422 protein-coding genes, 7 tRNA genes, 3 rRNA genes, 7 pseudogenes and 3 riboswitches (2 of these 442 only partly in view) are annotated in these 454,926 nt (G+C 71.9%); of the genes and pseudogenes, 155 read left to right on the top strand and 284 right to left on the bottom strand.

What is annotated here, in order from left to right; genetic code table 11:
- A protein-coding gene (locus OG594_RS15575) for an SDR family NAD(P)-dependent oxidoreductase (protein WP_266599232.1) crosses the window boundary here: on the top strand, positions 1–198 show its 3' portion. 798 nt of this gene lie to the left of the window's left edge; the window shows 198 of its 996 coding nt (coding positions 799–996); the start codon falls outside the window, past its left edge; it ends in the stop codon at positions 196–198.
- 111 nt (positions 199–309) lie between these two features.
- Positions 310–855 carry a GNAT family N-acetyltransferase gene (locus OG594_RS15570; protein ID WP_266599230.1) on the top strand — a complete coding sequence of 182 codons (546 nt, stop codon included), beginning with the start codon at positions 310–312 and terminating at the stop codon, positions 853–855.
- Here the strand turns inward: OG594_RS15570 and OG594_RS15565 are convergent.
- From OG594_RS15565 to OG594_RS15550, 4 genes are all read right to left on the bottom strand, one after another.
- Positions 852–1,838 carry an LLM class flavin-dependent oxidoreductase gene (locus OG594_RS15565; protein ID WP_266599228.1) on the bottom strand — a complete coding sequence of 329 codons (987 nt, stop codon included), beginning with the start codon at positions 1,836–1,838 and terminating at the stop codon, positions 852–854. The two genes, OG594_RS15570 and OG594_RS15565, sit on opposite strands and share 4 nt — an antisense overlap.
- Before the next feature lie 13 nt (positions 1,839–1,851).
- Positions 1,852–2,373, bottom strand: a complete 522-nt coding sequence (locus OG594_RS15560; protein WP_266599226.1) for a hypothetical protein — start codon at positions 2,371–2,373, stop codon at positions 1,852–1,854.
- Position 2,374: 1 nt separating this feature from the next.
- Positions 2,375–3,256, bottom strand: a complete 882-nt coding sequence (locus OG594_RS15555) for an alpha/beta hydrolase fold domain-containing protein (protein ID WP_266599223.1) — start codon at positions 3,254–3,256, stop codon at positions 2,375–2,377.
- Positions 3,257–3,368: 112 nt separating this feature from the next.
- Complete coding sequence (locus OG594_RS15550) at positions 3,369–4,778, bottom strand: MFS transporter (RefSeq protein WP_266599221.1); 1,410 nt, start codon at positions 4,776–4,778, stop codon at positions 3,369–3,371.
- Positions 4,779–4,946: 168 nt separating this feature from the next.
- Between OG594_RS15550 and OG594_RS15545 the strand changes: the two genes are divergently transcribed.
- Positions 4,947–5,879, top strand: a complete 933-nt coding sequence (locus OG594_RS15545; RefSeq protein ID WP_266599219.1) for a helix-turn-helix domain-containing protein — start codon at positions 4,947–4,949, stop codon at positions 5,877–5,879.
- Between the two features lie 9 nt (positions 5,880–5,888).
- Here the strand turns inward: OG594_RS15545 and OG594_RS15540 are convergent, their stop codons facing one another.
- From OG594_RS15540 to OG594_RS15490, 11 genes are all read right to left on the bottom strand, one after another.
- Entirely contained in the window at positions 5,889–7,112 is a 1,224-nt protein-coding gene (locus OG594_RS15540) for an acyltransferase (RefSeq protein WP_266599217.1), read from the bottom strand.
- A 242-nt stretch (positions 7,113–7,354) separates the two neighbouring features.
- Positions 7,355–8,608, bottom strand: coding sequence for a VCBS repeat-containing protein (locus tag OG594_RS15535; RefSeq protein WP_266599215.1), 1,254 nt, complete (start codon positions 8,606–8,608; stop codon positions 7,355–7,357).
- Positions 8,605–9,387, bottom strand: a complete 783-nt coding sequence (locus OG594_RS15530; RefSeq protein WP_266599213.1) for a hypothetical protein — start codon at positions 9,385–9,387, stop codon at positions 8,605–8,607. Before OG594_RS15530 ends, OG594_RS15535 begins: the two co-directional genes overlap by 4 nt.
- A 21-nt stretch (positions 9,388–9,408) precedes the next feature.
- Positions 9,409–10,605, bottom strand: coding sequence for a non-hydrolyzing UDP-N-acetylglucosamine 2-epimerase (wecB, locus tag OG594_RS15525; RefSeq protein ID WP_266599211.1), 1,197 nt, complete (start codon positions 10,603–10,605; stop codon positions 9,409–9,411).
- A gap of 305 nt (positions 10,606–10,910) precedes the next feature.
- The gene (locus OG594_RS15520) at positions 10,911–12,602 is read right to left on the bottom strand and encodes an FAD-dependent oxidoreductase (RefSeq protein ID WP_266599209.1); all 1,692 of its coding nucleotides are present in this window, start codon (positions 12,600–12,602) and stop codon (positions 10,911–10,913) included.
- A gap of 6 nt (positions 12,603–12,608) precedes the next feature.
- Complete coding sequence (locus OG594_RS15515; RefSeq protein ID WP_266599207.1) at positions 12,609–13,886, bottom strand: MFS transporter; 1,278 nt, start codon at positions 13,884–13,886, stop codon at positions 12,609–12,611.
- Positions 13,887–13,894: 8 nt separating this feature from the next.
- Positions 13,895–14,680, bottom strand: coding sequence for an SDR family NAD(P)-dependent oxidoreductase (locus OG594_RS15510; RefSeq protein WP_266599205.1), 786 nt, complete (start codon positions 14,678–14,680; stop codon positions 13,895–13,897).
- A gap of 134 nt (positions 14,681–14,814) precedes the next feature.
- Complete coding sequence (locus OG594_RS15505) at positions 14,815–16,260, bottom strand: MFS transporter (RefSeq protein ID WP_266599203.1); 1,446 nt, start codon at positions 16,258–16,260, stop codon at positions 14,815–14,817.
- A gap of 70 nt (positions 16,261–16,330) precedes the next feature.
- A complete protein-coding gene (locus OG594_RS15500) occupies positions 16,331–17,302 on the bottom strand; it encodes a ParB N-terminal domain-containing protein (protein ID WP_266599201.1) in 972 nt (323 codons plus the stop codon).
- A 203-nt stretch (positions 17,303–17,505) separates the two neighbouring features.
- Positions 17,506–18,411, bottom strand: a complete 906-nt coding sequence (galU, locus tag OG594_RS15495) for a UTP--glucose-1-phosphate uridylyltransferase GalU (protein WP_266599199.1) — start codon at positions 18,409–18,411, stop codon at positions 17,506–17,508.
- Between the two features lie 57 nt (positions 18,412–18,468).
- Entirely contained in the window at positions 18,469–19,026 is a 558-nt protein-coding gene (locus OG594_RS15490) for a TetR/AcrR family transcriptional regulator (RefSeq protein ID WP_266599197.1), read from the bottom strand.
- Between the two features lie 349 nt (positions 19,027–19,375).
- Here OG594_RS15490 and OG594_RS15485 point away from each other — a divergent pair, with 349 nt between their 5' ends.
- Positions 19,376–20,569, top strand: a complete 1,194-nt coding sequence (locus OG594_RS15485) for a transposase (RefSeq protein WP_266599195.1) — start codon at positions 19,376–19,378, stop codon at positions 20,567–20,569.
- Positions 20,570–20,688: 119 nt separating this feature from the next.
- Here OG594_RS15485 and OG594_RS15480 read toward each other — a convergent pair whose 3' ends face one another.
- The 3 genes from OG594_RS15480 to OG594_RS15470 all read right to left on the bottom strand — a co-directional run bounded on the left by OG594_RS15480 (position 20,689) and on the right by OG594_RS15470 (position 23,846).
- Positions 20,689–22,056 (bottom strand): phosphomannomutase/phosphoglucomutase, encoded by a 1,368-nt coding sequence (locus tag OG594_RS15480; RefSeq protein WP_266599193.1) that lies wholly within the window; start codon positions 22,054–22,056, stop codon positions 20,689–20,691.
- Between the two features lie 105 nt (positions 22,057–22,161).
- Positions 22,162–23,118, bottom strand: a complete 957-nt coding sequence (locus OG594_RS15475; RefSeq protein ID WP_266599191.1) for an NAD(P)-dependent oxidoreductase — start codon at positions 23,116–23,118, stop codon at positions 22,162–22,164.
- Positions 23,115–23,846 (bottom strand): ScbR family autoregulator-binding transcription factor, encoded by a 732-nt coding sequence (locus OG594_RS15470; RefSeq protein ID WP_266599189.1) that lies wholly within the window; start codon positions 23,844–23,846, stop codon positions 23,115–23,117. Before OG594_RS15470 ends, OG594_RS15475 begins: the two co-directional genes overlap by 4 nt.
- A 102-nt stretch (positions 23,847–23,948) precedes the next feature.
- Here OG594_RS15470 and OG594_RS15465 point away from each other — a divergent pair, with 102 nt between their 5' ends.
- A complete protein-coding gene (locus OG594_RS15465; protein WP_266599187.1) occupies positions 23,949–24,920 on the top strand; it encodes a ScbA/BarX family gamma-butyrolactone biosynthesis protein in 972 nt (323 codons plus the stop codon).
- 234 nt (positions 24,921–25,154) lie between these two features.
- On the opposite strand, the gene OG594_RS15460 is transcribed toward OG594_RS15465, so the two are convergent.
- Entirely contained in the window at positions 25,155–25,511 is a 357-nt protein-coding gene (locus tag OG594_RS15460) for a zinc ribbon domain-containing protein YjdM (RefSeq protein ID WP_323185223.1), read from the bottom strand.
- Positions 25,512–25,515: 4 nt separating this feature from the next.
- Entirely contained in the window at positions 25,516–26,208 is a 693-nt protein-coding gene (locus OG594_RS15455) for a TetR/AcrR family transcriptional regulator (RefSeq protein ID WP_266599183.1), read from the bottom strand.
- A gap of 64 nt (positions 26,209–26,272) precedes the next feature.
- On the opposite strand from OG594_RS15455, the gene OG594_RS15450 reads away from it, so the two are divergent.
- Positions 26,273–27,877 (top strand): FAD-dependent monooxygenase, encoded by a 1,605-nt coding sequence (locus OG594_RS15450; RefSeq protein ID WP_266599181.1) that lies wholly within the window; start codon positions 26,273–26,275, stop codon positions 27,875–27,877.
- On the opposite strand, the gene OG594_RS15445 is transcribed toward OG594_RS15450, so the two are convergent.
- Positions 27,872–28,699, bottom strand: a complete 828-nt coding sequence (locus tag OG594_RS15445; RefSeq protein ID WP_266599179.1) for a helix-turn-helix transcriptional regulator — start codon at positions 28,697–28,699, stop codon at positions 27,872–27,874. The genes OG594_RS15450 and OG594_RS15445 overlap by 6 nt on opposite strands.
- 446 nt (positions 28,700–29,145) lie before the next feature.
- On the opposite strand from OG594_RS15445, the gene OG594_RS15440 reads away from it, so the two are divergent.
- The 3 genes from OG594_RS15440 to OG594_RS15430 all read left to right on the top strand — a co-directional run bounded on the left by OG594_RS15440 (position 29,146) and on the right by OG594_RS15430 (position 33,456).
- Positions 29,146–30,342: a serine hydrolase gene (locus OG594_RS15440; protein ID WP_266599177.1), complete on the top strand. Its 1,197-nt coding sequence runs from the start codon at positions 29,146–29,148 to the stop codon at positions 30,340–30,342.
- Positions 30,343–30,629: 287 nt separating this feature from the next.
- Positions 30,630–32,699 carry a discoidin domain-containing protein gene (locus OG594_RS15435; RefSeq protein ID WP_266599175.1) on the top strand — a complete coding sequence of 690 codons (2,070 nt, stop codon included), beginning with the start codon at positions 30,630–30,632 and terminating at the stop codon, positions 32,697–32,699.
- A 121-nt stretch (positions 32,700–32,820) separates the two neighbouring features.
- On the top strand, positions 32,821–33,456 hold the full coding sequence (locus OG594_RS15430) for a TetR/AcrR family transcriptional regulator (RefSeq protein WP_266599173.1): 636 nt from the start codon (positions 32,821–32,823) through the stop codon (positions 33,454–33,456).
- On the opposite strand, the gene metE is transcribed toward OG594_RS15430, so the two are convergent.
- Positions 33,453–35,771 (bottom strand): 5-methyltetrahydropteroyltriglutamate--homocysteine S-methyltransferase, encoded by a 2,319-nt coding sequence (metE, locus tag OG594_RS15425; protein ID WP_266599171.1) that lies wholly within the window; start codon positions 35,769–35,771, stop codon positions 33,453–33,455. The two genes, OG594_RS15430 and metE, sit on opposite strands and share 4 nt — an antisense overlap.
- A 179-nt stretch (positions 35,772–35,950) precedes the next feature.
- Positions 35,951–36,180: riboswitch (cobalamin riboswitch) on the bottom strand.
- Between the two features lie 215 nt (positions 36,181–36,395).
- Here metE and OG594_RS15420 point away from each other — a divergent pair.
- A complete protein-coding gene (locus tag OG594_RS15420) occupies positions 36,396–36,941 on the top strand; it encodes a hypothetical protein (RefSeq protein WP_266599169.1) in 546 nt (181 codons plus the stop codon).
- 94 nt (positions 36,942–37,035) lie between these two features.
- Here the strand turns inward: OG594_RS15420 and OG594_RS15415 are convergent, their stop codons facing one another.
- Positions 37,036–38,748, bottom strand: a complete 1,713-nt coding sequence (locus OG594_RS15415) for an FAD-dependent monooxygenase (RefSeq protein ID WP_266599167.1) — start codon at positions 38,746–38,748, stop codon at positions 37,036–37,038.
- A 146-nt stretch (positions 38,749–38,894) separates the two neighbouring features.
- Between OG594_RS15415 and OG594_RS15410 the strand changes: the two genes are divergently transcribed.
- Both OG594_RS15410 and OG594_RS15405 read left to right on the top strand, forming a co-directional pair.
- Positions 38,895–40,064, top strand: a complete 1,170-nt coding sequence (locus OG594_RS15410; protein ID WP_266599165.1) for a SchA/CurD-like domain-containing protein — start codon at positions 38,895–38,897, stop codon at positions 40,062–40,064.
- 13 nt (positions 40,065–40,077) lie between these two features.
- Positions 40,078–40,329, top strand: coding sequence for an acyl carrier protein (locus tag OG594_RS15405; protein ID WP_030011473.1), 252 nt, complete (start codon positions 40,078–40,080; stop codon positions 40,327–40,329).
- A gap of 101 nt (positions 40,330–40,430) precedes the next feature.
- On the opposite strand, the gene OG594_RS15400 is transcribed toward OG594_RS15405, so the two are convergent.
- The 3 genes from OG594_RS15400 to OG594_RS15390 all read right to left on the bottom strand — a co-directional run bounded on the left by OG594_RS15400 (position 40,431) and on the right by OG594_RS15390 (position 43,432).
- Complete coding sequence (locus OG594_RS15400) at positions 40,431–41,489, bottom strand: methyltransferase (protein WP_266599161.1); 1,059 nt, start codon at positions 41,487–41,489, stop codon at positions 40,431–40,433.
- Between the two features lie 35 nt (positions 41,490–41,524).
- Entirely contained in the window at positions 41,525–42,733 is a 1,209-nt protein-coding gene (locus OG594_RS15395) for a nitrous oxide reductase family maturation protein NosD (RefSeq protein WP_266599159.1), read from the bottom strand.
- A 195-nt stretch (positions 42,734–42,928) separates the two neighbouring features.
- Positions 42,929–43,432: a DM13 domain-containing protein gene (locus tag OG594_RS15390; protein ID WP_266602922.1), complete on the bottom strand. Its 504-nt coding sequence runs from the start codon at positions 43,430–43,432 to the stop codon at positions 42,929–42,931.
- A gap of 299 nt (positions 43,433–43,731) precedes the next feature.
- Between OG594_RS15390 and OG594_RS15385 the strand changes: the two genes are divergently transcribed.
- The gene (locus OG594_RS15385) at positions 43,732–44,094 is read left to right on the top strand and encodes a hypothetical protein (protein WP_266599157.1); all 363 of its coding nucleotides are present in this window, start codon (positions 43,732–43,734) and stop codon (positions 44,092–44,094) included.
- A gap of 162 nt (positions 44,095–44,256) precedes the next feature.
- On the top strand, positions 44,257–48,162 hold the full coding sequence (locus OG594_RS15380; RefSeq protein ID WP_323185222.1) for a helix-turn-helix domain-containing protein: 3,906 nt from the start codon (positions 44,257–44,259) through the stop codon (positions 48,160–48,162).
- On the opposite strand, the gene OG594_RS15375 is transcribed toward OG594_RS15380, so the two are convergent.
- Positions 48,146–48,715 (bottom strand): helix-turn-helix domain-containing protein, encoded by a 570-nt coding sequence (locus tag OG594_RS15375; RefSeq protein ID WP_266599153.1) that lies wholly within the window; start codon positions 48,713–48,715, stop codon positions 48,146–48,148. The two genes, OG594_RS15380 and OG594_RS15375, sit on opposite strands and share 17 nt — an antisense overlap.
- 347 nt (positions 48,716–49,062) lie before the next feature.
- Between OG594_RS15375 and OG594_RS15370 the strand changes: the two are divergent.
- The 6 genes and pseudogenes from OG594_RS15370 to OG594_RS15345 form a co-directional block, all read left to right on the top strand.
- Positions 49,063–49,266 (top strand): annotated as a pseudogene (locus tag OG594_RS15370) (amino acid ABC transporter permease); the annotation flags it as partial.
- A pseudogene (locus tag OG594_RS15365) lies at positions 49,263–49,553 on the top strand (GNAT family N-acetyltransferase); the annotation flags it as partial. The pseudogenes OG594_RS15370 and OG594_RS15365, both read left to right, overlap by 4 nt.
- Before the next feature lie 163 nt (positions 49,554–49,716).
- Positions 49,717–50,898 carry an LLM class flavin-dependent oxidoreductase gene (locus OG594_RS15360; RefSeq protein WP_266599151.1) on the top strand — a complete coding sequence of 394 codons (1,182 nt, stop codon included), beginning with the start codon at positions 49,717–49,719 and terminating at the stop codon, positions 50,896–50,898.
- A gap of 47 nt (positions 50,899–50,945) precedes the next feature.
- Positions 50,946–52,352: an NtaA/DmoA family FMN-dependent monooxygenase gene (locus tag OG594_RS15355; protein WP_266599149.1), complete on the top strand. Its 1,407-nt coding sequence runs from the start codon at positions 50,946–50,948 to the stop codon at positions 52,350–52,352.
- Positions 52,349–53,410 (top strand): LLM class flavin-dependent oxidoreductase, encoded by a 1,062-nt coding sequence (locus tag OG594_RS15350; RefSeq protein WP_266599147.1) that lies wholly within the window; start codon positions 52,349–52,351, stop codon positions 53,408–53,410. The genes OG594_RS15355 and OG594_RS15350 overlap by 4 nt, the downstream gene beginning before the upstream one ends.
- Positions 53,411–53,421: 11 nt before the next feature.
- A complete protein-coding gene (locus tag OG594_RS15345; protein ID WP_266599145.1) occupies positions 53,422–54,561 on the top strand; it encodes an LLM class flavin-dependent oxidoreductase in 1,140 nt (379 codons plus the stop codon).
- Positions 54,562–54,931: 370 nt separating this feature from the next.
- On the opposite strand, the gene OG594_RS15340 is transcribed toward OG594_RS15345, so the two are convergent.
- Positions 54,932–55,903 (bottom strand): YafY family protein, encoded by a 972-nt coding sequence (locus OG594_RS15340; RefSeq protein ID WP_266599143.1) that lies wholly within the window; start codon positions 55,901–55,903, stop codon positions 54,932–54,934.
- A 141-nt stretch (positions 55,904–56,044) separates the two neighbouring features.
- On the opposite strand from OG594_RS15340, the gene OG594_RS15335 reads away from it, so the two are divergent.
- Positions 56,045–57,445 (top strand): MFS transporter, encoded by a 1,401-nt coding sequence (locus OG594_RS15335; protein WP_266599141.1) that lies wholly within the window; start codon positions 56,045–56,047, stop codon positions 57,443–57,445.
- A gap of 160 nt (positions 57,446–57,605) precedes the next feature.
- On the top strand, positions 57,606–58,001 hold the full coding sequence (locus OG594_RS15330) for a RidA family protein (RefSeq protein WP_266599139.1): 396 nt from the start codon (positions 57,606–57,608) through the stop codon (positions 57,999–58,001).
- A 92-nt stretch (positions 58,002–58,093) separates the two neighbouring features.
- Here OG594_RS15330 and OG594_RS15325 read toward each other — a convergent pair whose 3' ends face one another.
- From OG594_RS15325 to OG594_RS15315, 3 genes are all read right to left on the bottom strand, one after another.
- A complete protein-coding gene (locus OG594_RS15325; protein WP_266599135.1) occupies positions 58,094–58,729 on the bottom strand; it encodes a hypothetical protein in 636 nt (211 codons plus the stop codon).
- Between the two features lie 172 nt (positions 58,730–58,901).
- Complete coding sequence (locus OG594_RS15320) at positions 58,902–60,467, bottom strand: hypothetical protein (protein ID WP_266599133.1); 1,566 nt, start codon at positions 60,465–60,467, stop codon at positions 58,902–58,904.
- A gap of 129 nt (positions 60,468–60,596) precedes the next feature.
- A complete protein-coding gene (locus OG594_RS15315; RefSeq protein ID WP_266599131.1) occupies positions 60,597–60,791 on the bottom strand; it encodes a hypothetical protein in 195 nt (64 codons plus the stop codon).
- A gap of 302 nt (positions 60,792–61,093) precedes the next feature.
- On the opposite strand from OG594_RS15315, the gene OG594_RS15310 reads away from it, so the two are divergent.
- Positions 61,094–62,059 carry a fibronectin type III domain-containing protein gene (locus OG594_RS15310; RefSeq protein WP_266599129.1) on the top strand — a complete coding sequence of 322 codons (966 nt, stop codon included), beginning with the start codon at positions 61,094–61,096 and terminating at the stop codon, positions 62,057–62,059.
- Between the two features lie 62 nt (positions 62,060–62,121).
- Positions 62,122–64,218, top strand: a complete 2,097-nt coding sequence (locus OG594_RS15305) for an NB-ARC domain-containing protein (RefSeq protein ID WP_266599127.1) — start codon at positions 62,122–62,124, stop codon at positions 64,216–64,218.
- A gap of 152 nt (positions 64,219–64,370) precedes the next feature.
- Here OG594_RS15305 and OG594_RS15300 read toward each other — a convergent pair whose 3' ends face one another.
- Positions 64,371–64,556, bottom strand: a complete 186-nt coding sequence (locus OG594_RS15300) for a DUF5999 family protein (RefSeq protein WP_030011808.1) — start codon at positions 64,554–64,556, stop codon at positions 64,371–64,373.
- Positions 64,557–64,711: 155 nt separating this feature from the next.
- Between OG594_RS15300 and OG594_RS15295 the strand changes: the two genes are divergently transcribed.
- The gene (locus OG594_RS15295; RefSeq protein WP_266599124.1) at positions 64,712–65,149 is read left to right on the top strand and encodes an SRPBCC family protein; all 438 of its coding nucleotides are present in this window, start codon (positions 64,712–64,714) and stop codon (positions 65,147–65,149) included.
- A 72-nt stretch (positions 65,150–65,221) separates the two neighbouring features.
- The gene (locus OG594_RS15290) at positions 65,222–65,977 is read left to right on the top strand and encodes a hypothetical protein (RefSeq protein ID WP_266599122.1); all 756 of its coding nucleotides are present in this window, start codon (positions 65,222–65,224) and stop codon (positions 65,975–65,977) included.
- Between the two features lie 57 nt (positions 65,978–66,034).
- Here the strand turns inward: OG594_RS15290 and OG594_RS15285 are convergent, their stop codons facing one another.
- Positions 66,035–67,264, bottom strand: a complete 1,230-nt coding sequence (locus OG594_RS15285) for an acyl-CoA dehydrogenase family protein (protein ID WP_033220961.1) — start codon at positions 67,262–67,264, stop codon at positions 66,035–66,037.
- Positions 67,265–67,480: 216 nt separating this feature from the next.
- Between OG594_RS15285 and OG594_RS15280 the strand changes: the two genes are divergently transcribed.
- Positions 67,481–68,125, top strand: a complete 645-nt coding sequence (locus OG594_RS15280) for a TetR family transcriptional regulator (protein WP_266599120.1) — start codon at positions 67,481–67,483, stop codon at positions 68,123–68,125.
- Positions 68,126–68,280: 155 nt separating this feature from the next.
- Here OG594_RS15280 and def read toward each other — a convergent pair whose 3' ends face one another.
- The gene (gene def, locus OG594_RS15275) at positions 68,281–68,847 is read right to left on the bottom strand and encodes a peptide deformylase (RefSeq protein ID WP_266599118.1); all 567 of its coding nucleotides are present in this window, start codon (positions 68,845–68,847) and stop codon (positions 68,281–68,283) included.
- Positions 68,848–68,970: 123 nt separating this feature from the next.
- Between def and OG594_RS15270 the strand changes: the two genes are divergently transcribed.
- The 6 genes from OG594_RS15270 to OG594_RS15245 all read left to right on the top strand — a co-directional run bounded on the left by OG594_RS15270 (position 68,971) and on the right by OG594_RS15245 (position 74,251).
- Positions 68,971–70,209, top strand: coding sequence for a MurT ligase domain-containing protein (locus tag OG594_RS15270; protein WP_266599116.1), 1,239 nt, complete (start codon positions 68,971–68,973; stop codon positions 70,207–70,209).
- Between the two features lie 20 nt (positions 70,210–70,229).
- A complete protein-coding gene (locus OG594_RS15265; RefSeq protein WP_266599114.1) occupies positions 70,230–70,958 on the top strand; it encodes a type 1 glutamine amidotransferase in 729 nt (242 codons plus the stop codon).
- Between the two features lie 215 nt (positions 70,959–71,173).
- Positions 71,174–72,199: a 6-phosphofructokinase gene (locus tag OG594_RS15260; RefSeq protein WP_189746068.1), complete on the top strand. Its 1,026-nt coding sequence runs from the start codon at positions 71,174–71,176 to the stop codon at positions 72,197–72,199.
- Between the two features lie 103 nt (positions 72,200–72,302).
- A complete protein-coding gene (locus OG594_RS15255) occupies positions 72,303–73,265 on the top strand; it encodes a cytochrome c oxidase assembly protein (protein ID WP_266599108.1) in 963 nt (320 codons plus the stop codon).
- A 32-nt stretch (positions 73,266–73,297) separates the two neighbouring features.
- Positions 73,298–73,456: a hypothetical protein gene (locus OG594_RS15250; protein ID WP_030010293.1), complete on the top strand. Its 159-nt coding sequence runs from the start codon at positions 73,298–73,300 to the stop codon at positions 73,454–73,456.
- An 84-nt stretch (positions 73,457–73,540) separates the two neighbouring features.
- Positions 73,541–74,251, top strand: coding sequence for a 1-acyl-sn-glycerol-3-phosphate acyltransferase (locus OG594_RS15245; protein ID WP_266599105.1), 711 nt, complete (start codon positions 73,541–73,543; stop codon positions 74,249–74,251).
- Between the two features lie 28 nt (positions 74,252–74,279).
- On the opposite strand, the gene OG594_RS15240 is transcribed toward OG594_RS15245, so the two are convergent.
- The 7 genes from OG594_RS15240 to OG594_RS15210 all read right to left on the bottom strand — a co-directional run bounded on the left by OG594_RS15240 (position 74,280) and on the right by OG594_RS15210 (position 80,734).
- Positions 74,280–75,953, bottom strand: a complete 1,674-nt coding sequence (locus OG594_RS15240) for an alpha/beta hydrolase (RefSeq protein ID WP_266599099.1) — start codon at positions 75,951–75,953, stop codon at positions 74,280–74,282.
- A 181-nt stretch (positions 75,954–76,134) separates the two neighbouring features.
- Positions 76,135–76,920, bottom strand: coding sequence for an urease accessory protein UreD (locus OG594_RS15235; RefSeq protein WP_266599097.1), 786 nt, complete (start codon positions 76,918–76,920; stop codon positions 76,135–76,137).
- A gap of 62 nt (positions 76,921–76,982) precedes the next feature.
- Positions 76,983–77,678, bottom strand: a complete 696-nt coding sequence (gene ureG / locus OG594_RS15230; RefSeq protein ID WP_266599095.1) for an urease accessory protein UreG — start codon at positions 77,676–77,678, stop codon at positions 76,983–76,985.
- Positions 77,679–77,698: 20 nt separating this feature from the next.
- Positions 77,699–78,373 carry an urease accessory protein UreF gene (locus OG594_RS15225; protein WP_266599093.1) on the bottom strand — a complete coding sequence of 225 codons (675 nt, stop codon included), beginning with the start codon at positions 78,371–78,373 and terminating at the stop codon, positions 77,699–77,701.
- A gap of 16 nt (positions 78,374–78,389) precedes the next feature.
- Positions 78,390–80,111 carry an urease subunit alpha gene (locus tag OG594_RS15220; RefSeq protein WP_266599091.1) on the bottom strand — a complete coding sequence of 574 codons (1,722 nt, stop codon included), beginning with the start codon at positions 80,109–80,111 and terminating at the stop codon, positions 78,390–78,392.
- Entirely contained in the window at positions 80,104–80,415 is a 312-nt protein-coding gene (locus OG594_RS15215; RefSeq protein ID WP_266599086.1) for an urease subunit beta, read from the bottom strand. Before OG594_RS15215 ends, OG594_RS15220 begins: the two co-directional genes overlap by 8 nt.
- Before the next feature lie 16 nt (positions 80,416–80,431).
- Positions 80,432–80,734: an urease subunit gamma gene (locus OG594_RS15210; RefSeq protein ID WP_030011137.1), complete on the bottom strand. Its 303-nt coding sequence runs from the start codon at positions 80,732–80,734 to the stop codon at positions 80,432–80,434.
- Positions 80,735–81,048: 314 nt separating this feature from the next.
- On the opposite strand from OG594_RS15210, the gene OG594_RS15205 reads away from it, so the two are divergent.
- Positions 81,049–81,441, top strand: a complete 393-nt coding sequence (locus tag OG594_RS15205) for a VOC family protein (protein ID WP_266599084.1) — start codon at positions 81,049–81,051, stop codon at positions 81,439–81,441.
- Between the two features lie 81 nt (positions 81,442–81,522).
- Here the strand turns inward: OG594_RS15205 and OG594_RS15200 are convergent, their stop codons facing one another.
- On the bottom strand, positions 81,523–81,972 hold the full coding sequence (locus OG594_RS15200) for an ATP-binding protein (RefSeq protein ID WP_266599082.1): 450 nt from the start codon (positions 81,970–81,972) through the stop codon (positions 81,523–81,525).
- Between the two features lie 196 nt (positions 81,973–82,168).
- On the opposite strand from OG594_RS15200, the gene OG594_RS15195 reads away from it, so the two are divergent.
- Together OG594_RS15195 and OG594_RS15190 are read left to right on the top strand one after the other, a co-directional pair.
- Positions 82,169–83,053 (top strand): helix-turn-helix transcriptional regulator, encoded by an 885-nt coding sequence (locus tag OG594_RS15195; RefSeq protein WP_030011134.1) that lies wholly within the window; start codon positions 82,169–82,171, stop codon positions 83,051–83,053.
- A 12-nt stretch (positions 83,054–83,065) separates the two neighbouring features.
- Positions 83,066–83,287 carry a DUF397 domain-containing protein gene (locus OG594_RS15190; protein WP_266599078.1) on the top strand — a complete coding sequence of 74 codons (222 nt, stop codon included), beginning with the start codon at positions 83,066–83,068 and terminating at the stop codon, positions 83,285–83,287.
- An 80-nt stretch (positions 83,288–83,367) separates the two neighbouring features.
- Here OG594_RS15190 and OG594_RS15185 read toward each other — a convergent pair whose 3' ends face one another.
- The gene (locus tag OG594_RS15185) at positions 83,368–84,549 is read right to left on the bottom strand and encodes an 8-amino-7-oxononanoate synthase (RefSeq protein ID WP_266599076.1); all 1,182 of its coding nucleotides are present in this window, start codon (positions 84,547–84,549) and stop codon (positions 83,368–83,370) included.
- Between the two features lie 157 nt (positions 84,550–84,706).
- Here OG594_RS15185 and bioB point away from each other — a divergent pair, with 157 nt between their 5' ends.
- The 3 genes from bioB to bioD are packed head-to-tail and all read left to right on the top strand — an operon-like array spanning position 84,707 to position 88,014.
- The gene (gene bioB / locus OG594_RS15180; protein ID WP_266599074.1) at positions 84,707–85,954 is read left to right on the top strand and encodes a biotin synthase BioB; all 1,248 of its coding nucleotides are present in this window, start codon (positions 84,707–84,709) and stop codon (positions 85,952–85,954) included.
- On the top strand, positions 85,947–87,269 hold the full coding sequence (locus tag OG594_RS15175; protein WP_266599072.1) for an adenosylmethionine--8-amino-7-oxononanoate transaminase: 1,323 nt from the start codon (positions 85,947–85,949) through the stop codon (positions 87,267–87,269). The genes bioB and OG594_RS15175 overlap by 8 nt, the downstream gene beginning before the upstream one ends.
- Position 87,270: 1 nt before the next feature.
- Complete coding sequence (bioD, locus tag OG594_RS15170; RefSeq protein ID WP_266599070.1) at positions 87,271–88,014, top strand: dethiobiotin synthase; 744 nt, start codon at positions 87,271–87,273, stop codon at positions 88,012–88,014.
- A 204-nt stretch (positions 88,015–88,218) separates the two neighbouring features.
- On the opposite strand, the gene OG594_RS15165 is transcribed toward bioD, so the two are convergent.
- Entirely contained in the window at positions 88,219–88,641 is a 423-nt protein-coding gene (locus OG594_RS15165) for a GNAT family N-acetyltransferase (protein WP_266599068.1), read from the bottom strand.
- A 206-nt stretch (positions 88,642–88,847) separates the two neighbouring features.
- Between OG594_RS15165 and OG594_RS15160 the strand changes: the two genes are divergently transcribed.
- The 5 genes from OG594_RS15160 (at position 88,848) to mug (ending at position 94,117) form a co-directional block, all read left to right on the top strand.
- A complete protein-coding gene (locus OG594_RS15160) occupies positions 88,848–90,182 on the top strand; it encodes a hemolysin family protein (protein WP_266599066.1) in 1,335 nt (444 codons plus the stop codon).
- A complete protein-coding gene (locus tag OG594_RS15155; protein WP_266599064.1) occupies positions 90,179–91,204 on the top strand; it encodes a hemolysin family protein in 1,026 nt (341 codons plus the stop codon). The genes OG594_RS15160 and OG594_RS15155 overlap by 4 nt, the downstream gene beginning before the upstream one ends.
- A 65-nt stretch (positions 91,205–91,269) precedes the next feature.
- Complete coding sequence (locus OG594_RS15150; RefSeq protein WP_266599062.1) at positions 91,270–92,052, top strand: SGNH/GDSL hydrolase family protein; 783 nt, start codon at positions 91,270–91,272, stop codon at positions 92,050–92,052.
- A gap of 71 nt (positions 92,053–92,123) precedes the next feature.
- Positions 92,124–93,557 (top strand): adenylosuccinate lyase, encoded by a 1,434-nt coding sequence (gene purB / locus OG594_RS15145; RefSeq protein WP_266599060.1) that lies wholly within the window; start codon positions 92,124–92,126, stop codon positions 93,555–93,557.
- Positions 93,554–94,117 (top strand): G/U mismatch-specific DNA glycosylase, encoded by a 564-nt coding sequence (gene mug / locus OG594_RS15140; protein WP_266602920.1) that lies wholly within the window; start codon positions 93,554–93,556, stop codon positions 94,115–94,117. The genes purB and mug overlap by 4 nt, the downstream gene beginning before the upstream one ends.
- Here mug and OG594_RS15135 read toward each other — a convergent pair.
- Genes OG594_RS15135 through OG594_RS15125 form a run of 3 tightly spaced genes read right to left on the bottom strand, consistent with a single transcriptional unit; the run spans position 94,101 to position 96,277 of the window.
- Positions 94,101–94,538 (bottom strand): hypothetical protein, encoded by a 438-nt coding sequence (locus OG594_RS15135; protein ID WP_266599058.1) that lies wholly within the window; start codon positions 94,536–94,538, stop codon positions 94,101–94,103. The genes mug and OG594_RS15135 overlap by 17 nt on opposite strands.
- A 40-nt stretch (positions 94,539–94,578) precedes the next feature.
- On the bottom strand, positions 94,579–95,328 hold the full coding sequence (locus OG594_RS15130; RefSeq protein WP_266599056.1) for an ABC transporter permease: 750 nt from the start codon (positions 95,326–95,328) through the stop codon (positions 94,579–94,581).
- A gap of 37 nt (positions 95,329–95,365) precedes the next feature.
- Positions 95,366–96,277, bottom strand: a complete 912-nt coding sequence (locus OG594_RS15125) for an ATP-binding cassette domain-containing protein (RefSeq protein WP_266599054.1) — start codon at positions 96,275–96,277, stop codon at positions 95,366–95,368.
- A 107-nt stretch (positions 96,278–96,384) separates the two neighbouring features.
- Between OG594_RS15125 and OG594_RS15120 the strand changes: the two genes are divergently transcribed.
- From OG594_RS15120 to OG594_RS15110, 3 genes are all read left to right on the top strand, one after another.
- Positions 96,385–97,560 (top strand): sensor histidine kinase, encoded by a 1,176-nt coding sequence (locus OG594_RS15120; protein ID WP_266599052.1) that lies wholly within the window; start codon positions 96,385–96,387, stop codon positions 97,558–97,560.
- 4 nt (positions 97,561–97,564) lie between these two features.
- The gene (locus tag OG594_RS15115) at positions 97,565–98,215 is read left to right on the top strand and encodes a response regulator transcription factor (RefSeq protein WP_266599050.1); all 651 of its coding nucleotides are present in this window, start codon (positions 97,565–97,567) and stop codon (positions 98,213–98,215) included.
- A 100-nt stretch (positions 98,216–98,315) separates the two neighbouring features.
- The gene (locus tag OG594_RS15110) at positions 98,316–99,470 is read left to right on the top strand and encodes an ROK family transcriptional regulator (RefSeq protein ID WP_266599048.1); all 1,155 of its coding nucleotides are present in this window, start codon (positions 98,316–98,318) and stop codon (positions 99,468–99,470) included.
- Between the two features lie 126 nt (positions 99,471–99,596).
- Here OG594_RS15110 and OG594_RS15105 read toward each other — a convergent pair whose 3' ends face one another.
- Positions 99,597–100,367 (bottom strand): GntR family transcriptional regulator, encoded by a 771-nt coding sequence (locus tag OG594_RS15105; RefSeq protein WP_266599046.1) that lies wholly within the window; start codon positions 100,365–100,367, stop codon positions 99,597–99,599.
- 288 nt (positions 100,368–100,655) lie between these two features.
- Here OG594_RS15105 and OG594_RS15100 point away from each other — a divergent pair, with 288 nt between their 5' ends.
- The 4 genes from OG594_RS15100 to OG594_RS15085 all read left to right on the top strand — a co-directional run bounded on the left by OG594_RS15100 (position 100,656) and on the right by OG594_RS15085 (position 106,854).
- Positions 100,656–101,507 (top strand): alpha/beta fold hydrolase, encoded by an 852-nt coding sequence (locus OG594_RS15100; protein WP_266599044.1) that lies wholly within the window; start codon positions 100,656–100,658, stop codon positions 101,505–101,507.
- 195 nt (positions 101,508–101,702) lie between these two features.
- Positions 101,703–103,271 (top strand): alkaline phosphatase, encoded by a 1,569-nt coding sequence (locus OG594_RS15095; protein WP_266599042.1) that lies wholly within the window; start codon positions 101,703–101,705, stop codon positions 103,269–103,271.
- A 168-nt stretch (positions 103,272–103,439) separates the two neighbouring features.
- Complete coding sequence (locus OG594_RS15090) at positions 103,440–104,903, top strand: GNAT family N-acetyltransferase (protein ID WP_266599040.1); 1,464 nt, start codon at positions 103,440–103,442, stop codon at positions 104,901–104,903.
- Between the two features lie 247 nt (positions 104,904–105,150).
- A complete protein-coding gene (locus OG594_RS15085; RefSeq protein WP_266599038.1) occupies positions 105,151–106,854 on the top strand; it encodes a DUF885 domain-containing protein in 1,704 nt (567 codons plus the stop codon).
- Positions 106,855–107,083: 229 nt separating this feature from the next.
- On the opposite strand, the gene OG594_RS15080 is transcribed toward OG594_RS15085, so the two are convergent.
- Entirely contained in the window at positions 107,084–107,614 is a 531-nt protein-coding gene (locus OG594_RS15080) for a rhodanese-like domain-containing protein (RefSeq protein ID WP_266599036.1), read from the bottom strand.
- 94 nt (positions 107,615–107,708) lie between these two features.
- Between OG594_RS15080 and OG594_RS15075 the strand changes: the two genes are divergently transcribed.
- Positions 107,709–108,155 (top strand): Lrp/AsnC family transcriptional regulator, encoded by a 447-nt coding sequence (locus OG594_RS15075; protein ID WP_266599034.1) that lies wholly within the window; start codon positions 107,709–107,711, stop codon positions 108,153–108,155.
- On the opposite strand, the gene OG594_RS15070 is transcribed toward OG594_RS15075, so the two are convergent.
- From OG594_RS15070 to OG594_RS15060, 3 genes are all read right to left on the bottom strand, one after another.
- The gene (locus tag OG594_RS15070) at positions 108,145–111,156 is read right to left on the bottom strand and encodes an SMC family ATPase (RefSeq protein WP_266599032.1); all 3,012 of its coding nucleotides are present in this window, start codon (positions 111,154–111,156) and stop codon (positions 108,145–108,147) included. The two genes, OG594_RS15075 and OG594_RS15070, sit on opposite strands and share 11 nt — an antisense overlap.
- Complete coding sequence (locus tag OG594_RS15065) at positions 111,153–112,322, bottom strand: exonuclease SbcCD subunit D (protein ID WP_266599030.1); 1,170 nt, start codon at positions 112,320–112,322, stop codon at positions 111,153–111,155. Before OG594_RS15065 ends, OG594_RS15070 begins: the two co-directional genes overlap by 4 nt.
- Positions 112,323–112,407: 85 nt before the next feature.
- The gene (locus OG594_RS15060; protein ID WP_266599028.1) at positions 112,408–113,034 is read right to left on the bottom strand and encodes a YigZ family protein; all 627 of its coding nucleotides are present in this window, start codon (positions 113,032–113,034) and stop codon (positions 112,408–112,410) included.
- 70 nt (positions 113,035–113,104) lie between these two features.
- Here OG594_RS15060 and OG594_RS15055 point away from each other — a divergent pair, with 70 nt between their 5' ends.
- Positions 113,105–113,629 (top strand): hypothetical protein, encoded by a 525-nt coding sequence (locus OG594_RS15055; RefSeq protein ID WP_266599026.1) that lies wholly within the window; start codon positions 113,105–113,107, stop codon positions 113,627–113,629.
- Here OG594_RS15055 and OG594_RS15050 read toward each other — a convergent pair.
- Positions 113,618–114,172 (bottom strand): hypothetical protein, encoded by a 555-nt coding sequence (locus OG594_RS15050; RefSeq protein ID WP_266599024.1) that lies wholly within the window; start codon positions 114,170–114,172, stop codon positions 113,618–113,620. The two genes, OG594_RS15055 and OG594_RS15050, sit on opposite strands and share 12 nt — an antisense overlap.
- 172 nt (positions 114,173–114,344) lie before the next feature.
- Here OG594_RS15050 and OG594_RS15045 point away from each other — a divergent pair, with 172 nt between their 5' ends.
- A complete protein-coding gene (locus tag OG594_RS15045) occupies positions 114,345–114,749 on the top strand; it encodes a CoA-binding protein (RefSeq protein ID WP_266599022.1) in 405 nt (134 codons plus the stop codon).
- Between the two features lie 2 nt (positions 114,750–114,751).
- Here OG594_RS15045 and OG594_RS15040 read toward each other — a convergent pair whose 3' ends face one another.
- Positions 114,752–115,369, bottom strand: coding sequence for an XRE family transcriptional regulator (locus OG594_RS15040; RefSeq protein WP_266602918.1), 618 nt, complete (start codon positions 115,367–115,369; stop codon positions 114,752–114,754).
- Between the two features lie 105 nt (positions 115,370–115,474).
- On the opposite strand from OG594_RS15040, the gene OG594_RS15035 reads away from it, so the two are divergent.
- The gene (locus OG594_RS15035; protein ID WP_266599020.1) at positions 115,475–116,341 is read left to right on the top strand and encodes a DMT family transporter; all 867 of its coding nucleotides are present in this window, start codon (positions 115,475–115,477) and stop codon (positions 116,339–116,341) included.
- 102 nt (positions 116,342–116,443) lie between these two features.
- Here the strand turns inward: OG594_RS15035 and OG594_RS15030 are convergent, their stop codons facing one another.
- Positions 116,444–117,190: an acyltransferase gene (locus OG594_RS15030; RefSeq protein ID WP_266599018.1), complete on the bottom strand. Its 747-nt coding sequence runs from the start codon at positions 117,188–117,190 to the stop codon at positions 116,444–116,446.
- 138 nt (positions 117,191–117,328) lie between these two features.
- Between OG594_RS15030 and OG594_RS15025 the strand changes: the two genes are divergently transcribed.
- Positions 117,329–117,874, top strand: a complete 546-nt coding sequence (locus OG594_RS15025; protein ID WP_266599016.1) for a gamma carbonic anhydrase family protein — start codon at positions 117,329–117,331, stop codon at positions 117,872–117,874.
- Here the strand turns inward: OG594_RS15025 and OG594_RS15020 are convergent.
- The 5 genes from OG594_RS15020 to OG594_RS15000 form a co-directional block, all read right to left on the bottom strand.
- A complete protein-coding gene (locus tag OG594_RS15020; RefSeq protein ID WP_266599014.1) occupies positions 117,871–118,563 on the bottom strand; it encodes an ankyrin repeat domain-containing protein in 693 nt (230 codons plus the stop codon). The genes OG594_RS15025 and OG594_RS15020 overlap by 4 nt on opposite strands.
- Entirely contained in the window at positions 118,560–119,231 is a 672-nt protein-coding gene (locus OG594_RS15015) for a DedA family protein (protein ID WP_266599009.1), read from the bottom strand. Before OG594_RS15015 ends, OG594_RS15020 begins: the two co-directional genes overlap by 4 nt.
- A gap of 58 nt (positions 119,232–119,289) precedes the next feature.
- Positions 119,290–121,791, bottom strand: coding sequence for a glycoside hydrolase family 3 C-terminal domain-containing protein (locus tag OG594_RS15010; protein ID WP_266599007.1), 2,502 nt, complete (start codon positions 121,789–121,791; stop codon positions 119,290–119,292).
- Between the two features lie 115 nt (positions 121,792–121,906).
- Positions 121,907–122,107, bottom strand: a complete 201-nt coding sequence (locus OG594_RS15005; protein ID WP_266599005.1) for a type II toxin-antitoxin system VapB family antitoxin — start codon at positions 122,105–122,107, stop codon at positions 121,907–121,909.
- A gap of 78 nt (positions 122,108–122,185) precedes the next feature.
- On the bottom strand, positions 122,186–122,638 hold the full coding sequence (locus OG594_RS15000) for a DUF4442 domain-containing protein (protein ID WP_189973593.1): 453 nt from the start codon (positions 122,636–122,638) through the stop codon (positions 122,186–122,188).
- A gap of 96 nt (positions 122,639–122,734) precedes the next feature.
- Here OG594_RS15000 and OG594_RS14995 point away from each other — a divergent pair, with 96 nt between their 5' ends.
- Together OG594_RS14995 and OG594_RS14990 are read left to right on the top strand one after the other, a co-directional pair.
- A complete protein-coding gene (locus OG594_RS14995) occupies positions 122,735–123,775 on the top strand; it encodes a hypothetical protein (protein WP_266599002.1) in 1,041 nt (346 codons plus the stop codon).
- A 113-nt stretch (positions 123,776–123,888) separates the two neighbouring features.
- Positions 123,889–125,178, top strand: coding sequence for an MFS transporter (locus OG594_RS14990; RefSeq protein ID WP_266599000.1), 1,290 nt, complete (start codon positions 123,889–123,891; stop codon positions 125,176–125,178).
- A 21-nt stretch (positions 125,179–125,199) separates the two neighbouring features.
- Here the strand turns inward: OG594_RS14990 and OG594_RS14985 are convergent, their stop codons facing one another.
- The 4 genes from OG594_RS14985 to OG594_RS14970 form a co-directional block, all read right to left on the bottom strand.
- Positions 125,200–125,991, bottom strand: a complete 792-nt coding sequence (locus tag OG594_RS14985) for a spermidine synthase (RefSeq protein WP_266602916.1) — start codon at positions 125,989–125,991, stop codon at positions 125,200–125,202.
- A 100-nt stretch (positions 125,992–126,091) separates the two neighbouring features.
- On the bottom strand, positions 126,092–126,952 hold the full coding sequence (locus OG594_RS14980; RefSeq protein WP_266598998.1) for a patatin-like phospholipase family protein: 861 nt from the start codon (positions 126,950–126,952) through the stop codon (positions 126,092–126,094).
- 91 nt (positions 126,953–127,043) lie between these two features.
- Entirely contained in the window at positions 127,044–128,225 is a 1,182-nt protein-coding gene (gene tuf, locus OG594_RS14975) for an elongation factor Tu (protein ID WP_266598996.1), read from the bottom strand.
- A 276-nt stretch (positions 128,226–128,501) separates the two neighbouring features.
- Positions 128,502–129,218: a DNA alkylation repair protein gene (locus tag OG594_RS14970; protein WP_266598994.1), complete on the bottom strand. Its 717-nt coding sequence runs from the start codon at positions 129,216–129,218 to the stop codon at positions 128,502–128,504.
- 49 nt (positions 129,219–129,267) lie between these two features.
- On the opposite strand from OG594_RS14970, the gene OG594_RS14965 reads away from it, so the two are divergent.
- From OG594_RS14965 to lnt, 5 genes are all read left to right on the top strand, one after another.
- Positions 129,268–129,996 carry a TVP38/TMEM64 family protein gene (locus OG594_RS14965; RefSeq protein ID WP_266598992.1) on the top strand — a complete coding sequence of 243 codons (729 nt, stop codon included), beginning with the start codon at positions 129,268–129,270 and terminating at the stop codon, positions 129,994–129,996.
- 47 nt (positions 129,997–130,043) lie between these two features.
- Positions 130,044–130,922: an undecaprenyl-diphosphate phosphatase gene (locus tag OG594_RS14960; RefSeq protein WP_266598990.1), complete on the top strand. Its 879-nt coding sequence runs from the start codon at positions 130,044–130,046 to the stop codon at positions 130,920–130,922.
- Between the two features lie 114 nt (positions 130,923–131,036).
- Positions 131,037–131,213, top strand: a complete 177-nt coding sequence (locus OG594_RS14955) for a hypothetical protein (RefSeq protein WP_181382610.1) — start codon at positions 131,037–131,039, stop codon at positions 131,211–131,213.
- A 69-nt stretch (positions 131,214–131,282) separates the two neighbouring features.
- Complete coding sequence (locus OG594_RS14950) at positions 131,283–131,750, top strand: nuclear transport factor 2 family protein (RefSeq protein WP_266598987.1); 468 nt, start codon at positions 131,283–131,285, stop codon at positions 131,748–131,750.
- A gap of 67 nt (positions 131,751–131,817) precedes the next feature.
- Entirely contained in the window at positions 131,818–133,407 is a 1,590-nt protein-coding gene (gene lnt, locus OG594_RS14945; protein ID WP_266598985.1) for an apolipoprotein N-acyltransferase, read from the top strand.
- Here the strand turns inward: lnt and OG594_RS14940 are convergent.
- Positions 133,331–134,236 (bottom strand): Gfo/Idh/MocA family protein, encoded by a 906-nt coding sequence (locus OG594_RS14940; protein ID WP_266598983.1) that lies wholly within the window; start codon positions 134,234–134,236, stop codon positions 133,331–133,333. The two genes, lnt and OG594_RS14940, sit on opposite strands and share 77 nt — an antisense overlap.
- Before the next feature lie 84 nt (positions 134,237–134,320).
- Between OG594_RS14940 and OG594_RS14935 the strand changes: the two are divergent.
- Together OG594_RS14935 and OG594_RS14930 are read left to right on the top strand one after the other, a co-directional pair.
- Positions 134,321–134,796, top strand: a pseudogene (locus OG594_RS14935) (DinB family protein); the annotation flags it as partial.
- A 130-nt stretch (positions 134,797–134,926) separates the two neighbouring features.
- Positions 134,927–135,466, top strand: a complete 540-nt coding sequence (locus OG594_RS14930; protein WP_266598981.1) for a hypothetical protein — start codon at positions 134,927–134,929, stop codon at positions 135,464–135,466.
- 26 nt (positions 135,467–135,492) lie between these two features.
- Here the strand turns inward: OG594_RS14930 and OG594_RS14925 are convergent, their stop codons facing one another.
- From OG594_RS14925 to OG594_RS14890, 8 genes are all read right to left on the bottom strand, one after another.
- The gene (locus tag OG594_RS14925; RefSeq protein ID WP_266598979.1) at positions 135,493–136,146 is read right to left on the bottom strand and encodes a hypothetical protein; all 654 of its coding nucleotides are present in this window, start codon (positions 136,144–136,146) and stop codon (positions 135,493–135,495) included.
- A 50-nt stretch (positions 136,147–136,196) separates the two neighbouring features.
- Positions 136,197–136,865: a uracil-DNA glycosylase gene (locus OG594_RS14920; RefSeq protein ID WP_189746257.1), complete on the bottom strand. Its 669-nt coding sequence runs from the start codon at positions 136,863–136,865 to the stop codon at positions 136,197–136,199.
- A gap of 112 nt (positions 136,866–136,977) precedes the next feature.
- Positions 136,978–138,561 (bottom strand): ABC transporter substrate-binding protein, encoded by a 1,584-nt coding sequence (locus OG594_RS14915; RefSeq protein WP_266598977.1) that lies wholly within the window; start codon positions 138,559–138,561, stop codon positions 136,978–136,980.
- A gap of 152 nt (positions 138,562–138,713) precedes the next feature.
- Complete coding sequence (locus OG594_RS14910; RefSeq protein WP_266598975.1) at positions 138,714–139,475, bottom strand: SDR family oxidoreductase; 762 nt, start codon at positions 139,473–139,475, stop codon at positions 138,714–138,716.
- Between the two features lie 28 nt (positions 139,476–139,503).
- Positions 139,504–140,265 carry a 3-oxoacyl-ACP reductase FabG gene (gene fabG, locus OG594_RS14905; RefSeq protein ID WP_266598973.1) on the bottom strand — a complete coding sequence of 254 codons (762 nt, stop codon included), beginning with the start codon at positions 140,263–140,265 and terminating at the stop codon, positions 139,504–139,506.
- Positions 140,266–140,440: 175 nt separating this feature from the next.
- Positions 140,441–140,824: a DUF3037 domain-containing protein gene (locus OG594_RS14900; protein ID WP_266598971.1), complete on the bottom strand. Its 384-nt coding sequence runs from the start codon at positions 140,822–140,824 to the stop codon at positions 140,441–140,443.
- Positions 140,821–141,669 (bottom strand): HipA family kinase, encoded by an 849-nt coding sequence (locus OG594_RS14895; RefSeq protein WP_266598969.1) that lies wholly within the window; start codon positions 141,667–141,669, stop codon positions 140,821–140,823. Before OG594_RS14895 ends, OG594_RS14900 begins: the two co-directional genes overlap by 4 nt.
- A gap of 317 nt (positions 141,670–141,986) precedes the next feature.
- Entirely contained in the window at positions 141,987–142,199 is a 213-nt protein-coding gene (locus OG594_RS14890) for an alpha/beta fold hydrolase (RefSeq protein ID WP_266598967.1), read from the bottom strand.
- Positions 142,200–142,588: 389 nt separating this feature from the next.
- On the opposite strand from OG594_RS14890, the gene OG594_RS14885 reads away from it, so the two are divergent.
- Positions 142,589–144,214 (top strand): sensor histidine kinase, encoded by a 1,626-nt coding sequence (locus tag OG594_RS14885; protein WP_266598965.1) that lies wholly within the window; start codon positions 142,589–142,591, stop codon positions 144,212–144,214.
- On the opposite strand, the gene OG594_RS14880 is transcribed toward OG594_RS14885, so the two are convergent.
- From OG594_RS14880 to OG594_RS14870, 4 genes and pseudogenes are all read right to left on the bottom strand, one after another.
- A complete protein-coding gene (locus tag OG594_RS14880; protein WP_266598963.1) occupies positions 144,154–144,567 on the bottom strand; it encodes a hypothetical protein in 414 nt (137 codons plus the stop codon). The genes OG594_RS14885 and OG594_RS14880 overlap by 61 nt on opposite strands.
- Positions 144,568–144,661: 94 nt before the next feature.
- Positions 144,662–144,811: pseudogene (locus OG594_RS47355) on the bottom strand (thioesterase domain-containing protein); the annotation flags it as partial.
- Positions 144,812–144,825: 14 nt separating this feature from the next.
- On the bottom strand, positions 144,826–145,620 hold the full coding sequence (locus OG594_RS14875) for an ABC transporter permease (RefSeq protein WP_266598961.1): 795 nt from the start codon (positions 145,618–145,620) through the stop codon (positions 144,826–144,828).
- Positions 145,621–145,625: 5 nt separating this feature from the next.
- Complete coding sequence (locus tag OG594_RS14870) at positions 145,626–146,591, bottom strand: ABC transporter ATP-binding protein (protein ID WP_266598959.1); 966 nt, start codon at positions 146,589–146,591, stop codon at positions 145,626–145,628.
- Between the two features lie 244 nt (positions 146,592–146,835).
- Here OG594_RS14870 and OG594_RS14865 point away from each other — a divergent pair, with 244 nt between their 5' ends.
- Positions 146,836–147,486: a response regulator transcription factor gene (locus OG594_RS14865; RefSeq protein WP_323185305.1), complete on the top strand. Its 651-nt coding sequence runs from the start codon at positions 146,836–146,838 to the stop codon at positions 147,484–147,486.
- A 60-nt stretch (positions 147,487–147,546) separates the two neighbouring features.
- Positions 147,547–147,984 (top strand): SidA/IucD/PvdA family monooxygenase, encoded by a 438-nt coding sequence (locus OG594_RS14860; RefSeq protein WP_266598957.1) that lies wholly within the window; start codon positions 147,547–147,549, stop codon positions 147,982–147,984.
- 36 nt (positions 147,985–148,020) lie between these two features.
- Here OG594_RS14860 and OG594_RS14855 read toward each other — a convergent pair whose 3' ends face one another.
- Together OG594_RS14855 and OG594_RS14850 are read right to left on the bottom strand one after the other, a co-directional pair.
- Complete coding sequence (locus tag OG594_RS14855) at positions 148,021–148,596, bottom strand: hypothetical protein (protein ID WP_266598952.1); 576 nt, start codon at positions 148,594–148,596, stop codon at positions 148,021–148,023.
- Positions 148,597–148,940: 344 nt separating this feature from the next.
- Positions 148,941–149,555 (bottom strand): cysteine hydrolase, encoded by a 615-nt coding sequence (locus tag OG594_RS14850; RefSeq protein WP_266598950.1) that lies wholly within the window; start codon positions 149,553–149,555, stop codon positions 148,941–148,943.
- A 130-nt stretch (positions 149,556–149,685) separates the two neighbouring features.
- Here OG594_RS14850 and OG594_RS14845 point away from each other — a divergent pair, with 130 nt between their 5' ends.
- The gene (locus OG594_RS14845) at positions 149,686–150,111 is read left to right on the top strand and encodes a pyridoxamine 5'-phosphate oxidase family protein (RefSeq protein ID WP_266602910.1); all 426 of its coding nucleotides are present in this window, start codon (positions 149,686–149,688) and stop codon (positions 150,109–150,111) included.
- 31 nt (positions 150,112–150,142) lie between these two features.
- On the opposite strand, the gene OG594_RS14840 is transcribed toward OG594_RS14845, so the two are convergent.
- Positions 150,143–151,063, bottom strand: a complete 921-nt coding sequence (locus OG594_RS14840; protein ID WP_266598948.1) for a LysR family transcriptional regulator — start codon at positions 151,061–151,063, stop codon at positions 150,143–150,145.
- A gap of 73 nt (positions 151,064–151,136) precedes the next feature.
- Here OG594_RS14840 and OG594_RS14835 point away from each other — a divergent pair, with 73 nt between their 5' ends.
- Positions 151,137–152,126, top strand: a complete 990-nt coding sequence (locus OG594_RS14835; protein ID WP_266598946.1) for a DMT family transporter — start codon at positions 151,137–151,139, stop codon at positions 152,124–152,126.
- Between the two features lie 740 nt (positions 152,127–152,866).
- Here the strand turns inward: OG594_RS14835 and OG594_RS14830 are convergent.
- Positions 152,867–154,201, bottom strand: a complete 1,335-nt coding sequence (locus OG594_RS14830) for an aminotransferase class I/II-fold pyridoxal phosphate-dependent enzyme (protein ID WP_266598944.1) — start codon at positions 154,199–154,201, stop codon at positions 152,867–152,869.
- An 85-nt stretch (positions 154,202–154,286) separates the two neighbouring features.
- Between OG594_RS14830 and OG594_RS14825 the strand changes: the two genes are divergently transcribed.
- Positions 154,287–154,973: a pyridoxamine 5'-phosphate oxidase family protein gene (locus tag OG594_RS14825; RefSeq protein WP_266602908.1), complete on the top strand. Its 687-nt coding sequence runs from the start codon at positions 154,287–154,289 to the stop codon at positions 154,971–154,973.
- Here the strand turns inward: OG594_RS14825 and OG594_RS14820 are convergent.
- Both OG594_RS14820 and OG594_RS14815 read right to left on the bottom strand, forming a co-directional pair.
- Positions 154,955–155,914: a DMT family transporter gene (locus OG594_RS14820; protein WP_266598942.1), complete on the bottom strand. Its 960-nt coding sequence runs from the start codon at positions 155,912–155,914 to the stop codon at positions 154,955–154,957. The two genes, OG594_RS14825 and OG594_RS14820, sit on opposite strands and share 19 nt — an antisense overlap.
- A 161-nt stretch (positions 155,915–156,075) precedes the next feature.
- The gene (locus OG594_RS14815; RefSeq protein ID WP_266598940.1) at positions 156,076–157,050 is read right to left on the bottom strand and encodes a DMT family transporter; all 975 of its coding nucleotides are present in this window, start codon (positions 157,048–157,050) and stop codon (positions 156,076–156,078) included.
- A 172-nt stretch (positions 157,051–157,222) separates the two neighbouring features.
- Here OG594_RS14815 and OG594_RS14810 point away from each other — a divergent pair, with 172 nt between their 5' ends.
- Positions 157,223–157,651 carry an SRPBCC family protein gene (locus tag OG594_RS14810; RefSeq protein WP_266598938.1) on the top strand — a complete coding sequence of 143 codons (429 nt, stop codon included), beginning with the start codon at positions 157,223–157,225 and terminating at the stop codon, positions 157,649–157,651.
- Positions 157,652–157,742: 91 nt separating this feature from the next.
- Here OG594_RS14810 and OG594_RS14805 read toward each other — a convergent pair whose 3' ends face one another.
- Positions 157,743–158,363: a PadR family transcriptional regulator gene (locus tag OG594_RS14805; protein ID WP_266598937.1), complete on the bottom strand. Its 621-nt coding sequence runs from the start codon at positions 158,361–158,363 to the stop codon at positions 157,743–157,745.
- 1,066 nt (positions 158,364–159,429) lie between these two features.
- On the opposite strand from OG594_RS14805, the gene OG594_RS14800 reads away from it, so the two are divergent.
- Positions 159,430–160,272 carry a PhzF family phenazine biosynthesis protein gene (locus OG594_RS14800; protein WP_266598935.1) on the top strand — a complete coding sequence of 281 codons (843 nt, stop codon included), beginning with the start codon at positions 159,430–159,432 and terminating at the stop codon, positions 160,270–160,272.
- Between the two features lie 75 nt (positions 160,273–160,347).
- Here the strand turns inward: OG594_RS14800 and OG594_RS14795 are convergent, their stop codons facing one another.
- The 3 genes from OG594_RS14795 to OG594_RS14785 all read right to left on the bottom strand — a co-directional run bounded on the left by OG594_RS14795 (position 160,348) and on the right by OG594_RS14785 (position 163,753).
- Positions 160,348–161,091 carry a hypothetical protein gene (locus tag OG594_RS14795; RefSeq protein WP_266598933.1) on the bottom strand — a complete coding sequence of 248 codons (744 nt, stop codon included), beginning with the start codon at positions 161,089–161,091 and terminating at the stop codon, positions 160,348–160,350.
- Positions 161,092–161,243: 152 nt separating this feature from the next.
- Complete coding sequence (locus OG594_RS14790; protein WP_266598931.1) at positions 161,244–162,044, bottom strand: CPBP family intramembrane glutamic endopeptidase; 801 nt, start codon at positions 162,042–162,044, stop codon at positions 161,244–161,246.
- Between the two features lie 176 nt (positions 162,045–162,220).
- Positions 162,221–163,753 carry a glutamate-cysteine ligase family protein gene (locus tag OG594_RS14785; RefSeq protein ID WP_266598929.1) on the bottom strand — a complete coding sequence of 511 codons (1,533 nt, stop codon included), beginning with the start codon at positions 163,751–163,753 and terminating at the stop codon, positions 162,221–162,223.
- A gap of 487 nt (positions 163,754–164,240) precedes the next feature.
- Here OG594_RS14785 and OG594_RS14780 point away from each other — a divergent pair, with 487 nt between their 5' ends.
- Positions 164,241–164,861, top strand: coding sequence for a hypothetical protein (locus tag OG594_RS14780; RefSeq protein WP_266598928.1), 621 nt, complete (start codon positions 164,241–164,243; stop codon positions 164,859–164,861).
- Between the two features lie 261 nt (positions 164,862–165,122).
- Positions 165,123–165,311, top strand: coding sequence for a DUF5999 family protein (locus tag OG594_RS14775; RefSeq protein ID WP_030009772.1), 189 nt, complete (start codon positions 165,123–165,125; stop codon positions 165,309–165,311).
- Positions 165,312–165,431: 120 nt separating this feature from the next.
- Here the strand turns inward: OG594_RS14775 and gcvP are convergent, their stop codons facing one another.
- Positions 165,432–168,317 (bottom strand): aminomethyl-transferring glycine dehydrogenase, encoded by a 2,886-nt coding sequence (gene gcvP, locus OG594_RS14770; RefSeq protein WP_266598926.1) that lies wholly within the window; start codon positions 168,315–168,317, stop codon positions 165,432–165,434.
- Positions 168,318–168,512: 195 nt separating this feature from the next.
- Positions 168,513–168,611, bottom strand: a riboswitch (glycine riboswitch).
- A 112-nt stretch (positions 168,612–168,723) separates the two neighbouring features.
- Here gcvP and OG594_RS14765 point away from each other — a divergent pair.
- Positions 168,724–169,089: a PRC-barrel domain-containing protein gene (locus tag OG594_RS14765; protein WP_189746224.1), complete on the top strand. Its 366-nt coding sequence runs from the start codon at positions 168,724–168,726 to the stop codon at positions 169,087–169,089.
- Between the two features lie 9 nt (positions 169,090–169,098).
- Here OG594_RS14765 and OG594_RS14760 read toward each other — a convergent pair whose 3' ends face one another.
- The 13 genes from OG594_RS14760 to OG594_RS14700 all read right to left on the bottom strand — a co-directional run bounded on the left by OG594_RS14760 (position 169,099) and on the right by OG594_RS14700 (position 184,556).
- On the bottom strand, positions 169,099–170,559 hold the full coding sequence (locus OG594_RS14760) for a DNA polymerase IV (RefSeq protein ID WP_266598924.1): 1,461 nt from the start codon (positions 170,557–170,559) through the stop codon (positions 169,099–169,101).
- 43 nt (positions 170,560–170,602) lie between these two features.
- Positions 170,603–171,241 carry a MerR family transcriptional regulator gene (locus OG594_RS14755; protein ID WP_266598920.1) on the bottom strand — a complete coding sequence of 213 codons (639 nt, stop codon included), beginning with the start codon at positions 171,239–171,241 and terminating at the stop codon, positions 170,603–170,605.
- A gap of 180 nt (positions 171,242–171,421) precedes the next feature.
- Complete coding sequence (locus tag OG594_RS14750; protein WP_030009777.1) at positions 171,422–171,895, bottom strand: bifunctional nuclease family protein; 474 nt, start codon at positions 171,893–171,895, stop codon at positions 171,422–171,424.
- Between the two features lie 51 nt (positions 171,896–171,946).
- Complete coding sequence (locus tag OG594_RS14745; protein WP_266598916.1) at positions 171,947–172,720, bottom strand: MerR family transcriptional regulator; 774 nt, start codon at positions 172,718–172,720, stop codon at positions 171,947–171,949.
- 19 nt (positions 172,721–172,739) lie between these two features.
- Entirely contained in the window at positions 172,740–173,639 is a 900-nt protein-coding gene (locus tag OG594_RS14740; protein WP_266602906.1) for an FHA domain-containing protein, read from the bottom strand.
- Positions 173,640–173,772: 133 nt separating this feature from the next.
- Entirely contained in the window at positions 173,773–174,753 is a 981-nt protein-coding gene (locus OG594_RS14735) for a DUF881 domain-containing protein (RefSeq protein WP_266598914.1), read from the bottom strand.
- Positions 174,754–174,758: 5 nt separating this feature from the next.
- Positions 174,759–175,091, bottom strand: coding sequence for a small basic family protein (locus OG594_RS14730; protein ID WP_030010496.1), 333 nt, complete (start codon positions 175,089–175,091; stop codon positions 174,759–174,761).
- Positions 175,088–175,996: a DUF881 domain-containing protein gene (locus OG594_RS14725; RefSeq protein ID WP_266598912.1), complete on the bottom strand. Its 909-nt coding sequence runs from the start codon at positions 175,994–175,996 to the stop codon at positions 175,088–175,090. The genes OG594_RS14730 and OG594_RS14725 overlap by 4 nt, the downstream gene beginning before the upstream one ends.
- Positions 175,997–176,107: 111 nt before the next feature.
- Positions 176,108–178,603, bottom strand: a complete 2,496-nt coding sequence (locus tag OG594_RS14720) for a mannose-1-phosphate guanyltransferase (protein WP_266598910.1) — start codon at positions 178,601–178,603, stop codon at positions 176,108–176,110.
- Positions 178,604–178,703: 100 nt separating this feature from the next.
- On the bottom strand, positions 178,704–179,294 hold the full coding sequence (locus OG594_RS14715; RefSeq protein ID WP_266598908.1) for a CDP-alcohol phosphatidyltransferase family protein: 591 nt from the start codon (positions 179,292–179,294) through the stop codon (positions 178,704–178,706).
- Positions 179,295–179,434: 140 nt separating this feature from the next.
- Positions 179,435–179,551 (bottom strand): 5S ribosomal RNA (gene rrf / locus OG594_RS14710).
- 78 nt (positions 179,552–179,629) lie between these two features.
- Positions 179,630–182,752, bottom strand: a 23S ribosomal RNA gene (locus OG594_RS14705).
- 279 nt (positions 182,753–183,031) lie between these two features.
- Positions 183,032–184,556 (bottom strand): 16S ribosomal RNA (locus OG594_RS14700).
- Together the 16S, 23S and 5S rRNA genes form the textbook arrangement of a ribosomal RNA operon.
- Before the next feature lie 731 nt (positions 184,557–185,287).
- Between OG594_RS14700 and OG594_RS14695 the strand changes: the two genes are divergently transcribed.
- Both OG594_RS14695 and ptsP read left to right on the top strand, forming a co-directional pair.
- Positions 185,288–185,737 (top strand): PTS glucose transporter subunit IIA, encoded by a 450-nt coding sequence (locus OG594_RS14695; RefSeq protein ID WP_266598906.1) that lies wholly within the window; start codon positions 185,288–185,290, stop codon positions 185,735–185,737.
- Between the two features lie 74 nt (positions 185,738–185,811).
- Positions 185,812–187,482, top strand: coding sequence for a phosphoenolpyruvate--protein phosphotransferase (gene ptsP, locus OG594_RS14690; protein WP_266598904.1), 1,671 nt, complete (start codon positions 185,812–185,814; stop codon positions 187,480–187,482).
- A gap of 70 nt (positions 187,483–187,552) precedes the next feature.
- Here ptsP and OG594_RS14685 read toward each other — a convergent pair whose 3' ends face one another.
- Positions 187,553–188,476: a hypothetical protein gene (locus tag OG594_RS14685; protein WP_266598902.1), complete on the bottom strand. Its 924-nt coding sequence runs from the start codon at positions 188,474–188,476 to the stop codon at positions 187,553–187,555.
- A gap of 63 nt (positions 188,477–188,539) precedes the next feature.
- Complete coding sequence (locus tag OG594_RS14680; RefSeq protein ID WP_266598900.1) at positions 188,540–190,516, bottom strand: acetoacetate--CoA ligase; 1,977 nt, start codon at positions 190,514–190,516, stop codon at positions 188,540–188,542.
- Between the two features lie 221 nt (positions 190,517–190,737).
- Here OG594_RS14680 and OG594_RS14675 point away from each other — a divergent pair, with 221 nt between their 5' ends.
- From OG594_RS14675 to OG594_RS14660, 4 genes are all read left to right on the top strand, one after another.
- A complete protein-coding gene (locus tag OG594_RS14675) occupies positions 190,738–193,086 on the top strand; it encodes a TIM-barrel domain-containing protein (protein ID WP_266598898.1) in 2,349 nt (782 codons plus the stop codon).
- A 191-nt stretch (positions 193,087–193,277) separates the two neighbouring features.
- Entirely contained in the window at positions 193,278–193,775 is a 498-nt protein-coding gene (locus OG594_RS14670) for an SRPBCC domain-containing protein (RefSeq protein WP_266598896.1), read from the top strand.
- Positions 193,772–194,116 (top strand): metalloregulator ArsR/SmtB family transcription factor, encoded by a 345-nt coding sequence (locus OG594_RS14665; protein ID WP_266598894.1) that lies wholly within the window; start codon positions 193,772–193,774, stop codon positions 194,114–194,116. The genes OG594_RS14670 and OG594_RS14665 overlap by 4 nt, the downstream gene beginning before the upstream one ends.
- A gap of 36 nt (positions 194,117–194,152) precedes the next feature.
- On the top strand, positions 194,153–194,590 hold the full coding sequence (locus OG594_RS14660; RefSeq protein WP_266598892.1) for an SRPBCC domain-containing protein: 438 nt from the start codon (positions 194,153–194,155) through the stop codon (positions 194,588–194,590).
- Positions 194,591–194,700: 110 nt separating this feature from the next.
- Here OG594_RS14660 and OG594_RS14655 read toward each other — a convergent pair whose 3' ends face one another.
- Positions 194,701–195,213 carry an NUDIX domain-containing protein gene (locus tag OG594_RS14655; RefSeq protein ID WP_266598890.1) on the bottom strand — a complete coding sequence of 171 codons (513 nt, stop codon included), beginning with the start codon at positions 195,211–195,213 and terminating at the stop codon, positions 194,701–194,703.
- 139 nt (positions 195,214–195,352) lie between these two features.
- Between OG594_RS14655 and OG594_RS14650 the strand changes: the two genes are divergently transcribed.
- From OG594_RS14650 to OG594_RS14640, 3 genes are read left to right on the top strand one after another with little or no spacing between them, the layout of a single operon-like run.
- A complete protein-coding gene (locus OG594_RS14650) occupies positions 195,353–195,721 on the top strand; it encodes a DUF962 domain-containing protein (protein ID WP_266598888.1) in 369 nt (122 codons plus the stop codon).
- Positions 195,722–195,755: 34 nt separating this feature from the next.
- Complete coding sequence (locus OG594_RS14645; RefSeq protein ID WP_266598886.1) at positions 195,756–196,277, top strand: Zn-ribbon domain-containing OB-fold protein; 522 nt, start codon at positions 195,756–195,758, stop codon at positions 196,275–196,277.
- On the top strand, positions 196,274–197,464 hold the full coding sequence (locus tag OG594_RS14640; protein ID WP_266598884.1) for a lipid-transfer protein: 1,191 nt from the start codon (positions 196,274–196,276) through the stop codon (positions 197,462–197,464). Before OG594_RS14645 ends, OG594_RS14640 begins: the two co-directional genes overlap by 4 nt.
- A 144-nt stretch (positions 197,465–197,608) precedes the next feature.
- On the opposite strand, the gene OG594_RS14635 is transcribed toward OG594_RS14640, so the two are convergent.
- Genes OG594_RS14635 through OG594_RS14620 form a run of 4 tightly spaced genes read right to left on the bottom strand, consistent with a single transcriptional unit; the run spans position 197,609 to position 201,959 of the window.
- Positions 197,609–198,235 (bottom strand): ATP/GTP-binding protein, encoded by a 627-nt coding sequence (locus OG594_RS14635; protein WP_030016310.1) that lies wholly within the window; start codon positions 198,233–198,235, stop codon positions 197,609–197,611.
- Positions 198,216–198,683 (bottom strand): DUF742 domain-containing protein, encoded by a 468-nt coding sequence (locus tag OG594_RS14630; protein ID WP_030016312.1) that lies wholly within the window; start codon positions 198,681–198,683, stop codon positions 198,216–198,218. The genes OG594_RS14635 and OG594_RS14630 overlap by 20 nt, the downstream gene beginning before the upstream one ends.
- Before the next feature lie 10 nt (positions 198,684–198,693).
- A complete protein-coding gene (locus OG594_RS14625) occupies positions 198,694–199,131 on the bottom strand; it encodes a roadblock/LC7 domain-containing protein (RefSeq protein WP_030964627.1) in 438 nt (145 codons plus the stop codon).
- A complete protein-coding gene (locus OG594_RS14620; protein ID WP_266598880.1) occupies positions 199,128–201,959 on the bottom strand; it encodes a nitrate- and nitrite sensing domain-containing protein in 2,832 nt (943 codons plus the stop codon). Before OG594_RS14620 ends, OG594_RS14625 begins: the two co-directional genes overlap by 4 nt.
- A 426-nt stretch (positions 201,960–202,385) precedes the next feature.
- Between OG594_RS14620 and OG594_RS14615 the strand changes: the two genes are divergently transcribed.
- Complete coding sequence (locus OG594_RS14615) at positions 202,386–202,844, top strand: hypothetical protein (protein ID WP_266598878.1); 459 nt, start codon at positions 202,386–202,388, stop codon at positions 202,842–202,844.
- A gap of 60 nt (positions 202,845–202,904) precedes the next feature.
- Here the strand turns inward: OG594_RS14615 and OG594_RS14610 are convergent, their stop codons facing one another.
- The 3 genes from OG594_RS14610 to OG594_RS14600 form a co-directional block, all read right to left on the bottom strand.
- The gene (locus OG594_RS14610) at positions 202,905–207,653 is read right to left on the bottom strand and encodes a hypothetical protein (protein ID WP_266598876.1); all 4,749 of its coding nucleotides are present in this window, start codon (positions 207,651–207,653) and stop codon (positions 202,905–202,907) included.
- Positions 207,654–207,726: 73 nt separating this feature from the next.
- The gene (locus OG594_RS14605; RefSeq protein ID WP_266598874.1) at positions 207,727–208,629 is read right to left on the bottom strand and encodes a hypothetical protein; all 903 of its coding nucleotides are present in this window, start codon (positions 208,627–208,629) and stop codon (positions 207,727–207,729) included.
- A 289-nt stretch (positions 208,630–208,918) separates the two neighbouring features.
- Positions 208,919–210,424, bottom strand: a complete 1,506-nt coding sequence (locus OG594_RS14600) for a hypothetical protein (RefSeq protein WP_266598872.1) — start codon at positions 210,422–210,424, stop codon at positions 208,919–208,921.
- Between the two features lie 99 nt (positions 210,425–210,523).
- Here OG594_RS14600 and OG594_RS14595 point away from each other — a divergent pair, with 99 nt between their 5' ends.
- The 5 genes from OG594_RS14595 (at position 210,524) to OG594_RS14575 (ending at position 214,460) form a co-directional block, all read left to right on the top strand.
- Positions 210,524–211,318, top strand: coding sequence for a LamB/YcsF family protein (locus OG594_RS14595; protein ID WP_266598870.1), 795 nt, complete (start codon positions 210,524–210,526; stop codon positions 211,316–211,318).
- Entirely contained in the window at positions 211,315–211,938 is a 624-nt protein-coding gene (locus tag OG594_RS14590; RefSeq protein ID WP_266598868.1) for an allophanate hydrolase subunit 1, read from the top strand. The genes OG594_RS14595 and OG594_RS14590 overlap by 4 nt, the downstream gene beginning before the upstream one ends.
- The gene (locus OG594_RS14585) at positions 211,931–212,800 is read left to right on the top strand and encodes a biotin-dependent carboxyltransferase family protein (protein WP_266598866.1); all 870 of its coding nucleotides are present in this window, start codon (positions 211,931–211,933) and stop codon (positions 212,798–212,800) included. The genes OG594_RS14590 and OG594_RS14585 overlap by 8 nt, the downstream gene beginning before the upstream one ends.
- Before the next feature lie 74 nt (positions 212,801–212,874).
- A complete protein-coding gene (locus tag OG594_RS14580; RefSeq protein WP_266598864.1) occupies positions 212,875–213,453 on the top strand; it encodes an RNA polymerase sigma factor in 579 nt (192 codons plus the stop codon).
- On the top strand, positions 213,450–214,460 hold the full coding sequence (locus OG594_RS14575; protein WP_266598862.1) for a hypothetical protein: 1,011 nt from the start codon (positions 213,450–213,452) through the stop codon (positions 214,458–214,460). The genes OG594_RS14580 and OG594_RS14575 overlap by 4 nt, the downstream gene beginning before the upstream one ends.
- 71 nt (positions 214,461–214,531) lie before the next feature.
- Here OG594_RS14575 and OG594_RS14570 read toward each other — a convergent pair whose 3' ends face one another.
- Positions 214,532–215,929, bottom strand: a complete 1,398-nt coding sequence (locus OG594_RS14570) for a HEAT repeat domain-containing protein (protein ID WP_266598860.1) — start codon at positions 215,927–215,929, stop codon at positions 214,532–214,534.
- 334 nt (positions 215,930–216,263) lie between these two features.
- Entirely contained in the window at positions 216,264–216,686 is a 423-nt protein-coding gene (locus tag OG594_RS14565) for an ankyrin repeat domain-containing protein (RefSeq protein ID WP_266598858.1), read from the bottom strand.
- 330 nt (positions 216,687–217,016) lie between these two features.
- Here OG594_RS14565 and OG594_RS14560 point away from each other — a divergent pair, with 330 nt between their 5' ends.
- Both OG594_RS14560 and OG594_RS14555 read left to right on the top strand, forming a co-directional pair.
- The gene (locus tag OG594_RS14560) at positions 217,017–217,211 is read left to right on the top strand and encodes a hypothetical protein (protein ID WP_007262923.1); all 195 of its coding nucleotides are present in this window, start codon (positions 217,017–217,019) and stop codon (positions 217,209–217,211) included.
- Positions 217,212–217,280: 69 nt separating this feature from the next.
- Entirely contained in the window at positions 217,281–218,912 is a 1,632-nt protein-coding gene (locus OG594_RS14555) for an ATP-binding protein (protein WP_266598856.1), read from the top strand.
- A gap of 61 nt (positions 218,913–218,973) precedes the next feature.
- Here OG594_RS14555 and OG594_RS14550 read toward each other — a convergent pair whose 3' ends face one another.
- Positions 218,974–220,476, bottom strand: coding sequence for a PLP-dependent aminotransferase family protein (locus OG594_RS14550; protein ID WP_266598854.1), 1,503 nt, complete (start codon positions 220,474–220,476; stop codon positions 218,974–218,976).
- A gap of 225 nt (positions 220,477–220,701) precedes the next feature.
- On the opposite strand from OG594_RS14550, the gene OG594_RS14545 reads away from it, so the two are divergent.
- The 3 genes from OG594_RS14545 to OG594_RS14535 all read left to right on the top strand — a co-directional run bounded on the left by OG594_RS14545 (position 220,702) and on the right by OG594_RS14535 (position 223,669).
- Positions 220,702–221,472 carry a glycerophosphodiester phosphodiesterase gene (locus tag OG594_RS14545; protein ID WP_266598852.1) on the top strand — a complete coding sequence of 257 codons (771 nt, stop codon included), beginning with the start codon at positions 220,702–220,704 and terminating at the stop codon, positions 221,470–221,472.
- Positions 221,473–221,538: 66 nt separating this feature from the next.
- Positions 221,539–222,981 carry an MFS transporter gene (locus OG594_RS14540; RefSeq protein WP_266598850.1) on the top strand — a complete coding sequence of 481 codons (1,443 nt, stop codon included), beginning with the start codon at positions 221,539–221,541 and terminating at the stop codon, positions 222,979–222,981.
- 313 nt (positions 222,982–223,294) lie between these two features.
- Positions 223,295–223,669 (top strand): RNA polymerase-binding protein RbpA, encoded by a 375-nt coding sequence (locus tag OG594_RS14535; protein ID WP_007262928.1) that lies wholly within the window; start codon positions 223,295–223,297, stop codon positions 223,667–223,669.
- A 105-nt stretch (positions 223,670–223,774) separates the two neighbouring features.
- Here OG594_RS14535 and fxsA read toward each other — a convergent pair whose 3' ends face one another.
- The 4 genes from fxsA to OG594_RS14515 form a co-directional block, all read right to left on the bottom strand.
- Positions 223,775–224,347: an FxsA family membrane protein gene (gene fxsA, locus OG594_RS14530; RefSeq protein WP_266598848.1), complete on the bottom strand. Its 573-nt coding sequence runs from the start codon at positions 224,345–224,347 to the stop codon at positions 223,775–223,777.
- Positions 224,348–224,435: 88 nt separating this feature from the next.
- Complete coding sequence (locus OG594_RS14525) at positions 224,436–225,269, bottom strand: polyprenol monophosphomannose synthase (protein ID WP_266598846.1); 834 nt, start codon at positions 225,267–225,269, stop codon at positions 224,436–224,438.
- Between the two features lie 304 nt (positions 225,270–225,573).
- Positions 225,574–227,202, bottom strand: coding sequence for an amidohydrolase (locus tag OG594_RS14520; protein ID WP_266598844.1), 1,629 nt, complete (start codon positions 227,200–227,202; stop codon positions 225,574–225,576).
- Positions 227,203–227,264: 62 nt separating this feature from the next.
- Entirely contained in the window at positions 227,265–227,705 is a 441-nt protein-coding gene (locus OG594_RS14515) for an Lrp/AsnC family transcriptional regulator (protein WP_030011705.1), read from the bottom strand.
- Between the two features lie 217 nt (positions 227,706–227,922).
- Here OG594_RS14515 and OG594_RS14510 point away from each other — a divergent pair, with 217 nt between their 5' ends.
- On the top strand, positions 227,923–228,402 hold the full coding sequence (locus tag OG594_RS14510; protein WP_266598842.1) for a hypothetical protein: 480 nt from the start codon (positions 227,923–227,925) through the stop codon (positions 228,400–228,402).
- A 32-nt stretch (positions 228,403–228,434) separates the two neighbouring features.
- Here the strand turns inward: OG594_RS14510 and OG594_RS14505 are convergent, their stop codons facing one another.
- Positions 228,435–229,526 (bottom strand): phosphotransferase family protein, encoded by a 1,092-nt coding sequence (locus OG594_RS14505; RefSeq protein ID WP_266598840.1) that lies wholly within the window; start codon positions 229,524–229,526, stop codon positions 228,435–228,437.
- Positions 229,527–229,540: 14 nt separating this feature from the next.
- A complete protein-coding gene (locus OG594_RS14500; RefSeq protein ID WP_266598838.1) occupies positions 229,541–230,674 on the bottom strand; it encodes a hypothetical protein in 1,134 nt (377 codons plus the stop codon).
- 279 nt (positions 230,675–230,953) lie between these two features.
- Between OG594_RS14500 and OG594_RS14495 the strand changes: the two are divergent.
- A pseudogene (locus OG594_RS14495) lies at positions 230,954–231,351 on the top strand (diadenosine tetraphosphate hydrolase); the annotation flags it as partial.
- A gap of 257 nt (positions 231,352–231,608) precedes the next feature.
- Positions 231,609–231,803 carry a hypothetical protein gene (locus tag OG594_RS14490; RefSeq protein ID WP_266598836.1) on the top strand — a complete coding sequence of 65 codons (195 nt, stop codon included), beginning with the start codon at positions 231,609–231,611 and terminating at the stop codon, positions 231,801–231,803.
- 6 nt (positions 231,804–231,809) lie between these two features.
- On the opposite strand, the gene OG594_RS14485 is transcribed toward OG594_RS14490, so the two are convergent.
- Both OG594_RS14485 and OG594_RS14480 read right to left on the bottom strand, forming a co-directional pair.
- Entirely contained in the window at positions 231,810–232,982 is a 1,173-nt protein-coding gene (locus OG594_RS14485) for an acyl-CoA dehydrogenase family protein (RefSeq protein WP_266598822.1), read from the bottom strand.
- Positions 232,983–233,129: 147 nt separating this feature from the next.
- A complete protein-coding gene (locus tag OG594_RS14480; RefSeq protein WP_266598820.1) occupies positions 233,130–233,819 on the bottom strand; it encodes a TetR/AcrR family transcriptional regulator in 690 nt (229 codons plus the stop codon).
- A 310-nt stretch (positions 233,820–234,129) separates the two neighbouring features.
- Between OG594_RS14480 and OG594_RS14475 the strand changes: the two genes are divergently transcribed.
- Positions 234,130–234,378 carry a hypothetical protein gene (locus tag OG594_RS14475; protein ID WP_266598818.1) on the top strand — a complete coding sequence of 83 codons (249 nt, stop codon included), beginning with the start codon at positions 234,130–234,132 and terminating at the stop codon, positions 234,376–234,378.
- 18 nt (positions 234,379–234,396) lie between these two features.
- Here the strand turns inward: OG594_RS14475 and OG594_RS14470 are convergent, their stop codons facing one another.
- The 3 genes from OG594_RS14470 to OG594_RS14460 form a co-directional block, all read right to left on the bottom strand.
- Positions 234,397–234,549: an SCO1431 family membrane protein gene (locus tag OG594_RS14470; RefSeq protein ID WP_266598816.1), complete on the bottom strand. Its 153-nt coding sequence runs from the start codon at positions 234,547–234,549 to the stop codon at positions 234,397–234,399.
- Positions 234,550–234,811: 262 nt separating this feature from the next.
- Complete coding sequence (locus OG594_RS14465; protein WP_266598814.1) at positions 234,812–235,243, bottom strand: SPW repeat protein; 432 nt, start codon at positions 235,241–235,243, stop codon at positions 234,812–234,814.
- Positions 235,244–235,339: 96 nt separating this feature from the next.
- The gene (locus OG594_RS14460; RefSeq protein WP_266598812.1) at positions 235,340–236,722 is read right to left on the bottom strand and encodes a peptidase C39 family protein; all 1,383 of its coding nucleotides are present in this window, start codon (positions 236,720–236,722) and stop codon (positions 235,340–235,342) included.
- Positions 236,723–236,848: 126 nt separating this feature from the next.
- Here OG594_RS14460 and OG594_RS14455 point away from each other — a divergent pair, with 126 nt between their 5' ends.
- Positions 236,849–237,481, top strand: coding sequence for a uridine kinase (locus tag OG594_RS14455; protein WP_266598810.1), 633 nt, complete (start codon positions 236,849–236,851; stop codon positions 237,479–237,481).
- A gap of 380 nt (positions 237,482–237,861) precedes the next feature.
- A complete protein-coding gene (locus OG594_RS14450; protein ID WP_266598808.1) occupies positions 237,862–239,781 on the top strand; it encodes an AAA family ATPase in 1,920 nt (639 codons plus the stop codon).
- 67 nt (positions 239,782–239,848) lie between these two features.
- Here the strand turns inward: OG594_RS14450 and OG594_RS14445 are convergent, their stop codons facing one another.
- The 11 genes from OG594_RS14445 to ribD form a co-directional block, all read right to left on the bottom strand.
- Positions 239,849–241,660 (bottom strand): hypothetical protein, encoded by a 1,812-nt coding sequence (locus OG594_RS14445; RefSeq protein WP_266598806.1) that lies wholly within the window; start codon positions 241,658–241,660, stop codon positions 239,849–239,851.
- A gap of 468 nt (positions 241,661–242,128) precedes the next feature.
- Positions 242,129–243,172: a hemolysin family protein gene (locus OG594_RS14440; protein WP_266598804.1), complete on the bottom strand. Its 1,044-nt coding sequence runs from the start codon at positions 243,170–243,172 to the stop codon at positions 242,129–242,131.
- A complete protein-coding gene (locus OG594_RS14435) occupies positions 243,169–244,575 on the bottom strand; it encodes a hemolysin family protein (protein WP_266598802.1) in 1,407 nt (468 codons plus the stop codon). The genes OG594_RS14440 and OG594_RS14435 overlap by 4 nt, the downstream gene beginning before the upstream one ends.
- A 200-nt stretch (positions 244,576–244,775) precedes the next feature.
- Positions 244,776–245,240, bottom strand: a complete 465-nt coding sequence (locus tag OG594_RS14430) for a PH domain-containing protein (RefSeq protein WP_266598800.1) — start codon at positions 245,238–245,240, stop codon at positions 244,776–244,778.
- A 76-nt stretch (positions 245,241–245,316) separates the two neighbouring features.
- A complete protein-coding gene (hisG, locus tag OG594_RS14425; protein ID WP_266598798.1) occupies positions 245,317–246,165 on the bottom strand; it encodes an ATP phosphoribosyltransferase in 849 nt (282 codons plus the stop codon).
- Positions 246,166–246,221: 56 nt separating this feature from the next.
- Complete coding sequence (locus tag OG594_RS14420; protein WP_030774590.1) at positions 246,222–246,503, bottom strand: phosphoribosyl-ATP diphosphatase; 282 nt, start codon at positions 246,501–246,503, stop codon at positions 246,222–246,224.
- 35 nt (positions 246,504–246,538) lie between these two features.
- A complete protein-coding gene (gene ribH / locus OG594_RS14415; protein ID WP_007262951.1) occupies positions 246,539–247,024 on the bottom strand; it encodes a 6,7-dimethyl-8-ribityllumazine synthase in 486 nt (161 codons plus the stop codon).
- 64 nt (positions 247,025–247,088) lie between these two features.
- A complete protein-coding gene (locus OG594_RS14410) occupies positions 247,089–248,378 on the bottom strand; it encodes a bifunctional 3,4-dihydroxy-2-butanone-4-phosphate synthase/GTP cyclohydrolase II (RefSeq protein ID WP_266598795.1) in 1,290 nt (429 codons plus the stop codon).
- Positions 248,375–249,028: a nicotinamide mononucleotide transporter family protein gene (locus OG594_RS14405; protein WP_266598793.1), complete on the bottom strand. Its 654-nt coding sequence runs from the start codon at positions 249,026–249,028 to the stop codon at positions 248,375–248,377. The genes OG594_RS14410 and OG594_RS14405 overlap by 4 nt, the downstream gene beginning before the upstream one ends.
- Positions 249,025–249,648 carry a riboflavin synthase gene (locus OG594_RS14400; protein ID WP_266598791.1) on the bottom strand — a complete coding sequence of 208 codons (624 nt, stop codon included), beginning with the start codon at positions 249,646–249,648 and terminating at the stop codon, positions 249,025–249,027. The genes OG594_RS14405 and OG594_RS14400 overlap by 4 nt, the downstream gene beginning before the upstream one ends.
- Entirely contained in the window at positions 249,649–250,728 is a 1,080-nt protein-coding gene (gene ribD, locus OG594_RS14395) for a bifunctional diaminohydroxyphosphoribosylaminopyrimidine deaminase/5-amino-6-(5-phosphoribosylamino)uracil reductase RibD (RefSeq protein ID WP_266602903.1), read from the bottom strand.
- A 215-nt stretch (positions 250,729–250,943) separates the two neighbouring features.
- Positions 250,944–251,074, bottom strand: a riboswitch (FMN riboswitch).
- Between the two features lie 286 nt (positions 251,075–251,360).
- On the opposite strand from ribD, the gene OG594_RS14390 reads away from it, so the two are divergent.
- The 3 genes from OG594_RS14390 to OG594_RS14380 all read left to right on the top strand — a co-directional run bounded on the left by OG594_RS14390 (position 251,361) and on the right by OG594_RS14380 (position 255,552).
- Entirely contained in the window at positions 251,361–253,736 is a 2,376-nt protein-coding gene (locus tag OG594_RS14390) for a chitinase C-terminal domain-containing protein (protein WP_266598789.1), read from the top strand.
- A 101-nt stretch (positions 253,737–253,837) separates the two neighbouring features.
- A complete protein-coding gene (locus OG594_RS14385) occupies positions 253,838–254,737 on the top strand; it encodes an RNA polymerase sigma-70 factor (RefSeq protein ID WP_266598787.1) in 900 nt (299 codons plus the stop codon).
- A gap of 53 nt (positions 254,738–254,790) precedes the next feature.
- Entirely contained in the window at positions 254,791–255,552 is a 762-nt protein-coding gene (locus OG594_RS14380) for an SDR family oxidoreductase (protein WP_266598785.1), read from the top strand.
- 19 nt (positions 255,553–255,571) lie between these two features.
- Here the strand turns inward: OG594_RS14380 and OG594_RS14375 are convergent, their stop codons facing one another.
- Entirely contained in the window at positions 255,572–256,729 is a 1,158-nt protein-coding gene (locus OG594_RS14375) for an ROK family transcriptional regulator (RefSeq protein ID WP_266598783.1), read from the bottom strand.
- A 55-nt stretch (positions 256,730–256,784) separates the two neighbouring features.
- Between OG594_RS14375 and OG594_RS14370 the strand changes: the two genes are divergently transcribed.
- The 4 genes from OG594_RS14370 (at position 256,785) to OG594_RS14355 (ending at position 260,907) form a co-directional block, all read left to right on the top strand.
- Entirely contained in the window at positions 256,785–258,032 is a 1,248-nt protein-coding gene (locus OG594_RS14370) for an MFS transporter (RefSeq protein WP_266598781.1), read from the top strand.
- Between the two features lie 99 nt (positions 258,033–258,131).
- On the top strand, positions 258,132–259,538 hold the full coding sequence (locus OG594_RS14365) for a uracil-xanthine permease family protein (RefSeq protein WP_266598779.1): 1,407 nt from the start codon (positions 258,132–258,134) through the stop codon (positions 259,536–259,538).
- A gap of 75 nt (positions 259,539–259,613) precedes the next feature.
- Positions 259,614–260,255 (top strand): DUF5995 family protein, encoded by a 642-nt coding sequence (locus tag OG594_RS14360; protein ID WP_266598777.1) that lies wholly within the window; start codon positions 259,614–259,616, stop codon positions 260,253–260,255.
- A 43-nt stretch (positions 260,256–260,298) separates the two neighbouring features.
- On the top strand, positions 260,299–260,907 hold the full coding sequence (locus OG594_RS14355; protein WP_266598775.1) for a hypothetical protein: 609 nt from the start codon (positions 260,299–260,301) through the stop codon (positions 260,905–260,907).
- 61 nt (positions 260,908–260,968) lie between these two features.
- Here the strand turns inward: OG594_RS14355 and OG594_RS14350 are convergent, their stop codons facing one another.
- From OG594_RS14350 to OG594_RS14335, 4 genes are all read right to left on the bottom strand, one after another.
- A complete protein-coding gene (locus tag OG594_RS14350; protein ID WP_266598773.1) occupies positions 260,969–262,666 on the bottom strand; it encodes an NAD(P)/FAD-dependent oxidoreductase in 1,698 nt (565 codons plus the stop codon).
- Positions 262,667–262,709: 43 nt separating this feature from the next.
- The gene (locus OG594_RS14345) at positions 262,710–263,510 is read right to left on the bottom strand and encodes a carbon-nitrogen hydrolase family protein (protein ID WP_266598771.1); all 801 of its coding nucleotides are present in this window, start codon (positions 263,508–263,510) and stop codon (positions 262,710–262,712) included.
- Positions 263,511–263,699: 189 nt separating this feature from the next.
- A complete protein-coding gene (locus OG594_RS14340; RefSeq protein ID WP_266598769.1) occupies positions 263,700–264,098 on the bottom strand; it encodes a hypothetical protein in 399 nt (132 codons plus the stop codon).
- Between the two features lie 83 nt (positions 264,099–264,181).
- Positions 264,182–264,304: a cell envelope biogenesis protein OmpA gene (locus OG594_RS14335; RefSeq protein ID WP_266598767.1), complete on the bottom strand. Its 123-nt coding sequence runs from the start codon at positions 264,302–264,304 to the stop codon at positions 264,182–264,184.
- Between the two features lie 173 nt (positions 264,305–264,477).
- On the opposite strand from OG594_RS14335, the gene OG594_RS14330 reads away from it, so the two are divergent.
- Positions 264,478–265,200, top strand: coding sequence for a GNAT family N-acetyltransferase (locus OG594_RS14330; RefSeq protein WP_266598765.1), 723 nt, complete (start codon positions 264,478–264,480; stop codon positions 265,198–265,200).
- Between the two features lie 36 nt (positions 265,201–265,236).
- Here OG594_RS14330 and OG594_RS14325 read toward each other — a convergent pair whose 3' ends face one another.
- Positions 265,237–265,692 carry an Lrp/AsnC family transcriptional regulator gene (locus OG594_RS14325; protein WP_007262967.1) on the bottom strand — a complete coding sequence of 152 codons (456 nt, stop codon included), beginning with the start codon at positions 265,690–265,692 and terminating at the stop codon, positions 265,237–265,239.
- 16 nt (positions 265,693–265,708) lie between these two features.
- Positions 265,709–267,193, bottom strand: a complete 1,485-nt coding sequence (locus OG594_RS14320; protein ID WP_266598763.1) for an amino acid permease — start codon at positions 267,191–267,193, stop codon at positions 265,709–265,711.
- 828 nt (positions 267,194–268,021) lie between these two features.
- Here OG594_RS14320 and OG594_RS14315 point away from each other — a divergent pair.
- The 6 genes from OG594_RS14315 (at position 268,022) to OG594_RS14290 (ending at position 274,723) form a co-directional block, all read left to right on the top strand.
- Entirely contained in the window at positions 268,022–268,996 is a 975-nt protein-coding gene (locus tag OG594_RS14315; protein ID WP_266602901.1) for a GDSL-type esterase/lipase family protein, read from the top strand.
- A 103-nt stretch (positions 268,997–269,099) separates the two neighbouring features.
- Complete coding sequence (locus OG594_RS14310) at positions 269,100–270,155, top strand: SCO0930 family lipoprotein (protein WP_266598761.1); 1,056 nt, start codon at positions 269,100–269,102, stop codon at positions 270,153–270,155.
- A gap of 147 nt (positions 270,156–270,302) precedes the next feature.
- On the top strand, positions 270,303–271,142 hold the full coding sequence (locus OG594_RS14305; protein ID WP_266598759.1) for a LytTR family DNA-binding domain-containing protein: 840 nt from the start codon (positions 270,303–270,305) through the stop codon (positions 271,140–271,142).
- A gap of 220 nt (positions 271,143–271,362) precedes the next feature.
- Positions 271,363–271,638: a hypothetical protein gene (locus OG594_RS14300; protein ID WP_266598757.1), complete on the top strand. Its 276-nt coding sequence runs from the start codon at positions 271,363–271,365 to the stop codon at positions 271,636–271,638.
- 116 nt (positions 271,639–271,754) lie between these two features.
- On the top strand, positions 271,755–273,485 hold the full coding sequence (locus tag OG594_RS14295; RefSeq protein ID WP_266598755.1) for a cation acetate symporter: 1,731 nt from the start codon (positions 271,755–271,757) through the stop codon (positions 273,483–273,485).
- Positions 273,482–274,723, top strand: a complete 1,242-nt coding sequence (locus tag OG594_RS14290) for a sensor histidine kinase (protein WP_266598752.1) — start codon at positions 273,482–273,484, stop codon at positions 274,721–274,723. The genes OG594_RS14295 and OG594_RS14290 overlap by 4 nt, the downstream gene beginning before the upstream one ends.
- A 268-nt stretch (positions 274,724–274,991) precedes the next feature.
- On the opposite strand, the pseudogene OG594_RS14285 reads toward OG594_RS14290, so the two are convergent.
- From OG594_RS14285 to OG594_RS14145, 29 genes and pseudogenes are all read right to left on the bottom strand, one after another.
- Positions 274,992–275,120 (bottom strand): annotated as a pseudogene (locus tag OG594_RS14285) (RNA polymerase subunit sigma); the annotation flags it as partial.
- A gap of 156 nt (positions 275,121–275,276) precedes the next feature.
- Positions 275,277–276,719 (bottom strand): GuaB1 family IMP dehydrogenase-related protein, encoded by a 1,443-nt coding sequence (locus OG594_RS14280; protein ID WP_266598750.1) that lies wholly within the window; start codon positions 276,717–276,719, stop codon positions 275,277–275,279.
- Positions 276,720–276,864: 145 nt separating this feature from the next.
- Positions 276,865–278,016, bottom strand: coding sequence for an XdhC family protein (locus OG594_RS14275; protein WP_266598748.1), 1,152 nt, complete (start codon positions 278,014–278,016; stop codon positions 276,865–276,867).
- On the bottom strand, positions 278,016–279,347 hold the full coding sequence (locus OG594_RS14270) for a transposase (RefSeq protein ID WP_266598746.1): 1,332 nt from the start codon (positions 279,345–279,347) through the stop codon (positions 278,016–278,018). Before OG594_RS14270 ends, OG594_RS14275 begins: the two co-directional genes overlap by 1 nt.
- Before the next feature lie 72 nt (positions 279,348–279,419).
- Entirely contained in the window at positions 279,420–280,067 is a 648-nt protein-coding gene (locus tag OG594_RS14265; protein ID WP_266598744.1) for a TMEM175 family protein, read from the bottom strand.
- Between the two features lie 114 nt (positions 280,068–280,181).
- The gene (locus OG594_RS14260; protein ID WP_030656331.1) at positions 280,182–280,523 is read right to left on the bottom strand and encodes a nuclear transport factor 2 family protein; all 342 of its coding nucleotides are present in this window, start codon (positions 280,521–280,523) and stop codon (positions 280,182–280,184) included.
- A 12-nt stretch (positions 280,524–280,535) separates the two neighbouring features.
- Positions 280,536–282,062, bottom strand: a complete 1,527-nt coding sequence (locus OG594_RS14255; RefSeq protein WP_266598742.1) for an ATP-binding protein — start codon at positions 282,060–282,062, stop codon at positions 280,536–280,538.
- A complete protein-coding gene (locus tag OG594_RS14250) occupies positions 282,059–283,315 on the bottom strand; it encodes an MFS transporter (protein WP_266598740.1) in 1,257 nt (418 codons plus the stop codon). Before OG594_RS14250 ends, OG594_RS14255 begins: the two co-directional genes overlap by 4 nt.
- Before the next feature lie 60 nt (positions 283,316–283,375).
- Positions 283,376–284,209: a xanthine dehydrogenase family protein subunit M gene (locus OG594_RS14245; protein ID WP_266598738.1), complete on the bottom strand. Its 834-nt coding sequence runs from the start codon at positions 284,207–284,209 to the stop codon at positions 283,376–283,378.
- Entirely contained in the window at positions 284,206–286,611 is a 2,406-nt protein-coding gene (locus tag OG594_RS14240; protein WP_266598736.1) for a xanthine dehydrogenase family protein molybdopterin-binding subunit, read from the bottom strand. Before OG594_RS14240 ends, OG594_RS14245 begins: the two co-directional genes overlap by 4 nt.
- 5 nt (positions 286,612–286,616) lie before the next feature.
- Positions 286,617–287,141, bottom strand: a complete 525-nt coding sequence (locus OG594_RS14235; protein WP_266598734.1) for a (2Fe-2S)-binding protein — start codon at positions 287,139–287,141, stop codon at positions 286,617–286,619.
- A 2-nt stretch (positions 287,142–287,143) separates the two neighbouring features.
- Positions 287,144–287,758, bottom strand: a complete 615-nt coding sequence (locus tag OG594_RS14230) for an NADPH-dependent F420 reductase (protein WP_266598732.1) — start codon at positions 287,756–287,758, stop codon at positions 287,144–287,146.
- Positions 287,759–287,848: 90 nt separating this feature from the next.
- Positions 287,849–289,333 carry an aldehyde dehydrogenase gene (locus OG594_RS14225; RefSeq protein ID WP_266598730.1) on the bottom strand — a complete coding sequence of 495 codons (1,485 nt, stop codon included), beginning with the start codon at positions 289,331–289,333 and terminating at the stop codon, positions 287,849–287,851.
- Positions 289,334–289,367: 34 nt separating this feature from the next.
- On the bottom strand, positions 289,368–290,108 hold the full coding sequence (locus tag OG594_RS14220) for a type 1 glutamine amidotransferase domain-containing protein (protein WP_266598728.1): 741 nt from the start codon (positions 290,106–290,108) through the stop codon (positions 289,368–289,370).
- 70 nt (positions 290,109–290,178) lie between these two features.
- Positions 290,179–290,922: a MinD/ParA family protein gene (locus OG594_RS14215; protein WP_266598726.1), complete on the bottom strand. Its 744-nt coding sequence runs from the start codon at positions 290,920–290,922 to the stop codon at positions 290,179–290,181.
- A complete protein-coding gene (locus tag OG594_RS14210; protein WP_266598724.1) occupies positions 290,923–292,179 on the bottom strand; it encodes a PP2C family protein-serine/threonine phosphatase in 1,257 nt (418 codons plus the stop codon).
- Positions 292,161–292,634 (bottom strand): anti-sigma regulatory factor, encoded by a 474-nt coding sequence (locus OG594_RS14205; protein ID WP_266598722.1) that lies wholly within the window; start codon positions 292,632–292,634, stop codon positions 292,161–292,163. The genes OG594_RS14210 and OG594_RS14205 overlap by 19 nt, the downstream gene beginning before the upstream one ends.
- A complete protein-coding gene (locus OG594_RS14200) occupies positions 292,631–292,942 on the bottom strand; it encodes an STAS domain-containing protein (protein WP_030008825.1) in 312 nt (103 codons plus the stop codon). The genes OG594_RS14205 and OG594_RS14200 overlap by 4 nt, the downstream gene beginning before the upstream one ends.
- Before the next feature lies 1 nt (position 292,943).
- Positions 292,944–295,106 carry a glycogen debranching protein GlgX gene (gene glgX / locus OG594_RS14195; RefSeq protein ID WP_266598719.1) on the bottom strand — a complete coding sequence of 721 codons (2,163 nt, stop codon included), beginning with the start codon at positions 295,104–295,106 and terminating at the stop codon, positions 292,944–292,946.
- On the bottom strand, positions 295,103–295,453 hold the full coding sequence (locus OG594_RS14190) for an STAS domain-containing protein (protein WP_030008823.1): 351 nt from the start codon (positions 295,451–295,453) through the stop codon (positions 295,103–295,105). Before OG594_RS14190 ends, glgX begins: the two co-directional genes overlap by 4 nt.
- A 37-nt stretch (positions 295,454–295,490) precedes the next feature.
- Entirely contained in the window at positions 295,491–297,314 is a 1,824-nt protein-coding gene (locus OG594_RS14185; protein WP_266598717.1) for an AGE family epimerase/isomerase, read from the bottom strand.
- Positions 297,315–297,317: 3 nt separating this feature from the next.
- On the bottom strand, positions 297,318–297,779 hold the full coding sequence (locus OG594_RS14180; protein ID WP_266598715.1) for a VOC family protein: 462 nt from the start codon (positions 297,777–297,779) through the stop codon (positions 297,318–297,320).
- Positions 297,779–298,390: a DJ-1/PfpI family protein gene (locus OG594_RS14175; protein WP_266598713.1), complete on the bottom strand. Its 612-nt coding sequence runs from the start codon at positions 298,388–298,390 to the stop codon at positions 297,779–297,781. The genes OG594_RS14180 and OG594_RS14175 overlap by 1 nt, the downstream gene beginning before the upstream one ends.
- On the bottom strand, positions 298,383–299,987 hold the full coding sequence (locus OG594_RS14170) for a GMC family oxidoreductase (protein ID WP_266598711.1): 1,605 nt from the start codon (positions 299,985–299,987) through the stop codon (positions 298,383–298,385). The genes OG594_RS14175 and OG594_RS14170 overlap by 8 nt, the downstream gene beginning before the upstream one ends.
- A 9-nt stretch (positions 299,988–299,996) precedes the next feature.
- On the bottom strand, positions 299,997–300,380 hold the full coding sequence (locus tag OG594_RS14165) for a nuclear transport factor 2 family protein (RefSeq protein WP_266598709.1): 384 nt from the start codon (positions 300,378–300,380) through the stop codon (positions 299,997–299,999).
- Between the two features lie 13 nt (positions 300,381–300,393).
- Positions 300,394–300,849: a nuclear transport factor 2 family protein gene (locus OG594_RS14160; RefSeq protein ID WP_030008817.1), complete on the bottom strand. Its 456-nt coding sequence runs from the start codon at positions 300,847–300,849 to the stop codon at positions 300,394–300,396.
- 23 nt (positions 300,850–300,872) lie between these two features.
- Positions 300,873–301,307, bottom strand: a complete 435-nt coding sequence (locus OG594_RS14155; protein ID WP_030008816.1) for a nuclear transport factor 2 family protein — start codon at positions 301,305–301,307, stop codon at positions 300,873–300,875.
- Positions 301,308–301,344: 37 nt separating this feature from the next.
- Entirely contained in the window at positions 301,345–302,991 is a 1,647-nt protein-coding gene (locus OG594_RS14150; protein ID WP_266598705.1) for a thiamine pyrophosphate-binding protein, read from the bottom strand.
- Positions 302,992–303,033: 42 nt separating this feature from the next.
- Positions 303,034–303,858, bottom strand: coding sequence for a type 1 glutamine amidotransferase domain-containing protein (locus tag OG594_RS14145; RefSeq protein WP_266598703.1), 825 nt, complete (start codon positions 303,856–303,858; stop codon positions 303,034–303,036).
- A gap of 316 nt (positions 303,859–304,174) precedes the next feature.
- Between OG594_RS14145 and OG594_RS14140 the strand changes: the two genes are divergently transcribed.
- The 5 genes from OG594_RS14140 (at position 304,175) to OG594_RS47085 (ending at position 307,609) form a co-directional block, all read left to right on the top strand.
- Positions 304,175–304,441: a UBP-type zinc finger domain-containing protein gene (locus tag OG594_RS14140; protein ID WP_033226151.1), complete on the top strand. Its 267-nt coding sequence runs from the start codon at positions 304,175–304,177 to the stop codon at positions 304,439–304,441.
- Positions 304,438–306,168, top strand: coding sequence for an FAD-dependent oxidoreductase (locus tag OG594_RS14135; RefSeq protein WP_266598701.1), 1,731 nt, complete (start codon positions 304,438–304,440; stop codon positions 306,166–306,168). The genes OG594_RS14140 and OG594_RS14135 overlap by 4 nt, the downstream gene beginning before the upstream one ends.
- Before the next feature lie 55 nt (positions 306,169–306,223).
- On the top strand, positions 306,224–306,733 hold the full coding sequence (locus OG594_RS14130) for a hypothetical protein (RefSeq protein ID WP_266598699.1): 510 nt from the start codon (positions 306,224–306,226) through the stop codon (positions 306,731–306,733).
- Positions 306,734–306,806: 73 nt separating this feature from the next.
- Entirely contained in the window at positions 306,807–307,130 is a 324-nt protein-coding gene (locus OG594_RS47090) for an antibiotic biosynthesis monooxygenase family protein (protein ID WP_323185218.1), read from the top strand.
- Positions 307,131–307,132: 2 nt separating this feature from the next.
- Complete coding sequence (locus OG594_RS47085; protein WP_323185217.1) at positions 307,133–307,609, top strand: group II truncated hemoglobin; 477 nt, start codon at positions 307,133–307,135, stop codon at positions 307,607–307,609.
- 191 nt (positions 307,610–307,800) lie between these two features.
- On the opposite strand, the gene OG594_RS14120 is transcribed toward OG594_RS47085, so the two are convergent.
- The 7 genes from OG594_RS14120 to fmt form a co-directional block, all read right to left on the bottom strand.
- Positions 307,801–308,259: a barstar family protein gene (locus tag OG594_RS14120; protein WP_266598697.1), complete on the bottom strand. Its 459-nt coding sequence runs from the start codon at positions 308,257–308,259 to the stop codon at positions 307,801–307,803.
- Positions 308,256–308,690, bottom strand: coding sequence for a ribonuclease domain-containing protein (locus tag OG594_RS14115; RefSeq protein ID WP_266598695.1), 435 nt, complete (start codon positions 308,688–308,690; stop codon positions 308,256–308,258). The genes OG594_RS14120 and OG594_RS14115 overlap by 4 nt, the downstream gene beginning before the upstream one ends.
- A gap of 49 nt (positions 308,691–308,739) precedes the next feature.
- A complete protein-coding gene (locus OG594_RS14110; RefSeq protein ID WP_030012151.1) occupies positions 308,740–308,961 on the bottom strand; it encodes a CarD family transcriptional regulator in 222 nt (73 codons plus the stop codon).
- Between the two features lie 123 nt (positions 308,962–309,084).
- Positions 309,085–310,098, bottom strand: a complete 1,014-nt coding sequence (locus OG594_RS14105; RefSeq protein WP_189740535.1) for a sugar-binding transcriptional regulator — start codon at positions 310,096–310,098, stop codon at positions 309,085–309,087.
- A 124-nt stretch (positions 310,099–310,222) separates the two neighbouring features.
- Entirely contained in the window at positions 310,223–310,909 is a 687-nt protein-coding gene (rpe, locus tag OG594_RS14100) for a ribulose-phosphate 3-epimerase (protein ID WP_266598692.1), read from the bottom strand.
- A 270-nt stretch (positions 310,910–311,179) separates the two neighbouring features.
- The gene (locus tag OG594_RS14095; RefSeq protein ID WP_266598690.1) at positions 311,180–312,655 is read right to left on the bottom strand and encodes an RsmB/NOP family class I SAM-dependent RNA methyltransferase; all 1,476 of its coding nucleotides are present in this window, start codon (positions 312,653–312,655) and stop codon (positions 311,180–311,182) included.
- Between the two features lie 109 nt (positions 312,656–312,764).
- Positions 312,765–313,709, bottom strand: coding sequence for a methionyl-tRNA formyltransferase (gene fmt, locus OG594_RS14090; RefSeq protein ID WP_266598688.1), 945 nt, complete (start codon positions 313,707–313,709; stop codon positions 312,765–312,767).
- Between the two features lie 249 nt (positions 313,710–313,958).
- Between fmt and OG594_RS14085 the strand changes: the two genes are divergently transcribed.
- Entirely contained in the window at positions 313,959–314,507 is a 549-nt protein-coding gene (locus tag OG594_RS14085; RefSeq protein WP_266598686.1) for a hypothetical protein, read from the top strand.
- Positions 314,508–314,701: 194 nt separating this feature from the next.
- On the opposite strand, the gene OG594_RS14080 is transcribed toward OG594_RS14085, so the two are convergent.
- The 14 genes from OG594_RS14080 to pyrR all read right to left on the bottom strand — a co-directional run bounded on the left by OG594_RS14080 (position 314,702) and on the right by pyrR (position 331,296).
- Positions 314,702–316,840 carry a primosomal protein N' gene (locus OG594_RS14080; RefSeq protein WP_266598684.1) on the bottom strand — a complete coding sequence of 713 codons (2,139 nt, stop codon included), beginning with the start codon at positions 316,838–316,840 and terminating at the stop codon, positions 314,702–314,704.
- A gap of 61 nt (positions 316,841–316,901) precedes the next feature.
- Entirely contained in the window at positions 316,902–318,110 is a 1,209-nt protein-coding gene (metK, locus tag OG594_RS14075) for a methionine adenosyltransferase (RefSeq protein WP_189740308.1), read from the bottom strand.
- 212 nt (positions 318,111–318,322) lie between these two features.
- The gene (gene coaBC / locus OG594_RS14070; protein WP_266602893.1) at positions 318,323–319,537 is read right to left on the bottom strand and encodes a bifunctional phosphopantothenoylcysteine decarboxylase/phosphopantothenate--cysteine ligase CoaBC; all 1,215 of its coding nucleotides are present in this window, start codon (positions 319,535–319,537) and stop codon (positions 318,323–318,325) included.
- A gap of 121 nt (positions 319,538–319,658) precedes the next feature.
- Complete coding sequence (rpoZ, locus tag OG594_RS14065) at positions 319,659–319,931, bottom strand: DNA-directed RNA polymerase subunit omega (protein WP_004948662.1); 273 nt, start codon at positions 319,929–319,931, stop codon at positions 319,659–319,661.
- Positions 319,932–320,004: 73 nt separating this feature from the next.
- Positions 320,005–320,568, bottom strand: coding sequence for a guanylate kinase (gene gmk, locus OG594_RS14060; RefSeq protein ID WP_266598680.1), 564 nt, complete (start codon positions 320,566–320,568; stop codon positions 320,005–320,007).
- A gap of 61 nt (positions 320,569–320,629) precedes the next feature.
- Positions 320,630–320,953, bottom strand: coding sequence for an integration host factor (locus OG594_RS14055; RefSeq protein ID WP_030008746.1), 324 nt, complete (start codon positions 320,951–320,953; stop codon positions 320,630–320,632).
- A gap of 302 nt (positions 320,954–321,255) precedes the next feature.
- Positions 321,256–322,095 (bottom strand): orotidine-5'-phosphate decarboxylase, encoded by an 840-nt coding sequence (gene pyrF / locus OG594_RS14050; RefSeq protein WP_266598678.1) that lies wholly within the window; start codon positions 322,093–322,095, stop codon positions 321,256–321,258.
- Complete coding sequence (locus tag OG594_RS14045; RefSeq protein WP_266598676.1) at positions 322,092–323,201, bottom strand: quinone-dependent dihydroorotate dehydrogenase; 1,110 nt, start codon at positions 323,199–323,201, stop codon at positions 322,092–322,094. Before OG594_RS14045 ends, pyrF begins: the two co-directional genes overlap by 4 nt.
- Before the next feature lie 91 nt (positions 323,202–323,292).
- Positions 323,293–326,601 carry a carbamoyl-phosphate synthase large subunit gene (gene carB / locus OG594_RS14040; RefSeq protein WP_266598674.1) on the bottom strand — a complete coding sequence of 1,103 codons (3,309 nt, stop codon included), beginning with the start codon at positions 326,599–326,601 and terminating at the stop codon, positions 323,293–323,295.
- Entirely contained in the window at positions 326,594–327,742 is a 1,149-nt protein-coding gene (gene carA, locus OG594_RS14035) for a glutamine-hydrolyzing carbamoyl-phosphate synthase small subunit (RefSeq protein ID WP_266598673.1), read from the bottom strand. The genes carB and carA overlap by 8 nt, the downstream gene beginning before the upstream one ends.
- A complete protein-coding gene (locus OG594_RS14030; RefSeq protein ID WP_266598672.1) occupies positions 327,739–328,320 on the bottom strand; it encodes a hypothetical protein in 582 nt (193 codons plus the stop codon). The genes carA and OG594_RS14030 overlap by 4 nt, the downstream gene beginning before the upstream one ends.
- A complete protein-coding gene (locus tag OG594_RS14025; protein WP_266598670.1) occupies positions 328,317–329,603 on the bottom strand; it encodes a dihydroorotase in 1,287 nt (428 codons plus the stop codon). Before OG594_RS14025 ends, OG594_RS14030 begins: the two co-directional genes overlap by 4 nt.
- A gap of 2 nt (positions 329,604–329,605) precedes the next feature.
- A complete protein-coding gene (locus OG594_RS14020) occupies positions 329,606–330,598 on the bottom strand; it encodes an aspartate carbamoyltransferase catalytic subunit (RefSeq protein ID WP_266598668.1) in 993 nt (330 codons plus the stop codon).
- Between the two features lie 122 nt (positions 330,599–330,720).
- A complete protein-coding gene (pyrR, locus tag OG594_RS14015) occupies positions 330,721–331,296 on the bottom strand; it encodes a bifunctional pyr operon transcriptional regulator/uracil phosphoribosyltransferase PyrR (RefSeq protein ID WP_266598666.1) in 576 nt (191 codons plus the stop codon).
- A 294-nt stretch (positions 331,297–331,590) separates the two neighbouring features.
- Between pyrR and bldD the strand changes: the two genes are divergently transcribed.
- Positions 331,591–332,091, top strand: coding sequence for a transcriptional regulator BldD (gene bldD, locus OG594_RS14010; RefSeq protein WP_030008755.1), 501 nt, complete (start codon positions 331,591–331,593; stop codon positions 332,089–332,091).
- Between the two features lie 184 nt (positions 332,092–332,275).
- Here the strand turns inward: bldD and nusB are convergent, their stop codons facing one another.
- The 14 genes from nusB to OG594_RS13940 all read right to left on the bottom strand — a co-directional run bounded on the left by nusB (position 332,276) and on the right by OG594_RS13940 (position 345,728).
- Entirely contained in the window at positions 332,276–332,710 is a 435-nt protein-coding gene (nusB, locus tag OG594_RS14005; protein ID WP_030008756.1) for a transcription antitermination factor NusB, read from the bottom strand.
- Positions 332,711–332,713: 3 nt separating this feature from the next.
- A complete protein-coding gene (gene efp / locus OG594_RS14000; RefSeq protein WP_030008757.1) occupies positions 332,714–333,280 on the bottom strand; it encodes an elongation factor P in 567 nt (188 codons plus the stop codon).
- Positions 333,281–333,339: 59 nt separating this feature from the next.
- Positions 333,340–334,446 carry an aminopeptidase P family protein gene (locus OG594_RS13995; protein ID WP_266598662.1) on the bottom strand — a complete coding sequence of 369 codons (1,107 nt, stop codon included), beginning with the start codon at positions 334,444–334,446 and terminating at the stop codon, positions 333,340–333,342.
- Positions 334,447–334,551: 105 nt separating this feature from the next.
- Positions 334,552–335,361, bottom strand: a complete 810-nt coding sequence (locus OG594_RS13990; RefSeq protein ID WP_266598660.1) for an AAA family ATPase — start codon at positions 335,359–335,361, stop codon at positions 334,552–334,554.
- 92 nt (positions 335,362–335,453) lie between these two features.
- Positions 335,454–335,894 carry a type II 3-dehydroquinate dehydratase gene (gene aroQ, locus OG594_RS13985; protein ID WP_030387213.1) on the bottom strand — a complete coding sequence of 147 codons (441 nt, stop codon included), beginning with the start codon at positions 335,892–335,894 and terminating at the stop codon, positions 335,454–335,456.
- Complete coding sequence (gene aroB / locus OG594_RS13980) at positions 335,891–336,982, bottom strand: 3-dehydroquinate synthase (RefSeq protein ID WP_266598658.1); 1,092 nt, start codon at positions 336,980–336,982, stop codon at positions 335,891–335,893. Before aroB ends, aroQ begins: the two co-directional genes overlap by 4 nt.
- Entirely contained in the window at positions 336,979–337,497 is a 519-nt protein-coding gene (locus OG594_RS13975; RefSeq protein ID WP_266598656.1) for a shikimate kinase, read from the bottom strand. Before OG594_RS13975 ends, aroB begins: the two co-directional genes overlap by 4 nt.
- The gene (gene aroC, locus OG594_RS13970) at positions 337,494–338,678 is read right to left on the bottom strand and encodes a chorismate synthase (RefSeq protein WP_266598654.1); all 1,185 of its coding nucleotides are present in this window, start codon (positions 338,676–338,678) and stop codon (positions 337,494–337,496) included. The genes OG594_RS13975 and aroC overlap by 4 nt, the downstream gene beginning before the upstream one ends.
- Before the next feature lie 355 nt (positions 338,679–339,033).
- The gene (locus OG594_RS13965) at positions 339,034–339,858 is read right to left on the bottom strand and encodes a shikimate dehydrogenase (protein ID WP_266598652.1); all 825 of its coding nucleotides are present in this window, start codon (positions 339,856–339,858) and stop codon (positions 339,034–339,036) included.
- 6 nt (positions 339,859–339,864) lie between these two features.
- Entirely contained in the window at positions 339,865–341,658 is a 1,794-nt protein-coding gene (mltG, locus tag OG594_RS13960) for an endolytic transglycosylase MltG (protein ID WP_266598650.1), read from the bottom strand.
- A 128-nt stretch (positions 341,659–341,786) separates the two neighbouring features.
- Positions 341,787–342,257 carry a Holliday junction resolvase RuvX gene (ruvX, locus tag OG594_RS13955; RefSeq protein ID WP_030009552.1) on the bottom strand — a complete coding sequence of 157 codons (471 nt, stop codon included), beginning with the start codon at positions 342,255–342,257 and terminating at the stop codon, positions 341,787–341,789.
- A 2-nt stretch (positions 342,258–342,259) separates the two neighbouring features.
- A complete protein-coding gene (gene alaS, locus OG594_RS13950) occupies positions 342,260–344,929 on the bottom strand; it encodes an alanine--tRNA ligase (RefSeq protein WP_266598645.1) in 2,670 nt (889 codons plus the stop codon).
- Positions 344,929–345,276, bottom strand: coding sequence for a DUF6167 family protein (locus OG594_RS13945; protein ID WP_266598643.1), 348 nt, complete (start codon positions 345,274–345,276; stop codon positions 344,929–344,931). The genes alaS and OG594_RS13945 overlap by 1 nt, the downstream gene beginning before the upstream one ends.
- A gap of 8 nt (positions 345,277–345,284) precedes the next feature.
- The gene (locus OG594_RS13940) at positions 345,285–345,728 is read right to left on the bottom strand and encodes a DUF948 domain-containing protein (RefSeq protein ID WP_266598641.1); all 444 of its coding nucleotides are present in this window, start codon (positions 345,726–345,728) and stop codon (positions 345,285–345,287) included.
- Between the two features lie 17 nt (positions 345,729–345,745).
- Between OG594_RS13940 and OG594_RS13935 the strand changes: the two are divergent.
- Positions 345,746–348,051: pseudogene (locus OG594_RS13935) on the top strand (AAA family ATPase).
- A 78-nt stretch (positions 348,052–348,129) separates the two neighbouring features.
- Here the strand turns inward: OG594_RS13935 and rpsD are convergent.
- Positions 348,130–348,741 (bottom strand): 30S ribosomal protein S4, encoded by a 612-nt coding sequence (rpsD, locus tag OG594_RS13930; RefSeq protein WP_008740451.1) that lies wholly within the window; start codon positions 348,739–348,741, stop codon positions 348,130–348,132.
- A 55-nt stretch (positions 348,742–348,796) separates the two neighbouring features.
- Between rpsD and OG594_RS13925 the strand changes: the two genes are divergently transcribed.
- On the top strand, positions 348,797–349,705 hold the full coding sequence (locus OG594_RS13925; RefSeq protein ID WP_266598639.1) for a DUF2470 domain-containing protein: 909 nt from the start codon (positions 348,797–348,799) through the stop codon (positions 349,703–349,705).
- On the opposite strand, the gene OG594_RS13920 is transcribed toward OG594_RS13925, so the two are convergent.
- From OG594_RS13920 to OG594_RS13900, 5 genes are all read right to left on the bottom strand, one after another.
- Positions 349,699–349,881 carry a hypothetical protein gene (locus OG594_RS13920; protein WP_266598637.1) on the bottom strand — a complete coding sequence of 61 codons (183 nt, stop codon included), beginning with the start codon at positions 349,879–349,881 and terminating at the stop codon, positions 349,699–349,701. The two genes, OG594_RS13925 and OG594_RS13920, sit on opposite strands and share 7 nt — an antisense overlap.
- Before the next feature lie 475 nt (positions 349,882–350,356).
- Complete coding sequence (locus OG594_RS13915; RefSeq protein WP_266598635.1) at positions 350,357–351,712, bottom strand: replication-associated recombination protein A; 1,356 nt, start codon at positions 351,710–351,712, stop codon at positions 350,357–350,359.
- Positions 351,713–351,804: 92 nt separating this feature from the next.
- Positions 351,805–352,437, bottom strand: a complete 633-nt coding sequence (locus tag OG594_RS13910) for a vitamin K epoxide reductase family protein (RefSeq protein ID WP_266598633.1) — start codon at positions 352,435–352,437, stop codon at positions 351,805–351,807.
- A 123-nt stretch (positions 352,438–352,560) separates the two neighbouring features.
- Positions 352,561–353,820 (bottom strand): histidine--tRNA ligase, encoded by a 1,260-nt coding sequence (gene hisS, locus OG594_RS13905; RefSeq protein ID WP_266598631.1) that lies wholly within the window; start codon positions 353,818–353,820, stop codon positions 352,561–352,563.
- 10 nt (positions 353,821–353,830) lie between these two features.
- Positions 353,831–354,541, bottom strand: a complete 711-nt coding sequence (locus OG594_RS13900) for an MBL fold metallo-hydrolase (protein ID WP_266598629.1) — start codon at positions 354,539–354,541, stop codon at positions 353,831–353,833.
- 162 nt (positions 354,542–354,703) lie between these two features.
- On the opposite strand from OG594_RS13900, the gene OG594_RS13895 reads away from it, so the two are divergent.
- Together OG594_RS13895 and OG594_RS13890 are read left to right on the top strand one after the other, a co-directional pair.
- Complete coding sequence (locus OG594_RS13895) at positions 354,704–355,495, top strand: peptidylprolyl isomerase (RefSeq protein WP_266598627.1); 792 nt, start codon at positions 354,704–354,706, stop codon at positions 355,493–355,495.
- 190 nt (positions 355,496–355,685) lie between these two features.
- A complete protein-coding gene (locus tag OG594_RS13890; RefSeq protein WP_266598625.1) occupies positions 355,686–356,915 on the top strand; it encodes a DUF349 domain-containing protein in 1,230 nt (409 codons plus the stop codon).
- A gap of 125 nt (positions 356,916–357,040) precedes the next feature.
- On the opposite strand, the gene OG594_RS13885 is transcribed toward OG594_RS13890, so the two are convergent.
- From OG594_RS13885 to OG594_RS13830, 12 genes are all read right to left on the bottom strand, one after another.
- A complete protein-coding gene (locus OG594_RS13885) occupies positions 357,041–359,470 on the bottom strand; it encodes a bifunctional (p)ppGpp synthetase/guanosine-3',5'-bis(diphosphate) 3'-pyrophosphohydrolase (RefSeq protein ID WP_266598623.1) in 2,430 nt (809 codons plus the stop codon).
- Positions 359,471–359,721: 251 nt separating this feature from the next.
- Complete coding sequence (locus OG594_RS13880; protein WP_266598622.1) at positions 359,722–360,276, bottom strand: adenine phosphoribosyltransferase; 555 nt, start codon at positions 360,274–360,276, stop codon at positions 359,722–359,724.
- On the bottom strand, positions 360,273–361,328 hold the full coding sequence (secF, locus tag OG594_RS13875) for a protein translocase subunit SecF (protein ID WP_266598620.1): 1,056 nt from the start codon (positions 361,326–361,328) through the stop codon (positions 360,273–360,275). Before secF ends, OG594_RS13880 begins: the two co-directional genes overlap by 4 nt.
- A gap of 3 nt (positions 361,329–361,331) precedes the next feature.
- Positions 361,332–363,122: a protein translocase subunit SecD gene (gene secD / locus OG594_RS13870; RefSeq protein ID WP_266598618.1), complete on the bottom strand. Its 1,791-nt coding sequence runs from the start codon at positions 363,120–363,122 to the stop codon at positions 361,332–361,334.
- Positions 363,123–363,275: 153 nt separating this feature from the next.
- Positions 363,276–363,752: a preprotein translocase subunit YajC gene (yajC, locus tag OG594_RS13865; protein WP_266598616.1), complete on the bottom strand. Its 477-nt coding sequence runs from the start codon at positions 363,750–363,752 to the stop codon at positions 363,276–363,278.
- Between the two features lie 165 nt (positions 363,753–363,917).
- A complete protein-coding gene (ruvB, locus tag OG594_RS13860; protein ID WP_266598614.1) occupies positions 363,918–364,991 on the bottom strand; it encodes a Holliday junction branch migration DNA helicase RuvB in 1,074 nt (357 codons plus the stop codon).
- A 153-nt stretch (positions 364,992–365,144) separates the two neighbouring features.
- Complete coding sequence (ruvA, locus tag OG594_RS13855; RefSeq protein WP_266598612.1) at positions 365,145–365,777, bottom strand: Holliday junction branch migration protein RuvA; 633 nt, start codon at positions 365,775–365,777, stop codon at positions 365,145–365,147.
- Entirely contained in the window at positions 365,774–366,304 is a 531-nt protein-coding gene (gene ruvC / locus OG594_RS13850) for a crossover junction endodeoxyribonuclease RuvC (RefSeq protein WP_266602891.1), read from the bottom strand. Before ruvC ends, ruvA begins: the two co-directional genes overlap by 4 nt.
- Positions 366,305–366,469: 165 nt before the next feature.
- Entirely contained in the window at positions 366,470–367,222 is a 753-nt protein-coding gene (locus OG594_RS13845) for a YebC/PmpR family DNA-binding transcriptional regulator (protein WP_030010550.1), read from the bottom strand.
- A gap of 57 nt (positions 367,223–367,279) precedes the next feature.
- The gene (pdxT, locus tag OG594_RS13840; protein WP_266598608.1) at positions 367,280–367,873 is read right to left on the bottom strand and encodes a pyridoxal 5'-phosphate synthase glutaminase subunit PdxT; all 594 of its coding nucleotides are present in this window, start codon (positions 367,871–367,873) and stop codon (positions 367,280–367,282) included.
- A gap of 7 nt (positions 367,874–367,880) precedes the next feature.
- Positions 367,881–368,798, bottom strand: coding sequence for a pyridoxal 5'-phosphate synthase lyase subunit PdxS (pdxS, locus tag OG594_RS13835; RefSeq protein WP_030706266.1), 918 nt, complete (start codon positions 368,796–368,798; stop codon positions 367,881–367,883).
- 137 nt (positions 368,799–368,935) lie between these two features.
- On the bottom strand, positions 368,936–369,478 hold the full coding sequence (locus OG594_RS13830) for a membrane protein (RefSeq protein ID WP_030010553.1): 543 nt from the start codon (positions 369,476–369,478) through the stop codon (positions 368,936–368,938).
- Between the two features lie 109 nt (positions 369,479–369,587).
- Between OG594_RS13830 and OG594_RS13825 the strand changes: the two genes are divergently transcribed.
- Positions 369,588–370,175, top strand: coding sequence for a hypothetical protein (locus OG594_RS13825; RefSeq protein WP_266598604.1), 588 nt, complete (start codon positions 369,588–369,590; stop codon positions 370,173–370,175).
- A 7-nt stretch (positions 370,176–370,182) separates the two neighbouring features.
- On the opposite strand, the gene OG594_RS13820 is transcribed toward OG594_RS13825, so the two are convergent.
- Genes OG594_RS13820 through pgsA form a run of 3 tightly spaced genes read right to left on the bottom strand, consistent with a single transcriptional unit; the run spans position 370,183 to position 372,916 of the window.
- Positions 370,183–371,355 carry a glycosyltransferase family 4 protein gene (locus OG594_RS13820; RefSeq protein ID WP_266598602.1) on the bottom strand — a complete coding sequence of 391 codons (1,173 nt, stop codon included), beginning with the start codon at positions 371,353–371,355 and terminating at the stop codon, positions 370,183–370,185.
- Positions 371,355–372,257: a phosphatidylinositol mannoside acyltransferase gene (locus tag OG594_RS13815; RefSeq protein WP_266598600.1), complete on the bottom strand. Its 903-nt coding sequence runs from the start codon at positions 372,255–372,257 to the stop codon at positions 371,355–371,357. The genes OG594_RS13820 and OG594_RS13815 overlap by 1 nt, the downstream gene beginning before the upstream one ends.
- A complete protein-coding gene (gene pgsA / locus OG594_RS13810; RefSeq protein ID WP_266598598.1) occupies positions 372,257–372,916 on the bottom strand; it encodes a phosphatidylinositol phosphate synthase in 660 nt (219 codons plus the stop codon). The genes OG594_RS13815 and pgsA overlap by 1 nt, the downstream gene beginning before the upstream one ends.
- Positions 372,917–373,229: 313 nt before the next feature.
- Here pgsA and OG594_RS13805 point away from each other — a divergent pair, with 313 nt between their 5' ends.
- The 3 genes from OG594_RS13805 (at position 373,230) to OG594_RS13795 (ending at position 377,673) form a co-directional block, all read left to right on the top strand.
- Complete coding sequence (locus OG594_RS13805; protein WP_266598596.1) at positions 373,230–375,425, top strand: elongation factor G-like protein EF-G2; 2,196 nt, start codon at positions 373,230–373,232, stop codon at positions 375,423–375,425.
- Positions 375,426–375,554: 129 nt separating this feature from the next.
- Positions 375,555–377,234, top strand: coding sequence for a hypothetical protein (locus tag OG594_RS13800; RefSeq protein WP_266598594.1), 1,680 nt, complete (start codon positions 375,555–375,557; stop codon positions 377,232–377,234).
- Between the two features lie 31 nt (positions 377,235–377,265).
- Positions 377,266–377,673: a DUF1992 domain-containing protein gene (locus tag OG594_RS13795; protein WP_266598592.1), complete on the top strand. Its 408-nt coding sequence runs from the start codon at positions 377,266–377,268 to the stop codon at positions 377,671–377,673.
- 35 nt (positions 377,674–377,708) lie between these two features.
- Here the strand turns inward: OG594_RS13795 and OG594_RS13790 are convergent, their stop codons facing one another.
- Both OG594_RS13790 and thrS read right to left on the bottom strand, forming a co-directional pair.
- Entirely contained in the window at positions 377,709–378,269 is a 561-nt protein-coding gene (locus OG594_RS13790; RefSeq protein WP_030010101.1) for an HIT domain-containing protein, read from the bottom strand.
- Positions 378,270–378,366: 97 nt separating this feature from the next.
- Positions 378,367–380,343, bottom strand: coding sequence for a threonine--tRNA ligase (gene thrS / locus OG594_RS13785; RefSeq protein ID WP_266598590.1), 1,977 nt, complete (start codon positions 380,341–380,343; stop codon positions 378,367–378,369).
- 240 nt (positions 380,344–380,583) lie between these two features.
- Between thrS and OG594_RS13780 the strand changes: the two genes are divergently transcribed.
- Positions 380,584–381,090, top strand: coding sequence for a GNAT family N-acetyltransferase (locus OG594_RS13780; protein ID WP_266598588.1), 507 nt, complete (start codon positions 380,584–380,586; stop codon positions 381,088–381,090).
- Positions 381,091–381,100: 10 nt separating this feature from the next.
- On the top strand, positions 381,101–381,601 hold the full coding sequence (locus OG594_RS13775) for a DUF4232 domain-containing protein (protein WP_266598586.1): 501 nt from the start codon (positions 381,101–381,103) through the stop codon (positions 381,599–381,601).
- A gap of 186 nt (positions 381,602–381,787) precedes the next feature.
- On the opposite strand, the gene OG594_RS13770 is transcribed toward OG594_RS13775, so the two are convergent.
- On the bottom strand, positions 381,788–382,993 hold the full coding sequence (locus tag OG594_RS13770) for a hypothetical protein (RefSeq protein WP_266598584.1): 1,206 nt from the start codon (positions 382,991–382,993) through the stop codon (positions 381,788–381,790).
- Entirely contained in the window at positions 382,993–383,571 is a 579-nt protein-coding gene (locus tag OG594_RS13765; protein ID WP_266598582.1) for a DUF4365 domain-containing protein, read from the bottom strand. The genes OG594_RS13770 and OG594_RS13765 overlap by 1 nt, the downstream gene beginning before the upstream one ends.
- A gap of 202 nt (positions 383,572–383,773) precedes the next feature.
- Here OG594_RS13765 and OG594_RS13760 point away from each other — a divergent pair, with 202 nt between their 5' ends.
- Positions 383,774–384,499 (top strand): 3'-5' exonuclease, encoded by a 726-nt coding sequence (locus OG594_RS13760; protein WP_266598580.1) that lies wholly within the window; start codon positions 383,774–383,776, stop codon positions 384,497–384,499.
- Between the two features lie 68 nt (positions 384,500–384,567).
- Here the strand turns inward: OG594_RS13760 and OG594_RS13755 are convergent.
- Positions 384,568–384,639: transfer RNA gene (locus tag OG594_RS13755), tRNA-Val, on the bottom strand.
- 151 nt (positions 384,640–384,790) lie between these two features.
- Between OG594_RS13755 and OG594_RS13750 the strand changes: the two genes are divergently transcribed.
- The gene (locus OG594_RS13750) at positions 384,791–387,130 is read left to right on the top strand and encodes an SCO7613 C-terminal domain-containing membrane protein (RefSeq protein WP_266598578.1); all 2,340 of its coding nucleotides are present in this window, start codon (positions 384,791–384,793) and stop codon (positions 387,128–387,130) included.
- Positions 387,131–387,179: 49 nt separating this feature from the next.
- On the opposite strand, the gene OG594_RS13745 is transcribed toward OG594_RS13750, so the two are convergent.
- Both OG594_RS13745 and OG594_RS13740 read right to left on the bottom strand, forming a co-directional pair.
- Positions 387,180–387,251 (bottom strand) — tRNA-Val (locus OG594_RS13745).
- A gap of 46 nt (positions 387,252–387,297) precedes the next feature.
- Positions 387,298–387,792: a TIGR02611 family protein gene (locus OG594_RS13740; RefSeq protein WP_266598576.1), complete on the bottom strand. Its 495-nt coding sequence runs from the start codon at positions 387,790–387,792 to the stop codon at positions 387,298–387,300.
- 177 nt (positions 387,793–387,969) lie between these two features.
- Between OG594_RS13740 and OG594_RS13735 the strand changes: the two genes are divergently transcribed.
- Positions 387,970–388,383, top strand: a complete 414-nt coding sequence (locus OG594_RS13735) for an SsgA family sporulation/cell division regulator (RefSeq protein ID WP_030011909.1) — start codon at positions 387,970–387,972, stop codon at positions 388,381–388,383.
- A 198-nt stretch (positions 388,384–388,581) separates the two neighbouring features.
- On the top strand, positions 388,582–389,202 hold the full coding sequence (locus OG594_RS13730; protein WP_266598574.1) for a CGNR zinc finger domain-containing protein: 621 nt from the start codon (positions 388,582–388,584) through the stop codon (positions 389,200–389,202).
- Between the two features lie 214 nt (positions 389,203–389,416).
- Here the strand turns inward: OG594_RS13730 and OG594_RS13725 are convergent, their stop codons facing one another.
- On the bottom strand, positions 389,417–389,878 hold the full coding sequence (locus OG594_RS13725) for a hypothetical protein (RefSeq protein WP_266598572.1): 462 nt from the start codon (positions 389,876–389,878) through the stop codon (positions 389,417–389,419).
- Between the two features lie 230 nt (positions 389,879–390,108).
- Here OG594_RS13725 and OG594_RS13720 point away from each other — a divergent pair, with 230 nt between their 5' ends.
- Entirely contained in the window at positions 390,109–390,618 is a 510-nt protein-coding gene (locus tag OG594_RS13720; protein ID WP_266598570.1) for a DsbA family protein, read from the top strand.
- Between the two features lie 7 nt (positions 390,619–390,625).
- Here OG594_RS13720 and OG594_RS13715 read toward each other — a convergent pair whose 3' ends face one another.
- The 3 genes from OG594_RS13715 to OG594_RS13705 all read right to left on the bottom strand — a co-directional run bounded on the left by OG594_RS13715 (position 390,626) and on the right by OG594_RS13705 (position 393,468).
- Entirely contained in the window at positions 390,626–391,450 is an 825-nt protein-coding gene (locus OG594_RS13715; RefSeq protein ID WP_266598568.1) for a GNAT family N-acetyltransferase, read from the bottom strand.
- A 114-nt stretch (positions 391,451–391,564) separates the two neighbouring features.
- Positions 391,565–392,386, bottom strand: a complete 822-nt coding sequence (locus OG594_RS13710; RefSeq protein ID WP_266598566.1) for an aminotransferase class IV — start codon at positions 392,384–392,386, stop codon at positions 391,565–391,567.
- Complete coding sequence (locus tag OG594_RS13705) at positions 392,383–393,468, bottom strand: chorismate-binding protein (RefSeq protein WP_266598564.1); 1,086 nt, start codon at positions 393,466–393,468, stop codon at positions 392,383–392,385. The genes OG594_RS13710 and OG594_RS13705 overlap by 4 nt, the downstream gene beginning before the upstream one ends.
- A 180-nt stretch (positions 393,469–393,648) precedes the next feature.
- Between OG594_RS13705 and OG594_RS13700 the strand changes: the two genes are divergently transcribed.
- The 5 genes from OG594_RS13700 (at position 393,649) to OG594_RS13680 (ending at position 394,125) form a co-directional block, all read left to right on the top strand.
- Positions 393,649–393,721 (top strand) — tRNA-Gly (locus tag OG594_RS13700).
- Positions 393,722–393,760: 39 nt separating this feature from the next.
- Positions 393,761–393,834 (top strand) — tRNA-Cys (locus OG594_RS13695).
- A gap of 1 nt (position 393,835) precedes the next feature.
- Positions 393,836–393,907: transfer RNA gene (locus OG594_RS13690), tRNA-Val, on the top strand.
- Between the two features lie 19 nt (positions 393,908–393,926).
- Positions 393,927–393,998, top strand: a tRNA-Val gene (locus OG594_RS13685).
- 52 nt (positions 393,999–394,050) lie between these two features.
- Positions 394,051–394,125 (top strand) — tRNA-Val (locus OG594_RS13680).
- A gap of 238 nt (positions 394,126–394,363) precedes the next feature.
- On the opposite strand, the gene OG594_RS13675 is transcribed toward OG594_RS13680, so the two are convergent.
- Positions 394,364–394,549: a hypothetical protein gene (locus OG594_RS13675; protein ID WP_030010266.1), complete on the bottom strand. Its 186-nt coding sequence runs from the start codon at positions 394,547–394,549 to the stop codon at positions 394,364–394,366.
- 551 nt (positions 394,550–395,100) lie between these two features.
- Here OG594_RS13675 and OG594_RS13670 point away from each other — a divergent pair.
- Positions 395,101–396,315 (top strand): serine/threonine-protein kinase, encoded by a 1,215-nt coding sequence (locus OG594_RS13670; RefSeq protein ID WP_266598562.1) that lies wholly within the window; start codon positions 395,101–395,103, stop codon positions 396,313–396,315.
- A gap of 15 nt (positions 396,316–396,330) precedes the next feature.
- On the opposite strand, the gene OG594_RS13665 is transcribed toward OG594_RS13670, so the two are convergent.
- The 8 genes from OG594_RS13665 to OG594_RS13630 form a co-directional block, all read right to left on the bottom strand.
- Positions 396,331–397,143 carry an RNA methyltransferase gene (locus tag OG594_RS13665; RefSeq protein WP_266598560.1) on the bottom strand — a complete coding sequence of 271 codons (813 nt, stop codon included), beginning with the start codon at positions 397,141–397,143 and terminating at the stop codon, positions 396,331–396,333.
- Between the two features lie 42 nt (positions 397,144–397,185).
- A complete protein-coding gene (gene cobA / locus OG594_RS13660; RefSeq protein WP_266598558.1) occupies positions 397,186–398,430 on the bottom strand; it encodes a uroporphyrinogen-III C-methyltransferase in 1,245 nt (414 codons plus the stop codon).
- Positions 398,431–398,837: 407 nt separating this feature from the next.
- The gene (gene cobT / locus OG594_RS13655) at positions 398,838–402,017 is read right to left on the bottom strand and encodes a nicotinate-nucleotide--dimethylbenzimidazole phosphoribosyltransferase (RefSeq protein WP_266598556.1); all 3,180 of its coding nucleotides are present in this window, start codon (positions 402,015–402,017) and stop codon (positions 398,838–398,840) included.
- A 274-nt stretch (positions 402,018–402,291) separates the two neighbouring features.
- The gene (gene cbiE / locus OG594_RS13650; RefSeq protein ID WP_266598554.1) at positions 402,292–403,491 is read right to left on the bottom strand and encodes a precorrin-6y C5,15-methyltransferase (decarboxylating) subunit CbiE; all 1,200 of its coding nucleotides are present in this window, start codon (positions 403,489–403,491) and stop codon (positions 402,292–402,294) included.
- A gap of 102 nt (positions 403,492–403,593) precedes the next feature.
- Positions 403,594–404,292 (bottom strand): GNAT family N-acetyltransferase, encoded by a 699-nt coding sequence (locus OG594_RS13645; RefSeq protein ID WP_266598552.1) that lies wholly within the window; start codon positions 404,290–404,292, stop codon positions 403,594–403,596.
- A gap of 236 nt (positions 404,293–404,528) precedes the next feature.
- Positions 404,529–405,395, bottom strand: coding sequence for a MetQ/NlpA family ABC transporter substrate-binding protein (locus OG594_RS13640; protein WP_266598550.1), 867 nt, complete (start codon positions 405,393–405,395; stop codon positions 404,529–404,531).
- Positions 405,396–405,489: 94 nt separating this feature from the next.
- Positions 405,490–406,158: a methionine ABC transporter permease gene (locus OG594_RS13635; protein WP_030010866.1), complete on the bottom strand. Its 669-nt coding sequence runs from the start codon at positions 406,156–406,158 to the stop codon at positions 405,490–405,492.
- Positions 406,155–407,201 (bottom strand): methionine ABC transporter ATP-binding protein, encoded by a 1,047-nt coding sequence (locus OG594_RS13630; RefSeq protein ID WP_266598547.1) that lies wholly within the window; start codon positions 407,199–407,201, stop codon positions 406,155–406,157. The genes OG594_RS13635 and OG594_RS13630 overlap by 4 nt, the downstream gene beginning before the upstream one ends.
- A gap of 606 nt (positions 407,202–407,807) precedes the next feature.
- Between OG594_RS13630 and OG594_RS13625 the strand changes: the two genes are divergently transcribed.
- On the top strand, positions 407,808–408,176 hold the full coding sequence (locus OG594_RS13625) for a hypothetical protein (RefSeq protein WP_030013085.1): 369 nt from the start codon (positions 407,808–407,810) through the stop codon (positions 408,174–408,176).
- Positions 408,169–408,603: a hypothetical protein gene (locus OG594_RS13620; RefSeq protein ID WP_266598543.1), complete on the top strand. Its 435-nt coding sequence runs from the start codon at positions 408,169–408,171 to the stop codon at positions 408,601–408,603. The genes OG594_RS13625 and OG594_RS13620 overlap by 8 nt, the downstream gene beginning before the upstream one ends.
- A gap of 7 nt (positions 408,604–408,610) precedes the next feature.
- Here OG594_RS13620 and OG594_RS13615 read toward each other — a convergent pair whose 3' ends face one another.
- From OG594_RS13615 to OG594_RS13605, 3 genes are all read right to left on the bottom strand, one after another.
- Complete coding sequence (locus OG594_RS13615; RefSeq protein WP_266598541.1) at positions 408,611–409,117, bottom strand: GNAT family N-acetyltransferase; 507 nt, start codon at positions 409,115–409,117, stop codon at positions 408,611–408,613.
- Between the two features lie 37 nt (positions 409,118–409,154).
- Positions 409,155–409,715, bottom strand: coding sequence for a sigma-70 family RNA polymerase sigma factor (locus OG594_RS13610; RefSeq protein ID WP_266598539.1), 561 nt, complete (start codon positions 409,713–409,715; stop codon positions 409,155–409,157).
- 73 nt (positions 409,716–409,788) lie between these two features.
- On the bottom strand, positions 409,789–410,982 hold the full coding sequence (locus tag OG594_RS13605; RefSeq protein WP_266598537.1) for a glycerophosphodiester phosphodiesterase: 1,194 nt from the start codon (positions 410,980–410,982) through the stop codon (positions 409,789–409,791).
- Between the two features lie 155 nt (positions 410,983–411,137).
- On the opposite strand from OG594_RS13605, the gene OG594_RS13600 reads away from it, so the two are divergent.
- Positions 411,138–411,905, top strand: coding sequence for a 1-acyl-sn-glycerol-3-phosphate acyltransferase (locus tag OG594_RS13600; protein ID WP_266598535.1), 768 nt, complete (start codon positions 411,138–411,140; stop codon positions 411,903–411,905).
- Between the two features lie 21 nt (positions 411,906–411,926).
- Here OG594_RS13600 and OG594_RS13595 read toward each other — a convergent pair whose 3' ends face one another.
- The 3 genes from OG594_RS13595 to OG594_RS13585 form a co-directional block, all read right to left on the bottom strand.
- Positions 411,927–413,402, bottom strand: coding sequence for a membrane-associated oxidoreductase (locus OG594_RS13595; protein ID WP_266598533.1), 1,476 nt, complete (start codon positions 413,400–413,402; stop codon positions 411,927–411,929).
- A gap of 70 nt (positions 413,403–413,472) precedes the next feature.
- The gene (locus OG594_RS13590) at positions 413,473–415,017 is read right to left on the bottom strand and encodes an MFS transporter (protein WP_266598531.1); all 1,545 of its coding nucleotides are present in this window, start codon (positions 415,015–415,017) and stop codon (positions 413,473–413,475) included.
- Positions 415,014–415,565, bottom strand: coding sequence for a TetR/AcrR family transcriptional regulator (locus tag OG594_RS13585; RefSeq protein WP_266598529.1), 552 nt, complete (start codon positions 415,563–415,565; stop codon positions 415,014–415,016). The genes OG594_RS13590 and OG594_RS13585 overlap by 4 nt, the downstream gene beginning before the upstream one ends.
- An 89-nt stretch (positions 415,566–415,654) precedes the next feature.
- Between OG594_RS13585 and OG594_RS13580 the strand changes: the two genes are divergently transcribed.
- Positions 415,655–416,167: an HAD domain-containing protein gene (locus OG594_RS13580; protein WP_266598527.1), complete on the top strand. Its 513-nt coding sequence runs from the start codon at positions 415,655–415,657 to the stop codon at positions 416,165–416,167.
- A 95-nt stretch (positions 416,168–416,262) separates the two neighbouring features.
- Here the strand turns inward: OG594_RS13580 and argH are convergent, their stop codons facing one another.
- Together argH and OG594_RS13570 are read right to left on the bottom strand one after the other, a co-directional pair.
- On the bottom strand, positions 416,263–417,690 hold the full coding sequence (argH, locus tag OG594_RS13575; RefSeq protein ID WP_266598525.1) for an argininosuccinate lyase: 1,428 nt from the start codon (positions 417,688–417,690) through the stop codon (positions 416,263–416,265).
- Between the two features lie 125 nt (positions 417,691–417,815).
- Entirely contained in the window at positions 417,816–419,009 is a 1,194-nt protein-coding gene (locus OG594_RS13570; protein WP_030009472.1) for an argininosuccinate synthase, read from the bottom strand.
- A 163-nt stretch (positions 419,010–419,172) separates the two neighbouring features.
- Here OG594_RS13570 and OG594_RS47080 point away from each other — a divergent pair, with 163 nt between their 5' ends.
- Positions 419,173–420,693: a hypothetical protein gene (locus OG594_RS47080; protein ID WP_323185214.1), complete on the top strand. Its 1,521-nt coding sequence runs from the start codon at positions 419,173–419,175 to the stop codon at positions 420,691–420,693.
- A gap of 6 nt (positions 420,694–420,699) precedes the next feature.
- Complete coding sequence (locus tag OG594_RS13560) at positions 420,700–421,386, top strand: L,D-transpeptidase (RefSeq protein ID WP_266602889.1); 687 nt, start codon at positions 420,700–420,702, stop codon at positions 421,384–421,386.
- Here the strand turns inward: OG594_RS13560 and OG594_RS13555 are convergent.
- The 9 genes from OG594_RS13555 to OG594_RS13515 form a co-directional block, all read right to left on the bottom strand.
- The gene (locus tag OG594_RS13555; protein WP_266598523.1) at positions 421,373–422,293 is read right to left on the bottom strand and encodes a hypothetical protein; all 921 of its coding nucleotides are present in this window, start codon (positions 422,291–422,293) and stop codon (positions 421,373–421,375) included. The genes OG594_RS13560 and OG594_RS13555 overlap by 14 nt on opposite strands.
- 78 nt (positions 422,294–422,371) lie before the next feature.
- A complete protein-coding gene (locus OG594_RS13550) occupies positions 422,372–422,908 on the bottom strand; it encodes an arginine repressor (protein ID WP_266598521.1) in 537 nt (178 codons plus the stop codon).
- Between the two features lie 7 nt (positions 422,909–422,915).
- A complete protein-coding gene (locus OG594_RS13545; protein WP_266598519.1) occupies positions 422,916–424,121 on the bottom strand; it encodes an acetylornithine transaminase in 1,206 nt (401 codons plus the stop codon).
- Positions 424,118–425,062, bottom strand: coding sequence for an acetylglutamate kinase (gene argB / locus OG594_RS13540; protein ID WP_266598517.1), 945 nt, complete (start codon positions 425,060–425,062; stop codon positions 424,118–424,120). Before argB ends, OG594_RS13545 begins: the two co-directional genes overlap by 4 nt.
- On the bottom strand, positions 425,059–426,216 hold the full coding sequence (gene argJ, locus OG594_RS13535; RefSeq protein WP_266598511.1) for a bifunctional glutamate N-acetyltransferase/amino-acid acetyltransferase ArgJ: 1,158 nt from the start codon (positions 426,214–426,216) through the stop codon (positions 425,059–425,061). The genes argB and argJ overlap by 4 nt, the downstream gene beginning before the upstream one ends.
- Complete coding sequence (gene argC / locus OG594_RS13530; RefSeq protein ID WP_266598509.1) at positions 426,213–427,241, bottom strand: N-acetyl-gamma-glutamyl-phosphate reductase; 1,029 nt, start codon at positions 427,239–427,241, stop codon at positions 426,213–426,215. The genes argJ and argC overlap by 4 nt, the downstream gene beginning before the upstream one ends.
- Before the next feature lie 218 nt (positions 427,242–427,459).
- Positions 427,460–428,233, bottom strand: coding sequence for an N-acetyltransferase (locus tag OG594_RS13525; protein ID WP_266598507.1), 774 nt, complete (start codon positions 428,231–428,233; stop codon positions 427,460–427,462).
- Between the two features lie 31 nt (positions 428,234–428,264).
- Complete coding sequence (locus OG594_RS13520) at positions 428,265–428,840, bottom strand: histidine phosphatase family protein (RefSeq protein ID WP_266598505.1); 576 nt, start codon at positions 428,838–428,840, stop codon at positions 428,265–428,267.
- A 31-nt stretch (positions 428,841–428,871) separates the two neighbouring features.
- Positions 428,872–430,317, bottom strand: coding sequence for a PLP-dependent aminotransferase family protein (locus tag OG594_RS13515; protein ID WP_266598503.1), 1,446 nt, complete (start codon positions 430,315–430,317; stop codon positions 428,872–428,874).
- On the opposite strand from OG594_RS13515, the gene OG594_RS13510 reads away from it, so the two are divergent.
- Entirely contained in the window at positions 430,316–431,221 is a 906-nt protein-coding gene (locus OG594_RS13510) for a DMT family transporter (protein ID WP_266598501.1), read from the top strand. The two genes, OG594_RS13515 and OG594_RS13510, sit on opposite strands and share 2 nt — an antisense overlap.
- Positions 431,222–431,277: 56 nt before the next feature.
- Complete coding sequence (locus tag OG594_RS13505) at positions 431,278–431,475, top strand: DUF1918 domain-containing protein (protein ID WP_266598499.1); 198 nt, start codon at positions 431,278–431,280, stop codon at positions 431,473–431,475.
- Position 431,476: 1 nt separating this feature from the next.
- On the opposite strand, the gene OG594_RS13500 is transcribed toward OG594_RS13505, so the two are convergent.
- Entirely contained in the window at positions 431,477–432,721 is a 1,245-nt protein-coding gene (locus OG594_RS13500; RefSeq protein ID WP_266598497.1) for a glycoside hydrolase family 10 protein, read from the bottom strand.
- A gap of 139 nt (positions 432,722–432,860) precedes the next feature.
- Here OG594_RS13500 and OG594_RS13495 point away from each other — a divergent pair, with 139 nt between their 5' ends.
- Positions 432,861–433,754 carry a 3-hydroxybutyryl-CoA dehydrogenase gene (locus OG594_RS13495; protein ID WP_266598495.1) on the top strand — a complete coding sequence of 298 codons (894 nt, stop codon included), beginning with the start codon at positions 432,861–432,863 and terminating at the stop codon, positions 433,752–433,754.
- A gap of 40 nt (positions 433,755–433,794) precedes the next feature.
- Here the strand turns inward: OG594_RS13495 and OG594_RS13490 are convergent, their stop codons facing one another.
- The 10 genes from OG594_RS13490 to infC form a co-directional block, all read right to left on the bottom strand.
- On the bottom strand, positions 433,795–434,331 hold the full coding sequence (locus tag OG594_RS13490; RefSeq protein ID WP_030010505.1) for an NUDIX hydrolase: 537 nt from the start codon (positions 434,329–434,331) through the stop codon (positions 433,795–433,797).
- 56 nt (positions 434,332–434,387) lie between these two features.
- On the bottom strand, positions 434,388–435,728 hold the full coding sequence (locus OG594_RS13485) for a transcriptional regulator (protein ID WP_266598492.1): 1,341 nt from the start codon (positions 435,726–435,728) through the stop codon (positions 434,388–434,390).
- Between the two features lie 351 nt (positions 435,729–436,079).
- Positions 436,080–437,183 carry a PP2C family protein-serine/threonine phosphatase gene (locus tag OG594_RS13480; RefSeq protein WP_266598490.1) on the bottom strand — a complete coding sequence of 368 codons (1,104 nt, stop codon included), beginning with the start codon at positions 437,181–437,183 and terminating at the stop codon, positions 436,080–436,082.
- A gap of 137 nt (positions 437,184–437,320) precedes the next feature.
- Positions 437,321–439,849, bottom strand: a complete 2,529-nt coding sequence (gene pheT, locus OG594_RS13475; protein ID WP_266598488.1) for a phenylalanine--tRNA ligase subunit beta — start codon at positions 439,847–439,849, stop codon at positions 437,321–437,323.
- On the bottom strand, positions 439,849–440,976 hold the full coding sequence (gene pheS / locus OG594_RS13470; protein WP_266598486.1) for a phenylalanine--tRNA ligase subunit alpha: 1,128 nt from the start codon (positions 440,974–440,976) through the stop codon (positions 439,849–439,851). Before pheS ends, pheT begins: the two co-directional genes overlap by 1 nt.
- A gap of 152 nt (positions 440,977–441,128) precedes the next feature.
- Positions 441,129–442,367, bottom strand: coding sequence for a PAS domain-containing sensor histidine kinase (locus tag OG594_RS13465; RefSeq protein ID WP_266598484.1), 1,239 nt, complete (start codon positions 442,365–442,367; stop codon positions 441,129–441,131).
- 57 nt (positions 442,368–442,424) lie between these two features.
- Positions 442,425–443,285 (bottom strand): RNA methyltransferase, encoded by an 861-nt coding sequence (locus tag OG594_RS13460; protein ID WP_266598482.1) that lies wholly within the window; start codon positions 443,283–443,285, stop codon positions 442,425–442,427.
- A 153-nt stretch (positions 443,286–443,438) separates the two neighbouring features.
- Positions 443,439–443,825 (bottom strand): 50S ribosomal protein L20, encoded by a 387-nt coding sequence (gene rplT, locus OG594_RS13455; RefSeq protein WP_007263143.1) that lies wholly within the window; start codon positions 443,823–443,825, stop codon positions 443,439–443,441.
- Positions 443,826–443,930: 105 nt separating this feature from the next.
- Complete coding sequence (gene rpmI / locus OG594_RS13450; protein ID WP_266598480.1) at positions 443,931–444,125, bottom strand: 50S ribosomal protein L35; 195 nt, start codon at positions 444,123–444,125, stop codon at positions 443,931–443,933.
- Between the two features lie 103 nt (positions 444,126–444,228).
- Entirely contained in the window at positions 444,229–444,963 is a 735-nt protein-coding gene (gene infC / locus OG594_RS13445; RefSeq protein WP_266598478.1) for a translation initiation factor IF-3, read from the bottom strand.
- Positions 444,964–445,288: 325 nt separating this feature from the next.
- Here infC and OG594_RS13440 point away from each other — a divergent pair, with 325 nt between their 5' ends.
- On the top strand, positions 445,289–445,666 hold the full coding sequence (locus tag OG594_RS13440) for a DUF1844 domain-containing protein (protein ID WP_030723460.1): 378 nt from the start codon (positions 445,289–445,291) through the stop codon (positions 445,664–445,666).
- Between the two features lie 93 nt (positions 445,667–445,759).
- Here OG594_RS13440 and OG594_RS13435 read toward each other — a convergent pair whose 3' ends face one another.
- Genes OG594_RS13435 through OG594_RS13420 form a run of 4 tightly spaced genes read right to left on the bottom strand, consistent with a single transcriptional unit; the run spans position 445,760 to position 448,910 of the window.
- Positions 445,760–446,101, bottom strand: a complete 342-nt coding sequence (locus tag OG594_RS13435; RefSeq protein ID WP_266598476.1) for a hypothetical protein — start codon at positions 446,099–446,101, stop codon at positions 445,760–445,762.
- 14 nt (positions 446,102–446,115) lie between these two features.
- Entirely contained in the window at positions 446,116–446,856 is a 741-nt protein-coding gene (locus OG594_RS13430; protein ID WP_266598474.1) for an SseB family protein, read from the bottom strand.
- Between the two features lie 21 nt (positions 446,857–446,877).
- Positions 446,878–448,083: a type VII secretion-associated serine protease mycosin gene (mycP, locus tag OG594_RS13425; RefSeq protein ID WP_266598472.1), complete on the bottom strand. Its 1,206-nt coding sequence runs from the start codon at positions 448,081–448,083 to the stop codon at positions 446,878–446,880.
- Entirely contained in the window at positions 448,080–448,910 is an 831-nt protein-coding gene (locus tag OG594_RS13420) for a hypothetical protein (RefSeq protein ID WP_266598470.1), read from the bottom strand. Before OG594_RS13420 ends, mycP begins: the two co-directional genes overlap by 4 nt.
- Positions 448,911–449,463: 553 nt before the next feature.
- Between OG594_RS13420 and OG594_RS13415 the strand changes: the two genes are divergently transcribed.
- On the top strand, positions 449,464–450,666 hold the full coding sequence (locus OG594_RS13415) for an amino acid deaminase/aldolase (protein WP_266598468.1): 1,203 nt from the start codon (positions 449,464–449,466) through the stop codon (positions 450,664–450,666).
- A gap of 18 nt (positions 450,667–450,684) precedes the next feature.
- On the opposite strand, the gene OG594_RS13410 is transcribed toward OG594_RS13415, so the two are convergent.
- The 4 genes from OG594_RS13410 to OG594_RS13395 all read right to left on the bottom strand — a co-directional run.
- Positions 450,685–451,956 (bottom strand): haloacid dehalogenase-like hydrolase, encoded by a 1,272-nt coding sequence (locus OG594_RS13410; RefSeq protein WP_266598466.1) that lies wholly within the window; start codon positions 451,954–451,956, stop codon positions 450,685–450,687.
- A 117-nt stretch (positions 451,957–452,073) separates the two neighbouring features.
- Complete coding sequence (locus tag OG594_RS13405; RefSeq protein ID WP_030011343.1) at positions 452,074–452,859, bottom strand: 3-oxoacyl-ACP reductase; 786 nt, start codon at positions 452,857–452,859, stop codon at positions 452,074–452,076.
- 5 nt (positions 452,860–452,864) lie between these two features.
- Positions 452,865–454,211 (bottom strand): aldehyde dehydrogenase, encoded by a 1,347-nt coding sequence (locus OG594_RS13400; protein ID WP_266598464.1) that lies wholly within the window; start codon positions 454,209–454,211, stop codon positions 452,865–452,867.
- Positions 454,212–454,281: 70 nt separating this feature from the next.
- Positions 454,282–454,926, bottom strand: the 3' end of a protein-coding gene (locus tag OG594_RS13395; protein ID WP_266598462.1) for a glutamine synthetase family protein. It continues 720 nt past the right edge of the window; the window shows 645 of its 1,365 coding nt (coding positions 721–1,365); its start codon lies off the right edge, out of view; the stop codon is at positions 454,282–454,284.

Raw genomic sequence — 454,926 nt, 5'->3', positions numbered from 1 at the left:
GACGCGGAGGTGGTGGTGGACCCGACCCGGCTGCGCCCGTCGGGCAGCGAGGTCCAGCGCCTGCTGTCGGACAACTCCCGGGCCCGCGACTGGGCCGGCTGGCGGCCCCGGGTCGGCCTGGAGGAGGGCCTGCGCCGCACCTCGGACTGGATCGCGGCGAACCCGTCCCTCTTCGCCCCGGACCGGTACGCGGTCTAGGCCCCTCTGCCGGATCCGGCCGGGGCACGTTCGGGCTGATAACCCGGTGATCCGATGACCGGATACCGGATATCTTGGCTGGTCCCGCACCGGCCACGGAGGTCCTCCAGCATGAGCAGCACGACGCCGTCCTTTCCCGACCGCATGGAGCTGACGGGCGAGGGCCTGGTCCTGCGCGACTGGACGGCGGCGGACGTGGCGTCGATGCCCGAGCTCTTCGACCACCCGGACATCGCGTACTGGACGCCGATCGTCTCCCCCTTCGACGACGAGGCCGCCCGCAACCGTCTGACCCGGGCGCGGGAGCTGCGCACGCAGGGTACGGCCCTCCTGCTGGCCATCACCGTCGACGGCGGCGCCCCGCTCGGCGAGGTGATGCTCAAGCGCGCACCGGAGGGCACGGAGCTCGGATACGTGCTCGGTCCGGCGCACCGGGGCCAGGGGCTGGCCGCCCGAGCAGTGCGGGTGATGGCCGCGTACGCCTTCGAGCAGCTGGGGGTGGAGCGGGTGGTCCTGGAGCTGGAGGCCGAGAACGCCTCCAGCGTCGGCGTGGCCACCCGGGCCGGGTTCCGCCTCCTCGACGTGCCGTTGATCACGGGCGAGGAGAAGGGCCGGCCCTACGCGCTCCAGACCTGGGGCCTCGACCGCCCGGCTTAGGCCCGCAGAGCGAGGCCGGCGGCCCCCACCGGGGCCGCTTGCTGCGCATCGGGGGCCGGGAGGGCGAAGGCCTCGGACAGCAGCTCGTACGAACGCTGGCGGTCGGCCGGGTCGCACGTCAGCGTGTTGACGATCAGCTCGTCCACGCCGTGGCTCCCGGCGAGGGCCGTCAGTACCGCGGACACCTGCTCCGGCGCCCCGGAGACGAGGGCCGTGCGGTGCACCTTGGCCCGTTCCAGTTCCGCGCCCGTCCAGCGGTGGCGGCGCGTGGTCTCGTACGACGGCAGCGGGCCGTCCTCGCCGAGGTCCTTGCGGGCGCGCCACAGCAGCAGGCTCTGGGCCAGTTCCTCGGCGCGGCCGGCGCTGTCCGCCGTCACCACGCGTACCGCGAGCGCGCCGCCCGGCCGGTCGCCCGTGGAGGTGCGGAAGTGGGCGCGGTAGTCCTCGAAGGCTTCCTGGCCGCCCGCCGGGGAGAAGAAGTGGCCGAACGCGAACTCGGTGCCCAGCAGTCCGGCCAGCCGCGCCGACTCGCGTCCCGCGCCCAGGAGCCACATCTGCGGCGGTACCGGTGCGTGCGGGACGACTCCGCCCTCTCCCAGCAGGGCGCGCAGCCCGGCCAGCCGCTGCGGGAAGTCGCGGGCGGGGCCGCCGGCCCGGCCGATGCCGAGGTCGACCCGTCCCGGGTGGAGGGAGGCCAGTACGCCGAACACCTCGGCCACCTTCGCCGGGTCGTAGCGGGGCAGCAGCACTCCGCCGGTCCCGATCCGCATCCGCGAGGTGTGGGCGAGCAGGGTGCCCGCGAGGATTTCCGGCGCGCTGCTCGCGAAGCCGGGAGAGTCGTGGTGTTCGGCGACCCAGTAGCGGGTGTAGCCGAGGCCTTCGGCGGCGCGGGCGAGGTCCACGGAAGCGCGCAGCGCCTGGTCCGGGGTGTGGTCCTCGCCGACCGGGGTCTGGTCGAGTACGGACAGTCGCAGCTTCGTCATGACGGGCCGCCTTTCAGTGCTGGTGGGCGGGGAGACCGGTGGCGCCCGCCACGGTCGCGGGCACGATCCTGAAGTCCCGTTCGAAGACCAGGTTGTGGAGGTCCGCGGCGGCGATCGCGCGCAGGGTGGGCAGTTCGGCGGCGGCCTGTGCGTCGTCGAAGACGTTCAGCGGCCATTCGGAGACCGTCGCGCCGCGCAGGTGCGGGTGGTGGAAGGAGGCTCCGTAGTGCGCGTACAGCGTCACGGGCGGGATGTCGGCGGCCGACTGCTCGTCCCACCACAGGGTCCAGGCGTGGAAGAGGCTCCGGTCGTCGGCCCGTTGGACGCCACTGGCGTCGATCACGCCCTGTCCGAGGAGCAGTTCGTCGTTGAGCTCGCCGAGCGCCCGGCGTGCGTACGGGTCCAGCAGGCGGGCGGCGGTACGGAAGTGCTCCTCCTTGTCGGGGCGGGAGACGGAACCGCCGTGGATGCCGTCGCGCAGGTCGGCGAAGTGGCGCAGCAGGGCGTCGAGGTTGGGGACGTCGGTGGTGGTCATGTCAGCTCCATGGAGGGGAAGGGGGGAGGGTTTCGGCGTCGTGCGGTGAGGTGAGCCGGCGCAGGGCCAGTCCCAGCCAGCCGCGCATCGACGCCGTCGGGTGCCCGCCCGGGCCGCGGCCGGGCTGGAGGAACGCCCCGTGACCCGTCTGCCGGAACTCCCGTAGGGCGACCTCCACCCCGGCAGCCCGCAGCAGGCGCCCGTAATGGTGCACGTCGTCGCTGACGGGGTCGAGGTCACCGGTGGCCATCACGGCCGGTGCGAGTCCGCGCAGGTCGGCGGCTTCGAAGGGGGTGCTGTGGAGCCGTGTGCCGTCCGCGGCGACCGGCCGGCCCGGGTGCCGGTAGTCCTGCCAGGCGGCCATCAGGTAGGAGGCCGTGGGGAACATGTCCGGGAAGCGGTGGTACGAGGCCGCCGCGCAGCCGGGGTCCAGCGGCGGGTACGCCAGTACCTGTGCGGCCAGCGGCACCCCGCGGTCGCGGCAGACGAGGGCGGCCGAGGCGGCGAGGGTGCCGCCGGCGCTGTCCCCGCCGACGGCGAGGACGGGCGGGGCGGGCGGCACGGACGGGGCTCCGGCGGACCCGTCCGGCTGTTCCCCGGCCCAGGTCAGGGCGGACAGGATGTCCTCGACCATGGCCGGGTGGCGTACCTCGGGGGCCAGCCGGTAGTCCACGCTCACCACCCCGAAGCCGGAGTGGCGGGCGAGTTCGGCGGTGGCGCCGTGCCAGTCCTGGGCGGATCCGGCACGCCAACTGCCCCCGTGGGCCCACACCAGCCAACCCTGCGGTGAAGCGGTGCCGGGCCGGTACGCCCGGGCCGGAAGGGGCCCGGACGGGGTGGGCACGGACACCTGCTCCCAGCTGACGACGGTGGGTGTGGCCATCGGGGTTCCTTTCCATCGGTAGCCGGCGCTCGCGCCGGGCCCGGGGCCAACGTTCGCGGCCGGGGCAGGGCCGTCACAAGGCGGAGTTGCCTTAGTGGAGGCGCACACTTCGTCAGCTGGGCTGCTTGGTGCGGAGGAAGAGGACGGTGGTGAGGGTGCCGACCAGGACGATCGCGGTGTTCACGATGACCGCGGTCGTGATCCCGTCATGGATGTCGGTGTTGGCCGCGGCGATCGCCGACATGATCGGCGTACCCATCGTGATGCCGACCTGCTGCGTCATCGTCGCCAGACCCGTCGCCATACCCTGCTCGTGATCCGGCAGACCCGTCGTCGCCGTCACCATGAACCCGACGATCACCAGCATGTTGCCCACACCACCCGCGAACGTCGCGACCAGCAGCAGCCACATCGACGCCGACGTCTCGCCCAGCGCCACCAGACTCAACGTCGCCACCGCCTGCAGCACACCACCGATGATCAGCGTCGACCGCGTTCCCACTGCACCGATCACCCGCGGAGCGAACGAACCACCGATCACCGTGCCGATACCCAACACACCGAACGACAGACCCGCCGTCAGCGGGGAGAAGTCCAGGACCTCCTGCAGGTAGAGCGTCATCAGGAAGACCAGGCTGGTCTCGGTGAGGAACGCGATCAGACCCGCGATGTTGCCCCACGCCACCGTCTTCTTCTTCAACACCGAAACCGGCACCAGCGGGGCCGAGCTCTTCGACTCGATGGCGTAGAAGACGACCAGCAGCACCACACCCGCGGCCAGCCAGCCCAGCGCTGACGGCGCACCCCAACCGTGCTCACCCGCCTGCGTCAGCCCGTAGATCAACGCGAGCAGACCCAATGTGACCGCCGTAGCCCCCGGCAGGTCCAGCTTCGGACGCACCGACGGACGCGACTCCTTGATCACCGCCGGAGCAATGAACAACACCGCCAACGCCACCGGCACATTGATGAAGAACGCCCACCGCCACGACAGCAGATCCGTCAGAACACCGCCCAGGATCGCGCCCGTCGTGAACCCCGCCGACATCAACGCACCGTTCAGACCCAGCGCCTTCTGACGCAGCGGCCCCTCGGGGAACGACGTCGTCAGCAGCGAAAGCCCGGCCGGCGTCACCGCAGCCGTCGCCAAACCCTGGAACACGCGCGCCACCAGCAGCATCTCCGGACTGTTCGCCAAACCACCCGCCAGAGACGACAGGCCCAGCACCGCCAACCCGACGAGGAACAACCGACGACGCCCGAACAGGTCAGCCACCCTGCCGAACAACAGGGTGAAACCCGCAGCACACAACGCGAACGACGTCGCGATCCACTGCAGGTTCGACAACGAGAAACCCAGCCCGTCACCGATCACCGGCAACGCCACGTTCAAAATCGAGAAATCAACCGCCAGCATGAACTGCGCCACCAGCAGCACCACCAACACCAACTTCAGACGCCCGTCCAAACGAACGGGCCCCTCCGTTCCCGTATCGACCCGCGCACCCTCGACGACCGACATCGCCCCACACTTCCTCTCGATCACGCAACGAGCTGTTGCGTCATCGACTCTGGACCGGTCGGAGAGGGTTACCCAGCCCCCTGGTTGTGCTGGCGCCGGGCAAGCTAGCACTCCCAGGGCCACCTTCACGGGCCCCGTCCGGCGCCCTCCCCCGGCACACTGGAACGCATGGACACACCGACTGCCCTGGGCGAATTCCTCCGCACTCGTCGCGCCCAGCTCCAGCCCGAGGACGTCGGGCTCCCCTCCCACGGCACCCGCCGGCGGGTGCCCGGGCTGCGGCGCGAGGAGCTCGCCCTCCTGGCCGGCGTGAGCATCACCTACTACACCCACCTGGAGCAGGGGCAGAGCACGAACGCCTCGGACAGCGTCCTGGACGCCCTGGCCCGCGCCCTGCGGCTGACCCCGGACGAGCACGCGCACCTGCTGAACCTCGCCCGGCCGCCGCGCGCCAAGCGGGCCCAGTCGCCGCGCCCCGAGTACGCCCGTGACACCACGCGCCGGCTGATCGCCGCGATGCCGCAGGTCCCGGCGGTCGTCCTGGACGGCCGCAACAACGTGCTCACCTGGAACCCGCTCGGGCACGCCCTGCTCGCGGGGCACGTCGACATCGCGAGCCCCGACGACCCGTCCGTACGCCCGAACCTCACGCGGATGCTGTTCCTGGATCCGCACACCCGGGAGCTCTACACGGACTGGAAGAGCGAGGCCCGGGTCGCCCTGGCGGCCCTGCGCCTGGTCGCCGGGCGCAATCCGGAGGACCGCGCGCTCGCCGAGCTCATCGGGGCGCTCATGCTGCAGAGCCCCGACTTCGCCTCGCTGTGGTCGAAGCACCCCGTACGGGACTGCACGGTCGGTACCAAGACCCTGCACCACCCGGTCGTGGGCCCGCTGACCCTCGATTTCGAGAACCTGCACCTCACCGACGGCACCAACCACCGGATGCTGCTCTACAGCGCCCCCGAATCCTCCCCCTCCGACGCCGCCCTGCGCATGCTGTCGAGCCTGACCGCCGGTGCTGCGGCGGCGGGGAACGAAAACCCGAAGCCCGCGTCGGCGGATGCCGACGCGGGCGGGGAGCGGTGGAGCGGGGAGCGGTAGGGCGGCGGGTCAGTCCCGGGCGGCCGCGGTGACCGGGGTCCGGTCACCCGAAGGCTCGCGGGCCGGGGCGGGGACCGCAGTGGACGGCGTACGGGTCCTGGCGCGGCCGAAGCGGCGCATGGCGGGCATCTCCACGAAGCGGAAGAGGAGCCAGCCGCCCAGCAGCGAGGCGGCGAAGAAGCCGGCGATCACCAGCAGGGCTACGGGGACGCCGTAGGTGTGCTCGCCCAGCAGCGAGCGCAGGTAGAAGATCGTGACGCCCTGGACGAGGTAGAAGCCGAACGACACCTCGCCCAGCCACACCATGGGACGGCTGCGCAGGAAGGTGGCCCGGTCGTCCACGTCGGCCTGTGCGGTGGCTCCGATGAGCGCGGCGACCGGGATGATCGTCGCGACGACGAATCCGTACTGGAACGGGGCGACGAGCGCGGCGGCGTAGCCGAGGACCGTGAGCACGAGGGAGACGCCGAAGCCGACGCGGCGCGGCCACAGTCCCGAAAGGACGATCCGGGCGAGCAGGATGCCGAGGACGAACTCGAAGAGGCGGCCGGCCGGGAGCAGGTAGCCGAACCAGAACTGCATCCCGGAGATCGGCGTGATGGTGGACTTCGGGGTGTCGGGGACGAAGTAGGTGGCGATCAGCTGGAGGGCGACCATCCCGGCGACCATCGCGGCGCTCCAGCCCCACAGGGCGGTCCGGCCGCGGAGCCGCCGGATCGCAACGATGAGGGCCGGGAAGAGCATGTAGAAGAGCAGCTCGCTGCCGAGGGACCAACTGGGCGGGTTGACGCTGAGGTTGACGGTGGGCTGCGGCCACCAGGTGTGGATGAGGAAGAGGTTCGGGAGCCAGTCGGCGACGCCGGTGACGGCCGAGCCGGCGAAGAGGACCATCGCGGCGGCGAAGACGACGACGTGGTTGGGGAAGATCTTCAGCAGCCGGCGGCGGAGGAAGGCGGTGACGCGCTCGCCGGGCTTGGCGGCCCAGGCGAGGACGAAGCCCGAGAGGACGAAGAAGAAGGAGACCCCCAGGTAGCCGGCCTTGCCGAAGGCGGTGGAGAACCAGTCGGCGACGGTGGCGTCGGCGAAGGGGTTGATGGGCGCGTTCGGCGGGATCGGGGAGTCGGTCAGGGACGAGTGGAAGAAGAAGACGGAGAGCGCGGCGAAGAACCGCAGGCCGGTCAGTGAGGGCAGCTTCGCCCGCTTCGCGGCGTCGGGGGACGTCGTGGAGGCCACAGGGAATCGCTCTTTCGGAAGAGGTGCGGAAGAGGTTCGTGAAGGACGGCCGCCGGGGCCGTGGTCCGCCGTGCGGTGGGGGCACGGTCCCGGGCGGCGTGCTGGACGCCCGTGCGGGCGTCGCGAAGGGCGGTACTGACCGTCGGGTCTCGGGGCGCGGGGCGCGGGTCTCAGGGCGCGGGGGCGCGGGGCGCGGGGCCCGTGCGGGCCGGCGCGGGCGCCGGGCCCGGCGCGGACACCCGCTACTGGTCGATCTCGTTGCGGTAGACCATGAGCTTGGCGTCCTTGGCCACGTAGTAGTTCTGGACGGAGTACGCGATGGTCGCGAAGTCCAGGCGGCCGTCCCCGTTGAAGTCGGCCGTGGCGATGCGGGCGACGGACTCCTCGGAGACCCGCCACTTGGCCCAGACGCCGTTGGCCGCGTCGATCGCCTTGTAGTACATGACGCCCTGCCAGGGCCACGGTCCGCGCAGGGCCACGAGGAACTCCTCGTCGCCGTCGCCGTCGAAGTCGGCGCAGACGATCTGGTGGCCGGGGCCCTCGCCGTTCTCGTTGGGGTCGCCGTACACGTCGAGCAGGACGCGGTTCCAGCCCTCGCCGCCCTCGGCCTTGGTGTAGACGGCCACCGTGTTGCCGTGGAAGGGCTCGATGGCGGCGACGTACGCCATCGGGTCGTCGCCGAGCCGGCCCGCGTTGAGGTCGCCGCTGCCGCGGAAGCCGGTCTGCTCGAACTGGGTGAGCTCGCCCGTGCCGATCAGCTCGCGGACCCACTCCTGGCGGGCTTCGTCGAACCAGAGCCAGGTGACGCCCTCGTCGGAGGCCAGCAGCAGGGATTCGAGGTCGGAGCCGGGGACCAGGCCCTGCTTCTTCTCGGCGCCGTGGATCATCCGGAAGTGGCTGTCGTCGATGACGGTCATCGGCCACTCCTCGGCCGTGTGCACGTCGTCGGGCTGGGTGAACAGCACGACGGGCAGGACGGCGTGGACGTCCTCCTTGGCGACAATCGGCAGGCCGATGATCTGGAGCCGGTCGGTGCGGGTGAAGTGGCCGGCGCGCAGGCGGTGCATACCGGTGGCGCGGCCGACGTAGTGGCGCTTCCAGCGCGACTCATCCTTGTCGGGGGTGCCCGGGTTCTCCAGCCAGTCGATCTTGCCGCCTTCGGTGTTGGCGTCGTGGATCGTGCCGATCGGGCCGTAGAGGTCGTAGCAGACGATGACGTCGGGGTGGCCGTTGCCGCTGACGTCGGCGAAGTCGGCGCCGACGGGCATCTTGATGCGGTCGGCTATCAGCCGGCGGGTCCAGTCGCCGTCGTTGGCGTACCAGTAGATCTCGCCGAGCCGCAGCCCGTAGCCGAACAGGTCGGGCTTGCCGTCCCCGTTGATGTCGGGTGCCTCCAGCCAGTAGCCGTCGCGGAGCTGGTCGGCCACCACCTCGGCGGTGAACTTCGGGGCGCGCAGGACGGTCTCGGGGTTCTTGCCGGTGCCGGTGGTGGTCATGAGTGGTTCTCCAGGGAGGTGAGGACGGTCGCGGGGCGGAGGGTGCGCAGCGCGCGGGGTACGGGGTGGTACTCGATGGCGAGCCAGATGCAGTCGGTGTCGGCCCGGTACTGGTGCCAGGGGTAGTGGTAGGTGCACTGGGGACCGGTGGCGCAGAACGGGTCCGGGGTGGTGTAGCCGGGGCTCATCAGGACGTCCTGGTAGAGCGAGGCGTGGTCGCGGTCCCGGAAGCGCTGCATCCGGCCCAGGCCGTGGACCTGGGTGTGGACCTCGATGAAGTCGTGGCTGTTGTGGACGGCGCAGTCGGTTCCGGCGGGCGAGAACCACAGGTTGGCGCGGACGTTGAACTCGCGCAGGTCCATGGCGCTCGCGCGCTCGCCGAGTACGTGGGCCGGGTCGAACAGGACGGTGTTGATGTCGTCCTGGGGGCTGCGGTACAGGGCGGTCTCGCGGGGGAATTCGCCGGGGCCGAGGAGGTCGGCGAGGTGGGACCAGCCGGGTTCCGCGGTGATGCCGGTGATGTCGGTGCCGTCGGGGGCGGTGCGCAGGAGGAGGAGCGCGTCGGCCTTCTCGATGCGGGTGTCGGCGAGGACGGTCGAGGAGAGCGGGGGGATGGTCTTGCGCGGCTCCTCCGCGATGGTCACGGGCGTCACGCCGGGGTTGACGACGATGGTGCGGCCTTCGACGGTGTAGTCCACGGCGTCGCGGACGAGCGCGGCCCTCAGGTACGGGGTGCTGAAGTTCAGCGGGCGTTCGACGGCGGACGGGGTGGCGCTCATGCGGCGGTTCCTCTCCGGGGTTCAGGTGCGGGCGAAGTCGGCCGTGCGGGCGAGCTCGACGCTGAGCTCGTCGACGGCGCTGTCGGGGACGAAGGGCTCGGGCGCGGGGCCCAGGCCGAAGAAGTGGGCGAGCGCGGCGACCGTGCGGTCGGTGGCCCGTCCGTCGCCGTACGGGTTGGCGGCGGTGGCCATCCGGTCGTACTCGGCGCGGTCGCGCAGCAGGGCCAGGGTGCGGGTGACGATGCCCTCGGTGGCCGTTCCGACGAGGCAGGCGGTGCCGGCGACGATGGCCTCGGACCGCTCGGTGACGTCGCCGAGGACGAGCGTGGGCTTGCCGAGCGCGGGCCCTTCCTCCTGGCTGCCGCTGCTGTCCGAGACGATGACGTCGGCACGGCCCATGAGCTTGCAGAAGCTGAGGTAGGGCAGCGGGTCGACGACGGTGATGCTCGGGTGGCTGCCGATGTGCGGGAGGAGCGCCTCGCGGACGACGGGGTTGCGGTGCAGCGGGACGACGACGCGCACACCGGGCTCGTCGGCGATGCGGGCCAGGGCCCGGCCGATCTGCGGGAGGTGCGGCCAGGCCTCGCGGCGGTGCGCGGAGGCCAGGACGATCCGGCGCGGGTCGCGGTCGAGGTCGGCCAGGGCCGGGTCGCCGTAGCTCTCGGCGCGGCCGCTGGCCCAGCGCAGGGCGTCGATGACGGTGTTGCCGGTGACGGTGATCGTGTCGGCGGCGATGCCCTCGCGCAGCAGGTTCGCCAGGTTGCCGGGGGTGGGGGCCAGGTGGAGGGCGGCGACCTGCGCGACGAGCCGTCTGTTGCCCTCTTCGGGGAAGGGCGAGCCGAGCCGGCCGCTGCGCAGTCCGGCCTCGACGTGGACGACGGGGATCCGCTGGTGGAATCCGGCCAGGGCTCCGGTGAGGGTGGTGGCGGTGTCACCGTGGACCAGGACGGCGTCGGCGGGTGCGGTGGCGAAGTAGTCCTCCAGGCCGCGCAGCGAGCGGTAGGTGACCTGGGAGAGGGTCTGCTTGGGGGCCATCACTTTCAGGTCGACGTCGGCGGTGAGGCCGAAGGCGTCGAGGGTCTCGTCCAGCATCTGGCGGTGCTGCCCGGTGGAGATCACGACGGGCTCGAAGCGCGGGTCGTCCTGGAGGGCGCGGATGACGGGCGCGAACTTGATGGCCTCCGGCCGGGTGCCGAGGACTACGGCGACGGAACGCATGGCTTCCTCTACTTTCTGACGCGTGCTTTCTGACGCGTGGGGAATCGAGCCGTGGCGGGGCGTGCGAGGGCGCGGCACGGCGATGTGCCGCGGGCCTGTCGGGAGGTGGCGGCCAGGGGATCGGATCTCACTGCGAGGGGCTTTTCAGCTGCCCTCTTCCGGCCAAGACACAGCTTTCCCGGAGCCGGCCGGGGAGTCAACGAACACCCGGGGCCACTCGAACGGTTGGACGGGAACGACAGAAGCCCCGCACTCCGGAGACCGGAGTACGGGGCTTGTGACCAGGGGTTACGGGTGGGGAGGGGTCAGCCTCGGGCAGGCTTGATCGACATCGAGTGGCGGAAGAAGTCGGACGGGTCGTACGTCCTCTTCGCCTGCTGTAGGCGCGGGTAGTTGTCCTTGTAGTAGAGCGTCTGCCACGGCACACCGGACCTGTTGCGACGGGGGTCGGTGATGTCACGGTCGGGGTAGTTGATGTAGCAGCCGTCGGTGCTGTCGTCGATCAGCGGTACGCCGCCGGTCGCCGAGAAGAAGTCCTCGTACAGGTCGCGCAGCCAGCCCAGGTAGAACGCGTCCTCGGACTCCTCCTGCCAGAAGGTCTGGAAGCACATCTTGAAGATGGAGGAGCGCTGCGCGTTGGCCGTCGCGTCGGGTGCCATGGCGTTGACCTGGCCGCCGAAGGAGAAGAGCACCAGCATGGTGTCGGGGTTCTTGAAGTCCGGCCGGCTCATGTACCGATAGAGCGCGGAGATCTGATGGTCGGTGAAGTTCTTGCGCATGTACGCGGACTTGTGCGCGCCGCGTGAGGTGGGGTTGGTGATGACCGGGTTGTTGGTGCCGACCAGTCTGGTCGCCTGGAGCCAGGGCAGGGTCCTCGGCTCCGCGAACTGCGGCATGGCGGGCAGCTCACCCGTGGGGCGGGTGAGCGCCTTCGGGGTGACTCCCGTGCCGGCCGTGATCGCCGCCAGGTAGTCGTCGAGCAGTTTTCTCGCGTTCGGCACCGTCGCGTCGACCTGGGTGAACATGCCCAGGCTGCCGTGCGCCTTGGAGCTGACGTTGAACAGGCTCGAGAGGTTGCGGTACGGGGAGTCGGGCGCGCTGTTGGCGGCGTGCCACGCGCCGAAGTTCTTCAGCAGCCGGGTGAACTTGGCCTCCGTCAGTTGCTCCCAGGGGAAGTCGACGGCGCTCACCAGGACCTTCGACGGCGGAGATATCAGCTGTTCGGAGGGGTCGGAGCCCTTCGCGCCCGGGGAGCGGAACCAGTAGCGGGTCACCAGGCCGAAGTTGCCGCCGCCCCCGCCGGTGTGTGCCCACCACAGTTCCCGGTTCGGGTCGTTCTTCTCGCGGGTGGCCACGACGGTGCGTACGCCGCCCTTCCCGTCGGTCACCACGACCTCCACGGCGTAGAGGTGGTCGACGACCAGGCCGTGGGCCCGGGAGAGCAGTCCGTAGCCACCGCCGGCTATGTGTCCGCCGGCTCCGACGCCGTAGCAGATGCCGCCGGGGATGGTGACGCCCCAGCCCTTGTAGAGGGCCTCGTACACGTTGATCAGGCGGGCGCCCGCCTCGACGACGAACGCGCGGAACTTCGGGTCGTAGCCGACGTGCGTCATCTCCGAGAAGTCGATGATGACCTGGGTGCCGGAGTGGGCGGCAAGGTCGGCGAAGCAGTGGCCGCCGCTGCGCACCGAGACCCGCTTGCCCGCCCGGACGGCGTCTCTCAGCGCGCGTTCGGCGTCCGCGGTCGAGCGGACCATCTTGATGTAGTCCGGGCGTGCCACGAAGCGCTGGTTGTTGCCCGTGGTGAGCATTTCGTAGCGCGGATCCCCCGGCCTGACGACGGATCCGGTCCCGGCGGCCGCGGCGCGCGCCGCGTCGCCGGAGGCGTTCGGGGCGGCTGCCGCCGCCACGGGGCCGGACAGGGCGCCGGCCACCGCTGCGCCTCCGACGACGGCCGCGCTGCGGGTGAGCATGGTCCGGCGATCTACACCGTTCATGTGCGTCTACCTCGACTTCTGTTCGACGATGGAGTGCGTGCCGTGTCCGGCACCTGGTGCGTGCGTGAGTGGTGCGGTGGGGAGCTCTGCGCCGGGCTGCGGGTGCGGTCCGCCGTTCCCTCGGCTGCCGTGGCGGCCTTGGCTGCGCCGGTCGAGCCGGCCGGAGAGCGCCGCAGTGCCCAGACCGGCCGCGGCCAGTCCGGCACCGATCCAGGTCGGTGAGGTCCACCCGAGGCCGTGGGCGACGGCGAGGCCGCCGAGCCAGGCCCCGAGGGCGTTACCGAGGTTGAAGGCCGCGATGTTCGCCGCGGAGGCGAGGGCCGGGGCCCCGGCGGCCTGCTGCATCACACGTGCCTGCAGCGGTGGCACCGTCGCGAATCCGATCGCCCCGAAGGCGGCCAGGGTGATCGCGGCTGGTACGGCGGCGCGCGAGGTGAAGGTGAAGACCACCAGTACCAGGCAGAGGCCGCCGAGGATGAGGTACAAGCTGGGCATCAGGGCCCGGTCGGCGGCCCGACCGCCGAGTACGTTGCCCACGCACAACCCGACCCCGAAGAGGACGAGGAGCCAGGCGACCGCGCCGTCGGAGAAGCCGGCCAGCTCCGTCATCATCGGCGCGAGGTAGGTGAAGGAGGCGAAGACCCCGCCGAAACCGAGGACCGTGGTCGTCAGCGCCAACCACACCTGGGGCTTCCGGAAGACGGCGAGTTCGCCGCGCAGCGCTCCGCGTTCCGGCGCGGGCTGGGCCGGAACCAGGGCGATCAGACCGACCAGTCCGACGATCCCGATGCCGGTGACCGCCCAGAAGGTCGAGCGCCAGCCGAACTCCTGGCCCAGGAAGGTGCCCAGCGGTACGCCGAGCACATTGGCCAGGGTGAGGCCGGTGAACATCAGGGCGATGGCGCTGGCCCGCCGGTCGGGTGCCACCAGGTCGGCGGCCACGACGGAGCCGATCCCGAAGAACGCGCCGTGCGTGAGGGCGGCGATCAACCGCCCGCCCATGAGGGCGGTGTAGTCGCCGGCCAGGGCGCAGAGCAGGTTGCCGGCGATGAAGATGGCCATCAGGACGACGAGCATGGTCTTGCGCGGCAGCCGGGCACCGGCGGCGGTCATCAGCGGTGCGCCGACGACCACGCCGAGGGCGTAGCCCGTGACCAGCATGCCGGCGGAGGGGATGGAGACGGACAGGTCGTCGGCGACTTCCGGGAGCAGACCGACGATGACGAACTCGGTCGTCCCGATGCCGAAGGCACCTATGGCGAGGGCGAGGAGGGAGGCGCGCATCGGCCCGGTCAGACCTGTCGCAGGGCGCCGCCGTCGACGCTCCACTCGGCGCCGGTGACCTGCCCCGCGAGGGGCGAGAGCAGGTAGGCGATGACGCCGGCGACGTCGTCGGGGCTGCCGATGCGGCCGCTGGGGAGTCGGCGTACCTCGCGGATGAAGTGGTCGACGGCCTCGTCGGCCGGGAGGCCGAACCGTTCGCCGAGCTGCTCGGCGAAGCCGCCGGGAGCGTCGAAGAGCGCGGTCCGGGTGGGCCCGGGCGAGACCACGTTGGAGCGCACGCCGCGTGCGCCGAACTCCGCGGCGAGGGACTTGGAGAGGGAGAGCAGCGCCGTCTTGGTGGCGGCGTAGTCGACGATGCCCGGGTCGGGGAAGCGGGCGGCCTCGCTCGCGATGTGTACGACGGCGCCCGCTCCGGTGTACAGGAGCGCGGGGAGGGCCGCGCGGGTCATGCGGACCGCGGAGTGGAAGTTGACCTCGAAGGTGCTCTTCCACTGCTCGTCGGTCACGTCGAGGAAGCCGGTACGGGACTCCAGCGCGCCGACGTTGTTGACGAGGCCGTCGAGCCGGCCGTGGCGTTCGATGACCGTGTCGGCCACATGGCGGGCGGCGCCTGGGTCGGTGAGGTCCGCGGCGACGGTGCTGACCCGGTCGCCGAGGGCTTCGGTGCTCCAGGGCTTGCGGGCGACGCCGACGACGGTGGCGCCTTCGGCGGCCAGGAGGCGGACGGTTGCCTCGCCGATTCCGGACGACGCGCCGGTGACGAGGTACACGCGGTCTTCGATACGGAGGTCCATCACATTCCTTGAGAAGAGGAGACCTTGGGGAGGGAGACCTTGGGGAGGGGCCTTGGGGAGGGGGCGCCCCGGCACGGTCGGGGGAAGAGGACCGTGCCGGGGCGCCTCTGGGGGGGGAGGGCCGGTCAGGGGGCTCAGCCGGCGGCGGCGAGGTCCTTCGCGGCCTTGTTCCGGAGGAAGAGGACGGTGGTGAGGGTGCCGACCAGGACGATCGCGGTGTTCACGATGACCGCGGTCGTGATCCCGTCATGGATGTCGGTGTTGGCCGCGGCGATCGCCGACATGATCGGCGTACCCATCGTGATGCCGACCTGCTGCGTCATCGTCGCCAGACCCGTCGCCATACCCTGCTCGTGATCCGGCAGACCCGTCGTCGCCGTCACCATGAACCCGACGATCACCAGCATGTTGCCCACACCACCCGCGAACGTCGCGACCAGCAGCAGCCACATCGACGCCGACGTCTCGCCCAGCGCCACCAGACTCAGCGTCGCCACCGCCTGCAACACACCACCGATGATCAGCGTCGACCGCGTTCCCACTGCACCGATCACCCGCGGAGCGAACGAACCACCGATCACCGTGCCGATACCCAACACACCGAACGACAGACCCGCCGTCAGCGGGGAGAAGTCCAGGACCTCCTGCAGGTAGAGCGTCATCAGGAAGACCAGGCTGGTCTCGGTGAGGAACGCGATCAGACCCGCGATGTTGCCCCACGCGACCGTCTTCTTCTTCAACACCGAAACCGGCACCAGCGGGGCCGAGCTCTTCGACTCGATGGCGTAGAAGACGACCAGCAGCACCACACCCGCGGCCAGCCAGCCCAGCGCTGACGGCGCACCCCAACCGTGCTCACCCGCCTGCGTCAGCCCGTAGATCAGCGCCAGCAGACCCAGTGTCACGGCCGTAGCACCCGGCAGGTCCAGCTTCGGACGCACCGACGGACGAGACTCCTTGATCACCGTCGGAGCGATGAACAGCACCGCCAGGGCGACTGGGACGTTGATGAAGAACGCCCACCGCCACGACAGCAGGTCCGTCAGGACACCGCCCAGGATCGCGCCCGTCGTGAACCCCGCCGACATCAGAGCACCGTTCAGGCCGAGGGCCTTCTCACGGAGCGGACCCTCGGGGAACGAGGTGGTGAGTAGGGACAGACCGGCCGGCGTCACCGCGGCGGTCGCCAGCCCCTGGAACACACGCGCCACCAGCAGCATCTCCGGCGACGTCGCCAGGCCGCCCACGAGCGAGGACAAGCCCAGCACCGCCAGACCCACCAAGAACAACCGCCGCCGCCCGAACAGGTCCGCGACCCGCCCGAACAACAGCGTGAAGCCCGCAGCGCACAACGCGAACGACGTCGCGATCCACTGCAGATTCGACAACGAGAAACCCAGCCCGTCACCGATCACCGGCAACGCCACGTTCAAAATCGAGAAATCAACCGCCAGCATGAACTGCGCCACCAGCAGCACCACCAACACCAACTTCAGACGCCCGTCCAAACGAACGGGCCCCTCGGCTCCTCCCCCCTCCCCTGAACCCGCGTCAACACGCGCTCCCTCGACAACCGACATCGCCATACGTCCTTTCGATCACAACGGGGGCCTTCCGACTCGAAGGCCGGTACTCGCCGGGGAAGCCGGCTCAGGCAGGGGTGTGCGCCGAGGCACGGCGCCGGAGTTCTTCGGACAGTTCCTGCCAGTCCCGTGCGCACTGGGCGGCCGCGTCGGCCGCCGTCTCCACGCGGTACGGGGGTATTGCGGCGACGATCCGCTCCCACTGGCGCAGGCCGCTCACCTGGAGGTCGAGCATGCGGAGCAGGAGCCTGCCCGCATCGCTCAGCCTGAGCAGGGGGTCCTTGCACAGGCTGCTGACCAGTGCGGGCAGTGGCTGCCCCCGGACCCGGGCGGGGACCGGAGGCGGTGCGGGGGCCGGGGTGGTGCCGGAGCGCCGCTGGGCCGCCGGTACGGGGTCCGCGCCCGCACCGATCCGACGCCGTACGTCCCGCACGGTCGAGGGCGCGATGCCCGCCTCCCGCGCGATCTGCCGCAGCGACGCGGTGGGACGGCCGGCCAGCAGCCTGGCCGCGGCCTCCCGGCCGCGGACCGGGTCGGCCGGCCGGACGCGGCCGTCCTGGCCGACGCGGACCGGCGGGGCGGGCCCCGGAACCTCACGGCGTCGTAGTGCCCCGACGGTCTTGCCCGCCAGCCCGGTCCGCCGCGCGATGCCGCGGTCGGACCAGTCGGGGTGGGACCGCAGGATCCGTAGCGCCGCAGCGGTCCGTTCCGCGTGGGTCAGCGGGAGCCCGTGACTGATGTTGGCCTCGACCGAGAGCACGAAAGCGTCCTCGGCGCTGCCGTCGAAGTACGTCACCGGCACCGTGTCCTGCCCGCGCAGTACGGCGGCTCGCAACCGGTGCGTGCCGTCGATGATCCGCATGGTGGGGCGGTGCACGAGCAGCGGCGGCAGCGTCCGGCCGGAGTGCGCGAGGGCCTGTGCATGGCTCTCGTCCACCCGGACGGCACGGGGGGAATCCGCGGCGAGCAGTGCGCCGACCGGCACCTCGGCCGCGACGTCGGGGGGCTGCGTCGCGTGCCGCGGGTTCGGCTCGTCCATGAAGTTCACCTCCTTGTGTGCACTCGGTGCTTCGGTCGCCGCTCCGTCCGGCGGGGCGGCGACCCCGGGGAAGAAATTACGTAATTACCGTTCGGTAACCAATTGGGAAGCCGAACCGCGTGGAGATCTGGGCAAGTTGACGCGGGAGTGCCTGGTGGGGTGGGCGACCGCGGAAGTTCCCCGGTCGCCCACCGGGCGGCCGTTCAGACCCCCACGAGCTCTTCGGAGCGCACGAACTCCCTTAGCCAGGACAGAAATTCGGGTCCCAGGTCCGCGCGCTCGCAAGCGAGCCTGACCGTCGCGCGCAGGTACTCCGCGCGGTCTCCGGTGTCGTAGCGCCGGCCGGAGAAGACCACGCCGTGCACGGGGCGTCCGGCCTGGACCAGCGTGCGCAGCGCGTCCGTGAGCTGGATCTCGCCGCCGCGTCCCGGGGCGGTGTTCCGCAGGACCTCGAAGATCTCGGGGTCGAGGAGGTAGCGGCCGATGACGGCCAGGTTGCTGGGCGCGGTACCGGGCTCCGGCTTCTCCACCAGCTCGGTGATGCGCACGCCGTCACCGCCGGCCGACCGGTCCACCGCGGCACATCCGTACAGGTGGATCGCCTGCGGATCCACTTCCATGAGGGCCACGACACTGCCGCCGAGCCGCTCCCGCACCTCGGTCATGCGGGCCAGCAGGGGGTCGCGGGGGTCGATCAGGTCGTCGGCCAGGAGGACGGCGAAGGGCTCCCGGCCGACGTGGGGTGCGGCGCACAGGACGGCGTGCCCGAGACCCTTGGGGTCCCGCTGGCGCACGTAGTGGATGTCGGCGAGTTCAGTGGAGGCGCAGACGCTCCTGAGTTTGTCCTGATCACCCCGCCGCTGGAGGGCCTCCTCCAGCTCGTAGTTGCGGTCGAAGTGGTCTTCCAGCGGCCGCTTGTTGCGGCCGGTGACCATGAGGATGTCGGACATCCCCGCCGCGACGGCCTCTTCCACCACGTACTGGATGGCCGGCTTGTCGACCACCGGAAGCATTTCCTTCGGGGTGGCCTTGGTCAGCGGGAGGAATCGCGTGCCGAGTCCCGCGGCGGGGATCACCGCTTTGGTTATCCGGTGAGGTGTGGAATTCATGCCACCGACGCTAGGGCGCACCGCACTCCGCCGGTTTGAATTACCTCGCTTTTCTTCCTACTTGGGCATTTCCGGGCCCGTCTGGGCCGCGATGCCCCGGCGGATGAGCCGCCACAGTTCCTTGAGCTCGCCGGTCACGGCGCCGGGGCGCTCGCTCCGGCCCCGGCGCACCCGGGCGACGACACCGCCCACCAGGTGCGCCGTGAGCAGGGTGACCGGGCACGGGTCGACCTCAGGGTCCAGCTGGCCCTGCTCGGCGGCCTGTTCGAGCAGCTCCTTGACGTCAGGGAGCCAGCAGCCGCACCAGTCGGGTCCGGCGCCCACCCGCTCCTGGGTCAGCCGCGCCGCGGCCCGCACGGCCGCGTCCGTCTCGATCAGCCGGCCGAGGGCGAGGACGAGCGCGGAAACGGTGTCCAGCGCCGGGCCGCCACGGGCCGTCACCCCCTCGACCACCCTGCGGGTGGCCGCGCGCCCCGAATCCTCTACGGCGGAAGCCAACTCCCCCTTCGCCGCGAAGTGAAAGGTGAGCGCTCCGATCGAAATTCCGGCGGAGCGGCTCAGCCGGGAAAGGGAGGTCCCGTCGTACCCATTGCGGTCGAATTCAACGGCAGCCACCGAAATCAAATGATTACGGGTGCGTACGCCGCGCTCTTGCTTCACCACTGCACTATCACTGCCATCCAGGTCGTTCCTCACTCGCCATCGCGCCCCGCACGGAGATGGCGACCTCCAGCGTCGCCCCGGCGCCGACCGCCGACAACGCCGACTTGACGAAGAAGCGCCCATGCCCGGCCTCCCGGGGGACGGCCCGGCACGGCTGCGGCACGGGCGCCGCAGGTCTCCGGATCCAACGTGCCGAAGTCGTGGGCGGGGCGCCATAGGTTCGCTAGAAAAAAAACGAACGTTCTGTATTCTATGAGTACTAGACGGCGCACGCCGACGTCCGCAGTGGAGGGGGAGACAGATGACGACACGGACAAGGACCAGAGCCCTGGCTGCCGGTGACACCGCCCTGGCCGACTTCGCGGAACGCCTCTTCGGTCACTTACCGAGGGCCGACCAGCGGCGATGGGCCCGGGTCTACCTACAGGGACTGCTCACCACCCCGGGGAAGAAGTCCGTACGCAGGCTCGCGGCGTCCGTCACCGAGTCGCCCACCGCCTCCCAGTCCCTCCAGCAATTCATCAACGCGAGCCCCTGGGACTGGAATCCGGCCCGCACCGAACTGCTCCGCTGGGTGGAGGAACGGCATCCCGTGCGGGCCTGGGCAATCGGGCAGGTCTGCTTCCCCAAACGCGGTGAGCACTCGGTCGGCGTGCACCGCCGCTTCGATCCCGCCGCCGGACGCATCGTCAACTGCCAGTTGGGCTTCTGCCTCTTCCTCTCCCTGGACGGCATGAACGTGCCCGTCGACTGGCGGCTGGCCCTCCCCGAGGCCTGGGTGGCGGATCCCGTCCTGCGCCGCCGGGCGCGCATCTCCCCCGAAGTCGTCCACCAGGCTCCGGAGGCCCTCGTACTGGAGCTCGTCGACTCGATCGCTGCCCGCACCTCGTCGGTGCATCCCCCCGTGGTCGCCGACCTGAGCCGCCTCGGCGGCGCTGCCGCGCTGATCGGCGTGCTCAGTCGCCGCGGGTACGACTTCCTGGTGTCCGTACCGCCCGCCCTCGCGGTCCGCGCCGCCGCCCTGGCACACGGCGGCGAACGCGCGCGCACGCCCGGGCGCGACGGGACCACCGCGGGCGACTTCGCCCGGCTGGGCAACACCAGTCACCCGTACAGCACGCCGCTCGCCGGCCCCGACGCGCGTCCGCAGCGCCAGCGCATCCACTCGGCGCTGGTCCGGTTGCCGGAGGGAGAAGCGGCGGGGCGCGGGGCGCAGCAGATCTACCGGCTGTTCGGCGAACGGCGGCCGGACCGGCGGGGCGGTGGGCCCGTCTGGCTCACCAACATGAACCGCCACCGGATGGACGACCTGCTGCACTTGGTGCGGCGGTCGGCCCGGACGAGCGCGGTGCTCGGCTCGCTGGCCGACGAGTTCGGGCTCCTCGACTTCGAGGGGCGGTCCTTCCCGGGCTGGCACCATCACATGACGCTGATGTCAGCGGCGTACGCGTACGCGGTGCGGTGTCGTGAGGCGGGGGTCGGGCGGTCCGCCTGAGCGGCGCTGGTCCGGGCGGAAGCAGGAACCCGGCTCCGCCGGGCACCGGGCTCCGCCCGGACCCTCGCCTCACACGCCGGCGGGGCTGGGTTTGGCGGAGCCCGGCCTGAATCGGCGGGTCAGGCGCGAATGAGGGCCAGGACCTCGTCGCGGACCTTGGCCAGCGTGGCCTCGTCACGGGCCTCGACATTCAGGCGCAGCAGGGGCTCGGTGTTCGAGGCACGCACGTTGAACCACCAGCCCTGGGCGGTCACGGTCAGACCGTCCAGCTCGTCCAGCGTGACGCCCTCGGTGTCGCCGTAGGTCGCCTTCACCGCCGCGAGACGGGCCGCCTGGTCGGCGACCGTGGAGTTGATCTCCCCCGAGCCCGCGTACCGGTCGTAGGAGGCCACCAACGCCGACAACGGACCGTCCTGACCACCGAGCGCCGCCAACACGTGCAACGCGGCCAGCATGCCCGTGTCCGCGTTCCAGAAGTCCTTGAAGTAGTAGTGCGCCGAGTGCTCACCACCGAAGATCGCACCCGTCTTCGCCATCTCCTCCTTGATGAAGGAATGACCGACGCGAGTGCGGACCGGCGTGCCACCGTTCTCCCGGACGACCTCGGGAACCGACCAGGAAGTGATCAGGTTGTGGATCACGGTGCCGGCGCCGCCGTTGCGGGCCAACTCGCGCGCCGCGACCAACGCGGTGATCGCCGACGGCGACACACCCACACCGCGCTCGTCCACGATGAAGCAACGGTCCGCGTCACCGTCGAACGCGATCCCCAGATCCGCACCCTCCGCCAACACCCGCGCCTGCAAGTCCACGATGTTCTTCGGATCCAGCGGATTCGCCTCGTGGTTCGGGAACGTCCCGTCCAACTCGAAGTACATCGGCACCACGTCCAACGGCAGACCCTCGAACACCGTCGGAACCGTGTGGCCGCCCATCCCGTTGCCCGCGTCCACGACCACCTTCAGCGGGCGGATCGACGACAGGTCCACCAGACCCTTGAGGTGGGCGGCGTAACCGGTGAGCGTGTCCTGCTCCGTGACCGTTCCGGGGACGGTGCCTTCGGGGATCACGGGGGCACCCTCGTCCGACCACTTCTCCACCAGCTCACGGATCTGCGACAGGCCCGTGTCCTGACCCACCGGAGCCGCGCCCGCACGGCAGAGCTTGATGCCGTTGTACTGCGCCGGGTTGTGGGAGGCCGTGAACATCGCACCCGGCAGGTCCAGCGAGCCGGAGGCGTAGTACAGCTGGTCCGTCGAACACAGACCGATCAGCGTGACGTCCACACCCCGCGCCGCCGCACCCCGCGCGAACGCCGCCGACAACCCCGGCGAAGACGGACGCATGTCATGACCGATCACGATCGCCCCAGCCCCCACGACCTCGACGAACGCGGCACCGAACAGCTCGGCCAGGGACTCGTCCCACTCGTCCGGCACGACGCCACGCACGTCATACGCCTTGACGATGTTCGAAAGATCGGACATTTCCACTCCTTCAGGGGTGACCGGCTGTGCTGCGGACGCTACCCGCCGCCCTGCTCGACACAGCCCGCCCACGCCCGATCCCACTGAGGCTTTGGCAGATCGCCATCACCCCGGCGCGATACCGCCCCTCTCCCGGTACCACTGGGCCGCCGGGCCGATCCGGCTCAGCGGGCCGGGCCCCGGTGCGATCCCGGCGCGCTCCCACGCCTCGTCGGCGCGGTACCAGTGGTCGCCGGCCAGCAGCGTGAACTGACGCTCGCTCACCCATCCCGGGGTCGCGGCCAAGGTGTCCAGACACCTGCGCCACGACCAGTCGACGTCGGGCCGCTCCGGCAGCACGCGGTGCTCGGCGAGGACGTCCATGAGGTCCCGGTTGCGCACCGGCTCGGGGTGGTGGGCGTGCAGGACACCCCCGGCGTTGGCCGCGGTGCCGCCGCCGAGCGCGAGCGCCACGATGAGTCGCGCCAGGTCGTCGACGTCGACGAAGGAGGCGAGCCCGGCTCCTGCGCCCCAGCGCGCCGGTACCCGCCGGAAGGAGTCGACGAGGGCCGGTACGGCCCACCGGTCGCCCCGCCCCAGCACGAGCCCCGCGCGCAGGACCAGTCCCCCCGCGTCGAGCACCGGCCCCTCCCCCGCCAATCGGCTGCCGCTGGCCGCCGATACCGGGGCGGGCTCCAACTCGCCGATGTCCAGCCCCCGATGCGGGCCCGGACCGTAGACCGCGCAGGTGGACAGGTGGATGATCCGCCCCACTCCGGCCCGCCGGGCCTCGGCCACCAGGGCCGCAGTTCCGGCGGAGTTGACCGCGGTGCACCGGTCGGCGTCCGGTCCGACGTAGGAGGCCAGGGACAACAGGACGTCCGCGCCGTCGCACACCCCGCGCAGGGACGGTCCGTCCGCCAGGTCCGCGCCCACCCACTGCGCTCCGGATAAGGCCGTGTGGGCCTGCGTGCGGGACACCGCGCGGACCACGGCCCGCTGGTCCCGCCCGGTCAGTCGGCGCAGCACCGCCGACCCCACGAAGCCCGTCGCGCCGGTGACGACCACATGAGGGGTGCTCACGCCTTCTTCCCCGATGCCGACTTCGACCGGGGCTCCGGCTTCGCTTCGGGCCCCGGCTTCGACTCCGACTCCACCTCCGACCCCGTCTCCGGCTTCGGCTCGCTCGGCGGCAGCGTCAGGCGCAGCCCGCCCCGGATGTCGTCGGCGGCCACCGCAGGCAGCAGGTAGCGCCACAGGGAAGCGATCCGCTGCGGCAGGTCGGCCCGGCCGGTGGACGCCTGGGAGAAGAGCTGCGCCCCGGTGAAGGAGCTGACCAGCACCCAGGCCAGTTCGTGGTCGTCGACGTCCGGCTGGAGTTCGCCCTTCGCCCGGGCGAAGCGCAGCTGCTGGCGGAACTCCAGCACCCAGGCCTGGTAGGCGACGTCGTCGCGCAGGCCGAACTCGCCCTGCTCCACGGCCAGTCGGACGCCCGCACGGAGCACCGGATTGTGCTGGAGCTGCTCGGCGAGGTAGAGCGTGATGTCCATCAGGTGTTGCAGGCCGTCCTCCCCTGCGGGGAACTCCAGGCCGTCGCCCTGGCCGACCATGACGGCGTAGGCGAGCTCCTCCTTGGAGCTGAAGTGGAAGTACATCCCGCCCTGGGTGACGTCCGCCCGCTTCATGATCTTGCTGATGCTGGCGCCGCTGAAGCCGAACTCGTCGAAGACCTCGGCCGCGGCACGCAGGATGGCCGCTTTGGTCTGAACTGCCCTGAGTTGGGGGGCGCGTTGTTGCTTTCGTTCTGACATGGGCACCTAACTAATCTCGACAAAAAAAACGAACATCCTTTATTTTAGGACCTGCGCCGAACAAGCACCAGCTCATGTCCGACGTTCCAGGGGGGCTCAACCATGACTGTGTCCACTGATCACTCCGCCTCACCCATCGCCGCGCTCAGCAGCGCCTTACCGCGGGAGTACGTACACAAGAGCGCACACTCGGAAGTCCTGCTCACCGGATGGCGCACCGTCGCACCGGACGAGTACGTCGTCACCGCCCAGTGGCCCCGCGCCCACAGCTTCTACACACCGGACGGGGGACACCACGACCCCCTCCTCCTTGCCGAATCGGTCCGCCAGGCCATCCCGCTCCTCAGCCACGTCGCGTACGACGTCCCCTTCGGTCACCGCCAGATCTGGGACACGTTCAGCTACTCGACCAACGCCGACGCCCTCGCCGTCGGTTCGGCCCCGGCCGACATCTCGCTGCACATCCGCTGCTCCGGCATCTCGCGCCGCGGCCGCAGACTCGCCGGTCTCACCATGCACGTGACGGCCACCCGCGACGGAGAGTTCCTCGGCACCGCCGAGGCCGGATTCACCAATCAGCCCGAGGCCGTCTACCAGCGGCTGCGCGGCCAGAACGGGGACCTCGACGAGGTGGCCGCCCGCACGATCCCGCTTCCGCCACCGCTGACCCCCCGCCGCGTGGGCCGCGACCGCTTCCACGACGTGGTCCTCTCCCCCACCAGCTCCACGCGGCGCGCCCAGCTCCGGGCCGACGTCAACCACCCGATCCTCTTCGACCACCCCGTCGACCACGCTCCGGGCATGCTGCTCCTGGAAGCCGTGCGCCAGGCCGCGTACCGTTCCGCCTACCCCCGGCGGGGAGTCCTGACCGATATGGAGATTCGTTTCTTCCGCTATGCGGAGCTGACCTCGGCCTGCTGGATCGAGACGCTCCCGAACACCGAAGAAGCGAGCGCGCCGGACCGCCATCCCGTACGCGTCATCGCCCGCCAGAACGACGAGGTGATCTTCGCCGCCACGGCGTCCATCGCCACCGCGACGACCGTCCCCCTCCGCATGTACGCCGCGCGCTGACCGACCCGCCCCCGCCGGGGAAACCTCCGGCGATCCCGTCGGCCCATGAGCGCGCCGGCTCATGAGCCGTCCGCCGGATCGGCCCCACCCCTGCGAAAACGACGAAGGCGCCTGATCGGGACCGTGCCCGACAGGCGCCTTCGTGTTCCGCCGACAGCCGGCCGGGGCGGCCCGGCTCGGTCAGGCCCGGCCCGGTCAGGCCGGGCGAGCTCACGCCCTGCCGGTCGGGGCGGGTCAGACCTTCCTGACCACGCTGGACTTCAGCTGCATCGGGCCGAACCCCTCGATCTTGCAGTCGATGTCATGGCCGTCGACGCCTTCCACCAGGCGGATGTTGCGCACCTTCGTGCCCGCCTTGATGCCGGACGGGCTGCCCTTGACCTTCAGGCCCTTGACCACCGTCACGGTGTCCCCGTCGGCGAGGACGTTGCCGACCGCGTCTTTGATCACCCGCTCCTCGGAGACGCTGCCGGACTCGCCGGGGGCGAGCGGCCACTCGTGCCCGCACTCGGGGCAGACCAGGAGCGCCCCCATCTCGTAGGCGTACGCGCCCGCACATTCGGGGCAGGGAGGCAGCGGGTTCTCAGTCACCCCGTCAGTATATTTCAGGGCCATCGCCGCAGGTCGGCCCCCGATCGAGGGCCCGCAGCCCCGCCAGGAGCAGGGACAGCCCGAAATCGAAGTGCGCCCCGAAGTCACCACGCGTGAGCGTGGGCAGCACGGCGGCGAGCTGCGGATACCGCTCGGGCTCGGCCGCCAGGTACAGGCGCTCGGCATCCGCCACCCCGTCGGCCTGCGGCGGCCGGAGCGCGGCCTGCTCCTCCAACGTGTGACCGATGGTGAAGTGGGCCACCGCCATGAGCGCGCGCGCCGCGTCCTCCTCCCCGAAGCCGGCCGTGCGCAGCACCCCGACGACCGCTTCGGCGAAGCCGAGGGTGTGGGGCCCGGTCGCGTGCGTGCCCGCGTAGACGCGGGCGCCGTCGCGGCGGGCGAGCAGCGCCGTGCGCATCGCCCGGGCGAGGGCGGCCAGCCGTTCGCTCCAGTCGCCGTCGGTCCCGGTCGCCGCGACGTCGACCAGCATGCGTTCCGCCATCGCGGTCAGCAGCTCGTCCTTGGTGGCGAAGTACCGGTACAGCGCGCCGGCCTGGACGTCCATCGCATCGGCCAGGCGGCGCATCGTCAGCGCGTCGAGGCCGACGTCGTCCAGGAGTTCCAGGGCCGTGTCGACCGTCCGGTCGCGATCGAGTCGGGCCGGGCGGCCCCGGGCCGGGGTTGACGGGGAGCTCATGGGTCTCACTATAGTGAACATCGTTCACGTGAACGCTGTTCACTAATTGTGGGAGGCATCACCGATGGATACCGACGTGATCGTCGTGGGCGCGGGACCGACCGGGCTGCTGCTCGCCTGCGAGCTGGCGCTGGCCGGCGTACGGACCCTGGTCGTCGAGCGGCGCACCGAGCCCCACCAGAACTCCAGGGCCCTGACCCTGCATCCGCGCAGCCTGGAACTGATGGACCTGCGCGGGCTCGCCCCGCGCTTCCTGGGGCTCGGCCGGACCATGCCGGGATGGCACTTCGCCGCCCTCGACACCCCGCTGGACTTCGCCGCGCTGGACAGCCGCCACCCGCACACGCTGTTCCTGGCCCAGGCGCGCACCGAGGCCCTGCTGGCCGAACGGGCGCAGGAGTTGGGGGTGCGGACAGACCGCGGGCACTCGGTCACGGGCCTGCGGCAGAACGCGGACGGGGTCACGGCGGAGGTGCGCGGGCCGGACGGTGACCTACGGCTCGTTCGCGCCGCCTACCTGGTCGGATGCGACGGCGGGCGCAGCTCCGTCCGGCGGGCGGCCGGAATCGACTTCCCGGGCACGGACGAGACCCTGACCGGAGTGCTCGGGGACTTCGCCACCGTCGGGGCCGACCCCGCGGCCCTCGCGACCGCGCGGGACGCGGGCGTACTCGCCGTCCCCCTGGACGACGGGCTCACCCGCTTCGTGTACATCGATCCGGAGCGGATGCGGACGCCGGCCCGGGTGCCGGTGACCCTGGAGGAGTTCCGTACGGGGCTGGCGCGGATCTGCGGCTCCGACTTCGGGGTCGACCGGCCCCGCTGGCTCTCGCGCTTCGGCAATGCCACCCGGCTGGCCGCCACCTACCGCCGCGGTCGCGTCCTCCTGGCGGGCGACGCCGCCCACGTCCACTTCCCGGCCTCGGGCCAGGGCCTCAACACCGGGCTCCAGGACGCCATGAACCTCGGCTGGAAACTGGCGGCGGAGGTGCACGGCTGGGCCCCGCCCGGGCTCCTCGACACCTATCACGCCGAGCGCCACCCCGTCGGCCGGGCCGTCACCGAGAACACCGCGGTGCAGACGCTACTGGCGGAGCTTCCGCTGGTAGACCGGTACCGGCGGCCGGCCGCCGCGCTGCGCGGACTCTTCGAGGAGCTGCTGAAGATGCCCGAGGTCAACCGCCGCCTCGCCGACCAGGTCTCCGCGCTCGGCACCAGCTATCCGGACGCCTCCCCCGACGCCGATCCGCTGGTCGGCCGCCGGATGCCCGACATCGGCCTGAGCGTGACCGGTTCCGCCCGTTCGGACGGAACGGGCAGTACGGACGGTGGGGACGGTACGGACGGTGCGGACGCGACGCGGGTGTACGAGCTCCTGCACCGGGGCGGCTTCGTCCTGCTCCGGCTCACGGACGCGCGGGCCCCGCACGTGGAGGCGTACGGGGCCCCCGCCGCCGGACGGGGCCCGCTGATCGGTGTCGTCACCGCCCGCCCGGCCGAGGAGCACCCGGAGCTCGGCGGGGTCCGTGAGGTCCTGGTCCGCCCCGACGGGCACGTCGCCTGGGCCACCAGGAGCGCCGACGCCGGCGTGCGTCGCACCGGGCGCGAGGGTGCACTCAGCACGTGGGCGGCGCTGCCGCCGATCGGTCCTGGCGTACGCCGGTCATGACGTGCGGCGGGTGGCGTGCAGGCTGCCGAGCAGGGCGAGGCCCCGGGCGCTCGGACTTCCCGGTTCGGCCTGGTAGACCACCAGTTGCTGGCCCGGCGCTCCGAGCACGGCGAAGGACTGGAAGCCGAGCGTGAGCGGTCCGATGTCGGGGTGGTGGAGCTCCTTGGTGTCGTGGGTCTTGCCGCGGACGGTGTGAGCGGCCCAGAGCTCCGTGAACTCGGCGCTGGCCCCGCCGAGTTCACGGATCAGCGCCTTGAGGCGCGGGTAGTGCGGATCGAGTCCGGCCGCGTGGCGCAGGCCGGCCACCACCGCCTCGGCCGCACGGTCCCAGCGGACGAAGAACGGCCGGGCCGCGGGGTCGAGGAACGTCATGCGCGCGAGGTTGTCCCGCTGTGCGAACGGGGAGAACAGCGCGTCGGCCATCGCGTTGACCGCCAACACGTCGGTGGCGGGATTGAGGACGAACGCCGGGGCGCCCGGGTACCCGTCCAGGAGTTGGCGCAGGGGGACTCCGATCGAATCCCTCGGCTGCGGCCGGTCGCCGTCCGGCGCGGCGCCCGCCAACCGGAAGAGGTGTTCCCGTGACGCCTCGTCGAGCCGCAGGGCGCCGCTGATCGCGTCGAGGACCTGCGGGGAGGGGCCGCGTTCGCGCCCCTGTTCCAGCCGGGCGTAGTAGTCGCTGTTCATTCCGGCGAGGACCGCCACCTCTTCGCGGCGCAGCCCTGCCACGCGGCGCTGTCCGTGGGAGACGAGTCCCACGTCGTTCGGCCGCAGGCGTGCGCGCCGGGCGCGCAGGAAGTCTCCGAGATCGCTGCTGGTCACGGCTTCAGACTAGGCCGTCTCTTGGGGATCTCGCCGGCCGAGCCCGCGGCGTCCGGTGCCCTGGGGTCTCCCCACGCGGCAAGGCGGAGGAGCGCACCGTGTACGGGACGCACTCGGGCGCCCCGACAACCTGGGGGCCCCGGACGGAGCCCGGGGGATCAGGTGCGGTGCCGGGCGCCGCAGGCCCGGCGAGATCTGAAAGAGGCGGCCCAGGCCCGCCCCCGAGCGGGTGCCTGCGCGGCGGCGCACCCGGGCACGCCGCCGCACCCCGCCGCGCAGTCAGCAGGAACGGGAGGTACGAGGCGACTCGCCCGCGTGGCTGAACTGCCGTTCGTAATTGGCGCGTTCCGGCCCATACGGGCGGCCGATCGGTCCGATGATCTTGCGTAGGCTCGTGTCGTCCGACCCGTACGACCCCCCACCCGAGGAGCATCGTGCCCCTGCCCATGAACCGTCGCCTGGCCCTCAGTTCCGCCCTGCTGGCGGTGATGGCCGCCGTGGCTCCGGCGACCACCGCCCAGGCCGCCCCGACCACCCCCGATCTCGAAGCGCTGACCCAGGCGTTGCGGAACACGACCGCCGCCGGTGCGCCCGGCGCCCTGGCGCGTTTCAGCGGGCCCGGTGGGGTCAGCGTCCGGACCGAGGGGGTGCGCGACAAGGCCACGGGCTCGGCGATGGACCCGCAGGCCCGCTTCCGGATCGGGAGCGTCAGCAAGACCTTCTCCTCCGTCGTCCTGCTGCAGTTGGTGAACGAGGGCCGGATCGGTCTGGACACCGCCGTCAACCAGTACCTGCCCGGACTGCTGCCCGACGACCGGATCACGGTGCGCCATCTGCTGAGCCACCGCAGCGGGCTGGCGGACTACACGAACGCCATGTTCGAGCACACCGTGCCGGGCTTCGAGTCCGTGCGCAACAAGGTGTTCAGTTACCAGGAATTGGTGGACCTCTCGCTGCGCGAACCCCGGACGACCGAGCCCGGCGTCGCGTACAAGTACTCGAACACCAACTTCGTCGTCGTCGGCATGCTCATCGAGAAGGCCACCGGCAACGGTGTCGCCAAGGAGTACGAGCGGCGCATCATCAAGCCGCTGAAGCTGCGCAACACCTCCTACGTGCACCCCAGCACGCAGATCAAGGGGCTGCACACGCGCGGCTACCTCCACCCCGACGAGGCCGGCGCGCCGCTGGTCGACTCCACCGAGCAGACGGTGTCGTGGGCCCAGTCCGCCGGAGCGGTGATCTCCAATCCGGCCGATCTGAACACCTTCACGTCCGCGCTGCTCGGCGGGCGGCTGCTGCCCGCCGGCATGCTGGACGCCATGGTCACCATGACGCCGACCGACACCACGAACACCCGGTTCTACGGACTCGGCCTGCGCCGCTACGACCTGTCCTGCGGCACCTCGGTCTACGGGCACACGGGCACCGTGCAGGGCTTCTACACCTACGCCTTCTCCACCCGCGACGGGCGCCGCTCCCTCTCCGCGATGGCGAACACCTCGAACAAGGGCGAGGCGAACACGGCCCTCGGCGGGACCCTCGAAGCGGCGTTCTGCGGCAAGCCGGCTCCGAAGGCCACGAAGCGCGGATTCGGTGTCGCCCCGGCCGAGATGGACCTGCTGGAGCACGGCGCGCGCTGACGCCACGGCGCCGTCGCCCCGGGCGGGGCGGACCCGGCTCGCGCGCTCCTTCACGTACCGCGCCGAGCCGGGCCGCCCGGGTGGGTGGATCTTGTGAAGGAACGGCGCATCTGATGAATCATCAGGTCAACTGTCCCGGACTATTGACTCTGTCGATGGCAGTCGCGATTCTCGTCCCACCGTTTGTGGGGTCCATGACAAATCACGCCTGTGGCCGTGGCTCGTCGTGCCCCCGAACGGATCCGGCCCCCCGACCGCGCCATCCGGCTGACCTTAAGACGTGAGTGATGACCATTTCTCGACACACGCACCACAGGCGTAGGCCCCTGGCGGTCCTGTCATTGCTCCTCGCCGTGGTGGCCATGGTGCTCGGCCCCGTACCCGCTTCCGCCGCCGATCCCGGCTGGTGGAACCCGGTCGCACGGCCCGCACCCGACTCCGACATCAACGTCACGGGCGAACCCTTCAAGGGGACCGACTCCCAGGGACGGGTCCGGGGCTTCGTCGACGCGCACGACCACCTGATGTCCAACGAGGGCTTCGGCGGCCGCCTCATCTGCGGCAAGCCGTTCTCCGAGGCGGGGGTGGCCGACGCGCTCAAGGACTGCCCCGAGCACTACCCCGACGGCACGCTCGCGATCTTCGACTTCATCACCAAGGGTGGTGACGGCAAGCACGACCCGAACGGCTGGCCGACCTTCAAGGACTGGCCCGCCCACGACTCGCTGACCCACCAGCAGAACTACTACGCCTGGGTCGAGCGGGCCTGGCGCGGCGGTCAGCGCGTGCTCGTGAACGACCTCGTCACCAACGGCGTCATCTGCTCGGTCTACTTCTTCAAGGACCGCAGCTGCGACGAGATGACCGCCATCCGGCTCGAAGCGCAGAAGACCTACGACATGCAGGCCTACATCGACAAGATGTACGGCGGCCCGGGCAAGGGCTGGTTCCGGATCGTCACCGACTCCGCGCAGGCCCGCGACGTCGTCCAGCAGGGCAAGCTGGCCGTGGTCCTCGGCGTCGAGACCTCCGAGCCCTTCGGCTGCAAGCAGATCCTGGACGTCGCGCAGTGCAGCAAGGCGGACATCGACCGCGGCCTGGACGAGCTGTACCGCCTCGGGGTGCGCAGCATGTTCTTGTGCCACAAGTTCGACAACGCCCTGTGCGGGGTGCGCTTCGACGAGGGAGCCCTCGGTACGGCCATCAACGCGGGCCAGTTCCTGTCGACCGGAACCTTCTGGAAGACGGAGAAGTGCACCGGTCCCCAGCACGACAACCCCATCGGGCTGGCGGCAGCCGCACCCGCGGTGCAGAGCAAACTGCCCGAAGGGGTGGCGATCCCGTCCTACGCCGCCGACGCCCAGTGCAACACGCGCGGACTCACTGAACTCGGCGAGTACGCGGTGCGCGGCATGATGAAGCGCAAGATGATGCTCGAGGTCGACCACATGAGCGTGAAGGCCGCGGGCCGGTCCTTCGACATCATGGAGTCCGAGTCGTACCCGGGTGTGATCTCCTCGCACAGCTGGATGGACATGGACTGGACCGAGCGGGTCTACAAGCTCGGCGGCTTCATCGCCTCGTACATGAGCGGCGCCGAGGGGTTCAGCGCCGAGGCGAAGCGGACGGACGCGCTGCGCGACAAGTACAACGTCGGCTACGGGTACGGCACCGACATGAACGGCGTCGGCGGCTGGCCCGGACCGCGCGGGGCCGACACCCCGAACCCGGTGCGCTACCCCTTCCGCAGCACCGACGGCGGCTCGGTCATCGACCGGCAGACCACCGGCTCGCGCACCTGGGACCTCAACACCGACGGCGCCTCGCACTACGGTCTGGTCCCCGACTGGATCGAGGACATCCGTCTCGTCGGCGGCCAGGGCGTGGTGGACGACCTGTTCAAGGGCGCCGAGTCGTACCTGACCACCTGGGGGAACTCCGAGAAGCACAAGTCCGGGGTGAACCTCGCCACGGGCTCCCCCGCCTCGGCGTCGAGCGCGGAGTGGTGGAACCCCTTCGTGAACTTCTCCCCGGGCCGGGCCGTGGACGGGGACTCGGGCTCGCGCTGGGCGAGCGAGTGGAACGACAACCAGTGGCTGCGCATCGACCTCGGGTCCGCGAACCGGGTGGGCCGCATCACCCTCGACTGGGAGGCCGCGTACGGGAAGGCGTACCGCATCGAGGTCTCCACGGACGACGCGAACTGGCAGACCGTCTGGTCCACGACCGCCGGTGACGGCGGCCTGGACACGGCCCGCTTCTCCGGGGTGCCCGCCCGCTACGTCCGCATCCAGGGACTCCAACGCGGCACCAAGTGGGGGTACTCGCTCCACGAGGTCGGCGTCTACAGCAGCTGATCCCGCCGAACGGAAGTCCATGGGCCGGGGCCGGCCGGATCTACTGATCCGGCCGGCCCCGGCCGCCATGGCACCACGCACCGGGCACCACGCACCGCAGCACGAACCGGAAGGAACGCCCATGGCACGGATGCCCTCGGCCGAGCGGCGCCGGCAGCTGACCGAGGCCGCCATCCGCGCGATGACCCGCGACGGCGTCGCCGCGACGACGACCAGGTCGATCGCCGCCGAGGCGGGCGTGTCCCTGAGCGTCTTCCACTACTGCTTCGACTCCAAGCAGGCCCTGCTCGAATCCGTCATCGCGGCGATCACCGACCACAGCGTCACCCTGGTGAGGGAGGCGATCCAGCCGAAGGCCACGCTGCACGAGACCGTCCGGGCGGGCTTCCAGGCGTACTGGGACCACGTGTCCGCCCACCCGGGCGAACACATGCTCACCTACGAACTCACCCAGTACGCCCTGCGCCGGCCGGACTTCGAACACCTGGCGCGGCGGCAGTACGAGCGGTACTGCGACACCTACACCGAGCTGATCGAGCAGCTCCGCCACCACATGGCCTTCGAACTCCGCGTGCCCGTCAGCGTGCTGGCCCGCTATTTGGCGGCCATGACCGACGGGCTGACGCTGAACCACCTCGTCCTCGGCGACGACCGGATCTCAGCGGACATCCTCGACGTGATCACCGACCACGTCGCGGGCCTCGTCGGCGACGACGGGGCGTCCGCGGGCGCGCCCGCGGACGCGTCCGCGCGCTAGACCTCGGCGCGCACCTGCCGGGCCGCCTCGACCAGGTTCTCCAGGGAGGCCCTGGTCTCCGGCCAGCCCCGGGTCTTCAGACCGCAGTCGGGATTGACCCACAGCCGCTCCGCCGGGATGGCCCCCAACCCCTTGCGCAGCAGGGCCGTCGCCTCGGCGACGGAGGGGATCCGCGGCGAGTGGATGTCCCAGACGCCGGGGCCGACCTCGCGCGGGTAGCCGGCGCCCGCGAGTTCACCGGCGACCTGCATGTGGGAACGGGCGGCCTCCAGGCTGATGACATCGGCGTCGAGGTCCTCGATGGCCTCCACGATGTCGCCGAACTCGGCGTAGCACATGTGCGTGTGGATCTGGGTGTCCGGGCGGACCCCGGCCGTGGTGAGCCGGAAGGCTTCGGTGGCCCAGGCGAGGTAGGCGGCGTGGTCGGCGGCCCGCAGCGGGAGGGTCTCGCGCAGGGCGGGTTCGTCGACCTGGATGACCGGGGTGCCGGCCGCCTCCAGGTCGCCCACCTCGTCGCGCAGGGCGAGCGCCACCTGGCGGGCGGTGTCGCCGAGGGGCTGGTCGTCGCGGACGAAGGACCAGGCGAGCATCGTGACGGGGCCGGTGAGCATGCCCTTGACCGGCTTGGACGTCTGCGACTGGGCGTACGCGGTCCAGCGCACGGTCATCGGGTCGGGGCGGGAGATGTCGCCGGCCAGCACGGGCGGGCGGACGTAGCGGGTGCCGTAGGACTGGACCCAACCGTGCTGGGTGGCCAGGTAGCCGGTGAGCTGCTCGGCGAAGTACTGCACCATGTCGTTGCGTTCGGGCTCGCCGTGCACCAGCACGTCGATGCCGGCCTTCTCCTGGAAGGCCAGGACCTCCCTGATCTCGGCCCGGATGCGGTCCTCGTAGCCGGCGGTGTCGATGCGCCCGGCCCGCAGGTCGGCGCGGGCCGTGCGCAGTTCGGTGGTCTGCGGGAACGATCCGATCGTGGTCGTCGGGAGCAGCGGGAGGCCCAGGTGCGCCCACTGGGCGGCGGCCCGCTCCGGGTACGGCTGGGCGCGCCGCCCGTCCGCGTCGGTGACGGCGGCGGTGCGGGCCCGGACGGCCGGATCGTGGGTGAGGGCGGAGCCGGCGCGGGAGGCCAGGTCGGCCCGGTTGGCGGCGAGTTCGGCGGCGATGGCGTCCGTGCCGCGGGCCAGGCCCCGGGCGAGGGTGGCGACCTCCGCGGTCTTCTGGCGGGCGAAGGCGAGCCAGCGCCTCACCTGCGGGTCGACGTCCCGTTCGGCGGTGGCGTCCAGCGGCACGTGGAGCAGGGAGCAGGAGGCGGCCACGTCCACCCGGTCGGCGAGCCCCAGGAGGGTGCCGAGGGTGCTGAGGGACTTCTCGTAGTCGTTGATCCAGATGTTGCGGCCGCCGACGACACCGGCGACGAGGCGCTTGCCGGGCAGGCCCCCGACGGCGGCGAGATCGTCGAGGTTCGCGGCCGCGGCCTCGGTGAAGTCCAGGGCGAGCCCTTCGACGGGTGCCTTGGCCAGCACGGGCAGGGCCTCGCCGAGCCGGTCGAAGTAGGAGGCGATGAGCAGCTTGGGCCGGTCGGGCAGGCCTCCGAGCTCCCGGTACGTGCGGGCGGTGGCGTTCAGCTCGGCCGGGGTGCGGTCCTGCACCAGGGCGGGCTCGTCCAATTGCACCCACTCGGCTCCGGCGGCGCGCAGGTCGGCCAGGACCTGCGCGTAGACGGGCAGCAGCCGGTCGAGCAGGGCCAGCGGATCGAAGTCGGCGGCGACGCCGGGGGCGGGCTTGGCCAGCAGCAGGTAGGTGACGGGTCCGACCAGGACCGGGCGGGCGGTGTGGCCCAGCCCGAGCGCTTCCTCCAGTTCGGCGACCTGCTTGGTGGAGTCGGCGGTGAAGACCGTGTCCGGGCCGAGCTCCGGCACCAGGTAGTGGTAGTTGGTGTCGAACCACTTGGTCATCTCCAGCGGCGCCACGTCCTGGGTGCCGCGCGCCATCGCGAAGTACCCGTCGAGCGGGTCGGCCGCGACGGCGGCGCGGTGCCGCTCGGGGACGGCACCGACCATCACGCTGGTGTCCAGCACGTGGTCGTAGTACGAGAAGTCACCGGTCGGCACCTCGGTGATGCCGGCGTCGGCCAGCTGCTGCCAGTTGGTCCGGCGCAGGTCGCGGGCGGTTGCCCGGAGGGCTTCGGCGTCGTTGCGGCCCGTCCAGTAGCCCTCGACGGACTTCTTCAGTTCCCGGTTGGGGCCCTGGCGGGGGTAGCCGTACACGGTGGCCCGGGTGGGCCGTCCGGCGGCGGTGGGGGTCGTGCGGGTCACGGAACTCTCCTTCGCGAGCGTTCTCCTGTGGTCCCGGTGAGGGGCCGAGGGCGCGAAGGGATGACGGACCGGGCGGATCCCGACCGGCTACGGGTGCGTGCGGCTGCACGTGCCCGCGGTCGTCCGCCTGAGGTGTCGCCGACCCGCCCACGAGGTCACCGGGATTTCCGTGCGCGATCGGTCGCGCACGGGCAACGGGCAGGTCTTCGGACTCGCGGGCACGTCCCGTCGTACGGATGCCGTACGAGACTCCTACTGGCCGTCGCTTCCCAGACCCGTCCGGGCCCAGTGCGTATGACGGCGGTCGTTCCCGCTCACCGCTGCGGGGCAGTCCCGGATTCCCACCGGGTTCCCTCTTACGACGCATCCCGCCTGGCGGACGGGGCGAACCAGCTGCCCGGCCAGAGTAGTCGGCGTTGCCCGCCGGCGCGCGGGGTTGTCCGGCATCCGGATGGCGGGGCGAGACTCACGGGGGGCGAAATCCAGCCATGGAGTGAATTGCGTCACTGCGGCGCGAGTTGTGTCCCTCTTGTCCGTTTACCGGATCGAACTGCCCGGTCAGGGCAGTACGTTGCAGCTCTCTGCATCGAGATCGCTCGATGACCACCGGAAGACCGAGGAAGTATGGCTGTACCGGTCCCGCGCGCCGCACTCGCCCTGCGCGCCGCCCTGGTGTCCGTGGTGGCATGGGGCGGTCTCACCGCATGCGCCGCCGACGACGAAGCGTTGCAGTACGCGACCGATTACGCGGGGCACGAACCGCTGGGCGTGGTCGGGTACCCCACCTCCGAATCCCTCCAGATCACCCAGAAGCTGGTCTGGCGGCTCGCCGACGGCAAGGCCGAGGAAGTGGAGTCGCTCGCCGCCGACCCCGACGACGCGAAGGGGGACGTCGAGCGGACCGCGCGGAACTGGATCCGGGCCTTCCACGAGGGGGCCAAGGGGAAGGTGACCGCGGAGTTCTACGACGAGGGGTCCGTGCGGCAGTTCGTCGTCGTGTACTTCCACGACACGGGCCAGACCAAGTCGTTCACGGTGCGCCTCACCGGAAGGACCGGAGAGGACGGCTGGCGCGTGACCATGCGGGAGCCGGACCCGAAACAGGCCTCGGCAACCCCCGACTGGGTTCCGAGGACCCCCGGGGCCCTCGGCTCGAAGACGGCGCGATGACCCGGTCCGGCATCGTCACGAGGTGAAGGGCGCCGCCCGGCGGATCACTCCGCCGGACGGCGCCCCGGTGCCCGTGGGGACGGGAGCGGCCGGATCAGGAGCGGTCCAGCAGCGTGGTCAGGACCTCGTGCAGGACCGCCGCCGGATCCGCCACCGCCTGCGCCGAGCGCCAGGCCACGAATCCGTCCGGGCGGACGAGGACCGCGCCCTGGGCAGTCGTGCCGTGCACCTCGGTCCAGTCGCCGCCGTTCGCCGGGATCAGGTCGGCCTCCGGGCCGGTGCCGATCGCGTACACGTCCAGGGGCACGCCCAGCTGTTCGGCGACGGACCGCCCCGCGGCACGCCACGGCGTGTCCTCGGAGCACAGCAGGACGAAGGAACGCTCGTAGAGGTCCACGGTGGACTTCGGCTCCGGCTCCCCCGGACCGCAGAGCCACATGTGCGGTGCCCGGCTGCCCGGATCGCCGCAGAGCCGCATCCGTTCGGGTACGACGGGCCGGTCCGGGTCGGCCCCCAGCACCGCGCCCCGGTTGTAGCGGTAGCCCATGGCCACGGAGAGGACCCCGCCCTGCCGGCCGCCGCCGCCGACGCCGGGCGCGGAGTCCGGCCCGGCCGCCGGCACGGGCGCGGACCCGGAGTCCGGAGCGGGCGTGGACGTGGGCTCCGGGTCGGGCTCGTACCCCGGGTGGCTGTGCTCCGCCGACCGCGCCGAGGCGCGCTCGCTCGTCGCCCGGGCCACCGGCAACCGCTCGGCCTCGTAGGTCTGCAGCAGCCCCGGCCCTGCCGAACCGTTCAGCACCGCGGCGAGCTTCCAGGCGATGTTGTGGGCGTCCTGGATGCCGGTGTTCGAGCCGAACGCCCCGGTGGGTGACATCTCGTGGGCGGAGTCACCGGCCAGGAAGACCCGGCCGACCGCGTACCGCTCGGCGACCCGCTCGGCGGCGTGCCACGGGGCCTTCCCGGTGACCTCGACGTCCAGGTCGGGGGCGCCGACGGCCCGGCGGATGTGCTCCACGCAGCGCTCGTCGGTGAAGTCCTCCAGCGTCTCGCCCCGGTCCGGGTGCCACGGCGCGTGGAAGACCCACCGCTCGCCGTTGTCGACCGGCAGCAGGGCCCCATCGGCATCGGGCTTGGTCAGGTAGCACACGATGAATCGCCGGTCGCCGACCACGTGGGCCAGCATCTGCGACCGGAAGGTGATGCTCACGTTGTGGAACAGGTCCCCGGAGCCGCTCTGGCCGATCCGGAGCGCCTCCCGCACGGGGCTGCGCGGCCCGTCGGCGGCGACCAGGTAGTCCGCGCGCACCGTGCTGTGCTCCCCGGTCTCCCGGTTCTTCACGATCGCGGTGACCCCGCCCGGGTCCTGGTCGAAGGAGAGGAGTTCGGTGGAGAACCGCAGGTCAGCCCCGAGTGAGGGGGATACGGACATCAGGACCGGCTCGATGTCATTCTGGCTGCACAGACACCATGCCGCCGGACTGAAGCGCGCGAGCGCGCCGCCGGGGTCGATTTCCTCGAAGAGCCACTCCTGGTCGTCACCGGTCAGCGAGCCGCCCTGCATGATGCCGTGGTTGTCCGCCAGGACCGAGGCGGCCTCACGGATCTGGTCCTCGACGCGGGCGACCCGGAACAGTTCCATCGTCCGTACGTTGATACCGCGTCCGCGTGGGTGCATCGAGGTACCCGCGTGCTTCTCGACCACCATGTGTCTGATGCCATGCCGGCCGAGGAAGAGCGAGGTGCACAGACCCACCAGCGAGCCGCCCACGATGAGGACCGGGACGTGGTGGTCGACGTTTTCCTTCATGGCTCTTCCATGCCCTGTACGAGGCCGGTTCCCTCGCTCGTTCACCCGCTTGGTTCTCTCCTCTCGCGCCGCAGGGATTACGGGACAACGATCGGTTCGGGTGGCGCCGCCCGTGGCGACCGTGTGGTCTCGAAGGAGTGTGAACGATGACAACCTTGTCGGAACGGATATCCCAGTCCGCCTTCGACGGCTCGAGACTTCGGGTCGTTCTGCTGCTGGATCTGTACGACGGTGCGCAGAATCAGTTCCTGGAGGTGTACGAACATCTCCAGGAGCAAGTGTCCTCCGTCCCCGGACACATCAGCGACGAGTTGTGCCAGTCGATCGAGAACCCGTCACAGTGGCTCATCACCAGCGAGTGGGAGAGCGCACCGCGGTTCTTGGCCTGGGTCAACAGCGAGGAACACGTCGCGTCGGTGCAGCCGCTCCACGGCTGCGTACGGGACACCCGCTCGCTGCGCTTCAGCGTGCTGCGGGAGGTCGGCAAGGGGCCGGCCCCCGGCTCCCCCTCCCCCACCGGCCCGCCCTCCACCGCCTCTTCGCCGGACACCGCGGACCGGGCCCTGGGCAGCCTCCAGGTCGCTCCGCGGCGCGGTGACGGCGTGGTCCGCCACGCACTCACCTTCACCGTGAAGCCCGGCAGCGAGACGGTGGTGGCGGAGCTCCTGGCCGGGTACACGTCCCCGCAGGCCCAGGTCGACGAGAGCACCCGGCTGCGGCGCACCTCGCTGTTCATGCACGGCAACCGTGTCGTCCGGGCGGTCGAGGTCGAGGGCGACCTGCTCGCGGCCCTGCGCCACGTGTCCCAGCAGCCCGAGGTACGGGCGCTGGAGGAGGCCATCAACCCGTACCTGGAGCAGGACCGGGATCTCAGCGACCCCGGATCGGCCCGGATGTTCTTCACCCGTGCGGCGCTCCCGGCGGTGCACCATGTGGCGGCCGGCGGCCGCGAGAGCGCGGACGTCAGGCGGCACGCCCTCTTCTACCCGGCGAAGGACGGGTGCGGCATGGCGCTGGCCCGGCTGCTCGCCGGGCAGGACGAGGCGGCCGTGGACGATCCGACGAGCCCCATCGAGGGCAGCACCGTGTTCCAGCGCGACGACATCGTCGTGCGCCTCCTCGACCTGCGCGGCCCGCTCGATGCGCGGCCCGCACTGGCCCTGGGCGTCGAGGGCGGCCACAAGGCGGCCGTGCTCGCCCGGCTGCTCGACAGCGCCAAGGACGGCGTCCCCACCACCGACCAGGAGATCTCACGCTTCCTCGCGCGCTCTGAAATGCGCCTGATCACCGACCGGCGTGCGCCGGCCCAAGCCTGAGGAGTTGTCCGTCATGACCGCTCGACTGACCATGGAAGAACTGGCCGCCCTGATGAAGAAGGGTGCCGGCGTCACCGTCGACCCCGCGGACATGGCGAGCCGCCCCGACTCGGGCTTCGACGAGTGGGGGCTCGACTCCCTGGGACTCCTCGGCATCGTCGGTGAGCTGGAGAACCGGCACAGCCGGCCGCTGCCCGCCGATGCGGACCGGTGCAAGTCGCCGCGCGAGTTCCTCGACCTCGTCAACAGCGCCCTGGCGGCCTGACGCCGACGCCCGGGTCACCGCCCGACGCCCGGGTCACCGGGACGCCCTCGAGACCGGCTTCGTGCCGGTCTCGAGGGCGTACGGTCCTATGCCGGCCGGCGTCACCCGGGCACGGTGCACTCGAACGCGTGCAGGTACGCGTTGACCGGCCGGATCTCGCCGATCACCAGTCCGGCGTCCTCCATGCGGGCGGTGAGGCTGGCCTTGGTGTGCTTCGCACCGCCGACGTTGAGCAGCAGCAGCAGGTCCATGGCCGTGGTGAACTTCATCGACGGGGTGTCGTCGACCAGGTTCTCGATGATGACGACCCGCGATCCGGGGCGGGCCGCCTCGACGACGTTGCGCAGGGTCCTGCGGGTGCTGTCGTCGTCCCACTCCAGGATGTTCTTGATGATGTACATGTCGGCGTCGACCGGGATGGCCTCACGGCAGTCCCCGGGGACGATGTCGGCCCGTGCGGCGAGCGGACCGTCCTCCCGCAGTCGCGGATCCGCCTTCGCCGCCACGCCCGGCAGGTCGAGCAGGACGCCCCGCACCGTCGGGTGCTTCTCCAGCAGGCTCGCCAGTACGTGTCCCTGGCCTCCGCCGATGTCCGCGACGACCGAGATCCCGGTGAGGTCGAGGAGCTCCGCGACGTCCAGCGCAGACTGCATGCTGGAGGTGGTCATGGCCCGGTTGAACACGTGGGCCGACTCGTGCGCGTCCTGGTGCAGGTAGTCGAAGAACCCCTTGCCGTAGAGCTCCTGGAAGACGCTGCCGCCGGACCGGACGGCGTCGTCGAGCCGCGGCCAGGCCTGCCAGGTCCAGGGCTCCGTGCACCACAGGGCGATGTAGCGCAGGCTGTGCGGGTCGTCCTCGCGCAGCAGTCGCGACATCTCGGTGTGGACGAACTGCCCGTCCTCCGTCTCCGCGAAGATCCCGTAGCAGGACAGGGCGCGGAGCAGCCGTTGCAGGGGCAGCGGCTCGGAGCCGACCGTGGTGGCGAGTTCGGCGGCGGTGGCGGGCTCCTCCCCGAGGGCGTCGGCCACCGCGAGGCGGGCAGCGGCCCGTACGGCGGCGGCGCAGGCCGCTCCGAAGACGAGCTCGCGCAGGCGCATGGCCGGCTGGGGGGTGTGCTGGGGGGACGGGATCGGTGTCGCGGTGGGACTTACCGTGGTCATGAGGTCTCGATTCTGCTGATCAGGGGGGTCACGCGTCAGCACATCCCGGCCGGTACGGAGGATGCGCACCGGTTGTTGACGAACCGGTTGCCCGTGCCGGTCCCCTGGTTGGCCAGGTCCGCCGGCTTGTTGTCCCGCACCACGTTGTCCCGGATGACGTTGTCGGTGTTCGTCGCGCCCACGAAGCTCTTGAACAGCAGGATTCCGCCCGACAGCGGGGAGGCTCCGACGTTGCCGCGGATGTCGTTCGAACGCACGACCGCCTGCTCGGCGCCGGTGAGGACGATACCGACGCCCTGGATGTCGGGGAGGCGGCTGTTGCCCTTGCAGAACTTGTTGTTCTCGTGGATCCGGTTGTTGCGGATGGTCATGTCCCCGGCGCCGGGCTCGCCCTCGTCGCCGACGACGAAGATGCCGCCGCAGTTGCCGGTGAGGGTGTTGCCGTAGACGGAGAGGTTCCGCACGCGCCGGACGGTCACGCCGATCCGGTTGCCGGTCAGCGTGTTCCTGCGGATCACGGCGCCCAGGGTGTCGGTGGCGCCGCCCTCCCGATCGACGGTGTTGGCGATGAAGAGGCCCGATTCGACGTTGTCGCGGGCGGTGTTGTCGCGGAAGAGCCCGCGGGTGGACCGCTCTTGGGCGATGCCCCAGGTGCCGTTCTTCTCGGAGATCACCCGCCGGACGCTCAGCCGGTCGGTGTAGGAGGCCCAGATGCCGTTGCGCTTGAAGCCCGAGACGGTCAGCGACCGGATGTCCACGCCGACGACGGGCTGCTCCGCCGTCCCCATGACGCAGATTCCGGTGTCGGCCTGCGAGCAGGCGAGCGCCCGGCCGGACGGCGCCGTCGCCGCGGTCGGCACCTTGGCCGCCCCGGGTGCCACCGGCGCCGCCGACGCGCCGGGGGCCGGCGGCGCCACGGGCGCGACCGGCGCGACGGGCGCGACGGGCGCGACCGGCGCGACGGGGGCGACCGGCGCGACGGCCGTGACCGGCGGCTTGATCACCGTCCGGGCGCCGAACCCGCGCAGGGTCAGCCGCTTGGTGATCAGCACGTTCTCGTAGTAGGTGCCGGGCATCACGGTGATGATGTCGCCCGGCCTGGCGTAGTTCACCGCGTCCTGGATCGAGTCGCCCGGGTGCACTCTGCGTCCGGCCTCGGCGGCGGCGGACGGCGCGAGCACGCCGAGACCTGCGGCCATGACGACTGCGATGCACGTGAGGGACTTGATTTGTCGGTTCGTCACGATTCTGAAGTTATGGGCGATTACGACCTATTGCCACACTGCATGGGCGGATGGATACATCCCGTGGGCAAACGGCCGCATTTTGCCGTCCGGAGGAGTGGATAGTCGTACTTCGGGAGACGGCCGAACGGGGTGACGCCCGATCAGCTCCGGCCCCACGGCGTGTCGCCCGGCCCGGACGGCCCCGGCAGCGGGTCACACGGCGGTGAGGCGCGCCGCCCCGAAGGAGACGTCGAAGCGGTCGCACCAGATGGTGACGCTGGTGAACTCGGCGACGTTCACGTCGGCGGGCACCGGGTAGTTCTGGTCCCCCTTGTTGCCCTTGAGCTTGCCGAGGCTCACGTGCTTGCCGTCGTCGAACACGCGCCAGCCCGCCACGCCCTCCTTCACCGGGGCGTCGGCCAGCCACACGCGCAGGTCCGGGCCGTTGCTGGTGTCGAGGTTCGCGAGCCGCAGGGTGTGGGACCCGTCGGGGAACCGGATGAGCTCCACCGCGCCGGTGGTGGCGTGCTCGTGGCTGATGAGCGTCCCGCGGGCGACGGTCACCGGGGCGGCCGGGGCACCCGGTACGGCCGCGGGCGCGCCCGGACCCGACGGCGCGACGGCGGCCGGGAGCGCCTCGCGGACGGTCTCGTCCTGCCACAGCTTCCACGGCTGCAACCAGTACAGGGCCACTGCCAGCACCACCGCCGCCGCGATCGATGCTCCGCCCCACAGCCGTCCGCGCCGCCCTGTCCGTGTCACTGCCGTTCCCTCTCGCTCGCCTCGTCCGTCTCCCTCGAATTCAACGCGGCCGGGGCGCCGTGCGCCATGCCCGCACTGATGACGAAAGTCTTACGCCGCCCCACCGGGCGTTGCCCTCCTGCTCCGTGTTCGGGCTGGTGGCAGGGGGTTTCCCGGGTGCTGCCGCGATGGGCAACGGGCAACCCGTCGACCCCGGTACGGGCCGGGGGGAGGCTGGAGCCGTCAGCACGAGGCAAGCACCACAAGGGGAAATCATGCGCAAGATGTTCCGCGGCGCCGCCGCGCTCGCCACCTCCGTCGTCGCCGTGATCGCGCTCAGCGGTACGGTCGAGGCCAAGCCGGCCGACGCGTGGGCGGGCTGCCCGGACGGGGCGGTCTGCATCTACCCTCAGAACCAGAACCCGGCCGTCAAGCCGACGCACGTCTTCTACACCTACGGGGTGCACAAGCTGAGCAATCAGTTCGGGAACCACTGGGTGCTCAACAACCAGTACGGCGGTGCGACCGCACAGCTGTGCACGGGCACCGGAGGCTCGGGCTGCGGCGGCCCCATCGCTTCCAAGACCGGTGTCTACGCCGACCTCACGCCCATCAACTCGGTCCGGCTCAACCCGTAGTGACGCCCCTTCCGGGGCCGCGTACGGGGCCTCCCGCCGGGCGGCTCCGTACTCTCGTGTGCTGGTCATACCGGTCGGAAGGGGCGGCCGTCCGCCCCACCCCCGCTGTAGCCTGGGCGCTCCCGTACCGCTGCCTGGGCGCGCACTGCCATGGGGGATGTCTTGGGGGATCCGGACCACCGGCGGAAGACCGATGGCCAGCGCGAGTCCGACGACGCCGCGATGCCCTTTCCCGCGCAGCTGAGACGTCTGCGGGTGCAACGCGGCCTGTCCCTCGCGGACCTCGCCCGGCAGACGCATTACAGCAAGGGCTATCTGAGCAAGATCGAGACCGGCTCGAAGCGCGTCACCGTCGACGTCGCGCGACGCTGCGACGACGTACTGCGGGCCGGGGGTGAACTGGTGCGGATGGTCCGGGAAGGGCCGCGCGGAGCCGACGGCAACGGCGGTAGCGACGGCCCGGGCGACACCGGTGCTCAGGCTGGTGCGCAAGCCGGTGCGCAAGCCGACGGCGCATGCCCTTACCGGGGCCTGCCGGCCTTCACCGTGCGGGAGGCCCGCTGGTTCTTCGGGCGGGACCGGGCGACGGCCGAGCTGATCGAGCGGGTCTTCGAACGGATCGGCGACGGGCCGTTGATGCTGCTCGCCCCGTCGGGCGCGGGCAAGTCCTCCCTGCTGAACGCCGGTCTCGTGCCGGCGCTGCGCGGGGGCGGCTTCCCGATGCCGGGCTCGGACACCTGGCCGGTGCTGCGGTTCACTCCGACCGCGCACCCGCTGGAGGAACTGCTGGGCTGCGCAGCGAAAGCCCTCGGCGCCGATCACGGCGTCACCGTGGGCGAGGTCCGGGAGCGGCCGCACGCGCTGCTCGAAGCCGTCCTGCGGCACTCGGGCGGTCCCCCGGCGGACGCCCCGGACCGGACGCCGCCGCCCCCGCGTCCGGTGCTGATCGTCGACCAGTTCGAGGAGCTGTTCACGCTGTGCTCCGACGAGGACGAACGGCGCGCGTTCGTCCGGGTGCTGTGCGCGCTGGCGGCCGCGCGCCGCGCACCGGACGGCTCCGCAGCCGACGGCTCCGAAGGGGACGGCTCCGCACCCGATGGCCCGGACCCCGCCGTCGTGGTGCTCGGCGTACGGGCCGACTTCTCCGGGAACTGCCTGGACCTGCCGGAGCTGGCCCCGGTCTTCACCCGGGGGCTGTTCGTCCTGCCGCCGATGTCCCTGGCGGAGCTGCGGGAATCGATCACCCGCCCGGCGGACCTCGCCGGCCTCGTCCTCGAACCGGGCCTGTTCCCGCTGCTGATGCGCGATGTCGGACTGCGCGACGACCAGGCCGACCGGACTCCCTCGGGGGTGCTCCCCCTGGTCTCGCACGCCCTGCTGGCCACCTGGCGCCAGCGCGAGGGCACCACCTTGACCGTCGACGGGTACGAGCGCACCGGCGGCATCCAGGGAGCGATCGCCCGCACCGCCGAGGAGGTGTTCACCCGCCTGTACCCGGCCGAGCAGAACACGCTCCGCCGCGTCCTGGTGCGGCTGGTGCACGTCGCCGACGGTACGGGGGCCACGCGCCGCCGGCTGAGCCGGATCGCCCTGATGGAACAGCTGGCCGACGCGGGCCCCGCCGCGGCCGCGCTCGACGCCTTCGTCCGGGCCCGCCTGATCACCATGGACCGCGACACCGTGGAGATCACCCACGAGGCCCTGCTGCACGCCTGGCCGCGGCTGCGCGGCTGGATCCGCGCCGACCGGGCCGGGCTGCTGGTCCACCAGCAACTGGCCCACGCCGCCGCCGAATGGGAGCGCGAGGGCCGCGATCCGTCGGCGCTGCACCGTGGGACCCGCCTGGAGACCGCCCGGGCCTGGGCCGACGAGCACGACGGCAGGAGCCGGCTCGGCCCCCTGGAGGCCGCCTTCCTGCGGGCGAGCCAGGACGCGCAGGACGGCCGTGAGCGGCAGGCCGGGCGGCAGGTGCGGCTGCGGCAGTGGACGCTGGCCACGCTCGTGGTCCTGCTGGTCCTCGCCGTGGGCGCGGGCGGACTCGCGTACCAGCAGCGCGCGGGCGCGCTCGACCAGGAGCGGGTCGCCCGTTCGCGGGCGCTCGCCCTGCAGTCCGCGGCGCTGGCCTCGGGCCGGCCCGAGGCCTCGATGCTGCTCGCCGGTCAGGCGTACCGGACCTCGGCGACGAGCGAGGCCCGCGGGGCGCTGCTGAGCACCCAGTCCCAGCCGTTCACCGCCCGTCTGGGCGGGCACGGCGGGCCGGTCAACGCGGTGGCCTTCGGCCCGGGCAACGACATGCTGGCGACGGCCGGTTCCGACGGGAAGGTGATGCTGCGGCGGGTGGCCGACCGCCGGACGATCGCGACCTTCACCTTGCCCGGGCGGGTGCGCGCGGTGGCCTTCAGCCCGGACGGCTCGATGCTCGCGGCGACGTCGACGGACGGGCCGGCACGGCTCTGGGACACGGCGGGCCGCGGCACGGGGGCGCAGCTCCCGGCGAGTACGACGGGCGCCCGGGCCGTGGCCTTTGCGCCCGACGGGCGGAGCCTGGCAGTCGCCGGTGCCGACGGGACGATCGGGCTGTGGGACGCGGCCGGGGACCACCGCGCCCTCGCCTCCCTCACCGGCCACAGCGGGCGGGTGAACGCCCTGGCGTACGCCGCCGACGGCAGGACGCTGGTATCGGCCGGCGTCGACCGGACCGTACGGCTGTGGGATCCGGTGGAGGCGGGTCCGCGGGCCGTCCTCACCGGGCACACCGACGAGGTGCTGGGCGTGGCCTTCGCCCCGGACGGCCGTACGGTCGCGACGGGGGGCGTCGACCGCACGGTACGGCTGTGGGACGTGGCCGGACGCCGGACGACCGCCACGCTGACCGGACACAGCGACGACGTCAACGGTGTCGCCTACACCCCGGACGGGACGACGGTCGTCAGCGCGGGCGGCGACGGTACGACCCGGCTGTGGGACGTGGCCGGGGGCCGGGCCACGGCCACGCTCGCGGGCCACACCGACTACGTCCTCGGGGTGGCCGTGGACCGGGGTGGTGCGGTGCTGGCCACCGCCGGGTTCGACCAGTCGGTGGTGCTGTGGGACCTGCGGGGCGCGGTCCTGACCTCGCGGCCGTTCACGGAGATCTGGCACGCCGCGTACAGCCCGGACGGGAAGTGGCTGGCCACGGCGGAGGCCGATCACGCGGTGCGGTTGTGGGACGTCGCGGGGCGCCGGGTCCTGGCCACGTTCGCGGGGCACGGCGAGACGGTGTTCTCGGTGGCCTTCGCGCCCGACGGGCGGACCCTGGCCTCGGCCGGCTCCGACGGCACGATCCGGCTCTGGGACACCGCGGCCCGCGGCCGGTCCGCCGTGCTCGACGGCGGGGGCGGGACCGTGTTCGCGGTGGCCTTCTCCCCGGACGGACGGACCCTGGCCTCGGCCGGCTCCGACGGCACCGTGCGGCTGTGGGACGTGGTGGGGCGCCGCCCGCTCGGTGTCCTCACCGGTCACACGGACTTCGCCAACGACGTGGCGTTCAGCCCCGACGGGCGCACCCTGGCGAGCGCCGGGGACGATCTGACGGTCCGTCTGTGGGACGTGGCGCAGCGCCGCCCGCTCAGCGTCCTCAGCGGCCACCGGGGCGCGGTGCGCGGGGTGGCCTTCAGCCCGGACGGGCGGACGCTGGCCAGCAGCGGCAACGACGGGACCGTACGGCTGTGGGACGCGCGGCTCCACCGCTTCCGGGCGGCGCTGGCCGGGCACACCGGCTCCGCGCGGGGGCTCGCCTTCTCCCCCGACGGCCGCGCGCTCGCGAGCAGCGGCAACGACCGCACGGTGCGGTTGTGGGACGTGGCCGGACGCCGGACGGTGGCCGCGCTGTCCGGCCACGCGAACGCGGTGTGGGGCGTCGTGTTCGCTCCCGACGGGCGGACGGTGGCCAGCAGCAGTACGGACGGCACCGTGCGGCTGTGGGACCTGGACGTCGGGGCGCGGCTGGCGGCGGTCGACAGGCTGCGGACGTCTGGGCCCGCGGGGCGGGACGGGGGTCCGGCCCTCGGGCTCAGGCGTTCGCGATGACGAGCAGGGTGCGTGCCGCGGCCGGGCCCGACAGGCGGCAGCGGTGCGGGACTTCGCCCCGGTGGTGGGCGCTCTGGCCCGCGCGCAGGGTCAGCGGGTCTTCGCCCTCGACTTCCAGGACGATCTCGCCCTCCAGGACGTAGAGGAAGTCCTCGCCGGGGTGTTCGAACCAGCCGCGCTCGCCCCGGCCGGGCTCGAAGTGGTGCTCGTAGGCCTCCATGAGGGTGCTGCGCCCGCCGGGGATGAGCACCTGGGCGATCTGTCCGGTGGCCTCGCTCACGCGGATCACCTGGGGGTCGCTCTCGTGGCTGACGGCGCCGGGCCGGTCGGGCGGCCTCAGGAAGGTGCCCGGGGTGGCGTCCAGGGCTTCGGCGATCCGGTAAATCGAGCTGAGGCTGGGCGTGGCGAGTCCGCGTTCCAGTTGGCTGAGGAAGGGCTGGGAGAGGCCTGAGCGGGTGGCGAGTACGGCCATGGAGACGCCACGCTGCTTGCGGCAGCCGCGGATCACCCGTCCGACCTCGATCGCTTCGGGCGTGGGTTCTGGGCGAGACACGCAGGTGAACGTAACCTCATCGGATCTGGCGTGCCGGAGGGACGCGGGAGGTTTCGCACTGCCGCAACACTCCCGTCATAAGCGCGGTCAATTATTGACGTCACTTATTAACGCGCTCGAACAGTTTCGCCGGAAGGCGTTTCGTGTACGGCCGATTAAATTGGCGCACGCTTATCCGGATGCCGATCAGGCACGTTGACGGCCCGTCTCCGGGCTGCCTAGCTCACGCCGCAGATAACGACACCAGCGGCCTCTCCTTTCCGGCACGACGGCCGCTTTTTAGATTCTTCGATGTGGCGAAGCTGCTGGAGCGTCCGTGACCGAATCCCTCGTCCTGGCCGAGCCCACCGGCCCTCCTCACCTTCGACGAGTCCCGGCCGGCCCCCGACACGGTCATCGCGGTCGTGGGCCTGAGCCTGACCGAAGCCGCATACGCGGCCGAGGTGGTACGGGCGGGGCCGCTCTCCGTCGACCAGGGCCGGCACGAGGCGGCGGCCGCACCGGGGCTGCCCGGGCGCTACCGGTTCACCCGGATCGTCCTGCCGCAGGCGTCCAGCTGCTCGACACCGCGCTGCGCGCCGAGCCGGCCCCGGAAGCGGTCCGGTTGGGCGCCGCCGGCGTGCCGGAGGTCCTCGAACTGATCCGGCTGACCGAGCCGGGCCCCTTCCTGCCCCGCACCGTCGAGCGGGGCACGTACCCCGGCGTCCGCCGGCAGGGCCGGCTGGTCGCCATGGCCGGGGAGCGGCTGCGTCCGCCCGGCTGGACCGAGATCAGCGCGGTGTGCACCCATCCCGACCACCGCGGCCAGGGCCTGGCGACGAAGCTGCTGCGGGCCGTCCGGGCCCCGGGCAACACCGCTGCCAAGTCCTCTTAATATTGCGGTCATTGCATGACACCGCTATCGGGCGTAGCGTTTCGAAAGAAATTGATGACGGGCCGAATTGCGCGATCCCGCATCGGCTTCCCTTTTCCGTACGCCGAGCAGGAAGGCGCAATTCTCCGTGTCCGTTTCCTCATCGTCCCCGGCGCCCCTGCACCTCGCCGTCGCCCTCGACGGGGCGGGCCGGCACCCGGCCGCCTGGCGCGAGCCGGGTGCCCGGCCCGACGAGCTCTTCACCGCCCGCTACTGGGCCGGTCTCGCCGCCGAGGCCGAGACCGGGCTGCTCGACTTCATCACCTTCGAGGACGGCCTCGCCCTCCAGTCGTCCTCGCCCACCGGACCCGACGGGCGCACGGACCGGGTCCGCGGGCGACTGGACGCGGTGCTCACCGCCGCCCGGGTCGCACCCCTGACCCGGCACATCGGGCTGGTCCCGGCCGTGACGGCGACCCACACCGAGCCCTTCCACATCTCCAAGGCGATCGCCACGCTCGACCACGTGAGCCGGGGACGGGCCGGCCTGCGGATCCAGGTGTCCGGGCTCGCCCCCGAGGCACGGCACTTCGGGCGGCGGACCGCTCCGTTCGCGGACGGGGAGCTGTACGCGGAGGCCGCCGACCACGTCGAGGTGATCCGGCGGCTGTGGGACAGCTGGGAGGACGACGCGGAGATCCGGGACGTGGCCACGGGCCGGTTCGTCGACCGCGAGAAGTTGCACCACATCGACTTCGAGGGCCGTCACTTCAGCGTCAGGGGGCCGTCGATCACCCCGCGCCCGCCGCAGGGGCAGCCCGTCGTCAGTGCGTCCGGCGACGGCGAGGCCTCGTACGCGCTCATCGCCCGGTCCGCGGAGGTCGGGTACGTGGCCGCGCGCGACGGCGACGGTACGCGGGCGGCCGTGGCGGCGATCCGGCGGGCGCGGGAGACGACCGCGCTCGCGGCGGACCCGCTGCACCTCTTCGGGGACCTCACGGTGTTCCTCGACGCGGACGCTCCGGCGGCCGCCGCACGCCTGGAGCGTCTCGACGCGCTCGCGGGCGTCCCGTACCCGCGTGACGGCGCGGTCTTCACCGGGAGCCCCGGTCAGTTGGCGGACCTGCTCCTGGAACGGCGTGCGGCAGGTCTGTCGGGCTTCTTGCTGCGACCGGGCGTGATCGCCCACGACCTGCCCGCCCTCACCCGGGGGCTGGTGCCGGAACTCCAGCGGCGCGGGGCCTTCCGCCGGGAGTACGAGGCGGACACCCTGCGCGGCCTGCTCGGGCTGGACCGCCCGGCCAACCGTTACGCGCGGCCCGCAGCCTGATCACGGCCGACCCGCCGCCCTACCCGGACCCTCCGGAAGGACCCACCATGAGCAGCAAGCCGCTCAAGCAGATCCATCTCGCGGCCCACTTCCCGGGTGTCAACAACACCACGGTGTGGAGCGATCCGGCCGCCGGCAGCCACATCGACTTCGACTCGTTCATCCACTTCGCACAGACGGCCGAGCGCGCCAAGTTCGACTTCCTCTTCCTCGCGGAGGGACTGCGACTGCGCGAACAGGGGGGCGAGATATACGACTTGGACGTGGTGGGCCGGCCCGACACCTTCACGGTGCTCGCCGCCCTGGCCGCGGTGACCGAGCGCCTGGGCCTGACCGGCACCATCAACTCCACCTTCAACGAGCCCTACGAGGTGGCCCGCCAGTTCGCCACGCTCGACCACCTGTCGGAGGGCCGGGCCGCCTGGAACGTGGTCACCTCCTGGGACGCCTTCACCGGCGAGAACTTCCGGCGCGGCGGATTCCTGCCGCGTGAGGACCGCTACTCCCGCGCCCAGGAGTTCCTGGCCACCGCCAACGAGCTGTTCGACTCCTGGAACGGCTCCGAGATCGCCGCCGACGCGGGGTCCGGCACCTTCCTGCGCGACGCGCGGGCCGGGGCCTTCGCCCACCGGGGCCGGCACTTCGACATCGAGGGCCACTTCAACGTGCCGCGCAGCCCGCAGGGGCGGCCGGTGGTGTTCCAGGCCGGCGACTCCGAGGAGGGCCGGGAGTTCGCCGCCGCAAGTGCCGACGCGATCTTCGGCCGGTACGGAACCCTCGACGCGGGGCGGGAGTTCTACGCGGACGTCAAGGGCCGGCTCGCCGGGCACGGCCGTACGCACGACCAGTTGAAGATCCTGCCCGCGGCCACCTTCGTCCTCGGGGACACCGACGCGCAGGCACGGGAGCTCGCGCACGAGGTGCGCCGCCTCCAGGTCAGCGGACAGACCGCGATCAAGTACCTGGAGCACGTGTGGAACCGGGACCTGTCCGCCTACGACCCGGACGGTCCGCTGCCCGAGGTCGACCCCCTGGTCGGGGAGAACACCATCGCCCTCGGGCGGGCGAGCGTACGGCAGTTCCGCGATCCGCTCGCCACCGCCCGGCAGTGGCGCGAGCTGGCCCGGGCCAAGAACCTGTCGATCCGCGAGCTGGTCCTCAGGGCCACCGCCGACCAGACCTTCGTCGGATCGGCCGCCACGATCGCCGAGTCGATCAACACACTGGTGCAGGCGGACGCCGCCGACGGCTTCATCCTGGTCCCCCACATCACCCCGGGCGGCCTGGACGGCTTCGCGGACTCGGTCGTACCGCTGCTCCAGGAGCGGGGGGTCTTCCGCACCGAGTACGAGGGCACCACCCTGCGCGACCACCTCGGCCTCGCGACCCCGGCGCCGCCCCCGGTTCCGTCCTCGGCACCTGCCCCGGTTGCGGCCGCGGCCCCGGCCTCGTGAAGTTCCTCGCCATCACCCTGATCGCGGACTCCCCCGACCCGGCGACGGGGGGCCTGAAGCCCACCCGGGAGCGGTTCCGTGAGGTGGTCGCCGCCGCCCTGCTGGCGGAGGAGCTCGGCTTCGACGGCTTCGGCGTGGGCGAGCGCCACGAGCGGCCGTTCCTGTCCTCCTCGCCGCCCGTGGTGCTCAGCCACATCGCCGCGCTGACCCGCCGGATCCGGCTGTTCACCGCCGTCACCACCTTGAGCCTGCTCGACCCGGTGCGGGCGTACGAGGACTACGCGACGCTCGACCACCTCAGCGACGGGCGGCTGGAGCTGATGATCGGCAAGGGCAACGGCACGGCGCAGCGCGAGCTGTTCCAGGTGTCCCCCGAGGACCAGTGGGAACGCAACGCCGAGGGCTACGAGCTGTTCCGCCGGATCTGGCGGGAGGACAAGGTGAGCGCCGAGCCGCGCTTCCGGCCCGCGCTGAGCGGTGCGGAGGTGCTGCCGAGGCCGTTCCAGCGAGCCCTGCGGGTCTGGCACGGCAGTGCCACGAGCCGGGATTCGGTCGATCTCGCGGCCCGTTGCGGCGACCCGCTGTTCTCGGCGAACGTCAGCCACCCGATCGGGCCGTACGCGGAGCTGATCCGCCACTACCGGGAGCGCTGGGAGCACTACGGGCACGATCCGGCGCACGCCGTCGTCGGCGCGGGCACGGCCGGCTACCACGCGGCCCGCACCTCGCAGCAGGCGGTCGCGGCGTACCGGCCGGCGTTCGCGCGCTACCTCGCCTTCCACGAACAGCTGGGCGCGGCCCCCGTCTTCCCGACCCTGGAGGACTTCGTCGAGCGGAGCTCGGCTCTGATCGGCAGCCCCCAGCAGGTGATCGAGAAGGTGCACCGCTACCACGAGGCCTTCGGCCACACGGCCCTGCACCTGCAGGCCGAGGCGGGCGGGCTGGCCGAGGCGGACCACCGCGCCTCGCTCGAACTCTTCCAGTCGGACATCGCGCCGGTCCTGCGCACGGCGATACCCGACCCCTGCTTCCCCGACCCGTCCCTCCCCGATCTTTAAGGAGTCCGGCCATGCCCGGCATCCCCCTCGGGGTCCTCGACCTCGTCCCCGTCTCCTCCGGTTCCACCGCCGCCGAGGCCCTGCACCGCAGCATCGACCTCGCCCGGCGGGCCGAGGAGTTCGGCTACGCCCGCTACTGGTTCGCCGAGCACCACCTCAATCCGGGGGTCGCCGGGACCTCGCCGGCGGTCGTGCTCGCGCTGACCGCCTCCGCGACCTCGACCATCCGGCTCGGCTCCGGCGCGGTGCAGCTCGGGCACCGCACCGCGCTGTCGACCGTCGAGGAGTTCGGCCTGATCGACGCGCTGCATCCGGGGCGCATCGACTTGGGTCTGGGCCGCTCGGCGGGCCGTCCCCGGCCGTCCGACGGTCGGGGCGGGCAGCCGCCGGTCACCCCGGTCGTGGACGGGCACACCCCGAACGGGCTGCGGATCCCCGACCCGTTCTCCTTCGCCCATCTGCTCGGCCATCCGCGAGTGGCCCTCCAGCAGAAGCTGCTGAACCTGCCGGGAGCCGAGCCGCAGGAGTACGGCGAGCAGGTCGACGACGTGCTCGCGCTGCTGCGGGGCGAGTACCGCTCGCCGGAGGGGGTGGAGGCACATGCCGTCCCCGGCGAGGGGGCCGACGTAGAGGTGTGGGTCCTGGGCAGCAGCGGCGGGGTGAGTGCGCAGACGGCGGGTCGCAACGGGCTCCGGTTCGCGGCCAATTACCACGTCAGTCCGGCCGCGGTGCTGGACGCGGCCGAGGGGTACCGGGCCGCGTTCAAGCCGTCGGCCGAGCTGGACCGTCCGTACCTGACGGTGTCCGCCGACGTGGTGGTGGCCGAGGACGAGGAGACGGCGCGCGAACTGGCCACCGGGTACGGCGCCTGGGTGCGCAGCATCCGCACGGCCGAGGGAGCCATCCCCTATCCCACCCCGGCCGAGGCGCGGGCCCTGCCGTGGACCGACGCGGACCGGCAGCTGGTGGCCGACCGCGTGGAGACCCGGTTCGTCGGCTCCGCGCGGACCGTCGCCGACCACCTGGAGCGGCTCCAGGAGGCGACCGGCGCGGACGAACTGCTGATCACCACGATCACGCACGGGCACGCGGACCGGGTGAACTCCTACCGGCTGCTCGCCGAGGAGTGGCACCGCCGGGCGGCGCTCTGACGAGGTCACCGGCCTCGGCGCACGGGCTCCGGACGGTGCGGGCCGTGAGGACCCTCGGTGGGACGACCGGCTCGAGGTACGCGCCCGGGCCGTCGGCGCGAGGTCGAGCGCGCGGCGGTGGCTGAGCCGGCCGCCGATCACCTTGCCGAAGGCACCCGCGACACCGGTGGTGGCACGGGCTGCCGAGCGGCCCGACCAGCTCGCCTCCGGGGGCACCCCGAGCGCGGTGGACGGGGGAGCCCGCCGCTGATCGCGTAGCACGCCCTGCTAGGGCGTGTTTCGAATGTGCTGGTCACAGCCACTCGTTGGCCCGAGCTCGGGCGGGGCGCCCGGATCCGGTCGAGCACGGCCTCGAACCGCGGCGGTGAACTCACTCAGCACACCTGAGTCCTTCGTCGATGCGGGTGCGCAGGGAGCGCAGCGCCCGCCTGAGCTCTGCCGGTTCGATGTCCGTGACGTCGGCGTCGAAGGTCAGGAGCAGTCCTGCCAGCCCTGCCCATGACCACGCACCGAGGGTGAGTCGGCAGCTGGTGTCGGTGTCGTGCTCGACCGTCGACCCGCCGGGGGCGAACCGGGCGACGACGGGCGCGGGTAGTGCGACGAGCGCCGATCCGCAACACGGCCATTCCGCCAGGGTGTCGCCTCGGTCGGGCGTGCTCATGACGAATGCGACGGGATCGCCGTGCGGGACGTCGCGGCGGTCGAAGGTCCTCCCCGTGGGCATGCGTGGTGCGAGGCGGTCGACGCGCATCGCGCGCCATCGGTCCGCGTCCGGTTCGAACGCGATGAGGTACCACCGTGCCGCCCACACGACGAGGTCGTGCGGTTCCAGCGTGAGCGTCGCCGGTTCGTCCCCGCCGGTGTAGTCCACGCAGACGACGTGCTGTCGGTTGATCGCGCCGCCGATGACGCGGATGACCTCGTCATCGATGGGTGCTGCGGGGAATTCCCAGTAGTTGCGCGCTGCGGAGACGCTGAACGACTCGGTGCGGATGCGGCTGCGGGCGGGCATCGCTTGCTGCAGCGTGGCGAGGGCGCGCGCCGAGTTCTCGCGGATGCCCGAGAGGATGGTGGGGACGGTCTGGAGCGCGACGGCCGCGGCGACTGCTTGGTCCTCGTCGAAGACGACCGGCGGCAAGCGGGTGGCGCGGCCGAGCCGGTAGCCCCCGCCCACCCCGCGCACGGCCTCGATCTCGTACCCGAGATCTCTGAGCGTGTCGATGTCGCGTCGCACGGTTCGAAGGGAGACTCCGAGCCTTTCGGCGAGCTCCTCGGCGGTCAGGGTGGCGCCGACACCGAGGATCGACAGCAGCCTGAGCGTCCGCGCGGAGGTCACAGCCATGATCCCGCCCCCCGGGAAAGCGGTCATTCGGTGGCAACTATAGCTGTGACCCTGGCCGGCATGACCGCTCCACAGACATCCCGAGAGGGCACACGTGCCCCCGACGCCCCCTCAGCACCCATCTCCGGCCCAGGCGCGAACATGGCGCTCCTGGTCGTGCTGTTCGGCTCCTTCATGGACCTCGTCGACGCGACGATCGTCACCGTCGCGTCCCCTGCGATGGCCCGTGACCTGGGAGCCGGCGACGCCCAGATCCAATGGACGATCGCCGCCTACACCCTCGCCCTGGGCGCGGGACTGATCACCGGCGGACGGCTCGGTGACCAGTTCGGCCGCAAGCGCCTGTTCATGATCGGGCTGGTCGGGTTCATGGTCACCTCCGCACTCTGCGCGCTCGCCGTCACTCCGGGAATGCTCATCGGCATGCGCGCCGTGCAAGGACTGACCGCGGGGATCATGGTCCCGCAGGTGTTCGGCGTGATCCGAGCATCGTTCGCCCCGGCAGAGCGCGCCAAGGCGTTCGGCGCCTACGGGGCCGTCCAGGGGCTCGCCTCGGTCGCAGGCCCACTGCTGGGCGGACTCCTCGTCGAGGCCGACCTGTTCGGTCTGGGGTGGCGCACCATCTTCTGGATCAACGTGCCCGTCTCGATCCTCGCCCTCGTCGTCGGGGCGAGGGTCTTGCCGGAGTCGCGTTCCGCCTCTACCGCGCGGCTGGACCTCGTGGGTGCCCTCCTGGCGGCCTCGGGCATCCTGCTCCTCCTGCTGCCGATCATCCAGACCGGGACATGGGGATGGACCGCGGCCAGTTACGTCCTCCTGGCGGCCGGAACCATCCTGCTCACGCTCTTCCTCGCATACGAGCGCAGCCTCGCCGGCCGTGGGGGCGAACCCGTCTTCGACCCGGCCCTACTCAAAATCCGCGCTTTCGCCATCGGCCTGAGCGCATCCGTGCTCTTCTTCGGCGGTATCGGATCGTTCTTCCTCACCCTGTCGGTCTACCTTCAGCTCGGCACCGGCCGGACCGCGTGGGAGACCGGCTTGGTGATCCTGCCCTACGCCCTCGGCTCGATCATCACCTCAGGACTCGGCGTCGCCCTCGCCGCCAAGGCGGGCAGAGCCCTGCTGGTCACCGGCTCGCTCACCGTCGCGGCATCTCAGCTCGTGCTCTTGGCCGTCATCAAGGACGACAGCGACCCCGGATTCTGGCTCCTCGCGCTCAGCCTGTTCATCGGCGGCCTCGGACTGGGCCTCGCCGCACCCCTTCTCGTCAACGTCGTGCTCGCCGGTGTCCCCGGACGCAATGCGGGCGCGGCGGGCGGCGTCCTCTCCACCGTCAACCAGATCGGCGGATCCATCGGCATCGCCGTTCTCGGATCGATCTTCTTCGCCGCCGTCACCGGATCGACGACCGACGCGCCAGGACCGGCCGACTACGGTCACGCGCTCAGCATCGTCCTCGTCGTCACCGCGGTGCTCTACCTCGTGGCGGGACTCATGATGCTCGCGCTCCCGAAGGCCGCGGCCGAGCACGTCGACCAGTGAACGCGCGGGCCGACGTGTCCGCAGTCAGCCGACCACGCTGCCGCAGCAGCGGGACCAGCCGATCGGCACGCGTACGAGAACCTCATCGCATACATGACCAAGGGTGTCGTGATTTGTTGGAAGGCTGGTGAGCACCTACTCGAATGGAGCTGAAGTGGCAGTGGAACGAACGGCAATCAACCCGGTGACCTGGTCGGTGGAGATGGGGTTCAACCAGGGGGAGCTCGTCTCCGGGCACACCCGGACCCTGTACTGCTCCGGGCAGACCGCGATGAGCGACGAAGGAAAGCCGCAGCACGACGGTGACATGGCCGCACAGTTGGCGCTGAGCCTCGACAATCTGGAGGCCGTGCTCGGCGAGGCCGGCATGTCCCTCGCCAACCTCGTCCGGCTCAACGTCTACACCACCGACGTCGATCTGCTCTTCCCGCACTACGGCGTGTTGGCGTCGCGGTTGGGCGCCGCCGGTGTGGCACCGGCCACCACGATGCTCGGGGTGACACGGCTGGCGATCCCCGGCCAGATGGTCGAGCTCGAGGGGACCGCCGTCGCCTGATCCGACCTCGCCGTCTCGGCTGCTCGTGCCGGTTGAACCGGCACGAGCAGCCCCCTTCTGCTCCAGGTACGTCAGCCCGTTCGAAACGCGCCCTAGTGGCCGCTCGTTCGGCTTCCCGCCGCGAACGGGCCGGACACGGGGGCCACGCACGTGTCGACGACGGTCTCCTCGCCGGCCGCCGAGCCCTCCAAACAGAGCCGTCCGCCCTCGTCGCGCAGGTCGAGGAAGAACCGCGTGGTCGCACCCGACCGCTTCAGGTCGTGGATCCGCTCGTCGACGTAGCCCAGGTCGTTCAGGATCTTCCTGACCTCGGCGGGGGTGGGATCCGTCAGGTCCTGGAGCGCCCGGGCGATGCGCTCCTCATGGAGCGCGCTCGCGCACCAGTCCCGAGCGTTCAACTCCACTTCCGGCCCCGCGGTGGGGGCGACGGGCTCGACGTCCGACGGCACCTGCGCCACACCGCGCGGGAGTGCCGACGCCGGACCGGTCGGCGGCGGCACCGGAGGGGCGCTCGGGGGACACGACCGCTCGACCGATTCCCGTACCTCCGTGAGGCTGGGCCCGGTCCCGGCGGTGTCAGCGGACTCGCTCCGCACCGCAACGGGGCCCGCCTTCGCGGTGCCGCAGGCGGAGAGCGCCAGTGCGGCAAGGGCCGTCATCGCGAGCGCGTGCCGCACGCGGCGCGGGAATCGGGCGACCGTGCCGGTCGGAGCAGGGGTTCGTCTCATGCGCCAAGTCTGTGATCGAGCCGCCCCTGGCGCGTGAGTACACGTACTCACCTGCAAGCGGGTACTCGCTCACCGCGTACGGGCACCGGGATCGGCCACCACGAACGGACCGCCGTCCGTGCCCCGCGAGCCGCCCGCTGCCAGGGGTACCCGGCGGCGGGCGGCCCGTGCGTCAGTTGTCGCGGACCGCGACGATGCCGTTGAAGACACCGACGTACGCGGTGCCGTCGGGGCCGAGGGTGATCGGGGCCCAGTTGTTGTCGTAGAGCGGGCCGGTGCCGGTCAGCTGCCGCCAACTGCGCTCGCCCGTGCGGAAGTCCACGGCCGTGAGGTACCAGGCGTCGATGCCCCAGACGTTCGGCTCCTTCTCGTAGAAGTAGAGCAGCCCGTTCGCGGTGGAGAGCTTCGGGACCACGGAGGGAGCGCGGATCGCGCTCTCCCAGACCGTGTCGCAGCCGCTGCCGTCGGCGCGGACGTCGATGCGGGCCACTCCGCCCACGACGGACTTGCCCAGCAGCAGGGTGGTGGGGTTCTCGTAGCCGTAGTTGTTCTCGACGACGATGCTGTTGCCCCAGGTGATGAGGGAATTGTCGGTGGTCGAGGCGCCGGAGCCGAACACCGGCACCTTGCAGACCAGCCGCCGGTCGGCGGGTACGTCCGCGCCCCGCTTGTAGACCAGGACGTTCATCCGGTCGTCGGCGTTGTCGGTGATGGCGACGTAGCCCTGACCGAAGAGGTCCGGGGTGGTGCCCGAACCCTGGTTGACCGAACCGGGCTTGGACGCGGTGCCCCGGTCGTACGTCTGGCGCCACTGGATCTCGGGGGTGCCGTCGGCAGCGGCGCGGAAGCTGTAGAGCGCGTGGTCGGAGACGATGGAGACACCGTCCTCGGCGACCGAGAAGGAGTTCTGGATCTCCTCGCCCCGCAGCTGGACCGAGCGGATCTGCGAGGTGGCCGGATCCACCGTGCCGACCCGGCCCTGGCGGGTGACCCACCAGATGCGGCCGTTCCAGTCGGGCATCACCGAGGTGACGGGGTCACAGGTACCGCTGGGCCACAGGTTGGTCCAGGTCACGCAGTCGTGGGGGACCTGCCCGGTGAGGTCCCAGTCGTTGTCGACCGTGAACTTCCAACTCCCGTCGGGGTTCTGGGAGTGGGCCAGGCGCAGGATGTGCTGGCGGGAGTCGGCCAGCACGGCGCGGTCCTGATCGTCCAGGTAGAAGTAGGCACCGCCCGAGGTGTCCTTGAAGATCTTCGCGAAGTCGAGCGAGGTGATCGCCTCGACCGTCGAGGAGCGCTGCGGAAGTTGGTGTTCCGCGAGCGTGGCGAGCGTACGGGGCTCCAGGAGCTTGACCTTGAAGCCGGAGAAGGTGCCGCACACCGTGACGAGCCGGCCGGCCGAGTCGAAGGTCGCGGTCGCGCACTCGCCGCCGAGTGCGGCGATCTTCTCGCTGGTCACCTTCGGGTTCTTGCCGAGCGGCCCCGACCAGGGGGAGGTGGCGCTGCCCGCGGCGTCGGAGTGCATGCCGCTGCGGCCGTTGGGTGCGAGGAAGGGGTGCTGCGGCGGCGCCTCGCCGGGCAGTGGGGCGGCGGCCGCGGGGGCGCCGTCGTAGTGGGTGACGAGGCGGTGGCCGGGGGCCTTGGGTATCTCATCGGCCTGGGCCGGCGAGCCGCCGTACATCACCGTGAGGGCGGCGACGACGGGCAGCACGGCGCAGTTCAGCGATCTTCGGAACATCCGGACTTCCTCCTTTTCTCTCAGCGTTGTTGACATTGCGTCTGATGTCGCGCCGCCGCCAGACGCTAGATCGCACCGCTCGAGGAGTCCATGGACGGGCCGGATGATTCACGAAGGCGCAACAGTCGATCAAGGATTGAGACTGGACACGACGTGCGCGGTGGCCGTCAGGCCGTCGTGGATGGTCGCGGCCATGCTGCTGCTCGCGAGGTAGAAGCCGAGCAGCGCGCAGACGACGGCGTGGGAGAACTTGAGACCGCCGCTGCGCAGGAAGATCCAGGCCAGGATGAGGAGCAGGACGACCACCGAGAGGGAAATCACCATCGAAACCTCCTTACTCGCCGCCATGGTGGCGCAGGAGGGGGTGCCTTCGAGCGAAAGGCGTGTCCGCCGTACGGGTGTTGACCGTCCGTGACGGCCGGTCGGTCCTTGACGATCTCGCGCCGGTCGGTCGTACGGCCGTACCGGCCACCGGCCACCGGGACGAGGTGGACGGCCGGGCCCTGCGGGCACAGAAGGACGCGAACCCGGGCACACCGCGGACTGTCGGGCGCAGGGGGCTTGTCGGGGGCACGCCCACCGTGCCATATATGTCTAGACCATTCAGGAGCCGAGGAAGGCACCCCGTGCGACGCAGCGCCCCCACGCTCGCCCTCTGCCTGGCCGTCGCAGGCATCGCCGGCACCACCGGCCTCACGGCGTGCACCGCGCCCGACACCGAACCCCCGCCCGCCCCCGCCGGACTGACCGCCCAGGCCGGCAGCGCCACCAGCGTGCACGTCATGTGGGACGCGGCGGCCGACCGGGACGGGGTGACCGGCTACCAGGTCTTCGAAGCCGACCGCCTGGTCCGCGAGCTCCCCGCCGAGAAGACCATGGTGGACATCACCGGCCTCGCCCCGCAGACCGGTTATGCCTTCACGGTCCGGGCCAAGGACGCCGCCGGGAACCTCTCCGGACCCGGCCCGGCCGCCCGGGTGACCACCCCCGCAGCCCGGGCCGAGGACCGCACGGCCCCCACCTCCCCCGCCACCACCACCGCCCGGGCGACCGGACCCCGGTCCGCCCGGGTGTCCTGGACGGCGGCGACCGACGACACGGGCGTCACGGCCTACGACGTCTACCAGGGCGGTGTCCGCATCCACACCGCCGGCCCCGGCGAGAGCGCCACGGCCTTGAACAACCTCCGGCCGGACACCGTCTACACCTTCACCGTCCGGGCCCGCGACGGGGCGGACAACTCCTCCCCCGACGGCCCGGCGGTGGACGTGACGACCCCGCCGGCCGCCGGCGACGGCCCCGGCACGGCACCCGCCGCATTCGCCGCGACCGCCTCCCCGGGGGCCGTCACGCTGACGTGGACCGCCCCGGACACCGGCGACCTGACCACCGAGTACGAGCTGTACGTCAACGGACTGCCCACGACCGTCATCCAGTTCGGCGCGGGTGCGGTGCCCAGCGGCCGGGCGGAGCACCGGCTCACGGTGACCGAGCCGGCCGGCACGGTCTGGGCCGTGAAACTGCGGGCCAGGCTCCCGGACGGCAACTGGGGATCCTTCTCCGCGGAGCGGCGGCTCACACTCATCGCATGAAAGGAGCCACCGATCCGGCCTGAACGGCACGGCCGCACGGGAAGATCGCGCACAATACATCCGTGTTCGGTGAGTACTCGTTCAATGACAATCAGGCAGAATCCGCGGACGGCGATCCCGGACCGGACCCCTGCCCGGTGCCCGGCAACCTACCTCCGGAACCTGCGAGCTTCGTCGGCCGGGAGCGCGAACTCGAGCTGCTCGACGGCCTGCTGCGCGAGCGAAGACTGATCACCCTCACGGGGGTGGGCGGCGTCGGCAAGTCGCGACTGGCCCTGCGGGCCGTCGCCGCCGCCCGCCAGGCTCGCCCCGACGGGGTCTGGTGGGCGGAACTGTCGCCGCTGCGCGATCCGAGCCTGCTCACCGCCACCGTCGCCCACACCGTCGGCCTCGCCGACCACTCCCCGCGCCCTCCCGACGAGGAGCTGTGCGCGTGGATGGCCGACAAGGAGCTGCTCCTGGTCCTGGACACCTGTGAGCACCTGGTGGCCGACTGCCGCCATCTCGTCGCCGAACTCCTCCAGTCCGCGCCCGGGTTGACGATCCTGGTCACCTCGCGCGAGCCGCTCGACATGCCGACCGAGGAGGTCGTAGAGGTCCGACCGCTGCCCTGCGAGGGGCCCGACAGCGATGCCCTCACGCTCTTCCGGGCCCGCGCCCTGGCCGCGACCCCGCGGGCGGCGGCCGTCTTCGCGGACCCCGCGCGCACCGCCCTGGCCGCCGAGGTGTGCCGGCGCCTGGACGGCATCCCGCTCGCGCTGGAACTCGCGGGCGCCCGGCTGCGGTTGTGGACGCTGGAGCACATGGCCGAGCGGATCGGCGAACGCCTCGAGGTGCTGTCCGACGCCCGGGCCGCACTGCCGCGCCGACACCAGACGATGCGGACCACGATCGGCTGGAGCCACGAACTGTGCGAGCCGCTGGAACGGCTGCTGTGGGCCCGACTCTCGGTCTTCACCGGCGACTTCGACATCGCCGCGGCGCGCGCCGTCTGCTCGGGCGGGCCGCTGCCCGCCGCCCGGGTGGAACGCGTACTGGCGGGCCTCGCCGCCAAGTCCGTGGTCCTGCGCATCGAGGAACGCGGGACCGGGACCCGCTACCGGATGCTGGACACGATCCGCGAGTACGGACAGGACTGGCTGGGCGAGCTCGGCGAGGTGGAGATCGTCACCGACCGGCACGCCCACTGGTACGCCGCGCTCTCCCAGGCCGCCGAGCGGGGGTGGATGGGCCCGGGGCAGGTGGACTGGTACCGCAGGATCACCGCCGAGCACGCGCAGCTGCGTACCGCCCTGGAGCACCTGATCGCCGCCGATCCGACGGCGGCGCTGGAGATGGCCGGAGCCCTGTGGTTCTACTGGTTCGCGTGCGGGCACGTGCACGAGGGCCGCGGCTTCCTGGAACGGGCCCTGCGGGCCGCTCCGCGCACGGGGGCCGCGTACAACCAGGCCGTGTGGGCCCTCGGACTCACCATGCTGCTCCAGGGCGACATGGACGCGGCGCGCCAACTCGGCGACGAGTGCACGCGCGACGCGGCCCGGCTCGCGGACCCCGAGCGGGAACTGCGCGCGGCCTACCTGGCGGCGGCGTCCGTCCTGATGCCCGGTGACCCCGTACGGGCCCTGCGCCTGGCCGGCCCCCGGGCCCGGGCGGGCCACGGCGGGCGGACCAGCGGCACGGGCTGGCTGCTGTGCAAGCTGGCCACCAGCTACTCCCTGTGCGACCTGCGGCGCTTCGACGAGGCGACCGAGGAGGCACAGGCCCTGCGGGAGGCCTGCGCGGAGCTGGGCGAGCGCTGGCTGCGGGCGTACGCGGACTACATCCTGGCGGTGGCGGCGCTGGGCCTGGGCGACCACGGGGAGGCCGCCCGGCACGTACGGGCGATGCTCTCCGGGAAACGGCTGCTCGGCGACCGCTTCGGGATCGCGCTCGGCCTGGACCTGCTGGCCGCGGCGGTGGCCGGGCTGGGCGACGGGGAACTCGCGGCGCGGCTGCTCGGCACCGCGCACGCCTGGTGGCGCACGGTGGGCCGGCCGCAGATGGGCTCCCCCTCGCTGAAGGCCCTGCGGGACCAGGGCGAGCGGCAGGCCCGCGCGGCGATCGGGGACGCCGCCTACGAGGCGGCGTTCCTGGGCGGCGCGGCTGCGCCCACCGGCTGAGTCTCGGCCGGTGGGGCTGGAGTACGGCCTAAATCCTGGGCTCCCGTCAGTACGGGAGGGGTCTGCCCGACGGTGTGCGCAGGTCCAGGTCTCGGGGGGCGGGCTTCGGGACGGGCTTACGGATCAGCTGCTGGCGCATGCTGCCTCCTCGCTCAGACCAGGGCCGGGCGGCGGGGTTCCACCGTGCGGCTGTCGGGGAGCAGTTCACCGGTGTCGTCGAACACCACGACCCCGTTGCACAGCAGGCTCCAGCCCTGTTCAGGGTGAGAGGCCACGATGCGGGCGGCGTCGTGATCGGCGCTGTCGGCAGTAGGGCAGGGTGGCTGGTGGGAGCACATGGCGCACCTCCTCGCGAAGTGGGGCGGGAGCGCCGGTGGTCACCCGGTCGAATCCGCGATCCACGGTGGCGGTGAGTATTACTGATCGCCGCCCCCGGACGGAACCCGTATTCGCCGTCCAGTTCACGGTGTGTATGCCCGCTTACCATGCGCTCATGCCCGCTATCCGGATCGTTCACCGCACGTCTTTGCCACCGGTCGAAGCGTGGCCGATGCTCACGGACTGGGAGGGCCACGGCGCGCAGGTCCCGCTCACCCGGACGATCATCGAGACGCCGCCCCCGACCCGCGTCGGAACGATCTTCACGGCGCGGACGGGCGTGAGCAGGATCACATTCGACGATCGCATGGAGGTCGTCGAATGGCGACCCCCTACCGAAGGTTCGTCGGGATTGGTTCGACTCGAGAAGCGCGGCCGGTCGGTGACGGGCTGGGCGGAGATCGAGATCCGCCCCCTGCACACGGGCGGCGCGGAGATCCACTGGCGGGAGGAGCTGCGCCTGCGCGGCCTCCCCCGCGCCCTGGACCCCCTGGTCGCGGCGGCGGGCCGGTTCCTCTTCGGCCGGGCCCTCGTGCGGCTGCTGCGGACCTGAGGGCGCGGCCGGCAGGGCGTAGGGTGCCGTGATCACCGCGCCGGTGATCATGAAGCGACCGAGGAGATTTCCGTGGCCACTCCGCCACAGCCGCAGCAACAGGGCGCGGGCCCGTACAACCCCTACGGTGCGCCCGTCCCGCAGCAGGGCGGCCAGGCCGGCCCCTGGCATGCCGGACCGCAGCCCTACGGCGCGTACGGCGCGCACCCCGAGCCGGGCCGCTACGGCTGTCGCCTGTGCGGGGCCTGGCCCGCCGCGCACGCGACCGTACGCGGCCACCAGGGCCTGATCGTGCTGATGCGGTTCCTGAGCCTGCCCGGACCGTTCTGCCGCGACTGCGGGCTCGCCACCTACCGCCGCATGTCCTCGGACACCCTGTGGCAGGGCTGGTGGGGGCCGCTGTCCGTCTTCATCACGCCCGTGACCCTGCTGATGAACCTCGGCCCGCGGGCGTCCTTCCGCAGGCTCGCTCCCCCGGCGGGCGGCTACCGGCCCGCGCTCGATCCGGGCAAGCCGCTGTGGCGCCGGGCCCCGTTCCTGCTCCTGCTGACGCCGGCCCTGCTCGTCCTCCTGGCCGTCCCGGCCCTCGTGGTGGTCGGCCTGGTGGCCGGCGAGCCGCAGCTGACTTCGGGGCAGTGCGTGCGCAACGAGGGCAGTTGGACCGACCAGGATCTGGAGGTCCTGTCCTGCGCCTCGCCCCGCGCCGAGTACCGGGTCACCGAACGGCCGGACACACCCGGTGCGCGCTGCGCTCCGACGGACTACGTCTCCGACCCGAAGTACGGCCGGGACGAGTTCACCACGTTCTGCCTCACCCGGCTGCGCTGAGGTGCGGGGTGCGGGGCATCGGCCCCGCACCCCACACCCCCGGCCGAGGCCCAGCGCCTAGCGGATCGGCATGCCGGAGATCGTGCGGGCGATCACCAGGCGCTGGATCTCGCTGGTGCCCTCGAAGATCGTGTAGATGGCGCTGTCCCGGTGCATGCGCTCCACCGGGTACTCGCGGGTGAAGCCGTTGCCGCCGAGGATCTGGACCGCCTGGGCGGTGACCTTCTGGGCGACCTCGCTCGCGAAGAGCTTCGACATGGAGCCCTCCGCCGACTCGAACGGCCGGCCCGCCACCGCCATCCAGGACGCCCGCCACACCAGCAGCCGGGCCGCGTCGATCTGCGTCCGCATGTCGGCGAGCTGGAAGGCCACGCCCTGGTTGTCGATGATCGGGCGGCCGAACTGGGTACGGGTCTTCGCGTAGTCGAGGGCCACCTCGTACGCGGCGCGCGCGGTGCCGACGGCCATCGCGCCGACCGCCGGGCGGGAGGCCTCGAAGGTGGCCATGGCCGCGTTCTTCACGCGCTCGCCGCCGCCGCTGCGGGCGCGCTCGTGGGCCCGCGCGAGGCGCTCGTCCAGCTTCTCCTTGCCGCCGAGCAGGCAGGAGCCGGGGATCCGTACGTCTTCCAGCACCACCTCGGCGGTGTGCGAGGCGCGAATGCCGTGCTTCTTGAACTTCTGGCCCTGGGACAGTCCGGGGGTGTTCGGCGGGACGATGAAGGAGGCGTGCCCCTTGGTCCCCAGCGCGGGATCGACGACCGCGACCACGATGTGGACGTTGGCGATGCCGCCGTTCGTCGCCCAGGTCTTGGTGCCGTTCAGCACCCATTCGTCCTTCGCCTGGTCGTAGACCGCGCGGGTGCGCATCGAGCCGACGTCGGAGCCGGCGTCCGGCTCGGAGGAGCAGAAGGCGGCGACCTTCACGTCGTCCGGGGTCCCGTACATCTGCGGGATCCACGTGCCGATCTGCTCTTCGGTGCCGTTGGCGACGACGCCGATGGCCGCGAGTCCGGTGCCGACGATGGACAGCGCGATGCCCGCGTCGCCCCAGAAGAGCTCCTCCATCGCCATCGGAATGCCGAGGCCCGTCGGGTCGAAGAACTGCTGGGCGTAGAAGTCCAGCGAGTAGATGCCGACCTTGGCGGCCTCCTGGATGACGGGCCAGGGAGTCTCTTCGCGCTCGTCCCATTCCGCGGCGGCGGGGCGCATCACATCGGCGGCGAAGCCGTGGATCCAGTCCCGCACCTGCTTCTGGTCGTCGTTCAGCTCCATGGTGAACTCCGCCATGTCCCCTCCACCTGTCTGTACTCGGCCCTGCGGAAGTTACTAGCGGTAACCTACGCGAAGACCACAGTCTGTTACCGGCGAGTAAGCACTGTCAAGCACCGTCCGCACCGGCCACGACGCCGGACGACGTGACCTCCGATTCGATCGACAGGGTGTGCGGGGTGTTACGTTGCGTGGGCGTCACGCACATCGCAAGGGCGGGGAGAGAAACACGTCATGGAGACCACTCAGCAGGCCGGTGAGCCGGGAGCGGCCGAACGCCGCCGTCGGGAACTGCTCGAAGCCGCCGACCGGGTCGTGCTCAGGGACGGCCCCGGGGCCTCCATGAACGCGATCGCGGCGGAGGCCGGCATCACCAAGCCCATCCTCTACCGGCACTTCGGGGACAAGGCGGGCCTCTACCAGGCCCTCGCCGTCCGGCACACCGACGCCCTGCTCGACTCGCTGCGGGCCGCGCTCGACGCCCCCGCCGAGCGGCGCCGCCGGGTGGAGGCGACCCTCGACACCTATCTTGCCGCCATCGAGGCCCGCCCGCAGGTCTACCGCTTCCTGATGCACCCGGCCGAGGACTCCCACAGCGCCGAACGCGGCTTCGACGTCGGCCTGCACTCGGCCCCGCTGCTGCGCCGGCTCGGCGAGGAACTGGCCGAGGTGATCGGCGAACGGGTGGACCTCGGTCCGGGGGGCGAACGCCTCGCCCGGATCTGGGGCCACGGCATCGTCGGCATGATGCACGCGGCCGGCGACTGGTGGCTGGGCGAACGCCCCTGCGAGCGCGCGGACCTGGTCGCCGGCCTCACGGACCTCCTCTGGGGCCGCCTGGCCACCGCCGGCAACCGCAAGGACGGCCCGGGCTTCTAGCCCGCTGTTTCGGCCCCACCGTGTCAGCCTCGCCCTTTCAGCCCCGCCGGAGTTCGAGGCGCGGGGTCTGGGCGGAGCCCCAGGAAACCCGGCTCCACCGGGCACCGGGCTCCGCCCGGGCCTTCCCCCAGCTACCGCTGGGAGGTGGCCCCTGCTCAAACGCCGGCGAGGCTGGAGACGCCCTCCGCTCCCCAGGGGGTCTTTCGGATGGCACGCCGCAGGCGACGGGCGCGCAGGCCCGTCACGCGGTCCGCGTACACCGTCCCGTCGAGGTGGTCGCACTCGTGCTGGAGGCACCGCGCGAAGAACCCCGTCCCGACGATCCGGACGGCCGCACCGTCCGACGTGACGCCTTCCACCACCGCGTGGTCGAAGCGGACCGTCCCCGCCTCCAGCCCCGGCAGGGACAGGCACCCCTCCGGCCCCCGGAACTCGTCCCCGTCGGCCGTCACCAACCGCGGGTTGACGATGTGCCCGACGTGGCGGACGTCCTCGTCGTCGGGGCAGTCGTACACGAACACCCGCTGTCCGACGCCGATCTGGTTCGCGGCGAGCCCGACGCCCTCGGCGGCGTACATCGTGGCGAACATGTCCTCGATGAGCCGGTCGAGTTCCGGGCCGAATGCGGTGACTTCCGCGCACGCGGAGTGGAGCACCGGATCACCCAACAGGCTCATGGGGCGGACGAGGCCGGAGGTACCGGGAATGGGGCGCTGTCGCATGGCCTCAACCCTACGACGGGCGACTATATGAGGAGATCCGCGGCCGGGCGGGGGCGCCGCGGTCAAGGCTCCGGCCGGTACTGGATAGGCTGGGGCCGACCGACGCAAGGAGGACAAGGGACGATGGCAGGCAACACGGAGCCGCTTTCGCCGCGGGCCAAGCTGGCCGTGACGGCGGGCAAGGCCGCGGCGGCGGTGTCGCGGGCCGCGGGACGCGGAAGCGGATCGGTAATCGGTGGCAAGGTCGCACTCAGGCTCGACCCCGATCTTCTCGGCGCGCTGGCGCAACATCTCGATGTCGTCCTCGTCTCCGCGACGAACGGCAAGACCACGACGACCCGACTGATCGCGGAGGCCCTGCGGGCCAGCGGTCCGGTCGTCTCCAACGCCCTCGGCGCCAACATGCCGGCCGGCATCACCTCCGCGCTGGCCGGAGGCTCGGACGCCAAGTACGGCGTCATCGAGGTGGACGAGAAGTACCTGGCCGGAGTGGCCCGGGACGTCACCCCCAAGGTGATCGCCCTGCTCAACCTCTCCCGCGACCAGCTGGACCGCGCTGCCGAGACCCGCATGCTCGCGGAGAAGTGGCGCGAGGGGCTCCAGGGCTCCAAGGCGGTCATCGTCGCCAACTGCGACGACCCGCTGATCGTGTGGTCCGCCTCCTCCTCCCAGAACGTGGTGTGGGTCGCGGCCGGCCAGGAGTGGAAGGACGACGCCTGGTCGTGCCCCTCCTGCGGCGGCGTCATGCAGCGCCCGGGCGACGACTGGTTCTGCGGCGAGTGCGGATTCCGGCGACCGACCCCGACGTGGGTGCTCTCCGGCGACCACGTCCTGGACCCGCACGGCTCGGCCTGGCCGATCCACCTCCAGCTGCCCGGCCGCGCCAACAAGGCCAATGCCGCCACCTCGGCCGCCGTGGCCGCCGTCTTCGGCGTACCGCCGCAGGTGGCGCTGGAGCGGATGTACCAGGTGCAGGCCGTCGCCGGCCGCTACGACGTGGTGAACTTCCAGGGCCGTGAGCTGCGGCTGCTGCTCGCGAAGAACCCGGCGGGCTGGCTCGAAACGTTTTCTCTGATCGATCCCCCGCCGACCCCGGTGATCCTCTCGGTGAACGCGCGCGGCGCCGACGGCACCGACACCTCCTGGCTGTGGGACGTGGACTACCCGCGGCTCGCCGGTCACCCGATCTTCGTGATCGGCGACCGCAAGCTGGACCTCGCGGTCCGCCTGGAGGTCGCGGGCCTGGACTTCCGCGTGTGCGACACCCTCGACGAGGCCGTGCAGCTCGCGCCGCCTGGCCAGATCGAGCTGATCGCCAACTACACCGCCTTCCAGGACGTGCGCCGCCGCGTCGGCAACTAGTACCCATAGAGGACAAGAGCATGAGCGACAACAGCCTGCGTCTGGTGTGGGTCTACCCGGACCTGCTGAGCACCTACGGAGACCAGGGCAACGCCCTCGTGGTGGAACGCCGGGCGCGCCAGCGCGGCCTGGACGTGCAGCGCGTGGACGTGCGCAGCGACCAGCCGATCCCCACCTCGGGCGACATCTACCTGATCGGCGGCGGCGAGGACCGGCCGCAGCGCCTGGCCGCGGAGCGCCTGCTGCGCGACGGCGGTCTGGAGCGGGCCGTCTCGAACGGGGCGATCGTCTTCTCCGTCTGCGCCGGGTACCAGATCCTCGGCAAGGAATTCGTCAACGACCAGGGCCAGCGCCAGGAGGGCCTCGGCCTGCTGGACGTCGTCACCGTGCGCGGTGAGGGCGAGCGGTGCGTCGGTGACGTCCTCGCGGACATCGACCCGCGCCTGGGCCTGCCGCAGCTGACGGGCTTCGAGAACCACCAGGGCGTGACCCACCTCGGCCCGACGGCCAAGGCGTTCGCCCGGGTGACCATGGGCCGTGGCAACGGCACCGGTGACGGCACCGAAGGCGCGTACAACGACACGGTGTTCGGCACGTACATGCACGGTCCCGTGATGGCCCGCAACCCGCAGATCGCGGACCTGCTGCTGAAGCTGGCCCTCGACGTGAACGCGCTGCCGGCCATAGACGACCGGTGGTACGAGGCGCTGCGCGCGGAGCGCATCGCCGCCGCGACGCAGCCCGCGTAGCACCCGGAAAACCGCTCATCAGGGCGGCCCTTCCATCATGTGTTCGGCCCGGTTTTCCCTAGGGGGAACCGGGCCGACGTGGTTTTGCACGAGGAGTGCGACCAGCATGTGGAGGATGGTTCAGCCCACCGCTCCGGCGCTTGTAGGGTGGCGTTAGTTCCAACCGGACGACGTGGTCCGGTCGTCGGCCCACGTTGCAAAGGTCCGTTCCTGCCATGCGCATAGGTGTGCTCACTTCCGGTGGCGACTGCCCCGGTCTCAACGCCGTCATCCGCTCCGTCGTGCACCGTGCCGTGGTCGACCACGGCGATGAGGTGATCGGCTTCCTCGACGGCTGGAAGGGCCTGCTGGAGGCGGACTACCGCAAGCTCGACCTCGACGCCGTCGGTGGCATCCTCGCCCGCGGCGGCACCATCCTCGGCTCTTCCCGGGTCCAGCCCGCGCACCTGCGCGACGGCGTGGAGCGCGCCCGCGGCCACGTCGCGGACCTCGGCCTCGACGCGATCATCCCGATCGGCGGCGAGGGCACCCTGAAGGCGGCGAACCTGCTCTCGCAGGCCGGTCTGCCCATCGTCGGCGTCCCGAAGACCATCGACAACGACATCGCCTCCACCGACGTCACCTTCGGCTTCGACACCGCCGTCGGGGTGGCCACGGAGGCGCTGGACCGGCTGAAGACCACCGCCGAGTCCCACCAGCGCGTGATGGTCGTGGAGGTCATGGGCCGCCACACGGGCTGGATCGCCCTGCACTCGGGCATGGCGGCCGGCGCGCACGCGATCGTCGTACCGGAGCGCCCCTTCGACATCGAGCAGCTGACGGAGATCGTCGGCGAGCGCTTCTCCGCGGGCAAGCGGTTCGCGATCGTCGTGGTCGCCGAGGGCGCCAAGCCGCGGCCCGGGTCGATGGACCTGGAGGAGGGCGGCGTCGACATGTACGGGCACGAGCGGTTCGCCGGCATCGGCAACCGCCTCGCCGTGGAGCTGGAGCACCGTCTGGGCAAGGAGGCCCGGCCGGTCATCCTGGGCCACGTGCAGCGCGGCGGCACGCCCACCGCGTACGACCGGGTCCTCGCCACGCGCTTCGGCTGGCACGCGGTGGAGGCGGCGCACCGGGGCGAGTTCGGCATGCTGACCGCGCTGCGCGGGACGGACATCGTGATGGTGCCGCTCGCCGAGGCCACGTCGACCCTCAAGACGGTTCCGGCCGACCGCTACGACGAGGCGCAGACGGTTCTCTGACGTCCCTTTTGTGCGCCCCTTTTATCCTGGGCCGCCCCCGCGCGCAAGAGCGTACGGGGGCGGCATTACTGTGGTGGGGCATCACGGTCAAGGGAGTGAACAGATGGATCACAGCGGGCACGGCATGGACATGCACATGGACATGGACCTGCCGCCGTTCACTCTCGGGCGCGGGCTGGAGCTCTCCTTCGACTCCTTCTTCCTGATCGGCTCGCTGGTCGGGCTCGCCCTGTACGGGTGGGGCGTGCTGCGGCTGCGCCGGCGCGGGGACGCCTGGCCGCTGGGCCGGACCATCGCCTTCACCGTGGGCGTGCTGACCGTGCTCCTCGTGATGTGCACCAAGCTGAACGACTACGGCATGGTCATGTTCAGCGTCCACATGGTCCAGCACATGGTGATCAGCATGGTCACCCCGATCCTGGTGCTGCTGGGCGCCCCGGTGACGTTGGCGCTGCGTGCGCTGCCGCCGGCGGCCCGCGGCAGCAAGGGGCCCCGCGAGCTGCTGCTGATGCTGCTGCACAGCCGGTACATGAAGGTGATCACCCACCCGGCCTTCACGATCCCGATGTTCATCGCGAGCCTCTACGCCCTGTACTTCACCCCGCTCTTCGACTTCCTGATGGAGAGCCGGACCGGGCACATCGCGATGATGCTCCACTTCCTCGCGGTCGGCCTCATCTTCTTCTGGCCGATCATGGGCATCGACCCGGGTCCGCACCGGCCGGGCTACGTGATGCGGATGCTGGAACTGTTCGCGGGCATGCCCTTCCACGCCTTCTTCGGCATCGCCCTGATGATGGCGAGCCAGCCGATGATCAAGACGTACGCGAACCCGCCGGCGTCCCTCGGCATCGACCCCCTGCTCGACCAGCAGTGGGGCGGCGGCATCGCCTGGGCCTTCAGCGAGATCCCCTCGGTGCTGGTCCTGATCGCCCTCGTCTACCAGTGGTACCACTCCGAGCAGCGGGCCGCTCGGCGGTCCGACCGGGCCGAGGACCGCAACGGCGACAAGGAGCTGGCGGCGTACAACGCGTATCTCGCCTCGCTCCGAGCGCGTGGCCAGTAGCGCGACACCGCCTTCGCGCGCGACCATGGGGCATGACCGGATCCGTTAAGGCGATGGCCGTGATGACCTTCGCCGCTCTGGTGGCCGTGGCCACGTATTCCGTGGCCCTCGGCAGCAACGGCTGGCTGTGGTTCGGCTGGGTGGTGCTGGGGCTGCTGACCGCCGGGATGGCCGCCACGCGCAATGTCTGAGCAAGGTCCCGTCCGCCCCCTGCTTCCCGTGGCTCACCGTCCGTAAAATGGCTGTGACAACGGGATGTCGACGGGAGCGGCCTGGTGTTCTACCACTTGCTCAAGCACGTGTTGCTCGGCCCGCTGCTGCGGCTGCTGTTCAGACCCCGGATCGAGGGCCTGGAGAACATCCCCGCCGAGGGTGCGGCCATCGTCGCGGGCAATCACCTGTCCTTCTCCGACCACTTCCTGATGCCCGCCATCCTCAAGCGGCGGATCACCTTCCTGGCCAAGGCCGAGTACTTCACCGGTCCCGGGGTCAAGGGCCGGCTCACCGCGTTCTTCTTCCGCAGCGCCGGGCAGATCCCCGTGGACCGGTCGGGCAAGGACGCCGGGCAGGCCGCGCTGCGCGAGGGGCTGGCCGTCCTGGCCAAGGACGAGCTGTTGGGCATCTACCCGGAGGGCACGCGCTCGCACGACGGCCGGCTCTACAAGGGCAAGGTGGGTGTGGCGGCGATGGCCCTGGGCGCCCGGGTGCCCGTGGTGCCCTGCGCGATGGTCGGCACCTTCGAGATCCAGCCGCCCGGGAAGAAGATCCCGAAGATCCGGCGGGTGACGATCCGCTTCGGCGAGCCGCTGGACTTCTCCCGGTACGCCGGGATGGAGGGCGAGCGGGCGGTCCTGCGGGCGGTCACGGACGAGATCATGTACGCGATCCTCGGGCTGTCCGGCCAGGAGTACGTCGACCGGTACGCGGCCGAGGTCAAGGCCGAGGAGGAGGAACAGCGGAAGAAGGCCCGGCGCACCGCGCGCTGAGCCTTCTCCCGCTCGCTCCCGCCGGTCCTTACCGGATGGCGGGAAGCTCCTCCGGCGCCGGGAAGACCGAGGACTCGGCCGGCGCGTCGGACGACAGGGACTTCGCCGCGGACGGGGCCGGTGCCACGGGGGTGGCGTGCGGGGTGCACGTCACGTCCTTGGCGTCGACCTTGCCGGTGAGCAGGTAGGAGTCCACCCGGGTGTTGATGCAGGGGTTCAGCAGGCTGGTGACACCGTGCGAGCCCGCGCCCTTCTCGGTGATCAGCCGCGAGCCGGCGAGGCGGCGGTGCAGTTCGACCGCGCCCTTGTACGGGGTGGCGGCGTCGCGCTCGGACTGGACGATCAGTACGGGCGGCAGCCCGCGCTTGGCGCCGACCGCGATCGGGGTGCTCTGCTTGGCCTTCCAGGTCGCGCAGGGGAGGTTCATCCACGCGTTGGACCAGGTCAGGAACGGGTACTTCTGGTGCAGCTTGCTGTTGTCCCGGTCCCACTTGGACCAGCTGGTGGGCCACTTCGCGTCGGCGCACTCGACGGCGGTGTAGACGGCGTTGCCGTTCTCCGACGCCGCGTTGCCCTTGATGTCCGTCATGTCCGGGGCGATGGCGTCGACGAGCGCCTGCTCGTCACCGGCCTCGTACGCGGCCCAGGTCTGGGCGACGGGCACCCAGGAGGAGTCGTAGTACGGGGCGCCCTGGAAGAAGCCGATGAGCTCGGCCGGGCCGACGATCCCGCCGAGCGGCTTGGCCTTGGCCTTGGCGCGCAGCTTCTGGTAGCGGGCCTCGACCTTGGCGCGGGTGTCTCCGAGGTGGAAGACGGCGTCGTTCTTGGCGACCCAGTCCTGCCAGTCGTTCCAGCGCATCTGGAAGGCGACGTCCTGGCCGAGGTTGGCCTCGTACCAGATGTTGTCCTGCGACGGGTCCACCACGCTGTCGACGATCATGCGGCGCACGTGGGTCGGGAAGAGGGTCGCGTAGACCCCGCCCAGGTAGGTGCCGTAGGAGACGCCGAGGTAGTTCAGCTTCTTCTCGCCGAGGCCGGCCCGGATCACGTCGAGGTCGCGCGCGGTGTTCGGCGTGGTCATGTGCGGCAGCATCTCGCCGCTGCGCTCCTTGCAGCCGTCCGCGTACGCGGCGGCGAGCTTGCGCTGGGCGCGCTTGTCGGCCTCGGAGTCCGGGACCGGGTCGGCCTTGGGGGCCTTGACGAACTCCTGCGGGTCGATGCAGGAGATCGGCGCCGAGTGGCCGACGCCGCGGGGGTCGAAGCCCACAAAGTCGTAGGCCTTGGAGGTGTTGACCCACAGCGGGCTCTTGGTGGTGACGCGGCGCGGGAAGCGCATGCCGGAACCACCCGGGCCGCCGGGGTTGTAGACGAGCGCGCCCTGGCGCTCCTCCTTGGTGCCCGTGCTGCCGATGCGGTCGACGGCGATGTCGATGGTCTTGCCGTACGGCTTCGCGTAGTCGAGCGGGACCTTCACCCATCCGCACTGGATGGGCTTCTCGAAGCCCCAGTCCGCCGGGCAGTCCTTCCAGTCGATCCCGGCGCGTGCGGCGCGGGCGGCGGCGATCTGGACGCCCAGCGCCTCCGGCACCTTGCCGTCGCTGCCGGCGGAGGCCGCTGCGGCGGGCGGGGCCAGCAGCAGGCTCGCCGCGAGTGTGCCGGTGATCAGTGTGGCGGCGCTCCCCAGCGCCGCGTTGCGTATCACGTGGTTGTTCCCCCTGCATCAGGTACGGCCGTGGGCGGCCGAGTTGGTCGTTTCGGTCGTCGGCGTGCAGGGGGATCCTGTCGCCTGATCGGGATCCGGCGACAGGGCCGGATCGACTTCTTTGCCAACCCGATAACCGGAAAGGCGTGTACCGCTGAGCGGTGCCTGATGCGTCCCGCTTTCACCACCCGTAGCTACGGCAGGCCTCGTCGAGCAGCTCGCGCACGAGCAGGGCGTCGGCGGCCAGGGCCGTCACCAGGACGGCCGGGCCGGCCAGCGGCGTCACCGCGGCGAACTCCCCCAGGACCGCGCCTGCGGGCGGATCCTCGGCGAAGGCGGGATCCACGACGAGGAGTTGGCCGAGCGCCCGGTACCCGGCCAGGCCCGCCGGGCCGTCCCAGCCACCGGGCGCACCGGGGCCGCAGGCCAGCTCCTGGTCCAGCAGCGGGCGACCCCCACGCTCGACGGTGACGCGGCTGCGCAGCAGGCCCGGAACCTCCCCGGTGCGGCCCAGCACCTGTTCCTCTCGCAACACCAGCCGCGCCGTGGGGGCGAGCCGGACCCGGGTGCGCACCCTCAGGTCGCTGCCGCGCACCGAGACCAGCGGCTCGGGCAGCCACCGCACCGATGCCCCCTCCTCCACGACGAGGTGCACGTCGTACCGTGCGGGCTCGCCGGACCGGCCGGGCAGGGCCAGGGTGGCCGCCGCCGAGGCGAGGGCGAGCTGTGCTCCGGGCCCGGCGGTGGCCTCGATGGTGAGGTGGTCCCCACCGAGCGGGGCGCTCATCGCGCCGACCAGCATGACCCCGGCCCCGGCGCCCGACGACGAGCGCGTGCGGCGCAGCGCGAGCGGTCCTTCCCCGGCGAGCAGCGGCAGGGCGGTGCCGCCCCGTCCGTCGGCCACGGCGTGGATGCGGGCGGTGGCCCGCAGGCCTGCCGGGGGCGTCGGGGACGTCGGGCGCGTCACCGGTGCCGGCGGTCTCGGGGGCGTCGTGGGTGCCGGCGCCGTGTCGGTGGCGCTCGCGCCGCTCACCGCGAGGACCAGGCGGCGATCCGCTCGCGCACCCAGGCGGCCACCGGGCCGACGCCCTCGGGGCCGCGCAGCGACTGGAAGGCGACGGGGAGTTCGCCGCGCTGAGCGGCGGCGTCGCGGGCCATCCGGTCGAGGTCGGAGCCGACGTGGGGGGCGAGATCGGTCTTGTTGACGACGAGGAGGTCCGCGGTGGTGACGCCGGGGCCGCCCTTGCGGGGGATGTCGTCCCCGCCGGCCACGTCGATGACGAAGATCTGGGCGTCGACGAGTCCGCGGGAGAAGGTGGCGGTGAGGTTGTCCCCGCCGGACTCGACGAGGATCAGGTCCAGTCGGCCGTTCTCCCGGAAGGCGTCCTCCAGTTCCTCCACGGCCTCCAGGTTGGCGGAGATGTCGTCGCGGATGGCGGTGTGCGGACAGGCGCCGGTCTCGACGGCGGTGATCCGCTCGGGCGGCAGGACGGCCTCGCGGAGCAGGAACTCGGCGTCCTCGCGGGTGTAGATGTCGTTGGTGACGACGGCCATGGACAGTTCGGTGCGCAGCGCGCGGCACAGGGCGGCGACGGTGGCGGTCTTGCCGGAGCCGACGGGTCCGCCGAGTCCGATGCGCAGGGCCCGCCGGCTGCCGTCGGGCCGCAGGGGGGCGGCGCTGTGGGTGTGCCGGTGGGGATAGGTCACGGCGTGGTCGAGGTGCACGGGGGTGTCTCCTTGGGGGGTCAGGAAGCGAAGAGGCGTACCGGCCAGTCGGCGTGGACCTCCGCCGAGATGTCCAGCAGCGGCGAGGAGGCCGCCGGCAGCGCGTCCGGGCCCTGTGAGCGGGCCCGCAGCGCGGCCCGTTCCGCCCGGGCCGCGACGGCGTCGAGTTCGGGGGCGAGCCGGGCCAGTACCCCGCTCGCCTCGAAGGGGTCCAGGCCCAGCAGCCGTACGGTCGCGGTGGCGGGTCCGCCGACGCTCTCGTACGCCGCCACGTGCGCGGCGTCCCCGGGGCCGAGCCCGGCCGCCCGGGCGGTGACGCCGAGCACGACGGGCTGGTGGGCCCCGCGCGGGAACGCCGCGGCCAGGGCCTCCAGTTCGGCGGCGGGCCAGGTGGCCCGGGCGGCCCGCAGCAGCTGCCGACCGAGCCTCCGGGCCGCGGTGCGCAGCGCCGGCGACGGGGTGCGGGCGTCGGCGGCGGCGTCGAGCACGGCCGGGTCGAGCCCGAGGGCGGCGGCCGCAGCAAGTGCGGCGGCGGTGAGGCCGGCGGTGTGCAGCCGGCCCCGGCAGAAGTCCTCCAGGGTGGTGGCGTCATGGATCCGGCCCGCCTTGCAGGCGGCCTCGGCCCCGCCGGAGTGGGCGTGTCCCCCGGCGGGGAAGCGGCCGTCGGCGAGGACGAGCAGCGCGGCGCGGCTCATCGGCAAGGACCTCCTCTCAGAACAGGAAGTAGCGCTGGGCCATGGGCAGTTCCGCCGCGGGTGCCGGTTCCACGGCCTCCCCGTCGATGGAGACCGTGAAGGTGTCGGCGTCGACCTCGACCCTCGGCATGGCGTCGTTGTTTCGCATGTCGGCCTTGCTCAGCTTGCGGGTGCCCTCGATGGCCACGAACTGCTTGCCCAGTTGCAACCGTTCGGGCAGTCCGTCGTCGAGCGCGGCCTGGGCGGTGAAGTTCAGGGAGTTGAGGCCGGGCGCGCGGCCGTGGCTGCCGAACATGGGCCGGGGCAGGACGGGCTGCGGGGTGGGGATGGAGGCGTTGGCGTCGCCCATCTGCGCGTAGGCGATCTGGCCGCCCTTGATGACCAGTTCGGGCTTGACCCCGAAGAAGGCCGGGTTCCAGAGCACCAGGTCCGCGAGTTTGCCGGTCTCGACCGAGCCGATCTCGCGGGCGAGTCCCTGGGCCACAGCGGGGTTGATCGTGTACTTGGCGACGTAGCGGCGCGCCCGGTGGTTGTCGGCGGGTCCGTCGCCGGGGAGGGCGCCGCGCCGCTTCTTCATCACGTGGGCGGTCTGCCAGGTGCGCAGCACGACCTCGCCGACCCGGCCCATGGCCTGGGAGTCGGAGGAGATGATGGAGATGGCTCCGAGGTCGTGGAGGACGTCCTCGGCCGCTATGGTCGAGGGCCGGATCCGCGATTCGGCGAAGGCGAGGTCCTCGGGGACGGCCGGGTTGAGGTGGTGGCAGACCATCAGCATGTCGAGGTGTTCCTCGACGGTGTTGACGGTGTGCGGCCGGGTGGGGTTGGTGGAGCTGGGCAGGACGTTCGGCTCGGAGACCACGGTGATGATGTCGGGCGCGTGCCCGCCGCCGGCGCCCTCGGTGTGGTACGAGTGGATGGTCCGTCCGGCGATGGCGGCGAGGGTGTCGGCGACGAAACCGGCCTCGTTGAGCGTGTCGGTGTGGATGGCGACCTGGGCGCCGGTCTCCTCGCACACCGAGAGGCAGGCGTCGATGACGGCGGGGGTGGCCCCCCAGTCCTCGTGGATCTTGAATCCGAGGGCGCCGCCGCGCAGTTGGGAGTGCATTCCCTCGCGGGACATGGTGTTGCCCTTGCCGAGCAGGCCGATGTTGACCGGGTAGGCCTCCAGGGCCGCGAACATCCGGGCAAGGTGCCAGGGTCCGGGGGTGACGGTGGTGGCCTTGCTCCCTTCGGCCGGTCCGGTCCCGCCGCCGACCAGGGTGGTGATCCCGGAGGCGAGCGCCTCCTCGATGATCGTCGGGGAGATGAAGTGCACGTGGGCGTCGATGGCACCGGCGGTGACGATCTTCCCGTTGCCGGCGATGATCTCGGTCTCGGGGCCGATGACCAGTGCGGGGTCGACCCCGTCCATGGTGTCGGGGTTGCCGGCCTTGCCGATGCCGCAGATCCGGCCGTCGCGGATGCCGAGGTCGGCCTTGACGATGCCCCAGTGGTCGAGGACGACGACCCCGGTGATCACGGTGTCGGGGGCGCCCTCGGCCCGGGTGGTGCGGGCCTGCCCCATGGATTCGCGGATCACCTTGCCGCCGCCGAAGACGGCCTCGTCACCGGCCCGCCCGGGGCCGCCGCTGAGGTCCTGCTCGATCTCGACGAAGAGGTCGGTGTCGGCGAGCCGGATCCGGTCGCCTGCGGTCGGCCCGAAGAGGTCGGCGTACACCTGGCGGGAGAGCTCAGCCATCGAGCGGCCCTCCGGTCTCGCCGCGCAGCCCGGGTACGGTGCGCAGGCCCGCCAGCGGTACGAGTTCCACCGCGACCGGGATGCCCGGTTCGAAGCGGACGGCCGTTCCGGCGGCGACGTTGAGCCGGAGCCCGCGGGCGGCGGTGCGGTCGAAGTCGAGACCGGGGTTGGCCTCGGCGAAGTGGTAGTGGGATCCGACCTGGACCGGCCGGTCGGCCGCGTTGAGCACGGTGAGACGGGTGACGGGGCGGCCCTCGTTGAGGGGTACCGGGCCGTCCCCGTAGGCGATTTCGCCGGGGATCATGCGGGGGTACTCCGTTTCAGACGATCGGGTCGTGGACCGTGACGAGTTTGGTGCCGTCCGGGAAGGTCGCTTCCACCTGGACGTCGTGGATCATCTCGGGGATCCCCTCCATGACCTCCTCGCGGGTCAGGACGGTGCGGCCCGAGGCCATCAGCTCGGCCACGGTCCGGCCGTCGCGGGCCCCCTCCAGGAGGTGCGACGTGATCAGCGCGATCGCCTCGGGATGGTTCAGGCGGACCCCGCGCGCCCTCCGCTTCTCGGCCACGTCGGCGGCCACATGGATGAGCAGTCTCTCCTGCTCGTGCGGTGTCAGTTGCACTCGTATCACCAAGCTTCCGGGACAAGACCAACAAGAGGCGGGGCGACCCTACCGACCTTCAACACTCTGTTGACCTGCGCATATCCGAACCAAGCGTCTCTTGCCCAACACGGGGAAAGGCTTTCCACCCCGACCACCGCCGCTTTACCGGATCATGGATGATCATTGGCGGTCGAACGTGGCCGCCACGCTAAGCGCTGCGCTTTTCCGCTGGGTTAACCCAGGTTTCGGGCAGGTACCCGGTTCAACTCCGGGACCCCAAAGCCCCGATTCCGTATACGGCTCCGCGCACGGATCCCCCATCGAGGAGACAGATGTTCATCAACCCCGTCCGGCACATCACCTTCGACGCCCTCGACCCCTACCGGGTCGCCGAGTTCTGGTCCGCGGTGACCGGCTTCACGATGCATCCCGACGACGTGGAGGGGGACGACGAGGTCATGCTGGAACCCGGGCAGCCCGGCGTGCCGGGGCTGCTGTTCATCCGGGTCCCGGACGGCAAGTCGGTCAAGAACCGGGTCCACTTGGACATCCAGCCGCCGACCGGTACCCGGGACGAGACCGTCGAGCGCCTGATCGCGCTCGGCGCGAAGCTCGTGGACGACCGCCGCGCCGCGGACGGCGTCGCGGGCTGGGTCGTACTCGCCGACCCCGAGGGCAACGAGCTGTGCATCGAGCGCAGCGCGGGCGAACGCGGCCTCGCCTGAGCGGGGTAGGGGCCCGGGTCCAGGTCGGGATCCGAGTCCCGGCCCGGGTCCGCGTCCCGGTCCGGGTCGGGGACCTGCAGGTCAGTAGCTGGTGGCGCTCCGCGCCGGGGCCACGACGCTCCAGGGCAGTGCGATCCACACCGTCTTGCCCCCGTCCTCGGTCGGGGTGACCGAGAGCCGGCCGCCCGCCTCCGCCGTCAGCCAGCGGATGATGACCATGCCCCGGCCGTTGTCCTGCTGGACGGCGGCCGGGAGCCGCTTGGGCCAGCGCGGATGGCTGTCGGTCACTCCGACGCGCAACCACTCCTGGCGCTCCAGCCGCACGTCGACGGTGAAAGTGGGTGACTGGCCGAAAGTGTGCTGTACGGCGTTGGTGGCGAGCTCCGAGACGATCAGCCGTACGCTGTCGGCGATGTCGGCGTCATCGGGGAGTCCCCACTCGCCCAGCACCTCCGCGACGTAGCGTCGGGCAGTGGCGACCGAGGCGGGATCGCTCGGCAGAGTGACGGATGCTTCCTGGTGATCTGCCATGGCGACGGTCCCTTTCCCACCGGGACGAAAAGCCCCGGATCTGTGCTGGACGCCAGAGTGCCACCGATCGTGCCGTCACATCTGCCTTTCCCCCAAGATATGCATATATCTGTCGCTCGATGCGGTGAACTCTGCTACGGAAGAGCTTATTTGAACGGCAAACTGGTGCGAGCTGTGCCGGTGGAAGGAGGCGGGTGTGCAGCACGGTCCCGCGGTGCGCCGACGCAAGCTCGGCGAGGAACTGCGTGCCCTGCGCGACCGGTCCGGACTCACCAGTGGTGAGGCGGCCCGGATCATGGGATGGCACCAGTCGAAAATCAGCCGCATCGAGACGGGCCGCAGCGGCGTGAAGCCGGAGGACATCCGGCTCCTCCTCGACGCCTACGGGGAGATCGTGAGCCCGGAGCAGCGCGCACTGTTGGAGGCGCTGTCGGCCTCGGCCGCCGGCCCCGGTCCGGCGGGCGACACCGGGCGCGGCCGCCAGTGGTGGCACGACTACCGGGGGCTGTTGCCGCAGGAGTACCGGGACTTCATCAGTCTGGAGGCGGGGGCGAGGTCGGCCCGCACCGTGGAGTTGTCCGTGGTGCCCGGGCTGCTCCAGACCCCCGGCTACGCGCGGGCCGTGACCCGGGCCGCGCTGGGCGGGCTGCCGGAGCCGAAGGTGGACGCGCTGGTCGACGTACGGCTGGCCCGGCAGTCGGTGCTGCGGGCCGATCCCCCGCTGGAGCTGAGCGCCGTACTGGACGAGGCGGTGCTGCGCCGGCAGATCGGCGGGCCCGGGGTGATGGCGGAGCAATTGCGGCACCTGGCGGAGGTGTCGAAGCTGCCTCAAGTACGCCTCCAAGTGCTTCCGTTCAGCGTCGGAGGGCATCTCGGTCTGACCGGACCGTTCGTTATTTTTTCATTTCCGGACATCGCCGATCTGGATGTGGTGGTACTCGACCATTTGACGAGTAGCCTCTATCTGGAGCGGAAGGAAGACCTTGAGGCGTACGGCGCCGCGTTCCGCACCATCCAGGCGCACGCCCTCCCGCCCCAGGACTCGTCGGATCTCATCAGCTCACTCGCTGACGACGCGTAAGGAGGCACCCCCGTGTCCGCAACCCCCTTATCCAACAGCGGACTTCTGATCAGCGCGCGGTGGCGGCGGAGCAGCCGTAGCACCGGAATGAACAACTGCGTGGAAGCGGCCGTCCTGGACGGCGGTCTGCTGGCCGTCCGTGACTCCAAGCGGACGGACGGCCCGGCCGTGCTCTTCACCGGGCCGGCCTGGACCGGCTTCCTCGCCTCGGTCGGGGCTGACGCACACGCATAGGCCCCGCCCGGAACCACTCGGGGACGCCCCGGCCCCGGGAATACCCAGGCCCGGGAACCCCTGACCCCGGCCGATGTGCCCTACCGGCCCTGACCGTTCGTGGCTCCCGCGGGTGCGGTCGCCAGGATCGTCGCGACCGCCCGATCGATCTCGTCCCCCGTGAGATCGGCCCGGGCGGTCAGCCTCAGCCGGGAGATGCCGTCCGGCACCGACGGCGGACGGAAACACCCCACGGACAGACCTGCCTCGCGGCAGTCGGCGGCCCAGCGCAGTGCCGCCGACGCCGACGGGGCCCGTACCGACACCACGGCCGCGTCCGGCCGGGCCGCGGTCAGGCCGGACGCGGTGAGTCGCCCGTACAACTGGGCGGCCACCGCGCGGGCGCGGTCCGCGCGCTCCGGTTCCCGCTGGAGCAGGCGCAGGCTCGCCAGCGCCGCCCCGGCGGCCGCCGGGGCCAGTCCGGTGTCGAAGATGAAGGTGCGCGCGGTGTTGACCAGGTGCCTGATCACCTTGGCCGGACCGAGCACGGCTCCGCCCTGGCTGCCGAGGGACTTCGAGAGGGTCAGGGTGGCGACCACGTACGGCGCGCCCGCGAGCCCGGCCTCGTGCAGCGCGCCGCGGCCGCCCTCGCCCAGCACGCCCAGCCCGTGGGCGTCGTCGACGACCAGGGCTGCGCCTTCGTCCCGGCAGGCGGCGGCGTACGCGGCCAGCGGGGCGGCGTCCCCGTCCACGGAGAACACCGAGTCGCTGACCAGTAGCGCGCGGCCCTCGTGCGCGGCGAGCGTCTTGCGCGCGGTGTCCGGTTCGGCGTGCGGGACCACGGCCGTCTCGGCGCGCGAGAGCCGGCAGCCGTCGACGATGGAGGCATGGTTGCCGGCGTCGGACACGACCAGCGTGCCCCGGCCGCTGAGCGCGGTGACGGCGGCGAGGTTGGCCGCGTAGCCGGAGGACAGGACGAGCGCGGCCTCGAAACCGCAGAAGGCGGCGAGCTCCCGCTCCAGCTCGGTGTGGAGCTCGGTCGTCCCCGTGACCAACCGCGAACCGGTGGCTCCGGCGCCCCAGCGCGCGGCCGCCTCCTGCGCTCCCCGGACGGTCTCGGGGTGTCGGGACAGGCCCAGGTAGTCGTTGCTCGCGAGGTCCAGCAGCGGCGACGCCTGCGGCCGGGGGCGCAGCGTGCGGACGAGGCCGGCCTCCTCCCGCGCGCGCTCCGCGTCGTCGATCCACGCGAAGACGTCCAGCGGTTCGGGAGTGAGCTCGGGCATCGGCACGTCCTCGTGTTTTGTCGGCAGTCCACAGACCTGCCCCGACCCTAGCTCGCGCGACCGCTGCGCCAGGTGTGGTGATACACACACACCCATCCGGCCATGTTGTGCGATCTCTCCTTGGCCGGGAGCGGGGGTGTGGTCCAGGATCGGGTTCATGGACCTGCTGAACACCCTGGTGGACAAGGGGCTGCGGCGAGAGCTGCCGACCCGCGAAGAAGCGCTCGCCGTACTGGCGACTTCTGACGACGAACTGCTCGACGTGGTGGCCGCGGCCGGCAAGGTGCGCCGCCAGTGGTTCGGACGTCGGGTCAAGCTGAACTACCTGGTCAACCTGAAGTCGGGCCTGTGCCCGGAGGACTGCTCCTACTGTTCCCAGCGCCTGGGGTCGACGGCCGGCATCCTCAAGTACACGTGGCTGAAGCCGGAAGAGGCCTCCCAGGCCGCCGCCGCCGGTGTCGCGGGCGGCGCGAAGCGGGTCTGCCTGGTCGCGAGCGGCCGCGGACCGACGGACCGGGACGTGGACCGCGTCGGCAAGACGATCGCGGCGATCAAGGAGCAGAACGAGGGCGTCGAGGTCTGCGCGTGCCTCGGCCTGCTCTCCGACGGCCAGGCGGAGCGGCTGCGGGACGCGGGCGCGGACGCCTACAACCACAACCTCAACACCTCCGAGGCCACGTACGGGCAGATCACCAAGACCCACACCTACGCGGACCGCGTCGACACCGTGCAGAAGGCGCACGGCGCCGGTCTGTCCGCGTGCTCGGGTCTGATCGCGGGCATGGGCGAGAGCGACGAGGACCTGGTCGACGTCGTCTTCTCGCTGCGCGAGCTCGACGCCGACTCGGTGCCGGTCAACTTCCTGATCCCGTTCGAGGGCACGCCGCTGGCCAAGGAGTGGAACCTCACCCCGCAGCGCTGCCTGCGCATCCTGGCGATGGCGCGGTTCGTCTGCCCCGACGTCGAGGTCCGCCTCGCCGGCGGGCGCGAGGTGCACCTGCGCTCGATGCAGCCGCTGGCCCTGCACATCGTCAACTCGATCTTCCTCGGCGACTACCTGACCAGTGAGGGCCAGGCCGGTCAGGCCGACCTCGACATGATCGCGGACGCCGGTTTCGAGGTGGAGGGCGCCGGTACGTCGACCCTTCCCGCGCACCGCTCCGACGCCCTGGCCGCCGCCACCGGCGGGGGCTGCGGTTCGAACGGCGGCGCCTCGCTCTGCGGTTCGGGCGCGCCTGCCGAGGGTGAAGCCGCGGGCTGCGGCTCTGCGTGCGGCGGTTGCTCCGGCCACGCGCCGGCGGACCGGACGCCCGCACCGGTCCAGGCCGAGGCCGGCGAGGTCCGCCCGGAGCTGGTCGCGGTCCGCCGACGCGGCGCGGGGACGGACGTCGCCCCCAATGCCTGATCAGCGTGGACCGCTGGCCGACGGCGCGGAACTGCTCGCACTGGACCGGCAGCACGTCTGGCACCCGTACGGGCCGATGCCCGGGCGGCAGGAGCCGCTGATCATCGCCTCCGCCTCGGGGGTACGGCTGCGGCTCGCCGACCCGTCCCAGGGACACGGTCACGACGAGCTGGTCGACGGCATGTCCTCCTGGTGGTCGGCGATCCACGGCTACAACCACCCGGTGCTCAACGAGGCCGCCACCGCGCAGCTGGGTCTGATGTCGCACGTGATGTTCGGCGGGCTCACCCACGAGCCCGCCGTCCGGCTCGCCGCGAAGCTCGTCGAGATCACCCCGCCGGGGCTGGAACACGTGTTCCTCTCCGACTCGGGCTCGGTGTCCGTCGAGGTCGCGATCAAGATGTGCCTGCAGTACTGGCGTTCGCTCGGGCGGACGGGCAAGACCCGGCTGCTGACCTGGCGCGGCGGCTACCACGGGGACACCTGGCAGCCGATGGCGGTCTGCGACCCCGACGGCGGGATGCACGAGCTGTGGCAGGGGCACCTGCCGCGGCAGGTCTTCGCGGACGCGCCGCCCGCCGGTTTCGACACGCCCGTGGACCCGGCGTACGCCGACCACCTGCGCGCCACGGTCTCCGCGCACGCGGACGAGCTGGCCGCGGTCATCGTGGAGCCGGTGGTGCAGGGCGCGGGGGGCATGCGCTTCCACCACCCCGGGTACCTGCGGGTGCTGCGCGAGCTGTGCGACGAGTACGGGGTCCTGCTGATCCTGGACGAGATCGCCACGGGCTTCGGCCGTACGGGCGCGCTCTTCGCGGCCGACCACGCGGGGATCACCCCGGATGTGATGTGCCTGGGCAAGTCGCTGACCGGGGGTTACCTCACGCTGGCGGCGACCCTGTGCACGGAGCGGGTGGCGAGCGGCATCTCCCAGGGCGAGGTCCCGGTGCTGGCGCACGGGCCGACCTTCATGGGCAACCCGCTGGCCACGGCCGTGGCCCTGGCCTCCGTCGAGCTGTTGCTCGGCCAGGACTGGACGACCGACGTCAAGCGGATCGAGGCGGGGCTGCGCGAGGGCCTGTCGGCCGCGGCCGACATCCCCGGGGTGAAGGACGTACGCGTCCTGGGCGCCATCGGCGTGGTCCAGCTCGACCACGAGATCGACGTGGTGGCGGCCACCCGGGCGGCGGTGCGCGAGGGCGTGTGGGTGCGTCCGTTCCGGGACCTGATCTACGTGATGCCGCCGTTCGTGACCGGCGACGAGGACGTGGACCGGATCTGCCGTGCGGTGTGCGCGGCGGCGCAGGAAGGCTGAGATGTCCGTACTGATGGTGTCCGGGACGGGCACCGAGATCGGCAAGACGGTCGTCACGTCGGCGATCGCGGCCGCCGCGGTGGCCGCCGGCCGCTCGGTGGCGGTGCTCAAGCCCGCGCAGACGGGCGTCGGCCCGCTGGAGCCCGGGGACGCGGCGGAGGCGGTCCGGCTGGCCGGTCCCTCCGTCACGGCGGTGGAACTGGCCCGCTATCCGGAGCCCTTGGCCCCGGACACGGCGGCCCGTCGTTCGGGGCTGGCGACGCTGGCCCCGGCGCAGATCGCGGAGGCCGCGGAACGGCTGTCGCTGGACCACGACCTGGTCCTGGTGGAGGGTGCGGGCGGACTGCTCGTCCGGTTCGACGAGTCGGGGAACACCCTGGCCGACGCGGCCCGCCTGCTCGGCGCGCCGACGCTGATCGTCGCCCCGGCGGGTCTCGGCACGCTCAACTCCACCACCCTCACGGCAGAGGCCCTGCGGGCCCGGGAGCTGACCGCGCTGGGCGTGGTGGTCGGCAGCTGGTCGCAGAGCCCGGACCTCGCGGCGCGCTGCAACCTGGCGGACCTCCCGAAGTCCTCGGGCCTGCCGCTGCTGGGCGCGGTCCCGGAGGGCTCGGGGACCCTCGCCCCGGACCGTTTCCGCGCGTCGGCCCCTGCCTGGCTGGCCCCGCCCCTATCGGGCACCTGGTCGGCGGAGTCCTTCCTCTCCACCTGGGCCCCACCCCCCTTCACCCCGACCAGCGCTTGAGGCACGGCCGCCCTCACCCCAGCCCCGCCGGCGATTGAGGCGCGGGGCCCGGGGCGGAGCCCCGAATCCTCGAGGCACGGCCGCCCTCAACCAAGCCCCGCCGGCGATTGAGGCGCGGGGCCCGGGGCGGAGCCCCGAATCCTTGAGGCGCGGCCGCAGCCACCGGCCAGGCCCAGGCACAGGCGCCGCCACCGGCACCGGCGGCTAGCCGAGCGGCTTGACCCAGCGCGTCCACTGCTCCTGGGGCCGGTAACCCACCGCGTCCCACACCCGGTGCGCCCGCTCGTTGCGATCGAGCACCATCGCGTCCCCGCGCCGCCCGCCGAGCGCCACGAACCGCTCCTCGGCCGCGGCCAGCAGCGCGGCCCCGATGCCCTGCCGCCGGTGCCCGGGGTGCACGGCGAGCCGGTAGAGGTGACAGCGCCATCCGTCGAACCCGGCGATCACCGTGCCCACGAGTTCCCCGTCGCGACGCGCGAGCAGCAGCGCCTCGGGGTCGCGGTCGTGCAGCCGCTCGACCCCGGCGAGATCGTCGCTGATACTCGTTCCCTCCGCGGCGGCCTTCCAGAAGGCCAGGACCGCCCCCAGGTCGGCGGGCGACGCGGAGCCGATATGAAGATCAGTCATGGCCGAATCCCACCACCCGGCCGCGCTGCGCCAAAAGAATGATCCGTTCCCTTTGCTCTTCCTTTACCATGTGGTGAAAGGTCCCTCTTGAGTGAAAGGTGTGAGCGTCCGCCCATGGGCGAGCCTCCCAGTCCACGACACACGCGTTCGCGACATCGCGCGGTACCCCTCCTCCTGGCCGATCATGGGACGGAGGTGATCGACCGATGACCGAGGTGCTCCTGCTCATCGTGGCACTGCTGCTCTGCCTCGCCTGCGGAGTCTTCGTCGCGGCCGAGTTCTCGCTCACGACCGTCGAACGCGGCGAGCTCGAACAGGCCGTCGAGCGCGGCGAGCGCGGGGCCGACAGCGCCCTGGCCGCCGTCCGCACCCTGACGTTCCAGCTCTCCGGCGCCCAGCTCGGCATCACCGTCACCGGCCTGGTCATCGGCATGATCTCCAAGCCGTCGATCTCCGCCCTGCTCCAGGGCCCCTTCGAGGCCATGGGCCTGTCGGCCGGCGCCGCCTCCTCCACCGCCCTGGTCCTCGGCACCGCCATCTCGACCGTCGTCCTGATGGTCGTCGGCGAGCTGGTGCCCAAGAACTGGGCGATCTCCTCCCCGCTGGCGATCGCCAAGCGGGTGGCGACCACGCAGCGGGTCTTCAGTCGGGCCTTCAGGCCCCTGATCAGCCACCTCAACACCACCGCGAACCATCTGGTGCGCCGCTTCGGAATGGAGCCGGCCGAGGAACTGGCCTCCGCGCGCACCCCGCAGGAGCTGGTCGCCCTCGCGCGGCACTCGGCGAAGGCGGGCGCCCTGGAGAAGGACACGGCCGAGCTGTTCGTCCGGACCCTGAACCTCGCGGACCTGACCGCGGAGAACGTGATGACCCCGCGCGTGCAGGTGACCGCCCTCGACGTGCAGACCACCGCGGAGGACGTGGCCAATGCGACGCTGGCCACCGGCCTGTCCCGCTTCCCGGTCTACCGGGGCAGCCTCGACACGGTCGTCGGCATCGTCCACATCAAGGACGTCCTGGCCCTGCCGGCCGCGGAGCGCCGCCGCCGTCCCGTGTCGCAGCTGCTGCGCGAGCCCCTCCTCGTACCGGAGTCGCTGACCGTGGACCGACTGCTGGACCGGCTGTCCGGCAAGCAGACGATGGCCGTGGTCATCGACGAGTACGGCGGCACGGCCGGAGTGGCCACGCTGGAGGACATCGTCGAGGAGGTCGTCGGCGAGGTCCGCGACGAGCACGACCCGCACGAGACCCCGGACCTGGCCCCGGCCGGTACGGACGACTCCGGGCGCCTGCTCTACTCCGCCGACGGCGCGGCGCGCACCGACCAGCTCCGGCGGATCGGCCTGCACGTGCCGGACGGTCCGTACGAGACCCTGGCCGGCCTGATAGCGACCGTGCTCGGGCGGATTCCCGAGGTCGACGACCGCATGGAACTGAACGGTTGGCAGCTCGACGTGGTGGACGCCGGCGGGCGCCGGGCCGCGCGGGTGCTGCTGCACGCCCCGAGCGAGCCCACCACGGGAACGGAGGAGGCCCGATGACCGTCATCCAGCTGCTGGTCGGCCTGGCGACCCTGGTCGTCAACGCCTTCTTCGTCGGCGCGGAGTTCGCGCTGATCTCGGTCCGGCGCAGCCAGATCGAACCGTACGCGGAGCAGGGCGACCGGCGGGCCCGCGCCGTCCTGTGGGGGCTGGAGCACGTGTCGGCGCTGATGGCGGCGGCCCAGCTGGGCATCACGCTGTGCACCCTGGTGCTGGGCGTGGTGGCCGAGCCGGCCATCGCCCATCTGCTGACCCCGCTGTTCGACCTCGTCGGGGTACCGGCGGGCGTCTCCCACGCGATCTCCTTCGTGGTGGCGCTGACCCTGGCGACGTACCTGCACATGCTCTTCGGCGAGATGCTGCCGAAGAACGTGGCGCTGTCCGAGCCGGTGCGCACCGCCCTGCTGCTGGGGCCGCCGCTGGTGACCCTCACGCAGGTACTGCGACCGGTGATCTTCACGATCAACGCCTTCGCCAACGCCCTGCTGCGGCTGCTGCGCGTGGAGGTCAAGGACGAGGTCGCGGCGACCTTCTCCGACGACGAGCTGGCGCGGATGGTCAAGGACTCCAGTAACGCGGGGCTCATCGACGACCGGGCGAGCGAGCGCCTGCACGACGCGCTGGAACTGGGCCGGCGGCCCGTGACCGATGTGGTGCTGCCCGAGGACCAGGTGGTCCCGGCCCGGGAGGGCATCACTCCGGCCGGGCTGGAGCTGCTGTCGGCCGAGTCCGGGTACTCCCGGTTCCCGGTGGTCGACGCCCAGCACAAGATCCTGGGCTACCTGCACGTGAAGGACGCCCTGGACGCGGACGACGAGGAGCGGGACGAGCCCTTCCCGGTGACGGCGCTGCGGCCGATCGCCCAGGTACGGGCGGAGACCCCGCTGGACGACGTGCTCACGGCCATGCGGCGCAGCCGCACGCACCTGGCGGCGGTACTCGGGACGGACGGCGCCATGACGGGCCTGGTGACGATGGAGGACGTACTGCGGGAGCTCTTCGGCAGGCCCGCGTCCGCATGATCGTTCGAGGCGTGCGGTCCCCGGCCCTGCGGGGCCGGGGTACCGCGCGGTAACATCACTCCGCCATGGAGATGAATGCCTCTTACACCAGTTTCGTCGCGATCGGTGACTCCTTCACCGAGGGCATGTCCGACCTGCTTCCGGACGGTTCCTACCGCGGCTGGGCGGATCTGCTGGCCGCCCGCCTCGCCGCTCGGGAGCCGGGCTTCCGCTACGCGAACCTCGCGGTCCGCGGCAAGCTGATTGGCCAGATCGCCGAGGACCAGGTCCCGGCGGCGGCGGCGATGGGGGCCGACGTGGTGACCCTGGTGGGCGGGCTCAACGACGCCCTGCGCCCCAAGGTGGACATGGGCCGGGTCCGCGACCACCTGGAGTCGGCGGTGGAACTCCTCGCCCCCTCCTGCAAGCGCCTCGTCCTGATGCGCTCCCCGGGGCGCAACGGGCCGGTGATGGAACGCTTCCGGCCGCGCATGGAGGAGCTCTTCGCCACCATCGAGGAGCTCGCCGCCCGGCACGGCGCCGTGGTGGTCGACCTCTACGGGGCCGCCGCGCTCGCTGACCCCCGGATGTGGGACGTCGACCGGCTGCACCTGACCGCCGAGGGCCACCGCCGGGTGGCGGAGGCCGTCTGGCAGGCACTGGGCCTGCCCGCCGAACTGGACTGGCGCACCGAACTGCCCGCCGCCGCTCCCCCGGGCTGGACCGTACGCCGGGCCCAGGATCTGAGCTTCGCCCGGCAACACCTGCTCCCCTGGATTGGCCGCCGCCTGACGGGCCGCTCCTCCGGGGACGGCCGCCCGGCCAAGCGCCCCGAGCTGCTCCCGTACGGGGACGCGCCGCTCTCGTAGCAAGGCACAATCCCGAGTGGTGGCCCTACCTGCGTAAACACACAGCGGTGGCCCAAGTAGAATCCCTCCACGTGACTGCCAAGCCCCGCATCCCCAATGTCCTGGCCGGCCGCTACGCCTCCGCGGAGCTCGCCGTCCTGTGGTCCCCCGAGTACAAGGTGACGCTGGAGCGGCGGCTGTGGCTCGCCGTGCTGCGCGCCCAGAAGGACCTCGGTATCGAGGTCCCGGACGAGGCCCTCGCCGACTACGAGCGCGTCCTCGAGACCGTCGACCTCGCCTCCATCGCCGAGCGCGAGAAGGTCACCCGGCACGACGTGAAGGCCCGCATCGAGGAGTTCAACGCCCTCGCCGGTCACGAGCACGTCCACAAGGGCATGACCTCCCGCGACCTGACCGAGAACGTCGAGCAGCTGCAGATCCGGCTCTCGCTGGAGCTCGCCCGGGACCGCACGGTCGCCGTCCTCGCCCGCCTCGGCAAGCTGGCCGGCGAGCACGCCGAGCTGGTCATGGCCGGTCGCTCCCACAACGTGGCCGCGCAGGCCACCACCTTGGGCAAGCGCTTCGCGACCGCGGCCGACGAGCTGCTGGTGGCCTACGACCGCCTCGAGGACCTGCTGGGCCGCTACCCGCTGCGCGGCATCAAGGGCCCCGTCGGCACCGCCCAGGACATGCTCGACCTGCTGGGCGGCGACGCCGCCAAGCTGGCCGACCTGGAGCAGCGGATCGCCGCCCACCTCGGCTTCGCCCAGGCCTTCACCTCGGTCGGCCAGGTCTACCCGCGCTCGCTCGACTACGACGTGGTCACCGCGCTCGTGCAGCTGGCCGCCGCCCCCTCGTCGATCGCCAAGACCATCCGCCTGATGGCCGGCCACGAGCTGGTGACCGAGGGCTTCAAGCCCGGCCAGGTCGGTTCCTCCGCGATGCCGCACAAGATGAACACCCGCTCCTGCGAGCGCGTGAACGGCCTGATGGTCATCCTGCGCGGCTACGCCTCGATGACCGGCGAGCTGGCCGGTGACCAGTGGAACGAGGGCGACGTCTCCTGCTCCGTGGTCCGTCGCGTGGCCCTGCCGGACGCCTTCTTCGCCTTCGACGGCCTGCTGGAGACCTTCCTGACGGTCCTCGACGAGTTCGGTGCCTTCCCGGCGGTCGTCGCCCGCGAGCTGGACCGCTACCTGCCCTTCCTCGCGACCACCAAGGTCTTGATGGGCGCGGTGCGGGCCGGCGTGGGCCGCGAGGCCGCCCACGAGGTCATCAAGGAGCACGCGGTGGCCTCCGCGCTCGCCATGCGCGAGCAGGGCGCCGAGCGCAACGAGCTGCTGGACAAGCTGGCCGCCGACGAGCGGATGCCTCTGGACCGGGCCCAGCTCGACGCCCTGATGGCCGACAAGCTGTCGTTCACGGGCGCCGCGGGCGACCAGGTCGCAGCGGTGGTCTCCCGCATCGAGGCGATCGCCAAACAGCACCCGGAGGCCGCCGGGTACGCGCCGGGGTCGATCCTCTGACCCCCGATGAGCTGAGCGCCGCCCGCGACCGCGTCCTCCCGGACGTGGTCGCGGGCGGTCTGCGTGTGCTCTTCTGCGGAATCAACCCCGGACTCCTCTCCGCCGCGACGGGCCACCACTTCGCCCGCCCCGGCAACCGGTTCTGGCCCGTCCTGCACCTCTCGGGCTTCACCCCGCGCCGCTTGGCCCCCGCGGAGCAGGAAGAGCTGCTGACCTACCGTCTCGGCATCACCAACGTCGTGGCCCGGGCCACGGCCCGCGCCGACGAACTGAGCACGGAGGAGTTCCGCGAGGGGGGCCGCATCCTGACGGCCAAGGTGGAACTGCTGCGCCCGCAGTGGCTGGCGGTGGTGGGAGTGACCGCCTACCGCACGGCCTTCGATGACCGGACGGCACGGATCGGCCCGCAGGAGCTGACCATCGGCGCCACCCGCGTCTGGGCCCTGCCGAACCCGAGCGGTCTCAACGCCCACTGGACCGCCGAGTCCATGGCCCAGGAGTACGCGCGCCTCCGCACGGCCGCCGAGGCGGACGAGGCACCCCCTACGGCGGGTCGGTGACGGTGACCCCTGCCATCAGCTGGTACGGGTCCTCGCCGGCCCACTGCGCGACGTAGACCACCAGCCAGTGGGCGCCGACCCGCCACAGGTGCACGTGGTCGGTACTGCTGCCCAGCTCGTCCCACGGCTGCGGTATCTCCTCCCCGGCGAATCCGCGCTCCCTCAGCGTTCCCAGGCTGAAGACCTGCGGCTCCCCCCACCGGTCGGTCGCGGCCTGGGCGAGCGCCCCGTACTCGGCACCGATCTGGTCAGCTGCCTCGATCCGGCCCGAACCGTCGTCGTCCCAGAAACCCCGCGTCAGGGCGAGCTGGACCAGGTGGAATCCCGGACCGCTGCTGTTCCCCCCGGTCCGGACCGGCTCGGGCGGGAACTCCTGCTCCCGGAGCCGGTCGATCGTCTCGAGGTGCTCTGCCGTGGTCATACCGTCAGTATCCCGAGGCCCACTGACAACTGGCCCGTCATCACGCGTCCCGGCGGCGCACCGCCAACAAGCCCCCCAACACCGCGGTCAGCGCCCACAGCGCCAGGACTCCCAGTCCGGCCCACGGACCGAGGTCACCGTACTGCTGGCTGCGCATCATCGCCTGCCCGGCTCGGTCCGGCATGAACTGCCCCACCCCGTCCGCTGCCGCGCCCACGATGAAGGACACCATGACGACGAAGGGTATGAGGATGCCGAGGACGGCCACCCCGCTGCGCAGCACCGCCGTGAGCCCGGCTGCGAACAGCGTCATGAGCGTCAGGTAGAGACCGCAGCCGACAACGGCCCGCACGGTGCCGGGGTCGCCCAGTTCAAGGGCGTCCTGGCCCATGAACGATTGCCCGGCGACGAAGGTCAGCAGTCCCGCGAGCTGGCCGGCCACGAGGGCGAGCGCGCCCAGCATCGAGAGCTTCGACAAGTAGAAGCGGGTGCGGTGGGGCACAGCGGTGAGGCTGGTGCGCAGGGCTCCGTTGTGGAACTCGGCGGAGAAGGCGGTGGCCCCAAAGGTGATGGCCGCTATCTGGCCGAAGTTGAGCCCGTAGAAGGCCGCGAGGAGCGGGTCGTCCCCCATGCCGCCCTCCTCGGCCCGGCCCAGTGCCGCAGCCGCCAGCACCTGGACGCCCACGGTGAGGACGAGGACGGATATCAGCGACCAGAAGGTGCCCCGGAGAGACCTGATCTTGATCCATTCCGAGTGCAGTGCGGGGGTTCTGGGCAGTACGGCGCTCATGGCAAAGCCTCCTGAGGGGACGGGAGCGGATGGACGGTCAGTGTGCTGCGCTGAACTGCGCGTGCTCGGCAGTGAGGTCGAGGTAGGCCTGCTCCAGCGAGGCGCGCTCGTCGGACAGTTCCAACAGGGGAACCCCTTCACGGGCAGCCAGGGTGCCGAGCTGCTCGGCCCGTATGCCCTCGACGGTCCATCGCCCGTCGTCGGCGGCCACCAACTCGAAGTCGTCCCGGGCCAGCGCGGCCTGCAGCCGGACCGGGTCGGAGGTCCGCAGGCGCGCTCTCGGGGTGCTGCGGACGTCGATGAACGACTCCATCGAGGTGTCCGCGAGCAGCTTGCCCTTGCCGAGCACGACCAGGTGGTCGGCGAGCGCCGAGGTTTCCGACATCAGATGGCTGGAGACCAGGACGGCGCGTCCTTCGGCGGCGAGGGAGCGCATCAGCTCGCGGATCCAGATGATGCCCTCGGGGTCGAGGCCGTTCGTGGGCTCGTCCAGCAGGAGCACTCCGGGGTCGCCGATGAGTGCGGCGGCGATGCCGAGGCGCTGGCGCATGCCGAGCGAGAAGGACTTGATCCGCCGCTTCGCGACGGCGGCGATGCCGGTCTGTTCCAGGACCTCGTCCACCCGGCGCATCGGGATGCGGCCGGCGGCGGCGAGCAGTCGGAGGTGGTCGTGGGCGGTGCGCCCGCCGTGGGCCGCCTGGGCGTCGAGGAGGGCGCCGACCCGGTGCAGCGGGTCGGTCAGTTCCAGGTACCGACGGCCACCGATCGTGGCCGTGCCGGATGTGGCCCGGTCCAGCCCCAGGAGCAGACGCATCGTGGTGGACTTCCCCGCGCCGTTGGGGCCCAGGAAGCCGGTCACCCGCCCAGGCAGGACATCGAAGGTGAGGCCGTCCACCGCACGGTGGGTGCCGTATCGCTTGGTGAGTTCTCGGATCTCGATGCTGTTCATGGCTCAAGACTCGCCGGCGGCCCCACCACTCCCCTCCCCCGTGCGAGGGTGGCGTCTCCCCCACGTGGGGGAGACGGTCGCGAACAGGGCGCTGCCACCATGGAGTCATGAACCGACTGCTGCGCGCCCCGTTCCAACCAGTGACGTATTCACGCTGGTTGCACCTCTGCGTGCCGCTGCTGGTGCTGGCGGTATGGATGTTCATCATGCCCCGGTGGCCCTGGGTGCCGCTGCTGCTCGTCCTGCCGTTCGGGCTGGTGCCCTGGGTGCGACTGGCGGAAGGCCTTCAAGCACGGTTCCTGCTCACACCGGACGACCGCGACGCCTCCGACAGCGCCATAAGCCTCGCTCCGTCGGCCCACTGGGGGGACCGGTGGCGAACCGTGCTGTGGCTGGAGACGCGGATGGTCGTCGGGGTCGGTGCGTTCGGCGCCACGGTCTGGCTGTCGGCGATGGCCCTGGAGCTCGTCGCGATAGCGATCGGGCATCCCATGGGCCCGGATCACTTGCTGCCGTTCGTACCCGGACGCTGGGCCGCCGCACTGCTCGTGCCCGTGCCGCTGGTCGTACTCATCGTCATCGTGGTCCTACTCGGCGAGTTGATCACCACGGCGGCCACCCGCCTGCTCGGCCCGTCCGCCGCCGAACGACTGACGGCGCTGGAAGCACGCACGGAGCAGCTGCTGGAGCGCACCAGGATCGCGCGGGAACTGCACGACTCCATCGGGCACGCGCTCACCGTGGCCGTCGTGCAGGCGGGGGCGGCGCGCGCCGCGGGTGATCCCGCCTTCACCGATCGGGCGCTGTGCGCGATCGAGGAGACGGGCCGGGCCGCGCTGGAGGATCTGGAGCGGGTGCTGGGGGTGCTGCGGGAGTCGGGACGGCCGCCGTCGCAGTGGCCGACGCTGGCGGAAGCCGACCGGCTCCTGGAGTCGGCCCGGGCCTCCGGCTCCGTCGTGGACTCGCAACTGACGGGGCCGCTGGAGAAGTTGCCGGAGCCGGTCACCCGGGAGGGATACCGGATCCTGCAGGAGGCGCTGACCAACGTACTGCGCCATTGCGGCCCGGTGCCGGTGCGCATTCGGGTGGAGATGACCGCGGTCCGCCTGGACCTGGAGGTGACGAATCCGCTGCCGGAACACCCCGGGGTCACGGTCGGCGGCGGCAGCGGCCTGCGCGGGATCCGGGAGCGGGCCGCGCTGCTCGGCGGAGAGGCCGAAACCGGGCTGTACGAGGGCGGTTGGAGAGTGCGCGCCCGGCTGCCGCTGGAGCGAATACGCTGACCGGATGCCGGTTACCGTACTGCTCGTCGACGACGAACCCCTGGTGCGCGCGGGTCTGCGCGCCGTCCTGGAGGCCCAGCCCGACATCGAGGTGGTGGGTGAGGCGGCCGACGGGGCCTCCGTGATCCCGCTGGTCCGGCAGTTGCGGCCGGATGTGGTGGCGATGGACGTGCGGATGCCGCTCCTCGACGGGATCGAAGCCACCCGTGCGGTGCTGCGGACGGTGGACTCCCCTCCGAAGATCCTCGTGGTGACAACCTTCGAGAACGACGAGTACGTCTACCAGGCGCTGCGGGCGGGAGCGGATGGGTTCCTGCTGAAGCGGGCCCGCCCTTCGGAGATCGTGCACGCGGTACGGCTGGTGGCGGAGGGCGAGACGCTGCTCTTCCCGGCGGCCGTGCGGGCCCTGGCGGCGGAGTACGGGAACCGGCAGGCCCGGGCGACGCTGGAGCGGGCCGCCCTGACCGAGCGGGAGGAGGCGGTGCTGCGGCTGATGGCGCGGGGGCTCACCAACGTGGAGATCGCCGCCGAGTTGATCATCGGCACGGAGACGGTCAAGTCCCACGTCAGCGCGATCCTGGCGAAGCTGGGGGCGCGGGACCGGACCCAGGCGGTGATCACGGCGTACGAGTCGGGGTTCGTCTCCCCCGCATGAGGGAAGGTCTGGTTCCGGCCGATGGGGGGCTGCTTCTCGCCGACGCACCGGGTGGGCAGTACGATCCGGCTGACAAGCTCGCTACCTGGGAGGACACACGTTGGGGCAGCTGACCGGCGGGGACCCCTCTCTGCTCCGGCGGATCAATTCCGCCGTGGTGCTGCGCGCACTGCGGGCGGCCGGATCACCGACCCTCACCGACCTCACACGGCTGACGGGACTCTCCCGGCCGACCGTCGAAGGGGTCGTTGAGGGGTTGATCGCGACCGGGCTGGTCGTCGAGGCGGACGCGGAGGAGGGCGCGCGGCGGCAGGGCCGCCCGGCCAGGAGGTTCCGCTTCCGGACCGAGGCGGGACACCTGCTGGGCATCGAGATCGGCTCGCACCGGATCGCGGTGCTGCTGTCCGGGCTGGACGGCCGCGTCATCGGTGCCGGTACCAAGGAGGTCGCGGAGACGGCGTCCGCCGATGAGCGGCTGGAGCGGGTACGGGCGGCAGTCGCCGATCTGCTGCGCCGCGCCGGGGTGCCACGGGACTCGCTGCGGGCGGTGGGCGTCGGCAGCCCCGGGATCGTGGAGGCCGACGGCACGGTCCGCCTCGGCACCGCGCTGCCCGGCTGGACCGGGCTGCCGCTCGGGGAACGGCTGCGGCGCTCGTTCCGTTGCCCGGTCCAGGTGGAGAACGACGCCAACGCAGCAGCGGTCGCCGAGCACTGGAAGGGCGCCGCGCGGGACACCGGCGACATGGTGTTCGTGATGGCAGGGCTCAGCCCCGGCGCCGGCTCACTGATCGGCGGCAGGCTGCACCGGGGCTTCGGCGGGGCGGCCGGCGAGATCGGCGCCCTGCACCTGCTGGGCCGCGAGGTCACGCCCGAGCGGCTGTTGTCGACCACCGGTGAGCCGCTGCATCCGCTGGACGAGGCCGCCGTCGCCGAAGTCTTCGCGATGGCCAAGCGGGGCGACGAGCGGGCAGTGGCCGCCGTGGAGCGGTTCCTGCAACGGCTGGTGCACGACGTGGCGGCGCTGGTCCTGGCGATGGATCCGGAGCTGGTGGTCGTCGGCGGCTGGGCGGCCGGTCTGGACGGGGTCCTGGAGCCCCTCCGCCAGGAGCTGGAGCGCTACTGCCTGCGCCCGCCGAGGGTGGCCCAGTCCATGCTCGGCGAGGCCGCGGTGGCGACCGGCGCCCTCCGGCTCGCGCTGGACCACGTCGAGGAGGAGCTCTTCGCGGTGGAGAAGACGGTCACGGCCCGCCGCTGACCCCGCTTCGCACCCTCCCGTACGCGCAGCTACGGCCCGTCCCCGGCAACTGTTGCGGAGGACGGGCCGTAGCTGCGGGTACGGGCAGCAGGATCGGGGACCTGGTTCGGCCCGTGACGGTGGGTGTCAGGAGGCGACGCGCGGCTCGTCGGTGATCTCGACGTTGCCCGAGTCACCGAAGGTGAGGCGGCAGGTGTCCGCGCGGTAGGTGGCCACCGAGACCGCCGCCGTTCCCGCGGCGGTGAAGTAGCGCGTGGTGACGACGAGCACCGGGGCGCCGGGCAGGCGGTCCAGTTCCCTGGCGTCGTCGGCGCGGGCGGAGCCGAGCTCCACCGAGCGGTCCTGGCCGTCGAGCACCAGCCGCTGCAGTTCGCGCAGGACGGCGCGGGCACGGGCCGGTCCGGCCGGGGCCTCGATGGCAGGGAGTCCGGGCACCGACGCGGCGGGGACGTAGAGCAGTTCGGCGGCGACGGCCTGGCCGTGGGTGACCCGGGTCCGGCGCACCGTGTGCACCGGCTGGTCGGCGGCGAAGGCGCCACCGGTACCGAGGAGTTTCAGCACCGCGGCCGTCGGCAGGGTCTCGGCCGCGTCGAGCGGCTCCCAGCCGTCGGCGCTCTCGCCGGGCCAACTGTGCTGCGCGCTGCCCACGGCGACACCGACGCGCGGCGGGGCGACGGTGGTACCCACGCCACGGCGGCGCTGCAGCCGGCCTTCGAGTTCCAGCTGCTCCAGCGCCTGACGCAGGGTCGCGCGGGCGACACCGAAACGGGCCGCGAGCTCACGCTCGTTGGGGAGCACCTCGCCGACGGCGAAGTCCTGGTCGAGCGCCTCGCTGAGGACGGTCTTGAGGTGCCAGTACTTCGGCTCCGGTGCCGTTTCGAGCTGCGTGGTCCCCACCCTGACTCCTCCTGCCATCGCTGCTCTCGCCGTGTGTTCCAGCGGCAGTTCCGCGCCTTTGTTTATTAAAGGTTCCTGCACTATCCCTGCGACGATAGGACGACGCACCCCCTTGGTCAAGACCAATGCTCATACCTTTGCCGGGCAGAACGGGCATACGTATCAAGCCGTTCACGGGATGTTCTCGTAGGCACGGAAGGCTTGTAGTCAAGGTCTACCGGACGGTAATCATGGCGGTAGGCATTACTGACATCCTGTCTCGCACGCGTCCAACCGACGAGGAGCAGCATGACCGCCACGGTCTCCTTCACGATCGATTCGCCGCTCGGCCCCCGCCCCACCACCGTCGCCTACGAGCGCAAAGGCGCCGGCGAACCGCTTCTCCTGCTGCACGGCATCGGCCATCACCTCCAGGCCTGGCACCCGGTGATCGACATCCTGGCCGCCGAGCACGACGTGATCGCCGTCGACCTGCCCGGCTTCGGCGCCTCGGAGCCCCTGCCCAAGGGCGTTCCCTACTCCCTGGGGACCGTGGCTCCGGCCCTCGGGGCGCTCTGCACGGCCCTCGGCGTCGAGCGCCCGCACGTCGCGGGCAATTCGCTCGGCGGTCTGCTCGCCCTGGAAATGGGCCGGAGCAACCTCGTCCGCTCCGTCACCGCACTGTCCCCCGCCGGGTTCTGGACCGAGGCCGAGCGCCGCTACGCCTTCGCCACCCTCCTCGCGATGCGCGCCGGCGCCAAGGCGCTGCCCCTGCCCGCCGTACGACGGCTCGCGCGCACCGCCGCCGGCCGAGCCGCGCTCACCGGCACCATCTACGCCCGCCCGTCCCGCCGCCCGGTCGAGGCGGTCGTCGCCGAAACGCTCGCGCTGCGCGACGCCACCGGTTTCGAGGACACGTTGGCCGCGGGCGGCTCCGTACGGTTCACCGACGACGTGCCCGGCCTGCCGGTCACCATCGCCTGGGGCACGCGCGACCGGCTGCTGCTGCGCCGCCAGGGCATCCGCGCCAAGCACACCGTCCCCGGCGCCCGCCTGGTCCGGCTCCCGGGCTGCGGCCACGTCCCGATGAACGACGATCCGGCCCTCGTGTCCCGGGTGGTGCTCGACACGGCCCGCAGCGTGCGGCTCGTGGCCGCCTGAACAGCCGTGCCGGCCGCGCCGGCTCACGGCACATCCGAGCCGCCCGAACCGGCGGAACCGACCGAACACCTGAACAGATGAACGAATGAGCGGCTGACGGTTGTTCATCCACGGTTCGCGTGGGCGACGCGGCCGGGCCGGTGTGCGACGGCACGCTGGTCCGACCCGTCCTCGCCGCCCCCAGGAGACGTACCGATGGCATCGATCCCGCACACCCGACGGTCCCTCATCGGCGGTTCCCTCGCCCTGTCCTCCGCGCTGATCGCCGCCCCTGCGCTCGCCGCCCCCGCCTTCGCCCGCTCCGGCCGGCCGGGCGCGCTGTGGGGCGTCCAGTCCGGCGAGATCACCGCCCACTCGGCCACCGTGTGGACCCGTTCCGACCGCGTGGCGCGGATGTACATCGAAACCTCCCCGAGCGAGGCGTTCCGCTACGCCGTGCGCCGCCACCGCGGCCCGTTGCTCGGCCCGTCGAGCGACTTCACCGGAACCACCGTGCTGCGCGACCTGCCGCCCGGACAGCAGATCCACTACCGGGTCGTCCTGACCGACCCCGACGACCCCCGCCGCAGCTCCCCGCCGCTCCACGGCACCTTCCGCACCACCCCCGTCTCCCGCCGCCACGACGTGCGCTTCCTGTGGTCCGGTGACCTGGCGGGCCAGGGCTGGGGCATCAACCCCGACCTCGGCGGCTACCGCGTCTTCGAGGAAATGCGGCTGCGCAACCCCGACTTCTTCCTCTTCAGCGGGGACACGATCTACGCCGACGGGCCGATCAAGGCCACCGCCCCGCTGCGCGACGGCAGCCTCTGGCGCAACGTCACCACCGAGGAGAAGGCGAAGGTCGCCGAGACGCTCGCCGAGTTCCGCGGGAACTTCCGCTACAACCTGCTCGACCGCAACCTGCTCGACTTCAACGCCCAGGTCCCGGTCCTCGCCCAGTGGGACGACCACGAGGTGCGCAACAACTGGTACCCCGGCCAGCTCATCGACGACCCCCGCTACACCGTCAAGGAGGCCGACACCCTCGCCGCCCGCGCCCGCCAGGCCTTCGGGGAGTACTTCCCCGTCACCGACCTGCGCGGAGGCCGCGCCGAGGGCCGGATGTACCGGGTGATGCGGTACGGCCCGCTGCTCGACGTCTTCGTGCTCGACATGCGCACCTACCGCAACGCCAACTCCCCCGGCACCCAGGCCGAGGACCCCATCGGCATCCTCGGCCCCGAGCAGCTGGCCTGGATCAAGCGCGAACTGTCCCGCTCCCGCGCCACCTGGAAGGTCATCGCCGCCGACATGCCCCTGGGCATCGTCGTCCCCGACGGGGCCGCGAACTTCGAAGCCGTCGCCCAGGGGGACCCGGGCGCTCCGCTGGGCCGCGAGCTCCAGATCGCCGAACTCCTGCGGCACGTCAAGCACCAGCGCATCACGGGTACCGTCTGGGTCACGGCCGACGTCCACTACACCGCCGCGAACCACTACGCGCCCGAGCGGGCCGCCTTCACCGACTTCGCGCCGTTCTGGGAATTCGTGTCCGGCCCGATCGGCGCCGGCGGCTTCCCGGCCGGGCGGCTCGACGCCACCTTCGGCCCGGAGACGGCCTACGTGCAGTCGGCCCCCTTCGCCAACATGTCACCGTCCGAGAACCCTCCGTACTACGGCGAGGTCGACATCGACGGCGGCAGCGGGGAACTCACCGTCCGCCTGCGCCGCCAGGAAGGGGGCGTACTCTTCACCCGGACGCTCCAGCCCGGGCGCGTGGGGCAGTGACGCCCTGAAGTCACCGGAAGCCCCCGTGCCCCGCGGGGGTACCGCCCCTCCGGCCTTGCAATCCGGAAATGGCCCAGAAAACTGGGTGAAATCGGCCAGATGGACACTTAACCAGTCGGTCACAGATCGTTCGTGATCACGCAACACCCCTGCGCCACAGTGGTGCGCATGACTGACCGTAACCCCGCCTCCGCCCACCGTCCCCACCGTCACCACTGGCGCCGCGACGTCGTCGAACTCGCCGCGATGTTCTGCGCCGTCGCGGTTGCCGACGCCATCGCCAATCTCGTCGTGCACGGCCCGAGGGGCCCGGTCCTGCTCGTGGCCTCGGCCGTCGTACTCCTGGTGACGGCGGCCTTCCACACCTGGTGGGCACGGCGCCACAGCCATGCGCCCCCGCCGCGGAACACAGCCCCCGGCGATCCGGAGCCGCTCCCGCCGACGACCTCCGACGCGGCAGGGAGGGCGCCCGCGACCGCCGGCAGCAGCACCGCCCTCTGGCGGATGCGCACGACCGTACGGGACGAGCCGGGCTCCCTGGCCGCCCTCTGCACCGCCCTCGCCCGCAACGGCGTCGACATCCTGACCCTCCAGACGCACCCGCTCCCCGAAGGCGGCACGGTCGACGAGTTCCTGCTGCGCGCCCCGCAGGAACTGCCCTCCGCCGACCTCACCCGGGCGATCTCCCGGGCCGGCGGCCACAGCACCTGGATCGAGCGCGCCGACGCCCACGACCTGGTCGACACTCCGACGCGGGTCCTCGGCCTCGCCACCCGCACCGCCCTGGACGCCGCCGAACTGCCCCTCGCCCTGCGTCAGCTGCTCGGCCGCTGCACGATCCACTCGATCCCGGCGACCACCCTCTCCGGCCGCCCCAACGCCGGCGCGGACGCCCCCGTCGAGGGGGTCCTGGAGGCCACCGTCATGCGGCTGCGCGACCCCTCCGGCGGTGCGATCACCGTGGAGCGGCCCTACCTTCCCTTCACCCCGACCGAGTTCGCCCGGGCCCGCGCCCTCGTCGAGCTCGACGCCCGGCTCGGCCCCCGCGTCCCGCGCAGTCAGGACGTACTGACGCTGCCCGAGGGCAACGAGATCACCGTGCGCCGCGCCGACGACTCCGACCGGGCAGCCGCCCGGGCCATGCACGACCGCTGCTCCGAGCGCACGCTGTCGCTGCGCTACCACGGCCCCGTGGGCGACGCCGACCGCTACCTCGGCCACCTGCTGAGCCCCCGCTTCGGCCGCACCCTCGCCGCGACCACCGCCTCCGGCAAGCTCGTCGCCCTCGGCCACCTGCTGTGGGACGGCGACGAGACCGAGGTCGCCCTGCTCATCGAGGACGACTGGCAGCGCCGCGGCATCGGTTCCGAGCTGCTGCGCCGACTCCTCGCGATGGCCGTCGAGGCCGGGTGCGACAGCGTGTACGCCGTCACCCAGGCCTCCAACACCGGCATGGTCGCCGCCATGCGCGGCCTCGGCCTCCCCCTCGACTACCAGATCGAGGAGGGCACCCTGGTGATCACGGCCCGGCTGGACGCGACCCCGGTCAGCTCCCGGCTGCCCTACGAATTTCCCCGCGAGCTCCCGCAAGCGCTCCCGCACGAGCAGCCGGCCCCGCGGCGCCGCGCCTGACGATCCGTCCGGACCGGGACCCCGACCGGGGCCCGGATCCGGCGGAATCCGGCGGGATCCAGCGGGATCCGGCCAAGCTGCGAGCGTCCCGTCCCCGAAGGCCATGACCTCCGGAACGCGAAGTGGCCTGTCCAGCACGGTGGTTGAAGATTCTTCGCACGCACGGCCGACCCCGCTCCGGCCCGCGTCAGCAGTCCGGCGGCAATCGGTGATGACGGGAACCCGTCCCGCATACGAAGATGTCCGCATGTCAGAGACCCTCCACAACGGCAGTGCACCGCGGCTGCCCCGCCAGGTGGCCGACGCGTACGTCGACGACCTCATCGCCCTCGACCCGATCACGGGCACCTACCTCGGTGTCGCCGCGAGTTCGAGCAAGCTCCCGGACTACTCCCCGGCGGGCCGTGCGGCCGTAGCCGAGCTCATCCGCGAGACCCTCACCCGCCTCGACGGGGCCGAGTCGGAGCCCGGCGCCGACAGCGACGCCGAACGCCGCTGCGCCCGGCTGCTGCGCGAGCGCCTCACCGCCGAGCTCGCCGTACTGGAGGCCGACGAGGACCTGTGCGCGGTCAGCAACATCCACAGCCCCGCGCACTCCGTCCGTGAGATCTTCTCCCTGACCCCCGCCGACACCGACGAGGACTGGGCGGCGATCGCCGAGCGCCTGCGCGCCGTGCCGGCCGCCTTCGCCGGCTACCGCGAGAGCCTCGGACTCGGCCTGGAGCGCGGCCTGTATGGTGGCCCCCGCGCCACCACCACCATGATCGGCCAGCTCACGACCTGGGTCGGCCAGGACGGCTCCGCGGCGCCCTTCTTCGAGGGCTTCGTCTCCGCCGGTCCGGACTCCCTGCGCGCCGAACTGGACGCCGCGGCCGCCGGCGCGACCGCCGCCGTCGTCGAACTGCGCGACTGGATGCGCTCGGTGTACGCCCCGGCCGTCGAGGGCAAGCCCGACACCGTGGGCCGCGAGCGCTACGCCCGCTGGGCCCGCTTCTTCAACGGCACCGACCTGGACCTGGAAGAGGCGTACGCCTACGGCTGGTCCGAGTACCACCGGCTGCTCGCCGAGATGAAGTCCGAGGCGGCCAAGATCCTCCCGGGCGCCGGCCCCTGGGAGGCGCTGAAGCACCTGGACGAGCACGGCACCCACATCGAGGGCGTCGACGAGGTCCAGGCCTGGCTGCAGGGCCTGATGGACGAGGCCATGGAGAACCTCGACGGCACGCACTTCGAACTCGCCGAGCGCGTCCGCAAGGTGGAGTCCCGCATCGCCCCGCCGGGCGGTCCCGCGGCCCCGTACTACACGTCCCCCTCCGAGGACTTCTCCCGCCCGGGCCGCACCTGGCTGCCCACGATGGGCCTGACCCGCTTCCCCGTGTACGACCTGGTGTCCACCTGGTACCACGAGGGCGTGCCGGGCCACCACCTGCAGCTCGCGCAGTGGACGCACGTGGCGGACCAGCTCTCCCGCTACCAGGCCACCGTCGGCATGGTCAGCGCCAACGCCGAGGGCTGGGCGCTGTACGCAGAGCGGCTGATGGACGAACTGGGCTACCTCAAGGACGCCGAGCAGCGCCTGGGTTACCTGGACTGCCAGATGATGCGCGCGGCGCGGGTCATCGTGGACATCGGCATGCACGTGGGCCTGGAGATCCCGGCGGACTCGCCGTTCCACCCGGGCGAGCAGTGGACGGTGGACCTGGCTCAGGAGTTCTTCGGCCTGCACAGCGGCCGGCCGGCGGACTTCGTCGAGAGCGAGCTGACCCGCTACCTGTCGATGCCGGGACAGGCGATCGGCTACAAGCTGGGGGAGCGCGCCTGGCTCCAGGGCCGGGACAACGCGCGTGCCGCGCACGGCGGTTCCTTCGACCTGAAGGCCTGGCACATGGCGGCGCTGTCGCAGGGTTCGCTGGGGCTGGACGATCTGGTGGACGAGCTGTCGAAGCTCTGACGCCCCGGCCGCCCGGCGGCGAAGGACGGACGGGCCGCTCATTCCCGGGGGGATGAGCGGCCCGTTCTCATGGGCCCGGACAGGCCCACGGCCCGTACGTCCTGGCGCCCTACCGGCCCTCGGCGCGGGTACGGGCCCTCGGCGCGGGTACGGGCCCTCGGCGCGGTACGGGTCCTCGGCCGTACGGGTCCTCGGCGCTGCACAGACCCTCGGGCCTTGGGCACGCACCTCAGCAGCCGCAGTCGTCCGAGTCGGTCGGCGCGGTCAGCGGGTCGGCCTCGGCGCGCTGCTGGCTGCCCTGCCAGGTCTCGACCTCGAAGCCCTCCCGGATCCAGTACTCGATGCCGCCGAGCATCTCCTTGACCTGGAAGCCGAGTTCGGCCAGGGCGAGGGCGGAGCGGGTGCCTCCGTTGCAGCCGGGACCCCAGCAGTACGTCACCACGGGGACGTTCTTGTCCAGGAGCCGCTCGGCCTGCTCGGGGATGAGGGCGGTGGGCAGGTGGACGGCACCGGGCACGTGCGCCTGGTCCCAGGACGGGGTGGAACGGGAGTCGACGAGCTGGAAGCCGAGCTCCGCGCCCTGCTCGCGGTGGGCCTTGAAGGCGGCGGCGACGTCCGACACGTCCGCGTGGAAGGCCAGGCTCGCGGCGAAGTACGCGGCGGCCGCGGCCGGGGTGGCCGGAGGCACCCGGAGCACGGGGTTGGTGGTGGCGGGGGCGGCGGAGCCCGCCTGGTTCGGGTGCGTCTGCGTCGTCGTCATGGCAAGAAATCTACGATCTGTTGATCATCACTGGAAGTGGGATTCCCCGGCCTTTCCCTTGTACGACCGGGGAATCCCCTGCTAGACCTGCGTCATGACCGACTATTCCCCTGACGCCACCGACTGGCGAATCCTCGAAGCCCTCCAGCGGGACGGCCGCGCCAGTTTCACCGAGCTCGCCCGCTCCGTGTCCATGTCCGCGAGCGCCGTCACCGAGCGGGTCCGCCGACTGGAGGAGACCGGCATCATCACGGGCTACACGGCGGTGGTGGACCCGGAACGGCTCGGCAAGTCGATCCTCGCCCTGGTGCGGCTGCGCTACCCGCACGGCAACTACAAGCCCTTCCACGACTTCCTGGAGGCCACCCCGGAGATCCTGGAGGCCCACCACGTCACGGGCGACGACTGCTTCGTCCTCAAGGTCGCGACCCGCTCGATGTCGCACCTGGAGGAGGTCACGGGCCGGATCGCGGGGCTCGGTTCGGTGACGACGAGCGTCGTCTACTCCTCCCCGCTGCCCCGCCGGCCGCTCAGTCCGTGAGCGCCGCCGTGCGGTGGCGCACCACGGAGCCGCCGCGCTGCTTGACGATCTCCAACTGGGCCTGGACCCGGGTCCGCAGGTCGGCGACGTGGCTGACGATGCCGACGCTCCGGTCCCGCTCGCGCAGCGAGTCCAGGACGTCGAGCACCTCGTCCAGCGCCTGGTCGTCGAGGCTGCCGAAGCCCTCGTCGATGAAGAGGGTGTCCAGGCGCATCCCGCCCGCCTCGTCGGTGACCACGTCCGCGAGGCCGAGCGCCAGGGCGAGCGAGGCGAAGAAGGTCTCGCCGCCCGACAGGGTGGCCGTGTCCCGCTCGCTGCCGGTCCACGCGTCGACCACGTGCAGTCCGAGGCCGGAGCGCCCGCGTCCGCTCGCTCGCGCGTCGGAGTGGACCAGGGTGTAGCGGCCGCCGGACATGCGCAGCAGCCGTACCGTCGCGGCGGCGGCCACCTGCTCCAGGCGGGCGGCCAGGACGTAGGCCTCCAGGCGCATCTTGCGCTCGTTGTCGGCGGAGGTGCCGGCGGTGAGTCCGGCCAGCCGGGCGACCCGGTCGTAGGCCTCCCGCAGCGGGCCGAGGGCGCGCAGTTCCTGCTCGGCCTGCCGGGAGAGCCGGTCGAGCTCCGTGCAGCGCGCCCGGGCCGCGTCGGCCGCCGACCCCGCCGTACGGAGCTTCGCCGCGGCCGCGGCCGCGTACGCGTCGGCCGCGTCCGGTGCGGCCGGAGGCAGGGCTGCCGCTTCGGCGGCGCCGGTCTCGCCGCGGCGGTCCGCCAGCAGGGCCTCTTCCGTCTGCCAGGCGTCCAGCCGGTGTTGGAGCGCAGTGCGTTCGTACTCGGGGAGCACCGCGTCGGCGGCGGCCTCGATGGTGTCGAAGCCGGCCTTGAACGCGGCGTCGGCGAGCTGGTCGTCGGCCTCCTTCAGCCGGGCCGCGGTGGTCTCGGCCCGGCGCAGCGAGGTGGCCGCGCCGGAGACCATCCGGACCCGGTCCTCCAGGGTGCGGGCGCGGGCCGCGACGGTGGGCGCGCCGTCGCGCACGAGGGCGAGTTCGGCCTCCAGTCCGGCCTGTTCGCGGTCCAGGGCCTCGCGCCGGGAGGCCCTGGCGGCGGCCCGGGTCTCGGCGCCCTGCCGGTCGGCGCTGCGCGTGGCGTGCTCCCGCTCGGCGCGGGCGAGCTGCTCACGGGCGGCGTGCAGGCCGGCGGCCGCGGCGTGGGCGGCCGCATGGCGGGCGCTCAGGTCGGCGGTCAGGTCGAGGAGTTCGGCGGTGGCGACGTCCCCCGCGGCGGCCGCGGCCTCGGCGCGGGCCTCCTGGGCGGCGGCATGCCGGCGCTCGACGGCGGCCCGGGCCTGCTCGGCCCGTTCGAAGTGGGCGTGGGCCGCGTCCTCGGCGGCGCGGTCCACGTGGCCGGGGGCCGGGCGGGCCGGAGCAGGGTGTTCCGCGGACCCGCACACGGTGCAGGCCTCCCCGGCCACCAGTGCCTCGGCAAGCTCGGCGGCGATCCCGCGCAGCCGGGCCTCCTTGAGCTCCAGCCAGCGCTCCCGGGCGGCGGCCGACTCCTCGCGCAGGGTGAGCAGTTCGCCGGCGGCGCGTGCCGCGTCGGCGTCGAGCTCGTCCCGCCGGCGGGCGGCGTTCAGCTGCATGCGGGCGGGTTCCAGCCGGCCCGCGAGCTGCTCGGTCAGGGTGGCGGCCTGCTGGGCGGCGTCCACGCGTTCCTGCAGCGCCGTACGGGTCGCCTCCCAGCGCTCCAGCCACTCGGCGGACTCCTGGTGCGCCTCCTCGGCGGCCCGGGACTCGCGTTCCAGGTCGGCGCGTTCCCGGCCGATCTCGGCGCTGCGCTGTTCGGCCCGCTGCGCCGCGCCGAGCGCGCCGAGGGCCTCGCGCAGCCGTTGCTCGACGTCGGCCAGCTGCTCCGCGCCCGCCTCCTTCAGCGTGGGCGGGAGCTGTGCCCGGGCGGAGGTTTCGGCGTGGGCGGCGGAGAGGTGCGCGGCGGAGGCGGCGCCGCGCAGTTCCAGGGCGGGGGCCACCAGTGCGCCGCGCCGGGCCCGGTCCAGCAGGTCGCGCACCCGGTCCCGCTCGGGCGCGGCCCCGGCGAGCAGGGCGGCCCGGCGGAGGGTCTCCGCGTGCCGGCGCTGGAGCCGGTCGAGCTCCCGCGCGTCCTCGGCGGCCCGCCGGGCGGCGGCGTGCCGGCTCTCGACGGCGGCCAGGGCGTACTCGGCGACGTCGAGGCGCTCGCGGGCCGCGCACCGGGCGACGGCCGCCCAGGCCCGGACGGCCCCGGCGAGCCCGGGGTCGCCCGGCTGGTGTCCGGGCATCGGCCAGGCCCGCAGGTCGGCGCTGTCGCCGGCGGCCTGGGCGAGCCGTTGGGCGGTGTGGAGGACCTTCTCGTCGCCGGCCCGGACCTTGGCTTCGGCGGCCCGGCGTCGCTCGCCGAGCAGGGCCTCGACGGCGGCGAAGCGGCGGGTGTCGAAGAGCCGGCCGAGGAGACGACCGCGGGCGGCCTCGTCCGCGCGCAGGAAGCGCGCGAACTCCCCTTGCGGCAGGAGGACGACCTGGCAGAACTGCTCGCGGCTCATGCCGAGCAGCTGCTCGATCTCCTCGCCGATCTCCTGGTGGGAGCGGCTGAGCGGCTCCCAGCCCTCGCCGGTGTGCTCGCGCAGCCAGCTCTGGGCCTTGTCCTTGGTGGTGCCCGTGCCGCGCTTCTTCGGGCGCTCCTGTTCGGGCCGCCGGGTGAGCTCCAGGCGGCGGCCGCCCGCGGTGAGTTCGAGGGTGACCTCGGTCGGGGTGTGGGCGGCGGCGTGGTCGCTGCGCAGGCTCGTGCCGGGGGCTTGGCGGGGGCCGGGCACGGAACCGTAGAGCGCGTAGCAGACGGCGTCGAGCACGGAGGTCTTCCCGGCGCCGGTGGGTCCGTGCAGCAGGAAGATGCCGGCGCTGGAGAGCGCGTCGAAATCGATCTCCTGGGGCGCGGCGAACGGGCCGAAGGCGGTCACGGCCAGCCGGTGGAGCCTCATCGTTGGGTCTCCCGGTGGCTGTCGTCGGCCCGTACGTCGTCGAAGGCGCCCTGGAGGACGGCCCGTTCGGCCTCGTCCGCATGGCCTCCGCCGCGCACGTGGGCGACGAAGTCCTCGGCGATCTGCTGGTCGCTGCGGCCCTTGAGGCGCTGGGCGTAGGAGGCGCCGGTCTCCTCCTGGCGGCCCTCGGGGTCGAAGGCGAGGGTGAGGGTGTGCGGGAAGCGGGCGGTGAGGCGGGCCATGGGGTCGTCGGGGCGGACCGGGTCGGTGAGGGTGGCTTCGACCCAGGCGTCCTCGTGGACCTGGTGCGCCGGATCCCGGAGCAGGTCCTCCAGCCGTCCGCGGAGCCGGGCGAGGGTGCGCGGGACGGGGGTGTCGATCCGCTCGGCGCCGGTGATCTCGCCCTGCGCGCCGAGTTCGATCAGCCACGTGCTCTTGCGGTGGTCGGCCTCGGAGAAGGAGTAGGCGAGCGGGGAACCGGAGTAGCGGACCCGTTCGTCGATGGTCTGGCAGCCGTGGAGGTGGCCCAGGGCGGCGTAGTCCACGCCCGCGAAGACGGAGGCGGGTACGGCTTCGACCCCGCCGACGGTGATGTCGCGCTCGCTGTCACTGGCCCGTCCGCCCGTGACGAAGGCGTGTGCGAGGACGATCGAGCGGGTGCCGGGCGCGCGGGTGGCCAGGTCGGCCCGGATCCGGTCCATGGCGGCGCCGAGGACCGCCTCGTGGCTCACCTTCTCCGCACCGAACTGGTCCTTGACCAGGGCCGGCTCCAGGTACGGCAGGCCGTACAGCGCCACGTCACCGTGTACGTCGGTCAGGACGACGGGGTCGGCGCAACCGGCCGGGTCGGTCCGCAGGTGGATCCCGGCCCGGCCTATCAGCCCGGCGCCGACGCCGAGGCGACGGGCCGAGTCGTGGTTGCCGGAGATCATCACGGTGGGGACGCCGAGGTCGGCGAGGCGGTGCAGGGCCCGGTCGTACAGCTCGACGGCGGGCAGCGGAGGCACGGCCCGGTCGTAGACGTCACCGGCGACGAGGACGGCGTCGACCTCGCGCTCGCGCACGGTCTCGATGAGGTGGTCGATGAAGGCCGCCTGGGCGCCGAGCAGGTTGACCCGGTGGAAGGCCCGGCCGAGGTGCCAGTCGGAGGTGTGCAGGAACTTCACTCGCCGGCCCCGCCGCACATGCCGTCTCCCCCTGGTCGTCTCCCGCTCGCTGAACCCCTCTACGCTAACCCGTCCCCGGGGGCGCTCAGGGCGCGTATGTCTCTCCGCCGAGGGTGAGGCCGGCACTGCCCGCGGTGGTGTCGGCGAGCCAGGCCTCGAAGGCGGGCAGGTCCGCCTCCGGGAGGGCCACCTCGATCTCCACCGCGGCCCCGTAGCGCAGGTCCACCACGGTCCGGCCGGTGGAGCGCAGGTCGTTCTGGGTCTTGCCGGCCCGCTGGTGGTCGACGGTGACGGTGGCCAGCCGGTAGCGGCGCCGGGTGACGGTGCCGAGCTCGTCGAGGGCCTCGCCGACGACCCCGCCGTAGGCCCTGATCAGGCCGCCGGCGCCGAGCTTCACGCCGCCGTAGTAGCGGGTGACGACGGCGACCGCGTAGCGGATGTCGCGGCGCATGAGCATCTGCAGCATGGGCACCCCGGCGGTGCCGCCGGGCTCGCCGTCGTCGCTGGCCTTCTGTACGGAGGCGTCCGCGCCGACGACGTAGGCGAAGCAGTTGTGCGTGGCGGTGGGGTGCTCCTTGCGGATGCGCGCGACGAAGTCTTGCGCCTCCTGCTCGGTCGCGGCGGGCGCGAGCGAGCAGAGGAAGCGCGAGCGATTGATCTCGGACTCGTGCACGCCCTCACGGGCCACCGTCACGTACTGGTCTGCCTTCACCTCACCACCCTAAGCGGTGCAGAACGGGCCCCCGCCCGCCCGAAGCAGGTCACCCCCTAGGTTGGCGGGCATGGAACTGCGGGGGTGGCACTACCGGTACGTGGGACCGGCCGAGCTGAGGGCGCTCGTCCGGCCGGAGGGCGGGGGCCGGAGGATCCGCTCGGCGGCGGAGTTCGAGGACTGGGCCGCGGGTCCGGCGGCGGCCGAGCTGTCCGAGCCCGTCACGTTCGTCGTGGACCGCGCCGGTGTGCTGCGGCTCGCACCGCGGCGCAGCGAGCACGTGGTCTGCGCCGGCGGCGGCACGGTGCTGAGCGCCGGGGAGATCACCTTCGGGCGGGAGTCCGGGCGGTGGGTGGTCCGGGCGGTGAGCAACCAGTCGACCGGATACTGCCCGGACGCCGGCTCGTGGCCGGAGGTCGCGGAGGCTCTGGACGCGGCGGGGATCGGGCACCCGTCCGGCTTCACCCACGAGGTGGTCTTCCGCCGCTGCCCGGCCTGCGCGCAGCTGAACGTCGTCCGGGACGAGCACTTCGTCTGCGTCTTCTGCGACGCGTCCCTGCCGTCGACTTGGAACGTGGACCCGTCAGCGGGGTAGGCGGCCCAGCACCGCCCGCACCCTCTCGCGCCCCGCCGCGACGCTCGCTTCCCACAGGCCCGCGGCACCACCGCTCAGCGAGCGCGCTTGCAACGCTTCCTCCTCGGCACGGAAGCCGGCGCCGTCGGCCAGGTTCTGGTCGAGCAGACCCATCGCGGTGAGCGCGACGTGACCACAGGACAGTGCGTGGTCGACCTCCGCCGAGGCGTGGGCCAGCAGCGCGTACCGCAGGACGAGGACGCCGAAGAAGGCGTAGGTCCCGGCGACATCGGAGATGCCCTCTTCGCAAGGCTGCAGTTCCGGGAAACCCTCCAGCGCGCGCACGCGCTCGGCGGCGTCGGGCAGCGCCCGGTCCGCGTTCCAGAGGCCGCGCAGGGACTCCACGCAGAGGTCCAGATCGGCTTCGCGGTCCGGCGTGCCCGCCCGCATGCCGATGAACAGGGGCACCGCGCGTTCGGCGCAGGCGGCCGCGTACAGGCGGACCGCCCCGCCGTCTCCCGTGCGCAGGGCCTCCGCGACGGCGCCCTCCACCAGTGTCTCCACGTCCCGCCCCTCGTCCCGTCCGAACGGGACGAGAGGCTACCGCGCGGAATCGGGACCGGTGCCGGGGAATCGTGCCCGGCAGTTTTCGGTTGATGCGGCTGAGCGCCGGTCCGACGCGCTGGAGAAGCAGCGGTCGGATGGGCGGGGACGAGAGCACCAGGAGGCGGCACACGTGTACGGCGATCCGGCAACCATCCGCAAGATCCTCACCGAGCTCGGCGACACCTGGGCGGTGGTGGGGCTCTCGAACAACCAGGACCGCGCGGCCTACGGGGTGGCCCGCGTGCTCCAGCGGTTCGGCAAGCGCGTGGTCCCCGTGCACCCCAAGGCCGAAACCGTGCACGGTGAGCCCGGGTACGCCTCACTGGCGGACATCCCGTTCAAGGTGGACGTGGTGGACGTCTTCGTGAACAGCGAGCTGGCCGGGCCGGTGGCCGACCAGGCCGTCGCCGTCGGCGCCGAGGCCGTCTGGTTCCAGCTCGGCGTGATCGACGAGGCCGCGTACGCCCGCACCCGCGAGACGGGGCTGACGATGGTCATGGACCGCTGCCCCGCGATCGAGATCCCGGCGCTGTAGGCCTAACGGGCGGACGCCGCCGGGCCGCCGTGGGCATGGGCGGGCGGCGGCGAGACCGGTGGGACGGACACCGCGAGGGTCATCTCCATCGGTTCGGAGCCGTCGTTGCGGTAGGAATGCGCGAGGTTCGCCTCGAAGGTGGCCGCGGCCCCGGCGGGGACGCGGAACTCCTCGTCGCCGACGACCAGGGTCAACTCCCCCGCGGTGACGTGCAGCATCTCGATGGTGCCGGACGGGTGCGCGACGGAGTCCGTCCCCTCGCCCGGCACCAGGTGCCAGGTCCACAGCTCCATCGGGCCGCGCTCGTCGGTGCCGATCAGCATGGTCGTCGAGCTGCCCGCCTCGCTGGACCAGATCCGCACCACCTGGTCCGGCTGGACGACGCGAACCTGCGGGCCCCGGTCGTGGTCGAGGAGCGCGGAGATGCTGACGCCCAGTGCGTCGGCCAGCCTGACCGTGGTGCCGACGCTGGGGTTCGTACGGGCCTGCTCGATCTGGATGATCATCCCGCGGCTCACTCCCGCGCGGGCCGCCAGGGAGTCCAGGGTGAAACCGCGTTCGCCGCGCCACCGCTTGAGGTTCCGGGCGAGCGCCTGCGTGAGCTGTTCGAGGTCCGACACCATTCCGTCCAATATTTTGGATGACACAGTCCAACAGAGTGCACTAACGTGTTCTGTATTCGATGCTGCACTCCAGCGTTCACCGCACTGTACTGCGAGGCCCCCATGACCGCCCTCTTCGCCCTGGCCACAGCCGTGCTGTGGGGGCTCGCTGATTTCGGCGGCGGGCTGCTGACCCGTCGGATCCCGGCGCTCACGGTGGTCGTCGTCTCGCAGGTCGTGGCCGTGGTCGTGCTCGGTGCGGTGGTCCTCGGAACCGGCGCCTGGCGGGAGGCCGGTCCGCAGCTGTGGTTCGCGGTCGGGGCGGGCCTGGTCGGACCGGTCGCCATGCTCAGCTTCTACAAGGCGCTGGCCCTCGGCCCGATGGGCGTGGTCTCGCCGCTGGGCTCCCTCGGCGTGGTCGTACCCGTCACCGCGGGGCTGATGTTGGGCGAGCGGCCCGGCCTCGGCCAGTTCGCGGGGATCGCGGTGGCCGTCGTCGGCATCGTCCTCGCGGGCGGCCCGGAGCTGCGGGGCGCGCCCGTCCAGCGGCAGGCCGTCGTCCTCACCCTGGTCGCGGCCTTCGGCTTCGGTGCCGTGATGGCCCTGATCGCGGAGGCGTCCAGCACCATCACCGGGCTGTTCCTCGCGCTGTTCGTGCAGCGGGTCACCAATGTCGCCGTGGGTGGCGCCGCCCTGTGGACGCAGACCCGGCGCGGCCTCCCCGCCCTTCCGGCCGGCACCGGCCCGAAACTCCTGTGGGGATTGCTGCCCGCCCTGGCCTTCGTCGGCCTCGCGGACGTCGCAGCGAACGGCACGTACTCCATAGCCGCCCAGAACGGCCCGGTGACCATGGCCGCCGTACTGTCCTCGCTCTACCCGGTGATCACCGCGCTCGCCGCCTTCGCCGTACTCAAGGAACGGCTGCGCACGGTCCAGGCAGCGGGCGCCGGCCTGGCCCTCGCCGGAACGGTCCTCCTGGCCGCGGGCTGAGCAGTGCCGTGCATCGCGAGGCGGAGGGGCGGTGCCGTGCATCGCGAGGCGGAGGTGCGGTGCCGGGCGTCGCGGGGCAGGCGGGACTTTGACGGACACGGCCTAGGAGTGCTCGGCCTCCGCGAGTTCGGCCAGACCGCGCAGCTGCTCCGGGGTCATCCCGTCCGGGATCGGCACCGGCGTCGGCGTGCGCAGCGGCGGCTGCCAGCCCGTCTCCGGCTTCCAGCGCCGCACGATGCGCGCCGGCGCCCCCGCCACCACGGCGTGGTCCGGGACCTCGCCCCGTACGACGGCGCCCGCGGCCACCACCACGTTGCGGCCGAGGCGCGCGCCCGGCAGGATCACCGCGCCGGTGCCGAGCCAGCACCCGGGGCCGATCTCCACGGGTGCGCTGCGCGGCCACTGCCGGCCGATGGGCTCGTGCGGGTCGTCGTAGCTGTGGTTGGTGGACGTGATGTAGACCCCGGGTCCACAGAAGGTGTTCGCGCCGATGGCGATCCGGGCGTCGGCGATGACATGACTGTTGCGGCCTATGACCACCCCGTCACCGAGCACCAGCATCGGCTCGGAGCCCAGGTCGAGGTCCGGCATCATCCCGGCGGTCAGGGTGACCTGTTCGCCGATGATGCAGTGCCCGCCGAGCCGGATCCACCGCTCGCCGAAGACGGTGCCCTGGGGGAAGGCGAGCCGGGTGCCGTCCCCGATCGCACCGAACCTGAGCCGCCCCGGGGTCTGCGCGGTGACCGCACCGGCCTGCTGCATCCAGCGCCAGCCGGTGTGGACCACGCGGCTCGCCAACCGGCGACGCGCGGCCGTCAGAGATGAGAACGTGTTCTGTTTCTTCGGCACCCGGCCACGGTAGTGCGCCGGGCCCGGCCCGCCCCGGCCACACTCCTGTGATCTTCACCCCATCGCCGGTGCGGCGGCCCGCGTGGCCTACGGTGCCGTTAGCGCGGCAACCGGACGACGGACGCAGAGGAAGAGAACATGACGCACCAGGTGGCCCAGGCACTCGTGGCGGGTGTCGGCGGCAAGAACCCGGAGATCGACCCGACGGCCTTCACGGCTCCGACCTCGGTCGTGGTCGGCGATGTCACCCTCGCCGCGGGCGCGAGCATCTGGTACTCGGCGGTGCTGCGCGCCGACTGCGGCCCGATCACGCTCGGCGCCGACAGCAACGTGCAGGACAACTGCACGGTGCACGTGGACCCCGGCTTCCCGGTCTCGATCGGCGAGCGCGTCTCCATCGGCCACAACGCCGTCGTGCACGGCTGCACCGTCGAGGACGACTGCCTGATCGGCATGGGTGCGACCGTGCTGAACGGCGCCGTCATCGGCGCCGGTTCGCTGGTGGCCGCGCAGGCCCTGGTCCCGCAGGGGATGGTCGTACCGCCCGGCTCGCTGGTGGCGGGCGTGCCCGCGAAGGTGCGCCGTGAGCTGACCGACGAGGAGCGCGAGGGCATCAAGGTCAACGCCCTGATGTACGTGGACCTGGCCAAGCAGCACCGCGCGTCCGTGACGCCGGAGGTCTAGTTCCGGGCATCCCACGCGGCCACGAGCAGCGCCCTGACGGCCTTGTACTCATCGTGGCGCGTGCCGGGGCCCGGTCTCGTGTTGCCGGTGAACACCTGTCCCGCGGCCCCTTCCCGGAAGGTCCGCTCGGTGAGGGCGGCGCCCCGCTCGAGGAGCCGTTCCACCGTGGCCGGGCAGCCTTGGCGGGCGGCCCAGTCGAGCGCGGTGCAGTCCCGCCTCGTCTCCTCGATGTCGGCGCCCCGGTCCAGGAGCAGGTCCACGATCTCCGGGCTCCCGCCCTCCGAGGAGGCGGCCGCCAGGATCAGCGGCACGTAGCGCAGCCCGCCCGGGGCGGCGCCCGGTGGGGCGCCGGCGTCGAGGAGGGCCCGGGCGACGTCCGCGTACCCGTTCATCACGGCCAGGGCCAACGGCGTCGCCTCGCCGTAGGGGCCGGCATCGAGCCGGGGGTCGGCGCCGGCCGCGAGGAGGAGCCGGACGGCTTCCACCTGCCCGGCGCACACGGCCAGGTCCAAGGCCCGGCGGCCGCCGAGGACCCAGGCGTCGACCTCGGCCCCCTCGGCCAGCAAGCGCCGCACCAGGTCCGTGTCCCCGGCCTCGGCGGCGCGTCCCAGCCCGTTCGCCAGCGGGTGGTAGTGGTCCTCCCGGCCCTCGCCCGACCAGTCCGGCTCCGGTCGCTCCGCTGCCGTCATTCGCCGACTGCGGCCGGGGCCGTCTGCTGCGCGGGGATCTCCGCATCGGCGGCCCCGGCGGCCGCGGCCGCCTTCTTCATCCGGCTGCGCACCACCAGCGTGACCGCGAGCCCGAACAGCACGGCGAGCGCCAGCGCCAGCCAGGAGAACCGCTTCAGCCACGGCTCGGCGACGATCCCGACCGAGTAGATGACGGCCGTGGTGCCGCCGGCCCAGAGGATGCCGCCGAAGACGTTGGCGACGAGGAAGCGCCAGTAGGGCATGTGCAGCACGCCCGCCAGCGGGCCGGCGAAGATCCGCAGCAGAGCCACGAACCGTCCGAAGAAGACGGCCCACATGCCCCACTTCTCGAAGGAGCGTTCCGCCAGGGCCACCTGCTGGGGTCCGAAGTGCTTGGGGAAGCGCCGACCCAGCCGGTCCAGCAGCGGCTTGCCGCCCCGGCGGCCGATCGCGTAGCCGATCGAGTCGCCCACGATCGCCCCGGTGATCGCGCAGAGTCCCAGGACCACGGGGTCGATCTCCCCGTGCTGCGAGGCCAGCAGCGCCGAGCTGACCAGGATGATCTCTCCCGGCAGCGGGATGCCGAGGCTCTCCAGCCCGATGACCAGACCCACCAGGAGATAGATGCTGACCGCCGGAATCGTCTCCAGCCATTCCTGGATGTGCACCGGTACGTCCTCCCGTGTCGTCCTCGGCGCGCCCCCTGTGACACGCCGAACGGGCAGCCTATCGGCTCGCCACGACCGCCTTGGACCTCAGTGGCAGTTCACGCGACGAACGACCCACGAACACCTGCCGTCGGCCGGAACCCAGCACCCAGGCGTGCCGCTCCGGGTCCCACGACGACAGCGCCCGCTCGCTGATGTCGAGGGTGACGCGCTCCGCCTCGCCGGGTGCCAGGGCCAGTCGCCGGTAGCCGGCCAGCGCGCGCACCGGCTGGTCGAGCTCCAGTTCCGCGGACGGGCCGACGTACACCTGGGCCACTTCGGTGCCCTTGCGGCGCCCGGTGTTGCGGACGGTGAACTCCACGCGCAGTCCGGCCCGCTCCGGCCGGACGGTGAGCTTCTCGTACTGCCAGGTGGTGTAGGAGAGCCCGTGCCCGAAGGGGAACAGCGGGGTCACCCCCTGGGCGTCGTACCAGCGGTGGCCGACGTGGACGCCCTCGGAGTACTCCTGCCGGCCGCCCACGCCCGGGTAGCGCAGCGGGTCGCCGCCGACCGGGGTGGCCTGCTCGTCGGCCGGGAAGGTCTGGGTGAGGCGGCCCCCGGGGTCCGCGTCCCCGAAGAGGAGGTCGGCGGTGGCTCCCGCGCCCTCCTGCCCCGGGTAGTACATCTGGAGGACCGCTCCGGTACGGGAGAGCCACGGCATCGTCGTACTGGAGGAGGTGTTGAGCACGACGGTCGTACGGGGGTTCGCGGCGGCCACCGCTTCGATCAGCCGCTCCTGCCCGCCCGGGAGCGCCAGGGAGGTCCGGTCCCGGCCCTCGGTGGCGTCCTCGTAGGCGAACAGCACCACGCTGCGGGCCGACTTCGCGGTCTTGACGGCCTCGGCGAGGTCCGCGGCGCGGATCGCCCCGGTGGTGTGCCGGAGCCGGAAGCGCTGGCCCTTGTCCCCGCCCTCTGCGGTCACGGCGAGCCGGTGGGCGCCCGCTGTGAGGGCGAGGGTGGTGCGGCGGACGCTCATCCCGTCGGGTGCGGAGCCGAGCAGTCCGCCGGCGAAGTACTCGGCCACGCCCTGGCGGACGGGGAACAGCTCCTCACCGTCGAGGCGCACGACGGGCCGCTTCCCGGTGTAGTGGACGAGCAGGGTCCACTCGTCGTCGGCCGCGAGGCGGAACTCTCCCTCGTGGCTCCAGACGCGCCCGGGGTCCACGGCCCGCTCCTCCAGGTCGGCGGCCGGGGTCAACAGCTTCGCCGGGAGCGGCCGCCCGTACAGGTCCTCGCCGAGGGCGTAAGGGACGGTCGAACCGTTGCCGGCCCGGCGCCGGATGGCGGTCAGCGGGGCGGCCGCCCCGTCGGGGAGCACGTGGGCGCTGCCACCGCCGCTGACGAAGGGCACCTGGCCGGTCGGTCCGATCACCGCGATCGAGCGGGCGGCGGCTCCGGTCAGGGGCAGGGTGCCGTGTTCGTTGCGCAGCAGCACCGCTCCTGCGGTGGCCACCTTGCGGGCGGTCCGCGCTCCCGCGGCGGCGTCGCGCCGGGGCCGTGCGGCGGGCGGGGCCGTGAGCAGTCCGAAGCGGTCCATGGTGGTCAGGATCCGGTGGACGGCGAGGTCGACGGCGCCCTCCGGGACGGAGCCGCCGCGCACCGCTTCGCGCAGCGGTCCGCCGAAGTGGGTGCCGCCGGGCATCTCCATGTCGAGTCCGGCGCCGATGGAGGCGACGGTGCTGTGGGTGGCGTCCCAGTCGGACATCACCCAGCCGTCGAACCCCCAGCTGCCGCGCAGCACTTCCTCGAGCAGCGCCTTGCTCTCGCAGGCGTGGACGCCGTTGACCTTGTTGTAGGCGCCCATGACGGCGCCCGCGCCGGCCGCCACGGCGGCCTCGAAGCCCCGTAGCTCGGTCTCGTGGAGGGTCTGCTCGGCGGCGATCACGTCGACGGTGTCGCGGCCGTGCTCCTGGTTGTTGAGGGCGAAGTGCTTGACGGTGGCGATGAGGCCCTCGTCCTGGATGCCGCGGATCATCTCGCCCACCAGGTCGGCGGTCAGCCGCGGGTCCTCGGCGAAGGTCTCGAAGTTCCGGCCCGCGTACGGGGTGCGGATGAGGTTGACCATGGGTGACAGCAGGACGTCCTGGCCGAGCGCCCGGCCCTCGCGGCCGATGACGCGGCCGTACTCGCGGGCCAGCGCCGGGTCGAAGGCGGAGGCGAGCAGGACCGGCGCCGGCAGCGCGGTGGCGGGCCTGGCGACCCGTACCCCGGCGGGCCCGTCGGCGAGGCGCAGCGCCGGGATGCCCAGGCGCGGTACGCCGGGGACGTAGCCCGCCTGGCCGAGGGAGTCGGGATCGGGGGCGCCGTGCAGCAGGGCGGTCTTCTCGTCGAGGGTGAGCCGCTCCAGCAGGGCGTCGATGCGCGCGGCGCCCTTGGCCTCGGCGGCGGCCGGTGCGGCGGGCGGCGCCGTACGGGCTCCCGCGCCCGGCGGCACCCCGGGCGCGCAGGCGCCGGCTCCGAGGGCCGTGCCCGCCGCCGCGAGCAGTCGCATCGCGGAACGTCTGGACACGGCCTCGCTCATGGGCGCTCCCTGCGGCGTGGGTCGGCGGGAGCGGCCCGCGCCGGACCGCTCCCGCGCCCACTGTGCGTCGCGCGCCCGCCGGGTCGGCCGAGACGCGCCACCGCGGCGCCGAGGTTCAGCCCTCCGGCAGCGGCCGTGCGCAGTCGTTGCCGCGCCGGGTCTCGTCCTGGCGCTGGACCCGCGCCTCGGTGCGGTGGCCGCGCGCGATGTAGTCCCGTACGACGACCTCCACCGCGTCCTGCGGCGAGCCGACTCCGGCGAGCACCATCACCTCCACCACGAGCTCGGCGTCGAGGCTGATGTTGACCTTGGCCACGGGCGTTCCCTCCGTCGTCGTGCGACGGACTCTAGGGTGTGCCGGCCCGTGGCCGCAGGGGTTGGCGTCCGCCGGTCGTCACGCGTTGGGACGCAGGGTCCAGACGACCGTCATCTCGCCGGTCACGGCCTCGTCCTCGCGCTGGATGGCGATGGTCACCGGGAACTCGGGGCGGCCGCCGGCGTCGAGTTCGGCGACGACCTCCGCGGCCGGGCGGCCGAGGGTGGCGGTGGCGGTCACGACGCCCTTGGCGAGCTTCTTGTAGCCGATCTCCGCCTTCACGGCGAGCGGGACGGCGCGCGAGAGCTGGTCGCCGAAGGCGGCCAGGACGATCGCGCCGCTCGCGGACTCGGCGAGGGTGAACATCGCGCCGGCGTGCGGGCCGCCGACGTGGTTGTGGTAGTCGGGCTGGTCCGGGAGCCGGACGACCGCGCGCTCGGGGGTGGTCTCCAGGAACTGGAGGTTCAGGGTCCGGGCCATCGGTACGGTCGCGGCGAGCAGTTCGCCCACGTTCATCTGATCTGCGCTCATGGAACGCGATGTTACCCGCGAGTAGTCCTCATTGGCCAGAGCTCCCAAGGGGGCGGCCGTGGCTCCCCGCCGCCACGGCCACTATCGTTACCGGCCATGTGGCCAGGACAGCAGCAGCCGCCCGGGGGAGAACAGAACCCTCAGGACGCGCAACAGAACCCGTACCAGCAGCAGCCGGGACAGCCGGGGCAGCCGAACCCGTACCAGCAGCAGCCCGGTTACGGATACCCGCAGCAGCCGGGGTACCAGCAGCCCCCTGGCGTTCCCGGCCAGCAGTGGGGCCCGCCCCAGATGCCCCAGCAGCCCCAGCCCGCCGCGAGCGTCGCCGGCGGCGGCGGGAGCCCGTACTCGACCAAGACCGTGGCGATCGTCGCCGCGGCCGCCGTCGTCGTGGTGGCCGCCGCGACCGGCGCGTTCGTCCTGACCCGGGACGACAAGAAGACCGAGGCCGACGACAAGCCGGCGGCCAGCCCCTCGGCGCCGGCCTCTGAGGCACCCGCCCCGGCCGGCAGCAGCCCGAACCCGCGGGCCGGCGGCAGCGCCCAGCCCGTCATCCCGGGCTGGAAGGTCGTGGTCAACACGAAGTACAACGTCAGCTACGACGTGCCCCCCGAGTGGAACGTCCACGAGTCCGGGGTGTCGCTCTTCTACGACGACGACGTCAAGAACGACGGCAAGCCGCTCATCACGATGAGCGGGACCGCCACCCTCAAGGAGGAGTGGTGCACGATCGACAAGGAGGCGGACGGCAGGGTCGAGAAGTACTCGGTCGCCGACGCCGGCATCAAGGGGGCCCAGGGCGCCAAGGACACCGCCCAGGCGGCGTCCGACAACACCTTCGCCTGGGCCTACGCCGGCTTCGCCCAGAAGATGCCGAAGGGAACGGTCAAGGTGACCGACCCCAAGGAGTTCACGACCGCCTCGGGCGTCAAGGGCCACATGGTCATCGCGACCGCCCCGGGCATCAAGAAGGAACACAAGTGCACCACCGACGGCAAGGCGATCGGCTTCGCCTTCAAGAACGCCGTGGGTGACTTCGCCAGCTTCGCGCTGATCAGTGCGGCGGGCGTGAAGGAAGAGGTCGGGGCCGACGTCTACGACAAGGTCCTCAGCTCCATCCGGCTCACCACTCCGTGATGCCATGACCCCCGCGTCCCCCGTCCCGCGCCGGCAATCCGTTTGGATTCTCGGCCCGGGGCGGGGATAGTCCGGGGGTGAGCCCTCCCCGCACCGCACCACCCCGTACGCAAGTGAACCGCCACCGACCCGACTGGGCCGGCCGCAACTACAGCCTGCTCACGGGTGCGGCGATCATCACCAACCTGGGGAGCCACGGAGCTCACATCGCGGCCGCCTTCGCGGTCATGGATGCCGGCGGGTCCGTCGGCGACGTGGGCCTGATCGCTGCCGCCCGCACGCTGCCGCTCGTCCTCTTCCTCCTCATCGGCGGCGCCCTCGCCGACCGACTGCCCCGCCACCGGGTGATGGTCGCGGCCAACGTCCTCAACTGCGTCTCGCAGGCCGCCTTCGCCGTCCTCGTCCTCACGGGCGAACCCCGGCTGTGGCAGATGATGCTGCTGACCGCCCTGTGCGGGACCGGTACGGCCTTCTTCAATCCCGCGGCCGAGGGCATGCTGCTCTCCACCGTCTCCGGCGAACACTCCAACTGGGCCTTCGCGCTCTTCCGCATGGCGATCAACGGTGCCGGCATCGGTGGCGCGGCCCTCGGCGGAGCGATGATCGCCGCGGTGGGCCCGGGCTGGGTCCTGGCCGCCGACGCGGCGGCCTTCGCCGTCGCCGGCGCCCTGCGGGCCTTCCTCGACGTCAGTCACGTGCCCGACCGGGCCCCCGGCGGCGGCCTGCTGTCCGATCTGCGCGAGGGCTGGGTGGAGGTCCGCAGCCGCCCCTGGCTGTGGAGCATCGTGCTCCAGTTCTCCGTCGTGGTGGCCGTGGTCGGCGCCGCCGATGCGGTCTACGGACCACTGGTCGCCCGGGACCAGCTGGGCGGGCCCGCACCCTGGGGCGTGGCCCTGGCCTTCTTCGGCGTCGGCACCATCGCCGGAGCCGTCCTGATGATGGCCTGGAAACCGCGCCGGCTGCTGCTCGTCGGCACGCTGTGCGTGTTCCCGCTGGCGCTGCCCTCGGCGGGACTCGCCGTGCCGCTGCCCGTATGGGGGTTGTGCGCGGTGATGTTCGTCAGCGGCGCCGCGATCGAGGTCTTCGGCGTGAACTGGATGACCGCGATGCACCAGGAGATCCCGGAGGAGAAGTTCTCCCGGGTCACCGCCTACGACTGGTTCGGCTCGGTGTCGATGCTTCCGGTGGCCACCGCCCTGGCCGGACCCGCAGAGGCGGCCTTCGGACGTACCCAGGCCCTGTGGGGCTGCGCGGTCCTGGTCATCGTGCCCACCGCCCTCGTCCTGCTGGTCCCGGACGTCCGCCGCATGACCCGCAGGGCGCACGGCAAACCCGTCGCCGGGGCGGCCGCGGGCGCCGGGGCCCCCGTCGAGCAGACCCCCGCCGACGCCGTCGGCCACTGACGCACCGTCCGACCCGGCCGCTCACCCCAGGCTGAACGCGCCCTCCGGCGGCGCCGGGGAAGGGGCCGCGTCCGCGTCGGCCACCGGCGCCGCGCCCTTCCTGAACCGGGCCAGCCCGTCCCCGTACTCCACCCGGGCGGGAAACGCGTCGGCCGCGCACTTGCGGGCCAGCGCACCCACCTCCAGCGGAGCGTCGGAGGCCAGCAGTACGGCGTTCCCGAACCGCCTCCCCCGCAGCACCGCCGGCTCGGCGACCAGCGCCAGCTCCGCGAACGCCTCGGCGAAGTTGGCCACCTGCGCCCGCAGGAAGTCGAAGGGCGCCCCGTCGGCCAGGTTCGCCGCGTACAGCCCGCCGGGCCGCAGCACCCGCGCGGCCGCCCGCGCGTACTCCACCGACGTCAGCTGCGCCGGCACCCGCGAGCCGCCGAACACGTCGGCCACCACCACGTCCGCGCTCGCCGCGGGCGCGGCCTCCAGCCAGGTGCGGGCGTCGGCGGTGTGCACGGTGACCCCGGAGCCCGCCGCGAGCGGCAGGTGCTCGGCCACCAGGTCGACCAGACCCGGGTCGAACTCGACGACCGTCTGCCGGGAGCCGGCCCGGGTGGCCGCGGCGTAGCGCGGCAGGGTGAGCGCGCCACCACCGAGGTGCAGGAGGTCCAGCGCGAGCCCCGGCTCCGCTGCGCAGTCCAGGACGTGCGCGAGGCGGCGTACGTACTCGAACTCCAGGTGCTGCGGATCGTCCAGGTCCACGTACGACTGCGGGGCCCCGTCAACGGTCAGCAGCCAGGCCCGGTCCCGGTCCACGTCCGGCATCAGCTTGGCAGTGCCCTGGCCCACGTCCCGGACGACCGGGATCTGTTCGTCGCTCACCGCTCCATTGTCCGGCAGCGGCCCGTCGGGATTCGAACAGCCCTCAGACGGTACCGGCCGCCGACCAGACCGCAGCCGCCTCCGCCGCGTGCTCCTCGGCCTGCGCCAGGCCCGCCCGCGCCGCCGGGTCCCGCCGCGCCGGATCCAGCACGTTGCGTCCGAAGGCCTTGCGGGCCGCCGGCGACGGGGTGATCAGCAGGACCCGCGCCCCCGCTTCCCGCAGCCGGTCGGCCTGCACCGACGGCGAGGGCACCAGTGCGGAACCGAGCGAGATCGGGGCGAGGATCACCACCCGGTCGTAACCGGCGGCCAGGTCGGCGTTGGTCGCGGAGCGGATCCCGCCGTCGATGAAGCGGCGGCCCGCGACCGTCACCGGCGGCCACACCCCCGGTACCGCGCAGCTCGCCGACACGGCGTCGAGCAGCCCTCCGCCGCTCCCCCGCTCGAACGCCTCGAGTTCACCGGTGAGCGCGTCCACCGCGGTGACGACCAGCCGCCGCTCGGGCCACTCGTGGGAGACCAGCCGGGCGGCCAGCACGTTGCGGCGTTCCGCCTCCGAGCCGGTGTCCGCGGCCAGGGCCATGGCTCCCACCCGCCTGCGGTAGGCGCCGGCGTCGCTGCGCGAGCGCGCCATCGCCAGTGCGTACCGGGCGATGACGGCCGCCCCCAGCTTCGCCACCGGTTCCGCCGAGGCGTCGCCGAGCTGGCGCTCGTACAGCTCCTGCACGCTGAGCAGTCCGGAGGTGAGCTGGGCACCGACCACCGAGCCGGCGGAGGTGCCGACGACCAGGTCCGCGGTGGTGAGGTCCACCCCGGCGCGGGCGAGCCCGTGGAGCATTCCGCACTCCCAGCCGATGCCGGTCAGTCCGCCGCCACCGAGCACCAGTGCCGTGTCCCCGCCCATCTCCGCCCGCCCCTTCGCGCATGCCTGTGGTGACGGCAGTCTGGCGTAGCCGGGCCACCGCCACCACAGAGGGGTCCGGATCAGGCCCGGGTCACCCCAGTACGGCCGTCACCGTTCCCGCGCCCACCGTCCGCCCGCCCTCGCGGATCGCGAAGCCGAGCCCCGACTCCAGCGGGACGTCCCGGCCGAGCTCGACGGTCATGGTGACCGTCTCCCCGGGCCGGGCCACGGCGACCTCACCCAGGTCCACGTCCCCCACCACGTCGGCGGTGCGGATGTAGAACTGCGGCCGGTAGCCGCTGGAGACGGGTGTCGTACGGCCGCCCTCGCGCCCGGAGAGCACGTACACCTGCGCAGTGAAGCGGCGCTGCGGCGTCACGCTGCCGGGCGCGGCCACCACGTGCCCGCGGCGCACGCCGTCGCGCGGGACCCCGCGCAGCAGCAGCGCGACGTTGTCCCCGGCCTCGGCGGACTCCATCGGCTTCCCGAAGGTCTCCAGCCCGGTGACGACCGTCTCGGCCGGCTCGCCGTCGCCGCCGAGGACCGCCACGCGGTCCCCGAGGCGTACGGTGCCGCGCTCGACGGCGCCGGTCACGACGGTCCCGCGCCCGGTGATGGTCAGCACGTTCTCCACCGGCAGCAGGAACGGCGCGTCCGTGTAGCGCACCGGGGTCGGTACGTAGGTGTCCACCGCGTCCAGCAGCGCCTGGATCGCCTCCGTCCACCGCGGGTCGCCCTCCAGCGCCCCGAGTCCGGAGACCCGTACGACGGGCGCGCCGTCACCGCCGTATCCGTGCGCGGTGAGCAGCTCGCGGACCTCCAGCTCGACCAGGTCGGTCAGCTCGGGGTCCCCGGCGTCGGCCTTGTTGAGCGCCACCACGATGTGGTCGACGCCGACTTGCCGGGCGAGGAGCACGTGCTCGGCGGTTTGTGGCATGACACCGTCGAGCGCGGAGACGACGAGGATGGCGCCGTCGAGTTGGGCAGCGCCGGTGACCATGTTCTTGATGTAGTCGGCGTGACCGGGCATGTCCACGTGGGCGTAGTGCCGGGTCTCCGTCTCGTACTCGACGTGCGTGAGGTTGATGGTGATGCCGCGCCGGGACTCCTCGGGCGCCCGGTCGATGCGGTCGAAGGGCACGAAGGAGGCGCCGCCGTGCTCGGCGAGGACCTTGGTGATGGCGGCGGTGAGGGTGGTCTTGCCGTGGTCGACGTGACCCATGGTGCCGATGTTGAGGTGCGGCTTGGTACGCACGAAGGCCGTCTTGGCCATGATTCATTCCCGTGTCTGGAAGCTGGAACGGGACCCCGAGGTCGAGCCGACCCTCCCCCTGCGGGGTCCGCCGGACGATCCGGGAAGGGTCAGCTTCGTGCGCCGTCGAATGCGGCGAAGAACGGTGCGTACGCAGGTGCGCCTGCCGGTGCGCCCGCGGTGACGGCAGCCTTCGGCGCGTCCGCGACTGCGGACCGCTCTGTGAGGAAGGCGTACCGGTTCATGGCCCTGATCCTGCCGGACGGTCCGGGGCGCGTCGAACGAATTACGGCGCGGTCAGAGGTTCTTGAGCGCCTCGCGCACGGACAGCGGGGCCAGGGAGCCGCGTTCGGCCTCGACGAAGGCGCGTACCGCTTCGGGGTCCGTCTTCGCGTACTCGCGCAGGGCCCAGCCGATGGCCTTTCGCACGAAGAAGTCCGGGTGGCCGGCCCGGCGGCGGCAATGGGCGAAGAGCCGTCCGGCGTCGGTGGCGGACTTGAAGCGGAGCTGGTGGAGCAGCGCGGTGCGGGCGAGCCAGAGGTTCTCGTCCTCGATCCACTCGTCCATCACGGCCGCGAGTTCGGGGTCGGCGGCCACCAGGGGGCCGACCGTGTGCGCGGCCAGCAGGTCGACGGTGTCCCACCAGGGGACGGTGACGACCAGGTGCCGGACCACCGGCAGGAAGCCGGAGGAGCAGCGGGAGGCGTGGCCGCGCAGGTAGTCCACCGCGAAGTAGTGGTACTCGCGTTCCGGGAGCTGCCAGCAGCGCAGCGCGAGCGCCGCGCAGTCCGCCTCGGAGGGTTTCGGAGTGTCCTTGGTCACGGTCTTCGACAGGTCCCGGCGCAGCGGGGTGGGGATGCCGAGGAAGGGCGCGACGTCCTTCATGTACGCGGCCATGGCCCGGGCCCGCACGGGATCGGCGGCCGCCGCGTACGCCCCGGTCAGCCGCTCCACCAGGGTGTCCGCGAGGGCGCTGCGGGGAACCCGCGGGGGTCGCCGGTCGTTCGACAGCATGAGGCCCAGATTACGGCGCACCGCCGTATACGTGGGCTAGTCTCCCGGGATGTCCCTCCTCCTCGCGCCGTGGACCCGGCTGTCGGTGCTCGTCGTGCTGCTGGTGGCGGCCGGTGTGTGCGTGCTGCTGTACGAGCCCCAGCGCATCCTCTCGGAGGGCTGGCCCCCGGGGCTCCCGGTGGGCACGGCGGTCCTGCTGTTCGCAGCCGCATACGGTGTGTGCACAGCCGCCTTCGTGCCGCGCCCCCTGCTCAACCTGGCCGCGGGAGCCGTCTTCGGCACCCAGTTCGGCCTTGTCGCGGCGGTCGGCGGCACGGTCCTCGGCGGCGCGATCTCCTTCGGGCTGGGCCGGATCATGGGCCAGGAGGCTTTGCGACCGTTCCTGCGCGGGCGCTGGCTCCAGGCGGCCGACGGCCAGCTCAGCCAGCACGGCTTCCGCTCGATGCTGGCGGTCCGGATCTTCCCCGGACTGCCCTTCCAGGTGGCCAACTACTGCGCCGCGGTGTCGCGGTGCGGTTGGGGCCCCTTCCTCCTCGCCACGGCGATCGGTGTCGTCCCGAACACGGCCGCGTACGTGGTCGCGGGGGCCAGCGCCGCCTCCCCCGGATCGCCCGCGTTCCTCGTCTCGTTCGGCTTCATCGTGGTCACCGTGGTGGGCGGCGCGGTCGTCGGATGGCGCAAGCGGCACCGCCTGGTGCCCCCTCGCACGCCGGCTCAGGTGACCGAGCTGACGCCCCAGCACCCCCCTGTGGTCAGTGGCGCTTCGCACGGGCCATAGCATCGGACGGAACTGCCCGACGATCACAAGGACGAGCGCACCCCGACATGAGCTGGTTCGAATCCCTAATCCTCGGTCTCGTCCAGGGGCTTACGGAGTTCCTCCCGATCTCCTCCAGCGCCCATCTGCGGCTGACCGCGGCGTTCGCCGGCTGGCACGACCCAGGAGCGGCCTTCACCGCGATCACCCAGATCGGCACCGAGGCCGCCGTGCTGATCTACTTCCGCAAGGACATCGCGCGGATCGTCTCCACCTGGTTCCGCTCCCTCTACACGAAGGCCCTGAGGTCCGAACAGGACGCCAAGATGGGCTGGCTGGTGATCGTCGGCTCGCTCCCGATCGGCATCCTCGGCCTCGTCTTCAAGGACGCGATCGTGGGCCCGGCGCGTGACCTGCGGCTGACGGCCACCACTTTGATCCTGATGGGCATCGTGCTCGGCGTCGCCGACCGTCTGGCCGCCCGCGACGAGGAGGGCGGCCGGCACCGCGCCATCCGCGAGCGCAAGACGCTCGCGCAGCTCGGCGTCAAGGACGGCCTGATCTTCGGTGTCTGCCAGGCGATGGCCCTGATCCCCGGCGTCTCCCGGTCCGGCGCGACGATCTCCGGCGGTCTGCTGCTCGGCTTCACCCGCGAGGCCGCGGCCCGTTACTCCTTCCTCCTCGCGATCCCGGCCGTGCTGGCCTCGGGCGCGTTCGAGATCAAGGACGTGGTGGAGAACCCGGGCCACATCTCCTGGGGTCCGACGATCTTCGCGACGGTCATCGCCTTCTTCGTGGGCTACGCCGTGATCGCGTGGTTCATGAAGTTCATCTCGACCAAGAGCTTCATGCCCTTCGTGATCTACCGGATCCTCCTGGGCATCGTGCTGTTCGTGCTGATCGGCACGGACGTGCTCAGCCCGCACGCGGGCGAGTCCGGTTCCTAGCGGGGCCCCGCTCCACCTGTTCGCGTGAACCGCAGGCCGTTCGGGAACGTTCCCGGGCGGCCTGCGCGTCGTTGTGCCTGAAGGGAACGGAAGGCAAACAGCAGGGGGTGTGCCATGGGTCGAGTGGTGCTGGAGCGGTTTCCCGCCGGAAGTCCGCGGGGAAGCTGGCCCGCCGAGGAGTATGCGGCGCAGCGGATGCGCGAGGGCGTGCCGGCGGAGGTGGTCATGGACCTGGACAGCGACGCGTTCCTCGTCGTGGTCCGGCAGCGGGAGTCCCGTTCCGGTCACTGACCGCCCGCGGGAAGGTCCGGTGGGCGCACGGCCCTTGGCCTCGCGCCCGCGCAGCCCCACACTGACTCGATGACTCAGCGTGTGGATCTCGCGACGGTGATGGACCGGCTGGCGATCGACGAGGTGGTCACGGGCTACGCCGTGGCCGTCGACGACGGTGACTGGGATGCGTACCGGGCCCTGTTCACCGCCTCCGGAAGGGTCGACTACAGCTCGGCCGGCGGGATCGAGGGCCCGGTGGCGGAGGTCGCGGACTGGCTGGCGGAGACGATGACGCTCTTCCCCGTCCGCCAGCACCTGATCGTGAACCGGCTGATCCGGTTGGAGGACCTGGGCGGCTCCCCCGGGGACAGCGCCGAGGTCCGGGCGGACTTCCTCAATCCGATGCGGCTGGCGGGGCCGGACTCCGACGCCGCGGTCACCTCGCCCAACTTCGTCGCCGCCGGGCGCTACGGCTTCGAGCTGGCCCGCACCCGTGACGGCTGGCGGCTCACCCGCGTCACCGTGCACGAGAAGTGGCGGCACATGACCGCCTGAACCGAGCCGGAGCCGCTCGACTCGGCCGGGACGCCGGGCACTGCCACACTGGAAACGGAGGCACGCCATGATCACGATGCGCACGCGGTGGTGGTCCCCTCGATGGCGTGCGCCCGCCGCCGTGGCCGCCGGGGCGTTGCCCGCCCTCGCCTTCCCGGCCCCCGCGCTCTGGTGGTTCGCCTACGCCGCCCTCGTGCCCTGGATGCTGCTGCTGCGGTCGGCCCCCACCGGGCGGCGGGCCGCGCTGGAGGGCTGGCTCGGCGGCGCGGGGTTCATCCTGGCCGTCCACCACTGGCTGCTGCCCAGCCTGCACGTGTTCCTGGTCCCGGTGGCCGCGCTGCTCGGGCTGCTCTGGATCCCCTGGGCGCTCCTGGTGCGGGAGCTCCTCGGCGGGACCCCGGCGGCGGGCCGGGCCTGCTGCGCGCTGGTTCTCGTACCGGCGGGGTGGCTGCTGTCGGAGCTGGTCCGGTCCTGGCAGGGGCTCGGCGGGCCGTGGGGGCTGCTGGGTGCGAGCCAGTGGCAGGTGGCGCCCGCACTGCGACTGGCCTCGGTGGGCGGGGTGTGGCTGGTCAGCCTGCTCGTGGTGGCGGTGAACTGCGCGCTGGTGCTGCTGATCGCGGTGCCGGGGGCGCGGATCCCCGCGGTGGCCGGAATGACCGGGTGCGCGGTGCTGACGGGAGCAGTGTGGGTGTGGGCGGCGCGGCCCGAGGAATCGGGCCGGCTGCGCGTGGCCGTCGTACAGCCCGGCCCGGTGGCGGACGGCCCGGACAGTGCGGAGCGGCGGTTCGACGTCGGTGAGCGGCTGACGCGGCCGCTGGCGGGGCAGCGGGTCGATCTGGTGGTGTGGGGCGAGAGCAGCGTCGGTGCGGACCTGACGGCCCGCCCGGACCTGGCCCGGCGGCTGGCCGTGCTGTCGGCACAAGTGGGGGCCCCGCTGTTGGTGAACGTGGACGCGCGGCGGGCGGACCAGCCCGGCATCTACAAGAGCGCGGTCCTCGTGGGCCCCCAGGGTCCCACCGGCGACCGGTACGACAAGATGCGGCTCGTCCCGTTCGGGGAGTACGTACCGGCCCGTGCCCTGTTCGGCTGGGCCACCTCGGTCGGCAAGGCGGCGGGCGAGGACCGGGTGCGCGGCGACCGACCGGTGGTCATGGACCTGCCCGGGCAGCCGGACGGACCCGGCAGCGTCCGGGTCGGCCCGCTGGTGTGCTTCGAGTCGGCCTTCCCCGACATGAGCCGGCGCCTCACCCTGGACGGTGCCTCCCTGCTCGTCGCCCAGTCGGCGACCTCCTCGTTCCAGGAGAGCTGGGCACCGGCCCAGCACGCCTCGCTGGCCGCGCTGCGGGCGGCTGAGAACGGTCGCCCGATGGTCCACGCCACCCTCACGGGCATCAGCGTCGTGAACGGCCCGTCCGGTGCCCGGGTCGGCGCGGCCCTGCCCACCTCCGCGAGCACGGCGGCCGTGTACGAGGTCCCGCTCGCCCGCGGCACGACCCTCTACGTCCGCTTCGGGGACTGGCCGGTGGCCGCCGCCCTCGCCGCCCTCGCGGTGTACTGCGCGGTGGCGGGCAGCCGTTCGCTCAGGAGGCCTGCTCCAGAGCCGAGCTCACCACCCGCTCGCACAACTCGTGGGTTCGCAGGGCGTCGCGGGCGCTGAGCGTGGTGCCCGCCGCGACCGCCTCCAGGAAGTGGTCGACGACCTGCTCGATGCCGCGCTGGCGGGCGACGGGGACCCAGTCCCCGCGGCGCCGCACGGTCGGCTGGCCCTTGTGGTCGATGACCTCGGCGAGGTTGACGACCTGCCGCTTGGTGTCGCGGCCGGACACCTCCAGGATCTCCTCGGTGGAGCCGGACAGCCGGTTCATGATGCCGAGGGCGGTGAAGCCGGCGCCGGACAGCTGGAGCACCACCTGGTGCATCAGCCCCTCGCGCACCACCGCCCGGACGTCGAAGTGGTCGGCCTCGCCGGGCAGCAGGAACCGCAGGGTGTCGACGACGTGGATGAAGTCGTCCAGCACCAGCGTGCGCGGGTCCTCGGGCAGCCCGACGCGGTTCTTCTGCATGATGATCAGCTCGCGGGCGTGGTCGGCGCACTGCGCGTAGGCGGGCGCGAAGCGGCGGTTGAAGCCGACGGCGAGGGAGACCCCGAGCCGCTCGGCCCGTTCCACGAGCTGCCGCGAGTGCGCGAGTTCGTAGGCGAGCGGCTTGTCCACGTACGTGGGCACGCCGGCTTCCAGCAGCCGCGTGACGATCTCGGGGTGGGCCACGGTGGCGGCGTGCACGAAGGCCGCGTCGAGCCCCTCGGCGAGCAGCGCGTCGAGATCGGCGTGCCGGCGCGCGGCCGGGACGTGGTGGGTGTCGCCGACCCGCTCCAGGGTGTCGGGGTTACGCGTCTGCAGGTGCAGCTCGATGCCCGGGCGGGTGGTGAGGACGGGCAGGTACGCCTTCTGCGCGATGTCGCCGAGTCCGATGCAGCCGACCTTCACCGGGGCCTCCAGGTTGGTTCCTTGTGGGATTCCCGCAGCTTAATCCCTGGTGACCGGGGGCCCGGTTCGCCGAGGACGACCCCCGTGACCACCGGTTCAGGATCACATCGCAACGAACCCGCCACCACCGCCGACGAGCGGGACGTGCTGGACGGGCGGCTCGAACACCACCGCACCACCCTCGTCCGGAAGGGCGCGGGGCTCCAGGACGAACAGCTGCGCCGCACCCCGCTCGCGCCCTCCGAACTGAGCCTCCTGGGCCTCGTACGGCAGATGGCGGAGGTGGAGCTGTACTCCACGAGCGAGGACCCGGACGGCGACTTCCGCTTCACCGAGGCGGCCGACTGGGCCGAGACCGAGCCGGTCTGGCGGGCGGAGGTCGAGCTGGCGCGCCAGGCGCCGCGGGCCGTTCGCTGGACGCGGTCTCGCGGGCCGAGAGCCACCACCGCGGCGAGGTGTTCAGCCTGCGCTGGGTCCACACCCACATGATCGAGGAGTACGCGCGCCACAACGGCCACGCGGACCTGCTGCGCGAGCAGATGGACGGCGCCACCGGCGACCAGGTCGCCTTCCGGGGCGGCCGGGGGCAGCCGCGAGGGCCCTGTCCGGCGGGTGCGTCCGTCACCCGTGCGGGGTGAATTTCGGCTCCGGGTTTTCGCAACGGGGTCCTCGCACAGCAGAGTTGCGCGAGTGCATCCCACCCGAACCACGACAACGCTGCTGCTCGGAGTCGCCTGCGCCGTCTCGGCGGTCTCCGGCTGTGTGCATGTGAGCCCCGGACCCGTGCAGCCCGCGGCGGCCCCCGCCGCCGGGGTACCGCCCCGCCATCAGCCCGGCGGCGGGCCCGGGGCCGCCGCCGTGACCGTCCGGGCGCCCGCCCTGGAGGCGCTGGAGGCCGTGGAGAGCGCCCCGGAGCGGCCCGGGGCCCCGGCGGCCCCCGCGCCCGCCCAGCGGTCCGCACAGCGCCCCGTACCGGGCGGCTCCGGCGGGCCCGTACGGGAGGCTCCGCCGGTCCCGGACATCCCGGAGCCCCCACGGGCCGCCGAGCCCGTCTCCGGGCACCCCGGCGGCCGTCCTCGGCGCCCCCGGCCCGACGCCGAGGCGGAGCGCGAACTGATCCGGAAGCTGCCGGTGCGGCCGGCCGACGTGTGCGCGCTGGGCCGCAGGCACGGTCAGTGGCATCCCGACAGCCCGGAGGCCCGCATCTGCTCGGGCGTCCACGGGGACTGACCGCCCGCGGACCCACGGCCCACGGCCTACTGGGACTGCTCGGGGAACGGCCGGGGGTCAGGTCCGGGTCCGGGTCCGGCTTCCGGTTCTGCGGCCAGGCGCCGCTCCAGCCGGGCGATGGCGGCCCGTACGCCGTTCCCGTACCCGTCGTCGGCCAGCGCTCCGGTGGCCGCGCGGGCCCGGGCCAGGTGGACCCGGGCCGCCTCGGGCCGGTGCAGTTTCACGTAGTCGGCGGCCAGGTTCAGGTGCAGGGACGGGTAGAACACGCGCAACTCGGGATGCGGCTCCCAGCGCGCGGGCCGCCCGTCCCGCGGCGGCCTGGTCCCGGGCTGATCGCCCGGCTGATCGCCCGGAACGTCGCCCGGAAGGTCATCCGTCAGGTCAGCCGGCAGGTCGGCTGCGGCGGTCAGGGCCCGCAGGTCCCAGGCCAGCTCGTCGGCCGGATCGTCCTGGGCGTCGGCCATGTAGTGGGCCAGGGTGCACCGGTGGAGGGAGTCCCCCTCCTCGCCGATCTCGGACCAGATCTCCCCGAGCCGGTTGCGGGCCTCCTCGCGGTCCCCGGCGTGCAGCAGGATGACCGCCTGGCCGATCCTGGTCATGACGGCATCCTGCGACGCCTCCTGCTGCTCCGCCACGGCGGCCTCCGGCTTGCTCTGCCAGACCTGCTCCGGCCTGATCATCTCGAAGCTAGCCGGAGGTACCGGCAATGGCGCCGAGGCGCGGGGGGACGTCAGCCGAGGTCCGGGATCCGCCAGTCGATCGGCTCATGCCCCTGGGCGGCGATGGCCTCGTTGATCTGCGTGAAGGGCCGGGAACCGAAGAACTTCTTGGCGGACAGCGGGGAGGGGTGGGCGCCCTTGACGACCACGTGCCGCTCCTCGTCGATCAGCGGGAGCTTCTTCTGGGCGTAGGCGCCCCACAGGACGAAGACGGCCGGGTCGGGCCGCTCGGACACCGCGCGGATCACGGCGTCGGTGAACTTCTCCCAGCCCTTGCCCTTGTGCGAATTGGGCTCGGCCTCCCGGACCGTGAGCACCGCGTTGAGCAGCAGGACGCCCTGCTCGGCCCACGGCATCAGGTACCCGTTGTCCGGGATCGGCAGGTCGAGCTCCTCCTTCATCTCCTTGTAGATGTTGCGCAGCGAGGGCGGGGTCTTGACCCCGGGCTGCACGGAGAAGCACAGGCCGTGGCCCTGGCCGGCGCCGTGGTACGGGTCCTGGCCGAGGACGAGGACCTTCACCCGGTCGAAGGGAGTGGCCTCCAGGGCCGCGAAGACCTGCTCGCGGGGCGGGTAGACCGGCCCGTTCGCCCGTTCCTTCTCGACGAACTCGGTGAGCTCTTTGAAGTAGGGCTGGTCCAGCTCCCCGCCGAGGACGGGGAGCCAGGACTCGGGCAGCATCTGGGTCACGGCGACAACCTCCGGTACAAGTTCGTGCAACTGCTCCAGAACCTACCGGGGCCCACTGACAATGCGTCGGCCGCCCGGGGCGGCCGACGCACCGGCGGCGGTGCTACCAGCTGGTCTTGCGGTAGAACTCCCACATCTGCATGACGGTCTGCGGGTCGAGCGCCCGCTCGGCGCCCGCGATGTCCTCGCGCGCCGCGACGTACAGCTTGCCCTGCCACAGGGGCAGCAGCCGGACGTCCTCGGCGAAGATCTTCTGCGCCTGCTCGAACTCCTGGACGCCGGCCGACCGGTCACCCTCGCGGCGGGACTTGGGCAGCAGGTCGTTCACGATCTCGGCCGGCTCGTACGGGGTGCCGACCGCGTTCTCCTTGCCGACGAACGGCGCGATGAAGTTGTCCGGGTCCGGGAAGTCGGGGAACCAGCCGCGGCCGAAGATCGGGTACTCACCGCCCTTGTAGCCGGTCTGGAAGGTCTTCCAGGGCTGGCTGCGCAGGGTGATCCGGAACAGCTGGCTCTCGTCCAGCTGCCGCTTGAGCTCGGTGAACTCGTCCGCGGTCGAAGCACCGTAGCGGTCGGTGGTGTACCAGAAGGTCAGGTCGACAGGCTGGGTGATCCCGGCGTCCCTGAGGATCTTCTTGGCCTTGGCCACGTCCGCGCCGCCGTACTTGTCGTAGAAGGGCGTCTTGTGGCCGACGACCCCCTTGGGGACCATCGAGTACAGCGGCTCGGCGGTGCCCTGGTAGACCTTGGAGACGAGCGCGCCGCGGTCGACGATCTGGGCGATGGCCTGGCGGACCGGGAGCTTGGCGACCTGGGGGTCCTTGGGGTTGAAGACCAGGTAGCGGATCTCGGCGCCGACGTTCTCGACGACCTGGACGCCCAGGGCGTGCGAGGCGGGGTTCTGGAGGTCGGTGATCTCCGGGGCCGACAGGCCTCGGTAGGTGGCGTCGATCTCCTTGGACTTCAGCGCCGCGATCATCTTCGGCGAGTCCGCGAAGTAGCGGATGGTCACCGCCTTGTTCTTGCGGTTGGCGAAGCCGGTGTAGTTCGTGTTGCCGGTGAGCACCGCCTCGGCGCCGTCCTTGTACGAGTCGAGCACGTACGGGCCGGAGCCGGTGATCTTGTCGCCCTCGCGGATCTTGTCGGCCGGGTAGTCCTTGGGCGCGACGAGCGAGGCGGCGGGCGAACCGAGGACGTAGGGGAAGGTGGCGTCCGAGGTGTTCAGGTGGAAGACGACCGTCAGCGGGTCCGGCGTCTCGATCTTGTCGAGGGTGCCGAAGAGACCCTTGGGGCCGACGTTGGAGCCGATGGTCCTGATCCGGTCGAGCGAGTGCTTGACCGCCTGGGCATCGAGCGGCTCGCCGTTGGAGAACTTCAGGCCCTTGCGCAGGGTGCACCGGTAGGCCTGGCTCGCCGCGTCCGTGAATTCGCAGCTCTGGGCCGCGTCGGGCTGGGGCTTGCTGGAGCCCGTGGGGAAGGCCAGCAGGGTCTGGTAGACGTTCCGGTACAGCTCCCAGGAGCCGTCCCACGCGGCCGCGGGATCGAGGGTGCTCGGGGTGCTCGTGGTACCGACGACGATCCTCTTCATCTCGTCGCCGTCGTCCTCCGACAGCAGGCCGCATCCGGCGAGCAGGGATATGGACGCAAGGGCCGCAGTGATCTGCAGGCATCTGGTCCGGTTGAACACGTGCACGCTCCTCGATCAGCCAGGGGTGCGGCAGACCCTACCGCAGTGCCTCACGAATCCAATGGGTTGGTTTCGTGAGGCACTTGACCGGTTCCGTGCATATTCGATACGCATTTACCTCCCTTTCGGAGGTGAATACGTCCGATTATCGGTCAGTGGACCCCGGCATTGAGGAACATCCCACCATCGACGACGAGAGTTTGCCCGGTGATCCATTCCGCTTGTGCAGATGTGAGGAACGCCGCCGCCCCGCCGATGTCCTCCGGGAGCCCGAGCCGGCCGAGCGGATAGGCCGCCGCGGCCTCCTGCTCCCGGCCCTCGTAGAGCGCCTGGGCGAACTTCGTCTTGACCACCGCGGGGGCGATCGCGTTGACCCGGACCCCGGGCGCCATCTCGTGCGCGAGCTGGAGCGTGAGGTTGATCATGGCCGCCTTGCTCATCCCGTACGAACCGATGAAGGGCGAGGCGGAGACCCCGGCGATGGACGCGATGTTCACGATCGCACCGCCGTTGTCCTTCTGCCAGGCGTGCCAGGTCCGCTGGGCGAAGCCGAGCGCCGAGATCACGTTGGTCTCGAAGACCTTCCGCGCGACCCCGAGGTCCAGGTCCGCGATCGGCCCGAAGACGGGGTTGGTGCCCGCGTTGTTCACCAGGAAGTCGACGCGGCCGAAGGCCTCCATCGTGCGCTCGACGGCGACGGCCTGATGGGCCTCGTCGTGCGCCTTGCCCGCGACGCCGATCACCCGGTCCGCACCGAGCCGCTCGACGGCCTCCTTGAGGGACTCCTCGTTGCGGCCGGTGATGCAGAGCCGGTCGCCACGGGCGACCAGCGCCTCGGCGATGCCGTAGCCGATGCCCCGGCTCGCCCCGGTGATCAGCGCGACCTTGCCGCTGTCGATACCGCTGTACGTCATGTCGTACGCCCTGTCTCTCGTGGAACCGTCAGCTGAGCGGACCGCCGGCCACGTACATGACCTGGCCGGAGACGAAGCCCGCGGCCTCTCCCGTGAAGAAGGCGATGGCATTGGCGATGTCGTCCGGACGGCCGACGCGCTGGACCGGGATCTGGGTGGCGGCGGCCGCCTGGAAGTCCTCGAAGCCCATGCCGACGCGGGCGGCGGTCTGGGCGGTCATCTCGGTGACGATGAAGCCGGGGGCGACGGCGTTGGCGGTGACGCCGAACTTGCCAAGCTCGATGGCCAGGGTCTTGGTGAAGCCCTGCAGACCGGCCTTGGCGGCGGAGTAGTTGACCTGGCCGCGGTTGCCGAGCGCCGAGCTGCTGGAGAGGTTCACGATGCGGCCGAACTTGGCCTCCACCATGTACTTCTGACAGGCCTTGGACATCAGGAAGGCACCGCGCAGGTGCACGTTCATGACCGTGTCCCAGTCGGTCTCGGTCATCTTGAACAGCAGGTTGTCGCGCAGCACACCCGCGTTGTTGACCAGGATGGTCGGGGCGCCGAGCTCGCTCGCGACGCGCGCGACGGCCGCTTCCACCTGCGCGCCGTCGGAGACGTCGCAGCCGACCGCGAGGGCCTTGCCGCCGGCCGCCGTGATGGCCTCCACGGTGTCCTTGCAGGCCGCCTCGTCGAGGTCGAGTACGGCCACGGCCCGGCCCTCGGCGGCCAGGCGTACGGCGGTGGCCGCGCCGATGCCCCGGGCCGCCCCGGTCACGATCGCGACGCGCTGCTCGGTGGTGGACATGCTGGATCTCCTCGCCCTTGAGAGACGGTCACCCAGAGGTGAGCAACCGCTTAGTAGCTTCAGCTGAGGAGACGCTAGGAGCCCCGGCACCCGGTGTCAACGCCACCCGGTCCGGCCCCGTCAGCGGTCGGGGCGCGGCGCTTCGGGGCAGGTCCCCGAAACGCCGCCGCGACCGTCAGCGGACCAGCAGGTCCAGCAGCCGCTCCACCTCCGCCGCCGGATCGGCCGTCAGGCCGGTGTGCACCGGCCCCGGCTGCACCACGGTGCTGCGCGGGGCGATGAGCCAGCGGAACCGCCGCCCCGCGTCGTCGCCCGCCGCCTGCCCCGCCCCGGCCCCGCCGCCGCACACGCCCTCGACCCCGCGCAGGGCCGCCCGCACCCCGGCCACATCGGCCCCGGGGTCCAGCGCGAGGAGCTTCGCCTCGTCGAGGTGGGTGCGCGCGGCGACGTACGCGTGCGCCCGGCAGTAGACGATCACGCCGGCGTTGAAGCACTCGCCCCGTTCCATCCGGGGCACCACGCGCACCAGCGCGTACTCGAACACGTCCCGCTTGGTCACTCGCTGTCGCTCTTCTTCTGGTGGGTCTTGTGGGGCCATTCCGGCAGGTGGTCGGTGAGCCAGCCGGGAGGTCCGGCAGGCGTCTTCACCTCGGCCTCCAGCGAGATCCTCTCGTGGATCGTGGCCGCGCGCGGCAGCAACGCCTCCACATAGGCGCGGCGCAGCGCGTCGGTGGAGTCGAAGCCCGGCTCGTCGACGAGCCACTCGTCGGGGACGTCGGCCGCGACCTCCGTGAGCAGTTCTTCGGTCACCAGCGGCGCGAGCGCGGCGGCCGCGGCGGCGATGTCCGGGCCCACGGGGGCCAGTACGTGGTCGGAGGCGTTGTAGGGCTTGGCGGCCGCGGCCTCGGCGGTGGGCCAGTTGTGGTGCCAGATCATGGTGGCGCCGTGGTCGATGAGCCAGAGGTCCCCGTGCCAGACCAGCATGTTCGGGTTGCGCCAGGAGCGGTCGACGTTGTTGATGAGGGCGTCGAACCAGACCACGCGCCCCGCCTCGACCGGGTCGACCCGGTACGCGAGCGGGTCGAAGCCGATGGAGCCCGGCAGGTAGTCCATGCCGAGGTTGAGGCCGCCGCTGGCCTTGAGCAGCTCCTGGACCTCCTGATCGGGCTCGCCGAGCCCGATCACGGGGTCGAGCTGCATCTGCACCAGCGTGGGAACCCTCAGCCCCAGCCGCTGGGCCAGTCGCCCGCAGATGACCTCGGCGACCAGCGTCTTGCGACCCTGACCGGCTCCGGTGAACTTCATGACATAGGTACCGAGATCGTCGGCCTCGACGATCCCCGGAAGCGAGCCGCCCTCCCGCAAGGGAGTGACGTAGCGAGTCGCCGTCACTTCTGTAAGCATTTTCCCAGGGTATCCATTCAGCAAGCCTTGCGATCAAAGGGACGCGCCCCTCCCGGACCTGCCTCCGGCTCGGCAGTCCGGGGCCCTCGGGAGGGTCCGGTGCGTTTCGGCCGGCGCCCCGCTCCCCGACCGTCTCCGCGGAGCTTCCCGCCAGAGTAGGCGTCACGGTCGTCGTGTCCCACCGAGATCCCGCGGCTCGACGCGGCCGGGTTTGCGCGGGGCTCACGGAGCGGCCATTAACTTCCGCCCCGTTCACCGTTGTTCGCGGCGCGCGCCGCCAATGTGACGCAATCGTCCGGCAGTTGATCCTGCCGTAATTACGCAGGTAATTCGATCCCCAGGTCGTCCGGCTCCTGCTCGGCACGGGTCAGCGCCATGCTCATCGCATCGCTGTGCCCACGGGCGGCCATGATCACGAGTCCGCTCACCAGGTCGGGCCTGGCCAACGCCAACTCCGCGGCGACCCGCGCACCGAGCGATGTCCCGACGACGTTTCCGTTGGCGAAGCTCCCACCGGAAGCGGTACGCAATGGCTCGCGGAAACGCGGCCGCTTTGCGCGCCACCGCCCTGGACACGGGGCGCTCTTGATACGAGGGCTGAACATCGAAAGCCACCAGGACGCTGCGGCAGCACGTCACTCGCTGACCTCCGAACTCATGGAGGAGGTCGAAGGGTTCGCTCCCCGGCAGCACCGGCGGCCCCGTGTCCCTCGCCGACTCCGTACACGGGGCCTGCAAGGGCATCAGCCTTGCCGTGCTGCCGGCCGGCTCGCCTGGGGCGGTGTTGCTCCCCGATCAACAGTGCCAACGGCCGGCCGACCGCGTCAACGGTCTCTCTCCCTCTCGCAAAGTGCCTGCTCACTGGCCCGTTTCCGGGCTTGCCTGCGACTTCCTCGGCCGGGATAGGGTCGACCGGGTGATGTGGCTCAACGCAATGGACGAACGGACCGCGCGGAAGGAGCAGTCCGCGCCCGCTCCTTCCTTACGGACGGCATTGCGCGACGCGGCTCTGTGGGCGGTGCTCGCCGCTGCCGGATTCGCCGGCTTCTCGGACCGGGCCCAGCCCTCCCCGATGCTGCTCCTCCTCGCCACCCTGGTCCTCGCGGGCGCCGTTCCGGCGAGCCGCCGTTGGCCGGCCGCCGCCTTGTTCGCCGTCAACGGGCTCTGCGCCGTGGGGCTGGCGAACGGTTCCAGCCCGGGCAACGCCTATGCCGTCGCGCTGGCCGTGATGACGTATCTGATGGGGGTCCGCGGCGGATCCCGGCTCAACCCCCTGCTGGTCCTCGCCACATGTCTGGCGGTGGACCTCGCCATCTGCGCGGTGCTCCGCGTCGGCCCCGTCTGGTGGTTCTACACGGTCACCATGCTGCCCCTGGCCCTACTGGTGCCCTGGCTCATCGGCCGCTACCAGCAGGCGCGGAGGTCCCTGGTACGCGGAGGTTGGCAACTGGCACGGAGCCTGGAGGAGCAGCAGCGTTTCACCGCCGAGCAGGCGCGGCTGCGTGAACGCACCCGGATCGCCTCCGACATGCACGACTCCCTCGGCCACGTGCTCAGCCTCATCGCGCTGCGGGCGGGTGCCCTGGAGCTCTCCCCCACGCTGAGCGACCAGGACCGGGAAGACATGGTCGAGCTCCGCAAGGCCGTGTCGGAGGCGGTCGAAGCGCTGCGCGAAACGGTGACGGTTCTGCGCGACAACGGGGAGTCCGGGCCGGCCGGAACCGTGGTCGAGTCGGTCGAGGAGCTGCTGGAGCGGGCCGGTGCGTCCGGCATGGCGGTCGAACTGGAGCGCTCCGGCGAGAGCCCGGCCTTGTCGGCCCTGGTCGGGCGCGCCGTGTACCGCGTCGTCCAGGAAACACTCACCAACGCGACGAAGCACGCTCCGGGCAGCGCGGTCCGGGTACGGATATCCCACGCGCGGGGCTCCACCGAGGTGCGGGTGACCAATTCGGCGCCGCCCGCCGGCCCGCTGCCCGGGATCGTCCCGGGCAACCGGGGCCTGGACGGGCTCCGCGAACGCGTGACGGCCCTGGGCGGCGCCCTGGACGCCCGCCCGTTCGAGGGCGGCTTCCGGGTGACCGCCCGCATGCCCGACCGGGTGGGAGCGACACCCGTCGCGTCGGTGACCCCGCAGGAGGTGGAGCCGTGCCGTGCGGAGTCCGACAGGCGGCTGGGGGCCGCCCGACGCACGGCCTCGCTGCGGTTCGCCGCGGCGTTCGCGGTGCCGGCGGCCATCGCCCTGAGCGTGCTGCCGGCCGCCGCCTACCTCTCGTACCAGCTCTCGTCGTCCGTGCTGCGTCCCAGCGACTTCTCGGCCATCCGCACCGGGCAGCAGCGCGCGGAGTTCGCCGGCCGCCTGCCCGGGCAGGAGTACCCCTATCCGCCCGAGAGCGTGCGCTCGGCCTCCCGGGAGCCCGGCACGTCCTGCGCGTTCTACCGTTCGAACGGGAACCTGCTGGACCAGGTGGACATCTACCGGCTGTGCTACTCCGGTGACAGGCTGGTCTCGAAGGACGTGCTGCCCGGGGAACCGAGCGCCTCCTGAGCCGGGAAGGCGGTCAGGACTTCTTGCGGGCCACCTCTGCCAAGCGATCCGCCACGGCCGCCCCCGATCGTGGCGACGTGTGCCGGAACCGTCAGCAGCTGTTCGTGTTCTGCGTGCAATGGACGGACGTCCACGGTGCCGCTCACGTGCGGCCGCCACGCCTGCTCGCGGTCGTACCCGGCGAACCGCCGTGGCACTTCGGTGGCCTTGAAGAGCAGCATGTCGCCACGGAAGTGCCCCGGCCGGTGGGCCGCCAGGAGTCGGCTGTTGTTGATCCAGACGTCCTTCAGCGCCAGGAGGACGTCCTCTCCCCTCTGTGCGAGCGGGTGATCGTTCTCCTTCAGGAAGAGCATGTACCGCGCGATCAGCCCGTCGCGGTCGGCGCTCAGGTCCGCGGGGTCGTACGCGAACCGCGACGCGGTGAAGTTGCCCTTCCTCGGACTGCGCTTCCCCGGAGCCGGGGTAGGCGTCCACCACGGCGAGCAGTTCGACCTCGTGTCCGCGTGCCCGGAGCTCCACGGCGAGGGCGTGACCCATCACCCCGCCGAACGACCGGCCGAGCGGCCGGTAGGGTCCTTCGGGCTGGATCTCCAGAATGCGGTCGAGGTGCGTCAGGCGTCGCGCCTGCGCAGCACGAGCATCCCCGCGATGTGGGCGGCTACGGCCCAGGCCACGGTGATGAGCAGTCCTGCCAGAGGCGGGTAGGGCCCGTTCTCCTTGCCGAGCATGAAGTTGCCGCCGGCGGTCTGCGGCATGTAGTCGTTGATGACCAGCAGCACCTTGCCGCCGAGCCCGGTCAACATGCTGGGCAGCGCGGAGATGACGAAGAAGAGCACGGCCACCGCAGCAGCCGCCGTGCGCAGTGCGAACGCGACACCCACGGCCATCACACCGACCAGCGCGCAGTACGACGCCATCGCCACGACCTGGGCGATCACCTTGGACGGTTCGAACGCGGCGTGGCCCCGGAACGGGCCCCAGGCGACCGCGGTGCCGATGGCGCCGTACGCGATGCCGACCAGGAAACCGACCACGGCGGCGAGGAGGGCCTTCGCCAACTGGACGCTGTGGCGCACCGGCACCCAGAGCAGAGAGGTCCTGATGCTGCTGGTCGCGTACTCACTGGTGACCATGGTCATCGCGAGGACGAGGACGGCGAACTGGGTCAGGATCACCGAAGAGACCGGTGCGTTGCCCACCGGCTGGAGGGGCTTGTCGTTGATGCGGGCGATCGCCCCGTAGTAGTAGCAGAAGATCCCCGTCACGACGAGGCCCACCAGTAAGCAGGCGTACGGGGTGCGGATGGACCACAGTTTGGCCCATTCCGCCCCCAGCGCACCGGTGAAACCCCCACCGCGGGGGGCCTGGTTCCTGACGGGCGTACCGGCCCTGACTGCAGTCGACATGTCGGTCACGCTCCGGCCTTCTCTTTGCGCCTGTCATCAGCGGTGCCGAACACGGTCCCGCCCGTCCCGTACTCCACGCTCTGCGCCGTCAGTTCCATGTACGCCTGCTCCAGGGACGCGGACACCGTGTGGAGTTCGTGCAGGCGGACACCCAACCGGTGTGCGAGGTCACCGATCTCCTCGACGGTGCGTCCCCGGACGACGAGTTCATCGGGGTTCGGGGACTCGATCTCCGCGGTGCCGTAGGACGTCAGGTGGTCGACGAGCATGCGCATGTCGTCAGGGTCCGGAAGACGCAGGCGCACCGAGGACAGGGAGCTGTTGGCGAGCAGCTCGGACATCGGGGTGTCCGCGAGCAACTTGCCCCGCCCGATGATGACCAGTTGGTCCGCGGTCAGCTGCATCTCGCTCATGAGGTGGCTCGAGAGGAAGACCGTCCGGCCCTCGGCGGCCTGCGAGCGCACCAGCTCGCGCACCCAACGGACGCCGTCGGGGTCGAGGCCGTTGACCGGCTCGTCGAAGATCAGCACTTTGGGGTCACCGAGCAGGGCTCCCGCGACGCCCAGCCGCTGGTACATGCCGAGCGAGAAGGCACCGGCCCGGCGCTTCGCGACCTTGGTCAGGCCGACGATCTCCAGTACCTCGTCCACCCGGCGCAGCGGGATGCCGTTGCTGCGGGCCTGCGCCACCAGGTGGCTGCGGGCCGACCGGGCGGGATGCAGTGCCTTGGCGTCCAGCAGGGTCCCGACCTCGCGGAGCGGGTGACGGTAGGAGGAGTACGGCTTCCCGTCGATGAGCGCCTGCCCCTCGCTGGGGTGGTCCAGGCCGAGAATCATCCGCATCGTGGTCGACTTGCCCGCCCCGTTGGGTCCGAGGAAGCCGGTCACCTGCCCTTCCTTGATATCGAAGGTCAGGCCGTCCACAGCGACTGTTTCGCCGTACCTCTTGGTCAGTCCTCGGAGGGTGATCACAGGGTTTCCCTTCGGAATCTCTTCACTGCGCATCACCCTAGGAACGGCGTCGGGCCGGCACATCGATCGAACGCAAGGAGCACCCGTGACTTTCGTCAGGGGTGCCGTCCGCCGTTGGGAAGAGGTCCTGCCGGATGCCCCGTTTCCAGGGCGATCGCGGAGTCCGCGGACCGGTGGGCGGCACTAGGCTCGGGCCGTGCGACAAGAGCCTCAGGACGAGCCGCAGGACCGGCGGAGGATACGCATCCTCCTGGCCGACGACGAAGCGATGATCCGTGCGGGAGTGCGTTCCATTCTCGCGAGAGCCCCCGAGATGGAGGTGGTTGCCGAGGCCGAGGACGGGTACGAGGCGGTGGAGCTGGCGCGCCGGCACCAGCCGGACGTCGCCCTCCTCGACATCCAGATGCCGCGCCTGGACGGACTGTCGGCCGCGGCGCGGGTGAGTCACGACCGCCCGGAGACCGGGGTCATCATGCTCACCACGTTCGGGGAGGACGAGTTCATCGCCCGCGCGCTTCAGGAGGGTGCGAGCGGATTCCTGCTGAAGGCCGACGATCCCCGTGAACTGCTCAATGGGGTGCGGGCCGTGGCGGCGGGCGGCGCGTACTTGTCCCCGAACGTCGCAGCCCGGGTCATCACGAGGCTTCGCCAGGCCGGCCGGACCTCGTCGGGTGCGTGGTCCCGGCACAGCGTGGAACAGCTCACCGAACGCGAGCGCGACGTGCTGGCCCGGCTCGGCGCGGGCCTGTCGAACGCCGAGATCGGAGCCCGGCTGCACCTGGTGGAGGGCACCGTCAAGGCGCACGTGAGCGCGATCCTGTCGAAGCTCGGGCTGCGCAATCGTGTGGAAGCGGCCATCGCCGCCTACGAGGCCGGGATCATCCGACGCGACTAGGCCGTCCCTTTCGGATCTTGTCGGCCGGCCCGGCAAGATCCGGCAGTTGCAAAACTCCAGGTGCAGGAGGGACGGGTGTTCCGGTTCCTCGAAGCCAACCGCCTCAGCTGCTCGCGCCGTGAGTTCGAGCAGTACTTCCAGTGGGCCGCGGCGCAGTTGCCGTCCGTCCGCTTGGACCCCCGTCGAGTCGGTGACGCTCTGCGGCCGGCACTTCGAGGTCACGTCTGCGGGCGGGGACGTCCGACGACGTGCACCCTCCTCCTCGGATCGGGATCCGAGGCCCACCTGCCCGACTTCGCCAAGCCGTTCGTCGGCAACCCGGTCCTGCACAGCAGCCAGCTGACCGCGGTCCGCCCCGAGTGGAAGGACCGCCGCGTCCGGGTCGTGGGGGGGGCGGGGCAGAGCGGTGCCGAAACCGTCAGCCATCTCCTCTCCGACGAGAAGGTGTTCGACCGAGCCGGATTCGCCCTCCTTCGCACACATGCGCTTCCGGCGTGACCGGCGATGCACAGACGATCTCGGCCCGGGTTGGTCTCACAGCCCCTGCGCGGCCCGAAGTCGCTCGATCTGCCGGAGGACGGGACCCTCCGAGAGGCGCGGGTACGGTTCCGGGCCCATCGCCGACATGTCGACGATGCACGCGCCGACCCGGGCCACGATGCGATCCATGACCTCGGCGGGCTCGTCGGATCCTTCCTCCTTGAAGGTCATCCGGATGTGGATCGTGTCCTCGGGGAACCCCGCTTTGTCGAGGTCCTCGTACCGCACGGTCGCCTTGCGTTCGTCGGAGTCGTCCGAGGGGCAGGCGGCGACAGCCGAGCGCAGCTGGGCGAAGGTGGTCGCAGCCCCTGCCGCCGAATGGGACGCGAGGAGGGTCACGCCCGGATTTCCGGGCCCGCCGGCGTCGAAGGTCTGGGCGACGGCGGCCTGGGCACCCTTCTGGTTGAGCAGGCCCCACATGGTGGGACACGGGGGCGACGACGGTTCCGCCCGGGGTAGGGGCCTCAGCTCGGACGGGTCCACGTCCCGGACCCCGTGCTGGGGGTCCGAGACCCCGACGGCCTCGCCCGGCTGCAGCACGAGCTCCCGCAACCGCGCGGTGTCCGGCACTTCGCCGACCGCCCCGCGCGTCGGCAGGGGAACGGTAGGGGACGTCGCCGGATCCGTCTGCGGCCTCGAGGGGGCTTCTTGCGTCCCTGCTGGTACGTGGTCGGCAGTCACGGATGCCGGACGGCCGGAGCATGCGGAAAGCACGAGGCAGCTGGCGGCCACCGCCAGGACGGAGACATGGCGCTTGAACATCAGAGGAGCCCCCCGGCAACAAGTCGATCAGGATGATCCGCACCGAACAGTAGCCGTGCCCCATGCCGTGGCTCCGACTCGCATCCGGTACTGGGTCCCTGACCGCCGTACGTCCTCCGTCTCGACTCGATCCGCCGCTCCCGCTTGCCGCGTCAGCGCGTGGGAGCCCACTGGTCGAGGAGCTCTTCGGCGGTGGTGATCGCCGCCACCAGCGCGAGCGAGTTGCGGATCACCTCCGCGGTGCAGGAGGCGGGCACGCCGGCGATGGCGTCGGCGGGGACCACCACCCGGTAGCCGAGGTTCACCGCGTCGAAGACGGTGTTCGGGATGGCGATGTTGGAGGAGACCCCGGTGACGACGAGGGTGCGGACGCCGAGGTTGCGCAGCAGGGCGTCCAGGTCGGTGCCGGCCATCGGGGACAGCCCGTGCAGCCGCCGCACCACCAGGTCCTGCTCGGCCACCGTGATGGGAGCGGCGACCTCCACCGCCCGGCTCCCGGTCAGCTGGCGCACGGGCAGCCGCTCCGCGGCCCGGAACAGCCGGGCGTTGGTGTTCGCGCCGAGCCCGTCGGGCCGTCGCTCGGCGACCGCGTGCAGCACCTGGACGCCGGCTCCGCGCGCGGCGTCGACCAGCGCGGCCACCCGTTCCAGCATCCCCGAGTCCCGGGCCTCCTTCGCCAGCTCGGGCAGCGCGCTCTCCTCGCCGACGACACCGTTCTGGCACTCGACGGTGAGCAGCGCGGTGGTGGCGGGATCGAGATCCGGCATGGCTCCCCCTGGCGTGGCGACGGAAGAGCCCTCATGATTCCTGACACACAGTCAGATGTGAAGGGGTGCAGGACGGATGGACGTGGACGGGGCACGAACCGGAACCTCGCAGCGGCGGGGCCGGCGCATCATGATGAGCGACGCGGAAGTGGACTCCTTCCTGCGCGAGCAGAAGACCTGCCGGGTCGCGACGGTCTCCCCCGACGGGCGCCCGCACGTGGGCGCCCTGTGGTTCGCGTGGGACGGCAGCTCGCTGTGGCTGTACTCGATCACGCGCAGCCGCCGCTGGTCCGACCTGAGCAAGGATCCGCGGATCTCGGTGGTCGTGGACTCCGGCGAGTCGTACGACGAACTGCGCGGGGTGGAGCTGTCCGGCAGCGCCGTCTTCGTGGGCGAGGCCCCGCGCACCGGCGAGCCCTGCCCCGAGCTCGCGGAGGCCGAGCGGATCTTCCCGGTCAAGAACTTCGGCATCGAGGAAATGCCGCACGACGGGCGGCACGCCTGGATCCGGCTGACCCCCGACTCGATCGTCTCCTGGGACTTCCGCAAGCTGTAGGGGGTCGCGTCCGACCCGCGGAACTGCTGACCTACCGAAGGCCGGCGGCCGCCTGCTGCAGGGCGTCGACCGCGGCCCGGATGGAGGGCCTGCGGTCGGCGTCCGCGCGCCAGACGGCGTACACGTGCCGGCGTACGCTGTCGCAGACCGGCAGCAGCCGCACGCCCGGCGGCACCGGGCCGCGGCCCAACTTCGGCGCCACGCACACGCCGAGTCCGGCCTCCACGAAGGCCAGCTGGGTGTGGTGCTCCTCGGCAATGTGGGCGATGCGCGGCTCGATGCCCGTACCGCGCAGGGTGAAGACGAGCCACTCGTGGCAGAACTGCCCCTCGTTCCAGGAGATCCAGTCGTCGTCGCCGAATTCGGCGAGGGAGATCCCGGACTTCCCCGAGCTCGCGGTCCGGTCGGCCAGCCGGTGGCCGGCCGGGACCGCGATGTCGACGGTGTCGTCCAGCAGGTGGGTCCGGGTCAGCTCGGCGGGCACCGGCATCCGCTTGTTGTGCCAGTCGATCGCCAGGGCCAGGTCGAGGTCCCCGCGCACGACGGCCGCCATGCTCTCCGTGGGCTCCTGCTCGCGCACCCGGACCCGCAGCTCCGGATGCCCGGCCCGCAGTGCGGCCAGGGCCCGGGGCAGCAGCCCGCGCATGGCGGTCGGGAAGGCGCCGATCCGCAACTCGCCCACGGCGCAGCCCCGCTGGGCCTCGACGTCGGCCTGGGCGAGCTCCACCTGCGAGATGATCCGGGCGGCGTGATCGGCGAGCAGCCGCCCGGCGTCGGTGAGCCGGACCCCGCGCCCGTTCCTGGCCAACAGCGGCTGTCCGACCTCGCGCTCCAGCTTGGCCAGCTGCTGGGACACGGCGGAGGTGGTGACGTGGAGGCCGTCGGCCGCTCCGCTGACCGAGCCGTGGCGGGCGAGGGCGTCCAGGGTGCGCAGGCGCTCCAGGTTCAACATGTAAGCAATGCTACGACGCCACCCCGAGAAACTCTCGCTTGTCCTACGAAGTTGATGCGCGCAAAGTAAGGGCATGAGCGCACCGACCACCGCCGGGCCGCCCCTCCCGGCCGACTCTCCGCCCCCGGCCTCCCCCACCACGACCGCCGCCTCCACCAGCGGCCGACGCCGGGGCGGTCTCCTGGACTGGCGGGTCCGGTTCGCGATCCTCTCGGTCGTCTGGGGCTTCAGCTTCCTCCTGATCAAGGTCGGCACGGAGGCCTACGCACCCTTCCAGGTGGCTCTGGGCCGGGTCCTGTTCGGCGCGCTCGCCCTCCTCACCGTGCTGCTGGTCCGCCGCGAGCCGCTCCCCCGGGGACTGCGCACCTGGGGCCACCTGACGGTGGCGGCGCTGCTCCTCAACACCGCCCCGTTCTCGCTCTTCGCGTACGCGGAGCTGAGCATCCCCTCCAGCCTGGCCGGCATCTGCAACGCCACCTCGCCGCTGTGGGGCATGGCGCTGTCGCTGGTCGCACTGTCCGAGGACCGCCCGACGCGCCGCCGCGTCGCCGGACTGGGCCTGGGCTTCCTCGGCGTCCTGACCGTGCTCGGCGCCTGGCAGGGGTTCTCCGGTGTCGACGCCAAGGGCACCGCGTTCGCCCTGCTGGCGTCCCTTTGCTACCCCGTCGGCTGGATCTACGTCCGGCGCACGCTGGCCGGGACCCCCGGCTCCCCGGTGGCCCTGACCGGCGGCCAGCTCATGGTCTCCACGCTCCAGCTCGCGCTCGCGAGCGCCGTGTTCAGCTCGGCCCCGAGCTCGTTCCCGCTCTGGCCGACCCTGTCGGTGATCGCGCTGGGCGCCCTCGGCACGGGCATGGCCCTGCAGATGCAGTACGGGCTGGTGACGGAGGTCGGCCCGACCACCGCCCAGATGGTCACCTACTTCATCCCGGTCATCGCCACCACGGCCGGCGTCCTGGTCCTCGGCGAACAGCTCCACTGGAACACCCCGGTCGGCGCCGCGATCGTCCTGGCCGGCGCGGCCCTGACCCAGACCCGCCCCGGAGCCCGCAAGCCCGCCTGACCCTCCCCGATCCTCCGGGCGGCGCGCACCCCACCCCAACGGCTCGGCCGACCGCCGGGCCCTACCGGGCCGGGTGGCGTCCGCAAAGTAGCGCCGGCCACGGCCACCCGAAGGGCGGGCCCCGCAGCGTCCGGTGCCGCGCATCTCCCCCAGCTACCGCTGGGAGGGACCCCGGGGCGGAGGGGCGCCCGTGTACTGGACGTACTCGGGCACGCCCGACAAGGCGGCCAGGCGCGGTGCCGGGCGTCGCGGGCCCGACGGGACGTTGACGACAGGGCCTGGGCCGCCGCCCGGCCCGCAGCCCCCCGGCGGCCTCCGACACCGCGCCCGGACGGGTTTCACCCCGTACGGGATCGGCATCCCGTGGGCAGCCTCCTCCCGCTCCCCGGAACGGCACCGGATCCCGCTGCCCGACCCGGCGCGCTGGGCGCTGCCCGGTCGGACGGGCCAGTCGGGCGTGCCGGTGGTCGGGCCAGTCGGGCGGGCCGGTGGTCGGACCGGTGGTCGGGCCGGTCGGGCGGGCCAGGGGGCGGGCCAGGGGGCGGGGCGGTGGTCGGGCCGGGCGGATCCCGCCTCTTCGGCCGGCGGCGCGCGGCGCGGCACACCGTCACGGCAGGAGCGGGCGCGGCCCAGCCGGGCCCGACTGCCGCGCCCCGGGTCCCACTGCGCGGGCTCTCCCGCCCGGGTCCGCGGCCCGGGGTCTGCGGCCCGGCTCCGCGGCCCGGGGCGCCGGGCGCCCGTCAGTCGTACCGCACGCCCGCCGCCCCCACGCTGACCGCCGCGGCCACCGCGTCCGCCAGGCCCGGCACCTCGTCGACCGACAGCTGCGAGACCGTCAGCCGGACCCCCGGCCCCGCCTCGACCCGGAAGACGGCCCCGGGGGACACCGCCCATCCGGCGGCGAGCAGCCTGGTCACCACCACCGTCTCGTCGACCACCGGCACCCAGACGTTCAGGCCGCTGCGCCCGTGCGCCCGGATCCCCCGCTCCCGCAGCGCCTCGACCAGCACGTCGCGCCGACCCGCGTACGAGCGGGACACCGCCACCGGGTCGACCGCGCCCGAGGCCCACAGCTCCACCACCGCGTACTGCAGCAGCCGGCTCACCCAGCCCGGCCCCAGCCGCTGCCGACCCCGCAGCCGGTCCAGGGTGACCGCGTCGCCGGTCAGCACCGCGAGCCGCAGGTCCGGCCCGTACGCCTTCGCCGTGGACCGCACCAGCACCCAGTGCCGGGTCACCCCGCCCAGCGGATGCAGCGGCAGGTCGACGATCCCGTTCCCGTGGTCGTCCTCGATCAGCAGCACCTCCGGGTGGTCCGCCAGCAGCGCCCGCAGCTCCCGTGCCCGCTCCGCGCCCACCGCGGCCCCGGTCGGGTTCTGCGCCCGCGAGGTCACCACCAGGGCCCTCGCCCCGGCCGCCAGTGCCCGGGCCACCGCCTCGGGCCGGGGCCCGTCGTCGTCCACGGCCACCGGCAGCACGCGCAACCCGAGCGCCGGGACCAGGTCCAGCGCCCCGCCCCATCCCGGGTCCTCGACCGCCACCGCGTCACCCGCCCGCAGATGGGCGGTGAGCACCCGTTCGATCCCGTCCAGCGCACCCGAGGTCACCGCCACCGGCCCCGGCGGCACCCCGTCCGCATCGAAACCGGCCCGGGCCAGCTCCGCGAGCTCGGGGGCGACCGGGTCCGCCCCGTAGAGGGTCGGCGCCTGCGCGTACCGGCGGGCGGCCGCCGCCAGCGGCCCCTCCAGCGCGGGGAGCAGGGACACGTCCGGGCTGCCCTCCGCGAGGTCCCGTACGCCGTCCGGCACCACCATGCGCAGCGCGTCCCGCGGCGTGCTCGACGGTCGGGCCCGCACCCGGCTGCCCCGCCGCCCGTCGGTCTCGATGACCCCGCGCTCGCGCAGCGTCCGATAGGCGGCGGCCACGGTGTTGGGGTTCACCCCCAGCTCGCCCGCCAGCTCCCGCATCGGCGGCAGCAGTGAACCCGGCGGGAGCGCACCCGAAGCCACGCCCGCCTCCACGCCGGCGGCGATATCCGCTGCGCGACGCCCTGTGATTCGATAGTCTCCTAGCACAAACACCAGTATGCACTAGTGCAATGGAGTCGGCACCATGACCGCCACGCCCACCACGGAGACGCCCGCACAGACGGAGGGAACCATGGAGACCGAGGGGCCCGCGAGGGACGGATCGACCGGCAGCTACGAGCCCACCGACCTCACCGTCCCCAGCCGCTCCCGCGACCGGGCGCGCTACGACCGCGAGACGGTGCACTCGATACTCGACGGCGCCTACGTCTGCCACCTCGGCTTCGTCCGCGACGGCGCGCCCGTGGTCCTGCCCACGCTGTACGCCAGGGTCGGCGAATCGCTCTACATGCACGGCTCGACCGGCTCCCGCCCGCTGCTCGCGGCCCGCCGCACCGACCCGGGGCTGCCCGTCTGCGTGACCGTGACCCACGTCGACGGACTGGTCCTGGCCCGCTCGGCCTTCCACCACTCGCTCAACTACCGCTCGGTGGTCGTGCACGGCACCGCCCACCAGGTCACCGACGAGGCGGAGTGCCGGATCGCCCTGGACGCCATGGTCGACGCCGTCGCCCCGGGCCGCTCCGCCGACGTCCGGCCCGCCAACGCCAGGGAACTCGCCGCCACCGCGGTGATCCGCGTGGACCTCGCCGAGGTGTCCGCGAAGATCCGCAGCGGCCCGGTGAACGACGACGCCGAGGACCTGGACCTGCCGTACTGGGCGGGCGTGGTCCCGGTGGCCCCGACGTACGGAACGCCGGTGCCCGCCGCGGACCTGGCCCCCGGCACCGCCGTCCCGGACTACCTCAGCGCGCTCTGAGGGCTGCGCCGCACGGGGGTGGGCGCGGCGACCGGCCTTCGGGCCTCCGCCACGATCAGCGCGCCCACCGCCGTCAGCAGCAGTACGGTGCCCAGCACCACAGCGCCGGTCAGCCGCTCCCCGAGCAGCAGGACCGCGATCACCGCCGCGCTCACCGGCTCGATCAGCATGATCACCGACACGGTGGCGGCCCGTACCGCGGCGGCACCCGTGAAGTAGAGCGCGTACGCCAGCGCGGTCGGCACGGTGGCGACGTACACCAGCAGCCAGAGCACCCGTCCGAGATCGGCGGTGTGCGGCAGCAGCCCCTCCACCGCGGCGAGCGGCAGCAGGCACACCGTGCCCACGGCCACCGACCAGGCGGTGGTCACCAGCGGGTCCCCGCCCGCCCCGCGCTGCCCGAGCCACCGCGCCCGCAGGGTCATTCCGGCGTACCCGGCGGCCGACAGCAGCGCCCAGCCGACGCCGAGCGGCCGCACCTCGCCGCCGCCGCTGCCCAGCACCAGTACGGCCAGCCCGGCCAGCGCCCCCACGACGGCGACCGCGCCGCCGCGGCCGAGCCGCTCGCCCATCCAGTACCGGGCGCCCAGCGCGATGATCACGGGCCCGGCGCCGAGGGTGACCACGGTGCCCACCGCGAGGCCGGTCTCGCGCACGGCGGCGAAGTACGCGGCCTGGAAGAGGGTGAAGAGGAGTCCGGTGACGACCAGCGAAGCCACCGGGGGCCGCACCCGTCCAGGGGCGGGCCGGGACCCGCGTACGGCGAGCACGCCGAGCAGCACCACGAGCCCGCCCGCGCACCGCCAGAAGGACAGGGCGAGCGGGCCGAGGTCACTGGCCAGGAAGAGGAGGGAGGCGGCCGCCCCGGCGGTGCCCCAGGCGGCTCCGGCGACGACGAGGTACAGCAGACTGCGCCCGGCAGCGGGCGAATGGTTCGACACGAGATGTCTCCGCGCATGCGTGAAGGATGAAAGGAGCAGGCCATCGCTTCGCGGGCAGCACGGACCCGCCCGGGGGCTCCCGGGCCGGGTACCTGTCGTGGTGGCGCCGCCCGCGCTAGGCGGCGGGAGGCGGAAGCACGGTCGAATGCATGACCGTCACCCTAGCCCTTGCCGACCGTGGTCGTCTCACGCGCCGGTACGGCCTGGTCGGCCACGGCCGGCACCGGCGGGGCGGCAGGCCGGGAGGACTGCGCGATGAAGGCGCCGCCGAGCACCAGGCCGCCGCCGACGATCTGCCAGGTGGAAAGGTGCTCGCCGAGCAGGATCCAGGCGAACACGGTGGCGACGACCGCCTCCAGGAAGGCCACGACGCCGGCGACCTGGGGCGAGAGCCTGCGCACCGAGACCACACCGGTCAGGTAGGCGAAGACGGTCGCGACCAGCACCACCCAGGCGAGCAGCACCGGAGCCGGTACCAGCGTGCCGCCCACGGAGGCCTCGCCGCCCAGCACCTGCCAGTCCATCTCCCAGGGCCGGGCGATCACGGTCATCACCAGGGCGCCGACGAGCATGCCGTACGCGATCACCCCGAGCGGGTCGGGGGCGTCGTCCCCGTCGGCGCCCTGGTCGGCGAAGACGAAGTAGAAGGCCTGGCAGCAGGCGGCGGCGAGGCCGAAGAGCACGCCGAGCAGGTCCAGGCTCAGTCCGGCCCAGATCTCGACCACGCAGGCCAGTCCGACGACGGCCACGGCCGCGCCCGCGGCGGCGCCGCGCGTCACGGGCTTGCGCTGCACGAAGCGGATGTAGCCGAGCAGCAGCGCCGGACCCAGGTACTCCAGCAGCAGGGCCACGCCGACGGGGATGCGGGACAGGGAGGCGAAGTAGAAGGCCTGCACACCCGCGACGGCGACCAGCCCGAAGCCGGCGAGCAGCGCGGGCCTGCGCAGCACGAGGTCACGATGGCGCCAGGCCAGCGGGGACAGCACGAGCGCCGCCCCGGCCACCCTGAGCCAGACCGTGTGGAGGGGATCCAGACCCGCCTCGATCAGTGGCTTCGCCGCCACTCCGGAACCACCGAACGCGAACGCCGAGACGAGAGCGAGGCCCAGTCCGGCATTTCTCCCTGACGCTTGCATCCCGCCATCATGACAGGGCGGGTCAGGACCGTCACGGGGATGACACCTGTTGAGACGGAGTCGAGATCACGGGCCGTCGACCCCCGCCATATCTGACAGGTCGTCAGTATTGAATGTTCCGCCCGCCGGGGCTACCTTCCGCCGCACGTACCCGACGAGAAGGGGTGGTCGCATGGCCGAAGTCACCGCGGAATCACGCATCGAGGCGTCCGCCGCGCTGCTCTGGTCCCAGCTGACGGACTGGGACGCGTACGGGCAGTGGAGCATGACCCACACGAACTTCCCCGGCGGCGGACCCGAGACCCTCGCGGTCGGCGCCACCTTCGCGGAGAACATGAAGATGATGGGCTTCCCGGCCGAGGTCCTCTGGACCGTCTCGGAGCTGGAGGCCGAGCGCCTCTTCGCCATCACCGGCAAGGGCCCGATGGGCGTGGCGGTCCTCACCCGGTACACCCTGATCCCGGAGGGCGAGGCCACCACGGTCCGCATCGACGGCGAGTTCACCGGGGCCGCCGTCTCCCTGATGGCGGGCAAGCTCAAGGACTCGGCCACCGCCGCACTGAACGAGTCGCTGCGCAAGCTGGCCGGCCTGGTCGTCTGACCTCCGGCCCGCCCGCTCCGTACGCGAAGGCGCGCCCCGCGAGACGAACTCGCGGGGCGCGCCGCCGCACGCCGGGGCCCGCCGGTCGGGCTCAGTGCTCGTCGGCCAGGATCAGGTAGAGCTTCTTGCGGGCGTCGTTGATGACCCCGAGGGCCTTCTCCCGCTGCTGGGGCGTGCCGGTCTTGAAGACCTGCCCGAAGGCTTCCATCAGACCGATGCCGGCCGTCCGGACCTCCTGCATCGCCTCGAAGTCGAAGCCGCGCCCGGCGTCCGCCCAGGGGGCGTCCGGGCCCGACTCGGCCTCGGTGCGGCCGGCGTCGGTGAGCGTGAACAGCTTCTTGCCGCCCTCGCTCGCACTCGTGATGAGCCCCTCGTCCTCGAGCAGTTGCAGGGTCGGGTAGACCGATCCCGGGCTGGGCTTCCAGGCCCCGCCGCTCCGCTCGCCGATCTCCTGGATCATCTCGTAGCCGTGCATCGGCCGGTCGGCGAGCAGCGCCAGGATCGAGGCGCGCACGTCGCCGCGCCGGGCCCGGCCCCGCGGTCCACCACGTCCGCCGCGGCCACCGAAGGGGCCTGCGCCGAAGGGCGGCCCGAACGGACCGAAGGCGGCCCGCCGCCCCTTGAAACCCTCCCGACGATCGGGCCCGCAGTGGTCGTGGCCCCGTCCGTGGTCATGGCCGTGCTCGTGTCCGTGCTGTCCGTGTGAACGCATGACTGCGCTCCTTTCGTCACGTTGTCGTTGCTTCATCGGTTGTCCGATGCCTCCACTATCGACGACGGCTCGCGACGTGTCAACGATATATCGGAACCTGTCGCCGATAGCGCGCCCCCGGCCGTGGAAGAGCTGGCCCGGGCCGCATACGGCCGTGCGCGTGAAGCCGTTCTGACGGGCAACGTCCTCCACGCCTCAACCTCGGGCTGGATGACGGCGAGATCGAGGCCGTCGTAGAAGCGCCGGCCGAAGACGTCGTCCAGTTCGCGGAGTCTTCGCTGAGACGGGTCAAGCGCGTCGTGGAAGCGGCGGGGCAACGGGGGACGGCGGACCCGTCGGCGATCGCCCAGAACGGAGTGGACGGAGCGGATGGAGTGACACGACGACCGCTCCCCGTGGGTTGGTCGTGTCCTGGCCGTGCGCCGTAGCTCGCTTGCACCGTTCCTGGACCGTGGACGGCGAGTCTGGAGCCGCTTCCCCCCGAGGGACTCCCGGCAGGTACTTCCCGACGGGTAGCAGACCGCTCCGCCCCCGCCTCACCCTGGAGATGCGTGGACCCGTCGTTCCCTCAGCAAGCGCGCAGCCGTCGCCGCCGCCACGGTCCTGACCCTAGGTACGGTCGGCACCCTCGCCGCAACGGCCGGCCCCCAGCACCGGTACCCCCAGCCCGGAAAGGCCCGGGTCGCAGGCCTCATCGACACCTGGAACAAGGCTCTGCAGAACAAGGCCGGCGCGAAGAACACCGTGAAGGCCCGCTACTCGTACGAGTAACCCGCCTGCGCCGGCGGAGCTCGGCACACCGTGCCCGGTCGACCGGCGGCACGTCGCACCGCTCGGCGGGCCCGAAGTGGTCTGGGCGCCGGTGTTCGACACGACCGGGCGGCTCCCGGTCGTCGGGGGCCCCGCTCCAGGCGGGCGACTGCCTCCTCACCGACGACCGTCACATCCGCCTCGTGCTCCGCCCGCACACCCCGTGGCGGGTCTGCACCCGGCACCACACCGGACCGGGCCAGTCACCCCCGATTGGCCTTTGTCGATGATCAAGGAACCGCCCTACCGTCGGGGCATGCGCATCCGAATCGTCGACGCCTTCACCGACCGCCCCTTCCAGGGGAACCCCGCGGCAGTCCTGCTCCTCGACGCCGCGTTCCCCCCGGACGCTTGGCTCCAGCAGGTCGCCTGCGAGATGAACCTCTCCGAAACCGCCTTCGCCCACCCCCTGCCGCCCGGCGGGGACGCCGACTGGGCGCTGCGCTGGTTCACTCCGGCCGCCGAGGTGGACATGTGCGGTCACGCCACCCTGGCCACCGCGCACGTACTGGCCACCAGCGGCCTCGCCACGGGGCTGATCCGCTTCTCCGCGCGCTGCGGCATCCTCACGGCCGAGACGGCCGAGGACGGCACGGTCACCATGGACTTCCCGACGTCCTCGCTGACCCCGGTGGCGGCGCCGGCCGCCGTGGACCACGCGCTCGGCGGTCCCCCGATCCTCTCCGTGCACGACACCGCCGACCACATCGGTGACCTCGTCGTCGAGCTCGCCGACGAGAAGACCGTGCGCGAGCTGGAGCCGGACCACGGCGCCCTGCGCGCCTTCGCCCGACGGGGGGTGATCGTCACCGCGCCCGCCGAGGATCCGTCTCTCGGGTACGACTTCGTCTCCCGCGGCTTCTTCCCCGCCTTCGGCATCGACGAGGACCCGGTCACCGGCAGCGCCCACACCGCGCTCGCCCCGTTCTGGGCGGAGCGCCTGGGCCGCACCGAACTGACCGGCCTCCAGGGCGGTGCGCGCCGCGGGCTCGTACGGGTGACCCTGGCGGGCGAGCGCACCCTGCTGACCGGCCGGGCCGTCACGGTCGTCGACGGTGAGCTCCTCGCGCCCCCGCCCGGGGTCGGACAGTCGGGATGAGCACACGGGACCCCGACGCGGACGGGAACGCGGACGCCGACGCCGCCCCGGGCCGGACGTGCCGGTGCGGGCGGGTCAGTCCGCGGACCCGCCCCCGTCCCGCTTCGCGTCCCCTTCGGCGTCCCCTTCGGCGTCCCCCCTCGATCGCGCCTTCGCAGCCGCCTTCGCGCGTGCGGCGCTCCGCCGCCCCCGCTCGTGTTCCTCCCAGGCCGCCGAGTCGATCCGCTTGCGGTACACCTGCTTCGGCTCCGCCGCGCCCAGGTGCACCGTCCACACCCACAGGAGGGCCGACACGACGAAGAGGACGCCCGCCGCTCCCAGGTAGGAGGCGATTTCCTCGGACTCGGAGACGCCCTCCTCATGCATGAAGCCGGGTACGCCGGCGATGAGCGCGTTCACCCACCACGCGAGCGCGACATTGAACAGGACGAGGGAGACCCAGTAGACGACCCGCACGCTCTTCGCCGGGCCGCTCGCTTCCCCGAGGAGCAGGAGGCGGCGCAGCGAGACCGGCCCCGTCCGGTGGCGGCCGCCGGTCACCTCCTTGGCCCGGCGCACCGACGCGTAGCACTCGTCCAGCCAGCGCCCGGGCTCCGGATCCGGGGGCGGCGCATCGGTCGGCGCCAGCTCCTTGGCCTGCAACCAGCCGGTGAGGAACTGGATCTCCAGCGCGGCCTTCTCCAAGCGCCTGCGGTAGTGGTGGTCGCTGCTGCGCGCCTCGCGGCGGTCCCGGATGAGGAGGCTGATCCCGCCCACCAGGCCGGTGACCACGGGCACCAGGAACGGCGCGAACGGCACCAGGGAGTCCAGAACAGCCACCGGCTGCGCCTCCTCACTGGTGCTGTGGCCGGACAGGCTTGCCGGGCGCCGCGACCCGGTGGACCTCGCCGGTCACAGCACCGGCCCCCAGCGTTGCACCGCCCCCGCGTCCGTCACCGCCCGGAAGGGCCGTTCGGGTGGGCCGCCGCCGGTCACGGGGTCGGCAGCCAGGCCACCTTGCCCGCGAGGAGGGCGTACCCGCCGAAGGCCACGATGTCGAGGAGCGAGTGCGCGACGACGAGCGGTGCCACCCTGCCCCAGCGCCGGTAGGCGAGGACGAAGACGACGCCCATCACCATGTTGCCGATGAAGCCACCGATGCCCTGGTAGAGGTGGTACGACCCGCGCAGCGCCGAGCTGGCCAGCAGCGCGGCCATCGGCGACCAGCCCAGCTGGCCGAGCCGGCGCAGCAGGTAGGCCAGCACGATGATTTCCTCCACCACGGCGTTCTGCAGTGCGGAGAGGATGAGCACGGGGAACTTCCACCACACGTCGGGCAGCGCCTCCGGCACCACCGTGAGGTTGAATCCGGTGGCCCGGGCGCCCAGGTAGAAGGCCAGCCCGGCGCTGCCGATCCCGGCCGCGACCAGCGCGCCCCGGCCGAGGTCCCACCAGGGCCGGGTTCGGTCGAAGCCCAGCACCCGCAGCCCGGGGGCGCCCTCGCGGGTCAGCAGGTGCGCGACCAGCAGTACGGGTACCAGGGCGCTCGCGATGCCGAACAGCTGCCAGGCGAGGTCCAGCCAGGGCCGGCCCGGGGCGTAGGAGCCGTTGAGCGTGGCCGCCTGGTCCTTGAGGCCGCCGGGCTTGGTGAGCGAGCCGATGAAGCTGATCAGTGCCGAGACCCCGCTCGCGCCCAGCGACAGCGCGAGGACGAGCAGCGTCTCGGTGCGCAGCAGGCGCCGCCGCCCGCCCTCGTCCAGTTCCAAGAACACCGGCTCCGGCTCCGTCCGCACGCCCGACTCCGTCCTGCCATCCCGTTTGCGACCACCCCATACTGCCTCCTCGGCGGACCGGGAGGATCACTGCGGGGCCATCACCAAGATCGCCGGACGGTATCGGGCGCACGGCGGGAGCCCCGGCCGGAGGGGCCGGGGCCGGAGGAGGCCGGGGCCGGAGGGGCCGGGGCCGGTCAGCGCACGACGGGCACCGAGGCGGTCACCTCCTCCGTCAGCCCCACCGGCCAGGTGTGCACCGGGTCGCCCTTGTGCATCAGCTCGCTGTACCTACGGGTCGTCGCGGCGAGCGCCTCGTCCCGCTCCAGTCCGGCGGCGAGCGCCCGGTGGTAGGTGTCCACCTGCCAGGTCGCCCCGTTCACCCGGCGCCGGCAGCGCTCCTCGATGATGCCGAGGTAGTGGTCCCGGTCCGCGGGCTCGATGCCCCAGGCGTCCAGCCCCGCCGCCGCCATGGGCAGCAACTCGTCCAGGACCAGCCGTACGGCGGGCACGCTCGCCAGTCCCCCGGCCCGGCCGCGGCGCGGCCACCGCAGCCGCGCGTCGATGCCGTACCGGCAGGCCGCGTCGAAGTTCGCCTCCGCCTCGGCGAAGGGCAGCCGGGTCCAGACCGGGCGCGGTTCGTCCGCGAGGGTGCGTACGAGCCCGTAGTAGAAGGCGGCGTTGGCGACGACGTCGGCGACCGTCGGCCCGGCCGGCAGCACCCGGTTCTCCACGCGCAGGTGCGGCACCCCGTCGGCGACCCCGTACACGGGCCGGTTCCACCGGTAGACGGTGCCGTTGTGCAGGACCAGTTCCTGCAGCCCCGGCACCCCGCCCTCGTTGAGCACCCGCAGCGGCTCCTCCTCGTCGCATATGGGCAACAGGGCGGGGAAGTAGCGGACGTTCTCGGCGAAGAGCTCGTACGCCGAGTCCACCCACCGCTCCCCGAACCAGGTGCGGGGCCGCACGCCCTGTGCCTGGAGTTCGGGCGGCCGGGTGTCGGTGGCCTGCGTGAACAGGGGCGGCCGCGACTCCCGCCACAGCTCGCGCCCGAACAGGAAGGGCGAGTTGGCGCCGACAGCTATCTGCGCCGCTGCCACCGCCTGCGCCGCGTTCCACACCGCCGAGAACCGGGCCGGGGTCACCTGCAGGTGCAGTTGTACGGAGGTGCAGGCGGCCTCCGGCACGATCGACCCGGAGGTCCAGATCAGCCGTTCGACGCCGTCGATGTCGAGTGTGAAGTCCTCCCCGCGCATCATCAGGATCTGCTCGTTGAGCAGCGAGTAGCGGTCCACCGCCGAAAGGTTCGCGGTGACCAGGTCGGCGCGGGAGATCGTCGGCAGAATACCGATCATCACCACTCCGGCGTCGATCTCCGCGGCCTTCCGGTGGGCATAGCCCAGCCCGGCGCTGAGTTCCTCGGCGAGCCGGTCGAATACCCGGCCGCCCAGTCGGTGCGGAAGGACGTTCACCTCCAGGTTGAACATTCCCAGTTCGGTCTGGAAATCGGGACTCGCAATCCGCTCCAGCACCTGCGCATTCACCATTCTCGGCAACCCGTCGGCACCCGCGAGATTCAGCTCGATCTCCAGTCCCATCATGTTCTTCGGGCGGTCGAACCTCTTTTCCGCCAGGAGTCGCTCCAGTCCCTCCAGACACTCGTGAAGCTTCCTTCGATACCGCTGCCGATCGGACAGGTCGAATCCGCCCGCCACGACCTTCTCCCCCATCGAAGCGTCCCTCCTCGAGTGGGCCTGGCCCGGTACACCCAGGCGCGCGTTACGGTCGATGATGCCCCGGCAGCGTGATCCATAACGCGCGGGTGACGTGCGTGACGAGGAGCGCGCGCCGGTTTGGCCGAACGGCGCTTCGGCACATTCACCTGGCAAGTCGCAGTATGCAAATTCCGCCCCGACTTTGCCTCGTTCGGATAACCGAAGCTTTCCAGCCGAGCCCCCATCCGGTAACCTCCGAGGTCAGCGCGACATGTTCGCGCGCATCCGGCATGAATGTCATGTCAGCGGGTCCGGTAAGCGCCTTGTCGGCAATAGGCGGGACAGCTAGCCGAAACACTGTGTGAACACATGTCGTATAAACTCCGCAAACGAGGCAGAGAGTTGGCGCGCGGCCATTGCCCCTCGGCCCCCCTCTGGCCCCAGAATGCGAGTCCGCACCTGCCCCCGTTCCACAGGTCTCCCAAGTGAGAGGCGACCCACCATGCCGCTGCATGTCCCTCCGGCTCCCGCGCCCGCCCTGCGCAGCGTCCTCGCGGCACTCGGTTCCCCCACCGCCGTCCACGAGGCGCACACCCCGGCCCTGCGCGCGATCCAGGGGCCGCTGACCGCCGAACTCCCGCTTCCGGTCCACGTCCTCGACCGGCTGGGCATGTCCAACCTCGCGGCCGGCGGCAGGCCGCCGCGCACCCGGCTCACGGGCTGGCGGTTCCTGATCCGCAGCGGGGACCGCTACGTCGCGGCGGCCGACACCCGGCTGACTCCCGACGGCTGGGTCTTCTCCCATTTCTTCGAGGGCCCCTACGTCGCGGCCACCGAACGCGCCCTGCGCCAGGCGGAGTCCCTCACCACCGGCTACCAGCCACGGCTGCTGTCGGTTCCGGAGCTCTACATGCTGACCCTGTGGCTGCACGGGGCGGTGGGAGCGGACGCCGCCGCCGGGCTGCCGGCCGGCGAGGACCTGCTGGTGCCCCTCGCCCCGGCCCCGCCCGGCATCGCCGCGTACCGGCCGCATCCGGTCTCCGAGCTACTGCCCGTCCTGACCCGTCGGCTGACCCCGACACCGACGGCGGCGCCCCCCTCCCTGGCGGCGCCCGCCGCCTGACCCGAATCACCCATTCGGCCTAGTCCACTCGGGCCACTTGCGAACCATCCGAATTGATAGGGGAGTTGGCCTGAACCGCCCGCACGAGTGATGCGTCATCAATCTGTGAGAACAGCTGCCGGGAAATACCTGCGAAGCGGCTGCCATGGAGGAAGACTGATGACACGCTCCCCGCGGGTGCGGGGATGACCCAGGGGGACGGCCATGAACCACGCATCGAGCCGTAGCACACAGACCACACCGCAGCGAAAGAACGCATCCATGTGCCAGCACCAGCCAGCCTGCCCGTCAGCCGAATCCGCCGACCGGGAGGCCGCGCGCCCGGTGGCCAACCACCCGGAGCAGGGCTGGAGCCTGCTGTGCAATGGCGTCCTGCTCTTCGAGGACACCGGTGAACTGCTGCCGGACGGGCAGATCATCGCCCCGCACCGCCCGCTCGCGGCGGCCTAGGCGAAGTCGTCCGACCGACCGTAGCGAACGACGAAGGGGCCGGCCCGGGAGACTCTCCCGGACCGGCCCCTTGTTCATGTCGTACGACCGTCATACGGCGGTCGTACGACGAGCTGCACCTCAGGCGTCGTACTCGTCCAGCGGCGGGCAGGAGCACACCAGGTTCCGGTCACCGAAGGCACCGTCGATGCGGCGCACCGGCGGCCAGTACTTCTCGGCGGCCGTGACCCCGCCCGGGAAGACGGCCTCGTCCCGGGTGTACGGGTGGTTCCACTCGCCGCCCAGCGCCGCCGCGGTGTGCGGGGAGTTCGCCAGCGGGTTGTCGTCGGCCGGCCACTCGCCGCCCGCGACCCGCTCGATCTCACCCCGGATGGCGATCATCGCGTCGCAGAAGCGGTCGATCTCGGCGAGGTCCTCGGACTCCGTCGGCTCGATCATCAGCGTGCCGGCGACCGGGAAGGACATGGTCGGCGCGTGGAAGCCGTAGTCGATCAGGCGCTTGGCGATGTCGTCCACGCTCACGCCCGTGGCCTTCGACAGCGGCCGCAGGTCGATGATGCACTCGTGCGCGACCAGGTTGCCCGGGCCGGTGTAGAGCACCGGGTAGTGCGGCTCCAGGCGCTTGGCGATGTAGTTGGCGCCGAGCACCGCCACCTGGGTGGCGCGCTTGAGGCCCTCGCCGCCCATCAGGCGCACGTACGACCACGAGATCGGCAGGATGCCCGCCGAACCCCACGGAGCGGCCGAGATCGGGCCGACGCCCGTCTCCGGGCCCGCGGTCGGCTGGAGCGGGTGGTTCGGCAGGTACGGGGCCAGGTGCGCCCGGACACCGACCGGGCCGACGCCCGGACCGCCGCCGCCGTGCGGAATGCAGAAGGTCTTGTGCAGGTTCAGGTGCGAGACGTCGCCGCCGAAGTGACCCGGCTTGGCCAGGCCCACCAGCGCGTTCAGGTTGGCGCCGTCGACGTAGACCTGGCCGCCGGCCTCGTGCACCTGGGCGCAGATGTCGGCGACGTGCTCCTCGAACACACCGTGCGTGGACGGGTACGTGATCATGAGCACGGCGAGCTCGTCGCGGTGCTGCTCGATCTTGGCCCGCAGGTCGGCCGTGTCCACCTCGCCGTCATCGGCGGTCTTGACGACGACGACCTTCATGCCGGCCATCACGGCGCTGGCGGCGTTGGTGCCGTGCGCGGAGGACGGGATCAGGCAGACGGTGCGCTGCTCGTCGCCGTTCGCGCGGTGGTAGGCGCGGACGGCCAGCAGGCCGGCGAGCTCGCCCTGGGAGCCCGCGTTCGGCTGGATGGAGACCTTGTCGTAGCCGGTCACCTCGCAGAGACGTTCCTCCAGCTCGTTGATGAGCGTGAGGTAGCCCTCGGCCTGCTCGACCGGCGCGAAGGGGTGCAGCTGACCGAATTCGGGCCAGGTCACCGGCTCCATCTCGGTGGTCGCGTTGAGCTTCATGGTGCAGGAGCCCAGCGGGATCATGCCGCGGTCCAGCGCGTAGTCCTTGTCCGAGAGCTTGCGCAGGTAGCGCAGCATCGCGGTCTCGGAACGGTGCTGGTGGAAGACCGGGTGCGTCAGGTACGCGTCCGAGCGCAGCAGGCCCTCGGGCAGCGTGTCGGCCGTGGTCGTGTCCAGCGCCTCGATGTCGGAGGTGACACCGAAGGCGGCCCAGACGGCCTCGATGTCGGCGCGCAGGGTGGTCTCGTCACAGGCGACGGAGACGAGGTCGGCGTCCACCTGGAACAGGTTGACCCCGCCCTCGCGGGCGGCGGCGACGACCTCGGCGGCACGGCCCGGCACACGGGCGGTGATCGTGTCGAAGTACGAGCCGTGCACGATCTCGACCCCGCCGGCCGTCAGACCGGCGGCGAGCAGCGTGGCGTAGCGGTGGGTGCGGCTCGCGATCGTCCGCAGGCCGTCCGGGCCGTGGTAGACGGCGTACATGCCGGCCATGACGGCGAGCAGCACCTGCGCGGTACAGATGTTGCTGGTGGCCTTCTCCCGGCGGATGTGCTGCTCACGGGTCTGCAGCGCCAGGCGGTAGGCCTTGTTGCCGTCCGCGTCCACGGAGACGCCGACGAGGCGGCCGGGCAGGGAGCGGGCGTGCTTGTCCTGGACGGCCATGTAACCGGCGTGCGGTCCGCCGAAGCCCATCGGGACACCGAAGCGCTGGGTGGTGCCGACGGCGATGTCCGCACCGAGCGCACCCGGGGAGGTCAGCAGGGTCAGCGCGAGCAGGTCCGCGGCGACGGCGACGATGGCGCCGAGCTCGTGGGCCTGGTCGATGACGGGCTTGATGTCACGGACGGCACCGGAGGCGCCGGGGTACTGGACCAGGACGCCGTAGATGCCGCGCTCGACGACCTCGGCCGGGATGCCGGCGGACAGGTCGGCGACGACGACCTCGATGCCGATCGGCTCGGCGCGGGTCTCGATGACGGCGATCGTCTGCGGCAGCGCGTCGGCGTCCACCAGGAAGACGTTGCCCTTGGACCGGCCCACGCGGCGGGCCAGGGTCATGGCCTCGGCGGCCGCGGTGCCCTCGTCGAGCAGCGAGGCGCCCGAGGTCGGCAGTCCGGTCAGCTCGGCGACGACCGTCTGGAAGTTCAGAAGCGCTTCGAGGCGGCCCTGGGAGATCTCCGGCTGGTAGGGCGTGTACGCCGTGTACCAGGCCGGGTTCTCCATGACGTTGCGCAGGATCACCGGCGGCGTGAAGGTCCCGTAGTAGCCGAGGCCGATCATCGGCGAGAGGACCTGGTTGCGGTCGGCGAGCGAGCGCAGCTCGGCCAGCACCTCGGCCTCGGTGCGCGCCTCGGGCAGGTCGAGCGCCTCGGCGGTCTTGATCACATCCGGGACCGCGGCAGCGGTCAGTTCGTCCAGGGAGCCGTAGCCCACCTGGGCGAGCATCTTCGCCTGCGCCTCGGCATCCGGGCCGATGTGGCGCTGTTCGAAGGGGATGCCTCGCTCCAGCTGGGAGAGCGGAATGCGGTTGGCGGTCATGTACGGAGGCCTCCTGGTCGTATGACCTGCGAGGGGCACCACGGCGCGGGCACCCGGACGGCCTCCCCCTCTGTCATCTGCACCTGAGAGTTTCACCGGAGTCACGGGGGTCTCCCGAGAGTTCCGGCTTTCACCGTCGGTGAGGAGGGGGACCGGCACTGCACGCCCGGCACCCGCCCTGCTTTCCAGAGTGGCCTCGTCCGTGCGGTACGTATGCCTGAGAGATTCCGGGGAGGATTTGCTCCTTCGGCGCCTCCGTCTCGTTCACTCGGAGGACTCTCCCGCACAGGGTCGACAGCCGTTCACCAGCGTACCAGCGAGGATCTGAACCCTCCCCGAGTGGCCTCCGCTGCGGATATGCACTTCTGTAGTCATTACGGAGCAGTTGCGACCTTTTGGAGGGACCGTGCAGACCGACATCGATCCGCGCAGCCTGATCGGCCGCAAGGCGTTCGACCGCAATGGCACCAAGATCGGCACGATCGACGAGGTCTACCTCGACGATGCCACGGGCGTCCCGGAGTGGGCCGCGGTCCGGACGGGGCTCTTCAGCCGGGACGCCTTCGTCCCGCTGGAGCCGAGCGAGCTGGTGGGCGACACCCTGCGGGTGCCCTTCGAACGCGCCCTCATCAGGGACGCCCCGGACTTCGGTGTCGGGCGCCACCTCTCCCCCGAACAGGAGCTGCAGCTCTACCACCACTACGGACTGGACACGACCCTTCCGTCGGACTTCAACCGCGACTTCGGCCGCCTGGCGGGTGACGAGAGCTAGACCCTGTCGTCAGGACTGCTCCCCCACGAGCGGCAGCGGATCGGACGGCTCCAGCTCGGGGTCGTCCACCCGGAAGGTCCGCACCCGGCCGGGCTCCGATCCGGGCTGCTCGAACCGCACGGTCACCCGCCCGACCCCGCTGCCCTGCACCCATCCGGGCCCGTACACGGCATGCCGTACGTCGCTCCCTGCCGTCCAACGCCGTTCGGGGGCGGGCTCCGGCTCCCCGGGCGGCTCGGCGGCTCCCCGGGCCCCCTCGGCCGTCACCGCCTCCCCTCCGGCCCCGTCCGCCTTGTCCGCTCCGCCAGTCCCACCGGTCCCACTGGTCCCACCGGTCCCACCGGTCCCGCCATTCCCGGCAGTGCCGTCGGTACTGTCAGTCCCGTCCGGCTCAGCGGCGAGCGACTGCGCGAACAGGTCCTCCTGCGTGTAGTCCGCCAGCCCGCTCACCCCCACGCCCAGCAGCCGCACCCCGCCCGTGGTGTCCACGCCCTCCAGCAGCCGCGCCGCCGCCTCCCGCACCACCGCCGGGTCGTCCGTGGGCCCCCGCAGGGTCTCGGACCGGGTCAGCGTGGAGAAGTCGTACCGCCTCACCTTGAGCACGATGGTGCGCCCCGAGTGCCCCGAGCCCCGCAGCCGCTGCACGCACCGGTCGGCGAGCCGTTGCACCTCGCCGCGGATCCGTACCCGGTCGTGCAGGTCCACGTCGAAGGTGTCCTCGACCGACACCGACTTCGCGTCCCGCTCCGCGACCACCGGCCGGTCGTCCAGCCCGAGCGCCATCCGGTACAGCCCTGCGCCGGCCGAGCGGCCGACCATCCGGACCAGCTCGTCCTCCCCGGCCTCCGCCAGCTCCCCCACCGTGGTGATCCCGGCCCGGCGCAGGTGCTCGCCCGTGGCCGGCCCCACCCCGGGCAGGGTGCGTACCGACATGGGCGCGAGCAGCTCGCGCTCCGTCCCGGGCTCGATCAGCAGCAGTCCGGCCGGCTTGGCCTCCTCGGAGGCCACCTTGGCCAGCATCTTCGACCCGGCCAGCCCCACCGACCCGCTGAGCCCCGTGGCGGCCCGGATGTCGGCCCGCAGCCGCTCCCCCGTCTCCCGCGCGCTGCGCGAGTCGAAGGCCACCCCGCCCGCCTCCAGGTCCACGAATGCCTCGTCCAGGCTCAGAGGCTCCACCAGGGGCGACAGCTCCCGCAGCATGGCCATCACCACGTCGCTGACCTGCCGGTAGAGGTTGAAGCGGGGGATCAGGTACGCGCCGTTCGGGCAGAGCCGCCGCGCCTGCCCCATCGGCATCGCGGAGTGCACCCCGAAGCGCCTGGCCTCGTAGGAGGCCGTGGCCACGACCCCGCGCGGCCCGAGGCCGCCGACGATGACGGGCTTGCCGCGCAGGCTCGGCTTCGACGCCTGCTCCACGGAGGCGTAGAAGGCGTCCATGTCCAGATGCAGGATGGTCGGCGCGGCTCTCACAGCCCGATGCTGCCCTACGCCACTGACAATGCCCCGGCTCGGGTCAGACCGCCCGGTTGCGGCGGGCGGCCAGCTCGTCCGTCGGGTTGTGCCGCACCAGGGTCTCGCCGGTGTCCACGCGCTCCCCGTGGAGCTGCGACAGCGCGCTCTCGACGTCGCGCCACACCACGCCCACCGCGATGCCGAAGACGCCCTGCCCGCCCTGGAGCAGGCTCACGACCTGGTCCGGCGAGGTGCACTCGTACACGGTGGCGCCGTCGCTCATCAGAGTCATCCGTTCGAGGTCCGAGAGCTCCCGGTCGTGCAGGTGCTGGACCGCGGTGCGGATGTTCTGGAGCGCCACCCCGGTGTCCAGGAAGCGCTTGACGATCTTGAGGACCACGACGTCGCGGAAGCTGTAGAGCCGCTGCGTCCCCGCCCCGTAGGCGGCCCGCACACTGGGCTCCACCAGCCCGGTCCGGGACCAGTAGTCGAGCTGCCGGTAGGTGATGCCGGCCGCGGCGCAGGCCGTGGGCCCGCGGTATCCGATCTGCTCGGGCTCCGGGTCTGCGCCCACCGGTCCGACCGGCGTCGACTCCGGCTGACGGCGCGCGGAACCGACCGCACCGCCGTGCAGCGGGTACGGCCCAGCCTCACTCCGTGCGGGGGTGCCCCCGGTCGTACCGTCGCCCGTGATCCTCACGCCGACCCTCCGTCCTTGACCTGCCCACCTCGAAGGTAGGCAGTCACCAGGGGTGCGTCAACGATCGCCACACTCGGCACGCCGAGTGATAATCACCCTGAGAGTGGTTTCCCGTATCCCTTTACGGGGAAAGGCTAATCGAATGGCCTGAGGATCCCCGAGGACGACGCGGCCGACACCTCACTGCGGGCCGGTACCGAAGTCCTCCGGTGAGATCTGGTCGAGGAACTCGCGGAACTTCTCCACCTCGTCCTCCTGCTCGTCCGGAATGGCGATTCCGGCGTCGTCCAGCACGCCGTCACTGCCGTAGATCGGCGTCCCCGTCCGCAGGGCGAGGGCTATGGCGTCGGAAGGCCGCGCACTCACCTCGACCCCGCTGGCGAAGACGAGCTCCGCGTAGAAGACGCCCTCCCGCAGATCCGTGATCCGGACCTCGGTGAGCTCCTCGCCGATCGCCTCCAGCACGTCCTTGAACAGGTCGTGCGTCAGCGGTCGGGCAGGGGCCATGCCCTGCTGCGCGAAGGCAATGGCGGTCGCCTCCCCTGGACCGATCCAGATGGGGAGGTACCGGTCGCCTCCCACTTCACGCAGGAGCACGATCGGTTGGTTGGAGGGCATTTCCACCCGGACACCCACAACGTCGAGCTCGTTCACACAGTAACCCTAGGACCTGCTCGACAGGTTTGGGTAGTCGGGCCCCCCACCTCAGGACAGCCGGACCCCGAGAGCGGTCTGTACGAACGCCTCGTGGAGCCGCAGGGAAAGCCCCGCGAGCTCCTTCAAGGTGGCCTCCGCATGAGTCCTCGTCTGGGGATTGCGGTGCCTGCGCAGCGGTGCCACCACCTGCTCCACCAGCCCGGCCTCGCGGTCCGCGGCGGCCTTCATCGCGCGCAGGTGCCGCGGCTCCAGCCCGAAACGGCCCAGGTCGGCGACCAGGCGGGCCACCGTGACCGCCTCGGCGTCGAATCCGCCGTCCGCGCCCTCGGCCAGCAGCCCGTACGACTCCCACTCGACCAGCTGCGCCTCGTCCACCCCGGCGGCCTCGAGCAGCTCGGCCCGGCCCACCCGGGCCACGGTGGGCCGCTCCCGCCCCACTTCGCCGTAGACGGCCGCCGGTCCGGCAGGATCGGTGGAGTCCCCGTGCGCGGTCGGCGCCGGGATGCGGATCTGCTCCCCGCGGGCGAGCGCGTCGAGCTGCTCGCGGATGACCTTCAGCGGCAGGTAGTGGTCGCGTTGCAGGCGCAGGATCCTAGCGAGCCGCTCCACGTCGTCGGTGCTGAACTTGCGGTATCCCGAAGGTGTGCGTCGGGGTTCGACGAGCCCCTCCGCCTCCAGAAAACGGATCTTCGAGATGGTGACTTCGGGGAACTCGTCACGCAGCGTGGTGAGCACCGTGCCGATGCTCACCAGCCGCCCGGCCGGGCCGGCGGTGCCGGCGGCGCCACTACTCGGGGCACCGCCGGTCGGGGTACGCAGCATGGAACCTTCCCTAAAAGGGTCAGATGCCCCGCAGGCTCGCGTAGAAGACCAGCCGGTACTTGCCGATCTGCACCTCGTCGCCGTTCTGCAGGGCGACGGAGTCGATCGGTTCACGGTTGACGTACGTGCCGTTGAGGCTGCCGACATCGGCGACGGTGAAGCCGCCCTCCTGGCTCCTGCGGAATTCGACATGGCGCCGGGAGACGGTGACGTCGTCCAGGAAGATGTCGCTCTGCGGGTGGCGGCCGGCCGTGGTCAGCTCGCCGTCCAGCAGGAAACGGCTCCCTGAGTTGGGACCGCGCCGCACGATGAGCAGAGCGGAACCGGGGGGCAGCGCTTCCACCGCGGCCTGCGCCTCGGGGGACAGCGAGGAGGACGACACGTGCGGTTGTCCGGACACCTCGGCCTCGTAGGCCTCGAGGCCCGAGATCGAGATCGTGGACGTGGTCTCCGAGGCACGCTCCGGCGTCAGACCCGCCCGCAGCGGCGCACCGCAGTTCGAGCAGAACCGACTGGCCGCATCGCTGCGGTGTCCGCACCTGCTGCAAATCTGCTCGGCCGACATGGACGGCTCCTCGCGCCGCGGATGCCCCGCGGATGCATTGGTGGCATACGGGTCGGGGGCAAACCCTCCACCCGCACTTGAGGTTGATGGTTCACCGAAACCTATGCGTCCGGTACCAGCAGGGTCAACAGCCGACGCGCCGGGGGCACCCGAAACATCCCCCGCGCCGGCGACCTCGTCTCGGAAGAGCGGCCGGTCGCCCTGCCCTTCCACTTCCCCGTGCCCGGCGCGGTGCCGTGCCGCGCCGCCTTCCTCACGGTTCTTCTTGCCGAACAACTTCTCAAACAACTTCACGGGCGATTCCCCTTGACTGAAACAGACCCGCCCGTGGGGCAGGACGAACTCCGAATGCAGACACCTGCCGACCCGGACATTCTGACAACGTCCGTAACCACCAGACAGTTTCCACCACGCACCGCGACTTCGGTGCGCCGACCCCCCGCAGGCATCCGCCCGCGTGGGCCGCTCGACCCTTCACTCCGATTCATCACGATGACGACCGAGCGTAGTCAGGCTGCTTCGCAGCCCGCAAGGCATCCACAACGATCTTCGCCGACCGTGTGACGGCGACGGTGGCCTGCTCCTTCTCCAGCGTCTGGACGACACCGCCGGGGATGTTCAACGCGGGCTCCAGATCCTGGGGCTTGCCGATCACCTTGAACTCATAGGGTTGTGTGATCTTCTTGCCGTCGATGGCGACCCCGCCGTTCTCGTCCGAGAAGTACGAGCCCGCCACGATGCGCACGCCGTTGATCTGGATCGCCTCGGCCCCGGCCGCCCGCAGCTCCTGGAGCGTGTCCAGCAGCTGGTCGGACTGCACCTGACCCGTGGGATCCGTGATCTTCAGCGTGATGCCCGGCCCCTGGGCTGCCACCGTACCGGCCAGGATGCCGAGTTGGCGTTCCTTCTCGACCGTCTGCTTGCGGGCCTCCTCGGCCTGGTTGGAGCTGCTCTCCAGTTCCTTTCGCTGGTCCTCCAGCCGCTGCTTCTCGTCCTCCAGGCGCTTGGTCCGCCCGTCGAGCTCGTCGAGGATCCGTACGAGGTCCTCCTGGCGGGCCCCGCGCAGCGCGCTGGAGTCGCTGTTGGACCGGACCTGGATCGCCAGACCCAGCCCCAGGACGAACAGCAGCAGCGCCACGATCAGTTGGGCCCGACTCACCCGCGGCGGCCACAGCCCGGCCGCGAGCCGCTGCCGTCCGGTCTCCTCGGGCTGCCCCGGCACTTCCTTGGACGGCTCCGACGGCTCCTGCGGTTCCGGCGACTGCGGAGGTTGTACCGACTGCGGGGTCTGCGAGGACTGCGGGGGCTCCGGGTGCTCCGGGTGCTCCGGAGACTTCGACGTCTCCGGGGTCTCCGGCGCCTTCGGGGGCTCCGGAGACTTCGGCATCTTCGGGGGCTCCGGCACCTTCGGGGGCTCCGGCGGCCGGCCCGCGCCCCCCTGCTCCTCGGGGCTGTCGTTCGTGCTCATCGGCCTCACGCCCGGAACACGTGCCGGCGGATGGCCGCGGCGTTGGAGAAGATGCGGATGCCGAGGACCACGACCACGCCCGTGGACAGCTGCGAGCCGACCCCGAGCTTGTCGCCGAGGAAGACGATCAGCGCGGCCACGACCACGTTCGACAGGAACGAGACCACGAAGACCTTGTCCACGAAGATGCCGTCCAGCATCGCGCGGAGGCCGCCGAACACCGCGTCCAGCGCCGCCACCACGGCGATCGGCAGATATGGCTCCACCACGGCCGGCACTTCGGGCCGGACCAGAAGTCCGGCCACCACTCCGGCCAAGAGGCCCAGTACCGCGATCACGATGCACCCTTCTGCTGCTCTGCCGGTGTAGCTGTACGTACGGTCAGGCTCGACGCGGCCGGCAGCCGCAGGTCGTCCGCCGGGGACAGGGAGTAACGGATCCCGTAGCTCTCCTGCAACACGTGCAGGTACTGTCCGTCCGCCGAGTCCTGGAAGGCCGTTCCGAGCCGTTTCTTGTCCCCCACCGCCAGCACTTCGTACGGCGGCACCAGCGGCCTGTTGTCGACCAGTATCGCGTCACCCGCGGCTCTGATCGCCGACAGTTCCGTCAGCCGCTGGCCGTTGATGGAGATGGCCTCCGCCCCGGACTGCCAGAGCCCGTTGACGATCTTCTGCATGTCACGGTCGCGGAGCCGGCCGGTGTCCGAGAAACCGGAGCTCTCGCGCGGTTTGCCACCACCGCCCGACGAAGCGCCCTTCGCATCGTCCACCACCAGCTTGATCCCCGGCCCGTGGACCTCCGTGGCACCCGCCAGCAGGGCCACGAGCTCGCCCTGGCCCCCACCCGGCTGCTTCAGCGCCGCACGCTGGCGGCCCGCGACATCGGTCCTGAGGCGGTCGATGTCACGCTCCAGGCCGTGCGCGCGGTCGTCCGCCCGCTCCACCCGGTCGATCAGTTCCTGACGCTCCTTGGCCAGCACCGGCGCGGCTATCTGCGCCTCGGCGGCACCGAGCGTGACGACCATGGCGGTGACGACGAGCCCGGCGGCGAGCCCCAGTTTCGCCTTGAGGGTCCGTGGCAGACCCGCCGTACCCTCCGCCTCGCGCCGGGCCGCGGCCTCCGCGTAGCCCTCGTCGAGACTGTGGTCCATCACGTGCGTCAGCAGCGACATGGAAGCGTCCGGGCGCGCGGGCACAGGAGACGCCGGAGTCCGGTTGTGGGGCGGCTGCGACATGCCGCACATCGTCGCATGTCGGCAGCGCAGTCACCCAATGCGTCCATCCGGTGGGCGGGACCGGCACTCACCGCACCCGGCCCACCGGACTTCCGCCCTACGTCATCGCACGTCGGGCCCTCACTGCCCGGCGCCCTCCACGACGCCCGCCCACTCGTCGAGCAGGGCCTGAGCGGTGCCGTCGTCGGGGCCCTCGGCCCACAGGTGGGTGACCGCTTCCGCCGGATCCGGCAGGACCAGCGCCCACCGTCCGTCGGCCTCGACCACCCGCACCCCGTCCGTGGTGTCCACCTGCCGGTCGCCGGCCGCCTCCACGACCCGTCGCATGACGAGCCCCTTCACCGCCCACGGCGTCGAAACGTCCCGCCTGAGCACGTGGGCCCGCGGAATCCGGGCGTCGATCTGGCTCAGGGTGAGCTGCGTGCGCGCCACCAGCCCGAGCAGCTGCACGAAGGCGGCCGAACCGTCGAAGACGCTGCTGAACTCCGGAACGATGAATCCGCCCCGACCGTCTCCGCCGAAGATGGTGTTCTCCGCCCGCCCCACCCGGGTCAGGTCGTCGGGCGAGGTCGTCGTCCACTCGACCTGCGTACCGTGGTAGGCCGCCACCTGCTCGGCCACCCTGGTCGTGGTCACCGGCAGCGCGACCTTGCCGCTGCGCTTCTCCGCGGCCACCAGGTCGAGCATCACGAGCAGCGCCCGGTCGTCCTCGATGATCCGCCCGCGCTCGTCCACGAGGGAGATCCGCTCGCCCACCGGGTCGAACCGCACGCCGAAGGCCGCCCGTGCCGAGGCCACGATCTCCCCCAGCCGCACCAGCCCGGCCCGCCGGGACTCCCTGGTCTCCGTCGGCCGGGACTCGTCGAGCCCTGGATTGATCGTCAGCGCGTCCACACCGAGCCGGCCCAGCAAGCTGGGCAGAACCAGCCCGGCGCTCCCGTTCGAGGCGTCCACGACTACCTTGAGCCCGGCGTCGCCGATGCCGGTGGTGTCCACCCGCCGCAGCAGCGAGCCGGTGTAGGCGTCGAAGACGCTGCCCGGGAACTGGAGGTCTCCGATCTCCCCGGGGAACGCCCGCCGGTACTCCTGGCGCGCGTACACCCGGTCCAGCTTGCGCTGTCCCTGGAGCGAGAGGTCCGCTCCCCGCTCGTCCAGGAACATGATGTCCACGGAGTCCGGCACACCCGGAGAGGTCCGCAGCACGATCCCGCCGGCGCTGCCGCGCGCGGTCTGCTGCCGTGCCACCGGCAGCGGTACGTTCTCCAGGTCCCGTACGTTGATGGCGCTGGCCTGGAGCGCGGAGATCACGGCACGCTTGAGCGCCCTGGCGCCTCGCGAGTGGTCACGGGCCGTGGTGACGATCGCCCCCTTCTTCAGGGTCGTGGCGTACGCGCCGGCGAGTCGGACCACCACCTCGGGAGTGATCTCCACGTTCAGGATCCCGGAGACCCCGCGCGCGCCGAACAGGTGCGCCTGGCCGCGGGACTCCCAGATCACCGACGTGTTGACGAAGGCGCCGGCCTCGATGGTCTTGAACGGGTAGACCCGCACGTTGCCCTGGACGATCGATTCCTCACCGACGAGGCACTCGTCGCCGATGACGGCCCCGTCCTCGATCCGCGCGGCCCGCATGATGTCGGTGTTCTTGCCGATGACGCAGCCGCGGAGGTTGCTGTGGGGCCCGATGTACACGTTGTCGTGGACGACGGCCCGGTGCAGGAAGGCCCCGCCCTTGACGACGACGTTCGACCCGATGACCGTGTGCTCGCGGATCTCCGCGCCGGCTTCGACCTTGGCGTAGTCCCCGATGTAGAGCGGCCCGCGGAGCACCGCGTCGGGGCTCACCTCGGCCCCTTCGGCGATCCACACCCCGGGAGAGATCTCGAAGCCGTCCATCTCGATCTGGACCTTGCCCTCGAGCACGTCGGCCTGCGCCTTGACGTAGCTCTCGTGCGTGCCGACGTCCTCCCAGTAGCCCTCGGCCACGTAGCCGTAGATGGGCCGGCCTTCCTTCATCAGCTGGGGGAAGACATCACCGGACCAGTCGACGGAGACATCGGGATCCACGTAGTTGAAGACCTCGGGCTCCATGACGTAGATGCCGGTGTTGACGGTGTCCGAGAACACCTGCCCCCAGGTCGGCTTCTCCAGGAACCGCTCGACCTTGCCCTCCTCGTCCACGATCGTGATGCCGAATTCCAGCGGGTTCGGCACCCGGGTCAGGCACACCGTGACGAGGGCGCCCTTCTCCTTGTGGAACCGGATCAGATCGGTGAGGTCGAAGTCGGTGAGCGCATCGCCGGAAATGACGACGAAGGCATCGTCCTTCAGGGCCTCCTCGGCATTCTTGACGCTGCCGGCGGTCCCGAGTGGCTTCTCCTCATGGGCGTACGTGAGCTCCATTCCGAGCTCTTCGCCATCCCCGAAATAGTTCTTGACGAGTGACGCCAGGAACTGCACGGTGACCACGGTCTCGCTGAGCCCGTGCCGCTTGAGCAGCCTGAGCACGTGCTCCATGATCGGCCGGTTGGCCACCGGCAGGAGCGGCTTGGGCATGCTCGACGTCATGGGGCGAAGACGCGTGCCTTCGCCACCGGCCATCACGACGGCCTTCATGTCGGAAGAGTCCTCCTTGGGAGACGACAGTCGTGCCGACCCTCGCCCGTCTCGGTCGGTGACTCCGCAACTCCTCCGCGTCATCCGGCGCCGGGCGGGCTCAATCGGCCGTGGTGTCAGCCTTCACCAGACGGCGGACTTGAACCACGTAAAGGATTCCTGCCCACCAGTAGAGGGTTGTACCCCATACAGCGAACGCCCATCCGAAAACTGCCGCCAACCAGGCCAACCAGCCGCTTCCGTCACTCAGCAGCAGCAAGGGAAACGCGTACATCAGGTTGAAGGTGGCGGCCTTGCCGAGGAAGTTGACCTGCGGCGGCGGATATCCGTGACGACGCAGGATCCACACCATGACCAGCAACATCAGCTCGCGCGCGAGCAACGCTCCGGTGAGCCACAGCGGCAGAATCTCGCGATAAGTCAGACCGAAGAGCGTCGACAGGACGTAGAGCCGGTCTGCGGCAGGATCGAGCAGCCGGCCGAGCTTGCTGATCTGATTCCAGCGCCGTGCGAGCTTCCCGTCGAGGTAGTCGCTGATCCCGCTGAGCATGAGGACGGCCAGGGCCCACCCGTCGTACTCCGCGAGGATCAGCCACAAGAACAGGGGCACGCCGGCCAGGCGAGCCATGCTCAGGATGTTCGGAATGGTGAAAATTCGGTCAGTCTGAACCCGAGTCTCCTGGACCTCCACCCGGGGGCCTCCACTGTGACTGTAGAAATGTGGTCGTTCGTGCCTCCTGACCCTACAGGAGACCGCACACGTGTCCTGAACGCAGAAAAGCCCCGCACCGAACCCGTAAAGGGTTGGTGCGGGGCTTTCCCACAATGATTGTTCGGCGGCGTCCTACTCTCCCACAGGGTCCCCCCTGCAGTACCATCGGCGCTGAAAGGCTTAGCTTCCGGGTTCGGAATGTAACCGGGCGTTTCCCTAACGCTATGACCACCGAAACACTATGAAATTTGAACATGCTGGTGTTGACACAGCTGTTCGTTATTTCAGAACTAACACAGTGGACGCGAGCAACTGAGGACAAGCCCTCGGCCTATTAGTACCAGTCAGCTTCACCCGTTACCGGGCTTCCACATCTGGCCTATCAACCCAGTCGTCTACTGGGAGCCTTACCCTCTCAAGGAGGTGGGAATACTCATCTTGAAGCAGGCTTCCCGCTTAGATGCTTTCAGCGGTTATCCCTCCCGAACGTAGCCAACCAGCCATGCCCTTGGCAGGACAACTGGCACACCAGAGGTTCGTCCGTCCCGGTCCTCTCGTACTAGGGACAGCCCTTCTCAATATTCCTACGCGCACAGCGGATAGGGACCGAACTGTCTCACGACGTTCTAAACCCAGCTCGCGTACCGCTTTAATGGGCGAACAGCCCAACCCTTGGGACCGACTCCAGCCCCAGGATGCGACGAGCCGACATCGAGGTGCCAAACCATCCCGTCGATATGGACTCTTGGGGAAGATCAGCCTGTTATCCCCGGGGTACCTTTTATCCGTTGAGCGACGGCGCTTCCACAAGCCACCGCCGGATCACTAGTCCCGACTTTCGTCCCTGCTCGACCCGTCGGTCTCACAGTCAAGCTCCCTTGTGCACTTACACTCAACACCTGATTGCCAACCAGGCTGAGGGAACCTTTGGGCGCCTCCGTTACCCTTTGGGAGGCAACCGCCCCAGTTAAACTACCCATCAGACACTGTCCCTGATCCGGATCACGGACCGAGGTTAGACATCCAGCACGACCAGAGTGGTATTTCAACGGCGACTCCACAACCACTGGCGTGGCTGCTTCAAAGTCTCCCACCTATCCTACACAAGCCGAACCGAACACCAATATCAAACTGTAGTAAAGGTCCCGGGGTCTTTCCGTCCTGCTGCGCGAAACGAGCATCTTTACTCGTAGTGCAATTTCACCGGGCCTATGGTTGAGACAGTCGAGAAGTCGTTACGCCATTCGTGCAGGTCGGAACTTACCCGACAAGGAATTTCGCTACCTTAGGATGGTTATAGTTACCACCGCCGTTTACTGGCGCTTAAGTTCTCAGCTTCGCAACCCCGAAAGGTCACTAACCGGTCCCCTTAACGTTCCAGCACCGGGCAGGCGTCAGTCCGTATACATCGCCTTACGGCTTCGCACGGACCTGTGTTTTTAGTAAACAGTCGCTTCTCGCTGGTCTCTGCGGCCACCCCCAGCTCAAGCAGCAAGTGCTATCACCAGTGATGGCCCCCCTTCTCCCGAAGTTACGGGGGCATTTTGCCGAGTTCCTTAACCATAGTTCACCCGAACGCCTCGGTATTCTCTACCTGACCACCTGAGTCGGTTTAGGGTACGGGCCGCCATGAAACTCGCTAGAGGCTTTTCTCGACAGCATAGGATCATCCACTTCACCACAATCGGCTCGGCATCAGGTCTCAGCCTTAATGAGGGACGGATTTGCCTACCCCTCGGCCTACACCCTTACCCCGGGACTACCACCGCCCGGGCTGGACTACCTTCCTGCGTCACCCCATCGCTTACCTACTACAAGTCTGGTTCGTCGGCTCCACCACTTTCCTTTCCCCGAAGGGTCCGGAACGGCTTCACGGACTTAGCATCGCCTGATTCGATATTGGGCGTTTCAAAGCGGGTACCGGAATATCAACCGGTTGTCCATCGACTACGCCTGTCGGCCTCGCCTTAGGTCCCGACTTACCCTGGGCAGATCAGCTTGACCCAGGAACCCTTAGTCAATCGGCGCACACGTTTCTCACGTGTGTATCGCTACTCATGCCTGCATTCTCACTCGTGAACCGTCCACAACTAGCTTCCGCTGCTGCTTCACCCGGCACACGACGCTCCCCTACCCATCACAGCGGGCGTTGGCCCTATTGCTGCAATGACACGACTTCGGCGGTACGCTTGAGCCCCGCTACATTGTCGGCGCGGAATCACTTGACCAGTGAGCTATTACGCACTCTTTCAAGGGTGGCTGCTTCTAAGCCAACCTCCTGGTTGTCTCTGCGACTCCACATCCTTTCCCACTTAGCGTACGCTTAGGGGCCTTAGTCGATGCTCTGGGCTGTTTCCCTCTCGACCATGGAGCTTATCCCCCACAGTCTCACTGCCGTGCTCTCACTTACCGGCATTCGGAGTTTGGCTAAGGTCAGTAACCCGGTAGGGCCCATCGCCTATCCAGTGCTCTACCTCCGGCAAGAAACACACGACGCTGCACCTAAATGCATTTCGGGGAGAACCAGCTATCACGGAGTTTGATTGGCCTTTCACCCCTAACCACAGGTCATCCCCCAGGTTTTCAACCCTGGTGGGTTCGGTCCTCCACGAAGTCTTACCTCCGCTTCAACCTGCCCATGGCTAGATCACTCCGCTTCGGGTCTAGAGCGTGCAACTCAATCGCCCTATTCGGACTCGCTTTCGCTACGGCTTCCCCACACGGGTTAACCTCGCTACACACCGCTAACTCGCAGGCTCATTCTTCAAAAGGCACGCAGTCACGACCCATTGGGTAAACCCAATGAGCGACGCTCCCACGGCTTGTAGGCACACGGTTTCAGGTACTATTTCACTCCGCTCCCGCGGTACTTTTCACCATTCCCTCACGGTACTATCCGCTATCGGTCACCAGGGAATATTTAGGCTTAGCGGGTGGTCCCGCCAGATTCACACGGGATTTCTCGGGCCCCGTGCTACTTGGGAGATGAGCAAGCAAGCCGCTGATGTTTCGTCTACGGGGGTCTTACCCTCTACGCCGGACCTTTCGCATGTCCTTCGACTACATCAACGGTTTCTGACTCGCCGACCGGCCGGCAGACCGATCAAGCTCATTCCCACAACCCCGCATGCGCAACCCCTGCCGGGTATCACACGCATACGGTTTGGCCTCATCCGGTTTCGCTCGCCACTACTCCCGGAATCACGGTTGTTTTCTCTTCCTGAGGGTACTGAGATGTTTCACTTCCCCTCGTTCCCTCCACACTGCCTATGTGTTCAGCAGTGGGTGACAGCCCATGACGACTGCCGGGTTTCCCCATTCGGACACCCCCGGATCAAAGCTCAGTTGGCAGCTCCCCGGGGCCTATCGCGGCCTCTCACGTCCTTCATCGGTTCCTGGTGCCAAGGCATCCACCGTGCGCCCTTAAAAACTTGGCCACAGATGCTCGCGTCCACTGTGTAGTTCTCAAACAACGACCAGCCACCCGTCACACACTCCCTAAGGAATGCTTCACCGGGGCCGGCACTGAAGACATGACCTTACGGCCGTACCTTCAGGACCCAACAACGTGCCAAGCATCTCCGTTCATCCGTCTCCTCTTTCCACGCCGAAGCAGTACTCGAGAACCATCAGACCGAAGATGCCAACTAATCAACGTTCCACCCATGAGCTGACCGTGCAGAACATTTGTCTGCAATCGGTACTGTGCTCCTTAGAAAGGAGGTGATCCAGCCGCACCTTCCGGTACGGCTACCTTGTTACGACTTCGTCCCAATCGCCAGTCCCACCTTCGACAGCTCCCTCCCTTACGGGTTGGGCCACCGGCTTCGGGTGTTACCGACTTTCGTGACGTGACGGGCGGTGTGTACAAGGCCCGGGAACGTATTCACCGCAGCAATGCTGATCTGCGATTACTAGCGACTCCGACTTCATGGGGTCGAGTTGCAGACCCCAATCCGAACTGAGACCGGCTTTTTGAGATTCGCTCCACCTCACGGTATCGCAGCTCATTGTACCGGCCATTGTAGCACGTGTGCAGCCCAAGACATAAGGGGCATGATGACTTGACGTCGTCCCCACCTTCCTCCGAGTTGACCCCGGCGGTCTCCTGTGAGTCCCCATCACCCCGAAGGGCATGCTGGCAACACAGGACAAGGGTTGCGCTCGTTGCGGGACTTAACCCAACATCTCACGACACGAGCTGACGACAGCCATGCACCACCTGTATACCGACCACAAGGGGGGCACTATCTCTAATGCTTTCCGGTATATGTCAAGCCTTGGTAAGGTTCTTCGCGTTGCGTCGAATTAAGCCACATGCTCCGCCGCTTGTGCGGGCCCCCGTCAATTCCTTTGAGTTTTAGCCTTGCGGCCGTACTCCCCAGGCGGGGAACTTAATGCGTTAGCTGCGGCACCGACGACGTGGAATGTCGCCAACACCTAGTTCCCAACGTTTACGGCGTGGACTACCAGGGTATCTAATCCTGTTCGCTCCCCACGCTTTCGCTCCTCAGCGTCAGTAATGGCCCAGAGATCCGCCTTCGCCACCGGTGTTCCTCCTGATATCTGCGCATTTCACCGCTACACCAGGAATTCCGATCTCCCCTACCACACTCTAGCTAGCCCGTATCGAATGCAGACCCGAGGTTAAGCCTCGGGCTTTCACATCCGACGTGACAAGCCGCCTACGAGCTCTTTACGCCCAATAATTCCGGACAACGCTTGCGCCCTACGTATTACCGCGGCTGCTGGCACGTAGTTAGCCGGCGCTTCTTCTGCAGGTACCGTCACTTTCGCTTCTTCCCTGCTGAAAGAGGTTTACAACCCGAAGGCCGTCATCCCTCACGCGGCGTCGCTGCATCAGGCTTTCGCCCATTGTGCAATATTCCCCACTGCTGCCTCCCGTAGGAGTCTGGGCCGTGTCTCAGTCCCAGTGTGGCCGGTCGCCCTCTCAGGCCGGCTACCCGTCGTCGCCTTGGTGGGCCATTACCCCACCAACAAGCTGATAGGCCGCGGGCTCATCCTTCACCGCCGGAGCTTTCAACCCCCGCCCATGCAGGCAGGAGTGGTATCCGGTATTAGACCCCGTTTCCAGGGCTTGTCCCAGAGTGAAGGGCAGATTGCCCACGTGTTACTCACCCGTTCGCCACTAATCCACCCCGAAGGGCTTCATCGTTCGACTTGCATGTGTTAAGCACGCCGCCAGCGTTCGTCCTGAGCCAGGATCAAACTCTCCATGAATGTTTACCCGTAATCGGGTGCACACATCACTTAGAGCGGGCACGTCATGTCGGAATAAGACCGACGCGCCACAACGTCCTCGCTGTGTTGTTGCCTGCCAGCACCCGAAGGCCCGACAGGTCTTTTTCAAAGGAACCTCATCCACCGAAGTGGACGGGGTATCAACTTCTGGCGTTGATTTTTGGCACGCTGTTGAGTTCTCAAGGAACGGACGCTTCCTTTGTACTCACCCTTTCGGGCTTTCCTCCGGGCTTTCGTTCTGTTCTTGCGTTTCCGACTCTATCAGACTCTTTCGTGTCCGACTTCCTCGGCGCTTTCCAGGTTTTCGCTTTCGCGTTTCCCTTTCCAGCGGCTCCGACTCTATCAGCGGTTTTCCTTCCCCCTGACCACTCTCCGCATTACCGAAAAGGCGTACGGAAAAAGGGATGGGATCAAGATCGACACTGAAGAGGAGGAGTCCCGTCCATCGGCCGTTCGCGAGAAGTTCACACGAGGCGTCCTGGCGGGAGTCACGACAGTACAGCTCTGGGGGTGCCCAAGCAAATCGATTCAGGCGTATGGTCTAGTCCACCGGTCTAGTCCACTAGTCTCCCTGCCAACGGAGACGCCCGGACCGGGATCCACAACATCGGGCGAACCCGAACATCTTGTGCCATATCCTTCTGAAGAGTACGCCGTTCGCGACAGGTAGTGACGGCGACACGATGAGCCCCACCCCTGGGAGGCCCCCCATGACCAGCGTGACGTCCCCACTTGCCGGGCGCGCCATCGGACTCGCGGCAGTGCCCGATCCGGTGTTCTCCGGCGCGATGGTGGGACCGGGCACCGCTATCGATCCCGTGCGCGAGGCGTCTGAGGCGGTGTCCCCCGTCGATGGTGTGGTCGTCTCCTTGCACCCGCACGCGTACGTGGTCGTCGATGGCGAGGGCCACGGTGTACTCACGCACCTCGGCATCGACACGGTTCAGCTCAACGGCGAGGGCTTCGAGCTCCTCGTGAACAAGGGCGACACCGTGACCCGCGGCCAGGCCGTCATCCGCTGGAACCCCGCTGCTGTCGAGGCGGCCGGCAAGTCGCCGATCTGCCCCGTCGTGGCGCTCGAAGCGACGGCCAAATCCCTCTCCGACGTCGTCGAATCCGGCGACGTGAAGGCTGACGACGCTCTCTTCAGCTGGCAGTGACGCGTCCGCCTGTTCGGGCGAGTCGTACATCCACCGCGGCGGCTCGGCCCGCCGCTCTATCGGAGACGGGTGAAATGGAGACAACGCTGCGAGGCGTCGGCGTGAGCCACGGGGTGGCGATCGGCGAGGTGCGGCACATGGGCACGGCGGTTCTGGAGCCGCCGGCCAGGCAGATCACCGCGGATGAGGCGGCGCGCGAACAGGGGCGCGCCCGTCAGGCCGTGAGTGCGGTGGCGGCCGATCTGATCGCGCGTGGCCAGCTGGCCGGTGGCGAGGCCCAGCACGTGCTCGAGGCCCAGGCGATGATCGCCGAGGACCCCGAGCTGATGGCGGACGTCGACCGGCGGATCGCCGTCGGTAGCACCGCGGAGCGCGGTGTGTACGACGCGTTCGCCGCGTACCGCGACCTGCTCGCGGGGGCCGGCGAGTACATGGCCGGCCGGGTGGCCGACCTGGACGACGTGCGCAACCGCATCGTGGCGCGGCTGCTGGGCGTGCCGATGCCGGGCGTACCCGACAGTGACGAGCCGTACGTGCTGATCGCGCGGGACCTGGCTCCCGCCGACACGGCGCTGCTCGACCCGGCGCTCGTCCTCGGTTTCGTGACCGAGGAGGGCGGGCCGACCAGCCACAGCGCGATCCTCGCGCGGGCGCTGGGCGTGCCGGCGATCGTGGCGCTGCCGGGTGCCGGTGAGATCGCCGAGGGCACCGTGATCGCGGTGGACGGGAGCACGGGCGACCTGTTCCTGGACCCGTCGCCGCAGAAGCGGGCCGAGCTCGAAGCCGCGGCCGCCGAGCGCAGGGCGGCCCTGGCCGCGTCGTCCGGTCCCGGTGCGACCTCCGACGGTCACAAGGTGCCGCTGCTGGCCAACGTCGGCGGTCCCGCGGACGTGCCGGCCGCCGTCGAGGCGGGGGCGGAGGGTGTGGGTCTGTTCCGCACCGAGTTCCTCTTCCTGGACGACAGCAAGAAGGCGCCGTCCGAGGAGAAGCAGGTCGAGTCCTACCGCAAGGTGCTCGAGGCCTTCCCCGAGGGTCGGGTCGTCGTACGGGTGCTCGATGCCGGCGCCGACAAGCCGCTGGACTTCCTGACGCCGGGCGACGAGCCCAACCCGGCGCTGGGTGTGCGCGGGCTGCGCTCGCTGCTGGACCACCCGGACGTGCTGCGCACGCAGCTCACCGCGCTGGCCAAGGCCGCCGAGGGGCTGCCGGTCTACCTCGAGGTCATGGCGCCGATGGTCGCCGACCGGATCGATGCCAAGGCCTTCGCCGACGCCTGCCGGGAGGCCGGTCTGAAGGCGAAGTTCGGCGCGATGGTGGAGATCCCGTCCGCCGCGCTGCGGGCACGCTCCATCCTCCAGGAAGTCGAGTTCCTGTCGCTGGGCACGAACGACCTGGCCCAGTACGCCTTCGCCGCCGACCGTCAGGTCGGCGCCGTCTCTCGGCTCCAGGACCCGTGGCAGCCTGCGCTGCTCGACCTGATCGCCCTGTCGGCGGATGCCGCCAAGGCGGAGGGCAAGAGCTGCGGCGTCTGTGGCGAGGCCGCTTCCGATCCCCTGCTGGCCTGTGTGCTGACCGGTCTGGGTGTCACCTCTCTTTCGATGGGTGCCGCTTCGATCCCCTATGTGCGGGCGACGCTGGCCAAGTACACGCTGGCCCAGTGCGAGCGTGCCGCAGCGGCGGCCCGTGCGGCGGACAGCGCCGAAGAGGCCCGTGTGGCCGCGCAGGCGGTGCTGTCCGGCGAGTAGCCGGATGGTGTGGTGCGGTGTCGAGGGGCCTTCGCCGGTGGCGAGGGCCCCTCGGTCCGTTCCGGACCGGTCAGTGGTGCGGTCCTGGTGCGTCGACCTCGTACCCCGGGCAGTATTCGACGCCCGATTCGGGGGCGACGGGTTCTCCGGTGTCGGCGTCGGTGCAGTAGGCGTTGAAAACGGCCGCGGCCGATAGGGCGGTGAGCCGGCCGCGGTCCAGGCGCCAGCCGTGGACCCGGTCCCGGCGGCCCTCACCGGTGGTGCGGACCACCAGTCCCCCGGGGCCGCCGAGGGCGAGTCCCGCGGCGAGGACCGTCACGAAGTCGAGCCCCGCCCGGCCGTCGACGCGGGGCGGGGCGTCCGGGTCGTCGGTGGTGTCGGCGTGGAGGACGGCGACGAGCTGTTGTGCTTCGGTCGGGATGCTGCAGACGAAGTGGTGGTGGCCGGGTCCGGCGCCGGCCACGAGGCGTTTGAGCGCGTCGGTGGCGCGGTCGAAGGAGGAGTGGCCGATGTCCTCGCCGCAGTCCGCGCAGTGGCCGACCTCGGCGAGGACGCCGGTGGCGTACTCCCAGGTGGCCTGGCGGACGGCTTCGTCGACGAGGAGCGGGACCAGCTCGTCGATGGGCTGGCCGCTGTAGGGCAGGAGGGCGCCGCTGCCGGCCAGCTCGGCGGTGAAGCGGGCTCGGGTTTCGGGGGTGTCCGGGTCGAGGCCGGTCTCCCCGCAGAATTCGGCGTACTCCTCGGGGTCGAAGAGGGCGACGGTGGTGTGGATGCCCTGGGCCGCGAGGGACCTGAGCAGGCCGTCCACGTGGTGGAGGTAGTCCTGGTGGTCGTCGAAGGTGAAGCTGCGGTAGCCGCGCATGGCCGCGAAGTCCCCGGCGTCGGCCAGGAGGCCGATGGTTCCGGGGACCTCGCGTCGCAGCAGGCGGCGCCGGTCGGTGGTGCGGGTCCGGTGCGCGCCGGTCTGCGCTCCGGTGTCGTTCTTGCGTGGCATGGATCCCCCTGAGTATCGCAATCGCTTGCTCACTCAGAGTAGTCATCGCCACTGACAGTGGCCTCAGCCGCGGGTGCGGGCCAGCTCCTCGTAGAAGCTGAGGAGGTCGATGTTGTCGACGGAGCCCGGGTTGACGGCCTTGGCCAGGGGGGCGCCCTGGAGCAGGCGCTTGATCGGGACCTCGATGCGCTTGCCGGTGAGGGTGTGCGGGATGGCCGGGACCTCGATGACCTCGTCGGGGACGTGGCGCGGGGAGAGTTCCTCGCGGATCGTCGCCTTGATCCGGGCGCGCAGGTCGTCGTCGAGGGTCGCGCCGGGGGCCAGGTGGACGAAGAGCGGCATCCAGTAGCCGCCGTTCGGTTCCTCCAGGCCGATGACCAGGGATTCCTTGATCTCGGGAAGGCGTTCGACGGCCTCGTAGATATCGGCGGAGCCCATCCGGACGCCCTGTCGGTTCAGGGTGGAGTCGGAGCGGCCGTGGATGATCACCGAGCCGTGGTCGGTGATCGTGATCCAGTCGCCGTGGCGCCAGACGCCCGGGAACATGTCGAAGTAGCTGTCTCGGTAGCGGCTGCCGTCGGGGTCGTTCCAGAAGTGGATCGGCATGGACGGCATGGGGTTGGTGACGACGAGCTCGCCGACCTCGCCGGTGACCGGCTTGCCGGAGGGGTCCCAGGCCTGGAGGTCCGTACCGAGGCAGGCGGCCTGGAGTTCGCCGATGTGCACGGGGAGGGTGGGGACGGCGCCCGCGAAGCAGCTGCACACGTCGGTGCCGCCGCTGACGGAGGCGATCCAGAGGTCCTCGGCGACCTCGTCGTGGAGCCAGCGGAAGCCGTCGGGCGGGAGCGGGGAGCCGGTGGTGGCCACGCACTTCACGGCGGAGAGGTCGAAGTCGCGGGCCGGGTGCACCTCGGCCTTGCGGCAGGCCATGACGTAGGCGGCGGAGGTGCCGTAGAGGGTGGCTCCGGTGCGTTCGGCAATGCGCCACTGGGCGCCCGTGTCGGGGTAGCCGGGGCTGCCGTCGTAGAGCACGACGGTCGTGCCGGTGAGCAGGCCGGAGACGAGGAAGTTCCACATCATCCAGCCGGTGGAGGTGTACCAGAAGAACCGGTCCTCGGGGCCGAGGTCGCAGTGCAGGCCGAGCTGCTTGAGGTGTTCGAGGAGGATGCCGCCCTGGGACTGGACGATGGCCTTGGGGAGGCCGGTCGTACCGGAGGAGTACAGCACCCAGAGGGGGTGGTCGAAGGGGACCGGTTCGAAGACGGGCTCGGTGTCGCCCGAGGTCAGGGCGGACCAGTCGAGGGCGCCTTCGGGGGCGGGCGTGCCGAGGAGCGGGATGTGGACGACGGCGCGCAGGGAGGGGAGGTCGGCGCGGAGTTCGGCGACGGTGTCGCGGCGGTCGTGCTCCTTGCCGCCGTAGCGGTAGCCGTCCACGGTGAACAGGACGACGGGCTCGACCTGCTGGAAGCGGTCGAGGACGCTGCGGGCTCCGAAATCGGGGGCGCAGGAGGTCCAGACCCCGCCGACGGCGGCGGTGGCGAGGAGGGCGACGGCGGCCTCGGGGATGTTGGGGAGGTAGCCGCTGATCCGGTCGCCGGGGCGTACGCCGAGGGCGCGCAGTTCGGCCGCGAGCGAGCCGACCTGGCGGCGGAGCTCGGCCCAGGTGACGGGGACGGGCTCGTGGGTCTCGTCCACGTACAGCAGGGCGGGGTCGTCGGCGCGCGCCGGGTCCTCGGCGGCGCGCAGCGCGTGCTCGGCGTAGTTGAGGGTGGCTCCGGTGAACCATTGCGCGCCGGGCATGGAGCGGTCGGCGAGGACGGATGCGTACGGGGTGGTGAAGCGGACGTCGAACCACTCGGCGACGGCCTGCCAGAAGGTGTCGAGCTCGTCGACGGACCAGCGGTGCAGGGCGGGGTAGCCGCCGTCGGCGGGGGCTCCGTGGCGCTCTGCGGCCCAGGACTGGAAGGCGGTGATCCGTGCCGCGGCGATCCGGTCGGGGCCCGGCGCCCAGAGGGGTTCCGGCTGCGTGGCTGAGGTCATGGGTCGGCTCCCGGTCAAGTCTGCGGCTCGCGCTTCGTGTGCGTACGGTGCCGTCGCGCGGGGGTGTGGGCGCGGCGGCTCACAGGGACCATGCCATGTGATCGTCCGCTGCACCAGGGCTGTCCTGGCGGGTCGGGTGATCGACTCGGGGGTGCCGCTGCCGGGTGAACGACAGTTGAACGCCGTCCCCTCGGTCGGGGGCCGGTGGCAGGGTGAGCGGCATGAACGGTCGTGATCTGGTACGTGCGGTGAAGGACATCGGTACGGAGCGCGGTCGGCGCGCCTGGCGCTCGGCCTGGCGCCACCGGCGCTCGGACGCGGTGGGGCTGCCGCGCCGGGGCGCGGAGCGGGCGCGCGTCCCCGGGCTGCTGACCGGTACGGAGGCCCTCCCGGGCGGGGGCGTGCTGCGGTTCGCGCGCTCCGAGCTGCTGGTACGGGTGATGGTGGGCGGCGCGGTGTTCTGGAGTTGGGACGGGGCGGGGCCGACGCCCTCGTACGCGGTGGTGGGCGACGGCCCCGAGCCGGATCCGCGGGCCGTGCTGGAGCCGGACACCGGGGGCGGCTGGCGGGTGGTGTCGGAGCGGGTGACGGTGGCGGTGTCGCGGCACGGGGCGCTGGAGGTGCGTACGCCGGGCGGGACGGTGCTGCGGCGGGAGGCGCCGCCGCGGTGGTGGGAGCCGGTGGATCCGCGGATGGGTGCGGCGCGGTGGCTCCAGCGGAGCGAGGTGCCGGCGGACGCGCGGTTCTTCGGGCTGGGCGGGCGGGCCGCGGGGCCGCGGCTGCGGGACGGGGCGTACCGGCTGTGGAACACGGATCCGAAGGGGGGCTTCGGGCCGGGGGCCGATCCGCTGTACCTGACGATGCCGGTGCAGCTGGTGGTCGCGGACGCGGGGACGCATCTGGTGTTCCACGACAACTCGTGGGACGGGCGGGTGGTGCTGCGCGAGGGTGAGGAGGGCGCCGGTTCGGGGGCGGACCGGCCGGGGGCGAGCGAGCTGCGGATGGAGGGCGGGCCGCTGCGGTGCTGGGTGCTGGTGGGGACGCCGGCGCGGGTGTTGCAGGGGTGGTCGGGGCTGACGGGTTCGGCCGCGGTGCCGCCGGAGTGGGCGCTGGGGTACCAGCACGCGCGGTGGGGGTTCGGGAGCGCGGAAGAGGTGCGGCGGGTGGTGGCGGGGTACGCGTCGCGCGGGCTCGCGCTGTCGGCCGTACATCTGGACATCGACCACTACGACGGGCACCGGGTGTTCACGGTGGACCAGGGGCGGTTCCCCGATCTGCCCGGGCTGGCGAGCGAGTTGGGGGAGCTGGGGGTGCGGCTCGTGTCGATCGTGGACCCGGCGGTGAAGGCGGGCGACGGGGTGCACGTGTCGGGGCTGACGGTGGGGTCGGGCGGGGCCTTCGTGCGGGACGCGCGGGGCGGGGAGGTGCGCGGTGAGGTGTGGCCGGGCGAGTGCGCGTACCCGGATTTCACGGATCCGGCGGTGCGGGAGTGGTGGGGCGGGCTGTACGAGGAGCGGCTCGCGCAGGGCTTCGCCGGTTTCTGGCACGACATGAACGAGCCGGTGTCCTTTGCTCCGTTCGGGGACACGACGCTGCCGAGGTCGGCCCGGCACGCGCTGGACGGGGCGGGCGGTGACCACCGCGAGGGGCACAACGTGTACGCGCTCGGGATGGCGCGGGCGGGGTGGGAGGGGCTGGTGCGGCTGCGGCCCGCCGAGCGGCCGTTCCTGTTCTCGCGGTCGGGGTGGGCGGGGATGCAGCGGTACGGGGGCACCTGGTCGGGGGACGTGGAGTCCAGCTGGGAGGGGCTGCGGGCCTCGTTGGCGCTGGTGTTGGGGCTCGGGCTGTGCGGGGTGCCGTACTCGGGCCCGGACGTCGGGGGGTTCGGGGGGTCCCCGTCGCCGGAGTTGTACGTGCGGTGGCTGCAATTGGGGGCCTACCTGCCGCTGTTCCGGACCCACTCGGCGATCTGGGCGGGGCGGCGGGAGCCGTGGGAGTTCGGGCCGGAGGTGGCGGAGCAGGCCGGGGCGGTGATGGCGGAGCGGGAGCGGTTGCGGCCGTACTTCGTGACGCTGGCCCACCTGGCGCGGCGGACGGGCGCCCCGTACGTGCGTCCGGTGTGGTGGGGGACGCCGGAGGAACGGCGGCTGCGGGACTGCGAGGACGCGTTCCTGCTGGGTGATGCGCTGCTGGTGGCGCCGGTGCTGGAGTGCGGGGCGGACCGGCGGGCGGTACTGCTGCCGCGGGGGCGCTGGTACGACACGGCGACGGGGGCGGCGTACGAGGGCCCGGGCCAGATCCTGCTGGACGCGCCGCAGGGCCGGATCCCGGTGCTGGCGCGGGCGGGGTCGGTGCTGCCGGTGCGTGCCGCCTCCGGCGACGGGCTGGAACTGGAGGTCTGGGCTCCGGCCCGGGGGCGCACGGGGGGCGGGGTGGTGATCCGGGACCCGGGGCCGGGCTTCGGGGCGGGCGAGGTGGAGCGGTACACGGTGCGGTGGCTGGGTGACGCGGTGGTGGTGGAGGACGAGACGGGGAACCGGGTGGAGGGGGTCACCGTACGGGGCCTGTAGGCGCACGGGGCCGGTAGGCGCACGGGGCCTGTGGCCGCGCGGGGCCGGTAGGCGCACGGGGCGGGTAGGCGCACGGGGCGGGCGGCCGTACGGGCCCGTGGTGCCGCTGCCTCCTCCGGCTGATATGCAACCATCGGTTGCATATCAGCCGGAGGAGGGTTAGCTTTATATGCAACCGAAGGTTGCGAAAGATGGAGACGGCCATGGAGTACGGGAGCATCGAGCGCGAGCTGCACATCGACGCCTCGCCCGACGTGGTGTTCGAGGTGCTGAGCAGCCCCGAGCACATCCGGGAGTGGTGGAGCGCCGAGACCACCGCGTTCGAGCCGGCCGCGGGCGCGACCGCCCATCTCACGTGGACGGATCGGGACACCGGTCGGCAGCAGTCCGCGCCGTTCACGGTCGTCGAGGCCGACCCGCCGCGGATGTTCTCCTTCCGGTGGACCTACGACGAGACGGAGTCGGAGACGGAGACGGAGGTGGCGGGTCCGGGCAACTCGCTGCTGGTGACCTTCGAGCTCCTGCCCGCTGGGACGGGAACCACGGTCCGCTTCCGCGAGAGCGGCTACCGCGAACGGGGCTGGGAGGCCGCCGTGCTCGAAGCCACCTACGACGACCACCGGCAGGGCTGGGACTTCTACCTGCCGCGCCTGGTCGCGACCGCCGATCGAGTGGCGGCCGCGCGATGAGCACCGCCGTCGACGACGACCTGTGGTCCGCGATAGGCGACCCGACCCGGCGCCGGATGATCGACCTCCTGCTGGCCGACGGCCAGGGGACCGCGACCACCCTCAGCGCGCACCTGCCGGTGACCAGGCAGGCCGTGACCAAACACCTGGCCGTGCTCGACCGGGTCGGGCTGGTCCGGTCGGCGCCGGCGGGACGGGAGAAGCGCTACCGGGTGGACGAGGCCCAGCTGGCCCGGGCCGTGGCGCAGCTGAACTCGGTCGGCGAGATGTGGGACGCCCGGCTGCGGCGCGTCAAGAGCCTCGCCGAAGCGATCCAACGGGCCAAGAACGAGAAGCAGTGACACGGAGAAACGACACGGAGAAGCGAGGAGAGCGAGATGGTGGACATCCTGCACCGGGTAGGCATCACCGCGACCCCGGAGAAGGTGTACGAAGCGCTCACCACGGTCGAGGGACTGGCCGCGTGGTGGACGACCGACACGAGCGGGAACGGCGACGGCGTCCTGGAGTTCCGGTTCGGCGACCTCGGCGGCTTCGACATGAAGGTGCTCGAACTGCGGCCGAACGCACGGGTGCTGTGGGACGTCGTCGACGGTCCGGCCGAGTGGGTCGGGACCACGGTGGGCTTCGAGCTGACCCAGGACGGCGAGTGGACGATCCTCATGTTCGCGCACGCGGGCTGGCGCGAACCGGTCGAGTTCATGAACCACTGCAGCACCAAGTGGGCGATCTTCCTGATGAGCCTGAAGTCCCTGGTGGAGACGGGCTCCGGCGCGCCTCACCCGCGCGACGTGCAGATCAGCAACTGGCACTGACGGCGCTTGCCCAGGGCCCGACGCCGTGAGCCCGGCTCACGGCGTCGGGCTCACGGCGTCAAAGGCTCAGGGCGTCGGAAGCTCGGGGCATCGGGCCCAGGGCGTCGGACTCAGGCGTACTTGCCCGCGAACCAGGACGCCGCCGCCTGGGTGTGCAGGGGGAAGGCCAGCACCGACGGGGTGCGCAGGACGTGCCAGCCCGTGGTCTCGTCCGTCGGCTTCGAGGCGGGCAGTTCCGCGGCCGGGCGGACCGGCAGGAGGCCGAAGAGCAGGAGGTGGCCCGCCGGGGAGCTCAGGGCGTCGGCCAGCACGACCTCCTCCGCCGGGGCCGTGATGCCGGTCTCCTCGAAGAGTTCACGGACGACCGCGTCGCGCCAGTCCTCGCCGAAGTCGATGAAGCCGCCGGGGAGGGCGACGCCGCCGAGGGCGGGTTCGATGGTGCGGGTGATGACCACGAGGCCGGTGCCGTCCGCGTCCTCGACGGGGAGGAGGGTGACGGCCACGGGGAGCGGATTGCGGTAGGCGGTCGCCCCGCAGGCCGCGCAGGTGCGGGGCCACGCAGGGCTGGAGTACGGGGCTCCGCAGGTGGAGCAGTGCGAGTCCTTCAGCAGGTGTGGCGACATCCGGCGATGGTATGCCAAGGGGTGCGCGGACGGCGGCCGTTGCGGGACCGCTGCCGGTCGCGCGCGAGGTGCCTCCCGGCGCGCATTTCGACTCTCCCCGTCGCTGTCGCCGTGGTGCGGCCGTGAGTACCGTGCCCGCATGACCTTCACCTCGTACGAGGAATTCTGGCCCTACTACGTCGCGATGCACTCGCGCGCCGCCACCCGCTGGATCCATCTCACGGGCACCCTGACCGGTCTGGCCGTGACCGCCTACGGGCTGGCGCGCGGCCGCGGGCGTTACCTCGCCGCCCTCCCCCTGATCGGGTACGGGACCGCCTGGCCCGCGCACTTCCTGATCGAGGGCAACAACCCGGCCACCTTCGGCCATCCCGGATGGTCGCTGCGCGGGGACGCGCAGATGATCCGGATGATGCTGGCCGGGCGCGACGCGGAGCTGGGCGAGATCGCGCAGAAGTGGCTCGCCGAGAACCCGTGTCAGGGCGGTCCGCCCGTGGCAGACTCCTGACGATCCGTCAGATTGCTGACCAGGGAGGGGCATCGTGGCACGCACACGCACACCCGTCGTGAGCGGGTGGTTCACCGAGGACGCACCGGACGGCGGCGGCTTCCGGCTGCTCGGTACCCGGTGCTCGGCCTGTACCGCGGTGTTCTTCCCGCGCGAGGACGCGTACTGCCGCAATCCGCGCTGCCCCGGCGGCGGCGAGCTCGCCGAGGTGCCGCTGTCCCCGCGGGGCCGGGTCTGGTCCTACACCGACGGGCGCTACCGGCCGCCCGCGCCGTACGTGTCCGACCCGGCCGCGCCCTGGGAGCCGTACACGCTGGTCGCGGTGGAACTGGAGGCCGAGGGGATGGTGGTCCTGGGGCAGGCCGCGCCCGGAGTGGGGGTCGCCGATCTCGCGGTCGGGATGGAGGTCGAGGTGGTCAGGGGCGTGCTGAACGAGGACGCCGGGACTTCCGGGACCGGCGGGACCTCCGGGGCCTCCGAGACCGGCGGGACCACCGGGGACTCCGGGACCGTCTGGACCACCTGGCAGTTCCGGCCGGTGGGAGGCACCGAGTGAGCGCCGACATCGCCGTCCTCGGGGCCGGTATGCACCCTTGGGGCAAATGGGGCCGCAGTTTCGTCGAATACGGGCGGGCCGCCGCGCGGGCGGCGCTGGCCGACGCCGGACTGGACTGGACGCAGGTGCAGTCGATCGTCGGCGCGGACACCGTACGCTCCGGCTACCCGGGCTACGTGGCGGGCGCCACCTTCGCCCGGGCGCTCGGCTGGCAGGGCGCCCGGGTCACCAGCGTGTACGCGGCCTGCGCGTCCGGCGCCCAGGCCATCGGAACCGCCCGCGCGCAGATCCTGGCCGGCCTGGCCGACGTGGTGCTCGTGGTGGGCGCGGACGCCGCGCCCAAGGGGTTCTTCGCGCCGGCCGGCGGCGACCGGCCCGACGATCCGGACTGGCTGCGGTTCCGCGTGCTCGGCGCCACCAACCCGGCCTACTTCGCGCTCTACGCCCGGCGCCGGATGGCTCTCCACGGGGACACCCTCGAGGACTTCGCCCAGGTCAAGGTGAAGAACGCGGCGGCCGGGCTGCTCAATCCGCACGCCCGCTACCGCAAGGAGGTCACCGCCGAGGAGGTCGCGGCCTCGGCGGTGGTCGCCGATCCGCTCCGGCTGCTCGACATCTGCGCCACCTCCGACGGGGGTGCGGCCCTGGTGCTCACCAGCATGGACTTCGCCCGTGCGCGCGGCGTGGCCGATCCGGTGCGGATCCGGGCGGTCTCGACGGTGACGCCCACCTATCCGCGGACGGTGCTGGACCTGCCGGACATCGCCACCGACTCGGCGGTGGCGGTGGCGCCGGCGGCCGGGTCCTTCAGGTCCTCGATCGCGCGCGCCGCCTACGAGGAGGCGGGGCTCGGCCCGGACGACCTCTCCCTGGCCGAGGTGTACGACCTGTCCACCGCCCTGGAGCTGGAGTGGTACGAGGACATCGGGCTGTGCGGGGAGGGTGAGGGGGCGAAGCTCGTACGGGAGGGGGCGACGGCGCTGGGTGGCCGGATCCCGGTCAACACCAGTGGCGGGCTCGCTTCCTTCGGGGAGGCGGTGCCGGCGCAGGCGATCGCGCAGGTGTGTGAGCTGACCTGGCAGTTGCGCGGTGCGGCCGGGGCGCGGCAGGTGCCCGGTGCGCGGGCCGGGATCACGGCGAACCAGGGGCTGTTCGGGCACGGGTCTGCCGTCGTCGCCGTGCGCTGAACTGCTGGTGTTGTCCGCATGCTTGACGGCTCCCGGCGGCAGGTTCACACTCGCTCCACAGTCCCGCGCCACGACCGGGACCCCGCTCCCCCGTGAGAGCTGCGGCCCGTACCCCAGTCGGCGGGGGTACGGGCCGCCCTCGCGTCAGGCGCCCGCCGAGAGGCTCCGGCGCCGCTCGCGCGCCAGGGACATCGCGTGTTCCACGACCCCCACCAGCACGTCCTTCACGGATTCCCGGTCCCGTGCGTCGCACAGGAGGACCGGTACCCCGGGATCGAGGTCCAGTGCCGTCCGTACGGTCACCACGGGGTGCCGGTCGGCGCCGTCGAAGCAGTTGACCGCGACGACGAACGGGATCGCGCGCCGCTCGAAGTAGTCGATGGCGGCGAAGCAGTCGGCGAGGCGGCGGGTGTCCGCGAGGACGACGGCGCCGAGCGACCCCTGGGCGAGCTCGTCCCACAGGAACCAGAAGCGGTCCTGTCCGGGGGTGCCGAACAGGTACAGCACCAGGTCCTCGCGGAGCGTGATGCGCCCGAAGTCCATGGCCACGGTGGTGGTGCTCTTGCCCTCCACTCCCCCGGTGTCGTCGACACCGACGCCCGGCTCGGAGAGCCGTTCCTCGGTGCGCAGCGGTCTGATTTCGCTCACCGCGCTGACCAGGGTGGTCTTGCCCACCCCGAAGCCGCCCGCGACCAGGATCTTCAAGGTCAGCGGCTCGACCGGCGACACCGCGTGCATGGCACCGGTGCGGCTAAAGCGCCCGAAGGCCATCGATCACCTCACGCAGAATGGATTCATCGGGCAGTTCGGCCGGCGGTACCGGCCTGGTCACGTGGACCAGTTCCTCGTCGACCAGGTCGCCGATCAGGACGCGGACGACCCCGACCGCGAGGTCGAGATCGGCCGCGAGTTCGGCGACGGACTGCGGTCGGCCCCGGCACAGCCCGAGGATGTGGGCGTGTTCCGGGGAGAGGGTCATGTCCCAGACCGGATCGTCGGCCGCCGGTTCGGCGACGACGAGCGCGATCAGGTCGAGTCGGTGCTGACCCGCATGGCTGGTCCGGCCGCGGGTCATGGCGTACGGGCGGACGACGGGCCCCGCGTCGTCGTCGAACCAGTGCGCGTGGTCGGGGTCCAGGTGGTCGGGGTCGGAGTAGGGCGGGTCGACGGTGAAACCGCCGGGAATGCCGGTGGGGTGGTCCTGGCCTGAATCGCTCATGCCTTACGACTCACCCTCCGGCTGGCAGCCCGGTGCGCGGGGCGGTCGCCAGGTGGTCGCCGACGCGCTTGACCATCAGCGTCATCTCGTACGCCACCTGGCCGACGTCGGAGTCGGCGTCGGCCAGGACGGCCAGGCAGCTGCCGTCGCCCGCGGCCATGACGAAGAGGAAGGCTTCGTCGAGCTCGACCACGGTCTGGCGGACCCGGCCGGAGTCGAAGTGCCGGCCGACACCCTTGGCCAGGCTGTGGAAGCCGGAGGCGACCGCCGCCAGGTGCTCGCTGTCCTCGCGGGTCAGGTCCTTGGAGCTGCCGGTGGGCAGGCCGTCGCCGGAAAGGACCACCGCCTTGCGGATGGAGCCGACCCGGTCGACGAGCTCGTCGAGGAGCCAGTTGAGCGGGCCGGAGCCGCGGCCCCTGCTGTCGTTGCCGGTCTGCGGTGCGGTCATCGACCGTCCCCTTCGTTCTCGTTCGCGGGACCGCCGGCGGCGGATGTGCCCGCCTCGGTCTCGGACTTCTGCTGTGCGTGCTGGTTGCGGCCCGCCGTCCAGCCACGCTGGAGTGCGGACATGCGCGTGCGTACGTCTTCCGCGTCCCGGTCGGCCACCTGGTCGGGGGCGGCTTCGGCGGGGGCGGCGGACGGGGACTTCTTGAGCTGGGGCGCCAGGCTGGCCTGGCGGACCCGGCGGGGCAGCCCACCGATGCCGGGGCCGGGTGCGACGGCCCCGCCATCGGATCCGGGATCGGATCCGGCGGCGGAGACCGGAGCGGGCTGTGGGACCACGGACACCGGGCGGGGCTCCACCCGGCGGCCGTGCTCGGCTACGAGCGTCGGGGTCGGACGGCGGCGCGGCAGCGGTACGGCGCCCTGGGAGCGGGTGCCGTCCGGACGCGGGGTCTCCACGCGCTGGGCGTCCAGCCGGACCGGGCCGGTGGGCGCGTGCGGTTCGCGGTCGCGGTCGCCCTTGCGGGAGATGCCGCGGTCCGCGTGCCGGTCGGTGTGCGGCCGGTCCGCCGGGCGCAGGCCCAGCAGGGCGCTGCGCGGGATGCCGTTCGGCGGGGTCTCGTCGTCGAGCGTGGCCATGACGGGGCGGCCGGCGGCGCCGGTGCGGCTCGTGATCGCCGTGGGGGCGCCGTCGAGCGCGGCGGGGTCGTCGAGGCCGTCCAGCCGGTCCAGCCCGCCGACCGGGAGCGGCGCCTCCAGCTCGACCGGGCCGCGCAGTTCGGCGACGGGCAGCGGGCGGCCGGAGGCCGAGCGCTCCATGGCGGCGGCCGCGGGCCGCTCGGACCCGGCGCGGCCGAGGTGGCCGGCCTTGTCGGACCTGAGGGGCTTGGCTGCGGCGCGGGCGCCGTCGAACCGCGCGCCCGCGCCGTTGGTCTCGGGTGCCTCGGTCAGCAGGGCCGCGGGGAGGAAGAGCACCGCGGTGGTGCCCCCGTACGGGCTGGGCTGGAGGACGACCTTGACGCTGTGGCGCTGCGCGAGGCGGCTGACGACGAACAGGCCGAGGCGGTCGGTGTCGGAGAGCTCGAACTCGGGGGTCTCGGCGAGCCGGAGGTTCGCGTCGAGCAGCGCTTCCGGGGTCATGCCGAGGCCGCGGTCGTGGATCTCCAGGGTGAAGCCGTTGGCGACGCGCTCGCCGTGCACCTGGACCGCGGTGTGCGGCGGCGAGAACACGGTCGCGTTCTCCAGGAGTTCGGCGATGAGGTGGGTGACGTCGGCGACGGCCGGGCCGACGATGCCCAGGCGCGTGAGCCGGCGCACCTCGATGCGCTCGTAGTCCTCGACCTCGGCGACGGCGGCGCGTACGACGTCCATCAGCTGGACGGGCTTGCGCCACTGGCGGGAGGGCGCGGCGCCGGAGAGGATCACGAGGCCCTCGGCGTGCCGGCGCATGCGGGTGGTCATGTGGTCGAGGCGGAAGAGGTCGGCCAGTTCCTCGGTGTCCTCGGTACGGCGTTCCATCGTGTCGAGGAGGGTCAGCTGGCGGTGCAGCAGCACCTGGTTGCGGCGGGCCAGGTTGACGAACACCTCGGAGACGCCGCGGCGCAGGTCGGCCTGCTTGACGGCGGCCTCGACGGCGGCGCGCTGGAGGGTGTTGAGGGCCTGGCCGACCTGGCCGACCTCGTCCTTCTCGTATTCGAGCTGCGGCGACTCGGTCTCCACGTCCACGTGCTCGCCCGCGGCGAGTCGGCGCATCACGCTGGGCAGTCGGACGCCGGAGGCCTCGTGGGCCTCCTTGCGCAGCCGGGACAGGTCGCGGACGAGGTCGCGGCCGATGCGTACGGACAGCACCAGCGACACGGTCAGGGCGAGGAAGCCGAGGACGCCGGCGGCGGCGGCCTGGACCATGACGTCCGTGGCGACGGGCTCGATGCGCTCTTGGTAGCGGTTGCCGGCGTCGGTGTTCATGTCGGCCAGGTCTTCGAGGACCTTGGTGGAGGCCTCGTCCCACTGGGCGGCGGTGACGCTGCGCGGCTTGTTGACGGCGCCGCCGACGATGAAGCGTTCCTCGGCGTCGCGCAGGGGCTGGGTCTCGGGGTCCTTCCAGTACTTCTCGAAGCGCTCCCGGTCCTCGGCGGGGAGGGTGACGAGGTTGAACTCGTAGAGCAGGGTGCGCTTGGCGACGAAGTCGGAGACGTGGCGGACGTCGGGGGCGGTGACGTTGCGCGCGGCGAGGGCCGAGGCGATGACGGCGTCTTCGCGGGAGAGCAGTTCGCGGGCGCGGCTGATGCCGACGAGGGCGCGGCCTTCCTTGTCCACCTCCACGTTGTCCAGGCCGTGGAGGTTCATGAGGAAGTCGTAGCAGGGGTCGACCAGTCGGTTGTAGAGGTCGAGGGCCTGCGTGGGGTCCAGGGCGTTCTGGTCGACGGAGCGGCGCATGGTGCCGATGCCCTGGAAGGCGGCGACGATCGAGTGCAGGCGCTGGGCGCTCTGCGGGCTCAGCTCGTCGATGACCTTGGCGTCGCGGGCGCTGACGCTGATCTGCTCGACGGCCAGGTCGGTTTCGGCGCGGCGCTTGGTGAGTTCGGCCGTGGCGGTGGCGGCCCGGGGGTCGCCGAGGACGACCAGGGTCTGGCGCCGTTCCTTCTGGATGACGCGGACGACGTCTTCGACGGGGTAGCCGACCTTGTCGATGATGTAGGCCACGTCGAAGAGTTGGATGGCCTCACGGCCGGTGATGACTGTCGCGAAGCCCCAGAGGGCGGTCAGGGAGACGAGCGGCACAAGGAGCAACGCCACGATCTTCCGGCGGATGGACTTCCCGCGAAAGCGCATGGCCTCCCCAGCCTCCCCCAGGTCAACCCCGTTGCCGGGGGTCGGTGTTCCGTCATTTAAACGGCGTGAGCCTACTACTGCTGGAGGGCAGCTTCGAAGGCGTGTCCGGACGTTTTCGGCCTGCCCCCGGGAGGAAGATCACCAGTTGTCCGACACTTCCGGTCAACAGCGGCCCGATATGTGGCAGATGACACTTGGTGGGGCGTCAGTTCCCGCAACCAGATGGATGGCTGGAATTGTTCGTTCCGCGATCGTTCCGGCCGGGCAGGGGCATCCGCGATCCGGGAATCTCTCGGCGCCGCCGAACGTCTGTCTGTTCGAGGGGGCGCGTCGGAACGGACGTGGGAGGCGGACGTGGTGGGCAGACGTGGCAAGTAGGCAGGACGAGCAGGTATGACGGACCGCGCGGTGGGGAGTGAGCGGACCATGAGCAGTGACGAGGGCGGCGGCGCGCGTGCGGGCCTGGGGGCCGGCGGGGCCGGGCGGGGACTATGGGTCGAGGAGCCGGCCCGGCGGCGCCGGATGCCGGATTCGGTACGGACCTCCGCGGTACGGGCGGTGCTGATCGTGGCCGTGACCCTGACGCAGGCGACGATCACGTTCTTCCTGACCCTGAGCGGGTCCTGGCTGGCCCTCCCGATGGGGCTCGGCGCGATCGCGGGAACGATCGTCGCCACCTGGGGCGTGCTGGACGTGTGGATCACCCGGCAGACCTGGAACCAGCGGTACGGGGTCCTGTCGGAGCCGAGCAGCACGGCACGCAGCCGCCGCCGGGAGGCCCGGCGTGCCTCCCGGGCGGCCCGGGAGGCACGGAAGGCCGCCGCGGGCCGAATACCCCGCGAGGAGGGCCCTCTGGCGGCTTCCGGCCGCTATTCCACGCGCTGACGCCCTCGCGCCGGCATCGCCACGCGTCAGGAAACGCCGCACGTCAGGAAACGTGGCGCGTCAGGAAACGCCGCTGCGCCGGAACATACGGGTCGCCGTGATCTCGCCGTGGATGGTCTCCGCCTCGGCGGACTGCTGCGGCAGGCCCGGGCGCAGGTGTTCCTCGACGCTGATGTACTTCAGGCCCGCCCGCAGGTCCGCGTCGTTGCGCAGGCGGATCACCAGCGGGAACTCGGCGAGGGCCGTGGTGTCGAACAGGCCGGTCGTGTAGAGCAGCTGGACGCCCAGCGCGTCGGAGACGGCCCGCTGGAGCTCCAGCAGGTACGTGGCGTTGGCGCGGCCGATCGGGTTGTCCAGGAACAGCGTGCCCGCGTGCCGGTGCTTGTCGCGGCCGCGGTCGTTGCTGCGCAGCGCCGCCATCGTGCAGTACAGGGCGATCGCGGCGGTCAGCAGCTGCCCGCCGGAGAACACGTCGCCCATCTGCCCCACCGGCACCCGCTCGGCGCGCAGCACCGCGTCCGGCTTGAGGATCTCCACGGAGATGCCCTTGGGCTCCAGGGCCGCCTGGACGCCCCTCAGCAGCAGGGACATGCCGTCACGGCGGCCCTCACCGAAGGAGGCGCTGCTGTTCTTCTTCACGGCCGCGCGGGTCGCCTCGTCGATGACCTCGCCGAGCCGCTCCGTGAGCGTGGCCTGGTCCGGCTCCTCGAAGCGGATCCGCAGGAACTCCTGGCCCGACCATTCGCCGAGTCCCTCCGGGAGCTGCGAGAGCCGCTGCGCGGAGCGGAGCGTGGCCAGGGCCGATTCGACGAGGCCGCGCAGGCGGTCGACGATGCTGTCGCGGTTGCGCTCCAGCTGGGCCAGTTCGTCGGTGAGGACGCGCAGCCGGGGTGCGAAGGCCGCGGCCCAGGCCGCCGCGTGCTCGGGCAGGGCGGAGGCGGGCAGTTCGCGGATCTGCTGGCGCGCGGGGGTGCGTACCTGCTCGTAGCGGGTGGCGTTGGCGTGCCGGACCAGGATGTCGCTCGCCTCGCGCACCGCGGACTCGGCGGCCGAGAGCTCGCCCGCGCAGCCGCGCAGGGAGCGGCGGGCCTCGGTGGCGGACTGGCGGGCCTCCTCCAGGGTGCCCGCATGGGGCACCGGCTCCTGCTCGTCGTCCTGGTGGGTGTGGTCGCGCAGCAGGTCCCGGAGCAGCGCCGCGGTCTCGTCGAAGCCGCCGGCGCCGTCCTCGGCGGTGCGGTGGGCGCGCAGCAGGTCCGCGTGGGCGGCCCGGGCGCTCTCCACGGCCGCGGTGTGGGCGGCGAGCTGGGCGGTGGCCGTGCGCAGCAGGGCCTGGGCCTGCTCGACGTCCTCGGGGACGAGCTCCTCGGGGAGTTCGGTGTGCGCCTCCCCCTCGGTGGGAGCGTGCCGTTCCGCCTCGCCGCGCAGTCGGCCGAGCTGCTCGCTGGCGGTGGACGCGCGGGTCTCCAGCATCTGTACGAGGGACTCGGCGCGGGCGGCCGCGGCCTGCCGGGAGGGGCCGTCGGCGCCGTCGGTGCCTTCGAGGAGCTGGGCGGCCCGGGTACGGACCTTGTTGGTGAGGCGGTCGAGCTCGGCCAGGGCGGCGCTCTCGTCGCTCTCGGCGCGGGCCTGTTCGGCGCGCAGGTCGGCGCCGACGCCGACCTTCTCGTAGAGCTGGGAGGCGGCGCGGTAGGCCTCGCGCAGGTCGGGCAGCGGCGCCCGGGGGCCGTCACCGTCGTTGTCGGGCAGCTGGTCGGGGGCGCCGGCGATCTCGGCGCGTTCGGCGCGCAGGGCGCGGGCGGTGCGGCGGGCGTCGTCGGCGGCGCGCTGGGCGGCACGCCGGTCCTCGTCGGCGGCGCGGGCCCGGTCCAAGCAGAGCTCGGCGCGGGCCTCGGACTCGGCGGCGTCGTCGGCGAGTTCGCGGAGCTTGGCCTGCCAGCCGGCGCGCTCGCGCAGCCGGAAGGCGAGCCCGGCGAGGGCGTCGGCGACGCGGCGGGCGCGCTGGGCGGTGTCCTGGCGCTCCTCGCGGACGCGGGCCGCATCGGCGGCGGCCTCGTCGGCCTCGGCGCGTGCGGTACGGGCCTCCGCGAGCTCGGCGTCGGTCTCCTCGGCGAACATCCGGGCGGCGGCGGCCGCCTCCGCGAGCTCGGTGAGGCGGCCGGGCGGGCAGCCGGTGCGCCAGGAGCCGAGGCGGGCGGCGAGCTCGCGGTCACCGCCGAGGCGGGCGGCGAGGTCGCGGATCTCGGTGTCGCGGGCGGCGGCGCGGGCGCGCAGCGCCTGGCGCTCCTCGTCGGCGGCGTGCTCGTCGTGCATGGCCGGGTTCGGCGGTACGAGGAACACCCCGGAGTCGGCGTCGTCGCCGGCCGGCGGCAGCGGGGCCAGCAGGGCGGCGGCCGTGCCGACGGCAACGGTGGAGCGGGGCAGCAGGGCGGCGCCGGAGAGCACCTCGCGGGCCCGGCCGTGGGTGTCGGGGTCGGTGATGACGACGCCGTCGACGAGTTCGGGGCGGGCGGCGAGGACGGCGGCGTGGTCGGCGGGGTCCACGGACTGGGCGAGGTAGCGCCAGCCGGGGAGGGCGGGAATGCCGTGCTCGCCGAGGTACTCGACGGTGGCCAGGACGTCCGGGCCGGGCGGCAGCAGGCCGCCGTCGCCGAGGGCGCCGAGGATGCGGGCGTCGTCGGCGGCCGCGGTGCGCAGCTCGAAGAGCTGGCGCTCGGCGGCCGCGACTCCGTCGGTGAGCAGTTGGCGGAGGTCGTCGGCGTTCCGGTCGAGGTCGGCGACCGTGAGCCCGCCGGCTCCGACTGCGTCGGGGCGGCCGGCGGGCCCCGCCTGGGCCGCCGGACCGGGTCCGCCGGAGCCGTGCACGGGGTGCGCAGCCCCCGCCGACGCGGCCTGCGCGCCGGATCCCGCGAAGGCGCCGGAGGTCCCGCTCTGCGTGCGCGGGTGGGGAAGGAAGGAAGCGGGCACCGCCGGGAGCCCCAGCAGCTCGGCCAGGCGCGGGGCGGTGGCGAGGGAGGCCGCGGCCCGGTGCTCCGCGTCGTGGGCGGCCTCGGCCGCGTCGGCGGCGTCCGCCGCGCGGGCGGCGGTGAGCTCGGCGCGGGACTCCGTGGCGGCGGCCTCGCGGGCGGCCTCGGCGGCGGTGCGGGCGGCCTCCCGGGACTCGTCCCAGGCGGCCACGGCGGTCTTCTCGGCGTCGGTGGCGGCGAGGGCCGCGCGGGCCGGGTCGGCGTCGGGGGCGGTGTCGTCGAGCCAGCCGGCGCGGACGGCCTCGGCGGTCTCCTGCTGGACCTCGGCCAGCCGCGATCGCAGGTGCTCGGCCTCGCTGCGGGCCCGCTGGGCGGCCGTGGCGGCGGCGGTGGCGTCGCGGTGGGCGGCCTCGCCGGTGGCCTGGAGGGCGGCGGAACGCTCCTCCTCCTCGTTGGCGAGCCGCTCGCCGTGCTCGGCGGCGGTGTGCAGGGCCCGGACGAGCTCGCCGGCGGCCGTGGCACGGGCGGCCAGTGCCGGGGCGGCGTCCCGCTCGGCCTCCAGGATCGCGGCGGCGACGCGGGCGGAGCGGTCGGCGGCGGCCCGGTGGCGCAGCACGTTCTCGGCGGCCTGCCACGCGGAGTGCAGCGTCCGGGCCTCGAGGAGTTCGCGGCGCTGGGCCGCGGCGGCCTTGTCGGCGACGGTCAGGGCCAGCGAGGCGTGCCGGTAGGCGAGTTCGGCGGAGACGGCGGCGCTGCGGGTGCGCGCGGACTCGGCGGCGGTGACCTGGTGGGCGGCGCCGGTGACCCGCTGGGCCAGGTCGGCGGCCCGGCCGCGCTCCTGGGCGGCGCGGGCGGACAGCCGCCGGGCGAGGGTGCGCGTACGGCGTTCCGCGCCCGCGTGCACGTCGCGCAGCCGGGAGCGGGCCCCGGCGGCCTCGACGATGCGGGTGAGCAGGTCCACCGAGCCCGCGGTGAAGTCCCGTTCGGCCATGAGTTCGGCGCGGCGGCCGAGCTTGTTGCCGAAGCCGTGGACGAGGTCGGCGAGACCCTCCGTGTCGCGGGTGTCGGTGACGGCGCGCAGCAGGAGGTCGGTGAAGTCGGAGTCCTTCTTGACCGCGAAGAGGCCGGCCGCCTCGCCCTCGTCCGCGTTCATCTCGCGCTGGTAGCGGAAGAGTTCGGGGTCGAGGCCGAGTTCGGTGAGGTGTTCGTTCCAGCGGTCGTGGATCTCCTCGAAGTACACCTCCAGGTGCGGGTACGCCTTGCCCGCCTCGGTGAGGGAGTCGCGGAAGCCCTTCATCGTGCGGCGGCGGCCCTGGGCGCCGGAGGCGCCTTCGACGGGCGGGCGCACGGAGGTGGCTTCGGCGACGGGCAGGCTGTCGAGGCTCAGGCCGGGGCCGGGACGGAAGGAGTACCAGGCTTCGGCGAACTTGCGCGGGTCGTTGGAGACCTGGCGGCCGCGCCATTCGCTGACCTTGCCGACGACCACGCACTCGCCGGTCTGGGTGTGCTGCCACTCCAGGGCGACGTGGCCGCAGTCGTCGGCGAGCAGGAACTTGCGCAGGACGCCGGAGCTGGCGCCGCCGAGGGTGTTGCGGTGGCCGGGGAGCATCACCGAGAAGATCAGCTTGAGGAGGACGGACTTGCCGCCGCCGTTCTCCAGGAAGAGCACACCGGCGGGCGCGGGCCGGCGCGGCGGCCCGGTGGGCTCGTCCTCGAAGAACTCCGCCTGGGTCGGCGCCGGGTGGGGCACCGGCTCGCCGACTCCGCGCAGGTCGAGCACGGTGTCGGCGTAGCGCGCACCGGCGGGCCCGATGGAGTAGAGGCGGATCCGGGACAGCTCGTACATGGCGGCGGACTCTCGTGGTGTCTGGGTGAGGCGGGACGTACGGGGATCGGGCGCGGGCCGCGGGCCCGGGGTCTCAGGCGTGGAACGGGAGCCCGGCGTCGGCGGCGAGTTCCAGGTCGTCGCCCTCGGGCGGCGGCAGCAGGGTGGCGCAGCCGTCGCTGACGGACACCACGCCGAGCTCCAGGAGCTCGGCCATCGCCGCGCTGCCCGCCATGTCACGGACCTGGAGCTGGTAGCGGGGGGTGGTGCGGTAGGTGCCTCCGGCCTCGTCACCGGTGCGCTGGAGGAACCCGGAGTCGGTGAGGAAGGCGGCCGCCTTGCCGACGATGCCGGTGGTCGAGCCCGCGAGGCGGCGGGCGTCCTTGGTGGCGCCGGTCGCACTGCGGCGGGCGTAGACGCGCCAGGCGGCCTCCAGGCCGGGGGCGTCGGAGGCCGGGTCGGTGTTCTCGCCGAGCTCCTCGGCGCGCTCCTCCAGGCGGCGGCAGGTCTGCCGGACGAAGGCGTCGACGCCGTTGACGGTGATGCGGCCGATGTAGCCGTCGTCGGCGAGGTCTTCGGGGCGCGGGAAGGCCAGGGCTGCCACGGCGAGGTGCGCGAGGCCGTGCAGGAAGCGGTCGGCGGAGTCGGCGGCGGTGCGGCGGGCGTAGTCGCCCATCCGGACGGCGAAGACGGAGTCCTCGCCGGCGGCCACGGCCATGCCGGCCCGCGGGGACACTTCCAGGACCACGAGGCCGAGGCCGGTGGCCACGGCGTCGGCGAGCCGGCCGAAGGCGGGGTCCTCGCGGTAGCGGCGGAGCAGCTCCGCGTACTCGGCGTCCCGGGCGGGGAGCAGCTTGGGCTGCAGCCCGAAGGCGACGAGCCGGGCCGCGTCGGCGGCGTCGGCGGGGGTCACCGCGGCGGTGCCGACGGGCACGGCGGGAGCCGCCGGCGCGTCGGGCTCGCTCCACGCGGGGTGCTCGGCGTGGTGGTCGCTCACGGGTGGGTCTCCTCGGCGGTGCGGGTGGTTCGGGCGGTACTGGTGGTGCCGTGCGGCGGTGCGGCTGCGTCGGCGGGGGGCGGGCTCTGCCCCTTCCCGAGGCCGGGGGCGCAGCGCGCATCCAGCCTCGCCGGCATTTGAGGCGAGGGTTCGGGCAGAGCCCGGTGCCCGGCGGAGCCGGGTTTCCTGGGGCCCCGCCCCAGACCCCGCGCCTCAAACGCCGGCGGGGCTTGATTTGGCCGAGCCGAGACTGAACGGGCCTGGCACGGCGGGCCAGCCGCGTGCAGGGTCACGAGGCCTCCGCGCGGTCGGCGGCCATGCCGGCGGCGTCCAAGAGGGCGGTGCCGACGATGAGGTCGGCGCCGCCGAATTCGTGGTCGTCGAGCTGCGTGCCGTCGTCCACCGCGAAGAGGAGCCGCTCCTCCCCCTGCCGATAGGCGGTGCCGACGGCCGGGCTCGCCGCGTGGACGGCCAGCAGGGCCACCAAGTACGGCAGTTCCGGATCGCTGCGGCGGGCCTCCGCGAGGAGCCCGGACAGCCGGCGCGGGGCGTCGTGCGGGAGGTCGAGGAGCTCCATCGCGGCGGCGAGCTGCTCCTCGCTGAAGCGGCTGTCGTCCGGGGTGGCGATGAGGTCCGGCTCGGGCATCTCCGCGCCGAGGTGCTCGCGCTCGACGGGCGGGGTCAGCAGGATCTCGACCAGGTCGGCCACCCGCACCGAGACGGGCGTGCGCAGGCCGGCGCCGGAGGCGAAGAAGGCGGTGGTCACCCGGCTCGCCTGCTCCAGGGGGAGCGGCAGCAGCGGGGCGACGAGCTGGCCGTACAGGTCGATGCCGGAGCGGGGCGCCGGGGCGGCGAAGGCCTGGCGGTCCTGTTCGGCGCGGAAGAGCGGGCCGGCGTCCAGCAGCCGGGACTGGAGCTGGGTGTGGCGGCGGATGCAGTCCTTGACGATGTCGACGAGCTCGGCCGCGCGCCGCTTGTTCTCCGGCTCCTCCGCCTCGTCGCGCGCCTTGCGGATGTTGGTCAGGATCGCGTTCTCGTGCCGGTAGCGGTCGGCGACGTGGTCCAGGGCCTCGGCGATCATGTCGGGCACGGCCTGCAGCCAGTCCACCGCCCGGACGTTGCGGCGCGTCGCGTCCAGCGTGCGCCGCAGGGTCTCGGCGTACTGGACCGTCCGGTAGCGGGCCTGCTCGGCGGCGAGCTGGGCGTCGGCCAGCCGGCCGCGGCTGATCAGCACCTCCAGCTTGACCTCGGCGGCGATCTGGGCGCTGGTGACGTCCGTGTCGAGGGCGCCGACGAGGACGTTGACGGCCTCGTCGGTGGTGCGCAGGTAGACCACGCCGCCGTAGCCGGGGACCTCTTCGATCAGCTTGAAGTCGTAGTCCCGGCGCACGTAGACGCCGTCGGGGCCGAAGGTGCCGTAGATCGCGCGGAAGCCGCGGTCCACGCTGCCGACGTTGATCAGGTTCTCCAGCACCCAGCGGGCCACCCGCTCGTGCTCGGCCGCCGGGCGGGCGGGGGCCTGGGCCGCGACGCGCGGCAGCAGCCTGGCCACTATCTGCTCGTGGTCGGCGCCCGTGTCGAAGTCCATGTTGAGCGTGATCAGGTCGATCGCGGCCAGCGCGACCTCCGCCATCGCGTAGACCCCGTACTCGCCGGCCAGATTGGCCTTGCGGACGTCGAGGTCGTGCAGCGGGGCGGTGCAGGCGAGGGCGCGCAGCCGCCGGGCCAGGCCCTCGTCGGCGGCCGGGCCCGGCGCCGGGGACGGAAGGGTCTTCGCCGGGGCAGGGAGAGTCACGGACAAAGACTAGGTCCTGTTGCTGACAACATCCCAAACGGCATGGTTCGGCCGGATCGTCCCGGCATCCGCTCCGGCCGCCTGCTCTACGCTCGGCGCATGGATTCCATGATCGCATCCGCTCGCGTGATCGACCTCAACGCCGACCTCGGCGAGGGCTTCGGGCGCTGGACGCTCACCGACGACGAGGCCCTGCTCTCCGTCGTCACGAGCGCCAATGTGGCCTGCGGCTTCCACGCCGGTGACCCGTCCATCATGCGCCGGGTCTGCGAACGGGCCGCGGAGCGGGGCGTGCGGATCGGCGCGCAGGTGTCCTACCGCGATCTGGCCGGCTTCGGGCGGCGCTCCATGGACGTGCCGCCGGGCGAGCTCGCCGACGAGGTGGCCTACCAGATCGGGGCGCTGGAGGTGTTCGCGCGGGCGGCCGGCTCCCGGGTGTCGTACGTGAAACCGCACGGCGCGCTCTACAACCGCACCGTGCACGACGCGGGCCAGGCCGCCGCCGTCGTCGCGGGCGTCCGGCTGGCGGCCGGGTCCGGTGCCACCGGGGGCCTGCCGGTGCTGGGGCTGCCCGGGTCGCTGCTGCTCGCCGCCGCCGGGGAGGCCGGCCTGGCTCCCGTACCGGAGGCCTTCGCCGACCGCGCGTATACGCCGGCCGGGACGCTGGTCCCGCGCGGCGAGCCGGACGCCGTGCTGCACGACCCGGACGCGGTCGTCGCGCGGGCCGTCCGGATGGCGGCCGAGGGGGTGGTGACGGCGGCCGACGGGTCCCGGGTCCGGGTGGCCGCGCGCTCGCTGTGCCTGCACGGGGACACCCCGGGGGCGGCCGGGCTCGCCCGCCGGGTCCGGGAGGCGCTGGGCGCGGCCGGGGTCCGGGTGGAGGCCTTCGCGTGAGGACCCTCGTGGTGGGTGGTGGGGCGCTGCTGATCGAGCTGGACTCGGCGGACGAGGTCGCCGCGCTCCACGCCGAGCTGCTGCGCCGCCGGGACGCGGGCGAGCTGGGGCCCGTACGGGACCTCGTGCCGGCCGCGCGGACCGTGCTGCTGGACGGCGTACGGGACCCGGCGGCGCTCGGTGCCCGGATCGCGCGGTGGGAGGTGCCGCCGCTCGCGCCGACGCAGGGGCCGCAGGTCACCGTTCCGGTGCGGTACGACGGCCCGGACCTGGCGGAGGTGGCCCGGCTGTGGGGGGTCGCCCCGCGGGAGGTCCCGGGGATCGTCGGCAGGGCCGTCTTCCGGGTGGCCTTCTGCGGTTTCGCGCCGGGCTTCGGCTACCTGACGGGGCTGCCGGAGCGGTTCCACGTCCCCCGCCGCGGGACGCCCCGTACGGCCGTCCCGGCGGGCTCGCTGGCGCTGGCCGGGGAGTACGCGGGGGTCTACCCGCGCTCCTCCCCCGGCGGCTGGCAGCTGATCGGCTCCACGGACGCGGTGCTCTGGGACCCGGAGCGGGAACCGGCGGCGCTCTTCGCGCCCGGGGTCCGCGTGCGGTTCACGCAGGAGGACGGCCGTGGCTGAGGGGCTGCTGGTGGTGCGGCCGGGGGCGCTGACGACGGTCCAGGACCGGGGCCGCCCGGGGTACGCGCACCTGGGGGTCCCGCGCTCGGGAGCCCTCGACACGGCGGCGTACGCGCTGGCCAACCGGCTCGTCGGCAACGCGCCGGACGCGGCGGCGCTGGAGACGACCCTGGACGGGGTCGGGCTGCGGGCCCTGGCTGCGACCACCGTGGCGGTCACGGGCGCGCCCTGTCCGGTACGGGTCTGCGGTCGCCCGGTGGCCTGGGGGGCGCCGGTCCGGCTCCCGGCCGGGGCGGAGCTGGAGGTGGGCCGGGCGGAGTCGGGAGTGCGCGGCTACGTCGCGGTGCGGGGAGGACTGGTCGGCCCGCCGGTCCTGGGCAGTCGCTCCACGGACCTGCTGTCCGGGCTGGGGCCGCCGGTCCTGTCGGCCGGGATGCTGCTGCCGGTGGGCCCGCCGGGCCCGGATCCGGCCCCCGGGGCGGATGCCTGCGGCCTGCCCGGGCCGCCTTCGGAGCTGCTGCTCCCGCTGCGGCTGGGGCCGCGGGCGGACTGGTTCACGGGGGCCTCGCTGGCCGGTCTGTGGCGGTCGGCGTTCCGGGTGTCGGCGAGGTCGAACCGGATCGGGCTGCGCACGGAGGCGGGCCCCGCGCTGGTCCGCGCCCGGACCGGCGAGCTGCCGAGCGAGGGCATGGTGCTGGGCGCGGTCCAGGTGCCGCCGGACGGGCTGCCGGTGGTGTTCCTGGCCGATCACCCGGTGACGGGCGGCTATCCGGTGGTGGGCGTGGTCCCGCCGGGCCCGGCCCTGGACGCGGCGGCGCAGGCCCGGCCGGGGATCCCGGTCCGGTTCGTGAGGTCCCGATGAAACGTTCGAGGAGGCTTCGGCCAAGTACGGAGTGAGGGGGCCGACCGGGTCCCCGACGCAGGGGAGGAACCAGGGTGCGAAGCCCAGGACAGAAGACCGGGCCACCGGATCTCACCACGCACGAGGGATTCGGCGCGTTCTACGAGGAGCACATCGACGCCGTGCTCGGGTTCGTCACCCGCCGGGTCGCCGACCCGCACCTGGCGGCGGACCTGACCGCGGACATCTTCCTCGCGGCGATGGGCTCGGCCTCCGGCTACCGGCCCAACAAGGGGGCGCCGGTTGCCTGGTTGTTCGGGATAGCCCGCAACGTCCTGTCGGGCCACGCCCGCGGGCTCGCCCGCGAGAGCGGCGCCCTGGCGCGGCTGAGCGGGCGACGCCTCCTGGAGGACGAGGACGTCGCGGCCCTGGAGGAACGGATCGACGCCCAGCGGGCCTTCAGAGCCCTGGCGGAGCGTCACGCCGCCCTTTCCGAGCCGCTGCGCGCGGCCCTCGACCTCGTGGTCATCGACGAACTCACCCCGGCCGAGGCCGCCCAGGCCCTCGGCGTCACCCAGGCGACCGTCCGCGTCCGCCTCCACCGGGCCCGCCGCGCGCTGCGCGGGACCGCAACCGCCGCCGTCACCGAAACGCAGTTGGAGGCAGCCCGATGAGCACCAGGCCCAGCGGGTTCGAGGACCGGCTCAAGGCGGCGCTGCTGGCCCGTCTCCCGCAGGAGGCCCCGGCCCCGGCTCCCGCCCGTTCCCTGACCCGCCGCTACGGCATCCCGCTCGCGGTGGGCATCGCCACGGCCGTCGTCGTCGCCGTGATGGCCCTGCCCGGCAGTACCCGCAGCGGCTCGCTGCCGTCGGTCGGTCCCAGCGGCTCGCCGAGCCCTTCGGCCGCGGACGCGCCCGAGGTCAAGAAGGACCCGGACGGCTCGCTCCGGTTCAAGGTGCCCGAGCAGGGGCAGGTCCCGGCCCTGGCAGACCGGCTCAAGGAACTGGGGGTCCAGGTCGCGCTGGTCCCTAAGCGGCCGCTGTCCGAGTGCAGCTCCGAGCTCTACGGCGGGGTCGCGGGCTTCAATCCGATGGACGACCCCGAGGCCGTGATCGTGCAGCGCGGCGATGACGGGTTGTTCCTCAAGGTCAACGCGAAGACGGTCCCGCCGGGCTACGCGCTCGCGTTCGCGTGGGCGGAGCACTACCCGCTGGGCGATCGGGGGTTCAGCTTCAACGTGGTCGAGACGGCCAAGGTCCCGTCCTGCACGCTCGACTACTCGGAAGGCCTGGAGGAAGCACTGAAGGCGCGCTCCGAGCCCCCGAAGGATCCCGGCAGGACCATCGAGATCCCCGAGCCCAAGCTCGCAGATCTGCCAGAGGTGGTCCGGAGCCTGCGGGAACAGGGGGTCAGCGTCGCGCTCACCGAGCTGAAGCCCCCGTCGGAGTGCACACACCTGGGCCGCGGGTACCGGGGTCGGCAGGCCGACCCCGAGGCCGAACTGACCCGGGGGCGGGAGGAGGGCACGCTGAGGATCAACTCCAAGACGGTCCCTCCGGGGTACACCCTCGTCTTCAAGAAGCCGTTGAGCGGGTCGGACCCCGGCGCCACGGTCGGGTACGGCGTGCAGAAGACGTCCGAGGTCACCGCCTGCGAGATCGACTACCCGGCGGGCGGGTGACGACCTCTTCGCGATGAACCCCGGACGCCCCGGCCTTCCTCAGGCCGGGGCGTCCGCGCGTCCGCGACCTACTACACGGCGGACTCCGGGGCGATGCGGCTGCGGACGGCCGACTGGACGTCCTCCTCCTCCGCCGGGTCGGCGGCCAGGCGGCGCAGCCGGGGCGCCACGCGGGCGTCGGCCGTCTCGGCGTGGCGGGCCGCCACCTCGCGGGTGGTCTCCTCGCAGTCCCACAGGCATTCGACGGCGAAGCCCGCAGCGAAGGTGGGGTCGGTGCTGGCCAGGGCCCGGGCGGCCCGGCCGCGCAGGTGGGACGAGGCGGTCTCGCGGTAGATGTGGCGCAGCACGGGGGCCGCGCAGCCGACGGCGAGCCGGCCAGCGCCGTCCACCAGGGCGAACAGGCGCCGGGTGTCCGGGCCCGCGCCGCGCACGGTGGAGCGCAGGGCGCCCAGCACCAGGCCCGCGTCCTCGGCTCCGCCGCGGGCGGCCAGGATGGCCGCGGCGGCCTCGCCGAGCGCGTCGGGGCGGTGGACCCAGCGTCGGGCCCGTTCGACGGCCTCGGGGCCGCACATGCGCTCGTAGGCGGCCACGGCGGGCTCGTCGGCGGCGGCTTCGATGAGGTCCAGCACGGCCGGGTTCTCCGGCTCGGCGAGGACCAGGTGGTGCAGGGCGGTGGCCCGGGCGGCCTCGCCGTCGGCGCCGGCGGCGGCCGCGAGGATGGCGGAGCGGTCCTCGGGCTGGGCCACGGCGGCGAGGCAGCGGGCCGCGGGGACGTGCAGCGGGGTACCGCGGCGCAGTCCGTCGGCGGCCCAGTCGAAGACGGCCTGGACGCCCCAGCCGGGCCGGGGGCCGCTCGGGGTCATCTGGCGCTGCCAGCGGTCGAAGGAGCCCTGCTGACGGGCGGCGCCCAGGCGCTCCCCGTACTGCGGGGTCTCCTCCCACAGGCACCACGGACGGGGCTCGTAGGCGTCGCGGACGGCGGCGGCCAGCCGCGCCTCGCCCTCCGCCGTGGCGGGGAAGCGGGCGAGGACGGCCGGGGCCAGGGACCGCAGGCCTTCGTCGTCGTCGCGCAGGGCCAGCTCGTCGAGCGCCCAGGCCCAGTTCGCCCCGGAGGCCGCGTAGCGGCGCAGCAGCATGAGCGCGTCGTCGCGGCCGTAGGAGGCCAGGTGGCCCAGGACGGACAGGGCGAGGCCCGTGCGGTGGTCCTCTTCGTCGACGAGGTCGTCGGCGCTGAAGAGGTGGGCCTCGATCTCGCCCAGTGGACCGGCGAGGTCCAGGTACAACCGGGCGTAGTACAAGGAGCGGTTCTCGACCTGCCAGTCCTGGCGCGGGTCGCGGAGCACGCACTGGTTGAGGGCCTCGAGGGCCTCCGCCCTGGGTGCCGCGAGTGCGTGCAGCGTGCCGTCGCCACGGCCTCGCTGAAGGAGACCGAGCAGGGTACCGCTCGGTGCTATGACTGGTTCGAACATGGGAATGGCCTCAAATCAAGCTGGGGACGCAACCGGGAATCGGGATTCACAGGGCCGCGTAACAGCATGTGAGGACGTCCGCCGTCATGTTCCGCTCGATGTAGACCATTGCCTTCTTCTCACTCTCGTCGGTGCTTCGTGACCATGGAGGCCGGGCCGGCCGGATCACGCTTCGTGTCTCGCCCGCTTCTGCCCGTCCCCCGTGCTCGCGAATCGAATCCGACGCCATGATGACCCAGCCGGTTTGTGCGCCGCGACCACATTTATGGCCGCCGTGACCAACCTGTGAGGTCGGGATGTGTCCGGGCCCGGCCAGATCCCAGGCAAAACCGGACTACTCGGCTCCGAAAAGTTCCAGCAGGTCGGCCTTGGCGAACATGCGCGCCGTGTCCACGGCGGAGGGCGTTCCGGCCTTCGGGTCGGCCCCGCCGGCGAGCAGGGCGCGGATGACGGCCCCTTCGCCCTTGAAGACGGCGCCGGCGAGCGGGGTCTGGCCGCGGTCGTTGGCGCGGTCGGCCTCGGCGCCGCGGGCCAGTAGGGCCGACACGGCGTCGGCGTGGCCGTGGTAGGCGGCGAGCATGACCAGGGTGTCGCCGCGGTCGTTGGTGAGGTTCGCCGGGACCCCGGCGTCCAGGTAGGCGGTGAGCGCCTCGGTCTCACCCTGGCGGGCGAGGTCGAAGATCTTGGTGGCCAGCTCGATGACGTCCTCGTCGGGGACGTCCTGGGAACCGGAGGCCCCGGCTGCGCGCTCGCTCATGGTCCGTACCGCCTTTCACTCGTTGCTGACATGGTCCGCCCGCCCGTCACGACGTCGAAGACCCGGTCGGGGGCCGGGCGGGCAGGGGGGTGCACGGCGCTGCGTCCGTACGGGTGAATCGTCAGAGTAGCGCCCTGGCCTGCACATGTCCGGGTCGGGCCGAGGCAATGATCACCATCGACTCCCTACGCGCCGGGCATGCCGGCCGGACAGGGCCGGTCAAGTGAAAAACCCGCGAATTCACCCATACGCACCTTTTGTCGCATTGATACTTCCTGTGAGCCTGGAACAACTGATGGTGACTGTCCCCACCAACCAGGAGAAGAACTCATGGTCCTGTCCATCTCAGGCGTGGTCCTGCTCGGCATCATCTGCTTCCTCTTCTTCAAGAAGGACGGGATGAAGCTGACGCACGCGTTCGTCTGCGCGCTCTTCGGCTTCTTCCTCGCCGGCTCCGCCATCGCCCCGAGCATCACGGCGAGCACGGCGAGCCTCGCGAGCCTGCTCGGCGGGATCAAGCTGTAGCCCGGCCGTCACGCAGCGACACCAGCAGCACCCGGAACACCGTCACACCCACAACTCCAGGAGACGCCCGTGGCCCGGCGCCCACTTCCCCGCATCCTCAGCAGCGGCACCACGTCGCTGACCCGGGGCCGCGACCTCGCTCGCACGGCCGCCGACAATGCCACGGACGTCATCCATCCGCTCCTCGTGATCGGACGCGGCCTGCGCATCCTGGCCGCGGCCGGGCGGCGCCGGTGGTCGCAGACCCCCAAGGACAAGCGTGGTCCCGCGCTGTTCCTGGGAGCCGCCTGCGTCCTCGTGGTCGCACTCGTCCCCTACGGCCCCCTCCTCACCCTGATCACCCTGATGGCGGCGGCGGCCTGGCACGGACGCGACCGCACCCCGGCGAAGACCGGACCGAGCGATGCCGAGACCGAACGGCTCGGCTCCCTCTACGAAGCCCTCGTGCCCTACTTCTCCCTCCCCGAAGACCCGAGTCCGCTCTTCGCCCACGGCGGGGACTGGGACAAGGCCTTCAGTGGCTACGAGTTCGACACGGCGGGCCGCATCACCCGGCTCCGCATCCGCTACCCGGCCTACTTCACCGACGGCGAGGCCACCTCACGGGCCCGGATCGAGGCCCTGCTGCACGCCAAGTCCGGGCGCGAACGGGAGTACCTCTTCGACTGGGACGAGGAGGGCAACCAGCTCGACATGAGGGTGCTGGCGGCGCTGCCGACGGGCATCGCCGCCCAGTCGTTCGTCACCTCCCCCGGCGAGACCGTGCTCGGCTTCACCGACGCCGGCGGCGTGCACCGCACCCTGCCCGTCCTGGAAGGCGACGAGCCCCGGGACGTACCGCCGGTGATCTGGCGCACCGGGCCCCGCTCCACCGAACCCCACCTGCTGGCCGTCGGCCAGCCCGGCAGCGGCACCTCCACCCTGCTGCGCTCCGTCGCCCTACAGGCCCTGCGCCACGGGGGCGACGTACTGATCGTCGACGGCGGCGGCAGCGGCGAGTACTCCTGCCTCTCCGGCCGGAGAGGCGTCCTCGCCGTGGAATGCGGGCCGGTCGGGGCGCAGGCCACGCTGGAATGGGCCGCGCAGGAGACCGAACGGCGGCTCATCGCCACCCACCGGGCCCGGGAGGTCGGACGGCCCGCGCCCGAGGACACCCGACGACCCCTGTGGATCCTGCTGGACCGGCCGAGCGTGCTCGCCCACCTCGCCATCGCCGGGGGCGGCCCCGACCCGCTGGCCCAGCTACAGGTGCCGTTGCGGCACGGCCGGCCCGCGCACGTCACCGTGGTGGTGGTCGAGCAGTTCGGGCACCTGGAACTGCTGACCGACGCGGTCTGGCAGCACACCCGCGCCCGCGTCGTGCTCGGGCCCGCCGCGGTCCAGCAGGTCGCCGACGTACTGGGGCTGCCGCCGCACACCACCCCGACGGCACAGGTGCCGCCGGGGCGCGGGTACGCCCGGCTCGGCACCGGGCCCGTGCACCGGCTCCAGGTGCCCGCCACCCCGGACCCCTACGACGAGGCAGCACACCCGGCGTACCGCCAGGCCGTGCTGGAGCTGCTGCCGGGCCGGCCCGCGCCCGGCGGGGGCGGTGGGCGGGACCGGAGCACGCTGGACGAGCCGCTCCAGGGGCAGCCGCCGGCGCAGGGCCCGGCTCCGGACGCCCCGGAGCTTCCGGAGGTGCCGGCCGAGGCTTCGTAGGCCGGCTCCCCCGGAGCTTCCGGACGTGCCGGCCGAGGCTTCCTAGGCCGGCTGCGGCGGGCTACGCCACGAACGTGCGCGGCGGCTCCGCCCCGCTGCCGCCCGCACCCGTGCCGACCAGCCGGGCCGCCGCCGCCAGCCGGGAGGCGGCCTCTTCGGCCACCGGCCCGCCCACGGTGAACGGCAGCCGGACGTAGCCCTCGAAGGCCCCGTCCACGCCGAACCGCGGCCCCGAGGGGACGCGTACCCCGACCCGCTCCCCCACTTCGGCCAGCCGGGAGCCGGAGAGCCCGCCCGCACGGGCCCACAGGGTCAGACCGCCCTGCGGCACCGCGAACTCCCAGTCCGGCAGCTCCCTGCGGACCGCCGCGACCAGCGCGTCGCGGTTCTCCCGGGCCTGCGCGCGGCGGATCTCGACGGCCTCCTGCCAGCCCCCGGTGCGCATCAGCCAGTTCACCGCGAGCTGCTCCAGCACCGGGGTGCCCAGGTCGGCGTAGGCGCGGGCGGCGACCAGGCTGCGGATCACGTCGGGGGCCGCGCGGACCCAGCCGATCCGCATGCCCGCCCAGAACGCCTTGCTGGCGGACCCGACCGTGATGACCGTGCTGCCGGCCGGGTCGAAGGAGCACACCGGGCGGGGCATCTCCAGACCCGGGTCCAGCCGGAGCTCCAGCATGGTCTCGTCGGCCACCAGGACGGTGCCGGCCGAGCGGGCGGCCTCCACCATCGCGCGGCGCTGCTCCTCGGAAGCCAGCGCTCCGGTCGGGTTGTGGAAGTCGGCGACCACGTAGGCGAGGCGGGGGGCCGAATCGCGCAGCACCTGGCGCCAGACGTCCATGTCCCAGCCGCGCAGGCCGTCGGCCATGGCGACGGGCACGAGGCGGACCCCGGCGGCGCGCATCAGCTGGAGGATGTTGGCGTAGGAGGGGGACTCGACGGCGATCCGCTCCCCGCGCCCGGCGAAAAGAGTGCAGATGGCGTCGATGGCGCCCATCGCTCCGGTGGTGACCATGATCTGCTCGGGCATGGTGGGGATGCCCTGCTCGGTGTAGCGGTCGGCGAGCATCCGGCGCAGCGCGGGCAGGCCCGCCGGGTAGTCGCCGTGGGTGTGCGCGTACGGCGGCAGCTCCTCCAGGGCGCCCTGGACGGCCTTGGTGAGCCAGGGCTCGGGGGCCGGGAGCGCGGCGCAGCCGAGGTCGATCATCGAGCCGAGGGACTCGGGCGGCAGCGGTTCGAGGCCCCGGGCGGGCAGCGGGTTCCCGGCCGGTACGGAGGTCCAGCTGCCGGCGCCGCGGCGGGACTCCAGGAACCCCTCGCTCCGCAGGGCCTCGTAGGCGGCGGCGACGGTGGTGCGGCTGAGGGAGAGGGACACGGCCAGTTCCCGCTCGGCGGGCAGCCGGGCGGCGACGGGGACGCGGCCTTCGAGGACGAGCAGGCGGATGCCGTCGGCGAGGGTCCGGTAGGCGGGCAGCTTGCGCGCCCCGGGGACACTGGGCCGCTCCTGCTGGGAGGTGATGAGGCGGGCGAGCTGTGCGGCACCGACCGCTGAGGTCCATTCGGCCATGCTGTCCGGTCCACCTTCGTCGAATTGGCCCCGCCCGACCCCGGGCGCGGCCCGTATTGGATTGCTTCCGCCCCCACACCCTGCCACGCCGGGGTCCACCGGGACCAGGGGCTGGGGTACCCGAACGCTCGGCGGTGGGGGGCGCACCGCTGCGGCGGCGCGCCGTTCACCCCGCAGCCACCGGGCCGCACCGCCCCCACGGGCAACAAGAGGCATACTGCCGCCGTGACGCACGTACGCCTTCGCCATCCGTATCTGGACCACCCGGCTCCGATCCCCTTCGCGCACCGGGGCGGTGCCGCGGACGGGCTGGAGAACACCGCCGCCGCCTTCCGCCGGGCCACCGAAGCGGGCTACCGGTACTTCGAGACCGATGTGCACGCCACGGTGGACGGGAAACTCGTCGCCTTCCACGACTCCACGCTGGACCGGGTCACCGACGGGCAGGGACGGATCGCCGAACTGCCCTGGAAGAAGATCCGTGAGGCCCGGGTGGGGGGCACCGAGCCGCTGCCGCTCCTCGAAGAGCTGCTGGAGGAGTTCCCGGACGCCCGCTGGAACATCGACATCAAGGCCGAGTCGGCGCTGCACCCGCTGGTCAACCTGATCGCCCGGGCCGGGATCTGGGACCGGGTCTGCGTGAGCTCCTTCTCGGAGAGCCGGGTGGCCCGCGCCCAGAAGATCGCCGGGCCCCGGCTGGCGACCTCCTACGGCGTACGCGGGGTGCTCGGTCTGCGGCTGCGCTCGTACGCCATTCCCGCGGCCCTGCGGGTGGGCGCGGTGGCGGCGCAGGTTCCGGAGACCCAGGCCGGCATCCGCGTGGTCGACCGCCGGTTCGTACGGACCGCGCACGAGCGGGGACTCCAGGTGCACGTCTGGACCGTGAACGAACCGGAACGTATGGAGGCTCTCCTCGACCTGGGTGTCGATGGCATCATGACCGACCGGATCGACATCTTGCGCACGGTGCTGGACCGGCGTGGGGCCTGGGCCTGACGCGGCCTTCACCCCCGCCCGGGCCGGAGCACCGCTGCGGAACGGGACCAGCGAGGGGGACACCGCATGAGTGCGGAAGAGCGCAGCAGGACCGAGGAAGCGGAACCCGGGGCGGAGGACGGCAGAGCCGCCGCCCCGGCGGAGCCGAGCGCCCCTACGGACGCGACCGCCGCGACGGAGCCGACCGCCGCGACCGCCGCGCGCAAGCGCGAGCAGCGGGGCTGGTACTTCTACGACTTCGCCGTCTCGGTCTACTCGGCGAGCGTGCTGACCGTGTTCCTCGGGCCCTACCTCACGGCCGTGGCCAAAGCCGCCGCGGACGCCGAGGGCTTCGTGCACCCGCTGGGCATCCCGGTGCGCGCCGGATCCTTCTTCGCCTACTCGGTCTCGGCCTCGGTGATCCTCGCCGTCCTGCTGATGCCGCTGGTGGGGGCCGTGGCCGACCGGACCGGACGCAAGAAGCCGCTGCTGGCCGCGGCCGCCTACACGGGCGCCGCCGCGACCGCCGGAATGTTCTTCCTGGGCGGTGAGCGCTACCTGCTGGGCGGCCTGCTGCTCGTCGTGGCGAACGCCTCCCTGTCCGTCTCGATGGTGCTCTACAACGCCTACCTGCCGCAGATCTCCACCCCCGACGAACGGGACACCGTCTCCTCGCGGGGCTGGGCCTTCGGCTACACCGCCGGGTCCGTGATGCTGGTGGTGAACCTGGTGCTCTACATGGGGCACGACTCCTTCGGCCTCTCCGAGGGCATGGCGATCCGGATCTGCCTGGCTTCCGCGGGCCTGTGGTGGGGGGCCTTCGCCCTGATCCCGCTGCGCCGGCTGCGGGACCGGGCCGTGGTCCGGGAGCCGGGGGCGGCTCCGGCCGTCAGCGGCTGGAAGCAGCTCGTCGCCACGTTGAAGGACATGCGGCGCTACCCGCTGACCCTGTCGTTCCTGCTGGCGTACCTGATCTACAACGACGGCGTGCAGACCGTGATCTCCCAGGCCTCCATCTACGGCTCGGAGGAGCTGAAGCTGGAGCAGTCCACCCTGATCGGGGCGGTACTGCTGGTACAGGTCCTGGCGGTGGCGGGCGCCCTGGGCATGGGCCGCCTCGCCCGGACCTACGGAGCCAAGCGGACGATCCTGGGCTCGCTGGCCGCGTGGGCGGTGACGCTGGCGGCCGGATACTTCCTGCCGGCCCGGACCCCGGTGTGGTTCTTCGCACTCGCCGCGATGATCGGGCTGGTGCTGGGAGGCAGCCAGGCGCTCTCGCGCTCGCTGTTCTCGCACCTGGTACCGGCGGGCAAGGAGGCCGAGTACTTCTCGGCGTACGAGATGAGCGACCGGGGCCTGAGCTGGGTGGGGCCGCTGGTGTTCGGCCTGACGTACCAGCTCACGGGCAGCTACCGGGACGCGATCATCTCGCTGGTGGTCTTCTTCGCACTGGGATTCGTGCTCCTGGCGCGAGTGCCGGTGCGGCGCGCGGTGGAGGCGGCAGGCAATCCTGTACCGGAGCGGATCTGAGGGTGGGTCCGCGAGCGCGCTCCGCCCGGATCTACGAACGAATTCCGAACGAATTTAGACGTTGAAGCAAAGGGCCGGTAGTGTACGCCTTTGGCCTGCCAGGCGGACCGTTACTGCGCGCTCAAGAAGCGTGGACGTTGGGTGACATCTGCTGCCAGATGTGACAAAACGGGCACTGGTGGGTACAACAAGGGGCGGCACGACGGGCGACGCACGACCCGGAGCGGGAATCTATACCGCCGACCGGACGTTGACCGGATGACGACGACAGCGACACCTGTCCTGTGGGCGACAAGCCCGGGAGGCACGATTCATGAGTGAGCGAGCTCTCCGCGGTACGCGCCTCGTGGTTACCAGCTACGAGACGGACCGCGGCATCGATCTGGCCCCGCGCCAGGCGGTGGAGTACGCATGCCAGAACGGACATCGATTTGAGATGCCGTTCTCGGTTGAGGCAGAAATTCCGCCGGAGTGGGAGTGCAAGGCGTGCGGCGCCATGGCACTCCTGGTGGACGGGGATGGGCCCGAAGAGAAGAAGGGCAAGCCCGCGCGAACGCACTGGGACATGCTCATGGAGCGGCGCACCCGCGAGGAGCTGGAGGAAGTGCTGGCCGAGAGGCTTGCAGTCCTGCGTTCCGGCGCCATGAACATTGCCGTGCATCCGCGGGACAGCCGCAAGTCCGCCTGACAGCCGGACGGATACACAAAGCCGAGGGGCCCCGCCACACACCGTGTGGCGGGGCCCCTCGGCTTGTCCGTTTACTCGGCCCTTCTTACGTTTGCTCGGCTCTTCTTACGGAGTCAGCGGCGGGCGGTACGCGACGTCCGGGCCGTCCTGCCGGCCGGGCCGCTCCTCGCGGATGACCTCGCCCTGGACGACCTTGCCGTCGGGGTAGTGGATACGGGCCTGCTGGAAGGCGTCACCGAAGCTACCGGCCAGGGCCGAGGCCATCTTCCGCTCCAGCGACCGGGCCGCCCTGCGGCCGATCCAGGCCCGGACGGGCGGCAGCAGCAGGACCAGACCCGCCACGTCGGAGATCAGGCCCGGCAGCATCAGGAGCAGGCCCGCCAACATCGTGAGGCCATTGCCTTGGCCGGGCTGCTGCGGAGCGGGCTGCTGCCCCTGCTGGGCCTGCTGGAAGGTGCTCGCCAGGTTCTTGAAGGCACGCCGCCCGGCCCGCTTGATGACCACCGCGCCCAGGACGATGCCGCCCGCGAGCAGCGCGGCCACGGCGAGCCCGCCGGCCGCGTCAGCGACCACGGTGAGCAGCCAGATCTCCAGGATCAGCCAGGCGGCGATCGCCAGGGGGAGGAACGTACGGGCGGGCGAGCGCCGCCGGGGGGCCGTGGACATGCCGGTCGTCATACCATCCAGTGTGCCTGGAGCTGCATAAAAGCGACCTCAGCCGGAGGTACCGGACATCCCCTAGGGGTGCCCGGGCCCGGCTCGCCCGTCAGGCTCCGCTTCCCGGCTCGCCGGTCCGCGTACCGCCGGCCTCGCCGCCGTCCTTGCCGCCGTCCTTGCCGCCGTCCTTGCCCAGCAGCTTGGAGGCCTGGGCCTTGATGCCCCACTGGGTGACCCGCCACAGCGCCTCGACCAGGATGTCCTTGCTCATCTTGCTGTCACCGAACTCGCGCTCGACGAACGTGATCGGGACCTCCACCACGCGGAAGCCCTTCTGCACGGCCCTGCGTGCCAGGTCGACCTGGAAGCAGTAGCCCGCCGAGGCCACCTCGTCCAGCCCCAGCCCCTCCAGGGTCTCCCGACGGAAGGCCCGGTAGCCGCCGGTCACGTCCCGCATCGGGAGGTTCAGCATCAGCCGGGAGTACGTCGAACCGCCGCGCGAGATGAACTCCCGGCTCTTCGGCCAGTTCACCACCCGCCCGCCCGGCACCCAGCGGGAGCCCAGCACCAGGTCCGCGCCGGCCAGCGCCGTCAGCAGGCGGGGCAGCTCCTCGGGCTGGTGGGAGCCGTCGGCATCCATTTCGACGATCACCCCGTAGCCCTGCTCCAGGGCCCAGACGAAGCCCGCCAGGTAGGCGGCCCCCAGCCCCTCCTTGCCCTTGCGGTGCAGCACGTGGACATGGTCGTCGCCGGACGCCAGCTCGTCGGCGAGCTTGCCGGTGCCGTCCGGGCTGTTGTCGTCCGCGACGAGGATGTGGGCATCGGGCACGGCCGCGCGCACACGCCCGACGATCAGCCCGATGTTCTCCGCCTCGTTGTAGGTCGGAATGATCACCAAGGCCGTACCGAGCGGTCCGTAGGTCCGCTGTCCGCCGTCGCTCACTGAGTCCCCTTTTGTGCTCGTGCACGTCCTGTACGTCTGGTCGCAGAGAATGACTTTAGAACAGTGGCCGGGGCCCGCGGTCCTTCGGGCCGGTCAGACACCCGCTGGCTGCGGGCCGCCGTGACCGTTGTCTACTGGACCGCGGACCCCGACCCGGGGCCACCGCCGCCCGGCGAAACCTTCCCTCGCCCCCGAGGCGCGGGCGCGCTGCGCAGACGGAGTCGTCCGGCACGGACTTCCTAGTGGTGGACCCGGCCGAACCTATCCGGGTCCGACCGCCCGTACCGAACCGAGGCCGACCGGATCACCCCTGTGGGCGTACGAATACCTCCCGCCCACCGACGACGGTGGCGAGGCACACCGGCAGCGCGGATCCGGGGCTCAGGTCGGGCAGTCCGGGGGTGCCCGAACGGGGGTCGGTGGACCAGCGGGCGACCCGGTCGTCGGGGGCCTGGACGACCAGGTCACCCGTCTGCCAGACCGCGTAGTCGGCGGGTGCACCGGGGACGAGGACGCCCGCGTCGTCGCGGCCCAGCGCCCGCCAGCCGCCCCGCGTGTGGGCGGTGAAGGCGGCCCGTACGGAGATCCGGTGCTCGGGGGTCCGGTGGAAGGCGGCCGCACGGATGGTGCCCCACGGGTCGAGCGGGGTGACGGGCGCGTCCGAGCCGAAGGCCAGCGGGACACCGGCCTTGAGCATGGCCGCGTACGGGTTGAGGGTGCGGGCCCGCCCGACGCCGAGCCGGTCCGCGTACATCCCGTCCTCGCCGCCCCAGGCCGCGTCGAACGCAGGCTGCACGGAGGCGGTCAGCCCCAGCTCCGCGAACGCGGCGATGGTGGCGGGGGTCATCATCTCCGCGTGCTCCACCCGGTGGCGGGCCGCGCGGACCCGGGCCAGGCCGACCTTCTCGGCGGCCGCCCGGACGCCCTCGACGACGGCGGTGATCGCAGCGTCCCCGATGGCGTGGAACCCGGCCTGGAGACCCTCCTCGGTACAGGCGGCCACGTGCTCGGTGACGGCGCGCACGTCGAGGTACTCGGTGCCGGTGTGCGCGGCGTCCGCGTACGGGGCGTGCAGGCAGGCCGTGTGCGAGCCGAGGGCGCCGTCGACGAACAGGTCCCCGGCGGCTCCGACCGCCCCGAGCTCCTTGGCCAGCTCGAGGTCCCGGTCGGCCCAGTACCCGAACACGCGCGGCCCCGGCCGCTCGGCAGCGAGGTCCAGCAGACCCGTGAAGTCCTCGGCGGAGGAGATCTCGGGTCCGCCGCACTCGTGGACGGAGCCGATCCCGAGGGAGGCGGCCCGGTCGAGGGCGGCCCGCTGCGCCTCGGCGCGCTGGGCGGGGGTGACGGCGGCCAGCGCGGCCCGCCGTACGGCGTGGTGGTCGTCACCGGTCAGCGGCCGGTCACCGTCGGGCCGTACCCCCGGGACGAGGGCGAGCAGAGCGGTGGTGACTACGGCCGAGTGCACGTCCACGCGGCTGAGGTAGAGCGGGCGGCCGCCGGTGGCCTCGTCGAGCTCGGCGCGGTGCGGGGCCCGGCGCTCGGGCCAACGTGCGGCGTCCCAGCCGTGCCCGAGGAGCACCCGGTCGGCCGGACGGCTCGCGGCATGGGAGCGTACGAGGTCCAGCGCGGCCGACAGCGTGCGCGCCCCGGTGAGGTCCAGCCCGGTGAGGGCCAGACCCGCGGAGGTGGTGTGGACGTGGGCGTCGGTGAACGCCGGCGTCACGAGCGCGCCGCCGAGGTCGACGACCTCGTCCACGCCCTGCGCGAAGGCGTCGGCGGCACCCTCGGAGCCGACCCAGGCGATGCGACCGCGCTCGACGACCATCGCGGTGGCGAAGGGATCGGCGGGGCTGTGCACCTCGCCCCCGCGGAGGAGAACGGTCCTGGTCGGTGCTCCGGCGGCGTCGGCGGAGTGGGCGGTGCGGTCAGTCATGCCGACCAGTGTCCCGCGTCGCCCACCCCGGCCCGACCACCGGGTCCCCGCTCGGGCGCGGGTCAGACGCGGGGCGGGCGCGCCTCGTACGGGGTGGACAGCACGACCGTCGTGCGCGTCGAGACGTGGGCGAGGGCGCGCAGCCGGCCCAGCAGGTCTTCCAGCTCCAGCGGCGTCGCGACGCGCACCTTCAGGATGTAGTTCTCGTCGCCCGCGACGCTGTGGCAGGCCTCGATCTCGGGGACGCCGGCCAGCCGGTCGGCGATGTCGTCCGGGGCGCTCGGATCGAAGGGCTTGACCGAGATGAACGCGGTCAGCGGCAGGCCGACGGCCTCCGGATCGACCACGGCCGCATAGCCTCGGATGACCCCGCGCTGCTCCAGACGTCGTACTCGCTGATGGACTGCCGACGTGGACAGTCCCGTGGCCTTGCCCAGATCCGTGTAGCTCATCCGCCCGTCCCGCACGAGCAGATCAACGATCTGGCGGTCCAGCTCCTCCATTGCGCTCATAGCCGCTCAACTTACGGCCCAAGGGCGCTCCAGGCCCAGCGCTGTCCGCCCACTGGAGGCATCTGCGGCAGGCATGTGACCAAGGCCACAGGGGTATGCAGGTGGAGGCCTGTCTGTTGTGGTTACTCGTGACGCTCGACGGGAATTGGTTGCTGTGGCCGAGGCCGAAGAACCTGCCCGCCCGGCCCACCCAAGGGGGAGTACATCCATGCTGAACACCAAGCGCGCCGGTCGCACCGAACCGGAGCCCCTGGAACCGCTCGATTCCGGGGACGGTACCTACCCGGACGACGGCGGGGACGGCGATTACCTCGACGAGGTCGAGGGCTTCGAGATCCACCACGCGATCTGCCCCGACTGCGGCCAGTCGATCGCCCTCGTCGCGGACGAGGAGTACCTGCCGCAGCACGCCCTCTGCCTGACCCCCTGGAACCCCTTCGGCCTCACCGTGTGCGCGGGCACCGGCCGGCCCGCGAGCGACGCCCTGCCCACCGTCGGCATGGTCCAGCCGGTGGAGGCGCAGGAGGTCGAACCCGTCGTCCTGTCGGCCCTGCCCCAGGGTCTGGACTGGCGGACCCAGCCCTTCTCGCACGTCGGCGGTCCGGGCTCGCGCCCGATCCGCGTGGTGAGCCCCGTGCTGCCGCGGCCGCAGGCGCAGACGCGGCAGCAGCACGCGCAGGCGGCCTGACGGCCGCTCCGCTCATCTAGCCCTCCGCTCCCCTACCAGTACGTTCCCTGCACCATGGCGGCCAGGCTGGCGTGGTGCAGGATCAGGCCGTCCGGGTCCGCCGGGACCTCGACCTCCCCGAAGTGGGCCTGCCGGTAGGCGATGCGGAGCATCACGATCCCGTGCCGCAGGGCCGCGTAGAGGGTGTGGAACTCCATGTCCCGCGGGGTGTGGCCGGTGAGCTCGGTGTACCGGCGCTCCAGGTCCTCGCGGCGCAGGAAGTCCGGCAGGCCGGGCTGGCCGAAGCCGACCGTGAGGTCCTGGAAGAACCGGTGCAGGTAGACGGTCCAGCCGAGGTCCACCTCGCGCGGGGCGTACGCCGCCATCTCCCAGTCCAGTACGGCCACCGGCGTGAAGCCGTCGTAGATGACGTTGCCGATGCGGGCGTCGCCCCAGTTGAGGACGGCCGGGCCCTCGTCCTGCGGCCACAGCTCTTCCAGTCGGGCGAACGCCCACTCGATGAGCGGGGACGGCGCGAGCCCGCCCACCACCCATGAGTAGTAGGCGCGTTGGGCGTCCACGTGCCGGCGCAGCGGCGTGCCCTCACCGTCGGGGAGGAGGAACTCGGCCTCCTTGGACGGGAACTGGTCGTGCAGCCGGGCCAGCAGCGAGATGCTCGCCTCCTGGAGGGCGGCGCGCTCGGCGTCGGTGGCGGCGTGCAGCCAGTTGCCCTCGTAGGTGTAGGGCATGACGTCGGGCGGGACCCGGCCCTCCGCACGGGCCATCACGAAGAACGGCGCCCCCAGCGGCCCCGGGTCCTCCTCCAGCCACTGCACGCGCGGGACGGGCACGTCCGTGTGCTGGGCGACCAGGCTCATCACGCGGTGTTGGCGCGGCATGTCGTACGTCGGGAAGACGGTGTAGGCGGCCGGGTCGGCGGCGAGCCGCAGCGCGCAGGCGCGCAGCGGGGTGTCGGGGTGCTCCAGGTCGAAGAGCAGGGTCTCGCTGGACATCCCGTTGGATCCGGGGACGCGGACGCCCGTGACCCGCGCGCCGGGGAGCCTGGTGTCCAACCAGGCGGCGAGGCGGCGGCCGAGCTCCTCGGGCTCCCGGGTGGAGGTGCGCGGTCGTGGTGCGGTGGCCATGGTCGATCCCCTTTCTACTGGGCGACGGAGGAGTAGTCGGCGAAACCGCTCGGGTCGTGGCGCCCGAAGCTGCCGTGTTCGAAGATGCCGTGGCCGACCTGCCCGTCGAGGGTGAAGCGGGCCGAGTGGTCGGTCACTCCGAAGGCGGCCATCGGGTGGGCCGCGGGGTCGGAGAGGTCGTAGACGCGGCGGTCGCTCCAGCCGCGGCCCTGCCAGGTGCCGTGCTGCCAGTCAGCGGCGGGAGGGTAGCCCGCGCCGACGGCGAGCGGGGACGAGTTGAGGATCTCCACGCCCAGTTCGAGGGGCTTGCGGGAGGGGTCGGTGAGGTGCACGACGGCCCGCTCGGGGTGCCGGCTGCCGGGCCGGTAGCGGATCTCGGTGTGCGGCCAGCCGAGTTGGACGTCGTGACGTCCGCTGCCCTCGGGGAACACCTGCACGGCCTCGCTCAGGGTGCGGTGGCCGTCGGCGTCCTCCTGGGCGATGACCATGACGAAGCGGTCCTCGAAGCGGACCGGGATCCACAGCCAGTGGAAGCCCTCGGGGCGGTACTCGTCGGCCGCGCGGCCCCCTTCCTCGCCGGGAATCGGCCGCACGCCCCAACTCCGGTCGCGGGTACCGGTCCACTCCCCCCGCGTGAGGGTGAACTCCTCGCCCTTGGCCCGGATGGTTCCGGCGACCTGGCCGGCCTGTACGAAGCGACGGCCCTCCAGCATGAGCCGGTCGCCACGCCGCTGGACGTGGTGCGGCTCCCAGACGGCGGGGAACTCGGCGGTCCAGGTGATGTCGTACGAGAGCCCGTGCGGGTCCGCCGGATCGGCGGCGCAGCGCAGCGTGAGCTGCCGGAGCGGTACGTCGACGGTGATGGACAGGGGCCCCACCGCGAGGTTCATCCGGTCGTCGCTGAGGGCGTCGGAGGCCCGGACGGCGAGCAGCTCGTCGCCGATGCGGAGGGTGGCGTAGGCGTCGATGACCCCGGCGTTGGGATAGACGCCGAGGCCGAGGATCAGGACGGCGCGGCCGGCGTGGTCGAAGACGTGGAAGATGCACCGGTCGTAGGCGTTTCGGTCGCCGCTGACGACGTGCTTCATCGACAAGGGCGCCTGGTGGATGGGGTATTCATCGAGCGCGACGGGCCGATCGGCGGGCATGACGAACCTCCTGGACGGACGGCTTCGAACGGGCGGGGGGGCTCAGGGGAACGGGAGGGGAAGGGAAGGTGCGGGACGGCTCGAGCGGATATGACGGTACGTCAGAAACCGCCCCGGGGACCACCCTTCTGGCACGCTCTGACAGACCGGCGCGCTATGCCGGGGCCTCCCGGCGGGGCGAGGTGGGGATGACCGGAGCCGGGCGGGCGGGGTCGGAGCGTTGAGCGGGGGCTTCAGGGGGCGGGAGCTGCTCGGGCGGTGGTCAGTGACGCGCATGGGGGTTTCGCGGTGATCCGGGACGTCCAGTTCCTGCCGGATACTCGGTGCTCCTGACGGATGACCCAGCCGTGCAACGGCTGTCGGACCTGCCGAGGGCGAGGCGGTTGGCCTTCTTGTCCGACATGGATCGAGTGGGGGAAGCGGTCGAACGGGCGTGCAGGCGTCTGGACCCGGCTTTCCGCCGGGTGAACCTGGAGATCCTCGGCAACACCGACGGCTTCTTGCACACGCACGTGTGGCCGCGTTTCGAGTGGGAGCCGGCCGATCTCGTGGGCATGCCCGTCTAGCTGTATCCGCGCGCGAATTGGAGCGACGGCACGTTCGCACTCGGTCCGCAGCACGACGAGCTGCGGGGAGCGATCGGCGCGGAGCTGGACCAGCTGTCAGGCGTGCGTTGACGGTGCGGGCCCGCCGACCTCCGGTCGGCGGGCCCGCTGGTCGGTGACGATCGGTGGCCGGGCGTCGAATGCTCCGTCCGACCGCCCTACCCCGCCCCACCACGCCCCACCACGCCCCGCGCCGCCCCACCACGCCCCGCCCCCGGCGACACCTCGAACGGATGGGCGCACCTCGGGGGCGATTACCCGGCCCTTCGGTTCCGCGTTGGCGAGGTATGACCATGCTTCAGTCTTCAACGGGCCGAAGGCGTCGACTGGTGGCGCCGGGTTTCGAAGAATCGGTTCAGCGTCCGCGTGAGCAGGCGCAGCAGGTGCCGGATACGCCGATCTACCGCGATCTGCTGGCACGGTGGGCGGATGCCGGCCGGACGCTGCCCGGCCGGCGCGACCCGGAGTGGTCGCGGCTCGCGTCCTCCCCGGTCTGGCCCACCACCAGCAGCGGGCTGTACTGACCGCGGTCAGCGCGTCTCCGGGCCCGCCAGGTGGCGGGCGATGACCATGCGCTGGATCTGGTTGGTGCCCTCGACGATCTGGAGCACCTTCGCCTCCCGCATCAGCCGCTCGACGGGGAAGTCCGCCGTGTAGCCGTACCCGCCGAGGACCTGCACCGCGTCCGTGGTGACGGCCATCGCCGCGTCCGTGCAGAACAGCTTGGCCATGGCCGCCTGGCGGGAGAACGGCTTGCCCGCGTCGCGCAGCCGCGCCGCCGCGAGGTAGAGCGCCCGGCCCGCCTCGATCTTGGTGGCCATGTCGGCCAGCATGAAGCGCAGCCCCTGGAAGTCCGCGATCGGGTGCCCGAACTGCTTGCGGTCCAGCGCGTACGTCAGGGCCTCGTCCAGCGCGGCCTGGGCGACGCCGATGGCGCAGGCGGCGATGCCCAGGCGCCCGGCGTCCAGAGCGGCCAGGGCGATGCTGAAGCCCTGCCCCTCCTCGCCGATGCGGCGGGCGTCGGCGACCCGTACGCCGTCGAAGTGCAGCTGGGCGGTGGGCGAGCCCTTCATGCCCATCTTCTTCTCGGGCACGGCCGCGGTCAGGCCCTCCGCGTCCCCGGGGACCAGGAAGGCCGTGATGCCCTTGGGCCCCTCGGCGCCGGTGCGCGCGAGGACGGTGTAGAAGTCGGCGACCCCGCCGTGGGTGATCCAGGCCTTGGTGCCGGTGATGATCCAGTCGTCGCCGTCCCGCACCGCCTTGGTGGTGAGCGAGGCGGCGTCGGAGCCGGCGGCCGGCTCGGAGAGGCAGTAGGCGCCCAGCAGGCCGCCGCCGAGCATCGCGGGCAGGTGGGCGCTCTGCTGCTCCTTGGTGCCGTAGCCGCCGAGGCCGTGGCAGGCCAGGGAGTGCACGCTGACGCCGAGGCCGACGGTCAGGCGGGCCGCAGCCAGCTCCTCCAGGACCTGGAGGTAGACCTCGTACGGCTGCTCGCCGCCGCCGAATTCCCCGGGGTAGGGAAGGCCGAGCAGGCCTGCCTCGGAGAGCAGGGTGAAGACCTCCCGGGGGAACCGGCCGGAGTCCTCCTCCTCGGCTGCCTTGGGACGGATCTCCCGCTGCGCGATCTCGCGTACGAGTGCGAGGAGGTCCCGGGACTCCTCGGTGGGCAGCTGTCGGTCCACCGGCTGCGGGGCGCGGTCAGTCATGGCGGCGCTCTCCTCCCTGGTCGGGCACGGCGGCGACGCGCGAGGTGTGGGACGCGCCGCCGGGTCTCGGTTATCCCACAGCCGATGTTGCCCTCCCGGGTTACGGAAAGGGCTGTTCAGCGGCTGCGGCGGCTTGAGTATGCCCGATCAGGGGCTTCCCGTCACCGGGGCAAGATCACCGAGCGGATCGAACGGCTCTTCGGGACCGGGACGTGCCGGACACTCCGGGACGAACTCCTCGATCACCTCCAGTGTCGCGCGCAGCTGGCGCACGAGCAGGGCCCCGAGCTCGGCGCGATCGGGCTGCCCCGGGGCGCCGAGCGCCCCGATCCAGTCCAGGGTGGCTCCTTCGACCCCGGAGAGCCAGCCCACGAGGGCGAGCCGGGCGATCGGCGGGAGGGCGCGGCGCCCGTACGCACCTTCGGCGATCGTGGCGACGAGCTCCTCGCGAACGGCGTCACGGATGGCGAGGACCTCGGCGTCGGAGCCGACGCCGCCGGTGACGATGGTGCGGTAGGCGGCGTGGTGGTGCTCGGCGTAGTGCAGGTAGCCGTCGATGGTGCGGTGGACGCGCTCCGCGCCGGGGAGGTCGGTGTCGCCGCCGGCCCGGGCGACGAGCTCGGCCACGGAGTCCTCGACGATGGCGAGGTAGTAGCCGCGCTTGCTGTCGAAGTAGTAGTAGATCAACCCCTTGGCGACGCCCGCGTGTTTGGCGATGTCGTCCATGGAGAGCGCGTCGTACGAGGTGTCGGCGAACAACTTGCGCCCGGTGGCTATGAGTTCGGCCCTGCGCGCCTGCGATCGACCGCTCGTTCCGCGCTGTTGACTATTATTCAAATCCAGCCCTAGCCTCGAACTGCCACAGGACGCCCACCTTAGGGCAGACCTGCGCGCCGAGCTCATTTCGCACTTCCCTGCGCATCGGACCAGTTTCCAGGCCTCCTGCTCGAAGCCGAGCAGCAAGGGCCCGGCCCGGCGAGGTCACGGGCAGCAATCTGGTGATCGACGGGACGGACCTCGACGCCGGCCCAGGTGGCCGGGGTCCGCGGTGAGCCGGGGAAGTTCGCCCTCCGGGTCGGGCATGGAGCTCGACGTCAGCTCGCACGGCCGGACGTGCCCCTGACCGCGGGCGCGGGCGGGGGTACGGGTGGCGGGCGCGGCGGTTGCCGCCGCCCGAGCACCGGCGGCGGTTGCGCTCCTGGCGTCGTACCCGGCCATTCTGGGGCGGTCTGCTGGTGCGACCCCGCTCCGCGGCTACCGGCTACGCACCCGGGACGGCGGGGAGGAGTACGGTCTCGCGGCCAGGTCCCTCGATCTGCGCGGCCATGTGACCGAGCAGACACTGGTGGCCCCGGACACGATCGTCACGGACGGGCTGCGGCTGGAGGCCTCGTGATCCCGGACCGGGAGGGGCTCAGAGCCAGCCGACCTGGGTGACGAACATGGCGACGACGACCACGAGGGTCCAGCCGAGCACGTGCTCCAGCCAGGTGGAATCGCCCTTGGGGCCTCCGGTCCGGACGAGGCCCCGGGGAGCGGCGAGGGGGGCGGCGCTGTCGGCAGTCATGGCGTCCAATGTGCCAGCGTTCGCGGCTTTCGCGGTAGGGACGTCATGGGTGGCATGCATCACGCAAACACCGACATACACGGACAGGGCCACGGACAGGGCACGGACAGGGCACGGGCAGGGCCTCGGACAGAGCCACGGACGGGGAAAGAGGAGCGGGGGCCGACCCGGGCCCGGGTCCCGGCGGCAGACGGCCGGGTCCCGACCTCATCGGTCGGGACCCGGCGCGCTCATTCATCGGGCGCTTCCTCCGGCGCCCCCGTCAGGTGCGGGACCCGCGGTCGCGGCTCGCCATGCCGGCCATCGCGAGGCCGAGGCACAGGGCGACGCCTCCGGCGATCACGTTGCTGACCACCGTTCGCGTCGTGTCCATCTCACCGGCGATGGCCCACGGGGCGATGATCGTCCACGCGCCGAGGGCGACCGCCGTCCACGCCATCGCGTGGGTGCGCTCGTAGGCGGAACCCAGACCGCTCATGCACAGGCAGAAGGCCAGGCCGGCGATCAGGTTGTTGATGGCCAGCGGGGTGAGGGCGCTGAACCCCACGATCCACGGCGAGGCGGCCAGGTACAGGCCCGTGATCAGGGCGAGCGCTTCGACGGCCTGCGCCCGGGGAGTGGTGGTCACCCGCTCGAACCGAGTGCGCATCTCGGCGAGATCGGGGTGGTGCTCGATGCTGGGATGGGTGGTCATGGCCGGCCGCCTCCTACTGAGAAGCCTTTATCTGCCATTTACCCCACTATGTTCCGCTTATCCGTACCGCCTGGTCAACGGGAAATTGCGGCTTTCTCACAGCACCCCCACCTCTCGCAGCGCCCGGAACTGCGCCCGGCTCAGGCGGGCCGGCGCGTAGAGGTAGCAGATGCCGCCGGAGCCCGAGGCGACCTTGCCGGAGGCCCCCGTGCGCTTGGTGCGCAGCCAGATGTTCTCCCACTCGGCGCGCTGGTAGACGCGGCGCACGGCGGAGTTGTCCCGCGAGTTGGGGTCGTTCGCGATCACGTCGCCGGCTGCGGTGAAGCCGATGACGGTCATCAGGTGGCCGGCGGTGCCGTAGCCCGCGCCCGTGAGTTCGTCGGGGCGGAAGGACTGGGAGGTGATGGCCGGGATGCCGGACCGGACCAGGGTCTCCAGGTCGGTCAGGGAGGTGAGGCGGGTGACGACTCCGGCCAGCCCGCGGTAGGTGGCGGCGTACGCGGCGTTGAAGGGCCAGTTGCCGCAGCCCTTGTAGGCGGCGTCGTAGGTGGAGCGGGCCGCGTGGCAGATCTGCGGGTCGGAGTACTTCGGGTCGACCCAGGTCAAGGCGGAGGGGGCGGCCCTACCGCCCCAGTACTCGATGATCATCTGCGAGGAGGTGGGGCTGCACCAGGCTTCGCCGCCGTTGTCGTACTCGGGGTACCGGCCGGCGTGGACTTCTTGCGAGTAGCGCGGGACCTTCAGCTCGTGGGCCGTACGGGAGGGGGTCGAGGCCGGGACGGTGAAGCGGTCCGGGACGTCGGAAACCATGGCGCCCGCGAGCCGTACGGTGGGACCGCGCTCGGCGCCGGGCCTGCGGTGGAGGGTGAGGCGCAGCTGCCAGGCCGCGATCCGCAGGCCGGCGGTGGCGGCCGGCGGGTCGAGGGCCAGGGTGTCGGTCCAGACGGTGGACCTGCCGTCGCTCTGGCCGTCCACCGAGGTGCGGCGGATGTCTGCGTCGCCGGAGGCCCAGCGGCCCATCACGTACCAGGGGGTGGCGGTGCCGTCGGTGTAGGTACCGCGCAGTTCGATCTGGATCCAGGTCCCGGCGGGGGTGCGGGCGTTCCAGGAGGCGATGGCCTCGGTGGCGGGCACGGTGGAGCGGTGCACGGGGGAGGTCCAGGTGGCGTACTCCCAGGTGCTCTTGCGGCCGGTGTGCGGGTCGGCGTACTCGGTGCGGCCGACGGCCGTAGCGATCTCCAGGCCCGGGCGGGCGCCGCCGACGGCGGTGGTGCCCTGGTGGGTGCCCGCGAGCCAGTGGCCGTAGGAGTACCAGAAGCGGTTGTCGACGGTGCGGCCCGGGGCCCGCGGGGCGGGAGGAGTGGGAGGGGTGGGAGGGGCCGCCGAGGCGCTGGCGCCGGAGACGGTGGCGGCGGTGGCCGCGGTGGCGACCGCGAGTGCGGCGACGAGTAGGGCCCTGCGCGGCGTGGGTTCGGTCATCGCGTGTTCCCCCAGGGTGGGTCGGTCCTTCGGCGGCTCTCCGGTGGCATCCGGCATCACCCTTGCAGTTCCCGGCGGCGGCGGCCCGAAGCCACGGGTCGTGTCGGGCCTGTCTACGCTGGTCGGGTGGAGCCTCACCAGTCACTTGAGTCCCTCGCCCGGGAGCTCGCCGCGCTGCCGCCCTCCCTCGGCCCGGTGCGCCTGATCGGGATCGACGGGCACGCCGGGTCCGGGAAGAGCACCTTCGCGGGGCGGCTCGCCGGGGCGCTGGGGGCGCCCGTGCTGCACCTGGACGACGTGGCCACCCACGAGGAGCTGTTCGACTGGGAGGAGCGGCTGCGCGCGCAGGTGCTGGAGCCGCTCGCCGCCGGACGGCCCGCGCACTGGGCCCCGTACGACTGGGTGGAGCGCCGGTTCGGGCCGGAGCGGGTGCTGGAGCCGGCGCCGGTGCTGCTGGTCGAGGGGGTCGGCGCGGGGCGGGCGGCGCTGCGGCCGCGGCTGGCGCGGCTGCTGTGGATGGAGACGCCGCGCGAGCAGTCCTGGCAACGGGGGCGGAACCGGGACGGGCGTGAACTTTCCGACTTCTGGGACGGATGGGAGCGCGCGGAGCGCGCGCACTTCTCCAACGACCCTTCGCGCCCCTTCGCCGACACCCTGGTACGCCAGAGCGGTACGGGATACGAGTGGTCTTCCGGGGCCCGTGCGACCGCAGGAACCTCCGCTTCCGTCACCGGGAGTAACGAACTCCCCCGGGCCTGAACGCCCCCGGAAATCCGCCCCGCCGGGCCCTGGCCGACCCGCTTGACCTGGGGCCCGCGGCGGCCTTACGTTCTGAATGCGCGGCCTTTAAGGGCTGTCGCGGACACGAAGCCCCCGGTTGTTCCCCCGTGATCGGGGGCTTCGTTCTGCCCGCGGACCCCCCTCCCCGGCAGTGTCGGGCGCGGCCGATCCACCCAGATCCTTCACCCTGAGTCACCGATCGCCCCAGGGGCGCACGCCGGAAACGGACCTGTCGCGCCCTACGTAAGGTGCGTGACCGCAGGTACGATGCAGCCCTGATTTCATCGGCGCAGTGGGCAACTCATGTGCTCGTCACGGAGGTTGCCGCGCACCACGGGGGCAGGCTTGTGGGGGACGTGATGGATTTCGGCACGCCGGGCAGCATGCACGCCCCGGCCGAACTGGCCTGGCTGCGCGGGGTCGACGCCTGCACCATGGGCGCTTATCCGCAGGCCGAGGAAGAGTTCCGGGCGGCCGTACGGCTCGACCCCTCGATGGCGGACGCATGGCTGGGCCTGCACGCGCTCCGGGTCGACACCGGTAACGCGTTACTTCGCATGTACGCCCACCGGGACCGCTTCGGCGAGCAGCGCGCCCGGCACCGTCGGACGCTGAACTCCTGGTACTGGCTGGGCTGGTGGGTGCAGCCGGTGCTGGAGAGCCGGCGCGATCTGCTCCTCGCCCATGCCTCGCACTGGCTGGACGGCCGCCACGTGCCCGAACTGGACCAGGCCCTGGCCGCGCTGCCGCCGGTGGACACCGACGCGCAGGTACGTTTCCTGCACGCCTGCCGGGCCTATCTGGTCAAGGACTGGGAGCAGCTGGTCCGGCACACCGAGCCGCTGGTCAACGATCCGCTGCTGGGCATCGAGGCCGGGCTGTTCGGCGGGATGGCGCGGGTCCGGCTGGAGATGTACGGGCAGGCGGAGCCGATGCTGGCGGCGGCGCTGATGCGGTGCCGCAGCGAGCAGCCCCAGCGCAAGGAGCTGCGGTACTGGCTGGCGCGGGCGCGGGAGGGCACCGGGCGCAGCGCGGCGGCGCTGCCGCTGTACCGGGCGGTGCACCGGGTGGATCCCTCGTTCATGGACACCGCGGCCCGGCTGACGGCCATCGAGGACGGTGACGACACCGACGGCGTGGCCGATCTGGCGGGCCTGGCGGGGTACGCCGCGTACGGGGGCTACAGCGGGCACGGCCCGTCCCCGGCCGGCGGGGACTTCGCGGCGGTCGCACTGGGCGGCGGGCCCGTCCAGGACGTCGCGGCGGACGGCCAGGTGGAACCCGATCCGCTGGTTCCGCCCGCTCCCCCGGCAGGACGTGTGGAGGGGGCGCGGCGCAAGGCGCCGGTCCCGCCGCAGGGCACGCCCGAGGGGCTGCCGGCCGGGCCGGCGGATCCGGCGGCGCTCGCCGAGGCGCTGGCGGAGCTGGAGCGGATGGTGGGCCTGGAGCCGGTCAAGCGGCAGGTGAAGGCGCTCTCGGCGCAGCTGCACATGGCGCGGCTGCGGGCGGGTCAGGGGCTGCCGGTGCAGCCGCCGAAGCGGCACTTCGTGTTCTCCGGGCCCTCCGGTACGGGCAAGACGACCGTGGCCCGGATCCTGGGCCGGGTGTTCTACGCGCTGGGGCTGCTCGGCGGCGACCATCTGGTGGAGGCCCAGCGGGCCGACCTCGTGGGCGAGTTCCTCGGGCAGACGGCGGTGAAGGCGAACGAGCTGATCGATTCGGCGATCGGCGGGGTGCTGTTCGTGGACGAGGCCTACTCGCTGTCCAACTCGGGCTACAGCAAGGGCGACGCGTACGGCGACGAGGCCCTGCAGGTGTTGCTGAAGCGGGCCGAGGACAACCGTGACCACCTGGTGGTGATACTGGCGGGTTACCCGGCCGGGATGGACCGGCTGCTGGCCGCCAATCCGGGGCTGTCCTCGCGCTTCACCACCCGGGTGGACTTCCCCAGCTACCGGCCGCTGGAACTGACCGCGATCGGCGGGGTGCTGGCGGACGCGAACGGGGACCACTGGGACGAGGAGGCGCTGGAGGAGCTGCGCAGCATCAGCGCGCACGTGGTGGAGCAGGGCTGGATCGACGAGCTCGGCAACGGCCGCTTCCTGCGGACCCTGTACGAGAAGAGCTGCGCGTACCGGGACCTGCGGCTGGCGGGCTTCGCGGGTGAGCCGTCGCGGGACGACCTGGCGACGCTGCGGCTGCCCGACCTGATGCAGGCGTACGGGGAGGTCCTGTCGGGCCGCGGCCCCCAGGAGCGGCCGGAGCCCCCGGCCCTGTGAGGGTGTGAGGCGGACATGCCTCCGGGGCCCGTCGTGACGGGCCCCGGAGGCGTGCGGACCTGAGCGGTCAGTTCTTCGGCGGGCGGCCGCAGACGAGGTCGCGGTTTTCGCCGCTCACGTTGGCGCACCAGAGCTGGCCCTTGTCCGGCTCGAAGGTGTACTCGGACAGGCGCATGTTGATCGGCTTGCAGGCCTTCTTGCCCTTGTTCGGCGAGTACTTGGGGCACTCGCCGTTGTCCAGCTGCTGCTGGTGGGCGCGCAGCGCGTCCAGACCGAGGTCCTCGACGCCCGGATTGGTGGACGGCATGAAGCGGTTGGCCGACCAGGAGCCGCCCATGGTGGCGAACAGGGCGATCGCGCAGATCAGGCCGGCGGCCAGCTGGGACATCGCGCGCGGCGAGATCCGGACGGCCCGGGCCGGGGCGACCTCCTTCAGCGTGCCGCGGATCCAGCCGAAACCGCGCTGGTACGTGAGCATCACGCCGAGGACGGCCAGGATGATCAGGCAGTAGAAGATGATCCAGGTGGTGCGCGGGTACAGCTGGACGGCCTGGTTGTGCTCCATGTGGGAGGCGAACCAGAAGCGCAGCAGCCAGGCGCCGGCGAGGACGAATCCGGCGGTGCGGACCACGATGTTGCGCAGGCCGAGGCCCACGCCGAGGCCCACGCCCAGGAGCAGCAGGACGCCGAAGCCGGTCTGGCCGGCCAGCTCGCCCGACACCGGGAAGCTGTGGTAGCTCAGTTCGCCGGAGCGGTCGGACGCCCAGCCCAGCACGTAGGCCGGGTCGATGTAGGTGTTGATGTACGCGTAGCGGTCCTTCGTCGTGGCGCCCAGGCGGACCAGCTGGTACAGCAGCGGCGCGCCGATGACGGCGGCGGTCACGAGTATGGTGCCGAGGAATTGCAGCGCGCGCTTGATCGCGGCCCGGCCCCGGCGCCACGGGAACAGCATCAGGGCGAGGATGAACGCGCCCGGAGCGGCCCACAGGTACCAGCCCGAGTACCAGAGGAACATCACGCCGAACACGGCGCCGAAGCCGATGCCGCGCAGCACCGCCGAACGCGTCGAGAGCTCGCCGGCACGGCGGATCTCACGGAAGGCGGCGGCCAGCAGCGGCACCAGCACGAGCATGGAGCCGTGGCTGTACGGGCGGATCGGGTCGAGGAAGACGATCGAGGCCGGCACGGCGATCGCCATCGCCCAGAAGGGGCGCAGCAGCAGCCGCCAGGAGAGGTAGGCCATCGGCCCGACCAGCGCGCTGAGGATCAGCTGCAGGTCCTTGAGCGCGTGGCCCACACCGGCGATGCCGTTGTGGAAGACCTTGGCCCAGAGCGCGAGCAGGGCGGGGAACAACGGGGGGTAGACCCCCGGCATGCCCTTGTGGCGCATCATGTCGTTGGCCATGCCCATGAGGTTGCCGGGGTCGCCCTCCTGGCCGCCCAGGCCCCACGGCGTGCCGTTCAGGGCGACGGCGATGCCGCCCGCGACGATGCCGGTGGCCAGGCCCGCGAGGGCGGCGCACACCAGCCGCTGCGCGACCTGGTAGTAGCGCAGGGTGCCCCGGTAGGCGAGGAACAGCAGCACCGCGAGGACCGGTATGCCGATCAGGGCCGCGTACTGCTGGACCTTGGCGAGGCCGCTGACCTGACCGATCCGGGTGACGGGGTTGACGCTGATGTGGGTACACAGCAGCATGAACCCGAGGGCGACGACGACACTGACCACGACCTCCCCCAGCGGGAGGAACCAGCGCTTCTGCGTCCAGCGGTCGAAGCGGCCGCCCGACCGCGCCGTCGACTTCCCGTCGGACGGGGCGCCTTTGGCGCCGTCCGGTGTGCTGGAGGGGGCGCCGATGATGTTCGGTGCCAAATCCGTCATGTCACATCGCTTCCGTGAAGCGGCACTCTGCCGCAGGTCGGGCCGGCTCGACGGGGCGAGCGAGGTCAGCGGGCGGCGGCCGGGACACCCGGTCGACACGCGTCCCCGGCATGCCGACGGGACTCCACGCCGGACACGCTAGCAAACTGGCATCATGCCCCAGCCGACCTACTGGCCGAACAGGAGCTCGATCGATCGCGAGGCGGCCGACGTACGGTGACCAGGCCCCTCGGCAACCCGGGGTACCACAGCCGGAGCCGGACCGGGAAACCAGAAGATCCCCAGGGCCGTAGTGTTCCGTGCCGCGACCCGTGAAGTCCAACTCAAGTACCCGAACCGACGATCCGGCCATCAAGACGGCCGGGGCTCGATCGCGGTTCATCGGGACGCGCCCGAACCGACTCCGAGTGACCGACCTCACACCCGACTCCGCCCCCGGACCCTCACGGGCCCGGGGGCGGACACGGCCTAGCGGCGGGCGGGCGCCACCCGGTGGGCCGGGTCGCGGACCTCGCCGACCAGCATTTCGAGGACGTCCTCCAGGGCGACCAGGCCGAGGACCCGGCCCCCCGGGTCCGCCACCTGCGCGAGGTGCGTGGCATCCCGGCGCATGACGCCGAGGGCGTCGTCCAGCGCAACGGTGGAGCACAGCGTGGTCATCCGGCGCCAGACCCGCTGCGGGACGGCCCGCTCCCGGTCCTCCAGGTCCAGTACGTCCTTGACGTGCAGGTAGCCCATGAAGGCGCCGCTGTCGGCACGGACGGGGAAACGGGAGTAGCCGGTGCGCACGGTCAGCTGCTCGATCTGCCGCGGGGTCACCGCCGGGCCGACCGTGACCAGCCGGTCCGGGCCGAGGAGGACGTCGGTGACGGGACGGCTGCCCAGTTCCAGCGCGTCCTCCAGGCGCTCCTGCTCGACCGGCTCCAGGAGCCCGGCCTGCCGGGAGTCCTTGAGGAGCCGGCCCAGCTGGGCGGAGGTGTAGACGGCCTCGACCTCGTCCTTGGGCTCCACCTTGAAGAGCTTCAGGACGAGCGCGGCACAGGCACCGAGCGCGCTGGTGACCGGCCCGCACAGGCGGGCGAAGGCGACCAGGCCGGGACTGAACCACAGGGCGGTCTTCTCCGGGGCGGCCATGGCCAGGTTCTTCGGCACCATTTCGCCGATCACCAGGTGCAGGAAGACCACGGCGCTGAGCGCGAACGCGTAGCCGAGGGGGTGGATCAGGCCCTGCGGTACGTGGACGGCGTGGAAGACGGGCTCCAGCAGCCGGGCCACGGTGGGCTCGGCGACCGCGCCGAGTGTGAGCGAGCACACGGTGATGCCGAACTGCGCCGCGGCCATCATGCGCGGCAGGTTCTCCAGGCCGTGGAGCACCTGGCGGGCCCGCTTGGAATCGGCCGCGAGGGGCTCGATCTGGCTGCGCCGTACGGAGACGAGCGCGAACTCGGCGCCGACGAAGAACCCGTTGGCGAGGACCAGCAACAGGGCGAAGAGGAGTTGGAGCGCGTTCATCGGGCGGCGCCTTCCAGCTCGGCCCGCTGCGGTTCGGGCACGGCCGCGCCGTCGGCCGCGGGCACGGGCCGGTACGCGCCGGCCGCGGGCACCGCCGCCAGTCGGACCAGCCGGACCCGCTCGGCACGGTTGCGGCCGACGCGGCGGACGGACAGCTTCCAGCCGGGGAGTTCCGCGCGGTCCCCGGGGGCGGGGATCCGGCCGAGCAGGTCGGCGACGAGGCCGGCGACGGTCTCGTACGGGCCTTCGGGCACGTCCAGGCCTATGCGGCGCAGGGTCTGCACCCGGCAGCTGCCGTCGGCCTCCCAGGAGGGGCGGCCGTCCTCGGACGGTACCGCGGCCAGTTCGGGGGTCTCGTCCTCGGCGAGGTCGTGCTCGTCGCGGACCTCGCCGACGAGTTCCTCCACGATGTCCTCCAGCGTGACGACGCCGGCGGTACCGCCGTACTCGTCGACGACCACGGCCATCGGCTGCTCGCTGCGCAACCGCTCCAGCAGCGGCTGCACCGGCAGGGAGCCGGGCACCAGCAGTGGGGCGACGCAGATCCGGCTCACGCTCGTGCGGTCGCGTTCGGACTCGCGCACGGCGAGGGCGTCCTTGAGGTGGACGACGCCGGTGATCTCGTCGATGCGGTCGCGGTAGACCGGGAAGCGGGACAGGCCCGTGGCACGGGTCAGGTTGAGCACGTCGGCCGCGGTGGCCGTGTGCATCAGGGCGCTGACCTTCACCCGGGGGGTCATGACGTGCTGGGCCGTGAGCTCGCCCAGCGAGAGGGTCCGGACGAAGAGGTCGGCGGTGTCCTGTTCGAGGGCGCCGGCCTGGGCCGAATGGCGGACCAGGGAGAGCAGCTCGCCGGGGGTCCGGGCGGACGCCATCTCCTCGGTCGGTTCCACGCCGAGCGCCCGCACGAGGCGGTTGGCCACGGCGTTGAGGCCGGCGATGACCGGGCGGAAGGCGCGGGAGAAGACCTGCTGGGGGCCGGCGACGAAGCGGGCCACCTGAAGTGGCCGGGAGACCGCCCAGTTCTTCGGGACGAGCTCGCCGACGACCATCTGGACGGCGGAGGCGAGCAGCATGCCGATGACGACGGCGACGCCGGAGACGGCTCCCTTCGGTAGGCCGGTCGCGGCGAGCGGCCCGGCCAGCAGTGCGGCGAGGGCGGGCTCGGCGAGCATGCCGACCACGAGGGAGGTGATGGTGATGCCGAGTTGGGTGCCGGAGAGCTGGAAGGACAGCTCCCGTAGGGCCTTGACCACCGTGCGGGCACGGCGGTCACCGTCGGCTGCGGCGCGTTCGGCGTCGGGTCGCTCCACGGTGACGAGGCCGAACTCGGCGGCCACGAAGAAACCGTTGGCGAGGATGAGGGCGAAGGCCGCCGCGAGCAGAAGTAGCGGGATGGTCATGCCGCCGCCTCCGGAGGGAGGGCGGCGCGGGTACTACCGGACGATCCGTCCATTGCTGGAGGGAGTCACTCCTCAAGTCGCAGGTGCCCACGGGCCACGAGGTCCCGGGGCCGGTGGGAGGGCGCACAGCTGCGCCCCGCCACCAGGGTAGTCATTGAGATCCCGGCCGCAACGGTACGCAGCCGTGGGGATCGGCCGACTCAGTGGTCGCCGGTGCCCGTTCCGTGGGTTTCGGCCAGGGTGCGCAGGGCGCGGGCGTCGCCGATCGCCTGCTGCTTGGCGATGCCCGGCTGGATGCCGAGGGCGGGCAGGCTGGTGCCGTCGCTGAGGTCGAGGAACACCCACGGGTCGCCCGGGCGGAGGTTGACCCGCAGGATCTCGGCCCACTCCAGGCGGCGGGTGTTGGTCAGGTTGACGACCGTGACGCCACTCTCGTCCGCGACCACCTTGGGGCGGCTGAGCAGGACGAGTACGGAGCTCAGCAGGACGGCGGTGAAGACGAAGCTGATCCGCTCGCCGGGGCTGAGGTTCTCCAGCAGCAGGGCGATCGCCGTGATGGTGACGAACATGGCGAGGCCGACGCCCAGCAGGACGACCCGGGTGCGGGTCGGCCGGAAGGTGACCGGCAGGGTGGGTGGGGCGGGCTGGGCGGCGGACTCGGCCATGGTGCGGTGCCTTCTGGAGGTGGCGTGCGGGTCGGTGGGCGGCGTGCCGGTGCGGCACGCCGGCCCAAGGGACGGACTAGAGGCGGCAGGCGTGGATCGAGGTGGTGAGGATCGCGCGCGCGCCGAGCTCGTACAGGTCGTCCATGATCCGCTGCGCTTCCTTGGCGGGGACCATCGCGCGGACGGCGACCCAGCCCTCGTTGTGCAGCGGGGAGACGGTCGGCGACTCCAGGCCGGGGGTGAGGGCGACCGCGCGCTCCAGGTGCTCGGCGCGGCAGTCGTAGTCCATCATCACGTAGCTGCGGGCCACCAGGACGCCCTGCAGGCGGCGCAGGAACTGCTGGACCTGCGGGTCGTCGGCGTCGGCGCCGTTGCCGCGGATGACGACGGCCTCGGAGGTGAGGATCGGCTCGCCGATGACCTCCAGGCCGGCGTTGCGCAGGCTGGTGCCGGTCTCGACGACGTCCGCGATGATCTGGGCGACGCCGAGCTGGATGGCGGTCTCGACCGCACCGTCGAGGTGCACGACGGAGGCGTCGATGCCCTTCTCGGCGAGGTGCTTGGCGACGATTCCCTCGTACGAGGTCGCGATCGTCATCCCGCTGAAGTCCTCGGGACCCTTCGCCGTGCCGGGGGTGGTGGCGTAGCGGAAGGTGGAGCGGCCGAAGTTCAGCGGCAGGATCTCCTCGGCGCTGGCGCCGGAGTCGAGCAGCAGGTCGCGGCCGGTGATGCCGATGTCGAGCCTGCCCGAGGAGACGTAGATCGCGATGTCCTTGGGGCGGAGGTAGAAGAACTCGACCTCGTTCTCGGGGTCGACGACCACGAGCTCCTTGGACTCCTTGCGCATCCGGTAGCCGGCCTCATGGAGCATCGCCGACGCCGGTCCTGAGAGTGAACCCTTGTTGGGGACGGCGATGCGCAGCATGGGGCTTCCTTTGGTGCGTGGATTGCGGATGTGCGGGCGGGTGTGCGTGCCGGGGTTCAGAGGTGCGCGTAGACGTCGTCGAGGGAGATCCCGCGCGCCACCATCATCACCTGGACGTGGTAGAGCAGCTGGGAGATCTCCTCGGCAGCGGCTTCCTTGCCCTCGTACTCGGCGGCCATCCAGACCTCGGCGGCCTCCTCGACGACCTTCTTGCCGATGGCATGGACGCCCTTGTGGACGAGCTCGGCGGTGCGGGAAGTGCTGGGGTCGCCTTCGGCGGCCTTGCGCTGGAGCTCGGTGAAGAGCTCCTCGAAGGTCTTGGGGGTCTTGTCAGCCATGATGGTCCTCAGAATACGGGGTTCCCCGTCGCCACTCAGCGCCAGGGTTCGCTGACGGTGCGCAGGGTCATGGCGGTGGAGACGGCGGCGGTGACCGCTTCGTGCCCCTTGTCCTCGTTCGACCCCTCGAGGCCGGCGCGGTCCAGCGCCTGCTCGTCGTTGTCGCAGGTCAGTACTCCGAAGCCGACGGGGACTCCGGTGTCGATCGACACCTGTACCAGGCCCTGGGTGACGCCCTGGCAGACGTAGTCGAAGTGCGGGGTGCCGCCGCGGATGACCACTCCGAGGGCGACGATGGCATCGTAACCGCGACCGGCGAGTACCTTCGCCACGACCGGGAGCTCGAAGCTGCCGGGGACCCGGAGCAGGGTGGGCTCGTCGATGCCCAGCTCGTGCAGGGCCCGCAGGGCTCCGTCGACCAGTCCGTCCATGACCTTCTCGTGCCACTGGGCCGCGATCACGGCGACTCGGAGGTCTCCGCAGTTCTTCACGCTCAGTTCGGGTGCGCCCTTGCCGCTCACAGCTCTGCTCCTCGGTGGTTCGTGATGGGTGGGGTGGGGATGTGCGTACGGGGGTGGTGCGTGCTTACTGGTTGCCGCAGGCGGAGGTGGTCACGGGCCCGTCCAGCCAGGGCAGGTCGTGACCCATCCGGTCCCGCTTGGTGCGCAGGTACCGCAGATTGTGCTCGCCGGCCTCCATCGGCATCGACTCCCGGCTGGTGACCGTGATGCCGTGCCGGACGAGGGCGTCGGACTTCTCGGGGTTGTTGGTCATCAGCCGCACGCCGTGCACGCCGAGGTCAGCGAGGATCTGGGCGCCGGCACCGTAGTCGCGGGCGTCGGCGGGCAGGCCGAGCTCCAGGTTGGCGTCGAGGGTGTCGCGGCCGCGCTCCTGGAGCTCGTACGCGCGCAGCTTGGACAGGAGTCCGATGCCACGGCCCTCGTGGCCGCGCAGGTAGACGACGATGCCGCGGCCCTCGGTCTTGATGCGTTCCATGGAGGCGTGCAGCTGGGGGCCGCAGTCGCAGCGCTGGGAGGCGAAGATGTCGCCGGTCAGGCACTCGGAGTGCATCCGGACGAGGATGTCGGAGCCGTCGCCGATCTCGCCGTGGACGAGGGCGACGTGCTCGACGCCGTCGACGGTGGAGCGGTAGCCGTACGCCGTGAACTCGCCGAAGGCGGTCGGCAGGCTGACCTCGGCCTCGCGGCGCACGGTGGGCTCGGCGGAGCGGCGGTAGGCGATCAGGTCCTCGATGGAGATGATCGTCAGGCCGTGCTTGCGGGCGAAGGGGATCAGCTCGGGCAGGCGCAGCATGACGCCGTCCTCGCCGGCGATCTCCACGATGGCGCCGGCCGGGCGCAGGCCCGCGAGGCGGGCGAGGTCGACGGCGGCCTCGGTGTGGCCGTTGCGGACCAGGACGCCGCCGGGCTTGGCGCGCAGCGGGAAGACGTGGCCGGGGCGGACGAAGTCACCGGGCTCGCAGACCCCGTCGGCCAGCAGGCGCAGGGTGGTGGCGCGGTCGGCGGCGGAGATGCCGGTGGAGACGCCGTGGGCGGCGCTCGCGTCGACGGAGACGGTGAAGGCCGTCTTCATCGACTCGGTGTTGTTCTCGACCATCTGGGGGAGTTCGAGCCGGTCCAGCTCGGAGCCCTCCATGGGGGCGCAGATCAGGCCGCGGCACTCGCTCATCATGAACGCGATGATCTCGGGAGTGGCCTTCTCGGCGGCGATGACGAGGTCGCCCTCGTTCTCGCGGTCCTCGTCGTCGACGACGACGATGGGGCGACCCGCCGCGATGTCGCGGATGGCCTGCTCGACGGGGTCGAGGCGGAAGGTCTCTTCGGGGATGTCGGGCACGGGCTTGAGGGTGGTCATGCCGTTGCTCCTTCCAGGGCCGGGGCGGGGTTGGTGCGGGAACGCTGGTACCAGTCGTAGGCGCCCCACAGCACGAGGGCGAAGTACACGACGTAGACGAGGCCGGAGAAGGCGAGTCCGTTGCTGAAGGCGAGCGGGACGCCGACCAGGTCGACGAGGAGCCAGGCGAACCAGAACTCGACGAGGCCGCGGGCCTGGGCGACCATCGCGACGATGGTGCCGACGAAGATGTACGCGTCGGCCCACGGGCTCCACGAGAGGTTCGGGAAGAGCGTGAAGAGGCCGCCGACGGCGAGGGTGCCGAGCGCCGCGCCGGCCAGGAGGAGCCCGCGCTCCTTCCAGGTGGCGGTGCGCACGGCGATGGAGCCGTCCTGGGCCCGCTGGCGGCCGCGCTGCCAGGCGCGCCAGCCGAAGACGGCCACGCCGATGACGAGGAGCTGCTTGCCGACGCCGCCCGCGAGGTGGGCGGAGGCGTAGGCGGCGATGAGGATCAGGCCGGAGAGGAGCTGGGCGGGCCAGGTCCAGATGGAGCGGCGCCAGCCGAGCGCGAGCGCGGCCAGTCCCATCAGGTTGCCGATCATGTCGGACCAGATGACCTTCTGGCCGAAGACGGTGAAGGCCTCCGCGTTGAGCCAGGTCAGGGCGCTCACCGCTGGTCTCCCGTCGCGTGCAGCGGGTTCACGCCGGCGGCCAGCAGGCGCTCGACGTACTTCGCGAGGACGTCGACCTCCAGGTTGACGGGGTCGCCGCTCTGCTTGATGCCGAGGGTGGTCAGCGCGAGGGTGGTGGGGATGAGACTGATGGTGAACCAGTCGGCGGCGGCCTCGACCACGGTGAGGCTGACGCCGTCGACCGTGATGGAGCCCTTCTCGACGACGTAGCGGGAGAGGTTCTTCGGGAGGGCGACCTTGACGATCTCCCAGTGCTCGGAGGGGGTCCGGGAGATGATCTCGCCGGTGCCGTCCACGTGCCCCTGGACCAGGTGGCCGCCGAGCCGTCCGCCGAGGGCCATCGGGCGCTCCAGGTTGACCCGGGAGCCCTGGGTCAGGGCGCCGAGGCTGGAGCGGTTCAGGGTCTCCTGCATGACGTCGGCGGTGAACTCGCCGTCCGCGGTCTCCACGACGGTGAGGCAGACGCCGTTGACCGCGATGGAGTCACCGTGCTTGGCGCCTTCGGTGACGAGGGGGCCGCGCAGCCGGAAGCGGGAGGCTTCCTCGAGCTCCTCGACAGCGGTGACCTCGCCCAGTTCTTCGACGATTCCGGTGAACACTCAGTGCTCCTTGGTGGCGGTGGCGGTGGGTGCGGTGACGGGGACTGCGGTGATGCGGAGATCGGGGCCGATGCGGACGGCCTCGGTGATGTCGAGGCGCTGCGCACCGGAGATGTTCTTGATCCCGGCGTCGGCGAGGGCCGCGGGGCCGGCGCCGAGCAGGGCCGGGGCGATGTAGCCGACGACGCGGTCGACGGCGCCGCCTTCGAGGAAGGCGCCCGCCAGGGTGGGCCCGCCTTCCAGCAGGACGGAGCGCACGCCGCGCTGGAAGAGGCGGGTGAGGAGGTCGTGGACGCCGATGCGGCCGTCGTGCAGGGGCAGCCGGAGCAGTTCGACGCCGGGCAGGTGCCGGGTGTCGGCGTCCTCTCCGACGACGAGCAGGGTGGGCGCGGCGTCGTCAAGGATGCGGGCGGTCGGCCGGAGCGCGGCGCGGGCGTCGAGGGCGATCCGCAGCGGCTGCACGGCGCCCTCGACGCCGCGGACGGCGAGGTGCGGGTCGTCGGCGCGCAGGGTGCCGCCGCCGACGAGGACGGCGTCGGCCTCGGCGCGCAGTCGGTGGACGTCGGCCCGGGACTCGGCGGAGCTGATCCAGCGGCTGCTGCCGTCCGCGGCGGCGCTGCGGCCGTCGAGGGTGGCGGCGTACTTCCAGGTGACGTGCGGCCGGCTCAGGCGTACGGAGGTCAGCCAGGCGGCGTTGCCCGCCTCGGCCTCGTCCGCGAGGAGCCCGGCCGTGGTGTCGATCCCGGCGGCGCGCAGGGTGGCTCCGCCGCCGCTGGCCTGCGGGTTCGGGTCGGATACGGCGTAGACCACGCGGGTGATCCCGGCGCCTGCGAGGGCCTGGGCGCAGGGCCCCGTACGGCCGGTGTGGTTGCAGGGTTCGAGGGTGACGTAGGCGGTGCCGCCGCGGGCGGCTTCGCCTGCCGCGCGCAGGGCGTGGACCTCGGCGTGCGGGCCGCCGGCGCGCTCGTGCCAGCCTTCGCCGACGGTCGTGCCCGAAGCGTCGGTGATGACGCAGCCGACGACCGGGTTGGGGCTGGTGGAGCCGAGTCCGCGGGCCGCGAGCTCGATGGCTCGGCGCATGGCACGGGTGTCCGCGTCGGGTGCTGCGTGCGCGGCGTGTGTCGCCACCGGGTCCTCCTGCCTCATCGGGCACGGACTCCGGGGCCTGTCGGGATACGACAGATGAAGCGGTACAGCGCACGGGGGACGCCGAGGCCGGAAAAACGGTTCGACCGGGCGCATCCGCAGGGATGTGCCGACGAACCGCCGACGGCGGCGTACCGGTGACTGGCCCGCCGCGCACTGCCTCCCATCCGGACTTTAACCGTCGGTCCAGGAATCTCACCTGGTCAACCGACCGCTGGCTGCGGACGGGTCGCGGACTATAACCGCCGGTTCGGAATTACACCGACCCCGGAGTGCGCTGCTACTGGTACTCCAGCCAGTCTGCCATGCCCGATCGGACGCCATGCGGGTGATGTGGTGTGGCCTGGCTCACAGGAAGTCGCCGCCGGTGCGGACTTTGTCAAGTCGGGCGGGGTTGGTCCAGACCTATTGACGGGGTGGTCTAGTCCTCTTAACGTTCCCTTCAACTTCCCGGGAACGGCCCGTCAGATGTGCGCACGTCGCGGGCCAACACGCCTCTGCACCACTCCTGTTGCTTCACCTTGTGTCCAGTTGTGTCCTGCATCCTCCCCTCCCCAGGAGGCACAATGCTGTCCCCCACACGTACGAGAGCGATGCTCCTGGCATCCGGCGCCGCAATCGCCGGACTCCTGGTGGGCGGGCTCTCGGCGGGCGTCTCGCACGCGGCCGACAACGAGGGCTGTCGCCCCGACGGGCTGTACAAGACCGCCGGCGTGGACGTCCCGTACTGCTCGGTCTACGACACCGAAGGCCGCGAGAAGATGGGCGCCGACCACCAGCGCCGCGTCATCGGATACTTCACCGGCTGGCGCACCGGCAAGGACGGCGCCCCCGCCTACCTCGCCAACAACATCCCGTGGTCCAAGGTCACCCACCTGAACTACGCCTTCGCCCACGTGGGCTCCGACAACAAGATCTCCGTCGGCGCGGACGGCACGAACAACGCCGCCACCGGGATGACCTGGCCCGGCGTCGCCGGCGCCGAGATGGACCCGGCCCTCCCCTACAAGGGCCACTTCAACCAGCTGACGAAGTTCAAGAAGCAGTACCCGAACGTCAAGACGCTGATCTCGGTCGGCGGCTGGGCGGAGACCGGCGGCTACTTCGGCGACGACGGCAACCGGGTGGCCTCCGGCGGCTTCTACTCCATGGCCACGAACGCCGACGGCTCGGTCAACCAGGCCGGCATCGACACCTTCGCCGACTCCTCGGTCGAGTTCATCCGGAAGTACGGCTTCAACGGCGTCGACATCGACTACGAGTACCCGACCACCATGAAGGACGCCGGCAACCCGCTGGACTGGCAACTGGCCAACGCCCGCCGCGCCGGCCTCGTCCAGGGCTACGCGGCCCTGATGAAGTCCCTGCGCGAGAAGCTCGACCGGGCGGGCGCCGCCGACGGCAAGCACTACCTGCTCTCCGTCGCCGCCCCCTCCTCCGGCTACCTGCTGCGCGGCATGGAGACGTTCCAGGTCCAGAAGTACCTGGACTACGTCAACATCATGTCCTACGACCTGCACGGCGCCTGGAACGAGTACGTCGGCCCCAACGCCTCGCTCTTCGACGACGGCAAGGACGGCGAACTCGCCGCCGCCGGCGTCTACTCCACCTCCCAGTACGGCGGCATCGGCTACCTCAACACCGACTGGGCGTACCACTACTTCCGCGGCTCGATGCCGGGCGGCCGGATCAACATCGGCCTGCCCTACTACACCCGCGGCTTCAAGAACGTGCAGGGCGGCACCGACGGCCTGTGGGGCAAGGCCCCCGCGACCACCTGCCCGGCCGGCGCGGGCCTGACCAAGTGCGGCGACGGCGCGGTCGGCATCGACAACCTGTGGCACGACAAGGACACCAACGGGGTCGAGTCCCCGGCGGGCTCCAACCCGATGTGGCACGCCAAGAACCTGGAGAAGGGCGTCGTGGGCGACTACGTCACCAGGTACGGCTTCCCGGCGAACACCACGCTGACCGGCACCTACGTCCGTAAGTACGACTCCACCCTGGTGGCGCCGTGGCTGTGGAACGCCCAGAAGAAGGTCTTCCTCTCGACGGAGGACGAGCAGTCCGTGGCCGCCAAGGCCGACTACGTGATCAACAAGGGCATCGGCGGCACGATGGTCTGGGAGCTCGCGGGCGACTACACGTACAACGCGGCCAAGGGCCAGTACGAGATGGGCGACACCCTCACCGACACGATGTACCAGAAGTTCAAGTCGGCCTCCCCCTACGGCGCGAAGAAGGCGGGCGCCACCGCCCTGCCCACCCAGGCCGTGGACATCAAGACGCAGTTCACCGAGTTCAAGCTGGGCGACTCCAACTACCCGCTCACCCCGAAACTGAAGATCACCAACAACACGAACGCCACGCTGCCCGGCGGCACCGAGTTCCAGTTCGACTACGGCACCTCGGCCCCGAACAACGCCTCCGACCAGTCCGGCTTCGGCACGACCGTGATCAGCAGCGGCCACACCGGCACCAACGTCGGCGGCCTGAAGGGCGACTTCCAGCGGGTCTCCCTGAAGCTCCCGGCCTGGCAGACCCTGGCCCCCGGCGCCTCCGTCGACCTGGCGTTCAACTACTACCTGCCGGTGTCCACGCCCTCCAACTGGACGGTGAAGATCTCCGGCACCACCTACGCCCTCACCGGCGACCTGGCCCGCGGTACGACGACGGTCCAGCCCGGCGGCGGCACCCAGCCCCCCACCACTCCCCCGACCACCCCTCCCACCACCCCGCCGACCACTCCCCCCACGACCCCGCCGACCACGCCTCCGGGCGGGACCTGCACCAACCCGGCGTACGTGGCGGGCACGGTCTACAACAGCGGCAACCTCGTCTCCCACAAGGGCCGCAACTGGAAGGCCCAGTGGTGGACGCAGAACGAAGAGCCCGGCACCACCGGTGAATGGGGTGTCTGGAAGGACCAGGGCACCTGCTGACCCCTGCGCCCTGATCCACGAGTGAACGTGAGGACCCGGTGGCCCGGCGGCCACCGGGTCCTCGCTCGTTCCGCATGTACCCGGCCTCGTACGCTGCACCGGTGATCACACACATCACCGCGTCCGACGCGGACTTCGAGGAAAACCGTCCCCGGATGTTCGGCATCGCCTATCGCATGCTCGGCTCCGCCGCAGAAGCCGAGGACGCTGTGCAGGAGGCGTACCTGCGCTGGGCGTCGGCGGACCGCGAGGAGATCGAGCACCCCGGCGCCTGGCTCGCCAAGGTCGTCACGAACCTGTGCCTCAACACCCTCTCCTCGGCACGGGTCCGGCGCGAGGCGTACGTCGGCCCCTGGCTCCCGGAGCCCGTCCTCACCGGGGACGGCACGCTCGGCCCGCTGGAGTCCGCGGAGCAGCGGGACAGCGTGTCCATGGCCCTACTGGTACTGCTGGAACAGCTCACGCCGGTCGAGCGGGCCGTCTACGTACTGCGCGAGGCCTTCGCCTACAGCCACCGGGAGATCGCCGGACTCCTGGACCTCACCGAGGCCAACTGCCGCCAGCTCTACCGGCGGGCGGCCGGCCGGGTGGCCGCCGAACGGGCCGCCGAGCCCGAACGGCGCTTCGAACCGGACCCCGAACGGTGGCAGAGCCTCGTGGAGACCTTCATGACGGCGGCCCGCGACGGGGACCTGGCCCGGCTGGAAGGCATGCTGACGGCCGACGTCCGGTTCGTGTCGGACGGCGGCGGCGTGGTCAACGCGGCACTGCGGCCGATCCTGGGACGGGAGAAGGTCGCCCGGTTCGCGGTCGGCGTGCTCAAGAAGTTCGCCGGGGACCTGCCGGTCAGCGTCGCGGAGATCAACGGGGTACCGGCGCTGCTCTTCGGCGAGACCGCCGTTCTGCTGGTGGAATTCGAGAACGGGCTGGTCAGCGGGCTCAGCACGGTGCTCAACCCGGAGAAGCTGGAATTCCTCCAGCGGCAGCTGTCACATTCCTGAGGGCCGTCCGGTCTCCGCTGCTGAAGGAACGACATCGGCGAAAGGCGGAACCCGTGAGCACCATCCTCGTCACCGGCGGCACCGGCACCCTCGGAGTACCGGTCGTGGACCGGCTCCGGCACGCGGGCCACGAGGTCCGTGCGCTGAGCCGGCACGCCCCGGACCACCCCGTCGACCTGACGGACGGCAGCGGGCTGGACGCGGCGACGGCGGGCGCGGAGGTGATCGTGCACTGCGCGAGCAACCCGCGCGGCGGCGGCAAGGACGACGAGGCCGCCGCCCGGCACCTCATCGACGCGGCCCGGCGGGCGGGGACCGTCACCAACATCGTCTACATCTCGATCGTCGGGGTCGACGTGGTGCCGCTCGGCTACTACCGGACGAAGCTGAAGGTCGAGCGGCTGCTGGAGGCCTCGGGGCTGGGCCTGACCATCCTGCGCACGACCCAGTTCCACGATCTGGTGGCGCAGCTGGTGGACACGACGGCGAAACTGCCGCTGGTGCCGGTGCCGATGCCCGGCGGGGTGCGGGTGCAGCCGATCGCCGTCGGTGAGGTCGCGGACCGCCTGGTGGAACTGGCGGTCCCGACTCCGTCGGGCCGGGTCCCGGACATGGGCGGCCCGGAGATCCACACCCTGGCGGACCTGGCCCGCACCTACCTGACCGCGACGGGCCGCCACCGCCGGGTGGTCCCCGTCCCCCTGGCCGGCAAGGCCTACGCGGGCTTCAAGCGCGGCGGCAACCTGACCCCGTCCCACGCGGTGGGCCGCCTCACGTTCGCCCAGTTCGCGGCGGGTCGGGGTCGGGGGCGCTAGGCGGGGCCCCCGCTCCCGTCTACGCCCCGAACAGCACCGCCTGCGCGGCCTCCCGCGCCGCCAGTTCGGCTCCCGCCAGGACCGCCGGGTCGCCCAGGGTCGTGGCGCGGATCTCCGTCGGGACCGGGGTCAGTTTCGCCACGCGGTGGGCGACCCGGGCGGCCAGGGCGGGGCCGCCCGCGCGGCCCAGTTCGCCCGCCAGGACCACGCAACCCGGGTCCAGGATCGCCGCGGCCGCCGCCGCGCCCAGCGCGAGCCGTTCGGCCAGGGCTTCGAGGAAGGGCTCCCCCGCGGCTCCGGCCACGGCCTCCTCCGCCGGGCCCGCGAAGCCGTGCGCGCGCGCCAGCGCGGTCACGGCTTCGCGGCCCACCAGGGCGTGGAATCCGCCCGCGCAGTCCTCGGCCGACGGCAGGCCGGCGGTGCCCGGTACCGGGAGGAAGCCGATCTCGCCCGCCCCGCCGGAGGCGCCCCGGCGTAGCCGGCCGTCCAGGACCACGGCCGCGCCCACGCCCGCGCCGAGCCACAGCAGGACGAAGGAGTCCAGGTCGCGGGCCACGCCCAGGCGCTGCTCGGCGAGGGCGGCCAGGTTGGTCTCGTTCTCGACGACGACCACGGCGGGCAGGCTCCGCTGCAGGGCGGTGACCAGGTCCCGGTGCCAGGCCGGGAGGCCGCTGGTGTCGCGGAGTTCGCCGGTGGCCGGGGCGACCAGGCCCGGGGCGCCTACGACGACGGTGTGCAGCTCGGCGGCGCCGGCTTCGCGTGCGGTGCGCAGCAGGGCGGCCACGGCGTCCTCGGGGGCGCCGACGGGCAGGGCTGCTTCGGCGAGGCGGCGGCCGAGGAGGTCGGTGACGACGGCGGTGACCCGGTCGGTGCGCACGTCGAGGGCGGCCAGGTGGGCGCGGTCGGCGACGATCCCGTACAGCTTGGCGTTGGGGCCGCGGCGCTGTTCGCCGGATTCGCCGGCGACTTCGATGAGTCCGGCTTCGGTGAGCCGGTCGACGAGGTCGGCGACCGAGGGGCGGGAGAGGCCGGTCATGGCTTTGAGCTGGGTGGCCGTCAGCGGCCCGGATTCCTGGAGCAGTTGCAGGGCGAGGCGGTCGTTGATGGCCCGGGCCGTGCTGGGCGAGGCGGGCGACGGTGCCGGGGCGGTGGTGGGGGCAGGAGTCACGGAGCCCATCCTAGGGAGTCGGGCCCATTATCTATCAGGCAGGGTCCCTGATAGTTTAATCCTCATGACCGGGGACACAGACCTCAGCCCGGCGCGCCTGCGCCATGCCCGCCATGCCATCGCCGCCGTCTTCTGCACCCACGGAGCCGTGACCGGCTCCTTCGCCACCCGTATCCCCTGGATCCAGGAGAACGCCCAGCTCAGCGCGGGCACCCTGGGCCTGGCCCTCGCCGCCCCCGCCGTGGGCGCGGCGCTCGCGATGCCGCTGGCGGGCCGGATCAACCACTGGCTCGGCGCACGCGCCGCGCTGCGGGCCCTGCTCTGCCTCTGGACCCTCTCGTTGATCCTGCCGAGCCTCGCCCCGAACCTGCCCGCCCTGTGCTTCGCGCTCTTCGTCTACGGAGCCACCGCCGGCATGTCGGACGTGGCGATGAACGCGCTGGGCGTGGAGACGGAGAACCGGCTGGGCCGCTCGATCATGTCCTCGCTGCACGGCATGTGGAGCGTGGGCGCGCTGCTCGGATCGGCCGCGGGTACCGTCGCCGCGCACACCGGGGCCGACGCCCGGCTGCACCACCTGGTCGCCGCGCTGGTCCTGACGGCGGTCGGGCTGTTCGCCGTACAGGGCGTGTTGGACCTGAGGGCCGACCAGGGGGCGCAGGCGCCGCCGCACTTCGCGCTGCCGCCGAAGTCGGCGCTGCTGATCGGGGCCGTCGGGTTCTGCGCGGTCTTCGCCGAGGGCGCGAGCCTGGACTGGTCGGCGGTCTACCTGCGGGACGTCCTGCACACGGACGCGGGTCTGGCGGCTGCCTCCACCACCGCCTTCGCGCTCACCATGGCCGTGGCCCGGCTGGTCGGGGACCGGGTCGTGGACCGGTTCGGGGCGGTGCGCACGGTCCGGGCGGGCGGTGTGGTGGCCACCGCGGGCGGGCTGCTCGTGGTCGGGGTCCGGCATCCGGCCGGTGCACTGGTCGGGTTCGGGTTGATCGGGCTCGGGATCGCGGTGGTGGTCCCGCTGGCCTTCGCGGCGGCGGGGCGCAGCGGCCCGGCACCGGCGCAGGCCATCGCCGGTGTCGCGACGATCACGTACACCTCGGGGCTGATCGCCCCGTCGGCGATCGGTGCGGTGGCGGACGCGACCTCGCTGGTGGTGTCCTTCGGGCTGGTCACCCTGCTGGCGTTCGCGCTGATCGCCGGTGCCGCGGTACTGCGCCCGGGGGCGCCGGTGGGGCAGGCTGGGGGCGATCTCGGTGGGGCGACGGCCCAGGCCGGCCCCGCCCACCTCGACGAACCTGCTCAAACCCGGCCGTAATATGTCGACTGGCCGCAGTGGCACGTACCCCGTGCGCTGCGGCCTCGATGTGTGAGCGGCCGGAGCGGCGGCGACCGTCCGGAGAAGAAGGAGCGGAACATGGGCCTCGGCGTGGGCTGGACCCTGCACGGAGACGGGCGGACTCCCGCCCCCGGCGCGGTGGTCCGGCCGGAGGAGCGGCTGTCGTGGCCACGGACCGCCGGGCTGGGCGCGCAGCACGTCGTGGCGATGTTCGGCGCGAGTTTCGTCGCTCCGGTCCTGATGGGCCTGGACCCGAACCTGGCCATCATGATGTCGGGCGTCGCGACGGTGATCTTCCTCCTCGCGACGCGTGGCCGGGTGCCGTCGTACCTGGGCTGCTCGCTGTCCTTCGTCGGCGTCGCGGCGGCCATCCGGGCCGCGGGCGGGGACAGTGCGGTGGTCACGGGCGCCGTCTTCGTCGTCGGTGTGGCGCTGTTCCTGGCGGGCCTGGTGGTCCAGCGGTTCGGCGCCCGCGTCATCCACGCGGCGATGCCGCCCATCGTGACGGGCGCGGTGGTGATGCTGATCGGCTTCAACCTGGCGCCGGTGACGGCGAGCACGTACTGGCCCCAGGACCAGTGGACGGCGTTGCTGACGATGCTGTTCACGGGGGCGGCCGTGGTCTGTCTGCGCGGATTCTGGTCGCGCATCGCGATCTTCCTCGGTCTGCTCTTCGGGTACGGGATCTCCTGGCTCTCCGACCTGCTCTTCGGGAAGATCCACTCGACGCTGGGCGGGGAGGCGGCCGTCGACCACTGGCGGCTCGACCTCTCGGCGGTCGCCAAGGCGGACTGGATCGGGCTGCCGTCCTTCCACGCGCCGGCCTTCGAGTGGTCGGCGATCCTGATCGCCCTGCCGGTGGTAATCGCGCTGATCGCCGAGAACGCGGGCCACATCAAGGCCGTGGGCGAGATGACCGGCGATCCGCTCGACGACAAGCTGGGCACGGCGATCGCGGCGGACGGCGCCGCGTCCATGCTGTCCACGGCGGTCGGCGGCCCGCCGAACACCACCTACTCCGAGAACATCGGCGTCATGGCGGCCACCCGGGTCTATTCGACGGCGGCCTACTGGGCGGCCGCGGGCTTCGCGCTGCTCTTCGGGCTGTGCCCCAAGTTCGGTGCGATCGTCGCCGCGATCCCGGGCGGGGTGCTCGGCGGCATCACGGTCATCCTCTACGGGATGATCGGCCTGCTCGGTGCGCAGATCTGGATCAACGGCGGGGTGGACCTGCGCAATCCGCTGAACCTGGTGCCGGCCGCGGCGGGCATCATCATCGGCATCGGCGGCGTGAAGCTGCAGATCACCGACACCTTCGAGCTGGGCGGCATCGCGCTGGGCACGATCGTGGTGATCACCGGCTACCACGCGCTGTGGTACCTCGCGCCCGCGCACCTCAAGCAGGAGCCCCTGCTCGACGCGGGCACCTCCGGCTACGACGCCGGCGACGACGACTCCGGGGACGACCAGGACAAGCGCCGTTGACGGTGTTTCGCCCGAACCGGGGAAGCGTACGGCCAAGTTCCCCGGATCCGTGTCGGCGCCTGCGACCCTGCCCCCATGGAAGCGGTGCTGGCGCGGATGCGCGCCCTGGAGGAGCGGCTCCCGCCGCAGGACGGTGTCGCCGTCTTCAACCGGGTCTACCTGACGGTGACGGAGACCCTGCACCGGCGGATCGAGCACGGCGCCTTCCCGGCGCCCCGGCGGGCGCAGACGCTCAGCGTGCGGTTCGCGGAGCGGTACCTGACGGCGGTGGAGGCGGAGCGGGCCCCGGCCTGCTGGCGCCCCTTGTTGCAGTACCGCCGCCACCCCGGGATCCGCCCGCTCCAGCACGCGCTGGCCGGGATCAACGCGCACATCGGCCATGACCTGGCGCTCGCGGTGGTGGCCACGTGCGGTGAGCTGGGCTGTGAGCCGCGGGCCCTGGAGGCGGACTTCGACCGGGTCGGCGACACGCTGGTCTCGCTGGAGGAGCACATCCGGGAGGACCTGATGCCGGGTCCGGACCTGTTGGAGATCGCCGACCCGCTGACCCACCTGGTCGGCTCGTGGAGCCTGGAGCGCGCCCGCGCCGGGGCCTGGTCGGCGGCCCGTCTGCTGTGGACGCTGCGCCGGGCGCCTGAACTGGCCGAGGAGTTCACGGACTCCCTCGACGCGGGCGTGGGCCTGGTCGGCCGCTGCCTGCTGACCCCGCGGGGCTGAAACCCCGGTGCGGGCCGGACGGGGGCCGCCTTAGGCTCCCGCAATGACCAGCTTCGCCACGCACCGGCTCCGGGTGCACGACGTCTCGCTGGCGCCAGTGCAGCGGTTCTGCGGGTTGCGGACCTGCGTGGCCGAGTTCGCGCCGTACGGCGTCCGTGCGACCTACCACCACTTGGTCCACAGCGCCCGGATCCCGGCGGACCTGGAAGAGGATCCGGACGCGCTGGTGAGGGCGGTGGAGGAACTGCACGCCGCCCGGGAGATCTGGCGTGCCGCGCACGCGACCTGGGTGGTCGCGCGATGCGCACAGAAGGCGGCCGGGGTCCGGATCCCGGATCCGCCGGAGCCGACGCGCCGCCTCTGGTGCCCCGACCCCGAGTTCCACCCCGTGGAGCCGCTCACCGCCACGATGCCGCGCATCCTGCGCGCCCCGCCCGGGGAGTGGGCGAGCTGCCCCGTCTGCGACGTGGACCGCGGCACGACGCGGTACCACGCCGGTTACGGCGTCCACCGGCTGTGCGCCGGGTGCGGGGTGAGCCTGGGGTACCGTCCCACCGGCCCGGAGGACGACGTGCCGGCCGCACGCGCCGCGGTGGCCGCGCGCTGGCGGCTGGTCTGGAGGCGTACGGCCCCGCCGTGGCGCGGGCATTGAAAACGGGCCGTCCCCGCGCTGCTCACGCGGGGACGGCCCGTGGCCTTGGGTACCCGGAGGATCAGTCCTCGGGGAGTTCGACCGGGGCGATGTCGTCGTAGACGTCGCCGGGGCCCGGGTTGGTGGAGTCCGTGGACCCGCCGAGGTGGTGCATGACGCCCCAGACGGCGTTGAGGGCGGTCTGGACCGCGCCCTCGGCCCAGCCGGCCGTCCAGGAGATGTCGTCGCCCGCGAGGAAGATGCCGCGCTTGTCCTCGGGGAGGCGGTCCTGCATGAAGTGGGTGAACAGGCGGCGCTGGTAGCGGTAGTGGCCCGGGAGGTTGGCCTTGAACGCGCCCATGAAGTAGGGCTCGTCCTCCCAGGAGACGGTGACCGGGTTGCCGATGATGTGACGGCGGATGTCGACCTTGGGGTAGATCTCGCCGAGGGACTTCAGCATGACCTCCATCCGCTCGTTCGCGGACAGCGGCAGCCACTTGAGGCTGTCGTCGCACCAGGTGTACGAGAGGCAGATGACGGCGGGCTTGTCCGGGCCGTTGTCCAGCAGGTACGTGCCGCGGGTCATGCGGTCGGTCAGCGTCATCGACATGACGTCGCGGCCGGTCTCCTCGTCCTTGTCCAGCCAGAACGGCCGGTCGACGGGGACGAACAGCTTGGACGACTCCATGTAGTGGGTGCGCTCGATCGCCGTCCAGTGGTCGATCGGGAACAGCGTGTCGTCGCACTCGATCTTCGACAGGAGCATCCAGGACTGGGCCGTGAAGATCGCGGCGCGGTACGTGCGGATGTCGCCGGAGGCGTCGGTGACCGTGATGCGGTTGCCGGCCGTGCGGTGCAGGCGGGTGACCGCCGGGCGCGGGGTGCCGTCGTGCAGGGTGGACAGGGAGGTGCCCTGGGCCCAGTGGACGATCTTCTCCGGCTCGCGCTCCCACAGGCGCAGCGGCAGCTGCTGCGAGCCGCCGACGATGCCGCGGTGGTGGTCGTCGGCCTCGGTGTAGACGACGCGCAGGATCTCCAGGATGGAGTTCGGGAAGTCGGTGTCCCAGCCGCCGGTGCCGAAGCCGACCTGGCCGAAGATCTCGCGCTTGCGGAAGGACTTGAAGGCCTCCGACTTGCAGAGGAAGCCGTAGAAGGTCTCGTCGTCGAGCTTCTCGACGAGCTTGGCCCAGATCTCGCGGATGCGCGGGACGTCCCGCTCGCGCATCGCGGTGTTCATGTCGGAGAAGTCGGCGCCCTCGTCGAGGCAGGCGTTCCAGGCCTCGGCGACGTCGCGGTAGATCTGCGGGAGGTCCGCGATCGTCTCGGCGTAGTGGGTCTCGCCCTTGAGGTCGACGACCGTGGAGGGGGTGGCCTCGGCGAGCGGGTTCGGGAAGGGCTCCGTGACCAGGCCGACGAGGTCGATGTAGTGCTGCAGGGCCGTGGAGGAGGGCGGGAAGCGCATGGCGCCCATCTCCGCGGTGAGGCCCTCGGTCTCGGCGCCCTCGAAGCCGACGGTGCGCAGACGGCCGCCGATCTGGTCGGCCTCGTAGACGACGGGCTTGAGGCCCATCTTCATCAGCTCGTAGGCCGAGATGATGCCGGACAGCCCGCCGCCGATGACGGCGACCTCGGTGCCGAGCTCGGTCGCCGGTATCTGACCGAGGCCCGCCGGGTGGGCGAGGAAGTCGTCGTACGCGTACGGGAAGTCCGGACCGAACATGGTGATCGGCGGCTGTCCGTCGCTGTGCGGGACGGCGGTGGTGGGCACCGTGGACGTCATGGGGGTACGTCTCCTTGCGGCAGGGCTGGGGGAAGAAGAGGGCTTAGACGAGGGAGGCGTAGAGCCCGGGTCGGCGGTCGCGCAGGTACGGGTTGTTCTCGCGCGAGGCCGACAGCAGCTCGGGGTCGGCCTCGCCGAACACCAGCTCCTCGCCGCGGCCGGCCCGGGTCCGGGTGACCCCGTCGGGGCTCGCCAGGCAGCTGAGTCCGACGAACTCGAACTCGCCTTCCGGGCCGGTGCGGTTGACGTACGCGATGTACATCTGGTTCTCGAAGGCCCTTACGGGGACGAGCTGTTCGGCGACGAACTGGAACGGGTGCATCTGCGCGGTCGGCACCAGGAGGAGGTCGGTGCCGGCGAGGGCGTGCGCCCGGACGTTCTCGGGGAACTCCACGTCGTAGCAGATCATGATGCCGATGCGGAGGCCGTTCAGGTCCGCCTGGACGACGGGGGTGTCGCCGGGGGTGAAGGCGTCCTGTTCGAAGCAGCCGAAGAGGTGGGTCTTGCGGTAGTTCGCCAGCGCCGCGCCGTCGGGGCCGATGAGCTGGGCGGCGTTGTAGACGACGCCGTCCGCGCTCTCCGGGTAGCCGTAGAGGACGGCGATCCCGTGGCGGCGGGCGATCTCGCCGATGGCCCGGGCACAGGCGCCGTCGGCGGCCTCGGCGAGGCCGGGGATGTCCTGGAGGTCCAGCGCGTAGCCGGTCAGGAACATCTCCGAGGTCACGAGGAGCCCGGCCCCGCTCTGTGCGGCGCGCGCCGCTGCCTCGTCGAGCGCCTTGAGGTTCTCGGCGGTGTCGCCGAGAACGCCGGAGCTCTGGAGGAGGGCGGTGCGCAGCGGGGGCATGGGCTACCTCTGTGACAGGCGGGGAGGGGGTCATAAAACGGTACGTTCGCGCGTTCGACCCGGACAAGCCGTGAGCGTTGCGCTCCGCGCATCGATTCGTTGCGTGTTCCCTGGTTGACGCGGCGATTCGTTGCGCGGAGCGCCCCGGCCCCCTCGTGGACCCCATACGCCCCCTGGTGCGGCCCCTTGCTACGAGGCTGCGCGGAAGGCCGGGTGGGTGGCCAGGAAGCGCAGGTCGTCGAGGATGTCGGGGGTGTGGTCGGAGACGACGCGGCCGCTCCAGGTGTCGACGAGGGCCGGGACGGTCAGGGCGCCGTCGAAGTGGTGGCCGGTGGCCTCGTAGGCCAGCCGCAGGGCGGTGTACTCGGCCTCCCGGGGCTCCGTACCGAGGACGGTGGCGGTGATCGAGCGGGTCAGGCCGAGCTCGGCGAGGGCGTCGGTCACGCGGAGGGAGCGATGACAGCCGGCGCGGAGGTAGAGGTGGTAGCGGTGCGGTACGGGGGAGAAACCGGCTCCGATGCGGCCCCGCGGGGCGGGCGCCGGGCCGGTGCGGGGCAGGGGGGTGCGGGGCAGGACGGTGTGCGACATGACTCTCCTGGCGTGGAGGACAACACGGCTGGGCCCCGGGCGGCACGGTGCGCGCCCGGTCCGGGTCACTCGTCTCTGGGGGGTCAGCCGCGCGGGCCGAAGGCGCTGCACACCCGCAGGAGGTCGATGTGCAGGCGCCGGGTGAGCCACCAGCGCCGGAGGGTCCGGGCCCGCGTGTCCGTGTCCGCCGTCCGGGCCGTGTCCACCGCCGCCCACCCCCGTCCTGTCCTCGGCCGCCCCCGACCGGTGCTGGTTAGGCTTCCGGTGGTGGGCGTCGTCCGTCATGGCCGTCCACCGCAGTCTCGTGGCGGCGCCCGGGGCCGTCAAGAAGGCGGTCACCAGCCGGACGCCGTCGCCCCACCCGAGGAGTCCTGCACCCATGTCCCCCGAGAGCGGCACGCTGTACGGCAGTGAAGTGCTCGACGCGGTACTCGACAATCCGGTCTGGGCCGCGCTGACCGGGCCGCACCGCGGTTTCGCCGAGTTCGGGCCCGCGGGTCTGGCGGCCCGCTACGCGCCGGACACGTCCCCGTTCTCGGCGCTCGCCGATCCGCAGGACCCGCGGGCGTGGGCGGATCTGGCCGCGCTGGCCGGCCCCGGGCAGGAGGTCTGGGTGACCGGGCTGCTGACCCCGCCGCCGGGGTGGCAGACGCTGGTGACGGTTCCGGGGGTGCAGCTGGACGGGCGGGCGGTACGGGCCGAGGCGGCGCCGGAGGCGGTGGTGCTGGGGCTCGGTGACGTACCGGAGATGCTGGAGCTGGTGGCGCTGACCAAGCCGGGCCCGCTCCTGGACCGGACGGTCGAGCTGGGCACGTACCTCGGGATCCGTCACGACGGCCGGCTGGTCGCGATGGCCGGGGAGCGGATGCGGCCGGCGGGCTGGTCGGAGATCAGCGCGGTGTGCACCCACCCGGACCACCGGGGCCGGGGCCTGGCGGGCCGGCTGATACGCGCGGTCGCGGCGGCGGTCCGTGAGCGCGGGGAGCTCCCGTTCCTGCACGCGGCGGCGGCCAACACCGGGGCCGTGCGGCTCTACGAGTCGATGGGCTTCGCCCTGCGCCGCAGCCCGCTCTTCCTGGGCCTGCGCACTCCGGGGGCGTGACCGCCCCGGCCCCGCCCTCGCCCTCGCCGGGAGGCGTTACGCGGGCGCGCCGGAGGTGAAGCGGCGCAGGAGCGGGGAGAGGACGAGCACCGACTTGGTGCGTTCCACGAACGGCTCGCCCGCGATGCGTTCCAGGACCCGTTCGAAGTGGCGCATGTCGGAGGCGAAGACCTGGACGAGGGCGTCCGCGTCGCCGGTGACGGTCGACGCGGACACCACCTCGGGGTACCTCTCCAGTCCTCGCCGGATGTCGTCCGGCGAGGTGTTGTGCCGACAGTAGATCTCGATGAAGCCCTCGGTCTCCCAGCCCATGGCGGCCGGGTCCACGCGGACGGTGAAGCCGGTGATGGCGCCTTCGGCGCGCAGCCGGTCCACGCGCCGCTTGACGGCGGGCGCGGAGAGCCCGACCTCGGAGCCGATGTCCGCGTAGGAGCGGCGGGCGTCCTCGGCGAGGGCGTGCACGATGCGTTCGTCGAGATCGTTCAGTCGCACGGGGGGTGAATCACTTCTATTCAGCGGCCTCCTCGGCCGTGGCGGCCAGGGCGGCCACAGTGGCCAGGCTGGAGCGGCGCATGCCGTAGAAGAAGTAGATCACGAGCCCGACGACCATCCAGCCACCGAAGTACAGCCAGGTGAGTCCGGGCAGCTCCACCATCAGGTAGGCGCAGAAGACGAAGCCCAGGATCGGGGTGACCGGGAAGAGCGCGACCTTGAAGGTGCGGTTCATCTCCGGGCGGGTGTAGCGCAGGATGACGACGGCCACGTTGACCAGGCCGAAGGCGAAGAGCGTGCCGATGCTGGTGGCGTTCGCCAGTTCACCCAGGGGGATGAAGGCGGCGAGCAGTCCGCAGAAGAGGCAGACGATGATCGTGTTGACGCGGGGCGTGCCGGTCTTCGTGTCGACCTTGGCGAAGGCCTTGGGCATCAGACCGTCGCGGGACATGGCGAAGAGGATGCGGGTCTGGCCGTAGAGGACGGCGAAGACGACGCTGGCGATGGCGACGACGGCGCCCGCGGCGAGGATGACGCTCCAGAAGGAGTGTCCGGTGACGTTCTCCATGATCTGGGCCAGGGCGGCCTCGCTGCCCTCGAACTCCTGCCACGGCATGGCGCCAACGGCGACCAGGGCGACGAGGCAGTAGATCACGGTGACGATCAGCAGCGAGAGCATGATCGCGCGCGGCAGGTCCTTCTTCGGGTTCTTGGCTTCCTCACCGGCGGTGGAGGCGGCGTCGAAGCCGATGTACGAGAAGAAGAGCATCGATGCGGCGGTGCTGATGGCGGTGACGCCGAGCGGGGCCAGCGGGGTGTAGTTCCCGGCCTTGATGCCCATGAAGCCGATGACGATGAAGACCGCCAGCGTCACGATCTTGACGCCGACCATGATCGAGTTGATCCGGGCGCTCTCCTTGGCCCCGCGGAGCAGGAAGACCATGCAGAGCAGGACGACGACCAGGGCGGGCATGTTGATGTAGCCGCCCTCGCCCAGCGGGGCGGAGAAGCCCTCCGGGATGGTGACGCCGAGGGTGCCGTCGAGCAGCTCGTTGAGGTACTGGCCCCAGCCGACGGCGACGGCCGCGACGGAGACGCCGTACTCCAGGACCAGGCACCAGCCGCAGATCCAGGCTATGAGCTCGCCCATGGTGGCGTAGGCGTAGGAGTAGGAGGAGCCCGAGACGGGGATCGAGCCCGCGAGTTCGGCGTAGGAGAGCGCCGAGAAGAGCGCGGTCAGGCCCGCGACGATGAAGGCGATGAAGACGGCCGGGCCGGCGATCGGGGTGGCTTCGCCGAGGACGACGAAGATGCCGGTGCCCAGGGTCGCGCCGATGCTGATCATGGTCAGCTGCCACATGGTGAGCGACCGCTTGAGCGCGCCGCCCTCACCCTGGCCGCCCTCGGAGACCAACTGCTCCACCGGCTTGCGGCGGAGCAGCGGGTTGACGGGCTTGCGGGCCTCGGAAGCGAGCGGTGGCGCCTGGCCGTGGTCGAGCACGAGGGGACTCCTTGTCACTGCGGATCGGGGAGGTCAGGGGAGGCGTCGACCGCGACGATCCGGAGCAGGGCAGGGCCCGTCGAAAGAAGGGTCTGCTCATGGGGGACCGCCGAGCAGGCGATCCGCGCCACTCCACGTACAGCGAGTGAGCCTACGAGCTGAGTGATACCGCCCGTAATGGACCATCCTTGCACATTGGCGCACGATCATTGCGCGGATCGGTCACTGACAGTCGTTTGTTGCGTATGGATGATCGATCGCTGCGCAAGCCGCCGCGAACCCCACTTCTTGACACTTCGTCAGATGTGCCGCAGCGTGCAGCCCTGGATCCGCGGAGATCGGCCCCGTCGGAATCCCGGTCGAGGTCCCGGCCGGCCGCCGGGGGCCGCCCCGACGGCATTGGTCCGCTCCGCGGCGGTGGAACCGGTCCCGAGCGGGGTACGGGTGAACGCGGTGGCAGCGGGGGTGGTGCGGACCCCGCGGTCGCCGCCCCGCCGGGCACCGGGGGCGGCGGCGCACCGCGGAGAACGCCCCGCCGGGCCGGGTCGCCGAGACCGCGGACAGCGCGGCCGCCCCGTACGTCCCGGCCCCGCCGCCGTCCTCCGCGTCGCGGGGACGTGCGGTCGTGGTGGACGGCGGGGTCGGCGTGAGGTTCCCCTACCCGACGATCGGAGGCGACCGGTGATACCAGCAGGACCAGCAGGACCAGCGGGACCCGCGGGACCCGCAGGGCCGGACGGACCGGGGCTGCCGACCGGGCCGCCGGGACCGACGTGGTCGGCAGGGCCGCAGCGCCACCCCGACGGGCCGGCGCCCTGGCAGGACGCGCTGCCCTTCCTGCGCGGGGTCGCCTGGCTGGACCGGGGCCGGCCGGTCCGCGCCGATCCGACCGACACCATGCGGCTGCCCTGGGACACCGGCGAGCGCTCCACCCTGCCCATCGGCGTCCGGCTGGAGTTCACCACCGAGACCGCGCGGTCGGTGGAGGTCCACTACCGGGCGACCGTGCCCGGGCCCACCGACGCGCTGCGCGACCTCGCGCACGGCTTCGCGCTGTGGGACCGGCACGGGGTGGTCACCGAGGTGTTCACCGAACCGGCTGCGGAGGCCGTCGTACGGATCGACCTGGGTGGCGGCACCGGCCCCTTCACCATCCACCCGCCCGAGACCCAGTCCCCGCTGATCCTCGAGCTGCGCGGGATCGGCGGCCCGCTCGCCCCGGCGCCGCCGACCCCGCGCTGGGTGGTGCACGGCGACTCCATCACCGAGGGCTGGTGGTCCACCCGCCCCGCGCACGGCTGGCCCGCCGTCACCGGCCGGGCGCTCGGCTGGGACACCGTCAACCTCGGCTACGCGGGCGCCGCGCGCGGTGAGCTGACCACCGCCGAGCAGCTCGCGGGCCTGCCCGCCGACGTCCTCACGCTCGCCTTCGGCACCAACTGCTGGTCCCGGGTGCCCTTTTCGCCTCCGCTGCTGTACGAGACCACGCGCGCGTTCCTCGAACTGGTCCGCCAGGGGCACCCGCGGACCCCGATCCTGCTGGTCTCCCCCGTCCTGCGGCCCGACGCCGAGCGCACCCCGAACAAGCTCGGTGCCACCCTCGGCGCCCTGCGGGACGCGATGGAGCGCGCCGCCCGGGACCGGATGGCCGCGGGGGACGACCGGCTCGCCGTGCTACCGGGCCGGGACCTGCTCGGTCCCGAACACCTGGCGGACGGATTGCACCCCAACGACAGCGGACACCAGGTGCTCGGCCTCGCTGTGGCCACGGCCCTGCGGCGCTCCGGGTTCGGCGTGGGGTGAGTGAAACAGCCCACACCGGACGAGGTGAACAGATCTCTCCCATCGCGGCGTGTCCTGGGCAGAGTTGACGCCATCACGGTGGCGGACGCGAAGGACACCACGAGTGGGAGAGATCAAGATGGGCATCAAGCGCGGAACCACCCTGGCCGCGGCCGCGATCGTCGTCGTGCTGGCAGCGACGGCCTGCGGCCCCACCGACGACAAGGCCGCGGACACGACCAAGCCGGTCGGGGCCGCCGCCGCGGCCCCGGACACCGGGAAGGCCTCGGACGCCGGCTACGGCTCCGACGGCGCTGCGGGAGCTGCGGGGGCTGCGGGCGCCTCGGGCGCCAAGCCGGCCGGGCAGCTGGCGATCACCTCCAACGACAAGGTCGGGCCGGTCCTCACCGACAGCGCCGGAATGACCCTCTATCGCTTCGACAAGGACACCGCCAAGCCGCCGAAGTCGAACTGCGACGGCGACTGCGAGAAGACCTGGCCGGTGGTCGCCGCGGGCGATGCCACCGCCGCCGCCGGCATGGACCCGGCGCTGCTCGGCGAAGTGGTGCGCACCGACGGCAGCAAGCAGCTGACGGTGGGCGGTTGGCCCGCCTACCGCTACAGCAAGGACACCAAGGCGGGCGACGTCAACGGGCAGGGCGTCGGCGGCGTCTGGTTCGCCCTCGCGGCGGACGGCAAGAAGGCGGCGAAGGCCACGCCGGCCGAGGGCGCGCCGCCCGCCGAGGCGGCGCCGCCCGCCGAATCCGCGCCGCCCGCCGAGTCCGCGCCCCCGGCCGCGGGCGGCGGCGCAGCCGAGGCCGACGGGAAGCTGTCGGTGGCCAAGGACCCCAAGCTGGGCGACCACATCGTCGACGGCAAGGGCATGACCGTCTACCGGTTCAAGCCGGACACCCAGTGGCCGATGACCTCCAAGTGCGTGGGCGACTGCCTGACCAAGTGGCCGGTCGTCGCGCCGCTGGAGAAGGCCAAGGACAAGGGGATCGTCGAGAAGAACTACACGGTGCTCAACCGTCCGGACGGCCAGAAGCAGCAGAGCGTCGACTGCTGGCCCGTGTACACCTTCAGCGGTGACAAGAAGCCGGGCGACGTCAACGGCCAGGGCGTGGGCGGCACCTGGTACGCCGTCTCTCCGGACGGCAAGCTCATCACCGTCCAGTAGCCCCTGCCCCTGCCCCTCCCCCCACCTCCCGTCGTTCCCTTCCCTCCCCCCACCCCGTTCGCGCGGCCCTCGCCCACCTCCCCCCTGGGCGGGGGCCGCGCCCCTTTTCCGTTCCGCCGCGGCCCGGTCCTCTCTAGACTCGGCCGCATGCTGCGCGTACTGGCCGTCGACGACGAGAAGCCGCTCCTGGAGGAACTGCTCTACCTGCTGCGCTCGGACCCCCGCGTGCGCAGGGCGGAGGGTGCCTCGGACGCCACCGAGGCCCTGCGCCGGGTCACCCGGGCCCTGGAGTCCGGCCCGGACGGGGCCGACGGCATCGACGTGGTGTTCCTGGACATCCACATGGCCGGGCTGACCGGGCTGGACGTCGCGCGGCTGCTGGCCGGGTTCGCGCGGCCGCCGCTGATCGTGTTCGTCACCGCCCACGAGGGTTTCGCCGTACAGGCCTTCGACCTGAAGGCCGTGGACTACGTGCTCAAGCCCGTGCGCCCGGAGCGGCTGGCCGAGGCCGTCCGGCGAGCCTGCGAGCAGCTGGGCCGGTCCGAAGAGTGCGCGGCGGCTGCGCTCGCGGGCGCAGACGCGCCGGTGTCGGGCGCCCCGGCCGTGCCGGCGCCGCGCCGGCCGGTGGCCGAGGTCACCGTCACCGACCGCACGGCGGACCAGATCGCCGTCGAACTGGGCGGCGTCACCCGCTTCGTGGCGATCGCGGACATCTCCTACGTCGAGGCACAGGGCGACTACGCCCGCCTGCACACCGATGAGGGCAGCCACCTGGTCCGGATCCCCGTATCCACGCTGGAGGAGCGCTGGGCGGCGCGCGGGTTCGTACGGATCCACCGCCGCCATCTGGTGGCGCTGGCGCGGATCGACGAGCTCCGGCTGGAGGCCGGGACCACCAGCGTCCGGGTGGGGGCGGCGGAGCTCCAGGTGAGCCGCAGGCACGCGCGGGAGCTGCGGGATCTGCTGATGCGGCAGGCGACCGGCTGAAACCAGCCGTTCCCCGGCCGCTCCCCGGCCGCTCCCGGGCCACTCCCCGGCCGCCGCCCCGCCGTTCGCGCCCGACCGTCCGGCGCTCGGGCGCGCCGTTCGTCGCGCCGGGAGGGGCGTACGGCGATCCGCCGGAGCCGTCGGCCGCACCGCCGCCCGATCGGCCCTCGGTGCCGCCGCCCCTCTCGTATCGTGGATCTTCCGGCGCGGGAGGAGCGCGATGTCCGAGATCCAGGCGCTGGTCGACGCCCTGAACGGGCTGCCCCGGGCCCGGCCGGCCGGGCCCGCCGAGGCCGAGGCGCTGCTGGCCCGGTTGCGCAGTGCGGCCGCCCGCTGGGCCGACATCCTGTACGAGGCCCGCGACGGGGTCCGCGAGCAGGTTCCGCCGCGCGCGGAGGCGGCCCTGACGCTGGCGTTCCGGCGTGCGGAGGAGTCGTACGTGGAGCTGGAGATCGCCCTGCGCGACTGCGCGGAGCACCGCGACCCTGCGCTCTGACGGGGTGGTCCGGCGGGACGGACCCGATGGGTCCGGTGGGTCCGAATCGAGCCTGTCGCCCGGTCAGGGGGCGTGCATAGACTCCGGACACCCCTCCCCAGCCGAAGGACCGCCCGGTGAACCAGACGTACGCGCTGACCGCGGTCGCCGTCGTCGTCCTGGTCACGGTTCTGGTCGGTGCGCTGGGCCTGCGAATGTCCCGGACCACGTCCGACTTCTACGTCGCCTCGCGCACGGTGGGGCCCCGCCTGAACGCGGCCGCCATCAGCGGCGAGTACCTGTCCGCCGCGTCCTTCCTCGGGGTGGCGGGGCTGGTGCTGCTCCAGGGGCCCGAGATGCTCTGGTACCCGGTGGGTTACACCGCCGGGTACGTGGTGCTGCTCGTGCTGGTGGCGGCCCCGCTGCGCCGCTCCGGCGCGTACACGCTGCCCGACTTCGCGGAGGCGCGGCTGGAGTCGCTCGTGGTGCGCCGGATCGCGGTGCTGTTCGTGGTCGGCGTCGGCTGGCTGTACCTGCTGCCGCAGTTGCAGGGGGCCGGGCTGACGCTGGAGATCCTGACCGGGGCCCCGCACTGGGTCGGTGGGCTGGTCGTCGCGTTCGTGGTGACGGTGGCGGTGGCGTGCGGCGGGATGCGTTCGGTCACCTTCGTCCAGGCCTTCCAGTACTGGCTGAAGCTCACGGCCCTGCTGGTGCCGGCCTTCTTCCTGATCGCGGCGTGGGCCGGGGACGGCGCGCCGCGGGCCACCTTCGACGCACCGGCCGTCTTCCGGGAGCACACCTCGGTGACGGTCGCGCAGGACGTGCGGCTGTCGGTGGCCCATCCGCTGACGGTGACGGTGACCGGGCAGGTGGACGGGCGCGGATACGTGTCGGCGCCGCTGACCCTGGCCGCCGGTGAGCATTCCGTACGGGCCCGCGCGCGGCTGGAGTTCGCCGCCGGAGCGCCCGTTCCGGACACCCGGTCCGGGGCGCGGCCCGGTGCGTCCACCTGGTCGGCGCCGACGTCCGGCGGGCTGCGCGAGTACCGGCTGTACGCCACGTACGGGCTGATCCTGGCGACGTTCCTCGGCACGATGGGCCTGCCGCACGTCGCGGTGCGGTTCTACACCAGCCCCGACGGTCGGACCGCGCGGCGCACCACGCTGGTCGTGCTCGCGCTGGTCGGCGTCTTCTACCTGCTGCCGCCGGTGTACGGGGCGCTGGGCCGGATCTACACCCCGGAGCTCGCCCTGACCGGCGACGCGGACGCGGCGGTGCTGGTGCTGCCCGGGCGGATGCTCGGCGGGGTGCTCGGCGATCTGCTGGGGGCGCTGCTGGCCGGGGGTGCCTTCGCGGCGTTCCTGTCGACGGCCTCGGGGCTGACCATGGCGGTGGCGGGGGTGCTGCACCAGGACGTGCTGCCGGCGCGCGGGGTGCGCAGCTTCCGCTCGGCGGCGGTCGTGGCGACCCTGGTGCCGCTGGCCGGGAGCGTGGCGGCGACGCAGGTGCCGGTGGCGGACGCGGTGGGTCTGGCCTTCGCCGTGTCGGCGTCCTCGTTCTGTCCGCTGCTGGTGCTGGGCATCTGGTGGCGCGGGCTGACCCCGCCGGGTGCGGTGGCCGGGCTGGTCACGGGCGGCGGGGCGGCGCTGGGCGCGGTGCTGGCGACCCGGGCCGATCTGGCGCCGCCGGGCTGGGCGCACACGCTGCTCGCGTGGCCGGCGGCGTGGTCGGTGCCGCTCGGGTTCCTGACGATGGTGGTGGTGTCGCTGGCCACCCGGTCGCGGATTCCGGCGGGGACGGCGGCCACCTTGGCCCGGCTGCACCTGCCGGAGGTCGTGGCCGGGGAGCGGGCGGGTGGTCCGCGGTGACCGGGGTGGCGCCGGCGGTCCTGGCGTTGCTGGCGGTGGCGGGTGCGGTGCTGCTGCTGGGTGCGGGCTGGGCGGCGGGCCGGTGGCACGCCCGGCGCGGGGAGCGGGCGGCCGGGATGGACCTGGGGACCCCGGTGGAGCGGGCCACTTTCCACACCCTGCACACGGCTTCGCTGGCCGCTCCCCCGCTGCGCGCCGGGCTGACCGAGGACGCCGCCCGCAAGGCGGCCAGGCGGCTGCGGTCGCTGCTGGGGACGGAGGCGCTGTGCCTCACCGACCGGGAGTCGGTGCTGGCCTGGGACGGCCCAGGCGCCGACCACCACCAGCGTCGGGCGATGGCCCGGGTGGCGGTGATGCTGGCGTCGGGGCGCAGCCAGAGCGTGCGGACCGAGTGCCAGCGGCCCGACTGTCCGCTGAAGTGGGCGGTGGTGGCCCCGCTCACCGGCGAGGACGGGGTGCTGGGTGCGCTGGTGGCGTACGGTTCGCGCGAGTCGGCGGTGCTGGTGCGGGCGGCGACGGAGGTCGCGCGGTGGGTGTCCGTGCAGCTGGAGCTGTCCGAGCTGGACCGGTCGCGGACCCGGCTGATGGAGGCGGAGATCAAGGCGCTGCGGGCGCAGATCTCCCCGCATTTCATCTTCAACTCCCTGGCCGCGATCGCCTCGTTCGTGCGGACCGATCCGGAGCGGGCCCGGGAGCTGCTGCTGGAGTTCGCGGACTTCACCCGGTACTCCTTCCGGCGGCACGGTGATTTCACCACGCTGGCGGACGAGTTGCGCTCCGTGCAGCAGTATCTGGCGCTAGCCGGGGCCCGGTTCGGCGACCGGCTGAAGGTGACCCTGCAAGTGGCGCCGGAGGTGCTGCCGGTGGCGCTGCCCTTCCTGTGCCTGCAACCGCTGGTGGAGAACGCCGTGAAGCACGGGCTGGAGGACTCCACCGAGGAGTGCCGGATCACGATCACGGCGCGGGACGCGGGCGCGGAGGCGGTGATCACGGTGGAGGACAACGGGGTCGGGATGGATCCGGCACTGCTGCGCCGGATCCTGGCCGGGGAGCACGGCGGTTCCTCCGGGATCGGGCTGCCCAACGTCGACGAACGGATCCGGCAGGTGTACGGGGACGCGTATGGTCCGGTGATGGAGACGGGGGTCGGCGCCGGCATGAAGGTCACCCTGCGCATTCCCAAGTACCGGGTGGGTGTGCATAGTTCACCGCCCGGACACCAGGCTCCGCGGCTCTGAGGGCCCGTCGGCGTGGCGTCCTGTGACCGGCGCGACGTGGACGGAGGGAATCGCCGACGTGCGGGCCGGACGGGAGCAGCAGCGTGACGATGTGCGGCCATGGGTGCGCGCGGGTGCGGAGGGCCGCGGAGCCCTGCTGATCGTGGAGGGCGAGCCCGGCGCGGGCCGCACCGACTTCGCGCGCGGCGCCCTGAGCGGGGCGGCGGCGCTCGGCTGCCGGGTGCGGTACGGGGCGGCCGACGCCCTCGGGGCGGAGCTGCCGCTGCGCGCCGCGCTCGGCGGGTCGTACCCGGCGGGCCCGCCGGGCCTCGATGGCGAGGCGCCGGCCGACGGTGTAGAGCCAGGGACGCATGGAGGCGTGGCCGCCCTCCAGGGCCTCGGGCTGGGTCCAGGCCCGGCATCCGGCCGCCGCCTGAAAGACAGCCTCGCCGGCGTTTGAGGCGCGGGTCCGGGCGGAGCCCGGTTCCCCCGGGCAGGGGTCCCGTGTCCCCGGAAACGCCCGTGGCCCCGGGACGTCCACCAGGGGACGGCCGGGGCCACGAAGGGACGAAGCCTAGCTCCAGCTGGCGTGCAGCGGCTTGCCCTCGGCGTAACCGGCGGCGGACTGGATGCCGACCACGGCCTTCTCCTCGAACTCCGCGAGGGAGCCGGCACCGGCGTAGGTGCACGAGGAGCGGACGCCCGCGATGATCGAGTCGATCAGGTCCTCGACGCCCGGGCGGGCCGGGTCGAGGAACATGCGCGAGGTGGAGATGCCCTCCTCGAACAGGCCCTTGCGGGCACGGTCGTACGCCGACTCCTCGCTCGTGCGGTTCTGCACCGCGCGGGCGGAGGCCATGCCGAAGGACTCCTTGTAGAGGCGGCCGTCGGCGGACTGCTGGAGGTCGCCCGGGGACTCGTACGTACCGGCGAACCAGGAGCCGATCATCACGTTGGACGCGCCGGCGGCCAGCGCCATCGCCACGTCGCGCGGGTGACGGACGCCGCCGTCGGCCCACACGTGCTTGCCGTACTTCTTCGCCTCGGCCGCGCACTCCAACACCGCGGAGAACTGCGGGCGGCCCACGCCCGTCATCATGCGGGTGGTGCACATGGCGCCGGGGCCCACGCCGACCTTGATGATGTCCGCGCCGGCGTCGATGAGGTCCTTGACGCCCTCGGCGGCGACGATGTTGCCCGCCACGATCGGGACCTGCGGGTCCAGGGCGCGGATGGCCTTGATCGCGTTGATCATCGACTCCTGGTGGCCGTGCGCCGTGTCGATGACGAGCGTGTCCACGCCCGCGTCGAGCAGCTGCTTGGCCTTGGCCACGAAGTCGCCGTTGATGCCGACGGCGGCCGCGATGCGCAGCTTGCCGTTCGCGTCGGTGGCCGGGGTGTAGAGCGTCGCGCGCAGGGCGCCCTTGCGGGTGAGGATGCCGACGAGCTTGCCGTCCTTGTCGACGGCCGGGGCCAGCTTGCGGTGGCCCGCGTCGAGCTGGTTGAAGGCTTCGCGGGGGTCGATGTCGGCGTCGATGAGCAGCAGCTCCTTCGACATGACCTCGGAGAGCTGGGTGAAGCGGTCGACACCGGTCAGGTCGTGCTCGGTGACGACGCCGACCGGGCGGCCCTCGTCGTCGACGACGACGCCGGCGCCGTGGGCGCGCTTGGGCAGCAGGGACAGCGCGTCGGCGACCGTCTGGGTGGGCGCCAGCGTGATCGGGGTGTCGAGCACGTGGTGGCGGGTCTTCACCCAGGAGATGACGTCGGTGACGACCTCGATCGGGATGTCCTGCGGGATGACGACGATTCCGCCGCGGCGGGCGACCGTCTCGGCCATCCGGCGGCCCGCGATGGCGGTCATGTTGGCCACGACGAGGGGAATGGTGGTGCCGGTTCCGTCGGGCGAGGACAGGTCGACACCCTGACGGGAACCGACCGCGGAGCGGCTCGGCACCATGAACACATCGTCGTACGTCAGGTCGTACGGCGGCTTCAGGTCATTGAGGAAACGCACGTGCTGAACATCCCAGTCGATCGAAGGATCCGTCTACGCCCCGGCAGGACAGCCGGGGAAACGCACGTACTTCATTCTCCCACGACCTGGCGTTCACACCGCCCGGGCTGATCGTCCAGGACATACCGGGCCGGGTGGTCTTTTCCTACGGGACCTTGGTCCCGGCGGGCCGGGTCCGGCGGTGGACGGGGCCGCGCCGCCGGGCCAGCGGAAGCACCGATCCGCCGTGCCGGACGGCCGTGAACTCGGCGGCGATGGCCAGCGCGGTCTCCTCAGGGGTGGCGCCGCCGAGGTCGAGTCCGATGGGTGAGCGCAGGCGGGCCAGGGCGGCGTCGGTGACGCCCTGCGCCCGCAACCGTCTCTCGCGTTCGGTGTGGGTGCGCCGTGATCCCATGGCTCCCACGTAGCCCAGGGGCAGCCGCAGGGCCAGTTCCAGCAGCGGTACGTCGAATTTGGTGTCGTGGGTGAGGACGCAGACCGCGGTACGGGAGTCCAGGCGGCCCGCGTCCCACTCGGCGGCCAGGTGCCGGTGCGGCCAGTCGACGATCACCTCGTCGGCGCCGGGGAAGCGGGCCGGGGTCGCGAAGACGGGCCGGGCGTCGCACACGGTGACCCGGTGGCCGAGGAAGGCGCCGATCCGGGCGAGGGCCGCGGCGAAGTCGATGGCCCCGTAGACGAGCAGCCGGGGCGCCTCGGCGGCGGATTCCACGAGGAGGGTCAGGGGCTGCCCGCAGAGCCCGCCGGCCGTGCCGAGCTCGGCGGTGCCGGTGCGCCCGGCCAGCAGCAGCGCGCGTACCTGCCGGGCGGCGGTCCGGTCCAGGTCGGGGCCGCCGCCGAGCCCGCCCTCGTAGGTGCCGTCGGCGTGGACGGCGAGCGCCCGGCCCAGCTGGGGCGCCGGTCCGCAGACCACCCGGGCGAGCGCGGCCCGGGTGCCCCCGGCGGCGGCGTCGAGCACCGAGCCGAGCACGGGCCGGACCGGGTCGAGCCCGCGCACCGGGGTGACCAGGACGTCGAGGACGCCGCCGCAGGTCAGGCCGACGGCGAAGGCGTCGTCGTCGCTGTAGCCGAAGCGGTGCAGGCCGCCTTCGCCGGAGGCGATGGCGTCGAGGCACAGCTCGTGCACGGCGGATTCCACGCAGCCTCCGGAGACGGAGCCGAGCGCGGTGCCCTTGTCGTCGACGGCGAGGGAGGCGCCGGGGCCGCGGGGAGCGCTCCCACTGACGGCGACGACGGTGGCGAGTGCGAACTCCCGCTGCGCGGCGCACCACGCGCGTAGCTCGTCGGCTATGTCGAGCATCAGCGGATGTACTCGCGGCGCGGGGCCTGTCCGGGCAGGTGCGGGCGCGGCGGCAGGACGGCCGGGGTCGCCGGCCGGGCCACGGGTGGTAGGGCCGCGGGTGGTCGGGCCGCGGGTGGTCGGGCGGTCGCGGCGGCCGACCGGGTGGGTCCGGGATATCCGTCGGGTACCGGCGGGCGCGCGCCGAGCAGTTTCGCGGCGTGGGCCACGCTGGCGAGGGTGGCGTGGTGGTGCCAGCCCCGGAAGGAGCGGCCCTCGAAGTCGCGGATGCCCACGGGTTCGCAGGTCTCGGCGAAGTCGAGGGAGACGCGGTCGGTGAGTTTGGCGAGCAGGAAGAGCTGGGCGAGCGGCCGGTCACCGATGTTGGTGATCCAGAACTCGGAGGGCAGCAGGGCGGCTTCGGTCCATGCTCCGACCAGCAGCAGCGGGATGGGCGGCGCGGGTGCGGGGCGGTCCTCGCCGGGGGTGGCGAAGATCGAGGCCGAGGTCAGCAGGGTGACCGCGCCTTCGGCACGGCCGTGCCGGGTCCATTCGACGACGCGGCGCTGGGAGCGCAGGGAGTCGATGAGTTCGCGGGCGGGGGCGGTGTGCGGCCCGGGTTTGTACCGGCCGGCGCCGCCGAAGGAGACCGGCAGCGAACCGTCGACCTTGAAGACGAAGGGGATGTCCTGGAGGGTGAAGGACTCGATGCTCTGCGGGAGGTCGGCGCCCGCGACCTCCATCACCACCGGCCGGCGCTGGAGTTGCCAGCTGGCGGCCATCCGCTGGACGGCGTGTACGGCGTCCTGGGCGGGGGTGAGGGAGCGGGCCGTGTCGGGGATGCCGGCCCGGCGGCGGCGCAGGAGTTCGCTGGTCCAGGGCCCGGGGAGGGTGAGGGTCCATTCGACCGGGAAGCTGGCCTCGCTGGAGGCGAGCCAGATCCCGCTCGCCTGCTGACAGTTGGCGGTGCGGCCGAGCTGGGGGACGAACTGTCGGCCGACGCCGACGGAGCGGTCCCCCGCCTTCTCGATGACCATGGGCTGGAGCACCCAGGCCAGGGGGCGCTGTGCGGTGCGTTCGAGGTGCTGGGCGAGGGAGCGGCGGACCGGGGTCCAGTCCCAGGGGGACTTGCTGATGAACTGCTGGAGGCTCTGCTCGACGGAACTGGCCCCTGTTCCGGCGATGTTACGAATTGTTTTCTTCCCGGCGGTCCGCACCAGGCCGTTCAGATAAACGCGGGCCCAGTTTCGCTGGTCCCGCCGGGGTAATGATTCGAAGAGAAGAGAGATCAGGACGTCGATCAATTCGGAGATTTCCGTCGTGGAATCCTCCGGCAGGACTACGCGAGCCATCTGGGCCTCCCCCGCGACCAGCTAGATCCAATACCCTACTTGACCGCGTAGAACGGCCGTAGGCCCCGGCGGCTACTTCCTGAGGTCGCTGGCAGTTTCGAGCCGCTCTTCCTCTACCACGAGGGGGATGGGGATCTGGTTCGCCGCATAGTAGATCGCGATCAGGAAGTGGGCGACAAGTGTGAGTGGTGCGGAGTAGAAGGCCAGCAGGACGGTGAGGGGGTACGCGATGGCACCGAGGCCGAAGCGCACTCGTGTGGCGCGTGCGCCATCCTTGTCCACCTGCTCGTGGAAGAGGTGGCCGACGCGGGTGACGTACCACCAGAAGGCCAGGAACGCCAGGGCGTAGGCCACGGTGACGCCGCTGTAGAGGACGGCGGCGGCGCTGGCGGAGCCGCCTTCCTCCACGAGGTGCTCGGCGAGGACGTTGGTGGTGTACGGAATCACCGACACCACCATCAGCACCAGGAGATTCAGGAACAACAGGGGGCGGTCCACCCGCCTGAGGTGACTGAAGATGGTGTGGTGGTTCACCCACATCACGCCGATGATGAGGAAACTCACGACGTAGGCGGCGTAATGGGGCCACTGTTCCCGGACTCCGTGCCAGAAGTCCGAGCCGGTTTCTTCCGGAACCTTTAATTCCAGAACGAGGATCGTGATGATGATCGCGAATACACCGTCACTGAATGCCTCGATCCGCCCGGTTTCGCTTTCCATTGCCTCCCCTTTGCCGCTTCTTGGATATAGGCAGCCCGCACTCATGCGCTATGCCACACATACGGGGAGGGCGCTGCGGCGCCCTCCCCGCACACGCTACCCAGATTTCGGCCGTCAGCCGCCGAATCCGGCTGTCTGGCGCCAGATTCGGCCATCGCGGACGACGAGTGTCCCGAACGCGTGCTCCGGTTCGCCGTTCAGGTTCATGATCGCCCGGTAGAAGATGGTGTCTTCGGTCTCGATGTACTCCTGGAGTTCCACGAGCGTGGGCTTCACCGTGAGATAGCCGGTGAACGTCTCGCGAACCGCTTCGATCCCCACCGAGACCCCCTCGAAGCGCAGCAGCACGGCGTCGTCGGTGTAGTTCTTCATCACCGCCTCGATGTCCAGGGCGGCCAGCGCCTCCATCTGGCGGACGAACACCGGGTGCAGCTTGGAGATGTCGTACTTGGCCATGTCGACTCCGTTTCAACTGGGAGAGGTGCCCACGATGGGTGCCGTTTCGGGTGTTGTCGCAGGTGGGGCGCAGGACTGGGCGCTGCCGGCGAAGGGCAGTCGGACGACCATCCGGGTCTCACCGGAACGCGAGCGGGCGGTGATCGAGCCGTGGTGGCGCTGGGTCACGATGCGGTAGCTGAGGTGCAGCCCCAGACCCGTGCCCTTGCCCACGTCCTTGGTGGTGTAGAAGGGTTCGAAGATCCGCGGCAGGGACTCGGCCGGGATGCCGCGGCCGGTGTCGGCGATCTCGACGACCATGCAGACGCCCTCGGCGCGGGCGCGCAGGGTCAGCACCCCGGAGCCCTCCATGGCCTCGGCCGCGTTGTCGACGAGGTTGGTCCACACCTGGTTCAACTCGCTCGGATAGCCCGTCAGTTCGGGCAGGTCGGGCTCGTACTCACGCACGATGGTGATGCCGGCGAGCTTGGCACGCAGGACGACCAGCGTGTTCTCCAGTCCGTCGGTCACCGGGAAGCGCTGTTCGGGCGCCCGGTCGAGGTTGGCGTAATCGCGGGTGGCGGAGACGAGCTGGGAGATCCTGGGCCCCGCGGCCCGGAGCTCCGCCGCGAGCGAGCGGATCTCCAGCAGCGCCGCCAGGTGGTCCAGGGCCGGGGCGAGCGCCGGCTCCCCCACGCCCTCCAACCGCTCCAACAGCCAGCCCAGCTCCACTCCGAGGTCCGCGACCCCGGATCCGAGCAGGCCCGGCCGTTCGGTGCCCGCTTCCTCGGCCCAGTCGGCGATCTCCTCCTCGGCGTCGGCCTGGGCGAACGGGTCGGTGGTCGCCGGCGGCGGCAGCTTGTCCAGTTCGTCGGCGAGCCGGTCCAGGAGCGAGCGCTCCGCGCCCGAGGCGGCCGCGCCCCAGGCCTGGGCGGTACGGGTGAGCCGCTCCAGGGCGGGGGCCAGTTCCTGCGCGGCTCGGGCCACGGCCGCCGCGGGGTTGTTCAGCTCGTGGGCGAGCCCGGCGGCCAGGGTGCCGAGCGCCTCCACGGTGGCCCGCTTGCGGGCCTGCACCTCGGAGGACTTGATGCGCCAGGCGAGTACGGGGATCAGTACGGCGGCCACCCCGTGGCAGCGGGTCAGCATCTCGAAGAAGACCGGCTTCGGGTAGGCCACCACCGTGGTCGACGGGCCGCTGGCGGCCGCGGTGGCCACGTAGGACCCGTCGGTCAGCAGGGGCAGTTCGCCGGTGAACCGGTGGGCGGCGGACGGCTTGCCGTCGTGGCCCTCGGCGGCGGCGCTCTCCTCCTCGGTGGAGTGCCGGGTGAGCACCTCCTCCCGGCCGTCGACGACCTTGGTGACGACCAGCCCGCCGGAGAGCAGGACGTGGAAGCCCGTGGCCTCCTCGCCGTCCCGGAAGAGGACGTCGCCGTCGGCCAGGACCCGGGGCTCGGACACCGAGACCAGCCAGTCCAGCTGCTCCTCGGTGATCGCGGCGAAGATCTCCAGCTCGCGCAGGGCCGATCGCAGCTGCGGGCCCTTCGTGTCCGCCGCGTTCACGCCGCGCTCCCCTCGGCCCGGGTACGCGCGGCCAGTCGCAGGGTGGCCAGCAGGGCCAGCGCGCACACGCCGGCGACGGCGGCCATGAAGCCGACCGAGGTGCGGTGCAGCCCGTGGATGTTGGTGAGCATCCCGGCGAGGACCGCCGGAACGCTCATCGCGAGGTACGCGAAGACGTATACGGCGGCGGTCAGTTCACCGCGGTGCGCCGGCTGCGCGAGCGTGCTCAGCGCGCGGAAGGAACCGAGGAAGGCGGCGCCCCAGCCGCTGCCGAGGACGGCCGTGGCGACGAGGAACACGGCCGCCGAGCGGAGCCCCAGGGCGAGCAGCACCAGGCCGAGTCCGGTGAGGAGGCCCAGCAGCCCGAGCACGGCGGTGCGCAGCGCCTCGGTGCGGCCGAGCGCCAGCTGCGCGGCGGTGGCGGCGCCCGCGAGCAGGGCGACCGTGGCACCGCCGACCAGGTAGTTGGTGGATTCCAGCAGGGACAGGGCCAGGTGCGGCCCGAGCGAGAGGTAGAAGCCGCCCACCGACCAGACGGCGACGATCGTCAGGACGAGGACGGTGAAGCGGCCCCGGGCGTCCGCCGGCACCCGGATCCGGTGCGGGACCACCCGGAAGCGGCCGCCGGCGCCCGGCGCGCTCTCCCGCATCCGGACCACCCCCACCAGGGTCGCGGCGAAGGCCCCGACCAGCAGCAGGTAGCTCAGCACCGTCGGCGCGGGCGCGAACTGGACGAGGAGTCCGGCCCCGATCCCGCCCAGTCCGATGCCCACGGTGGGGCCGGCGCTGTTGACCTGGGCGCCGAGCGCGGGCCTGGACGCGGGGCTGAGTTCCAGCAGGGCCGCGCCCATCGCCCCGGTGGCCAGGCCCACGGCGAGCCCCTGGACGGCGCGGGCCGCCAGCAGCAGTCCGAGGCCCTGGGCCCCGGCGAACAGGGCCATCGAGACCATGGCGAGGACCAGTGCGCCGCCCAGGACCGGGCGCCGGCCCAGGGTGTCGGAGAGGGAGCCGAACAGCAGCAGCCCGGCCAGCACGGTGACCGCGTACAGGGCGAAGACCACCGTGATCGTGCCGGAGGAGAGCCCCCACTCCTGCTGGTAGAGCACGTAGAGGGCGGAGGGCACGGAGGAGGAGAGCATCAGCAGGACGAGGACCGCTCCCACCACCCAGAAGCCGGAGCCTCTGGGCGCACTGGCCGCGCGGGCGGCTGGGTGCACGGTTACCCCCGTGGTCGTCTCGGATGTGTCGGCCACTGCGTCACTCAACTCCCCCGTGATGGGGCCCGTGCGGGCCCCGTGGTGTGCCCTCTCGGGCTATCGGTCGAGGGCCTGCTCGGCCCTCTGCAAGGCTCGGGCCGTGAGGACCCCCACGAGATGACCGAGGTACTCGGCCGAGGTGCCGCGCCCGGGGACGAAGAGCTCCCTGGGCTCGGCGCGGAAGGCCGCGAGCACGGCGTCCGTGCCGTACGGGCCCCCGCGCAGCCGGTCCTCGACCCCGCGCAGCCGCAAGGGCCGGGGGGTGGCCCCGGTGACGGCGATGCGCGGCCCGCCGGGGGTGATCCGTACGGCGGTGGCGCACACCGGGTAGCGGGTGGCGCGGTCGGCGGTCTTCTCGAAGGCGGCGGCAGGTCCCGCGGCCGGCACGAGCAGCGCGGTGAGGACCGTGGCGGCGGGCGGGCTTCCGGCCGCGAGCTCCTCGGCCGCCAGGGTGGACCGCCCGCCGGGGCCGGCCAGTTCGACCGCGGCGTCGGCGGCCATGGCGGCGACCGGCAGGTCGGTGGCCCGCCCGGCGGCGGCGAGGTTGCCGCCGACGGTGCCGAGGTTGCGGACCTGGGGGTCGCCGTTGGCGCGGGCCGCGGCGGCCAGTTCCGGGGCCTGGGCGAGCACCAGCGGGTCGGCGGCGAGCTCGGCGAGCGGGGTGAGGGCCCCGATCCGCAGCCGTGTGCCGTCGGGGGTGCGCGTGACGCCGCGCAGCTCCTCCAGCCGCCGGATGTCGACCAGCAGCGCGGCCCGGTCGGCTCCCGCGCGCAGGTCGGGCAGCAGGCTCTGGCCTCCGGCCAGGACCCGGGCGCCGCGCGTCCCGGACAGCAGGGTGAGCGCCTCGTCGAGGCCGGCGGGCCGGGCGTAGTCGAATTCGGTGAGGATCACTGGGCTTCCCCTCTCAGGCGGCGCCAGACCTTCTCGGGGGTGAGGGGCATGTCGATGTGCTGGACGCCCAGGTCGGACAGGGCGTCGACGACGGCGTTGACGACGGCCGCGGCGGGCGGGACGGTGGCGATCTCGCCGGCGCCCTTGGCGCCGAGCGGGTTGTGCGGGCTGGGCGTGACGGTCTTGTCGAGGGTGAAGAACGGCACGTCGGCGGCGCGCGGCAGGGCGTACGCGGTCAGGTCGGAGCTGATGAGCAGGCCCTGTTCGTCGTAGACGGCGGCCTCCATCAGGGCCTGGCCGAGGCCGTGCGTGATGCTGCCCTCGATCTGGCCGAGGACGATCTTGGGGTTGCCGATGTGGCCGGCGTCGTCGACGGCGGTGTAGGACACCACCTCGGTCTCGCCGGTCAGTTCGTCGATCTCGACGACCGCCACGTGGGTGCCGAAGGGGTAGTTGAAGTCCGGCGGGTCGAAGTGCGTGGTCTCGTCGAGGGCGGGTTCGATCTCCGCGGGCAGCCCCCAGCCGTACCACATGGACATCGCCAGCTCGGCGAAGGTCTTGGTGTTCTGCTCGTTGCCCTCTTCGTAGACGCGGCCGCCCTCGTAGACCACCTTGTCCTCGGAGACCCCCAGGAAGACGGCGCCGGCCCGGATCAGCTTGCTCTTGATCTTGCGGGCGGTGAGGGCGACGGCGGGCGCGGCCATGCTGTAGGAGCGGGAACCGTAGGTGCCCTGCCCGTACGGGGCCTTTTGCGTGTCGCCCTCCAGGACCTGGACGGTGTCCGGGTCGATGCCGAGCTCGTCGGCGGCGACCTGCGCGAAGACCGTGCCGTGGCTCTGGCCGGTGGAGGCGGACCCCACGATGACGGTGACCTCGCCGGTCGGGTGGACGCGGATGTTCGCGCTCTCCCAGGTGCCGCCGAGCATGCCCTCCTGGGACATCCGGGTGGAGGGGCCGACCCCGCAGATCGCCACGTAGGTGGCGAGGCCGACGCCGAGCCGCTTGCCGCGGGTGCGGGCCTCGGCCTTGCGGGCCGGCATGTCGGCGTAGCCGGACAGCTCGATGGCCCGGTCGAAGTTCAGCTGGTAGTTCCCGGAGTCGTAGGTCCAGCCGAGGCCGTTGTCGTACGGGAACTTCTCCTTCGGCACCAGGTTCTTGCGGCGGACGGCCGCCGGGTCCATGCCGATCTCGCCGGCGTACCGGTCGACGAGCCGCTCCATGAGGAAGGCGGCCTCGGCGCGTCCGCTGCCGCGCTGGGCGCCGAGCGAGACGGTGTTGGTGAAGGCGGCGTAGACCTCGCAGAAGGCGGCGTCGATGTCGTACATGCCGCTGATGGAGCGGCCCATCAGGGCGGTGGCGACACCGGGGCCGATCGTGGAGGGGTACGCGCCGAGGTTGGCGTAGCTGGTGCAGCGCACGGCGGTGATCCGGCCGTCGCGGGTGCCGGCGAGCGTCACGTGCTGGCGGTGGTCGCGGCCCTGGACGGTGGAGTTCATCAGCCCGGTGCGGGTGTCCACCCACTTCACGGGCCGGCCGAGCGCCTTGGACAGCAGCAGCACCAGCGCCATGTCGGGGTACAGGTACCCCTTGGTGCCGAAGCTGCCGCCGACGGTCGGGGCGATGACCCGGAGCTTGTTGAAGGGGATGCCGAGGACCAGCGCGGAGAGCAGGAAGCGGTGGTTGTGCGGACCTTGGGTGGAGGCGTAGAGCGTGTATTCGCCGGTAGCCGCGTCGTAGTCGCCGACGGCGCCGCGCGGCTCGATGGGGCTGTTGATGGTGCGCTGGTTGACGAGGTCGAGCTCGACGGTGACCTCGGCCTCGGCGATGGCCGCGTCGGTGCGGTCCTTGTCGCCGCAGGTCCAGTACGCGTTCAGGTTGCCGGGGACGGCCTCGTGCAGCTGGGGCGCGCCCTCGGCGAGCGCCTCGTCGGCGCGGGTGACCACGGGCAGCGGCTCGTACTCGACGGCGATGGCGGCGAGCGCCGCGGTGGCCTGGCGCGGGGTCTCGGCGACGACCACGGCGATGGGGTCGCCCACGTGCCGGACGGTGTCGCCGGTGAGGACCGGGCGGGCGCCGGGAAGTCCGTAGGGGTGGGGCGGGAAGTGGCTCTCGACGCCGCCGGGGATCCAGATGCAGGGCAGCGGCATGACGTCGGTGAAGTCGGCGGCGGTGGCCACCTTGAGCACGCCGGGCAGCTGCTCGGCGGCCTTGGTCTCGATGGAGAGGATCTTCGCGTGCGCCACCGGGCTGCCCAGGATGGCCATGTGGGCGGTGCCCGGCAGGTCGATGTCCGCCACGTACGTGGCCTCGCCGCGGAGCAGTTGCGGATCCTCGCGGCTGTCCAGCGGCTGCCCGAGGATGCCGCTCCCCGTGGCCGGGGCCTCCCCCGTCACTGCGGTCATGTCCCTCACACCTCCTGTCCGGCAGCGGTGGACGCGGCGACGGCGGCGGGCTCGGAGACACTGGAGGGCGCCTCGGCGCGGGCGGCCGCGCAGGCGCGCTGCACGCCCCGTACGACGCTGTGGTAGCCGGTGCAGCGGCACAGGTTGCCGGTGAGCCACTCGCGGATCTCGGGTTCGGTGGGGGCTTCGCCGCCTGCGGTGGAGTCGACGAGTTCGCCCAGCGCCATGACCATGCCGGGGGTGCAGAAGCCGCACTGGGTGCCGTGTTCCTGGCGCAGTGCCTCCTGGAGGCCGGACAGTTCACCGCCGCGGGTGGTCTCGCCCTCGATGGTGGCCACCTCGCTGCCGGCGGCGGAGGCGGTCAGGACCAGGCAGCTCTTGACGGACCGGCCGTCGAGGCGGACGACGCAGGTGCCGCACTGGCCGGTGTCGCAGCCGACCTTGGTGCCGGTGAGCCCGAGGCCGTCGCGGAGCCGTTCCACGAGCAGTTCGTTCGGCCGCGCCGAGAACTGCTCGGGTCTTCCGTTCACATTCAGTGTGATATCCATGCCAGCGCCTGCGCTTCCGTGAGCGGCCGGTTGAAAAGGGGCCCGCCGGGCTGTTGGAGAATTCCTCCGGAGTGCAACGGGCCGGTGTCCACGGGTGCGAATCCCAGATCCGTGATGATTCCCGCGACGATTTCTTTCGATTTCGCGTCGTCGCCCGCGGTGAAATGTGCCAGGCGTTCTCCGGGGGCGGTGCCCGCGACGGCGAGGGTTTCGAAATGCATGGTGTTCAGGGATTTGACGACCTGGGCGTCGGGGTACCACTCGGCGACCAGGTCGCTGGAGCCGCGCCCGCCGAGGTCTGCGGGGGTGCCGGGGCCGCCGAACGCGTTCGTGGCGTCCACGAGCACCTTGTCCTGCACGGCGTACGGCGGGAGCAGCCCGCGGACGCTTTCGAAGGGCACCATCAGCACCAGGAGTTCGGCCCGGTCGGCGGCCTCGGCGGGGTGCGCCGCCGAGGCCGCCCGGCCCAGCTCGGCCACGAGCGGGCCGAGGGCCTGCGGGCCCCGGGCGCCCGCGAGGACGACCTGATGGCCCGCTGCCACGAGGATCCTGGCCAGGGTCGAGCCGATCCGCCCGGTGCCGATGATGCCTGTCCGCATTGCCGCTCCTCGGGAAGGGGTCTCGTTCGCCGTTCCGGTCGCGCCCGTCCGCGATGTCGGTCGCGCCCGTGCGCCGCTTCGGTCGCGCTCTCAGTCCATGCCGATCCAGACCGACTTGGTCTGGGTGTAGCTCTCCAGCGACTCGGGGCCGCACTCGCGGCCGTAGCCGGAGGCCTTGTAGCCGCCGTAGGGCACGGCGGGGTCGTACTGGTTGTAGCAATTGACCCAGACCGTGCCGGCCTTGATCTGCGAGGCGACCCGGTGGGCGCGCCGCAGGTCCTTGGTGTGGACGCCGGCGGCGAGGCCGTACGCGCTGTCGTTGGCGATGCGCACGGCGTCCTCCTCGGTGTCGAAGGGGATGATCGACAGGACCGGGCCGAAGATCTCCTCCTGGGCGATCCGCATGCCGTTGTCGACGCCGGTGAAGACGGTCGGCAGGAAGTACAGGCCCTGACTGGAGGCGCCCTCGGGGGTCCAGCCGCTGCCGCCGGTGCGCAGGACCGCGCCTTCCTTCTCGCCGACCTCGATGTACGAGCTGACCTTGTCGAACTGTCCGCGGTGGGCCAGCGGTCCGAAGAGGGTGGCCGGGTCGCGCGGGTCGCCGGGCTTCAGGTCGGCGGCCCGGCGGACGAGGCGTTCGACCATCTCGTCGTGGATGGGGCGCTGGAGCAGGAGCCGGGAGCCGGCGGTGCAGATCTCGCCCTTGTTGTAGTAGATGCCGAAGAAGGCGAGTTCCTCGGCGGCGTCGAGGTCGGCGTCGGCGAAGACGATGTTGGCGGACTTGCCGCCGAGCTCCATCGTCACCTTCTTCAGGGTGCCGGCCGCTTTGCGGATGATGGTCTGGCCGACCGAGGTGGAACCGGTGAAGGCGATCTTGTCGATGTCGGGGTGGCCGGTGAGGGTCTCCCCCAGTTCCACGCCCGGACCGGTGATGACGTTCAGCACCCCGTCGGGGATCTCCGCCTCCTGGAAGAGCTCGGCGATCTTCAGGGCGGTCAGCGGGGTGGCCGGGGAGGGCTTGTGGACCACCGTGTTCCCCGCGGCGAGCGCCGGTGCGATCTTCGTCATCGACAGCAGCAGCGGGAAGTTGAACGGGGTGATGGCGCAGACCACGCCCAGCGGTTCGCGCAGGGTGTAGGCGAGCTGGCCGCCGGCCGGGGCGCGCGAGGAGCCGTCGACCCGGGTCACGGCCCCGGCGTAGTAGTGCATGAGCTGGGCGGCCATGGGGGCGTCGACCGTGCTGGAGAACGCGAACGGCTTGCCCATGTCCACGGTCTCCAGCAGGGCGATCTCCTCCAGGTCGCGCTCGATGAGCTCGCCGACCCGGTTCAGCCGCAGCGCGCGCTCCTGGGCGGACAGTCTGCTCCAGGGGCCTTCCTCGTACGCCGTGCGGGCGGCGGCGACGGCCGCGTCCGCGTCGGCGGCGGCGGCCTGGGCCACCGGTACGATCTCCTGCCCGTCCACGGGGCTGATGTCCGGTTCGGTACGGCCGTCCTGGGCCGGGACCCAGGCGCCGCCGATGAACAGTTTCCCGGGGTTGGCGAGGGGCTGGCCGCTCAGCTCACGCTTGGTCATGGCTGCCTTCCGGTTTCGGGTGCGGGGGGCGGTACTAGCCCTTCGCGAGCTGCCGTAAGAACGTCTCGGCGAGGGCCTTGGAGGAGTAGGGGTTCTGGCCGGTCGTCAGCTTGCGGTCGACGACCACGTGCGCGTCCCAGATGGCTTCGGCCTTCTCGTAGCGGGCGCCGAGCCGGGTGAGTTCGACCTCCAGGATCAGCGGGAGCCGGCCGGCCATGTTGGTGACCAGTTCCTCGCTGTGCGAGAAGGCGGTCATCCGGTAGCCCTCGAAGGGCCAGCGGCCTTCGCCGTCGCGCAGTGCGAGCAGTGCGGTGTGGCCGTGGCACACGGTGGCGAGCGGCTTGTCCTGCGCGATGACCCAGCGCAGGATCTGGGCGAGCTCGTCGGACTTGGGGAGGTCGCCGATGGCGCCGTGGCCGCCGCTGACGTACACGCCGTCGTAGTCCGTGATGTCCTTCTCGGTGAGGGTCTCCAGTGCGATGGGGGCCCTCAGTTGGGGGGTGTTCTCGATGGCCCGGACGTATGCGGCGGCGTTGGCCGCGTCCTCGTCCGGCGAACCCTGGGGGCGGACCCACTGGAGGAACTGGGGGTCGATGCTCGTCTGGTCGACCGTCGGCGCCCTGCCTCCGATCGTCGCCACGTCCACGTCGTGGCCGGCCGCTTTGAAGAGCGAGAAGGGCACGACGAATTCCTCGGCCCAGAATCCCGAGGGGTGCTGTTCACCGTCGAGCAGATGCAGTGTGGCTTTGGCCGTCATGACGACGAGAATCTTCATGATTCTCTCCTTGTTCTGGATTCGCTGCCGATTCAACACGCCACCCGCGGGGGGCGTAAGGGGGATGACGTCAGGCCCGCGATACTTCGTCACGTGCGTCCAACGCCGAGATGATGGTGCGGAATTCACCGACCAGGGGGTGGTCGGGGTGGGCTTCGGCAAATATGCGTTCGCCGTACAACGCCGCCATTTCCGGCGAGTAGGGAAGGATTCCGGCCAGTGGCGCACCGTAGACCGCCTCGGAGCGGCGGCGGGCCGCGTCCCGGTCGATGCCCTCGGGTGCCATGCTCAGGACCAGGTTCCGCCGGCAGGTCAATCGCCCGGCGAGGGCGATGGTCTCCTCGACCCCGGAGAGGTCGATCCGGTCGGCCCGCGCCATGATCATCAGTACGTCGGCGCTCGCCATGGCCGTCACCGACTCGTTGTTGAGCCCGGCGTGGGTGTCGAGCAGCAGCACGTCGAGGGCGAAGTGCGCGGCCAGCCGGTCGAAGCCCTCCGGCAAGAGCCCCACGTCGTAGCCCCCGGCCATGATCTCGCGCAGGGCGGCCGTCCCGGTCCGGGCCGGTACGACGTACAGCCCGGGCGCCCCCGCCTGCTGGGCGGTGGTCTCGATCTCGCAGCGGCCGAGCAGGTAGTCGGTCAGGGAGGCGCCGGGCCCCAGGCGGAACAGCAGGTCCAGGGTGGGCGACTGGATATCGGTGTCGACCACCCCCACCCGGCGCCCCTCGCCCGCCAGGAGCAGCGCGAGGTTCGCCAGTACCGAGGACTTGCCCGTCCCACCGCGGTGCGAGTGCACGACGATGGTGCGGGTCATCTAGGCCACCACCCGGGTGCCGGCGCCGTCCGCGCGCGGCCCCCGCGCCGCGCGCGGCCGGTGCAGGGCCAGCATGGTGACGTCGTCGTGCTGTTCGGCGGTGCCGGTGTGCTCGCGCACCGCCAGGTCCATCCGGTCGACCACGTCCTTGCCGCTGACCGGTGGCCCGGCGAGCAGTTCCAGCATCCGGTCGTCGCCGAGGAAGCTGCCGTCCGGGCAGCGGGCTTCGGGGACTCCGTCGGTGAAGGCGAACAGGGTGTCGCCCGGGTCGAGCTGGGCGTAGCCGAGGGTGTAGACGCAGTCGGGCTGGATCCCGACGGCCGGCCCGGTGATGTGGAGGGCGACCGGCGGGCTGCCGTCGGCGGGCAGCAGCAGGGGCGGGTTGTGGCCGCCGTTGATGTAGACGAGGCTGCCGGTGAGCGGGTCGAGCACCCCGAAGAAGAGGGTGGCGAAGTAGCCCTGCCGCAGGTGGTTGCGGGTGAGGTAGCCGTTGGTGGCGGTGACCGCGTTGAGCAGCGGGGTGGCGCCGACGACCGGGATCCGCCGGCTGCCGCCGGCGCGTCCGGCGACCAGGTGCTGTAGGCCGCTGTTCTGCGCGGTGTGCCGCAGCAGGGAGCGGATGAGCGCCATGAACAGTGCCGCACCGACCCCCTTGTCGCAGACGTCGGCGACGACGAAGGCGAGCCGGCGGCCGCGGGAGATCTCGAAGACGTCGTAGAAGTCTCCGGCGACCTGTCGGGCGGGGCGGAACCGCACGTCGATCTCCCAGCCGTCGGGGACGGGCATCGATTCGGGCAGGAAGCCCGCCTGGATCTCCCGGCCGATCTCCAGTTCCTTCTCGTAGCCCATGAGTTCGGCGCGGGCGTCGGCCTCGCGCAGGGTGCGGCCGAGTCCGGCGCGTTCCGAGCAGCTGTGCAGCCGGGCCCCGACGAGGGCGGGCAGGAAGGGCGGTACGAGGTAGTCGTGCCCGATCCGGACGTGCTCCTCCAGGGCGGCGAACTCCGTCACGGTCCAGACGACCACGATGGGGGCCCCGGCCCAGCGGCGCAGCCGGCGTACGGCCATCCGTACCGCCTCCCCGTCGGACTCGGCCGGGGCGAGCAGCACGTCCGCGACGGGCAGCAGTTCCAGCGCGCCTTCGCGCAGCTCCGCGAGGGAGCGGGTGACGAGTGCCGCGTCCATCGTCCGCAGGGCGTCGAGCAGCGCGGGCGGCGGTGGCGGGTACGCGTCGAGGATGATCACGGTCGTGGAGGGCATCGGTCGGTCCCCTCAGCCTTCACAGTCAGGGTGCTGATGTTGCGGCCGTCCCTGTGCGCGTAGCCGAACTCGTCCACGCTGGTCAGTGCCAGGTGGATGCCGAGGCCGCCGATCCGCCGGTCCTGCGGGGGGACCCCGTGGGCGGGCGGCAAGCAGCCTTCGACGGGGTCGAAGGGGGGTGCGGTGTCCTCGATGACGATCTGCACCCCGCCGGGGCCGGAGCGGCCGCGGACGGTGATCCGTCCGCCGCCGCCCCGGTACCCGTGCATCACGACGTTCGTGGCCAGTTCGTCCACGGCCAGCCGGAGCCGGTAGGCGGCGCCCTTGTCCAGGCCCGCCGCTGCGGCCAGCCGCAGTACGAACGAGGCGATTTCGCCCAGTGCCCCCACCGTTGCGGGCACTTCCAGTACGCAGGACTTCCTCGCCAGTTCGACCATGTCAGTCACGGTGGTCACTCATCGGAGAGAACGATGCTCCGGTCGAGCCCGGCCGTCCGGATGGTGCGGGACACGGGCTCGATGGCACCGACCACCTTGATGGTGACGTCGTTCGCGACCTTCTGCTGGGCGAAGACCAGGGAGCGCAGTCCGGCGCTGGCCATGTAGCCGACGCCAGCCATCCTGATCTCGACGGTCTGGGTGCCGTGGCCGGCGGCCTTCTCGATGGTCCGGTGGAAGTCCGGTGCGGTCTTGGCGTCCAGCTCGCCCGTCAGTTCGATCACGGTGGTGTCGCCCTCGATGCTCAGGGACACGGAAAGCGGCATGTCAGGTCTCCTTCGGTCGGGGCGTGTCGAGGTCGTCGGAAACGTTCGTGCGGCCCACCAGGATCACGACCGAGCGCGGGCCGATCAGGTACTTCCCGGCGTTGTCCAGTTCCTGCTCGGCTCCGGGGGTGCGGATGTCGTACGGTGCTTCGGCCCCGGTGTCGGCGAACAGGTGCCAGCTCCGGCCTCCCGGCAGGGCGGGCAGTTCCAGGTCGTGCGACTCCCAGTGCGCGTTCATGGCCACGTACACCACGTCGTCGTCGCCGGTGCCGCAGCGGGCCACCGCCAGCAGCCGGCTCTCGGCCGACCAGTCGGGCTGCCAGGCCCGTTCCCCGTGCCAGCTGATGTCCGGCAGGCCCAGGTGCTCGCGGACCTGGCCGGTGGGGTGGGCGGTGGAGCGCAGTTCGCGGTGGTGCTTGCGGAATTCGATCATCTCCCGCGTGAACCGGAGCAGTTCGGCGTTGTCGTCGACCTGGTCCCAGTCGAACCAGGAGAGCTCGTTGTCCTGGCAGTAGGTGTTGTTGTTGCCCTGCTGGGTGCGCGCGACCTCGTCCCCGGCCAGCAGCATCGGGATGCCCTGGCTGGTGAAGAGGATCGCCAGGGCGTTCTTCATCTGCCGGGTGCGCAGCGCGTTGATCTCCGGGTCGTCGGTGGGTCCCTCGGCGCCGCAGTTCCAGCTGTTGTTGTCGTTGGCACCGTCGTTGTTGTTCTCGCCGTTGGCCTCGTTGTGCTTGTCGTTGTAGGAGACCAGGTCGGCGAGGGTGAAACCGTCGTGCGCGGTCAGGAAGTTGACCGAGGCCGCGGTGCCGCGGGTGGCGTACAGATCGGGCGAGCCGGCGATCCGGGTGGCCAGTTCGCCGGTGACCCCGGGGTCGCCCTTGAGGAAGCTGCGCACGGTGTCGCGGTACTTGCCGTTCCACTCGGCCCAGCGGCCGTAGGCCGGGAAGTTGCCGACCTCGTAGAGGCCGCCGGCGTCCCAGGCTTCGGCGATCAGCTTGGTGTGCCGCAGGACCGGGTCGTAGGCGAGCAGTTCCAGCAGCGGCGGGTTGGGCAGCGGGGTGCCGTCCAGGGCCCGGCCGAGGATGGCCGCCAGGTCGAAGCGGAATCCGTCGATGTGGTAGTCGGCGACCCAGTGGCGCAGGCAGTCGAGCACGTAGTTGCGCACGACGGGGTGGTTGCAGTTGACGGTGTTGCCGGTGCCGCTGAAGTTGAAGTAGTACCCCTCGGGCGTGAGCATGTAGTACGTGGCGTTGTCGAGCCCCTTGAAGGAGATCGTCGGGCCCTGCTCGTTGCCCTCGGCGGTGTGGTTGAAGACGACGTCGAGGATGACCTCGATGCCGGCCGCGTGCAGGTCCTTGATCAGGGTGCGGAACTCGTCGCCCTGCATGCCGTAGCGTCCGGTGGCCGCGTAGCCGGCCTTGGGCGCGAAGAACGAGACGGTGTTGTAGCCCCAGTAGTCGAAGAGCTGCTCGCCCGTCTCCGGGTTGCTGCGCGGGTTGTCGCTCTCGTCGAACTCGAACACCGGGAGCAGCTCGATGCAGTTGACCCCGAGTTCCTTCAGGTACGGGATCTTCTCGCGCAGCCCCGCGAAGGTGCCGGGAGCGGTGACCTGCGAGGAGGGGTGCCGGGTGAAGCCGCGCACGTGGGTCTCGTACACGACGAGGTCCTCGGCGGGGATGCCCAGTGGGGTGTCGTCGCCCCAGTCGAAGTCCTGGAGGCAGACGCGGGAGCGGTACTGGTAGCCGCGGCTGCGGTCCGGCTCCACGCCCCACACGTCACGACCGGCGATCAGTCGGGCGTAGGGGTCGGAGAGCACCTGCCGGGCGTCGAAGCGGTGGCCGGTGACCGGGTCGTAGGGACCGTCGGCCCGGTACCCGTACTCGATGTTCTCGTGGTCGAGGCCGAAGACGGTCATGGCGAAGACGCTGCCGGTGCGGAATTCCTCGGGGAACTCCAGTTCGGCCATCGGCTCGGGTTCTCCGCGCTTGAAGATGACCAGGGTCATGGAGGTGGCCTGGTCGGAGAAGACGGAGAAGCTGACCCCGCCGGGGACCACGTTGGCCCCGAAGGGGAACGGTTTGCCCGCGCGGACGCGGTACCCGCCCACTTCGTGGGTCGGGTAGGCGTCGACGCGCAGCACCTGCTCGGACCGGGTCTCGGTCATCGCGCGGCCTTGGCCTTGGCCTTGGCCGCCGCGGCGACGGCCTCGCCGGTTTCGAAGAAGTCGAGGAACCCGGTGGCCGACATGACGAACCGGACTTCCTCGCTCACCCCGTAGAGGGTGACCGCGACGCCGGCGTGCTGCGCCTCGCGGTAGACCACGAGCAGGGTGCGCAGGCCCGCGCTGGAGACGTAGGTGACCGCCGTGAGGTCGATCTTCAGCGGCTTGCCCTCGCGGACCAGCGGCAGCAGTGCCTGGAGCAACGAGCCGGATGTCTCGCTGTTGATCTCGCCGGTGGCGACGAGCACGGTGCCCGTCTTGTTCCGGCGTTCCTTGACGTTGAGAGTCATTGCATTCCCCTCTGGTTGGGGCGCCCCCCGTTGAGCGCTACTTCTTGGCGACCGGACGCAGCCGGACCTTGACCTTCACGCGGCTCTGCACGTCGGGCAGGCGGACGGTGAGGGCGTCGGCGTCGAAGTCGGTGTACGGCTTCTCGTCGATCTCCACGGACGCGATCCTCACCGAACCGGCGGGGAGCAGGTCGGGCGAGACGCGCAGGACGCGGTCGGGCAGGTTCGTCGGGTCGGGCTGGAAGTGGAAGTCCATCTCCCGGCCGTTGATGAGCAGGTTGTTGTAGACGGCGGAGAGGTAGCAGAGCTCCGCCGAGTGGTACATGGACATCGAGTGGCTGCCCTTGAGCCGCTCGGTGCCGAGCAGGTACGGCGTACCGCTGGCGAGCACGTTGAAGTAGACGGCTCCCTCGTCGTGGTCGAGGAAGAAGGTGTTGTAGAAGGCCTGGGCCTGGCGGGCCTCGCGCAGGTTCGCGTCGCCGCCGACCGTGCCGTTCAGGATGAGGTAGGCGAGGATCGCCTGCTCCTGCTGCCACCAGGCCTTGCGGTCGTGCCAGGCGAACCGGTACGCCTCCTGGTCGCCCTCCTTGATCCGCTCGACGACGTCGTACCAGCCGCCGCGCTGCACGTCGCTGCCGACCGCCGGCATGATCTCGCCGATCTTCTTGGCGAGCTGCTCGTACTCCGGCTTGGCCTTCAGCGAGTTCATCCGCATCAGGTTCCAGGCGATCTTGAGGTTGTGGCCGACCACCGCTCGGTTCTGCTGCCAGCTGTGCGCCTTGTCGTGGGACCAGTCGCGGAAGAATCGTTCCTGGACGAAGGGGCTGTTCTTGTAGTCCGGGAACTTGTCCGCGATGGTGTCGAAGGTGTACTCGAGGAAGTCGGCGTACTTCTGGTCGCCGGTCGCCAGGTACAGGTTGATCAGGTAGGCGGGCGCGTGGTCGCCGACCGAGTTCCAGTTCTTGCGCTCGGCGTTCTCACCGAGGGACTCGTGGTCGGCGCTGAAGAGGATCGGGTCGATGTGCGAGTAGTAGCCGCCCTGCTCCGGGTCGAAGAAGAACTTGTCGAACAGCCTGATGGTGGCGTCCGCGTCGTTCTTGATCCGGACGTCACCGGTGACCCGGTACGTCTGGATGGGGCCGGCCAGCGCGTAGATCTGCTCGTACATCGGGATCGCGTCGTAGTCGTCGGAGAACTCCGAGGTGAAGAGCTTGCGCTCGCTGTCCCCGTCGACGCTGATGCCGTGGTACCAGAAGACCACGTCCTCCTCGCTGTCCACGACCCGCATGTGCTTGCGCAGGTACTCGGTGCCGCGCTCGGCGACCTCCAGGTACTCGTCCTTGCCGGTCAGCAGGTAGGCCGAGGCCATGCCGTAGACCAGGCGGGAGATGGTGTCGGTCTCCTGGACGTGGCTGGCGGTCTTGTCACCGCCGAGCCGGATCTCGGTGCGGTACTCGGTGAAGTCCACCGGCCCGTCGCCGAACTGCGCCCGCTTGTAGAAGTCGGCCAGGGATTCGATCTGCTTGATCCACCAGCTGGGCTCCTCGAAGCGGTAGTCCTCGGACCCGCGGCCCAGGAAGACCAGGCGCTTGGCGTCGAAGCTCCCGCCGCGCTCCGGGTAGTGCACCCCGTAGACGAAGAGGAACCGGCCGGGCGAGAGCATCTCGTCGATGTGCCCGGAGGCGTCGATGTAGGGCTCGTCCAGGTTGCGGACCAGCTCGGCGCTGGGGTCACCGGCGAGGGAGACGTCGAACTCGCGCCCGTCGGCGGTCTTCAGCCTCAGCAGCCGGGCCCCGGAGTCGAAGCGGGTGACGTATCCCGCGATCGTGTCGGAGAAGGAGAAGGTCACGGCGTCAGCCATGGGTCACGCACCGTCCTTGTCGTGAGAGCCGTCGTCCTCGTACCCCTGGCTGACTTCGACGATGACCCCGTCGGGATCGCGGACCCACACGGTCCGCCAGCCGCAGATGAAGTCGTCGAAGTCCAGTGGTCCCAGGGTCACTTCCGCCGCGTCGCCCAGCTCGGCCAGGAACGCGTCCACGCTGTCGGTCTGGAAGGCCAGGTGGCGCATCCGGCCGGGGGCCTGCGGACCGTCTCCCCCAGCTACCGCCGGGGGGACCCCCGGCGCCGGGCGGGCCGGTTCGGCGGCGCCGGCCGCGAAGAGCTCCAGGTACGCGTCCCCCTTGCGCAGAAACACGATCTGCGCCTCCCCGAGGTCGACGACGCGGGCCCGGGCGAAGCCGAAGTACCGGGTGTAGAACTCCTCGGTGGTCTTCTGGTCCGTGCAGTTCAGGCCCACGTGGGACCACCGCAGCCCGGCGGCCATCAGCCGGCCCCCCGGCCCCGGCCGGCCGCGATCAGTTCGATGATCCGGCGGGCGAACAGGTGGTGGTGGGCTCCGGTGCGGCCGGTGACCAGGTCCCCGTCGACCACCACGTCCTCGTCGACGTACTCCCCGCCCATGTTCCGGACGTCACCGATGAGGTTGTTGTGGCAGACCACCTTGCGGCCGCGGATCTTCTCGGGGATCGAGGAGGCCAGCCACATGCCGTGGCAGATGATCCCCTTGAGGACCGTCGGCTCCGCGAAGGCCCGGCGCAGCAGCTCGGTCGCCGGGGCGAGGACGTCCACGTCCTCGGTGTAGCGCAGCCGGTCGGCCACCATGCCGGAGGGCACGATGATCGCCGCGTACCGGCGCAGCTCCGCGTCGCTCAGCCCCTCCAGGGACTGCGTGGCGGTGAAGGGCGCCCGGTACTCGTGCCCGGTGAAGGTGATGGAGTCGTTGCCCCACAGCCGGGTCAGGAAGTCGACCTCGGCGCCCTCCTCGGCGAACCGGTGCTGGTAGTAGAAGATCTCCGGCTCGTAGTAGTCGCTCTCGACCAGGACCGCGATCCGGGTCCCGGACAGCGCGCCCTCGCGCAGTACCGCGTCAGACACGGGAGGCTCCCTTCAGGAAGTCCGCCGCGCGCTCGGCGATCATCGCGATGGCGGTGTGGCAGTTGCCGGACGGGACCGCGGGCATCACGCTCGCGTCGACCACGCGCAGGTTCCGTACGCCGTGCACCCGCAGCTCGGGGTCGACGACGGAGAGGTCGTCGATGCCCATGCGGCAGGAGCCGGCCTGGTGGTGGTAGCTCTCCGACTTCTGCCTCGCGAAGGTCCGCAGGTCGTCGTCGCTCGCGTAGCCGGGGCCGGGCTGCAGCTCCTGCTTGTACCAGGGCGAGAAGGCGGAGGTCGCGAAGATGTCCCGGGCGATCTTGATGCCCTGCACCATCCGTTCCAGGTCCCACCGGTCGCCCAGGTAGTTCGGGTTGATCAGCGGGTGGGCCAGCGGGTCGGCGCTCGCCAGCTTGATCCAGCCGCGCGAGACGGGCCGTACGACACCGGGCAGGATGGACACCGTGTGGGGGTGGTCCTGGCCGACGATCACGTCGAACGGCACGTGGACGAAGGCGATCTGCAGGTCGGGGGCGGGCAGCCCGGGCTGCGAGGACAGGAATAGAGCGCTCTCCGACAGGTTCTGCGCCGGCGGCGGGAGCTCCTGGGTGACCTCGGCCATCAGCCCGGTCAGGACGTGGTTGTGGAAGTTCTCGCCGACCCCGGGCAGGGCCGCGGTGACCTCGATGCCGTGCTCGCGCAGCTGCTCCGGGTGGCCGATGCCGGAGAGCAGCAGCAGCTTCGGGGACTCGATCGCCCCGGCCGCCACGATCACCTCGCGACGGGCCCGTGCGGTGTGCGGCCCGGGCGCCGCGGCGGCGCTGTGGCCGTCCCGGACGGTCCGGCCGGGGACGTCGGCGGGGGCCTTGAGCTGGACGTACTCGACGCCCGTGCAGGTGTCCCCGTCGATCAGCAGCCGGGTGCTCTGCGCGTTGGTGCGCAGGGTCAGGTTGGCGCGCCGCAGCGCGGGTTCCAGGTAGGCGGCGAGGGCGCCCTGGCGGCGGCCGTCGGCCACGTCGATGTGGTGCCAGCCGGTGCCGAAGAGGCCGCGCCGGGGGCCGTCGGTGTTGAAGTCGGCGATCTCCTGGTGGCCCAGCTCGACGGCGGCGTCGATGAAGGCGCGGGAGACCGGGTTGGGGCCGTGCAGCCCGGCGTTGGTGATCCGCTGCGGGCCCCGGGTGCCCGTGGTGGCGGCGGTGACGTCCTCCTGGCCCTCCAGCAGGGCGAAGTAGGGCAGCACGTCCTCGTAGGACCAGCCGGCGGCGCCCTGGTAGGCCCAGTTGTCGAAGTCCGAGGCGTGGCCGCGGATGTGCATCATGATGTAGAGGTTGCTGCTGCCGCCGGGGGCCTTGCCGCGCGGTTCGTACGTACGGCGGCCGTCGAGTCCGGGCTGCGGGGTGCTGGTGTAGCCCCAGTCCACCGGCCCGCCGAGGAGCTTGTACCAGGAGGACGGGTCGTCCACCTCGGGCGGGATGCGGGAGCCGCCCGCCTCCAGGACCAGCACGGAGACGTCCGGGTCCTCGGAGAGCCGGTCGGCCAGCACGCTGCCGGCGGTGCCGGATCCCACGACGATGTAGTCGTACTCTTCGACGCTCATGGATCCCCCTCAGCCCTGGCTCAGCACCTGGAAGGGAACCGTGTCGTGGTAGTTCGCCATGTAGGCGATCTTTCCGTCCACGATCCGGAAGAAGTTCATGACCTCGGCCTCGACGGGCTCGCCGGAGGCGCTGATCGCGGTCAGGTGGGAGACGGCCGCGGCCTTCTCGCCGTCGACGAGGAAGTGCACGGGCTCGTTCCGGAAGACCCGGTACATCGTGCCCATGCCCTTCATCATCGAGCGCAGCACGTCCAGGCCCTCGATGTGGCCGGCGAGCTGCTCGTCCATGACCTGGTCGTCGGCGAACAGGTCGCACCAGCGGTCCCAGTCCCCGGCGTTGGCGTACTCGTAGTACTTCCGGAGGATTTCGGTGTGGCTCTCGTGTCGGTCCATCGCGCTCGACCCCCTATCGGTCCCTGCGGGTTCCGTCCGGCGCGAACGGCGCCCAGAATTGGCTGAAGGCGGTCGCCGAGTCCCCGAAGAGCCCGTCCCGGCCCTCGACGATCCGGCCGCCGCGCCACCGCATGAAGTGGAAGACCGGGTAGTCCATCCGCTCGTACGGGGACGTGCTCGTCTCGTCCGCGCCGTCCCGCAGAGCCACGTTGCGGCACACGTCGGCGCTGCAGTCCTCACCGACGAGGACCGCCTGGATGTCCATCCGGAAGGTGCCGCCCGTGAGCTTGTGGGTCTGCCCCATCAGCTCGAGGAAGGCGTCCAGGCTCTCGTACCAGCCGGCCAGCGGGTGGCTGCCCGGCACCAGCCAGCGCAGGTCCTCGGAGTAGTACTCGAGGATGCGCGCCCGGTCGCCGGAGCCGAGGGCGGCATAGGCCGCCTCGACCCGTTCCCGTGTCACTTCGGTCATCGTCGCTCCTCCTTCGCCGGCGCTCAGAGCGAGCCGGAACCGGGCATCGGCGCCAGGTCGTTGACGGTGTACTGCTTGATCAGCGGTCCGTCCGGACCGGCCACGACCGTCCAGGTCTGGTCGGCGTCGAAACCGAGCCACTGGCTGCGGGCGGCCGGCGGGTCCCAGATCTTGGCCTGCCAGTTGACGAGGACCCGGACGACCGCCCGGTCGCCCTCGATGACGGGTTCCACCTTCGTGACGGTGTGGACCTCGTCGAAGAAGCGGTGGGTGACGGCCGCGTACCAGCGGCCGAACCCCTCGTGTCCGAGGAAGGTGTCCTCGGGGACCTTGAACTCCAGGTCCTCGGTGATCAGGGCGAGCACGTCGTCCAGACCCACGTGCTGGTCCAGCGCCACGTACCAGTTCTCGGCGAAACTGCGGATCGCGTCCTCGGTCAGCTGCCGCTCGGCGGGCATGCGGTCTCCTCCTGTCCGTGCTGCGTGAGTGCTCTGGTCAGATCTGGATGTCCACGAGGAAGGGTCCGGGGTGGGACAGCATCCGGCCCACGGCGGCGACCGCCTCGTCCGGCTTCTCCACGCGCATCCCGCCGGCGCCGAGCGAGCGGGCCAGCCCGGCGAAGTCGATCTCGGGGTGGGAGAGGTCGAAGGAGTGCGGGAAGCCGTGCTCCGGGATGTCCCGCTCCCGCCAGTACTGGGCGATGTTGTCGTCCAGCAGCCGGTACTTGCGGTTGTTGCACACGACGAACTTGGCGTCGATGCCGTGCCGGGCCGCCGTCCACAGCGCCTGGTACGTGTACATGGACCCGCCGTCGCCCGCGAAGCCGACCACCATCCGCTCCGGCCGGGCCAGCTTGGCCCCGACCGCGCCCGGGAAGCCCACGCCGAGCGAGCCGCCCCGAGTGAGGTGGTAGTCACCGGGGCGCTCCGCCGGCAGGTACCGGGTGACCAGCGGCGAGGTGGTCAGCGCCTCGTCGAAGACGATCAGGTCCCCGCCGGTGCGCTCGGCCAGGGTCTTCAGGAAGACGGCCATCGGCGTGCCGTCGTCCGGGGCCGAGCGGGCCTCCTGCACCTCGCGGACCCGCTCCCGGGTCCGTACGTCGAGGCGCGCGGCCGCCGCGGCCCGCCGCTGCGGGCCGAGCCGCCGCTCCAGTACGCCGGCCAGCGCGCGCAGCGCCTGCCGGGGATCCGCGGCCAGGCCCAGGTCCACCGGGTGGTTCTTGGCGATCTCGTAGGCGTTGAGGTCGATGTGGACGACCTTGGCGCCCGCCCTGAAGGGGCTCTCCAGTTCGGGGAAGACCTCCGGGAAGACATAGGTGCCGACGATCAGCACCCCGTCGGCGTCCCCGACGAGCTCCTTGCTGTGCGGGCCGAACATGTGCCCGGTCTGGCCCCGCCGCAGCGGGTGCGAGGCCGCGATGTTCACCTCGGACGAGTCGACCTCGTACACGTCGGCGCCCAGCAGCTCGGCGACGGCGACGAGCTCGTTCTGCGCCCCGGAGAGCGCGACCCCGTCCCCGACCAGGACGATCGGCCGCTCGGCGGAGGCGAGCAGCTCGGCCGCCCGCCCCACCGAGGCCGGCGAGGGCGACACGTCGGTGAGCACCTGCGCGGAGGGCAGGACGGGCTCGGAGTTGAGCTCGTCCAGCACGTCCATGGGAAGTGCCACGAACACGGGCCCGCGGGGCGGGGTGAGCGCGATCTTCACGGCCCGCCGGACGGTGCGGAGCACGGACCGCGGGTCGGTGACCCGGGTCGCGTACTTGGTCACCGGCTTGGCCAGCGCCACCAGATCGCATGCCATCTGCGCGTCCATGGCGTCGTAGCGGACCCCGGCGTCACCGGCGACCACGACGAGCGGGGTGTGGCCGCGCAGCGACTGGTAGAGCATGCCGATGCCGTTGCCCAGGCCGACGCCGGAGTGCAGCTGGAGCAGGGCCGCGCCGCCGGTCGCCCGGGCGTACCCGTCGGCGATGCCGGCGGCCACGGTCTCCTGGAGGGCGAGGACGTAGTGGAAGTCCTCCGCCGCGTCCACCGCGTCGAGGAATCCCTGTTCCACCGTCCCCGGATTTCCGAACATCACATTCAGGCCGTCGGCCTTGAACTGCTCGATCAGCCTTTCCCGTCCGGGAGTGGCTTCCATGAATTCCCCCTCAACTCTGCGATTTCCCTGCGGCTTCCGGGATCACCAGCCGTATCGGGTGAGACCGTCCTCCAGGACTTCCACGATCTTCTGCCCCGTGAGGTACGAGTCGGGGGTGGAACGTCCGGTGACGAAGGGGAAGTCGACGATGACCGATACCGGCTTGCCGAAATTCCCGTGGTACGCGCCGCGCGGGCCCGTCGCGTCGCGCAGGATGTACTCCAGCGGATACGGCGGCGGCCCCATGTTGAAGTCGGTACCGAGGAATCCGGTGCCGTCCTTGTAGTCGTACTCCTTGCAGTGGCCGGTCACGTGCTTGCCCCAGATGATGCTCCTGCGGTCGCCCCAGTCCCGGGCGAACGCCAGGCAGGCGACGCCGTAGCACTCGGCGGCGACGACCTTGCCGGCCTTCTGGAAGGCCAGGATCAGGGCGTGCACGCGCTCGTTGTTGGCGAGGTCCGCGATCGGGCCGCTGCCGCCGACGATGAGGATCGCGTCGTACGCGGCGATGTCGGCGTCGAGCTTGTCGAGATCGCGGTGGTACTGCTCCAGCTTGGGCAGATAGCCCTCGTCGCTCGTGTACGGACGTTCGGGGACCCACGCCTCGATGTCGAGCGGCGAGTCCAGCCGGCTCGACCGCTCGAACTCCCGCCCCAGCCGGGCGTTCTCCTCGGTGGTGACCGAGCGTCCCAGCGGGGGATCGATGTAGTTCGCGTCGAGGCTCGGCGGAAGAGCGTGTGCACGCTTTCCGGTCGGCGTGGCGAATATGACCTCGTAGCCCCGCTCGTCGAACTTCGATACGGGGCCTATCAGTTCCTCGGCCCAGTAACCGTGTTCGGAGACAATGACCAGAATCTTTCTGCTCACGTATTCCTCCAGGCGCCGCCTGTTGTCGTTGGCGTCCCCCACACTGGCCGCGCCCGGGGGCTTCGTCAAAGCGCTGGTATGCGACTTCGTGAGGTAGCGGGCCAGCTCGTGGCAGCACCTCAGGAAGTCGTCCGCAGACGTCAGGAAGTAGCTTCAGGACTACCTGACTTCGGCCGAATCGATGAACCGTTCCGGTGGCTCCGTCCTATGGTCTGGACGCGCCGTGAATCACGGGCGCACGAGCCGACTTGATGAACGAGCAAGAGCACGAGCAACAGCACGGAAGAGCACGAGGAGAGGGACGGGGACGAGGACGATGGACCTGTTGTGCACACACATCGATCAGATACGTCCGGTGAAACCCACGGCCGTGGGCTGCGAGGAGTGCCTCATCGCCGGCGACACCTGGGTGCACCTGCGGATGTGCCTCAGCTGCGGGCACGTCGGATGCTGCGACTCGTCGAGGAACCGTCACGCCACCCGGCACTACCGGACCACCGAGCACGCCATCGCGGCCTCCCACGAGCCCGGCGAGGACTGGGCCTGGTGCTACGCCGACCAGCTGATGCTGGACCCGGCATGAGCGCGGCCCCGGAGGGTTCCGCCGCCGCCACCGCCACCTCGGGGGCCGCGGCCGCCGAACGCGCGGAGCACAAGAAGCCGGTCATCCTCGCCGTGGACGACGACCCGCAGGTGCTGCGCGCCGTCCGCCGCGACCTGCGCAGCGCCTACGGTGACCGCTACCGGGTGCTCGGCGCCTCCTCGGCGGCCGACGCCCTGAAGATCCTGGACTCCCTCGACGAACGCGGCCACGACCCGGCGCTGTTCCTCGTGGACCAGCGCATGCCGGACGTGACCGGCGTCGAGTTCCTGCTGGAGGCGGTCAGCCGCTTCCCGGACGCCCGGCGCGTCCTGCTGACGGCCTACGCGGAGACCGACGCCGCGATCACCGCCATCAACCGGGTCCGGCTGGACTACTACCTGCTCAAGCCCTGGGACCCGCCGCACGAGCGGCTCTTCCCGGTCCTGGACGACCTGCTGTCGGACTGGCTGGCCACCTACCGGCCGGCGTACGACGGGATCATCGTCGCCGGCCACCTCGTCTCCCCCGGCACCCACGCCGTGCGGGACTTCTTCACCCGCAACGGCCAGCCGTTCCGCTTCCTCAACGTCGAACGGGACCCCGAGGCGCTGACCCTGATCGCCGCCCAGCCCGACGGGGCGCTCCCCCTCGTCCGCTTCCCGGACGGATCGGTGCTCTCGGCCCCGACCGACACCCAGCTCGCCCAGCGCCTGGGCCTGGCCACCACCGCCTCCCGCCCGCACTACGAGTGCGTCATCGTCGGCGCGGGCCCGGCGGGGCTGGCTGCGGGGGTCTACTCGGCCTCGGAGGGCCTGTCGACCCTCATGCTGGACTCCCGCGCCCCCGGCGGCCAGGCGGGCACGTCCAGCCTGATCGAGAACTACCTCGGCTTCCCCTCGGGCCTCTCGGGCGGCGACCTGACCCGCCGGGCCACCATCCAGGCCTCCCGGTTCGGCGCCGAGATCCTGCACCCGGTCGAGGTGGTCTCGCTGACCCGGGACGACCCGGCCAAGATCCTGACCCTGGCGGACGGCACGGAGATCTCCGCCGAGACGGTGCTGCTGGCCACCGGGGTCTCGTACAACCGCCTCGAGGCCCCCGGCGCGGACCGCTTCGAGGGGGCCGGCCTCTACTACGGCGCGGCCACCACGGAGAGCTCGGCCTGCATCTCGCAGCACGTGTTCATCGTCGGCGGGGCCAATTCTGCGGGCCAGGCGGCGGTGCACTTCGCCAAGTACGCCGCCCGCGTGACGATCCTGGTCCGTGCGGCCTCCCTGGACGCGAGCATGTCCCGCTACCTGATCGACGAGATCGACCGCACCCCGAACATCGAGGTGAAGGTGCGCACGACGGTGGTCCGACTGGACGGCGAGGAGCACTTGGAACGCCTCACCCTCCACGACGCGGACACGGGCGAGGACACCGAGGTCCCGGCCCGTTTCATGTTCACCTTCATCGGCGCCCGCCCGCACACCGACTGGCTCGCGGGCGTCGTCGAGCGCGACGAGTACGGCTTCGTCCTCACCGGCTCGGACCTGATCTCCAACGGCGGCGAGCTGCCGGCCGAGTGGAGCCTGGAGCGCGCCCCGTACCCGCTGGAGACGAGCGTCCCCGGGGTCTTCGCGGCGGGCGACGTCCGCGCCCACTCGGTGAAACGGGTCGCCTCGGGCGTGGGTGAGGGAGCGATGGCCGTGTCGCTGATCCACCGCTACCGCTCGATGGGCTGAGAGCGAACGCCCCGAGCCTTGTGATCAAGGTCGCAACGGATGCAACGTTGATTACATGATTACAGCCGAACAGAGCGAACAGCTCCGCGCATGGTTCGCCGAGCGCCTGCCGGTCGACGTCTACGAGTCCCTGGACTCGGTCACCCTCGACCGCGAGGAGATCACGGTCGTCGGCGTCATACCGGCGGCCGAATCGGTCAAGGAGTTCCGCGAACGCACCCGCGAACAGCGCATCGAAGTGGCCCGCGAGGCCGAAGAGCTCTACCGCCGGAAGGTCGCCTGGGGCGTGCGGGTGGGTGAGGAGACGACCCTGTTCACCCACCTCGCCGTCCCGGTGATGACCCGCCTGCGCCAGTCCGAGCGCCAGGTCCTCGACACCCTGGTCGCCGGCGGCGTGGCCCGCAGCCGGGCCGACGCCCTCGCCTGGTGCGTCCGGCTCGTCGGCCGCAACACGGACGAATGGCTGACAGAGCTGCGCGACTCCCTGGACGAGGTCCAGCGGGTCCGCGCCCAGGGCCCCGACGTCTCCGAACCGACCGACTCCATGAAGTCCGGGTCCGAATGACGAATCCGCCCCACGGCGGCGCGTGATCGCGTAAGGCTGGCGACGACCTACACCCAGGGAGAGGCACGCACCCATGACCACCACCGTCGAATACATCCGCTACCGGATCGCATTGGACGACCAGTCGGCCTTCGAGGACGCGTACGCCCGGGCCGCCGAGTCCCTGGCCGCATCCCCCGAGTGCATCGACTACGAGCTGGCCCGCTGCGACGAGGAGAAGGAGCGCTACATCCTGCGGATCCGCTGGACCTCGATCGAGGACCACCTGGGCGGGTTCCGCAAGGGCGAGCACTTCCCGGCCTTCTTCCACGCGATCCGTCCCTACGTGACGGCCATCGAGGAGATGCAGCACTACCTCGTGACGGGCGTCGTGGGCACGGGAAAGGCCGCCGGATAACGATGAGCACCACACCCACCATCTACGAGTGGATGGGCGGAGCGGAGGCGATGAACCGCCTTACGGACGCCTTCTACGCCCACGCCCTGCAGGACGAGATCCTGGCCCCGGTCTTCGCCGGCATGGACTCGGAACACCCGCAGCACGTCGCGGTCTGGCTGTCGGAGGTCTTCGGCGGCCCCGCGGACTACACCGCCCACCACGGCGGCCACCAGCACATGGCCACCAAGCACCTGGGCCGGGCAATCACCGAGCGGCAGCGCCGCCGCTGGGTGGACCTGCTGATGGACACGGCCGACGAGGTCGGCCTCCCGACGGACCCGGAATTCCGGGGAGTGTTCGCCTACTACATCGAGTGGGGCACCCGCATGGCCCTGATCTACTCGGGCCCCAACCCGCCCCCGGTCGACGCGGCCAAGATCCCGGTCTGGTCCTGGGGCCAAACCCCACCCTGGATCCCGAACACCACCCAGAACTGACCCAGGGGGCAGGCCAGGCGCCTGCCCCCAACCCAGCTTCTCCAACCCCACCGGGCCAACGCTCGAGGCACTCTTCCCACCCCGCCCGACCAACCCAGCCCCGCCCGGCGAACCCAGCCCCGCCGGCGTTTGAGGCGCTCTTTCAGCCCCACCCGGCCAACCCCAGCCCCGCCGGCGTTTGAGGCGATCTTTCAGCCCCGCCGGCGTTTGAGGCGCGGGGTCCGGGGCGGAGCCCCGGCAACCGGCCCGGGCCCGGCCTCACCCTCGGCCAGCACCACCACCAGCTCCAGCCCGCCTCCGCCAGGCCCCGGCCCCGGCCCCGGCTCCCGCCAGAAGCCCACGGCCTCCTCCAACACCTCGACCAGCGTCTCCCACTCGCCCGGCCGGGCATCGGCGTAATCCCGCCAGGACGTCACCGCCACCAGCCACCCCCCACCCCGCGGCACCGGCAACCACGACAGGTCCCGCAGCGCATCGGCCAACGCGTCCCAGTTCCCGCCGACCCACTCCGGCAGCCGCAAGGCATCCCCGCACCGCCGCATCAGCTCGGACTTGTCCCGTACCCCGCTCAGGTCCAGCCGTACGGTCGTCCGGCCCGCGGCTTCGGCGGCTTCGAGCGCCGGGGCGAGCGGCTGCGGGTCCAGGCTCATCGGAGAACCGCCTTGAAGGTGTCGTAGTGGTCGTCCGTGTAGAAGAACTCCCCACCCTCACCCGTCACGATCCGCCGGGCTCCGCGATCACGCTCTCCCGGCGTCCGCACGGTGTAATCGTGGTAGTAGCCACGCCTCTGCTCGGGCAGGGCCTTCTCGAAGTTCCCGAAGACCGTGCCGTCCTGCCGGTAGGGGTACGGCCCGCCCACGTCGATGAGCGCGAGCACGTCACGGGCCTGCTGCGGCAGCCCGTCGGCCCGTACGGCGGCCATCCCCTTCGCCCACCCCGGGACGGCGGAGGCACTCGCGCGGGAGGCGGCGGAAGGTGCGGGTTCCTGCCCGCCACAACCCACCGCACCGACCAGCGCGACACAGAGGAACAGGGCCCCCAGCAAACGCAGCAACGATCGGGGCACGTTCCGAAAGATCATGCACCGATCGTGCCAAATATCCGATTCGCTCGCGAATCGCCCGGTGGCCTCAGAGTGCGGCCATCTTGGTGTAGGGACTCAGGATTCGCTTCTGAACCGAACCGAAGTCGACGAGAACAGCGATCCCCTCCTCGATTCCGACGACACGGCCGAGGCCGTGCTCGTCGTGGGTAACCCGGTCGCCGACGTTGAACTGCCGGATGGGCTGCTCCACGGGGGCCTTGAACGGGCTGGACGGCAAATGGCGGCGAGGTACTGCTGACTTTGTCATTGGAACCAGTATGCGCCCCGCGGGCCGCCGCGCGGCCCGCCGTTCGGATCTCAATTCCAGCACCATCCGCACCGGCGGCGTCAACAGCGGCCGCCGCGGCCCGTCATGCCCGGTCAGACCGCATCAATCGTCCGGGTCGGCCCGGTCCAACGCCGGCCGCAGCCCGGGGGCCGACTCGGTGAGGAGGTAGTCGGCGACCGCCGTGTCGGTGACGAGACTGGTGACCAGCCCCGACCTCAGCACGGCCCCGATCGCGGAGGCCTTGCGCAGCCCGCCCGCGATCGCCACGACCTCGGGGATCCGCCGCAGTCGGTCCGCCTCGACGGTGATGCACCGCTCGCCGAGGTCCCGACCGACACGACGCCCCTCGGCGTCGAACAGGTGCGCGGACATCTCCGCCGCCACACCCAGCGAGGCGTAGTGCTCCCGCTCCTCGTCGGTCAGCATGTCGTGCACGGTCGAGATGCCCGGCTCCCACGAGCCGATCGACACCGCCGCGACCGTCACCTTGTCGAAGTACTCGAAGGCGCGCGCGATCCCCGTCTGGCTGCGCAGCGCGGCCGCGGTCGCCGGATCGGGCAGCAGCATCGGCGCGTAGATCGGGTGCGCGTCACCGCCCGAGACCTGGGCGGCCCGGCGCACGGCCTCGACCGAACCCCGCTCGGCGGTCCCCGCGTCGTACACGCCGGTCAGCTGCACCACGGTGCACTGCGGCAGCCGGTGCAGGGAGGCGGCCATGTGGATGGTCGACCGCCCCCACGCCAGGCCGAGCACGTCGCCTTCGTTGACCAGCTCGCCCAGCAGGTCGGCCGCGACCGCGCCGAGGTTCTCCGGGTCGGGCGCGTCCTCGGTGGTGTCGGCGGGCGACTCCACGACGACGGCGTGCCGGAGCCCGTACCGGGCCCGGAGCGCGTCCGACCGCTCGGCATCGAGTTCGGCCGGTACCCGGATCTCGATCCGTACGAGGTCGCGTTCGAGGGCGGTCTCCAGGACCCGGGCCACCTTGAAGCGGCTCACGCCGAACTCCTCGGCGATCTGGATCTTGGACTTGCCCTCCAGGTAGAAGCGGCGGGCCATGGCCGCCGCCTGCACCAGCTCCGCGGGTCCCATCCGCAGGGCTGACCGTCCCGCCGACATTGCAGACACCGCGTTCTCCTCACTGCTGTTCACACTCTCGACTCGCCGTTCATCCTGTCAGATCCGACGGCCGTTGATCAGCCTGGACAGCTCCCGTTCACCGAGCTGTTCATCAACCCTTGGTTCAGTGGTCGCAAGCCCACGGCGCGGCTGCGATCGCCGCACCCGCCTGCTCACGCAGCGTGCGCACGGCGGCGGCCGGATCGACCGCCCCGTAGACCGCGCTGCCGGCCACGAACACGTCCGCGCCGGCCTCGGCACACCGTTCGATGGTCGAGGCGGAGACCCCGCCGTCGACCTGGAGCCACAGCTCCAGACCGTGCTTGGTGATCAGCTCCCGGGTACGGCGGATCTTCGGGAGCATGATGTCCAGAAAGGGCTGGCCGCCGAAGCCGGGCTCGACCGTCATGATCAGCAACATGTCGAGCTCGGGGAGGATGTCCTCGTACTGTTCGATCGGCGTCGCGGGCTTGAGCGCCATCGAGGCCCGCGCCCCCTTGGCCCGGATCTCCCGCGCGAGCCGCACGGGTGCGGCGGCGGCCTCGGCGTGGAAGGTGACCGAGCCCGCGCCGGCCTCCACGTACTGGGGGGCCCAGCGGTCCGGGTCCTCGATCATCAGGTGGAGGTCCAGCGGGGTGTCCGTGGCCCTGCTCAGCGATTCCACGATCGGCATGCCGAGGGTCAGGTTCGGGACGAAGTGGTTGTCCATGACGTCGACGTGCAACCAGTCGGCCCCCTCGACGGCCTTCGCCTCCTCGGCGAGTCGGGCGAAGTCGGCGGACAGGATGCTGGGATAAATCTGAGCGGCCATGCCCCAAGCCTGCCATGCCCCCACCGGGTTCCGGCCACGACCCCGCAAGTCGCCCCGCGCAGGACGGGACGGGACGACCGGGCGCGGTACGGCCGGGACCGGGTGGTGCGCGAGCGACCCCGGGGGGCGGTATCCGGCCGGGCGGGTCCGGGTGGTGCGGCGGGGGCTCCGGAAGGCGGAAGCCTCGAGACGGAGCCCGCGGAGCCGGCGGCCGTGGCGGCCCGGGTCATCCCGTGGGCCACCACGGACGACGGGGGACCGACGACTCGGCTACGCCGTCCGCCTCAGCAGCGCCAGGTACATCGCGTCCGTGCCGTGCAAGTGGGGCCACAGCTGGACGTCCGGGCCGTCGCCCAGGGCCGGGACGCCCGCCATGAAGGGCCTCGCGTCGATCAGTTCCGCGGACACCGGGGAGTGGCCCGCGCCGCGGCCCTTCAGGACGTCGTCCACGACGACCCGGGTCTCCGCCAGGTGCGGCGAGCACGTGGCGTAGCCGACGATGCCGCCCACCCGCACCGCCGACAGCGCCTCGCGCAGCAGCCCGCGCTGGAGCGGCGCGAAGCCCTCCAGGTCCTCCGGGCGGCGGCGCCAACGGGCCTCCGGGCGGCGGCGCAGCGCGCCCAGGCCCGAGCACGGGACGTCCATCAGGACCCGGTCGAAGGAGCCCGGCAGCCATGCCGGGCGGGTGCCGTCGGCCGCGATGACCTGGTACGGGCCCGGGTTGCCCGCGAGCGAGCGCTCCACGAGCCGGGCCCGGTGCGGCTGCTTCTCCGAGGCCAGCAGGAACGCCCCGCGCTGCGCCGCGAGCGCCGCGAGCAGCGCCGCCTTGCCGCCCGGGCCGGCGCAGCCGTCGAGCCACCGCTCGTCGCGGCCCTCGACCGGTGCGGCCGCCAGCGCCATGGCCACCAGCTGGCTCCCCTCGTCCTGCACGCCCGCGCGGCCCTCGCGGACCGCCTCCAGCGCGCCCGGTTCGCCGCCCTCGGCCATCCGCACGGCGTACGGCGACCAGCGGCCCGGCAGCGCCGAGTCCTCGCCGACCGCCTCCAGCAGTTCCTCCGGAGTGGACCGGCCCGGGCGGGCCACCAGGGTCACCTCGGGGCGCTCGTTGTCGGCCTCCAGCAGGTCCTCGATGCCCGCGCGCCCGCCGCCCAGCGAGTCCCACAGGGCGCTGACGACCCACCTGGGGTGCGAGTGGTACACCGCGAGGTGTTCCTCGGCGTCGTCCTCGTAGGGCGGGGCGACGCGCTCCAGCCAGGCGTCCAGGTCGTGCGCGGCGATCTTCCGCAGGACGGCGTTCACGAACTTGGCGCGCCCGTCCCCGAGCACCACCCGGGCCAGTTCCACGCTCGCCGAGACCGCCGCGTGCGTGGGGATGCGGGTGCCGAGCAGCTGGTGGGCGCCGAGCGAGAGCACGTCGAGCACCGGCGGGTCCACCTCCCGCAGCGGGCGGTCAATGCACGCCTTGATGACGGCGTCGTAGGTGCCCTGGCGGCGCAGCGTCCCGTAGACCAGCTCGGTGGCCAGCGCCGCGTCGCGCGCCTGGAAGTTCTCGTCCTGGCGGGCCTTCCTGAGCAGTGGCGGCAGTACGAGGTTGGCGTAGGCGTCGCGCTCGTCCACCGCCCGCAGCACCTCGAAGGCCAGCATCCGGACGGGGTCCTTCTGGGGCCGGCGGTAGGGCTTGGCCTGCTTGCCACCCGCGCCTGCGGGGGCAGGCTTGCGACGGGGCTGACGGGGCTGTTCGCTCACGTGAAAGGTGCTCCGGGTTTACGAGTGCTACGAGTGCTACGGGTCGTGCGGGGCTGCGGGTCGTGCAGGGGTGGGACGGGGGGCGTCCGCGCTCGGACGCCGCCACCGATCAGCCTACGTCGGCTCCGCCGAGCCGCTCGCCGGGAGCGATCCGCACCCCGCGGGCCCAGTCGGCGGCCCGCATCGGCTTCTTGCCCTGCGGCTGCACCCACAGCAGCTCCACGGCGTGCGAGCCGGTGCCGGCGTACACGTTGTTCTTTGCGGGGGCCAGCTCGCCCGGTTCCAGGTCCGTGCGGTCGGGCACCAGGCCGAGCGAGATCAGCTTGAGGCGTTCCCCGCGGAAGACGGTCCACGCTCCCGGGGCCGGCGTGCAGCCGCGGACCACGCGGTCGGCGCGCATCGCGGGAGCGGTCCAGTCGATCCGGGCGTCCTCCACGGTGATCTTGGGCGCGTGGGAGATCCCGTCGTGGGGCTGCTCGACGGCGCGCAGGGTGCCGTCCTCGATGCCGTCCATGGTGGCGGCGAGCAGTCCGGACCCGGCGAAGGCGAGCCGGGTGAGCAGGTCGCCGCTGGTGTCGGTGGGCCGGATCTCCTCGGTGAGGATGCCGTAGACCGGGCCGGTGTCCAGGCCCTCCTCGATGCGGAAGGTGGAGGCGCCGGTGACCTCGTCCCCCGCGATGATCGACTGCTGGACGGGCGCGGCTCCGCGCCATGCGGGCAGCAGCGAGAAGTGCAGGTTGACCCAGCCGTGCCGGGGGATGTCGAGGGCGCTCTTGGGGATCAGCGCGCCGTAGGCGACGACCGGGCAGCAGTCCGGGTCGATCTCGCGCAGCCGGGCCTGGAAGTCGGGGTCGCGGGGGCGGGCGGGCTTGAGCACCTCGATGCCCGCTTCCTCGGCGCGTTCGGCGACCGGGCTGGCGACGAGGCGGCGGCCGCGGCCGGCCGGTGCGTCGGGCCGGGTGATGACGGCGGCGACCTCGTGCCGCCCGGAGGCGATCAGGGCGTCCAGGGCGGGTACGGCGACCTCGGGGGTGCCTGCGAAGACGAGCTTCACTGGGGGACTACCTCGCTATCTCGGCTGTCAGCAGCGCACCAGTCTATGGGGCGCGGGTCGGGCCGCCCACCTGTGGTGTTGAGGGGGCGTACACACATGCGTGCGCCCCTCGCATATGCCGACACGCCCCCACAGCGTGACCTGGGCGACGGGTGGCGCGTTGTCAAGAGAGATTGACCAAAACGGGCCGCGTGCGAACGGTGTCTGCGGCCCGATCCGCCCTTCAGCACCGGTTCGAGAGGCTTCTTCATGGCCGACCACGCCACCCACGACGCTCAAGCCCGGGCCAGCCTGCACCTCCTGGTACGGGACATCGAGCGGGTTCGCCGGCAGGTGGATGCCCTGCGTACGCTCACCGCCCAGCTCGGCAACGTGTACCGCCCGCGCCGATCGGGTCCCTCCACCGGCTTCGTCGTCTACGGCCGGGCGCCCGCGCCGACCGTCCGCCTCGCGCAGGAGCTGCGGGACAGCGTCGAGACGCTGGTCACCGCGGCAGTGGACTTCGACCGCTCGCTCGGCTTCTCGTGGGACGCGGTCGGTTCTGCGCTCGGCGTCACCAAGCAGGCCGTGCACCGCCGCTACGGGGCCCGGCGGGCGCAGTCCGCCGAGTCCGCGGAGCCGGTGGCCGAGGGGACGACCACCCGGACCATGGGGCCGCTGCCGACCGTCCCGGCGGCCCGCTCGATGCCGCCGCAGCCGGTGCGCGAGGAGGCCCAGGCAGCCGCCGCGGGCGTTCCCGCGCGGGGGCTCGGAGAGGTTCCCCGCTCCCCCGCCTTCCCCGGTCCGCGCACCGGCTGAGGGGTCTCCTGCCGCCGGGACGCCGACACCCGACGGCCGGCCGCGCCGGATCGCCGCGCCCGAGTCCGCCCCCGGCGGGACGACCGTACGGGTCACCCCACCGGGGGTTTCGGCGTTCGGCGACGGCCTTGCTCGTACCTCGTCGGAGCACCTCGTCAGTGCAGCTCGTCGGTGCACCTCGTCGGTGCGACTCGTCAGCCGATGTCGGGTGGGTCGATGCGGACCCGGACCGCCTCAGCCGCCGGAACCCCCTTCGCCAACCGGGCCGCCTGCGCCGACTTCAGGGCGGCCGCGAGGGCGGCTCCGCTGCCCGGTGGGACCCGGACCAGCGCCCGCTCCCCCGGGGACGGCTCCCCGCGCCGCCCCGGGAGCGGTACCGGCCCCAGGACCTCCGCGTCGGGCGGCAGTCCGGCCCCGGCCAGAAAGGCCTCCACGGCCTCGCCCCGGCCGGCCACCGCCGCCATCCGGGACACCGGCGGGAAGCCGAGCTGGGACCGCTCCGCGAGTTCCCGTACGGCATGGCCCACCGGGTCCCACCGCACCAGCGCCTGCACGGGCCGCAGCGTCGGTTCGGCGACCACCACGACCTGGCCGTCGCCCCGGACCAGGGAGGCGGCGGCGATCCACCGCCGCAGCGCGTCCTCGCCGGCCCGCAGGTCGGGCCGGCCCAGCATGGCCCAGCCGTCGAGCAGCAGCGCGGCCGCGTACCCGGCGCCCGCCGCCACCGGTTCGGCACCGGGGGTGCACACCACCAGCGCGGGCCGGTCCGGCACCTCGTCGAGGATGTGGTCGCGCCCGGAGGTCCGTACGGCCACGGCCGGGAAGGCGCGTCCCAGTTCCTCGGCGGTGCGCCGCGCGCCGACCACCTGGGCCCGCAGCCGGAACGATCCGCATTCCTCGCAGTGCCAGGACGGCTCGCCCCGCCCGCACCACCCACACCTCAGGTCACGCTCGTCGGGGGCCTCCAGGGGGCCCGCGCAGACCGTGCAGCGGGCGGGGGTGCGGCACCGCTCGCAGGCCAGCCGGGGCACGTAGCCCCGCCGCGGTACCTGGACCAGTACGGGCCCGGTCTTCAGCCCTTCCCGTACGGTCTCCCAGGCCAGGCTCGGCAGGCGCGCGGCCCGGGCCGCCTCGTCGCGGGCGAGCAGCTCGTCCCCGACGGTCCGGATCCTGGGCGCGCAGGCCCGTACGGTCTCGCGGTCGGCGATCAGGGGCCTGGCCCAGCCGGACTCGACCAGCTGGGCGGCCTCCACGGTGCAGCTCGTACTGCCCGCGAGGAAGCCGCAGCCGTCGTTCACGGCGCGCAGTTCCAGTACTTCCCTGACGTGCGGGAAGGGGGCGTTGTCGTCGCTGTGGCTGGAGTCCCCGTCGTCCCAGACGGCGACCAGCCCGAGGTCCCGTACGGGTGCGAACATCGCGGCCCGGGTGCCGATGACGGCCCGCACGGAGCCCCGGTGCACCGCCAGCCATTGGCGGTAGCGCTTCTCGGGACCCGACTCGGCGGTCAGCAGCGCGTGCCGGCCTTCGCCGAGCAGGGCGGTCAGGGCCGCGTCGACGCGGGCGGCGGTCCGCCCGTCGGGGAGCACGGCGAGGGCCCCGCGCCCGGAGGCCAGGGTGGCGGCGATGGCGCGGGCGAGTTCGTCGGCCCAGCCGGGGCCGGGCAGGGCGGTCCACACGGCGCGCGGGCTGCCACCGGTGGCGAGGGCGCGCAGGAAGCCGGGCCCGGCGCCGTACCGCTCCCAGCCGGCGGGGTCGGGGGCGGGGGGCGGCGGCAGGGGTTCCGGTGAGGGCTTGGCCTCGGCGCGGGCGCTCCGGGCGGGCAGGGCGAGCTGGAGCACGTCGGCGAGGCTGCCCGCGTACCGGTCGGCGACGGCCCGGGCTAGGGCGAGCATGCGGGGGCTGAGGACCACCTCGGGCGAGACGACGTGGGCGAGGGCGGCCAGTGCGCCGTCGTAGTCGGACTCGGCGCGGCGTTCCACGATGAAGCCGTCGATGAGACCGCCGCCCTCGCGGCGGCCGCCGTGCACGCGGTGGGAGCCGGCGCCGAACCGGACGCGGACGCGGACACCGGGCTGGGCGGCCTCGGAGAGCTCCTCGGGAACGGCGTAGTCCCAGAGCTGGTCGAGGTGGAGCACGCCCTTGTTCACGAGGATCCGGGCGACGGGCAGCTCGGCGGCGAGGGCGGCCCCGCGCCAGGTGCGCGGCTTTGCCTTGGGCGCCTTGGCCTTCGCCTCGGCGACCATGTCCCGGATCAGTGCGAGCTGCTCCGGCGGGGACTCATTCGCGCTGCTCACATCAGCATTCTTACCAAAGTCCACTGACAGGCACGGCATGCGAACGGCCCCGGACCAGCTGGTCCGGGGCCGTTCGGCGATCGTCCGAGGACGAGGGGTACTACAGGCCGGCCGCGGTGCGCAGGGCGTCCACGCGGTCGGTGCGCTCCCAGGTGAAGTCCGGAAGCTCACGGCCGAAGTGGCCGTAGGCGGCGGTCTGGGCGTAGATCGGACGCAGCAGGTCCAGGTCGCGGATGATCGCGGCCGGGCGCAGGTCGAAGACCTCGCCGATCGCGTCCTCGATCTTCTGGACCTCGACCTTGGCGGTGCCGAAGGTCTCGACGAACAGACCGACGGGCTCGGCCTTGCCGATGGCGTACGCGACCTGCACCTCGCAGCGTGCGGCGAGACCGGCGGCGACCACGTTCTTGGCGACCCAGCGCATGGCGTAGGCGGCGGAGCGGTCGACCTTCGACGGGTCCTTGCCGGAGAAGGCGCCGCCACCGTGACGGGCCATGCCGCCGTAGGTGTCAATGATGATCTTGCGGCCGGTGAGGCCGGCGTCGCCCATCGGGCCGCCGATCTCGAAGCGGCCGGTCGGGTTCACCAGCAGGCGGTAGCCCTCGGTGTCGAGCTTGATGCCGTCCTCGACGAGCTGCGCGAGGACGTGCTCGACGACGAACTCGCGGATGTCGGGAGCGAGCAGCGAGTCGAGGTCGATGTCCGAGGCGTGCTGCGAGGAGACCACGACGGTGTCCAGGCGCACGGCCTTGTCACCGTCGTACTCGATGGTGACCTGGGTCTTGCCGTCGGGGCGCAGGTACGGGATGGTCCCGTTCTTGCGGACCTCGGAGAGCCGGCGGGACAGCCGGTGCGCGATGTGGATCGGCAGCGGCATGAGCTCGGGGGTCTCGTCGCAGGCGTAGCCGAACATCAGGCCCTGGTCGCCGGCGCCCTGCTTGTCCAGCTCGTCCTCGTCGCCCTCGACGCGCTTCTCGTAGGCGGTGTCGACGCCCTGCGCGATGTCCGGGGACTGGGCGCCGATGGACACCGACACGCCGCAGGAGGCGCCGTCGAAGCCCTTCTTCGAGGAGTCGTAGCCGATCTCGAGGATCTTGTCCCGGACGAGCTGCGCGATGGGCGCGTAGGCCTTCGTCGTCACCTCTCCCGCGATGTGCACGAGACCCGTGGTGATGAGGGTTTCCACGGCGACGCGCGAGGTCGGGTCCTCGGTGAGGAGCGCGTCGAGGATCGTGTCGCTGATCTGGTCAGCGATCTTGTCGGGGTGGCCCTCGGTGACGGACTCCGAGGTGAACAGACGACGGGACACAACGCTCCCTGGGGTTGCAGCGGCTGCTGGCTGATCATTTGGCGGAACCACATCGGGGGCTGCGCCCGATCACGCTCCGGATGCAGTTTATCGGTCGCCACTGTTTCGTGGACCACCCGTCTCGCCTTATGGGAGCCGTGTGACCTGCGGCACTCCCATTCTTACGCACAGAGGTGACCTGGAGAAGGGGAATCGACCCAGGCGCGTCGCGGCTACAGCCGGGCGGCCACCTGGTCCCACAGCACCTCAGCCAGGGCCTCCTTCGGACCATAGGGCACTTGAGTCTCAGAGCCATCGGAGGCCAGGATGACCGCTTCGTTCTCCTCGGAACCAAAGGTCCGAGCCTCTCCGACCTCGTTCACGACGAGTAGGTCACAGCCCTTCCGGGCGAGCTTGGCGCGGCCGTTCGCGAGGACGTCGTCGGTCTCGGCGGCAAATCCCACGACCACCTGTCCGGCCCTGGCCCGATCGGCCGAGATCTCCGCGAGAACGTCCGGATTGCGCACCAGCGCCACCGGCGCCGGGTCTTCTCCGTCCTTCTTCTTGATCTTTCCGCCCGCGTAGACGGCGGGCCGGAAATCGGCCACGGCCGCGGCCATCACCACGACGTCGGCGTCCGCGGCGGCCTTGAGCACGGCCTCTCGCAGCTGCACGGCCGTCCCCACGCACACGACGTCCACCCCGGCCGGATCGGCCAGCGCGGTGTTGGCCGAAACCAGGGTGACCCGGGCCCCGCGGGCGACGGCGGTGCGGGCGAGGGCGTAGCCCTGCTTGCCGGAGGAGCGGTTGCCCAGGAAGCGGACCGGGTCCAGCGGCTCCCGCGTGCCGCCCGCGCTGATCACCACGTGCCGCCCGGCGAGGTCCGGCTCGGCCACCCCGCGGGCCAGTCCCCGCCGCCTCAAGACGTGGCGGCAGAACTCGAAGATCTCCTCGGGGTCGGGCAGCCGCCCCTTTCCGGTGTCCTTGCCGGTGAGCCGGCCGACGGCGGGCTCGATGACGAGGGCGCCGCGCCGGCGCAGCGTGGCCACGTTCTCCTGGGTGGCGGGGTGCTCCCACATCTCGGTGTGCATGGCGGGGGCGAAGACCACCGGACAGCGCGCGGTGAGCAGGGTGTTCGTGAGCAGGTCGTCGGCGAGCCCGTGGGCGGCCTTGGCCAGCATGTCGGCCGTGGCGGGGGCGACGACGACGAGGTCGGCGGACTGCCCGATGCGCACGTGCGGAACCTCGTGGACGGATTCCCAGACCTCGGTGGAGGCCGGGTTCCCGGACAGGGCGGACCAGGTGGCCTCCCCCACGAAGTTCAGGGAGGCCGCAGTGGGCACCACCCGCACGTCGTGGCCGGACTCGGTGAGCCGGCGCAGCAGCTCGCACGCCTTGTAGGCGGCGATCCCACCGCTGACTCCCAGTACGACCTTCGGCTTGTCCACCACGTACTTCCCTTCGACGGCTGCGACGCGTTCGGCTCTGATCGTCGTCGTACCCACCCATGACACACCACAGGCCCGGCAGATGTTCTGCCGGGCCTGTGGTGAAAGGACTTCTGGTGCCCTACTGGGCCGGGGCCTCGATGGCCTCGGAGGTCAGCAGACCAGCGTTGATCTCGCGCAGCGCGATCGAAAGCGGCTTCTCGTGGACGTGGGTGTCCACCAGCGGGCCGACGTACTCGAGCAGGCCCTCACCGAGCTGCGAGTAGTACGCGTTGATCTGACGCGCGCGCTTGGCCGCGTAGATCACGAGGCTGTACTTCGAGTCCGTAGCCTCGAGCAGCTCGTCGATCGGCGGGTTGATGATGCCCTCGGGCGCAGTGATGGAAGAGGACACGCTCTACCTTCCGAAGATGGGTGAAAGATTGGGCCGTCCTGGAATCGACCGAATCAAAAACATCGATCAACGATCAGACAACTGCCATCAAGGCTAGCAGCTCACGGGCTACGTCCTCGACGGAGGTGTTGACCAGGGTGGTGTCGAACTCGGACTCGGCAGCGAGCTCGATCTTGGCGGCGGCGAGCCGGCGCTCGATGACCTCCGTCGATTCGGTGCCCCGACCGGTCAGTCGGCGGACCAGCTCGTCCCAGCTCGGCGGTGCCAGGAAGACCAGCTGGGCGTCGGGCTTGGACTCGCGGACGAGTCGTGCGCCCTGGAGATCGATCTCCAGCAGTACCGGCTCGCCGTTGTCCAGGCGTTCCAGCACCGCGCCGCGGGGAGTGCCGTAGCGGTTGCCCGCGAACTCGGCCCACTCCAGCAGCTCGCCGTTGGCGATCAGCTTGTCGAACTCGTCGTCATTGACGAAGAAGTAGTGGACTCCGTGTCGCTCACCGGGCCGCGGCTTGCGGGTGGTGGCCGACACCGAGAGCCATACCTCGGGGTGAACCTTGCGCATATGCGCGACGACCGTGCTCTTGCCGACCCCTGAAGGGCCGGAGAGCACGGTCAGCCGCGGACGAACCTCTGCTGCCATAGAGCGATTATCCAGGTTCTCGGGACTGCCTGAGAACGCCGGGAGAACTTCAGGCGACGCCTCAGGCGCCGGTGCTGCCGAACTCGCGCTCCAGAGAGGCGATCTGGTTGGAACCGAGACCTCGGACACGCCGGGACTCGGAGATGCCGAGACGCTCCATGATCTGCTTGGCGCGCACCTTGCCCACGCCAGGCAGAGACTCCAGCAGGGCGGAGACCTTCATCTTGCCGATGACGTCGTTCTCCTGGCCCGTCTTGATGACCTCTTGGAGCGAGGCGCCGGAGTGCTTGAGTCGATTCTTCACCTCGGCCCGCTCCCGGCGAGCCGCGGCGGCCTTTTCGAGCGCGGCTGCGCGCTGTTCAGGGGTAAGGGGCGGAAGAGCCACGCCTACGTCACCTCGGATGTCGAACTGTCGGATACGGACCGGTGGGCAGCCCGAAGGCACCACACCAGGCGAGCTCCCGAACAGCGATGGAACTCGTTCGCTGCACGTTCACTCTGGTCGGAGACTAGCGGCCAACACCGCTCCAGTCAGCGAGAACGGACGAAAAGTCCTGGTCAGCCTCCACTGAACCGTACATCACGGACAAAATACCCCGGTTTTGTCCGATGAAGAGCGTTCGAGTTTCGCCAAGAAGTGCGAGGGGCCGTGCCGCGGAGGTGCGGCCGGCCTCCCCGGGCGAGCGATTACGCGGTGACGGCCTCGTGGATCTCGTCGGCGAAGCGCCGCGCCGAGTCGCGCAGGGCGTTCACGTCCGGACCGTGCTTCAGGACGCCCCGCGAGACGTTCGGGACGACGTTGCGCACGGCCTTGCCGAAGACGCCCGGCAGGTCCGCCGCCGTCGCGCCCTGCGCGCCGATGCCGGGGGCCAGCAGCGGCCCGTTGATGTCCAGGTCGAAGGAGGACAGATCGCCCAGCGTGGCGCCGACCACCGCGCCGAAGGAGCCCATGGGGGTGGCGTCCGCGTTCTCCGCCGCCAGGTGCGCCAGCATCGTCGCGCCGATCGTCCGGCCGTCCTCGCGGACCGCCCGCTGGACCTCGGCGCCCTCCGGGTTCGAGGTCAGTGCCAGGACGAACAGGCCCGCGCCCGACTCCCGGGCCAGGTCGACGGCCGGCTTCAGCGAGCCGTAGCCCAGGTACGGGGAGACCGTGAGCGCGTCCGAGAACAGCGGCGAGGCCGGGTCCAGGAAGGCCGAGGCGTACGCCGCCATGGTCGAGCCGATGTCGCCGCGCTTGGCGTCCATGACGACCAGGGTCCCGGCCGCCCGGGCGTCCGCGACCGCCCGCTCCAGGACGGCCACGCCCTTCGAGCCGAACCGCTCGAAGAAGGCCGCCTGGGGCTTGAAGACCGCCACCGACTCGGCGAGCGCCTCGACGACCGTGCGGGAGAACCGCTCCAGGCCCGCGATGTCGTCCTGCAGGCCCCACTGCGCCAGCAGGGCGGCGTGCGGGTCGATGCCGACGCACAGCGGGCCCCGGGAGTCCATCGCCGCGCGCAGGCGGGTGCCGAACGGGGTCACAGTCACTTGGCGGCCTTTCGGGTCTCGGCGCCCACCGCTTCGGCGAGCGTCGCGTACGGGCTGTTGGCCAGGCGCGCGGCAAGGCCCTTGTGGATGGCGCGGGCGTAGAACGGGCCTTCGTAGATGAAGGCGCTGTAGCCCTGGATCAGCGTGGCGCCGGCCAGGATCCGCTGCCAGGCGTCCTCGGCGTTCTCGATGCCGCCGACCCCGACCAGGACCAGGCGGTCCCCCACGCGGGCGTACAGGCGGCGCAGGACCTCCAGCGAGCGCTCCTTGACCGGGGCGCCGGAGAGCCCGCCGGTCTCCTTCGCCAGGGACGGGGCGGACTTCAGGCCCAGCCCCTCCCGGGCGATGGTGGTGTTCGTCGCGATGATGCCGTCGAGGCCCAGCTCCAGGGCCAGGTCGGCGACCGCGTCGACGTCCTCGTCCGCGAGGTCGGGGGCGATCTTGACCAGCAGGGGCACCCGGCGGTCGGTCACGGTGCGGTCCGCGGCCTCGCGCACGGCCGTCAGCAGCGGGCGCAGCGACTCGGTGGCCTGGAGGTTGCGCAGGCCCGGGGTGTTCGGCGAGGAGACGTTCACGACGAGGTAGTCGGCGTGCCGGGCGAGACGCTCGGTCGAGGCGACGTAGTCCGCCACGGCCTCCTCCTCGGGCACGACCTTCGTCTTGCCGATGTTGACGCCGACGACCGTCTTGAAGACGGCCTCACGGGCCGCCAGGCGGGCCGCCACGGCCGCCGAGCCCTCGTTGTTGAAGCCCATGCGGTTGATCAGCGCGCGGTCCGCCACGAGGCGGAAGAGCCGCTTCTTCGGGTTGCCGGGCTGCGGTTCGGCCGTGACCGTGCCGATCTCGATGTGGTCGAAGCCGAGCATCGACATGCCGTCGATGGCGACGGCGTTCTTGTCGAAGCCCGCGGCGAGGCCGAAGGGGCCGTGCATGCGCAGGCCGAGGGCCTCGGTGCGCAGCTCCTCGTAGCGCGGGGCCAGGGCGGCCGCGACGAAGGTGCGCAGCACGGGCGTGCGGGCCGCCAGGCGGATCCAGCGGAAGGCCAGGTAGTGGGCCTGCTCCGGGTCCATCCGCTTGAAGACCAGGTTGAAGAACGTTTTGTACATCGTCTGAAAATCCCTCTGCGCTCGTGAAGAGGGGGACACCCGTCGTGAAACCGGTGTCCCCCTCCCCGTGTCCGGGCTGTACGGGCCTGCGTCAGTCGCGGGCCGCGGTCAGGTGCTCCGCGTGCTCCTGGAGGGAGCGGACGCCCACGTCGCCGCGGTTGAGCGCGTCGATGCCCTGGACGGCGGCGGCGAGCGCCTGGACCGTGGTCAGGCAGGGGACGCTGCGGGCCACGGCCGCCGTACGGATCTCGTAGCCGTCGAGGCGGCCACCGGTGCCGTACGGGGTGTTGACGATCAGGTCGACCTGGCCGTCGTGGATCAGCTGGACGATGGTCTTCTCGCCGTTCGGGCCCTCGCCCTCGCTGAGCTTGCGCACCACGGTGGCGTTGATGCCGTTGCGGCGCAGCACCTCGGCGGTGCCGGAGGTGGCCATCAGCTCGAAGCCGTGGGCGACGAGCTCGCGCGCCGGGAAGATCATCGAGCGCTTGTCGCGGTTGGCGACGGAGATGAAGGCGCGGCCCTTGGTGGGCAGCGGGCCGTAGGCGCCGGCCTGCGACTTGGCGTAGGCGGTGCCGAAGACGGCGTCGATGCCCATCACCTCGCCGGTGGAGCGCATCTCGGGGCCGAGGACGGTGTCCACGCCGCGGCCGTGGATGTCGCGGAAGCGCGACCACGGCATGACGGCCTCCTTGACGGAGATCGGCGCGTCGATCGGCAGGGTGCCCCCGTCGCCGGTCTTCGGCAGCAGGCCCTCGGCGCGCAGCTCGGCGATGGTGGTGCCGAGCGAGATGCGGGCGGCGGCCTTCGCGAGCGGGACCGCGGTGGCCTTCGAGGTGAAGGGGACGGTCCGGGAGGCGCGCGGGTTGGCCTCCAGGACGTAGAGGATGTCCCCGGCCATCGCGAACTGGATGTTGATCAGGCCGCGGACGCCGACGCCCTTGGCGATCGCCTCGGTGGAGGTGCGCAGGCGCTTGATGTCGTAGCCGCCGAGGGTGATCGGGGGCAGGGCGCAGGCCGAGTCGCCGGAGTGGATGCCGGCTTCCTCGATGTGCTCCATGACGCCGCCGAGGTAGAGCTCGTGGCCGTCGTAGAGGGCGTCGACGTCGATCTCGATCGCGTCGTCGAGGAACCGGTCGACCAGCACGGGGCGGGTCGGGGAGATCTCGGTGGACTCGGTGATGTACGACTCCAGGCGGGTCTCGTCGTAGACGATCTCCATGCCGCGGCCGCCGAGCACGTAGGACGGGCGGACCAGGACCGGGTAGCCGATCTCGTCGGCGATCGCCTTCGCACCCGCGAAGGTGGTGGCGGTGCCGTGCTTGGGGGCCGGCAGGCCGGCGTCGGCGAGGACCTGGCCGAAGGCGCCGCGGTCCTCGGCGGCGTGGATGGCCTCCGGGGAGGTGCCGACGACGGGGACGCCGTTGTCCTTGAGCGCCTGGGCCAGACCGAGGGGGGTCTGGCCGCCGAGCTGGACGACGACACCGGCGATGGGGCCGGCCAGCGACTCGGCGTGGACGATCTCCAGCACGTCCTCGAGCGTCAGCGGCTCGAAGTACAGGCGGTCGGAGGTGTCGTAGTCGGTGGAGACCGTCTCCGGGTTGCAGTTGACCATCACGGTCTCGTAGCCGGCGTCGCTGAGGGCGAAGGAGGCGTGGACGCAGGAGTAGTCGAACTCGATGCCCTGGCCGATGCGGTTCGGGCCGGAGCCCAGGATGATCACCGCGGGCTTGGTGCGGGGCGCGACCTCGGACTCCTCGTCGTACGAGGAGTAGAAGTACGGGGTCTTCGCGGCGAACTCGGCGGCGCAGGTGTCGACCGTCTTGTAGACCGGGCGGACGCCGAGGGCGTGCCGGACCTCGCGGACGACGTCCTCGCGCAGGCCGCGGATCTCGGCGATCTGGGCGTCGGAGAAGCCGTGGCGCTTGGCCTCGGCGAGCAGCTCGGGGCCGAGCTTCTCGGCGGCGGTCAGCTCGTCCGCGATCTCCTTGATGAGGAAGAGCTGGTCGACGAACCAGGGGTCGATCTTCGTGAACTCGAAGACCTCTTCCTGGGTGGCGCCGGCGCGGATGGCCTGCATGACGGTGTTGATGCGGCCGTCGGTCGGGCGGACCGCGGTGCGCAGCAGCTCGTCCTTGTCGCCGGTGGGGCCGACGAAGGTGAACTGCGAGCCCTTCTTCTCCAGGGAGCGCAGGGCCTTCTGGAGGGCCTCGGTGAAGTTGCGGCCGATGGCCATGGCCTCGCCGACCGACTTCATGGTGGTGGTGAGGGTGGCGTCGGCCAGCGGGAACTTCTCGAAGGCGAAGCGCGGGGCCTTGACGACGACGTAGTCGAGGGACGGCTCGAAGGAGGCCGGGGTCTGCTCGGTGATGTCGTTGGGGACCTCGTCGAGCGTGTAGCCGATGGCCAGCTTGGCGGCGATCTTGGCGATCGGGAAGCCGGTGGCCTTCGAAGCGAGCGCCGAGGAGCGCGAGACGCGCGGGTTCATCTCGATGACGATGACGCGGCCGTCGGTCGGGTCGATCGCGAACTGGATGTTGCAGCCGCCGGTGTCGACGCCGACCTCGCGGATGATCGCGATGCCGATGTCGCGCAGGCGCTGGTACTCGCGGTCGGTCAGGGTCATCGCCGGGGCGACGGTGATCGAGTCACCGGTGTGGACGCCCATCGGGTCGAAGTTCTCGATGGAGCAGACGACGACCACGTTGTCCTTGGTGTCGCGCATCAGCTCCAGCTCGTACTCCTTCCAGCCGAGGATGGACTCCTCCAGGAGCACCTCGGTGGTCGGGGAGAGCGTGAGGCCCTGGCCGGCGATGCGGCGCAGCTCGTCCTCGTCGTGGGCGAAGCCGGAGCCGGCGCCGCCCATGGTGAAGGAGGGGCGGACGACGACGGGGTAGCCGCCGAGCGTGTCGACGCCCTTGATGACCTCGTCCATGGTGTGGCAGATGACCGAGCGGGCGGACTCGCCGTAGCCGATCTTGGCCTTGACGGCCTCGACGACGCCCTTGAAGAGGTCCCGGTCCTCGCCCTTGTTGATGGCCTCGACGTTGGCGCCGATGAGCTCGACGCCGTACTTCTCCAGCACGCCCTGCTCGTGCATGGAGATCGCGGTGTTGAGCGCGGTCTGGCCGCCGAGGGTCGGCAGGAGCGCGTCGGGGCGCTCCTTGGCGATGATCTTCTCGACGAACTCGGGGGTGATCGGCTCGACGTACGTGGCGTCGGCGATCTCCGGGTCGGTCATGATCGTCGCGGGGTTGGAGTTCACCAGGATGACCCGCAGGCCCTCGGCCTTGAGGATGCGGCAGGCCTGGGTGCCGGAGTAGTCGAACTCGGCGGCCTGTCCGATGACGATCGGGCCGGAGCCGATGACCAGGACGGACTGGATATCGGTGCGCTTAGGCACGCTCGGCCTCCATCAGAGATACGAAGCGGTCGAAGAGGTACGCGGCGTCGTGCGGGCCGGCGGCCGCCTCGGGGTGGTACTGGACGCTGAAGGCCGGCTGGTCGAGCAGCTGGAGGCCTTCGACGACGTTGTCGTTCAGGCAGACGTGGGAGACCTCGGCGCGGCCGTAGGCGGTCTCGGTGACCTTGTCGAGGGGCGCGTCGACGGCGAAGCCGTGGTTGTGCGCGGTGATCTCGACCTTGCCGGTGGTGCGGTCCTGCACCGGCTGGTTGATGCCGCGGTGGCCGTACTTCAGCTTGTAGGTGCCGAAGCCGAGCGCGCGGCCCAGGATCTGGTTGCCGAAGCAGATGCCGAAGAGCGGGGTCTTGCGCTCCAGCACGCCCTGCATGACGGCGACGGGGCCGTCGGCGGTGGCCGGGTCGCCCGGGCCGTTGGAGAAGAACACGCCGTCCGGCTGGACCGCGTACACGTCCTCGACGGTGGCGGTGGCGGGCAGCACGTGCACCTCGATGCCGCGCTCGGCCATCCGGTGCGGGGTCATGCCCTTGATGCCGAGATCGACGGCGGCGACGGTGAAGCGCTTCTCGCCGATCGCGGGGACGACGTACGCCTCCTTGGTGGCGACCTCGGCGGAGAGGTTCGCGCCCTTCATCTGCGGCTGTGCCTGGACCTTGGCCAGCAGGGCCTCGTCGCGGATGCCGACCCAGGCCTCGCCCGAGAAGATGCCGACGCGCATGGCGCCGCGCTCGCGCAGGTGGCGGGTCAGGGCGCGGGTGTCGATGCCGGAGATCCCGACGACGCCCTGCTTCGCGAGCTCCTCGTCCAGCGAGCGCCGGGAGCGCCAGTTGGAGGGGACGCGGGCGGGGTCGCGCACGACGTAGCCGGCCACCCAGATGCGGGAGGACTCGGGGTCCTCGTCGTTGACGCCGGTGTTGCCCACGTGGGGGGCGGTCATCACGACGACCTGCCGGTGGTACGACGGGTCGGTGAGGGTCTCCTGGTAGCCGGTCATGCCGGTGGAGAACACGGCCTCGCCGAAGGTCTCCCCCACAGCGCCGTAGGCGCGGCCGCGGAAGATCCGACCGTCCTCCAGGACGAGTACGGCGGGAGCTTTGGCTGCTCCCCTGGTGGAGGTCGTCATCGTTCGGCGCCTTCCGTCGTGATGGATGAGTTCATGAGATTGATGGCTTCGACCCAGGCGGCGTGTTCGGCCGCGCGGTCGGAGCGGAATCCGGAGTCGATCAGCTTGTCGCCGTGCGCCCAGGTGACGACGAGCAGGCCGCCCTCGGTGAGTACCTTGCCCGCGATTCCCTTGTCGAGGCGGGCGCCGCGCAGCTGCGCGGCCGGTACGAAGAAGTCGCCCGCCCCCGGTCGGACCACGTCGAGGCCCGCGTCGGTGAGCGTGAGCTCGACCCGGCTGCGCAGGCCCAGACCGTGGGCGACGATCCGGTCGAGCCACTGCCCGGCGGTGGTGGACCCGTGGTACCGGCCGGTCAGGGCCAGCCGGTGCTCGGGAAGACCGTCGGGGGCGGCGGGCAGCTCCGGCAGATCGTTCTGCAGGGCGCCGCGCCATTTCCAGCCCTGCCGCATCAGCCAGTAGACGAACGCGACGAAGACGGCCAGGCCGATCACCCACGCGATGCGGGCGCCGAACTGGGTCACCTCCGCCGACTGTCGTTCTGCGGCCTCGGCGGCCAGTTGGATTACTGCAGGTGTCACGCCAGTTTCCCGTCCACGACCGTTGCCCGGCCCCGCAGGAAGGTATGAGTGACGCGCCCCGGCAGCTCACGGCCCTCGTAAGGCGTGTTGCGGCTGCGGGAGGCGAAGTGTGCGGGGTCCACGACACCACGGTACGAGGTATCGACCAAGGTCAGGTTCGCGGGTTCACCTGCCGAGACGGGACGGCCGTGGTTCTCGAGACCGCCGATGCGCGCCGGAGCGAAGGACATCCGCTCGGCGACGCCCGCCCAGTCGAGCAGTCCGGTCTCGACCATCGTCTGCTGGACGACGGAGAGCGCGGTCTCCAGGCCGACCATGCCCATGGCGGCGGCGGCCCACTCGCAGTCCTTGTCCTCGTGCGGGTGCGGGGCGTGGTCGGTGGCGACGATGTCGATCGTGCCGTCGGCGAGCGCCTCGCGCAGGGCCAGCACGTCGCGCTCGGTGCGCAGCGGCGGGTTGACCTTGTAGACCGCGTTGTACGAGCGCACGAGCTCCTCGGTGAGGAGGAGGTGGTGCGGGGTGACCTCGGCGGTGACGTCGATGCCGCGGGACTTGGCCCAGCGGACGATCTCGACGGAGCCGGCGGTGGAGAGGTGGCAGATGTGGACGCGGGAGCCGACGTGCTCGGCGAGCAGGACGTCGCGGGCGATGATCGACTCCTCGGCGACGGCCGGCCAGCCGCCGAGACCGAGTTCCGCGGAGACGATGCCCTCGTTCATCTGGGCGCCCTCGGTGAGGCGGGGCTCCTGGGCGTGCTGGGCGACGACACCGCCGAAGGCCTTCACGTACTCCAGGGCACGGCGCATGATCACGGCGTCGTCCACGCACTTGCCGTCGTCGGAGAAGACGGTGACGCGGGCGGCGGACTCGTGCATGGCCCCCAGCTCGGAGAGCTGCTTGCCCTCCAGGCCGACGGTGACGGCGCCGATGGGCTGCACGTCGCAGTAGCCGGACTCCTTGCCCAGGCGCCAGACCTGCTCGACGACGCCTGCGGTGTCGGCGACCGGGAAGGTGTTCGCCATGGCGAACACGGCGGTGTAGCCACCGGAGGCGGCGGCGCGGGTGCCGGTGAGGACGGTCTCGGAGTCCTCGCGGCCGGGCTCGCGCAGGTGGGTGTGCAGGTCGACGAGGCCGGGGAGGAGGAGCTGGCCCTCGGCCTCGATGACGGTCGCGCCCTCGGCGTCCAGGCCCGTCCCCACGGCGGCGATGGTCTCGCCGTCGATCAGGACGTCCTGCGCCTCGCCACCGAGTACCTTCGCGCCACGGATAAGGATCTTGCTCATGGTTACTTGCTCTCCTCGGTACGCGCGGCGGCAGGGGTGGTGGTGACGGCGGGCTGGGAGCCGCCGAGCAGCAGGTACAGGACGGCCATCCGGGTGGAGACGCCGTTGGCGACCTGCTCGACGGCCGTGCAGCGGTCGGAGTCGGCGACCTGTGCGGTGATCTCCATGCCGCGGTTCATCGGGCCGGGGTGCATCACGATGGCGTGCTCGGGCATCTTCGCCATGCGGTCGCCGTCGAGCCCGTACCGGCGGGAGTACTCGCGCTCGGTCGGGAAGAAGGCGGCGTTCATGCGTTCGCGCTGCACACGCAGCATCATCACCGCATCGGACTTCGGCAGCACCTCGTCGAGGTTGTACGAGACCTCGCAGGGCCAGGTCTCGACGCCGATCGGGACGAGGGTGGGCGGGGCCACCAGGGTGACCTCGGCGCCGAGGGTGTGCAGCAGGTGGACGTTGGAGCGGGCCACGCGGCTGTGCAGGACGTCGCCGACGATGGTGATCCGGCGGCCGTTCAGGTCCTTGCCGAGGCCGGCGTCACGGCCGACCAGGCGGCGGCGCATGGTGAAGGCGTCCAGCAGGGCCTGGGTGGGGTGCTCGTGGGTGCCGTCGCCCGCGTTGACGACGGCGGAGTCGATCCAGCCGGACGTCGCGAGCCGGTAGGGGGCGCCTGAGGCGTGGTGGCGGATGACGACCGCGTCGGCGCCCATGGCCTCCAGGGTCAGCGCGGTGTCCTTCAGGGATTCGCCCTTGGAAACGGACGAACCCTTCGCGGAGAAGTTGATGACGTCCGCCGAGAGCCGCTTGGCGGCCGCTTCGAAGGAGATCCGGGTGCGGGTCGAGTCCTCGAAGAAGAGGTTGACGACGGTGAGGCCGCGCAGGGTGGGCAGCTTCTTGATCGGCCGGTCCGCGACACGGGCCATCTCCTCGGCGGTGTCGAGGATCAGGACGGCGTCGTCGCGCGTGAGGTCGGCGGCCGAGATGAGGTGGCGCTTCATCTGGATGGCTCCGTAGGTCGGGAGGGCAGGCGGACTGACGGGCGGAGGTGCGAGCGGTCAGGGCGGGGCAGGGCAGGGCAGGGCTCGGCGCGGGCCCGGTCGGGGCCCGTCACTCGGACGGTCTACTGGCCTGCTGCCTGGTCGGTCCGCTGGCCGAGCAGCACGGCGTCACGGCCGTCCTCCTCCTGGAGCTGGACCTTGACGGTCTCCCGCAGCGACGTGGGGAGGTTCTTGCCGACGTAGTCGGCGCGGATCGGCAGTTCGCGGTGGCCTCTGTCGACGAGGACCGCGAGCTGCACGGCGCGGGGGCGGCCGAGGTCGCCGAGGGCGTCGAGGGCGGCGCGGATGGTGCGTCCGGAGAAGAGCACGTCGTCGACGAGGACGACGAGGCGGCCGTCGAGGTCGTCGCCGGGGATCTCGGTGCGACCGATCGCGCGGGCGGGCTTCATCCGCAGGTCGTCGCGGTACATGGTGATGTCGAGGGAGCCGACCGGGATCTTCGTACCGGTGATCTCTTCGAGCTTGGCGGCCAGCCGGCGGGCGAGGTAGACACCGCGGGTGGGAATGCCGAGGAGCACCACGTCGTCGGCGCCCTTGGCGCGTTCGACGATCTCGTGGGCGATGCGGGTCAGGACCCGCGCGATGTCCTGCGCTTCGAGTACGGGGCGCATGGCATCGGTGTTCTGCTGGGTGTCCATGAAAAGGACCTCCTTCTCCGCCTCACGGGACGGACCTTAAAGGACGTCTGATGTACGCCTCACACGGTACCAGGGAGAGGCCGGTGACTCGGACCGGGCCGCTACGGAATGGCTCTCACGGGGCTGCTGGAACGGACCCCCGGGGGCCGACGAAGACCATTCGGCTTGACGCATCCAAGTAACGCTGCGTAACCTCACAGTGAGTTACCAGCCGCGCGGCCGAGCCGCACGTAGTTACGTAGTTACGTAGTCGCAGTGTCCATCAGCCACAGCGTCACAGCGTCCGGGAGCGTTATGTCCAGCGAATACGCCAAACAGCTCGGGGCCAAGCTCCGCGCCATCCGCACCCAGCAGGGCCTTTCCCTCCACGGTGTCGAGGAGAAGTCCCAGGGTCGGTGGAAGGCCGTGGTGGTCGGTTCTTACGAGCGCGGGGACCGCGCCGTGACCGTCCAGCGTCTTGCCGAGCTGGCGGACTTCTACGGGGTTCCGGTGCAGGAACTGCTGCCGGGTACGACTCCCGGCGGGGCTGCCGAGCCGCCGCCGAAGCTGCGTCTCGACCTGGAGCGCCTGGCGGGGGTCCCCGCCGAGAAGGCCGGCCCGCTCCAGCGTTACGCGGCGACGATCCAGAGCCAGCGGGGCGACTACAACGGCAAGGTGCTGTCGATCCGCCAGGACGACCTGCGCACCCTGGCCGTGATCTACGACCAGTCCCCCTCGGTCCTGACCGAGCAGCTGATCAGCTGGGGCGTGCTGGACGCGGACGCCCGTCGCGCGGTGGCGCACGAGGAGCTCTGAGTTCCGGGCTCGGGACCAGCAGAAACGTTTACCGGTGGGCGCCGGACCCTTGCGGGGGGTCCGGCGCCCGCCGGTTTTTTCGTTCCCGCACCCCGCACCCCGCACCCGCGCCGTACACGGAAGGGCCCGCAACGCGTACGTTGCGGGCCCTTCCGTATGGCGGTGCCGGCGCCGGTCCGTACGGTCAGCTCTCGCTGCGCCGCAGGCTCGGCTTCAGGTCCTTGAAGCGGGCCAGCAGCCCGTTCACGAACGAGGGGGACTCGTCCGTCGAGAACTCCTTGGCCAGCTGGACGGCCTCGTCGATGGCCACGGCGTCCGGGGTGTCGTCCACCCAGATCAGCTCGTAGGCACCGAGCCGCAGGATGTTCCGGTCGGCGACCGGCATGCGGTCGAGGTCCCAGTCCACGGCGTAGGTGATGATCAGATCGTCGATGCGGTTCACCTTGTCGGCGTAACCCTCGACGAGATCCATCGTGAAGGCGCTGACCGGCGGCTGCCGGTCGTCCGACCGCGCGTGGCGGATCCAGTCCGCGAGGACCTCGCGCACGGGCACCCCGCGCTGGTCGGCCTCGAAGAGGATCTGGAAGGCGCGCTTGCGCGCATTGCTCCGAGCAGCCACGGGTTAGTTGCTCTTCCGGCCGAGGTAGTCGCTGGTGCGGGTGTCGACCTTGACCGTCTCGCCGGTGGTGACGAAGAGCGGGACCTGGATCTCGTAGCCGGTCTCCAGGGTGGCGGGCTTGGTGCCACCGGTGGAGCGGTCGCCCTGGACGCCCGGGTCGGTGTGCTCGATCTTGAGCTCGACCGCGGCCGGGAGCTCGACGTAGAGCACCTCGCCCTCGTGCTGGGCGACGGAGGCGGTGAAGCCCTCGATCAGGAAGTTGGCGGCGTCGCCGACAGCCTTCTTGTCCACCATCAGCTGGTCGAAGGTGGTCATGTCCATGAAGACGAAGTACTCGCCGTCCATGTAAGAGAACTGCATGTCACGGCGGTCGATGGTGGCCGTCTCGACCTTCGTGCCGGCGTTGAACGTCTTGTCGACGACCTTGCCGGAGAGCACGTGCTTGAGCTTGGTGCGCACGAAGGCCGGGCCCTTGCCGGGCTTGACGTGCTGGAACTCGACGACGGACCAGAGCTGGTCACCGTCGAGCTTGAGCACCATGCCGTTCTTGAGGTCGTTCGTGGAAGCCACGGTTGCGGAATCTCCTGCACTGGAAGACCACGGGTGCGCGCACAGCCCGGCAGAGCCGGCTAGAGCGCGAGCAGCTCCTTGGTCGTAATGGTGAGTAGCTCGGGACCGCCGTCCGCCTCGGGGCGCACGACGAGCGTGTCATCGATCCGGACACCTCCCCGGCCCGGGAGGTGAACCCCCGGTTCGACGGTGACCGGCACGCAAGCGTCCAGTTTACCCATTGCTGTAGGTGCAAGCTGCGGGTCCTCGTCGATTTCGAGGCCGACCCCGTGTCCGGTCCACGGAGCGAGGGCTTCCGAGTGGCCCGCGGAGTCCAGGACGGAGCGTGCGGCATGGTCCACGTCCCGGTACGCGGCCCCGGGCAGCAGGGCCTCGCGCCCGGCCCGTTGGGCGGTGAAGACGAGGTCGTACAGCTCGATCTGCCAGTCGGCCGGGCTGGTGCCGATCACGAAGGTCCGGCCGATCTCGCACCGGTAGCCGCGGTAGTTGGCGCCCAGACAGACCGTGAGGAAGTCGCCCTCCTCCACCCTGCGGTCGGAGGGCCGGTGCCGGGAGCGGCCGGAGTGCGGGCCGGTGCCGACGGAGGTCGGGAAGGCGGGGCCGTCCGCCCCGTGGTCGACGAGCCGCCGCTCCAGTTCCAGGGCGAGGTGCCGCTCGGTGCGCCCGACGAGGATGGACTCCAGCAGCTCCCCGAGGGCCTGGTCGGCGATCTCGGCGGCGATCCGCAGGCAGGCGATCTCCTCCTCGTCCTTGACGAGGCGCTGTTGCTCCACGGCGGTGCCGAGGTCCGCGAGGCGCAGTTTGGGCGCGACGGAGCGCAGGGCCCGGTGGCGGCCGACGGTGAGGTGGTGTTCCTCCACCGCGAGCGAATCGGCCCGGAGGGAGGCTGCCAAATCTGCGGCCGCGACGGCCGGGTCACCGCCGGGGCTACCCAGGACGGTCACGTCCAGGTGCTCGTCGAGGCGGCCCTCGTCGGCCTCGCCGGTGGGTGCGCCGGCGCAGAACAGCATGTCCTCGGTGGGGCCGACGAGCAGCACCGCATCGAGCGGGGACGCCCCGGAGAGGTAGCGGACGTTCGCCGGACGCGTGATCAGTGCGGCGGCGCTCCCCGCGGCGGCACATCGGTCGCGAAGCAGGTCCCGGCGGGCGGCGTACACGTCTGACATGTCTTCGAGCGTACGAGCGCCCCGCCGATCCGGCCCGGCGAGCGCGTCCGGACGGGCCCGGGACCGGGCCCGGTGGCACGGGGCGCCCGAGGCGGCCGCCCCCTGCTATCCGGGCCGGCCGCCGGGGGCCGAGAGGGCGCGGGCCAGGGCCTCGTCGAGGGCGCGGGCGGTGCCCTCGACGTCCAGGTGGGAGTTGTCGATGATCGGCAGTCCGGAGCCGTACCAGCCGGCCATCCTGCCGTGGATCCGCGCGACTTCCTCGTCGGAGAGCCGGCGGTTGCCGGAACGGGCCGCGTTGCGCTCCAGGACGATCTCCAGGCCGGGCAGCAGCACCACCGGCAGCAGCGTGGGGCCCACGTGCCGCTTCCAGCCGCCCAGCCCGACCACGGGCCGGTCCGGGAAGACGGCGTCGTCCAGGATGCAGGAGATGCCGTTCGCCAGGTAGTTGCGGGCGGCGAAGCCGCAGGTGCGGCGGGCGAGCCGGTACTGGGCTTCGGAGTGCTCGTTCCAGCCCGCCTGGGGGTCCGCGAAGCCGGAGCAGACCCACTCGCGGACGTCGTCCAGGCTGACGTGGGCGGTCGGTACGGGCCGGGTGCTGGCCCAGTGCCGGGCGACGGTGGTCTTACCGGCGCCGGCCGGGCCGATCAGCAGGACGGCGAGGACGGCCCCGCCGGTGCCCGGCACTGCGGGAGGCAGCGGGATGTGCCCGGTGGCCTCCGGCACGGCGGGCACCGGCTGCGTCTGATGGTGCTGGTGGGGCGGCTGATGGGGCTGGTGGGGCGGCTGGGGCGGGGACTGCGGCGGGGGCGAACCCGGCCAGCCCTGCGCCGGGGGTATCGGCGGCTGCGGGGGCGCCGACGGGCGCGGTCCCGGCTGTCCCCAGCCCGCGCCCCCACCCCCCACTCCGTGCTGCATCCGCTGCCACTCCGTCTCGTTCCGGCGACTGATGCGAGAACGTTATATGACTGCCGGGGCCCGGCCGTCCACCAGCACCGTCAGGCAGGGTGTCAGGCGGAGATCTCGTCCGCCAGTGCGCGCAGCGCCAGCCGGTACGAGCCGATGCCGAAGCCCGCCACCGTTCCGGTCGCCACGGCCGCGATGACCGAGGTGTGACGGAACTCCTCGCGGGCGTACGGGTTCGAGATGTGCACCTCGATCAGCGGCGCCGTGCGCTGCGCGGCCGCGTCCCGCATGCCGTACGAGTAGTGGGTGAAGGCCCCCGGGTTGATGACCACGGGGATCTTCCCGTCCGCCGCCTCGTGCAGCCAACGAATCAGCTCGCCCTCGTCGTTGGTCTCGCGGACCTCGACGTCGAAGCCGAGCTCCTCGCCCAGCGACCGGCAGCTCTCCACCAGTCCCGCGTACGAGGTGGCCCCGTACACGTCGGGCTCGCGCGAGCCGAGCCGGCCCAGGTTCGGGCCGTTCAGCACGAGGACGGGGCGGCTCACGCCGACACCTCGCCGTAGGCGGCGACCAGGTGCGCCGGGTCGGGCCCCTCCAGGACGGTCGGCTTGGCCAGCCCGTCCAGGACGATGAAGCGCAGCAGGTTGCCGCGGGACTTCTTGTCGACCTGCATGGTCTGGAGCAGCTTGGACCACTGGTCGCCGCGGTAGGTCAGCGGCAGCCCGACCGCGGCCAGGATCTCCCGGTGCCGGTCGGCCGTCGCGTCGTCGAGGCGGCCCGCGAGCCGGCCGAGCTCGGCGGCGAAGACCATGCCGACGGACACGGCCGCGCCGTGCCGCCACTTGTAGCGCTCGTTCTTCTCGATGGCGTGCGCGAGGGTGTGGCCGTAGTTGAGGATCTCGCGCAGCCCGGACTCCTTGAGGTCGCTGGAGACCACGTCGGCCTTGACCTGGATGGAGCGCACGATGAGCTCGGCGGTGTGCGGGCCCTCGGGCGTACGCGCCGCCGCCGGGTCCTCCTCGATCAGGTCGAGGATCACCGGGTCGGAGATGAACCCGGCCTTGATGATCTCGGCGAGGCCGCTGACGTAGTCGTTGACCGGCAGCGAGTCCAGCGCGGCCAGGTCGCAGAGCACACCGGCCGGCGGGTGGAAGGCGCCCACCAGGTTCTTGCCCTCGGCGGTGTTGATGCCGGTCTTGCCGCCGACCGCCGCGTCCACCATCGCGAGGACGGTGGTCGGTACGGCGACCCAGCGCACCCCGCGCAGCCAGCTGGCCGCGACGAAGCCCGCGAGGTCGGTGGTGGCTCCCCCGCCGACGCCGACGATCACGTCGGTGCGGGTGAAACCGGACTGGCCCAGCGCCTTCCAGCAGTACGCGGCGACCTCGACCGTCTTGGCCTCTTCGGCGTTCGGCACCTGGATGGCGACCGCCTCGTAGCCCTGCTCGGCCAGGTCGTCGCGCAGCGCCTCACCGGTGGAGGCCAGCGCCTCGGGGTGGATCACGGCGACCCGCTGGGCCTTCGTACCGATCAGGGAGCCGAGCTCGCCGAGCAGCTGCCGCCCGACCAGCACGTCGTACGCGTCGTGTCCGGCGCTCTCGCCGACGTGGATCCGCGTCACCTGGTCTGTCATACGTCCTTCAACTCCAGAGCGTCGAGGACCGCCTGGGCGACCTCTTCGGGGGTGCGGTCGTCGGTGGCCACCACGACGCGCGCGACTTCGGTGTACAGGGGGCGCCGGGCGTCCATCAGCTCGCGCCACTGGCGGCGCGGGTTGACGGCGAGCAGCGGGCGGGCGGCGCCGAGGCCCACGCGCCGTACGGCTTCCTCGACGTCCATCGAGAGATAGGCGACGGGCAGGCCGGCCAGCAGCCCGCGGGTGCCCTCGTCGAGGACGGCGCCGCCGCCGAGGGCGAGGACTCCGGTGTGCCCGGCGACGGCGGCGGCGACCGCCTGCCGCTCCAGCTCACGGAAGTACGGCTCCCCCTCGTCGACGAAGATGTCGGAGATCTCCCGGCCCTGGGCCGCCACGATGTCGGCGTCGGTGTCCCGGTAGGGGACGCCGAGCCGCTCGGCGAGCAGCGCCCCCACCGTGGACTTGCCGGACCCCATGGGCCCGACGAGGACGACGAGCGGTCCGGCCGTCACCGGATCTGCAGGTTGTCGAGGTAGGACCGGACGTTGCGACGGGTCTCGGGGACCGAGTCGCCGCCGAACTTCTCGACGACGGCGTCGGCCAGCACGAGGGCGACCATCGCCTCGGCGACGATGCCGGCGGCCGGCACGGCGCACACGTCGGAGCGCTGGTGGTGGGCCACGGCCGCCTCGCCGGTGGCCACGTCGACGGTCGCCAGGGCGCGCGGGACGGTCGCGATGGGCTTCATCGCGGCGCGGACGCGCAGCAGTTCGCCGGTGGTCAGTCCGCCCTCGGTGCCGCCGGAGCGGCCGGAGGTGCGCTTGATGCCCTCGGGCGTGGAGACGATCTCGTCGTGCGCCTTCGAGCCGGGCACGCGGGCGAGCTCGAAGCCGTCGCCGACCTCGACGCCCTTGATGGCCTGGATGCCCATGAGGGCGGCGGCAAGGCGCGCGTCGAGCCGGCGGTCCCAGTGGACGTGCGAGCCGAGGCCGACCGGGACGCCGTAGGCGAGGACCTCGACGACGCCGCCGAGGGTGTCGCCGTCCTTGTGGGCCTGGTCGATCTCGGCGACCATCGCCTTGCTGGCGTCGGCGTCCAGGCAGCGCACCGGGTCGGCGTCGAGCTTGTCGACGTCGGCGGGGGTCGGGTAGACGCCGTACGGGGCCTTGGCCGCGGCCAGCTCGACCACGTGGGAGACGATCTCGATGCCCGCGACCTCCTTGATGAAGGAACGGGCGACGGCGCCGAGGGCGACGCGGGCGGCGGTCTCACGGGCGCTGGCGCGCTCCAGGATCGGCCGGGCCTCGTCGAAGCCGTACTTCTGCATGCCCGCGAGGTCGGCGTGGCCGGGGCGCGGACGGGTCAGCGGCGCGTTGCGGCCGGTGTCCTTGAGCAGCGAGGGGTCGACCGGGTCGGCCGACATGACGGTCTCCCACTTGGGCCACTCGGTGTTGCCGATCATGACCGCGATCGGGGAGCCCTGGGACAGGCCGTGGCGGACGCCGCCGAGGAAGGTGATCTCGTCCTGCTCGAACTTCATCCGGGCACCGCGGCCATAGCCGAGTCGGCGCCGGGCCAGGTGATCGGCCACCAGCTCGGTGGTGACCGGGACGCCGGCGGGAAGACCCTCCAGCGTCGCGACCAGTGCCGGTCCGTGCGACTCTCCTGCGGTCAGCCAACGCAACCTGCTCAACGATGCTCCTCATGCTCGCGCCTGGTACAGCGACGGCGCGATCGGGTGCGCGGCCCGGACCCGCCTCACCCGATCCTCCCATGTCCGGAGGGGTTTATCGGGCCCCGGTCCAGCTATCGGACGCCCGAGGCGTCAACGGGCCCGCCGGCCGCGCTCGCGCTGCCAGGTGATCCCGTACCAGACGACGACGGAACCGAAGAGTCCGAGGATGAGCGCCTTGGCCCACAGGGGCAGGGTGCCGAACGCCACCCTGACCATGCTGAAGATGACGAAGGGGAGGTCCCACTTCGACGCGAGTACTAAGTCCGTGCTGTTGCCGTCCATGCCGCCCCCTGTGAATACGCAGGTGGAAAGCCTAACGGGCGGCGAGCGCGCGCTCTCCGGCGGCCCTCATGGCGGCGAGCGGACCCGGGGTCCGGCCCGTCATCCGCTCGACCTGGAGCACGGCCTGGTGGACGAGGAGGTCGAGTCCGCCGACGACCTGGCCGCCCTGCCGCGACCAGGCCGCGGCCAGTGCGGTCGGCCAGGGGTCGTAGAGGACGTCGAAGAGGGTGCCCGCCCCTTCGGGTACGGACGCCGCCAGGGCGTCGGTCGTACCGGCCGGAGTGGTGGCGATCACCAGGGGCGCGGACAGCGCCTCGGCCGCCCCGGACCAGTCGGCCGTGCGGACGGGCACGCCGAGCCGCTCGCCCCACTGCCGCATCTCGTCCGCCCGGGCCGCCGAGCGGACGTACGCCGTGACCTCGCCGGAGCAGATCCGCGAGAGCGCGGCGAGCGCCGAGGAGGCCGTGGCGCCCGCGCCGAGGATGGCTGCAGAGGACACCTTCTCGACGCCGCGCTCGTGGAGCGCGGCGACGATGCCGGGGATGTCGGTGTTGTCGCCGAGGCGCCGGCCGTCCTCGGTGAGGACGACCGTGTTGACCGCCTCGACGGAGGCGGCCGTGTCACTGATGCCGTCCAGCAGCGGCATGATCGCCCGCTTGAGCGGCATGGTCAGGGACAGCCCGGCCCACTCGGGGCCGAGTCCTGCCACGAACTCCGGGAGCGCGGCCTCGTCGATCTCGAAGCGGTCGTACGACCAGTCGTCGAGGCCGAGCTCCTGATAAGCGGCGCGGTGCAGCACCGGTGAGAGCGAGTGCTCGATGGGCGAACCCAACACCGCGGCCCTTATGCGTGACATGTCCTGCTATCCGCCGTTCTTCTGCTTCTGCCGTTCCTGGAACTCGTTGGCCAGCTTGGTGTGCTCTTCGTAGGTCTTGGTGAAGGTCGTGGTCTTGCCGTCGACCGACACGAAGAACATCCAGCCACCGTGGTCCGGGTTGAGCGTAGCGGTCAGCGCGTCCAGGCCCGGGTTGTTGATCGGACCGGTGGGCAGCCCCCTGACGAAGTGCGTGTTGTAGGGGTGGTCGAAGGCCTGGGCTTCCTTCAGGTTGAAGTTGATCTCGCTCTGGTTCTTGACGTAGTTGTACGTCGAGTCGAACTGGAGCTTCTGGTTCGTGACGTCGTTGGTCTTCTTGAGGCGGTTGTAGACCACCTCGGCCATCTTCCGGAAGTCGTCGTGGTTCTTGCCCTCGGCGTTGACGAGGCTGGCGACCGTGACCACCTGGAGCGGATTTTCCAGGCCCAGTTCCTTGGCCTTGCCCTCGAGGCCCAGCTCCGTGTACTTGTCGGTCGCGTTCTTGACCATCTGCTTGAGCAGCGAGTCGGGAGTGCTGTCCTTGCTGAGGTCGTAGCGCGCCGGGTACAGGAAGCCCTCGAGCGGGTCGATCAGCTTCGGGTTGTTGTTCGCCCAGGCGGGCAGGCCGAGGTTCTTGACCTCGCGCTTGGCGATCTCGGCGGTGGTGCCCTCCTGCTGGCTCAGCTTCTTGTCGATCGCCGCGTACACCGCACTGTTGCGCATGCCTTCGGTGACCGTGATCACGTTCAGCTTCGAGGGGTCGCTCATCACCTCGACCGCGGACGCGGCCGACATCTTCTTCCGGAGCGGGTAGACACCGGCCTGGATGGCCGTGCCCGGAGGGAGCTTGGACGCGGCGTCGACGAACGCCTGTCCGCTGGCGACGACGCCCGCCTTCTTGAGGATCAGACCCATCTGCATGAGGCCCGAGCCCTTGGGGATCTCGACCTCGACGATCTCGCCGCTGCCCTCGCCCGCGAAGTCCTCGGCCGAGCTGAACCTGGCCTTGATGTAGTTGTAGCCGTAGTAGCCGCCACCGCCGACCACGCCGAGGATGACGACCGCGACGACCAGGCAGGCCGTGCCGCTGCGCTTCTTGGGCTTGCCGCCCTTGGAGCGACCGCCCCGGCGGCCGTCGCCGTCGTCGCCGTCGTCTCCGTCGCCGTCGTCGCCGTCACGGCCCCCACCGGCGGTGAGCAGGTCGTTCTCCGGCTCCTCCGCGGGCTCCGGCTCCTCTACGGGTTCCGGCTCCAGGTTCCGCCGGCCCGGGGGCTGCGGCGGCGCGTAGGCGTCCTCCGTGCCGTAGAGGTCGGGGGCCTCGCCCGGGTAGCCCGTCACGGGCTGCTGGGTGTAGGGGTCCACGCCCGCGTACGGGCCGCTCTGCACGGCCGCCGCGTACTGGCCCTGGCCGGTGTCCCAGCCCTGGCTGTCGTAGGCCGGCTGCTGCGGCTGGGGCTGCTGTGCCTGCTGCTGCCCGACGTACCGCTGCTGCGGGTACTGGCCCTGAAGGTACTGCTGCTGCGGCTGCTGCTGTTGTGCCTGCTGCGGGTACTGCCCCTGCGGGTACTGCTGCTGGTACTGCTGCTGGTACTCCGGGTACTCCGGGTACTGCTGGTACTGCGGATGCTGGGGGTACTGCTGCTGCTGGTACTGCGGCTCCTGTGGGTACTCCTGCTGCTGCGGGGCACCGCCGTGAGGCACCTGGCCCTGCTGGGTCTGGTGCCCGGTCCACCCCTGGTCCCCGTAAAGGGGGTCCTCGGGGTGCCAGGGTTCGGGGCCACGGCCCCGGCCATACTCAGTCATCGGTCCCCTAGAGCCGCGAGACGGAGGCCACGGACTCCGTCGTCCGTGGCACCCGGTTCCGTCTCTTTGACGGTGGGCGACGGCTGTTCGAATGCCGTCTCATCGCGCGGAACGTTACCGTATCGCGATCAGACAACCACTTCGACGCACTCGCCAGGCGGATTACCCGATACCCGTTCGGTCTCAAGAGCGTTCTGAAGGATCACCACAGCGGCTGCCTGGTCGATGACCGACCGGCCCTTCTTGGCGTTCTTTCCGGAGGCCCGAAGACCCTGGGCGGCGGTGACCGTGGTCATCCGCTCGTCCACCAGACGGACCGTCACCGGCTTGATGCCCTTGGCGAGTTCGTTCGCGAAGGCGCGCACCTTGACCGCGGCCGGCCCCTCCCGCCCGCTGAGCGAGCGGGGAAGGCCGACCACGACTTCGAGGGGCTCGTACTCCTCGACGAGCTGCCGCAGCCGCCGGTGGGCGAAGGGGATGTCCCGGCCCGGAACGGTTTCCACCGGTGTGGCCAACACCCCGTCGGGGTCGCACGAGGCGACCCCGATACGGGCGTCACCGACATCGATGGCGAGCCGGCGGCCGCGGCGCAGGGTCATCGTCAGACCGTCTCTACGACGAGGCGCTCGACGGCGCTGATGGCCTCCGGCACGGCGGCCGGGTTCTGGCCGCCGCCCTGGGCGACGTCCGGCTTGCCGCCACCGCCGCCACCGAGGGTCTTGGCGGCCGTACGGACCAGGTCGCCCGCCTTGAGGCCGCGCTCGCGGGCGGCCTCGTTGGTGGCGATGACGGTCAGCGGGCGGTCGTTCGCCACGGTGAACAGGGCCACGACGGCCGGACGGTCGCCCTGGATGCGGCCCCGGACGTCGAGGACCAGCTTGCGCAGGTCGTCGGCGCCGATGCCGTCCGCCACCTGGCCGACGACGAGGGCGACGCCCTTGATGTCCTGGGCGTTCTGGGCGAGCCCGGCAGCGGCCTGGAGGACCTTCTCCGCGCGGAACTTCTCGATCTCCTTCTCGGCGTCCTTCAGCTTGCCGAGCATGGAGGCGATCTTCTCCGGCAACTCCTCCGGACGGCCCTTGACCAGCTCCTGGAGCTGGGCGACGACCGTGTGCTCCTTGGCGAGGAAGTTGTACGCGTCCACGCCAACGAGGGCCTCGACGCGGCGCACGCCGGAGCCGATGGAAGACTCGCCGAGCAGCTTCACCAGACCCAGCTGGGCGGTGTTGCCGACGTGCGTGCCGCCGCACAGCTCCTTGGAGAAGTCGCCGATCGTCACGACGCGGACCCGCTCGCCGTACTTCTCGCCGAACTCAGCGATGGCGCCCTGCTTCTTCGCCTCGTCGATGCTCATGATCTCGGCGGTCACTTCGAGCTCGCGCGAGAGCACGTCGTTGATCTTCTGCTCGACGTCGGTGAGGACCGAGCCGGGAACGGCGTTCGGGGAGCCGAAGTCGAAGCGGAAGCGGCCGGGGCTGTTCTCCGAACCGGCCTGGGCGGCGGTCGGGCCGAGGGCGTCGCGCAGCGCCTGGTGGGTCAGGTGCGTGGCCGAGTGGGCGCGGGCGATGGCGCGGCGGCGCCTGACGTCGATGGCGGCGTACGCGGAGGCGCCCACCGTCACCTCGCCGACCTGGACGGATCCCTTGTGCACGGAGACGCCCGGGACCGGCTGCTGGACGTCGCGGATCTCGATGACGGCGCCGGTGTCGAGCTTGATGCGGCCCTGGTCGGCGAGCTGGCCGCCGCCCTCGGCGTAGAAGGGGGTGCGGTCGAGGACGACCTCGACCTCGTCGCCCTCGGAGGCGGCGGGCGCGGAAACGCCGTTGACCAGCAGGCCGACGATGGTCGACTCGCCCTGGGTGGTGGCGTAGCCGGTGAACTCGGTGGCGCCGGAGCCGTCGGCGATCTCCCGGTAGGCGGACATGTCCGCGTGGCCGGTCTTCTTGGCCTTGGCGTCGGCCTTGGCCCGGTCGCGCTGCTCCTGCATCAGGCGGCGGAAGCCGGGCTCGTCCACGGTCAGGCCCTGCTCGGCGGCCATCTCGAGGGTGAGGTCGATCGGGAAGCCCCAGGTGTCGTGGAGCAGGAACGCCTTGTCGCCGGAGAGGACCGTGCCGCCGGTGGCCTTGGTCTCGGTCACGGCGGTGTCGAGGATGTTGGTGCCGCCCTTGACAGCCTTGAGGAAGGCGGCCTCTTCGGCGAGCGCGACGGTCTCGATGCGCTTGCGGTCGGTGACGAGCTCCGGGTACTGCTGGCCCATCGTGTTGATCACGACGTCGACCAGGTCCTGGACGACGGGGCCGGTGGCGCCCATCAGGCGCATGTTGCGGATGGCGCGGCGCATGATGCGGCGCAGCACGTAGCCGCGGCCCTCGTTGCCGGGGGTGACGCCGTCGCCGATGAGCATGACGGAGGTGCGGATGTGGTCGGCGACCACGCGCATCGACACGTCGGTGCCCTGGGCGGCGCCGTAGCGCACGCCGGTCAGCTCGGTGGCCTTGTCCATGACCACGCGCAGGGTGTCGGTCTCGTACATGTTCTGCACGCCCTGCAGGATCATCGCGAGGCGTTCGAGGCCGAGGCCCGTGTCGATGTTCTTCGACGGCAGGTCACCGAGGATCGGGAAGTCTTCCTTCCCGTCGCCGGCGCCGCGCTCGTACTGCATGAAGACCAGGTTCCAGATCTCCACGTAGCGCTCGTCGTTGACGGCCGGGCCGCCCTCGACGCCGAACTCGGGGCCGCGGTCGTAGTTGATCTCGGAGCACGGGCCGCAGGGACCCGGGACGCCCATGGACCAGAAGTTGTCCTTCTTGCCCAGGCGCTGGATGCGCTCGGCGGGGACGCCGATCTTCTCGCGCCAGATCTGCTCGGCCTCGTCGTCGTCGAGGTAGACGGTGATCCAGAGCTTCTCCGGCTCCAGGCCGTAGCCGCCGTCCGCCACGGAGCTGGTGAGCAGCTCCCAGGCGTACTTGATGGCGCCTTCCTTGAAGTAGTCCCCGAAGGAGAAGTTGCCGCACATCTGGAAGAACGTGCCGTGCCGGGTGGTCTTGCCGACCTCTTCGATGTCCGGCGTACGGACGCACTTCTGCACGCTGGTGGCCCGCGGGGCCGGCGGCTTGGTCTCGCCGAGGAAGTACGGCTTGAACGGGACCATGCCCGCGTTGACCAGCAGCAGAGTCGGGTCGTCCGCGATGAGCGACGCCGAAGGGACAACGGCGTGACCGCGCTCCTCGAAGAAGCTCAGCCAGCGGCGGCGAATCTCAGCCGACTCCATCAGTGGTCCTCATTCCGGTCGTACGAAAACTTAGGTCGGTAGGTGGTCGTCTTGCTGTTCTCGATGGCCCGCAGCCGCCGCGGCCCGGGGAGGGCCGTGACGTTGTCGAGCCGGTCGGGGTCCTGGTGGAGCCCCAGCGCATCGTTCAGCTCGTCCTCGCGCTGCGTCATTCCCGCTTTGACGTCGAGGGCGAAGTCCTTGAGGCGGTGTCCCGCCTCCACGGCCTTGTCGGCCGCCTGGGCGGCGAGACTCTCCGGCGTCAGCTTCTTCAGCTGGCGGTTGACCTTGGTGGTGGCCCACACGCCGGCGGCTGCGCCTGCGGTGAACCAGAAGGCTCGGCGGAACATCGGCGGTCTCAGCCCTTCTGCTTCCGGCGCCGGGCGGCCGGCACCGTACGTCCAACGATCACGGTTCGTCGGGATGCTTTCGGCGGCGTGCCGCCCGACGTCGCGGCATCCCCCTTGCCCAGCGCCTTGCGGACGCCGTAGCCGAAGGCCGCGACCTTCACCAGCGGCCCGCCGAAGGCGGTGGCCACGGTGGAGGACAGCGCCGAGGCGTTGGAGGTGACCTCCTGCACGTCGCTCGCGATGGCGTCGACCCGGTCGAGCTGGGTGCGCGCGGAGCGGACGGTGGTGGAGGCGTCGGCGAGCAGCGGAACGGCCTGGTCGGTCACGTCGGCCACCAGCTTGGTGGTCGCCTTGAGCACCTGGGCCAGCCTCACCAGGGCCACGGCGAGGAAGGAGATCAGGATGGCCCAGAAGACGGCCACGATGATCCCGGCCACCTCTACACCGGACACGTCACACCGCTCTCTGTCTGTACCTGAACCGCAGGACTATTCGCCCTCCGACCCTATCGCGCCGGAGATCCTCGGCCGTACCGGAAATCCGTGGGGACCGGCCCCGCCTTGAACGCAGCGCGTCCGGACCAGTACCCTCCGTGTCCCATGGGACAGACACCCCTTCGAAGTACTGCCGGGGGCAATCTTCCCTCGGAGCTCGGCCGGTTCATCGGGCGGGGTGGCGAACTCGCCGAGGTGGGGCGGCTCCTGGAGTGCTCGCGGCTCGTGACGGTGACCGGCGTGGGCGGGGTGGGCAAGTCCCGGCTCGTGCGCGCGGCGGCCCGGGCCGCCGCCGAGGGATCGCAGGAACGCTACTGCGACGGCGTCTGGCTGGCCGAGCTCGCCACCGTACGGGATCCCGCGCTGCTGGAGCTGGCCCTCGCCGAGGCCCTGGAGCTCACCGACCACACCACCCGGCCGCCTCGGACGGTCCTGGCCGAGCACCTGGCCGGGCGCCGGCTGCTGCTGGTGCTGGACGACTTCGAGCAGCTGGTCGACGAGTGCGCCGAGCTGGTACGGGAGCTGCTGCGGCGCTGTCCCGGCCTGCGCGTCCTCGCGGCCGGCCGGCGTCCGCTGGCCCTGGACGGGGAGTCGGTCTTCCCGCTGGCCCCGCCGGCCGCCGAGGAGGCGCTGGCCCTGCTGACGGCGCGGGCGTCCGCGGCCGACCCTGCCTTCGCGGTGACCGCGGAGAACCGGGGCGCGCTGGTCGAGCTGTGCGCCCGACTCAACGGGATCCCGCTGGCGCTGGAGCTGGCGGCGGGCCGACTGCGAACGTTGTCCCCCGCGCAGGTGCTGGCCCGGCTGGAGGACCGCTTCGCGCTGTTGACGGGCGGTGCGCGCGGCGGGCTCGCCCGGCACCGGGCGCTGCGGACGACGATCGGCTGGAGCCACGAGCTGTGCACGCCCGCGGAGCGGCTGCTGTGGGCGCGCCTGTCGGTGTTCGCGGGGCAGTTCGACCTCGAGGCCGTCGAATACGTGTGCGCGGGTCCGGACCTGCCGGTGGAGGACGTGCTGGACCTGGTCGGGGAGCTCCTCGCCCAGTCCCTGCTGGTCCGGGAGGAGACGCCCGCCGGGGTGCGTTTGCGCATGTTGGAGACCGTACGGACGTACGGGGCGGGGTGGCTGGAGTCGCTGGGCGACGCCGGACGCCTGCGGGCGGCGCCACCGGGACTGGTACGTGGGGCTGGCGACGTGGTGCGAGCTGGACTGGTTCAGTCCGCGCCAGCAGGAGGTGGCCGCGCTGGTGGAGGCGGAGCTGCCGAACATCCGGCTCGCCCTGGAGTGCTGCCTGGACGAGCCGGACGAGCTGCACCTGGGCCAGTACCTGGCGGGGACCCTGTGGTTCTACTGAGCGGGCTGCGGGCGCCTGACCGAGGGGCGGCACTGGCTGGACCGGACCCTGGAGCCGGCGGACCGGGCGGTGGAGTACGAGACCTCGCGGCTGAAGGCCCTGTGGGTGCTGGGCTACGTCGCGGCCCTGCAGGGGGACGCGGCGGCCTCGATGAGCACCCTGTACGAGTGCCGGGACGGGGCGGCGCAGAGCGGGAACCCGGTCGCGGCGGCCTACGCGGTGCACCGGATGGGCTGCCTGGCGCTGGTATCGGACGACATGGCGCGGGCCCGGGAGCTGCTGGGCTCGGCGCTGGAGCAGTACCGAGCCGCCGGCGAGCTGAACAGCAACGTGCTGATGTGCCAGTTGGAGCTGGGGATGGCGATGGCCTTCCTCGGTGACCTGCCGGGCGCGCTCGCGCTGTGCGGGGAGGTCCGGGAGATCTGCGAGGAGCGCGGGGAGCGCTGGACGAAGGCGTACGCCCTGTACGTGCTCGCGTACGCGGCCCTGGACGCGGGGCGCGCCCAGGAAGCGCGGCGGCTGCTGACCGAGTGCGTGGCCATCAACCACGTCTTCCACGATCTGGTCGGGCTGGTGCTCGCGCTGGAGCTGCTCGCACTGGTCACGGTCACGGAGGGGCACGCTGCCGAGGCCGCGGTGCTCCAGGGCGCGGCGGAGCCGATGTGGGGCGGGGTGGGGCTACAGCTGTTCGGCTCGGGGTACTTCAACGCCCCCCGGCTGATGTGCCGGGAGCGGGCGGGCGAGCTGCTGGGCGCCGAGCGCTACGCGGCGTACGAGGCCGAGGGCCGGGAGCTGAGCCGTGAGGCGCTGGTCGGGCGGGCGCTGCGCGATCCGGAGGAGCACGGCGCCGGCGGGGTGCCGCGGCAGGCGGGGCGGCCGCGCGGCTCCCGCGTGTCGACGGGTGCGGCGGCGGAGCAGCTGCAGCCCTGACGCCGGGCACGGAAACGGAAAACCCGCCGCCCCATGGAGGGGACGGCGGGCTGACCAGTCGGTGAGACTAGGCCTGCATCAGCGGGCGTAGTACTCGACGACGAGCTGCTCGTCGCAGATGACCGGGATTTCCTTGCGGTTCGGGTCGCGGTCCAGGCGGAAGGCCAGGGCCTTCAGGTTGACCTGCAGGTAGCGCGGGGTCTCGCCCTCGCCTGCGTAGCCACCCTCACGGGCAACCTGGAACGGAACCTTCTCGCGGCTGCGCTCGCGCACGGTGATGACGTCGTCCGGACGGACGCGGAACGACGGCTTGTCGACCTTGTCGCCGTTGACCTCGATGTGGCCGTGAACGACCATCTGGCGGGCCTGGTAGATGGTGCGGGCGATGCCCGAACGCAGGACCAGGGCGTCGAGGCGACGCTCGAGCTCGACGACCAGCGCCTCGCCCGTCTTGCCTTCGGCCTTCTTGGCGCGGTCGTACGCGCGGGCCATCTGACGCTCAGAGATGTCGTACTGAGCGCGCAGACGCTGCTTCTCCAGCAGACGGACCTTGTAGTCCGAGTTCTGCTTGCGGCCACGGCCGTGCTCGCCCGGCGGGTAGGGGCGGGCCTCGAAGTACTTGACGGCCTTCGGGGTCAGTGCAATGCCGAGGGCACGCGACTTCTTGACCTTGGGTCGCTTCTGGTTCACGGGGAACCTACCTCCATGTAAGTTAGGTGAGGCTTACCTTAGCGAGGAGGACGTAATGTCTCGACCACATGGGATCCCCCTGCCCAGTGCGCAACGCAGTTCGGATTCAGACGAAACAGAATCCGCTTGCGCCGACGATAAGCAAGGTCAGCCGCGTCCCAGGGAAGGCGTTCGGCAGCTCACCGGAGCCGAACGCGTACGAACCCTCGTAGAGTCCAACGCCTCAGTATCCCTCACGCTGATCGGTGCTCGTGACAGTCACGATGCCGAGGAGTTCGGGACAGGGCTGCCGGTCGCACGGACCGTCACCCCGGACGGGGACGTGATTCTCCTTGTTTCCGGGGAATCCGCGGCTGCCAGGGCAGCCGCTCACGCCCAGGACGACGACCTCACCGCCGTGATCGAGATCACGGATGTGGCGCCGGTGTCCGTCCCACATCGTATCCGAGGCCGCGCCTGGCTGGCGGGGTGGCTGACGCCGGTGCGCGGGGACGACCGCGCGGCCTGCGCGGCGCTGCTCGCGGAGCGGCAGCCGGTGGGCGAGCTGCTGGGCATGCGGGAGTCCCTCGACGCCCCCCACACCGGGCGCCCGGCCTGGATGATGCTGCGCCTGGAGGTCGGCGAGATCTCGGTGGACGACCTGTGGGGCGCCGAGCACGTCGACCCGGACGACCTGGCCGCCGCGGAGCCGGACCCGCTGGTCGCGCACGAGTCGGAGCTGCTCCAGCACCTGCACTCCGCCCACGGCGACCGGCTCGGCGAGCTGGGCGGCCTGCTCGGGGCCCGCGAGGCCCGCGGGATGACCGCCGTCCCGCTCTCCCTGGACCGCCTGGGCCTGCGCGTCCGCTTCACGGGCGGCCCGGCCGGCTCCTTCGACGCCCGCTTCGACTTCCCGGAGCCGGTCGCGGACATCTGCGGCCTGCGCCGGGCGATGCACTCCCTGTTCTCGGCCGCTTCCTACTGAGGGCAGGTGGCCAGCAGGTCCTGGAGGGCGAGCTTCTCCGGCGCCGTCACGGACGGGCCGTACTCGTCCTCGATGCCGGTGTAGCGGCGCGCGCACTCGCACCCGTACGCACGCCGGGGCGGCCGCCACGTGGCGGCCGTCTTGCTGCCCTTGTCGCAGTTGGTCCGTTTGTCCACGGCGAGCAGTACGTCGAGATCGTTGGCGTACTCCAGCCGGTGCGGGGCCCGCCGGTGTACGGGTCGTACAGCACACCGGAGAGCACGACGCAGGGGTTCCGGTCCCCCTCGCGGAGCTCCCCCAGGTCCCGGCGCAGGACGTCGTCGCGGGTGTCACAGCCGTTGCGCCCGCCGACGGCGTCGGTCGCGTCGGCCCCGTACCTGCCGAGGTGCTGGCGCTCGTACGTCTCCCCGTTGCGGCCCCGCTGAGCGGCACCCGGGCGACCAGCGCCGCCGCGCTGGCCTGCGCCGTCTCGGCATCGCCGTGACGGCACCCGCTGAGCAGCAGTGCCACCGCGGCGGCGACGAGCGGTGTACGGCGTCCCGTGCGGGGAGCCTAGGCACGGCCCGCCCGGCCGGCCGACACGGCCCTCCAGCCCCGCCGGCGTGTGAGGCGCGGGGGGTCCGGGGCAGCACCCCGCACCGGCGCCGCGGGTCAGGACCCGGCGCCCTTGAGTCGCTCGCGGACCTTCTCGACCACGTCCGCGTAGCGGGCCTCCGCGCCGTACCGCGTCGGCTCGTAGTACCGCTTGCCCTGGATCTCGTCCGGTGCGTACTGCTGGGCCGCGATCGCGCCCGGCACGTCGTGCGGGTACACGTACCCCTGCGCGTGCCCCAGCTTCGCCGCGCCCTTGTAGTGCCCGTCCCTCAGGTGCGGCGGGACCGTTCCCGCGAGCCCCGCCCGTACGTCGGCCAGCGCCGCGCCGATCGCGGTCGTGGCGGTGTTCGACTTGGGGGCCAGCGCCAGCGCGATCGTGGCGTGCGAGAGGGTCAGGGCCGCCTCCGGGAAGCCGATCATCGCCACCGCCTGGGCCGCGGCCACCGCGATCGGCAGGGCCGTGGGGTCCGCCAGGCCGATGTCCTCGCTCGCGGAGATCATCAGGCGGCGGGCGATGAACCGGGGGTCCTCCCCGGCCTCGATCATCCGGGCCAGGTAGTGCAGCGCGGCGTCGACGTCCGAGCCGCGGATCGACTTGATCAGCGCGCTGGCCACGTCGTAGTGCTGGTCGCCGTCCTTGTCGTACCGGACCGCCGCCCGGTCGACCGCTTCCTCCAGCGTCTGGAGGGTGATCTCGTCCTCGCCCTTGGCGATGGCCGACCCGGCGCCCGCCTCCAGCGCCGTCAGTGCCCGCCGGGCGTCGCCGCCGGCGATCCGCAGCAGGTGCGCCTGCGCGTCCGCCGGGAGGGTGACGGACCCGCCCAGGCCCCGCTCCTCGGTGAGCGCGCGCCCCATCAGGGCGCTCAGGTCCTCGTCCGTCAGCGGTGCGAGCGTCAACAGCAGCGAGCGCGACAGGAGCGGGGAGATGATCGAGAAGTACGGGTTCTCGGTGGTGGCCGCGATCAGCGTCACCCAGCGGTTCTCGACGGCGGGGAGCAGCGAGTCCTGCTGCGCCTTGCTGAACCGGTGGATCTCGTCGAGGAAGAGGACGGTCTCCTTGCCGTAGCCGCCGGCCGCGCGCTTGGCGCCCTCGATGACGGCCCGTACCTCTTTGACGCCCGCCGTGATGGCGGAGAGCTCCACGAACCGCTTCTGCGTCGCCTGGCTGACCACGTACGCCAGCGTCGTCTTCCCGATGCCGGGCGGGCCCCAGAGGATCACCGACGAGGCACCGGCCGGGCCGCCGGCCCCTTCCCCGACCAGCCGCCGCAGCGGTGATCCGGGTTTCAGCAGGTGCTGCTGGCCGACGACCTCGTCCAGGGTGCGCGGGCGCATCCGGACGGCGAGCGGGGAGCTCGCGGGGTCCTTCTCCCGGCGGTCTTCGGCAGCGGCGGTGAACAGGTCTGGTTCCACACGGGAAGCCTATGCGAGCCCACCGACAGGGCCGCCCGCGCTCAGGCGGTCGAGGAGCTCAGGCGGTCCAGCGGCTCAGGAGATCCAGGGGCTCAGGAGGTCCAGAAGTCCCACCAGCGGGTCAGGATCAGCATCCCGATGATCCCGACGTGCAGGACGGGCAGGACCCAGGTGAACTCGTCGAGGAAGGACTTGAGCCAGCCCGGGGCGGGCAGCAGCCCCTCGCGGACGTTGTGCGCGGTGACGTACCAGAACATGAAGATCGTGGCGACCCAGGCCAGGCAGCACCACAGGCAGAGCGAGTTGATGTTGTACAGCGACTGGTACATGAGCCAGGCGCAGAAGACGACGCCGAAGAGGGTGCCTGCGTTGAAGGTCAGCCAGTACCAGCGGCGAAACGAGGCACCGGCCAGCATGCTCATGCCGACGCAGATCACGATCCCGTAGGCGACGAGTCCGAGCATCGGGTTCGGGAAGCCGAAGGCCGACGCCTGGTCGCTCGTCATGATGTTGCCGCAGGAGACGATCGGGTTGAGGCTGCAGGCGGGCTTGAAGGTCGGGTCCTCCAGCAGCTTGAACTTGTCGATCGTGATCACCCAGGCGGCGAGCAGGCCCGCGGCTCCGGTGATCACCAGCAGCAGGGCCAGGGCCCGGCTCCCCCCGACGGTCCTGCCCCCGACGGTCGTGCCCCGGGTGGTGTCCGCGCCCGCGCTTCGTGTCGTCATACCGCCCGCTCCACATCTGCCAGGTGATCAAGCACGGGCCATTGTGCCGTACGAGCCTGTGAACGGACGGGGCCGGGGAAAGATCCCCGGCCCCGTCCCGTACGTGCTCCCGTGCCGCTGCCGTCAGGCGAGGCGGGCCCGGACCGTGTCGACCAACTCGTCGACGGGCACGGCCGTCTGCTCGCCGGACTCCATGTCCTTCAGCTGGACGACGCCCTCGGCGAGGTCCCGCTCGCCCACGACGACCGCGAAGCGGGCACCGCTGCGGTTGGCGTCCTTCATGGCGCCCTTGAGGCCCTTGCCGCCGTAGGACATGTCGGCCGCGACGCCCGCCTTGCGCAGCTGCGTCACGAGGCTGAACACGGTCGCCTTGGCCTCGCCCAGCGCCACCGCGAACACCGAGGTCGACGCGGGGACGTCGAGTTCGACGCCCTCGGCCTCCAGGGCCAGGACCGTGCGGTCCACGCCGAGGGCCCAGCCCACCGACGGGAGGGCCGGTCCGCCGATCATCTCGGACAGGCCGTCGTAGCGGCCGCCGCCGCCGACCGCGGACTGCGAGCCCAGGCCGTCGTGGACGAACTCGAAGGTGGTGCGGGTGTAGTAGTCCAGCCCGCGCACCAGCTTCTCGTCGTCCTCGAAGGCGACACCGGCCGCCGTCACCAGGGTCCGGACCTGCTCGTGGTACGCCTTGCACGCGTCACAGAGGTAGTCCCGCAGCACCGGGGCGCCGACGAGCTGCTTCTGCACCTCGGCCCGCTTGTCGTCGAGGACGCGCAGCGGGTTGATCTCGGCCCGGCGCACGGTCTCCGCGTCGAGGTCGAGGCCGCCCAGGAAGGACTGCAGCGCCTCCCGGTACACCGGACGGCACTCCTTGTCGCCCAGCGAGTTCAGCAGGATCCGGAAGTTGCGCAGGCCCAGCGAGCGGTACGCCTGGTCGGCCAGGATGATCAGCTCGGCGTCCAGGGCCGGGTCCTCGGCGCCGATCGCCTCGGCGCCGACCTGCGAGAAGTGGCGGTAGCGGCCCGCCTGCGGCTTCTCGTAGCGGTAGTAGGAGCCCGAGTACCAGAGCTTGACCGGCAGGTTGCCCTTCTTGTGCAGGCTGGCCTCCAGGGCCGCGCGCAGCACGGAGGCCGTGCCCTCGGGGCGCAGGGCGAGCTGGTCACCGCCCTTGGTCTCGAAGGCGTACATCTCCTTGGAGACGATGTCGGTGGACTCGCCGACGCCGCGGGCGAAGAGGCCCACGTCCTCGAAGCCGGGGGTCTCGATGTAGCCGTAGCCGGAGTTGCGCAGGGGCGCCGCGAGGGCCTCGCGCACCGCCAGGTACGTCACGGACACCGGCGGGATCAGGTCGTACGTGCCCTTGGGGGCCTGGAAAGTAGCCACGAAGCTTTCGTCACATTCCTCGTCGTGGAGCGGCGGTGCCGTCTCCGAGCCCGGCGGCGACTTCCCGAAGGTACGGGTTGGTCGCGCGCTCGCGGCCGATGGTGGTCTGGGGACCGTGGCCGGACAGCACCACGGTCGAGTCGTCGAGCGGCAGGCACACGCGGCCCAGCGATTCGAGCATGTCGGCGTGGGAGCCGCCGGGCAGGTCGGTGCGTCCGATGGAGCCGGCGAAGAGCAGGTCGCCCGAGAAGAAGACCGGCGGGACGTCGGCCAGCTCGGGCATCCGGAAGGTCACCGACCCCCTGGTATGGCCCGGCGCGTGCGCCACGGAGAAGTCCATTCCGGCCAATTTCAGGGCGGCTCCGTCGGCCAGTTCGCGGACGTCGTCCGGCTCCCCCACGGTCAGCTCGCCCATGAGCGGCATCCCGATGGAGCGGCCGAGGGCCTTCTCCGGGTCGCTCATCATGTAGCGGTCTTCGGGGTGGATCCAGGCCGGTACGTCGTGTGCTCCGCACACCGGGACCACCGAGGCCACATGATCGATGTGGCCATGGGTCAGCACGACCGCGACGGGCTTGAGCCGATGCTTCTTCAGCGTCTCCTCGACACCCTGGGCGGCTTGGTGGCCCGGGTCGATGATGACGCACTCCTCACCGGCGGCGGGGGCGACCACGTAGCAGTTGGTGCCCCAAGCGCCTGCGGGGAACCCGGCAATCAGCACGTTCGTCCTCAATCGTCGTCCGGCGGGAGGTTCGGGAGGTTGCAGACAGGAATCCTGCTGCTCAGAGCCTACCGGCGCCGCTCATTACACAGCGAACCCATATACGGTACGGCCTAGCCCAGCCCGGACAGCAGTATCAGACACGTACAAGGAGACGACCCGGTGGTCACGAGCGATCAGCGGCGGCGACAGCTCGCCAGGGAGAAGTACGAGCGCCAGCAGAAGCGCCGCGCCGAGGCCCGGAAGAAGGGTCGCCAGCGTGCGGCGGTGATCGGCGCGGCCGTGGCCGTGGTGATCGCGACGCTGGTCGGCCTGATCGTGGGCGGTGTCTTCGACAAGGACAAGAAGGACCAGGCCGCGGACCCGTCCGCGAACCCCTCGGCATCGGCGAGCGAGCCCGCGCCCAAGCAGTCCCCCTCGCCGGAGATGGCGATCGACCAGAAGGCGAAGTACACCTTCGCGCTGAAGACCAGCGCGGGTGACATCAACTTCACGATGGACGCGGCCAAGACCCCGCAGACCGTGAACTCCTTCAAGTCGCTCGCCGACAAGGGCTACTTCGACAACACCAAGTGCCACCGGCTGACGGCCGGCGGGATCTTCGTGCTCCAGTGCGGCGACCCCGAGGGCACCGGCCGCGGCGGCCCGGGCTACAACATCCCGGACGAGAACCTGGACTCGCTGGGCAAGGCCAACGACCAGGGCCAGGTCGTCTACCCGGCCGGCACGGTGGCGATGGCCAACACGGGTCAGCCCGGCTCGGGCGGCAGCCAGTTCTTCCTGGTCTACAAGGACAGCCCGCTGGCGCCGTCGTACACGCCGTTCGGCAAGATCGACGCGGCCGGCCTGAAGGTCCTGGAGGAGATCGCGAAGGCCGGTACGGTCGACGGCGGCCAGGACGGCGCGCCCAAGACCGAGGTGAAGATCGAGAAGGGCACGGTCACGCAGAACTGACCTGATGCGCCGACCCCGGGCCCGGCGGCCCGCCGCCCGTACGCCGATATTCCGTCGTGCGTGATGCGGACAGCCGGCCCGGCGGTCGCCTATGTTGGCGTTGTGCAGGGCGGGCGCTGCCCGCCCCAGGAAACTGTGGACGATGCCCAGGGGGTGAACCCCTCGCAAGGCATCAGGTGGAGGAGGCGCTGTGAGCAGCGACCCGTGGGGCCGAGTCGACGAGACGGGCACCGTGTACGTGCGTACTTCCGATGGCGAGCAGGTCGTCGGATCGTGGCAGGCCGGCACCCCTGAGGAGGCCCTGGCCTATTTCGAGCGCAAGTACGAGGGCCTGGTGGTCGAGATCGGCCTCCTCGAAAAGCGGGTGCGGACCACTGATCTGTCCGCCAAGGACGCCCAGACGGCGATCGACCACCTGCGTACGCAGGTGGACGAGCACCACGCCGTGGGTGACCTGGACGCCCTGCGCGTGCGGCTGGACAAGCTGGTCACGACCGTGGAGTCCCGGCGCGAGGAGCGCAAGGTAGCGAAGGCCAAGCAGACGGACGAGGCCCGTGCGGCCAAGGACGCGCTGGTCGTCGAGGCCGAGCAGCTGGCCCAGAGCGACCAGTGGCGCAGTGCCGGCGAGCGGCTGCGCGCCCTGGTGGACATCTGGAAGGGCCTGCCGCGTCTGGACCGCAAGTCGGACGACGAGCTGTGGCACCGGTTCTCGCACGCGCGTTCCGCCTTCTCCAAGCGCCGCAAGGCGCACTTCGCCTCGCTGGACGCGCAGCGCGAGGATGCCCGCAAGGTCAAGGAGAAGCTGGTCGCGGAGGCCGAGTCGCTGTCGAAGTCGACCGACTGGGGTCCGACGGCGGCCCGCTACCGCGAGCTGATGGCCGACTGGAAGGCGGCGGGCCGGGCGCAGCGCGAGTCCGAGGACGACCTGTGGAACCGGTTCCGCGGTGCGCAGGACGTGTTCTTCGCGGCCCGCAGCGAGGTCTTCGCGGAGCGTGACGCCGAGCAGATCGAGAACCTGAAGCTCAAGGAGGAGCTGGCCGACGAGGCCGAGAAGCTCGTACCGATCACGGACCTGAAGGCGGCCCGTGCCGCGTTCCGCTCCCTCAACGAGCGCTGGGAGGGCATCGGCCACGTGCCGCGGGACGCCCGGCCGAAGGTCGAGGGCCGCATGCACTCGGTCGAGCGGGCGATCCAGGAGGCCGAGGAGGGCGAGTGGCGTCGTACGAACCCGGAGGCGCGGGCCCGTGCGGCCGGTCTGACGGGTCAGCTCCAGGCGGCGGTGGACAAGCTGCGTGAGCAGATCGACGCGGCGCGCGCGGCGGGCAACAACGCCAAGGCCGACAAGCTGTCGCGCGAGCTGGAGGGCCGCCAGGCCCTGCTGGACCAGGCGCTGAAGGGCCTGGAGGAGTTCGGCGGCTGATGGCGCTGACGGCCGCCCTCGGCGCCGGAACCGGCGCCTCGGGTGGTCTTCACGAAAAGGGCGGCCCCGGTACGCGGAATGCGTACCGGGGCCGCCTTTCGTGTGGCGTGCCTACAGTGGCGTGCCTAGGGCCGCCTGGCCGAGGTCACGCGGTAGACGTCGTAGACGCCCTCGACGCCCCGGACGGCCTTCAGGACGTGCCCCAGGTGCTTGGGGTCGCCCATCTCGAAGGTGAACCGGGAGGTGGCCACCCGGTCGCGGGAGGTCTGGACGGCCGCCGAGAGGATGTTGACGTGCTGGTCCGACAGGACCCGGGTGACGTCCGACAGCAGCCGGGACCGGTCCAGCGCCTCGACCTGGATGGCGACCAGGAAGACCGAGGACTGGGTGGGCGCCCACTCGACCTCCAGCATCCGCTCGGGCTGCTGGGAGAGCGAGTCGACGTTGACGCAGTCCGCGCGGTGAACCGATACGCCGCTGCCGCGCGTGACGAACCCGATGATCGGGTCGCCCGGCACCGGGGTGCAGCAGCGGGCCAGCTTGACCCACACGTCCTCGACGCCCTTGACGACGACGCCCGGGTCCGCGTTGGTGCGCCGCTTGCGGCCGCGCGCCGGAGGGATCGATTCCTCGATGTCCTCGTTGGCCGCCTCCTCGCCGCCGAGGGCCGCCACCAGCTTCTGTACGACGCCCTGCGCGGCCACGTGGCCCTCGCCGATCGCCGCGTACAGGGAGGAGATGTCGGGGTAGCGCATCTCGTGCGCGAGGGTGACGAGCGAGTCGCCGGTCAGGATGCGCTGGATCGGCAGGTTCTGCTTGCGCATGGCCCGGGCGATGGCGTCCTTGCCGTGCTCGATGGCCTCGTCGCGGCGCTCCTTGGAGAACCAGGCGCGGATCTTGTTGCGGGCCCGCGGGGACTTGACGAAGCCGAGCCAGTCGCGGGACGGGCCGGCGCCCTCGGCCTTGGAGGTGAAGACCTCGACCAGGTCGCCGTTGTCGAGCGTGGACTCCAGCGGGACGAGCCGGCCGTTGACCCTGGCCCCTATCGTCCGGTGGCCGACCTCGGTGTGGACGGCGTACGCGAAGTCCACGGGGGTGGCTCCGGCGGGCAGCGCGATGACGTCGCCCTTGGGGGTGAAGACGAAGACCTCGTTGCGGGAGAGGTCGAAGCGCAGCGAGTCGAGGAACTCGCCCGGGTCCTCGGTCTCCTTCTGCCAGTCCAGCAGCTGGCGCAGCCAGGCCATGTCGTTGACCGTGTCCTGGCCGGCGCTGCCCTTGGCGGCCTGCGGGACGTCGGTGCGGACCTTGGAGGTGCCCGCGACGGTCTGCTGCTTGTACTTCCAGTGCGCGGCGATGCCGTACTCGGCGCGGCGGTGCATGTCGAAGGTGCGGATCTGGAGCTCGACGGGCTTGCCGCTGGGTCCGATGACCGTCGTGTGGAGCGACTGGTACATGTTGAACTTGGGCATCGCGATGTAGTCCTTGAACCGGCCGGGGACCGGGTTCCATCGCGCGTGCACGGTGCCCAGGGCCGCGTAGCAGTCCCGGACGGTGTCGACGAGGACGCGAATGCCCACCAGGTCGTAGATCTCCGCGAAGTCACGGCCGCGGACGATCATCTTCTGGTAGACGCTGTAGTAGTGCTTCGGGCGGCCCGTCACGGTGGCCTTGATGCGGGCGGCTCTGAGGTCGACCTGCACCTCGTCGGTGACGACGGCGAGGTACTCGTCGCGCTTGGGCGCGCGCTCGGCGACCAGGCGCACGATCTCGTCGTACATCTTCGGGTAGAGGATCGCGAAGGAGAGGTCTTCGAGCTCCCACTTGATCGTGTTCATGCCCAGCCGGTGAGCCAGCGGGGCGTAGATCTCGAGGGTCTCGCGGGCCTTCTTCTCCTGCTTCTCCCGCTTGAGGTAGCGCATGGTGCGCATGTTGTGCAGCCGGTCGGCGAGCTTGATGACCAGGACGCGCGGGTCCTTGGCCATCGCCACGACCATCTTGCGGACGGTCTCCGCCTGGGCGGCCTCGCCGAACTTCACCCGGTCCAGCTTGGTGACGCCGTCGACGAGCAGGGCCACGGCGTCGCCGAAGTCGCGGCGCAGGTCTTCGAGGCCGTACTCGGTGTCCTCGACGGTGTCGTGCAGCAGACCGGCCATCAGGGTGGCCGGGTCCATGCCGAGCTCGGCGAGGATGGTGGTCACCGCGAGCGGATGGGTGATGTACGGGTCGCCGCTCTTGCGCTTCTGGCCGCGGTGCCAGCGTTCGGCCACCTGGTAGGCCTGCTCCAGCTGGCGCAGCGTCGACGTCTCGATCTTCGGGTCGTTGCTGCGGACTATGCGGAGCAACGGCTCCAGAACCGGGTTGTACGGGTTCGAGCGCTGTACGCCGAGCCGGGCGAGACGGGCGCGCACCCGGTTGGAGGACCCGGCGGACTTCGTCGGCGCGGGCTTGACCGGCGGCACCGGCGGGGCCGGCGGGGGCGTGGCGGGGGCCGCCTTGGTCTGCTCGGCCTGCGGGTCGGGCTGCGCGGCGGAGATTGGCTGGACCTCGTCTGGCAAGAGCGCTCCTCACGGGGGTCCCCCCGGACGGAGTCCAGGGGTGGATCCGGTGCCCGTGTCCGGTCCGGACAACCCATGGTAGCGAGGGTTCGGCCCCCTCGTTCCGCGAGGTCCTCCCCGTGCCGGTCCGCTCCCGGGGCTCAAACGCCGGCGGGGCTGACCCATCCCGCCCCGGCGCGGCACACGAAAGCGGCGGGCACCCGGGACGTCCCGGATACCCGCCGCTTCGGCACAACAGGGTCAGACCTGGGTCAGACCACGATCAACGCGTCCAGCGGAGCCCCGCCCAGGGCGGGCGCCAGCTTGGCCCGTCCCGGAAGGAACGAGAGTTCCATCAGGACCGCCACGCCCGCGACCTCCGCACCGGCCCGCCGGATCAGCGAGAGCGAGGCCTCCGCGGTACCGCCGGTGGCCAGCACGTCGTCGATGACCATGACCCGGTCACCGGCCGACAGGTCCTCGGCGTGGACCTCGATCTCCGCAGTGCCGTACTCCAGCTCGTACGACTGCGCGAGCGTCGCGCCCGGCAGCTTTCCGGCCTTGCGCACCGGCACGAAGCCGATGCCGGCCTGCACGGCGACCGGGGCCGCGAGGATGAACCCGCGCGCCTCCAAGCCGACGATCTTCGTCGCGCCGTACCGCCCGGCCAGCTCCACCAGCGCGTCCGTCAGGGCCGCGAACGCCTCGGGGTCCGCCAGCAGCGGGGTGATGTCCTTGAACATCACGCCCGGCTTCGGGTAGTCCGCCACGTCCTTGATCCGGTTGAGGAGCAGCTCCCGGGCGTCCTCGGACAGCGGCGCGGTCAACGCCGCCGCCCCGGCCGGCCCTGCGCCACGACCTGCGGCTCGTCCTCGGACTCGTAGCCCTCGTCCTGGGACTCGCCCTTGGCCGCCGCGGCCGCCCGCTTGGCGAGCACCCGCTTCTTGAGGGCCTTCATCGCCGGCTCGCGCTCCTTGAGGTCCACGACCAGCGGGGTCGCGATGAAGATCGAGGAGTACGCACCGGCCGCGAGGCCGACGAACAGCGACAGCGAGATGTCGTTCAGCATGCCGGCGCCCAGGAAGCCACCGCCGATGAAGAGCAGCGCGGCGACCGGGAGGAGCGCGACGACCGTGGTGTTGATCGAGCGGACCAGGGTGCCGTTGATGCTGCGGTTGGCGATCTCGCTGTACGTCCAGCGGGTCTGCTTGGTGATGTCCTTCGAGCCCTCCTTGAGACCGTCGAAGACGACGACGGTGTCGTAGAGGGAGTAACCGAGGATCGTCAGCAGACCGATGACCGTGCCCGGCGTGACCTCGAAGCCGACGAGCGCGTACACGCCGACGGTGATGGTGAGGTCGTGGATCAGCGCGATCAGCGCCGCGACCGCCATCCGCCACTCGAAGGCGATGGCCAGGTAGATCACCACGAGGACCATGAAGACGCCGAGACCGGTCCAGGCCTTGTTCGCGATCTGCTCGCCCCAGCTGGGACCGACCAGGTCGGCGTTGATGTCGGCCTCGCTGACCTTGAGGTCGGCGGCGAGGGTCTTCTTGACGTCGGTCGCGGCGGCGGTGTCCAGACCGGAGATCTGGATCCGCAGGCCGCCGGTGCCGAGCTGCTGGACGATCGCGTCGTGGCCCGAAGCCTTCTCCGCCACCTCCGTCGCCTTGGCCACGGAAGTGGAGGACTTCGAGGTGGTGAAGACGGCACCACCCTTGAACTCGATGCCCATGTTGAGGCCCTGGACGGCCAGGGCGACGATCGCCGTGATGGTGATCAGGATGGAAACGCCGTACCAGAGAAAGCGCTTGCCGACGAAGTCGTAGCCGACCTCACCGCGGTACAGCTTGGCGCCGAGATCTCCCAGCTTCGACATCTCTCACGCCTCCTTTGCGTCGACGGGGGCGGGGGCGGAACCGGTACGGCGGGACCGGCGCAGCGGAGGCTTGGCGCCCAGCCGCTTCGGGTCCAGCCCGGACCACGGGTGACCGCTGGCGAAGAACTTCGTGCGCGCCACCAGTGTCATGACGGGCTTGGTGAAGAGGAACACCACGACCACGTCGAGCAGGGTCGTAAGACCCAGTGTGAACGCGAAGCCCTGGACCTTGCCCACCGTGACGATGAACAGCACCGCGGCGGCCAGGAACGACACGAAGTCGGAGACCAGGATCGTGCGACGGGCACGCGGCCAGGCGCGCTCGACGGCCGGACGCAGGGTGCGGCCCTCGCGGATCTCGTCCCGGATGCGCTCGAAGTACACGATGAACGAGTCCGCCGTGATGCCGATCGCCACGATCGCACCGCAGACGGCCGGCAGGTTCAGCGCGAAGCCGATGCCCTTCCCGAGCAGCGACATGATCGTGTAGGTCAGGATCGCGGAGACCAGGAGGCTGACGATGGCGATGAACGCCAGGCCCCGGTAGTACACCAGCAGGTAGATCACCACGAGGAGCAGGCCGATGGCGCCGGCGATCAGGCCGGCCTTCAGCTGCTCGCCGCCGAGCGCGGCGGTGACGGTGGTGACGCTGTCCTCGCTGAAGGAGAGCGGCAGGGCGCCGTACGAAAGCATGTTGCCCAGGTCCTGCGCGGACTGCTGGGTGAAGCCGCCCGAGATCTCGGCGTTGCCACCGGTCAGCGCCTGGCTCACGGACGGGTCGGAGATGACCCGCCCGTCGAGCACGATCGCGAACTGGTTCTGCGGCATCTGCTTGGTGGCCAGCTCACCGGTGATCTTGGCGAACTTGTCGGCGCCCTTGTCGGTGAACTGCATGGTGACGATCCACTGGCCGCGCTGGGGGTCGATCTGCCCCTTGGCTTCCTTCACGTCCTGGCCGTTGACCTGGGCCGGGCCGAGGATCCACTTGCCCCAGGCGGTACCGCGCTGGCCGCAGGCGACCATCGGCTCCTCGGGCTTGGCGCCCGCACCGGCGGCGGCGCGCTGCGCCTCGTCGTTGCAGTCCAGCGCCGCGAACTTGGCCTGGAGGGCCGCTGCGGCGGCCTCGTCGCCGGTGGGCGGCGTGGAGGCGGAGGCGGAGGGCGACGGAGCCTTGGTGTCGTCTGCCTTCTTCGACTCGCTCGCCGAGGGCGAGGGAGTGGGCGCGGCCGGGGCCTTGAGGGCCTCGCTGAGCGCGCGGCCCTGGGAAGTGGCGCTGGACGACGGGCTGGCGGAGGGGCTGGTCTTGCCGTCTCCGGCCTTGGGGGCCCCGGAGCCGCTCGCGGAGGGGTTCGGGCTCGGAGTGCCCTCGGGAGCAGCCGGGGAGCCGTCCGCGAAGGCGAGAACCGGGCGGAAGTACAGCTGGGCGGTGGTACCGACCTGCTCGCGCGCCTGCTGCTCGTTCGTCCCCTTGGGGATGTTCACGATGATGTGGTCGCGACCCTGGGTCTGGACCTCGGCCTCGGACACGCCGAGACCGTTGACGCGGCGGTCGATGATGCCGACCGCCGTGTTCATGTTGGTCTCGTTGATGGCGCTCTCTTTGCCGGGCTCGCTCTTGGCCTTGAGCGTGATGCTCGTGCCGCCGGCGAGGTCGATGCCCAGCCTGGGAGTCGTCTGCTTGGAGAGGAACATCCCCGCGGTGAGCGCCACCATCGCGATCAGGATGATCGCCAGGGCGCGCCCCGGCCTCCCCTGAGCCCCCGTGGGCCGCCGGCCCTTCTTCGGTGCTGCCACCTTGTCGTTTCTCCCTGTCCAACCGTCCCGCGCCGGGTCAGCGCGGGGACGGCCACGAAATGTGTGGTGGGGACCCCTGCCCCCCGCAGAAGTGTCACAGACGGGGACCGTGCCGGTCGCCGGTCGGGCGCCTCCACGGTCCCCCGCCGCGCGTTACTTCGCGCCGGCCTCGCCGTCGGACTTGCCGTCCTTGGGCTCGTCGTCGCCCTTGGGCGCGTCCTCGTCCTTCTTGCCCAGGTCGAGCCCCGGAGCCTCGTCCTCGCCCTTGGTGAGGTCCGTCTTCGGGGCCTCGGTCAGCGAGGAGGCGTCGTCCGGAACGACCGACGTGTCGGTCGCCTCGTCGTCGTCGATGCCGTGGACGATGCGGTTGTACTCCGCGTCCTCCAGGACGGCGCCGATGGCGTTCTTCGCGAAGATCGCGTGGACGCCGGGGGCCAGCTCGAGAGTGACCGTGTCGTCACCGATCTCCTTCACCGTGGCGTACATGCCGCCGATGGTGCGGACGCCGGTGCCGGGCGTCATGTGGTCGCGCATCTGCGCGGCTGCCTGCTGCTTCTTCTTCGCGGAGCGGGTCATCAGGAACATCGCCCCGATGAGCACGATGAACGGGAGGAGTGTCACGAGATTCACGGGACGGAGATCCTTCGCACGACCGCACGCGGACGGCGGCCTTTTCTACGGGGGTGGGCACACCGACCCGAAGGGTCGGCATCGGCGGAGTCTAGGCGAGTCCGCACCGATGGAACAACGCCCAGCATGGCACCGCAGTTCCTGAGGGGTCGAACCTCCGCGCCGTCAGGCCCCGAACAAGCCCTGTTGTCCGCTTGATCCACTCCCGCCGTGCTGCGGCGGGACGAGTCCCAGGTGAGCCCATGCGGCGGGCGTCGCCACGCGGCCCCGGGGGGTGCGCGCGAGCAGCCCCTCGCGGACCAGGAAGGGTTCCGCGACCTCCTCCACGGTCTCCCGCTCCTCGCCGACGGCCACGGCGAGGGTGGACAGGCCCACGGGTCCGCCGCCGAAGAGCTTGAGCAGGGCTTCGAGAACGGCGCGATCCAGTCGGTCGAGGCCGCGCCCGTCCACCTCGTACACCTGGAGGGCGGTACCGGCCACCTCGCGGTTGATCACGCCGTCCGCCCGGACCTGGGCGTAGTCGCGGACGCGGCGCAGCAGCCGGTTGGCGATGCGCGGGGTGCCGCGGGAGCGACCGGCGATCTCGGCGGCGCCGGCGGTGTCGATCTCCACGTCGAGGAGGCGGGCGGAGCGGTGGATGACGCGTTCCAGCTCCTCGGGGGCGTAGAACTCCATGTGCCCGGTGAAGCCGAAGCGGTCCCGCAGCGGCGGGGGCAGCAGGCCGGCCCGGGTGGTGGCGCCGACCAGGGTGAACGGCGGCAGCTCCAGCGGGATCGCGGTGGCGCCGGGCCCCTTGCCGACGATCACGTCGACGCGGAAGTCCTCCATGGCCATGTAGAGCATTTCCTCGGCGGGCCGGGACATGCGGTGGATCTCGTCGAGGAAGAGGACCTCGCCCTCCTGGAGGGAGGAGAGGATCGCCGCCAGGTCGCCCGCGTGCTGGATGGCGGGGCCGGAGGTGATGCGGATGGGCGCGCCCATCTCGGCCGCGATGATCATGGACAGGGTGGTCTTGCCGAGGCCGGGCGCGCCGGAGAGCAGGACGTGGTCGGCGGTGGCTCCGCGCTGGAGGGCCGCCTTGAGGACGAGGTCCAGCTGCTGGCGGACCTTCTCCTGGCCGACGAACTCGCCGAGGTCCTTGGGGCGCAGCGCCGCTTCGACGGCGGTGTCCTCGCCGTCGGCCGAGGCCGCGACGAGTCGCTCGCTCTCGTCTGCGTTGGTCTCGTCGTCCCAGTTCACGCTGTCAGTCTGCCTTCTCGGTTCGTACGGTGGTCGGTCGCCTGCGGGCCGGTCCCTGCGGGGCTTTCCCCCACCCCGCCCTTTCGCCGTTTCCCGGGCGCTGCCCGGACCCGCTCCTCGATCGCCGGAGGGGCTGAACGCGGCGGCGCGCGGCTAGCGGGCCCGGTTCAGGGACTGGAGGGCCGCCCGCAGGAGCTGCGGAACGGGGGCCGAACCGCCGGCGGCGATGGCGGCCTCGGCCTGCGGCGTCACCGCCGCGACCGCGTCCTCCGCGTCGCGCGAGGCGTAGCCGAGGCCGATCAGGGCGGCGGAGAGCTGCTCGGTCCAGGGGGCGGGCCCGGAGGCCGCGGCGCGCTGCGCGCCCACGAGGCCGCTGCTGCCCAGCGGAGCCCCCAGCTTGCCCTTCAGTTCGAGGAGTAGCTTCTGGGCGCCCTTCTTGCCGATGCCCGGCACCGCCACGAGCGCCTTCTCGTCGCCGGTGGAGACGGCCAGGCGCAGCGCGTCGGGGCTGTGTACGCCGAGCATCGCCTGGGCGAGCCTCGGTCCGACCCCGCTGGCGGTCTGCAGGATCTCGAAGACCTGGCGCTCGTCGTCGTCGGCGAAGCCGTACAGGGTGAGCGAGTCCTCGCGGACGACGAGGGAGGTGGCCAGTCGGGCCTGCTCCCCGATGCGCAGGCCGGAGATGGTGGTGGGGGTGCACTGCACGGCCATGCCCACTCCCCCGACCTCGATCACGGCAAGGGTGGGTGCGAGTGCGGCGACCGGGCCGCTGACGAAGGCGATCATCGGGTACGGCCTTTCGAGGCGTGCAGGGCGACCGCCTGCTGGAGGCGGTTGTGGGCGGGGGCCCGCCAGATGTGGCAGATGGCGAGGGCGAGGGCGTCGGCGGCGTCCGCCGGTTTGGGTGGTGCGTCCAGCCTCAGTAGCCGGGTGACCATCGCGCCGACCTGGGCCTTGTCGGCGCGGCCGGTGCCGGTGACGGCGGCCTTAACCTCGCTGGGGGTGTGCAGGGCGACCGGTATTCCGCGGCGGGCGGCGCACAGCATCGCGACGGCGCTCGCCTGGGCGGTGCCCATCACGGTGCTGACGTTGTGCTGGCTGAACACCCGCTCCACGGCGACCACTTCGGGCCGGTGCGCATCGAGCCATTGCTCGATGCCCTGCTCGATGGCGACGAGCCGGTGGCCCAACTCGGCGTCCGCGGGCGTCCGTACGACTCCCACGCCGAGCATGGTCAGCGGCCGTCCGGCCACGCCCTCGACGACGCCGACACCGCACCGCGTCAGTCCCGGGTCAACACCCAGCACTCGCACCACCGCCACCTCCTCCTTCGCGCAGGTGTGCAGGCTACCGGCCGCCTGTGACAGCGGCACCGACCGCACGGACCGACCCGCCGGGCCGGGGGCGTCGGAAGTGCCGGGGACGGAAACGACGGTGGGCCGACGGGGTGTCCCCGTCGGCCCACCGTTGACGCTCGGTCAGGCGTCGACCTTCTCCATGACTTCGTCCGAGACGTCGAAGTTGGCGAAGACGTTCTGCACGTCGTCGCTGTCCTCCAGCGCGTCGATCAGCTTGAAGATCTTGCGCGCGCCCTCTTCGTCCAGCTCGACCTGCATGGTCGGCAGGAAGTTGGAGTCGGCCGAGTCGTAGTCGATGCCGGCCGCCTGGAGCGCGGTACGGACCGCGACCATGTCGGTGGCCTCGCTGATGATCTCGAAGCTGTCGCCGAGGTCGTTGACCTCTTCGGCACCCGCGTCGAGCACCGTCTCCAGGACGTCGTCCTCGGAGAGCTCGCCCTTGGGCAGCAGGACGACGCCCTTACGGTTGAACAGGTACGAGACCGAGCCCGGGTCGGCCATCGAACCGCCGTTGCGGGTCATGGCGACACGCACGTCGGACGCGGCACGGTTGCGGTTGTCGGTGAGGCACTCGATCAGCACCGCGACGCCGTTCGGACCGTAGCCTTCGTACATGATCGTCTCGTAGTCGGCGCCGCCGGCCTCAAGTCCACCGCCGCGCTTGACCGCGGAGTCGATGTTCTTGTTGGGGACCGAGCTCTTCTTCGCCTTCTGGATGGCGTCGAAGAGCGTCGGGTTGCCGTCGATGTCGGCGCCGCCCATACGGGCCGCGACCTCGATGTTCTTGATCAGCTTCGCGAAGAGCTTGCCGCGCTTGGCATCGATCACGGCCTTCTTGTGCTTCGTCGTAGCCCATTTAGAGTGGCCGGACATCCGCCTGTCTCCTTCGCGTAACCAACAGTGTTCGTCCCCGATCCTACCGGGAGCCCGTCACAGCCCCGCGCGCACCATGTCGACGAAGTACGCGTGAACGCGGTCGTCTCCGGTCAGCTCGGGGTGGAACGAGGTCGCCAGGACGTTGCCCTGACGCACGGCGACCGTGTGGCCGTCGTACGTGGCGAGCACCTCGGCGGCGGCGCCGACGGACTCGACCCAGGGCGCGCGGATGAAGACGCCCTCGACCGGACCGCCCGCTATGCCCGCGAAGTCGATCTTCGCTTCGAAGGACTCGTTCTGACGGCCGAACGCGTTGCGGCGGACGATCATGTCGATGCCGCCCAAGGTCTCCTGGTCCTCACGGCCGTCCAGGAGCTTGTCCGCGAGCATGATCATGCCGGCGCAGGTGCCGTACACGGGCATGCCGGCCGCCACGCGGTCGCGCAGCGGCTCCAGCATGCCGAACAGCACGGCGAGCTTCGACATGGTGGTGGACTCGCCGCCGGGGATCACCAGGGCGTCGACCTCGGCGAGCTCCTCGGGACGCCGGACCGGCCTGGCCACGGCGTCCGCCGCGGCCAGGGCGATCAGGTGTTCCCGTACGTCGCCCTGGAGGGCCAGGACACCGATCACGGGGGTGTTCGTCATGTCGGGACTACCAGCCGCGGTTGGCGTAGCGCTCGGCCTCGGGGAGGGTGTCGCAGTTGATGCCGACCATGGCCTCGCCCAGGTTGCGGGAGGCGTCCGCGATGATCTTCGGGTCGTCGTAGAAGGTGGTGGCCTTCACGATGGCGGCGGCGCGCTTGGCCGGGTCGCCCGACTTGAAGATGCCGGAGCCGACGAAGACGCCCTCGGCGCCGAGCTGGCGCATGAGCGCGGCGTCGGCGGGGGTGGCGACGCCACCGGCGGAGAACAGCACGACCGGGAGCTTGCCGAGCTCGGCGACTTCCTTGACGAGCTCGTACGGGGCGCGCAGCTCCTTGGCGGCGGCGAACAGCTCGTTGTTGTCGTAGCCGCGCAGGCGGGCGATCTCGTTCTTGATCTGGCGCAGGTGGCGGACGGCCTCGACGACGTTGCCGGTGCCGGCCTCGCCCTTCGAGCGGATCATGGCCGCGCCCTCGGCGATGCGGCGCAGGGCCTCGCCCAGGTTGGTGGCGCCACAGACGAAGGGGGTGGTGAACGCCCACTTGTCGGAGTGGTTGACCTCGTCGGCCGGGGTCAGGACCTCGGACTCGTCGATGTAGTCGACGCCGAGGGACTGCAGGACCTGGGCCTCGACGAAGTGGCCGATGCGGGACTTGGCCATGACCGGGATCGAGACGGCCTCGATGATCTCTTCGATCATGTTCGGGTCGGACATGCGCGCGACGCCGCCGTCCTTGCGGATGTCGGCCGGGACCCGCTCCAGGGCCATGACGGCCACGGCGCCGGCGTCCTCAGCGATCTTCGCCTGCTCGGCGTTGACCACGTCCATGATCACGCCGCCCTTCAGCTGCTCGGCCATGCCGCGCTTGACGCGCGAGGTGCCGATCGCCGACTCGGCGGACTGGGGGGAGGTGGGAAGCGTGCTCACGGATTGACCTCACTCGAAAGGAAGACGGGGTGCTGCTCGTACTACTCGGCTGAGGAAACCCCAAGGGATCAGTCCACTACAAGGGCCAATGTGGAGCCTGTGGCTCCTTGATTTGTCCCTCGCGGCCCTTTGAAGCCCTACGTCGGCCGATCTGCAAGATCCACCGGAGGCTCATCGTCCATTTCGAAGGCGAGCGGGAACGGCGCGTGACCCGCCAGTCTGAACCAGCGGACCTTGCGGTGCCGGCGCAGCGCGCGGGCGGCCCGCACCGAGTCGTTGAGGAAGCGCCGCGCCATCGGAACCCGGCGGACGGCCGCCGCCAACTCCTCCGTGGCCTCGGCCCCACCGGGGGCCGCCTTGAGCACGTCGACCTGGTCGGCATCGGCGAAGACCGCCCGCAGCGCCTGGCTGAGCTCGCTCTCGGCCACCTCGCGGTGGTCCTCCTCGGCCTGCCGGGCGGCGTGCGCGGCCTCGTAGAGCACCAGGGAGGAGGCGGGGTCGAGCACCCCGGACGTGGCCACCTCCAGCACGACGGAGGCCCGCCGCACGAGCTGCGCGTCGAGCGCGGCCCGCGCGGCGTCCATCCGCGAGTGCAGCCGGTCGAGCCGGCCGGCGGTCCAGCTGAGGTAGACCCCGATGACTCCGAGAGCCAGGGCGATCCAGACAAGGGTTTCGATCACGCTGCGCGACCCTACCGCTCCGCGCGCCCCCGACCCCCATCGCCCCTGGCCCGGGCCGCCCCCGGACCCGTAGGGTTCATGATCCAAAGCTATCGGGGGGACGAGACTCATGAGATCGCGCCGCAGAACGTCGGCACGGGTACTGCTCGCGGTGGCCGCCGCCCTGGTGACCGGCGCACTGGCCGCTCACTTCTGGGGCGGTCCGGACGGCGGTCTCGTCGTCCTCAACCGGGTACACGGCCACTTCGTCACCATGGGCTGGCTCGCGCTGGTCGCCCTGGTCGGCGGGATCCTGCTGGGAGCGCGGAAGACTGCGACGCGCCTCGCCCTGGGACTCCCGGTGGCCGTCCTCGGGATCATGATCATGGCCCTCGCCACCTTGCTGACCCTGCTGGACGGTGGGCAGGAGCAGACGCAGAGTCTGACGGCCCCCGGCCGGAACGACCGTCGACTGGTCGTCGAAGAGGGCTCGGCCATGATCGACCCGCTGTGGTACGTGTACGTCCACCAGGGCAGCGGGCCCCTGGAGCGCCGCTGGGCCGTCGGCTACTTCAACGGCGACGCCACCGACAACGAGCTCCGCGAGGCCGTCTGGACGGCCCCCGACCGGATCCGTCTGACCACCTCCGGCGGCGTGGTCCACGAGGTGGCCGTCGCCCCCGACGGCCGGCCCGACCGGACCGTCTCCGCCGGGTAGCGAACCCTCAGGAGGACGTGGTGTCCTTCGAGAAGCCCAAGCGGGTGCGGAGGGGGACGCGTTCGTCCGCGGCCACCGCCGCGGCGCCGTCCGTCACCGTTTCGTAGACGGCCAGGATATCCGCCCCGACCGTGGACCAGTCGAAGCGGCGCACGTGCGCCGAGCCGCGGGCGCTGAGCTCGGCCCGCCGCTCCGGGTCCCGCAGCAGGCTGATCGCCGCCGTCGCCAGCGCGTCGGCGTTCTCGTTGGCGAAGAGATCGCCGGCCCCGCCCTGGTCCAGGACCTGGGCGAAGGCGTCCAGGTCCGACGCGAGCACGGCCGCACCCGCCGACAGGGCCTCGACCAGGATGATGCCGAAGCTCTCGCCGCCGGTGTTCGGGGCGACGTACACGTCCACGCTGCGCAGCAGCCGCGCCTTGTCCTCGTCCGAGACCATGCCGAGGAACTCGACGCGGGAGCGGAGGTCCGCCGGGAGGGAGGCCACCGCCTCCTCCTCGTCACCGCGGCCCGCCACCAGCAGGCGTACGTCCGGGCAGGCCTCCACGATCTGCGGGAAGGCCGCCATCAGCACCGGCAGGCCCTTGCGGGGCTCGTCGATCCGGCCGATGAAGCCCAGCGTCTGACCGGACCAGTCGGGGTTGGCCTCGGCCTTGGCGAAGAAGTCCACGTCGACGCCGTTGGGGATGACGACCGCGTCGCCGCCCAGGTGCTCCACCAGCGTGCGCCGCGCGTACTCGCTCACCGCGATCCGCGCGTTGATCTTCTCCAGGGCCGGCTGCAGGATCGGGTACGCCGCGATCATCGCCCGGGACCGGGGGTTCGAGGTGTGGAAGGTCGCCACGATCGGGCCCTGCGCCGCCCAGCAGGACAGCAGCCCCAGCGAGGGCGAGGCCGGCTCGTGGATGTGGATCACGTCGAAGGTGCCGTCGTGGAGCCAGCGCCGGACCCGGGCCGCCGACAGGAAGCCGAAGTTCAGCCGGGCCACCGAGCCGTTGTACGGGACCGGCACCGCCCGCCCGGCCGAGACCACGTACGGCGGCAGCGGGGTCTCGTCGTCCGCCGGGGCGAGCACCGACACCTCGTGGCCGAGGCGGATCAGGTGCTCCGCCAGGTCCCGGATGTGGAACTGGACGCCACCCGGCACGTCCCACGAGTACGGGCACACGATGCCGATCTTCACTACGGGCGCTCCTCCAAGTCGTCCAGCCACAGCCGCTGCAGCATGTGCCAGTCCTCCGGGTGCTCGGCGATGCCCCACGCGAAGACGTCCGCCACCGCCTGGGTCATGAGGGTGGTCTTCTCGGTCCGGGTCCCGGTCTTCGGCACCTTCACCTCGGGGTGGATCCGGCCGTACATCTTCGGCGCGTCGCCGTAGTGCAGGGTCGCCGGGAGCAGCACCGCACCGGTCTGCTGCGCCAGCAGCGCCGGTCCGGCCGGCATGCGCGCCGTGGCGCCGAAGAAGTCCACCTCGACCCCGGAGGCCGACAGGTCCCGGTCCGCGACCAGGCAGACCATGCCGCCGGAGCGCAGTCGCCGGGCGAGGGTGCCGAAGGCGGCGCCGCCGCTGTGCGGCAGGACCTCCATGCCCAGGCTCTCCCGGTAGGCCACGAAGCGGTCGTAGAGGGTCTCGGGCTTCAGCCGCTCGGCGACCGTCGTGAAGGGCGCACCCATGTGACCGATGGCCCAGGCCCCGGCGAGGTCCCAGTTGGCGAGGTGCGGCAGGGCCACGATCACACCGCGCCCGGAGTCGAGGGCCTCGCGCAGCAGGTGCTCGTCCTGGAACTCGACATCGGTGCTGAAGCGCTCCGGGTCCATGGTCGGCAGCCGGAACGACTCCATCCAGTACCGCATGTACGAGCGCATGCCCGCCTGCGACAGCTCGCGCAGCCGCTCCGGGCCGGCGTCGGGCACCACCCGGGCCAGGTTCGACTCCAGCCGCAGCACGCTCTTGCCGCGCCGCTTCCACGCGAAGTCGGCGATGCGCCGGCCCAGGGCCACGGCCGCCGGTTCGGGCAGCTTCTTGACCCCGGCCCAGCCGAGTCCGTACAGCGAGTCGACGAGCTTGTCCTGTAGGGCGCCCATCAGGCCGCGCCGCCCTCGGCGGCCGCCGCGTCGGCCTCGGCCGACTCGCGGCGCACGGTGACCACCCGCTGGATCAGGGTGACGAGCGAGCCCACCGCCACGATCCACAGCGCGATCGGCAGCAGCACACCGATCCAGGACGGCACGCCGAAGGTCTGCAGCCCGGACAGGCCGGCCGCGACCAGCGAGATCACCAGTCGCTCGGCCCGCTCGATGAGCCCGTTGACGGCCACCGGCAGCCCGATCGACTCGCCGCGCGCCTTGGTGTAGGAGACCACCTGGCCACTGGCCAGGCAGAAGATCGCCACCGCACACAGTGCGTTGTCGTTCCCATTGCCCGCGTACCAGAGCGCGAGGCCGCCGAAGATCGCCGCGTCCGCCACCCGGTCGAGGGTGGAGTCGAGGAAGGCTCCCCACCGGCTGGAGATGCCGGCCTGGCGGGCCATGTTCCCGTCCACCAGGTCGGAGAAGACGAAGAGGGTGATGGTGATGGTGCCCCAGAAGAACTCGCCGCGGGGGAAGAACCACAGCGCTCCGGCCACCACTCCGGCCGTGCCGATCAGGGTGACCGCGTCCGGGCTCACCCCCCGCCTGAGCAGAAATGCGGCGAATGGCGTGAGAACACGCGTGAAGAATGCACGCGCGTACTTGTTCAGCATGGCCTTCCCGGAGGGTCGCTGGGCCGCACGGCCACCACGGCCACCGGCTGGCCCATCGTAGCCAGCACGCCACCGCGCGAACGCCGCGCACCCACCGGTTCGTGTCACGTAAGACGTACGTCACGTCGTGGACCGCCTCCGGTGGGCCCCGCGTACGTCCCCGGTACGACGTATGGACGGGATGTGACACCAGTGCAAAGCTCGAAGAACCACTCGTTCCTCCTCCGCGGAGGAGGCCGGGACACCCGATCCGGACACCCGTCCCCACACCACCCGACCCTCCTCACCGTCACCACCGGGAGGTACGAGCATCATGGGAGCCACATCACACCACGCCGGAGCCGCCGGCAGGGCACTGACGGCCGACCGCCCCTCGTCCATTCGGAACGTCGTGCTGGTCGGCCACAGCGGATCCGGCAAGACCACGCTGGTCGAAGCCCTCGCCCTGACCGCAGGAGCGGTCAATCGGGCCGGCCGGGTCGAGGACGGCGCCACCGTCTCCGACTACGACGAGATCGAGCACCGCCGACAGCGCTCCGTCCAGCTGTCCCTCGTCCCCGTCGAATGGGGCGGAATCAAGATCAATATCCTGGACACCCCCGGATACGCCGACTTCGTCGGGGAACTCAGGGCCGGTCTGCGCGCCGCGGACGCGGCCCTTTTCGTCGTCTCGGCCTCGGACGGGATCGACGGCGCCACCCGCATGGTCTGGGACGAGTGCGAGGCCGTCGGCATGCCCCGCGCCATCGTCGTGACCCACCTGGAGGCCGCCCGCTCCGACTACGCGCAGATGACCACCGTCTGCGGCGAGATCTTCGGCGCCGACGACCCCGACGCGGTGATCCCCCTCTACCTCCCCCTGCACGGCCCGCCCGGCCCCGACGGGCACGCCCCCGTCACCGGCCTGCTCGGCCTGCTCTCCCAGCGCGTCTACGAGTACGCCTCCGGCGAGCGCGTGGAGCGCGACCCGGACCCGGCCGAGCTCGCCCTCATCACCGACGCCCGCGCCCGGCTCATCGAGGGGATCATCGCCGAGAGCGAGGACGAGAGCCTCATGGACCGCTACCTCGGCGGCGAGGAGATCGACCTCAAGACCCTCGTCGACGACCTCGAGCGGGCGGTGGCGCGCGGCACCTTCCACCCCGTCCTGATGGCCGCCCCCGCCACCGACGGCGCCCGCCAGGGCCTGGGCACCGTGGAACTCCTGGAACTGGTCACCGGCGGCTTCCCCACCCCCCTGGAGCGCGCCGCCGTCCCCGTCACCCGCCCCGACGGCTCCGCCCGCCCGGACGTCACCTGCGATCCCGACGGCTCCCTCGTCGCCGAGGTCGTCAAGACCTCCTCCGACCCCTACGTCGGCCGGGTCTCCCTCGTACGCGTCTTCTCCGGCACCCTGAAGGCCGAGGAGACCGTGCACGTCAGCGGGCACGGGCTCACCGACCGCGGGCACGAGGACCACGATGTCGACGAGCGGGTCGGCACCCTCTCCTCCCCCTTCGGCAAACAGCAGCGCGTCCTCACCCGGTGCATCGCCGGCGACCTGGCCTGCGTGGCCAAACTGACCCGGGCGGAGACCGGCGACACCCTCTCCGCCAAGGACGACCCGCTCCTGATGGCGCCGTGGACCATGCCCGACCCCCTGCTCCCCCTCGCCATCGAGGCGCACAGCAAGGCCGACGAGGACAAGCTGTCCCAGGGCCTGGCCCGGCTCGTCGCCGAGGACCCGACCATGCGGCTGGAGCAGAACCCGCACACCCACCAGGTCGTCCTGTGGTGCCTCGGCGAGGCCCACCAGGACGTGGCCCTGGAGCGGCTGCGCACCCGCTACGGCGTCCAGGTCGACCCCGTCCCGCACAAGGTGAGCCTGCGCGAGACCTTCGGCGCCAAGGCCGCCGGGCGCGGCCGGCACGTCAAACAGTCCGGCGGCCACGGCCAGTTCGCCATCTGCGAGATCGAGGTGGAGCCGCTCCCGCCCGGCAGCGGCATCGAGTTCGTCGACAAGGTCGTCGGCGGCTCCGTGCCCCGCCAGTTCATCCCGTCCGTGGAGAAGGGCGTACGCACCCAGGCCGCCCGCGGGGTCGCCGCCGGCTACCCCCTGGTCGACGTGCGCATCACCCTCCTCGACGGCAAGGCGCACTCGGTGGACTCCTCCGACGCCGCCTTCCAGACGGCTGGCGCCCTCGCCCTGCGGGAGGCCGCCGCCGAGGCCCGGATCGACCTCCTCGAACCGGTCGCCGAGCTCGCCGTCATCGTCCCCGACGAGTACGTCGGCCCGGTCATGAGCGACCTGGCGGGCCGCCGCGGCCGCGTCGTGGGCACCGACCAGGCCACGCCGGGGCGCACCCGGGTCCGCGCCGAGATCCCGGAGATCGAGATCGGCCGCTACGCCGTCGAGCTGCGCTCCGTCTCGCACGGCACGGGCCGCTTCGCCCGGGCGTACGCCCGCCACGAACCGATGCCGCCGCAGATCGCGGAAAAGGTGCGCGAACAGGCCGAGAAGGGAAGCTGATTGGTGTAGCACAGGGTCGGCCGCCCACCCAACCAGCTTGCGGTGGGCGGCATTTCCCTGTCCCATGACCATGGGGCGAGATCCGCCGATAGGCTCTTCGGCGCACCAAAAGAGCAGGAACGCACAGCGATGGGGGCAGCGGTGGCGGACGACGGATTCGACTTCAGGCCCGGAGCGCAGGTTCCGCTGCAAGGGGGCGGCGGGCAGACGGCGGCGACCAACGCCCTCGCCTCGGCCGCGTACCGGGACGGCGGCAAGGACAGCAAGCTCGAGAAGATACTCACCGCCAACAACGAGAACCACCCGGCGACGATCAAACCGCCGAAGATCTCCCTCTTCGAACCCAGCCTCGGCGAGGCCTTCTGCCGGGCCGTGGAGGCCCGCGCCCTCGGTCCGGGCCGCAAGCCCCTCATCCAGTCCTTCGGCGCCGATCCGCAGACGGTGGTGGAGCACTGCCTGGCCGCCTCGCACATCCGCAAGGAGCGCGACCGCAAACTCCGGCTGATCATGCTGGTCTGCGGTGTGCTGTTCCTGCCCGGCCTGCTGCTGTGGCTGGGGCTCTTCCAGCTCCGCAAGACCCTGGCCGCCAAGGAGGGCAAGCACAGCTCCTGGATCGGCACCGCGGTCCTGGTCGGCGTCGGCGCCGTGGCGGCCCTCCTGATGTTCAAGCTGCCGCTGACCGGCTTCCTCGGCCTGTACGCCCGCGGCATGATCATCGCCCCGGCCCTGGGCTGGTTGCTCGCCCGCCGCACCTGCGAGGCCACCGCCCGGGACCTGCGCGCCCGCTGGGACGGGCTGCTGTCGGGCGGCGGGGTCGGGGCCAAGATCCCCGAGGCCGTGCCCGGCAACCCCGACGAGAAGGCGCGCGAGGACCTGCGCCACCAGCTCGCCAAGCTCACCGCGGAGGACCACAGCAACCAGGTCTTCTACGCGGGTCCCAAGGGGATCCTGGGCATGGGCACCCGCTGGGGCAGCTGGCAGATGGCCGAGGAGCTGGCACCCAAGAGCGAGGGCATGGAGATCCACCCCTTCCGCAGCTGGGACGTCGTACGCGGGATCGACGCCCAGCTCCGCAAGCTCGAGCGGGGCCCCCTGCACACCGGCGGATTCCCGCCCGCCGCGATCCAGCACTGGATCGTCACCCCGATCGGCGAGGGCGCCGCCGAGGTGGCCCGCCCCACCGGCGAGAACGTGGACGCCTTCCTCATCAAGCCGCACGAGATCACCCGGATCTGCAACGAGCAGCAGTTCAGCGCCGGCAACCGGCACTACCTGGGCATCCAGTACCCGCTCTGGGACGGCCAGCTGGTCATCAACATGCTGGTCACGGTCACCGTGCTCTACAAGACGCTGCGCGTGGACGTCACCGCGCACGCCCTGGGCCCCGTACACGGACTGTTCACCAGCAAGTCCGCGGCTCCGACCGTGGAGGTGCCCAAGAGCATCCGCTTCTGGGAGACCGTGGAGCGCCCGCTGCCGCTGGTCGACGCGCAGGAGGTGGTGCGCCTCGCCGTGCGGGCCCCGCTGACCTGGTACCCGCCGCTCCTCGAGTTCTTCGGCGGCAAGCTGGTCCTGCCCGAGCCCTTCGGCCTGCGCCACGTGTGGGCGAGCTCGATGTGGCGGCACCGGTTCATGGCGGACGACGCCCTGCGTACGGTGGCACCGGTCCTGCGGTCGATCCACGCGGCGACCTTCAAGGTGCTGGAAGAGAACGGCGTCGACACCGACCGCTTCACCAACCGCTCCTCGATCATGAGCGGGCTCGTCCAGGAGCCGTCCCCGCGCAAGGCGGACGTCTACGACGCGTAGGTAGGCTGGAGGGGACGGCCGAGGAGGGACGATGACCGAGCGCAAGCCACCGGGTGTCAGCTTCGAGTCCTTCGTGGACCGGCAGATCCGACAGGCCACCGAACGGGGCGAGTTCAAGAGCCTGCCTGGCTACGGCAAGCCGCTGGCCTCGCTGGACGCGCCCTACGACGAGCAGTGGTGGATCAAGGACAAGCTGCACCGCGAGGGCTTCGCCGTCCTGCCGCCGGCGCTCGCGCTGCGCAAGGAGGCCGAGGACGCCGCGGAGAAGGTCCGGGCGGCCCGCTCCGAACGCCAGGTGCGGGACGTCCTCACGCAGATCAACGAGAAGATCGCCGCGGCCCTGCGCAGGCCCCCGCCGGGCCCGCCCCTGGGCCTGACGGAGTTCGACGTCGAGGCCGAGGTGGAGGCCTGGCGGCGGGGCCGCCCCGACCGGGCCTGAGCGGACCCGATCGGGCCTGACCGGGAAGAGACGGCCTAGTCGACGGGCCAGGCGTCGGCGAGCATCTGGCGGGTGTCCGCCAGGAGTTGGGGCAGCACCTTGGTGTGGCCCACGACCGGCATGAAGTTCGTGTCCCCGCCCCAGCGGGGCACGATGTGCTGGTGCAGGTGCGCGGCGATGCCGGCGCCGGCAGCCGCGCCCTGGTTCATGCCGATGTTGAATCCGTGCGCGCCCGAGGCCTTGCGCAGCGCGACCATCGCCCGCTTGGTGAGGTCGGCGAGCTCGGCCGTCTCCGGCCCGTCCAGCTCGGTGTAGTCGGCGACGTGCCGGTACGGGACCACCATCAGGTGGCCGCCGTTGTACGGGTAGAGGTTCAGCACCGCGTACACGTGCCGGCCCCGCGCGACGACCAGGCCGTCCTGGTCGGACATGTCCGGAATCCCGCAGAAGGGACAGCCGTCCCCGGCCTCCGGGCCGGTCGGCTTGTTCTCCCCTTGGATGTAGGCCATCCGGTGGGGCGTCCACAGTCGCTGGAACGCGTCCTGCGTGCCCACACCGATCTGCTGCTCCGGCTGAGTCGTCATGGCGGCAAGCATATGACCTTGGCCTGGCGTACGAAGAAGGCCCCCGGAAAGTGATCACTTCCCGGGGGCCTTCAGGTGCTTCGGGTACTTCGGGTGCCGGATCGGACGATCAGACCTGGACCCGGTCCGCGACGACCTTGGCCAGCTTGGCCAGCGCCTCGTCCTTGGCGATGCCGTTCTCCTGCGAACCGTCGCGGTAGCGGAAGGAGACGGTGCCCGCGGCCATGTCCTCGTCACCGACGATGATCATGAACGGAACCTTGAGCTTCTGGTGGTTCCGGATCTTCTTCTGCATCCGGTCCGAGGAGGCGTCCACCTCGACCCGCAGGCCCTGCTTCTTCGCCGCCGCGGCGAACTCCTGCAGGTACTCGACGTGCCCGTCGCCGATCGGGATGCCGACCGCCTGGACCGGTGCCAGCCACGGCGGCATGGCGCCCGCGTAGTGCTCCAGCAGCACGGCGAAGAACCGCTCGATCGAGCCGAACAGCGCGCGGTGGATCATGACGGGCCGCTGGCGCGAGCCGTCGGGCGCGGTGTACTCCAGGTTGAAGCGCTCCGGCAGGTTGAAGTCGAGCTGCACGGTCGACATCTGCCAGGTGCGGCCGATGGCGTCCTTGCACTGCACCGAGATCTTCGGACCGTAGAAGGCTGCGCCGCCCGGATCCGGGACCAGCGGGAGGCCCTGCTTCTCGGCGACCTGCGCGAGGACCGCGGTCGCCTCCTCCCAGGCCTCGTCCGAGCCGACGAACTTCTCCGGGTCCTTGGTCGACAGCTCCAGGTAGAAGTCGGTCAGACCGTAGTCGCGCAGCAGGTTGAGCACGAAGGTGAGGGTCGTGTCGAGCTCCTCCGCCATCTGCTCGCGGGTGCAGTAGATGTGCGCGTCGTCCTGGGTGAAGCCGCGGGCGCGGGTCAGGCCGTGGACGACGCCCGACTTCTCGTACCGGTACACGGTGCCGAACTCGAACAGGCGCAGCGGCAGCTCGCGGTAGGAGCGACCGCGCGCGTCGAAGATCAGGTTGTGCATCGGGCAGTTCATGGGCTTGAGGTAGTAGTCGGTACCACCGTCGAGCTGCATGGGGGGGTACATGCCCTCCGCGTACCAGTCCAGGTGGCCGCTCTTCTCGAAGAGGGCGCCCTTGGTGGCGTGCGGGGAGTAGACGAACTCGTAGCCCTCCTCCTCGTGCCGCTTGCGCGAGTAGTCCTCCATGACCCGGCGGATGATGCCGCCGCGCGGGTGGAAGACGGCGAGGCCGGAGCCGATCTCGTCCGGGATGGAGAAGAGGTCGAGCTCGTTGCCGAGCTTGCGGTGGTCGCGCTTCTCGGCCTCGGCGAGGAAGTCGAGGTGGGCCTTCAGCTCCTCCTTCGACGGCCACGCGGTGCCGTAGATGCGCTGGAGCATCGGGTTCTTCTCGCTGCCGCGCCAGTAGGCGGCCGCGTTGCGCATGAGCTTGAACGCCGGGATGTTCCGGGTGGTGGGCAGGTGGGGACCGCGGCAGAGGTCCTTCCAGCACAGGTCGCCGGTCTTCGCGTCCAGGTTGTCGTAGATGGTCAGCTCGCCGCCGCCCACCTCGACGTTCGCACCGTCGTCGGTGGACGCGGAGCCCTTGATGCCGATGAGCTCCAGCTTGTACGGCTCGTCGGCGAGCTCCTCGCGGGCCGCCTCGTCGGTGACCACGCGGCGGGAGAACTTCTGGCCGCGCTTCTGGATCTCCTGCATCTTCTTCTCGATGGCCTTGAGGTCATCGGGGGTGAAGGGGCGGGCGACGTCGAAGTCGTAGTAGAAGCCGTTCTGGACCGGCGGGCCGATGCCCAGCTTGGCCTCGGGGAAGAGCTCCTGCACGGCCTGCGCCATGACGTGCGCGGTCGAGTGGCGCAGGATGTTCAGGCCGTCCTCGGAGGAGATCTCCACCGGTTCGACGGTCTCGCCGTCCTGCACCTCGTACGCGAGGTCCTTGAGCTCGCCCGCGATGCGCGCGGCGACGATGGTGCGCTCGCCGGCGAAGAGCTCCGCCGCCGTAGTGCCCGTGGCCACCACGCGCTCGTCCCGCTCGGAATCGCGTTGGATGATCACACGGACGTCTGACACCGGTCTCTCCTGACTCAGGGGGTGCGCGGGCGAACGCCGCGCGCCTGAATCGTACCGAGCGGAGCGGCCGTGCCGCTAAACGGTTACCGCCCGGGCCTGCCCAGCGGGTCCCCCGCACCCGGGGGCCGACGCGGTCGGGCCCGTGGGGCGGGGCCCCGCGGCGTCCCCTCGGCCCCGCGGGCCGCCGCCCGCCCGAAAACTCCGGGCCGCTCGGCGCGGGCCGCGGGTAGCGTGGCCGGCATGCCGCAGATACGTCTCCTGGACCTGACCGACGACGCCACCGCGGCGGCCGTGCACCGGATCGGGCGGGCCGCCTACGCGGTGGAGGCGGAGCTGATCGGCTTCGACGGCATCCCGGCGCTGGGCGAGAGCCTCGCCGAGATGAGGGTCCGGCCCCTGAACTGGGTGGGCGCCGTCGCCGAGGACGGTGTTCCGGCCGGTTTCCTCGCGTGGGAGGAGGCCGACGACGCCGTCTGCATCGACCGGCTGTGCGTGGACCCGGCCTGGTTCCGCCGCGGCGTCGCCTCGCAGTTGCTGCGCCACGCCCTGACCGAGCTGTTCCCGGGCCGGCCGGTCGAGGTCACCACGGGCGCGGCGAACGCCCCCGCAGTGACCTTGTACGAACGCCTGGGCTTCACCCGCGGCCTCGACTTCTCCCCCGTCCCGGGGCTGGTCATGGCCTCCTTCGGCCGGGCCGCCACCGGCACCTCGTGGGATGGTGGAAGGGGATCTTCCTACCTGGCATGAGGTGACACCCATGAGCGTGACCAGGAAGGCGGCTGCCTTGGGCGCCGCGACGGCCCTGCTGGCGGGCGGACTGCTCGTCGGCACTCCCGCGGCGGCGGCGCCGGTCCCCGCGTGCACCGGAGACCTGCTCTCGGACTCGGGCGCGGAGCGGCCCGACACCACGCACGTGCGGTTCACCGTGGTCAACAACGGCCCGACCTGTCAGCTGCAGGGCTTCCCGACGGTCGCCCTCGCCGGCCAGGGCTCTCCGGACCAGAACAAGCCGCTGCGCGTCGTCCCCCGGGGCGAGGCCCGGCCGGTGCTGCTGCCCCTGGGCGGGACCGCCTCGACGGTCCTGACCTTCACCCCGGTGCTCGGCGAGGCGGACGGCTTCTGCGCCTCCGGCGCCGACCCGACCGTCGCCCCCACGCTGGTGATCGGCGTCATGGGCACGGGCTTCCAGGTGGCCCCCTCCGACGGCGGCCAGTTCGCCCTGTGCGGCGACACGGTCCGCGCCACCGCGTACCGCTAGGCCCTGCCGTCATCTGGGCCGTCTCTTTCGGATCGTGCCGGGCCCGCAACGCCCGGCACCGCAATCGATCCCCCAGACTCCGTCCGGGGGGACCCCCAGGTTGTCGGGGCGCCCTGCACGGCACCGCCACCGGACGCCGCGGGCTCGGCCGACGAGATCCGGAAAGAGACGACCCGGCCGTCCCGTCTAGTCGTCAGAGGGCAGCACGTCCTCCGGGTCGAAGGCCGCGTCCAGGGACTTCATCAGCCGGTCCCGCTCGACCTCGTCCATCGGTACCGGCGTCACGTCCGCCGCGTCGGACAGCCGCCGGAAGCCGCCGCGGCGTTGCAGTCGGCCGGTGAGCCGGACCGGCAGGCCCACCAGGTGGGCGTGGCCCGCGATGCGGTACGCCTCCTCGTCGAGGGCCGCCCGGACGTACGGGACCTCCGCCCCGGCCAGCACCCGCAGCCGTACGGTCCCGCCTCCCCCGGCGGCCTTGCGCCGCATCCGCACCACGGCCCCGGCGAGCCGGACCGGTACGGCGGGTTCCGCGCGGGTGTAGCGGGCGGCGGCCTCCCGCAGCACGAGCAGGTCGCCCGGGGAGAACTCCACCGGCTCGGGGCGGGCCGCACAGCCCGCCGGGACCCCGGCCGCCGGCGCCCAGGCCAGGGTGATCCGGGCCCCCTCCGAGCCCCGGACCAGGGCGATGAGCGCTTCGGCGAGTTCCCTGCTGACCCCGGCGGCCACCGCCGCGTCGAAGGCCTCCATGCCGCCGGTGGCCCGCTGGTAGTCCACCGCCTCGCGGGCCGCGTGCAGGGCGTGGTGCAGCCGGGTCACGGGTCCCCGGCCGCCGTCCACGGGAACGTACGCGGTCAGCTGGCGCCCGCCCGGGGAGGGTCCCACCAGGACCCCGTCCAGGGTGCGCTCGGCCTGCGCTTGGTGCCGGGCCCCGTAGTAGCCGGCCCGGGCCCGGTCGGCGAGGGCCCCCGCGAGCAGGAGCCGGCGTGCGGCCGAGCGCAGCTGCTCCTGCACGGGCCAGGAGGCCTCGCCCTGGTACCCGTAGGGCCCCTCCGGGATCTCCCGCTCCCAGCGGATCTCGTCGCTGGGCACGCTCAGTCCGAGGAGCACCTCGCGGGCCGAGGGCAGTCCGCCGTGCGCGAGGGCGGTGAGCGCCTCCTCCAGCAGGTCCGTGCAGTCGGGGAAGGTGCGGCTCTCGGGGACGAGCAGGCTGGTGCCCGAGCGGCCGGGCGGGGTCCAGCGGCCGTACCGGCCGGCCGCGCCGCCGCGCCGCAGCCATCCGTGCCGGTGCAGCAGCGCTCCCAGCACTTGCGGGTCGACCTGCGCGGGATCGGGACCGCCCGGGGCGTACCGCGGGGACGGGAGCGGTTCGAGGTGCGGTGAGTGCAGGTTCATCAGGGTGTCCCTCCCGACCCGACCCGGGTCATGATCTCGCACAGCGCACGGTCGTCGAAGATCCGCGTGGTCGGGATCCGTACGGTGGTGCGGCGCCGGCCGGTCACGGGGTGTCCGGCGAGGTTGGTCCAGTAGCAGCAGTGCCTGAGGTCGAGCCGGTCGTGTCCGGCGGCGAGCCATTGGTCGCGCTCCCTCGGTACGAGCATCACGACGAGGATCTTGTGGACGGCGACGGGCGTCCGGGCCAGCTTCACCAGGTGCTCGTTGTCGAGGGTGAACCCGAAGGTGGCACCGGCGGGCCGCGGCGGTATCTGGTAGGTCGCCTTGAGCTGCACCTTGATGGTGACCTCGTCGTCGACGACGTGCTCGGGCGCTCCGTGGGAGACGTGCCAGTCGATGCCGTTGTCGGGGAAGGGCTGGGAGAGCGAGCACCCGGCGGCGGCCGCGACGGCGTGCAGGTATCCCACCTGGAGGGTCTCCATGCAGGCGGTGGTGGCGAGCGTGCCGCGCAGGGCTCCGGTCCGCGGACCTGTCCCCTGGTGGAGCACCCCGCCCGGTTCGGGCTGTGTGAGCGCCATGGCCGGCTCCCCCGTGCCTTGCGGGCTCTGTCGCGAGCGTGCTGGGTGACGGCCGGTCATGCGCACGGCCCCCCAAGGAAGTTGTCTCCGCACCCGAGTGCCCGCAAACGGCGTACGGGGCAAACAGCCCGGGTATCACGGATGCGGCGGGGCTGGAGTGTTCAGGAAGCTCCATCCGCCGCTCGGGGACGAGGAGTTCGCCATGACACGCTGGTACGAGGGCCCGCTGGCCGCATTCGACACGGAGACCACCGGGGTGGACGTCGAGCAGGACCGGATCGTGTCCGCCGCGCTCATCGTCCAGGAGTGTGCGGGCGGCCGGGTCCGCACCACGCGCTGGCTGGTCAATCCCGGGATTCCGGTGCCCCCGGGCGCTACGGAAGTGCACGGGCTGACCGATGAACACCTACAGCGTCACGGGCGCTGGCCGGCGCCGGTGGTGGAGGAGATAGCCCGGGCGCTCGGGGAGCAGCAGGTGGCGGGCCGGCCGGTGGTGGTGATGAACGCGCCGTTCGATCTGACGCTGCTGGACCGGGAGTTGCGCCGGCACCGGGCGTCCTCGCTGTTGCGGTACCTGGACGACCGGCCGCTGACGGTGCTGGACCCGCGGGTGCTGGACAAGCACCTGGACCGCTACCGCAAGGGCCGCCGGACGCTGACGGACCTGTGCGCGCACTACGGGATCGAGTTGGAGGGCGCGCACGACGCGGCGGCGGACGCGATGGCCTCGCTGGAACTCGTCCGGGCGGTGGGGCGGCGGTTCGCGGCCCGGCTGGAGCGGCTGACGCCGGCCGAGCTGCACACGCTCCAGGCGGTGTGGCACGCGGCGCAGGCGCGGGGTCTGCAGGCGTGGTTCGCGCGTCAGGGGACGCCGGAGGCGGTGGATCCGCACTGGCCGCTGCGGCCGGACCTGTCGACGGCGGCGTAGGAGCGGTGCGCGAAGGTGCCCGAACATGCGGAAGGCCGGTCCGTCAGTGACGGACCGGCCTGTCCCGGTGGGCGATACTGGGATCGAACCAGTGACCCCTTCGGTGTGAACGAAGTGCTCTCCCGCTGAGCTAATCGCCCGGGAACGGACTGAACAATACAGAAGGCTCGGGGCTGGTTCAAACCGCTTCTCCCGAAGGGGCTCCGGGGCCGTACGTCAGGTACCTACTCAGGGCGCATCTGAGTACGCACGCCCATGTCCTGACTGCGTGACCGCCGCCACACTCCGGATATGAACACGCCTCTGCCGCCCGCCGAAGAGCTGGCGCTCATCGACCGCGAGCTGGCCCAACTCGATGCCCGGCGGCTGTATTTGCTGGGCCGCCGGGACTGGCTGCTGCGCGTGCTGCTCCAGTCCGGCGGCGCGCCCGCCCCGGTCCGCTGGGGCCCGGCCGCGACCGTCGGGCCCGCCGGTCCCGCGAAGGAGGCCTCCGCGCCGAGCGCGCAGAACGTGCTGCTCACCCTGGGCGCGGTGCTGCTGGCGATCGCGGCGCTCGCGTTCACGCTGGTCAGCTGGGGGTCCATGGGGATCGGCGGGCGCTCGGCGGTGCTCGCCGCGGTGACGGCGGCGGCGCTGGGCACGCCCGTGCTCCTGCTGCGCCGCGGGCTGCGGTCGACGGCGGAGTCGGTGGCGGCGGTCGGTCTGCTGCTGACGGTGCTCGATGCGTACGCGCTGTACGCGGTCGGCATGCCGGAGGCGAACGGCACGGGTTACGCGGCGGGGGCGGCCGCCGTGCTGGCGGCCGCGTGGGCCGGCTACGGCTCGGGGCTGCGGAAGCTGCGGATCCCGCTGCCGGCCGCGGTGCTGGCGGCGCAGTTCGCGCTGCCGCTGGCCGCGCTGGCCGTACGGCCGGGACCGCAGGCGCTCGGCTGGGCGCTGCTGACGACGGCGGCGCTGGACGCGGCGCTCGCCCTGAAGGTCAGGGCGGCGGCGGTCCCGGCGGCGGTGACGGGCGCGGGCGCGCTGCTGATCGGGGTGGCCCAGTCGTGGTCGGCCGGGTCGGCGGCGCAGGCCCTGGCCCCGGCGGCGCTGCTGCTGGCGGGCGCGGCCCTCGGGGTGGCGGCGGCATGGCGGGAGCCGCGCGCCTCGGCCGCGGCCCTGACGGGCGCCCTGGCGGCGGTGGCCGGCCTGGGCGGGGTGGCCCGGCCGGGCCTGGACCCGGCGTGGACGGTGCTGGTGCACCTGCTGCTGGCGCTGCCGCTGCTGGCGGCGGTACGGGCCTCCGCGCTCCCGGTGGCGGTCCGGCGCGGGTCGGCGCGGGCCGGGGCCGCGGTGGCGTCCCTGGCGGCGCTGTCGGCGGGTGTCGCGGTGGCCGCGACCCTGGTGGCCCGGCTGCGGGTGCTGGGTGAGGTGTGGGCGGCGACGACCCCGGAGCGGGACCCTTACGGGTCGGGGGCCGCGGCCGCGCTGACCCTGCTGGTCGTGGCCGGAGCGGCCTGGTGGCTCGCCCGGGCGCTGTCCCGGCCGGAGCCGATGGTGGTGGCGGTGGCCTCGGCCTGGGCGGGGCTGTTCACGGCCCCGGTGCTGCTCGGGTTCCCGGTGGCGGCGGTGTTCGCCGTGCAGCTCGCGGTGACGGGCGCGGCGGGCGCCCTCGCCCTGCGCTCCCGGGCGCGCGGGGCCCGGACCGCGGCCGCCGTGTGCGCGCTGACGGGCGCCGCGAACGTGTCCCTGGGCGCGCTGGACGGCCGGGCGGCGACCTTCGCCGTCTGGGGGCTGCTGGGCGCGGGCTGCGCGGCGGCAGCGGCGTACGGGGCCGCTTCGCGCCCGATCCGGTCGGGGGCGGCCGTGTCCGCGGTCGGCTACGCCACGGGCGTCCTGGTGGCGGCGGGAGCGGTGTCGGACCTGGCGGTGGTGTGGTGGGCACTGCCGGTGCTCGCGGTCCCGGCGCTGGCGGCGGCCCTCGGGCCGCGGCTGGGCGGGGTCCGGCTGCCCGTGGAGATCGCGGCGGCGGGGGCGGGCGCAGTGGCGGTGGGCCTGTCGGCCGGGCGGGCCGGGACCCTGGCGCTGGTCCTGGCGCTGGCCGGGGTGGTCTGCGCGGGCGCCGCGGTGCGGCCGGAGCGGCGGGTGCTGGGCTGGGCGGCGGGGGCGCTGTTCGCGGCGGCGACCTGGGTGCGGCTGGCCGAGGCCGGAGTGAGCGCCCCGGAGGCCTACGCGCTGCCGGTCACGGTGCCCGCCCTCGTGGTGGGTCTGCTGCGGCGGCGCCGGGACCCGGGGGCCTCGTCCTGGACGGCGTACGGCCCGGGCCTGGCGGCGACGCTGGTGCCGAGTCTGCTGGCGGCCTGGGGGGACGCGGGCTGGCTGCGCCCGCTGCTGCTGGGGGTGGCCGCGCTGGTGGTGACCCTGCTGGGCGCCCGGTGGCGGCTCCAGGCGCCGCTCCTGCTCGGCGGGGCCGTGCTGGCGGCGGTGGCGGTGCACGAGCTGGCGCCGTACGTGGTGCAGGTCGCGGGTGCGCTCCCGCGCTGGGTGCCGCCGGCCCTGGCGGGCGTGCTGCTGCTGGCGGTGGGGGCGACGTACGAGCGGCGGCTGCGCGACGCCCGCCGGCTGCGGTCCGCGATCGGCCGGCTCGGGTGAAACGCCAGAGGCCCGGAGACTGTGACAGTCTCCGGGCCTCTGGTCCGGGTGGGCGATACTGGGTTCGAACCAGTGACCCCTTCGGTGTGAACGAAGTGCTCTCCCACTGAGCTAATCGCCCGGACGCACCGCAAACATTACCGCATGTCAGCGGTGCTCCTTGACCATCACTGGTCCTTGAGGTTCCAGGGCAGGACGAGCCCGTACTTCCACAGGTAGAAACCGATCAGCGCGCCCGCGATCACGAGCCCCACGCTGGTCAGGATGATGTTGCGGCGGCGGACCTTCGGATCGAGCGCCTTCTGTGCGGCCTCGGTGACCTTCCGCTTGGTCCAGCGCAGCACGAGGTGGGCCCAGGCGAACTCGGTGGCCCAGATCGCCAGGCCCGCGAAGATCGCGACCCAGCCGGGACCGGGCAGCACGAGCATCGCGACGCCCGCGGCGATCACCGCGAGGCCGACGATGAAGACGCCGACCTGCCAGCTCAGGTGCAGGCTCTTGTTCGACTTGATGAAGGCCGGGGCCTTCGATACGTGCGGCGCCTCCGCGGCGGCCTCCGCGGTCGCGTCCGCGGTCTCGTCCGCGGCCGATCCGGTGGCGGCTTCCGTGGTGGCTTCGTCAGCGGCAGACCCTTGGGTTCCGCGGTCACTCCCCGTATTCATGGAGCCGAATCTACCGGAGCTCGATGCACACCGGAATGCGGGTTTGGATCCGCCGTCCGAGGGACCCAGAGGTCCGCAAAACGGTCAGAGGGGTTTACAACGGCACCGTAGGTGGCATGTCGATTTCGCCGACGTGCGAATCCCCGAGCGCACACTGAGCGAAAGGCCCTGGCGCTTATGAACACCACGGTCAGCTGCGAGCTGCACCTGCGCCTCGTTGTGTCGAGCGAGTCCTCACTGCCTGTTCCCGCGGGCCTGCGGTATGACACGGCCGACCCCTACGCCGTGCACGCCACCTTCCACACCGGCGCCGAGGAGACGGTCGAATGGGTGTTCGCCCGCGACCTCCTCGCGGAGGGTCTCCACCGGCCCACCGGTACCGGCGACGTCCGCGTCTGGCCGTCCCGCAGCCACGGTCAGGGCGTCGTCTGCATCGCCCTGAGCTCACCGGAGGGAGAAGCGCTGCTCGAAGCACCCGCCCGAGCACTCGAGTCGTTCCTCAAGCGGACGGACGCCGCGGTTCCACCCGGGACCGAGCACCGGCACTTCGACCTCGACAAGGAGCTCTCCCACATCCTGGCCGAAAGCTGAGCCAGGCCTACAGCCGCTCGACACCGTCCGACTCGGGGCGACGGTGTGGGCTGGACAACCACATACGGCAGTGCCGGCGCTGTTCCCGCGGAAGCCACCCGCGAGGACGGCGCCGGCGTGCTGTTCGGGACCCGCTATTGTCGGGCGGCAGCGGCGGCGGCTCCCGTCGTCGCAGGCCCGGCCCCTGAGGGAGACCCCGTGCAGATCCCCCACGACACCCGTCGCGCGCTCGACGTCGTCGTCGCGCTGGTGAACACCGCGGCCGAGGCCGACCAGCCCGACGGGCTCTCGGACATCGGCGAGCTGCGCGGATTCGTCCAGGAGTACGCGATCAGCGACGTCGGCGAGCTCAGCGCCCGCGACCTGGCCGGCGTCCGGACCGTGCGCGCAAAGTTCGCCCAGGTCTTCGCCTCCCCGAACCCACGTGCGGCTTCCATACTGATCAACGAGCTCGTGGCCACCGCCGGCACCACCCCGCAGCTGACCGACCACGACGGCTACGACTGGCACGTGCACTACTTCGCGCCGGGCGCGTCGGTGGGCGACCACCTGGCGGCCGACGGCGGCATGGCGCTGGCCTTCATCGTGGTCTCCGGCGAACAGGAACGGCTGCGCCGCTGCGAGGCCCCGGACTGTCGACGGGCCTTCGTCGACCTGTCCCGCAATCGCTCCCGGCGCTACTGCGACAGCCGGACCTGCGGGAACCGGCTGCACGTGGCGGCGTACCGGGCCCGGCGCAAGGAGGCCGACGCGGAGGCGTCAGAGCAGGAAGAGATCGTGCACGGCGGCGAGCAGCAGCAGGATGCCGATCACCGCTAGGAAGATCATCAGGGGTGGTTGGGAGAGCGCGAAGAGACAGCCTCGCGGCTCCTCCACGGCAGGGGCGGGTACCGGCGGGTCACCGTGCGATGTGTCGAACATGTCGGGGCGATGATGGCGCAGCGCACCACCGAGCGGCCCTCAACACGCCAACATCCGGGCGGGAGTTCGCTCGATCTTGTGGTCGAGACCCGGTCCGGGCCGGATCCCGTGCTCAGATCCCGTGCTTCTTGAGGATGGCCTCGATGTCGGAGAAGTCGTCCGCGGGAGCGGCGGACCGGGGCGGCGAACCGGCCCGGGCGGAGCCCAGGGACGGCGCGGAAGCGGCCGGGGCGACGGCCCCGGCGGCCGGGCTCCCCTTGACCTTCTTCTTCGACTTCCCCGGTGCTCCGGGCTCCCCGGACTCCCCGGACGCGGCGAGGCCGCGGCGTTCGATGGCGCGGGTGGTCATGAAGAGCAGCCAGGACACCCCCAACAGCCCGAAGCCGGCCCAGACGGTCGGGTTGAAGACCATCCCGGACACCCACTCGACGAACCCCGTCATCACCAGGGCGACCGGCACGAGCGCGTACGCGGTGATCCGCGCGGCGGCCAGGAAGCGCTTGCGGTAGGCGGTGACCGCGGCGATGCCCAAGCCCGCCACTGACACCGCGGAGCAAATGGTCTCGGCAAGCATGCGGTCCTCCGGACTCTCGGCGACTGACTGGGCGATCCGTCCCTATCCATCCTGCACCGGCCGCCGCGGCGGCGGCCAGGTCCCGGGCCCCGCCCGGACGGATCTCCGGGACATCTCCGGGTCGCGCCTCCTCCCTGGGTCCAGGTCTCCCGGTCCAGGTCCCCGATCAGGTCCCCGTCCAGGTCCCGGTCCCGGTCGGTGGGGCGGGCGGGGGCTGGGAGACTGTCCGCATGACCGATTCCGTGATCCTCGACGTCTGGTGCGAACTGCAGTGCCCGGACTGCCACCGCGCCCTGGACGACGTACGCGCCCTGCGGGCCCGCTACGGCGACCGGCTGGACCTCCGGCTGCGCCACTTCCCCCTGGAGAAGCACAAGCACTCCTTCGCCGCGGCGCAGGCCGCCGAGGAGGCCGTCGAGCAGGGCCGGGGCTGGCCCTACGCGGAGGCCGTGCTGGCGCGCACCGCGGAGCTGGCCGAGCGCGGCGAGCCGGTCCTCCTGGACGTGGCACGTGAACTGGGGCTCGACGTAGAGGAGTTCGACACCGCCCTGATCGACGGGCGGCACATCCTGATCGTCGACGCCGACCAGGCCGAGGGCAAGGCGATCGGCGTCACCGGCACCCCGACGTACGTGATCGACGGGCAGCGCCTCGACGGCGGCAAGAGCCAGGACGGCCTGCGCGCCCGGATCGAGGAGATCGCCGACCGTCTGCTGGCAGACGCCGGAGAGACCGCCTAGACATCGCCTAGATCAGGTCCTTCGCGTAGTTGAAGTTGGTGGGTCGGTAGCCGAGGGAGAGGTACAGCCTCAGGGCCGGGGTGTTGTCGGTGAAGACCTGGAGCGCCAGCAGACGGTGGCCGGCGGCGAGGGCGGTGTGCTCGGCGAGCTCCATCAGGTGGCGGCCGTGCCCGTGTCCCCGGTGTTCGGCCCGGACCTCGATGTCGTAGACGTACGAGCCCGCCCCGCGCGGCGCGAGCCACACGTGGCCGACGGGCACCCCGGCGGCCTCCAAGACCACGAAGGCCGCTCCCGGGGTGGCCAGGCCCCGGGGCAGCTGGCTCTCGTGGTCGGCGACCGACTTGGCGCGGGCGGCCTCGGCGGACATGCCGCGGCTGCTCCAGTTCGCGGCGTAGGACTCGACGGCCCGGGCGTACCAGCCCTCGTACTCGGCGTCCGTCATGGGGCGGCCGAGCACCCCCTCGGGGAGGGCGGGCGGCTCGGCCGTCAGGTCCTTGGCCATGTTCCGGCTGTACTCGGTGTACCCGAGGGCCTCGGCCATGCACAGGCCCGCCTCGGAGTCCGCCGGGACCGAGACGCGGACCCGGCGGCAGCCCCAGCCGCGCAGCACTTCCTCGGCGGCGAGCGCGGCCACGGTGGCCCTCCCCCGCCGCCGGTCGCCCTGCTCGACGTCCAGGTCGCGGATCTCGCCGACCGTCGGCCCGAACGGGGTGTCGGAGGCGATGGTCAGGGCGCCGACCCGCCTGCTGTTGACCCGGATCTCGTACGGGCGCGAACGCGCGCCGTCCGCCGTGTGCTGGAGCGGCCCGGACGGCCGCAGGGTGGTGGTCATCCCTTGAGTTCTACCCGCCCCGCGGCCGCCACGACAGCCCTCCCAGGTCCTGTCGTCAAAGTGGCGTCGGGCCCGACGGGACTTTGACGGCAGGGCCCGGCGGCCGGGCGCCCGTTACGGGTCGATGTCGGCGGCCGCCTTCACCTCGAAGATCCGCATCACCTCGGCCGTGACCGGTCCGGGGGCGGTCCCCAGCTCGCGGTCGTCGATCCGCAGCACCGCCTGGGCGTCGCGCAGCGAGGAGGTCACGAAGACCTCCTCGGCCCGCTCCAGCACCTCGAAGGGCAGGTCGGTCTCCTTCGCACCGGCCCAGTCGACGATGAGGGCCCGGGTGATGCCGGCCAGGCAGCCGGAGTCGAGCGGCGGGGTGTGCAGTTCTCCGTCGAGCACGACGAAGACGTTGGAGCCGGTGCCCTCGCAGAGGCGGCCGAGGGTGTTGGCGAGGAGCGCTTCGGAGGCCCCGGAGCGGTGCGCGGCGGCGAGGGCGACCACGTTCTCGGCGTACGAGGTGGTCTTCAGCCCGGCCACGGCGGAGCGCTCGTTGCGGACCCAGGGCACCGTGACGACGGCGGTGGTGTCCGGGCGGCGGGGGGAGTCCGCGACGGCGGCGATCAGGGTGGTCCCGGCGTCCCCCCGGTCGGAGCCGAGCGGGGAGACGCCGCCGGTGTAGGTGATGCGCAGCCGGCCGTGTTCCAGCGGGTTGGCCTCCAGTACGGCGGCGCAGGCGCGGCGGACCTCGTCGAGGTCGGGGTCCGGCAGGCCCAGGCCCCGGGCCGAGCGGGTGAGCCGTTCCAGGTGCCGGGTGAGCGCGAAGGCGCGGCCGCGCTCGGCCTTCAGCGTCTCGAAGACGCCGTCGCCCACGGTCAGGCCGTGGTCGAAGACGGACACCTTCGCGCTGTCCACCTCGGTCAGGGCTCCGTCGAGCCAGATCTTCATGGTGCGGTCCTTCCGATCGTGTCGGTCGTCCCCTGCGTACCACCGCTCACCTCGTGGCCCATGGCCACGCGCAGGAGCCGGGCGGCCTTGAGTTCGGTTTCCGCCCACTCGCGGTCGGGGTCGGAGCCCCAGGTGATGCCCGCTCCGGTGCCGAAGAGCAGTCGGGGGCCGCCGGCGGCCTCGCGGTCGATCCAGAAGGTACGGATGCCGACGGCGAGCTCGGCGGTGCGCCGGTCCGCGTCCACCCAGCCGATGCCTCCGCAGTAGGGGCCGCGCGGGGCGGTTTCCAGGGCTTCGATGATCCGCAGGGCGGAGGACTTCGGGGCGCCCGTGACGGAACCGGGCGGGAAGGTGGCGGCGAGCAGTTCGGGCCAACCGGCGCCGTCGGCGAGCTCGCCGCTGACGATGGAGACGAGGTGGACGAGGCCCGGGTGCTCCTCGACGGCGCACAGCTCGGGGACGGCGACGGAGCCCGTCGCGCAGACCCGGCCGAGGTCGTTGCGCACGAGGTCCACGATCATCACGTTCTCGGCGTGGTCCTTGGGGAGCAGGTCGCGGGCGGTGCGGCCGGTCCCCTTGATGGGGCCGGACTCGATGTGCCGGCCGGACCGGCGCAGGAAGAGCTCCGGTGAGGCGGTGGCGATCTCGACGCCGTGGGCGGCCAGGCGAATCGTTCCTGCGAAGGGTGCGGGGTTGCCGCGCGCGAGGAGTGCGGTGAGTGCGTCGACATCGGCGCGGTCGGGGTGGGGCAGCGGCGCGGACATCACCCGGCAGAGGTTGGCCTGGTAGACCTCACCTGCGGCGATGTGTTCCCGGACGCGGCGTACGCCGGCCACGTACGCGGCGCGGTCGAGGGAGGAGGTCCACCGGTCGGCGTCGGGTCCGCGCCAGGCGCCCGGAACGGGCGCGGGGACCGGCTCGCGGCGCACGTCGCCGAAGCGCGCGCAGACGAGCCGCCCTTCGAAGTCGGCGGACACCGCCCAGAAGCCGGTGGAGTCGAGGGCGGCGGGATCGCTGGTGACGTCTCGGAGGTCGGTCGCGAGAAGGCCGCCGAAGCGGGCCATGGGAGGCAGGTCGTGCACGGCTGCGAGTCTATGACCGGTGACGGCACGGCGCCGGTGCGGTGACGGCGGGGTGACCTGTGGTGATCGAGTGGCAGCACGCTGCGGAAACGCGTTTTTGAGCTGGCCCGGTAATCCGCTAGAGTTCAACACGTCGCCAGGGAGCGAAGGGGAAAAACCCCGGAGCGAACACGGTGACCTGCGGACGTAGCTCAGTTGGTAGAGCACCACCTTGCCAAGGTGGATGTCGCGAGTTCGAGTCTCGTCGTCCGCTCGAAGTGGGGGATCTTCCCGAGAACCCCTACAGCTACATGGTGGAGTGGCCGAGAGGCGAGGCAACGGCCTGCAAAGCCGTCTACACGGGTTCAAATCCCGTCTCCACCTCCAAGGACGATTAGCTCAGCGGGAGAGCGCTTCCCTGACACGGAAGAGGTCACTGGTTCAATCCCAGTATCGTCCACTGATCCGCAAGGATCCCCGCGCGATTAGCTCAGCGGGAGAGCGCTTCCCTGACACGGAAGAGGTCACTGGTTCAATCCCAGTATCGCGCACGCAGCACCTGCACCACCTTGTTCCACCTGCGGCTTTCGAGTTGCGGAGCCCGCGCGATTAGCTCAGCGGGAGAGCGCTTCCCTGACACGGAAGAGGTCACTGGTTCAATCCCAGTATCGCGCACCACCGGAAAGCCCCGGCCGTCTCCACGGTCGGGGCTTTCGCGTTCCCCCGCGCGGATGGCCCGGCACGCGGAGGGCCCGGCGGAGGGTCCGGGAGCATGAAAAAGGGTGCTGCCCGTCCGACTCCCCAGTCGTACGGGCAGCACCCTTCACCTGCCGTCCGTCCGCCGCTCCCCCGTCCCCACGGGGTTCGACAGGCCGATGTCCCGGTCCGGACCGCTCTTCCGGACCCGGGGCGCCGCTCAGCGCCCCAGCATCACGCCTACGGACGACGCCTGTGCCGCCAGCTGCTCGAAGCCTCCGAAGAGGAAGAGCAGCAGGGCGGCCAGGGGGAGCACCATGGCCGCGGCCACCAAGGGGTGGCGGGTACCGGACTCGTGGCCGTTGAACGCGAATGCCTTGCGTCCCTGCCGTGCGATGTCCGCCATGGTCCTCTCCCTGTCGTTTGGCAGCGGCGGGCTCGTGACCTCGGGGGACGAGTGCGCCACCCGCCGCTTGTCTTCAACACTAGGCGGGCGGGCGGCTCCTGACCTCATGCCCTCGTACCCATTGCCGGGCCTCCAGGAGGATGACGGGGCCTGTCCCGCGTACTCCCCTGGGTGGAGATCGCTCCCCCGTTTTGGGGGTCTTCCCGGAGGGGATGACCGGAGGGTAGTGACTTCGCTCACTTCCGTCACTGCCTGTCGCCGCGTGTCCGCCCACCGACCCCCGGCAAGATCGACTCGGCCGGGAGCCGCCTACGCGCGCGCCGGAGCGGGCCCGAACCCGCCACCGGGCGCCAATCCCCTTGGAAAAAGGGCTGCTTGGCCGGGTGGAGCACTCTGGGAACGCTCCCGGACCACGGCGCCGACGCCCCCTCACGTGTGCTGTGGCGCACTGACAACCGAATCCCCCGGCGAGGGCGCGGCCTCTGAGCACGCATGCCGGATGGTCCGTAAGCTGTGCCACGTCAACAGGACGACCGGTCAGCGGGGTGGACATGGCGATGATGCGGCTCCGGCGCGAGGACCCGCGTGTCGTCGGCTCGTTCAGACTGCACCGGCGGCTCGGCGCCGGCGGCATGGGCGTGGTGTACCTGGGATCGGACCGGCGCGGGCAGCGCGTCGCGCTCAAGGTCATCCGGCCGGATCTGGCCGAGGACCAGGAGTTCCGCTCGCGGTTCGCCCGCGAGGTGTCCGCCGCCCGGCGGATCCGGGGCGGGTGCACCGCCCGCCTGGTGGCCGCGGACCTGGAGGCCGAGCGCCCCTGGTTCGCGACCCAGTACGTGCCCGGCCCCTCGCTGCACGACAAGGTGGCCGAGGAAGGCCCCCTGACGGCCGCGCAGATCGCCGCCGTGGGCGCCGCGCTCTCCGAGGGCCTGGTCGCCGTCCACGAGGCGGGGGTCGTGCACCGCGACCTCAAGCCCTCGAACATCCTGCTGTCGCCCAAGGGCCCCCGGATCATCGACTTCGGCATCGCCTGGGCCACCGGGGCGAGCACCCTCACCCATGTGGGTACGGCCGTCGGCTCCCCCGGGTTCCTCGCACCCGAGCAGGTGCGCGGCGCCGCCGTCACCCCGGCCACCGACGTCTTCGCCCTGGGCGCCACCCTGGCCTACGCGGCCACCGCCGACTCGCCCTTCGGGCACGGCAGTTCCGAGGTCATGCTGTACCGCGTGGTGCACGAGGAGCCGCACCTCCAGGGCGTACCGGACGCGCTGGCGCCCCTGGTGCGGGCCTGCCTCGCCAAGGACCCCGAGGAGCGGCCCAGCACGCTCCAGCTGTCGATGCGGCTCAAGGAGATCGCGGCCCGCGAGGCGCAGGGGCTCTCCGACGGGCGTCCGCCGGCCCAGCGGGCCCGGGTCGAGCGGCCGACCGGGCGGCTGCCCGAGGCGGAGCGGATCGGCGGGGCCGAGGAGTACCCGGGCCGCCGCACGGAGCGTCGTACGGGCGGCAGCACCACGCCCCGGGCCCAGGGCGGCTCCCCGAGCGGTCCGCACTCGCGGCCCTCGTCCTCCCGCAACCCGCAGCACCCCGGCGGGCCGTCCTCCCGGCCGACCGCGGGGCGCACGGGCGGCCGTCCGGCCCCCAGGACGACGGGGACGGGACGGCGCCCCTCGCGGCCGGATCCGAAGCTGATGCGGCAGCGGCTGATCGTGTTCGTCGTGGTGACGCTGATCGTGGCGCTGGGCATCGCGGCGGCCCAGAAGCTGTAGCCCCCTCGTGCCCGGTCAGGCGCGGCCCTGGGCCACCGCGTAGAAGGCGACCGCGGCGGCCGCACCGACGTTCAGCGAGTCCACGCCGTGCGCCATGGGGATGCGCACCCATTCGTCGGCCGCGACCAGTGCGGGGGTGGACAGGCCGTCGCCCTCGGCGCCGAGCATCAGCGCGACCCGTTCCAGGGACTGCGGCGCGGCCACGTCGATCGCCGTGGCCTTCTCGTGCGGGGTGAGGGCGAGCAGTTTGAAGCCCGCCTCGCGCACCGAGTCCAGGCTCTTCGGCCAGGCCTCCAGTCGGGCGTAGGGGACGGAGAACACCGCTCCCATGGAGACCTTCACCGAGCGGCGGTAGAGCGGGTCCGCGCAGTCGGGCGACAGCAGCACCGCGTCCATGCCGAGGGCGGCGGCGCTGCGGAAGATGGCCCCGATGTTGGTGTGGTCGTTGACCGCTTCCATGACGACCACGCGGCGGGTCGTGGAGAGCAGTTCCTCGGCCGTGGGCAGCGGCTTGCGCTGCATGGAGGCCAGGGCCCCGCGGTGCACGTGGTAGCCGGTGACGCGCTCGGCGAGCTCGGGGCTCACGGCGTAGACCGGTGCCGGGAGTTCGTCGATGACGTCGCGCATGACGTCGACCCACTTGGCGGAGAGCAGCATCGAGCGCATCTCGTACCCGGCGTCCTTGGCGCGTCTGATGACCTTCTCGCCCTCGGCGATGAAGAGGCCTTCCGCGGGCTCGCGCCGGCGCCGGAGTTCGACGTCGGTCAGGCCCGTGTAGTCGCGCAGGCGCGGGTCGTCGGGGTCGTTGACGGTGATGAGATCAGCCACAGGGTGATACTGCCTTGTCCGGGGTGCGGTGCCAACGGCCTGTCAGGCGCCGGTGGCGGGGAGCGTGCGGTCGCCCGGGCCGTTCACGCGGACGACCTCGCCGATGACGATGACGGCCGGCGGTCGGACCTCTTCGGCGCGCACCGTCTCGCCGACCGTGGCCAAGGTGGCGTCCACCCGGCGCTGGGTGGCGGTGGTGCCCTCCTGGATCACCGCGACGGGGGTGTCCGCGGAGCGGCCGTGGCGCACCAGCGCCTCGGCGATCAGGCCGATCTTGTCGACGCCCATCAGGATCACCAGGGTGCCGGTGAGCTTGGCGAGGGAGGCCCAGTCCACGAGCGAGCGCGGGTCGTCGGGGCCGACGTGGCCGCTGACGACGGTGAACTCGTGCGCCACGCCGCGGTGGGTGACCGGGATGCCGACGGCGCCGGGCACCGAGATGGAGCTGGAGATGCCGGGCACGACCGTGCAGGGGATGCCGGCCTCGGCGAGGGCCTGGAGCTCCTCCATGCCGCGGCCGAAGACGTACGGGTCGCCGCCCTTGAGCCGGACCACCGCCTTGCCGGCCTTGGCGTGCTCGATCAGGGCGTTGTTGATGGCCTCCTGGGCCATGAACCGGCCGTACGGGATCTTCGCGGCGTCGATGACCTCGACGTGCGGCGGGAGCTCGTCGAGCAGGTCCCGGGGGCCGAGCCGGTCGGCGATGACCACGTCGGCCTCGGCGAGGAGGCGGCGGCCGCGCACGGTGATCAGGTCCGGGTCGCCTGGGCCGCCGCCGACGAGGGCCACGCCGGGGGTGGCCTTGTGCCGGTGGGCGGGGGCGGTGAGGGTGCCGTCGCGCAGGCCCTCCACGACGGCGTCGCGGACGGCCGCGGAGCGGCGGGGGTCGTTGCCGGTCAGCACGGCGACGGTGACGCCCTCGATGCGGCCGGTCGCGGGGGTCCAGGCGGTGGCGGCGGAGGCGTCGTCGGCGCGGACGCACCAGACGCGTTCGCGCTCGGCCTCGGCGGAGGCCCGCTCGTTGTCCTCGCGGTTCTGGGTGGCGATCAGCGCGTACCAGGCGTCGGCGAGGTCACCGTCCCGGTAGCGGCGGCGCTCCCAGCGGATCTCGCCGGTCTCGGCCATGGCGTCCACCGAGGGGGTGGCGGAGGGCGAGATCAGCAGGACGTCGGCGCCGGCCGCGATGAGCGCGGGAAGGCGGCGCTGCGCGACCTGGCCGCCGCCGATGACGACGACGCGGCGGCCGGCGAGTCGGAGACCGACGGGGTAGGCGGGGGTTTCGGCCATGGCGGTGCGGCTCCTGGTGCGGCGGTCGTTCTGTCGTGCCGCTGCGGCTCTGGAGCGGCGGGATGCTGACGTGCGGGTTCTTGGTGCGGGTCCACCATACGGCGCGGGCCGTCCCGAGGCGCGGACGGGGCTGCGCCCCGGGCCCCGGACCGGCCCCGGCCCGCCCCGGTACCGGCCTCGGCCGTGCGCGGGTGCCGGTCACGGATCGGGGCTCCGCCCCGGACCCCGCGCCTCAAACGCCGGCGGGGCTGGGGTAGGGCTCCGCCCGGCCCGAGCACGAGCGGGGCCCCGGACGGGACCCCGCGCCACGCACGCCGGCGGGGCTGGGGTTGGGCTTCGCCGGCCCGAGTACGAGCTGGGTCCCGGACGGGACCCGCGCCTCGAACGCCGGCGGGGCTGGGGTCGGGCTACTTCTCGGTGACGCCCGCCGAGTCGAAGGTGGCGACCTCGTGCATCGCGCGGGCCGCGCTCTGGACCAGGGGGAGGGCGAGCAGGGCGCCCGTGCCCTCGCCGAGGCGGAGGTCCAGGTCGACCAGCGGGCGCAGGCCCAGCTTGTTGAGCGCGGCGACGTGGCCCGGCTCGGCGCTGCGGTGGCCCGCGATGCAGGCCGACAGGGACTCGGGGGCGATGGCGCGCGCCACCAGGGCGGCCGCTCCCGCGCTGACGCCGTCCAGGATCACCGGCGTACGCAGGGAGGCACCGCCGAGGAGGAGGCCGACGATGGCCGCGTGCTCCAGGCCGCCGATCGCCGCCAGGACGCCGATCGGGTCCGCCGGGTCGGGCTGGTGGAGCTCGAGGGCGCGGCGGACGACCTCGACCTTGCGGGCGTGCGTCTCGTCGTTGATGCCCGTGCCGCGGCCGGTGACCTCGGACGGGTCCACCCCGGTGAAGACCGAGATCAGGGCCGCCGAGACCGTGGTGTTGGCGATGCCCATCTCGCCGGTGAGGAGGGCTTTGTTGCCGGCCGCCACCAGGTCGCGGGCCGTCTCGATGCCGACCTCGATGGCCGCGACGGCTTCCTCGCGGGTCATCGCCGGGCCGGTGGAGAGGTCGGCCGTACCCGGGCGGACCTTGCGGGGCAGGAGGCCGGGGGTGGCGGGGAGGTCGCCCGCGACGCCGACGTCGATCACGCAGACCTCGGCGCCGACCTGGTTGGCGAACGCGTTGCAGACCGCTCCGCCACCGAGGAAGTTGGCCACCATCTGGGTGGTGACCTCCTGCGGCCACGGGGTGACGCCCTGGGCGTGCACGCCGTGGTCACCGGCGAAGATCGCGACCGCGGCCGGCTCCGGGATCGGCGGCGGGCAGACCCGGGAGAGCCCGGACAGCTGGGCGGAGATGATCTCCAGCATGCCCAGGGCCCCGGCGGGCTTGGTCATGCGCTTCTGGCGCTCCCAGGCCTCGCCGAGCGCCTTCGCGTCGAGCGGGCGGATGCTGGCGACCGTCTCCGAGAGCAGGTCGTGCGGCTCCTCGCCGGGCAGCGCGCGGCGGCCGTAGGTCTCCTCGTGGACGACCCAGGAGAGCGGGCGGCGCTGCGACCAGCCGGCCTGCGCCAGCTCGGGCTCCTCGGGGAACTCGTCGACGTAGCCGACGCAGAGGTAGGCGACGACTTCGAGGTGCTCGGGCAGGCCCAGCTCGCGGACCATCTCGCGCTCGTCGAAGAAGCTGACCCAGCCGACGCCGAGGCCTTCGGCGCGCGCGGCGAGCCAGAGGTTCTCGACGGCGAGGGCCGAGGAGTACGGGGCCATCTGCGGCTGGGTGTGCCGGCCGAGGGTGTGGCGTCCGCCCCGGGTAGGGTCGGCGGTGACGACGATGTTCACCGGGGTGTCGAGGATGGCCTCGATCTTGAGTTCCTTGAACTGCTTCGCCCGGCCCTTGGGCAGCGACTTCGCGTACGCCTCGCGCTGGCGCTGCGCGAGCTCGTGCATCGTCCGGCGGGTCTCGGCGGAGCGGATGACGACGAAGTCCCAGGGCTGCGAGTGACCGACGCTGGGGGCGGTGTGGGCCGCCTCCAGGACGCGGAGCAGCACCTCGTGCGGGATCGGGTCGGTGCGGAAGCCCTTGCGGATGTCGCGGCGCTCGCGCATGACGCGCAGGACGGCCTCGCGCTCGGCGTCGGCGTAGCCGGGGGCCGGCTCGCCCGCGGCGGGCTCGGCCGCAACGTCCACCGCGGGCTCGCCCTGGGCGGTGGCCTCGGCGGGGGCGGGGGCGGTGGCCTCGGCGGGGGTGGTGGGCTCGGTCTCCGGCTGCGCCTCGGGCTGCTCCGCGAGGACCGGCTCCGGGGCGACCTCGGGCTGTACCGGGGCCGGCTCCGCCGGGGCCTCGGGCTGCTCCGGCTGGACGGCCTGCGGCTCGACCGGCTCGGGCGCGGACTCGGGCTGGGGCTGGGGCTGAGGTTCGGGCTCGGCTTCCGGCTGCGCCTCGACGACCGGCTCGGCCTGGACCGGCTCCGGCTGGACCGGCTCGGGCTGGACCGGCTCGGGCGCCACGGCCACCACCGGCGGGGCGGGGACGACCGGCTCGGGCTGCGGCTCCGCGGCCACCGGCGGGGCCGCGATGGGCTCGGCCTGGGCCACCGGCTCCGGCTCGGCCGCCGGCTGCGCCTCGACGACCGGCTCCGGCTGGACCGGCTCGGCCACGACGGCCGCCACCGGCTCGGGCTGGGGCTCGGGCTCCACGGCCACCGGCTGGACCGCGATCGGCTCCGGCTGCGGCTCGACCACGAGGGGTTCCGGCTGCGGCTCGACCGCCACCGGCTCGGGCTGGACCGCCGCTTCCGCGGGGGCCGGGACGGGCTCCGGCTCCACGGGCTGCGCCGCGGCCTCGGCGGGGGCCGGGGCGGGCTCCGCCACCGGCTCCGGCGTCCACGGGGCACCGGCCTGCGGCGGGATCTCGCCCAGCTGGGCCGCGGGGGCCGGGGCGGCCTCGGCGCGCGGAACGTCCAGGTACTCGGGTCCCGTGGTCGGGGGCCCCGCCTGGCGCATCGGGACGGGCGCCACCGGGGTGCTCACGGCGGCCTGGGCGGGCGCGGCGGCCGGGCCGCGGTCGGCGAGGGAGCGTACGACTCCGCCGTTGGCCTCGGGCATGGGCGGGCCCATGTGCAGGGGGCGCCGGACGGGGGCCGCTGCGGCCACCGGGGCTGCGGGGACCGCCGGGGGCGGGACGACGAGCCCGCCGAGGTCGAGCGCGCCGGAGTCACGGCCGCCCGTCTCGTGCGCGCCCGCGCTGTAGCCGCCGTCGGGGAACACGGGCGGGGGGAACTCGGTGTACGCGGCCGGGGCCTCGGGGTAGGCGGACCCGGCGGCGTAGGACGGGTCCGGGTACCTCTGCGGCTCGCCGAGCTGCGGCGCGGCGGGGAAGGCGGGGGCCGGCGGGACGACCTGCGGGTCGCTCCAGGCGCCCTGGCCGCTCGGCATCAGCAGCAGTTCCTCGTCCTCCGGCTCGGCCGGGTTGTCCATGAGGTCCTGGAAGGCGTAGCCAGCGGGAATCGGTGCCGGGATCTGGACCGGAGCGGGGACGCTCTGCTGATCCACCATGCCCGCGTTGTCCGGGAGACCCTCGCCCGGGACCTGGCCGGTGTCAGTCATGCTTACCCCTCGCCCATCGGTGTTGCCTCTTCGATCGCCCGGTCGCCCACGAGGCCGCCGAGCGGTTTTGCCTGCGGAGTTGCGGTGCGACGAACCCGTCTCGCATGCGCCTGCACGACAACCAGTAAGCATTGTCGCGCCCGTCGGCCACCGCGGCGGCCATAACCGTCACGGTCCTCTGTGGACTGCGCCACGTCGCGCGTCCCGGTGGTGTCGCGATGCCCGAATCGTCCGGAGCGGTACGACGATCGGCCAGCCTACCCCGGCCCTCGGCTCAGCGCGTGGCGGGGCGTTGCGCTGCCAGGAGGAACACCACGGAACGGTCCTGTTCGGCCCAGGTCCGGGTGTCCAGGCCGACGGACTGGAGCAGCGCGCACTCGACGGCGTAACCGTGTTCGGCGAGTGTCCTGCCGATGGCCTCCGCCTCGTCGCGGGTGGAGGCGTGGCTGACGATCCGTTCGGGGCGGCGTTCGGCGACGGCCGCGACGACGGCGGCGCCGCCACCGCCGACGCGGACGACGTCGGGCTCGGGCAGGTTCTCCAGTACGTGCGGTGCGCGCCCGGCGACGGCCTGGAGCTGCACTCCGCGCTCGCGGGCGGCGGCAGTTATGCGGTCGCAGGCGGCCGGGTCGGCGTCCACCGCGATGACGGCGGCGCCGAGGGCGGCCGCATCCACGGCCACGCCGCCGGATCCGGCGCCGATGTCCCAGAGGAGGTCGCCGGTGCGCGGGCCGAGCCGGGCGAGTTGCGCCGCGCGGAGCTGGGCGGACTCGCCTTCTCCCGCGTCGGCCTGCGGCCCTGCCCAGCCGCGGTCGACGGACCGGGCGGCGCTCTGGCCGAGGAGCCAGCTCGCGTCGGCGGGGGCCGGTCCCGCTCCCCCGATGACGATGACGACGTTCGGGTCGCGCCAACTGTGGTCGGCGGCCTTGTCGGAGGTGAGGACGCTCACCTGCTCCCGGTCCGTACCGAGTTCCTCGCAGACGACGAAGGTGCGGTGAACTCCTTCGAGGAGCAGCGCGAGTTCCGCGGGGCCGGCGCCGGGTGAGGTGAGGACGGCGACCTTGGCGTGGGCGCGGCAGACGTTGACCGCGCGGCGCAGGGTGCGGGGGTGGGCGACGACGACCTGGGCGTCGTCCCAGGGCATGCCGGCGCGGGCGAAGGCGGTGGCCACGGAGGAGACCGCCGGGAACACCTCGACCTCCAGGCCGTGCTCCGGGGCGCGCAGGACGCGTACGGCGCCGAAGAAGCCGGGGTCCCCGTCGGCGAAGACCACCGCGGTGCCGCGGTGGCCGGCGATGCGGCGTGCGGCGAGGCCGACACTGCCCAGGCGGATGCGTTCCGCGGTGGGCGGTACTTCGGGGAGGGCGAGGTGGTGCGCGGCGCCGGCCACGAGGGTGGCGGCGGAGAGCGCGGACCGGGCGCCCGCGGTCAGGGGCGAACCGTCCCAGCCGATCACCGTGACCCGGTCGGCCATCGTCGTCAGTCTCCTGGTCTGGCAGGGGGCACCTCCCAGCGGCAGCTGGGGGAGGGCGGGGTTTCGTCGGGGCGGGCACGGTGAGACTACCCGGTCATCGGTTCAGTTCCAGTCGGCGCCCACGCGGTGGCCGTTCGCGTCGGCCCGCTGCGGGAACGCGGTGCTGCGGGCGTACCCGTCGTAGCTGTCGTAGCCGTCGTACCCGTCGTAGCCGTCGCCCTCGTCGAGGTCCTCGGGGACCAGGCTCCAGACGATGAGGTCGGTGCGGGTGTCGGCCCAACCGCCGTCGGCCGCCTGCGTCCGGACTATCCATGCGTTGCGCAGGACGCCCTCGCTGATGCAGCCGATCTTCTGGGCCACCTGTTGCGAGGCGGTGTTGTCGGCGGCGGTGCGCACCTCGAGGCGCTCGAACCCCTGGGCGCGGAAGAGCCATTGGGCGACGGCCAGGACGGATTCACTGGCGTAGCCCTCGCCGCGGGCCCAGGGGGCGGTGACGTAGCCGACCTCGGTGGCGCGGGTGTGCCAGTTGGTGCCTTGGAGGTGCACGATGCCGACGAGGCGCTGGGTGAGGAACTCGGTCACGGCGAAGACGATGCCGCGGCCCTCGGTGCGTTCCGCGTGGGAGTGCCGGGTGGCCCAGGCGTGCGCTTCGGCGTGGGTGTAGGGGTGGGGCGCGCCGGTCCAGGCGGTGACGTGCTCGTCGTTCATCATCTCGGTCAGCGCGGTGACGTCCTCTTCCTCGAAGGGGCGCAGCACCAGCCGGTCCGTGCTGATGGTGACGTCCGGGAAGGTGGTAGTCATGCGCAGCTCCATGCCTGAGACCGTGGTGCGACCGTGGTGCGATGCGACCGCGGTGCGGGACCGTTCGTGCGGGACCGTGCGTGCGGGTCGTAGGCCACAGCATGCAGCATCGACCGGGTGATGTGCAGGGCCGGGTTGCCCGGAAGCGGGCAGAGCTCGGCCCCGCGCGCCGTCAGGTGCGTGCGGGGCCGAGATTCATGACCGGTTCGGGAGGAACCGGATCAGGAGATACCGGTTCAGGAGGTGGTCGGGGCACCGAAGGCCGGGATGACCGAGCCCTGGTACTTCTCCTCGATGAACTTCTTGACCTCGTCGGAGTTCAGCAGCTTGGCCAGCTTCTGGATCCGCGGGTCGTTCTGGTTGCCGTCCTTGACCGCGAGGAAGTTGGCGTAGGGGTTGCCCTCGGCCTTCTCCAGGATCAGCGCGTCCTTGGCGGGCGACAGCTTGGCTTCGAGGGCGTAGTTGCCGTTGATGACCGCGGCGTCCACGTCGTTCAGGGCGCGCGGGACCGTGGCGGCCTCCAGCTCCTTGAACTCCAGGCCCTTCTTGTCGGTGATGTCGGACAGCTTGGCGCTGGTGCCGACACCTTCCTTGAGGGTGATCAGGTTGTTCGCGGCGAGCAGCTGGAGCGCGCGGCCCTCGTTGGTGGTGTCGTTGGGGACGGCGATGGTCTGGCCGGCCTTGATGTCACCGATGGCCTTGATCTTCTTGGAGTAGAGGCCGAGGGGTTCCAGGTGCACGTTCGCGACGGGCACGACGTGGGTGTTGTTCTTCTTGTTGAAGTCGTCGAGGTACGGCTTGTGCTGGAAGTAGTTGCCGTCGACCTGGCCCTGCTCGGTGGCGGTGTTCGGCAGGACGTAGTCCGTGAACTCCTTGACCTCCAGCTTGAGGCCTTCCTTGGCCGCGAGCTTGTCCTTGACGAAGTTCAGGACGTCGGCGTGGGGGCTCGGGGAGGCCGCTATGACGAGGGGCTTGCTCTCGTCGGCCTTGCCGCCGTCGGCCTTCGCCGAGGACGGGTCCGAGGAGCTGCCGCAGGCGGTGAGACCGAGGGCGAGCGCGGTGGCCGTGGCGGCGAGGGCGGTGAGCTTGATGTTCTTACGCACGAAGAGTGCCTTTCTTGCTGAACAAGTACGGAGGACTTGCTGTGGTGGCGGCCCAAGCACGACAAGTGCGGGCTCTGTTGGGAGGAAAGTCTTTTCAGGCGGTCCGGCCGCGGCGGGCGAGGAGGCGGACCGCGCCGTCGCCGAGCAGCTGGATCACCGTGACGAGGGCGATCAGGACCACGACGGTGGCGATCATGAAGCCGGTCTCGAAGCGCTGGAAGCCGTACGTGATGGCCTTGGAGCCCAGTCCTTCGCCGCCGACGGCGCCGGCCATGGCCGAGTAGCCGACGAGGGTGATGACGGTGGTGGTGACACCGGCGACCAGGGAGGGCAGGGCTTGCGGGAGGAGCACCTTGCCGACCAGGGTGGGGATGCCGCCGCCCATGGACTCGACGGCCTCGATCAGGCCGTGGTCCACCTCGCGGACGGCGGTCTCGACGAGCCGGGCGAAGAAGGGGACGGCGCCGATGGCCAGCGGGACGATCATGGCGGTGGGGCCGATGAAGGTGCCGACGACCGCCGTGGTGACCGGGATCAGGAAGATCAGCAGGATGATGAACGGCAGCGAGCGGCCTATGTTCACGATCACGCCGAGGACCTTGTTGAGCGGCTGGTTCTGCAGGAGGCCGCCCTTGTCGGTGAGGACCAGCAGGATGCCGATGGGCAGGCCGCCGAGCACGGTCACCAGGGTGGACCACAGCACCATGTAGAGGGTGTCGTAGGTGCCCTGGGTGAGCAGCGGCTGCATTTCGGACCAGGTCACTTGGCACCATCCTTGACCAGCTCGGCCAGTTCGTTGTCGATCTCGTCGACGATGTCGACCTGGAGGCCCTGCTCGCGCAGGAAGCCGACCGGCACGACGTTGTCCTCGTAGCCGCCGGGCAGTTCGATGCGCATGCGGCCGATCTGCCGGCCCGCGACGGTGTCCATCGCGGCGCCGAGGATCGAGATGTCGATGTTGTACGTGCGCGAGAGCTGCGAGATGACCGGCCGGACGGCGGCTTCGCCGTGGAAGGTGACGTCGACGACCGTGCGGTCGGGGCCGGTGGCGGTGCCGGTGACCGGGAAGAGTTCGGCGGCGAGCTCGGAGCCGGGGGTGGCGAGGAGTTCGGCGACGGTGCCGGACTCGATGATCCGGCCGTTCTTCATCAGGGCGGCCGAGTCGCAGACGGTCTTGACCACGTCCATCTCGTGCGTGATGAGCAGCACGGTGAGGCCGAGCTGCTGGTTGAGGTCGCGCAGCAGCCCCAGGACGGAGCGGGTGGTCTCGGGGTCCAGGGCGCTGGTGGCCTCGTCGGACAGCAGCACCTTGGGGTCGCCGGCCAGGGCGCGGGCGATGCCGACGCGCTGCTTCTGGCCGCCGGAGAGCTGGGTCGGGTAGGCCTTGGCCTTGTCGGCGAGGCCGACCAGGTCGAGGAGTTCGAGGGCCTTGCGGGAGCGCTCGCGGCCGGAGACGCCGAGGATCTCCAGGGGCAGCTCGACGTTGGCCTGGACGGTGCGCGAGGACAGCAGGTTGAAGTGCTGGAAGACCATGCCGATGCGGCTGCGGGCCTCGCGGAGCTCCTTGCCCGCGCGGCGGCCGCGGCCGCCGAGGGCGGTGAGGTCGACGCCGTCCACGGTCACGGTGCCGGTGGTGGGGCGCTCCAGCAGGTTGACGCAGCGGATCAGGGAGGATTTGCCTGCGCCGCTCTGGCCGATGACTCCGTAGACCTCGCCCTCGCGGACGTGGAGATCGACGCCGTCCAGGGCGGTGACCTCGCGGCCACGGGACTGGTAGACCTTCGTGAGGCCCGATGTGGTGATCACAGGATTTCCGTCGCTGTCGAGTGCACGGCGCAGCGGGGTGCCGGGCACGGGGCAAACAATCTGGGGACGCGATACGGGACGAACCGTCAGAAAACGATGGTGCCGACGCGTGCGCGGGGCAGGAGCGAGCCGTGCTGTTCATCAGCTGGTGACGTGGTGGCGCGGCTGGTCTCGCTTCGGGGCGCGAGGCTCAGGAAGGGGCCCTCAGAAGGCGCACATTCGACACATACAACGAGCACCGGGCGTCATCGTCGCCTCGGTCGCAAGGGTGCGGCTGCTCGTCGTGGTCATGGGCCCCAGTAAACCAGACGTATCCCCTGACCGATCAAAGACGTCCGAATAGCGGACGCATTCCGACCACATACCGGACGACACCGGTCAAGGCCGGCCCTCCGCCCCGAGGCCGGTCCCCCGCCTGCGACCTGCGCCGACACGGCCTGCCGGGGCCTTTCGGCCCGCCCGGTCCGGAGTGCGGCGACCCGGTCCGCTGTGGTCAAGACCACGGTCGCGGCGCCGTGCGCGCGGGCAGCGGGCGGACGGCGCGCGGGCTCCCGGGAGACTAGGGGTGCGCGCATCGGGTCTTTCGGCCCGTAATACCCTCGCTGCATGCTCGACGCCCTGACGGTCGCCATCGGCGTGGCCGCACTCGCCCTCGCCGCCTGGTGCGGCCACGCCGCATGGCGGGACCAGCCGACCAAGGACTGGCACTTCATCGGTATGGCCGTCGTGACCGTCCTGGTCCTGGCGCAGCTGGTGATCGGTCTGGTCAAGCTGGCCCAGGGCGAGAAGCCCGACGAGGGCACGGTGATCTTCGTGGCCTACCTCGTGGGCGCGTTCGCCGCGGTACCGGCCGCCGGGATGCTCTCGCTGACCGAGCGGACCAAGTGGGGATCGATCACGGTGGCCGCCGGCGCCGTCGTGCTCGCCGTCCTCGAAGTACGGCTCTACGACATCTGGGGAACCACCGGTGCCTGACTCCGACACGACGGACGCCACCGGCGCCGCCACCACGACCGCCGGGCGGGGGCGGCTGGTCTCCGGGCCCGGTCTACTGCTGGTGTGGCTGTACGGGGTGATGGTGGTGGGCGCGGTCTCCCGCTCGGCCTTCCAGATCTCCACCGAGTTCGACCGGGCGCCGCTGGCGTACTCGCTGACCGCCGTGGCCGCGCTGGCCTACGCGTTCATCACGTACTCGCTCGTGCGCGGCGGCGAGAAGGCCCGCAAGGCGGCGCTGATCTGCTGCGCCGCCGAGCTGGCCGGTGTGCTGGCCGTGGGGACCTGGACCGTGGTGCGACCCGAGTCCTTCCCCGACACGACCGTGTGGTCCCAGTTCGGGATGGGCTACCTGTTCATCCCGGTGATCCTGCCGATCACCGGGATGCTCTGGCTGCGCAAGCGCTGAGGGGCGGCTACGCGCTGACCGCGAAGTCGGTCGGGTCCTTGGCTTCCTTCTCCAGGATCACCAGCTGGACGCCGTCGGACGCGGTGCGGCCGCCGACCTTGACGTAGCCGGCCTTGCGGTAGAGGCGCAGGTTCGACTCGCTCTTGTGCCCGGTGTGCAGGCGGAAGCGGGTGGTCTGGCCGGGGCTCGCCAGGGCCTCCTCGACCGCGCGCAGCAGGCGCGCGCCGAGGCCGTGACCCTGCAGGCGCGGGTGCACGCAGAGCTTGGCGATCTTGCCGGTGCCGTCCTCGTCGACGTTGCCGCGCACGGTCCCGACGACCTCGTCGCCGAGCCGGGCCACCAGGACGGTGTCCGTCGCCAGCTCCCCCTTGAGGGAGTCCAGGGACTGGGTGAGCGGCTGGATGAGGTAGTTGCCGTACAGCTCGGCCTCCCGCTGGAAGGCCAGGTACTGCAGTTTGAAGATCTGCTCAGCGTCCTCGGCAGCCGCCGCCGAAATGGTCACGCTCATGCCCATGTGCGCATGCCTCCAGCTCACCTGGTAGCCCGTTGGTCTACCGCTCCTTTCCCCGCAGGCCAGGAGCCGCAACCTCTGCAGCCAGCATTCTGCGCAGACATCCCAGGCAACGGGAACGGACGGGCCCTAAACTTCCTTGTGAGATACCCAACTCTCCTGCGATTTCACGGTAAGTGAGGTCTCTGGGCGAAAGAAGTGCCTTCATCAGCTCGGGACAGCGTCCGGGCAACCGGGCGACCGCCGATCGGAGTGCGCGGTTCTCCTCGCCGTGCAGGAGGGCGTCTTCGGGCTCGGCCGCGGGGGCCGCGGCGGCCGGTGCGTTCCCGCCCACCGGGTGCTGGCGGTGGCCGTACGGGATCTCCCGCCTCGCCCGGCGCCGGGCGAGGCGGGCCTCCGCCCGGACCGCCCGGCGCAGCCACCGCGCCGGCTCCGCAGGTTCGGCCGGATCGGGGGCGTGCCGGCCGCTCTCCAGCAGCCTGACCCAGACGGCTTGTTCCAGGTCGGCCGCGTCCACTCCGGTGCCCGGGGCCTCCGCGGCCGCCTCGGCGGAGAGCAGCGGGCCGAGCTTGTCGACGTAGTCAGCCTTCAGCAGGTCCATGCCGGGCGGGACGAGCGGGCCGGGCCGGACGGTTTCCCCGCCGGGCCCGGCCCACTCGTACGGGAAGCGGCGCTCAGCGGTTGACGGGCCGTCGGCCCGGGCGGAAAGCCTCCGCCGCGAGCAGTCCGGTGTCCGGGTTGTCGGTGAAGATCCCGTCGATGCCCTGTTCGAAGTAGGTCCGGAAGGCACCGAGGGCGTCCCCGTACGCGGTGGGGTCGGTCCCCTTGCGGTACACGGCGGGCAGGAAGCTGTTCTCGTTGCGCGCGGTGTAGGGGTGCAGCAACAACCCCCGGGCGTGGGCGTCCGCCACCAGGGCGGTCGGGGCGCCGAGCTTTCCGGCCGCGTCGCGCGGGAGGATCAGGTCCATGGTCGGGCCGATGCCCTGGGCGAAGCCGGCGATCCACTTCAGGCCCTCGGGCTTGACCAGGTCGGCGACCGTCCGCGGGTCCTTGGCCAGTTCGAAGTCCCAGGGACGGGTGCCGGCCGCGGACAGCAGGACCACGCGGGGCGCGGAGACCAGCCGGGAGAGCCGCTGGATGCTGGAGGGCTCGAAGGACTGGAGGAAGAGGGCGGCGCTGCGCCCGTCGCGCCCGTAGCGGCGCAGGAGCTTGGCGAGGGGCTCCTCCAGGCCGAGGCCCAGGCCCCGGAAATAGCTGGGGTGCTTGGTCTCGACGTGCAGCCACACCCGCCTGCCGCGCCGCTTGCCCTCGCGGTCGGCCCAGCGGAGCACCTCTTCGAAGGTGGGTACGGCCCACTGGCCGTCGTAGAGCGTGTTGCGCTGGCGGACGGCGGGGATGCGTTCCTTCGCGCGCAGGGTCTTCAGCTCGGCCAGGGTGAAGTCCTCGGTGAACCAGCCGGTGACGGCGACCCCGTCGACGGACTTGGTGGTACGCCGGGAGGCGAACTCGGGGTGCTCGGCGACGTCGGTGGTCCCGCCGATCTCGTTCTCGTGGCGGCACACCAGATGCCCGTCGCGGGTCGGGACCAGGTCCTGCTCGATGACGTCGGCGCCCAGGTCGAGGGCGAGCTGGTAGGAACCGATCGTGTGCTCCGGGCGGTACCCGCTGGCTCCGCGATGGCCGATGACCGTCGGGTGGGGCAGGTCCCGGTAGCCCCCGTCGCCGTGTCCGCGGCCGTCGCCGGACCCGTATCCGTACCCGTCGTCCGCCGCGGCGGCGGAACCCGCCCCGAGTCCCGTGATTCCGGTCCCCGCCGCCAGGACGGCCGCCCCCAGGACCGTGCGCCGCGCTGCCCCACCCTGTGTCATGAGTGCCACTCCTCGTCGTGATCGCCGTGTCGCGGCCCGCGATCGGCGTGCCGATGGTAGGCAAATAGGGGTGACCGAGGGGCGTGCGGCGACGGCACATCCGGGGAACTTGGCGGAAACGTGCGTCAACACTGCGTATCCGACACGTGAACCCGATGTGCGCTCGAAGCAGACCCGCGAGTATCGTCCTCACCTGCGCTACCGCCGTGTGGTGGGTGCGCGAACCGCTTTTCGATGCCGGAGGGCCCACGTTGTTCCGTACGAAGCTCATCAAAGCCACTGTCGGACCGGTCATGCGCATGATGTTCCGCACCCGCGTGGAGGGCATCGAGAACATCCCCGGGTCCGGGCCGGTGATTCTGGCGGGCAACCACCTCACCTTCATCGACTCCATGATCCTGCCGCTGGTGTGCGACCGCACGGTCCACTTCATCGGCAAGGACGAGTACGTGACCGGCAAGGGGATCAAGGGCCGCGCCATGGCCTGGTTCTTCACCGGGTCCGGCATGATCCCCGTCGACCGTGATGGGGCCAACGGCGGCGTGGCGGCCCTGATGACCGGGCGCCGGATCCTCGAAGAGGGCAAGATCTTCGGCATCTACCCCGAGGGCACCCGCTCCCCCGACGGCCGTCTCTACCGCGGCCGCACCGGCATCGCCCGCCTCACCCTGATGACCGGCGCCCCGGTGGTGCCGTTCGCGGTGATCGGCACCGACAAGCTCCAGCCGGGCGGCGCCGGCATGCCGCGCCCGGGCCGGGTCACCGTCCGCTTCGGCGAGCCGATGGAGTTCTCCCGCTACGAGGGCATGGACCGCGACCGCTACGTACTGCGCGCCGTCACCGACTCGGTGATGGCCGAGGTCATGCGCCTCTCGGGCCAGGAGTACGTCGACATGTACGCCACCAAGGCGAAGGCCGCGTAGCCCTCTCCCCCACCCGCCCTTCTACTGGCGCTGGAGTGACCGGCTGACGCCCGCCGCCGTGGTGGTGGCGAGGATCCATCCGGTCACGATCAGCAGGTACGACAGCCACTGGTGCCAGCCGCCCGGCGCGAAGGCCCCCTCCTGGCCGAAACTGACGATCGGCACCATCAGGTCGATCGTGTAGAAGACCGCGTTGAAGTCCGGCGCCTCCCCCGCCTTCAGGGCGCGCGGCGGGTCGATCCCGTACGCGATCGACCCGGTCATCAGTAACGCCAACAGCCAGCCCGCCGCGCGCAGCGGCCGGAAGCCGTAGCCGACGGTGACGTCCTGGAGCAGCCCCCATGCCCGCGCGGCCCGGGGCAGGGTGTGGCGGTGCCTGCGCAGCTTCGCGAGCTGGACGGTCCGGGCGGCCGCCTCGTCGCCCGCCGTACGGTAGGCCGCCGCGAGCTGTTCGTAGGCGTACGTGAGGTATCCGGACTCCTCCCGCTCCAGTGCGGGCAGCCGCTGCTCGGCGGGGAGGTGGGGGGCGAGGGTGCGGTAGGTCAGGCCGTCGATGGCGATCCGCTCGGGCCAGGCCTGCGGGTCGACGTGGAGCAGGTCGACGGTGGAGCGGCGCAGGTTCACGTCGCCCCGGACCGGGGCGCAGCGGCGCAGCCACAGCTCGCCAATGGCACAGCTGGAGGCGCGCAGGGCGGTCCCGTCCGGGTTGGCGAGGTCGGCGCGCGTGAGGTTGGCCTGGCCCGGTATCCGGGAGCCGGTGAGGTTGACCATGCCGCGGGCCTGCATCCGGTGCGCGCGCAGGTCGGTGCCAACGGTCAGGTTCTCGGCGTGCAGGGCGATCCCGCCGGGGGCGAGCAGCCGGGCGCGGTCGAGCTGGATCTGGCCGCCGACGGTGGCCCCGTTGAGGCGGAGCTGTCCGTGCACGGTCAGGTCGTTCGCGATGATGTCGGTGTCGACCTCGACGTGGTTGAGCTGGAGCGGGGGCTCGTCCGCCTCCTCCCCGGCCGTGGGGCCGATCACGGCGCCCTGGAGGAAGAGGCCCCCGGATATCTTGGAGCCCTGCAGCCGCACCGGGCCGGCGATCCGGCAGTGGGACAGGCGCAGGACCACGTCCACGCGCAGCGTGGAAGCGGTCAGGCCGGGCAGCGTGGAGTAGCCGAGGACCAGGGCGCGCAGTTGGGCGCCGTACATCAGGGGCTTGCGCTCGAACCAGCAGTCGCGCAACCGGATCGGGTGGTCGATGACGGCGTAGCGCATGTCGAGCTTGCCCACGATCTTCGCGCCCTTGACCTTGAGGCCGGGGACCCGGCCCTGCACGGCGGGGCAGGCGCCCAGCAGGATGGCCCGCAGCACCTCGGCGCGCAGGGTGCGCTCGGGGCCCCAGTCGGCTCCGTCGGCGGAGCTGTCCTCGGGGGCGGCGCGGAAGTCGACCCCGTCGCCGCGCGGGAAGGCTTCCCAGACGCGGCGTTCCGCCGGGGTCAGATCGTTGATCTCCATCGCCGGGATGGTGTCCCGCAGTTCTACGAACTGTCAACTCCGGCCGGAACAGCACTCCTTCGGCGGAGCGTCAGTGCTCGATGCCCTCCTGGAGCCGCTGGCCCTTGAGCAGGAACCAGGCGGCCACGGCGGTGGCCAGCAACACGGCCGCACCGACGCCGGAGGCGAGCCGCAGCCCGTCCACGAAGGCGTCCTGGGCGGCGCCCACCATCACCTGGGCGGTGTGCGGGTCGAGCGCCTTGGCCGCCTCGACGGCCCCGCCGAGGGACTCGTGCGCGGCGTCGGCGACCGGGCCCGCGACCGAGGCCGGGGCGGTGAAGCTCTGGTAGACGCCGGTGACGATGGAGCCGAGCAGGGCGATGCCGAGGGCGGCGCCGAGTTCGTACGCCGTCTCGGAGACGGCGGAGGCCGAGCCGGCCTGCTCCTTGGGGACGCTGGAGAGGATCACGTCGGCGGTGACGGTGAAGGAGAATCCGGCGCCGAGGCCGACGACGAGCAGGGCCGCGCCGAGCAGCGGGTAGCCGCTCTCCTTGTGGATCAGGGTGAGCACGGCGAGGGCCACGCCGATGGCGCCGAGGCCGCCGGCCACGATGGTCCGCACCGAGTACCGGCGGGCGTACCGGCCGGCGATCAGGCCGGTGACCACCGCGCCGATGGCGGCGGGCAGTTCGGCGAGGCCCGCCTCCAGCGGGTCGCGGCCCTGGACGAGCTGCAAGAACTGGGAGAGGAAGAAGACCAGTCCGGAGAGGCCGAAAACGGTGAGCAGGTCGGCGAGGACCGCGCCGGAGAAGCCGCGGTGCTTGAAGAGCCGCATGTCGAGCAGCGGGGACGACAGGCCGAACTGGCGGCGCACGAAGGCGTACAGGGCGCCCGCGCCGAGGGCCGCGGTGGCCGCGACCTCCCAGGTCACGCCGTGGGTGGCGACTTCCTTGACGGCGTAGACCACGCTGATCACGCCGACGAGGGAGAGGCCGACGCTGACGAGGTCCCAGGGGCCGGCGACCGGGTTCTTGGATTCGGGAAGCAGCTTGATTCCGACGACGACCAGGGCGATCATCACGGGGAGGTTGATCAGGAAGACCGAGCCCCACCAGAAGTGCTGGAGCAGGGCTCCGCCGACGACCGGGCCGACGGCCGCGCCGGCCGAGGCGGTGGCGCCCCAGATGCCGATCGCGAGGCTGCGCTCCTTGGGGTCGTGGAAGATGTTGCGGATCAGCGCGAGGGTGGACGGCATCAGGGTCGCGCCGGCGACGCCCAGCAGGGCCCGGGCGACGATCATCATCTCGGGGCTGGTCGCGTAGGCGTTGAGCACGGACACGGCACCGAACGCGGCGGCGCCGGTGAGCAGCAGCTTCTTGCGGCCGATGCGGTCACCGAGGCTGCCCATGGAGACCAGGAGTCCGGCGATGACGAAGGAGTAGATGTCGCCTATCCACAGCAGCTGGGTGCCGGACGGCTTGAGGTCCTCGGAGAGTGCGGGGGTGGCGAGGCCGAGTACGGTCGCGTCGACGGCGACCAGCAGCACGGCGAGCACCAGCACGCCCAGGGCGAGCCAGCGGCCACGGCTCCTGGTCTCCGTCCCGGTCGGGCTGTTCAGCTGCTGGGTGCTGCTCATTTCTCCACGCTCCGTTTGGCGCCACCGAGCAACAGCTCGATGATCATGTACTGGAAGTCCTTGGCGGCGACCCGGCCGTCCATCACGGCCCAGGCGCAGGCGCCGACGAGGGCGTAGAGCGCCTCGGTGAGCCATGCGGGGCTCAGGTCGATCCGAATGTCGCCCTCTTCCTGGCCGCGCCGGAAGAGCGCGCTGACGCGGGCGTCGAGCCGGGCCCACCCCTCGTTGACCTCGTCGCCCTCGAACAGCTGGTTCTCGGTGACCAGGAAGGCCAACAGCTGGGCGTTGGGCTCGGATTCGGCGACGAGGCGTCTGATCGCCTCCGGCGCCGTGCCCGCGTCGAGGCGGGCGTTGTCGAACGCCACCTCGAACTCCCGGATGCCGAGTTCTTCGAGGGCCCGTACGAGGGCGTCGCGTCCGGCGAAGTGCCGGTGGAGGGTCGCGCGCCCGATCCCGGCGGCGCGGGCGACCTCGTCCATCGTGGCGGTCGACTTGCGGGAAAGCAGGGCGGCCGCATCGCGGAGCACCTGGTCACGATCCATGGCCATGAGACAAGCATACCCCGAATGAGACGCCCGTGTCTCATTCAGTCGAAAAATGAGCTGCCCGAGGGCAGCCGGAACGGAATCCTGCCGCGATGAAGCCACTGCTGCTGATCGACGTCGACGGGCCGCTGAACCCCTACGCGGCCAAGGCCCAGCGCCGCCCCGAGGGCTACCGCACCCACCGGATGCGCCCGACGGGCTGGACGGAGGCGGAGCAGGCCAAGCCGCTGCGGGTGTGGCTCAATCACGACCACGGGGCGGAGCTGCTCGCCCTCGCCGACACCTACGAGCTCGTCTGGGCCACCACGTGGAAGGACGAGGCCAACGACTGGATAGGCCCGCACCTGGGACTGCCCCGGCTCCCCTTCATCGACTGGCCGGTCATGCACGGCCGGGCGCCGCGCGGCACGTTCTGGAAGACCCAGTACGTCCTCGAATACGCGGGCGAGCGGCCCTTCGCCTGGATCGACGACGACATCACGGCGATGGACCGCGAGTACGTCGACCAGCGCCACCCGGCGCAGACCCTGCTGATGCGCATCGACGAGCGGATCGGACTGGTCCGCGCGGACTTCGACACCCTGGCCGCGTGGGCCGCACCCTGACCGGGAGGGTCCGCGAGGCCGTCCGCCGGTGCCCCGGAACGCCGGCAGGGGCGGTGGGAGCGCATCGGCTCCCACCGCCCCTGCCGGCGTACGGGCTACTGCTTGTGGGCCGCCCAGGCGTGCTGGATGACCAGGTCGGCCTTCAGCTCGGTGAGCTGGGTGGCGACCGCCGACGGGGCGGTGCCGCCGCGGCCGCTGCGCGAGGCCAGGGCGCCCTTGACGTTCAGGACGGTCCGGACCTCGGGAGTCAGGTGCTCCGAGATCTTCACGAACTGCTCGTCCGTCAGCTGGTCCAGATCGATGCCCTCGCCCTCGCAGACCTTGACGCACTCGCCGGCCACCTCGTGGGCCACCCGGAACGGCACGCCCTGCTTGACCAGCCACTCGGCGATGTCGGTGGCGAGCGAGAAGCCCGCCGGAGCCAGCTCCTCCATCCGCTCCCGGTTGACCGTGAGGGTCGCCATCATGCCGGTGAAGGCCGGCAGCAGGACCTCAAGGGTGTCGCAGGAGTCGAAGACGGGCTCCTTGTCCTCCTGGAGGTCCCGGTTGTACGCCAGGGGCAACGCCTTGAGCGTCGCGAGCAGGCCCGTCAGATTGCCGATGAGACGGCCCGACTTGCCGCGCGCCAGCTCCGCGATGTCCGGGTTCTTCTTCTGCGGCATGATCGACGACCCGGTCGAGAAGGCGTCGTGCAGCGTCACGAAGGAGAACTCCTTCGTGTTCCAGATGATGATCTCCTCCGCGATCCGGGACAGGTTGATCCCGATCATCGCGGTGATGAAGGCGAACTCGGCGACGAAGTCGCGCGAGGCCGTGCCGTCGATCGAGTTGCCGACCGAGCCCCGCTCGAAGCCCAGGTCGGCGGCGACCTGCTCCGGGTCCAGCCCCAGCGAGGAGCCGGCCAGGGCCCCCGAGCCGTACGGGGAGACCGCGGTGCGGGTGTCCCATTGGCGCAGCCGCTCCGCGTCCCGCGACAGGGACTGCACGTGGGCCAGGACGTGATGGGCGAAGAGCACCGGCTGTGCGTGCTGGAGGTGGGTCCGGCCCGGCATGGCCACGTCGTGATGCGTCTCGGCGAGGCCGACCAGCGCGTCCTGGAGGTCCGCGATCAGACCGCCGATGATCCGGCCGTGGTCGCGCAGGTACATCCGGAAGAGGGTGGCCACCTGGTCGTTGCGGGACCGGCCGGCGCGCAGCTTGCCGCCGAGCTCGGCGCCGAGCCGCTCCAGCAGACCGCGCTCCAGGGCGGTGTGCACGTCCTCGTCGGCGATGGTGCCGGTGAAGGAACCGTCGGCCACGTCGGCTTCGAGCTGGTCGAGTCCGGCGATCATACGGTCGAGCTCTTCGGTCGTGAGCAGGCCGGCCTTGTGGAGCACGCGGGCGTGGGCGCGGGAGCCCGCGATGTCGTACGGCGCGAGGCGCCAGTCGAAGTGGACCGACGCCGACAGCAGGGCCAGCGCCTCCGAAGGACCGTCGGCGAACCGGCCGCCCCAGAGCCGGACGTCACCCTTGTTGCTGCTCACAGCTACTGCTCCTCAAGACTGCATGGCTTTGACTGCTGGCAAGGCTCCGGGGCCCGAAGGCTCCGGATGTGCAACCGCCTCCCCGCCGCGGAGGTAACGGGGAGGCGGTACGGACTGCTGGTCGGTCAGGCGAGGTCGCGGCGGGCCGCGATCTTCGAGGAGAGACCGAAGATCTCGATGAAGCCCTGGGCCTTGGACTGGTCGAAGGTGTCGCCCGAGTCGTAGGTCGCGAGGTTGAAGTCGTAGAGCGACTCGTCCGACTTCCGGCCGGTGACCACGGCGCGGCCGCCGTGCAGGGTCATCCGGATGTCACCGGTGACGTGCTGGTTGGCCTCGTTGATGAAGCCGTCCAGCGCCCGCTTGAGCGGGGAGAACCACAGGCCGTCGTAGACCATCTCGCCCCAGCGCTGCTCGACCTGCCGCTTGTAGCGGGCCAGCTCGCGCTCGACGGTGACGTTCTCCAGCTCCTGGTGGGCCGTGATCAGCGCGATCGCGCCCGGGGCCTCGTACACCTCACGGGACTTGATGCCCACGAGGCGGTCCTCGACGATGTCGATCCGGCCGATGCCCTGGGCTCCGGCGCGGTCGTTGAGCTGCTGGATGGCCTGCAGCACGGTGACGGGCTTGCCGTCGATGGCGACCGGGACGCCCTCCTTGAAGGAGATGACGACCTCGTCGGCCTCGCGCGGCAGGGCCGGGTTCGAGGTGTACTCGTAGATGTCCTCGATCGGGGCGTTCCAGATGTCCTCCAGGAAGCCCGTCTCGACGGCGCGTCCGAAGACGTTCTGGTCGATGGAGTACGGGGACTTCTTGGTGGTCGCGATCGGGAGCTGCTTCTCCTCGCAGAAGGCGATCGCCTTGTCCCGGGTCATCGCGTAGTCACGGACCGGGGCGATGCACTTGAGGTCCGGGGCGAGGGCGACGATGCCCGCCTCGAAGCGGACCTGGTCGTTGCCCTTGCCGGTGCAGCCGTGGGCGACGGTCGTGGCGCCGTGCTTCTTGGCGGCGGCGACCAGGTGCTTGACGATGGCCGGCCGGGAGAGCGCCGAGACCAGCGGGTACCGGTCCATGTAGAGGGCGTTCGCCTTGATCGCCGGGAGGCAGTACTCGTTGGCGAACTCGTCGGAGGCGTCGGCGACCTCGGCCTCGACCGCACCGCAGTCGAGCGCGCGCTTGCGGATGACGTCCAGGTCCTCGCCGCCCTGGCCGACGTCCACGGCAACGGCGATGACCTCGGCGCCCGTCTCCTCGGCGATCCAGCCGATGGCGACGGAGGTGTCCAGGCCGCCCGAGTAGGCGAGTACGACGCGCTCGGTCACGGGTTTCTCCTTACGGTGCATTCAACGACAGGCATAACTATGCACTACTCCGTATGTTTCGTCAATCGAGCCGCGCCGAGCCGCCTGACCAGCGGAAATATCGGAGGCGCGCCGGCGGTCCGATTGCCTAACCTCGGCGGTGAGAACAACAAGGGGAGGCCGCATGAGCGCCAGACGGGAACGGGCCCTACGGGCGGGGCGGGCGAGCGCGGAGCGGCTGATGGACGGCGGGCACCCCGGCCACACCCCGGTACCGCTCCCCGAGGGCGTGGCCGACACGTGGATCGCCTTCGACCAGGCGGTACGCGATATCCGCCGCTACCGGTACCAGAGCCCGCACATCGGCGACGACGTGGTGGCGCTGTGCCATCCCGACGGCTACGTCCGCGAAGGCGCTCTCCGGGCGCCGGATCCGGTGCTCGAACTCGTCGCGATCCGCTGCACCGACTGGGTCCCGGCGGTACGCGAACAGGCCAGGCGCGTGCTGCGCGCCGTGCTGGACACCGACCCCGCGGGCACGGTGCGCCGCCTGACCCCGCTCCTGCTGCGGCTGGGCCGCCGCGAGCACGGCGCCTGGGCCGCCGCACTGCTCCCCGCGGCACTGCGCGGCGAGTCGCTGCGGGCCGAGCTGCGCGAGAGCGCGGACCTGCCGACCCGGCGGTTCGCCGCGCGGCTCTCGCTGGAGAGCGGCGAGTTCGGCGTACGGGAGCTCGCCCGGCTGGCCGCCGTGGAACTGGACCCGCCGACCGCCCGGATGTGGGCGGACGCCGCGCTCGTCGCGCTGGCCGCCGACGGGCCGGACGACCGGGCCGTCGACCTCCTGCTCGGCGCCCACATCCCGATGGTCCGCGCCTGCGGGGTCACCGCGCTGCGCGGGGCCGGGCGGGCCGCCGAGGCCGAGGTGTACCTGACCGACCGCTCCGGACTGGTCCGGGCCTGCGCCCGCTGGCTGGTCCGCCAGGACGGCGGCGACCCGTACGCCCGCTACCGCGAGCTGGTCACGGACCCGGCCCGGGTGACTCCGTACGCGGTGAGCGGCTTCGCCGAATGCGCCCGCCGCGAGGACGGGCCGCTGCTGCGCGCCCTACTGGGGCACCCCGGCGGCCTGGTGCGGGCCGCGGCCGTCGCCGGGCTGCGCCTGCTGGACGCGGACGACGAGCGGCTGCTGCGGTCCCTGCTCGACGACCCCTCGCCGGCGGTGGCCCGCGAGGTCTCCCGCGGCCTGTGCGCCACTGCGGGGCGACTGCCCACCGACTGGCTGCTGGCGCGGGTCGCCCCCGAGCGCCCGACGCACACCCGCCGGGCCGCCTTCCACCTGCTTCGGGGCCAAGGCGGCATCGCCTCGCTGCGGGCCGCCGTCACCCTGCTGGACGTACGGGATCCGGGTCTGCGCGAGCTGGCCGAGGGCACCGTGCGCGCATGGAACTGGCAGGGCTCCCTGCAGGCCGGCTGGGCGGACCCCGCCGATCTGGGCGCTCTGCTGGAGCGGTCCGCGCACCTCTTCGACATCCACCAACTGACCCCGCTCTTCGACCGGTTGGAACTCACCGGATGGGCCCGCCCCGACCGCGCGCCCCGGCCGACCCAGGAGCTCGCCGCGCACTGCGAGAAGGAGGAGTTCATCGGATCGAGCCTCGACGGCCTGCCTGCACCGCCGCTGCCCCTTCCGCCCCGTACCGTCTGACATGTGCTGCGTACCGCTGTAGTCGCCGTCTCACTGATCGTCACGACCCTGATCCCGCAGGCCCCCGTGCCCCTGCCCGACCGTCTCGCCGACACCGGCGGCGGCAGTCAGCTGATCACCGCCGTCGCGCCCGCGCCCGGATCCACGACCGGGCGGGTGATCTGGTGGGAGCGGTGGGCGGGGCGCTGGCACCGGTCCGGGAGCGCGCCCGCCCGCTTCGGCGCGAACGGCCTCACCGACGGGGCGACCCGGACCCAGGGCACCAGCACCACGCCCACGGGCCTGTTCGCACTCCCCTACGCCTTCGGGATCCGGCGGGCACCGGCCGGCACGGACCACGTCTACCGGCGGGTGAGCCGCGACTCCTGGTGGTGCCAGGACAACGCCTCCGCCCACTACAACCGCTGGGTCGAGCCGCTGCCCGCGGACTGCGCGCCGGGCGAGGCCGAGCACCTGGTGACGTACGAGAAGCAGTACGCGCACGCGCTGGTGATCGGCTTCAACTACGACCGGCCCGTACGCGGCCGGGGCGCCGGGATCTTCCTGCACGTCAACGGCAAGGGCGCGACGGCCGGTTGCGTGTCCGTGCCCGAGCAGGCCATGCGGGCGATCCTGCGCTGGGCGGACCCGCGCCGCCGTCCGCACATCGCGATCGGTACGGAGGAGGGGCCGCTCGCCGTCACCCGCTACTAGGCCGCCCCGGGGCCCCGGGCTCGTCCTCGTCGGCGGCCCGGTACTCGTACGCGTCCTCCCACCAGACCTTGTCGTCCAGCCACTCGTCGTCCTCGTCGTCGTCCTCGTCGTCCTCGTCGACGTCCTCTTCGACGATCCGGTCGACGCCGCGCCACCTGCCGCCGTCTTCATTGCTCCGCAGGACGAGGGACCGCTGCCGTTCGTCCAGCGCCGCGAAGGCCGGGTGCGGCTCGGCGCGGATCAGGTCGCCCAGCGGGTCGCCGCACTCCGTACGCTCCCGGACCACCCTGCCGGCCTTCTCGGCCAGCAGCAGCGCCGAGAGACCGAGGGCAGCCACCACGGCCCAGGCCCATTCCCGCAGACCATGCGGGCGAGAGGTCACCAGCAGCGCGCTCGCGAGGAGCCAGAACAACATCACCAGGGCGATGCCCACACAAGTGCAGCAGGCCAGGAACACGTTTCCCCGGCCGTCGGGCATCCGCGGGAGCTCGGGCAGCAGGGGCTCCCGTTCGCTCCGGTACGCGCTGCGGCGCTCCAGGTACTCCTCGTCGCTCCAGCCGATCCAGCCGGTCGACACGGGCTCGGGATCGTGCCGGCGCACGGCGTCCAACAGGGCGGCGGGCAGCGGGTGGGCGGGGGCCCGGGCCGGGTCGCGGCCCTGCTCGGTCAGGAACGCGGCACCCTCTTCGTCGATCCGGAGGTACCCGGTGAGGACGAGTTCGGCTGCGGCCGCCTCGGTCGCCTCTTGCCGCAACAGGGCCTTGTGGTAAGGCTCCAGTTCGACGGCGGCGACGAGCCGGAGCATCCGGCTGCGGACCCGCGCGCGGCGCCACCACAGCAGGGCGATGGGCCCGTAGACGGCTGCGGTCACGGCGGACACCAGTATGGCGAGGGCGAATTGGCGCACGCCTCGAGGCTATGTCGGCGAACGCCGCCGCGGCACCGGGATTTCCGGCGCCCCGGACTCCCCGCCGACCCGTCCCGCTCAGCCCTCCTTCTGCGCCAACCGCAGCAGGTGGTCGGCCAGGGCCTGGCCGCCCGCCGGGTCCCGGCTGATCAGCATCAGGGTGTCGTCGCCCGCGATCGTGCCGAGGATCGCGCGGAGCTCGGCCTGGTCGATCGCCGATGCGAGGAACTGCGCCGCACCCGGCGGGGTGCGCAGGACCACGAGGTTCGCGGAGGCCTCCGCCGAGATCAGCAGTTCCCCGGAGAGGCGCCGCATGCGCTCCTCCTTCGCGGACTCGCCGAGCGGGGCCTGCGGGGTGCGGAAGCCGCCCTCGCTGGGTACCGCGTAGATCAGCTCGCCGCCGGTGTTGCGGATCTTCACCGCGCCCAGCTCGTCGAGGTCGCGCGAGAGCGTCGCCTGGGTGACGCTCAACCCGTCGTCGGCGAGCAGCTTGGCCAGCTGGCTCTGGGAGCGGACCGGCTGCCGGTTGAGGATGTCCACGATCCGGCGGTGACGCGCGGTGCGGGTCTGCGGGACGGCCTGGCCGCCTTGCTCGTTTTCCTGCGCCTGACTCATCGTCGTCTCATTCTCCGGATCCGTCCCCGCCTGCTGCGTCAAGGATGCCGGGCAGGGCCCGGACGAACGCGTCCGCCTCGGCCTCGGTGAGTACGTACGGCGGCATGAGCCGTACGACGTCGGGGGCGGGCGCGTTGACCAGGAAGCCGGCGTCCTGAGCCGCCTGCTGCACCCGGGCGGCGAGCGGCTCGGTCAGCACGATACCCAGCAGTAGGCCGGAGCCGCGGACGTGGGAGACCAGGGCGTGGCCCGTACCCTCGATCCCGGAGCGCAGCCGCTCGCCCCGGGCCTTGACCTGGTCGAGCAGACCGCCCGTGGCGATCGTGTCGATGACGGCGAGGCCGGCGGCGCAGGCGACCGGGTTCCCGCCGAAGGTGGTGCCGTGCTGGCCCGGCTGGAGCAGGTCGGCGACGGGGCCGAAGGCGACCACCGCGCCGATGGGCAGACCGCCGCCCAGCCCCTTGGCGAGGGTGACGATGTCGGGCTCGACGTCCTCGTGGGCCTGGTGCTCGAACCACTGGCCGCACCGGCCGATGCCCGTCTGGACCTCGTCGAGGACGAGCAGGGTGCCGGTGGCGCGGGTGATCTCGCGGGCGGCCGTCAGGTATCCGGCGGGGGGTACGACGACGCCGTTCTCGCCCTGGATGGGCTCGATGACGACGATCGCGGTCTCCTCGGTGACGGCGGCCCGCAGGGCCTCCACGTCGCCGAACGGGACGTGCGTGACGTCGCCCGGCAGCGGCCGGAAGGGCTCCTGCTTCTTCGGCTGGCCGGTGAGTGCGAGGGCGCCCATGGTCCGGCCGTGGAACCCGCCGTCGGTGGCGACCATGTGGGTCCGCCCGGTCAGTCGGCCGATCTTGAAGGCGGCCTCGATCGACTCGGCGCCCGAGTTGCAGAAGAAGACCTTGCCGGGGCGGCCGAAGAGCTGGAGCAGCCGCTCGCCGAGGGCGACGACCGGCTCGGAGACGAAGAGGTTGGAGACGTGGCCGAGCGTGGAGATCTGCTCGGTCACGGCCGCCACGATCGCCGGGTGGGCGTGCCCGAGGGCGTTGACCGCGATGCCGCCGACGAAGTCGGTGTACTGCTTCCCGTCGGCGTCCCAGACCTGGGCGCCCTCGCCGCGTACGAGCGCGACCGCGGGGGTGCCGTAGTTGTTGGCCAGCGCACCCTGCCAGCGGGCGGCGTACTCCTGGTTGCCGGTGCCCTTCGTCATTCCGTTCCCCCTGACTGGTGGTCGGGCACGACCATCGTGCCGATGCCGGAGTCCGTGAAGATCTCCAACAGGATCGAGTGCTGGACCCGCCCGTCGAGCACGCGGGCGGTGTTGACGCCGTTGCGCACGGCGTGCAGGCAGCCCTCCATCTTGGGCACCATGCCGCTGGACAGCTCGGGCAGCAGCTTCTCGAGCTCGCTGACGGTGAGCTTGCTGATGACCTCGTCGCTGTGCGGCCAGTCCGCGTACAGGCCCTCGACGTCGGTGAGGACCATCAGCGTCTCGGCGCCCAGCGCGGCGGCGAGCGCCGCGGCCGCCGTGTCGGCGTTGACGTTGTAGACGTGGTGGTCGTCGGCGCTGCCCGCGATGGAGGAGATGACCGGGATCCGGCCGTCCGCCAGCAGGGCCTCGATCGCGCCGGTGTCGATGGAGGTGATCTCCCCGACCCGGCCGATGTCGATGGACTCGCCGCCGATCTGCGGGCTGTGCTTGGTCGCGGTGATGGTGCGGGCGTCCTCGCCGGTCATGCCGACGGCCAACGGCCCGTGCTGGTTGAGCAGCCCGACCAGCTCGCGCTGGACGTGACCCGCCAGGACCATCCGTACGACGTCCATGGCCTCCGGGGTCGTGACGCGCAGCCCCGCCTTGAACTCGCTGACCAGGCCCTGCTTGTCGAGCTGGGCGTTGATCTGGGGGCCGCCGCCGTGCACGACGACCGGCTTCAGGCCGGCCTGGCGCAAGAAGACCACGTCCTGGGCGAAGGCGGCCTTGAGTTCCTCGTCGATCATGGCGTTGCCGCCGAACTTGATGACGACGACCTTGCCGTTGTGGCGGGTGAGCCACGGCAGGGCCTCGATGAGGATCTGCGCCTTGGGCAGGGCGGTGTGCTTGCGGGCGGTGCCGCCGGAGGTGCCGGGCTGGCCGGCCTTCTCGTCGCTCATGAGGAGTAGGCGCTGTTCTCGTGGACGTACTCGGCGGTCAGGTCGTTGCCCCAGATCACGGCGGACTCGCTGCCGTTCGACAGGTCGGCGGTGATGCGGACCTCGCGGCCCTTCATGGAGACCAGGTCGCGGTCGTCGCCGACCGATCCGTTCCGGCAGACCCAGACGTCGTTGATGGCGACGTTCAGGCGGTCCGGGTCGAAGGCGGCCCGGGTGGTGCCGATCGCGGAGAGCACCCGGCCCCAGTTCGGGTCCTCGCCGTGGATGGCGCACTTGAGCAGGTTGTTCCGGGCGATGGACCGGCCGACCTCGACCGCGTCGTCCTCGGTGAGCGCACCGATGACCTCGATGCGGATGTCCTTGCTGGCGCCCTCGGCGTCGCCGATGAGCTGGCGGGCCAGGTCGTCGCAGACCTTGCGCACGGCCTCCGCGAAGTCCTCGTAGGCCGGTACCCGGCCGGAGGCGCCGGAGGCGAGCAGCAGCACCGTGTCGTTGGTGGACATGCAGCCGTCGGAGTCGACCCGGTCGAAGGTGGTGCGGGTGGCGGCGCGCAGCGCCTTGTCCAGGGTGGCGCTGTCCAGGTCGGCGTCCGTGGTGATGACGACGAGCATGGTGGCCAGGCCCGGGGCGAGCATGCCCGCGCCCTTGGCCATGCCGCCGACGGTCCAGCCGCCCTGCGAGACGGTGGCCGTCTTGTGCACGGTGTCGGTGGTCTTGATGGCGATGGCGGCGGCCTCGCCGCCGTCCGCGGACAGGGCCGCGGCCGCGGTCTCGATGCCGGGGAGCAGCTTGTCCATGGGGAGCAGGACGCCGATCAGGCCGGTGGAGGCGACCGCGATCTCGCCGGCGTTGAAGTCCCCGCCGAGCACCTGCGCGACCTTCTCCGCGGTGGCGTGGGTGTCCTGGAAGCCCTTGGGGCCGGTGCAGGCGTTGGCGCCGCCGGAGTTCAGGACGACCGCGCTGACGGCGGCGCCCCGCAGGACCTGCTCGGACCAGTGCACGGGCGCGGCCTTGACGCGGTTGGAGGTGAAGACGCCCGCGGCGGCCAGACTCGGCCCGTTGTTGACCACGAGGGCCAGGTCGGGGTTGCCGTTGGCCTTGATCCCGGCGGCGATGCCGGCTGCCGTGAATCCCTGTGCTGCCGTGACGCTCACGGTGCGACTCCGATCGTCGAAAGACCCAGGCCCTCGTGGAGCCCCAGGGCGATGTTCATGCTCTGCACCGCGCCGCCGGCGGTGCCCTTGGTCAGGTTGTCGATGGCGCTGACGGCGATGATCCGCCGGGCGGACTCGTCGTAGGCGACCTGGACGTGGACGGCGTTGGAACCGTGGACGGATTTGGTGGACGGCATCCGGCCCTCGGGCAGCAGGTGCACGAAGGGTTCGTCGGCGTAGGCCTTCTCGTACGCGGCGCGCAGCGATTCGGCGGTGGTGCCGGGGAGCGCCTTGGCCGAGCACGTGGCGAGGATGCCGCGGGCCATGGGCACGAGGGTCGGGGTGAAGGAGACGGAGACGCGCTCTCCGGCGAGCGGGCTCAGGTTCTGCACCATCTCGGGCGTGTGGCGGTGTCCGCCGCCGACGCCGTAGGGGGTCACCGAGCCCATCACCTCGGCGCCGAGCAGGTGCGGCTTGAGGGCCTTGCCCGCGCCGGAGGTTCCGGTGGCGGCGACGATCACGGCCTCCGGTTCGGCGAAGCCGCCCTGATAGGCGGGGAAGAGCGCGAGGGAGACGGCGGTGGGGAAGCAGCCGGGGACCGCGATGCGCTTGGTCCCCGTCAGCGCCTCGCGGGCGCCGGGCAGTTCGGGGAGCCCGTAGGGCCAGGTACCGGCGTGCGGGGCGCCGTAGAAGGCGTCCCAGTCGGCGGGGTCCTTGAGCCGGTGGTCGGCGCCCATGTCGACGACGAGGACGTCCTCGCCGAGCTGGGCGGCGACGGCGGCGGACTGGCCGTGCGGGAGGGCGAGGAAGACGACATCGTGGCCGGCGAGGACCTCGGGGGTGGTCGCCTCCAGGGTGCGTCCCGCGAGCGGTACGAGGTGGGGTTGCAGGGAGCCGAGGAGCTGTCCGGCGTTGGAGTTGCCGGTGAGTGCGCCGATCTCCACCTCGGGGTGCGAGAGCAGGAGGCGCAGGACTTCTCCGCCCGCGTACCCGCTCGCTCCGGCCACCGCTACACGTACCGCCATCGGACCCTCCTCATCGATGGCATGACTATACGTACTTACGCACGTTTATGCAACGTCTTGGATCTCGGAGGGAGGGCCTCCTCGAAGGATCCGGCACGCGGCGCCTCCAGGAAGATGTCTAGCAGGAAAGGCCCGGCCGCGGCGGCGATTCCGCCGGTAGCGTCGGGCGCGGCCGCCGCGGTCGGGCCACCGGACGACCGGCGGCCAGACCGCGGGCCCTACGGCCGGACGGACGCCGCCCCGTCCACGAGGCGGTGGCGGACCCATACGTTCGGCTCCACGTAGACCGCATAGCCCTGCTCCAGATCGCACCGCACGGGCACCAGGGCGCCCGGTACGTGCACGGGTCCGGCGGCGTCGAAGGGCAGCCCGGTCCACTCGCGCCACTGGACGAGCGAGCCGGTGATCGTCATCGACAGCGGCGCCACCGAGTCGATGACCCCGCCCGCGCGGACGTGCACGCGCAGCCACGGGTCGTACGGGAGGCCGTCCTCGCGGGTCCGGTACGCGTACTCGTGGATCGGGGTGTCCGGCTCGGCCGGCTTTCCGCTGGGCCGGACCGGCGCGACCACCTCGGCGAAGCCGCGGGCCCGGGCGTTCTCCCGCATCGCGGCCAACATGCGCCCCGAGAGCCCCTCGCCCTGCCGGTCGCCGGCGACGGTGATCTCGATCGCGCTCACGGTGTCGGGCCGCACCCCGCGCCGCAGGTCGGAGAAGGCCCACATGAGCACGCGGTCCCAGCCCTGCACGGGCAGCACCCCGTCGCGGCCGGCCAGGTGCAGGGCGAAGGGCACGCTGTAGCCGCGGGCGACCACCGCGTCCCCGTCCGTGGCGACCAGGACGTAATCCGCCAGCTCGGTCGTCATCCGCGGGTACAGCAGCCAGGCGAGGGCGTCGTGGGCGGCGAATTCGGGCCACGGGTCGTCCATGTCCCCGAGCCGGTCGGCCAGTTCGGGCCGCTCGGCGAGCGTGGTGATGCGTATCTCGGTCATTCCCGCAGGCTAGGCGACCGCACCGGCCGGTTCACGCCGGGGCTTGCAGGCAGAGGTGCCAGTCGCCGGACCAGCCCGTGAGGGTCATCGTGGACAGCGGCCGGACGTCCACGTTCCAGTAGGTCAGCGGGGGCGCCTTCAGCGCGTACACCAGGGCCGCCCGGACCACCGAGGGCTCCGCGACCGCGACGATCGCGCCCCCGTCGTCGGCCGGCCGGGTGTCGAGCCAGCCTCCGATGCGCGAGATGAAGGCGAGCAGGGACTCGCCGCCGTGCGGAGCGGACCACGGATCGCTGAGCCACAGTTCCACCGCTCCGGGCTCGTGGGCGGTCACCTCGGCCAGGGTCAGCCCCCGCCAGCGGCCCATGTCGCACTCGCGCAGCGCGGGCTGGGCGAGGGGCGCGTACCCGAGGGCCTCGCCCGTGGCGCGGCTGCGCGGGGTCGGCGAGCAGTAGCGCAACTCGGCAGCGCCCAGGGGTACGAGGCCCTGCGCGGCGGACTCCACCGACCGCCAGCCGGGTCCGTCCAGCGGGCGGTCGTCGTCGAAACGCTCGGCGAGCAGCGAGGAACTACGGGCAGCGGCGACGAGCGAAACCCGAACATGCATGCGGCGATGGTGATCCGCACGGCGCAGCGGGTCAAGCGTTGGGACCGAGACCGTCCGCCAAACCGCCACGCAGCCGCTGGACCGCCTCCACCAGTTCGCCGGGGCCCGCGACCCCGGCGAAGCTCAGCCGGACGTACGGGCCCGGCGGCTCCGCACAGAAGTACGGGCGGCCGGGAGCCACCGCCACCCCGGCGCGCAGGGCCGCGGCCGCGAACGACCCGTCGTCGCCGCCCTCGGTCATCCTGGCCCACAGCTGGTAGCCGCCCGAGGGCAGATGGGGCACGGTCAGGCCGGGCAGCTCCCGCCGCAGCGCGCCGGCGAGCACGTCCCGCCGGTGGCGCAGCTCGGCGGCCACCGTGCGCAGGTGGCGCGGCCAGGCGGGCGCGCCGACCAGTTCCAGTGCCGCCTCCTGGAGCGGCCGGGGCACGAAGAAGGAGTCCACGACCTGGACGGCGCGCAGCCGGTCGACCACCGGGCCCCGGGCGGCCAGTGCGCCGACCCGCAGGCTGGGCGAGGTGGCCTTGGTCAGCGACCTGACGTGCACGACCACCCCGTCGTGGTCGTCGGCGGCCAGGGTCGCGGGCAGCGGCCCGCAGTCGTCGTGGGCGAGGGCGCGGGCGTAGTCGTCCTCGACCACGAAGGCCCCGGCGGCCCGTGCGATCCGCAGCACCTCGGCCCGCCGCCCCGGAGCCAGTACCGCTCCGGTCGGGTTCTGGAACAGGGGCTGGCAGACGAACACCCGCGCGCCGGTCGCTTCGAAGGCCGCGGCCAGCAGCTCCGGCCGGACCCCCTCGGCATCCACCGGGACGGGCACGGGCCGGCAGCCGGAGGCCCGGGCGATGGCCAGCAGCCCGGGGTAGGTCGGGGACTCCACCAGGATCGGCGCCCCGGGCGGGGCGAGCGCGCGCAGGGCGGTGGTCAGCGCGCTCTGCCCGCCCGCGGTCACCAGCACGTCGGCGGCGACGACCGCGCCGCCGATCTCGCGGGCGAACCAGTCGCGGAGCTCGGGCAGCCCCTCCACGGGCGGCCGGTCCCAGGCCCCGGGGCGCCGCCCGGCCCGGGCGAGCGCGGCTGCCATGGCCCGCTCGGGCTGGACGGAGGCGTGCAGGTATCCGCTGTTGAGGGCGATCACCGACGGCGGCGGTGCGGCCAGGCAGGCCAGCACCCCGGAGGCGTCCACCGAACGCGGGACCACGTCCCCGGCGCCCTCGGCGCTCAGGGCGACCTCCTGCCAGGAGGTGTCCCCGGGCGCGGGGGCCCCCGTACGCGGCGCCGCGCGGAAGACCCCTGCGCCGGGCCGGGTGACGACGAGGCCCTCGGCGGCGAGCTGCGCGAGGGCCCGGGAGACGGTGACCGGGCTGACCCGGTAGCGCTCGACCAGGGCCCGGCTCGACGGGAGCTTTCCACCTATCGAGTAGCGGTTGAGTTCGGACCGCAGGGATTCGGCCAGTTCCGCCACACTGCTACGCTCGTACATGACAGCACAGAATAGCGCTACTCTCCCGACCACGATAGCGGTCAAGAACCCGGTACGCCGGGGTACCGCCCTCGCCCTGCTCGGCGTCGTCGCCTTCTCGCTGACCTTCCCCGCCACCGCCTGGGGACTGGAGAGCTTCGGCCCGTGGTCGTTGGTCGCGCTGCGCAGCGTCCTCGCCGCCGCCATCGCCGGGGCCTTCCTGCTGGCCCGGCGGGTCCCGCTGCCCGCCCGCGCGCACTGGGCGGGGCTCGCCGTCGTCGCCGCCGGGGTGGTCGTCGGCTTCCCGATGCTCACCACCCTCGCGCTGACGACCTCCACGACCTCGCACGCCGCCGTGGTGGTCGGGCTCCTGCCGCTCACCACCGCCGCGCTGTCCGCGCTGCGCACCGGAGCCCGCCCCTCGCGCGCCTTCTGGGCCGCGGCCCTCGCCGGGGCCGCGGTCGTGATCGCCTTCACCCTCGCGCAGAGCGGCGGCGCCCTCTCGGCGGGCGACGCGTACCTGTTCGGCGCCCTGCTGGTGTGCGCCGCCGGGTACACCGAGGGCGGCCGCCTCGCCCGGCTGCTGCCCGGCTGGCAGGTGATCGGCTGGGCGCTGGTCCTGTGCCTGCCGCTCAGCCTGGCCGGCTCCGCGGTCGGGCTCGCGCACGAGCCGGTGCACCTCAGCGGCCACGGGCTCGCCGGGCTGATCTGGGCGGCGGCCGGCTCCACCTTCCTCGGCCTGTACGTCTGGTACCGGGGCATGGCCGAGATCGGCGCGCCGCGGGCCAGCCAGCTCCAGCTCGCCCAGCCGCTGCTGACCCTCGTCTGGTCGGTGGCGCTGCTGGGCGAGCACCTCTCCCCCGCCGCACCGGCCGCCGCCTGCGCGGTCCTGGTCTGCATCGCGGTCACCCAACGGGTCAAATAGCCGCAGGACGACCTAAACTGCAAGCACCGGATCGGACCGCCACCGAGGAGGTCAGTATGCGCGCGACCGAGGGCGACCAGCTGGTGCAGCACGGCAGGATCGTCGGACAGCACGACAAGGTGGGCGAGATCACCCAGGTCCTGGGCGAGAACGGAACCCCCCCGTACCGGGTCCGCTTCGAGGACGGACACGAGGCCCTGATGGCTCCTGGACCCGACTGCACGGTCCGCCACCCCTCCGAGCCCACTCACTGAATCAGCGCCGGGACGCCGCCGGGCCGTAGTGGTCGGCGACCACCCGGGCCATCGCTCCGTTGGGGTCCGCGGCCACCTGCTTCGCCGAGAAGTAGACGTGGCCGCGGACCTCCGGGTACCCGCGGGCGAACGTCAGGTGCTTCGACAGCTCCCCGGGATCGCGCCAGGCCTCGGTGGGACTGTCCTCGTCGCAGCGGTACAGGGCCTCCCCCACGTACAGGTCCACCTTCGTGCCGGCGACGGTCCGCGCCCACCAGGGCACGATGTCGGCGTAGTCGGCGGTCGGGTGCCCGATGTGCCAGTAGGCCTGCGGCACGATGTAGTCGATCCAGCCCTCCTTGACCCACTTGCGGGTGTCCGCGTAGAGGTCGTCGTAGGTCCCGAGGCCCGCGCGGGTCGGCGAACCGGTCGGGTCGCGGTCGGAATTGCGCCAGACGGCGAACGGGCTGATCCCGAAGCGGAGCGCGGGCCTCAGCGCCCGCAGCCGCGCGGACATCTCCCGGACCAGGGTGTCGATGTTGCTCCGGCGCCAGGCGGCGCGCGAGGCGAAGCCCGCCCCGTACTCCTCGAAGGCCTCGTCGTCGTCGAAGTACTCCCCCGCTACCGGGTACGGGTAGAAGTAGTCGTCCCAGTGCACGGCGTCCAGCGGATAGCGGGAGACGGCGTCGAACATGGCGTCCTGGACGAAGCGCCGCACCTCGGGCAGGCCCGGGTTGTAGTAGAGCTTGTCCCCGTACTCCACCGTCCAGTCAGGATTGCGCCGCGCCGGGTGCGTGGACACCAGCCGGTCGAGGTCGGTGTGGTTGGCCACGCGGAACGGGTTGAACCAGGCGTGCAGCTGGAGCCCTCGGGCGTGCGCCTCCTTGACGGCCGTGCCCAGCGGGTCCCAGCCGGGATCGACCCCCTGCTTCCCGGTCAGCCACTGCGACCAGGGCTCCAGCTTCGAGGGCCACAGGGCGTCCGCCGCCGGCCGGACCTGGAGGACCACCGCGCCCAGGCGGCGCTCGACGGCGGAGTCGAGGAGGGCGAGCAGCTCCGCGCGCTGCCGCGCCGCGGAGAGTCCGCTCTCGGAGGGCCAGTCCACGTTCGACACCGAGGCGATCCACATCCCCCGGAAGTCCGCCGCGGCCCGCCCCCCGGGGGTCCTCGCGGAAGTCCGGGGCGCCGCGGCCGCGGAACCGGCCGTGGCGGCGGCGATCACCCCCACGGCTCCGGCCAGCAGTGCCCGTCGGTCGATGTACGTCATGTGACGTCTCCGTTTCACTGAGTGACATTGCACGGTGTCCGCTCAGCATGCCCGCCCCGGCCCGCCGCCCCGCGCAAGGTCGGGAGTAACGTCGGGGGGCGTGGCGGGCGCCGGAATCGTACGGGGGACCCGCCGACGGATGAGCTGCGAAAGGCACGAAGTGACTGACCTCCCTTCCGACATCACACGGGTCGGCGTAGTGGGCTGTGGCCAGATGGGCGCAGGTATCGCCGAGGTGTGCGCCCGCAGTGGCCTTGAGGTCAAGGTCGCCGAGACCACCGGCGAAGCCCTGGAGATCGGCCGTACCCGGCTGCACAACTCCCTGACCAAGGCCGCCGAACGCGGCAAGATCACCGAAGAGGAGCGGGACGCCACCCTGGCCCGCCTCACCTTCACCACCGACCTCGGCGAGTTCGCCGACCGCGACCTCGTCATCGAGGCCGTCGTCGAGAACGAGCAGGTCAAGACGGAGATCTTCCAGATCCTCGACCAGGTGGTCACCCGCCCGGACGCGATCTTGGCCTCCAACACCTCCTCGATCCCGCTGGTCAAGCTGGCCGTCGCGACCTCTCGGCCGGACCAGGTCATCGGCATCCACTTCTTCAACCCGGCCCCGGTGCAGAAGCTCGTCGAGCTGATCCCGGCGCTGACCACGGGCGAGGAGACGGTCAAGCGGGCCGAGGCCCTGGTGCGGGACGTGCTGAACAAGCACGCGGTCCGCGCCCAGGACCGGTCCGGGTTCGTCGTCAACGCGCTCCTCGTCCCGTACCTGCTGTCCGCGATCCGGATGTTCGAGTCGGGCATCGCCAGCCGCGAGGACATCGACAACGGCATGGAGCTGGGCTGCGCCCACCCGATGGGCCCGCTCAAGCTGTCCGACCTGATCGGCCTGGACACCATCGCGTCGATCGCCGACTCGATGTACGCGGAGTACAAGGAGCCGCTGTACGCCGCTCCCCCGCTGCTCCAGCGCATGGTCGACGCGGGCCGCCTGGGCCGCAAGACGGGCGCGGGCTTCTACCCCTACGGCTGATCCCTCCGGCTGATCCCTCCGGTCCTACGGCCGGTCGCCCCTACGGCCGGCCGAGCCGCAGGTGGTGCAGCAGGAGCAACCCGGCCGCCATGTTGGCGGCCGGGATCTCCCCACGGGCGATCATGTCCGGCACCAGCTTGAGCGGGACCCACTCCCTGCGCGAGGACTCGAAGTCGTCCTCGGGATGCCCGATGTGGGTGGCCCCGTCCGCCCAGTAGAGGTGGTGCCGGGCATCGGTCAGTCCGTTCGACGGCTCGACGGTCATCAGGTGGTGGAGCGGGCCGGGCCGCCAGCCCGACTCCTCCTCCATCTCGCGGGCCGCCGCGACCGCGATGTCCTCGCCGTCCTCGACCACCCCGGCGGGCAGTTCCCAACCCCAGCTGTCGGTGATGAAGCGGTGCCGCCAGAGCAGCAGCACCTCGTCGGCCTCGTTGACGGCCGTGGCGACGGCGACCGGACGCAGCCGGATCACGAAGTGGTCCAGGTGCCGGCCGTCGGGGAGTTCCACATCGGCGAGGTTCACGTCGAACCAACGGTTCTTGTACACGGTCTGCTCGCTCAGGTTCGTCCACTGCACGGTTGTGCCACCTTCTTCCGTTCGAGTAGGTGGCAACATGGCAGCACTTCCGCCCGTCACAGCGGAACGCGCAGCGCCCCGTCGATGAGCCGCGCGGTCTCCTCCGCGCCCGTACAACCGCTGGTCAGGAGCTGTTCGCGGACCGCCCGCAGCCGGTCGCGCAGCCGCAGCGACTCCATGCCCTTGGCCCGTTCGGCCATCTCGGCCGCGGACGCCGCGGCCCGGTCCGCCTCCCCCTGGCGCAGCTGGATCTCGCACAGCATCGCCAGCCGGTGCACCCGGCCGCGGTCGTGCGCCGGGGTGCCGACGGCGGCGGTCGCCTGGACCCGGGCGGCTTCCAGATCGCCCAGGCTGAGCAGCGCCTCGGCGACCTGGACGTTGACGAGCCCCGGCTGTACGTAGCCGGTCTCGTCCGGTTCGCTGCCCGGGCGGATCCGCTCGGCGGCCGCCTCCGCCTTGCGGATGCAGGCCAGTGCGGCCGGGGTGTCGCCGAGTTGGGCGTACGCCTTGGCCTGCATCGCGTACAGGTCGGCGGCCAGCGCCGGGGTGGTGTGCCGCCCGGCGGCCCGCAGCGCGGCCTCGGCGAAGGCGACGGCCTGGCGGTACTCCCGCAGGTGCAGGGACTGGTTGACGATCAACGCAATGACGTACGCGCCGAGCCCCCGGTCCCCGCTCGCCTTGGCCAGGCGCAGGGCCTGGTGGAAGTAGCGCTGGGCCAGGCCGTGCGCGTCCGAGTCGTACGCGCAGATCCCCGCCACCGCCACCAGGGACCCCGTGGCCCGGTGCAGCCGGCGGCCGAGGTCGTCGGAGTAGCTCCCGCGCAGCATGGGCGCGGTTTCACTGCCCAGGAAGCGGACGATCCGGTCCCGCGTGGCGAGACCGCCGGCCCGGCGGTACATCAGCTCGTAGTGGGCGCGGGCGGACTTCAGGATCTCGATGTGTTCGGGACCGATCGGGTTCGGGCCCTCGCGGGAGACGTCGGCGTCCTCGGGCGGATTCTCCCATTCCCACACCGGGATGACCGCGGGCGTCCCGGTGACCGCCCCGGCGGCCAGCAGCTGGGGCCGGGCCTGGACGTCGGAACGCCACAGGGCCGCGGCCCGGTCCACGAACCCGCTGAGCGGCGAGGCGTGCAGCGGAACGGGCTGGTCGGCCGCGCCGAGCCCGATGTCGTCGAGCCCGAGGGGACGCCGCAGCCGCCCGCCGAGCACCTCGCAGATCAGGTCGGGGACCTGCCCCCGGGGCCGCTGGCCCTTCAACCACCGCGTCACGGCGGTGTGTTCGTAGCGCAGGGCGAGTCCGCGGGTGCGGCCCGCCTGGTTCACGTACGCGGCGAGTCCGGCGTGGGACATTCCCGCCTCGGCGAGGAGGGCGTCGAGCAGGACATTGGGCTGCATGGGCCGCTCCAAGGGCTCGTCGGTCTCAGGCTAGTGGGTGCGCGGTTCACACGGGGTGTGAACCGAGTACGCGCATAAATGCGATGCGCACTCTGCCGCACGGACCCCTGGAGGCGCTTCACTGAAGAGCCTCGCCAAGAGGTAGCTCGGGTCGTCGGCTCCCCCTCGTACAGTGCGACGACCCGTCACCGCGCCGCCCGTTCTGCTGTCTGCCCGACACTCCATGGCAGGCGGGCGGCGCGTTCCGGCCCCGCCGGCGCCCGGTTGGTCGCCGCGCCCCGGCAGGGGCCGGGTCGAGAGCGCGCGCCGGGCTCATCCACCGGGCCCGGCGCGCGTGTCCGGGGCCGGTGGTCAGGACCGGTCGTTGCGGAGCACCAGCAGGGCGACGTCGTCGGCGAGCCGCCCGCCGGTGTGCCGGAGCAGAGCGGCGTGCACGCCCGCAACCAGCCGCGCGGGCGTCGCCGCCGCCTCCCGTGCGAGGACGCCCGCCAGATCGAAGAACCGACCGGCCCGGTCGCGGGCGTCCTCGGCCCCGTCGGTGTAGAGGAACAGCGTCTCCCCGGGCCGGAGTTCCCCGCAGGTGCACGGCCGCACGTCCGCCGGCACGGGCACCACCCCGAGCGGCGGTAAGGTCTCGCCCCCGACCAGCGCCAACACCTGCGTGGAACCGGGCGCCGCCCGGACCCGGTCCTCGAACGCCGGACGGGCCGAAGGATCCAGCCCCGCCCGGGGGTTCCTCCCCGCGGTAGCCGGGGAAGTGTGAGGCGCGGGGTCCGGGGCGACGCCCCGGCTGCGTACGGTGCAGTGTTCCGGGACCGGAGCCGGACGGATCAGATAGGGCCAGGGATGGCCGGCGTTGAGGGCCAGCAGCGTGCCGTCCCGGGCGATCTGGAGGAGCAGGACCGTCACGAACTCCTCCGCCACCGGGGACCTCGGATCGGCCCGCGCCCGGTCACGGACGTGGCGGCCCAGTGCCCGCTCCATCCGGCGCAGCACGCCGTCCAGCGAGGGCTCGTCGTACGCCCCCTCGCGGAAGGCCCCGAGCACGGCGGCGGCCGTGCCCAGCGCGGGCAGGCCGTGGCCCCGGACGTCCCCGATCACCACCCGGATCCCGTACGCCGTCGGCACGGCCTCGTACAGGTCCCCGCCCACCGCCGCGCCCCGGCTCGCCGAGAGCTGCGCCGCGGCCGGCATCAGACCGTCGATCCGCCCCGGCAGCGGCCGCAGCAGCGCCCGCTGCGCGGCGCCCGCGATCTCGCGCGCACGGCGCAGCTCGGCCAGCAGCTCGCGCCGGACGTGCAGCGCGCACCCGGTGGCCAACAGCAGGAAGGCCGCGCAGGTGGCCAGGCTCGGGACCAGCCGCCCCGGCGTGGACAGCTCCCAGGACACCGCGGCGCCGGCCCAAGCCAGGACGCACACCCGGCGCACCTGGGGCATCTCCCCACGCGTGATCATCCGTAGGACTCCCCTCCGGCCGGATCGATTGTGTCGACCGACCGCCGCCCGGGACACGGGCCGTCGGGGTTCTCACCCGAACGAGTGAGGGGCACGTCCGGTGGTCCGGACGTGCCCCTCACGCGGGTACGAAGCGGCTACGCGCCCCGGAGCACCGCCCCGGTCCGCTCGCCCGCCAGGGCCACCGCCGCGTCGCGCGCGGCCGTGGACTCCTCGGCGGTCAGCGTCCGGTCGGCCGCACGGAAGCGCAGCGCGTAGGCCAGGGACTTCTTGCCCTCGCCGACCTGCTCACCGGTGAACACGTCGAACAGCCGCAGCGATTCGAGGAGTTCGCCCGCGCCCTTGCGCAGCGCGGCCTCCACCGAGGACGCCGGAACCGACGCGTCGACGATCAGCGCCACGTCCTGGGTCGCCACCGGGAAGGAGGAGATCCGCGGCGCCTGGAGGGCCTCGCCACCGGCCGCCGCGAGGCGGTCCAGGTCGATCTCCATCGCGCTGGTGCGGGCCGGCAGGCCCATCGCCTTGACCACGCGCGGGTGCAGTTCACCGGCGTGGCCGATGACCTGCTCGACCCCGTCGAGGGTGACGACCAGTTCGGCGCAGCGGCCCGGGTGCCAGGGGCCGTACTGGCCCTGGCGGACCACCAGCTCGGTGCCGGCCTCGACGGCCAGCGCGCGGGCCGCCTGGACCGCGTCCGCCCAGTCGGCCGGACGGCCCTTGCCCCACCAGCCGGCCTGCTCGCGCGCACCGGCCAGCACGACCGCGGCGTACCGCGGCTGCGCGGGCAGGGCCGCGTTCAGGGTGGCGATCTCCTCGTCCGTGGGACGCCGGTCGACGGGCAGCCGTACGGCGACGCCCGGCTGGGCGGCGGCCCGGAAGACCGAACCGGTCTCGAAGAGCGCGAGGTCGTGGCTGCCCCGGCTGTCGTTGCGGCGCAGTGCGCCGAGCAGACCCGGCAGCAGCGTGGTGCGCAGCGCCGGCTCCTCGTCGGAGATCGGGTTGACCAGCTTGACGACCTGGCGGGCGACGTCGTGCGCGGGGAGCTGGAGCTGGTCGAAGACGCCCTCACCGATGAACGGGTAGCTGAGCGCCTCGACGTAGCCCGCACCGGCCAGCGCGCGGCCGACCCGGCGGTGCAGCTGCTGCCGGGCGGTCAGACCGCGGCCGGAGGGCACCTGCGGGAGGGTCGACGGGAGGTTCCCGTAGCCCTCCAGCCGGATGACCTCTTCGGCGAGGTCGTTGGGCGCGGCGAGGTCGGGCCGCCACGAGGGGACGGTGACGACGAGTTCGTCCTGGCCGTAGACGTCGCAGCCGATCTCCTGGAGGCGGCGCACGACGGTCTCGCGGCCGTACTCCATGCCCGCCACCCGGTCCGGGTGGTCCGCGGGCATGGCGATGGTGCGCGGCGCGCCCGGGGCGATGACCTCGGTGACGCCCGCCTCGGCGGTGCCGCCCGCGAGGAGCACGAGCAGGTCGACGGTCCGCTGCGCGGCCGCGGCGGCGGCGTGCGGGTCGACGCCCCGCTCGAAGCGCTTGGAGGCCTCGGAGGACAGCTTCAGGCGGCGGGCGGTGCGCGAGATCGACACGGAGTCGAAGTGCGCGGCCTCGATGACGACGTCCGTGGTACCGGTGACGGCGCCCGTCTCCGGGTCGGTGACGGAGTCGGCGATCTCGGTGTTGGCGCCGCCCATGACACCGGCGAGCCCGATGGGGCCGCTGTTGTCGGTGATCACCAGGTCCTCGGCGTCGAGCGTGCGCTTGACCCCGTCGAGGGTGGTGAACTTCTCGCCCTGCTCGGCGCGGCGGACGCCGATGGTGCCCTCGACGCTGGCGCGGTCGTAGGCGTGCAGCGGCTGACCGAGCTCCAGCATCACGTAGTTGGTGATGTCGACGGCGAGCGAGATCGGGCGCATGCCCGCCTTCTGCAGGCGGCGGGTCAGCCAGATCGGGGAGCGCGCGTCGGGGTCGAGACCGGTCACCGTGCGGGCGGTGAAGCGGTCGCAGCCGGCCGGGTCGTCGACCTTGACCGGGTAGCCGTACGAGTTCGGCGCGGGCACGTCGAGCAGCGCCGGGTCGCGCAGCGGCAGCCCGTAGGCGGTGGCCGCCTCGCGGGCGACGCCCCGCATGGACATGCAGTAGCCGCGGTCCGGGGTGATGTCGATGTCGAGGACCTCGTCGACGAGCTGGAGCAGCTCGATCGCGTCGGTGCCGACCTCGTGCTCGGGCGGCAGCACGATGATGCCGTGCGTGCCGTCGTCGCCCATGCCCAGCTCGTCGCCGGAGCAGATCATGCCGTGCGAGGTGCGGCCGTAGGTCTTGCGCGAGGCGATCGCGAAGTCGCCGGGCAGGACCGCGCCGGGCAGGACCACGACGACCTTGTCGCCGACGGCGAAGTTCCGGGCGCCGCAGACGATCTCCTGCGGCTCGCCGGTGCCGTTGGCGGAGCCGACGTCGACCGTGCAGAAGCGGATCGGCTTGCGGAAGCCCTCCAGCTCCTCGATGGTCAGCACCTGACCGACGACGAGCGGCCCCTTGAGGCCGCCGCCGAGCTGCTCGACGGTCTCGACCTCGAGGCCGGCGTCGACCAGCTTGGCCGCCACGTCACGGCCGGATTCACCCGCGGGGAGATCGACGTACTCCCGCAGCCAGGAAAGCGGGACGCGCATCAGATCTCACTCCCGAACGGCCGGGTGAAACGAACGTCACCCTCGACCATGTCTCGCATGTCTTCGACGTTGTGGCGGAACATCAGCATCCGTTCGATGCCGAACCCGAAGGCGAATCCGCTGTACTTCTCGGGGTCCACACCGCAGGCGACGAGCACCTTGGGGTTGACCATGCCGCAGCCGCCGAGCTCGATCCAGCCCTCGCTGGAGCAAGTGCGGCACGGGCGGTCGGGGTTGCCCACCGACGCGCCGCGGCACACGTAGCACTGCATGTCCATCTCGGCGGACGGCTCGGTGAAGGGGAAGAAGTGCGGGCGCAGGCGCGTGGTGGTGCCCTCGCCGAACAGCTCCTGGACCATGTGGTCCATGGTGCCCTTGAGGTCCGCCATGGTCAGGCCCTCGTCCACGGCGAGCAGCTCGACCTGGTGGAAGACCGGGGTGTGCGTCGCGTCGAGCTCGTCGGTGCGGTACACCCGGCCCGGGCAGACGATGTAGACGGGGGGCTTGCGCTCCAGCAGCGAGCGCGCCTGCACCGGGGAGGTGTGGGTGCGCAGCACGACGCCGGACTCGTCGCCCTGGGTGCCCTCGGGCCCCTGGACGAAGAAGGTGTCCTGCATCTGGCGCGCCGGGTGGTCGGGCGTGAAGTTGAGGGCGTCGAAGTTGAACCACTCGGCCTCCACCTCCGGCCCCTCGGCGACCTCGTACCCCATGGCCACGAAGATGTCCGCGATGCGGTCCATCAGCGTGGTCAGGGGGTGCCGGGCGCCGGCGGGGACGCGGTCGTAGGGCAGTGTGACGTCCACGGCCTCCTCGACCAGCACCCGCTCGTCGCGCTCGGCCTCCAGCGCGACCGTGCGGGCCCCGAAGGCCTTGTTCACGGCGCCGCGGGCCTGGCCCACGCGCTTGCCCGCCTCGGCTTTGGCCTGCGGGGGCAGCGCGCCGATCTCACGGTTGGCGAGCGCCAGGGGCGAGCGGTCGCCCATGTGCGCGGTCTTCGCCTCGCGCAGCGCGTCGAGGTCGCCGGCGGACGCGAAGGCGGCGAGCGCCTCGTCCCGCATGCGCTCGATCTCTTCCGGTTTCAGTGCCTCGACCTCGACAGGGTCGTACGACTTGTTCGGTGCCGACATCTCTTCCCGTACTTCCGATGGCTGGCTGGTGGGTCCCCCGCGCGACGCGCAGGACGCGCTCGGCACAAGGACACAAAGGTGCCAAAGGACGAGTCTAAAGGTCGCTGGGGGTGGAGGAGCCCGTGGGCCGCCTGCCGAGACGCTCCGCAGGGCTACTGCGTGAGGTACGCGGGGGCGCTCACGGGCAGGATAAATCGGAACTCGGCGCCGCCTCCGGGGCCGCGGCCGACCGTGATGGTCCCGCCGTGGGCCTCCACGATGCCCTTGACGATGTACAGGCCCAGGCCGGTGCCGCCGCGCTTGCTCCCCCGCCAGAAGCGGGTGAAGACGCGGCCCATCGACTCCTCGGGGATCCCGGGGCCTTCGTCGGTCACGGTGACGGCGGTTCCCTTCTCGTGCGGCGACACACCGATGGTGACCGTTCCTTCTCCGTGGCGCACCGCATTTTCCAGGAGGTTGCCGAGGATCTGGTCGATCTTGTCCGGGTCGGCCCACAGATCGGGGAGCGGGCGGCTGACGCTCACGAGGAACCGCTCGGGGTCCTGCCCGTTCGCGGTGAGCGCCTGCACGTGGCGGCCGACGGCGGTGGCGATGTCCACCGGCTGGCGGCGCACCTCCAGGCGGCCGGAGTCGATGCGGGAGATGTCGAGCAGCTCGGCGATGAGGCGGGTGACGCGGTTGGCGTCGGCGTCGACGGTCTCCAGCATCAGCCGCTTCTGGTCGTCGGTGAACCGCTCCCACTTGGCGAGCAGGGTGGCCGTGAACCCCTTGACCGAGGTCAGCGGGGAGCGCAGCTCGTGGGCGACGGTGGCGATGAGCTCGGCGTGGCTGCGCTCGGTGCGCCGCCGGGCCTCGGTACCGCGCAGGGTGACCACGAGGCGGCGCAGCGGGCCGGTGGGGTGCGTACGGACGTAGCTGGCGGAGACCAGCACCTCGCGGCCGCCGGGGAGGAGCAGGTTCCGCTCGGGCTGGCCGCGGCGGGTGGCGAGGCCCCCGTACGGGTCGGTCAGCGCCCACCAGCGGCGGCCTTCGAGGTCCTCCAGCGGGAGCGCCCGCTCGATGCGCCTGCCGAGCGCCTGGGCGGGATCGGTCGCGGTCATCCGGGCCGCGGCCCGGTTGAAGCAGATCACGTGCCCGGTGGCGTCGGCGACGACGAGCCCGTCGGGCAGGCAGTCGGGGTCGATCCCGAAGGCGAGCCCCTCACCGGTGGCGCCGCCGCCCAGGACCGCCCCGCGGGCCGCGCCCTGTGGTGGTACGCCGCGCAGCGCGTCGGAGGGATGTACGGGTGGCACGGCATCGGCGGGCCCGCCCGTCCGGGCGCAGGGGCCGACCTGCACCGGCCGACCGGCCGTCGTGCCGGCCCCCGGCGAACTGTTCGTACCGACGGTCATGTCCCCGTACCCCACATCTCCCGAGTAGCGCAGTGGGCCCCCCGGGCCGCCACATTACTAGCTGGGGGTCACAGAGCGGCACCCTCCGGGCGCCCGCTGTGCACGCGCGGACGCGTAGAGGCACACGGCGGCGGCCGTCGCCAGGTTCAGGCTCTCCGCCTTTCCGTGGATCGGGACCCGTACGACGGCGTCCGCCAGGGCCCTGGTCTCCTCCGGCAGACCCCAGGCCTCGTTGCCGAAGACCCAGGCGGAGGGCCCGCCCATGGTGCCCGCGTCCAGCTCGGCGTCGAGGTCGTCCTCCCCCGCGCCGTCGGCCGCCAGGATCCGTACGCCGGCCGCCCGGAGCCCCTCGACGGCCTGTTCGACCGGAACGCCGACCGCGACCGGGAGGTGGAAGAGGGAGCCCACGGAGGCCCGTACCGATTTGGGGTTGTAGAGGTCCACGGAGGCGTCGGTCAGCACCACCGCGTCGGCGCCCGCGGCGTCCGCGCAGCGCAGCACCGTACCGGCGTTGCCGGGGTCGCGGACGTGCGCGAGGACGGCGACGAGCCTGGGCCGGGCCTCCAGGATCTCCTCGAACGGGGAGTCCAGGAAGTGGCAGACACCGACCAGGCCCTGCGGGGTGACGGTCTGGGAGACCTCGGCGAGCACCTCGTCGGAGGCGTAGTGCACGCGGGCACCCGCGTCCAGGGCGGCCTCGATGATCCCGGAGTAGCGCTCGGCGGCCTCGACGGTGGCGAACAGCTCGATCAGGGTCGACGCGCCGGTGGGGCCGCGGTGATCGACGGCCTCGCGGACGGCCTGCGGACCCTCGGCGATGAAGCGGCGCTCCTTGGTGCGGAAGTTGCGCCGCGCCAGGCGCCTGGCGGCGGCCACCCGCGGGGACCGGGGGGAGATCAGCTCGTCGGGGTGACCCATGGTGTGTGCGGTTCTCTCTCGGGGTTCCGGGCTCGGGGTTCCGGGCGGGACGGGGCGGCGCGGGGCGGCGCGACGCGGAAAGCACACGGACCCGCAGGCGAATGCCTGCGGGTCCGTGGGGGCCGGCCCTGGGTGAGCTGGGCCGGCTAGCCCTTAGGCAGCGGCCTTGGGGGCGTTGACGTCGGCCGGAAGCGCCTTCTGCGCGACCTCGACGAGCGCGGCGAACGCGTTGGCGTCGTTGACGGCCAGCTCCGCGAGGATCTTGCGGTCCACCTCGATGTTGGCGGCCTTCAGACCCTGGATGAGGCGGTTGTACGTCATGCCGTTCTGGCGGGCAGCGGCGTTGATGCGCTGGATCCACAGCTGACGGAAGTCGCCCTTGCGCTTCTTGCGGTCGTTGAAGTTGTAGACCAGCGAGTGGGTGACCTGCTCCTTGGCCTTGCGGTACAGGCGCGAACGCTGACCGCGGTAGCCGGAGGCCGCCTCGAGGATCGCCCGGCGCTTCTTGTGGGCGTTTACTGCCCGCTTGACGCGTGCCACTTTTTAACTCCTTGTAGCGGGGCCGTGGGTGTCTTCACACGGCCCGAAATTCGATGGGGTCCCGGTCTCGACGTGCGTCCGCTCCCTACGGGGGGAGCGGAGACGTCAGATGCCGAGAAGCTTCTTGATCTTCGCGGCGTCGCCGGGGGCCATCTCCGCGGTGCCGGTGAGGCGGCGGGTGACACGGGACGACTTGTGCTCGAGCAGGTGGCGCTTGCCGGCGCGCTCGCGGAGCACCTTGCCGGAGCCGGTGACCTTGAAGCGCTTCTTGGTACCGCTGTGCGTCTTGTTCTTCGGCATGGCGCCGTTATCTCCTCGTCGGTGGCGCTCCCACCGGTCCGGTACGGGACCGGCTTACGGGAGCGTCAGTTGTGTCGGGTGATCCGGGACGGGCGTCCTGGAATCAGGCCTCGGCGTTCGCCTCGTCGGCCGGAGCCTCTTCGGCAGCGGCGTCGGTGGCCTCGGCGGAGGCGACCTCGGTGGTGTCATCGACCTCGACGGCGGCGTCCTCGGAAGGAGCCTCGCCTTCGGTGTGGGCGACACCCTGGCGCTCCGCCTTGCGGGCGGCCTGCGCCTCGCGGGCTTCGGCCATCGCCTCGGTCTTCTTCTTGTGCGGACCGAGGACCATGATCATGTTTCGGCCGTCCTGCTTCGGGTTCGACTCGATGAACCCGAGGTCCTCGACGTCCGAAGCGAGACGCTGCAGCAGTCGGTAGCCGAGTTCCGGCCGGGACTGCTCGCGACCACGGAACATGATCGTGATCTTGACCTTGTCGCCCTGCTTGAGGAACCGAACGACGTGACCCTTCTTGGTGTCATAGTCGTGCGGGTCGATCTTCGGCCGGAGCTTCATTTCCTTGATGACCGTGTGCGCCTGGTTCTTGCGCGCCTCACGGGCCTTCATGGCCGACTCGTACTTGAACTTGCCGTAGTCCATGAGCTTGCAGACCGGCGGGCGTGCGGACGCCGCGACCTCGACCAGGTCGAGGTCGTACTCCTGCGCGAGCTCAAGCGCCTTGGCAAGCGGCACGATGCCGACCTGCTCGCCGCTGGGACCGACAAGCCGTACCTCGGGAACGCGAATCCGGTCGTTGATGCGGGGCTCGGTGCTGATGGATCCTCCTCGGTAGCACCACACGGCTGCCTGGCAGACAGCCGCTGACGTGTATTTCCGTCAGACCGACCGCAGCGGGAGAATGAAAAAAGCCCCGCCGGGCACAGGCAGGGGCTCCAAAACAACCGGAGCACCGCCGCGTGCGAACCGCGGGGCGCAAACTCGGGCAGCTTTCCATCGTCCGTACGGAACGATGGATGCCGCCTGACCGGTGACCCGCCGCCCCGGAGGGCAGTCAGGTGGGAGAACGGAGCCTCCACTTGTGGGCCGGGCACATAAGTGTCCGGCCGGTCGAAGTACATACTAGCACCCGTGCCGCAAGCCCGCCGCACGGCATATCGTGGGGCGCATGACTGACGCGACACCCCCCACCGAACCCGCTGCCGACGGCGCCCCCGACTACGACACCATGACCCGCGACATCGCGGACGTGCCCGCCGTCGAGGTGATCACCACGGTGGCCGTGCACCTGCTGAGCGCCGCGGCGGTCAACCTGGGCCTGGACAAGCCCGACTCCGAGCACAAGGACCTCGACGAGGCCCGCAAGCTGATCACGGCCCTGGCCGGCCTGGTCACCGCGAGCGCCACCGAGATCAGCTCCTTCCACGCCGCCCCGCTGCGCGACGGCCTGAAGTCGCTCCAGCTGGCCTTCCGCGAGGCCTCGATCGTGCCGGACGAGCCGGGTCAGGGGCCGGGCGAGAAGTTCACGGGTCCCGTCTTCGGCTGAGCCCGTACCGCACCGACGCACGGCGGCGGCCGGTGCACCCCGCGGGGGTGCACCGGCCGTCGTCGCGTCGGGGGGCCGCGCGGCCCCGTGCGGTCAGGGCCGCGGGTCGAGCAGGTCGGCCCGGCGCAGCAGCTCCTCGGCGTCCTCGTCCCAGTCGGGGCCGAAGGCGAGGAGGTCGTGGGCGGCCTCGCGCAGCAGCTCCGCGTCGTCCGGGCGGTGCAGGCAGGCCAAGCGGTAGGCGAGGTTGCGCGCCCAGGGCGGCAGACCCATCCAGTTCTCGGCGATCACCTGGCGGAGCACGGCGAGCAGCTCGTCCGGGTCCGCGAAGGTCACCGCCTCCACGAAGTGGTAGTCGGCCGCCATGGTCTCCTGCACGCCGAGGTGCGTCCGGTTCTCGGGGACGGCCAGGCGCACCCGGGCCAGCAGATCGCTCACGGGACTCCTCGCGGTCAGCGGGTGAACAGGGGCTCGCCGGGCGGGGCCGGCGCGTCCACCGGGAGCAGGGCCAGGTCCAGTCCGCGGACCAGCCGGGCCCGCAGGGTGGTGTCCGTCGCCAGCGCCTCGGCGACGCGCCGGGCCGCCGCGGACGCCTGCGCGCCCCCGGCCAGCACGATCGCCAGGGTGCCGTCGGAGTCGGCGCCGCCCGGGCCGAGGTGGGCGCGCAGGACGGCGGGCTCCGCGGACACGGCGGCCCGTACGGCCTCCCGTACGGCGGGGTCGGCCAGCGGGCCCGCGTCGGTGCGACCCTCGGCGAGGGCGAGCAGCGCGGAGCCGGTGAGCTGGTAGGTGACGGGGCCGGCGAGGTCCAGGACCACGGTGTCGGCCTTCTCGTGCGCGGCGGCGGCCAGCGCCTGGTGCAGCGGGACGGCGACCGGCCGGGCCGCAGGGTCCCACAGGGCGAGCGAGGCGATGGAGGTGAAGGCGGGCAGCGCCCGCCGGTCGCCCGCCCGCAGGGTCGGGACGGCCATGTCGCTGGTCTTCTCGCGCTTCAGGCCCGTCTCCGGGTCGGTCTCCACCTCGCCGAGGACGGCGACCACCGGGACCAGCAGGCGGGCGCCCTTGAGCGCGGCCAGCACCTCCGGCTCCTTCGCCCGGTCCTCGGACCAGGCGGCCAGGGCCGCGGTCAGCCGGGGATCGGCGGAGCCGTCGTCGTCGGAGAAACCCGGGTCGGGAATGTTCTTGTTCGCCATGTTCGCCACAGTTACCCGACCCTACTGTGCCGCGTACGGGTCCTGGCCACGGCCCCGGGTGCCCCGGCGCGGGCGCCGCGCGAGTACGGCGGCCAGGACCAGCAGCACCGTTCCCGCGACCGCTGCCGCCGGGGCTCCCAGCCGGGCGCCCCGCTCGGGCGGGCGGACCGGTTCGGGGCCGGGGCCGAAGTACGTGCTGCCGGCCGCGGCGGGCGCCGGTGCCGGAGCCTCCGGGCGCATCCCTTCGGCGGCCTGGAGGGCGGCGACGGGATCGACCAGCCCGTGACCGCGGGCGTCGTCGCGGCCGCCGTCCGGGGAGTCGGAGGCGGTGTCCTCCAGCAGCTTCTTCACCTGGGCCGGGGTCAGGTCGGGGTGCGCGGCCAGGACGAGGGCCACGGCGCCGGAGACGAAGGCCGCCGCGGCGCTGGTGCCCCAGCCCTCGTAGTACGAGCGGTCGGGGTCGGCGATGACGACGTCGACACCGGGGGCGCTGACGGTGGCGTACCAGTTGCGGGTGGAGAACTTGGCCTTCCTACCGCGCCGGTCGACGGCGGTGACGGCGATGACCCCCGGATAGGCGGCCGGGTAGGAGACGCGGTCGCCCGCCTCGCCGCCGTTGCCCGCGGAGGCCACGACGACCACGCCCTTGGCGAGGGCGTACTGGACGGCCTCGTCCTCCCCCGCCTCGTGGTGGGCGGAGTCGCTGTCGTCGCCGAGGGACAGGTTGATCACGTCGGCGCCGTGGTCCGCGGCCCAGCGGATGCCCTCGGCGAGGGCCCCGCCCTTGCTGTCGCGGGCCTGGGAGCGGCCCGGGTCGCCCTCTTCGAGGATCACCCGGACGGGCAGGATCCGTGCCTGCGGGGCCATGCCGAGGACGCCCTGGCCGCGGCTGGGGCCGTGGCCGTGCCCGGCGATGATGCTCGCCATGGCGGTTCCGTGGCGGGCCCAGGCGCGGTCGCCGGGGCCGGCCCCCATGCCGATGAGGTCGGTGCCGGCGAGGACCTGGCCGGAGAGGTCGGGATGGGATTCGTCGACGCCGGTGTCGAGGACGGCGACGGTGACCCCGGAGCCCCGGGTGGTGCCCCAGGCCTCCTCGGCGCGCAGGGCCAACAGGCCCCACTGGCGGTCGCGGATGTTGTCGGCGGCGGCGGGGGCCGCGGTGGCGGACACGAGGAGGGTCGCGGCGAGCAGGGCGGCGGCCGCCTGCCCGGAGGCCCGGCGGATCATCGGGTGGGCTCCGGGGTGGTCGGTGCGGGCGTGGCGGACGGTGCGGGCGTGGCGGACGGTGCGGGTGGTGCGGCGAGGAAGGCGAGGCCGTGGCCCACGCGGTCGGCGAGCGCCCGGGCCTCGTGGCCGAGGCCGGCTTGGGCGGCGGCTCCCGTGGCGTCCTTCTTCATCAGCTCCTCGGCGGGGCGGGGCGCGTCCAGGGGGCGGCCGTCGGCGAAGGCGGAGACGGTGTAGACGACGACGGGTGCCTCGGTGAGTACGGAGGTGGCCCAGGCGGCGCGCTGCGCGTCGGTGAACCCGTAAGCGGGCGGTGCGGGGATCCGGCCCTTGAGGGCGGTCATCGCGGGGGCGTCGGCGGGGGTGAAGACCATGCCGACGGTGATCAGGGAGCTGCGGGTGGCGTCGGTGTAGGTGGCGCGCAGCACGCGGGTGCAGCCGGTGGCGGCCAGTACGGCCTGCCAGTCGGCGGCGAGGGCGGCCGGGCAGTCGGCGTCGGGGGCGAGCGCGATCCGGGTCCAGGTGCGGTCGGCGCCGCCGGGACCTGCGGAGGGGCCGTTCAGGACGGGCGGGAGCAGGCTGTCGACCGGGGCGGCCCGCCACAGCGAACCGGCCTTGCGATAGGCGGCGTCGGCGGGGAGGGGGCGGGCCGCGGCACGGTGTTCGGCCCAGGTGGTGAAGGCGGCCCCGCCGACGAGGCCGCTGCCGAGGAGGACGCAGAGCGTGGCGGCGACGACCCGTGCGGGGTGGCGGCGCGGGTTCGCGGGGGCGGGCTGCGCGGTCGGTTCGGGCTCGCCCACGAGTGCGGTCCGCGGTGTCGTCGTGGTCATCCGGCGGCTCCGCCCCCCGTTCCGTACGGCTGCCTGCCCGTACTCTACGGCGTCGCCAGCACGCGGTGCTTGCCGGTACCACCCCAATCCGGCCCGGCCGCCGATCCAACCCCACCGGCGATCGAAGCACGGGGCACGGGGCGGAGCCCCAACCTCGAAACCCACGGACCGACAGCCGCAGCACCCCCAGCCCCACCAGCCTTCGAGGCGCGGGGTACGGAGGCTGCCGATCCAGCCCCGCCGGCGATTGAGGCGCGGGGTACGGGGCGGAGCCCCGGTCCTCAAGGCGCGCGGACCGACGGCCGCACCACCCCCAGCCCCACCGACGTTCGAGCCGCGGGGCAACGGAGGCCCGATCCAGCCCCGCCGGCGATTGAGGCGCGGGGTACGGGGCGGAGCCCCGGCCTCGAGGCCCGCGGACCGACGGCCGCACCACCCCCAGCCGCGCCGGCGATTGAGGCGCGGAACTCCGGGGCGGAGCCTCGGGAAACGGGGAAAGGGCGGGGCGGGGAACCTCTACCCACCGGTAGAGACCTCTGGCAAGCTGCCGCCCATGAACTCCCCCGCCACCGACCGCGCCCGGTACGACCGGGCGACCGCGCACCTGGACGCGCCGCTGGCCATCGTGGATCTCGACGCCTTCGACGCCAACGCCGACGATCTCGTCCGCCGCGCCGCCGGCAAGCCGGTCCGGGTGGCGAGCAAGTCGGTCCGGTGCCGCGCGCTGCTGGAACGGGTCCTCGCCCGCCCCGGGTTCGCCGGGATCATGTCGTACACCCTCGCAGAGTCGCTCTGGCTGGCCCGGTCCGGGTTCGAGGACGTGCTCCTCGCCTATCCCTCCACCGACCGGGCTGGTTTCGGCGAGCTGGCGAACGACGCCAAGCTGGCCGGCGCGGTCACGGTGATGGTGGACGATCCGGCGCAGCTGGACCTAATCGACGCGGCCCGGGACGGCGGCGCCGAGGAGATCCGGGTCTGTCTGGAGCTGGACACGTCCCTGCGGCTGTTCGGCGGCCGGGTACGGGTCGGGGCTCGCCGGTCTCCGCTGCGCGAGCCTGCGCAACTGGCCGGACTGGCCCGGGCAGTGGCCTCCCGCCCCGGGTTCCGGGTGGTGGGGCTGATGGCGTACGAGGGTCACGTCGCCGGGGTCGGGGACTCGCTGGTGGGTCGCCCGCTGCGGTCCCGGACCATCCGGCTGATGCAGGGCGCGGCCCGCAAGGAGCTGGCGGAGCGGCGGGCCGAGGTGGTGCGGGCCGTGCGCGCCATCGTACCGGATCTGGAGTTCGTCAACGGCGGCGGCACCGGCAGCGTGCAGCAGACGGCTGCCGAGGAAGCGGTGACGGAGGTAGCGGCCGGTTCCGGCCTGTACATGCCGCGGCTGTTCGACAACTACACGTCGTTCAGCGGGCGTCCGGCGGCCCTGTTCGCCCAGCCCGTGGTGCGCAGGCCCGGGGTGGGCGTGGTGACGGTGCTCGGGGGCGGCTATCCGGCCTCCGGGGCGGCCGGGACGGACCGGCTTCCGGTCCCGTACCTGCCCCAGGGGCTGCGCTACGACCCCCAGGAGGGCGCGGGCGAGGTGCAGACCCCGCTGCTGGGCAGCCCGGCCGACGATCTGCTGATCGGCGACCGGGTCTGGTTCCGGCACGCGAAGGCGGGCGAGCTGTGCGAGCGGTTCGACACCCTGCACCTGATCGAGGGCGACCGGGTCACCGACAGCGCGCCGACCTACCGGGGTGAGGGGCGCACCTTCCTCTAGTGCACTTCCAGTACCCCTCTAGTACACGGAGTCGGTCTGGTCGGGGACGACGCTGCGGTCGCCCCGCAGGACCGGTCCCTTGGTGCCGTCGTGGTCGACGTAGCCGGTCGTCGCACACGGGTAGGGGTCGGTCTTCTGCTTCTTCGGCTCGATGAACATGGGGTTGACGATCCAGCGGCCGTCGCTGTTGTCGTAGGCCCGGCACATCAGCTCGTTCTTGTTGCGGTTCACGACGAGCCGTAGGGCGGTGGCGTCGCGCAGGAACGAGATGTCGGTGTCGGAGTCGCCGGCGGCGAACACCTGACGGCGGGCGGCGGGCTGGACCTTCTCGGCGGCCGCGCCGCGTACGCCGAAGACCTCCTTGTTGATCCAGCAGCGCTTGCCGTCGATGTAGGTGATCATCGTGTCGGCGCCGTCCCGGACGGATCCGCAGCCCTGGAGGTGGGGGGTGAACTTCCCGCCGTGGGTGGTGGTGTTGCGGATGCCGATGACGTGGTCGGCCGCGATGCCGACGCCCTGGGCCCAGACCTCGACCACGGGTTGGGGGGAGGCCGAGCTGATCCACACGTCGAAGCCGGCCTTCTGGAGGCCCTTGACCAGGTCTTTTTGCTGGTCGTAGTAGCGGACCCAGCCGGTGGCGGTGCCGCTGCCCACTTTCTGCGTGCTGCCGATGGGCGCGGCGAGGTTCTCGGTACGGGCGGCGGCGGCGAAGCCGCGGATCTCGCGGGCGGTCCAGCCCTGCATCAGCTGGGGGAGCCAGGCGTACGAGGGTTCGGTGGTGCGGCGGTCCCAGCCGGCGAACGCGGGGGCACCGGTGCGGGTCGCGGCGGTGCCGTAGACGGCGTTGATCTCGTCGGCGCAGGCCGCTCCGGCGGGGGTTCCGGTGGGCAGCGGGGTGCCGGGGCGGGCGAGCGCGGCGCAGGCGTCGGCCAGGGCCTTCGCGGCGGCGGGGGTGAGGTGGCGGCTGGTGGTGGACCAGTCCCCGGCGGCGGGCTGACGGATCCGGCCGTTGCGCAGGAGCCAGAACATGGTGGCGTCGCCGACGTCGTTCTTGACGACGGTGTTGTCCCAGTCGAAGACGGCGACGGGCTTGGTGCGGCCGGGCCGGTACGGGTTGCAGCTGCCGTACTGGTCGATGAGCTGCTGGAGGCGGGCCTGGTTGTCCCCGTACCAGCCGGAGCCGACGGTGACCCGGGGACAGGGGGTGTGCGCGGCCGCGGCCGGCGGGGCCGCGAGGAGGCCGGATCCGGTGACCGCGACGAGGGCGAGGGGGGCCCATTTTCTCTGCATGCTGCTCCTTCGGGATCGGGACAGCCCTGAGGGACCGGCCGGGCACCTCGCGGTGCCCGGCCGGCCAGGGTGCGCCCAGCCGGCCGGGGTGCGGTGCGGTCGTAGTGCCGGTGCGACCTACAGCGGGGTCACGTACGCGCCGGAGATGCCGCCGTCGACGAGGAAGTCGGTGGCGTTGATGAAGGAGGAGTCGTCACTGGCGAGGAAGGCGACGGCGGCGGCGATCTCGGTGGGCTCGGCGAAGCGGCCCAGCGGGATGTGGACGAGGCGGCGGGCGGCGCGCTCGGGGTCCTTGGCGAACAGCTCCTGCAGCAGAGGGGTGTTCACGGGCCCCGGGCACAGGGCGTTGACGCGGATGCCCTCGCGGGCGAACTGCACGCCGAGCTCGCGGGACATGGCCAGGACCCCGCCCTTGGAGGCGGTGTAGGAGATCTGGGAGGTGGCGGCGCCCATGATGGCGACGAAGGAGGCGGTGTTGATGATGGAGCCGCGGCCCTGGCGCTGCATGTAGGGCAGGGCGGCCTTGCAGCAGAGGTAGACGGAGGTGAGGTTGACGTCCTGGACGCGCTTCCAGGCCTCCAGGCCGGTGGTCAGGATGGAGTCGTCGTCCGGGGGCGAGATGCCCGCGTTGTTGAAGGCGATGTCCACGGAGCCGTAGGTGTCGAAGGCCGTCTTGAAGAGCGCCTCGACCTCCTCGGGGCTGGTGACGTCGACCTTGACGAAGGTGCCGCCGACCTCTTCGGCCGCGGCCTTGCCGGCGGTCTCGTCGATGTCGGCGCAGACGACGTTGGCGCCCTCGGAGGCCAGGCGGCGGGCGGTGGCCAGGCCGATGCCGCTGCCGGCTCCGGTGATGACGGCGGTGCGGCCGACCAGGCGGCGGCAGACGATCTCTTCGTTGGACATGTGTTTCAGGCCTCCGTGCTGATGAAGACGTTCTTGGTCTCGGTGAAAGCGGTGAGGGCGTCGGGTCCGAGCTCACGGCCGAGCCCGGACTGCTTGTAGCCGCCGAAGGGGGTCCAGTAGCGCACGCTGCTGTGGGAGTTGACGGACAGGTTGCCGGCGGCGACGGCGCGCGAGACGCGCAGCGCTCGCCCGATGTCGCGGGTCCACAGGGACCCGGAGAGGCCGTACTCGGTCGCGTTGGCCAGGCGTACGGCGTCCTCCTCGTCCTCGAAGGGCAGGACGACGGCGACCGGGCCGAAGACCTCCTCGGCGGCCACGGGCGCGGTGGGGGCGACGTCCGTGACGAGGGTGGGCGGGTACCAGAAGCCGGGGCCCTCGGGGGCGGTGCCGCGGATCGCGGTGAGGTCGTCGGTGACGAAGGACCGTACGCGGTCCAGCTGGGTCCGTGAGATCAGCGGGCCCATCTGGGTCTTCTCGTCGAGCGGGTCGCCCACGGCGACGGCCGCGATGCCGGGGGCGACGAGCTCCAGGAAGCGGTCGTAGACGGAGCGCTGTACGAGGATCCGGGTGCGGGCGCAGCAGTCCTGGCCGGTGTTGTCGAGGAAGGCCATGGGGGTGGCGGCCGCGGCCGCTTCGAGGTCGGCGTCGGCGAAGACGATGTTGGGGCTCTTGCCGCCGAGTTCGAGGGTGACGCGCTTCACCCGCTCGGCGCACTTGGCCATGATCTGCTTGCCGACGCGCGTGGACCCGGTGAAGACGATCTTCGCGACGCCGGGGTGTTCGACGAGTGCGTCGCCTGCGACGTCCCCGCGGCCGGGGAGCACCTGGAAGAGGTGTTCGGGGATCCCGGCTTCGAGGGCGAGTTCGGCGAGGCGCAGGGCGGTCAGCGGGGTGGTCTCGGCGGGCTTGAGGATGACGGCGTTGCCGGCGGCGAGGGCCGGGGCCAGGCCCCAGGCGGCGATCGGCATGGGGAAGTTCCACGGGGCGATCACGCCGATGACGCCGAGGGGTTCGAGGAAGGTGACGTCGATGCCGCCGGCGACGGGGATCTGGCGGCCGGAGAGCCGTTCCACTCCCCCGGCGGCGAAGTCGAGGAGGTCGCGTACGTTGCTGGCTTCCCACCGGGCGTTGCCGATGGTGTGGCCGGCTTCACGGACCTCCAGCTGGGCCAGTTCCTCGATGTGGCCGTCGACGACCGCGGCGAAGCGGCGCAGCAGCCGCGCCCGGTCGGCGGGGGCGGCCGCCGCCCAGGCCCGCTGGGCCGCGGTGGCCCGGGCTACGGCGGCGTCGACATCGTCCCGTGTGGCGGCCGGGACGATGGCGACGGTTTCCTCGGTGGCCGGATTCAGCACTCTTAGATTGAAAGGGGCCAGCGCATCGGACACGTGGTGCCTCACAGTTTCGTTCGGTGGCGTGCAGTGGCTACAGGCGTTCGAAGGAGCGGCGCAGCTCCCAGTCGGTCACCGCGGAGTCGTAGGCGTCGAGTTCCACGCGGGCCATGTTCCGGTAGTGCGCGACCACTTCGGGGCCGAAGGCGGCCTTGGCGATCTCGCTGTTCTCCCAGAGCTCGGCGGCCTCGCGCAGGGTGGCGGGGACGTGTGCGTAGTCGGCGGTGTAGGCGTTCCCGGAGCAGACCTCGGGAAGCTCCAGGCGGTTCTCGATGCCGTAGAGCCCGGCGGCGACCAGGCCGGCGACGGCGAGGTACGGGTTCACGTCGCCGCCGGGGAGGCGGTTCTCGAAGCGCATGGAGCGGCCGTGGCCGACGACCCGGAGCGCGCAGGTCCGGTTGTCCACGCCCCAGGCGACGGCGGTCGGGGCGAAGGAACCCGGCCGGAAACGCTTGTACGAATTGATGTTCGGGGCGTAGAGAAGGGAGAAGTCGCGCAGCGCGGCCAGCTGGCCGGCCAGGAAGTGTCGCATCACCGGTGACATTCCGCCTGGACCGTCCCCGGCCATGGCGTTGTGTCCGTCGGTATCGGCAAGCGAGAGGTGGATGTGACAGGAGTTGCCCTCGCGCTCGTCGAACTTGGCCATGAAAGTGAGCGAGACACCTTCCTGGGAGGCGAT

The sequence above is a fragment of the Streptomyces sp. NBC_01214 genome, from assembly GCF_026340975.1.
In the GTDB taxonomy this organism is placed as follows: domain Bacteria; phylum Actinomycetota; class Actinomycetes; order Streptomycetales; family Streptomycetaceae; genus Streptomyces.
The sequence above is the reverse complement of the archived record's forward strand: the minus strand, read 5'-3'. Positions and strand labels throughout refer to the sequence as shown.

Coding starts and splice junctions, on each gene's coding strand:
- OG594_RS15570 (WP_266599230.1), top strand. CDS start 310: ATGAGCAGCACGACGCCGTCCTTTCCCGACCGCATGGAGCTGACGGGC.
- OG594_RS15565 (WP_266599228.1), bottom strand. CDS start 1,838: ATGACGAAGCTGCGACTGTCCGTACTCGACCAGACCCCGGTCGGCGAG.
- OG594_RS15560 (WP_266599226.1), bottom strand. CDS start 2,373: ATGACCACCACCGACGTCCCCAACCTCGACGCCCTGCTGCGCCACTTC.
- OG594_RS15555 (WP_266599223.1), bottom strand. CDS start 3,256: ATGGCCACACCCACCGTCGTCAGCTGGGAGCAGGTGTCCGTGCCCACC.
- OG594_RS15550 (WP_266599221.1), bottom strand. CDS start 4,778: ATGTCGGTCGTCGAGGGTGCGCGGGTCGATACGGGAACGGAGGGGCCC.
- OG594_RS15545 (WP_266599219.1), top strand. CDS start 4,947: ATGGACACACCGACTGCCCTGGGCGAATTCCTCCGCACTCGTCGCGCC.
- OG594_RS15535 (WP_266599215.1), bottom strand. CDS start 8,608: ATGACCACCACCGGCACCGGCAAGAACCCCGAGACCGTCCTGCGCGCC.
- OG594_RS15530 (WP_266599213.1), bottom strand. CDS start 9,387: ATGAGCGCCACCCCGTCCGCCGTCGAACGCCCGCTGAACTTCAGCACC.
- wecB (WP_266599211.1), bottom strand. CDS start 10,605: ATGCGTTCCGTCGCCGTAGTCCTCGGCACCCGGCCGGAGGCCATCAAG.
- OG594_RS15520 (WP_266599209.1), bottom strand. CDS start 12,602: ATGAACGGTGTAGATCGCCGGACCATGCTCACCCGCAGCGCGGCCGTC.
- OG594_RS15515 (WP_266599207.1), bottom strand. CDS start 13,886: ATGCGCGCCTCCCTCCTCGCCCTCGCCATAGGTGCCTTCGGCATCGGG.
- OG594_RS15510 (WP_266599205.1), bottom strand. CDS start 14,680: ATGGACCTCCGTATCGAAGACCGCGTGTACCTCGTCACCGGCGCGTCG.
- OG594_RS15505 (WP_266599203.1), bottom strand. CDS start 16,260: ATGTCGGTTGTCGAGGGAGCGCGTGTTGACGCGGGTTCAGGGGAGGGG.
- OG594_RS15500 (WP_266599201.1), bottom strand. CDS start 17,302: ATGGACGAGCCGAACCCGCGGCACGCGACGCAGCCCCCCGACGTCGCG.
- galU (WP_266599199.1), bottom strand. CDS start 18,411: ATGAATTCCACACCTCACCGGATAACCAAAGCGGTGATCCCCGCCGCG.
- OG594_RS15485 (WP_266599195.1), top strand. CDS start 19,376: ATGACGACACGGACAAGGACCAGAGCCCTGGCTGCCGGTGACACCGCC.
- OG594_RS15480 (WP_266599193.1), bottom strand. CDS start 22,056: ATGTCCGATCTTTCGAACATCGTCAAGGCGTATGACGTGCGTGGCGTC.
- OG594_RS15470 (WP_266599189.1), bottom strand. CDS start 23,846: ATGTCAGAACGAAAGCAACAACGCGCCCCCCAACTCAGGGCAGTTCAG.
- OG594_RS15465 (WP_266599187.1), top strand. CDS start 23,949: ATGACTGTGTCCACTGATCACTCCGCCTCACCCATCGCCGCGCTCAGC.
- OG594_RS15455 (WP_266599183.1), bottom strand. CDS start 26,208: ATGAGCTCCCCGTCAACCCCGGCCCGGGGCCGCCCGGCCCGACTCGAT.
- OG594_RS15450 (WP_266599181.1), top strand. CDS start 26,273: ATGGATACCGACGTGATCGTCGTGGGCGCGGGACCGACCGGGCTGCTG.
- OG594_RS15440 (WP_266599177.1), top strand. CDS start 29,146: ATGAACCGTCGCCTGGCCCTCAGTTCCGCCCTGCTGGCGGTGATGGCC.
- OG594_RS15435 (WP_266599175.1), top strand. CDS start 30,630: ATGACCATTTCTCGACACACGCACCACAGGCGTAGGCCCCTGGCGGTC.
- OG594_RS15430 (WP_266599173.1), top strand. CDS start 32,821: ATGGCACGGATGCCCTCGGCCGAGCGGCGCCGGCAGCTGACCGAGGCC.
- OG594_RS15420 (WP_266599169.1), top strand. CDS start 36,396: ATGGCTGTACCGGTCCCGCGCGCCGCACTCGCCCTGCGCGCCGCCCTG.
- OG594_RS15415 (WP_266599167.1), bottom strand. CDS start 38,748: ATGAAGGAAAACGTCGACCACCACGTCCCGGTCCTCATCGTGGGCGGC.
- OG594_RS15410 (WP_266599165.1), top strand. CDS start 38,895: ATGACAACCTTGTCGGAACGGATATCCCAGTCCGCCTTCGACGGCTCG.
- OG594_RS15405 (WP_030011473.1), top strand. CDS start 40,078: ATGACCGCTCGACTGACCATGGAAGAACTGGCCGCCCTGATGAAGAAG.
- OG594_RS15400 (WP_266599161.1), bottom strand. CDS start 41,489: ATGACCACGGTAAGTCCCACCGCGACACCGATCCCGTCCCCCCAGCAC.
- OG594_RS15385 (WP_266599157.1), top strand. CDS start 43,732: ATGCGCAAGATGTTCCGCGGCGCCGCCGCGCTCGCCACCTCCGTCGTC.
- OG594_RS15355 (WP_266599149.1), top strand. CDS start 50,946: ATGAGCAGCAAGCCGCTCAAGCAGATCCATCTCGCGGCCCACTTCCCG.
- OG594_RS15345 (WP_266599145.1), top strand. CDS start 53,422: ATGCCCGGCATCCCCCTCGGGGTCCTCGACCTCGTCCCCGTCTCCTCC.
- OG594_RS15340 (WP_266599143.1), bottom strand. CDS start 55,903: ATGGCTGTGACCTCCGCGCGGACGCTCAGGCTGCTGTCGATCCTCGGT.
- OG594_RS15335 (WP_266599141.1), top strand. CDS start 56,045: ATGGCGCTCCTGGTCGTGCTGTTCGGCTCCTTCATGGACCTCGTCGAC.
- OG594_RS15325 (WP_266599135.1), bottom strand. CDS start 58,729: ATGAGACGAACCCCTGCTCCGACCGGCACGGTCGCCCGATTCCCGCGC.
- OG594_RS15320 (WP_266599133.1), bottom strand. CDS start 60,467: ATGTTCCGAAGATCGCTGAACTGCGCCGTGCTGCCCGTCGTCGCCGCC.
- OG594_RS15315 (WP_266599131.1), bottom strand. CDS start 60,791: ATGGTGATTTCCCTCTCGGTGGTCGTCCTGCTCCTCATCCTGGCCTGG.
- OG594_RS15300 (WP_030011808.1), bottom strand. CDS start 64,556: ATGTGCTCCCACCAGCCACCCTGCCCTACTGCCGACAGCGCCGATCAC.
- OG594_RS15295 (WP_266599124.1), top strand. CDS start 64,712: ATGCCCGCTATCCGGATCGTTCACCGCACGTCTTTGCCACCGGTCGAA.
- OG594_RS15285 (WP_033220961.1), bottom strand. CDS start 67,264: ATGGCGGAGTTCACCATGGAGCTGAACGACGACCAGAAGCAGGTGCGG.
- OG594_RS15280 (WP_266599120.1), top strand. CDS start 67,481: ATGGAGACCACTCAGCAGGCCGGTGAGCCGGGAGCGGCCGAACGCCGC.
- def (WP_266599118.1), bottom strand. CDS start 68,847: ATGCGACAGCGCCCCATTCCCGGTACCTCCGGCCTCGTCCGCCCCATG.
- OG594_RS15270 (WP_266599116.1), top strand. CDS start 68,971: ATGGCAGGCAACACGGAGCCGCTTTCGCCGCGGGCCAAGCTGGCCGTG.
- OG594_RS15265 (WP_266599114.1), top strand. CDS start 70,230: ATGAGCGACAACAGCCTGCGTCTGGTGTGGGTCTACCCGGACCTGCTG.
- OG594_RS15260 (WP_189746068.1), top strand. CDS start 71,174: ATGCGCATAGGTGTGCTCACTTCCGGTGGCGACTGCCCCGGTCTCAAC.
- OG594_RS15255 (WP_266599108.1), top strand. CDS start 72,303: ATGGATCACAGCGGGCACGGCATGGACATGCACATGGACATGGACCTG.
- OG594_RS15250 (WP_030010293.1), top strand. CDS start 73,298: ATGACCGGATCCGTTAAGGCGATGGCCGTGATGACCTTCGCCGCTCTG.
- OG594_RS15225 (WP_266599093.1), bottom strand. CDS start 78,373: ATGAGCCGCGCCGCGCTGCTCGTCCTCGCCGACGGCCGCTTCCCCGCC.
- OG594_RS15220 (WP_266599091.1), bottom strand. CDS start 80,111: ATGGCTGAGCTCTCCCGCCAGGTGTACGCCGACCTCTTCGGGCCGACC.
- OG594_RS15215 (WP_266599086.1), bottom strand. CDS start 80,415: ATGATCCCCGGCGAAATCGCCTACGGGGACGGCCCGGTACCCCTCAAC.
- OG594_RS15205 (WP_266599084.1), top strand. CDS start 81,049: ATGTTCATCAACCCCGTCCGGCACATCACCTTCGACGCCCTCGACCCC.
- OG594_RS15200 (WP_266599082.1), bottom strand. CDS start 81,972: ATGGCAGATCACCAGGAAGCATCCGTCACTCTGCCGAGCGATCCCGCC.
- OG594_RS15185 (WP_266599076.1), bottom strand. CDS start 84,549: ATGCCCGAGCTCACTCCCGAACCGCTGGACGTCTTCGCGTGGATCGAC.
- bioB (WP_266599074.1), top strand. CDS start 84,707: ATGGACCTGCTGAACACCCTGGTGGACAAGGGGCTGCGGCGAGAGCTG.
- OG594_RS15175 (WP_266599072.1), top strand. CDS start 85,947: ATGCCTGATCAGCGTGGACCGCTGGCCGACGGCGCGGAACTGCTCGCA.
- bioD (WP_266599070.1), top strand. CDS start 87,271: ATGTCCGTACTGATGGTGTCCGGGACGGGCACCGAGATCGGCAAGACG.
- OG594_RS15165 (WP_266599068.1), bottom strand. CDS start 88,641: ATGACTGATCTTCATATCGGCTCCGCGTCGCCCGCCGACCTGGGGGCG.
- OG594_RS15160 (WP_266599066.1), top strand. CDS start 88,848: ATGACCGAGGTGCTCCTGCTCATCGTGGCACTGCTGCTCTGCCTCGCC.
- OG594_RS15155 (WP_266599064.1), top strand. CDS start 90,179: ATGACCGTCATCCAGCTGCTGGTCGGCCTGGCGACCCTGGTCGTCAAC.
- OG594_RS15150 (WP_266599062.1), top strand. CDS start 91,270: ATGGAGATGAATGCCTCTTACACCAGTTTCGTCGCGATCGGTGACTCC.
- OG594_RS15135 (WP_266599058.1), bottom strand. CDS start 94,538: ATGACCACGGCAGAGCACCTCGAGACGATCGACCGGCTCCGGGAGCAG.
- OG594_RS15130 (WP_266599056.1), bottom strand. CDS start 95,328: ATGAGCGCCGTACTGCCCAGAACCCCCGCACTGCACTCGGAATGGATC.
- OG594_RS15125 (WP_266599054.1), bottom strand. CDS start 96,277: ATGAACAGCATCGAGATCCGAGAACTCACCAAGCGATACGGCACCCAC.
- OG594_RS15120 (WP_266599052.1), top strand. CDS start 96,385: ATGAACCGACTGCTGCGCGCCCCGTTCCAACCAGTGACGTATTCACGC.
- OG594_RS15115 (WP_266599050.1), top strand. CDS start 97,565: ATGCCGGTTACCGTACTGCTCGTCGACGACGAACCCCTGGTGCGCGCG.
- OG594_RS15100 (WP_266599044.1), top strand. CDS start 100,656: ATGACCGCCACGGTCTCCTTCACGATCGATTCGCCGCTCGGCCCCCGC.
- OG594_RS15095 (WP_266599042.1), top strand. CDS start 101,703: ATGGCATCGATCCCGCACACCCGACGGTCCCTCATCGGCGGTTCCCTC.
- OG594_RS15090 (WP_266599040.1), top strand. CDS start 103,440: ATGACTGACCGTAACCCCGCCTCCGCCCACCGTCCCCACCGTCACCAC.
- OG594_RS15085 (WP_266599038.1), top strand. CDS start 105,151: ATGTCAGAGACCCTCCACAACGGCAGTGCACCGCGGCTGCCCCGCCAG.
- OG594_RS15080 (WP_266599036.1), bottom strand. CDS start 107,614: ATGACGACGACGCAGACGCACCCGAACCAGGCGGGCTCCGCCGCCCCC.
- OG594_RS15075 (WP_266599034.1), top strand. CDS start 107,709: ATGACCGACTATTCCCCTGACGCCACCGACTGGCGAATCCTCGAAGCC.
- OG594_RS15070 (WP_266599032.1), bottom strand. CDS start 111,156: ATGAGGCTCCACCGGCTGGCCGTGACCGCCTTCGGCCCGTTCGCCGCG.
- OG594_RS15055 (WP_266599026.1), top strand. CDS start 113,105: ATGGAACTGCGGGGGTGGCACTACCGGTACGTGGGACCGGCCGAGCTG.
- OG594_RS15035 (WP_266599020.1), top strand. CDS start 115,475: ATGACCGCCCTCTTCGCCCTGGCCACAGCCGTGCTGTGGGGGCTCGCT.
- OG594_RS15025 (WP_266599016.1), top strand. CDS start 117,329: ATGACGCACCAGGTGGCCCAGGCACTCGTGGCGGGTGTCGGCGGCAAG.
- OG594_RS15020 (WP_266599014.1), bottom strand. CDS start 118,563: ATGACGGCAGCGGAGCGACCGGAGCCGGACTGGTCGGGCGAGGGCCGG.
- OG594_RS15010 (WP_266599007.1), bottom strand. CDS start 121,791: ATGAGCGAGGCCGTGTCCAGACGTTCCGCGATGCGACTGCTCGCGGCG.
- OG594_RS15000 (WP_189973593.1), bottom strand. CDS start 122,638: ATGAGCGCAGATCAGATGAACGTGGGCGAACTGCTCGCCGCGACCGTA.
- OG594_RS14995 (WP_266599002.1), top strand. CDS start 122,735: ATGTGGCCAGGACAGCAGCAGCCGCCCGGGGGAGAACAGAACCCTCAG.
- OG594_RS14985 (WP_266602916.1), bottom strand. CDS start 125,991: ATGCCGGACGTGGACCGGGACCGGGCCTGGCTGCTGACCGTTGACGGG.
- OG594_RS14980 (WP_266598998.1), bottom strand. CDS start 126,952: ATGGGCGGGGACACGGCACTGGTGCTCGGTGGCGGCGGACTGACCGGC.
- tuf (WP_266598996.1), bottom strand. CDS start 128,225: ATGGCCAAGACGGCCTTCGTGCGTACCAAGCCGCACCTCAACATCGGC.
- OG594_RS14970 (WP_266598994.1), bottom strand. CDS start 129,218: ATGCTGTCGAACGACCGGCGACCCCCGCGGGTTCCCCGCAGCGCCCTC.
- OG594_RS14965 (WP_266598992.1), top strand. CDS start 129,268: ATGTCCCTCCTCCTCGCGCCGTGGACCCGGCTGTCGGTGCTCGTCGTG.
- OG594_RS14960 (WP_266598990.1), top strand. CDS start 130,044: ATGAGCTGGTTCGAATCCCTAATCCTCGGTCTCGTCCAGGGGCTTACG.
- OG594_RS14955 (WP_181382610.1), top strand. CDS start 131,037: ATGGGTCGAGTGGTGCTGGAGCGGTTTCCCGCCGGAAGTCCGCGGGGA.
- OG594_RS14950 (WP_266598987.1), top strand. CDS start 131,283: ATGACTCAGCGTGTGGATCTCGCGACGGTGATGGACCGGCTGGCGATC.
- lnt (WP_266598985.1), top strand. CDS start 131,818: ATGATCACGATGCGCACGCGGTGGTGGTCCCCTCGATGGCGTGCGCCC.
- OG594_RS14925 (WP_266598979.1), bottom strand. CDS start 136,146: ATGATCAGGCCGGAGCAGGTCTGGCAGAGCAAGCCGGAGGCCGCCGTG.
- OG594_RS14920 (WP_189746257.1), bottom strand. CDS start 136,865: ATGCTGCCCGAGTCCTGGCTCCCCGTCCTCGGCGGGGAGCTGGACCAG.
- OG594_RS14910 (WP_266598975.1), bottom strand. CDS start 139,475: ATGACGTACAGCGGTATCGACAGCGGCAAGGTCGCGCTGATCACCGGG.
- fabG (WP_266598973.1), bottom strand. CDS start 140,265: ATGTCCACCACCGAGCAGCGCGTCGCGATCGTGACCGGGGCGGCCCGG.
- OG594_RS14895 (WP_266598969.1), bottom strand. CDS start 141,669: ATGCTTACAGAAGTGACGGCGACTCGCTACGTCACTCCCTTGCGGGAG.
- OG594_RS14885 (WP_266598965.1), top strand. CDS start 142,589: ATGTGGCTCAACGCAATGGACGAACGGACCGCGCGGAAGGAGCAGTCC.
- OG594_RS14880 (WP_266598963.1), bottom strand. CDS start 144,567: ATGCTCTTCCTGAAGGAGAACGATCACCCGCTCGCACAGAGGGGAGAG.
- OG594_RS14875 (WP_266598961.1), bottom strand. CDS start 145,620: ATGTCGACTGCAGTCAGGGCCGGTACGCCCGTCAGGAACCAGGCCCCC.
- OG594_RS14850 (WP_266598950.1), bottom strand. CDS start 149,555: ATGCCGGATCTCGATCCCGCCACCACCGCGCTGCTCACCGTCGAGTGC.
- OG594_RS14845 (WP_266602910.1), top strand. CDS start 149,686: ATGATGAGCGACGCGGAAGTGGACTCCTTCCTGCGCGAGCAGAAGACC.
- OG594_RS14840 (WP_266598948.1), bottom strand. CDS start 151,063: ATGTTGAACCTGGAGCGCCTGCGCACCCTGGACGCCCTCGCCCGCCAC.
- OG594_RS14835 (WP_266598946.1), top strand. CDS start 151,137: ATGAGCGCACCGACCACCGCCGGGCCGCCCCTCCCGGCCGACTCTCCG.
- OG594_RS14825 (WP_266602908.1), top strand. CDS start 154,287: ATGGAGACCGAGGGGCCCGCGAGGGACGGATCGACCGGCAGCTACGAG.
- OG594_RS14815 (WP_266598940.1), bottom strand. CDS start 157,050: ATGCAAGCGTCAGGGAGAAATGCCGGACTGGGCCTCGCTCTCGTCTCG.
- OG594_RS14810 (WP_266598938.1), top strand. CDS start 157,223: ATGGCCGAAGTCACCGCGGAATCACGCATCGAGGCGTCCGCCGCGCTG.
- OG594_RS14805 (WP_266598937.1), bottom strand. CDS start 158,363: ATGCGTTCACACGGACAGCACGGACACGAGCACGGCCATGACCACGGA.
- OG594_RS14800 (WP_266598935.1), top strand. CDS start 159,430: ATGCGCATCCGAATCGTCGACGCCTTCACCGACCGCCCCTTCCAGGGG.
- OG594_RS14785 (WP_266598929.1), bottom strand. CDS start 163,753: ATGGGGGAGAAGGTCGTGGCGGGCGGATTCGACCTGTCCGATCGGCAG.
- OG594_RS14780 (WP_266598928.1), top strand. CDS start 164,241: ATGCCGCTGCATGTCCCTCCGGCTCCCGCGCCCGCCCTGCGCAGCGTC.
- OG594_RS14775 (WP_030009772.1), top strand. CDS start 165,123: ATGTGCCAGCACCAGCCAGCCTGCCCGTCAGCCGAATCCGCCGACCGG.
- gcvP (WP_266598926.1), bottom strand. CDS start 168,317: ATGACCGCCAACCGCATTCCGCTCTCCCAGCTGGAGCGAGGCATCCCC.
- OG594_RS14745 (WP_266598916.1), bottom strand. CDS start 172,720: ATGCTGCGTACCCCGACCGGCGGTGCCCCGAGTAGTGGCGCCGCCGGC.
- OG594_RS14735 (WP_266598914.1), bottom strand. CDS start 174,753: ATGAGCACGAACGACAGCCCCGAGGAGCAGGGGGGCGCGGGCCGGCCG.
- OG594_RS14725 (WP_266598912.1), bottom strand. CDS start 175,996: ATGTGCGGCATGTCGCAGCCGCCCCACAACCGGACTCCGGCGTCTCCT.
- OG594_RS14720 (WP_266598910.1), bottom strand. CDS start 178,603: ATGAAGGCCGTCGTGATGGCCGGTGGCGAAGGCACGCGTCTTCGCCCC.
- OG594_RS14695 (WP_266598906.1), top strand. CDS start 185,288: ATGACCAGCGTGACGTCCCCACTTGCCGGGCGCGCCATCGGACTCGCG.
- ptsP (WP_266598904.1), top strand. CDS start 185,812: ATGGAGACAACGCTGCGAGGCGTCGGCGTGAGCCACGGGGTGGCGATC.
- OG594_RS14685 (WP_266598902.1), bottom strand. CDS start 188,476: ATGCCACGCAAGAACGACACCGGAGCGCAGACCGGCGCGCACCGGACC.
- OG594_RS14680 (WP_266598900.1), bottom strand. CDS start 190,516: ATGACCTCAGCCACGCAGCCGGAACCCCTCTGGGCGCCGGGCCCCGAC.
- OG594_RS14675 (WP_266598898.1), top strand. CDS start 190,738: ATGAACGGTCGTGATCTGGTACGTGCGGTGAAGGACATCGGTACGGAG.
- OG594_RS14670 (WP_266598896.1), top strand. CDS start 193,278: ATGGAGACGGCCATGGAGTACGGGAGCATCGAGCGCGAGCTGCACATC.
- OG594_RS14665 (WP_266598894.1), top strand. CDS start 193,772: ATGAGCACCGCCGTCGACGACGACCTGTGGTCCGCGATAGGCGACCCG.
- OG594_RS14660 (WP_266598892.1), top strand. CDS start 194,153: ATGGTGGACATCCTGCACCGGGTAGGCATCACCGCGACCCCGGAGAAG.
- OG594_RS14655 (WP_266598890.1), bottom strand. CDS start 195,213: ATGTCGCCACACCTGCTGAAGGACTCGCACTGCTCCACCTGCGGAGCC.
- OG594_RS14650 (WP_266598888.1), top strand. CDS start 195,353: ATGACCTTCACCTCGTACGAGGAATTCTGGCCCTACTACGTCGCGATG.
- OG594_RS14635 (WP_030016310.1), bottom strand. CDS start 198,235: ATGGCCTTCGGGCGCTTTAGCCGCACCGGTGCCATGCACGCGGTGTCG.
- OG594_RS14630 (WP_030016312.1), bottom strand. CDS start 198,683: ATGAGCGATTCAGGCCAGGACCACCCCACCGGCATTCCCGGCGGTTTC.
- OG594_RS14625 (WP_030964627.1), bottom strand. CDS start 199,131: ATGACCGCACCGCAGACCGGCAACGACAGCAGGGGCCGCGGCTCCGGC.
- OG594_RS14620 (WP_266598880.1), bottom strand. CDS start 201,959: ATGCGCTTTCGCGGGAAGTCCATCCGCCGGAAGATCGTGGCGTTGCTC.
- OG594_RS14615 (WP_266598878.1), top strand. CDS start 202,386: ATGAGCAGTGACGAGGGCGGCGGCGCGCGTGCGGGCCTGGGGGCCGGC.
- OG594_RS14610 (WP_266598876.1), bottom strand. CDS start 207,653: ATGTACGAGCTGTCCCGGATCCGCCTCTACTCCATCGGGCCCGCCGGT.
- OG594_RS14595 (WP_266598870.1), top strand. CDS start 210,524: ATGGATTCCATGATCGCATCCGCTCGCGTGATCGACCTCAACGCCGAC.
- OG594_RS14575 (WP_266598862.1), top strand. CDS start 213,450: ATGAGCACCAGGCCCAGCGGGTTCGAGGACCGGCTCAAGGCGGCGCTG.
- OG594_RS14570 (WP_266598860.1), bottom strand. CDS start 215,929: ATGTTCGAACCAGTCATAGCACCGAGCGGTACCCTGCTCGGTCTCCTT.
- OG594_RS14565 (WP_266598858.1), bottom strand. CDS start 216,686: ATGAGCGAGCGCGCAGCCGGGGCCTCCGGTTCCCAGGACGTCCCCGAC.
- OG594_RS14560 (WP_007262923.1), top strand. CDS start 217,017: ATGGTCCTGTCCATCTCAGGCGTGGTCCTGCTCGGCATCATCTGCTTC.
- OG594_RS14550 (WP_266598854.1), bottom strand. CDS start 220,476: ATGGCCGAATGGACCTCAGCGGTCGGTGCCGCACAGCTCGCCCGCCTC.
- OG594_RS14540 (WP_266598850.1), top strand. CDS start 221,539: ATGAGTGCGGAAGAGCGCAGCAGGACCGAGGAAGCGGAACCCGGGGCG.
- OG594_RS14535 (WP_007262928.1), top strand. CDS start 223,295: ATGAGTGAGCGAGCTCTCCGCGGTACGCGCCTCGTGGTTACCAGCTAC.
- fxsA (WP_266598848.1), bottom strand. CDS start 224,347: ATGACGACCGGCATGTCCACGGCCCCCCGGCGGCGCTCGCCCGCCCGT.
- OG594_RS14520 (WP_266598844.1), bottom strand. CDS start 227,202: ATGACTGACCGCACCGCCCACTCCGCCGACGCCGCCGGAGCACCGACC.
- OG594_RS14515 (WP_030011705.1), bottom strand. CDS start 227,705: ATGGAGGAGCTGGACCGCCAGATCGTTGATCTGCTCGTGCGGGACGGG.
- OG594_RS14510 (WP_266598842.1), top strand. CDS start 227,923: ATGCTGAACACCAAGCGCGCCGGTCGCACCGAACCGGAGCCCCTGGAA.
- OG594_RS14505 (WP_266598840.1), bottom strand. CDS start 229,526: ATGGCCACCGCACCACGACCGCGCACCTCCACCCGGGAGCCCGAGGAG.
- OG594_RS14500 (WP_266598838.1), bottom strand. CDS start 230,674: ATGCCCGCCGATCGGCCCGTCGCGCTCGATGAATACCCCATCCACCAG.
- OG594_RS14485 (WP_266598822.1), bottom strand. CDS start 232,982: ATGACTGACCGCGCCCCGCAGCCGGTGGACCGACAGCTGCCCACCGAG.
- OG594_RS14470 (WP_266598816.1), bottom strand. CDS start 234,549: ATGACTGCCGACAGCGCCGCCCCCCTCGCCGCTCCCCGGGGCCTCGTC.
- OG594_RS14465 (WP_266598814.1), bottom strand. CDS start 235,243: ATGACCACCCATCCCAGCATCGAGCACCACCCCGATCTCGCCGAGATG.
- OG594_RS14460 (WP_266598812.1), bottom strand. CDS start 236,722: ATGACCGAACCCACGCCGCGCAGGGCCCTACTCGTCGCCGCACTCGCG.
- OG594_RS14450 (WP_266598808.1), top strand. CDS start 237,862: ATGGATTTCGGCACGCCGGGCAGCATGCACGCCCCGGCCGAACTGGCC.
- OG594_RS14445 (WP_266598806.1), bottom strand. CDS start 241,660: ATGACGGATTTGGCACCGAACATCATCGGCGCCCCCTCCAGCACACCG.
- OG594_RS14440 (WP_266598804.1), bottom strand. CDS start 243,172: ATGAACGCGCTCCAACTCCTCTTCGCCCTGTTGCTGGTCCTCGCCAAC.
- OG594_RS14435 (WP_266598802.1), bottom strand. CDS start 244,575: ATGACCATCCCGCTACTTCTGCTCGCGGCGGCCTTCGCCCTCATCCTC.
- OG594_RS14430 (WP_266598800.1), bottom strand. CDS start 245,240: ATGGCCGAGTCCGCCGCCCAGCCCGCCCCACCCACCCTGCCGGTCACC.
- hisG (WP_266598798.1), bottom strand. CDS start 246,165: ATGCTGCGCATCGCCGTCCCCAACAAGGGTTCACTCTCAGGACCGGCG.
- OG594_RS14420 (WP_030774590.1), bottom strand. CDS start 246,503: ATGGCTGACAAGACCCCCAAGACCTTCGAGGAGCTCTTCACCGAGCTC.
- OG594_RS14410 (WP_266598795.1), bottom strand. CDS start 248,378: ATGACCACCCTCAAGCCCGTGCCCGACATCCCCGAAGAGACCTTCCGC.
- ribD (WP_266602903.1), bottom strand. CDS start 250,728: ATGCGCCGAGCCATCGAGCTCGCGGCCCGCGGACTCGGCTCCACCAGC.
- OG594_RS14390 (WP_266598789.1), top strand. CDS start 251,361: ATGCTGTCCCCCACACGTACGAGAGCGATGCTCCTGGCATCCGGCGCC.
- OG594_RS14375 (WP_266598783.1), bottom strand. CDS start 256,729: ATGGGCTCCGTGACTCCTGCCCCCACCACCGCCCCGGCACCGTCGCCC.
- OG594_RS14370 (WP_266598781.1), top strand. CDS start 256,785: ATGACCGGGGACACAGACCTCAGCCCGGCGCGCCTGCGCCATGCCCGC.
- OG594_RS14365 (WP_266598779.1), top strand. CDS start 258,132: ATGGGCCTCGGCGTGGGCTGGACCCTGCACGGAGACGGGCGGACTCCC.
- OG594_RS14360 (WP_266598777.1), top strand. CDS start 259,614: ATGGAAGCGGTGCTGGCGCGGATGCGCGCCCTGGAGGAGCGGCTCCCG.
- OG594_RS14355 (WP_266598775.1), top strand. CDS start 260,299: ATGACCAGCTTCGCCACGCACCGGCTCCGGGTGCACGACGTCTCGCTG.
- OG594_RS14350 (WP_266598773.1), bottom strand. CDS start 262,666: ATGACGTCCACGGTGCCCACCACCGCCGTCCCGCACAGCGACGGACAG.
- OG594_RS14345 (WP_266598771.1), bottom strand. CDS start 263,510: ATGCCCCCGCTGCGCACCGCCCTCCTCCAGAGCTCCGGCGTTCTCGGC.
- OG594_RS14340 (WP_266598769.1), bottom strand. CDS start 264,098: ATGTCGCACACCGTCCTGCCCCGCACCCCCCTGCCCCGCACCGGCCCG.
- OG594_RS14330 (WP_266598765.1), top strand. CDS start 264,478: ATGTCCCCCGAGAGCGGCACGCTGTACGGCAGTGAAGTGCTCGACGCG.
- OG594_RS14305 (WP_266598759.1), top strand. CDS start 270,303: ATGCTGCGCGTACTGGCCGTCGACGACGAGAAGCCGCTCCTGGAGGAA.
- OG594_RS14300 (WP_266598757.1), top strand. CDS start 271,363: ATGTCCGAGATCCAGGCGCTGGTCGACGCCCTGAACGGGCTGCCCCGG.
- OG594_RS14275 (WP_266598748.1), bottom strand. CDS start 278,016: ATGCTCGACATAGCCGACGAGCTACGCGCGTGGTGCGCCGCGCAGCGG.
- OG594_RS14270 (WP_266598746.1), bottom strand. CDS start 279,347: ATGGCTCGCGTAGTCCTGCCGGAGGATTCCACGACGGAAATCTCCGAA.
- OG594_RS14265 (WP_266598744.1), bottom strand. CDS start 280,067: ATGGAAAGCGAAACCGGGCGGATCGAGGCATTCAGTGACGGTGTATTC.
- OG594_RS14260 (WP_030656331.1), bottom strand. CDS start 280,523: ATGGCCAAGTACGACATCTCCAAGCTGCACCCGGTGTTCGTCCGCCAG.
- OG594_RS14240 (WP_266598736.1), bottom strand. CDS start 286,611: ATGACCGCAGTGACGGGGGAGGCCCCGGCCACGGGGAGCGGCATCCTC.
- OG594_RS14230 (WP_266598732.1), bottom strand. CDS start 287,758: ATGCGGACAGGCATCATCGGCACCGGGCGGATCGGCTCGACCCTGGCC.
- OG594_RS14225 (WP_266598730.1), bottom strand. CDS start 289,333: ATGACCAAGCGTGAGCTGAGCGGCCAGCCCCTCGCCAACCCCGGGAAA.
- OG594_RS14220 (WP_266598728.1), bottom strand. CDS start 290,108: ATGAAGATTCTCGTCGTCATGACGGCCAAAGCCACACTGCATCTGCTC.
- OG594_RS14215 (WP_266598726.1), bottom strand. CDS start 290,922: ATGACCCGCACCATCGTCGTGCACTCGCACCGCGGTGGGACGGGCAAG.
- OG594_RS14210 (WP_266598724.1), bottom strand. CDS start 292,179: ATGCCCTCCACGACCGTGATCATCCTCGACGCGTACCCGCCACCGCCG.
- OG594_RS14200 (WP_030008825.1), bottom strand. CDS start 292,942: ATGCCGCTTTCCGTGTCCCTGAGCATCGAGGGCGACACCACCGTGATC.
- glgX (WP_266598719.1), bottom strand. CDS start 295,106: ATGACCGAGACCCGGTCCGAGCAGGTGCTGCGCGTCGACGCCTACCCG.
- OG594_RS14190 (WP_030008823.1), bottom strand. CDS start 295,453: ATGACTCTCAACGTCAAGGAACGCCGGAACAAGACGGGCACCGTGCTC.
- OG594_RS14185 (WP_266598717.1), bottom strand. CDS start 297,314: ATGGCTGACGCCGTGACCTTCTCCTTCTCCGACACGATCGCGGGATAC.
- OG594_RS14180 (WP_266598715.1), bottom strand. CDS start 297,779: ATGGCCGCCGGGCTGCGGTGGTCCCACGTGGGCCTGAACTGCACGGAC.
- OG594_RS14170 (WP_266598711.1), bottom strand. CDS start 299,987: ATGAGCGTCGAAGAGTACGACTACATCGTCGTGGGATCCGGCACCGCC.
- OG594_RS14165 (WP_266598709.1), bottom strand. CDS start 300,380: ATGGACCGACACGAGAGCCACACCGAAATCCTCCGGAAGTACTACGAG.
- OG594_RS14160 (WP_030008817.1), bottom strand. CDS start 300,849: ATGACCGAAGTGACACGGGAACGGGTCGAGGCGGCCTATGCCGCCCTC.
- OG594_RS14155 (WP_030008816.1), bottom strand. CDS start 301,307: ATGCCCGCCGAGCGGCAGCTGACCGAGGACGCGATCCGCAGTTTCGCC.
- OG594_RS14150 (WP_266598705.1), bottom strand. CDS start 302,991: ATGGAAGCCACTCCCGGACGGGAAAGGCTGATCGAGCAGTTCAAGGCC.
- OG594_RS14140 (WP_033226151.1), top strand. CDS start 304,175: ATGGACCTGTTGTGCACACACATCGATCAGATACGTCCGGTGAAACCC.
- OG594_RS14135 (WP_266598701.1), top strand. CDS start 304,438: ATGAGCGCGGCCCCGGAGGGTTCCGCCGCCGCCACCGCCACCTCGGGG.
- OG594_RS14130 (WP_266598699.1), top strand. CDS start 306,224: ATGATTACAGCCGAACAGAGCGAACAGCTCCGCGCATGGTTCGCCGAG.
- OG594_RS47090 (WP_323185218.1), top strand. CDS start 306,807: ATGACCACCACCGTCGAATACATCCGCTACCGGATCGCATTGGACGAC.
- OG594_RS47085 (WP_323185217.1), top strand. CDS start 307,133: ATGAGCACCACACCCACCATCTACGAGTGGATGGGCGGAGCGGAGGCG.
- OG594_RS14120 (WP_266598697.1), bottom strand. CDS start 308,259: ATGAGCCTGGACCCGCAGCCGCTCGCCCCGGCGCTCGAAGCCGCCGAA.
- OG594_RS14115 (WP_266598695.1), bottom strand. CDS start 308,690: ATGATCTTTCGGAACGTGCCCCGATCGTTGCTGCGTTTGCTGGGGGCC.
- OG594_RS14110 (WP_030012151.1), bottom strand. CDS start 308,961: ATGACAAAGTCAGCAGTACCTCGCCGCCATTTGCCGTCCAGCCCGTTC.
- OG594_RS14105 (WP_189740535.1), bottom strand. CDS start 310,098: ATGTCGGCGGGACGGTCAGCCCTGCGGATGGGACCCGCGGAGCTGGTG.
- rpe (WP_266598692.1), bottom strand. CDS start 310,909: ATGGCCGCTCAGATTTATCCCAGCATCCTGTCCGCCGACTTCGCCCGA.
- OG594_RS14085 (WP_266598686.1), top strand. CDS start 313,959: ATGGCCGACCACGCCACCCACGACGCTCAAGCCCGGGCCAGCCTGCAC.
- OG594_RS14080 (WP_266598684.1), bottom strand. CDS start 316,840: ATGCCGTGCCTGTCAGTGGACTTTGGTAAGAATGCTGATGTGAGCAGC.
- gmk (WP_266598680.1), bottom strand. CDS start 320,568: ATGGCAGCAGAGGTTCGTCCGCGGCTGACCGTGCTCTCCGGCCCTTCA.
- OG594_RS14045 (WP_266598676.1), bottom strand. CDS start 323,201: ATGTACAAAACGTTCTTCAACCTGGTCTTCAAGCGGATGGACCCGGAG.
- carA (WP_266598673.1), bottom strand. CDS start 327,742: ATGACGACCTCCACCAGGGGAGCAGCCAAAGCTCCCGCCGTACTCGTC.
- OG594_RS14025 (WP_266598670.1), bottom strand. CDS start 329,603: ATGAGCAAGATCCTTATCCGTGGCGCGAAGGTACTCGGTGGCGAGGCG.
- OG594_RS14020 (WP_266598668.1), bottom strand. CDS start 330,598: ATGAAGCGCCACCTCATCTCGGCCGCCGACCTCACGCGCGACGACGCC.
- pyrR (WP_266598666.1), bottom strand. CDS start 331,296: ATGGACACCCAGCAGAACACCGATGCCATGCGCCCCGTACTCGAAGCG.
- bldD (WP_030008755.1), top strand. CDS start 331,591: ATGTCCAGCGAATACGCCAAACAGCTCGGGGCCAAGCTCCGCGCCATC.
- OG594_RS13995 (WP_266598662.1), bottom strand. CDS start 334,446: ATGTCAGACGTGTACGCCGCCCGCCGGGACCTGCTTCGCGACCGATGT.
- OG594_RS13990 (WP_266598660.1), bottom strand. CDS start 335,361: ATGCAGCACGGAGTGGGGGGTGGGGGCGCGGGCTGGGGACAGCCGGGA.
- aroB (WP_266598658.1), bottom strand. CDS start 336,982: ATGACAGACCAGGTGACGCGGATCCACGTCGGCGAGAGCGCCGGACAC.
- OG594_RS13965 (WP_266598652.1), bottom strand. CDS start 339,858: ATGTCACGCATAAGGGCCGCGGTGTTGGGTTCGCCCATCGAGCACTCG.
- mltG (WP_266598650.1), bottom strand. CDS start 341,658: ATGACTGAGTATGGCCGGGGCCGTGGCCCCGAACCCTGGCACCCCGAG.
- ruvX (WP_030009552.1), bottom strand. CDS start 342,257: ATGACCCTGCGCCGCGGCCGCCGGCTCGCCATCGATGTCGGTGACGCC.
- alaS (WP_266598645.1), bottom strand. CDS start 344,929: ATGGAGTCGGCTGAGATTCGCCGCCGCTGGCTGAGCTTCTTCGAGGAG.
- OG594_RS13945 (WP_266598643.1), bottom strand. CDS start 345,276: ATGTTCCGCCGAGCCTTCTGGTTCACCGCAGGCGCAGCCGCCGGCGTG.
- OG594_RS13925 (WP_266598639.1), top strand. CDS start 348,797: ATGTCTCGACCACATGGGATCCCCCTGCCCAGTGCGCAACGCAGTTCG.
- OG594_RS13910 (WP_266598633.1), bottom strand. CDS start 352,437: ATGACGACACGAAGCGCGGGCGCGGACACCACCCGGGGCACGACCGTC.
- secF (WP_266598620.1), bottom strand. CDS start 361,328: ATGTCGAAGCTGGGAGATCTCGGCGCCAAGCTGTACCGCGGTGAGGTC.
- ruvA (WP_266598612.1), bottom strand. CDS start 365,777: ATGATCGCCTTCGTCAGCGGCCCGGTCGCCGCACTCGCACCCACCCTT.
- OG594_RS13845 (WP_030010550.1), bottom strand. CDS start 367,222: ATGTCCGGCCACTCTAAATGGGCTACGACGAAGCACAAGAAGGCCGTG.
- pdxT (WP_266598608.1), bottom strand. CDS start 367,873: ATGACGAACACCCCCGTGATCGGTGTCCTGGCCCTCCAGGGCGACGTA.
- OG594_RS13825 (WP_266598604.1), top strand. CDS start 369,588: ATGAGATCGCGCCGCAGAACGTCGGCACGGGTACTGCTCGCGGTGGCC.
- OG594_RS13815 (WP_266598600.1), bottom strand. CDS start 372,257: ATGGGCGCCCTACAGGACAAGCTCGTCGACTCGCTGTACGGACTCGGC.
- pgsA (WP_266598598.1), bottom strand. CDS start 372,916: ATGCTGAACAAGTACGCGCGTGCATTCTTCACGCGTGTTCTCACGCCA.
- OG594_RS13805 (WP_266598596.1), top strand. CDS start 373,230: ATGGGAGCCACATCACACCACGCCGGAGCCGCCGGCAGGGCACTGACG.
- OG594_RS13800 (WP_266598594.1), top strand. CDS start 375,555: ATGGGGGCAGCGGTGGCGGACGACGGATTCGACTTCAGGCCCGGAGCG.
- OG594_RS13795 (WP_266598592.1), top strand. CDS start 377,266: ATGACCGAGCGCAAGCCACCGGGTGTCAGCTTCGAGTCCTTCGTGGAC.
- OG594_RS13790 (WP_030010101.1), bottom strand. CDS start 378,269: ATGCTTGCCGCCATGACGACTCAGCCGGAGCAGCAGATCGGTGTGGGC.
- OG594_RS13780 (WP_266598588.1), top strand. CDS start 380,584: ATGCCGCAGATACGTCTCCTGGACCTGACCGACGACGCCACCGCGGCG.
- OG594_RS13775 (WP_266598586.1), top strand. CDS start 381,101: ATGAGCGTGACCAGGAAGGCGGCTGCCTTGGGCGCCGCGACGGCCCTG.
- OG594_RS13770 (WP_266598584.1), bottom strand. CDS start 382,993: ATGAACCTGCACTCACCGCACCTCGAACCGCTCCCGTCCCCGCGGTAC.
- OG594_RS13765 (WP_266598582.1), bottom strand. CDS start 383,571: ATGGCGCTCACACAGCCCGAACCGGGCGGGGTGCTCCACCAGGGGACA.
- OG594_RS13760 (WP_266598580.1), top strand. CDS start 383,774: ATGACACGCTGGTACGAGGGCCCGCTGGCCGCATTCGACACGGAGACC.
- OG594_RS13750 (WP_266598578.1), top strand. CDS start 384,791: ATGAACACGCCTCTGCCGCCCGCCGAAGAGCTGGCGCTCATCGACCGC.
- OG594_RS13740 (WP_266598576.1), bottom strand. CDS start 387,792: ATGAATACGGGGAGTGACCGCGGAACCCAAGGGTCTGCCGCTGACGAA.
- OG594_RS13735 (WP_030011909.1), top strand. CDS start 387,970: ATGAACACCACGGTCAGCTGCGAGCTGCACCTGCGCCTCGTTGTGTCG.
- OG594_RS13725 (WP_266598572.1), bottom strand. CDS start 389,878: ATGCTTGCCGAGACCATTTGCTCCGCGGTGTCAGTGGCGGGCTTGGGC.
- OG594_RS13720 (WP_266598570.1), top strand. CDS start 390,109: ATGACCGATTCCGTGATCCTCGACGTCTGGTGCGAACTGCAGTGCCCG.
- OG594_RS13715 (WP_266598568.1), bottom strand. CDS start 391,450: ATGACCACCACCCTGCGGCCGTCCGGGCCGCTCCAGCACACGGCGGAC.
- OG594_RS13710 (WP_266598566.1), bottom strand. CDS start 392,386: ATGAAGATCTGGCTCGACGGAGCCCTGACCGAGGTGGACAGCGCGAAG.
- OG594_RS13675 (WP_030010266.1), bottom strand. CDS start 394,549: ATGGCGGACATCGCACGGCAGGGACGCAAGGCATTCGCGTTCAACGGC.
- OG594_RS13670 (WP_266598562.1), top strand. CDS start 395,101: ATGGCGATGATGCGGCTCCGGCGCGAGGACCCGCGTGTCGTCGGCTCG.
- cobA (WP_266598558.1), bottom strand. CDS start 398,430: ATGGCCGAAACCCCCGCCTACCCCGTCGGTCTCCGACTCGCCGGCCGC.
- cobT (WP_266598556.1), bottom strand. CDS start 402,017: ATGACTGACACCGGCCAGGTCCCGGGCGAGGGTCTCCCGGACAACGCG.
- cbiE (WP_266598554.1), bottom strand. CDS start 403,491: ATGGCCGACCGGGTCACGGTGATCGGCTGGGACGGTTCGCCCCTGACC.
- OG594_RS13645 (WP_266598552.1), bottom strand. CDS start 404,292: ATGACTACCACCTTCCCGGACGTCACCATCAGCACGGACCGGCTGGTG.
- OG594_RS13625 (WP_030013085.1), top strand. CDS start 407,808: ATGCTCGACGCCCTGACGGTCGCCATCGGCGTGGCCGCACTCGCCCTC.
- OG594_RS13615 (WP_266598541.1), bottom strand. CDS start 409,117: ATGGGCATGAGCGTGACCATTTCGGCGGCGGCTGCCGAGGACGCTGAG.
- OG594_RS13610 (WP_266598539.1), bottom strand. CDS start 409,715: ATGGACCTGCTGAAGGCTGACTACGTCGACAAGCTCGGCCCGCTGCTC.
- OG594_RS13605 (WP_266598537.1), bottom strand. CDS start 410,982: ATGACACAGGGTGGGGCAGCGCGGCGCACGGTCCTGGGGGCGGCCGTC.
- OG594_RS13600 (WP_266598535.1), top strand. CDS start 411,138: ATGTGCGCTCGAAGCAGACCCGCGAGTATCGTCCTCACCTGCGCTACC.
- OG594_RS13595 (WP_266598533.1), bottom strand. CDS start 413,402: ATGGAGATCAACGATCTGACCCCGGCGGAACGCCGCGTCTGGGAAGCC.
- OG594_RS13590 (WP_266598531.1), bottom strand. CDS start 415,017: ATGAGCAGCACCCAGCAGCTGAACAGCCCGACCGGGACGGAGACCAGG.
- OG594_RS13585 (WP_266598529.1), bottom strand. CDS start 415,565: ATGGCCATGGATCGTGACCAGGTGCTCCGCGATGCGGCCGCCCTGCTT.
- OG594_RS13580 (WP_266598527.1), top strand. CDS start 415,655: ATGAAGCCACTGCTGCTGATCGACGTCGACGGGCCGCTGAACCCCTAC.
- OG594_RS47080 (WP_323185214.1), top strand. CDS start 419,173: ATGAGCGCCAGACGGGAACGGGCCCTACGGGCGGGGCGGGCGAGCGCG.
- OG594_RS13550 (WP_266598521.1), bottom strand. CDS start 422,908: ATGAGTCAGGCGCAGGAAAACGAGCAAGGCGGCCAGGCCGTCCCGCAG.
- OG594_RS13545 (WP_266598519.1), bottom strand. CDS start 424,121: ATGACGAAGGGCACCGGCAACCAGGAGTACGCCGCCCGCTGGCAGGGT.
- argB (WP_266598517.1), bottom strand. CDS start 425,062: ATGAGCGACGAGAAGGCCGGCCAGCCCGGCACCTCCGGCGGCACCGCC.
- argC (WP_266598509.1), bottom strand. CDS start 427,241: ATGGCGGTACGTGTAGCGGTGGCCGGAGCGAGCGGGTACGCGGGCGGA.
- OG594_RS13525 (WP_266598507.1), bottom strand. CDS start 428,233: ATGACCGAGATACGCATCACCACGCTCGCCGAGCGGCCCGAACTGGCC.
- OG594_RS13520 (WP_266598505.1), bottom strand. CDS start 428,840: ATGCATGTTCGGGTTTCGCTCGTCGCCGCTGCCCGTAGTTCCTCGCTG.
- OG594_RS13510 (WP_266598501.1), top strand. CDS start 430,316: ATGACAGCACAGAATAGCGCTACTCTCCCGACCACGATAGCGGTCAAG.
- OG594_RS13515 (WP_266598503.1), bottom strand. CDS start 430,317: ATGTACGAGCGTAGCAGTGTGGCGGAACTGGCCGAATCCCTGCGGTCC.
- OG594_RS13505 (WP_266598499.1), top strand. CDS start 431,278: ATGCGCGCGACCGAGGGCGACCAGCTGGTGCAGCACGGCAGGATCGTC.
- OG594_RS13500 (WP_266598497.1), bottom strand. CDS start 432,721: ATGACGTACATCGACCGACGGGCACTGCTGGCCGGAGCCGTGGGGGTG.
- OG594_RS13495 (WP_266598495.1), top strand. CDS start 432,861: ATGAGCTGCGAAAGGCACGAAGTGACTGACCTCCCTTCCGACATCACA.
- OG594_RS13485 (WP_266598492.1), bottom strand. CDS start 435,728: ATGCAGCCCAATGTCCTGCTCGACGCCCTCCTCGCCGAGGCGGGAATG.
- OG594_RS13480 (WP_266598490.1), bottom strand. CDS start 437,183: ATGATCACGCGTGGGGAGATGCCCCAGGTGCGCCGGGTGTGCGTCCTG.
- pheT (WP_266598488.1), bottom strand. CDS start 439,849: ATGCGCGTCCCGCTTTCCTGGCTGCGGGAGTACGTCGATCTCCCCGCG.
- pheS (WP_266598486.1), bottom strand. CDS start 440,976: ATGTCGGCACCGAACAAGTCGTACGACCCTGTCGAGGTCGAGGCACTG.
- OG594_RS13465 (WP_266598484.1), bottom strand. CDS start 442,367: ATGACCGTCGGTACGAACAGTTCGCCGGGGGCCGGCACGACGGCCGGT.
- OG594_RS13460 (WP_266598482.1), bottom strand. CDS start 443,285: ATGGGTCACCCCGACGAGCTGATCTCCCCCCGGTCCCCGCGGGTGGCC.
- rpmI (WP_266598480.1), bottom strand. CDS start 444,125: ATGCCGAAGAACAAGACGCACAGCGGTACCAAGAAGCGCTTCAAGGTC.
- OG594_RS13440 (WP_030723460.1), top strand. CDS start 445,289: ATGACTGACGCGACACCCCCCACCGAACCCGCTGCCGACGGCGCCCCC.
- OG594_RS13430 (WP_266598474.1), bottom strand. CDS start 446,856: ATGGCGAACAAGAACATTCCCGACCCGGGTTTCTCCGACGACGACGGC.
- mycP (WP_266598472.1), bottom strand. CDS start 448,083: ATGATCCGCCGGGCCTCCGGGCAGGCGGCCGCCGCCCTGCTCGCCGCG.
- OG594_RS13420 (WP_266598470.1), bottom strand. CDS start 448,910: ATGACCACGACGACACCGCGGACCGCACTCGTGGGCGAGCCCGAACCG.
- OG594_RS13415 (WP_266598468.1), top strand. CDS start 449,464: ATGAACTCCCCCGCCACCGACCGCGCCCGGTACGACCGGGCGACCGCG.
- OG594_RS13410 (WP_266598466.1), bottom strand. CDS start 451,956: ATGCAGAGAAAATGGGCCCCCCTCGCCCTCGTCGCGGTCACCGGATCC.
- OG594_RS13405 (WP_030011343.1), bottom strand. CDS start 452,859: ATGTCCAACGAAGAGATCGTCTGCCGCCGCCTGGTCGGCCGCACCGCC.